The organism is Shewanella livingstonensis (assembly GCF_003855395.1).
Classification (GTDB): domain Bacteria; phylum Pseudomonadota; class Gammaproteobacteria; order Enterobacterales; family Shewanellaceae; genus Shewanella; species Shewanella livingstonensis.
In genome coordinates this window covers 2302468-2763840 of sequence record NZ_CP034015.1, presented here as the reverse complement: position 1 = coordinate 2763840, position 461373 = coordinate 2302468, and the positions used below count along the sequence as shown (strand labels likewise).

365 protein-coding genes, 13 tRNA genes, 5 pseudogenes and 4 riboswitches (1 of these 387 only partly in view) are annotated in these 461373 nt (G+C 40.7%); of the genes and pseudogenes, 187 read left to right on the top strand and 196 right to left on the bottom strand.

Annotated features, from left to right (window positions below):
* From EGC82_RS11900 to EGC82_RS11885, 4 genes are all read left to right on the top strand, one after another.
* A protein-coding gene (locus EGC82_RS11900) for a hypothetical protein (RefSeq protein WP_124730955.1) crosses the window boundary here: on the top strand, positions 1 to 589 show its 3' portion. It extends 122 nt beyond the left edge of the window; only the last 589 of its 711 coding nucleotides appear in the window; its start codon lies beyond the left edge, outside the window; the stop codon is at positions 587 to 589.
* Positions 590 to 599: 10 nt separating this feature from the next.
* On the top strand, positions 600 to 953 hold the full coding sequence (locus EGC82_RS11895; RefSeq protein WP_124730954.1) for a hypothetical protein: 354 nt from the start codon (positions 600 to 602) through the stop codon (positions 951 to 953).
* Positions 954 to 1081: 128 nt separating this feature from the next.
* Positions 1082 to 1441 (top strand): hypothetical protein, encoded by a 360-nt coding sequence (locus tag EGC82_RS11890; RefSeq protein ID WP_124730953.1) that lies wholly within the window; start codon positions 1082 to 1084, stop codon positions 1439 to 1441.
* 135 nt (positions 1442 to 1576) lie between these two features.
* Positions 1577 to 1936, top strand: a complete 360-nt coding sequence (locus EGC82_RS11885) for a hypothetical protein (RefSeq protein ID WP_124730952.1) — start codon at positions 1577 to 1579, stop codon at positions 1934 to 1936.
* A 214-nt stretch (positions 1937 to 2150) separates the two neighbouring features.
* Here the strand turns inward: EGC82_RS11885 and msrA are convergent, their stop codons facing one another.
* Positions 2151 to 2630: a peptide-methionine (S)-S-oxide reductase MsrA gene (msrA, locus tag EGC82_RS11880; RefSeq protein WP_124730951.1), complete on the bottom strand. Its 480-nt coding sequence runs from the start codon at positions 2628 to 2630 to the stop codon at positions 2151 to 2153.
* Positions 2631 to 2865: 235 nt separating this feature from the next.
* On the opposite strand from msrA, the gene astE reads away from it, so the two are divergent.
* The 5 genes from astE (at position 2866) to nadA (ending at position 9004) form a co-directional block, all read left to right on the top strand.
* Entirely contained in the window at positions 2866 to 3879 is a 1014-nt protein-coding gene (gene astE / locus EGC82_RS11875) for a succinylglutamate desuccinylase (RefSeq protein ID WP_415837584.1), read from the top strand.
* A 156-nt stretch (positions 3880 to 4035) separates the two neighbouring features.
* Entirely contained in the window at positions 4036 to 5214 is a 1179-nt protein-coding gene (locus tag EGC82_RS11870) for a thiamine pyrophosphate-dependent dehydrogenase E1 component subunit alpha (protein WP_124730949.1), read from the top strand.
* Positions 5215 to 5217: 3 nt separating this feature from the next.
* On the top strand, positions 5218 to 6195 hold the full coding sequence (locus EGC82_RS11865; protein ID WP_124730948.1) for an alpha-ketoacid dehydrogenase subunit beta: 978 nt from the start codon (positions 5218 to 5220) through the stop codon (positions 6193 to 6195).
* A gap of 9 nt (positions 6196 to 6204) precedes the next feature.
* Positions 6205 to 7824 carry a dihydrolipoyllysine-residue acetyltransferase gene (locus EGC82_RS11860; RefSeq protein ID WP_124730947.1) on the top strand — a complete coding sequence of 540 codons (1620 nt, stop codon included), beginning with the start codon at positions 6205 to 6207 and terminating at the stop codon, positions 7822 to 7824.
* A gap of 112 nt (positions 7825 to 7936) precedes the next feature.
* Positions 7937 to 9004: a quinolinate synthase NadA gene (nadA, locus tag EGC82_RS11855; protein WP_124730946.1), complete on the top strand. Its 1068-nt coding sequence runs from the start codon at positions 7937 to 7939 to the stop codon at positions 9002 to 9004.
* A 135-nt stretch (positions 9005 to 9139) separates the two neighbouring features.
* On the opposite strand, the gene EGC82_RS11850 is transcribed toward nadA, so the two are convergent.
* From EGC82_RS11850 to EGC82_RS11840, 3 genes are all read right to left on the bottom strand, one after another.
* Positions 9140 to 10015, bottom strand: a complete 876-nt coding sequence (locus tag EGC82_RS11850) for a hypothetical protein (RefSeq protein ID WP_124730945.1) — start codon at positions 10013 to 10015, stop codon at positions 9140 to 9142.
* Positions 10016 to 10142: 127 nt separating this feature from the next.
* The gene (gene gap / locus EGC82_RS11845; RefSeq protein ID WP_124730944.1) at positions 10143 to 11153 is read right to left on the bottom strand and encodes a type I glyceraldehyde-3-phosphate dehydrogenase; all 1011 of its coding nucleotides are present in this window, start codon (positions 11151 to 11153) and stop codon (positions 10143 to 10145) included.
* Between the two features lie 230 nt (positions 11154 to 11383).
* Positions 11384 to 12214: a DUF2989 domain-containing protein gene (locus EGC82_RS11840; RefSeq protein WP_124730943.1), complete on the bottom strand. Its 831-nt coding sequence runs from the start codon at positions 12212 to 12214 to the stop codon at positions 11384 to 11386.
* Between the two features lie 200 nt (positions 12215 to 12414).
* On the opposite strand from EGC82_RS11840, the gene EGC82_RS11835 reads away from it, so the two are divergent.
* The 4 genes from EGC82_RS11835 (at position 12415) to EGC82_RS11820 (ending at position 14648) form a co-directional block, all read left to right on the top strand.
* Positions 12415 to 13851, top strand: a complete 1437-nt coding sequence (locus EGC82_RS11835) for a glyceraldehyde-3-phosphate dehydrogenase (RefSeq protein WP_124730942.1) — start codon at positions 12415 to 12417, stop codon at positions 13849 to 13851.
* A gap of 464 nt (positions 13852 to 14315) precedes the next feature.
* Positions 14316 to 14391: transfer RNA gene (locus EGC82_RS11830), tRNA-Gly, on the top strand.
* 42 nt (positions 14392 to 14433) lie between these two features.
* Positions 14434 to 14507: transfer RNA gene (locus EGC82_RS11825), tRNA-Cys, on the top strand.
* A 55-nt stretch (positions 14508 to 14562) separates the two neighbouring features.
* Positions 14563 to 14648: transfer RNA gene (locus tag EGC82_RS11820), tRNA-Leu, on the top strand.
* Between the two features lie 743 nt (positions 14649 to 15391).
* Here EGC82_RS11820 and EGC82_RS11815 read toward each other — a convergent pair.
* From EGC82_RS11815 to betI, 6 genes and pseudogenes are all read right to left on the bottom strand, one after another.
* A pseudogene (locus EGC82_RS11815) lies at positions 15392 to 15876 on the bottom strand (MarR family winged helix-turn-helix transcriptional regulator).
* Between the two features lie 122 nt (positions 15877 to 15998).
* On the bottom strand, positions 15999 to 16706 hold the full coding sequence (locus EGC82_RS11810; protein ID WP_124730941.1) for a TorF family putative porin: 708 nt from the start codon (positions 16704 to 16706) through the stop codon (positions 15999 to 16001).
* A 28-nt stretch (positions 16707 to 16734) separates the two neighbouring features.
* On the bottom strand, positions 16735 to 17952 hold the full coding sequence (locus EGC82_RS11805) for a BCCT family transporter (protein ID WP_124730940.1): 1218 nt from the start codon (positions 17950 to 17952) through the stop codon (positions 16735 to 16737).
* 237 nt (positions 17953 to 18189) lie between these two features.
* Entirely contained in the window at positions 18190 to 19872 is a 1683-nt protein-coding gene (gene betA, locus EGC82_RS11800; RefSeq protein WP_124732640.1) for a choline dehydrogenase, read from the bottom strand.
* Positions 19873 to 19898: 26 nt separating this feature from the next.
* Entirely contained in the window at positions 19899 to 21365 is a 1467-nt protein-coding gene (betB, locus tag EGC82_RS11795) for a betaine-aldehyde dehydrogenase (protein ID WP_124730939.1), read from the bottom strand.
* Positions 21365 to 21961, bottom strand: coding sequence for a transcriptional regulator BetI (gene betI / locus EGC82_RS11790; protein ID WP_124730938.1), 597 nt, complete (start codon positions 21959 to 21961; stop codon positions 21365 to 21367). The genes betB and betI overlap by 1 nt, the downstream gene beginning before the upstream one ends.
* Before the next feature lie 676 nt (positions 21962 to 22637).
* Between betI and EGC82_RS11785 the strand changes: the two genes are divergently transcribed.
* The 3 genes from EGC82_RS11785 to EGC82_RS11775 all read left to right on the top strand — a co-directional run bounded on the left by EGC82_RS11785 (position 22638) and on the right by EGC82_RS11775 (position 24747).
* Complete coding sequence (locus EGC82_RS11785) at positions 22638 to 22844, top strand: hypothetical protein (protein ID WP_124730937.1); 207 nt, start codon at positions 22638 to 22640, stop codon at positions 22842 to 22844.
* Positions 22845 to 23718: 874 nt separating this feature from the next.
* Positions 23719 to 23988 carry a hypothetical protein gene (locus EGC82_RS11780; RefSeq protein ID WP_124730936.1) on the top strand — a complete coding sequence of 90 codons (270 nt, stop codon included), beginning with the start codon at positions 23719 to 23721 and terminating at the stop codon, positions 23986 to 23988.
* A 219-nt stretch (positions 23989 to 24207) separates the two neighbouring features.
* Positions 24208 to 24747: a GNAT family N-acetyltransferase gene (locus tag EGC82_RS11775; RefSeq protein ID WP_124730935.1), complete on the top strand. Its 540-nt coding sequence runs from the start codon at positions 24208 to 24210 to the stop codon at positions 24745 to 24747.
* A 640-nt stretch (positions 24748 to 25387) separates the two neighbouring features.
* Here EGC82_RS11775 and EGC82_RS11770 read toward each other — a convergent pair.
* The 5 genes from EGC82_RS11770 to EGC82_RS11750 form a co-directional block, all read right to left on the bottom strand.
* Positions 25388 to 27457 carry a M13 family metallopeptidase gene (locus EGC82_RS11770; RefSeq protein WP_124730934.1) on the bottom strand — a complete coding sequence of 690 codons (2070 nt, stop codon included), beginning with the start codon at positions 27455 to 27457 and terminating at the stop codon, positions 25388 to 25390.
* Positions 27458 to 27989: 532 nt separating this feature from the next.
* Entirely contained in the window at positions 27990 to 28589 is a 600-nt protein-coding gene (locus EGC82_RS11765) for a PqiC family protein (RefSeq protein ID WP_124730933.1), read from the bottom strand.
* Positions 28590 to 28593: 4 nt separating this feature from the next.
* Positions 28594 to 29577: an MlaD family protein gene (locus EGC82_RS11760; protein ID WP_124730932.1), complete on the bottom strand. Its 984-nt coding sequence runs from the start codon at positions 29575 to 29577 to the stop codon at positions 28594 to 28596.
* Complete coding sequence (locus EGC82_RS11755) at positions 29574 to 30338, bottom strand: ABC transporter ATP-binding protein (protein WP_124730931.1); 765 nt, start codon at positions 30336 to 30338, stop codon at positions 29574 to 29576. Before EGC82_RS11755 ends, EGC82_RS11760 begins: the two co-directional genes overlap by 4 nt.
* A gap of 2 nt (positions 30339 to 30340) precedes the next feature.
* Entirely contained in the window at positions 30341 to 31453 is a 1113-nt protein-coding gene (locus tag EGC82_RS11750) for an MlaE family ABC transporter permease (protein ID WP_124730930.1), read from the bottom strand.
* 666 nt (positions 31454 to 32119) lie between these two features.
* Between EGC82_RS11750 and EGC82_RS11745 the strand changes: the two genes are divergently transcribed.
* From EGC82_RS11745 to EGC82_RS11735, 3 genes are all read left to right on the top strand, one after another.
* Positions 32120 to 32533 carry a LexA family protein gene (locus EGC82_RS11745; protein ID WP_124730929.1) on the top strand — a complete coding sequence of 138 codons (414 nt, stop codon included), beginning with the start codon at positions 32120 to 32122 and terminating at the stop codon, positions 32531 to 32533.
* Positions 32534 to 32539: 6 nt separating this feature from the next.
* The gene (locus EGC82_RS11740) at positions 32540 to 33796 is read left to right on the top strand and encodes a Y-family DNA polymerase (RefSeq protein WP_124730928.1); all 1257 of its coding nucleotides are present in this window, start codon (positions 32540 to 32542) and stop codon (positions 33794 to 33796) included.
* A gap of 313 nt (positions 33797 to 34109) precedes the next feature.
* Positions 34110 to 34655 carry a NifB/NifX family molybdenum-iron cluster-binding protein gene (locus EGC82_RS11735; protein WP_124730927.1) on the top strand — a complete coding sequence of 182 codons (546 nt, stop codon included), beginning with the start codon at positions 34110 to 34112 and terminating at the stop codon, positions 34653 to 34655.
* A gap of 26 nt (positions 34656 to 34681) precedes the next feature.
* Here the strand turns inward: EGC82_RS11735 and EGC82_RS11730 are convergent, their stop codons facing one another.
* Positions 34682 to 36007 (bottom strand): sigma-54 interaction domain-containing protein, encoded by a 1326-nt coding sequence (locus EGC82_RS11730; RefSeq protein WP_244212456.1) that lies wholly within the window; start codon positions 36005 to 36007, stop codon positions 34682 to 34684.
* Between the two features lie 294 nt (positions 36008 to 36301).
* Here EGC82_RS11730 and EGC82_RS11725 point away from each other — a divergent pair, with 294 nt between their 5' ends.
* A complete protein-coding gene (locus tag EGC82_RS11725; RefSeq protein WP_124730926.1) occupies positions 36302 to 36955 on the top strand; it encodes a Tll0287-like domain-containing protein in 654 nt (217 codons plus the stop codon).
* Between the two features lie 375 nt (positions 36956 to 37330).
* On the top strand, positions 37331 to 38194 hold the full coding sequence (locus EGC82_RS11720; protein WP_124730925.1) for an MBL fold metallo-hydrolase: 864 nt from the start codon (positions 37331 to 37333) through the stop codon (positions 38192 to 38194).
* A gap of 61 nt (positions 38195 to 38255) precedes the next feature.
* Here EGC82_RS11720 and EGC82_RS11715 read toward each other — a convergent pair whose 3' ends face one another.
* The 5 genes from EGC82_RS11715 to EGC82_RS11695 form a co-directional block, all read right to left on the bottom strand.
* Positions 38256 to 38660, bottom strand: a complete 405-nt coding sequence (locus EGC82_RS11715; RefSeq protein WP_124730924.1) for a rhodanese-like domain-containing protein — start codon at positions 38658 to 38660, stop codon at positions 38256 to 38258.
* Between the two features lie 15 nt (positions 38661 to 38675).
* Positions 38676 to 39425 (bottom strand): sulfite exporter TauE/SafE family protein, encoded by a 750-nt coding sequence (locus EGC82_RS11710; protein WP_124730923.1) that lies wholly within the window; start codon positions 39423 to 39425, stop codon positions 38676 to 38678.
* Positions 39426 to 39442: 17 nt separating this feature from the next.
* Positions 39443 to 40312 carry an MBL fold metallo-hydrolase gene (locus tag EGC82_RS11705; protein WP_124732638.1) on the bottom strand — a complete coding sequence of 290 codons (870 nt, stop codon included), beginning with the start codon at positions 40310 to 40312 and terminating at the stop codon, positions 39443 to 39445.
* A gap of 63 nt (positions 40313 to 40375) precedes the next feature.
* Positions 40376 to 41017, bottom strand: a complete 642-nt coding sequence (locus EGC82_RS11700) for a peroxiredoxin (RefSeq protein ID WP_124730922.1) — start codon at positions 41015 to 41017, stop codon at positions 40376 to 40378.
* Positions 41018 to 41444: 427 nt separating this feature from the next.
* A complete protein-coding gene (locus EGC82_RS11695) occupies positions 41445 to 42041 on the bottom strand; it encodes a response regulator transcription factor (protein ID WP_124730921.1) in 597 nt (198 codons plus the stop codon).
* 171 nt (positions 42042 to 42212) lie between these two features.
* Between EGC82_RS11695 and EGC82_RS11690 the strand changes: the two genes are divergently transcribed.
* From EGC82_RS11690 to EGC82_RS11670, 5 genes are all read left to right on the top strand, one after another.
* Positions 42213 to 44060 (top strand): sensor histidine kinase, encoded by a 1848-nt coding sequence (locus tag EGC82_RS11690; RefSeq protein ID WP_124730920.1) that lies wholly within the window; start codon positions 42213 to 42215, stop codon positions 44058 to 44060.
* Positions 44061 to 44338: 278 nt separating this feature from the next.
* On the top strand, positions 44339 to 46621 hold the full coding sequence (gene phsA / locus EGC82_RS11685) for a thiosulfate reductase PhsA (protein ID WP_124730919.1): 2283 nt from the start codon (positions 44339 to 44341) through the stop codon (positions 46619 to 46621).
* A gap of 27 nt (positions 46622 to 46648) precedes the next feature.
* Positions 46649 to 47221, top strand: coding sequence for a 4Fe-4S dicluster domain-containing protein (locus EGC82_RS11680; protein ID WP_124730918.1), 573 nt, complete (start codon positions 46649 to 46651; stop codon positions 47219 to 47221).
* Positions 47218 to 48159 carry an NrfD/PsrC family molybdoenzyme membrane anchor subunit gene (gene nrfD, locus EGC82_RS11675; protein ID WP_124730917.1) on the top strand — a complete coding sequence of 314 codons (942 nt, stop codon included), beginning with the start codon at positions 47218 to 47220 and terminating at the stop codon, positions 48157 to 48159. Before EGC82_RS11680 ends, nrfD begins: the two co-directional genes overlap by 4 nt.
* Before the next feature lie 299 nt (positions 48160 to 48458).
* Positions 48459 to 49379 (top strand): LysR family transcriptional regulator, encoded by a 921-nt coding sequence (locus EGC82_RS11670; protein ID WP_124730916.1) that lies wholly within the window; start codon positions 48459 to 48461, stop codon positions 49377 to 49379.
* Positions 49380 to 49428: 49 nt separating this feature from the next.
* Here the strand turns inward: EGC82_RS11670 and EGC82_RS11665 are convergent, their stop codons facing one another.
* Together EGC82_RS11665 and EGC82_RS11660 are read right to left on the bottom strand one after the other, a co-directional pair.
* The gene (locus tag EGC82_RS11665; protein ID WP_124730915.1) at positions 49429 to 50319 is read right to left on the bottom strand and encodes a YjjW family glycine radical enzyme activase; all 891 of its coding nucleotides are present in this window, start codon (positions 50317 to 50319) and stop codon (positions 49429 to 49431) included.
* A complete protein-coding gene (locus tag EGC82_RS11660) occupies positions 50312 to 51886 on the bottom strand; it encodes a YjjI family glycine radical enzyme (RefSeq protein ID WP_124730914.1) in 1575 nt (524 codons plus the stop codon). Before EGC82_RS11660 ends, EGC82_RS11665 begins: the two co-directional genes overlap by 8 nt.
* Positions 51887 to 52261: 375 nt before the next feature.
* Here EGC82_RS11660 and EGC82_RS11655 point away from each other — a divergent pair, with 375 nt between their 5' ends.
* Together EGC82_RS11655 and EGC82_RS11650 are read left to right on the top strand one after the other, a co-directional pair.
* Positions 52262 to 53680, top strand: a complete 1419-nt coding sequence (locus EGC82_RS11655) for a LysM peptidoglycan-binding domain-containing protein (protein ID WP_124730913.1) — start codon at positions 52262 to 52264, stop codon at positions 53678 to 53680.
* A gap of 442 nt (positions 53681 to 54122) precedes the next feature.
* Positions 54123 to 54734, top strand: a pseudogene (locus EGC82_RS11650) (TorF family putative porin); the annotation flags it as partial.
* A gap of 57 nt (positions 54735 to 54791) precedes the next feature.
* On the opposite strand, the gene EGC82_RS11645 reads toward EGC82_RS11650, so the two are convergent.
* Positions 54792 to 55760 carry an alpha/beta fold hydrolase gene (locus EGC82_RS11645; RefSeq protein WP_124730911.1) on the bottom strand — a complete coding sequence of 323 codons (969 nt, stop codon included), beginning with the start codon at positions 55758 to 55760 and terminating at the stop codon, positions 54792 to 54794.
* 646 nt (positions 55761 to 56406) lie between these two features.
* Here EGC82_RS11645 and EGC82_RS11640 point away from each other — a divergent pair.
* From EGC82_RS11640 to EGC82_RS21360, 20 genes are all read left to right on the top strand, one after another.
* Entirely contained in the window at positions 56407 to 56709 is a 303-nt protein-coding gene (locus tag EGC82_RS11640) for a hypothetical protein (RefSeq protein ID WP_244212455.1), read from the top strand.
* 100 nt (positions 56710 to 56809) lie between these two features.
* The gene (locus EGC82_RS11635) at positions 56810 to 57244 is read left to right on the top strand and encodes a DUF2057 family protein (protein ID WP_124730909.1); all 435 of its coding nucleotides are present in this window, start codon (positions 56810 to 56812) and stop codon (positions 57242 to 57244) included.
* Positions 57245 to 57369: 125 nt separating this feature from the next.
* Complete coding sequence (locus EGC82_RS11630) at positions 57370 to 57840, top strand: MerR family transcriptional regulator (protein ID WP_124730908.1); 471 nt, start codon at positions 57370 to 57372, stop codon at positions 57838 to 57840.
* The gene (locus EGC82_RS11625) at positions 57840 to 60086 is read left to right on the top strand and encodes a heavy metal translocating P-type ATPase (protein WP_124730907.1); all 2247 of its coding nucleotides are present in this window, start codon (positions 57840 to 57842) and stop codon (positions 60084 to 60086) included. The genes EGC82_RS11630 and EGC82_RS11625 overlap by 1 nt, the downstream gene beginning before the upstream one ends.
* 10 nt (positions 60087 to 60096) lie before the next feature.
* Entirely contained in the window at positions 60097 to 60447 is a 351-nt protein-coding gene (locus EGC82_RS11620) for a cupredoxin domain-containing protein (RefSeq protein WP_124730906.1), read from the top strand.
* A 209-nt stretch (positions 60448 to 60656) separates the two neighbouring features.
* Positions 60657 to 61022: a cation transporter gene (locus EGC82_RS11615; RefSeq protein ID WP_124730905.1), complete on the top strand. Its 366-nt coding sequence runs from the start codon at positions 60657 to 60659 to the stop codon at positions 61020 to 61022.
* 179 nt (positions 61023 to 61201) lie between these two features.
* A complete protein-coding gene (locus EGC82_RS11610; RefSeq protein WP_124730904.1) occupies positions 61202 to 61579 on the top strand; it encodes a hypothetical protein in 378 nt (125 codons plus the stop codon).
* Between the two features lie 123 nt (positions 61580 to 61702).
* Positions 61703 to 63136: a TolC family protein gene (locus tag EGC82_RS11605; RefSeq protein WP_124730903.1), complete on the top strand. Its 1434-nt coding sequence runs from the start codon at positions 61703 to 61705 to the stop codon at positions 63134 to 63136.
* Positions 63133 to 64671: an efflux RND transporter periplasmic adaptor subunit gene (locus EGC82_RS11600; protein WP_124730902.1), complete on the top strand. Its 1539-nt coding sequence runs from the start codon at positions 63133 to 63135 to the stop codon at positions 64669 to 64671. The genes EGC82_RS11605 and EGC82_RS11600 overlap by 4 nt, the downstream gene beginning before the upstream one ends.
* A 2-nt stretch (positions 64672 to 64673) precedes the next feature.
* Positions 64674 to 67805, top strand: coding sequence for an efflux RND transporter permease subunit (locus EGC82_RS11595; protein ID WP_124730901.1), 3132 nt, complete (start codon positions 64674 to 64676; stop codon positions 67803 to 67805).
* 211 nt (positions 67806 to 68016) lie between these two features.
* Positions 68017 to 68364: a hypothetical protein gene (locus EGC82_RS11590; RefSeq protein ID WP_244212454.1), complete on the top strand. Its 348-nt coding sequence runs from the start codon at positions 68017 to 68019 to the stop codon at positions 68362 to 68364.
* Positions 68365 to 68501: 137 nt separating this feature from the next.
* Positions 68502 to 69017, top strand: coding sequence for a DUF411 domain-containing protein (locus EGC82_RS11585; protein WP_124730899.1), 516 nt, complete (start codon positions 68502 to 68504; stop codon positions 69015 to 69017).
* The gene (locus tag EGC82_RS11580) at positions 69014 to 71122 is read left to right on the top strand and encodes a copper resistance system multicopper oxidase (RefSeq protein WP_124730898.1); all 2109 of its coding nucleotides are present in this window, start codon (positions 69014 to 69016) and stop codon (positions 71120 to 71122) included. Before EGC82_RS11585 ends, EGC82_RS11580 begins: the two co-directional genes overlap by 4 nt.
* Before the next feature lie 11 nt (positions 71123 to 71133).
* Positions 71134 to 71847 carry a copper resistance protein B gene (locus tag EGC82_RS11575; RefSeq protein WP_124730897.1) on the top strand — a complete coding sequence of 238 codons (714 nt, stop codon included), beginning with the start codon at positions 71134 to 71136 and terminating at the stop codon, positions 71845 to 71847.
* Positions 71848 to 71962: 115 nt separating this feature from the next.
* Positions 71963 to 72385, top strand: coding sequence for a copper resistance CopC family protein (locus EGC82_RS11570; protein ID WP_124730896.1), 423 nt, complete (start codon positions 71963 to 71965; stop codon positions 72383 to 72385).
* Between the two features lie 14 nt (positions 72386 to 72399).
* Entirely contained in the window at positions 72400 to 73296 is an 897-nt protein-coding gene (locus EGC82_RS11565) for a copper resistance D family protein (protein ID WP_124730895.1), read from the top strand.
* Between the two features lie 29 nt (positions 73297 to 73325).
* Positions 73326 to 73817 carry a YybH family protein gene (locus EGC82_RS11560; RefSeq protein ID WP_244212453.1) on the top strand — a complete coding sequence of 164 codons (492 nt, stop codon included), beginning with the start codon at positions 73326 to 73328 and terminating at the stop codon, positions 73815 to 73817.
* A gap of 166 nt (positions 73818 to 73983) precedes the next feature.
* Positions 73984 to 74523 carry a type II toxin-antitoxin system antitoxin DNA ADP-ribosyl glycohydrolase DarG gene (gene darG / locus EGC82_RS21365; protein WP_208646898.1) on the top strand — a complete coding sequence of 180 codons (540 nt, stop codon included), beginning with the start codon at positions 73984 to 73986 and terminating at the stop codon, positions 74521 to 74523.
* Positions 74524 to 74675: 152 nt separating this feature from the next.
* Positions 74676 to 74810 (top strand): hypothetical protein, encoded by a 135-nt coding sequence (locus tag EGC82_RS21725; RefSeq protein WP_279629994.1) that lies wholly within the window; start codon positions 74676 to 74678, stop codon positions 74808 to 74810.
* Positions 74803 to 75003 (top strand): hypothetical protein, encoded by a 201-nt coding sequence (locus EGC82_RS21360; protein ID WP_208646897.1) that lies wholly within the window; start codon positions 74803 to 74805, stop codon positions 75001 to 75003. The genes EGC82_RS21725 and EGC82_RS21360 overlap by 8 nt, the downstream gene beginning before the upstream one ends.
* Before the next feature lie 621 nt (positions 75004 to 75624).
* On the opposite strand, the gene EGC82_RS11550 is transcribed toward EGC82_RS21360, so the two are convergent.
* The 3 genes from EGC82_RS11550 to EGC82_RS11540 all read right to left on the bottom strand — a co-directional run bounded on the left by EGC82_RS11550 (position 75625) and on the right by EGC82_RS11540 (position 78224).
* The gene (locus tag EGC82_RS11550; protein WP_124730894.1) at positions 75625 to 76920 is read right to left on the bottom strand and encodes a tyrosine-type recombinase/integrase; all 1296 of its coding nucleotides are present in this window, start codon (positions 76918 to 76920) and stop codon (positions 75625 to 75627) included.
* Positions 76921 to 76998: 78 nt separating this feature from the next.
* Positions 76999 to 77313 carry a hypothetical protein gene (locus tag EGC82_RS11545; protein WP_124730893.1) on the bottom strand — a complete coding sequence of 105 codons (315 nt, stop codon included), beginning with the start codon at positions 77311 to 77313 and terminating at the stop codon, positions 76999 to 77001.
* A gap of 458 nt (positions 77314 to 77771) precedes the next feature.
* Entirely contained in the window at positions 77772 to 78224 is a 453-nt protein-coding gene (locus EGC82_RS11540) for a hypothetical protein (RefSeq protein WP_124730892.1), read from the bottom strand.
* Between the two features lie 269 nt (positions 78225 to 78493).
* Here EGC82_RS11540 and ccoN point away from each other — a divergent pair, with 269 nt between their 5' ends.
* From ccoN to ttcA, 11 genes are all read left to right on the top strand, one after another.
* Complete coding sequence (gene ccoN / locus EGC82_RS11535; RefSeq protein WP_124730891.1) at positions 78494 to 79921, top strand: cytochrome-c oxidase, cbb3-type subunit I; 1428 nt, start codon at positions 78494 to 78496, stop codon at positions 79919 to 79921.
* A gap of 12 nt (positions 79922 to 79933) precedes the next feature.
* The gene (gene ccoO, locus EGC82_RS11530) at positions 79934 to 80575 is read left to right on the top strand and encodes a cytochrome-c oxidase, cbb3-type subunit II (protein WP_124730890.1); all 642 of its coding nucleotides are present in this window, start codon (positions 79934 to 79936) and stop codon (positions 80573 to 80575) included.
* 9 nt (positions 80576 to 80584) lie between these two features.
* Positions 80585 to 80761, top strand: coding sequence for a cbb3-type cytochrome oxidase subunit 3 (locus tag EGC82_RS11525; protein ID WP_011637473.1), 177 nt, complete (start codon positions 80585 to 80587; stop codon positions 80759 to 80761).
* A 5-nt stretch (positions 80762 to 80766) separates the two neighbouring features.
* The gene (ccoP, locus tag EGC82_RS11520; protein ID WP_124730889.1) at positions 80767 to 81735 is read left to right on the top strand and encodes a cytochrome-c oxidase, cbb3-type subunit III; all 969 of its coding nucleotides are present in this window, start codon (positions 80767 to 80769) and stop codon (positions 81733 to 81735) included.
* Positions 81736 to 81851: 116 nt separating this feature from the next.
* Positions 81852 to 82331: a FixH family protein gene (locus EGC82_RS11515; protein ID WP_124730888.1), complete on the top strand. Its 480-nt coding sequence runs from the start codon at positions 81852 to 81854 to the stop codon at positions 82329 to 82331.
* 57 nt (positions 82332 to 82388) lie between these two features.
* Positions 82389 to 84782, top strand: a complete 2394-nt coding sequence (locus EGC82_RS11510) for a heavy metal translocating P-type ATPase (RefSeq protein ID WP_124730887.1) — start codon at positions 82389 to 82391, stop codon at positions 84780 to 84782.
* Positions 84779 to 85048 (top strand): cbb3-type cytochrome oxidase assembly protein CcoS, encoded by a 270-nt coding sequence (gene ccoS, locus EGC82_RS21560; RefSeq protein WP_244212452.1) that lies wholly within the window; start codon positions 84779 to 84781, stop codon positions 85046 to 85048. The genes EGC82_RS11510 and ccoS overlap by 4 nt, the downstream gene beginning before the upstream one ends.
* 5 nt (positions 85049 to 85053) lie before the next feature.
* Entirely contained in the window at positions 85054 to 85743 is a 690-nt protein-coding gene (locus EGC82_RS11500; RefSeq protein WP_124730886.1) for a sulfite exporter TauE/SafE family protein, read from the top strand.
* A 308-nt stretch (positions 85744 to 86051) separates the two neighbouring features.
* Positions 86052 to 86804 (top strand): electron transport transcriptional regulator EtrA, encoded by a 753-nt coding sequence (gene etrA / locus EGC82_RS11495; RefSeq protein WP_124730885.1) that lies wholly within the window; start codon positions 86052 to 86054, stop codon positions 86802 to 86804.
* A 98-nt stretch (positions 86805 to 86902) separates the two neighbouring features.
* Complete coding sequence (gene uspE, locus EGC82_RS11490; RefSeq protein ID WP_124730884.1) at positions 86903 to 87832, top strand: universal stress protein UspE; 930 nt, start codon at positions 86903 to 86905, stop codon at positions 87830 to 87832.
* Between the two features lie 90 nt (positions 87833 to 87922).
* Complete coding sequence (gene ttcA / locus EGC82_RS11485) at positions 87923 to 88867, top strand: tRNA 2-thiocytidine(32) synthetase TtcA (RefSeq protein WP_124730883.1); 945 nt, start codon at positions 87923 to 87925, stop codon at positions 88865 to 88867.
* An 84-nt stretch (positions 88868 to 88951) separates the two neighbouring features.
* On the opposite strand, the gene EGC82_RS11480 is transcribed toward ttcA, so the two are convergent.
* Positions 88952 to 89599 carry a DUF2987 domain-containing protein gene (locus EGC82_RS11480; RefSeq protein WP_124730882.1) on the bottom strand — a complete coding sequence of 216 codons (648 nt, stop codon included), beginning with the start codon at positions 89597 to 89599 and terminating at the stop codon, positions 88952 to 88954.
* Complete coding sequence (locus EGC82_RS11475; RefSeq protein ID WP_124730881.1) at positions 89592 to 90401, bottom strand: glucosaminidase domain-containing protein; 810 nt, start codon at positions 90399 to 90401, stop codon at positions 89592 to 89594. The genes EGC82_RS11480 and EGC82_RS11475 overlap by 8 nt, the downstream gene beginning before the upstream one ends.
* Positions 90402 to 90670: 269 nt before the next feature.
* Between EGC82_RS11475 and yvcK the strand changes: the two are divergent.
* Positions 90671 to 91390 (top strand): annotated as a pseudogene (gene yvcK / locus EGC82_RS11470) (uridine diphosphate-N-acetylglucosamine-binding protein YvcK); the annotation flags it as partial.
* A 19-nt stretch (positions 91391 to 91409) separates the two neighbouring features.
* Here the strand turns inward: yvcK and EGC82_RS11465 are convergent.
* Positions 91410 to 92531, bottom strand: a complete 1122-nt coding sequence (locus tag EGC82_RS11465; protein WP_124729838.1) for an ISAs1 family transposase — start codon at positions 92529 to 92531, stop codon at positions 91410 to 91412.
* 66 nt (positions 92532 to 92597) lie between these two features.
* Between EGC82_RS11465 and EGC82_RS11460 the strand changes: the two genes are divergently transcribed.
* Positions 92598 to 92876, top strand: coding sequence for a hypothetical protein (locus EGC82_RS11460; protein WP_124730880.1), 279 nt, complete (start codon positions 92598 to 92600; stop codon positions 92874 to 92876).
* Between the two features lie 232 nt (positions 92877 to 93108).
* Here the strand turns inward: EGC82_RS11460 and EGC82_RS11455 are convergent, their stop codons facing one another.
* From EGC82_RS11455 to thrS, 5 genes are all read right to left on the bottom strand, one after another.
* Entirely contained in the window at positions 93109 to 94308 is a 1200-nt protein-coding gene (locus EGC82_RS11455; protein ID WP_124730879.1) for an amino acid aminotransferase, read from the bottom strand.
* A 352-nt stretch (positions 94309 to 94660) separates the two neighbouring features.
* Positions 94661 to 95017, bottom strand: a complete 357-nt coding sequence (rplT, locus tag EGC82_RS11450) for a 50S ribosomal protein L20 (protein ID WP_101031404.1) — start codon at positions 95015 to 95017, stop codon at positions 94661 to 94663.
* Between the two features lie 15 nt (positions 95018 to 95032).
* Positions 95033 to 95227, bottom strand: coding sequence for a 50S ribosomal protein L35 (gene rpmI / locus EGC82_RS11445; protein ID WP_011496149.1), 195 nt, complete (start codon positions 95225 to 95227; stop codon positions 95033 to 95035).
* A gap of 82 nt (positions 95228 to 95309) precedes the next feature.
* Positions 95310 to 95852 carry a translation initiation factor IF-3 gene (infC, locus tag EGC82_RS11440; protein WP_124730878.1) on the bottom strand — a complete coding sequence of 181 codons (543 nt, stop codon included), beginning with the start codon at positions 95850 to 95852 and terminating at the stop codon, positions 95310 to 95312.
* Between the two features lie 3 nt (positions 95853 to 95855).
* Positions 95856 to 97784 (bottom strand): threonine--tRNA ligase, encoded by a 1929-nt coding sequence (gene thrS / locus EGC82_RS11435; RefSeq protein ID WP_124730877.1) that lies wholly within the window; start codon positions 97782 to 97784, stop codon positions 95856 to 95858.
* 493 nt (positions 97785 to 98277) lie between these two features.
* Between thrS and EGC82_RS11430 the strand changes: the two genes are divergently transcribed.
* Positions 98278 to 98478 (top strand): CPXCG motif-containing cysteine-rich protein, encoded by a 201-nt coding sequence (locus EGC82_RS11430; RefSeq protein WP_124730876.1) that lies wholly within the window; start codon positions 98278 to 98280, stop codon positions 98476 to 98478.
* Between the two features lie 62 nt (positions 98479 to 98540).
* On the opposite strand, the gene EGC82_RS11425 is transcribed toward EGC82_RS11430, so the two are convergent.
* Positions 98541 to 99155, bottom strand: a complete 615-nt coding sequence (locus EGC82_RS11425) for a riboflavin synthase subunit alpha (protein ID WP_124730875.1) — start codon at positions 99153 to 99155, stop codon at positions 98541 to 98543.
* Positions 99156 to 99184: 29 nt separating this feature from the next.
* Here EGC82_RS11425 and EGC82_RS11420 point away from each other — a divergent pair, with 29 nt between their 5' ends.
* From EGC82_RS11420 to EGC82_RS11405, 5 genes are all read left to right on the top strand, one after another.
* A complete protein-coding gene (locus EGC82_RS11420) occupies positions 99185 to 100546 on the top strand; it encodes an MATE family efflux transporter (RefSeq protein ID WP_124730874.1) in 1362 nt (453 codons plus the stop codon).
* Positions 100547 to 100886: 340 nt separating this feature from the next.
* A tRNA-Val gene (locus EGC82_RS11415) sits at positions 100887 to 100963 on the top strand.
* 48 nt (positions 100964 to 101011) lie between these two features.
* Positions 101012 to 101088 (top strand) — tRNA-Val (locus EGC82_RS11410).
* A 926-nt stretch (positions 101089 to 102014) separates the two neighbouring features.
* Positions 102015 to 102152, top strand: coding sequence for a hypothetical protein (locus EGC82_RS21255; RefSeq protein WP_164839130.1), 138 nt, complete (start codon positions 102015 to 102017; stop codon positions 102150 to 102152).
* A gap of 363 nt (positions 102153 to 102515) precedes the next feature.
* Entirely contained in the window at positions 102516 to 103064 is a 549-nt protein-coding gene (locus EGC82_RS11405; RefSeq protein WP_124730873.1) for a histidine phosphatase family protein, read from the top strand.
* A gap of 157 nt (positions 103065 to 103221) precedes the next feature.
* Here EGC82_RS11405 and cobA read toward each other — a convergent pair whose 3' ends face one another.
* The 13 genes from cobA to EGC82_RS11340 all read right to left on the bottom strand — a co-directional run bounded on the left by cobA (position 103222) and on the right by EGC82_RS11340 (position 116137).
* Complete coding sequence (gene cobA, locus EGC82_RS11400) at positions 103222 to 104583, bottom strand: uroporphyrinogen-III C-methyltransferase (protein ID WP_124730872.1); 1362 nt, start codon at positions 104581 to 104583, stop codon at positions 103222 to 103224.
* Positions 104583 to 105356, bottom strand: a complete 774-nt coding sequence (gene cobM / locus EGC82_RS11395; RefSeq protein ID WP_124730871.1) for a precorrin-4 C(11)-methyltransferase — start codon at positions 105354 to 105356, stop codon at positions 104583 to 104585. The genes cobA and cobM overlap by 1 nt, the downstream gene beginning before the upstream one ends.
* Positions 105353 to 106183 carry a precorrin-3B C(17)-methyltransferase gene (gene cobJ, locus EGC82_RS11390; RefSeq protein ID WP_124730870.1) on the bottom strand — a complete coding sequence of 277 codons (831 nt, stop codon included), beginning with the start codon at positions 106181 to 106183 and terminating at the stop codon, positions 105353 to 105355. Before cobJ ends, cobM begins: the two co-directional genes overlap by 4 nt.
* Positions 106184 to 106265: 82 nt before the next feature.
* Positions 106266 to 107831, bottom strand: coding sequence for a cobalamin biosynthesis protein (locus EGC82_RS11385; protein ID WP_124730869.1), 1566 nt, complete (start codon positions 107829 to 107831; stop codon positions 106266 to 106268).
* Positions 107831 to 108586, bottom strand: a complete 756-nt coding sequence (cobI, locus tag EGC82_RS11380) for a precorrin-2 C(20)-methyltransferase (RefSeq protein ID WP_124730868.1) — start codon at positions 108584 to 108586, stop codon at positions 107831 to 107833. The genes EGC82_RS11385 and cobI overlap by 1 nt, the downstream gene beginning before the upstream one ends.
* Positions 108587 to 108593: 7 nt before the next feature.
* A complete protein-coding gene (cbiE, locus tag EGC82_RS11375; RefSeq protein WP_124730867.1) occupies positions 108594 to 109832 on the bottom strand; it encodes a precorrin-6y C5,15-methyltransferase (decarboxylating) subunit CbiE in 1239 nt (412 codons plus the stop codon).
* Positions 109829 to 110485 carry a precorrin-8X methylmutase gene (locus EGC82_RS11370; RefSeq protein ID WP_124730866.1) on the bottom strand — a complete coding sequence of 219 codons (657 nt, stop codon included), beginning with the start codon at positions 110483 to 110485 and terminating at the stop codon, positions 109829 to 109831. Before EGC82_RS11370 ends, cbiE begins: the two co-directional genes overlap by 4 nt.
* Positions 110482 to 111636: a cobalt-precorrin-5B (C(1))-methyltransferase gene (locus EGC82_RS11365; RefSeq protein WP_244212451.1), complete on the bottom strand. Its 1155-nt coding sequence runs from the start codon at positions 111634 to 111636 to the stop codon at positions 110482 to 110484. Before EGC82_RS11365 ends, EGC82_RS11370 begins: the two co-directional genes overlap by 4 nt.
* A gap of 114 nt (positions 111637 to 111750) precedes the next feature.
* A riboswitch (cobalamin riboswitch) is annotated at positions 111751 to 111928 on the bottom strand.
* A gap of 187 nt (positions 111929 to 112115) precedes the next feature.
* On the bottom strand, positions 112116 to 112895 hold the full coding sequence (locus EGC82_RS11360; protein WP_164839129.1) for an ABC transporter substrate-binding protein: 780 nt from the start codon (positions 112893 to 112895) through the stop codon (positions 112116 to 112118).
* On the bottom strand, positions 112846 to 113583 hold the full coding sequence (locus EGC82_RS11355; protein WP_124730864.1) for an ABC transporter ATP-binding protein: 738 nt from the start codon (positions 113581 to 113583) through the stop codon (positions 112846 to 112848). The genes EGC82_RS11360 and EGC82_RS11355 overlap by 50 nt, the downstream gene beginning before the upstream one ends.
* Positions 113576 to 114526, bottom strand: coding sequence for a FecCD family ABC transporter permease (locus EGC82_RS11350; protein WP_124730863.1), 951 nt, complete (start codon positions 114524 to 114526; stop codon positions 113576 to 113578). The genes EGC82_RS11355 and EGC82_RS11350 overlap by 8 nt, the downstream gene beginning before the upstream one ends.
* Complete coding sequence (locus EGC82_RS11345) at positions 114523 to 115263, bottom strand: ABC transporter permease (protein WP_124730862.1); 741 nt, start codon at positions 115261 to 115263, stop codon at positions 114523 to 114525. The genes EGC82_RS11350 and EGC82_RS11345 overlap by 4 nt, the downstream gene beginning before the upstream one ends.
* Positions 115256 to 116137 (bottom strand): ABC transporter ATP-binding protein, encoded by an 882-nt coding sequence (locus tag EGC82_RS11340; RefSeq protein ID WP_124730861.1) that lies wholly within the window; start codon positions 116135 to 116137, stop codon positions 115256 to 115258. The genes EGC82_RS11345 and EGC82_RS11340 overlap by 8 nt, the downstream gene beginning before the upstream one ends.
* A gap of 212 nt (positions 116138 to 116349) precedes the next feature.
* A riboswitch (cobalamin riboswitch) is annotated at positions 116350 to 116518 on the bottom strand.
* 678 nt (positions 116519 to 117196) lie between these two features.
* On the opposite strand from EGC82_RS11340, the gene EGC82_RS11335 reads away from it, so the two are divergent.
* Positions 117197 to 118183: a sirohydrochlorin cobaltochelatase gene (locus EGC82_RS11335; protein WP_208646896.1), complete on the top strand. Its 987-nt coding sequence runs from the start codon at positions 117197 to 117199 to the stop codon at positions 118181 to 118183.
* A 90-nt stretch (positions 118184 to 118273) separates the two neighbouring features.
* Here EGC82_RS11335 and EGC82_RS11330 read toward each other — a convergent pair whose 3' ends face one another.
* The 15 genes from EGC82_RS11330 to EGC82_RS11260 all read right to left on the bottom strand — a co-directional run bounded on the left by EGC82_RS11330 (position 118274) and on the right by EGC82_RS11260 (position 133257).
* Positions 118274 to 119356, bottom strand: a complete 1083-nt coding sequence (locus EGC82_RS11330; RefSeq protein ID WP_124730860.1) for a threonine-phosphate decarboxylase — start codon at positions 119354 to 119356, stop codon at positions 118274 to 118276.
* Positions 119353 to 120279 carry an adenosylcobinamide-phosphate synthase CbiB gene (gene cbiB, locus EGC82_RS11325; RefSeq protein ID WP_244212450.1) on the bottom strand — a complete coding sequence of 309 codons (927 nt, stop codon included), beginning with the start codon at positions 120277 to 120279 and terminating at the stop codon, positions 119353 to 119355. The genes EGC82_RS11330 and cbiB overlap by 4 nt, the downstream gene beginning before the upstream one ends.
* The gene (locus EGC82_RS11320; protein ID WP_124730859.1) at positions 120273 to 121247 is read right to left on the bottom strand and encodes a TIM barrel protein; all 975 of its coding nucleotides are present in this window, start codon (positions 121245 to 121247) and stop codon (positions 120273 to 120275) included. The genes cbiB and EGC82_RS11320 overlap by 7 nt, the downstream gene beginning before the upstream one ends.
* Positions 121248 to 121250: 3 nt before the next feature.
* The gene (gene cobO / locus EGC82_RS11315) at positions 121251 to 121862 is read right to left on the bottom strand and encodes a cob(I)yrinic acid a,c-diamide adenosyltransferase (RefSeq protein ID WP_124730858.1); all 612 of its coding nucleotides are present in this window, start codon (positions 121860 to 121862) and stop codon (positions 121251 to 121253) included.
* The gene (cobS, locus tag EGC82_RS11310; RefSeq protein ID WP_124730857.1) at positions 121863 to 122672 is read right to left on the bottom strand and encodes an adenosylcobinamide-GDP ribazoletransferase; all 810 of its coding nucleotides are present in this window, start codon (positions 122670 to 122672) and stop codon (positions 121863 to 121865) included.
* 12 nt (positions 122673 to 122684) lie between these two features.
* Positions 122685 to 124013: a cobyrinic acid a,c-diamide synthase CobB gene (locus tag EGC82_RS11305; protein ID WP_124730856.1), complete on the bottom strand. Its 1329-nt coding sequence runs from the start codon at positions 124011 to 124013 to the stop codon at positions 122685 to 122687.
* Positions 124001 to 125476, bottom strand: coding sequence for a cobyric acid synthase (locus EGC82_RS11300; RefSeq protein ID WP_124730855.1), 1476 nt, complete (start codon positions 125474 to 125476; stop codon positions 124001 to 124003). Before EGC82_RS11300 ends, EGC82_RS11305 begins: the two co-directional genes overlap by 13 nt.
* A gap of 15 nt (positions 125477 to 125491) precedes the next feature.
* Positions 125492 to 126688, bottom strand: a complete 1197-nt coding sequence (locus EGC82_RS11295; protein WP_244212449.1) for a nicotinate-nucleotide--dimethylbenzimidazole phosphoribosyltransferase family protein — start codon at positions 126686 to 126688, stop codon at positions 125492 to 125494.
* 119 nt (positions 126689 to 126807) lie between these two features.
* Positions 126808 to 127416, bottom strand: coding sequence for a histidine phosphatase family protein (locus EGC82_RS11290; protein ID WP_124730854.1), 609 nt, complete (start codon positions 127414 to 127416; stop codon positions 126808 to 126810).
* On the bottom strand, positions 127410 to 127982 hold the full coding sequence (locus tag EGC82_RS11285) for a bifunctional adenosylcobinamide kinase/adenosylcobinamide-phosphate guanylyltransferase (RefSeq protein ID WP_124730853.1): 573 nt from the start codon (positions 127980 to 127982) through the stop codon (positions 127410 to 127412). Before EGC82_RS11285 ends, EGC82_RS11290 begins: the two co-directional genes overlap by 7 nt.
* Entirely contained in the window at positions 127979 to 128920 is a 942-nt protein-coding gene (locus EGC82_RS11280) for a cobalamin-binding protein (protein WP_124730852.1), read from the bottom strand. Before EGC82_RS11280 ends, EGC82_RS11285 begins: the two co-directional genes overlap by 4 nt.
* Positions 128917 to 129474: a bifunctional adenosylcobinamide kinase/adenosylcobinamide-phosphate guanylyltransferase gene (gene cobU, locus EGC82_RS11275; RefSeq protein WP_124730851.1), complete on the bottom strand. Its 558-nt coding sequence runs from the start codon at positions 129472 to 129474 to the stop codon at positions 128917 to 128919. Before cobU ends, EGC82_RS11280 begins: the two co-directional genes overlap by 4 nt.
* Entirely contained in the window at positions 129471 to 130463 is a 993-nt protein-coding gene (locus EGC82_RS11270) for a FecCD family ABC transporter permease (RefSeq protein ID WP_124730850.1), read from the bottom strand. The genes cobU and EGC82_RS11270 overlap by 4 nt, the downstream gene beginning before the upstream one ends.
* Complete coding sequence (locus EGC82_RS11265) at positions 130456 to 131376, bottom strand: ABC transporter ATP-binding protein (RefSeq protein WP_124730849.1); 921 nt, start codon at positions 131374 to 131376, stop codon at positions 130456 to 130458. Before EGC82_RS11265 ends, EGC82_RS11270 begins: the two co-directional genes overlap by 8 nt.
* A gap of 81 nt (positions 131377 to 131457) precedes the next feature.
* Positions 131458 to 133257, bottom strand: coding sequence for a TonB-dependent receptor domain-containing protein (locus EGC82_RS11260; RefSeq protein WP_124730848.1), 1800 nt, complete (start codon positions 133255 to 133257; stop codon positions 131458 to 131460).
* 186 nt (positions 133258 to 133443) lie between these two features.
* Positions 133444 to 133633: riboswitch (cobalamin riboswitch) on the bottom strand.
* A 375-nt stretch (positions 133634 to 134008) separates the two neighbouring features.
* Between EGC82_RS11260 and EGC82_RS11255 the strand changes: the two genes are divergently transcribed.
* Positions 134009 to 136042, top strand: coding sequence for a hypothetical protein (locus EGC82_RS11255; RefSeq protein ID WP_124730847.1), 2034 nt, complete (start codon positions 134009 to 134011; stop codon positions 136040 to 136042).
* Positions 136043 to 136424: 382 nt separating this feature from the next.
* On the top strand, positions 136425 to 137183 hold the full coding sequence (locus EGC82_RS11250; protein WP_124730846.1) for a helix-turn-helix transcriptional regulator: 759 nt from the start codon (positions 136425 to 136427) through the stop codon (positions 137181 to 137183).
* A 152-nt stretch (positions 137184 to 137335) separates the two neighbouring features.
* Here the strand turns inward: EGC82_RS11250 and EGC82_RS11245 are convergent, their stop codons facing one another.
* Positions 137336 to 137542, bottom strand: a complete 207-nt coding sequence (locus tag EGC82_RS11245) for an MtrB/PioB family outer membrane beta-barrel protein (protein WP_124730845.1) — start codon at positions 137540 to 137542, stop codon at positions 137336 to 137338.
* 198 nt (positions 137543 to 137740) lie between these two features.
* Here EGC82_RS11245 and EGC82_RS11240 point away from each other — a divergent pair, with 198 nt between their 5' ends.
* Positions 137741 to 139834, top strand: coding sequence for a hypothetical protein (locus EGC82_RS11240; protein ID WP_124730844.1), 2094 nt, complete (start codon positions 137741 to 137743; stop codon positions 139832 to 139834).
* Positions 139835 to 140448: 614 nt separating this feature from the next.
* A complete protein-coding gene (locus EGC82_RS11235) occupies positions 140449 to 141207 on the top strand; it encodes a helix-turn-helix transcriptional regulator (protein WP_124730843.1) in 759 nt (252 codons plus the stop codon).
* 465 nt (positions 141208 to 141672) lie between these two features.
* On the opposite strand, the gene EGC82_RS11230 is transcribed toward EGC82_RS11235, so the two are convergent.
* From EGC82_RS11230 to EGC82_RS11220, 3 genes are all read right to left on the bottom strand, one after another.
* A complete protein-coding gene (locus tag EGC82_RS11230) occupies positions 141673 to 143694 on the bottom strand; it encodes an MtrB/PioB family decaheme-associated outer membrane protein (protein WP_124730842.1) in 2022 nt (673 codons plus the stop codon).
* Positions 143695 to 143703: 9 nt separating this feature from the next.
* Positions 143704 to 144672 (bottom strand): DmsE family decaheme c-type cytochrome, encoded by a 969-nt coding sequence (locus EGC82_RS11225; RefSeq protein WP_124730841.1) that lies wholly within the window; start codon positions 144670 to 144672, stop codon positions 143704 to 143706.
* A gap of 340 nt (positions 144673 to 145012) precedes the next feature.
* Entirely contained in the window at positions 145013 to 145909 is an 897-nt protein-coding gene (locus EGC82_RS11220; RefSeq protein WP_124730840.1) for an ABC transporter substrate-binding protein, read from the bottom strand.
* A gap of 202 nt (positions 145910 to 146111) precedes the next feature.
* On the opposite strand from EGC82_RS11220, the gene EGC82_RS11215 reads away from it, so the two are divergent.
* Together EGC82_RS11215 and EGC82_RS11210 are read left to right on the top strand one after the other, a co-directional pair.
* Positions 146112 to 147002 carry an ABC transporter ATP-binding protein gene (locus EGC82_RS11215; protein ID WP_124730839.1) on the top strand — a complete coding sequence of 297 codons (891 nt, stop codon included), beginning with the start codon at positions 146112 to 146114 and terminating at the stop codon, positions 147000 to 147002.
* Positions 146999 to 147982 (top strand): ABC transporter permease, encoded by a 984-nt coding sequence (locus tag EGC82_RS11210; protein WP_124730838.1) that lies wholly within the window; start codon positions 146999 to 147001, stop codon positions 147980 to 147982. The genes EGC82_RS11215 and EGC82_RS11210 overlap by 4 nt, the downstream gene beginning before the upstream one ends.
* Positions 147983 to 147987: 5 nt before the next feature.
* On the opposite strand, the gene EGC82_RS11205 is transcribed toward EGC82_RS11210, so the two are convergent.
* The 4 genes from EGC82_RS11205 to EGC82_RS11190 form a co-directional block, all read right to left on the bottom strand.
* Complete coding sequence (locus EGC82_RS11205; RefSeq protein ID WP_208646895.1) at positions 147988 to 148335, bottom strand: hypothetical protein; 348 nt, start codon at positions 148333 to 148335, stop codon at positions 147988 to 147990.
* Positions 148336 to 148341: 6 nt separating this feature from the next.
* Positions 148342 to 148938: a DUF1819 family protein gene (locus tag EGC82_RS11200; RefSeq protein ID WP_124730837.1), complete on the bottom strand. Its 597-nt coding sequence runs from the start codon at positions 148936 to 148938 to the stop codon at positions 148342 to 148344.
* Positions 148931 to 149605 carry a WYL domain-containing protein gene (locus EGC82_RS11195; protein ID WP_208646894.1) on the bottom strand — a complete coding sequence of 225 codons (675 nt, stop codon included), beginning with the start codon at positions 149603 to 149605 and terminating at the stop codon, positions 148931 to 148933. The genes EGC82_RS11200 and EGC82_RS11195 overlap by 8 nt, the downstream gene beginning before the upstream one ends.
* Positions 149606 to 149995: 390 nt before the next feature.
* Positions 149996 to 150223: a helix-turn-helix domain-containing protein gene (locus tag EGC82_RS11190; protein WP_124730836.1), complete on the bottom strand. Its 228-nt coding sequence runs from the start codon at positions 150221 to 150223 to the stop codon at positions 149996 to 149998.
* A 91-nt stretch (positions 150224 to 150314) separates the two neighbouring features.
* Here EGC82_RS11190 and EGC82_RS11185 point away from each other — a divergent pair, with 91 nt between their 5' ends.
* From EGC82_RS11185 to EGC82_RS11170, 4 genes are read left to right on the top strand one after another with little or no spacing between them, the layout of a single operon-like run.
* Complete coding sequence (locus EGC82_RS11185) at positions 150315 to 150566, top strand: hypothetical protein (protein ID WP_124730835.1); 252 nt, start codon at positions 150315 to 150317, stop codon at positions 150564 to 150566.
* The gene (locus EGC82_RS11180; RefSeq protein WP_124730834.1) at positions 150559 to 151782 is read left to right on the top strand and encodes an Arm DNA-binding domain-containing protein; all 1224 of its coding nucleotides are present in this window, start codon (positions 150559 to 150561) and stop codon (positions 151780 to 151782) included. Before EGC82_RS11185 ends, EGC82_RS11180 begins: the two co-directional genes overlap by 8 nt.
* Positions 151775 to 152638: an HD domain-containing protein gene (locus EGC82_RS11175; protein WP_164839128.1), complete on the top strand. Its 864-nt coding sequence runs from the start codon at positions 151775 to 151777 to the stop codon at positions 152636 to 152638. The genes EGC82_RS11180 and EGC82_RS11175 overlap by 8 nt, the downstream gene beginning before the upstream one ends.
* A gap of 19 nt (positions 152639 to 152657) precedes the next feature.
* Positions 152658 to 152990 (top strand): hypothetical protein, encoded by a 333-nt coding sequence (locus EGC82_RS11170; RefSeq protein WP_124730832.1) that lies wholly within the window; start codon positions 152658 to 152660, stop codon positions 152988 to 152990.
* 79 nt (positions 152991 to 153069) lie between these two features.
* Here the strand turns inward: EGC82_RS11170 and EGC82_RS11165 are convergent, their stop codons facing one another.
* From EGC82_RS11165 to EGC82_RS11155, 3 genes are read right to left on the bottom strand one after another with little or no spacing between them, the layout of a single operon-like run.
* Complete coding sequence (locus tag EGC82_RS11165; protein WP_124730831.1) at positions 153070 to 156189, bottom strand: site-specific integrase; 3120 nt, start codon at positions 156187 to 156189, stop codon at positions 153070 to 153072.
* A complete protein-coding gene (locus EGC82_RS11160) occupies positions 156159 to 158639 on the bottom strand; it encodes a hypothetical protein (RefSeq protein ID WP_244212448.1) in 2481 nt (826 codons plus the stop codon). The genes EGC82_RS11165 and EGC82_RS11160 overlap by 31 nt, the downstream gene beginning before the upstream one ends.
* Positions 158640 to 158692: 53 nt before the next feature.
* Positions 158693 to 159271 carry a hypothetical protein gene (locus tag EGC82_RS11155; RefSeq protein ID WP_124730829.1) on the bottom strand — a complete coding sequence of 193 codons (579 nt, stop codon included), beginning with the start codon at positions 159269 to 159271 and terminating at the stop codon, positions 158693 to 158695.
* Positions 159272 to 159569: 298 nt separating this feature from the next.
* Here EGC82_RS11155 and EGC82_RS11150 point away from each other — a divergent pair.
* A tRNA-Val gene (locus EGC82_RS11150) sits at positions 159570 to 159646 on the top strand.
* A gap of 1125 nt (positions 159647 to 160771) precedes the next feature.
* On the opposite strand, the gene EGC82_RS11145 is transcribed toward EGC82_RS11150, so the two are convergent.
* The 3 genes from EGC82_RS11145 to EGC82_RS11135 all read right to left on the bottom strand — a co-directional run bounded on the left by EGC82_RS11145 (position 160772) and on the right by EGC82_RS11135 (position 165893).
* The gene (locus tag EGC82_RS11145) at positions 160772 to 161170 is read right to left on the bottom strand and encodes a hypothetical protein (RefSeq protein WP_244212447.1); all 399 of its coding nucleotides are present in this window, start codon (positions 161168 to 161170) and stop codon (positions 160772 to 160774) included.
* A 204-nt stretch (positions 161171 to 161374) separates the two neighbouring features.
* Positions 161375 to 164365: an endo-1,4-beta-xylanase gene (locus EGC82_RS11140; RefSeq protein WP_124730828.1), complete on the bottom strand. Its 2991-nt coding sequence runs from the start codon at positions 164363 to 164365 to the stop codon at positions 161375 to 161377.
* Between the two features lie 376 nt (positions 164366 to 164741).
* Entirely contained in the window at positions 164742 to 165893 is a 1152-nt protein-coding gene (locus EGC82_RS11135; protein WP_124730827.1) for an endo-1,4-beta-xylanase, read from the bottom strand.
* A 414-nt stretch (positions 165894 to 166307) separates the two neighbouring features.
* On the opposite strand from EGC82_RS11135, the gene EGC82_RS11130 reads away from it, so the two are divergent.
* Positions 166308 to 166766 carry a cupin domain-containing protein gene (locus EGC82_RS11130; protein ID WP_244212446.1) on the top strand — a complete coding sequence of 153 codons (459 nt, stop codon included), beginning with the start codon at positions 166308 to 166310 and terminating at the stop codon, positions 166764 to 166766.
* Positions 166767 to 166792: 26 nt separating this feature from the next.
* On the opposite strand, the gene EGC82_RS11125 is transcribed toward EGC82_RS11130, so the two are convergent.
* Entirely contained in the window at positions 166793 to 167965 is a 1173-nt protein-coding gene (locus EGC82_RS11125) for an endo-1,4-beta-xylanase (RefSeq protein WP_124730826.1), read from the bottom strand.
* Positions 167966 to 168124: 159 nt separating this feature from the next.
* Between EGC82_RS11125 and EGC82_RS11120 the strand changes: the two genes are divergently transcribed.
* Entirely contained in the window at positions 168125 to 169117 is a 993-nt protein-coding gene (locus tag EGC82_RS11120; RefSeq protein ID WP_164839127.1) for an SMP-30/gluconolactonase/LRE family protein, read from the top strand.
* A gap of 1873 nt (positions 169118 to 170990) precedes the next feature.
* Here EGC82_RS11120 and EGC82_RS11115 read toward each other — a convergent pair.
* The 11 genes from EGC82_RS11115 to EGC82_RS11065 form a co-directional block, all read right to left on the bottom strand.
* The gene (locus tag EGC82_RS11115; protein ID WP_415837658.1) at positions 170991 to 171803 is read right to left on the bottom strand and encodes a ThuA domain-containing protein; all 813 of its coding nucleotides are present in this window, start codon (positions 171801 to 171803) and stop codon (positions 170991 to 170993) included.
* 9 nt (positions 171804 to 171812) lie between these two features.
* Positions 171813 to 172598, bottom strand: a complete 786-nt coding sequence (locus EGC82_RS11110) for a DUF6445 family protein (protein WP_124730824.1) — start codon at positions 172596 to 172598, stop codon at positions 171813 to 171815.
* Positions 172549 to 174045 carry a tryptophan halogenase family protein gene (locus EGC82_RS11105; protein ID WP_124730823.1) on the bottom strand — a complete coding sequence of 499 codons (1497 nt, stop codon included), beginning with the start codon at positions 174043 to 174045 and terminating at the stop codon, positions 172549 to 172551. The genes EGC82_RS11110 and EGC82_RS11105 overlap by 50 nt, the downstream gene beginning before the upstream one ends.
* A 10-nt stretch (positions 174046 to 174055) precedes the next feature.
* Complete coding sequence (locus EGC82_RS11100) at positions 174056 to 174790, bottom strand: SapC family protein (protein ID WP_124730822.1); 735 nt, start codon at positions 174788 to 174790, stop codon at positions 174056 to 174058.
* 35 nt (positions 174791 to 174825) lie between these two features.
* Complete coding sequence (locus EGC82_RS11095; RefSeq protein ID WP_124730821.1) at positions 174826 to 176499, bottom strand: tryptophan halogenase family protein; 1674 nt, start codon at positions 176497 to 176499, stop codon at positions 174826 to 174828.
* Positions 176500 to 176619: 120 nt separating this feature from the next.
* Positions 176620 to 179643 (bottom strand): TonB-dependent receptor, encoded by a 3024-nt coding sequence (locus tag EGC82_RS11090; RefSeq protein WP_124730820.1) that lies wholly within the window; start codon positions 179641 to 179643, stop codon positions 176620 to 176622.
* Between the two features lie 294 nt (positions 179644 to 179937).
* Complete coding sequence (locus EGC82_RS11085) at positions 179938 to 181005, bottom strand: glycoside hydrolase family 43 protein (RefSeq protein ID WP_244212445.1); 1068 nt, start codon at positions 181003 to 181005, stop codon at positions 179938 to 179940.
* Positions 181006 to 181072: 67 nt separating this feature from the next.
* A complete protein-coding gene (locus EGC82_RS11080; protein WP_124730819.1) occupies positions 181073 to 182410 on the bottom strand; it encodes a glycoside-pentoside-hexuronide (GPH):cation symporter in 1338 nt (445 codons plus the stop codon).
* A gap of 155 nt (positions 182411 to 182565) precedes the next feature.
* Positions 182566 to 183282: an NUDIX hydrolase gene (locus EGC82_RS11075; RefSeq protein ID WP_244212444.1), complete on the bottom strand. Its 717-nt coding sequence runs from the start codon at positions 183280 to 183282 to the stop codon at positions 182566 to 182568.
* Positions 183283 to 183604: 322 nt separating this feature from the next.
* Complete coding sequence (locus tag EGC82_RS11070) at positions 183605 to 184639, bottom strand: LacI family DNA-binding transcriptional regulator (protein WP_124730817.1); 1035 nt, start codon at positions 184637 to 184639, stop codon at positions 183605 to 183607.
* A gap of 258 nt (positions 184640 to 184897) precedes the next feature.
* Entirely contained in the window at positions 184898 to 185854 is a 957-nt protein-coding gene (locus EGC82_RS11065) for a Gfo/Idh/MocA family protein (protein ID WP_124730816.1), read from the bottom strand.
* A 208-nt stretch (positions 185855 to 186062) separates the two neighbouring features.
* Between EGC82_RS11065 and xylB the strand changes: the two genes are divergently transcribed.
* Genes xylB through tal form a run of 3 tightly spaced genes read left to right on the top strand, consistent with a single transcriptional unit; the run spans position 186063 to position 189883 of the window.
* Complete coding sequence (gene xylB / locus EGC82_RS11060; protein WP_124730815.1) at positions 186063 to 187523, top strand: xylulokinase; 1461 nt, start codon at positions 186063 to 186065, stop codon at positions 187521 to 187523.
* 58 nt (positions 187524 to 187581) lie between these two features.
* Positions 187582 to 188901 (top strand): xylose isomerase, encoded by a 1320-nt coding sequence (gene xylA, locus EGC82_RS11055; protein WP_124730814.1) that lies wholly within the window; start codon positions 187582 to 187584, stop codon positions 188899 to 188901.
* A gap of 40 nt (positions 188902 to 188941) precedes the next feature.
* Positions 188942 to 189883: a transaldolase gene (gene tal, locus EGC82_RS11050; RefSeq protein ID WP_124730813.1), complete on the top strand. Its 942-nt coding sequence runs from the start codon at positions 188942 to 188944 to the stop codon at positions 189881 to 189883.
* A gap of 395 nt (positions 189884 to 190278) precedes the next feature.
* On the opposite strand, the gene EGC82_RS11045 is transcribed toward tal, so the two are convergent.
* Together EGC82_RS11045 and EGC82_RS11040 are read right to left on the bottom strand one after the other, a co-directional pair.
* Positions 190279 to 191874: a glycoside hydrolase family 43 protein gene (locus EGC82_RS11045; RefSeq protein WP_124730812.1), complete on the bottom strand. Its 1596-nt coding sequence runs from the start codon at positions 191872 to 191874 to the stop codon at positions 190279 to 190281.
* 178 nt (positions 191875 to 192052) lie between these two features.
* On the bottom strand, positions 192053 to 193495 hold the full coding sequence (locus tag EGC82_RS11040) for a sugar porter family MFS transporter (RefSeq protein ID WP_124732628.1): 1443 nt from the start codon (positions 193493 to 193495) through the stop codon (positions 192053 to 192055).
* A gap of 566 nt (positions 193496 to 194061) precedes the next feature.
* On the opposite strand from EGC82_RS11040, the pseudogene EGC82_RS21555 reads away from it, so the two are divergent.
* A pseudogene (locus EGC82_RS21555) lies at positions 194062 to 194328 on the top strand (phosphatase); the annotation flags it as partial.
* Positions 194329 to 194789: 461 nt separating this feature from the next.
* Positions 194790 to 195398 carry a flavin reductase family protein gene (locus EGC82_RS11025; RefSeq protein ID WP_124730811.1) on the top strand — a complete coding sequence of 203 codons (609 nt, stop codon included), beginning with the start codon at positions 194790 to 194792 and terminating at the stop codon, positions 195396 to 195398.
* 126 nt (positions 195399 to 195524) lie between these two features.
* On the opposite strand, the gene EGC82_RS11020 is transcribed toward EGC82_RS11025, so the two are convergent.
* Positions 195525 to 197282: a DUF885 domain-containing protein gene (locus tag EGC82_RS11020; RefSeq protein ID WP_124730810.1), complete on the bottom strand. Its 1758-nt coding sequence runs from the start codon at positions 197280 to 197282 to the stop codon at positions 195525 to 195527.
* A gap of 747 nt (positions 197283 to 198029) precedes the next feature.
* Between EGC82_RS11020 and EGC82_RS11015 the strand changes: the two genes are divergently transcribed.
* From EGC82_RS11015 to EGC82_RS11005, 3 genes are read left to right on the top strand one after another with little or no spacing between them, the layout of a single operon-like run.
* Positions 198030 to 199307 (top strand): TolC family protein, encoded by a 1278-nt coding sequence (locus tag EGC82_RS11015; protein WP_124730809.1) that lies wholly within the window; start codon positions 198030 to 198032, stop codon positions 199305 to 199307.
* A gap of 45 nt (positions 199308 to 199352) precedes the next feature.
* Positions 199353 to 200300, top strand: a complete 948-nt coding sequence (locus EGC82_RS11010; protein WP_124730808.1) for an efflux RND transporter periplasmic adaptor subunit — start codon at positions 199353 to 199355, stop codon at positions 200298 to 200300.
* An 11-nt stretch (positions 200301 to 200311) separates the two neighbouring features.
* Positions 200312 to 203434 carry an efflux RND transporter permease subunit gene (locus tag EGC82_RS11005; RefSeq protein ID WP_124730807.1) on the top strand — a complete coding sequence of 1041 codons (3123 nt, stop codon included), beginning with the start codon at positions 200312 to 200314 and terminating at the stop codon, positions 203432 to 203434.
* Positions 203435 to 203602: 168 nt separating this feature from the next.
* Here the strand turns inward: EGC82_RS11005 and EGC82_RS11000 are convergent, their stop codons facing one another.
* Complete coding sequence (locus EGC82_RS11000; RefSeq protein WP_124730806.1) at positions 203603 to 205399, bottom strand: acyl-CoA dehydrogenase C-terminal domain-containing protein; 1797 nt, start codon at positions 205397 to 205399, stop codon at positions 203603 to 203605.
* Positions 205400 to 205977: 578 nt separating this feature from the next.
* Between EGC82_RS11000 and EGC82_RS10995 the strand changes: the two genes are divergently transcribed.
* The 9 genes from EGC82_RS10995 to EGC82_RS10955 all read left to right on the top strand — a co-directional run bounded on the left by EGC82_RS10995 (position 205978) and on the right by EGC82_RS10955 (position 216091).
* Entirely contained in the window at positions 205978 to 208425 is a 2448-nt protein-coding gene (locus EGC82_RS10995) for a TonB-dependent receptor (RefSeq protein WP_124730805.1), read from the top strand.
* Positions 208426 to 208561: 136 nt separating this feature from the next.
* Positions 208562 to 209224: a nitroreductase gene (locus EGC82_RS10990; protein WP_124730804.1), complete on the top strand. Its 663-nt coding sequence runs from the start codon at positions 208562 to 208564 to the stop codon at positions 209222 to 209224.
* Positions 209225 to 209291: 67 nt separating this feature from the next.
* Positions 209292 to 210233, top strand: a complete 942-nt coding sequence (locus EGC82_RS10985) for an alpha/beta fold hydrolase (RefSeq protein ID WP_164839126.1) — start codon at positions 209292 to 209294, stop codon at positions 210231 to 210233.
* Between the two features lie 89 nt (positions 210234 to 210322).
* Positions 210323 to 211456, top strand: coding sequence for a DUF2855 family protein (locus EGC82_RS10980; protein ID WP_124730803.1), 1134 nt, complete (start codon positions 210323 to 210325; stop codon positions 211454 to 211456).
* Positions 211457 to 211512: 56 nt separating this feature from the next.
* Positions 211513 to 212436, top strand: coding sequence for a bile acid:sodium symporter family protein (locus EGC82_RS10975; RefSeq protein WP_124730802.1), 924 nt, complete (start codon positions 211513 to 211515; stop codon positions 212434 to 212436).
* A 37-nt stretch (positions 212437 to 212473) separates the two neighbouring features.
* The gene (locus EGC82_RS10970) at positions 212474 to 213166 is read left to right on the top strand and encodes a crotonase/enoyl-CoA hydratase family protein (protein WP_124730801.1); all 693 of its coding nucleotides are present in this window, start codon (positions 212474 to 212476) and stop codon (positions 213164 to 213166) included.
* Positions 213167 to 213176: 10 nt separating this feature from the next.
* Entirely contained in the window at positions 213177 to 214031 is an 855-nt protein-coding gene (locus EGC82_RS10965; protein WP_124730800.1) for a crotonase/enoyl-CoA hydratase family protein, read from the top strand.
* A gap of 102 nt (positions 214032 to 214133) precedes the next feature.
* On the top strand, positions 214134 to 214919 hold the full coding sequence (locus EGC82_RS10960) for an alpha/beta fold hydrolase (RefSeq protein ID WP_124730799.1): 786 nt from the start codon (positions 214134 to 214136) through the stop codon (positions 214917 to 214919).
* 71 nt (positions 214920 to 214990) lie between these two features.
* Positions 214991 to 216091, top strand: coding sequence for a PQQ-dependent sugar dehydrogenase (locus EGC82_RS10955; RefSeq protein WP_124730798.1), 1101 nt, complete (start codon positions 214991 to 214993; stop codon positions 216089 to 216091).
* A gap of 532 nt (positions 216092 to 216623) precedes the next feature.
* Here the strand turns inward: EGC82_RS10955 and EGC82_RS10950 are convergent.
* The 6 genes and pseudogenes from EGC82_RS10950 to EGC82_RS10930 all read right to left on the bottom strand — a co-directional run bounded on the left by EGC82_RS10950 (position 216624) and on the right by EGC82_RS10930 (position 221434).
* On the bottom strand, positions 216624 to 217817 hold the full coding sequence (locus tag EGC82_RS10950; RefSeq protein ID WP_124730797.1) for an IS4 family transposase: 1194 nt from the start codon (positions 217815 to 217817) through the stop codon (positions 216624 to 216626).
* Positions 217818 to 217966: 149 nt separating this feature from the next.
* Positions 217967 to 218119, bottom strand: a pseudogene (locus tag EGC82_RS10945) (RHS repeat-associated core domain-containing protein); the annotation flags it as partial.
* A gap of 448 nt (positions 218120 to 218567) precedes the next feature.
* The gene (locus tag EGC82_RS10940) at positions 218568 to 218930 is read right to left on the bottom strand and encodes a hypothetical protein (protein ID WP_124730795.1); all 363 of its coding nucleotides are present in this window, start codon (positions 218928 to 218930) and stop codon (positions 218568 to 218570) included.
* Between the two features lie 2 nt (positions 218931 to 218932).
* Positions 218933 to 219094, bottom strand: coding sequence for a hypothetical protein (locus EGC82_RS21250; RefSeq protein ID WP_164839125.1), 162 nt, complete (start codon positions 219092 to 219094; stop codon positions 218933 to 218935).
* Between the two features lie 290 nt (positions 219095 to 219384).
* Entirely contained in the window at positions 219385 to 219828 is a 444-nt protein-coding gene (locus EGC82_RS10935) for a hypothetical protein (protein ID WP_124730794.1), read from the bottom strand.
* An 811-nt stretch (positions 219829 to 220639) separates the two neighbouring features.
* Positions 220640 to 221434, bottom strand: a complete 795-nt coding sequence (locus EGC82_RS10930) for an SGNH/GDSL hydrolase family protein (protein WP_124730793.1) — start codon at positions 221432 to 221434, stop codon at positions 220640 to 220642.
* 353 nt (positions 221435 to 221787) lie between these two features.
* On the opposite strand from EGC82_RS10930, the gene EGC82_RS10925 reads away from it, so the two are divergent.
* Complete coding sequence (locus EGC82_RS10925) at positions 221788 to 223407, top strand: NAD(P)/FAD-dependent oxidoreductase (RefSeq protein WP_124730792.1); 1620 nt, start codon at positions 221788 to 221790, stop codon at positions 223405 to 223407.
* Positions 223408 to 223550: 143 nt separating this feature from the next.
* Here EGC82_RS10925 and EGC82_RS10920 read toward each other — a convergent pair whose 3' ends face one another.
* From EGC82_RS10920 to EGC82_RS10835, 17 genes are all read right to left on the bottom strand, one after another.
* Positions 223551 to 224459: a haloalkane dehalogenase gene (locus EGC82_RS10920; protein WP_124730791.1), complete on the bottom strand. Its 909-nt coding sequence runs from the start codon at positions 224457 to 224459 to the stop codon at positions 223551 to 223553.
* A gap of 51 nt (positions 224460 to 224510) precedes the next feature.
* A complete protein-coding gene (locus EGC82_RS10915) occupies positions 224511 to 225683 on the bottom strand; it encodes a vWA domain-containing protein (protein WP_124730790.1) in 1173 nt (390 codons plus the stop codon).
* Positions 225684 to 225690: 7 nt separating this feature from the next.
* Positions 225691 to 226524, bottom strand: coding sequence for an AAA family ATPase (locus EGC82_RS10910; RefSeq protein WP_124730789.1), 834 nt, complete (start codon positions 226522 to 226524; stop codon positions 225691 to 225693).
* Positions 226525 to 226574: 50 nt separating this feature from the next.
* Complete coding sequence (locus EGC82_RS10905) at positions 226575 to 228689, bottom strand: molybdopterin-dependent oxidoreductase (RefSeq protein ID WP_124730788.1); 2115 nt, start codon at positions 228687 to 228689, stop codon at positions 226575 to 226577.
* Positions 228690 to 228786: 97 nt separating this feature from the next.
* Positions 228787 to 229785 (bottom strand): NADP-dependent oxidoreductase, encoded by a 999-nt coding sequence (locus EGC82_RS10900; protein WP_124730787.1) that lies wholly within the window; start codon positions 229783 to 229785, stop codon positions 228787 to 228789.
* Between the two features lie 62 nt (positions 229786 to 229847).
* Positions 229848 to 230912, bottom strand: coding sequence for a patatin-like phospholipase family protein (locus EGC82_RS10895; protein WP_124730786.1), 1065 nt, complete (start codon positions 230910 to 230912; stop codon positions 229848 to 229850).
* Between the two features lie 59 nt (positions 230913 to 230971).
* The gene (locus EGC82_RS10890) at positions 230972 to 232636 is read right to left on the bottom strand and encodes an AMP-binding protein (protein WP_124730785.1); all 1665 of its coding nucleotides are present in this window, start codon (positions 232634 to 232636) and stop codon (positions 230972 to 230974) included.
* Between the two features lie 231 nt (positions 232637 to 232867).
* Entirely contained in the window at positions 232868 to 234049 is a 1182-nt protein-coding gene (locus EGC82_RS10885; RefSeq protein ID WP_124730784.1) for an acetyl-CoA C-acyltransferase, read from the bottom strand.
* A 53-nt stretch (positions 234050 to 234102) separates the two neighbouring features.
* Entirely contained in the window at positions 234103 to 235023 is a 921-nt protein-coding gene (locus EGC82_RS10880) for an SDR family NAD(P)-dependent oxidoreductase (RefSeq protein ID WP_124730783.1), read from the bottom strand.
* An 81-nt stretch (positions 235024 to 235104) separates the two neighbouring features.
* Positions 235105 to 235566, bottom strand: a complete 462-nt coding sequence (locus EGC82_RS10875; protein WP_124730782.1) for a MaoC family dehydratase — start codon at positions 235564 to 235566, stop codon at positions 235105 to 235107.
* A gap of 600 nt (positions 235567 to 236166) precedes the next feature.
* Positions 236167 to 237972, bottom strand: a complete 1806-nt coding sequence (locus EGC82_RS10865) for an acyl-CoA dehydrogenase (RefSeq protein WP_124730781.1) — start codon at positions 237970 to 237972, stop codon at positions 236167 to 236169.
* 98 nt (positions 237973 to 238070) lie between these two features.
* Positions 238071 to 238832: an SDR family NAD(P)-dependent oxidoreductase gene (locus EGC82_RS10860; protein ID WP_124730780.1), complete on the bottom strand. Its 762-nt coding sequence runs from the start codon at positions 238830 to 238832 to the stop codon at positions 238071 to 238073.
* A gap of 207 nt (positions 238833 to 239039) precedes the next feature.
* Positions 239040 to 240077, bottom strand: coding sequence for a phosphotransferase family protein (locus EGC82_RS10855; protein WP_124730779.1), 1038 nt, complete (start codon positions 240075 to 240077; stop codon positions 239040 to 239042).
* Positions 240078 to 240173: 96 nt separating this feature from the next.
* The gene (locus tag EGC82_RS10850; RefSeq protein WP_124730778.1) at positions 240174 to 241385 is read right to left on the bottom strand and encodes an acyl-CoA dehydrogenase family protein; all 1212 of its coding nucleotides are present in this window, start codon (positions 241383 to 241385) and stop codon (positions 240174 to 240176) included.
* Positions 241386 to 241459: 74 nt separating this feature from the next.
* Positions 241460 to 242584: an NADH:flavin oxidoreductase gene (locus EGC82_RS10845; protein ID WP_124730777.1), complete on the bottom strand. Its 1125-nt coding sequence runs from the start codon at positions 242582 to 242584 to the stop codon at positions 241460 to 241462.
* Positions 242585 to 242622: 38 nt separating this feature from the next.
* The gene (locus EGC82_RS10840) at positions 242623 to 243393 is read right to left on the bottom strand and encodes an SDR family oxidoreductase (RefSeq protein WP_124730776.1); all 771 of its coding nucleotides are present in this window, start codon (positions 243391 to 243393) and stop codon (positions 242623 to 242625) included.
* Between the two features lie 135 nt (positions 243394 to 243528).
* Complete coding sequence (locus EGC82_RS10835) at positions 243529 to 244257, bottom strand: histidine phosphatase family protein (protein ID WP_124730775.1); 729 nt, start codon at positions 244255 to 244257, stop codon at positions 243529 to 243531.
* Positions 244258 to 244472: 215 nt separating this feature from the next.
* Between EGC82_RS10835 and EGC82_RS10830 the strand changes: the two genes are divergently transcribed.
* Positions 244473 to 245387 (top strand): LysR family transcriptional regulator, encoded by a 915-nt coding sequence (locus EGC82_RS10830; RefSeq protein WP_124730774.1) that lies wholly within the window; start codon positions 244473 to 244475, stop codon positions 245385 to 245387.
* A 232-nt stretch (positions 245388 to 245619) separates the two neighbouring features.
* Here EGC82_RS10830 and EGC82_RS10825 read toward each other — a convergent pair whose 3' ends face one another.
* On the bottom strand, positions 245620 to 248334 hold the full coding sequence (locus EGC82_RS10825; protein WP_124730773.1) for an EAL domain-containing protein: 2715 nt from the start codon (positions 248332 to 248334) through the stop codon (positions 245620 to 245622).
* Positions 248335 to 249451: 1117 nt separating this feature from the next.
* Here EGC82_RS10825 and EGC82_RS10815 point away from each other — a divergent pair.
* From EGC82_RS10815 to EGC82_RS10800, 4 genes are all read left to right on the top strand, one after another.
* Positions 249452 to 251068, top strand: coding sequence for an ABC-F family ATPase (locus tag EGC82_RS10815; protein WP_124730772.1), 1617 nt, complete (start codon positions 249452 to 249454; stop codon positions 251066 to 251068).
* 780 nt (positions 251069 to 251848) lie between these two features.
* Complete coding sequence (locus tag EGC82_RS10810; RefSeq protein WP_124730771.1) at positions 251849 to 254833, top strand: TonB-dependent receptor; 2985 nt, start codon at positions 251849 to 251851, stop codon at positions 254831 to 254833.
* A gap of 444 nt (positions 254834 to 255277) precedes the next feature.
* Positions 255278 to 256156: an NAD(P)-dependent oxidoreductase gene (locus tag EGC82_RS10805; protein WP_124730770.1), complete on the top strand. Its 879-nt coding sequence runs from the start codon at positions 255278 to 255280 to the stop codon at positions 256154 to 256156.
* Between the two features lie 597 nt (positions 256157 to 256753).
* Positions 256754 to 258994 (top strand): peptidase U32 family protein, encoded by a 2241-nt coding sequence (locus tag EGC82_RS10800; RefSeq protein ID WP_124730769.1) that lies wholly within the window; start codon positions 256754 to 256756, stop codon positions 258992 to 258994.
* 247 nt (positions 258995 to 259241) lie between these two features.
* Here the strand turns inward: EGC82_RS10800 and EGC82_RS10795 are convergent, their stop codons facing one another.
* Positions 259242 to 261995, bottom strand: coding sequence for a PAS domain-containing protein (locus tag EGC82_RS10795; protein WP_124730768.1), 2754 nt, complete (start codon positions 261993 to 261995; stop codon positions 259242 to 259244).
* Positions 261996 to 261998: 3 nt separating this feature from the next.
* A complete protein-coding gene (locus tag EGC82_RS10790; protein WP_124730767.1) occupies positions 261999 to 262406 on the bottom strand; it encodes a response regulator in 408 nt (135 codons plus the stop codon).
* A gap of 229 nt (positions 262407 to 262635) precedes the next feature.
* Here EGC82_RS10790 and EGC82_RS10785 point away from each other — a divergent pair, with 229 nt between their 5' ends.
* The 5 genes from EGC82_RS10785 (at position 262636) to EGC82_RS10765 (ending at position 269573) form a co-directional block, all read left to right on the top strand.
* Positions 262636 to 263331, top strand: a complete 696-nt coding sequence (locus EGC82_RS10785; RefSeq protein WP_124730766.1) for an Hpt domain-containing protein — start codon at positions 262636 to 262638, stop codon at positions 263329 to 263331.
* Between the two features lie 438 nt (positions 263332 to 263769).
* Positions 263770 to 264360: a hypothetical protein gene (locus EGC82_RS10780; RefSeq protein WP_124730765.1), complete on the top strand. Its 591-nt coding sequence runs from the start codon at positions 263770 to 263772 to the stop codon at positions 264358 to 264360.
* Positions 264361 to 264471: 111 nt separating this feature from the next.
* A complete protein-coding gene (locus EGC82_RS10775; RefSeq protein ID WP_124730764.1) occupies positions 264472 to 265059 on the top strand; it encodes a class I SAM-dependent DNA methyltransferase in 588 nt (195 codons plus the stop codon).
* 9 nt (positions 265060 to 265068) lie between these two features.
* On the top strand, positions 265069 to 267963 hold the full coding sequence (locus EGC82_RS10770) for a DEAD/DEAH box helicase family protein (protein WP_124730763.1): 2895 nt from the start codon (positions 265069 to 265071) through the stop codon (positions 267961 to 267963).
* Positions 267964 to 268277: 314 nt separating this feature from the next.
* On the top strand, positions 268278 to 269573 hold the full coding sequence (locus EGC82_RS10765; RefSeq protein ID WP_124732626.1) for a Xaa-Pro dipeptidase: 1296 nt from the start codon (positions 268278 to 268280) through the stop codon (positions 269571 to 269573).
* A 121-nt stretch (positions 269574 to 269694) separates the two neighbouring features.
* On the opposite strand, the gene EGC82_RS10760 is transcribed toward EGC82_RS10765, so the two are convergent.
* Positions 269695 to 270579, bottom strand: a complete 885-nt coding sequence (locus EGC82_RS10760) for an IS1595 family transposase (protein ID WP_124729351.1) — start codon at positions 270577 to 270579, stop codon at positions 269695 to 269697.
* Positions 270580 to 271237: 658 nt separating this feature from the next.
* On the bottom strand, positions 271238 to 272113 hold the full coding sequence (locus EGC82_RS10750) for a CLCA_X family protein (protein ID WP_124730762.1): 876 nt from the start codon (positions 272111 to 272113) through the stop codon (positions 271238 to 271240).
* Between the two features lie 573 nt (positions 272114 to 272686).
* On the opposite strand from EGC82_RS10750, the gene EGC82_RS10745 reads away from it, so the two are divergent.
* The 8 genes from EGC82_RS10745 to EGC82_RS10710 all read left to right on the top strand — a co-directional run bounded on the left by EGC82_RS10745 (position 272687) and on the right by EGC82_RS10710 (position 279802).
* Positions 272687 to 273007 carry a heavy metal-binding domain-containing protein gene (locus EGC82_RS10745; protein WP_124730761.1) on the top strand — a complete coding sequence of 107 codons (321 nt, stop codon included), beginning with the start codon at positions 272687 to 272689 and terminating at the stop codon, positions 273005 to 273007.
* Between the two features lie 305 nt (positions 273008 to 273312).
* On the top strand, positions 273313 to 273765 hold the full coding sequence (locus EGC82_RS10740) for a DUF302 domain-containing protein (RefSeq protein ID WP_124730760.1): 453 nt from the start codon (positions 273313 to 273315) through the stop codon (positions 273763 to 273765).
* A gap of 228 nt (positions 273766 to 273993) precedes the next feature.
* Positions 273994 to 274701, top strand: a complete 708-nt coding sequence (locus EGC82_RS10735) for an SDR family oxidoreductase (protein WP_124730759.1) — start codon at positions 273994 to 273996, stop codon at positions 274699 to 274701.
* A gap of 127 nt (positions 274702 to 274828) precedes the next feature.
* Positions 274829 to 275278, top strand: coding sequence for a phosphate-starvation-inducible PsiE family protein (locus EGC82_RS10730; RefSeq protein WP_124730758.1), 450 nt, complete (start codon positions 274829 to 274831; stop codon positions 275276 to 275278).
* Positions 275279 to 275828: 550 nt separating this feature from the next.
* Positions 275829 to 276659 carry an EAL domain-containing protein gene (locus EGC82_RS10725; protein WP_124730757.1) on the top strand — a complete coding sequence of 277 codons (831 nt, stop codon included), beginning with the start codon at positions 275829 to 275831 and terminating at the stop codon, positions 276657 to 276659.
* Between the two features lie 614 nt (positions 276660 to 277273).
* Positions 277274 to 277660: a lactoylglutathione lyase gene (gene gloA, locus EGC82_RS10720; RefSeq protein WP_124730756.1), complete on the top strand. Its 387-nt coding sequence runs from the start codon at positions 277274 to 277276 to the stop codon at positions 277658 to 277660.
* 13 nt (positions 277661 to 277673) lie between these two features.
* Positions 277674 to 278774, top strand: coding sequence for an alkene reductase (locus EGC82_RS10715; protein ID WP_124730755.1), 1101 nt, complete (start codon positions 277674 to 277676; stop codon positions 278772 to 278774).
* Positions 278775 to 278941: 167 nt separating this feature from the next.
* A complete protein-coding gene (locus EGC82_RS10710) occupies positions 278942 to 279802 on the top strand; it encodes a DMT family transporter (protein WP_124730754.1) in 861 nt (286 codons plus the stop codon).
* Between the two features lie 259 nt (positions 279803 to 280061).
* On the opposite strand, the gene EGC82_RS10705 is transcribed toward EGC82_RS10710, so the two are convergent.
* The 3 genes from EGC82_RS10705 to rbsK are packed head-to-tail and all read right to left on the bottom strand — an operon-like array spanning position 280062 to position 283438.
* The gene (locus tag EGC82_RS10705) at positions 280062 to 281075 is read right to left on the bottom strand and encodes an aldose 1-epimerase family protein (protein WP_124730753.1); all 1014 of its coding nucleotides are present in this window, start codon (positions 281073 to 281075) and stop codon (positions 280062 to 280064) included.
* 56 nt (positions 281076 to 281131) lie between these two features.
* Positions 281132 to 282451 carry an L-fucose:H+ symporter permease gene (fucP, locus tag EGC82_RS10700; protein WP_124730752.1) on the bottom strand — a complete coding sequence of 440 codons (1320 nt, stop codon included), beginning with the start codon at positions 282449 to 282451 and terminating at the stop codon, positions 281132 to 281134.
* Positions 282452 to 282508: 57 nt separating this feature from the next.
* Positions 282509 to 283438: a ribokinase gene (gene rbsK / locus EGC82_RS10695; protein ID WP_124730751.1), complete on the bottom strand. Its 930-nt coding sequence runs from the start codon at positions 283436 to 283438 to the stop codon at positions 282509 to 282511.
* 286 nt (positions 283439 to 283724) lie between these two features.
* On the opposite strand from rbsK, the gene EGC82_RS10690 reads away from it, so the two are divergent.
* A complete protein-coding gene (locus EGC82_RS10690; RefSeq protein ID WP_124730750.1) occupies positions 283725 to 284447 on the top strand; it encodes a DeoR/GlpR family DNA-binding transcription regulator in 723 nt (240 codons plus the stop codon).
* A 256-nt stretch (positions 284448 to 284703) separates the two neighbouring features.
* Positions 284704 to 285057, top strand: coding sequence for a YkgJ family cysteine cluster protein (locus EGC82_RS10685; protein WP_124730749.1), 354 nt, complete (start codon positions 284704 to 284706; stop codon positions 285055 to 285057).
* A gap of 224 nt (positions 285058 to 285281) precedes the next feature.
* Here the strand turns inward: EGC82_RS10685 and EGC82_RS10680 are convergent, their stop codons facing one another.
* From EGC82_RS10680 to EGC82_RS10670, 3 genes are all read right to left on the bottom strand, one after another.
* Positions 285282 to 286118, bottom strand: a complete 837-nt coding sequence (locus EGC82_RS10680; protein WP_415837671.1) for a mechanosensitive ion channel family protein — start codon at positions 286116 to 286118, stop codon at positions 285282 to 285284.
* A gap of 270 nt (positions 286119 to 286388) precedes the next feature.
* Positions 286389 to 287222, bottom strand: a complete 834-nt coding sequence (locus tag EGC82_RS10675; protein WP_124730748.1) for a hypothetical protein — start codon at positions 287220 to 287222, stop codon at positions 286389 to 286391.
* Positions 287223 to 287502: 280 nt separating this feature from the next.
* Positions 287503 to 288159, bottom strand: a complete 657-nt coding sequence (locus EGC82_RS10670; RefSeq protein ID WP_208646952.1) for a Qnr family pentapeptide repeat protein — start codon at positions 288157 to 288159, stop codon at positions 287503 to 287505.
* A gap of 770 nt (positions 288160 to 288929) precedes the next feature.
* On the opposite strand from EGC82_RS10670, the gene hyaA reads away from it, so the two are divergent.
* From hyaA to EGC82_RS21245, 12 genes are all read left to right on the top strand, one after another.
* Positions 288930 to 290066 (top strand): nickel-dependent hydrogenase small subunit, encoded by a 1137-nt coding sequence (gene hyaA, locus EGC82_RS10665; protein WP_124730746.1) that lies wholly within the window; start codon positions 288930 to 288932, stop codon positions 290064 to 290066.
* Between the two features lie 2 nt (positions 290067 to 290068).
* Positions 290069 to 291772, top strand: coding sequence for a nickel-dependent hydrogenase large subunit (hyaB, locus tag EGC82_RS10660; RefSeq protein WP_124730745.1), 1704 nt, complete (start codon positions 290069 to 290071; stop codon positions 291770 to 291772).
* 31 nt (positions 291773 to 291803) lie between these two features.
* Positions 291804 to 292472 (top strand): Ni/Fe-hydrogenase, b-type cytochrome subunit, encoded by a 669-nt coding sequence (cybH, locus tag EGC82_RS10655; RefSeq protein WP_124730744.1) that lies wholly within the window; start codon positions 291804 to 291806, stop codon positions 292470 to 292472.
* 15 nt (positions 292473 to 292487) lie between these two features.
* Positions 292488 to 293042 carry a HyaD/HybD family hydrogenase maturation endopeptidase gene (locus EGC82_RS10650; protein ID WP_124730743.1) on the top strand — a complete coding sequence of 185 codons (555 nt, stop codon included), beginning with the start codon at positions 292488 to 292490 and terminating at the stop codon, positions 293040 to 293042.
* The gene (locus EGC82_RS10645; protein WP_124730742.1) at positions 293029 to 294978 is read left to right on the top strand and encodes a NiFe hydrogenase; all 1950 of its coding nucleotides are present in this window, start codon (positions 293029 to 293031) and stop codon (positions 294976 to 294978) included. The genes EGC82_RS10650 and EGC82_RS10645 overlap by 14 nt, the downstream gene beginning before the upstream one ends.
* Before the next feature lie 55 nt (positions 294979 to 295033).
* The gene (gene hypF / locus EGC82_RS10640) at positions 295034 to 297433 is read left to right on the top strand and encodes a carbamoyltransferase HypF (protein WP_124730741.1); all 2400 of its coding nucleotides are present in this window, start codon (positions 295034 to 295036) and stop codon (positions 297431 to 297433) included.
* Between the two features lie 242 nt (positions 297434 to 297675).
* On the top strand, positions 297676 to 298395 hold the full coding sequence (gene hypB, locus EGC82_RS10635; RefSeq protein ID WP_124730740.1) for a hydrogenase nickel incorporation protein HypB: 720 nt from the start codon (positions 297676 to 297678) through the stop codon (positions 298393 to 298395).
* A 2-nt stretch (positions 298396 to 298397) separates the two neighbouring features.
* Complete coding sequence (locus EGC82_RS10630) at positions 298398 to 298640, top strand: HypC/HybG/HupF family hydrogenase formation chaperone (RefSeq protein ID WP_124730739.1); 243 nt, start codon at positions 298398 to 298400, stop codon at positions 298638 to 298640.
* The gene (hypD, locus tag EGC82_RS10625) at positions 298637 to 299764 is read left to right on the top strand and encodes a hydrogenase formation protein HypD (protein ID WP_124730738.1); all 1128 of its coding nucleotides are present in this window, start codon (positions 298637 to 298639) and stop codon (positions 299762 to 299764) included. Before EGC82_RS10630 ends, hypD begins: the two co-directional genes overlap by 4 nt.
* Positions 299754 to 300761 (top strand): hydrogenase expression/formation protein HypE, encoded by a 1008-nt coding sequence (gene hypE, locus EGC82_RS10620; RefSeq protein ID WP_124730737.1) that lies wholly within the window; start codon positions 299754 to 299756, stop codon positions 300759 to 300761. The genes hypD and hypE overlap by 11 nt, the downstream gene beginning before the upstream one ends.
* The gene (locus EGC82_RS10615; protein ID WP_124730736.1) at positions 300761 to 301105 is read left to right on the top strand and encodes a hydrogenase maturation nickel metallochaperone HypA/HybF; all 345 of its coding nucleotides are present in this window, start codon (positions 300761 to 300763) and stop codon (positions 301103 to 301105) included. The genes hypE and EGC82_RS10615 overlap by 1 nt, the downstream gene beginning before the upstream one ends.
* A 125-nt stretch (positions 301106 to 301230) precedes the next feature.
* Complete coding sequence (locus EGC82_RS21245) at positions 301231 to 301395, top strand: hypothetical protein (RefSeq protein ID WP_164839124.1); 165 nt, start codon at positions 301231 to 301233, stop codon at positions 301393 to 301395.
* Positions 301396 to 301617: 222 nt separating this feature from the next.
* Here the strand turns inward: EGC82_RS21245 and EGC82_RS10610 are convergent, their stop codons facing one another.
* On the bottom strand, positions 301618 to 303375 hold the full coding sequence (locus EGC82_RS10610) for an acyl-CoA dehydrogenase C-terminal domain-containing protein (protein ID WP_124730735.1): 1758 nt from the start codon (positions 303373 to 303375) through the stop codon (positions 301618 to 301620).
* 292 nt (positions 303376 to 303667) lie between these two features.
* Between EGC82_RS10610 and EGC82_RS10605 the strand changes: the two genes are divergently transcribed.
* Positions 303668 to 304621, top strand: coding sequence for a hypothetical protein (locus EGC82_RS10605; protein ID WP_124730734.1), 954 nt, complete (start codon positions 303668 to 303670; stop codon positions 304619 to 304621).
* A gap of 66 nt (positions 304622 to 304687) precedes the next feature.
* On the opposite strand, the gene EGC82_RS10600 is transcribed toward EGC82_RS10605, so the two are convergent.
* The 9 genes from EGC82_RS10600 to aroA form a co-directional block, all read right to left on the bottom strand.
* Positions 304688 to 305239: a DUF2058 domain-containing protein gene (locus EGC82_RS10600; RefSeq protein ID WP_124730733.1), complete on the bottom strand. Its 552-nt coding sequence runs from the start codon at positions 305237 to 305239 to the stop codon at positions 304688 to 304690.
* A 27-nt stretch (positions 305240 to 305266) separates the two neighbouring features.
* Positions 305267 to 306124 carry an SDR family oxidoreductase gene (locus EGC82_RS10595; RefSeq protein ID WP_124730732.1) on the bottom strand — a complete coding sequence of 286 codons (858 nt, stop codon included), beginning with the start codon at positions 306122 to 306124 and terminating at the stop codon, positions 305267 to 305269.
* 106 nt (positions 306125 to 306230) lie between these two features.
* Positions 306231 to 306929 (bottom strand): orotidine-5'-phosphate decarboxylase, encoded by a 699-nt coding sequence (gene pyrF, locus EGC82_RS10590; RefSeq protein ID WP_124730731.1) that lies wholly within the window; start codon positions 306927 to 306929, stop codon positions 306231 to 306233.
* 67 nt (positions 306930 to 306996) lie between these two features.
* Positions 306997 to 308157 (bottom strand): lipopolysaccharide assembly protein LapB, encoded by a 1161-nt coding sequence (gene lapB / locus EGC82_RS10585; protein WP_124730730.1) that lies wholly within the window; start codon positions 308155 to 308157, stop codon positions 306997 to 306999.
* Position 308158: 1 nt separating this feature from the next.
* Positions 308159 to 308455 carry a lipopolysaccharide assembly protein LapA domain-containing protein gene (locus tag EGC82_RS10580; protein ID WP_244212443.1) on the bottom strand — a complete coding sequence of 99 codons (297 nt, stop codon included), beginning with the start codon at positions 308453 to 308455 and terminating at the stop codon, positions 308159 to 308161.
* 122 nt (positions 308456 to 308577) lie between these two features.
* Positions 308578 to 308865, bottom strand: a complete 288-nt coding sequence (gene ihfB / locus EGC82_RS10575) for an integration host factor subunit beta (RefSeq protein ID WP_124730728.1) — start codon at positions 308863 to 308865, stop codon at positions 308578 to 308580.
* A gap of 77 nt (positions 308866 to 308942) precedes the next feature.
* A complete protein-coding gene (rpsA, locus tag EGC82_RS10570) occupies positions 308943 to 310610 on the bottom strand; it encodes a 30S ribosomal protein S1 (protein ID WP_124730727.1) in 1668 nt (555 codons plus the stop codon).
* A 113-nt stretch (positions 310611 to 310723) separates the two neighbouring features.
* Positions 310724 to 311413 (bottom strand): (d)CMP kinase, encoded by a 690-nt coding sequence (gene cmk / locus EGC82_RS10565; protein WP_124730726.1) that lies wholly within the window; start codon positions 311411 to 311413, stop codon positions 310724 to 310726.
* Between the two features lie 179 nt (positions 311414 to 311592).
* Entirely contained in the window at positions 311593 to 312873 is a 1281-nt protein-coding gene (gene aroA, locus EGC82_RS10560) for a 3-phosphoshikimate 1-carboxyvinyltransferase (RefSeq protein WP_124730725.1), read from the bottom strand.
* 472 nt (positions 312874 to 313345) lie between these two features.
* On the opposite strand from aroA, the gene EGC82_RS10555 reads away from it, so the two are divergent.
* The 3 genes from EGC82_RS10555 (at position 313346) to EGC82_RS10540 (ending at position 318113) form a co-directional block, all read left to right on the top strand.
* Entirely contained in the window at positions 313346 to 314536 is a 1191-nt protein-coding gene (locus EGC82_RS10555) for an amino acid aminotransferase (RefSeq protein WP_124730724.1), read from the top strand.
* Between the two features lie 770 nt (positions 314537 to 315306).
* Complete coding sequence (locus tag EGC82_RS10545) at positions 315307 to 316668, top strand: SLC5/6 family protein (RefSeq protein WP_124730723.1); 1362 nt, start codon at positions 315307 to 315309, stop codon at positions 316666 to 316668.
* A 365-nt stretch (positions 316669 to 317033) separates the two neighbouring features.
* Positions 317034 to 318113, top strand: coding sequence for a methyltransferase (locus tag EGC82_RS10540; protein WP_124730722.1), 1080 nt, complete (start codon positions 317034 to 317036; stop codon positions 318111 to 318113).
* A 155-nt stretch (positions 318114 to 318268) separates the two neighbouring features.
* On the opposite strand, the gene serC is transcribed toward EGC82_RS10540, so the two are convergent.
* Both serC and gyrA read right to left on the bottom strand, forming a co-directional pair.
* The gene (gene serC / locus EGC82_RS10535; RefSeq protein WP_124730721.1) at positions 318269 to 319360 is read right to left on the bottom strand and encodes a 3-phosphoserine/phosphohydroxythreonine transaminase; all 1092 of its coding nucleotides are present in this window, start codon (positions 319358 to 319360) and stop codon (positions 318269 to 318271) included.
* A 169-nt stretch (positions 319361 to 319529) separates the two neighbouring features.
* A complete protein-coding gene (gene gyrA / locus EGC82_RS10530; protein ID WP_124730720.1) occupies positions 319530 to 322277 on the bottom strand; it encodes a DNA gyrase subunit A in 2748 nt (915 codons plus the stop codon).
* A 387-nt stretch (positions 322278 to 322664) separates the two neighbouring features.
* On the opposite strand from gyrA, the gene ubiG reads away from it, so the two are divergent.
* The 5 genes from ubiG to yfaE all read left to right on the top strand — a co-directional run bounded on the left by ubiG (position 322665) and on the right by yfaE (position 328643).
* Positions 322665 to 323387: a bifunctional 2-polyprenyl-6-hydroxyphenol methylase/3-demethylubiquinol 3-O-methyltransferase UbiG gene (gene ubiG, locus EGC82_RS10525; protein ID WP_124730719.1), complete on the top strand. Its 723-nt coding sequence runs from the start codon at positions 322665 to 322667 to the stop codon at positions 323385 to 323387.
* Between the two features lie 121 nt (positions 323388 to 323508).
* A complete protein-coding gene (locus EGC82_RS10520) occupies positions 323509 to 324171 on the top strand; it encodes an HAD family hydrolase (RefSeq protein WP_124730718.1) in 663 nt (220 codons plus the stop codon).
* 592 nt (positions 324172 to 324763) lie between these two features.
* Positions 324764 to 327052: a class 1a ribonucleoside-diphosphate reductase subunit alpha gene (gene nrdA / locus EGC82_RS10515; RefSeq protein WP_124730717.1), complete on the top strand. Its 2289-nt coding sequence runs from the start codon at positions 324764 to 324766 to the stop codon at positions 327050 to 327052.
* Positions 327053 to 327124: 72 nt separating this feature from the next.
* Positions 327125 to 328255 (top strand): class Ia ribonucleoside-diphosphate reductase subunit beta, encoded by a 1131-nt coding sequence (gene nrdB, locus EGC82_RS10510; RefSeq protein WP_124730716.1) that lies wholly within the window; start codon positions 327125 to 327127, stop codon positions 328253 to 328255.
* A complete protein-coding gene (yfaE, locus tag EGC82_RS10505; protein ID WP_124730715.1) occupies positions 328245 to 328643 on the top strand; it encodes a class I ribonucleotide reductase maintenance protein YfaE in 399 nt (132 codons plus the stop codon). Before nrdB ends, yfaE begins: the two co-directional genes overlap by 11 nt.
* Positions 328644 to 328790: 147 nt before the next feature.
* Here the strand turns inward: yfaE and EGC82_RS10500 are convergent, their stop codons facing one another.
* The 3 genes from EGC82_RS10500 to EGC82_RS10490 form a co-directional block, all read right to left on the bottom strand.
* Positions 328791 to 329087 (bottom strand): 2OG-Fe(II) oxygenase, encoded by a 297-nt coding sequence (locus EGC82_RS10500; protein ID WP_124730714.1) that lies wholly within the window; start codon positions 329085 to 329087, stop codon positions 328791 to 328793.
* A 331-nt stretch (positions 329088 to 329418) separates the two neighbouring features.
* Positions 329419 to 330141, bottom strand: a complete 723-nt coding sequence (locus tag EGC82_RS10495; protein WP_208646893.1) for a hypothetical protein — start codon at positions 330139 to 330141, stop codon at positions 329419 to 329421.
* 175 nt (positions 330142 to 330316) lie between these two features.
* On the bottom strand, positions 330317 to 331465 hold the full coding sequence (locus EGC82_RS10490) for a BamA/TamA family outer membrane protein (RefSeq protein ID WP_124730713.1): 1149 nt from the start codon (positions 331463 to 331465) through the stop codon (positions 330317 to 330319).
* Between the two features lie 594 nt (positions 331466 to 332059).
* Here EGC82_RS10490 and EGC82_RS10485 point away from each other — a divergent pair.
* Positions 332060 to 332923 (top strand): PA4780 family RIO1-like protein kinase, encoded by an 864-nt coding sequence (locus tag EGC82_RS10485; RefSeq protein WP_124730712.1) that lies wholly within the window; start codon positions 332060 to 332062, stop codon positions 332921 to 332923.
* A gap of 452 nt (positions 332924 to 333375) precedes the next feature.
* Positions 333376 to 333708, top strand: a complete 333-nt coding sequence (locus tag EGC82_RS10480) for an EF-hand domain-containing protein (protein ID WP_124730711.1) — start codon at positions 333376 to 333378, stop codon at positions 333706 to 333708.
* Positions 333709 to 333944: 236 nt separating this feature from the next.
* Here EGC82_RS10480 and EGC82_RS10475 read toward each other — a convergent pair whose 3' ends face one another.
* Positions 333945 to 334238, bottom strand: a complete 294-nt coding sequence (locus EGC82_RS10475) for a hypothetical protein (protein ID WP_011637597.1) — start codon at positions 334236 to 334238, stop codon at positions 333945 to 333947.
* Positions 334239 to 334527: 289 nt separating this feature from the next.
* Between EGC82_RS10475 and EGC82_RS10470 the strand changes: the two genes are divergently transcribed.
* Both EGC82_RS10470 and yghU read left to right on the top strand, forming a co-directional pair.
* Positions 334528 to 335202: a haloacid dehalogenase type II gene (locus EGC82_RS10470; RefSeq protein ID WP_244212442.1), complete on the top strand. Its 675-nt coding sequence runs from the start codon at positions 334528 to 334530 to the stop codon at positions 335200 to 335202.
* 152 nt (positions 335203 to 335354) lie between these two features.
* Complete coding sequence (gene yghU / locus EGC82_RS10465) at positions 335355 to 336224, top strand: glutathione-dependent disulfide-bond oxidoreductase (protein WP_124730710.1); 870 nt, start codon at positions 335355 to 335357, stop codon at positions 336222 to 336224.
* Between the two features lie 168 nt (positions 336225 to 336392).
* On the opposite strand, the gene EGC82_RS10460 is transcribed toward yghU, so the two are convergent.
* Entirely contained in the window at positions 336393 to 338408 is a 2016-nt protein-coding gene (locus EGC82_RS10460; RefSeq protein WP_124730709.1) for an NADPH-dependent 2,4-dienoyl-CoA reductase, read from the bottom strand.
* Between the two features lie 163 nt (positions 338409 to 338571).
* Between EGC82_RS10460 and sppA the strand changes: the two genes are divergently transcribed.
* On the top strand, positions 338572 to 340416 hold the full coding sequence (sppA, locus tag EGC82_RS10455) for a signal peptide peptidase SppA (protein WP_124730708.1): 1845 nt from the start codon (positions 338572 to 338574) through the stop codon (positions 340414 to 340416).
* 130 nt (positions 340417 to 340546) lie between these two features.
* Complete coding sequence (ansA, locus tag EGC82_RS10450) at positions 340547 to 341560, top strand: asparaginase (RefSeq protein ID WP_124730707.1); 1014 nt, start codon at positions 340547 to 340549, stop codon at positions 341558 to 341560.
* A 370-nt stretch (positions 341561 to 341930) separates the two neighbouring features.
* Here the strand turns inward: ansA and EGC82_RS10445 are convergent, their stop codons facing one another.
* From EGC82_RS10445 to EGC82_RS10425, 5 genes are all read right to left on the bottom strand, one after another.
* Positions 341931 to 342212 carry a YeaC family protein gene (locus EGC82_RS10445; protein ID WP_124730706.1) on the bottom strand — a complete coding sequence of 94 codons (282 nt, stop codon included), beginning with the start codon at positions 342210 to 342212 and terminating at the stop codon, positions 341931 to 341933.
* A complete protein-coding gene (locus tag EGC82_RS10440) occupies positions 342209 to 342526 on the bottom strand; it encodes a zinc ribbon domain-containing protein (protein WP_124730705.1) in 318 nt (105 codons plus the stop codon). Before EGC82_RS10440 ends, EGC82_RS10445 begins: the two co-directional genes overlap by 4 nt.
* Before the next feature lie 53 nt (positions 342527 to 342579).
* Positions 342580 to 343704 (bottom strand): M14 family metallopeptidase, encoded by a 1125-nt coding sequence (locus tag EGC82_RS10435; RefSeq protein ID WP_124730704.1) that lies wholly within the window; start codon positions 343702 to 343704, stop codon positions 342580 to 342582.
* Positions 343705 to 343802: 98 nt separating this feature from the next.
* Positions 343803 to 344465, bottom strand: coding sequence for a response regulator transcription factor (locus tag EGC82_RS10430; RefSeq protein ID WP_124730703.1), 663 nt, complete (start codon positions 344463 to 344465; stop codon positions 343803 to 343805).
* 158 nt (positions 344466 to 344623) lie between these two features.
* Positions 344624 to 346423, bottom strand: a complete 1800-nt coding sequence (locus EGC82_RS10425; RefSeq protein WP_124730702.1) for a DUF885 family protein — start codon at positions 346421 to 346423, stop codon at positions 344624 to 344626.
* A 272-nt stretch (positions 346424 to 346695) separates the two neighbouring features.
* Here EGC82_RS10425 and yegS point away from each other — a divergent pair, with 272 nt between their 5' ends.
* Positions 346696 to 347637 carry a lipid kinase YegS gene (gene yegS, locus EGC82_RS10420; protein ID WP_124730701.1) on the top strand — a complete coding sequence of 314 codons (942 nt, stop codon included), beginning with the start codon at positions 346696 to 346698 and terminating at the stop codon, positions 347635 to 347637.
* Between the two features lie 60 nt (positions 347638 to 347697).
* On the opposite strand, the gene EGC82_RS10415 is transcribed toward yegS, so the two are convergent.
* From EGC82_RS10415 to EGC82_RS10395, 5 genes are all read right to left on the bottom strand, one after another.
* Entirely contained in the window at positions 347698 to 349017 is a 1320-nt protein-coding gene (locus tag EGC82_RS10415; RefSeq protein WP_124730700.1) for a DEAD/DEAH box helicase, read from the bottom strand.
* A gap of 198 nt (positions 349018 to 349215) precedes the next feature.
* Positions 349216 to 349305, bottom strand: a tRNA-Ser gene (locus tag EGC82_RS10410).
* A gap of 230 nt (positions 349306 to 349535) precedes the next feature.
* Positions 349536 to 350159: a YchE family NAAT transporter gene (locus tag EGC82_RS10405; RefSeq protein ID WP_415837577.1), complete on the bottom strand. Its 624-nt coding sequence runs from the start codon at positions 350157 to 350159 to the stop codon at positions 349536 to 349538.
* A 634-nt stretch (positions 350160 to 350793) separates the two neighbouring features.
* On the bottom strand, positions 350794 to 352845 hold the full coding sequence (locus tag EGC82_RS10400) for a dipeptidyl-peptidase 5 (RefSeq protein ID WP_124730698.1): 2052 nt from the start codon (positions 352843 to 352845) through the stop codon (positions 350794 to 350796).
* Between the two features lie 207 nt (positions 352846 to 353052).
* Positions 353053 to 354612 (bottom strand): fumarate hydratase, encoded by a 1560-nt coding sequence (locus EGC82_RS10395; protein WP_124730697.1) that lies wholly within the window; start codon positions 354610 to 354612, stop codon positions 353053 to 353055.
* A gap of 216 nt (positions 354613 to 354828) precedes the next feature.
* On the opposite strand from EGC82_RS10395, the gene pabB reads away from it, so the two are divergent.
* The 5 genes from pabB to EGC82_RS10370 all read left to right on the top strand — a co-directional run bounded on the left by pabB (position 354829) and on the right by EGC82_RS10370 (position 362236).
* Positions 354829 to 356262, top strand: a complete 1434-nt coding sequence (gene pabB / locus EGC82_RS10390; protein ID WP_124730696.1) for an aminodeoxychorismate synthase component I — start codon at positions 354829 to 354831, stop codon at positions 356260 to 356262.
* A gap of 53 nt (positions 356263 to 356315) precedes the next feature.
* Entirely contained in the window at positions 356316 to 356630 is a 315-nt protein-coding gene (locus EGC82_RS10385; RefSeq protein ID WP_244212566.1) for a hypothetical protein, read from the top strand.
* Positions 356631 to 356840: 210 nt separating this feature from the next.
* Positions 356841 to 357524, top strand: coding sequence for a glutathione S-transferase family protein (locus EGC82_RS10380; RefSeq protein WP_124730694.1), 684 nt, complete (start codon positions 356841 to 356843; stop codon positions 357522 to 357524).
* A gap of 350 nt (positions 357525 to 357874) precedes the next feature.
* Positions 357875 to 359596, top strand: coding sequence for a phospho-sugar mutase (locus EGC82_RS10375; protein WP_124730693.1), 1722 nt, complete (start codon positions 357875 to 357877; stop codon positions 359594 to 359596).
* Between the two features lie 246 nt (positions 359597 to 359842).
* The gene (locus EGC82_RS10370; protein ID WP_124730692.1) at positions 359843 to 362236 is read left to right on the top strand and encodes a TonB-dependent receptor plug domain-containing protein; all 2394 of its coding nucleotides are present in this window, start codon (positions 359843 to 359845) and stop codon (positions 362234 to 362236) included.
* Between the two features lie 213 nt (positions 362237 to 362449).
* Here the strand turns inward: EGC82_RS10370 and EGC82_RS10365 are convergent, their stop codons facing one another.
* From EGC82_RS10365 to malQ, 6 genes are all read right to left on the bottom strand, one after another.
* Complete coding sequence (locus tag EGC82_RS10365; RefSeq protein ID WP_124730691.1) at positions 362450 to 364225, bottom strand: glycogen synthase; 1776 nt, start codon at positions 364223 to 364225, stop codon at positions 362450 to 362452.
* Positions 364226 to 364234: 9 nt separating this feature from the next.
* Complete coding sequence (gene glgC, locus EGC82_RS10360; RefSeq protein WP_124730690.1) at positions 364235 to 365497, bottom strand: glucose-1-phosphate adenylyltransferase; 1263 nt, start codon at positions 365495 to 365497, stop codon at positions 364235 to 364237.
* 95 nt (positions 365498 to 365592) lie between these two features.
* A complete protein-coding gene (locus tag EGC82_RS10355) occupies positions 365593 to 368169 on the bottom strand; it encodes a glycogen/starch/alpha-glucan phosphorylase (protein ID WP_124730689.1) in 2577 nt (858 codons plus the stop codon).
* Positions 368169 to 370268 carry a glycogen debranching protein GlgX gene (gene glgX, locus EGC82_RS10350; RefSeq protein WP_124730688.1) on the bottom strand — a complete coding sequence of 700 codons (2100 nt, stop codon included), beginning with the start codon at positions 370266 to 370268 and terminating at the stop codon, positions 368169 to 368171. The genes EGC82_RS10355 and glgX overlap by 1 nt, the downstream gene beginning before the upstream one ends.
* A gap of 44 nt (positions 370269 to 370312) precedes the next feature.
* Complete coding sequence (gene glgB, locus EGC82_RS10345; protein WP_415837578.1) at positions 370313 to 372541, bottom strand: 1,4-alpha-glucan branching protein GlgB; 2229 nt, start codon at positions 372539 to 372541, stop codon at positions 370313 to 370315.
* A 10-nt stretch (positions 372542 to 372551) separates the two neighbouring features.
* Complete coding sequence (gene malQ / locus EGC82_RS10340; RefSeq protein WP_124730686.1) at positions 372552 to 374795, bottom strand: 4-alpha-glucanotransferase; 2244 nt, start codon at positions 374793 to 374795, stop codon at positions 372552 to 372554.
* 652 nt (positions 374796 to 375447) lie between these two features.
* On the opposite strand from malQ, the gene EGC82_RS10335 reads away from it, so the two are divergent.
* Positions 375448 to 376023: a CoA pyrophosphatase gene (locus EGC82_RS10335; RefSeq protein WP_124730685.1), complete on the top strand. Its 576-nt coding sequence runs from the start codon at positions 375448 to 375450 to the stop codon at positions 376021 to 376023.
* 123 nt (positions 376024 to 376146) lie between these two features.
* Here EGC82_RS10335 and EGC82_RS10330 read toward each other — a convergent pair whose 3' ends face one another.
* Complete coding sequence (locus EGC82_RS10330) at positions 376147 to 376482, bottom strand: hypothetical protein (RefSeq protein ID WP_124730684.1); 336 nt, start codon at positions 376480 to 376482, stop codon at positions 376147 to 376149.
* Between the two features lie 181 nt (positions 376483 to 376663).
* Here EGC82_RS10330 and asnS point away from each other — a divergent pair, with 181 nt between their 5' ends.
* On the top strand, positions 376664 to 378064 hold the full coding sequence (gene asnS / locus EGC82_RS10325; RefSeq protein WP_124730683.1) for an asparagine--tRNA ligase: 1401 nt from the start codon (positions 376664 to 376666) through the stop codon (positions 378062 to 378064).
* A gap of 425 nt (positions 378065 to 378489) precedes the next feature.
* Entirely contained in the window at positions 378490 to 380106 is a 1617-nt protein-coding gene (locus EGC82_RS10320) for a methyl-accepting chemotaxis protein (RefSeq protein WP_124730682.1), read from the top strand.
* Between the two features lie 305 nt (positions 380107 to 380411).
* On the opposite strand, the gene uvrB is transcribed toward EGC82_RS10320, so the two are convergent.
* On the bottom strand, positions 380412 to 382433 hold the full coding sequence (gene uvrB, locus EGC82_RS10315; protein WP_124730681.1) for an excinuclease ABC subunit UvrB: 2022 nt from the start codon (positions 382431 to 382433) through the stop codon (positions 380412 to 380414).
* A gap of 1518 nt (positions 382434 to 383951) precedes the next feature.
* Between uvrB and EGC82_RS10310 the strand changes: the two genes are divergently transcribed.
* From EGC82_RS10310 to gloA (EGC82_RS10245), 14 genes are all read left to right on the top strand, one after another.
* A tRNA-Asn gene (locus EGC82_RS10310) sits at positions 383952 to 384027 on the top strand.
* Positions 384028 to 384059: 32 nt separating this feature from the next.
* Positions 384060 to 384135 (top strand) — tRNA-Asn (locus tag EGC82_RS10305).
* A 23-nt stretch (positions 384136 to 384158) separates the two neighbouring features.
* Positions 384159 to 384234 (top strand) — tRNA-Asn (locus EGC82_RS10300).
* Between the two features lie 29 nt (positions 384235 to 384263).
* Positions 384264 to 384339: transfer RNA gene (locus EGC82_RS10295), tRNA-Asn, on the top strand.
* 31 nt (positions 384340 to 384370) lie between these two features.
* Positions 384371 to 384446, top strand: a tRNA-Asn gene (locus EGC82_RS10290).
* A gap of 333 nt (positions 384447 to 384779) precedes the next feature.
* On the top strand, positions 384780 to 386678 hold the full coding sequence (locus EGC82_RS10285; RefSeq protein WP_124730680.1) for an EAL domain-containing protein: 1899 nt from the start codon (positions 384780 to 384782) through the stop codon (positions 386676 to 386678).
* Between the two features lie 139 nt (positions 386679 to 386817).
* The gene (gene rsxA, locus EGC82_RS10280) at positions 386818 to 387396 is read left to right on the top strand and encodes an electron transport complex subunit RsxA (protein WP_124732622.1); all 579 of its coding nucleotides are present in this window, start codon (positions 386818 to 386820) and stop codon (positions 387394 to 387396) included.
* Position 387397: 1 nt separating this feature from the next.
* Positions 387398 to 387976 carry an electron transport complex subunit RsxB gene (gene rsxB, locus EGC82_RS10275; RefSeq protein ID WP_124730679.1) on the top strand — a complete coding sequence of 193 codons (579 nt, stop codon included), beginning with the start codon at positions 387398 to 387400 and terminating at the stop codon, positions 387974 to 387976.
* Positions 387970 to 390294, top strand: a complete 2325-nt coding sequence (gene rsxC / locus EGC82_RS10270) for an electron transport complex subunit RsxC (RefSeq protein ID WP_124730678.1) — start codon at positions 387970 to 387972, stop codon at positions 390292 to 390294. Before rsxB ends, rsxC begins: the two co-directional genes overlap by 7 nt.
* A gap of 5 nt (positions 390295 to 390299) precedes the next feature.
* On the top strand, positions 390300 to 391352 hold the full coding sequence (gene rsxD, locus EGC82_RS10265) for an electron transport complex subunit RsxD (protein ID WP_124730677.1): 1053 nt from the start codon (positions 390300 to 390302) through the stop codon (positions 391350 to 391352).
* 26 nt (positions 391353 to 391378) lie between these two features.
* Positions 391379 to 392002, top strand: coding sequence for an electron transport complex subunit RsxG (gene rsxG, locus EGC82_RS10260; RefSeq protein WP_164839214.1), 624 nt, complete (start codon positions 391379 to 391381; stop codon positions 392000 to 392002).
* The gene (locus EGC82_RS10255) at positions 391995 to 392690 is read left to right on the top strand and encodes an electron transport complex subunit E (RefSeq protein WP_124730675.1); all 696 of its coding nucleotides are present in this window, start codon (positions 391995 to 391997) and stop codon (positions 392688 to 392690) included. Before rsxG ends, EGC82_RS10255 begins: the two co-directional genes overlap by 8 nt.
* 58 nt (positions 392691 to 392748) lie before the next feature.
* The gene (gene nth, locus EGC82_RS10250) at positions 392749 to 393390 is read left to right on the top strand and encodes an endonuclease III (protein ID WP_124730674.1); all 642 of its coding nucleotides are present in this window, start codon (positions 392749 to 392751) and stop codon (positions 393388 to 393390) included.
* A 436-nt stretch (positions 393391 to 393826) separates the two neighbouring features.
* Positions 393827 to 394237, top strand: a complete 411-nt coding sequence (gene gloA / locus EGC82_RS10245; protein ID WP_124730673.1) for a lactoylglutathione lyase — start codon at positions 393827 to 393829, stop codon at positions 394235 to 394237.
* Positions 394238 to 394342: 105 nt separating this feature from the next.
* On the opposite strand, the gene ruvB is transcribed toward gloA (EGC82_RS10245), so the two are convergent.
* The 6 genes from ruvB to EGC82_RS10215 form a co-directional block, all read right to left on the bottom strand.
* Complete coding sequence (gene ruvB / locus EGC82_RS10240) at positions 394343 to 395353, bottom strand: Holliday junction branch migration DNA helicase RuvB (RefSeq protein WP_124730672.1); 1011 nt, start codon at positions 395351 to 395353, stop codon at positions 394343 to 394345.
* Positions 395354 to 395384: 31 nt separating this feature from the next.
* Positions 395385 to 396002 (bottom strand): Holliday junction branch migration protein RuvA, encoded by a 618-nt coding sequence (gene ruvA, locus EGC82_RS10235; RefSeq protein ID WP_124730671.1) that lies wholly within the window; start codon positions 396000 to 396002, stop codon positions 395385 to 395387.
* The gene (ruvC, locus tag EGC82_RS10230; RefSeq protein ID WP_124730670.1) at positions 395999 to 396520 is read right to left on the bottom strand and encodes a crossover junction endodeoxyribonuclease RuvC; all 522 of its coding nucleotides are present in this window, start codon (positions 396518 to 396520) and stop codon (positions 395999 to 396001) included. The genes ruvA and ruvC overlap by 4 nt, the downstream gene beginning before the upstream one ends.
* 7 nt (positions 396521 to 396527) lie before the next feature.
* A complete protein-coding gene (locus tag EGC82_RS10225) occupies positions 396528 to 397280 on the bottom strand; it encodes a YebC/PmpR family DNA-binding transcriptional regulator (protein ID WP_124730669.1) in 753 nt (250 codons plus the stop codon).
* Positions 397281 to 397404: 124 nt separating this feature from the next.
* Positions 397405 to 399180, bottom strand: coding sequence for an aspartate--tRNA ligase (aspS, locus tag EGC82_RS10220; protein ID WP_124730668.1), 1776 nt, complete (start codon positions 399178 to 399180; stop codon positions 397405 to 397407).
* A gap of 172 nt (positions 399181 to 399352) precedes the next feature.
* On the bottom strand, positions 399353 to 402178 hold the full coding sequence (locus EGC82_RS10215) for a transporter substrate-binding domain-containing protein (protein WP_124730667.1): 2826 nt from the start codon (positions 402176 to 402178) through the stop codon (positions 399353 to 399355).
* Between the two features lie 616 nt (positions 402179 to 402794).
* On the opposite strand from EGC82_RS10215, the gene cmoA reads away from it, so the two are divergent.
* The 8 genes from cmoA to EGC82_RS10175 all read left to right on the top strand — a co-directional run bounded on the left by cmoA (position 402795) and on the right by EGC82_RS10175 (position 411640).
* On the top strand, positions 402795 to 403526 hold the full coding sequence (cmoA, locus tag EGC82_RS10210) for a carboxy-S-adenosyl-L-methionine synthase CmoA (protein ID WP_124730666.1): 732 nt from the start codon (positions 402795 to 402797) through the stop codon (positions 403524 to 403526).
* Positions 403523 to 404515 (top strand): tRNA 5-methoxyuridine(34)/uridine 5-oxyacetic acid(34) synthase CmoB, encoded by a 993-nt coding sequence (cmoB, locus tag EGC82_RS10205; RefSeq protein WP_124730665.1) that lies wholly within the window; start codon positions 403523 to 403525, stop codon positions 404513 to 404515. The genes cmoA and cmoB overlap by 4 nt, the downstream gene beginning before the upstream one ends.
* Positions 404516 to 404540: 25 nt before the next feature.
* Entirely contained in the window at positions 404541 to 405311 is a 771-nt protein-coding gene (locus EGC82_RS10200) for an ATP-dependent zinc protease family protein (protein ID WP_124730664.1), read from the top strand.
* An 8-nt stretch (positions 405312 to 405319) separates the two neighbouring features.
* Positions 405320 to 406828 carry a UUP1 family membrane protein gene (locus EGC82_RS10195; RefSeq protein ID WP_124730663.1) on the top strand — a complete coding sequence of 503 codons (1509 nt, stop codon included), beginning with the start codon at positions 405320 to 405322 and terminating at the stop codon, positions 406826 to 406828.
* Positions 406828 to 407784 carry an alpha-L-glutamate ligase-like protein gene (locus tag EGC82_RS10190; RefSeq protein WP_124730662.1) on the top strand — a complete coding sequence of 319 codons (957 nt, stop codon included), beginning with the start codon at positions 406828 to 406830 and terminating at the stop codon, positions 407782 to 407784. Before EGC82_RS10195 ends, EGC82_RS10190 begins: the two co-directional genes overlap by 1 nt.
* Positions 407747 to 409525: a hypothetical protein gene (locus EGC82_RS10185; RefSeq protein ID WP_124730661.1), complete on the top strand. Its 1779-nt coding sequence runs from the start codon at positions 407747 to 407749 to the stop codon at positions 409523 to 409525. Before EGC82_RS10190 ends, EGC82_RS10185 begins: the two co-directional genes overlap by 38 nt.
* Positions 409503 to 410627: a DUF3541 domain-containing protein gene (locus EGC82_RS10180; RefSeq protein WP_124730660.1), complete on the top strand. Its 1125-nt coding sequence runs from the start codon at positions 409503 to 409505 to the stop codon at positions 410625 to 410627. Before EGC82_RS10185 ends, EGC82_RS10180 begins: the two co-directional genes overlap by 23 nt.
* A gap of 113 nt (positions 410628 to 410740) precedes the next feature.
* Entirely contained in the window at positions 410741 to 411640 is a 900-nt protein-coding gene (locus tag EGC82_RS10175) for a LysR family transcriptional regulator (RefSeq protein WP_124730659.1), read from the top strand.
* 298 nt (positions 411641 to 411938) lie between these two features.
* Here EGC82_RS10175 and EGC82_RS10170 read toward each other — a convergent pair whose 3' ends face one another.
* The 8 genes from EGC82_RS10170 to thiC form a co-directional block, all read right to left on the bottom strand.
* On the bottom strand, positions 411939 to 413336 hold the full coding sequence (locus tag EGC82_RS10170) for a putative metalloprotease CJM1_0395 family protein (protein ID WP_124730658.1): 1398 nt from the start codon (positions 413334 to 413336) through the stop codon (positions 411939 to 411941).
* A gap of 2 nt (positions 413337 to 413338) precedes the next feature.
* A complete protein-coding gene (locus EGC82_RS10165; protein ID WP_124730657.1) occupies positions 413339 to 413620 on the bottom strand; it encodes a chemotaxis protein in 282 nt (93 codons plus the stop codon).
* An 87-nt stretch (positions 413621 to 413707) separates the two neighbouring features.
* Positions 413708 to 414823: a 2-iminoacetate synthase ThiH gene (thiH, locus tag EGC82_RS10160; RefSeq protein WP_124730656.1), complete on the bottom strand. Its 1116-nt coding sequence runs from the start codon at positions 414821 to 414823 to the stop codon at positions 413708 to 413710.
* The gene (locus EGC82_RS10155; RefSeq protein WP_124730655.1) at positions 414820 to 415635 is read right to left on the bottom strand and encodes a thiazole synthase; all 816 of its coding nucleotides are present in this window, start codon (positions 415633 to 415635) and stop codon (positions 414820 to 414822) included. The genes thiH and EGC82_RS10155 overlap by 4 nt, the downstream gene beginning before the upstream one ends.
* A gap of 2 nt (positions 415636 to 415637) precedes the next feature.
* The gene (gene thiS, locus EGC82_RS10150) at positions 415638 to 415865 is read right to left on the bottom strand and encodes a sulfur carrier protein ThiS (RefSeq protein WP_124730654.1); all 228 of its coding nucleotides are present in this window, start codon (positions 415863 to 415865) and stop codon (positions 415638 to 415640) included.
* Complete coding sequence (locus tag EGC82_RS10145; protein ID WP_164839122.1) at positions 415852 to 416688, bottom strand: HesA/MoeB/ThiF family protein; 837 nt, start codon at positions 416686 to 416688, stop codon at positions 415852 to 415854. The genes thiS and EGC82_RS10145 overlap by 14 nt, the downstream gene beginning before the upstream one ends.
* Positions 416685 to 418355, bottom strand: a complete 1671-nt coding sequence (gene thiE / locus EGC82_RS10140) for a thiamine phosphate synthase (protein WP_124730652.1) — start codon at positions 418353 to 418355, stop codon at positions 416685 to 416687. The genes EGC82_RS10145 and thiE overlap by 4 nt, the downstream gene beginning before the upstream one ends.
* 5 nt (positions 418356 to 418360) lie before the next feature.
* Complete coding sequence (thiC, locus tag EGC82_RS10135; RefSeq protein ID WP_124730651.1) at positions 418361 to 420361, bottom strand: phosphomethylpyrimidine synthase ThiC; 2001 nt, start codon at positions 420359 to 420361, stop codon at positions 418361 to 418363.
* A gap of 206 nt (positions 420362 to 420567) precedes the next feature.
* Positions 420568 to 420667, bottom strand: a riboswitch (TPP riboswitch).
* Positions 420668 to 420924: 257 nt separating this feature from the next.
* On the opposite strand from thiC, the gene EGC82_RS10130 reads away from it, so the two are divergent.
* Positions 420925 to 423069 carry a TonB-dependent receptor plug domain-containing protein gene (locus tag EGC82_RS10130; RefSeq protein WP_124730650.1) on the top strand — a complete coding sequence of 715 codons (2145 nt, stop codon included), beginning with the start codon at positions 420925 to 420927 and terminating at the stop codon, positions 423067 to 423069.
* 311 nt (positions 423070 to 423380) lie between these two features.
* Here EGC82_RS10130 and EGC82_RS10125 read toward each other — a convergent pair.
* The 3 genes from EGC82_RS10125 to dnaQ form a co-directional block, all read right to left on the bottom strand.
* A tRNA-Asp gene (locus EGC82_RS10125) sits at positions 423381 to 423457 on the bottom strand.
* A 302-nt stretch (positions 423458 to 423759) separates the two neighbouring features.
* Positions 423760 to 425097, bottom strand: coding sequence for a TIGR03503 family protein (locus EGC82_RS10120; protein ID WP_124730649.1), 1338 nt, complete (start codon positions 425095 to 425097; stop codon positions 423760 to 423762).
* A gap of 10 nt (positions 425098 to 425107) precedes the next feature.
* Positions 425108 to 425836, bottom strand: coding sequence for a DNA polymerase III subunit epsilon (dnaQ, locus tag EGC82_RS10115; protein WP_124730648.1), 729 nt, complete (start codon positions 425834 to 425836; stop codon positions 425108 to 425110).
* Positions 425837 to 425913: 77 nt separating this feature from the next.
* On the opposite strand from dnaQ, the gene rnhA reads away from it, so the two are divergent.
* Entirely contained in the window at positions 425914 to 426387 is a 474-nt protein-coding gene (gene rnhA, locus EGC82_RS10110) for a ribonuclease HI (RefSeq protein WP_124730647.1), read from the top strand.
* A gap of 26 nt (positions 426388 to 426413) precedes the next feature.
* Here rnhA and EGC82_RS10105 read toward each other — a convergent pair whose 3' ends face one another.
* Entirely contained in the window at positions 426414 to 427193 is a 780-nt protein-coding gene (locus EGC82_RS10105; RefSeq protein WP_124730646.1) for a methyltransferase domain-containing protein, read from the bottom strand.
* A 172-nt stretch (positions 427194 to 427365) separates the two neighbouring features.
* On the opposite strand from EGC82_RS10105, the gene gloB reads away from it, so the two are divergent.
* Positions 427366 to 428151 carry a hydroxyacylglutathione hydrolase gene (gene gloB / locus EGC82_RS10100; RefSeq protein WP_124730645.1) on the top strand — a complete coding sequence of 262 codons (786 nt, stop codon included), beginning with the start codon at positions 427366 to 427368 and terminating at the stop codon, positions 428149 to 428151.
* 152 nt (positions 428152 to 428303) lie between these two features.
* On the top strand, positions 428304 to 429857 hold the full coding sequence (locus tag EGC82_RS10095; protein WP_124730644.1) for a lytic transglycosylase: 1554 nt from the start codon (positions 428304 to 428306) through the stop codon (positions 429855 to 429857).
* Positions 429858 to 430177: 320 nt separating this feature from the next.
* Here EGC82_RS10095 and EGC82_RS10090 read toward each other — a convergent pair whose 3' ends face one another.
* On the bottom strand, positions 430178 to 432001 hold the full coding sequence (locus EGC82_RS10090) for an AsmA family protein (protein WP_124730643.1): 1824 nt from the start codon (positions 431999 to 432001) through the stop codon (positions 430178 to 430180).
* Between the two features lie 25 nt (positions 432002 to 432026).
* Entirely contained in the window at positions 432027 to 432521 is a 495-nt protein-coding gene (locus tag EGC82_RS10085) for a putative 4-hydroxy-4-methyl-2-oxoglutarate aldolase (protein WP_124730642.1), read from the bottom strand.
* A gap of 193 nt (positions 432522 to 432714) precedes the next feature.
* On the opposite strand from EGC82_RS10085, the gene EGC82_RS10080 reads away from it, so the two are divergent.
* Positions 432715 to 433029, top strand: coding sequence for a hypothetical protein (locus EGC82_RS10080; protein WP_124730641.1), 315 nt, complete (start codon positions 432715 to 432717; stop codon positions 433027 to 433029).
* 86 nt (positions 433030 to 433115) lie between these two features.
* Here the strand turns inward: EGC82_RS10080 and EGC82_RS10075 are convergent, their stop codons facing one another.
* Both EGC82_RS10075 and EGC82_RS10070 read right to left on the bottom strand, forming a co-directional pair.
* On the bottom strand, positions 433116 to 434765 hold the full coding sequence (locus tag EGC82_RS10075) for a methyl-accepting chemotaxis protein (RefSeq protein ID WP_124730640.1): 1650 nt from the start codon (positions 434763 to 434765) through the stop codon (positions 433116 to 433118).
* A gap of 387 nt (positions 434766 to 435152) precedes the next feature.
* Positions 435153 to 436070, bottom strand: a complete 918-nt coding sequence (locus tag EGC82_RS10070) for a LysR family transcriptional regulator (protein WP_124730639.1) — start codon at positions 436068 to 436070, stop codon at positions 435153 to 435155.
* A 172-nt stretch (positions 436071 to 436242) separates the two neighbouring features.
* On the opposite strand from EGC82_RS10070, the gene EGC82_RS10065 reads away from it, so the two are divergent.
* The 5 genes from EGC82_RS10065 to EGC82_RS10045 all read left to right on the top strand — a co-directional run bounded on the left by EGC82_RS10065 (position 436243) and on the right by EGC82_RS10045 (position 441013).
* Entirely contained in the window at positions 436243 to 437463 is a 1221-nt protein-coding gene (locus EGC82_RS10065; protein ID WP_124730638.1) for an acyl-CoA dehydrogenase family protein, read from the top strand.
* An 11-nt stretch (positions 437464 to 437474) separates the two neighbouring features.
* Entirely contained in the window at positions 437475 to 438311 is an 837-nt protein-coding gene (locus tag EGC82_RS10060) for an SDR family oxidoreductase (protein ID WP_124730637.1), read from the top strand.
* Positions 438311 to 439378, top strand: coding sequence for a phosphotransferase family protein (locus EGC82_RS10055; protein ID WP_124730636.1), 1068 nt, complete (start codon positions 438311 to 438313; stop codon positions 439376 to 439378). The genes EGC82_RS10060 and EGC82_RS10055 overlap by 1 nt, the downstream gene beginning before the upstream one ends.
* A gap of 2 nt (positions 439379 to 439380) precedes the next feature.
* A complete protein-coding gene (locus EGC82_RS10050) occupies positions 439381 to 440082 on the top strand; it encodes a histidine phosphatase family protein (protein WP_124730635.1) in 702 nt (233 codons plus the stop codon).
* Positions 440083 to 440263: 181 nt separating this feature from the next.
* Positions 440264 to 441013, top strand: coding sequence for an SDR family oxidoreductase (locus tag EGC82_RS10045; RefSeq protein ID WP_124730634.1), 750 nt, complete (start codon positions 440264 to 440266; stop codon positions 441011 to 441013).
* 290 nt (positions 441014 to 441303) lie between these two features.
* Here the strand turns inward: EGC82_RS10045 and EGC82_RS10040 are convergent, their stop codons facing one another.
* The 11 genes from EGC82_RS10040 to proQ form a co-directional block, all read right to left on the bottom strand.
* Positions 441304 to 441837, bottom strand: coding sequence for a cell division protein ZapC (locus EGC82_RS10040; RefSeq protein ID WP_124730633.1), 534 nt, complete (start codon positions 441835 to 441837; stop codon positions 441304 to 441306).
* 167 nt (positions 441838 to 442004) lie between these two features.
* Positions 442005 to 443024: a quinone-dependent dihydroorotate dehydrogenase gene (gene pyrD, locus EGC82_RS10035; protein ID WP_124730632.1), complete on the bottom strand. Its 1020-nt coding sequence runs from the start codon at positions 443022 to 443024 to the stop codon at positions 442005 to 442007.
* 61 nt (positions 443025 to 443085) lie between these two features.
* Positions 443086 to 447933 carry an NAD-glutamate dehydrogenase gene (locus tag EGC82_RS10030; protein ID WP_124730631.1) on the bottom strand — a complete coding sequence of 1616 codons (4848 nt, stop codon included), beginning with the start codon at positions 447931 to 447933 and terminating at the stop codon, positions 443086 to 443088.
* Positions 447934 to 448261: 328 nt separating this feature from the next.
* Positions 448262 to 450568, bottom strand: a complete 2307-nt coding sequence (locus tag EGC82_RS10025; protein WP_124730630.1) for an efflux RND transporter permease subunit — start codon at positions 450566 to 450568, stop codon at positions 448262 to 448264.
* Between the two features lie 49 nt (positions 450569 to 450617).
* Positions 450618 to 451628: a WD40/YVTN/BNR-like repeat-containing protein gene (locus EGC82_RS10020; protein ID WP_124730629.1), complete on the bottom strand. Its 1011-nt coding sequence runs from the start codon at positions 451626 to 451628 to the stop codon at positions 450618 to 450620.
* Between the two features lie 55 nt (positions 451629 to 451683).
* Complete coding sequence (locus tag EGC82_RS10015) at positions 451684 to 453048, bottom strand: DUF1329 domain-containing protein (RefSeq protein ID WP_124730628.1); 1365 nt, start codon at positions 453046 to 453048, stop codon at positions 451684 to 451686.
* Positions 453049 to 453061: 13 nt separating this feature from the next.
* The gene (locus EGC82_RS10010) at positions 453062 to 455110 is read right to left on the bottom strand and encodes a DUF1302 domain-containing protein (RefSeq protein ID WP_124730627.1); all 2049 of its coding nucleotides are present in this window, start codon (positions 455108 to 455110) and stop codon (positions 453062 to 453064) included.
* A 315-nt stretch (positions 455111 to 455425) separates the two neighbouring features.
* Positions 455426 to 455641, bottom strand: a complete 216-nt coding sequence (locus tag EGC82_RS10005) for a DUF2835 domain-containing protein (protein WP_164839211.1) — start codon at positions 455639 to 455641, stop codon at positions 455426 to 455428.
* 89 nt (positions 455642 to 455730) lie between these two features.
* Positions 455731 to 458292: an aminopeptidase N gene (gene pepN, locus EGC82_RS10000; RefSeq protein WP_124730625.1), complete on the bottom strand. Its 2562-nt coding sequence runs from the start codon at positions 458290 to 458292 to the stop codon at positions 455731 to 455733.
* A gap of 201 nt (positions 458293 to 458493) precedes the next feature.
* Positions 458494 to 460545 (bottom strand): carboxy terminal-processing peptidase, encoded by a 2052-nt coding sequence (prc, locus tag EGC82_RS09995; protein ID WP_164839121.1) that lies wholly within the window; start codon positions 460543 to 460545, stop codon positions 458494 to 458496.
* Positions 460546 to 460566: 21 nt separating this feature from the next.
* Complete coding sequence (gene proQ / locus EGC82_RS09990) at positions 460567 to 461178, bottom strand: RNA chaperone ProQ (RefSeq protein WP_124730623.1); 612 nt, start codon at positions 461176 to 461178, stop codon at positions 460567 to 460569.
* Positions 461179 to 461373 lie beyond the last annotated feature (195 nt).

Below are 461373 nucleotides of genomic sequence, written 5' to 3'. Positions count from 1 at the left end.
CGCACAAGCAAAATATCCTAAAGCCCAAATGATGATGCTAGAACAAAACGCAAGGGAACTAGGGAAAGACTTTAATCAAAAATTCCAAGCAGAAATCAATAAATACATTGGTCGGGTCAAAAGCAAAAGAGGTACTGTTTACAGTAATGCTGATCGTGGTATCAATAAAGCAAAAAGCGGTAGGTCCATAAAACCGATTCAATTTACCTCTACAGTTGATTTTCAAAATTTACGCGCTTTTGAAATGGGAGCAAATCTTCTCGGTAAAGGATTAATTGTGCTTGATGCTGGGATACGTGCGGGCAATGTACATGTTGATTATTTAGCTGGAGCTAATTGGCAAAAACGTGCCGCGGTTGAAACAGCCGGTTTTGGTATGGGTACTGCAGCAGGTTTATGGGCAGGCCAGGTCGTTGTGTCATCAGCTTCGGGTTTGGGTTTAGCACTGTTGGCTACCCCAGTTGGTTGGGTCATTATTATCGGTGCGGCCGTAACTGTTGGTTTTGTGGCGGCTAAAGGTGGTGACGCGATAGGCAAATGGTCTGCCAATAAAGCCTTTAATTTAGGTTACTGGTTAAATAGCCTATAGCGAGGGATTTATGTTAGAACTATCAACTGAAAGTTGGATGGCAATATTATTTTTTATTGCTCTTTGTATATGGTGTATTACAACTTTTTTATTTGGCCGCATTAGCGTTAAGCATATTCAGAGCGAAATGGCGAAAGAAGGTATAGCTCCGCCTGTTTGGGATAAAGGAATAGGTACTATTATCGTTACTTACTCCTTAATTATGGTGTTCCCAAAGTTGAATCCAATAATTATAGATTTTGAAGCTGTTAGACGACATACGCGGAAAAAGGATAAAAAACTCGCATCATTATACGTTGCTTCCAGTGCTATTATTTTTATTATTGGGGTAACAATCTATTATTCATACATCTCTGATAGCTAGCCGATTTGATTGAGTGATTATAATTGGTTCATCCATTGAGGTTAGGGGGCTTGGCTAAATAGATGATGGCTTGGCAATGAGTCCTATCATATAGGTGATTGTTTAAACAGTTTATAATCGAGCTTTTCATGGATGAACTATCTGCAGAAAACTGGATGGCTATTATTGGAGGACTGTCATTTCTTATATGGGGGATCTCCATATTATTATTTGGTCAAATTACCGTTAAATATATTGAACGCGAGATGGCGAAAGAGGGGATATTACCTCCTGAATGGGATAAAGGTATCGGTATGAGGTATCCTGCATACGCCAGTATCATTATGCGCCCTAATGCAAAAAGAAACGCTTCCACTGTCGACATAGAGGCGACTAGACGTTTAAGTCGAAAACTCGATTGGTACTTGGCTGTATTCGTTCAGGTTTCTAGCGCTATTTTTTTTACTCTTATATTTACAGCCTATTTTTTATATGGTTCAGAAGACTAATTTGAAAATTATTTTTGTACTACTGGTACTACTGGTACTACTGGTACTACTGGATATCTTGTAGCTAAAGTGGTGATTAATTTGATCAATGGACTGCATAGGTTCATGGTTGAATAGTTTATAATCGAGGTTTTCATGGATGAACTATCAACTGAAAGTTGGATGGGTATATTTTTTTTTATTACCTTCTGTATGTGGAGTATTGCTGTACTTTTGTTTGGCCGAATTACCGTTAAGCATATTGAGCGCGAAATGGCAAAAGAGGACATATTGCCGGCAGAATGGGATAAAGGTATAGGTATGAGATACCCCGCTTATGCGAGTATTATCATGCGCCCTAACGCTAAAAGGCATGCTTCTCTTGTTAATATAGAGGCAACTAAACGCTTTACCCGGGAAAAAGATAAAAAACTTGCGTGGTTGTACATTATTTCTTCGGTGAGTATTTTTGCTCTTGGAATATTTATTTACTATCTATATATCCATAAGAGTTAATAGTGTGACTGGGTTATTGATTTTACATCGATGAGTAATATTAAGTACAAGCTAACAAAAAAATCTATCCTCTGCCGTTGCTCAAATAGGGTGTTTTTGTTTCATTGTTGAAATAAGGACATCTCCCTTATTTCAACAATGTGTCGTAAACTCAAAAATCTCAGTGATCTTGGTTGATCACGCAATAAGAGAAGTACTATTTATCTCAATCCAATTAATAAACCAAATGACAAGTTGGTAAATTATTTTTTTCTAAATAATTCTGATGGTATTCCTCGGCAATGTGGAATGTTTGTATCGGTACAATTTCAGTCACAATATGACGCTGTCCCCATTTACAGCTGCGTGCTAATGCCAGTTTTGAGCTTTCAGCTTGGGCTTTTTGTTGTTTATCGTGAAAAAAAATCGTACTGCGATATTGTGTACCAATATCGCCGCCTTGCATGTTCAGCATGGTTGGGTTGTGATTTTTCCAAAAAGTATCCAACAATTCGTCATAACTGACGACTTCTGGATCAAACTCAACTTGAACCACTTCTGCGTGACCAGTGGAACCCGTCTTCACTTCTTTGTATGTCGTCGCACTGTCTTTGCCACCCATGTAGCCACACGTTGCGTTACTGACGCCGTTAATTTCACGGAAAAAATATTCAACACCCCAAAAACAGCCTGCACCAAATGTAGCTAACGCCATGACATACCCTTAAAACAAATTATAGAAGTCTAGATGGCTGTAATTGTGTTGAATATTGACAATATTTGCAAGCAAACTTTTATTAATAAATAAATCTAAGTTATGCCACCAATAAAATAGCGTTTGGCTATGATAGAATCCGCGGCAATAGGCACAATAGTTAACATCGTTTTACGTCAAAGTTAACTACGCCATATAATAATGAGACAAGGAGTTGATAGTGTTATCTGACCTAATGATAAACCACGATTTTTTAGCCTATACCTTAGCAAACCCAACTCAACTACCTAGCGCGTATGACTTTATGTTATCCGACCATACTCGAGTAGATGTATTAGACACTGGGGTGATTGTGTTTACGCCAATTACTGCTACCAAAGATATTGTGTTGTCTTGCGCTGTGCACGGCAATGAAACCGCGCCAATTGAAATATGTAATCAACTGATTAAAGACTTGCTGACCCAGCGTATTATTGCCAAGCAGCGTGTGATGTTTTTAATTGGTAATCCGGCTGCGATCGTCAATAAAACCCGTTTTATTGACGAAAACATGAATCGTCTATTTAGTGGCGCGCATTCTAAAGGCGAGGGCTTAAGCCACCCAGAGCGTCATCGTGCAAAAGCGTTAGAGCAATACGTGGCAGATTTTTTTAATGCCAATAATGACAATCAACGTATTCATTACGACTTACATACAGCCATCCGCGCCTCAAAACATGAAAAGTTTGCTATTTACCCATACCGCCCAGGCCGTGCTTTCAGCGGTGAACAAATTATGTTTTTGGCGGCATGTGGCGTTGATACTATGTTGTTTCACCACGAACCAACAACGACGTTTAGTTATTATTCGTCAGAGCAATTTCAAGCAGATGCTTTTACGATGGAATTAGGCAAAGTGATGCCATTTGGCCAAAACGACATGAGTCGTTTTGCACAAACTCATACTATGCTTGAAAAGCTGATTACTAAAACTCAGTTAGCACCTGTTAAGTTCGACGCTGGCAAGGTCAACTTGTATAAGGTATCGCGCTCTATTAACAAGCACTTTGATGATTTTGAATTTAGCTTTGCTGGTGATGCAGAAAACTTCAGTGCCTTTAATCAGGGCGAGGTGTTAGCGAGAGAAGGCGGTAATTCAATCACTGTTGAACATCCGCAAGAAGCGATAGTGTTTCCTAATGCGAATGTCCCTATAGGACAGCGCACTGTGCTCTGTTTAGTGCCGGCACCAAACGAGTCAATTGTATAGCCGTAAAGCAATATATACATGTCAATCGTGAGTAAAATGCGTTTACAGCAAGAGTAAGTATTGATAGGTAGTTTACGTTAACGTAATGTCTACTCGCATAGAATAAATAGAGCCATGTTTATGTTGAATATGGCTCAACAATAACAAGAGCATAATATGAGCAACGCACCACTGACCAATGAAACAGTGCACCGTGTCAGCTTCTTAGACAAAGCGTCATTGCACATCCCCATTTTGCGTATTTTGCAAGCAGATGGCACCACTTATGAAAATGCGGTTCTACCAGTAATCGACAAGGCTTTGGCCGAAAAAATCTTTGATACTTGTGTTTTTACACGCGTATTAGACGAGCGTATGTTGGGTGCGCAGCGTCAAGGTCGTATTAGTTTTTACATGACCTGTACCGGTGAAGAAGCCTCAATTATTGGCAGCACAGCAGCACTTGATAAAGATGATGTCATTTTAGCTCAATATCGTGAACACGCCTCATTGCGTTATCGCGGTTTTACCACTGAACAATTTATGAATCAAATGTTCAGTAACGAGAAAGATTTAGGTAAAGGTCGTCAAATGCCGATTCATTACGGCAGCCGCGAACTCAACTACCAAACCATTTCATCACCACTGGCAACTCAAATTCCACAAGCCACTGGTGTTGCTTATGGTATGAAGTTGCAAGGCAAACGTAATGTCGCTATTTGTTACTTTGGTGAAGGCGCAGCGTCAGAAGGTGACTTCCATGCTGGTTTAAACATGGCCGCAGTGCTTAAGTCTCCGACCATCTTTTTCTGTCGTAACAATGGTTATGCAATTTCTACCCCTACAGAAGAGCAATTTGCCGGTAACGGTATTGCTAGTCGTGGTGTAGGTTATGGTATGCATACCATTCGTGTTGACGGTAACGACATGCTCGCGGTATTAGCGGCTACGCAACAAGCGCGTGCTCATGCACTCGAATTCAATGCACCGGTATTAATTGAAGCGATGACGTATCGTTTGGGCGCGCACTCTTCATCAGACGATCCATCAGGTTATCGTTCAAAAGAAGAAGAAGCCAAATGGCAAAAACATGATCCGGTGAAACGCTTTAAATTGTGGATGATTAATAAAGATTGGCTCACCGAAGCTGATGAAGCTAAATTATTTGAGCGTTATCGTGAAGAAGTGTTAGCCGCGGTAAAAGTAGCTGAAAAGTTACCAGTACCAAAACTCGACGAGATTATCGAAGATGTGCTTGATAAACCAACTCCAGCGCTAAGAAAGCAGCTAAAAGAGTTGAAAGAGCATATTGCTAAGTATCCAAAAGCCTATCCAAAAAGCGCAGGGAGACTCTAAATCGTGGCTCAAATGAATATGTTACACGCCATCAATGAGGCGTTATCAATAGCCATGACTGCCGACGAGCGCATGGTGATTTTTGGTGAAGACGTTGGCCACTTCGGTGGGGTTTTTCGCGCGACTTCTGGTTTACAAGAGCAGTTTGGACGCGACCGTTGTTTTAACACGCCGCTAACGGAACAAGGTATTGCTGGTTTTGCTAATGGTCTAGCATCTTATGGCATGACTGCGGTTGCTGAAATTCAGTTTGCTGACTATATCTTTCCAGCATTCGATCAAATCGTGAATGAATCAGCAAAATTTAGATACCGCAGTGGTAATCAATTTGATGTGGGTGGGTTAACCTTCCGTACTCCATACGGTGGTGGTATCGCCGGTGGTCATTACCACTCACAATCACCTGAAGCCTATTTTACCCAAACGCCTGGCTTAAAAGTGGTTATTCCACGTAACCCTGAACAAGCTAAAGGTTTGTTATTGGCGTCTATTCGCGATCCAAACCCAGTGATCTTCTTTGAACCTAAGCGTTTATACCGTGCATCAGTGGGTGAAGTGCCTGCCGGTGATTATGTTATCGAGCTAGGCAAGGCACAAGTTATCAAACAGGGCAGCGATATTACTGTACTGGCTTGGGGCGCACAGATGGAAATTGTTGAAAAAGCTTGTGAACGTGCCGAAAAAGAAGGTATTTCATGTGAAATTATCGACTTACGCACTATCGCGCCATGGGATGTTGAAACTATCGCAAAATCAGTGACCAAAACAGGTCGTTTACTGATTAACCATGAAGCGCCATTAACCGGTGGTTTTGCGGGTGAAATTGCGGCAACCATTCAGCAAGAATGTTTCTTATCGCTTGAATCACCGATCAGTCGTGTGTGTGGATTAGATACGCCTTATCCATTGGTGCATGAAAAAGAATACATGCCAGATGAGTTAAAGACCTTCGAAGCCATCAAGGCCACAGTGTCGTTTTAGGAGTAAGGTATGATTAAAGATTTTATTTTACCCGACATCGGCGAAGGTGTGGTGGAATGTGAATTAGTTGATTGGTTAGTTAGCGAAGGTGACATTGTCACTGAAGATCAACCGATTGCTGATGTAATGACAGATAAAGCCTTAGTGCAAATTCCGGCGCCGCATGCTGGAAAAATTACCAAGCTTTACTACGCCAAAGGTGAAATCGCCATTGTGCATCAACCATTGTACGCAGTAGAAATGGATGGAGATGACAACGATAGCGTCATTGAAGCCCCTGTAGCTGCCATGACACCGGTTAACGATTCAGCTGTTAACAACAGTAATGCTGTTACGGCCACAATCAGCAGTCAGTCAAACATTGAAGAGTTCTTATTGCCTGATATCGGTGAAGGGATTGTTGAATGTGAATTGGTTGATTGGTTAGTCGAAGAAGGCGATATCGTCGTTGAAGATCAACCCATCGCTGATGTGATGACCGATAAAGCGTTAGTGCAAATCCCGGCCATGAAAGCCGGTAAAATTGTCAAACTGCATTATCGTAAAGGTCAGCTTGCTAAAGTGCACTCACCTTTATTCGCCATTGAAGTAGAAGCTGAAGTTAATGCTCCGTCAGCTCCTGTTGAAGTGGTTGAACAAGCACAAGCAGCTGCGCCACAAGTTAACCTTGAACCTGTTGCACAAGGTAAAGCTTTAGCTAGCCCAGCCGTTCGCCGCATGGCACGGACTCTTGACATTAATATCGCTCTGGTTGTCGGTAGCGGCAAAAATGGTCGTGTTTACAAAGAAGATATTGAACGTCATCAGCAAGGTGGTTATGTTACTCAAGTTGCAGCGAGTGCAACAACAGTGTCATCAACGAGTCAAGTGAGTGCTAAAGCTGGCAGTTCTGTTAACAGCGACTCAGTGACTAGTGTAACGGCAAGTGATCGCGTTGAACCGATCAAAGGCGTCAAGGCTATTATGGCTAAAATGATGGTTGAGTCAGTATCGACTATCCCACATTTTACTTACTGTGAAGAGTTTGATTTAACCGAACTGGTGGCTTTGCGTGAAAGTATGAAGCAACGCTATTCAACTGACGAAGTTAAGCTGACCATGATGCCATTCTTTATGAAGGCCATGTCATTAGCGATTACAGAATTTCCGATATTAAATAGCCAAGTGAATGCCCAATGCACTGAACTCACTTATAAGTCGCGTCATAACATCGGTATGGCTGTTGACTCAAAAATGGGTTTATTGGTACCGAATGTTAAAGATGTACAAAGTAAGTCTATTTTGGATATTGCTGCTGAAATTTCACGCTTAACCACTGCCGCGCGCAGTGGCCGAGTATCACCGGCTGATTTGAAAGACGGTACGATTTCGATTTCTAATATCGGCGCATTAGGCGGCACCATTGCAACGCCGATTATTAACAAACCGGAAGTAGCGATTGTGGCGCTAGGTAAGCTACAAATACTGCCACGCTTTAATGCTAAAGGTGAAGTTGAAGCGCGTAAAATTATGCAGGTAAGCTGGTCTGGCGATCACCGCGTTATTGATGGTGGCACCATTGCTCGCTTCTGTAATCTGTGGAAACACTACCTAGAGCAACCGCAAGAAATGTTATTAGCCATGCGCTAATGATGATTAGTGCTAATTCCACTATCTTATCCAAAAGGACGCTAACGCGTCCTTTTGTTTTAAGTGGCTTTTTCGTATAATACTCGGACAATGTAAATCGATTGGAACCTGTATGAGTCTGTCGGCACCTAAAATTGAAACTATTGAGTATCCGTTTCCGCCAAAACCTGCCGTGTTGTCTGACACTGAAAAAGCACAGTATAAAGCACATATCAAACAGTTATTGATTGATCAAAATGCAGTACTTGTTGCCCATTATTATACCGATCCTGAAATTCAAGCATTAGCTGAAGAGACGGGCGGTTGTGTGTCTGATTCATTAGAAATGGCCCGCTTTGGTCGTGATCACCCAGCCAAGACATTAATTGTTGCTGGCGTTAAGTTTATGGGCGAAACCGCTAAAATCTTAAGCCCAGAAAAAACCATTTTAATGCCAACTCTTGAAGCAACCTGTTCATTAGATTTAGGTTGTCCGATTGAGCAATTCAGTGAGTTTTGCGATGCCCATCCCGACCATACGGTTGTGGTATATGCCAATACCTCAGCCGCCGTAAAAGCACGTGCGGATTGGGTAGTCACCTCAAGTATCGCACTTGAAATTGTTGAGCACTTAGACAGCCAGGATAAAAAAATTATCTGGGCTCCCGATCGTCATCTAGGCGCTTACATCAATAAACAAACTGGCGCCGACATGCTGTTATGGCAGGGCGATTGTATTGTGCATGATGAGTTTCAAGCCAAAGCATTACGCGAGCTTAAAAAGCAGCACCCAACGGCAGCTATTCTAGTACACCCTGAGTCACCTGCTAGTGTAGTCGAACTTGCCGATGCTGTAGGTTCAACTAGTCAGCTGATTAAAGCTGCGCAAACCATGCCTAACGACAAGTTTATCGTCGCTACCGATCGCGGTATTTTTTATAAAATGCAGCAAGCGGCTCCGGGTAAAATATTACTCGAAGCCCCAACCGGCGGTAACGGCGCAACCTGTAAAAGCTGCGCCCACTGTCCATGGATGGCGATGAACGGTCTACAAGCCATTGAACAGTCATTAATCAATAGCGATAAAACCAATCACGAAATCTTTGTCGACGATGCATTACGTATCAAAGCATTAATTCCACTGACACGGATGCTTGATTTTGCCAAAGAGTTAAACATGAAAGTGAAGGGCAACGCTTAAACTGATTATTAAGGTTAAGTGTTAAATCAAAAGCCGACATCAAGTCGGCTTTTTAGTGCAATACAGCTTATCATCCGATCTGAATTATACAGTTAGAGATACTGTATTTATCTCTTGTTAAGTATCGAAGTATCGCTATTTATTTCGCTGTTTCCTTACATATTCTGACGTTCGGCCATTTTGAAATAAATTATATTCATATAAAGGCAATCCATCGATACCAAAAATTTTGATCACTATCTTTCGTTTAACGCCAAAGGTAGGTTGATTACTGATCCAATATCCCTCTCTAAATTCCGTATAAACTGTTTTCTTTAAACCTGAATGACTCACAGAACTACATTTACCAATGACAAATTGACATTGATAGTTATAAGGTATTTTGTATTCGTTTTGTATTGTTTGTTCTGTGGTAGATTGAGCTCGAAGATATAGATCTCCATGCTGATATTTGTAAAGGCTTTCTCTTTCAACAACGCCATTATTTAAAAGTGAAAAGTAAAACGCATTTTGATCTACTTTTACGAGTTTTTCTGAATAAGCCCTTTTCTCTATTGCGCCTATTTGGTCCATGCTAAATTCGTAACCTATCGTTAGATGTGGCACTAAATTGAAACGATTTTCAGGTGTCAGGATTTTATCTTTGTGTTCTAACAGGATAGCTTGGCCAAGTGCAGTTAATTTAATATTAGAAATGGATAGGTCAGGTGTTTTCAATACTTCACATTGATTTAACTTATCTGAATGTTGAATCATAATACTGGCTAGTTCGTTTATAGATGATGGATCACCGCCAACTGTTTTCTGTTTAATAGCTACGGGTGTAACGTCGGATAATACGCTAACGAAGCATGTGCAGAATTGATGACTGTCTGCATATTGTATTGAACAAGCTAAACGGTTCGCGTTATCAAACATGCTATTAGTATGCGATGATGTCGTTTTATTATTGGTTGAAGAACAACCAAATAAAACTAATAATGGAGTTAAATAAAGGAGTCGTTGCATCAAGTAAAAACCTTCAAAGTGAACTGAAAAAATAATCAGTATGTAAACCACAGACAACAAAAAGCCCCGCATAAATGCGAGGCTCTTAAGCTACTATATGTCTATCAAGTATTAAATAATACTTTGTAGATTACTTCGCATTCATTAGTGCAACAGCGTTGTCTAACATGCGGTTACTGAAACCCCATTCGTTATCATACCAAGACATCACTTTCACTAAACGACCTTTAACACGTGTTTGTGTTGCGTCGAAATTCGAAGAGAAAGGATTATGGTTAAAGTCAATAGACACCAATGGCTCTTCATTAATCGCTAATACTTCAGACATTGGAGACTGTAGTGAAGCACGAGTAATGATGGCATTTACTTCTTCAACAGTCGTGTCACGAGATGCTAAGAATGTTAAATCAACTAAAGACACGTTAATGGTTGGTACACGTACCGCTAAACCGTCAAATTTGCCTTGAAGCTCAGGAACCACTAAACCTACTGCAGCAGCTGCACCGGTTTGAGTTGGGATCATCGACATTGCCGCAGCGCGAGCACGACGTAAATCTGTGTGATACACATCAGATAAACGTTGATCGTTAGTGTAAGAGTGGATTGTGGTCATTAAACCAGACTCAATACCAAGCTCATCATTTAACGGCTTAGCAATAGGTGCTAAACAGTTAGTTGTACAAGAAGCATTTGAAACTACTGTCATATCAGCAGTTAACACTTCGTTGTTTACACCGTAAACAACTGTTGCATCTACATTCTTACCTGGAGCAGAAATAAGCACTTTCTTCGCACCAGCGATAAGGTGCGGTTGCACAGATTCTTTAGAAGTAAAAATACCAGTACATTCGAAAACGATATCAATTTTCAGCTCAGCCCAAGGTAACTTTGATGGGTCACGTTCTTGGAAGGTTAAAATTTTATCACCATTAACATAGATAGCTTCATCGTCGTGATCAACTTTTGCGTTGAAGCGACCATGTACAGTATCGTACTTAGTTAAGTGAGCATTAATAGATGCGTCACCTAAATCGTTTAATGCAACGATTTCGATTGGGTAATTTTTTTCGCTTTCGTACAGTGCACGTAAAACATTTCTACCGATACGGCCATAGCCGTTAATTGCTACACGGATAGTCATCTCATATCCCTCAAGTTAAAATAATTAGGTGGCATGTAAATCGCCTAGTTGTAAAATTACCAAATTGGCCGTAATAATCAAGTTAAATCACCTAAATATGCTTAATTAAGCCAATAATTTTGTATTTTTTTTACATTAAGCACATTATGAATATAAATTAAGCACAGTTTTGTAAGTTGAACACTACCGTGCGTTATATAATATTGGTCTATTAGCGGGCTGATTAATGCCTATTTTAGTAACATTTCACTGCGACTCTGTGCAAATTGCTTACTCATTACCGCTGAGATTAATTCAAGTGCTTGTTTATCGAGTTCAGTCGCTAATGTTTTATTACCATTAATGATAGCCAATAACTTTTCTTCATCAGCATGGTGGTCACTCATTAACAAATTTGCTCGAGTTAACAGGTATTCTTTTTCAGCATTTTGTTGTTGTCGATATATCGATGCTAACGCTAAAAACCAATCAGGATCGATTTTGGCGGGTTCAGTTGTGGCTAACAAATGCAAATAAAGTGTTTTAGCGTCATGAGGTGAAACTCGCACATAATAAGCAGCAAGCTGGGTAATGATGTCATTGTCAGTGAGGACACCTTGCTTATAGGTGTCTTCTACAATAGCGAACGAGTCTTGATCGTTGAAACGCATCCAGCGATAAAAGGCTAAATGTACCTCATTATTAGTGCGAGTAAACTCTTGAAGTTCAGACAGTGTTTGAGTACTTACCGCAAATGCTCGCTCGCGATCACGTGTACGGTCGGTATTCAACTTATGTTGAACCCCTGCGGCTAATTCGATGCATTTACTGTAATTTTCTAGATATACCAACTGTTGATAAAGTTGCTTGCCTGTGGGCGACGAGCTCTGTTTTAACGCGTATCGATGACGGATCAAGTCGCCTTTTTCAAATCGGCACCAACTATCTTTGTGTAAATCGCTACAAAGTTCGGGATTATTTTTACAAATGAGGTCGCTATTACGGTCATTATCGCAGCCAAAAAGGCCAAATAATGCCCCAATAACTGTAAATGATGTAATTAATACAAAATTATTGCTCAAAATGCTCTCCGAGAGGTAAATTGTCTAATAAAATTACACATTTACCGAAAATTTGTTACTAGCGAAATAGCCTGTATTTCATTACAATGTCGGCGACCAACAGGGGCCACCCCCATACAATATACTAAATTATTGGTCTTTTCTTTTTGTTACTCAAACCTTTCTTAAAAAAATAGAAAAGCGAGATAAAGGATCCCTACATGAGCGCAGATAAACATTTACAAAGCTGGCAAGAACGTTTCGAAATGGCAGAAGCAATGCAACCATTGCTTGGCAAATTGTATCGTAATCAGGGCATTGAAGTAATGGTATATGGTAAACCGTTATTAAATGCATCAACCATCGAAATCATTAAGTCACACCGTTTAGTACGTCGTCATGTCGGTGAAAAATTACGTCTTCGTGAAAGTTTCCCATTTGTTGTAGCACTTAGCAAATTAGCGATTAAGCATTGCAGAGTGGATATCGGTAAATTAGCAATCAATTACTGGCGTGATAATAAAGATGCCAGTGGTATTGAAGCTTATATGGCACAGGAGTTGTCTGAAGCTGTCAACCATGGTGATGATACACCTGCTCGTGATGTAGTGCTTTATGGTTTTGGTCGTATTGGCCGTTTATTAGCACGCTTATTAATTGAACGTACGGGTAAAAGTAACAAAATGCGCCTCCGCGCCATTGTGTTACGTGGTGGTAAAAAGGGCGATTTAGAAAAACGTGCTAGCTTACTACGTCGCGACTCAGTACACGGACCATTTAATGGTTCTGTCGAAGTTGATGAAGAAAACAACGCAATCATCGCAAATGGTACTTATATTCAAATCATTTATTCTAATTCACCTGATGAGGTGGATTACACTAAGTATGACATTAACAATGCATTGATTGTTGATAACACAGGTATTTGGAAAGATGAAGCCGGTTTAGGTTTACACCTTAAAAGCCCTGGTGCAGCAAAAGTATTGTTAACAGCACCGGCTAAAGGCGCCATTAAAAATATCGTTTATGGTGTTAATGAAAACGATATCCTTGATGAAGATACCATTGTATCGGCAGCCAGTTGTACCACCAACGCTATTACGCCGGTACTGAAAGCGGTTAATGACAAATATGTTATTGAGAATGGCCACGTAGAAACGATTCACTCGTATACCAACGATCAAAACCTAATTGATAACTATCATAGTGCCGACCGTCGTGGTCGCAGTGCACCGTTAAATATGGTGATTACTGAAACAGGTGCTGCTAAAGCGGTTGCTAAGGCATTACCTGTTTTAGCGGGTAAGTTAACTGGTAATGCGATCCGCGTTCCAACACCAAATGTTTCGATGGCTATCATTAGTGTTAATTTACAAAACGAAACGAATCGCGATGAACTGAATGAATATCTAAAAGATGTCGCTTTACAGTCTGGATTGCAAAATCAGATCGATTTTACTGAATCGACTGAAATTGTATCTAGCGACTTAGTCGGTTCACGTTATGCTGGAGTGGTTGATTCGCAAGCGACGATTGCAGAGGGTAAACGCGCTATTTTATACGTATGGTACGACAATGAATTTGGTTATAGCTGTCAGGTTGTTGGCGTTATGCAAAAAATGCTTGGTTTAACCACTTTATCGTTACCAAAAAGCTAATGTATTATAAAAACTAACCATTCATGATGGTGGTGACTCATAAAGAGCGTAAGCTTAATATCGCGGTTTATTGAGTACTTACCATCATACTAATAATAAAGCATCTCTTTGGAGGTGCTTTTTTATACTGTTGTAATTTATTTAATCACAATGATGATTTATGCATCAAACAGTCATTTTGTTGCAATAAATGTGTTTTTATTGATTGACTATCGGAGCTAAAACGGTAGAATGCCATTCCGCAGTCAGGGGAAACAACCTCTAGTTGCAATGTGTTAATTTTTTAATAACATATTAGATATAAATGCGACATTAGCTCAGTTGGAACAGGTTGAAAGACGATACCTTTCCTGCAGTGTTAAAGAAACATTACAGAGATATAAATGCGACATTAGCTCAGTTGGAACAGGTTGAAAGACGATACTTTTCCTGCAGTGTTAAAGAAACATTACAGAGATATAAATGCGACATTAGCTCAGTTGGTAGAGCGATACCTTGCCAAGGTATAGGTCATCGGTTCGAACCCGATATGTCGCTCCAATTTCTTATCCCCTCCGATGGATTTGATATTGGTTAAAGCATGGCGCGATGGCAGAATGGCTATGCTACGGATTGCAAATCCGTCTATCTCGGTTCGACTCCGGGTCGCGCCTCCACAAAATTGCGTTTAATGGTTACTTTATGTTTTAGTAACGGTTAAAACAACACTTTGCCCGAGTGGTGGAATCGGTAGACACAAGGGATTTAAAATCCCTCGCTGAATAAGCGTGCCGGTTCAAGTCCGGCCTCGGGTACCATCATTTACATACGTAAGTATGGTGTAAAAAAGCCTCAACATTAGTTGGGGCTTTTTTACATCTGAAATTTGTGAATTAGATTGAAAGATTAAAATCCCTCGCGCTCTGGTTGAATATCAGGCGTGCCGGTTCAAGTCCGGCCTCGGGTACCATCATTTACATACGTAAGTATGGTGTAAAAAAGCCTCAACATTAGTTGGGGCTTTTTTACATCTGAAATTTGTGAATTAGATTGAAAGATTAAAATCCCTCGCGCTCTGGTTGAATATCAGGCGTACAGGTTCAAGTCCGGCCTCGGGTACCATTATAATCTCTAGCAATAGAGAGTGGTGTGAATAAGCCTCAACAACAGTTGGGGCTTTTTTACATCTGAAATTTGTGAATTAGATTGAAAGATTAAAATCCCTCGCGCTCTGGTTGAATATCAGGCGTACAGGTTCAAGTCCGGCCTCGGGTACCATTATAATCTCTAGCAATAGAGAGTGGTGTGAATAAGCCTTAACAATAGTTGGGGCTTTCGGCTTTTTTACATCTGAAATTTGTGAAGTAAATTGAGAGTTTACAATCCTTAGCGCTCTGGTTAAATATTTGGTGTTATGGCAGATATTCACAATAATGTGCACTGTCAGGCGATGAAACAGTACTGTTTCAAAAAGATGACAATAACCGTTCGAAGGGAGGTGAACGTTAAGATAGACCTTATAACGCAAGATGCTTCTCGCGCTATAGGCAGGAAAGGGGGCTTATTGAGCGGGGTCGTCTACTTGAATTTGGCCGACGTACAATACAGGCGCCGCATCAATATCATTTGCATCCATCATTGTGGCGATTCGTTCAACGGCCGACAATAATTGACTTTGTTCCCATTCTTCAAGGTTTTGATAACGCATAATAAAATGCTCTTGCAAAGGTTTTGGTGCACTATTTAATAATGTTTTACCGCATCACTTAACGACAAATGGACTTTACGCTTGTCAGTTTCACTGCGCTTTCTAATCACCATGCCACGATTTTCTAGTCGGTCAATAATGGTCGTCACAGTTGCTGCGCTGAGATTAATCTCTTGGGCTATTTGTTTAGCCAGTGGTGCGTCAAGTTGATCAATTTTCTGTATGACCATGAGTTGCGGTCCAGTTAAACCTGATAGTTTATTTAATTGACGCGAATGTATATCAATAGCTCTGATCACCCGGCGCAATGAAATTAATAGTTGTTCGTATTTTTCCATAATCCCCTCATCATTAATCACGCACCATAACAGAAATCAGCTTATTACTCATGCCCAATATTAAAAAAGCAGAACAATGTCATAGACATTATTCTGCTTAGCTACTTTATCGTGTCGACAAATTACAGACTAAAAGTACGAGATACTGATAATACTGCACGTGTATCACTTAAATCTGTATCCATGCTAGTGTCTTCAACCGCGACGTTAAAGTCAAAACCTTCCCAGCTGGTTAAGTATTCTGCACGATAATGGTTGTAAGACTTGTCACCGTCCCAGGCCCACTTATCTTCATCTTGTGATGTTGACCGATCAAAACTCACTCTAATGTCATGACCTTCTGCAATGGTAAAGGTATGTGCTGCCATCATGATGTAATGACCAGCATCAACACCAAAGTAATCCCATGAGTACCAGAAGTTTAATTCACTTTGACCAAGTGATGAGGTATAGCCAAATTTGGTATATATTTCTGGGTAATAGTACTCATCCGATGCATCATCACCATGGTATGTGTAGTAAGCGATACCCGCATCAACAGAGACGCGATCTGTTAACTCAAAATATTTACCAGCATAAAAATCAAGTTCTAACCAAGTGTCATCAGCGTTACCAAAGTCAACGTTTGACGCCCAAGCACCCACATACCAACCATCATCGGCTGCATAGTCTAGGCTTGCTTGCAATGCAGGATCATTATCTGTTTGGCTAACACCATTAAAGGTGTAATCAGAGGTTGCATTAATCGTGGTGCTTAACTCACCAGCCATCACTGTAGTAGGGAGTGCAAATAAGCTTAATAGGGCTAACTTTTTTATCGTTGTGTTCATCTTTATTCCTTGGGTTATTATTATTTATTTAGTCTAACAATTCGATTTTATTGAAATCAATTTTATTATCTTTTGGAGAGCGTTCTATATCAGCCACTTTACGTAAATGGTCTTTTAATATATAGAAAAAACAACTTAAAATGAGGAGTATAGCTAATGCGCCTACCCATTGAATTTCTAAAAATTCTAGTTTAAATAGTAAAGTTAAGCCACTTAATACCACAACATTACCGATGATATAAGGTATTTTACCAAATCGCTCAACCGTTAGGTTTAAGTTGTCAGTGTATAAGCGCACCAGAGAATCGAGTGAGTTAATAACAAACGTTATCCCAACGATTACCATAGCAAGGTTATAGAACCCAGAGGTATCAATCCCATTCGCACTATAGTAGTAAAGTACAGTGAACCAAATAGCGATTGGAATGGAAGGGAACACCATCATAGCGATTAACACTTGATAGGTTTTCATTCCACCAACAAAACGTGCAGTAAATTGACCAATCATAATACTCCATGCAAACCACCAAAATAGGTAGAATTCATGGTAATCATTTATTGGTAACACAAAATTGTGAATGCTACCAAAGTAGTCACCGATTAATGCAAACGTGGTAAAGAACTCACCAATACTTGAGTCGTCTGATAAAAATGCGCCAGACCACATAATGGCGATTAATCCTAAGAACAACCAAGTACTGCCTAAACTAAGGTAACGAACATAGCGAATACTGGTGCTTGAATACACTGCGGCGGCAATAACCATAAATACGATTAAGTAGAAGCTACTAACAATGGTTTCACCATCACCTAGTTGTGGTAAATACCACGGTAAATTAGATAACAGTAAATAAGCAGTGAAGGCACATGTACCAATAATTACGATGTTATTAATAAACTTAATTAATGGAATTTCAAAATACTTTACCCTTGGTTCAATAACACAAAAGTAGAAGCACGTTAAAAAGTAAAATGCCCAGATTAAGCAGGCCCAAAAGCCAAACTCAATCGCCAGCGGATTACTAAAGCCATATTCTGGACTGGTGGCTAAATCTGCATATCCTGCAAATTCAGTCAGCGGGAACATGATTAAGCCCACATCAAGCCCAGAAGTGAACAAAATAGCAATAAAAGTAAACTTACGTACCGGTGTGACACCAATACACTGCATATTACCCCAACGATAAATTACAAATGCGATAGCGGCAAAAGTAAATAAAATACCTATTGATAACCAGGTCGTCATTATTTAACTCCTGAATAAAGGGTGTGTGCGAACATAATGTTGGCTCCTTGTTGTATGTTTTTAATGCCATAGAACAATTTTTAAAGGCAAAATGCCCTCAAGCCTTAAGTATCGTGTTGACGATAGTTAAACCCTGATAGATTGATCTCAGCTAAATTGGTCATTTACAAAAAATGGAGGTTGACCATCAACCTGTTGCCGATGTGCATTAATGAATACACATCGGCGAATGTGATGTTATTTAACGATTCTTTTCGGTGCTTGTAAGCGTTGTGATGTTTGCCACTGCTTGGCAATGGTTACTTTTGCCAAACTTGGTGCCAGCGGCTTGTTACCTAATATGATGTCGGCAGCACGCTCGGCGACCATGATGGTCGGTGAGTTCAAATTACCATTAGGAATGGTCGGGAAAATTGACGAATCAACAACTCGTAAACCCTTAATACCATGTACCTTTGTTTCTGAATCGACAACAGCCATATCATCTTCGCCCATTTTGCACGAGCAAGAAGGGTGATAAGCACTTTCTACTGAGCTTCTTACAAAACTGTCTATTTCTTCATCAGTCTGTATGGCTAAGCCTGGCTGAATTTCTTCGCCACGGTATTCATCTAAACCCGGTTGATTAATAATTTCGCGGGTTAAGCGAACGCATGCTCTAAAGCCTTCAATATCATCTTGATGTGATAAATAATTGAACTGTATTTGTGGAGCAACTTTGGCATCATTTGACACTACAGTTACCGCACCACGGCTTTTAGGCTTATTGTGACCAATATGAACCTGGAAACCATGACCCGCAAACGCTTCTTTACCGTCATAACGCATTGCCGCGGGTAAGAAGTGGTATTGTAGATCTGGCCACTCTAAACCGGCTTTTGAACGGATAAAACCACACGATTCAAAATGGTTAGTCGCGCCTAAACCTGATTTATTTAAAATCCAGCGCGCACCAATAAATAATTTGTTTAATGGATCAATCTTGCCATTAAGCGAAATCGGCTTTAAGCACTTAAATTGGAAGTAAAACTCTAAGTGGTCTTGCAAGTTTTGGCCTACGCCCGGTAATTGATGAACTTGCTCAATACCTGCGCTAGCTAACGTACTTGCATCGCCAATACCCGACAGTTGCAAAATATGCGGTGAACCAATTGAACCTGCAGATAAAATCACTTCTTTATTGCAGTTAACATCTATTAACTCGCCTTTACGTTCGTAACGAACGCCGACAGCCGTTTTGCCTTGCATAATCACTTTATGTACAAGCGCATGAGTGACCACGGTTAAATTTAGGCGTTTCATCGCAGGGCGAAGGTACGCATTTGCCGTAGACCAACGTACACCGTTTTTAACGGTCATGTGCATTGGGCCAAAGCCTTCTTGCTGACTGGCATTGTAATCATCAGTGGCTAGGTAGCCGGCATCGACACCTGCATCAACAAAAGCTTGATATAACGGGTTTTTCATTTCATTACCGTTATTAACCGCTAATGGACCTTTATCACCGCGATAAACATTACCGCCAAAAGACCATGTTTCAGCTTTTTTAAAGTAAGGCAGACAATGAGCGTAATCCCAGTCTTTTGCACCTTGTTGCTGCCACTCGTCAAAATCACGTGCATGACCACGTACATAAACCATGCCATTGATTGATGATGAACCGCCTAACACTTTGCCACGTGGGCAATGCATACGGCGATTGTCCAAATGTGGTTCGGCCTGGGTTTCAAACTGCCATGCATACTTTTTAGTATTCATGGGAATTGAAAGGGCGGTTGGCATTTGGATAAAAATGCTCTTGTCGCTACCACCGGTTTCTAAAATTAATACTTTATTGTCTGGATTTTCCGTTAAGCGGTTGGCTAAAACACAACCTGCGCTACCGGCACCAACAATAATATAATCGTATTCATGAGACATTTGCGTAGACATTAATTGGGTCACTCCTAAAATGGGCTTTCAAGTGACTGCATACCAACGTAAACAGCTTTTATTTGGGTATAGGCTTTTAAGGTTTCACTGCCATTCTCGCGGCCAATACCTGACATCTTATAACCACCCACCGGCATTTCTGCAGGAGAGGCACCATAAGCATTTATCCAACAAATACCGGCTTGCATTTGATGAATAACCCGATGTGCACGGGTAATGTCTTGCGTAAATACACCCGCGGCTAAGCCTAGGTGAGTGCTATTGGCACGCTTAACGACTTCATCTTCATCAATAAAGGTAAAGACTGACATCACAGGGCCAAATATTTCTTCTTTCGAAATCGTCATCTCATCAGTGCAATCTGTAAATACCGTCGGCGCAACAAAGAAACCATTCGGTGCATTGTCAGGCGTTAATGCTGTTCCGCCTGTTAATAAGGTGGCACCTTCTTTTTTACCGATTTCAATGTAGTCGAGTACTTTTTGTTGATGGTCGCGTGAAATCAATGCACCAAAATTGGTGTCAGGATGCATTGGGTCGCCACAAACGATGTTTTTCTCAGTACGTTCTTGTAAACGTTGGATAAAGCGCGGATAAATATCTTGCTGCACAAATACGCGAGTACCGTTGGTACACACTTCACCTTGAGTATAAAAATTCGCTAACATTGCTGCTGATACCGCATTTTCAACATCGGCATCGTTAAAGATAATCAATGGCGACTTTCCGCCTAGCTCCATGGTCACTTCTTTTAGTGAACCCGCAGCAGCAGCCATCACTTTTTTACCGGTTCCGACTTCACCAGTAAATGACACTTTAGCGATATCTTCATTGGTGGTTAGCCATGCGCCAACGCTACCGTCACCTTGAACAACGTTAAACACGCCATCTGGTACACCCGCCTGAGTGAATATTTCAGCTAAACGCATTGCGCCACGTGGGGTTTCTTCTGAAGGTTTAAAAATCATTACGTTGCCGCAAGCAAGTGCAGGGGCTGCTTTCCAGCAAGCAATTTGTAACGGGTAGTTCCATGCGCCAATACCAGCACAAATACCTAATGGCTCGCGGCGCGTATAATAAAAGTCTGCGCCAACGGGTTGTTGATTACCTTCAATACTTGGGGCGAGGCCGGCAAAGAACTCAATAGAGTCGGCGCCAGTAACAATATCGACAACTGAGGCTTCTTGCCATGGCTTACCCGTATCCAATACTTCACCTGCAGCAAGTTCATCATTTTGCTCACGAAGTAGGGCAACGGCTTTAAGTAAAATACGGCTGCGTTCTATCGGCATCATCGCTGACCAAATAGCAAAACCGATTTTGGCACTCTCTATTGCGGCTTTTTGCACAGACTCGGTTGCCACTTCAACTAAATAACTGACATTTCCAGTAGCAGGGTTGATGACTTCAAATGTTTCACCGGTACCGTTTGGCAAGTATTTGCCATGAATATAATTTTGATAAATTACTAATGCTGACATTATTTAACTCCGTTGTGCACGATCACAGCCGTTATAAAGGCTTTAGATAAAATTTGGGCTTGTTTAAAATCTTCTATTGGGTTGGCACTCAGCGCGCTACGTAACCAAAAACCATCAATCACAGCAGCGGTTTGCTTAGCAGCATTAATCGCGGCGGTGCTGGGTAATAATTGTTTAAACGAAAAAAGCAGGTTGCTGTATAACCGCTGACTATTAATGTTTTGCAATCTTGCTAACCCAGGATCGTGCATCGCTTGGGACCAGAAGCTTAACCATGTTTTAGTCGCGGCTGTTGAACGTTGTAATTCGGTAAAGTTTGCTTCCACGATCATTGAAAGTCGATCTATTGGGGTTAATGTTTTGCCTGACGTTCTCGTCAGTAATGCTTGCTTCAATTCCTCTAACAGAAACTTCTGCGTGGCTTCAATTAACCCTTGTTTACCACCAAAATAGTGGCTAATAATTCCTGATGACATACCCGCCAATCCACTAATAGTATTAATCGTGGTGTGTTGTAACCCATGAAGCTCAACTGACTTTAATGTGGCTTCTATCAGCTGTTGTTGTCTTACGCTTTTCATTATAGGTCTTGGCATAAAAGGGGTCCGTTATCTGTATTAAGAGTTGTTAATTGAACGCTCAATTAATAAGGATACTAATGATTAGTGCTGTAACTATCAAGTTAAAATTTGATATAGATCACAAAGACATGGTCTAAAATTAAGGTGGAAATCTATTATTAAAAACTAACTATTTGTTTTTTATAGGTTAAAAGTTATTTATGTGAAGTTGATGTTTTGTTGTTAAAAATCAAAGTATTTTACATTTAATCATTACAGTTGCAGTTATTTTAGGGCTAACCATTTGTAAAAATACCATCTAATAATGGTTTCTAATTCCTATGGGCTACTCAATATTGCGCTTGTAGATAGTGTTACTTGAATGATTATTGCTCTCACTGGTGTGATAATATTACTCGCTCAATTTGTTTGGCCATGGTTTATCGTCTACAGGCATAATTTGTATAGCTGCTTGATATTGATTGACGGTAAGCTAGTTTGTCGTGGCAATCGAATCGGTCGCCGAGGCATTTATTCGCCAGGCGGAAGGCAGTGGGAGTAAGTAAATTAACGTTATGTGCTTGTACTGTGCATTTTGGCGATTGACTGGATTAAATCCCAAGCCCAAAATAATCCAACTGATTATCTAATCTATTCATTGTTAGCATGTGATTTATAGGTAATCGATAAATAGTCAATTAGAGGTAAACAGATGGGCAGCGCAGCAATGATCATGTGGAGTGTGTTATTTGGCGCCATTGGAATGGGGTATTTTGTCTATGGAAAACGTCAACGAGCAATTGTTCCCTTGTGTGTAGGAATGGCATTAATCGTGTTTCCTTATTTTGTTGCCAGTGTGACCACTTTGCTGATTATGGGAATAATCTTAGTTGCAATACCGTACTTTATCCGGCTTTAGTCACCGGCAGATATTATTGTTTATCCGATTTATCACTCAGATTCATGTATGGCTTAAGTTAGTTTGGAATATGGCCCGTGACCACTAACGTCGTGCCGCTTCACCCACACATGACCATTACACACCAGAGCAAATGGGTAAAGTGCATTGTTGTTTATGGATTAGCCTTTGCAAACCCTCAGCGTTCCGGCAACCTTTTCTGAACAGCGAAAAGATAGCGACGGAAATTACTCTAGCTTTTGGCCTCGTTTGAATCCTACTTCGGTCAATCTTGTAATAAGAAGTGATTATGTTAACGCTTCCGATGGTACATCTGATGTGAATGGATTGACGAATATCACGGATGCCAAAGAGCGACCTGTACCGCGAAAGCTAAGCTCACATCGATAGGCAGGATGCCTGAATGCCTTGTAGCGCATGGATGTGCGAGAAAGGCCATGTCAGGACTCACGCATTCTTTTGCGAAGAGTCTTCAACAACCTCTAGATCAGAGTTGAATCATACTAATTGCAAGCAAGGTATATCAGGCTCAAGGCAATAATCGATCAATAAAAAAGATTAAAAATCATCAATTCAACCTTGTAAAGTATAATAGAAACAGATAATTAGGCTAAATATTGTACTAAGCGCCACTACCGCAAAAAATAACTTCCTGCAGCATAAAACATACCGATTAATATGGATGCGGCATCGACCAAGTCCAACAAGCGATTTATACCTTGCAAACAGCGTAACGCATAAATACTAAAACGTGATATAGCAAGGAGAAATTATGAAAATCATATCCTGCAATGCTCGAATAATTAGGCGTTACTCTATTGCTTGCACTATTCTTGCGGCATAATGGCGTTAAATAATTTACAGAGTCGTTATAATGGATAAGCAGCAAGACAGTTACATGACTGAAGAAACACTAATTGAAGTAGTCGAAAATCAAATCGCCGACAGTGAACCCAAAAAGGTAAAAGAAACCTTAATGCGTTTAGTCATGACAGGTACACCGCGTGAAGAAGCTATTCAATTGATGGCTTGCGCGTTGGCTATCGAAGTTTTCGATGTCATGAAAAACGGTTCCTCTTTTAACACAATACGTTATGGCCAGAATTTGGATGCACTACCGAATATGGATTGGATGGAAGATTAATAGCAACTTATTAATTCCTGTTTTTTTTATCCCGATAAGTGACATTATCGGGTCTAAGTAAGAGGTTGGGTTTGCACCTTCGATGAGTAGTGTTGGAGCCTTTTTAGATCTCGTAATCACAAGTTTAGTTTTTATTGTGCTGATTTTGCTCTCTATTTATATAAAAGTAAGTTTACAGGTCAATGTTAACTAACTTACGAAGATTCACAGGGTTTATGAATGCTTAGATTTGAACAATGTAATGTTAAAAATTGTACTAATGAATTACTCGCCTTGGGCCAGGTCAACATGAAAATGTGGTACATTTTTGAATGGTTAGATAAGCATGAGGAATTACAAAATGGGACTCAAGCAGAAATAATTAAACTATATGTAAATGATGAATTGGTAGGGTACAGTCTTTTTGAAAACTTTGAAGCACGTGCAGACAAAGTCACTTGTTATCAAGGTGTGAACTATAAAGAGTTAGGTATTATTCATTTTGTAACAGTCATAGAGCATCGTAATAAAGGTTATGCTACGTTGTTGGCAAATGCGTTGTTTAAAAATATTATTGAGCCTATGTTGGCACGTTATAAAGATTTTCATGTTTACGTCATTGCAACTGGTCGGGCAGTCCCATTAATGGAACGGACTGATATCCCTTCAAAATACCTAATCAAGCAATTCTATTCTGATTTATCGTTTAAAGAGAAAGTAGTAAATTACCTAAGAAAACAACAACAAAATGCATTGAATGCAGTTACTTGTGAAATTTAAAATAAACAGCTAACAAGTTAATCTAAAGCATATTTATCATAACGTGGTTGACGCGTTTTTGCCTCAAAATGTGTTTGGAATATGGCCGCAGGCCATAAGTACAATAAAAAAATACTTGGATCCCCGCTCAAAAACATTACCGGGACGACATGACAGTTGGGGTGACCAGAAGACTGTTAGTAATCATCTGTTCATTTATGAGTAGAGGCCTTAGCTTATCAATGTCCTTAAACGAGTTCGATGCCTTACTTGAAAATGGATAAATTCAACTCTGAACTTGAGGCTGTTGAAGACTTTTTATAAAAGAATACGTTAGCTGGCCCTGGACGGCCGTGTATCTAAGGAAACTGCCTCAGACTTGTTTATGAAAATACAAAGCTTCTCTACGGTTAAAGCTTATCAAGAGAAAATTGTTAATCGACTTGTAGAGTGATCAAACGCTATTACCAGTAACAGATTAATCAATCCGAATGTTTGTCTAGGTCTTCAATCTCCTCTGCTATTAACCACGAGGTTGCTGATATTATTTTAGGCATTCGCACCTATAGTGATAAAAATGCCCGCCAGTTAACTGACGGGCATTTTTGTGTCGGATACTTATTCAATCAAAACACATTATTGCAGCTATTTACGTATTAAATTACCAAATACGTACGCGCTGGTCTTCTGGCAAGTACAACTTATCACCTGGTTTAACATCAAAAGCTTTGTACCAAGCATCGTGGTTACGTGGGGCAAGGGCGCGGTAACGGCCGGGTGCATGGGTGCCGGCACGTAACTGAGTTAGCATACTTTGCTCGGTACGTTTTTCTTTCCACACTTGCGCCCAGGCTAAAAAGAAACGTTGATCGCCAGTAACGCCATCTATCACCGGGGCTTCTTTACCATTCAAGCTTAATTTGTAAGCATGGTATGCCATTGATAAACCGCCTACATCGCCAATGTTTTCACCGAGACTGTTGCGTCCGTTAACAAAGTTTTCAGGGATTGGTTCATATTGGTTGTATTGCGCAGCAAGCTTATCGGCTTTAGCATCAAAAGCGGCACGATCTTCATCGGTCCACCAATTACGTTGGATGCCATTGGCGTCTGACTTAGAGCCTTGATCGTCAAAACCATGGCCCATTTCGTGACCAATTACGGCACCAATACTGCCATAGTTAACTGCGGCATCTGCGTTTGGATCAAAAAATGGCGGTTGTAAAATGGCTGCAGGGAACACAATTTCATTAAACGAGCTGTTGTAATAGGCATTGACCGTTTGCGGTGTCATACCCCAACGATTACGGTCCGTTTTTTCCAGTTCTTTCGCTACGCTGTCGGCTTGGAAGTATTTACGCAGATTTTTAATATCACCGACTAAATCATTTTTAGTCAGGCTTAAACCATCAAATTGTTGCCACACATCGGGATAACCAATTTTAGGATTAAATGCTGCTAACTTAGCATGGGCATTGACCTTAGTTTCGTCGCCCATCCAATCTAAGCCATCAATACGTTGACCTAATGCTGTGCGCAGATTCTTAACTAACTCAGCCATCTTTTGCTTAGACGACTCAGGGAAATAGCGCGACACATACACTTTACCAATAGCGAAACCTAGAGATTGGGTGCCTGACATTTCTTCTACCGCGCGTTTCCAGCGTGGACGAGGTTGCTCTTGGCCAGTGAGTTCTTTACCAAAAAAAGCAAAGTTAGTATTAAAAATGTCTTCAGACAATAACCCTGCATTATTACTAATGGTGTGGAAGGTCAGATAGTCTTGCCATACGTTTAATGGCTGTTGGTTTATTAAGCCAATCATAGCGTTAACTGGCTCCGGCTCAGATATATTGAGTTGTGGTACTTGGTAACCCGTTTGCGCAAAATATAAATCCCAGTCAAATCCTGGGTATTGTTGAGCAAGATCTTCGCGTTTAACTTGGTTTAAGGTTAAATCGCGGTCACGGCGCTTTTCGCGGGGCCATTGTGCTTGTGCTATTTTCGTTTCTAGCGCGAGAATGGCTTCAGCACGTTTTTCACCGTTATTGATACCCGCAAAAGCCAGCATTGCAGTGATATGTTCAACATAAGCTTTGCGAATATTGACAAAACGGTCACTCTCTTCCAGGTAATATGAACGGTCAGGTAAACCTAAGCCACCGGCACCCACGGTCATTTCATATTGATTGGGATCCAAACGGTTAAACCACATGCCACCCCAAATAGGGGATGATGCACCTGTAAGCCATGCTTCACCGAATACTTTGGTTAAGTCTTGTGTGGAGCTAATCGCAGCAATTTGATCTAAGGTGGCTTTAATTGGCGTGATACCTAATTTATTAATGGTGTCGGTATCCATATAGGCATGATAAAAGTCAGCAATTAATTGCTCTTCAGCAGTTAAGTCACTGCGGCTGGCGATATCGTCGATAATGGCTTTGACTTGATTTTCGCTGCGCTCAGCCAACGCATTAAACGCGCCATAACGAGTTTTGTCGGCAGGCATGACAAAGTTGTCATACCAAGTGCCACTTGAATACATAAAAAAGTCATCGCCAGGTTTTATCGCTTCATTACGTGCAGCTAAGTCTACCCCAAAAGTACCTAACTCTGCTTTAGCGGGGGCCGGAGAGGTCACGGCTGCAAGTTTAGTATTATTTGTATCAGATACGCCGCAACCACTTAATAGTGCTGTGGTTAATCCAATCGCAATTAAGGATTTATTCATTGTTATCGTGTTCCTTGGTCTATTTTTACAGAATTATTTGCCTAGCCATATTGAAAGACTGACAAAAAATGTCAATGTTCGAATTGTTAGCAAATTTAACCAACGCTGAGCTAAGCAATGAAATGAGCGCCAGAATATGCGCTGGTTTGATGTTATTTGGATGTATTGCTGATTTGAAATGCACAGATAAGGCCAGTTGATTATCATCAGCAGAATTAACCTAAACGTGGTATAAAGTGAATTAGGCTTTGTAATATTAACGCTGTCTGTGCTTAAGCCACCTAACTATGTTGGGTTAATATTTTTCTTGGGATTGGCATCAGTATTGATAGCGCTATAAGTAGTGCTATAGATAGCATTATTGTTTGAGTTTGTTTACTCAATACGCAGTAAAACAGCTTAATCGTTAGGTTTATGATTTACACAACCGCTCATACAACCGCTCATACAACAAAGTTTGCACAACATCGCTGGCGCAATAACTCTGACGTGACAACTTTGACGCGAGAATGCTGACAGTAGGCTGGAGTGTTTAATCTGAATTTTGTGGTAATGATTTTTCAATTTCCTTAGCCAACTGAGCCAATAAGTTGCTGTACGCACTGACCAACTCCGCTGCGGTCGAGCCTGCGTTAGTGACCGCGATGAAATTTTGTTTTGCCAATATTTGATTTGATGGGTTGTTTGTTAGCTCCCAGTTGGCATTGAGCCTGGTGTTAGTGCCATCTCGGTTGAGGGAAGTAACCTTGATTTTAATGCTGTACTGGGGAGTGTTGTTTGCTCTCCAAGGAAATAACACCAGATTACGACGGCGATCTCCCTGGCTTAGATTGATACTCATTACTCGGCTGATACCTTGTTCAAGCGGTTCAGCCCAATAACTATTGGCAAATCGTTGCAGGCTACCATCATCCAGTTGATACATCAGCTGCGTAAAATGTAGGTATTCGGCTACGTCAATTGGCCCGATACCAATGTCATGCTCTAACGCAGTACTGCCAGATACCGTTTGGCTGGGCATTGCCGTTAACACAAAGTATTGTTTTTCGGGAGAGCTTTGGCAGCCACTCACTAAACTCAATAGTAGTAAACCGACCCCCCAATTAATGGTCCAAATTCCATATTTTCCCATGACATTATTCTCCTAAAGGTAGGGCTTTTTTGCCGCGTATGATGGCCTCAGGTTGTTCATCTAAGGTTTCGCTCAAGCTTCGTAGCGATCGAGCAGTGCGGCGAATTTCTTCTAAGGTATTGGTTAACTCAATTAACAGTGGCGAGTTTTGGTCTACTGAATTACCCGCTTGATGAGCCAGTTGATCAATATTGGCTAATGTATCGCCAAGGGCGGCCAAACTGCGGTTGAGTGATGTCACCATTTGCGGTTCATCTTTATTTAATTGCAGCAGTAAATTATCGAGTTTAGTCAGTACTTCAACACTTTTTGTGCCTAATATTGCTTGAGTTGTGTCGATATGCAGCGCGGTGTTTCTAACTGCTGTTGCGGCGCGATCAAAATTATCCAATGCTTGTTGTATTTTGCCGCTGGCGGCAATGTCGCTAAGTTGTTGAGCTAAATTATCTACATTGGTGACTAAGCTTTTCAGGTTTAATGATTGCAAGTCTTTTGAAAGGGATTCAAAATCGGTCGCTATAGTTGGTAGTTCCAATAATGATGCTTTGTCATCATGAAACTGTGCGGTTGTGCCGGGGTAAAAATCTAACTCAACGTAGAGTTGTCCGGTGAGTAAGCTCAGGTAATTTAGTTGGGCACGTAAGCCATTCTCTATCGCGTGGGAGAAAAACTCTTCTCCTACTTGAATTCCCTTAAGATTGATACGTTTTAACAGTAAATCAGCATGAACTGAAGCGGTGACGCCTTGGCTACTGTCGTTGGGGAAATCAATGCTAATATCGCTTATTTCACCGATTATCACACCTTTTAGCTTTACTGGTGCACCCACCTGAAGCCCTTGAACTGAGTTGTTAAAATACATCACCACAGGCGCTTTTTCGGCAAAGATTCGTCCACCCGAAAAAAACAGTAGGGCAATAAACACCAAGATAATAGCGCCAAAAATAAAGGCACCAATCGCAAGGGGAAGTCGCTGGCTTTTACTCATAATGCCTCCACTTTGTCAGCACGATTGAGAAATTGTCGCACTCGAGGTTGGCTGCTGTTAAGTTTTAATTCTCTGGGATCGCCACAGTCGAGCATGGTATTGGTTTGATTATCAAGAAACACACAACGAGTACCGATGGACAATATACTGGGCAGCTCGTGCGACACGATAATCACGGTCGAGTCGAGTGCTTGGCATATTTGCACAATTAAGTGATCTAAGCGCATAGAACTAATCGGATCTAACCCAGCTGAAGGCTCATCAAAAAATAACAATTGTGGATCCAGTGCAATCGCACGCGCTAATCCTGCGCGTTTGTGCATACCACCACTTAACTCGGCTGGGTAAAACTTTTCAAATCCGGCTAAGCCAACTAATGCCAACTTATACGCCACAACTTCTGCAATTTGTCGCTCCGAAAGGTCGGTATACAGTTGCAACGGTAAAGCGACATTCTCAGCAAGTGACATACTGGAAAACAACGCTCCAGTTTGAAAGGTTATACCCCAGTCTTTGAGCATAGCCACTTGCGCCGGTTCATCAGCATCATAAAAGTTTTTACCTTGATAGAGTACTTCGCCCTTGAGCGGGTTTAGCAGTCCTACCATTGATTTAAGTAAGGTCGTTTTGCCGCAACCACTGCCGCCAATGACAAAAAAGATATCATTCTTATTAATCTCAAAGTTAAGGTGTTTTTGCACTTCGGTAGCACCATAACCGACAGACAAATCACGTACACTGATAAAGGCATCATCCACCATAATTAGATCCCTAATTTATCGTATAAGATATTGAGTGCGGCATCGGAAACCACAAGAAATACAATGGCCTTAACCACCGCACTGGTAGTGGCTAAACCCACCGCATTAGAATCGCGGCCGCATTTAAGCCCCGCCTGACAACCGGCAATCGCAATCAAAAAACCAAAAATGAGGCTTTTTATTAACCCAGTAGAGATGTCGACCCAATCAATGGCAACCTGAGTCTGTAAAATATATTGGGTGTAACTCACTCCCATGCCATTGGCCACAATCGCGCCGCCGATCATGCCGATCACATCTGAATAAATACACATCAACGGCATAATGAAAATCAATGCCAGTAAGCGAGGTAATACTAAAAATTCCATAGTTGAAATGCCCATTACTCGCAGTGCATCAATTTCTTCATTAACCTGCATGGTGCCGAGTTGCGCCGCATAAGCCGCCCCCGTTCTACCGGCCATGATAACTCCTGTCATAAGGGCGCCCATTTCGCGCACCATTCCGATAGCCACCAAGTTTGCCACATACACTTGAGCGCCTAATTGGCGCAATTGAACTGAACCTAAATACGCTAAAATCATTCCCACAAGCAGACTAATTAGGGTGACAATCGCCAGTCCCTTAGGGCCGGCTTGTTCGATAAAAAATACGATATCACTGCGCCGAGTGCTGGCTTTACCTCTTAACCAACGCCCTAATGCCAGTGTACTTTCACCGACAAACACTAAACCATCGTGCACCTGTAAGCCTTGTGTAATTAAGCCTTGGCGAAGTATTGCCCACATGCCACTAATGGCATCATCATTAGCCGTTTGATACACAGGTACGTCGGTAGCCAGCAGTAATAGTTGCTGTAATCCTTGTGGGGTATTTTGCACATTGAGCGGTAATTTTTGTTGTTCACACCAGCGGGATAATTGTAATAAGGCAATGGCGAGGCTTGAATCCCACTGCAATAACTCAGTGGTGGTTAACGTGACAGCATGGCAAGTTGCGGGGAGGGCGGCACAAATATCGGCACCTAGCGGTGCTTGGCCCAATTGCCAATCACCTGCAAGACTCAGTACGCAGTTATCGTCGTGCATGTCGATATCAAAAGTTGCGAGTGTCATACTAGGGCCTGTTGATCTTTGCTGGTTGAATGTTGTTCGAGTTAAAAACGTTTTTAGCCGAACCCTTCGGGCAGCGTTTGATGGCCATTTCTACGGCGTTATCGACTTTTTATGTAGAATAACTACACCTCGAAGTCTCTGTCTTACTGTTATACATGTGAGTAATAGCCAACAATTCGCTGCAAAAATAACCTTGAAAGATCAACAGGCCCTAGACCCCGAGCGAAAGTAATCATGCTATTGGTTTACGTTATACATCAACTAGATTCATTGCTCTAACACGGAATGTTGGTCACAACTCTATTCTCGAACAATCTATAGCTGTAACAGGTGATAGAGGTATTCGGTTAATTGTTGTGCTGCTCACAAGTGTAGACCAATCGCTAGCATTGTATTTTGACTTTGAACAAATAAACTCATTAATAATTAAACTGATAACCTTACCCAGTAGATAGCCAGAGTCTAGCGACACGGGTTTAATCGCTGAGTATGCCACCAACATGTTGCCGTTTAGCGCAAATAAACTTGCACTGTCAAAATATAGCGCTACTATGTACTGTATAAAAATACACTGTTTTTTTATACAGTTCTTTTGTGCTGTGCATTGTAAATTTACGTTGTACGTTTGCATGGTAAGTTTGTGTTGTGAGTTTGCGAGGTTATCGTATGCGCTTTATTCCCATTGCTGCCAGTGCTGGTATTACCGGTTTTGAAAGCCCAGCCGCAGAGTACCTTCAATTAGGCTTAAGTCTTGATGAGATGTTAGTTCAACATCCAAGTTCGACTTTTATCGGTTTAGCTCAGGGGGAGTCGATGCAAGGTGTAGGCATATTCGATGGTGACTTACTGATTGTCGATCGCCATGAAACTGCGAGAAGTGGCGATGTCATAGTGGCTAATTTTAATGGTGAGTTTGTGTGTAAAATTCTCGATATGCAACGGCGAATGCTCGTGTCATCTCATGAGCAACATTTACCGGTGACCATCTACGATTATGATGATTTTAGTATCGAAGGCGTGGTGATCCGCTCAATTCGTTGCCATCGTCAAAGCCCACTGTTTGTCGGCCGAAAAGGGTAAAAAACAATGTTTTCCTTAGTCGATGCCAATGCTTTTTATTGCAGTGCTGAACAGGTGTTTCGCCCTGATTGGCGTGGTAAACCGATAATAGTGTTGAGCAACAACGACGGTTGCATTGTGGCGGCTAATCGACAAGCCAAAGAAGCAGGCATTGAAAAGTTTTTACCTTATTTTCAAGTTAAGGCCTTATGCGCTCAACGTAATGTGATTGTGTGTTCATCTAATTATGAACTCTATGCCGATTTATCTGCCAAGATGATGGCGATAATAGGTCGCTTTGCACCTGATCAGCATGTGTACTCCATTGATGAAAGCTTCCTGTCTTTTAAACACAGTTATCCTGCCATTAAATGCTTGCATACCCAAGGCCAGCTAATTCGCCGCGCGGTATGGAAAGAGGCGCGCTTACCTGTTTGTGTGGGGATGGGCGACACCTTAACCTTAGCGAAAATTGCCAATCACGCCGCCAAAAAAATTCAAGGATACAAAGGGGTTTGTGTTATTGAGACCCCAGAGCAACGTACCGACATTTTACGCCAACTTAGCGTTGGCGAGGTGTGGGGCATTGGTCGGCGCATAAGTAAGAAGCTTGAATCAATCAATATTCGCAGCGCATATGATCTTGCCTGTATGCCGCCGAGCCTAGCGAGAAAACAGTTTAGTATTGAAATAGAACGCACGGTTCGTGAACTCAACGGTCAAGTGTGTAAACAATGGGATGAGGCGCGAACAGATAAAAAACAAATATTTTCCACTCGTAGTGTCGGTGAGCGCATTACCGATTATGAGTCACTATTACAGGCCTTGAGTAAACATATCGGTATTGCCGCGCTTAAAGCACGTCAGCAAGGCTCGTATTGCAAAACCATGTTGCTGTTTGCCAGTAACTCTCCTCATGACGAACGGCCTGTAAGTTATAAAGTTATTGTTCATTTTCCCTGTCCAACCCATTGTACTGTTGAACTCACCCAAGCCCTGACACAAGCAGCTTCAAAGCTATTTCGTCCAGGTGTGCGGTATTACAAAATTGGCGTAGGGCTCGTTGATTTAGCCAGCGAAAAGCATTTTCAATTTGATTTGTTTACTCCCGCGAAAGTTAACCATGCCTTGATGCACACACTTGATGGCATCAACCAACGTTATGGCCGCGATACCATGTTTCTTGCCGCACAAGGCATACAGCAAAAGTGGGCCATGCGGCGTGATTTACTCACGCCGCAATATTCAACACAATGGCAATGTTTACCAAAAATTAAATGCTAACATTTTTAATGGCTTACTCATTAAAACCACTTTATATTACATTATGGCTAAGCCATTTTTAAGATGGTTGATGTCGCAGTAAACAGTGCAAGTGATCACAAAACACTAATTATAATTGGCATATGCTATTAATAAGTGTATATATTGCATATGCCAATAAATGTGAGTCGATGACACCAACACCTAACATTCAGCTAATCATTTGTGGTGCAACAGCTACACGCTGTTTTAAAGCCAATTGCATGTTAATCGGTAAACTTGAACACATTAATGGTAACGCGCTGTTAATGCCAAATGCTGTGAGGAAAAACAAATGATTACTGCCATACCAATGAAAGCTGAAAATATTTCCAGCCATTTTAGTAAAGCCGATGAGATACTGTTTATTGATGTTCAGGCTCAAGTGATAGGACGTTTTGCTAATCCTGCTTTACTTGATGGATGTGAGGGGAAGCAACAATTAGTGAGCTTACTACTGGCCCAGGGCGCTAATCGAGTGATTGTGCGCAACATTGGTCAGCAGTTATTGTCGACACTACTAAGCCAGCAATTGATGGTGTTTCACGCTAACAATGGCCGTACTGCTATTGAATCTTTTGCGGGTGCTGTGTTAGCTGACTGTGAACAATACACTCAGGCTTCTCAGGGGCGTCCGTCAACGAAGCATATTGCTAAACAAGCAGATGGCGGTAGTTGCGGCCATCATCATGACCATGATGAAACTAGTAGCCAAAATGGACAATGTAATGGCTCTGAAATGGCGACAAAGACACGTTGTTGTGACGCTAAAGTGGCCACAGAAAACACCATAATGAAGTCTTGTTGCCATAAAATAAATTCACTCATACATCAGCATTAATGGTCAATATGCTTAGTATCGCGATATTACAGCACTGATAGCTTTAATTCATAGCGCTGTAATTTACGATATAAGGTACGCACACTAATATTTAGTTTAATGGCTAACTCTGCTGAAGACCCTTTAAATTGGTCACACACCTGAGAAAGATACGCGCATTCTGCATCTTCAAGTGACATCAGATCCGCTGCTGCAGTTTGTGATGATTTTTTTTCATCGATTATGATATGTTGTGGTTGAACGCTTTCTGGTAAATCACTGCTGTGAATAATATCTTCATTGGCAATTAATGCCGACTGCTCGATAATATTTTTTAATTCACGGATATTACCTGGATATGCATAAGCACTAAGCAGAGTTAATGCATTAGCCGAAAACTTTTTATGTTTGTATTCAGAATATTTAATAAAATGATTAACCAATGTCGGAATATCATCATGGCGTTCACGTAGCGACGGTAAGTAAATGGGAAACCCTGCAATGCGGTAATACAAATCACGTCTAAACTCACCTTTTTCAACCAACTCGAGTAAATTTTTATGACTAGCACTGACCAATCTAAAGTCAGAGCGTTTTTGTTTTAATCCCCCTACGGCGCGATAGCATTGGGTTTCAAGTAATCTGAGTAACTTTACTTGCATATTCATTGGCACATCGCCAATTTCATCGAAAAATACCGTGCCACCATGGGCAATTTCAATTAAGCCTTTTTTGCTGGTGGTCGCTCCGGTAAAGGCGCCTTTTTCATAGCCAAATAACTCACTTTCGAACAGGTTCTCACTTAGCCCAGTACATTCAATTACCACAAAGGGCTTATCATTACGACTACTGGCTTGATGCACTGCTTTAGCGACTAATTCTTTACCTGCACCCGTTTCACCTTGCAATAACACTGCAATAGTTGATTGCGATGCGCGGTTAATTCTGTTGAGCATTTGTTTAAACGGTGCGGATTGACCAATCATAGTGCCTTTTTTCGATTCTGTTGACGCATAATCAATCGCATCTAAAATCTCTAAAAACCCTAATACTTTGCCACTGTCATCTTTAATTGGTTTCATTAAAATATCGCAATATGACTTACCCTGTGCAGTGCTATGGATATGCACGGCATTGGCTGCTCTTGCCGTACTTTGACATTGTTGCAAAGGACACTCTTCGCCGTGTTTATCGCAAGGCTGGTTACTGTGATGAGATATTTGATGACATTTACTTTGGCCCAATATCACCTGGGTGTTATAGGTTTCTATATACGCTTGATTAACCGCATGTATGACATAGTCCGGGGTAATAAATATAGCCGGCTTATCAATTGCATTTATCATTGATTGTACAACAGTGGTGTTATTCATTCATCGTTCTCGCTTGCAGTAACTATTCATCAACCAATTTCTATAATGACATAGTTAGCACAGTATTTGTCATAGCAATGCCATATGTGTCACTTGATAAATAAGTATACACCTAGGTAAAACATTAATTATTTTTTAAGTTGCTGATTTTAATTGATTAAAACTTATCAACATGATCTGGCATAAGCTTTGTATTGATCATACTACATAGCTTACAAATGCACTCGAACATCGGCTTCGTATAAGCCCCAAATGGATTGAGATTCAACGATGTCTAATAGAGGATGACCCATAATGCGCCTAATACACACTCAAACTAAATCGTTAACTAAGTCTAGCCAAATGACGGGCTTAATTATGCTGATAAGTGTCTCGACCATAGGGCAAGCTGAAACGATAACAGAACAACAAATACTTGAGCAACAAGCTAATCAGCGTATTGGTGAGTTTAGCCAGGCATTAAAAGGTCAGTTACAAGCGGCTATCAAACAAGGCGGATTAATGAATGCCGTGACGGTATGTCAATCGGTAGCACCTGCAATAGCAGCACAACACTCGAAAGATGGCTGGACACTTACCCGAACCAGTTTACGGGTACGTAATGCAGGCAATAGTCCAGATGCTTGGGAGCTAGCTCAATTACAGAAATTTGAACAGATGAACGTTGCTATTAACCAAGCGGGCCAACAAACGAATAAACCCATAGTCGCCAGCGCATATATAGTTAATGGTAACAATACTGCGTTTCGTTATATGAAAGCCATTCCAACTCAAGAATTATGCCTAGGTTGTCATGGTAGTAATATTAACCTTGAACTGAGTGCGTTGATTCATAAAACCTATCCAAATGATAACGCGATTAACTTTGCCCTTGGTGATATTCGCGGTGCGTTTTCACTACAAAAGGTTATTGCTGAACCTGCGCCATCAATAACAGCTAAGCCGTAATTCAAGACCCTTAATAGTATCTGAGGTTATAGTAACTGAAGTAATAGGTAAGGCTTAGCAACACCGTTAAGCCTTAGTGGTTTCCCCTCAACACAAAGCGTTCAACGATTACTTAGCAATTGTCTGGTCAATTATTTCTGGATAACGATTTATAAACAATTATGTCAAGTTAGCGATTGATTGCTAATTAGTACGTCAGTGTTTGTTGTTTGTTGCGACGTAATGCGCAGATTCTGCTAGCGGTTTAATTTACTATTATGAGGAATTAAGTCATCTACCTCAGTACTTACACCATTATGTTGGCAAGATATTTATCATTAATATGAGGTTTTATCTAACAAATGCCTTGGGTATGTTGTTGGGAGTTAACGTGCCATGAGTAAAATCCGCATCGATCCTTTTTATCATCAAGCAAGTCATACTATTACCTATGTGGTAATCGATATTGCGACTCGCCAATGTGCGATTATTGATCCGGTTTTAGACTTTGATATTGCATCTGGCACTATCAGCACAAATTTTGCCGACAGCATCATAGATCATATTAATCAACAAGGGGTTGAGGTTGAATGGATTTTAGAAACCCACGCCCATTGCGATCATATTTCTGCAGCGTCTTATATTAAGAAAAAGTGTGGCGGTATGACGGGAATAGGTGAGCACATCACCAAAGTTCAACATACCTTTAAGCAAATACTCAATCTTGATGAAAGCTTTCAATGTAACGGCGAACAGTTTGATCAACTCTTTGTCGACGAAGAATTGGTGAAGTTAGGTCATTTAAATATTCACATCATGCATACACCGGGTCATACCCCTGCTTGTGTAAGCTATCTTATTGAAGATGTCGTTTTTGTTGGTGATGCATTATCAATCCCAGAGCTGGGCACAATGAATACTGATTTCCCTGATAGCAGCGCAGTTACGTTATACCATTCTATTCAACGAATATTAGCGTTGCCAAATTGCACCCGTGTGTTTGTAGGGCACAGTCCACAGGCCAACACACGCACTTGTGAGACGGTAGAAACATCAGTTATTGCACAAAAACGGTGTAATCGTATTGCTGGTGGCAACGTCACCCTCACTGAATTTGTTAAGCGGCATCAACAACACCATGTTAGTGCTGTTATATCGAAATTATTATTACCGGTAATACAAATCAATATTCGTGCTGGCAATATGATGCCTGCAGATATTTTAAGTAACGATTTACTTAAGGTACCGCTCAATAAATGATAAAAAATGAGCCAGATTTATGCGAACATATCACTGGCTCATGGTTATAACTGATTCTACATTAGGCTTTATGTGGCACCAATGGAAAACCATCTAGTTGCCATTGCATCATGCCACCAGCAACAGAGAGTGGTTTAGTAAAACCCATATGTTGTAATGAATCTGCCGCAAGTGCAGAGCGGCCACCCGTACGGCAAATTAGGTATATGTCTTTTTCAGCTAATTCATTTAATGCCAATAACCATTCACAGTGATGACTCACCGAAGGATGCTCGTGTATTTTCATCTCTAATACGCCACGAGGAAAATTGATCGCGCCAGCTAAATGGCCTGTTAAAAACTCTTCATGCTCACGGACATCAATGATGACGACCTCATGATTACTCATTGCAGTATGCAATTCATGAGTAGTCACCTCGATGATATTAACCTTGATTTCACTTATGTATTCTTGAGCTGTTTTCATGTGAACCTCGTGATATTAAATAATAGATTTTGATAATATAAATAAAGCCATTACCCCTAAAAACACCGCAAATAATTTTTGTAACATGGGTTTGGGTAAATATTGGTTTATCCATTGACCCGCCATACTGCCCACGATGCCGCCGGCAATCATGATCCCAATAACCGACCAATTGAACTCGAAGCCTTTGTCTGACAGTAAGCTGTAATATTTAACAAAACCCACAAGTGAGTTCATGGTAATAATCAGCAAGCTGGTACCAATCGCCAGTCTCATTTCTATGCCACCAAGCAGTACTAGGGCGGGCACAATTAAAAATCCGCCGCCTACGCCCACAAAACCTGTGACCACACCAACCGCTAAGCCTTGCAAAAGGATTTTGCTAATATTAAGTTTGCCCGCTTTACAGCGGCTAGATTGATTGCGCCACATCATGACGGCGCCAATGAGCATTAAAATAACAAACACCGTTAGCTGTATGTTGCTGGTGGAAAAAGTACTGGTCCAAGCGCCTAGGTAAGTCCCTAACATGCCCGGTAAACCAAACAACAACACATGGGGCCACGAGACCTTTTTGTGCTTAATAAAGCGAATACTACTGAGTAAACTTATTACCCCTACGATGCATAATGATGAAGCAATGGCCAACTCGGGTTGCATACCGATGAGATATAGCAACACCGGAACCGTAAGAATTGAGCCACCAGAGCCCAATACACTGAGCACTAAACCAATGAGTAATGCGCCAATAATTGCTGGTATCATTTTGATTACTCTTTGACTTACAGTAGGTTGATAGGGATCTTTAAATACACAGTCCCGTTGGCTTCTGCTGTGGGCATTTGTCCTGCCCGAATATTAATTTGAATCGCGGGTAATATTAGCCTTGGCATAGGCAGTGTTGCGTCTCGTTGTTGGCGAAGATCAACAAAATCAGCTTTTGCCATGTTGTCATTAACATGGATATTATGTTGTTTCTGTTGGCTTATTTGAGTATTACACTGGTGGTCACGGCCCTCAGGTGGATAGTCGTGGCATACATAGATATCAGTTGAGTCAGGCAGGCTAAACAAGGTCTGAATTGAATCGTATAAGGTATTGGCATCACCACCGGGGAAATCACATCTGGCGGTACCCACATCAGGCATAAAAATAGTATCACCCACAAAAGCGGCTTGTTCATTAACGATATAGGCTAAATCTGCAGGTGTATGACCCGGCGTGTGCATAATACGAATCGACATATTACCGACCTGCAATAAGTCATCATGCTTAAATAACCGATCAAATTGACTGCCATTAGGCAAAAAATTAGGCTCTAGATTAAAAATCGTTTTAAAGGTGTCTTGCACCTGAGTAATGTGTTCACCAATACCTATTTGACCACCAATACTGTCTCGTAAAAAACTGGCAGCAGATAAATGGTCGGCATGGGCATGGGTTTCTAATATCCATTTTACGGTCAAGTTTTGACGTTCTATCCAGTGTAAAACCCGCTGCGCACTGTGGGTGTCAGTACGGCCCGATTTATAATCAAAATCTAAAACAGGATCAATAATCACCGCATATGAGGTGGTATTATCGACAACAACATAGGTGAACGTTTCACTATCTTCATCTAAAAATTCATGCACACTAAACGTTGAAATCATCATAAACCTCCTCTACAAATCAACATGATGCACAGGGACTCGCATCCCTGTACAAGTAACGGCTTAAAGCGATTTTTTACTAAAGTACCAATCGGTATATTTAAACCCTTGGCTTAAACGGGCTTTAGCTTCTTCGGTAGTCGCCGGCGGAGGTACTATTACATCATCACCGGGTTGCCAGTTTTCTGGAGTCGCAACGCCATTAGTGTCACTGGTTTGTAATGCTTTGACTAATCGAACAAATTCATCAATAGAGCGGCCATTGCTCATTGGGTAATACACCATGGCGTGCAATATACCTTCAGGATCGATAATGAAAGTGGCACGAACCGCTGCAGTATCACTCGCGCCAGGTTGGATCATGCCGTAAGCCTTAGCCACAGCCATTGATAAGTCTGAAATGATAGGGAAGGTGATCTCAACACCAAAGTTTTCCTCAATATTGCGAACCCAGGCAATGTGTGAATGGATACTGTCGATAGATAAGCCTAATAACTCGGTATTTAACTGCGCAAATTCTTCAGCGCGTTGGGCAAAGCCAATAAACTCGGTAGTACACACCGGGGTAAAATCTGCTGGATGAGAGAACAAGACTAACCACTTGCCTTTATAGTCTGTAAGTGAGCGCATTCCGTGAGTCGTTTTGGTATTAAATGCCGGAGCGGGTCGATTTAATTGGGGGAAATTGACAATAGAGTCAGTCATGTTATTACTCCAAAAGAATGGTTAAGTTAAATGTAATCTGTAAAATAGATTGCAAACATACTTAGTAATAGCAATAGATAGGCCAAGTTAGCTTTGGTAGAAATAGAAAAAGTGATTTTTATTATGCTGTTGATTTATATAATTTTTATTAAAACAATATCTAATGAGTAAGTTGTGTTGCAATTCATTAACTGTTTTAAGGTTTTTACCTAGCGACAAATATGACGCATACGACATTAATGACAGCGTTTATTGTCACTTTTAACAGTGAGTAGAAATAAATGGACCGATTAGTTAGCTTTGAAATAGATTTAACCTAGAGACTAACGGCACAAGAATGATTGTTGTTCATTAAGATATTAATAAGCTTGCTGGATTAAATCATCTACATCTTAAAAAACTAAGCAGAAGCTTTGATCCCAATCTTTTAATCAACGAGTAAAGCGCTAAATTTAGCTAATTCAGCAGCATTATGTACGGCCAATTTTTTGATTATTTTTGAACGATGAACCTCTATGGTTCGCAATGATACAAACAGAATTTCTGCCATCTGTTTATTGGTTTTTCCATCAATTAATAGATGTAATACCTGATTTTCTCTATCGGTTAGTGTGCTGTAGCGTTGCCTTAGTTGCATCGTTTCAAATGCGTGCTTGCTAGTGGTTAATGCTTTCTCTATTGCCATGACAAGCTCTATACCTTTCACTGGTTTTTGGAAGAAATCACAAGCACCTTGTCTAAAGGCATGTACCGCCATCGGTAAATCACCATGGCCTGTCAGAAAGATTATCCCTAGTGGGCTTTTGGCTGTAACCAGTGTTTGTTGTAATTCTTGGCCGCTGATTTCAGACATTTTACTGTCGACAATCAAACAGCCTGGTTGCGTTATATCGCTACTAGTCAGGAATGCAGTAGCAGATTCGAATATTTGTAAGTTAAATCCATACTGCAATAGCATAAATTGCATTGAATCAAGGATCGCAAGATCATCATCAACCATGAAAATAGTATTTAAAATCTGCATTTGGCTATTGGTTACTTGATAATAAATTAATTTAAATACAGTTTAATCGTTGTTTTAAATTGAGCAAATTGTTCATCTACTTTTGTGGGCTATACATCTTTTTTGTTTTTATAGCTGCATTACACTCGGTCTTATGGTGTTTTATCAACATTGATTAAATGAAAGGTGCTGATGCATTTTGGAATATTGTTATGGTTAATACCAACGTTACTATTGATTCATTCAACAGTAAGTTTTGCGCTATCTGACGCCATTGATCCCGTTGTAGAACAGCAATCCCCAAAAGATAATCTTGCCCTGGTTCACTATCGTGTGGCGGTGCTAGCCAACTATGGCGTCGCTAAAAGCATTGAGCGATGGCAGCCATTAATGGACTATTTAACCAAAAGAGTTCCGAGAGCAAGTTTTGACGTTGTGCCGTTAGATTTTAATCAAATGAACCAACAGTTACTGAATGGTCAGGTGCAATTTGTGGTCACTAATCCCGGGCATTACTTTAATATGAGTAGCGATTTTCCTATTTCATGGCTGGCAACCATGAAAAGCAATCAACATAATGGCAGCACCTTTGCGATTGGAGCGACAATCATTGTTCGTAACGATAGTTCATTTTTTAGCATTGAAGACCTCGAGGGCCATTCTGTGGTGGCGAGCGATCCTAGTGCATTAGGCGGTTATCAAGCAGCTATAGGGCTAATTAATTCCAAGGAATATACGACTAATAATTTTTTTAATAAAGTCACTTTTCTAGGATTCCCTTTAGAACCATTAATTTACCAAGTTCGTGATGGCACCGCGGATATTGCCATTACTCCATTTTGTACTTTAGAGCAGATGATTGATCAAGGGTACATAGATGCTAAAGACTTTAGAGTCATCAATGATGCCACCCCAGCAGGCTATGATTGTGCGGTGAGTACGCCGCTATACCCAAATTGGTCGTTTGCCTCCTCAGATGCTGTGCCATTAACCGTTAGAACCGATATTACTCGCGCATTGCTCTCTATTAGTGCGACTCACCCAGCTTCTGTTATTGGCCTAAATCGTGGCTGGGCAGCCCCTATAAGCCAGTTTGAAGTGATAAAATTGTTTAAAGCGTTAGATATTGAGTCCAAAAAAATACCGGTCATGTTACAGGTTTGGCAGTGGATTAAGTTAAATCAAAAGTGGGGCTTTGGATTAGTTGGCTTCTTTGTAATCGCCACTATTTATCACTTATGGCTTGAATATCGATTTAGACAAAAGAGCGAACGGTTATTCAGTAGTGAACGCCAGTTAAAAAACAAAGCATTGCAATTTGAACGTTTACAAAGTGCCGCCATTCTGGGTGAAATAGGCGCAGGTCTAGCTCATGAGCTTAATCAACCTATTGCTGCCATAACCCAATACAGTGAAGGAGGAATGATTGAGCAAGCCAATAATATAGGCATAGATTCTAAACAGTATCAGTTGCTTGAAAAAATACATCAACAATCAATTCGTGCTGGCGAAATCGTTCATAGAATAAGGGGTTTGTTGCAACGAAAAAACGCTGAGCCTACCGAGTTTTATGTGCATGAACAATTAATGATATGCCTGGAGTTATTCGAGCATGAGTTTAAAAGCCATAATATTAAACTCAGCACACAACTGACGAGCACTGATATTAAATTAACTGGCGATAAAGTGGGCTTTTGCCAGGTATTAATGAATGTATTAAAAAATGCTGTTGATGCTATGTCTGAAGGGACGTTATCAACTAAACACACCAACCGGATACTGATTGATTTACACATTGTTGATAATACAATACACCTTAAAATTTATGATAATGGCATAGGTTTGAGCTGCTCTGCTGATGAGTTTAAAACTACCTTCTTCTCCACCAAAGCAGAAGGGTTGGGGCTAGGATTAGCTATTTGCAATGATGTTATTATGCTATTTGGTGGCCAGATAAATTTATCTAAATGTGAAGATGATCCTGATGCTCCTTGGCAAAGAGGTTGCCGAGTATTAATCGACATTCCATTAAAATATTAACCCTATCAACTGATCAATCTATTCAACCTTTCATGCAGTAAAAACCTCATTAACGATCAATTGACTCGTTTTTATGCTAATTCGCTATTTGCGAGTGTAAACCGTGATGTCAGTCAAATGATTATCTTCAATGTGGTTTACCACAATACCCTTAAGTTATTAGTGGGTTAATAATGTGGTTAGCGATAGTACTTATTATGTTATGAGCATGCTAAGTACCATTAAACCTACGTTAACCGTAATAACTTCGTGCTTGGTTGAAGATGAAGGGGGCAATTATGATTCAGTTAAATCGGCGTCATTTTTTAAAGGGAGCAGGTGCAAGTGGTGCAACTTGTGCGCTGGCAAGTATTTTACCTGGCTCGCTAGCAGCATTAGAAAAACAACCTTTAAAAGGCATTTCTTCTGAAGTGGCCAGTATTTGCGAAATGTGTTCCACACGTTGTCCAATATCAGCACGAGTGATTGATGGCAAAAATATTTTTATTAGCGGTAATAAAGAAGCTAAATCGTTTGGTGGCAAGGTATGCGCAAGGGGCGGTGCTGGCCATAGTCTTTTATATGACCCGCAGCGTATTGTTAAACCGTTAAAAAGAGCCGGTGAGCGTGGTGAAGGTAAATGGACCGAAATTAGCTGGGACGATGCTTATCAATTTATCGCCGAGAAACTCAACACCATAAAAAAACAATACGGTGCAGAAACTGTCGCGTTTTCATCTAAATCTGGTTCGTTAGACGGCCATGTTTTTCACTTAGCGGCGGCATTTGGTACGCCCAATACATTCACACATGCTTCAACATGTCCTGGCGCTTATGAAATTGCCGCGAAAGCCATGTTCGGCACCAAAATGAAACGCGACCTTGGTAACTCTGAATACATCATCAATTTTGGTCATAATATCTATGAAGGTATTAACATGTCTGAAACCAGAGGCATGATGCAAGCGCAAATGGACAAAGGGGCTAAGTTAGTTGTATTTGAACCTCGTTTTTCTGTTGTCGCTGATAAAGCCGATGAGTGGCACGCCATACGTCCAGGCACTGATGTGTCAGTGGCATTAGCCTTATGCCATGTACTGATTTATGACAATTTGTATGACAGTCAATTTGTTGAACAATATGTTGTCGGTTTTGATGAGTTTGCGGCTGAAGTTAAACAATATACTCCAGAGTGGGCTGAATCAATTTCAGATGTGTCTGCGGTTGCCATTCGTCGTATCGCACACGAATACGCCAGCCATGCGCCACATGCAGTGGTTGATTTTGGTCATCGTGCTACTTTCACACCAGAAGAATTTGATATGCGCCGCGCTATTTATGCAGCCAATATTTTGATTGGTAATATTGAGCGTAAAGGTGGCATATACATGGGCCAAAAGGCCTCTGGTTACAACAAATTTGCCGGTGAAGCTGTCGCGCCAGAATTAGCGACACCGGGTGTTGAAGGTATGCCTAAACCTTCTGCTATCCGCATTGATCAAGTTGAAAAGCAATACAAACTCATGTGGTCGTCAGGTGGTGTGTATCAAACCATCATAGATGCAACATTAGAGGCTAAACCATATCAACTTAAAGCCTGGGTGATGAGTCGTACTAACCCAATGCAAACGCTAACAGACAGAGCAAAAGTCGAACAAACACTTAAGGCATTAGAGTTAGTGGTGTGCTGCGATCTGTACATCAGTGAAACAGCGGCGTATGCCGACATTATTTTACCTGAGTCTACCTACCTTGAACGTGATGAAGAAATTTTTGATAAATCAGGTAAAAACCCGGCTTATTATGTGCGTCAACGTGCGGTGGAAACCATTGGTAATACACGTCCAAGCTGGCAAATATTTAAAGAGCTAGGCCATGCGTTAGGACTTGAGAAGTTTTACCCATGGGAAAACATTGAAACCTTACAACTCATGCAGGTTAATCGTGATCACAGCCTACTAGCACACATCAAAAAAATGGGTTACGTCAGTTATGGCAAGCCGTTAATGTTACGAGAACCGAGTATGGTTGCCGAATTTGTTAACGCCTATCCTAATGCTCGACATGCTGATCATGACGGCAGCTATGCATCGGCAATGACATTTAAAACCCCGAGCGGAAAAATAGAGTTAACCTCTGCGCAAGTTGAAGACATGGCTCCTGGTAGAGGTGTGATTAAGCATCGCCCAGTGCAGCTTAAGCAAGCTGACGAATTGTATTTTATTCAAGGCAAAGTGGCCGTCCATACCAACGGGGCAACGCATAACATTCCAATGTTAGCCAACTTGATGTCTGACAATCCTATTTGGATCCATCCTATTACGGCAGGTCGTTTAAATATTCACAGTGGTGATGCCATTCAATTAACCAGCAGTGTCGGCAGTGAACAAGGCACCGCTTTAGTCACGCCTGGAATTCGCCAAGACACAGTATTTGCATACATGGGCTTTGGATCCAAAAACAAAGAATTGGTGCGTGCCACAGGAAAAGGTATTCATTGTGGAAATCTACTACCAAATTCTATCGCGCCAGTTTGTGGCATGAACATACATACCACTGGTGTTAAGTTGGCAAAAATTTAGCCGTAACTAATTGATTTGGAGTCTCCTATGAATAAACGATATGTCATGGTGCATGACGAAAACAAATGCATCGGCTGCCAAGCGTGTAATGTAGCCTGCCGTAGTGAAAATGATGTACCAGAAGGGGTAACCCGCCTGCAAGTACGAGTAGAAGGGCCATTTGGTGAAGCACCTAATCTTCACTTTAAATACCATAGAGTGTCATGTCAGCAATGTGAGGACGCGCCCTGTGTCACTGTGTGTCCTACAGGTGCAGCTTACATCGATGAAAATGGCCTAGTGTCTATCCATAACGATAAGTGCATCGGTTGTATGTATTGTGTGGCGGCGTGTCCTTATAAAGTTCGATTTATTAACCCCATCACTAAAGCGGCTGACAAATGCAATTTCTGTAAAGACACGCGTTTGGCAAGAGGTGAGCAACCCGCTTGTGTGACGGTGTGTCCTACCGATGCATTGTATTTTGGCGATGCTAATGACAGTAACAGCGACGTGGCTAAGTTACTCAATACCAAAATAACCTATCAAGATAAAACCCATTTAGGCACCAAACCTAGGGTTTACCGTGTTCCGACTAAACGTGGAGGGATTCAATCATGAACAATATCTGGGGCGATATGGCGCAATACGATCCTGTGGTGTGGAACTGGATTATTGCCATTTACTTATTTATGGCCGGGTTATCGGCAGGTAGCGTGCTGATTGGTATTGTTATGCGTTGGTATAGCAAAGATAAACAGATTGAAAGCCCAATCTTAAAAGCTTCTGCGATTATTGGTCCTGTGGCGATTAGCTTAGGGCTTGCATGTTTGGTATTTGACTTAACCAAACCATTTCATTTTTGGTTGATTTTAATCAATTACAATTTCGACTCTGTGATGGCCATTGGTGTTGTTGCGTTATTAGCGTATTCACCTTTGGGTATCGCGTATTCGATGATTGTACTACGCGATGAACTGCCAAAATGGAAATTGGGGTTCTTAGTGCCGATAAGTCATCTATTAATGCCATTTCGTAAAGTGATTGAAATACTATTGTTTGTACTTGCGATTGGTGTGGGAGCCTATACCGGTTTTCTGCTTTCGGCGATGAATGCATACCCTATGTTAAATACGGCAATCTTACCGGCGTTATTTTTAGCATCGGGTTTATCAGCTGGTGCTGCAGGAAACTTAATTGTGGCATTAACCTGCTTTAACAGCGCAACACATGACGACGATGTGATGAAGTTACACGGTTTAGATTTACCGGTGATCATTACTGAAATGATGTTCTTAGTTATGTTGTTTACGTCACTGTATTTTACTGGCGGCGCAGCGGCCGAGTCTTTGGCATCATTGAGTCAAGACATCTGGGGCAGCGTATTTTGGTATGGGGTTGTTGGTATTGGCTTTGCGATACCGATTTTGTCGATGTTTTTACCGTCAAGCACACGCCATACAAAAGCGATGATGATAACCGTTGCCTGTTGTAGTTTAACCGGTGTGTTAGCGTTACGACATTTCATTATCTATGCTGGTCAGAGCTATATTAGCTAACTTTACGAACAAGCTTTGCTAATGATCTCAGTGAATAAGTTCTTTATATGAGCTTGGTAATATAATCAGCCTAATATCCTCGATGACTTGTCTGAGAGGATATTTTTTTAGGTGAAATATATCGTTAGTACTGAGTACTCAAATCAGTGGCGGTTGTTGAATATTTTGGTGATTATTCTAATGTATCAGTCACCGGTGTGAAGCATGTCTTGATTATGACGTTGTTATCTATCCCCCAACGTCATTTACCTTTATATTTTAATCATTAAATCCACGACTTATAAAGGTTCAATACGCTAATGGATTTGGCAAAGCTTTCCCGTATCAGCATGAAACACTTAATCACTTTACATGTCATGCTCGATACACTCAGTGTCACTGCCAGTGCAGAGCAATTATGTTTAAGCCCTTCTTCGGTGAGTAAAACCTTGAGCCAGCTTAGAGACAGCCTAAACGATGAATTATTTTATCGTCACGGCAATTCACTTATTGCGACACCTTTGGCACGCAGACTTGGCCCAAGCGTGAAGCAGATGATTAATGATATGAACCATATCATGAGCCAAGATGTGTTTACTCCTGCCGATTATCAAGGACGTTTCTCACTCGCGATGCGTGAGAGTACCTTTGAACTACTGGCGGCTAAAATAAGCGCTCATATTCTAAAGCTAGCGCCTAACATCCATCTAGCTATTTACAGTAAAGACAATATAGGTTTTGACGGCTTAATAAAGGGCTCGTTAGATTTTATTATGTTACCCCATGACTTAAGTCAGCCAAGCCATATCGATGATGATTTGGTCTGGGAAACCTTGATCAATGATGAGATGGTTTGCTTAATGAATGCATCACACCCTTTAGCGTTGCAACCAGGCATCAGCCTTGATGATTATTTACGTTTCAGCCACATCGGTATCACTGATATTGACTTAAGTACGCCTTTTTTTGATATTTTGCTGGCACAACAATCTAAAAAACGCGCGGTACCCATTTCAGTGGCAGACTTTGGCAGCGCAGCGTTAATGTGTCATCACAGTGAATTACTGTTTACCTGTTCGCGCCGTTGGGCATCAATGGCTAAACAAGCCCAAGGGCTGATTATCAAACCTTTACCGATAGATTATGGCAAAGTGGCTTATAGCCTAGTGTGGCATAAACAGAGTATGAACGACCCCGCACACCGTTGGTTGTACGAGCAAATATTACTGTGCAGTTACTAGGTTGTAATAGGGTATTGATATTAAATCGATTTCAATCAATACCATTGAATTAAAGATATAAGGCTGGTAGAGCGATATTAGTCACTCCTCGTTGGCTAAGTAGCGTAGCGAGGCTTTCTATATCAGCTTGAGTGCATTGCGGCCATGTTGAGGCAATGTCTCCAACACCATGATGGTGAAATGCATTTAATTTAATTCGGGTATCGCTTGGCAGTTTAGCCAAATAAGTCGCGAGTGCGTCAATCTCCACATCATAGTCTGTAATGCCTGGAATATGTAATAGTCTCACTTCATAGAGTTTATTGTGCTGGGCAAGTAACGCTATGGTGTTAAATACAGCCTGATTGTCACGACCCGTAATGTAGTGATGAGTGGTTTGTTGCCATGCTTTTAAATCGACCATAGCGCCATCTAAATATGGCAATAATTTATGCCACCCACTAGTACTTAAGCTGCCATTAGTGTCGATCATGCAACTAAGGTGTGATAATGACTCAGATAATTTAATCGCTTTAAACAAATCAATCACAAAGGGTAACTGCAAGCTCGCTTCGCCACCGCTAACGGTAATGCCATTGATAAAATGATGCTGACTACTAATCACCGTCAGCATTTGCTCAACCGAATAATGCGATATTTTAGGCGACGATTTTGTAGGACATACCGTCAGGCAAGTATCACATTCGATACATAACGTGCTATTCCACACGATATGCGTTTTTTGTTTTAAATCGATCTCTTGCGTTGCAATAAGTGTTAATGCTTGCTCAGGGCAATGATCAACACAGTCGCCACAAGTATCACACAAGCTTATTGTTTGCGGATTGTGGCAATTTTTGCATTGATAATTGCAACCTTGCAGAAAAATCACCAATCGACTGCCTGGACCATCGACACAGGAAAATGGCAATATTTGGCTTACAATAGCGTGTTTACTCATACACAAAAGGCGACTGTTCGTGAGCGATAACCCGAGCTTGGCGCTGTAATATGCCAGTATTAATGGCAGCCTCAGCCGCTAAACCCGTGGTATTGGTGCGTGAACCACAATGTTTAAAGGTTTCAATGTCGGACCGCTTAACCATATAACCTGTCACGCGAACTAAATCATTGTTGGCAACATTGGCGGTAAACTCCCTAAAACCTAAGCTAAGAGCGCCTTTACACAGTTGCAACATGGCTTGTGGATTCGATTTTACGGTTTCATCTATGCTGAGAATATCGCTAATCCCCGCGGTATAATATTGGTGATGTTTCGCTAACGCTTGAATATGGCTAATAGGGTCTGGTTCTGTGCCATAAGGAATACGAACGCCTGGAGTGACACCTTTATCTAAGCTGATACCGCTTTGAGAATGTAATAATGCTCGACCATTATAGCCATAGGTCACTGGAGTCGATGTGACAATCTTATCTAATGCGGCAGAAATCTTCAGGCCTAATTGGTTGGCGGCAAGGTTGTGGCCATAACCGTTACCATATGAACTCACACCTTTAGTAGAGTTAACCTTGGCAATTGGATCGGTAGCGGACAAGGCCTGTAAGATATTCACCGCTTCAGCCATACCATAAATCCCAAACATTGGTGCAAAACGTGACTCATCAATGAGTTGCTCTTTAACTAAAAAACTGTCGAAAAAATGCGATTTTTGATGTAAAAATGCTGAACGTGCTTCAATAAGCTCAAAAGTAAGTTGGCAATAATGAGGCAATGTTTGTTGAAAAAAGTCGTCAATACTGGTGGCTTTTAACGCGACTTGTTTCAGATTAAGTCGTACTAAGGTATTAGCACCTCCAGCTAATGGCAATGCGTTATAGCAGCTGACAATGCCAAAACCACGTTCGTCAAAGGTATCAGCATGCAATGGGTAGTTGGCAATGTGAGGCTTATTGCACAAACAAATATTGGTGGTTGCCAGTAGCAGTAAATCATCAGGGGTTACCCCTGGATCGTACATAAAGGTTAAATTAGGAGCTATTTGTTGTAACTCAACATCAATACGTAATAAGGTTCGGCAAATAATGTTATCGGTGGGGCCAATATTCACATGCATAAACGCATCGGGTAAGGTTCGATCTAGCATTATCCAAAAGCGTTTTAATTTACGATAGATAACATCAGCATCAAGCCCTGAGACAAAAGGCATTAATAATGTATCTACATGGCCTAAAAATACCGGAATATTGGTCACCGACGGCACATGATGATACAAAATTATTAATGCATTGAGCGCGTCATCAAAATCTTCAGCGGGCGACAATTCTAAATACTCAGAGCCTTGTTTGAGGTATTTAGCATAATCTGGCAGCACATAACGCGGTTTAAACGGTGCGTGGCCTTCAAACATATCGCAGATAATGCCGTCCTTCATTGCATGACTAGTCGATTCAGACACTGTCACATATGGCAGGCTGTTTTCAGCCTCTAATGCTAAGTAATTTGATTTTTGCTTAGGAGAAAGGTGAGGGTGGCTGACGATTTTGACAATATTTTCTTGTAATGCCATGATGAAACTCATTTTTTAAAAGACGAATGTCTAGTGTCTATTGATAGCTTCTAATCTACGGAGCCAAATAGGTTTTAAACAGTGAAAATAACTGACAGTGGCATTGATAAAATCGAAATCCGATGATGTAGATCACAAGAGGCTAGAGTTTATTGCGGCATGATGTCTTTTGAACAATTGATATTATGATGGAACATGACCTCATTAATAAGGTGAATATATTTATCGCTAAAGCTATTGGTGAGCGTTGCTAAATAGGCTTTTTAAAACTGATGGATAGAAAAATAAAACTCAATTACAATATAGGACTTTTGCTTTAAAAAACTCGCGCTATAAACATAAAATAACAGCGTAATATTTGAGGAACACCTTTAATTGAGAACACCAATTTTCCTTATCGCAACAGGCTTTATCCTGTTAAGTGGTTGTCAAACGGTTGCAATTAAAGATGCCGATGCAGATAACAATATAAATGCTGCTAATAAAACAATCTCATCAACGATCCCTAAGTTCTTAGCTCGGCGAAATTATCAAGACAGTGGTGATGTGTGGGAGCGTATTCGTTATTCAATGGATATGCCGATTCCTGATGAGCAGTTAGTTAACCAATATCGACAATGGTACATTGATAATCCACAACATCTTGAGAGCATTTCGCAACGCGCCAAGCCGTTTTTGTATTTAATTGTGCAAGAGTTTGAACATCGAGATTTACCTATCGAATTGGCTTTATTGCCTATGGTTGAAAGTTCATTTAATCCCTTTGCTTATTCTAGCGCCGATGCATCAGGGCTATGGCAGTTTACTTCGCCGATGGCGAGCCATTTTGGCTTGCAAATGAATTGGTGGTACGACGGTCGAAAAGATGTACCTGCAGCAACAACTGCAGCATTAGATATGCTTCAATACTTGTATAAAAAGACCGACAACTGGTTATACGCATTGGCCGCATACAATGCTGGTGAAGGCCGATTACGTGAGGCGATTAGATATAATGAATCTAGAGGGCTAAGCACAGACTTTTGGTCTTTGCCATTACCTAAAGAAACCAGGCAATACGTGCCGCAATTACTGGCTATTGCTGACGTAATAAAAAATGCGCAACATTATGGCATTAATCTACAATCCATTCCGAATAAACCGCTGGTTGAAGTTATTGATATAGGCAGCCAAATAGACATCTCAGTGGCAGCCGACCTTGCTAATATACCCATTGCTCGGTTACAAAAATTAAATCCTGGATTTAATCGCTGGGCGACATCACCAGATGGACCACATCAATTGATTGTACCGGTGAGTAAAGTCAGTGAGTTTAAAAAAGCACTGGCAGATACAGATATTAGTGAACGAGTTAAATGGTACAAATACCAGATAAAAGCCGGTGATAATATTAGTACTATTGCCAAGCGCCATCAAACTTCGGTGTCTAAAATTCAAGCAATGAATGACATCAGTGGCGATAAAATCGTTGCCGGTAAATTTTTATTTATGCCACATACTGCATCGCAAATTATTCTCGATGTTGAGTTTGCCGCAGCTCAATCTGCTCAACTAATGGCTCAAAAACACACTATCCCTAATAAACCAGTCTTAATGACAGTGGCCAGTAGCCCTCAAGTTAACGGTAATCATACGGTCCAAAATGGCGATACACTGTGGAGTATTGCTAAAGTCTACAAGGTTAGCGTTGAGCAGATCACTAGCTGGAATAACATGACCGACAAAGACACGTTAAGCGTAGGTAAAACCTTGAGATTTTATCACCAGCCAGTGAGCAAACAACAACAGCTTTAATGTTAACCTCAACACGCTCAAGTATTTATCCCAAATTGCGCCTCAGCTAACACCTCAGCTAACACCTCAGCTTAAAAGTGAGGTTTTACGCTTTAAAACCAAAAGTGAATATGGTGAGCTTGTCATCTTGAGTTTCACATCATGCACACTGACTAAGGTGAAGTGGGCAAGCTAGTCAAGCCGCGTTAGCAATACCTCTAATCATCAATTTTGAATCAAGGCTGCTTTTAGCCTCAAGGCTGACCTACTTGTTTTGGCTCAATTTTAGATGCAAACAAACGTTTATTCAGGTTCGATAATATGACCCAGATCATGTTAAATATTGGTGTTCATAATTCTTCATATTTGTTACCTATCAATTCACATCACACTCAATAGCCATTCATAAGTTTTGAATATAGTCGCTCTATCAACGAGAACATTCATTTTTAGGGTGATAAATATGAACATCAACACAACTCAATTAGCTCAGTCAATATTGTTAAGTAGCTTAATCCTATCGGCGAGTGCTTTTGCCGATACGACAACGAATCAAGATGTCTTGGGTGGCACGATTAACGGTAAATTAACCTTTGCTTCTGATTATGTTTTTCGAGGTGAATCAGAAACCATGGATGGCGATGTCCCTGTGGTGCAAGGCACTCTTGGTTGGGGTAATGATTTTGGATGGTATGTCGGCGTGTTTGCTTCAAACGTTAAGTTTGCTGATCCCAATTTAGAAATTGTCACCGCACCTTATATTGGTAAAGCAGGCAAATTTGGCGATAGCAGTATTAGTTACGACGTTATGGTATTTTCTTATCTTTATCCTGGTGCCTCTTATTCTAATTACACTGAATTATGGATTAAAGTCGGTAAGCAATTTGGACACGCTACGGTTCAACTTGAAGTGACTCCAACAATAGATGATTGGTTTGGTGTTGATGGCTGGCAAGGTATTAACTACGCCGTTCACCCAAGCTATGCATTTGATAATGGTGTCAATGTTTCAGCCAGTATCGGTTATCAAGGTTTAGAGGGTGAAGGTGCTGAAGGCTGGGGACACTGGAACATTATAAAAAAGAGGCTAAGCCGTTACCCTCTACAGTAGTTTATTAAACTCTGGTATGGCTTATGACTTTATGGATGGAGGATGCGTTGCTAAGAATTTTTTTACCGCCAATACTGTTGATTGCGGATCTTCTTCATGAGGCACATGGCCTAACTCATCAAACACAACTAATGTGCTGTCAGCGATATCTCTATTAAATTGAATTGCATACTTAGGCGGAATTAACCTGTCTTTGGCTCCCCATAGTATCAATGTGGGTACATCAATCGTGTTAATCTTATTGACCAAAAGTCCAGGTAATGTCTGTTTAAAGCGCGCTTTCAAGGCGTCTCGATTACCTCGTCGAAGCGATAGGTCGTAATATCGGTCAATTAATTCATCGCTGACCAAATCAGGATTACCGTAAACATTCTTAACACTGCGTGCCACCAATGATTTAGGTAGAACATTTTTTAACAACACACTGGTTAACGGATTTTGTGATAATTTAAACGCCAGTGGTATTGATTCAGGTTCAAAAGGGTATCCACTGGAATCAACCAACACTAATTTCGACACTCTATTCGGGTACCGCACAGCAGTGGCCCAAGATACATATCCCCCTAAAGAGTTACCTGCTAACACGCAATTTTGTATCTTTAATTCATCGAGCACTGCAGCAACGACATCAGCGTAATGTTCAATGGTGTAATTATTGTCAGGATCGGGCCCGGTCAATCCAAATCCAGGTAAGTCGAAACGAATAACTCTGCGCTGTTCTTTTAATGCGTCTGCCCAACCATCCCAAGTATGTAAAGACGCACTTGTACCATGGATTAACACTATGGGTTCTTGATCAGACTTTGGCCCTTCATCTCTTAAGTGAATATTCATTCCTGCAATGTTAACAAACTGCGAAGGCGGTTGAGCCCAACGCTTACTCAGCTCTGCAACTGACTTATCAGGTGCTTGATTAAGATAAATAAAAATAGCAAGGCAAGCTAAAAGAACCAACAACAGATATAAAAAATATTTCAACAATCCGAACATTTGTGCACCTTATTATTGTTATAGGTATGATTGCTAATAAACATTAACAACAGTGTTCGTTAGGTTAGATTTCCACTTAAGACTACATTGCAAATGAGATAAATCTTTGCTCAGTAGCTTCACATAACGACAGCCAAATAGTTACAATAATGTTAATAGCTGGCTTGCAGCATACACAATGACATTTGTTATCACAATATCCCCACAACAAGATGCATAGGCTCTCTTAAGTGCAAAGTATAGCTTATATTGTTGAGGTTTATTGGTCGTTAAATATGTTGGAAATTATATTTATCATGATAAAACAATAAGATAATTTTATGCTAAAGAGTTTGTTAACAAATACTAGCCTAGCTAATAGCATTATATAACTGATATAGCATGCATCAGACCGTTTTAGGCAGATAGAGGCGTTCTCTGTCGTGCGGGTATTAACGTATTTAGCTCTTTAATCACTGACTAGGCATCATATCGTTAGTCGCTAAATGTATGATTGCTAAATGTGTAGTTGCTAAATGTGATGTGAGTCGAATAAATGTTACTGAAAATTGCTATAGTGAAATCATATTCGGTTTCTTGGACACCATAAATGCTAAAAGTGTTGTTAAATATAGCGATTATATTATCACTAGTAGGGCAATTGTTGATGCCTAGCTTCGCTATGTCTAATGAAATGCTTAAGTCTACACAAATGACGATGTCTGACGCACAATCGAGCAGCTCTCATCAGTCAGTAATGATGGACACTGACTGTGATAACGACCCTAATTGTTGTTTAGGTGATATGAGTCAATGTATTAGTCATTGCCATGCGATCGCGAATACTTTTACGTTGTTTACAGCCATAGAGCTTATCACTATAGGGCTAACCAGTGCGAAGGCCAGTTTGCCTTTATGGGTATCAACCCCTTCTAATCTATCCAGCCAAAACCCACCTCCAATAGCTTAACTCTTTATCCAAATTAATCATCTATATCAGTTACCTATATTAATTTATAAAGATTTTTGTTGCTGTCATTATCAGTATCAAAAAGCTAACGGAGTTTATTATGAAAAAATTTATTGCTATCTCAATACTATCTTTAGCCAGCTCAGTATCAATGGCTGCCACTATCTCATTACCAGACTATTTGATTTTTGCTGCAGTCGATGGAGAACCGGTTTCAAATAAAAGTCAATTAGAGGTTTCACCTGGTCAGCATTTAATTGAATTACAGTTTTACGAACTGTTTTCCTCCGGGCCTGATGATACTAATTTCATTAAGTCTGATGCGTTATATTGGAGTTTAAATTTAACAAATGATGAAGATATTCAAGTTAATACCAAAGATATCCTTTCTGCGAAAAATGCCAAAAATTTTATCAAATCACCACTAATAACATTAGATAGCGCCAGTATTAAAGGTGAAACCGTCAAGTTAGTTAATCACCAAGAGTTAATGGCTATCATCATGAAACAACACAGTAAAATGATGCAGCACTAACCTTCTAATAATAGGGCGCTCAAATGCGTCCTATTATTTAAAATTCAAACCTTACTTGACCTGTGTGTAACACATAGGTTTATAGTCAAACTATCGTAACGGTTAACGTTAGCTTTGGGAGGCATATGAAAGTGAATCAACTTGCTAATGACTTAGGCATTACCGCTGACACAGTGCGATTTTACACTCGCATTGGATTGCTGAATCCTAATAAATCTCCAGTAAATGGTTATAAAATCTATAACGACAAAGATAAGTCGCGTATGCAATTTATTTTAAGCGCTCGTAAACTTGATTTTTCAGTTGATGAAATTAAAGTGATTTTTTCAAAAACCGATCACGGTGAAAGTGCATGTCACCTTGTGCGGGCATTAGTAAAACAAAAACTGGATGAAACAGAGCAACAATTTAATGAAATGGTCAAACTAAGATCACGACTTTCACAGGCCGTAGACCAATGGTCAACCATGCCAGATAACCTGCCGACAGGAAACATGGTGTGTCATTTGATTGAAGGTACCCACCAAGCTAACCTTCCTACAGCAAGTGTTCCTCAGCATAACAAGGTTACCTTAACATCAACGGAGGTTAAGTAATGGATCACACTACACACTCACCTATGCAACTCAATATCCTCGGCGCAGGCTGCGCGAGTTGTGTTGGCAAAATTGAAAAAGCGATTAACAGCGTGCAAGGCGTTGATTCGGCCGAAATGAACTTTGCCGACAGAACGGTACTGGTTACGGGTAAAGCGTCTGCCGAGTTGATTATCAAAGCGGTAGAAAGTGCCGGTTATAACGCCACTCAAATACAGGCTGAGTCGGCAGAAGATGCCATGAACGAGAAAGAACAGGCTGATTTACAACATTATAAAAGTTTATTGCGCCATACCTTTATCGCATTGTCCGTCGGTATTCCGTTGATGATTTATGGACTTTTTATTGGCGAAATGACGGTATCAACCCTATCAGAGCAAGTGGTGTGGGGACTGGTTGGTGTGATGACTCTGGCCATTATGCTGATCTCCGGTAGGCATTTTTATATCGGTGCCTGGAAATCATTTTTAAACCATAATGCCAATATGGACACCCTCATCGCCTTAGGAACCGGTACAGCTTGGGTTTACTCGATGTTGATTGTTGCATTTCCACAATTATTTCCCGAGATGGCAAGGCATGTTTACTTTGAAGCGACCGCAATGATTATTGGTTTAATTAATCTTGGTTTAGCACTCGAAGTTAAAGCACGCGGTAAAACCTCTGAAGCCATTAAGCGTCTCATTGGCTTGCAAGCTAAAACGGCTCGGGTTATCCGTGATGGAAAAGACCTCGATATCGACATTGCCCATGTATTACTTAACGATCACGTTAGAGTTCGCCCAGGCGAAAAAATCCCCGTCGATGGAGTGGTTATTGAAGGTAACAGCACCATTGATGAATCAATGTTGACCGGTGAGCCAATGCCAGTTGAGAAAGTGCTTGGTGATGATGTGGTCACTGGTACTTTGAATAAATCAGGCTCAATCATATTTAAAGCCACACGGGTCGGAAAAGATACCGCATTGGCGCGCATTATTAGTATGGTCAAACGGGCGCAAAACTCTAAGCCGCCGATTGGACGTTTAGCTGATGTTATTGCCGCTTACTTTGTGCCCGCCATTATGATCATCGCGATAGTCAGTGCCATGGTGTGGTTTAACTTTGGCCCTGAGCCATCGAGCGTATTTGCCATCGTGTCAGCAACAACGGTATTAATTATTGCTTGTCCTTGTGCGCTAGGACTCGCAACGCCAATGTCGGTCATGGTCGGCGTAGGTAAGGCGGCTGAATCAGGGGTGCTTATTCGTAACGGTGAAGCATTGCAAACCGCGTCTAAAATCACCGCCATGATATTAGATAAAACTGGCACCATTACCGAAGGTAAACCGCAAGTTACCGATATTATTTTGGTTAATGCCGACAGTGAAGAGCAGGTACTTGCCTTGTCTGCTGGAATTGAAAGTCACTCAGAACACCCATTAGCTCAAGCCATTGTTGAAAGCGCACATGCTAGAGGCATTGATGCGATTAACACAGAACACTTTACTGCCATTTCGGGCAAAGGTGTCGAAGCTGAAGTGGATGGACAGATATTATTATTTGGTAATAAAAAACTGATGCAAGACAAACACATTGATATTGGTCTTCATGAAGCAAAAGCTCAAATATTAGCAGAAGAGGCTAAAACACCAATGTATTTGGCTCTTGCGGGGAAGTTACTGGCCATTATAGCGGTATCAGATCCAATAAAGCCTGACTCAATCGAAGCGATTGCGAGACTGAAACGCAGTGGCATTAAAGTGATTATGTTAACCGGAGACAATAAAGCGACCGCAGCAGCAGTGGCTAAAAAAGTCGGTATTGATGACTTTTTCGCAGAAGTCATGCCAGAAGATAAAGCCAATAAAGTGGCAGAACTTCAGCAACAAAATGAAGTGGTAGGTATGACCGGCGATGGCATTAATGACGCCCCCGCATTAGCGTTAGCCGATGTCGGCTTTGCTATTGGAACAGGCACAGATGTAGCGATAGAAAGTGCTGATATTACCTTAATGCGTGGATCACTTCATGGCTTAGCCGATGCGATAGCCATTAGTAAAGCAACGCTGCGCAACATTAAACAAAACTTGTTTGGCGCTTTTATTTATAACGTTGCGGGTATTCCCTTAGCGGCAGGTGTGCTTTTCCCTGTTTTTGGTATTTTGCTAAACCCAGTCATTGCAGGGGCTGCGATGGCCTTTTCATCACTTACCGTAGTGAGTAACGCTAACCGTTTACGTTTGTTTAAAGCCAAAGAACACTAGGAGGCTTAACATGTTAATTAATTTACTGTGTATCGCATTAATCGGTTTTATCATTTGGTGGTTTTGGCTGTATAAACCATCAAATGAAACTAAGGTTGATGCCAGCACATCGATACTGGTTAAAGACGGGGTGTATTCGCCTGCAAGAATTAAAATAGCGGCTAATACACCAACGGAGATAACCTTTTTACGCCAAGACAAATCCGGATGTTCCGCCACAGTCTTGCTACCCGACTTGGAGATTAGCCAAGATTTAGCGCTGGATAAACCGACGACGATAGCCTTACCGGCACTAGAAAAGGGTGAGTATCCATTTCATTGTCAGATGCAAATGTATAAAGGAGTATTGATTGTTGAATAATCACTAGTTACCCATAAGTCTTTTTCAATATGTTGGTATCAATGATGAAGATAATTGCAGCACTAGAATGTGCATTTTTTAACTTTTAAATCAAAACTTTGATTCTAACCTATGCGGTTTACCTCTTAGGTTAGAAAATTGGCCGTTTTTTAATTACCTTTTACCTAAATCATCAGAATAATGATGAGTTAATGATTAAGAGAGGCATTATGAGTGATTTTGAACATAGACCGGGCGTTAAAGAAGCCACTTTAGTTGTCAGAAACCTAAGATTAACTGGAGTAGATAATCAAAATTTAGAAGCATTAAAGACTGAGATAGACAAACTGTTTGGCATAGACGAAGTGATTTATAATGACAAATCGGGATCTATTTATCTAGCCTATGATGCCAGTCATATCAATTTAGAAGGTATTGAAGCGGTTATCAGAAAGCATGGTGCTCATATTCATAACGATTGGTGGACTAATGTGAAGGAAAGTTACTACCAATTTGTGGATCAAAACATCAAAGATAATGCAAATCATCAACCACATAGTTGCCACAAACCCCCACCAGGATCCAAGATAAGTTAAGACAATTAGATGTTGATTTTTATCGACACTGACTATCTTTTGTAAGAGCTTTCGAAGTGTGATCTATGTCAAGTATCAGTAGTTTAAAGTAAAAAAACACTACAGTTAACTAGGATGATTTAGTCAAGTTGAGTTAACATTAATAGCACTAATTATATTGGAGTTTTATCTTGAGTCGTATGCGAATTATCACCGTGATGCTTATCTTGATGACATTTGTCAGTCAAGCTTTTGCGTCTGTGATTTTGCCATGCCCCTCTGATATGAATTTAATGTTAAGTAAATCAAATCCAGTGAATACCGCTGCGACTAACGCTTGCCATCACCAATTAACATCAGATGCTGATGCCGTTAAAACACTTACAGCAGACACTGCTGATTGTTGTGATAATCAATGTGATTGTCCGATAGGTACTTGTTTTTCAATTGCCCTTGAAATGAAAATTGTCCAATCAGTAACTATCTCAAGTTTGAGTAGTTTTATATCTGGTTTGACTCAAAATACGACTCCGCAATATAACTCTTCTTTATATCGTCCTCCAATATTTTCTTGTTAGATAGGAAAGGCTTGATCAATTTTTGATCGCCTTCCTGTTCATTTATCTTTTTTAAAATAAATTAACAAGATATTACCTTTGTTCGAATTAAATTCGAGCATTGGTGATTAATTTGGAGGCTTTATGTCTTTAATTTACAAGAAGTTGAGTGAAATTTACACTCAATATATTCTAATAGTAGTGATGCCCTTTATTGGTATTAGCGCTGCGGTATATGCGGCAGAACCAGTACAGACATTATCACTGGAAGAAGCAGTTTATCTCTCTCAATCAAACGATCCCTGGTTAGTCAGTAATCAATTTCAACAAGATGCTATTAAATCTGAGAGTATCGCGGCAGGAACCTTACCAGATCCAAAAATCAGTGTTGGTTTAGCTAATTTGTCCATAAACACTTTTGATTTTGGACAAGAAGCAATGACTCAAATGAAAATTGGTGTCACTCAAATGTTTCCCCGTGGGGATAGCTTAAGTTTACGCCAACAACAACTTGAGCTAACGGCTGAGCAATATCCTTTCTTAAGACAAGATAGACGAGCAAAGTTAAGTGTCACCACAGCTCAAATTTGGTTTGATGTATATAAAGCGCAAGAGAGCATTGCACTGATTGAGCGCAATCGTAACTTATTTGAACAACTATCAGATGTTGTTAAAGCAGGGTATTCATCTGCTTTAGTTAAATCTAATCAGCAGGATATTATTCGTGCTCAGTTAGAGGTGACCCGTCTTGAAGATAAGCTGACCGTTTTGGCTCAGCAAGAAGATATGTTTAAACAGAAATTATCTGAATGGGTGGGTAAGGCATTTGTTGATGAATATCGAATAGATCATGAACAAGATTATGAGCTGTTATTTTCGACGTTTACCGTCCCTAATATACTTCCTCAAATTAAACTAACGAATCCTAATCTTTATTTCGATGAGGAAAAAAGCCAACATTACCAACAGGCTCTGTATGAAGCGTTCTCTGTTCATCCACTCATTTCAGCATTAGAGCAAAGGATTGAATCAAGCCGAAAAGGTGTCGAGTTAAAAAAGCAATTGTACAAGCCTGAATGGGGTGTAAATGCTGGATACAGTTATCGAGGCGATGATCCTATGGGTAATTCTCGCGATGATTTGCTATCAATTGGCGTGAGTTTTGATTTACCAATATTTACTTCGTCAAAACAAGACAAGCAAGTTCAAGCCGCTATTTATCAATCTGAATCAATTAAAACGGAAAAGTGGTTACTGCTTCGAAACATGATGGCGTCATACGGTACTGCTAAAGCGCAACTTCTTAAATTGGAACAACGTCAGACACTCTACAACGATTTTTTATTACCTCAAATGCAAGATCAAGCTGATGCGTCGCTAACGGCTTACACAAATGATAAAGGTGATTTCGCTGAAGTCGTACGTTCCCTCATTGCTCAATTAAATACTCAATTAGATGCTTTGGCCATTAACGTTGATTTACAGAAAGTTAAGGTTCAATTGAACTATTTTTTTACCCCTAAAGTGGGTCCAGTTAGTATCTCGCATGAATCGTATGTTGATGGAGAAGCAAAATGAACAGCAATTTGAAAATGATCAGCATATTAGTTATCGGTATTCTTACTGGTATTAGTGCGACAATCCTATATACACCACAGAATCAAGTAGTTTCAGAGGACAAAGAAAAAGCTAAGCCATCATATTGGGTCGCACCTATGAATCCTAATTTTCGTAGCGATAAACCCGGGAAATCACCCATGGGTATGGACATGATACCAGTGTACGAAGATGCAGCTGGCTCGACAGATTTTGGGCCGGGAGCCGTTACTATATCGCCAGCTGTTATTAATAAACTGGGTGTACGCACAACTGAAGTCACTTTAGGTACACTTCAAAATAATATTAAAACAGTGGGTTATGTTCAATATGATCAAGACCACCTTATTTATATTAATCCTAGGGTAGATGGATGGGTTGAAGAATTATATGTCAAGGCTGCTGGTGATCCGGTTATTAAAGGACAACCTATATATTCAATTTACTCTCCAGCTTTAGTTAACGCGCAAGAGGAAATGTTACTCGCATTAAATCGAAAAGATCAGCGCCTAATTACAGCATCTGAAGAACGATTAAAAGCGTTACAAATACCAAGCTCGGCAATTCAAGCGCTACGTAAAAATAGAACGGTCAAACAAAATATTACATTTTATGCTCCTCAAAGTGGAGTGATTGATAATTTGAATATACGGGAAGGATCTTTTGTTAAACCGGGTATGACAATGTTTTCAATTGGTTCATTATCACAGGTATGGGTCGAGGCCGAGATTTTTGAACGCCAAGCCAACATGGTTAAAGTTGGGCAAATTGTTGAAATGAAATTAGATTATTTGCCTGGTCAATTTTGGCAGGGCAAAGTTGATTACGTCTATCCGACATTAGACAGTAAAACAAGAACGTTAAAAGTGAGATTACGTTTCGATAATACCAATGCGGCATTAAAGCCAAATATGTTTGCACAAGTGTCGATCAAAACATTAAGTGATGAGGACGTATTACTGTTACCAAGGGAGGCGGTTATTAGAACCGGAAACTCTGATCGAGTAGTACTTGCTCTCGGTGAAGGTAAATATAAATCTGTTGCAGTGACGGTAGGGCGATTAGATGATGACAGTATTCAAATTGAATCAGGGCTGTATGAGGGCGATGTTGTCGTCTCATCTGCACAGTTTTTATTGGATTCAGAATCAAATAAAACCTCGGATCTTAAACGCATGACAGCACATGAAGATGAGCAATCCGATATCCAAGCCATCACCTCTGATACCGCCTGGGTAGAAGCAAAAGTAAATAGTCTTATGGCTGCACATCGAATGATTAATGTGGACCATCAAGCTGTCAGTGAATGGGACTGGCCATCAATGACCATGGATTTTACCGTTGATGACAGTGTGGACTTCTCTGTATTTACCGTTGGTACTGTGCTTCATATTGAATTAGAAAAAACATCAGATGGCGCGGTAAAAGTGGTGGATATACGCACTCCTAAAATCACTGATGAGGTTTCTAATACAACACATGAAGCTGATCATTCAGGAATGGAATCGGGAGAATAGCCATGATTGAATCAATTATACGTTGGTCTGTTGCGAACAGATTTTTTGTCTTGCTTGCCAGTGCTATTCTCGTCGGCGCGGGTTTATTTTCACTTAAAAATACCCCTATTGATGCTTTGCCTGATTTATCTGATGTTCAGGTAATCATTAAAACAAGTTATCCAGGTCAAGCCCCTCAAGTGGTAGAAGACCAAGTGACTTATCCATTAACGACAGCCATGTTATCGGTGCCAGGTGCAGTAACGGTCAGGGGCTTCTCATTTTTTGGTGATTCATATGTCTATGTCATCTTCGATGAAGAAACCGATTTATATTGGGCTCGTAGTCGTGTGTTGGAGTACCTCAGTCAAGTCGTTTCAACGTTACCGGATAATGCAAAACCTCAATTAGGCCCTGATGCAACAGGAGTGGGCTGGGTATATTTATATGCACTCGTCGATAGAACAGGTAAGCACGATATTAGTGAGTTACGCAGTCTACAGGACTGGTTTTTAAAGTATGAATTACAAACTGTCCCTGGCGTGTCTGAAGTGAGCGCTCTAGGCGGGATGGTCAAACAGTATCAGATTAAGGTAGACCCTGATAAATTACGTGCCTTTGGCATACCTTTAACGGCTATTCAAATGGCGATTAACCGTGGTAATCAAGAAATTGGTGCCTCAGTTGTCGAAATTGCTGAAGCAGAATATATGGTTCGCGCAACAGGGTATCTTGAGAGTAAAGAGGATATAGGAAACATCCCTTTAGGCGTTAACAATAATGGTACACCATTACTGTTAAAAGATGTTGCGGATATAGGGACTGGACCGCAAATGCGCCGAGGCGTAGTCGATCTCAATGGTGAAGGTGAGACGGTTGGCGGCATTATTGTGATGCGATTTGGTGAAAATGCACAAAAGACTATTGATGGCGTTAAAGCTAAATTAGAGACATTGAAGAAAGGTCTTCCTGAGGGCGTGGAAGTAGTGACCGTTTATGATCGCAGTGGTTTGATTGAGCGAGCTGTATCAAACCTAGGTTTTAAACTATTAGAGGAATTTTTAGTCGTTGCTTTAGTCTGTATGGTCTTTTTGGCGCATGTAAGATCATCACTTGTAGCGATTGTTAGTTTGCCTGTTGGTATTTTAACTGCATTTACTATCATGCACTTACAAGGTTTAAATGCCAATATAATGTCTTTAGGTGGTATTGCTATTGCGATTGGCGCCATGGTCGATGGTGCCATCGTCATGATTGAAAATATGCATAAGCATATGGAACGAACGCCATTAACTCCTGAAAACCGTTGGCAGATCGTTGCGCGCTCTGCCAGCGAAGTTGGCCCTGCATTATTTTTTAGTCTACTGATTATTACTGTTAGTTTTTTACCGGTATTTACCCTCGAAGCACAGGAGGGAAGGATGTTTTCACCACTTGCATTTACTAAAACTTACGCAATGGCTGCATCGGCAGCGTTAGCTATTACCTTAGTACCAGTGCTAATGGGATACTTTATTCGGGGAAAAGTGCTTCCTGAACATAAAAACCCCGTTAATCGATTGTTAACTGCTGCATATATGCCAGTGTTGAAAAAAGTACTGGCATTTCCGAAAATAACACTTTTATTTGCGTTATTCGTGTTGGCAATTGGTGTATGGCCACTAAATAAAATTGGTAGTGAGTTTATGCCTCCATTAGATGAAGGAGATCTAATGTATATGCCAACAACTTACCCTGGTATTTCTATTGGTAAAGCGCGCCAATTAGTGCAACAAATGGATAAGTTAATTTACACAGTGCCCGAGGTTAAAACCGTATTTGGCAAGGTTGGCCGAGCAGATTCGGCAACGGATCCTGCACCTTTGACAATGGTGGAGACGTTTATTCAACTTAAGCCAAAAAGTGAATGGAGAGAAGGCCTGACGACTGAGAGTTTGAAACAAGAATTAGACTCGTTAGTTAAGTTACCCGGTGTGACGAACGCATGGGTAATGCCCATTAAAACCCGAATTGATATGTTAGCGACGGGGATCAAAACGCCAGTAGGCATTAAAATTGCGGGTCCTAGTCTCAATGAAATTGAGAAAATAGGTAAACAATTAGAGGAAATCCTTAAAGATGTTGAGGGCACCGCGTCAGTATATGCTGAGAGGGTTGCAGGTGGACGGTATATCAAAGTCGATATTCAACGGGAGAAAGCCGCTCGATACGGTCTAAATATTGCTGATATTCAACAAGTTGTGTCCACTGCAATCGGTGGTATGAATATTTCACAAACAGTTGAAGGATTAGAGCGATATCCTATTAATTTACGCTATCCTCAGGATTATCGAAATTCTCCTGAAGCATTAGCTTTATTACCTATAGTCACTCCGCAAGGTTTAAGAATTTCTTTGGGTGATGTAGCAGATATTGTTATTGAAAATGGTCCTCCAGGCATTAAAAGTGAAAATGCTCGCCTTAATGGTTGGGCTTATATTGATATTGATGGTGTCGATATCGGTAGTTATGTTGAAATAGCCCAAAAAGTTGTCAGTGATAAACTGGTACTACCCGCGGGTTACTCTATCACTTGGGCTGGTCAATATGAATATATGGAAAGAGCTAAAGCAAAGCTTACTTACGTAGTGCCATTAACGTTATTTATTATCATTATTTTATTGTTTATGAATTTCCGCAATATTGTTGAGGTCGGGATTATTGTAGGAACATTGCCTTTTGCTATGGTGGGTAGCATCTGGTTAATGTATCTACAAGGTTTCAACTTTTCAGTTGCTGTAGGGGTAGGGTTTATTGCATTGGCGGGTGTCGCTGTCGAAATTGGTGTCATTATGCTTGTCTATTTAAACCAAGCTTATAGAGAAGCGATTGATCATAGTTCGCAGCAACTAGAAACGTTTGATGAACTAAAGTTGACTCAATCTGTTATTCAAGGTGCAGGTATGCGTGTACGTCCTGTAATGATGACCGCAGCGGCAATCATAGCAGGGTTATTACCGATCCTTTATGGTACAGGAACTGGTTCCGAGGTGATGAGTCGAATTGCTGCGCCAATGGTAGGCGGAATGGTCAGTGCAATCATACTGACACTATTAATTGTTCCTGTTGTGTTCTTCTTATGGCGTCGTACTCAATTGAGACATGAGAAACGATAGTGGTAAGTTGATTAGAATATCGATGCAGATAAAACTATCTGCATCGTTATATTTTATGTTTAATTGATTTTAATTCTAGTTATTAGAATGATGTTCTAATAACTATTTAATGTAATATTGTTAATAAAATATTCATTGCTAAACTAAGATTTTCTTATTATTATTACTCTATAATCATTGGAGATATATTTTGCGTAGAGTCCATTTAATCATGATGTTTGTTTTACTGACGTTTGTCGGTCAAACTTTTGCGTCTGTGATTATGCCTGGTACTATGCCAATGAGTTCAATGACGACTTCAAATATTCCTGCTGAAAATGGCAAAGCATGTCATGACGCTAGTATGCAAATGAACATGGATATGAATGATAGTGCGGATGATAGTTGCTGCGCCCAAGCGTGCCATTGTCCTGTCGGCTCATGCTTATCTGTTGCTTTAACCATGGCAATGCCAACACTTAAATCAGAAGTCAGTTTAGTTAATTCTGCAACAATGTTTACCTCAGCACTAATGCCTCAGTATTTTTCATCTTTATACCGTCCTCCAATATTTGCCTAACATAGGCACAGTTACGCCCTTTTTTTGCTAACTGTCCTAGCCAATCATGTAGTTTCAATTTTTTAACTTTTTCGGTTAATAAACTGACATTAAACCGCGTTGTTTAATGTAACGAAATTTGATTTGGAGGCAATGTTATGTCTGCCCTATATCGCAATACTATTAGTTTTTTTCGTGTCATAGGTACTATGTTTATTCTGCAAATTATGGGAGGGATATTACCTGCCAATGCAGCAGAGCCCGACACTACGGCGCCATTACTCACTGTTTATAAAGATGCCAATTGTGGTTGCTGTGAGAAATGGCTTACTCATATTAGTGAGCGTGGATTTAGTGTTGATGCCTACAATATTAACAACCTTTATGAGTTTAAACTGTCAAAGGGTATTCCTGCTTCAATGCAATCTTGCCATACCGCAGTGTCATCTCAAGGTTATGTGTTTGAAGGGCATATCCCTGCAATATTCATTAGTCGTTTTTTAGCAACACCCCCTAAAGATGCTATCGGCCTAACCGTACCCGCTATGCCTGTGGGCAGCCCTGGTATGGAGTACCAGGATAAATTTATGCCATACCAAGTATTACTGTTGAAAACAGATGGCAGTAGCCAGGTTTATGCCCAAGTAAACTCGCTTGAGGAGTCAGTGCAATGAAATCTCAATACATGATAAAACCCATGATTCAAAAGCCAAACAGTGAACTGAACAACAGCCGACGTCGGTTTGTGTTTGGTGCATCTGCCATGTTGGCATTGATGTCGATCCCTTTTCCTAAAAATGCCTTTGCCAATGCGTTAAGCCAATCGTTGAGCCAGCTTTCTGGCAAAGTGTTCGACTTATCAATTGATTATAAAATGGTTAATTTTACCGGAAAATCTGCTCGGGCCACTGTGGTAAACCAATTACTGCCCGCGCCGTTATTACGTTGGAAAGAAGGTGAAACAGTCACCTTAAGAGTAAAAAACAATCTCGACCATGATAGCTCTATTCACTGGCACGGTATTATTTTACCCACCGAAATGGACGGTGTGCCTGGCTTTAGCTTTGATGGCATTAAACCCGGTGAAACATTTGAGTATCAATTTACAGTCCAGCAAAGTGGCACATATTGGTATCACAGTCATTCAGGCTATCAAGAACAAACCGGTTTATTCGGCGCTATTGTGATTGATCCAGCGACCCCCGATCCGGTCATATATGACCGTGACTATGTGATCATGCTGTCTGATTGGTCTGACGAAGCCCCTGAAAACATTTATGCCAAATTAAAGAAACAAGCCGATTACTATAATTACCGTGAGCGTACGGTAATGGATTTTTTCTCTGACGTGAATAAAAATGGCTTAGCCAATACCTGGAACGCCCGTTCGATGTGGAATAACGCGCGCATGAGTGACACAGATATTTCTGATGTGACTGGTTCAACTTACACCTATTTAATGAATGGCAACCCTCCACAACAGGGCTGGCAAGGGTTGTTTGAACAAGGTGAGAAAGTGCGCTTGCGCTTTATTAATAGTTCTGCAATGACCATATTTGATGTGCGTATACCGGGTCTCAAAATGAGTGTTGTCGCCAGTGATGGTCAGAACATTCAACCTGTATCTGTGGATGAATTTCGAATAGGTGTTGCTGAAACCTATGATGTGGTTATTGAGCCAGAGGTTGATAATGCCTACTGTATTTTTGCTCAGAGTATCGACCGCACCGGCTTTACGGTAGGTAACCTTACCTCAGATGCCAGTTTACATGCTCCTATTCCCCCAATGGATCCTAGGCCAGTGCTTGGCCACAGTGATATGGGCATGGACATGAATGGCATGGACATGAATGGCATGGACATGAATGGCATGGACATGAATGGCATGGACATGAATGGTATGGATCATAGCAAGATGGACATGGGCGCAGGTGAGATGTCAGGCATGGACCACAGCAAGATGGCTATGGGTGGCAGTGATATGTCAGGCATGGATCACAGCAAGATGGCTATGGGCGCAGATGATATGTCAGGCATGGATCACAGCAAGATGCCTATGGGTGGCGGTGATATGTCAGGCATGGATCACAGCAAGATGGCTATGGGCGCAGGTGATATGTCAGGCATGGATCACAGCAAGATGGACATGGGCGCTGGTGATATGTCAGGCATGGATCACAGCAAAATGGCCATGGACGCTGCGAAAGCGACAGTATCAGGATTAGGGCTTGCAGGCTTTGGCAGTAACAATGAAATTAAACACATTGATACTGAGTTTGGTCCGCAAGTGGATATGCGTGCCGATGCACCAAAAAGTGGCTTACACGATCCCGGCATTGGGCTGCGCGACCATCAACAACAATTCAACCGTAAAGTATTAACTTATGGCGATATTAAAGGCTTACATCCTACTTACGACACGCGCCAACCAAGCCGCGAAATTCAACTGCATTTAACCGGCAATATGAACCGATATATGTGGTCTGTAAATGGGGTGAAATTTATGGACGCCGCGCCATTAGAGTTTGAATACGGAGAAAGACTGCGGATCACCTTAGTGAACGACACGATGATGACTCACCCTATGCATTTGCATGGTATGTGGAGTGAGTTAGAGACAGGCGACCCTGATTTTATTCCACGTAAGCACACGGTATTAGTTCAGCCGGGCTCTAAGATCAGTTACTTAGTCACCGCCGATGCCAAAGGGCAATGGGCATATCATTGCCACTTGTTATTCCACATGCCAGGCATGTTCAGAAAAGTCGTGGTGAAATAAGGGGAATACAGATGAATAAAACGAATTTAATGGCCTTGGGACTGTTGAGTCTGAGCGCCACATCGACCAGTACAGCTGTGTTTGCCGGCGGTAATGATGACCCTCTATTAACAAAAGTCATGCTGGATCAATTTGAAAAAGGCGTTGATCCGCAAGATCCTACCCAGTTTAGTGCACAAGCCTGGTTAGGTTACGATTTGAATAAGTTGTGGCTTAAAACTGAAGGTGAATATTCAAATAGTGATAAACAAGATTTTGAAATTCAGGCTCTTTACAGTAAGCCCATCGCACCATACTGGGATGTACAATTCGGTATTAAAACCGATATCAAACCTACGCCGAACCGTAATTGGGCTGTGATTGGGGTTCAAGGGTTAGCGCCATATTTCTTTGATATTGACGCTGCCTTATTCATCGGTGACCAAGGCCGTACGGCTATGCGCTTGAGTGCGGAATATGAACTGTTAATCACTCAAAAATTGATACTCACACCTGAAGTAGAAGTTAATTTATTTGGTAAGGACGATGCTGAACTTGGAATAGGCTCAGGCTTATCTGACATCAGTGCAGGGCTGCGATTGAGATACGAGATTGTTCGAGAGTTCGCGCCCTATATCGGTGTGGATTGGCGTCAGAAACTTGGTAATACCGCCGATTACGCCCGAATTGAAGGGGAGGATACACAAGAAACCCAGTTTGTCATTGGTTTTAGAGCGTGGTTCTAAGACCTCGTTCGTACACTGAGTTTTAAGCTTGGCGCCAAGATGCTAGATAAGCCAATATTTAATCATTTATATAAACCGTTTTTCAATTGTTATAAACAATATAAAAGGAAATATCATGAAATTATTTAACAACGTTTTAGTCGTAACAAGTCTATTCCTGAGTGCTTCAGCATTTGCTCATGTCGGACTGGGCAGTTCTATGCCCGCTAACGGAGCCATGCTAAGTCAAGCCCCAACAACCCTTGAACTGACCTTTACGGCTCCGGTACGTTTAGTCAAATTAACAATGCAAGATGACAAGCAGCAAAGCGTACCGCTAACATTACCTTCAAGTGCGACCAGCCAAGCAGCATTTTCGTTCGCTCTACCAGCATTAAACGCAGCTAATTACACAGTTAACTGGATGATCATGGGTGACGACGGTCATAAGATGAAAGGCAACATGAGCTTTATGCTTCACGACTCTGGCATGAACACTCGCAGTGCACCGCCTATGACAATGGAGCATGAGACTAGCGAGCACACTGCACATCAATAAGTGGATGAGTAAACATGATATTAAGCGTATTTGAAATATCGGTGTTGATATCTAAATGGGTTATCTATCTGAGTGTTGCCGCCGTTATTGGCGGCACATTGATGCAATATCTCATTAAGGGTCAACCGAACCTTGGTATTAGCGTTACAAAATATACCGGCTTAGGTGCTGTTTTGGGGTTGATTGCCGTTAGTATCAATTATTTTGCTCAAGTAGGGGCTTTTGCTGAAAACGGCTTGATGGGAATATTTGATGCGCAGATGCATGCTTTTCTGTGGCCAACCCAGGTAGGGCAAACGGTGCTTTGGCGCTTAATCGGCTTTGGGTTAATGCTAGTGGCTAGTGGTTTACTGTTACATAAGAACCGATATATCAAAACGTTTTCTGCGGTATTAGCCATTATCAGCTGTCTGTTAATTGCTGTCACGTTTACTTTTATTGGCCACAGCACTGAAGTTGGATTACTTGCTCAAGGCTTAATACTGATACATGTGCTAATTATTGGTAGTTGGATAGGTGCTTTTTATCCATTATGGAAATTATGTAGCACCGATGAAAACATCGTCATCAAAAATGTCATGGATACATTTGGTCGTTTAGGCATAGTGATTGTCATTCTCGTGTTGCTTTCAGGCATGGGAATGGTGTGGATGTTGTTTGATAGTCCCACTGAATTATTCAGTTCCAATTATGGTATTGCGGTCACCATCAAGCTCTGTTTGGTGGCTATCATTTTGTTTATAGCAGCATGGCATAAATTGGTTTTAGTACCGAAATTAACGATTGAGAACCCATCACTCGCCAAACAAAAACTACAAAAATCGATTGGATTAGAAGCATTAATAGCAGTACTGATATTAGCGACAACAGCGGTACTTTCGAGCGTGCTAGGTCCTATGAGCCTTGGGTAATGGATATAAATAAAAGTAGAGGAATAATAATGAAAAATAGACCGATAACAATATTACTAACGGGCGCGATGTTATTAATATCAGCAGGTTACAGTAGCTTAAGTTTGGCCCATGGAGATGAAACTCATGTTGTCGAAAAAACTCAGTTTATTGGCATAGATTCTGCTGCAGGCAAGGTCGTTAAACAATTCCACAATGCTTTAAAAACAGGAAATGAAGCGCTTGTCAGGCAATCACTAGCTGAAAATGTCCAAATTTATGAAGGTGGCAAAGTGGATCGTTCACTGGCTGAATATGCCAGCCATCATTTACATGCTGATATGGCCTACCTAAAAGGATTAACCATTACGCTCACAGAGCATCAAGTGGCCATAACCGGTGATATTGCGATTTCTACAGCAATCAGTCATGCACAAGGTGAGTATAAAAGTAAAAGTGTTGATTCAATCAGCATGGAAACGCTGGTACTGACTAAACAAGTCGATGGAACTTGGAAAATAATCCACGTGCACTGGTCGTAATATAACGCTATCTAACATATAGAAATAGATTATTTGTTAGCATATTTAAAGCACCACATTGATAAATATCAGTATATCTAGAGTGCCAACTGAAGCTAATATTTAGGTTAACTTCGGTTGGGCACTTCTAGCAATTGCACAAGATAATAAAGTTTAGGACAATAACATGGCGATTAAATCAGTAGAAGGCGACTTACTACAGCAACAAGATGTTGATGCCATTGTAAATACAGTTAATTGTGTTGGCGTAATGGGCAAAGGTATTGCGCTGCAGTTTAAGAAAAAGTGGCCCGCTAATTTCAAGGCTTATGCCGCTGCGTGTAAAGCGGATGAAGTCAAACTAGGACAAATGTTTACCTTTGAACTAGGCGCGATGGCGTTACCTAAGTTTATCATTAATTTCCCTACTAAAGGCCACTGGCGCAATGCTTCTCGACTTCAGGATATAGAAAGCGGACTTAAGGATTTGGCTAAACAGATCCAATTACACAATATTCGTTCAATTGCTATTCCTCCATTAGGCTGTGGCAATGGTGGTCTTGATTGGGCTGAGGTTAACCCACTGGTTATTCAATATTTATCGGCAATAGAGTTACTCGAAGTTCGCCTGTTTGAACCCACAGCTCTAATCAAAGCAACAGTATTGGTAACTAATCGCTCAAGGCCAAAAATGACACCGGGCAGGGCAGCCTACTTGCACTGCTAGAAACCTATAAAAGTGTTAATTATGGTTTATCAAAAATTGAAGTACAGAAGCTCGCCTATTTTCTTCAAATTGCTGGCCAAGATTTAAAACTCAAGTTTGTTAAACATCACTACGGTCCTTATGCCGACGCATTAAGGCATGCGCTTGAACGTATGGACGGCCACTATATTCAAGGTGTCGGCGATGGCGTTGTTGAGGCTGAAATAGCGCCTGTAGATGAAGCCTTAATTGAAGCTAAGCTGTTTTTAGGCAAAGCAGATTCGACCATAAATTCAAAGTGTGGCTGATTTAATTGAAGGCTATCAATCTCCTTATGGAGTGGAGTTATTGTCTACAGTGCATTGGGTTGCTAAAAATGAAGGTGCGAATACGCAAGAGCAAGCTTTCGACTTAATTCAACATTGGAATGATCGTAAAAAGCAGTTGATGACAATGCAGCATGTCGAATCTGCGTGGGTGCGATTAAAGCAACAGTCTTAGATTTAATAACGGTATATTTACGCGCAGAGTTTGACGACAAATGTGGTTCAGTGACTGTAATTGAACATTTAAGGCTTCTGATTTCAAATGATGGTAATACAGAACTTCTAAGTACTTAAAATATCTTTCTCATTAAAAAATTCTTAATGCTCAAACTTTTGGTGCTAAGCGTATTTTTCTCAAACATACTGACTTAACGCGCTATAAAATTGGAGGGTTAGATAAAAGTAGTTATCTATTTACCCTTAAATAAGGGTGGAGTTAAGACCCGTTTAATCTTAGGAAGTTAAACGATAAATAGGTACTGGCTAAAAACGATAGGTTGGACTATCCGGTAATTCTCAAACTTTCTGACTTTAAGCGCTTTTTTCTCATACATTTTGACTTTAAGCGCACACAGGTATTAAGTAACAATACACACATACTCTATTTAACATAATATACATTGTGCGCATAGTTATGTGCAGGTCATATATGCGTACATTTGCTGTTATGTTAAATATCGAGATTGATAGTTATTGTATGGTTCCTGTACGTATAGCGTAATTTATCGCATCAACACGATGTTTAACATCGTGCTGAGATTGCATGCTTTAAGTTTTTACGGCTTGTGCCTAACAACTATTTAATCTCAGCAAGATGATTTAACGGTTTGTTGAATGCACTTTGATGTCGTTCAGTTTGTGTGGTGTGTAAATACTGTGATGTGGTGTCGATGCTTTCATGGCCAGCATCGGCCTGGACATGTGATAACGGTCGACGGTTGATATTGATGTCATGCGTGATCCCGGTGTGGCGAATATTGTGGGCGCTGAGTTTTCGCATCAGTTGACTGTCATGCTCAAAACCATCCTTGGCTGCATTGTCTGCGGCTAAGTTAATCAGTTTATCTATTTCGTCACGTATGTGCCTAATACCAAGATTGGCATTGATGACACCAGATTCACGCCCGTGGGCTGCAGCTTTGTGGCGCACAAATATAGGATGCTGATCGTTGATATTAGGTAAATCACTCAAGTGTAGAAATCGTCGATAATCAACTAAGCCTGCCAGTAATGCTTTTGAGATTGCAATATTGCGGGCTTTGCCGCTTTTAGAAAATGGCACGTGAAAATACCAGACACCAGAATGTGGATCTTGTCTAAACTGGCTCATGATTGGCGCATAACCTGCGCGTGCACTGATTTCAGAGATACGTAAATAGCAGCTATATAATAGTGTAATTAAAAATAAGCTGCGTTGATGTTGCTCTGGTTGGGCAATCGCTAACTGGCTAACGGTGCTAATAACATAAGACCATTGAAGTTCGGTAAAAGCATGATGATTGTTGTCTTCATCTATGGTGAATTTGCGTTTTATGGCAAACCGACTGTGCTTTAACCATAACTGAGCTGGATTTCGCTCGGTGTATTCTTCACTAATTAAGTAACCATAAAATGATGATAATATGGCGACTTTAGTCTTTAGTGCATTATCACTGAGTTGATATGGCAGGCATTTCCCAAGGTGTTTTTTACCAATAAACGGTCGCCATTGTGGATTTGGTGCTCGTTCATTAGCGGTTTTATCGAGTTTAAACTGTGCGACATTGAAATAACCTATTAATGCTATTGGCGGTGATTGGCAGTAATCGATGTATTTGGCGATGTCTTTGCGCGTTACGGAAATTGGCGATAATGCGACGACGTCAAAACACCAATGTAGATATGTGGTCAATTCACTTCGATAGGCTTTATAGTTATTTTCAGACTGCTTTTGTTCAAATAACCAATCAGAACAGTGCTCTATAATGAGCCCTGCATCGGCCACCTTTTCAATAGAAATTCTAGTAATATACTGATTTACGTAAGCATTACCCTGTAAAACATACTCTGGCGCATCAAATAGTGGCAATACTGGCGGTAGTTCATCAAGCATAATATTGGGCATAGGGGTAAATATAGGTTATTGATTATATTACTTTATTATACTGTTTTTTGGCTGATGCCGATAATGTTATTTATCGGCATCAAGCTTGCTGATGTTAACTATACGTTTTGAATTCATGCCATTTATATATGTTGTTACGGCTATATCCTGGTCTGATATAAACTGTTGTATGCAATGATCTGCTGCGTTTAGTAACTTATACGGTTGTTGGCATTGCTTATTGTTGCATGTAGACCTTTTTTGGCAACTCCATAGACATAATTGCCAAACCGTTTGTTTACTCGCCCTATCTAAACATTGCAGATCTGCTGCACATAAATGACCTGCTTTGATTAATTGGGCTACTTTATCTGCATCAATAGATACATTTAATCTGTTCATGTTTGCTCCTTGTTTATCGCAATGCCTAGTAAGTGCTAATTTCATATATATATGTTGATGACACAAATACCTCGGCTTACATTGCTGTATATCCCCTACTCAACATGTTTAGTTGAGTGTTATGGGTTAATGATACATTAATGAGAATAGTTATCAATTGCATTGTTGGGCGTAGCAGCACTTCTGTGCGGTTGATCATGATATGACATGAACAAAATTATGCAGATTATCTGTTTGCAGCTTTATCGTGATTAAAAACGATGTTTACTTTGAAGAAAATGTGACACAGATTGTCATATTTTGATGACATTAAATATGATGGTAGCAACATTATTATAGGGATAGAGATTAATCTAAGGTGATAATAATTACGCTATAAAACAGCTAAGCCTATTTGAGTTTACCTCTGCCCTAGCCTGCAGAGGAATGGTTAATTGAGGTTTTTCTTATGACCTATTTTATAATTTTTCGTTATCAGCTAAGAAATCGAACATTAATGTTCGTGGTCGTTGTTGGTAATCAAATGACACAAATACTCGCCATACCATATAATTACTGCTGCATGAGCCAAAAATTAATGCACCTTGATAAGCATTATCTTTTATTAGGGACAATGAAACGGGTATAACGCCCATAAACATATCGCGCCCTTCTATTCTCATTGAAATATTTGTGATCGCTTGATTGCTGTTAAGCGTAACTATTAATGGTTTTTCGCTAGGAGTATTGACGGGATCAATCAGTAAACCAACTTTTAAGTCGGCTACATTTTGATAACATTCTCCTGCAGAAAATTGACATAAACTGGTATCAATACCTAAATCTTTGTTTTCTTGCGTTTCTGGTCTGTCACAGGCTATTAAAAACATTAAGAAAAAGTGTAAAATAAAAATTTGGATAATTTTGTGCACGATTTTTAACCTTTATGGTTGAGTTAGTAACATTATCTTCCAGAGATTGATCTAGATCAACTTTGATATCTTTTGTGAAGTATCTTTTTTGACTTAGCTCAAGTATCATTACACCGCCTCGTGCTAGAGAGAGTTAACATGAGGTAACACCTTGACAAATGGCCTTAAAAATAGCTTAAAAAGCTACTTTTATTAGCCCATGTCAATCTAACAGGTAAAGTTCGCTTTACTAAATATTAAAAGTATAAGTAATAAGCCGTGGAAGCATTATGATGAACCATTCCCAGTCTACAGGCGCTGATTACAACTACACTATTGTCCGCCAATTCGCACTAACCACAGTTTTGTGGGGAATCTTTGGCATGTCAGTAGGCGTATTGATTGCGGCTCAGTTAATCTGGCCACAACTGAACTTCGACACTCCTTGGTTAACGTACAGTCGTTTACGACCATTACATACCAATGCGGTGATTTTCGCGTTCGGAACATCAGCTCTTTTCGCTACATCCTACTATGTTGTGCAACGCACTTGTCAAGTCCGCCTATTTGCGCCTAAATTAGCCGCATTTACGTTTTGGGGTTGGCAAGCCGTTATTATTGCAGCTGCTATTACTCTACCAATGGGTTTCACCCAGGCGAAAGAGTATGCAGAATTAGAATGGCCTATCGATATCGCAATTGCGATTATTTGGATTAGCTATGCAATTGTCTTTTTTGGCACAATCGCTAAACGAACAACCTCCCATATTTATGTGGCGAACTGGTTCTTTGGTGCCTTTATCATTACTGTTGCAGTACTTCACATTGTTAACTCAATGGCAGTACCAGTAAGCTTGTTTAAGTCTTACTCACTGTACTCCGGTGCGGTCGATGCGATGGTTCAGTGGTGGTACGGTCATAATGCGGTAGGCTTCTTACTTACTGCTGGTTTCTTGGGGATGATGTATTACTTCGTGCCTAAGCAAGCTGGTCGCCCAGTGTATTCATATCGCTTATCAATTGTGCATTTTTGGGCATTGATCGCGCTATACATTTGGGCTGGTCCTCACCACTTACATTACACTGCCCTTCCTGACTGGACTCAGTCTTTAGGCATGGTAATGTCATTAATCTTATTTGCGCCTTCTTGGGGCGGTATGATTAACGGTATTATGACCTTGTCTGGTGCGTGGCATAAGCTTCGTACAGACCCTGTTTTACGTTTCTTAGTTGTTTCACTGTCTTTCTATGGTATGTCTACCTTCGAAGGCCCAATGATGGCAATTAAAACGGTAAATGCATTATCTCATTATACCGACTGGACTATTGGTCACGTTCACTCTGGCGCGCTAGGCTGGGTTGCAATGGTGTCTATTGGTTCTTTATATCACTTAATTCCAATATTATTCGGTCATGGTCGTATGTACAGCATGAAGCTGGTTAACGTTCATTTCTGGTTAGCCACTATCGGTACTGTGTTGTATATCGTTAGTATGTGGATTTCGGGTGTTATGCAAGGTCTTATGTGGCGTGCGGTTAACTCTGATGGAACACTAACGTATAGTTTCGTTGAGAGTTTAGAAGCCTCATATCCATTCTACTTTGTACGCTTTATAGGTGGTTGTTTCTTCTTAACGGGTATGTTCCTTATGGCTTATAACGTTATTCGTACCGTTAAAGCACCTAAAGATACATTACCTGCTATTGCAGAAGCTTAAGGAGCAGATTCGATGAAATTTAATCATGAATTAATTGAAAAAAATGTTGGTCTGCTTGCTATCTTCACGGTTATCGCCATTAGTTTTGGTGGTTTAGTGCAGATTACCCCACTGATATTTCAAAAAGACACCACTGAACCTGTTGAAGGTCTTATTCCTTATACAGCGCTACAGATTGAAGGTCGTGATATTTATGTTCGTGAAGGTTGTTACAACTGTCACAGCCAAATGATCCGTCCTTTACGTGCTGAAACAGAACGTTATGGTCATTATTCTGTTGCGGGTGAGTCTGTTTGGGATCATCCATTCCAATGGGGTTCTAAGCGTACTGGTCCTGACTTAGCGCGTGTTGGTGGACGTTACAGCGATAGATGGCATGAAGTGCATTTACTTAATCCTCGTGATGTTGTACCGCAGTCAAACATGCCTGGTTTTCCTTGGTTAGCCGAGAATAAACTAGACGGTGTACTCACTGGTGACAAGATGACTATTCTGCGTAATCTCCATAAAGGTGGTTATAAAGGTGGTGGTAAAGAAGGTAATGACCTTTACACAGATGAAGAAGTCGCCGGCGCTCAAAAAGCGGTTGAAGGCAAAACTGAAATGCAGGCACTGATCGCTTATTTGCAATCTTTGGGTCACGCACTCAAATAGGAGGCAATAATGGATTATGGTACTTTTCAAGGTATTTTAACCATAGTTGTTATGGTGACTTTTGTAGGCATATTTTTCTGGGCATACAGTAAGCATAGCAAGTCAAAGTTTGACGAAGCGGCTAACTTAGTGTTTACAGAAGATGAACTTGCAAAAATGTCAAAAGACTCGGGAGATCAGAAGTAATGATTATGAGTAACTTCTGGAGCATTTGGATTTCTGTACTGACGATTGTGGTCATTGCTGGTTGTTTTATCCTTCTTAAACTGGTTAATAATAATTACACCGGTGTAGAAGAAGGTAAATCAATGGGCCACAGTTTTGATGGTATTGAAGAACTGAACAACCCACTACCAAAGTGGTGGGCGTACATGTTCTATTTAACCATCGTATTCGGTGTGATCTATTTAGCTCTATATCCAGGCCTAGGTAACTACAAAGGTCTGTTTGGTTGGACAAGCTCTAACCAAAGTATTGGTACTGACAAAGGCATTAAAGTTGACTCAGCTGCAGCGCTTGAAGCAGCAAAAAATGAAAACCGTTTGTCTCAGTATGACCGCGAAGTGGCTCATGCTGACGAAAAATACGGTCCAATTTTTGCGGCCTATTTAGCGACTCCGTTAGAAGAGTTAGTGAAAGATCCTGAAGCATTAAAAGTGGGCGGACGTTTATTTTTACAAAACTGCTCACAATGTCATGGTTCTGATGCTCGTGGTTCTAAGGGCTTCCCTAACCTTACTGATGACGATTGGTTATATGGTGGTGATTTAGCCACGATTAAAACTACTCTGATGAACGGTCGTAACGGCATGATGCCGCCAAAAGGTGGTTTACCTATCGAAGACAGCGAGATTAAAGGTCTAGCTGAATACGTGATAAAACTATCTGGTGGTGAACATGACGAAGCGTTAGCTGCTCAAGGCCAAGGTTCATTTATGAAAGGTTGTTTTGCATGCCATGGTATGGATGCAAAAGGCAACAAGTTCATGGGTTCGCCTAACTTGACAGATAATGTTTGGTTGTACGGCGGAAGTCGTGGTGTGATTGCAGAATCGATCATTAATGGCCGCGCAGGTGTTATGCCAGCATGGAAAGACATTCTCGGAGAAGAGAAAGTTCACGTCATTACAGCTTATGTTTATAGCTTATCAAACAAATAGTTACTTATAAGTAACATCAAGGCCTCGAGATTATCGAGGCCTTTTTTTTAAGTGATTATTAAGCCATAACGGGGTAAAATGTCCCCCGAATTATTACCACCATTTTAGGACGTATTATGTCGGATCAACTCCCTTGGTATAAGCAGTTTTGGCCATGGTTTTTAATCATTTTGCCAATGTGTGCGGTTATCGCTAGTTTAACTACATTAAAGATTGCTTTAGATAATTCAGACTCATTAGTTGCTGAAGATTATTATAAAGAAGGTAAAGCCATTAACATGGATTTGCGTAAGATAAAATACGCTCAACAAATTGGCATGAAATTTTTAGTGACTGTTGCCGATCAAGAATTAAAAATCACTCAACAAGGTGGTCCTGAATATCGTGCTGCATTGAATGTTCAGTTTTATCATCCGACGATTGAAGAAAAAGATTTCAGCTTAAATGCCACAGCAGACGCTAATTATGTTTATCACATCCCATTAGATGCTGCGATTACCGGCCCTTGGGAAGTGCGCATAGAAGGATTTGATGCTAAGTGGCGTATACAACAACGTATTGATATTAAAGATGACGTTGAATATTGGCTAAATTAATAGTAAATCGATTAAGTCTTTGAATGATGACATATTTAATTAAGCTGGTATAAATAGATGACATCTTGCTTTCATTGCAATGAGCCGGTGCTAACGGGTGAACAGTTTACAACCGTGATTAATGGGCAACCACAACCTATGTGCTGCCCAGGTTGCCAGGCGGTTTCGCAAGCGATTATGGATGCTGGCTTAAGCAGCTATTATCAATTTCGCAGTGAGCCAGGTAATCGCCAAACTGCTTTGATACCAGATCAATTGTCGCAGTACAGTGCTTATGATTTACCTGAAGTACAGCAAGACTTTGTCCATAAACAAGGGGCTATTGATTCGACCTCTTTGTCTATCGACGGCATTACCTGCGCTGCTTGTGCATGGTTAATTGAGCATAAACTCAAACCCATTGCTGGTGTCACCAATGTATTGGTTAACTCAACTACACAACGCGCATTGGTAAGTTGGGATAGTCAAATTATTCAACTCAGTGAAATTTTGCAGATTATCAGTAAAATTGGCTATCAAGCCGCGCCCTACCAAGTTGATGAGCAAGAAAAACAATCAAAAGCAGACAGTCGTAAATTTTTACTCCGCCTAGGCCTTGCAGGTTTTGCCACCATGCAGGTGATGATGTTTGCTCTCGCCTTATATACTGGATACTTTACCGACCTAGATGTCGAGTTTCGCGATTATTTCCGCTGGGTGAGTTTAATTTTTGCCGCTCCAGTGGTGTTGTATTCTGCTCAACCCTTTTATTTCAGTGCGCTTCGGAGTTTATTAAGTGGCAAGCTTAATATGGATGTCTCTGTCTCCATCGCTATTTTGGGGGCTTATGTCGCCAGTTGTATTGCGACGATTCAAGGCAATGGTGAAGTGTATTTTGAATCAGTATCGATGTTTACTTTCTTTTTATTATTGGGCCGTTATTTTGAACAATCTGCCAGACAAAAAGCCTCTGTAAGTTCGAGTAACTTGCATAAACTCGTGCCTTTGACCGCGCATTTATACCGTGATGGCGAGATGACTGAAATTGCTGCTAAACAACTCGTCATTGGCGATATTATTTTGGTCAAACCTGGTGAAGTCATTGCAGCAGATGCTGAGGTGGTTAATGGCCTATCAAGCGTCAATGAAGCCATGCTAACCGGCGAACAAATGCCAATAGGCAAACAGATTAATGATACCGTTTATGCCGGAACGATTAATATTGAGCAACCTCTAGAGGTTCGCGTTATTGCATTAGGACAAGATCAACTGGTAGCAGAAATTATTCGCCTGCAAGAGCTTGCGTCAAACAATAAGCCGGCGATTGCATTAGTTGCCGACCGTTTAGCGCGTTACTTTTCCGCCACGGTATTATCTATAGCAGCAATAACGTATTTAGTCTGGTTAACCATCTCTCCTGACGACGCTTTTTGGATTACTTTGTCGGTATTAGTTGCAACCTGCCCTTGTGCCCTCGCCCTGGCGACGCCAACAGCCGTTACCTGCGCAACAGCTATTTTTACTAAGTTGGGCGTTATTCCCCGTAGAAGTGGAATTTTTGAAAAGCTGACTAAAATTAATCATGTAGTGTTTGATAAAACTGGCACACTGACCTGCGGCCAGTTATCGATTGGTGATGTGCAAACCTTTGGTGGCTATTCCTCAGAGCAAGTCTTATCGTTGGCCGCAGCAATTGAGCAAGGCTCTTTACATCCTATCGCTTTAGCTTTTACTTCGTTTTATGATAATCAACATTTGGTTGAAAATATCGAACATCATATTGGTTTAGGTATTCGCGCTAGTATCGGTCAGCTGCAAGTTTGTATTGGTACGGCTCAATTTGTTACCCCAGACGCAAATGTAGCGGCTTCACAGGCAATTGAAACCCAGTGGATATATCTGTCTGTCGATAATAAATTGGTCGCTAAAATTGAAATGCTTGATGAGTTAAGAGTCGACAGTTTAGCCACCGTAACTGCATTAAAGGCAGCCAATATTTCTCTGAGTATCGCCAGTGGTGATAACTCAGGACATGTTGAGTTTTTGGCAAATAAACTCGGCATTTCAGATGTTCATTCAGGTTTATCGCCTCAAGGTAAGCTAGCCTTAGTGAATAAATTACAACAACACGCTCATGTGGCCATGTTTGGTGATGGTATTAATGATGCTCCCGTACTAGCAGGTGCTAATTTATCTGTTGCTATGGGTAGCGGCAGTGCTATTGCCAAAAATAGTGCCGACCTAATTTTACTAGGCGATCATTTGTCACGTTTTAATGATGCTATTGATGTGGCTAAGCAAACTCAGCGCATAATTCATCAAAATTTGTTATGGGCTTTTGCTTATAACATGGTTATTTTGCCATTAGCAGTTACCGGACATGTAGCCCCGTATATTGCCGCGATTGGCATGTCTGTTAGTTCACTGATTGTGGTGAGTAACAGTTTACGGCTTCTTAGGATAAAATTATGAGTATCATTTACGTATTAATACCTATTGCAATGTTGTTTGTATTAATTGCTGTCTCTATTTTCTTTTGGGCGGTAAAGTCTGAACAATTTGATGATCTAGACAGGCAAAGTGTGTCGATTTTATTTGATGACGATAACATCAACCCGAATAACACAGCTAATACCAACGGTATTGATGACCGTACATCTCCCAGTCATTCATCAATAAAATGCTCTACCATAAAAACCAGTGTAGAAATACCTAATTCACTTATTAAACCAGAGTAAATACAGTGATTGAATATAACGTTGGTGGCGCATTTATTGTTGGCTTAATGGGCGCGGCACATTGCTTTGGTATGTGTGGTGGGCTCATTGGCGCTTTTTCAGCAAACATACCCGCCAATGGCCAGTCACGTTTAAGCAGTCAATTGACATTTCTTTTCAGCTATAACCTTGGGCGTATTTTTAGTTACACCGTTGCCGGAGCTTTAGTCGGTGGCAGTGTGTCAGCCCTAGGCCATTTGTTTGATGCCGACAATTATTTAATCGTTTTGCGGATTATTGCCGGAATAATGATGATATTAACGGGGCTGTATATTGCGCAGATATGGTTTGGAATTGTGCATATTGAAAAAGTCGGTAAATTATTATGGCGCTATTTGCAACCGTTAACACGCAGATTTATCCCTATAAAGCATCCATTACAAGCCGTTATGGCCGGTATGGTTTGGGGGTGGCTACCTTGTGGGCTAGTATACAGTACGTTAACTTGGTCGGTTGCATCTGGTAGCGCATTGCAAGGTGGTTTGATTATGTTTGCATTTGGTTTAGGCACATTACCGGCTCTATTTGCTGCTGGATTAGCAGCAAAAACCTTGGCTCAATGGGTACAAAAACGCGCTGTTAGACTGTTCAGTGGCGGCTTATTGGTTTTATTTGGACTACAAACACTTTACATCGCTGTTAATCAACTTAACTAGTGCCAAAGGAGCCTTTAATCGGTTATGTCAGCTATATAATCGAAATATAGTAACTGATTAATATACAACATTATTTTTTAGCGTTTAAAATCAATACCTTTTAAAGGTTGAATGAATTTCTAGAGTGCTTATCTACAGCAGCAAAGTGTTGATGCAGATTAACGTTACCGCTCTTTTACATACGTTTATTGTTGCTAATATTACATAGACTAACCACTTCATTTATCAGCACGACTCACATGTTGAGGAGTACCTTATTAGTGCTGAATGGTATAACATAGTAGTGTCTTCACCAATTGAGAATGGGTATGTCTTCAGATTTGCTAAAAACTCGTAGTCCATCAACCAGCGGTTGTGCTATTCACTGTCACGACTGCAGTATGGAAGCCCTGTGTATCCCTTTTACGTTAAATAATGATGAGATTGATAAACTCGATAATATTATTGAACGTAAAAAACCCATTCAAAAAGGAGACCTTATTTTTAAATCTGGAGACGTGCTTAAGTCATTGTATGCAATTCGGTCTGGTACCATTAAAAGCTATACCATTACTGAACAAGGTGACGAGCAAATCACTGGGTTCCATCTAGCCGGAGATGTTATCGGTTTTGATGGCATTCATGCCCAACGTCATCAAAGTTTTGCTCAAGCATTAGAAACTTCAATGGTGTGTGAAATCCCTTACGATACCTTAGATGAGTTATCTGGTTCTATGCCTAAATTGCGTCAGCAAATTATGCGCTTGATGAGTAATGAAATCATGAGTGATCAAGAAATGATCCTCCTACTGTCAAAGAAAAATGCTGAAGAACGTTTAGCTGCATTTATTAATAATCTTGCTAACCGTTTTGGTAATCGTGGTTTCTCTCCGCATGAATTTCGACTTACGATGACTCGTGGTGATATTGGTAATTATTTGGGCCTAACGGTTGAAACTATTAGCCGCTTATTAGGCCGATTTCAAAAATCAGGCTTAATTGAAGTCAAAGGTAAGTATATTTCTATTATTGATCATCTGACCTTAAGTCGTCTGGCAGGCAACGCTCGCATCGCTACTTAAATCGGATTTTATGATCTATCTCATGGTTTCTTTATTAGGAAACGGTAATACTATCAATAGATAATATAAATAAAAAACTCAACAGCTTTGGAGGTTATATGAAGGATTATAAGAAGATATTAGTGGTGATTAATCCTACAACGGATCATCAACCCGCTTTGGCACGTGCTGTTGAATTAGCGTCAAAAAGTCAGGCAGAAATAACTGCTTTTTTATCGATTTTTGACTTCTCATATGAAATGACGTCTATTTTGTCTAGCCAAGAACGTGAAGCGATGCGCCAAGGCGTGATTGATCAACGTGTTGCTTGGTTAGAGAACGCAATAAGTGGCTTTAGTAAGTTTAATATAAACATTAATACTGAAGTTGTTTGGCATAACCGACCTTTTGAAAGTGTGATTAACCATGCAATGAAAGGTTATTATGACTTAATTGTTAAAAGCACACATGAACACGATAAATTAAAAGCCGTTATTTTTACTCCAACTGATTGGCATTTAATGCGTAAATCTCCAGTACCGGTGTTACTTGTAAAAGAACATGATTGGCCAGTGGCAGGTAAAATTGTCTGTGCGGTTAATGTCGTATCTGAAGATGAAGATCATCAAAAACTTAATGGTAAAATCATTAATCATGCACTCGACTTAGCCAAAAAATTCTCTGCCAGCGTACATTTAGTTAATGGTTATCCTGGAACACCTGTTAATTTAGCAATAGAACTCCCCGACTTTGATGCCAATGTGTATAACAACACAGTGCGTATGCAGCATGAACAACGAGTACAATATTTAGCTCAGGCCTATAATATTCCACTTGAAAACTGTCATGTTGAAGAAGGTTTACCCGAAGATGTTATTCCTGAAATGGCTACCAAGTTAGATGCAGAATTAGTAGTACTGGGTACGGTAGGCCGTACTGGTTTTTCAGCAGCATTGATTGGTAACACTGCGGAACATGTTATCGATAGCATTAATTGCGACTTGTTAGCGATTAAACCTGATGGATATAAATCACCTTTAGAAGATTAGTCATAATAGAATAGGTTAACTACTTTACCCTGACCTCGAATACTGGAATAATACGCGCCCTGAAACACTTGGTTACTGGGCGCATTTTTTATGTCTGAAGTTGAAGTTGATACCCTCTCTAAAAATAATAGTACTCGTATTAAGAAACTGCAAAAACGTCTACGACATGACGTAGGTTCAGCGATTGCAGATTACAATATGATCGAAGACGGTGATCGTGTTATGTGCTGCCTTTCTGGCGGTAAAGACAGTTACACCATGCTGGATATTTTATTAAACCTTCAACAACGTGCTCCAATTAAATTTGAAATTGTAGCTGTTAACCTCGACCAAAAACAACCTGGTTTTCCTGAACATGTTTTACCAGCCTACTTAGATGAGTTGGGTGTTGCTTATCATATTCTTGAAAAAGATACTTACTCCATTGTCAAAGAAAAAATCCCCGAAGGTAAAACGACATGTTCACTCTGTTCTCGCCTACGTCGCGGTACTCTTTATGGTTTTGCCCAACACATAGGTGCAACTAAAATTGCATTAGGCCATCATCGTGACGATATTATCGAAACCTTATTTTTAAATATGTTTTTTGCTGGTAAACAAAAAGCGATGCCACCGAAACTCTTATCTGACGATGGGGCCAATATAGTGATCCGTCCGTTGGCTTATTGTCGTGAAAAAGATATTGAGGAATATTCGACATTAAAATCATTTCCTATCATTCCTTGTAACTTGTGTGGCTCGCAAGAAAACTTAAAACGTGGCGCTGTTAAAGACATGCTGCAGATGTGGGATAAACAACATCCGGGTCGTCTAGAAACAATTTTTACGGCAATGCAAAGTACATCTCCTTCACAGGGGGTAGATCGTGAACAGTTTGATTTTGTATCACTAAAACGAAATCCCGATGTGATTAATACTGGTGATGTTGCAGATGCTGATTTGCCTGCGTTTGATTTTGTTGATATCAATAATAATGGTCATATTAATTTAGACATCAGTAATAGAATCGATGTGGTTGCGACGTTTAAACCATAATAACGTTATTATAATAGTAATAGATCAATAAAGGCGTTGATATCAACGCCTTTATTATTACTGGGTGCTTATTATTTGTAACTATTAATTCATTACCAAAGGACTTATTACACTAGGTTTTTGAGTAAATGAAATTTGTTTCAGTTGATTGATTTGTTCAATTGTTAAAGTAAATTCTTCGCCAGCAATAGTTTCTACATTATCAATAACGACCTTTATGATTTCGTTTTGCGTTTTAGCAAAATCAAACGTTAATCCATTAATCGGTTTGCGAAAATACTTCATCGGGAAACCTTGCAATCCATCAAGTAGATTATTCATATCATTTGTTAAGGCTTGTAGCTCTGCTTGAGTAAACTGCAGTTTTGTTTCTTTAGCTCGAACCTGCATGGCTATACCACATTGATTAGCTGCACCCATAACATTAATATTGACTAAACCTCGGTCAGATTTTAGCTGTGGATCATAAGGAATAAATAATCGTTGTTGCTTGGTATACGTTAGTGGAAACTGTTCTTTTTCGGTCGTGATACTGCCAGATACTATGGTGCAATCAGGAGTAATAGGAACACTAAAGGCCAACTCAACCAATGGATAGCTTTGCTTGTTCACTTGCTTTAATCGATCATAAAAACCGTTATACTCTAAAGAAACGGTTTCAGCTAAACTATTACTAACCATAAAAATAGTCGATATAAAAATAAATCCGTTCACTAGCGTACGATTACGCATTCGCGTTGTTTCCTTGTAAATATGGCTTATTGTGTTTAAGCATTTCGAGTAATTCATCAATGTATTGATCTCTTCGTTCTGAATAATTAATTAATCCATAAACTAATCTCTCAGCAGTGGGTCTAATTTTCTGAGCCCGTAAATCGGCACGAATAGAACGAAATAATTTATATGCAGAATGGGTATTTAAGTTAATCATGTAGGCAATAATCGAGTCTTTAGGTGAATCAAATACTGCAACTTCATGATTCTTGCCATCACCTCTTGAGAATGGTACTAATCCACATCCATCGGTAAAACACCATTGACCAAAAAAATTAAATCCGTCGATAGCAAAACGAGAACTCCCCCAACCACTTTCGGTGGCAGCTTGTACCAATACCATCTCAACTGGAATGATATCGATGCGCTTTAATAACGGCATTAAGGTATAGCGAGTGAATGATTTAATATCATATTGATATTTGTCTAGAATCGATTTCAGCCTATCATTATCAGGCTCACTTAATCCTAAACCATTATCGATTTGTTCGATTGCTGCTAATAAAAATTGACGTTCGTGAATAATAATTTGATTTTGAGCTTCAATAACCGGTCGTAAGTAATCAAAGAACGTTTGTTTTTTTGTGGCTATATCGTCTATCTCAGCAAAGACCGGTACCTCACCAAGATCTATATAATTAAGCTGACCCGATACTGATACTTGAGTCGTATTAGGAATGATAAATAGTCTCAATGCCAACAATGCAAATACGGCTAAGCCTAACGCAAATGTCACTTGACCTATATTGCCTATTTTCAATAGTACCTGCCTTATCTAAAATTCATTTCTAACTTATTAATCTTGGTAATTATAACCTTAAAGACAGATAGGATACAGCAAACTGCTTTTGTGAATAAAGTCCTTATCGGCTATGGATCACGGTTGTTCAGGCTATGAGCTGAAAAACATTAAAATAATTACACTTTAATGACTATATACAGTTAAAATCGATAGAATGTGATATCTGGGCAGTCTTTTATCGGCTGTGTATCGTCTTGTTCAACGACTCAAGGACTTGAGATCTAATGATGTTGAATCAAAAACTCAATAATTATCATCATGTGGTAGCCATAGGTGGCGGACATGGATTAGGCCGTATTCTAGCCGCATTATCTTTTTTAGGACCAAGATTAACCGGGATCGTGGCAACGACTGATAATGGAGGGTCTACCGGTCGACTAAGGCAGGACCAACAAACGATTGCTTGGGGAGATCTACGGAATTGCCTTTCCCACTTAGCTCATAGACCATCACTTGGATCTATGTTATTTGATCACCGTTTTACTGGTAATAATGAACTCTCGGGTCATAATTTAGGCAACGTTGTTTTGCATGCGCTTGATCAACTATGTGTTAGACCACTTGAAGCAGTTAATTTAATTCGTGGCCTACTTAAAATTGAGACGCAAATTATTCCTATGTCTGAAGCTTCGACTCATCTTGTTGCGCTAACGCATTGTGGTAATAAAGTATTTGGTGAACTTAATGTTGATGGCATGACTGAAGCACCGATTGCATTATTATTAGAGCCCGAAGTTGAAGCTACCTCAGAAGCCTGTATTGCACTGGCTGAAGCTGATTTAATCATCATCGGTCCCGGCAGTTTTTTAACCAGCATATTGCCGCCATTATTACTGCCACAAATAGCCAAGAGTATTCGTGAATCAAACGCGCATGTGATGCTGATTGATAATTTAACAGCGGAATATTCACCCGCTAGCACCTTTAGTATTGAGGATAAAATTGCCAGGGCCACCGCATGAGTGTTTAATTTTTAACCGAACCACTAAATCCAGTCTTTAATACTGCTTCAAGCATCGATGGATTCATCATGCATCGCTTTTGTTTTCCAACAATGCTTATCTTCGTCGGCTCTGCACGTAACATATTCAAACTCATATGACGCAGGCATGACAGATTTTCCGCCCCATGAGCGTTGTATATTTGACATGCATCCTCACTCATACTGACATCAAGCACCCAGTGCATCGATTCGATGCCCCAATGTTCTCGAACGGCTATCGCTGCTTGTTCGGCACTTAACTCTTTAGAACTGATGTAATAACGATACTCAAGCTCGATTGGCTTTCCTTTCTCAAGGCGACAACTTTCAACCATAACGATATTTTTTAGCCCCTTCCACTTTGAAAAGTCACCGAGTAAGTTTTTACTATCAATAACATAGCACTGGCGACACTCAGTACGTCCGTGACCGTGTTCAATCACTGATTTGTCCGTATTGTTAGCTCGCTGGAAAGCGAAGGCTTGTACTATCGCTTCGCGTAGCTTTCCCTGGTTACTTTTAACGGCAAGCAGATAGTCACCCCCTTGGTCCACAATGGTTTTGGCTATCTTTGTTTGACAAGCCATCGCATCGATAGTCACTAACGCCCCTTTGATATCTAACATCTTTATCAACTCAGGAATGGCGGTTATCTCATTGCTTTTTTGTTCTGTTTTAAGCTGACCAAGCACTAATTTGTTTGAGGAAGCGTAGGCACTAATCATGTGTATGGTACTGGCTCTATCTTCACGATTGTATGACCCTCGAAGCGTTTTTCCATCAATAGCAATAACTTGGCCTTCAGTAAGGGTGTGTATCGAAGACATCCAATTGATAAAACATTGGTGAAACTGCTCAGGTTCAATGGTTGATATGATACGAGCAATCGTGTCATCAGCGGGAATGCCGTTCACGAATAGTTTGTTGTTTTTAAACCAATCATGATGCCCAAGAATGTATTCGCGAATATCAAACCAGCCTTTAGCGCCTGCGATAACGGCACATAGCGAACCAAACAGTACCTCAAAAAGGCAATAGGTCACTTTAGCCCCTTGACGCTGGTCTGTTATTGTTTGGAAATTCTCTTTGAAGTGGTCAATATGCATGGTGTGCTCCCAAAAAAAGGGAGTATAAGATCATAGCGAGATGTTAACGTCAAACCTTATGTTAAATTGATTGAAAAACGTTCACGATCTCGCCCTGATAAAATTGCTTGGTTTAACCAAGTTATAGGTAAAGAAGTTATTGCCGATGTTATCCAACATGGAAATGAGATTAAGCTCGCTTACTCTGCGATCAACGGCGTTCGCTTTAATCACTTTCCGTTAGTCAGCCAACACCATCCAGGATTACATGACAAAATGGCATTAGCTGAAGCGATTAGCCAAGTTTGCAGCTTGCATAGTAAACCGATTGATTTGACTGAATATCGTTATAGCGGTATTAACTAAATAACCTGCCTCTATTTAGTTAACAGCGTATTAGTCATAAGGGCATTGTAAAATTCCTTACTACTTTAGTTAAGTCCTCGGCATTAGCTAAAAAATTTAACTATAAATAATCTATAAATAAACGCGGTTATGGTTTAACCATAACCGCTAGGTAATGTTAATCATCAGTGAGTCATATAATAGGTAATAAAAAAGGCTGCATGGCGCAACCTTTTTATCGCTATACCACAATCTAAGACAAGATCACTTGAGCAATAGCCTTACAAACTGCTGGCATGTTATTTTTGGTTAATCCGGCAACACTAATACGACCAGAACCGACAATATAAATCGCGAACTCATCTTTTAGGCGTGCTACTTGGCTTTTAGTTAAACCAGAAAAACTAAACATACCATTTTGACGAGAAATAAAACTAAAATCTTGTTCGACACCTTCAGCTTTTAGACTTGCAACAAACAAGCCGCGCATCTCTGCAATACGTTCACGCATTGACGTTAACTCTGCTTGCCATTCTTGATGCAGTGAAGCATCAGCTAAAATTGTACTCACAATTAAGCCACCGTGTGCCGGAGGGTTAGAATAATTGGCACGAATTGTTTTCTTAATTTGGCTAAAACTTCTAATGGCATCATCTTGATCTTCAGCAACGATAGTCACAGCACCAACTCGCTCGTTATACAAACCAAAGTTTTTAGAAAATGAATTAGCAATTAATAACTCTGGAACTACGGCCGCCACTGCACGTAAACCTTGTGCATCTTCGTCGATACCTGCACCAAAGCCTTGGTAAGCAAAATCAAATAACGGCAGCAATGATTTCTCTAAACAAATATTTGCAACTTGCTTCCACTGCTCAATCGATAAATCGATACCTGTTGGGTTATGACAACAGCCATGAAGCAACACTACATCTCCTGCATTCGCATTCGCCAAATCAGCGAGCATAGCAGCAAAATCCAAATCATTAGTTTCAGCTTTGTAGTAGCGATATTCTTTAACCGTTAATCCTGCTGTTTCAAAAATGTTCTGGTGATTCGCCCAAGTAGGGTTACTTACCCAAATCGTTGTTGATCCCGTATTACGGACCAGGAATTCAGAAGCCACGCGTAATGAACCTGTTCCGCCAGGAGCCTGTGCAGTAACAGCGCGTTTATTTGCAATAATAGAGCTCTGTTCACCAAATAATAATTTTTGAACCGCTTGGTTGTAAGCTTGTACACCTTCAATTCCGAGATAGTTTTTGCTCTTTTCGGTCTCAAGTAATATAGCTTCAGCTTTTTTTACACAAGATAAAATAGGTGTTTGCCCTGCTTCATCTTTATAAATACCGACCCCTAAGTTAACTTTGTGAGGGCGAACATCTGCTTTAAATGCATCGGTTAAGCCTAAAATGGGATCTGCTGGAGCAAGTGTGACTTGAGAAAAGATCATTACTACTATCCTAAGTGAAGTGAATGGACAAAATTTATTTAGTTATACCACTGTATACCAGTGGTGAGTAGTGAGACTTTTGATAGTTGCCATAAATTTGATTATAAATGAGATATTCTTCAAAATTATGTTCATTTTACTATCACTTCAATAAACCATGTCGCTCAGCTAACTTAAGTTTCGATAGTTTACCGATACATTATAGGTATGCTCTGTACTAGTAGCAGATATCAAATAGCAATAACATTGATTACCGTGGCTCGTACTACCGATATTGTGCTTAAAGATTGCGATACAAAGACATAAAAAAAGGAACCCGAAGGTTCCTCTTTTTAAGCAATAAACTAATTACTTAGTTTAACGCTTCTTTTGCTTTTTCAACTAAAATTGCAAAAACAACTTTGTCGAAAACAGCGATGTCAGCCAAAATCTTACGATCGATTTCAATAGACGCCTTTTTCAAGCCGTTAATGAAACGGCTGTAAGACAGACCATTTTGACGAGACGCTGCATTAATACGTGCAATCCATAACTGACGGAATTGACGTTTTTTCTGACGACGGTCACGGTAAGCATATTGACCAGCTTTAGTTACTGCCTGAACAGCAACACGGTAAGTACGGCTACGAGCGCCATAATAACCTTTAGCTAATTTTAAAACTTTCTTGTGACGAGCACGTGCGGTTACACCACGCTTAACTCTTGGCATTTTTTATCTCCTAAATTAAGCGTATGGTAGTTGACGCGCGATTGCTGGAACGTCAGATTTAGCAACTAAACATTTAGCACGTAAGTGACGCTTACGCTTAGTGCTTTTCTTGGTCAAAATGTGACGTAAGTGTGCTTGCTTGCGCTTGAAACCATTAGCGGTTTTCTTAAAACGCTTCGCAACACCCTTGTCTGTTTTCATTTTAGGCATTTCTAAAACTCCGCATTGGGACGTTAATAAACGTAAGGCGAGCAAAAGCCTCGAGAGACTTTTGCTACTTTAGGTTGCCCTACTATTTCTTTTTAGGTGCTAGCACCATAATTGCTTGACGACCTTCCATTTTCGGGAAAGATTCGACAACCGCATACTCTTCCAAATCAGCCTTGATACGGTTCAAAAGATCCATACCTAGGTTTTGGTGTGCCATTTCGCGACCACGGAAACGCAGCGTAACTTTCGCTTTGTCACCATCTTCTAGAAAACGAATCAGGTTGCGTAGTTTTACCTGATAGTCGTTTTCATCAGTACCAGGACGGAATTTAATTTCCTTAACCTGGACCTGTTTCTGCTTCTTCTTTTGTTCCTTTTGAGCTTTCGCTTTATCAAAAAGGAACTTACCGTAGTCCATTATGCGACAGACAGGAGGCTCAGCATTGGGACTGATCTCTACAAGATCAACTCCGGCTTCATCTGCAACGATCTGAGCGTCTTTTATAGTTAATATACCAATTGGCTCACCATCTAAACCTGATAAACGGACTTCAGGTACACCAGTGATTTCATCATTGATTCTATTAGGGGCTGGCTGTCGCCCTGCTGTTCTTTTGATCTTTATGACCTATTCCTCCAACAATTTGAGACTACGGAGCGAAATCTGTTGACGTATCATCGCGGCGAAATCTTCTAGTTTTAACTTGCCTAAATCGATACCGTCACGTGTACGCACCGCTACTTCCTTATTTTCCATTTCTTGATCACCAACGACCAATAAATAAGGCACACGTCTTAGAGTGTGTTCGCGTATTTTAAAGCCTATTTTCTCATTCCTCAAGTCAAAAGATGCTCGAATACCCTGTTCTTTGAAGAATTTAACGATTTCTTCAACATAATCAGCTTGTTTATCGGTAATATTCATCACAACCACTTGCATCGGAGCAAGCCATGTTGGAAATTTACCGGCGTATTCTTCTATCAATATACCTATGAAACGTTCTAAAGAACCTAAAATAGCACGATGGATCATTACTGGCGTCTGGCGACTGTTGTCTTCTGCGACGTAAGTGGCACCTAAACGAGTCGGTAATGCATAATCGAGTTGTACTGTACCACATTGCCATGCACGATCTAAACAGTCATGCAAAGTAAATTCGATTTTCGGGCCATAAAACGCGCCTTCACCCGGTAATATTTCAAATTTAATATTTTTATTGGCCAGTGCTTGCTTTAAAGCGTCTTCAGCTCGGTCCCACATGTCATCATCGCCAATACGTTTTTCAGGACGCGTTGACAGTTTAACCACGATGTTGTCGAAACCAAATGTCGCATATGTGTCATATACCATTTGGATACATGCACTGACTTCTTGTTGCACTTGATCATCAGTACAGAAAACATGAGCGTCGTCTTGAGTAAAGCCACGTACGCGCATTAGACCGTGAAGCGAACCTGATGGCTCATTACGATGACAACAACCAAATTCTGCCATACGTAACGGTAGGTCACGATATGATTTTAATCCTTGATTGAAAATCTGTACATGACCAGGGCAGTTCATTGGTTTAATTGCGTACTCACGGTTTTCACTTTTAGTAGTGAACATCGCTTCTGCGTACTTATCCCAGTGGCCAGAACGCTCCCATAACACTCGGTCCATCATTAGTGGGCCTTTCACTTCTTGATAAGTGTATTGACCTAGCTTTTGACGAATGAATTTTTCGAGCTCTAAAAATATGCTCCAGCCATCGTTATGCCAAAACACCATTCCTGGTGCCTCTTCTTGCATATGATACAAATCTAATTGCTTGCCAATTTTACGGTGATCGCGTTTAGCTGCTTCTTCTAAGCGGACTAAATGGGTTTTAAGGGCTTTTTTGTCAGCCCATGCTGTACCGTATATACGCTGCAGCATCTTATTGTCTGAATTACCACGCCAATAAGCACCTGCGACACTCATTAATTTAAAGTTCTGACAAAAACGCATGTTTGGCACATGTGGACCACGACACATATCAATGTATTCTTCGTGGTTATAAAGCGCAGGCGTTGCGTCTTTACTGATGTTTTCATCAAGAATGGCAATTTTGTATTCTTCGCCACGTTCGCTAAATGCATCACGAGCTTCTTGCCAAGAGACTACTTTTTTGACGACATCGTAATTAGTTTTAGCCAAAGTCAGCATACGCTTTTCTAAGGCTTCAATATCCTCATGCGTTAGCTTATGGTCTAAATCGATATCGTAATAGAATCCGTTATCAATTACTGGCCCGATCGCCATTTTAGTTTCTGGCCACATTTGTTTGATCGCGTGACCTAATAAATGTGCACAAGAATGGCGAAGGATTTCAACACCCTCTTCGTCTTTAGCCGTAATAATAGCTAACTCTGAATCTACAATGATTAAGTCCGTTGCATCTTTTAGCTCACCGTTTACACGGCCAGCAATACACGCTTTAGCTAAACCAGGGCCGATGTCTAATGCAACATCAAGAGTTGATACGGGATCTGCAAACTCACGTTTGCTACCATCAGGCAGTGTAATAATAGGCATGAAATTTCCTTTTCCAGTGGTGACCCACACGTAGGGCCACATGGTAATTAAGTATGTTCTATTTGAACGAGAAACACGTTAATGAAATCAAGACAGTACAGGAGTCTTAGTTACCCAAAAACGTAAGCCTCTATTTTATGCGATAAGCGGATTATCGCGCAACTACCCAATGATGAATTAATGATAATTTTTTCGGTTTATGCGGGTCGATATGTTTTAACAACGCAATGCTTCATTAATAGAAGTAGCACGAATAAATATCGTTTTGAAATGAGATACCTTTTACAGATGAAAGAGAGTGCTGTAAATCATATCTGATGAATATTGTTCACTCAAAAAGTCATTGATTACTAAAGATTATGCTGATTTTGTTAATTATAAATCAATAAAAGATGAATATAATTCTCACTAAATAGAATCATTCTTAGGGATGAACCAAAATATAAAATGCTCACTATACTTATTGATATCTTGTCTGTGAGGAGTATTAATAATGAGACTACTTTCGCATACTATCTGCTGTCCCCATTGTGGACACAATCAATATGTCATTTTAGATGCCAGTTCAGGCGATCAAGAATATTATGACGACTGCCGTATATGCTGCAACCCAATACACATTAGAATGCATCTTGATGATAATCGCAGAACAATAGAGCTTCATATCGATTCTGATGATGAACAGGTTTATTAGTTAGACACGGCCTACTTAAGCTATAGAGCAGGCCTTTAAGACTGATAATTACAATGGGCTATTTATGCGAGTTGCTTTTTAGCTAAAATCCGCTCTACCGTATCAACAATAACTTGGGTTTGGCTGTCTATTTCGATATTAATCTTATCGCCAATGCGGTAATGATCTAAATTGGTCAACTTTAAGGTTTCTGGGATTAAATGCAGTATAAAGCCACTGTCATTGACCTTTCCTACGGTTAAACTACAACCATTAATCCCCACAAATCCTTTATAGAAAATATAGTTCATCCACTGTGTATCTACTTGAAGCTCGATATTGTAATGCTCGGCAGTATTACTCACATTTTTAACCGTGGCTAAAGTGTGCACATGGCCAGATAAAATATGCCCACCAATTTCTGTCCCAAAAGTTAAGGAGCGCTCTATATTAACCTTATCGCCAACACTGGTATTACCTAAGTTAGTTATGGCTAATGTTTCTTCCATTACATCGAAAAAAACCTTATCATTTAGTATCTTGGTTACAGTAAGGCAAACACCATTATTGGCTACGCTTGCACCTGTTACTAATCCTTGTGTTAATGCTGGTGTCATAGCGACTTCAAAGGTTTTAAGGCCTGTAGCATTGTTAATTGATACCACTTCACAAGTGGCTTGAACTATACCAGTAAACATAATTCTCTCGTTCCGTTATAGGTTTTTTAATGAATAATACAGGGTTTCAAATATCACGCTTGATAAAATTAGCGCTTCCAGTTCTGATTGCTCAAGTTACTCAAACCATGATGGGCTTCATTGACACAGTTATGGCCGGCCGCGTCAGTGCAGTTGATATGGCTGCTGTAGCAGTGGGGACCAGTCTTTGGTTACCTGCAATCTTATTTGTTCAAGGCTTGCTCATGTCTTTTACGCCTGTATTTGCTCAACATCATGGCGCAAATAATCAACAAGCCATTCCTGCAATACTGTTTCAGGCTGGATATATTGCCATAATTGGTGGTATTGGTGTGATGTTCTTTCTAGCATCTTCCACTTATTTACTGGATTTAATGCATTTAGACCCTAAATTACATGGCTTAACTGTTGGATATATAGATGCTATTTTATGGGGAGCAATGCCCTTTGTGTTGTATCAAGTACTACGCGGTTGCAGTGAGGGAATTTCATATACTATGCCAACCATGGTGATTGGTTTTATTGGTTTAGCTGTCAATATACCTGCCAACTATGTGTTCATTTATGGTGGCTTTGGTATTCCTGCAATGGGTGGTGCCGGTTGTGGAGTTGCTACTGCACTTGTCTTTTGGGCAATGCTAGCCGCCATGATTATTTATATGTTGGTCGACAAAACCTTTAAAGAACTTAAACCGTTTGACCAATTTTATCGTCCTCACTTAGCGAGCATGTGGTCAATGACAAAATTAGGAATGCCAATTGCAATGGCACTCTTTTTTGAAGTCAGTCTATTTGCCATCATCGCGTTATTCTTAGCCCCGCTGGGCGCAAACGTAGTAGCAAGTCATCAGATTGCGCTTAACTTCTCTTCTATTGTATTTATGTTGCCTTTATCTATTGGTATTGCAGTGTCAATTCGGATTGGTTATTACCTTGGCCGAGGTCAACCTGAGATATCTGCTTTGGTTGCTAAAGTGGGACTAGGTTTGTCTTTATCGTTAGCGGTCTTAACCGCCCTATTAACAGTACTGTTTAGACACGAAATAGCATTATTATATAACGATAATCCTGAAGTGGTTGCCTTGGCGGGCAGCTTGATGATGTTAGCGGCATTTTACCAAATATCCGATTCTATTCAAGTTGTCGCTGCTGGCGCCCTTAGAGGCTACAAAGACACTCGAAGTGCATTTTACATTACCTTGTTTTCATATTGGTGTATCGGCATGACTACTGGTTATGTCTTGGGCTATACCGATATTATTCGACCTCCTATGGGCGCACACGGATTTTGGATTGGATTAATTGCAGGATTAACATCAGCGGCAATTTTGTTTGCAATAAGGTTAAAGTACATTCAAAAGAAAGGTTTGGTATTTGACCAGATAGGTTAACAAGTGCAATTTGTCAGCGTTAAGTGTTTCATTTTGCTTAACGTTGAAGCAAGTTGCACAGCAAATCACCATTTAGTCATAAAAATGTTTTTTTTGCTTGCAAGCGGTAGGCTATCCCACTTACTATAGCCACCGCTTTGAAGCAAAATGTTTTGAAGTTTTTGGTTTCATTAAAAAAGAAACGATATACTCGAAGCTCAGTTGCTAGAAAGAGTCGAACTACATTCTTTTAAATGCAAATCCTAGGCGTTGGTATTCTGTTGAAATAATAGAAGTCCACTTAGTTATATCACTCTTTCACAGAGTTTAAACAGTGAGATTTTATTACAAAGTAAACAATACACCCGTAGCTCAGCTGGTTAGAGCACTACCTTGACATGGTAGGGGTCGGTGGTTCGAGTCCACTCGGGTGTACCACTCTTTTCAAAGAGTCTAAACATTGGAATTGTAATAAAAGTAAACAATACACCCGTAGCTCAGCTGGTTAGAGCACTACCTTGACATGGTAGGGGTCGGTGGTTCGAGTCCACTCGGGTGTACCATTTCACTATAAAATTCAATCACTTATTTATTAGATTTTTTTTAAAAAGTGTGCCTTACTCCGAATACTAATCTAAAACCCCTTTGAGTATTCAAACAAGATTATACGTTTAAGCCATCACTAAAATAAATTCTTTAGACGTCAATAAAATAATAGTTAACAGCATTTGTGCCCAAATTTGTGCCTAAGTGCCCAAACTATGTTTTAAGCAATTCCGACTATGACCACCATACTGAATACCCTTGAAGCCTAAAGATATTTAGATGAAAGTAAGGTAGGCGGTTAATTAATCGCCTACAGGACAAGAAATCGGAAGTACATTCGCGTACATTTTTCCAAGTTGAAATTGTTCCATCGTATCCCTTGTGCAGCTTTGCCGTACAAGGTGTAGCCCGTCATCCTTTGGTGCCGATAGGGTCAATTAATGTGTCTTACCAAGCATAATTAGATACTTTTGACGAAGAATAGCCCATTTTCTCGCACTATTGTCTTCACAAATTTCTTCAACATGCTCAAATTAATTCACCTAATCTGGTCCAGATCGCGAACGTTTTTATAAACATATTCCGTGTATTTATTAAACTACATTTGTACAGAATGTTATCAGTTTATGAATGATAGGAGGTGATTTTATAATTAAATTATTCATTGTGATCAAAAAATCTACAATCATACGTTTGCCCTATTCGACTAATAAGTAAGTTTAAGCTCTAAATTAGGCAAAATTGCTTTTTATTGAAGCGTTTTTTTAATTTATTTATTTCAAACTGGTGATGTGATTTGCATTTTTAAGGCATATGTTTGACCCAAAAAATTGAACTATATTAGAAATAGTCAGATTCACAATATATTCTTCACTAATCTCAATCCCATTAAACCTTATATTCTTCAATTAACTCGAGAGATCAAGGTAAGGTTTTATTTTCAATGGCACAATTTCCAATTGAAGAGTACATAGAGTTAGTTGACAATGTACTTGCAGGGCGAGATCGCGAACGTTTTATGAACAAGTTGAGTGTGTTTATCAAACTACATTTGTTCGGAATGTTATCACCTCAAGAATGATTGGAAGTGATTCTATACTGAAAGCATTCATTGTGAGCAAAAAATGCACACTCATGCGGTTGCCCTGAATGTACTTGCCCCTAATCCTTGGCCAGATGATATTAAAATATTCGTATAGAACATATAAAAATGTTTATGCGTACGGCGAGCGACCAAGACTTTCGTTCAGTAATTTAGACGGTATTAGTGATACATGATCAACAGTATACTTATCAACACCACGGTAGAACAATTAAGCCGATGATAAATAATTTAGTAAAACTAATAGCGTGATCTCTAGCCTAAATCTAATTATAGTTACAATCAAATCAATGCTAATTTGCTATAATTTATATGTTAACCATCTGAAGTTAAGAATTTTTTATGCCAGTATTTTTTTGTCGTCATGGTCAAACCCATTGGAATGTAAAAGGCCTTATTCAAGGGCAATTTAACAGTGAACTCACTAATGTTGGTAAGTCACAAGCTTTAGCGTTGGCGAATAAAGCAAAGACTCATCAAATAGAGCATGTCGTATGCAGCGATTTAGGGCGAGCGGTTGAAACAGGTACTATCGTGTCGACATTTTTAGGGAGTAAACTTGAAATAATGCCTGAAATAAGAGAGCGAGGCTTCGGTATTTTACAAGGGATTTCTCGTACTGAACAACCCCAACTCTGGGATGCTTTTGACAATAAACACCTTAACGATGAATTGAATATTCAAGGTTCTGAATCTGCATCTCAAGTTGCAATTAGAATAGCTCGTACAATTTCATCTTTATGTGATAACAATACAGATAGGAATGTATTATTAATTGGTCACGGGGAATGGTTACGCATTTTTATCAATATTCATAATGGTCATCATCCTTGGTCAGATTTTAGTGTATTGCCAGATAACTGCGAAATAATAAAAATAGAAAAGCGTTAAAGCGGAAATATTGTTACATGTCGCAAGTCTATACATTAAAAAAATTAAAGCTGTTAATACAACAGCCCTAATTAATTTGCAGGAAATTACATTATTAAAAAGTCGACGATAATATAAAGCCGACTTTTTAATCACTAACCTGTTTTAGCTTATACTGCTATGCGGCGCGGGAACATAAAATTAATGATGAAATGTCTAATTCATCGAAAGAATCATTTTTAGTGATCAAATATGATTTCACATCCGTATCAGACAAAAACTCTACAACCTCTACATTGCGCGTAAATACTACGGCATCATCTAGCAATAAATTATTGTTGATCAAAAATTCAACAGCAACGATTTCATTCGTCAATGCAAATGATGAGGGTGACAGTTGATAATTTGGTTGTATCAAACGAACTTGTCTACCACATATACCATGACTCTTCGTTGACGCTACAATGCAAACATGATCAACAGGCTTGTCATTTATCGTAATGAAAATACCGAAATGCTGCAGATAATCAGCAGCATCTTGGCTGCCGGATATATTCCAATGCCAATCTCGAATATCTAATCTATGTTTACGAGAACATTCAATTAAGCTTTTGGCCGCTTCTTGAGAATCTAACCATAAATGTTTGTTTGTTGTAATGGTTAACCAATCTTCGCTATCAAACTGGTAATTAACTTCAATTTTTGGTGCGTCAACTATGGTTGCTCCAAGTAATTTTAGTTTATTACGACTTTCTTGGTCATTAGAGCAGGTTAATACTTGCTGTTGACTTAGGGGTAATACGTCACGCCAATTTAATTCGTTGGCTAAACTCACTACTTCTCCCAATGCAACAAGCATTGGATCACCATTATCAAACTCAATTATCTGATCACCGATTTGATCGATAGTTGAAATCAATGTACGTTGCTTAAAACTGGTGGCCGCTGCAATAACAGCAACGGGCGTGCTGGGTAATTTACCAAGAAGCATCAATTCTTCTGTATGTTTCTTTAATTTTTTTGCACCCATATAAAGGATTAATGTGCCGGCAGCATCACCGGCTAATGCCCAAGATTTAATAGTAGGTGATACCTTATGACCACTTGCAAAAGTAACATCAGAAGCCATGCCATTACTTGTTAATGGAAATCCGGCATAGGCTGCTGCGCCAAGCGCTGAACTAATACCGGGGATCACCTCATATTCAATGCCATGATGTTGCAAGCTGCGGCATTCTTCGGTTGCACGACCAAAAATAAACGGGTCACCCGCTTTTAATCGCAACACCGATTTCCCGGCCAAAGCTTGTTCAATTACAAGAGGGTGCATGCCATATTCTATCGTTGCACCACAGTAACCTCTATACCCCACTGGCAACATTGTTTTATCTGCGGGGATCATAGAGAGTACAGCTTGATCGATCAATAAATCATAACAAACCACATCACAGTGACTCATTAGTTCAACGGTCTTTTGAGTTAATAAACCTGGATCTCCAGGTCCTGCTCCTGCTAAAAATACTTTCCCCGGCTTAGACATTAGATAACCTCCTCTTCCTTGTTACCTCGACGGAATCCATGCGAAAACTCACTTGCATAAAGTCTTGAATCTCTAAATTCGGTTTGATTTAATACTTTACTGACAATAATCATTGCTGTTGAACGTATACCAGCCGCTTCTACTTTTTCAACGATGTCATCCAAGGTGCCTCGGATAATTCGCTCTTCTGGATGTGAAGCTTTTTCAACAACCGCCACTGGCCAATTACCTGGATAGACTTCTTTCAATTCTCGAGCAACTTTACGGATTAAGGTTGCCGATAAAAATAGACACATGGTTGCTTCATGAGCCGCGAGTGATTTAAGGTTTTCTTTTTCTGGTACTGGTGTTCTACCCGATGCACGACTTAAGATAATGGTTTGGCACTGTTCCGGTAATGTCAGTTCTTGTCCTAATGCTGCCGCTGATGCTTGGAAAGAACTGACCCCAGGTACGACTTTCCAATCGAGGTTTAAGTCATCTAACCGACGGGTGGTTTCAGCCAAAGAACTATAGATTGATAGATCGCCCGTTTGTACTCGAGCAACATCTAAGCCTTTGGCATCTGCGTCAACACAAACCTGTATGATTTGATCAAGGTCCATATCTTCAGAGCTCAATACCAATGCCTCTTTATGAGCACGAGCAACGACTTCTTTTGGCACTAATGAACCGGTATAAAGTACCACTGGACACTCTTCCACTAAACGAGCACCTTTTACGGTAATTAACTCTGGATCACCCGGCCCTGCGCCAATAAAAAATACGGTCATACAACTTTCTCCAGCTGAACTTCATTTAACGAGCGGCCGCGTTTTTGCCCCGCCTTAATTGACCCAGTTTCTAGGTCGTATTTTTTGCTATAACCCCGAGGCGTTATAATTAAATTCTCAAATTCATAACTTTGACTGTTACCGACTATTACTGCTGCAGTCATACCAAACTCACAATCTGTAAACTCACTGAGTTTTGAAATTTGAATTGATTGTTCTGGACGATAGGCATTGTCAACAATTGCAACAGGCGTATCTGCATGACGATGTTTTAATAGAATTTTTTGGGCTGTTAAGATTTGCTCTGTTCGACGACGAGATCTAGGGTTATAAAATGTTATTGCAAAATCAGCCACTGCTGCAGCTTCAATTCGCTTTTCGATGAGTGACATTGGTGTGAGTAAGTCCGATAAGGAAATGGTACAACTATCGTGCCCTAACGGCACTCCGACCAAAGATGCACAAGCATTTGCAGCTGTTATTCCCGGTATCATTGTTACCTTTACCGTGTCATCGTTCTTCCATTCTTTTTGTGCAAGCAGCTCGTATACAAGTGGGCCCATGGCATACATGCCTGCATCACCTGAAGAAATAATCGCTACGTTACGTCCGGCTAATGCCGCATCAACAGCCACTGCTGCGCGGTCTACTTCCCGTGTCATACCACTGGCGGATGTCTCTTTGCCCCCCAGTAATGGGCTTATCATATCTAGGTACGGTTTATAACCGACAACAAAATCTGCATTGCTAATTGCAATTTTTGCCATAGGCGTCATTAGAGACAATGAACCTGGCCCTATACCTACTACATCTAATGTTCCACTCACAGAAACCTCCAAAAACTCTTATTGGCACCACAATTGACAACTTTAATCTATGATCGTGGTGAATTTATTTGTGACTTAATGCCTAATTACATGCTTCTACTTCTGCAATAAAATCAGTATCTAACAATTCATTCAATGGTGCTGAGTCAGCGATAGCTTGTAATACTTGCCGCCATTTTTCTTCTGTTAATAATTCTAAAGATTGTAACCACACACTATGATTGGGATCTTGTTGCTTTCGAGCGTATATGGCTGCTGTAGCACGTTGTCTACAAGCGCCAACGCAATAACTACGGGTAACTTTAATCCTTCTAGTGCCACTACTTAGTTGCATTGATTTAAGAATTTGACGAATATAATGTGCTAACCCTGCGGCGCCTTCGTCCTGACAACGACCCCCTTCACAAACAAATAAATGATGGGCATATTGTTTAATTGGCTTTGCTTTTGTCTCTCTAATTAATCCCTTATTTTCTTCTTTCTTATGCCCATGACTTGCTCTATGTGAACTGTGTGAAATAGCGATTGTTTCACCACAAATATTTTTGCGCTTTTTTGCTAACATGGGTTCATTGAAATGCCTTTCACATGCAGCCAATGTCATGTTGAAACCGTCGGCATTAAATTTAAACTTAGGGATAAGGAGTTTGTTTCGTTGACTACCATGCAAACATGCCGCTTCTGCTACAGAACTAATCCCAATGCAACGTAGAACAGTTTCAGAAGGATTTTCTATCCCCTCAACCTCAGCAAGCGTTTTCGCTGGATAACAGTGAAAATTCAATTTAAGTTGTTTGGCTAATTCAATAATGCCAAGCTCGTTGGCTTTAAGTTCTGCAGAGTGCACACCTGCAATTGAATTAGGGTGTAAATTATTTTTTTCTAAAAAATAAGCTAAACCTTGCTGTAAAACATGTAGGGGAGTATTTCTGTCACAACCAATACCTATTTCTATATTGGTGGGACGCCAAATAACATGAGGTAAATCAGTATCAATAACATGCTGCTTGTTACTAATGATTATCGCAGCTGAATAAGTAGATAAATCAGGTTGCTGTTGAGTTTCACTTACCCAAATGTGCTCTGGCATTCTTTTAGCGTAGATCCACCAGTTTTTTTGACCACTTTGTTGCCAAATAAGTGTTGCTGCGCCATTTACAACAGCACTCGATACGGACGTTATATGCTCCTCAGACTCGGCGGCTAAATGCCATCCTAGTGGCTTGCCAAACATATCAACACTTAAAGTTTCAGATGTATCCGAAGCGGTGGTGATCACCGCTTGTGCCTTGAGTATTTTTGCCACTTTTTTGGCTATTTCATTGGCTCCGCCCCGGTGGCCACTTAACACTGGCACGACAAACTGCCCCGCCTCATCGACACATATCACCCCTGGGTCAGTGCGTTTATCCTGTAACAATGGAGCGAGTAACCGTGTTGCAATGCCTACACTGAAAATACCAATATGTTGATCAAATTGACTAAAGCTATCACTCAAATGATCTTTAAGTGTCTGTTTTGAGGCGGTATCTCCGCCCCACTCGCCACTGCGATCGAGAACAAATACTTCAGCATTTTCTAACCTAGAGGCAAGTTGCATGGCTAGCAACTGCCCCTTACGGGTAATAGCGTGAATGGCAATGCGCATTACGCAGTACCTTTACGTAAAATACCTTTACGTTTACGAATGGAGAGTTGTACCATCGCAAAATATTTGTGTTCTTTAGGGACATCACGTAAATCTGTAAATACTTGTTGGTTTTCACCCGTTGCATACGAGACATAGGTTGCACAATCCAACATGTTCATAGGCTCTAGTAATTTAATCAAAGGCTCAACCATTCGACCCGCTTTGATCAAAATAATGGTATCGAACTCTTCCATCAATCTCGGCAACATTTCAATGCCATAAGTCGCTGGCACGACGCAGAATCTTTCTTCTCCATCGGCTAATGGAATTTGAGTCGCAGAGGGTACTGCCGTAATGGAACTCACTGCCGGAACTATTTCTGTTTCGACATGTTCCAAACGTTCTGCAATCTCTTCTTGAAGGTAAGCCCAAGTGCTAAATACTGATGGATCCCCTTCGGTAATAAAACCGACATCTAAACCTTGCTTCAACCGTTCAACAATTTCGTCAGCAGCTCTGTGCCAAGCAGGTACTGTAATGGTATGGTCTCGACTCATTGGAAACCAAAGAAATAGCTTTTCGCCACTTACCTCTTCAGCGGGCACTTCTTGTTTAGTAATCGCCCATGCAAATGAATCTTGTGCACCTTGAGTCTTTTCAGGTATTGCTATTACATCAAGTGATTTAAGTAGACGCACGCTTCGTAATGTCATTAAATCGCCCGCGCCAGGACCGACACCAATGGCATATAATTTTCCAATTTTAGTTGTCATACGTAGATTATCTCTTTTCTATAATAAATAAATGAATAGGGTTTTCTGCTTGATAGCAGGTGTAATGTGCTAAGGGTTTTGTCTTTGAGATATTAAGCATTAATATTTGTGGCTCTATTTCATGCTGTCGACATAAGTTAAATAACTCAGTGACACTGTCGAGCGTAACGGCAGACACAATAAAACGCCCTCCAGTTTTCAAGACTTGCATTACATGGGTGAAAATAGCGCTCATTTGACCACGGCTACCGCCGCAAAATACTGCATCTGGTGCCGGTAAATCAGCTAAACCATCCGGTGCTTTATGCTTGATGATGTTCATATTATCGACTTTATGCAGTTCACGATTTGCTGCTAACATTTCAAAGCAATCACTATTACATTCAATGGCATAAATCTGACCACGCCATGCCTGCTTTGCACTTTCTATCGCCACCGAACCGGATGCTGTACCGATATCCCACATTATGCTGTCGGGTGTTAAATTAAGATTAGCAATGGCTACAGCACGAATAGGCGCCTTAGTAATGAGCCCTTGTGAAGGAATCCGTTTAGCATATTCTTCATCTGCAACATGACCCGGTTTGCCATTCCAAGGGGCTTGATCTCCACGGCGCAATAGCATTAAGTTTAAAGGGTTTACTTCCCCTGCTTCCCCTGCGACCAGTTCAGCTACTGTGAATGTTCGGCAACGTTCATCGACGCCACCTAGCGCCTCACAGACATGGATCTGCCAGTGTGTTTCGGCAAACGTTAATAAATGAGCGGCTACAACCTGAGGGGAATTAACACCATCGGTTAATAGTGCAAATTCATCAGCTTGCTGTAATTTTGCAACGAGTCCAGTTAATGAACGGCCATGAACTGACAACATGGTCAATTGTTGGCTTGACCATCCATAACGGGCACAAGCAAGTTGTACACTTGATAGTGATGGAATAATGTCTACGTCGACATTTGCTTTCGCAGCAGCTTTTAGCAATAACTGACCAATTCCGAAAAACAAAGGATCACCAGATGCGAGCACACAAACATCTTGACGGCTGGCAAGCTCAACGACTTGGGTAATGAAACCAGAAAGAGGCGAAGTCATTGCAAGCTTCTGACCTGTGTATTGCGGAACAAATGCTAAATGGCGCTCGCTCCCAGCTAAAACTTCAGCTTCAGAAATTGCATTCATTGCACGACTGGTTAGGCTTAAACAGCCATCATCGCCAATACCGACTAAACGTAATTGACCTCTCATTTAGCTGCCTCGACTAATAATGCATGAATACTAGAAACAACGAGAGGACTGCCACCTTTTCTGCCCAAAGAGGCTATATAGTCAACTTGGTTTTGATCTACGAGTAATTGTTTAGACTCAACGGCTTTAACAAAACCGACTGGAATACCAATAATGAGTGCAGGTTTTATTTCACCCGCTTGGATCATGGTAAGCACCTCTAGTAATGCAGTTGGCGCATTACCCACACCAATAATTGCGCCGTCGAGCAAGCCTTGATCTCGTGCATATCGCATAGACTCTATTGCTCTTGTAGAACCACTTGCCTTAGCACGTTCAATCACGGTTTCGTTGCTAATAAAACAATAAGCCTGGTTACCAAATACGGCTTTGCGTTGGGCGCTTAGCCCTGCGGTAATCATGGTAACGTCGGAAATAATATTACAACCATTTTTCAATGCGTTAACGCCTGTTTCCACCGCTTTATCACTAAATTGATATAATGTTGCAAATTCAAAATCACCACTGGTATGAATGGCTCTTCTCACCACATTCCACTCACCGTCAGAAAAGTGGTGACCACCGTGAAACGTCTGTATTTCATGATCGATAATAGAAAAAGAATCATTTTCTATTTGGCGGCCTTGTGTCGTCATCTGTGACATAGCTGTCATTGTTTTTCTCCCAGAGTCACGCGTGCGATTGTTGCGCCGTTAAAGTCAACCAGGCGCAAACTAAATTGATATGAATGATGTGCATAAGCTATGCAGTGTTTTGCAGCAACTAAACAAATTTGTTCAAAGAAGGCATCAGGTAACGGCGGTTTCATTTGCAGGAGATGCCGCCCTGTTAAAGCATGACGAATAGCATCTACATCTTGTTCTTTACACATAGTGGCGGCGATGTCTGCAAGATGGTTGAAATTAATTGCCCTACCACTGACATGGGTCAACATATTTCCTGCGGTTAACTTGCACAACTTACCTATCATGGTGACAAGTTCTACATGTTTCATTTCGTAACGGGCAGCCGCTCGTAGCCCCACACCACTAAAATCACCCACTTGAACGAAGGCTAATTCTGGTTGTTGAGGAAAATATTCCATGGCAGCTTTTTCGGTACGGCTGCCGGTGGTGAGATACACAGTGTCTAGACCTTGTGCTTTGGCAACCATGATATTTTGTCTAATAGAAGCGGAATACGCAGAGGTTGAATAAGGGAAAACGGTTCCACGAGTACCTAATATTGAAATGCCACCAATGAGTCCTAATCGTTTTGCAATCGATTCTTCTGCCATCTTTTCGCCATTAGGCACTGATATTTCTACTCTTGCGCCACCTTGACTATATTTTGCAAGTAAGGGTAATAGATGTTCTCGGATCATCTTACGGGGCACAGGATTAATTGCAGGTTCGCCCACAGCAAGTTCTAAGCCGGGTAAAGTTACAGTGGCCACGCCATTTCCTGCGACAAATGTTATACCGGGTTTGTCGGTTAAACTGACTGTTGTTGTGATATGTGCTTTGTCGGTACAGTCTGGGTCATCACCGGCATCTTTGATGACATAACAAGTGACTTGTTGAGGAGTCTGTAAGATTGTCTGCAAATTGAACGTGACTTGTTCAGTTGTTGGTAAGGTAATTTGAATAGTTGATATAGATTCATTTGTGAGTAATTGAGATAATGCGCCTAAAGAAGCTGCAGTTGCGCAGGCACCTGTAGTATAGCCTTTTCGCAATTCCTTGCGATTTCGACTTTTCTTTATCTTTGTCACTTGCGAAGGAAAATCAGCTTCCATCGGTGAGTTTTTTGACGTTATATCCACAATTAACCCTAAAATTGAGTCTTTATAAAACTCAAGCAATTCATCGAATATTGAGTACTGAATCAAGGGCTGTTATCACTGAGGTATAAACTCACTAGGAACGCCCGCCCAGTTTTTATCATGATGGTTAAAGTGGGTATCCTGGCTCAAGATTATACTGAATCTCACCTTCCCAGCTTGCGCCAGTGGTATTGAGTTCAGCTGCGTATTTATCTACGCTTTATCTTTTACAGTTGCGGGTACAGTCCAGAAATTTCATCTGGTTCCCCTAACTCTTATAGGTATTATTAAACGATGGAATTACCGATGTGATTATCGATGTAAATATCGCTTTAATAACCTAATAGAGTCGCCTTAAGGCGCCTTAACTAAGATTAATTTTAGGGACTAATTGCTGGCAAAACAGTGTGAGAAATATCAGTAATTTAGATTGTTAAACCAAGTTGTGATCTATAACCGTCTACAGATCACATCAAAACTTATGATTTGTTAAATTGACGATTTAATTCTGCAGCAATATAAAAAGATTGGCTATTGGCTCTAGAGTAGGATAATTGTTCAACTTGTATAAACTTGCTCGGTAACATCTTATATAATTGGCGTGTTTCAGGTGGTTGTGGATTGGGGTTCATTGGACCTATTTGATAAAGGTAATAATCAGGCTGGCTAACGAGCACAGATTCCACATTAAATTTAATCAGCTTACGAGTCGAAGGAGCCATTAATTCTCCGCCCGCAGAGTGAATAATATCACTGACAATATTGCCTTTACCCGCTATGGTCAGGGGCATTTGAGTGACTTCGTAAATTACAGAAGGTTTTTTGACCAGAGGCTTAATTTTTTGCAGTACTTGAGTTAATGTAGTGACTAACTCATTAGCTTGATTTGGGCAATCGAGTAAGGTGCCAAGATGATGAATTTGCTCTAACACAGCATTTAAGGTTACAGGATTATAAATGACTGTTTTTGCGCCTAATAAAGACGCCATCTCATCACTAAAAAAGCGAGTCGAATCGATAATGATTAAATCGGGATTTAATGATTTAATCAATTCAATATTCGGCTTTATATGGCTACCTATTTTAAGTGCATCTTTAAAATCGTCATTATTACGAGTAACCCCAACGACTTTATGCTGCTGTTGCAACTGAATAAATAAGTCTCCAGCTGCAGGGGCAAGTAACACCACTCTTTCGTAGGCATAATTGTTAGTGGAAAAAGCTAAAGCTGCGATTATCAATAGAAACCGAAACATCATATACCTCAGATAATAATTCAGCGCTGACATCAGCGCGGTTAACGTCATAAAGTAATCGACCATTTTTGAAAAAAACAAACCGGTCGAAATGGTGTAATGCCAAATTAATATCGTGCACCGAAGTAATTACACTGGCATTAAGCTTGGTTAAATGTGCAAATATATCCAGCGTATGCCGAACATCTAAACTAGAGTTAGGTTCGTCTAAATAAATAATTGGCGTGTTCTGATTCAAGACCCTTGCAAGCATCACTCGACGTTTCTCACCCCCAGACAACTCGGCGTAACTTCGTTCGGCATAATGGCGAATGTCGAGCAAGTCTAACAATGCTAATGTTCGGGCATCATCTTGTGCACTAAACTCGCCTAACCTATTTTGGGCATAACACCCCAAACGAACAACCTCAAAGACAGTAAAAGGAAATGAAATCTCAGAAAATTGTGCTAACAATGAAAATGTCTTTGCTCGTGCAGGAAAAGATAACTGGCTTAATGCCATATCCCCATAAACAATACTGCCAGACTCAGGTTCAAGTAAACCCGTTAACAATCCTAATAATGTACTCTTTCCGCAGCCGTTTTCGCCCATAAGTGCGACCTTTTCACCGGATTTAATCATTAAATTGTCTACCGATAAACTAAAGTCACCACGTTGATAAATGAGGTTGTTAACTTTTATATTAACCATTCCAAAAATGCTCCCGACGAGATTGCAAAAGATAGAAAAAGAACATGCCTCCAAGCACTGCGGTCACAATGCCGACAGGAAGCTCTGCGCCACCCGGTATAACCACTCGTGAGAATGCATCTGACAAGACCAGTAACCCACTGCCCAATACAGACGAGTAGAAAATGTTGTGCCTCATATCACTTCCAAACAAACTTCTTGAAATATGTGGCACAATTAAGCCTACAAAGCCGATAATGCCCGAAAAACTCACCGCAACCGAGACAAGCAAAGTAGATAAAATAAACGAAGTCGAACGTAACTTTTTAACATCGACACCTAAACTTTGTGCTGATTGTTCATCTAAAGCCAATATATTCAGTTCCATTGACCGCCGTTGAAGATATAGATAAATAACGCCAAAAAGCAAAACACAGAGCAATAAACGATCCCAAGTAACTAAAAAAATCCCGCCCATAAGCCAATAGACAATGGCATTAAGCGAATCTTCGAAGTAATACTTAGAGAAACTGATTATTGCCGAAGCAATAATGTTCATTACCACGCCAGCCAAAATCATAGTGATAGGATTTATCCGACCTTGTGTTTGCGACAATCGATACACCAACAATAAGCCTGTCATGCCCGTTGCGAAAGCACATACCGGTATCCAATAGCCACCAACACCCAACGAAATGGCCAATACAGCGCCTAATGCCGAAGACGATGCGGCACCGGTAGTAAAACTATCAGCCAATGGATTCTTTAACGTTAGTTGATAGATGCTGCCACTGATCCCAAGCATTGCTCCTATGACAGCGGCAAAAAGTACTCTTGGTACACGTAACTGAGTCAGGATGTCGCCATCCAAACCCGACATATGAAATGGATTAATCCAATGTGGACCCACTAGTGTTGCGATCAAGCTTAATATCACTAGGCAGGCCAAACAGATTATTTTCATGTTTCTACTCGCTCGGCGATATGAAGCGCTGCAGCACATAAGACTAAATTAAAACCAATAAGGATGATTAACGACATAAAATTAAAATCACCACTATTAAGTAATGCAGTACGTATTAAATCAGCACTGTAAGTCAGTGGTGATATAGCGGCCACAACTTGAATAATCGTTGGCATCTGATCGACAGGGAAAAATGTGCCAGATAAAAACATCATAGGGGTAATAATAAATGCGGTCATTGATGCTTGGTCACGGTGGTTACGCATTTTTAAAGCAACAATAAATCCCATTAAAGAGAATGCAATAAGGTGCATTAACAGTGCAATCACAAAACCGAGCGAATAATGTAAACTCACCCCACATATCACGCTATAACAGATGATAACGCCAACAGGAATTAATCCTCGTGTCATTCCGTATAACACTTGGGCTGCCACAACCTGCCAGCGTTGATTCGGTGCTAATAAAAACTCTTCAAAAATTTTCAGGTAAAAGCGACTAATATTGATCTCAGTCGCAATATTATAACTTTGATTCATACTGGCCATGGCGAGTAAGCCTGGAAATAAAAATGTTAAGTAATCAACCCCGTTAACAGATGTTCCCTCTCCGACACCGTAACCAAATGCCATTAAATAAAGAAAAGGTGGAACGGCTGCAGCCATAACAACCCGCAACAGTTTCTTTCTAAGCACCATGGTTTCACGGTAATAAATCCCTACAACTCCACTAAGCATTTTTAACCAACCTTTGTCCTGTCATTTGTAAAAAGGCATCTTCAAGGGTTGTCTGTCTGATACTCACTGTTTCAGCTAATTCGGCTAATCGGTTCATGGCATGCCCACGGCTGGCAAAAAACTCTTGTCGACGATCTTGCCCTACTTCAAGTACATGAGAACCTAAATCTTGCTTTAATGTTTCTACATTACTGTCTGCAATAATTTTGCCACGATCGATAAAAATGACCCTACTGGCCATTCTTTCAGCTTCTTCTATATAATGAGTGGTGAGGAAAATGGTACAGTCGAATTCTTTATTTATTTTGGATAAAAAATCCCACATTTTACGTCGGCTATGAGGGTCGAGTCCTACCGTTGGTTCGTCAAGGAATAGAATTTTAGGATTGTGCATAAGCGCACGAGCTATGACGAGCTTACGTTTCATTCCGCCTGATAATTTCTCTGAAGGGATATCTCGGTGTTCTTCAAGTTCGGCGAAGGCTAAACTTTCGTTAATTCTATGTGTGAGTGCTTTGCCACGCATTTTATACAACAAACCGTGTACGGTAAGGTTTTCTACGGGGGTTAATTCTCGATCAATATTATTATGTTGCGGAACAACGCCAATTAACTGTTTTAATGCTAGTCGATCAGTACTATGTGCATGACCATCATATAAAATATCACCAGAATCGGGGGAGATTAGGCCTGTTAACATCTTAATTAACGTTGTTTTACCCGCACCATTAGGCCCTAAGAAAGCGCATATATCTCCACGATTAATGCAAAAACTTGCATTATCTACAGCTTTTCGTTTTCCAAAACTTCGATGTAAACTTTTACCTTCTAATACAGGAGTATTGATTGATAAAGGCACTTCTGAAGTTGACATAACATTATTTACTGGCATAAATTTTAATTATTCTTCAAAAAGAAGAAATCCTAAAACTGATGTTCCGGCCAAGAACGTTAAATTTTGCTGAAGAAGAAAAGGTATACTTCTTTCCCAGTAAAGGTGGTATTAAGGATATGTCTTTATAAATTAACATAATAATACCAATCTTACCTGAACTGTGATTCGGATAGGCCCGCCCGATATTCAGCTTTTTTGTTGATTAGGGTTCTCTGGCTTCTGATTTGTCTCTATGTATACGACTCATTTATAATATAAATCTAGGTACATAAAGGTAAACAGTTACAGTTGCGGGTACAGCCCAGAAATAACATCTGGTTCCCCCTCAAATTAGGGTTGAATGAGTATTAAATATTAAGACTCATTCAACAATCTGGCCAAATGGCAAATCAACTTCGCAAGTGTATTGAGATATAATGAGTAAAGCACTGTGATAATTAACAGCTTTTTTAGCAAGGTTATGGTTCTGTGATCTAAACCGTATTGGACAATGACCCAATCTCTATATATTCTCCCTTAAGTAGTGTACCTTAAATGGATATTGACCTGTTTCCCGGAAATCCCGCCATAACCAATTTGATTTCGACCTTCCCCCACGACCTTTAAATATCAACTCATATCTGTTAAAAACTGAGCTGTTATTTTAGCAATTATTAATGAATTTAATTTCATGCACCTTCTCAGCCTGAGCCTGTAGAGATTAGGGAGTAATGCGTTATTTAACTGTGTAAAAAAAATATTGATTATGGGGTTATTAACTGTTTCATTAAAACTCATATCACACAAAATATTGATAAAATATGAGATTATTAACACTAATTTTAATAAAGAACCATTTTTGCACATTACTTCTCATATTAATAAATAAATACTTGAGCCCTATGGCATAAACAATAACAATTAATATTGCATTCAATACTTCTAAATAAGTAGAGTGACCACGTCGAAATACCCGCTGATCATCTATTGTCAGTTAATTCATGCTGGAAGCCGAACAGGCTTATTAAGTTCTATTGATTTACAATATAAGGACCACATATGAAACGATTTAATAAGGTATTTGCTGTCATTATTGGTTCAACTTTACTCATCTCTAATAGTTACGCAGCGGAAAAAAATATGGATAACAAACCCCAAAACGCTATCGTTATAGCCGCTTTTGGTACCACTTATGATTCGACTCTTGCATCGCTACTTGATATAAAATCGTCAATGCAAACCAGGTATCCAAATACAGAAGTCAGACTTGCGTTTACCTCTAATTTTATCAGAAAAAAATGGCACAAAAGAGCAACAGATAAAACCTATATTGCAGAACATCAGAATGTACCCGCAACCTTATATAATGTAAAAAATGTTCTTGGTACTCTCGCTGATTTACAAGACTTAGGCTTTAGTAATATTGTTGTACAGCCTACCCATTTAACACATGGTGAAGAGTACATGGACACTAAAGCCATTGTCGATGCCCTTGCAGATATTGAAACAATAAAACCCAAATTTAAACCTTTTAAACGTCTTGCTCTTGGGCGTCCGTTACTTGGTACTTGGGGCGTTAAATATCCTTACCATCAAGATATACATTCTCTTGCAATAGCTCTCAAAGACGATGTTGCTCAAGCAAAATTACAAAATAGAGCTCTGGTATATATGGGCCACGGTAACGAACATTTATCAACGGGTTTGTACAAAGAGTTCGAAATAGAGATGAACAAAATGTATCCCCAAGTTAAAACTTTTGTGGGGTTAGTTGAAGGTTTTCCTGATTTAAATAACATCGTTATGCAAATAGAATCACAACATGTAACCAGTATAATGTTACGTCCATTAATGATTGTTGCAGGCGATCACGCCAACAACGATATGGCTGGCGATGAAAAAGATTCATGGAAAACGGTGTTAACGACACTTGGAATAAACGTTAACACTGTACTCGAAGGGTTAGGAGAAAAGCCTGCTGTACAGGCTATATTTATACAACATGCTAATGATGCCGCAAATGATTTAGGTATCCAATTAAACTAAATTTTAGTAAGTGATAGAAATTAAAAAGTGCCATCAATATAATTGATGGCACTTTTTTGCTGAATTATGCCGTTATTCGAGATATTTATATTATTTAAGAGTTAATACTTTTGGCAGTACACTTTCTAACCTGAGCCATTGATCTTCATTCAGTGGTAAACCAAACCTTAACGCATCTTCTTCATCTGTTAATCTGACAAAAACAGCCTCTTTACATAAGTTATCATGGACTTCTTTTGCATTGGGTAAGTACAAAGTCTGAAACAGACTAGAACCAGAAATCCGCCACCTTTCAGTATTTCCAGACAGATCGTGAGGGTCTTGTATTTGATTTGTAGCAATCTTAGTTAATAACACTGCAAGTCTCTCAGTACTTTTTTTGAGTCTGGCACATTGAAATTTATGCCAACCGCTATCTTCAAGTGCTTGCTTAGTCACTTCACGAGAGGGCCCAGCTATAATCCACGGCCCTATCTCTGCAGCTAAACGATGTAGGATTGGAGTATTGGCGATAACGAACCCAACTCGAATGCCTGCTAGACCGAAAAATTTACCAATAGACCTTAATATAATGAGATTGTTTTTTGGACATAAATGGCTAAGACTACTGTTATTATCAATATCAGCAAACGCCTCATCAACAACCAGTAAGCCGTCATTTGCTGATAATAACTGGTGCCATTCCAAAAGTTGTTTATTGCTGATCAATAAACCGCTTGGGTTGTTAGGGTTAATCACAACTAATGCATTTACATCGGCAACTATAGTAGAGCTAGGGACACCGTCATAATGAACGACTTGCCAACCCGCTTTGAGCCAAGCTTTTTCATGTTCTTTGTAACCTTGTTTTGGCAAACCAACCTTTAGATTAATATTTGAAGACAAATATTGCGGTTTTTCCTTAAGGTGATCCAACCATACTTTAGGTAACAATTGGATTGCCATTTGAGAGCCCGCCACGGCTAAAAGAGAATCTGTTTGATAATATTGCCGCGCCGCTGCTTCTAACCCATCTTCCTCTTCTGGTAATCTATTCCAACATAATGTGTCGACATTGGTAAATGGGTAAGTCCAAGGGCTCACGCCAGTTGAAAGATCTAGCCAATTGGAAAATGGAATTTGATATTTATCAGATGCAAGCCTCAGCCGGCCGCCATGCATTAATCCGCTCAAAGCGATATTCCTTGTGATAACAACAAACTAAAATAAACAATCCCTAAACACACAGCCCACAATATTGCACCGCGATCCACCAACTGAATCGCATTATTAATGCTGTTCCAATCGGGCTTAGGCCCTTTACCTAGTAAAGGTTTATCACATTTATAGCCGTCATATTCTGCGGCCCCGCCAATGGTAATACCTAATGAACCCGCGCCACTAGCCATAACAGGCCCACCATTAGGGCTGGCACATTGCGCCCCCTGAACTCTGGCACATGTTAACGCATCAGCCACATTTCCTTGTATGGCATAAGTCAGAACACATAAGCGTGCTGGGATATAATTTAACCAATCATCCCAATTGGCGGCAAACCAACCGAAAAGAAAGTATTTATCGTTTTTGTATCCCCATCTAGCATCTAATGTATTGGCTATACGATAGATTATGGCAGCTGGAGCCCCCCCTACAATAAACCAAAATAACGCACCAAATACCGCATCGTTTCCATTTTCAAGCATAGACTCAATCGTGGCGTTAATGACTTGAGACTCATCCAAATTTTCTGTTCGGCGACTGACTATATATCCCACACGCTCCCGCGCCAAAGATAAATCATTTTGACGCAGTGCATCAGCAACCGCTCGGCCATGTTCACCTAAACTACGACCACCAATAACAAAATATAAAACAACAGCTTGTAGCCACCACGGAATGTTGACCCAATACAATAATGTCACCGGTAGTGACAATAAAACAACGGCAACAACACCATTTATACGGCGTTTGGCATAATATTTTTTTTCGATAAAGCTAATAACATTCCCAAGCCCTATCAGTGGATGAAAACGTTTTGGTTCACCCAACAACTTATCCAAAGTAAGTGCTATAACAAGCGCTGCGCAAACTTGCCAAAACATTAAACTGATTAACATAGGGTCACCAAAGGTAATTGTGCATGAATAGACCGCTGCCAATGAGCAAGTGACGGTTGCCCAAGTTCATGGACAATATGATTAGGTTTTATTAATTCTAATAGCGGCACTAATGAGACTTGAGTGAAAGGTGAATGACTATCAATTAAGCTTACATGTTTTAAAGCGACCTCGAGCTGATGCCAAAAATCATCACAATGCAGATACGGCTGTTGGTTTAGCTTAGCCGACTTAATATAGCTCCCATTGAGATTAGCATTTAAATGTACCGTTTCAATTTCACTGCATAAGTCTAGCTGGTGGAGTTTTTTCATTAGAAATGCAACACCTTCGCTTTCATTCATAAGTTGGGTATTGGTTGCCATCATATGACCCGTGTCAAAACATAGACCACAGTTGTCATAGTTAATCAATTTGCGTAATTGATCATACTCATCCCGACTATCAAGGCGAAAACTACTTGGCCACCATAGATTTTCAAACAATAACTTACCTGTAAAATAACTTTGTTTAAGTGCAGCATTAATCAAAGCTGCACTCGCTTTTAACGTGTCTTGTAACTGCCAAGGAAATGCAAAATCGAATAAATGTTCCATATCGCAACTCACCGGATGGAAAACAACATAAGGCACATTAAGATCTTGTGCCATATTTAACTGATGTACATAAGTGTCAACTAAACATTGTGGCTCTAGGCCGCCGTAATATTGCTCAACCGTTAGCCAGTCACCAAATATTGATAATAATGCCTCAGAATCTTGCTGCCAAAACGGCAACAAGATAGGGAAAAAGGTTAGATGAAGTCCTTTCACTAATGATTTGGGTAATAAACTCGATTCAAAATTACCATGTGGAGCGATTTCAAAACCATCAAGGCCATATTGCTGCAGAAATGTTTCAGCATGCTGCCAATTATGAAGTAAATGCCCCGGTTTAGGATCGACACCAATATTGATTAGTTGCTGCATAAATTACCAATCTATCCCGATACGCGCTTTAAGGCCTTGTTGGAATGCATGCTTTTCAGGCCTTACCTCGCTTACCGTATCAGCCAAATCCTTAAGATCCCGGTGTGCTGCACGGCCGGTGATGATGACGGACATCTCGGTGGGCCTGTTAGCCAAGGTATTCAATACATCATCTAATTCAATAAATCCCCATGTAATCATATAGGTCAGTTCATCGAGTAAAATCACATCATAGTGAGGGTCAGCTAACCAAAGTTTAGCCTGCGCCCAAGCTTGTTGTGCAGCCAATTTATCGTTTGATGGATCTTTGCTATCCCAACTAAAACCGGTATTCATGGTATGAAACGGTACTCCAAGTCGGCTCAATAAATTGCGTTCTCCGCAAGCAAGGTTACCTTTAACAAACTGCACCACTGCGACTTGTTGGTAGTGACCCAATGCTCGGGTGATGTTACCAAAACCTGCAGTTGACTTACCTTTACCATTACCCGTAATGACGAGTAATAAACCCCGCTCAATGTCCGCTTTTGCTACAGCCTCGTTAACTTTGGCTTTTTGTGCATCTCGACGCTTTTGGTCTTGTGCTTGTTTGCTGATTGTATTTACATCTGACATTTATAACACCCCACAATTATTTAATAACACCAACGTTAATAGTGTCACTATTTCGATAACTTGTTCTGTCGCCCCGAGTGTATCTCCGGTATATCCTTGTAAATGCTGCTTCATCAACCTAAACATTAACCAGAACCCAATAATCCAACTGCAACATAAAAAAAATGATGCATTAATGGGGAATAAACATAATGGTATGGCTGCAATTAACACGAGTATTACTAATACACTATTAGACGGAATTAATTTACGTTGCGGGGTTTTACTCGGACCATCCACTCGGGCATAAGGAAGTAATGCAGGCATACACCCTACGCCAGCTCTACCAGCAGTGTGGCTACATATTAGGCCAAATACGGCCAACATTAGGGGTAATTGACTCAGAATAAGGAGTTTAAGGCTAAATGATCCGATTAAAGCAAGTACACCATAAGCCCCAATTTGACTGTCTTTCATGATTTCGAGTTTACGATCACGTTGCCAGGCCCCCCAAAATCCATCACACACGTCCGCAAGTCCATCTTCATGAAAACCACCAGTAAGGCGCCAACCTATAATAATGGTAAGGGCTACCGCGATCGCTTGACCAAATAACGGTGTTAACAGCCATAAACAACACCCGAGAAAACATCCCACCAATAAACCAACAAGAGAAAACCATCTTGAAGCATTAGCAACATCTTGTTGACTAAAACCAACCCATTTAGGCATAGAAATACGTGTTAAAAATCCGATAGCAGTGAGAATTAATATAGGGTGCCAAGCGCTATAAACCTTACTATTTTCTGGGGCTAATTGATTATTACTCATCATCAATACCTATTAGGAAATTTTATGTTTTGGTAAGCTGCTGCCTAAAAACCAGTTGGCAACAACTTGTGGAGCGCTGGCAAAATACCAATGAACATATGAGGCAATAACCGACCCGTGTTGGTATACGGCTTCACTCGAACCAAAACGCCCGGTGCTGATAGCTGTAGCAATAGGTTGAAGCTTGATATCGCTAGTAGAATAATGAAAACAATGACCTTTTAGTAATTCATCAGCTATTGAAACTTGTAAAATACCAATCCCTTGTAATTTATCTTTCATTGTTGCATTGCCTGGTAACACCCCGGCAAAATGAAATGTTTCATTTTGCTTATCTGTTAACGTATCAAGTAAAAACAGCATACCGCCGCATTCAGCAACAACAGGTTTATTACTCGCAACATGTTGTTGAACACTGGCCATCAAAACGTGATTCTGTTGTAAAGTGCGGCCATGTAATTCTGGATAACCACCCGGTAAATAAAGCGAATCGCAATCTGGTAAGGCGTCAGTTAGTGGCGAAAAAAGACACAGCTCAGCACCTAGATTCTGTAGTAAAGAAAGGTTGTCATGATAAATAAACGCAAAGGCAGCATCACACGCAACAGCAATTGATTGACCTTTTAGTAATTGATTACATTTTAAAACGTGCTTATTTTGTGGTTCGTATTCAAAAGATACAGCTTGTGGTAATGTCATGTCGCAACTTTCACCCAATAACGATGCAGCAGTATCTAGCCAACTATCAAGTTGTGGAATTTCCTGTGCTTGCACTAAGCCTAAATGTCTATCTGGTAGCGCCAACGCTTCATCTCTTGGTAAATAGCCACAATAAGCAATGCCGTCGGGGATACTTTGTTGCAACAGTTTTGCATGGCCAACGCTACCCACTTTGTTTGCAACCACACCAAACAAAGTGACATCCTTACGGTAATGTGCCAAACCATAAGCTATAGCACCAAATGTTTGTGCCATTTTAGCGGCTGGAATAACCGCAAGCATTGGAATGGCAAATTTAGCGGCCAGATCGGCACTGCTACTTGTGCCATCAAACATGCCCATCACACCTTCAATCAAAATTAAATCGGCATCTTTAGCCGCTTGATATAAATGACGTCGGCAAATGGCCTCTCCCATCATGCCAAGATCAAGTTGATAAGCAGGTTGTCCACTGGCAATTTCATGAAATTTAGGATCGATAAAATCGGGCCCAGTTTTAAACACCCTGACTTTTTTGCCTTTATTGCGCCAGTAACGTGCCATTGCCGCAACCACGGTAGTTTTGCCACTGTCACTAGAAGGGGCGGTAATAAACAAAGCCGGACACATTACTTTTTCCATGACAGTGATCCTCTAATGTCGGCAAATAAGGTATCAAGATCGAGGTGTGCCTCTATAGCGTCAGCAACTCTGTCTAATCCTGCTTCTCTTAATTGATCCATATCGGATGCTTGAGAATGAGCGGTTTCAAGACCTGCCCAATGAAGCAATAAATTACACGCGTCAGGATCATCGAACATGCCATGTAAATAGCCACCAAGTATGTTTCCACAACTTGATATAGCACCATCTTTTACGCCATTGAGTGTAAAAGGTTGTAAGTCGTTGGAATGGCTTTCGCCTACATGGATTTCGTAACCCGATATAGTGGCTTTTTTACCGTTAATTTCTACGGTTCCACAGACTTGTTTAAGTTGTTTTGTTCCTTGTAATCTGGTGTCTATATTGAGGTAACCTAAACCTAAACACTCCCCGGCAGGACCTTCTACGCCATTGGGATCCGAAATTTTATTGCCCAACATTTGATAACCACCACAAATGCCAATGACTTTTCCACCAAAACGCAGATGCCTTGCAATCTGTTTGTCCCAACCTTGAGTACGCAACGCGGCTAAGTCGCCACGGGTACTTTTAGAACCAGGAACAATAATTAAATCGGCATTAGGCCATTGATCGCCAGGGCGTACAAAAGTGAGGTCGACTTTTGGATGAAGCCGCAAAGCATCGAAGTCAGTGTGATTACTGATCCGAGGCAAACCCAAAACAACGACTTTAAAGTGCGCATCACCATCAGTTTGCTGCACATTAATAGCGTCTTCAGCCTCTAGGTATAATCCTTTTAAATAAGGTATAACACCCAGTACAGGCACGCCGGTTTTTTCTGTTAGCCAGGTTAAGCCTGAATCCAATAAACTTGGATCACCTCTAAAGCGATTGATAATAAATCCGCATACCCTAGCCTGTTCAGTTGGCGACAATAATGCGTATGTGCCATACAAATGGGCAAATACACCGCCGCGATCTATGTCAGCAATAATGACCACTTTTGCATCAACAGCTTCCGCAAAACCCATATTGGCAATGTCGTTATCACGTAGATTTATCTCTGCTGGACTGCCAGCACCTTCGATAATGCGATGTTCAAATTGTTTACCGAGATCGTCAAAGGTTTCAACCACCATAGCCAACAGCTTAGGTTTGTAGGCATGGTATTCTCGCGCATCCATATCTGATAATACTTTGCCCCGAACAATCACTTGAGCACCAGTGTCAGTATTGGGTTTAAGCAATACCGGATTCATTAGAATACTGGGTTTAAGACCAGCTGCCTGTGCCTGAACAGCTTGGGCACGGCCAATTTCTCCGCCTTCAATAGTGACGGCACTATTTAATGCCATATTTTGCGGTTTAAACGGTGCCACATCAAAATGCTTACGGGCTAATACTCTACATAACCCCGCAACCATGACACTTTTACCCGCATCACTGGTGGTGCCCTGCACCATTAATTTATAACGATTCATATGAAAACTCTGTAATTAGGCAGCATTAGAATCTTGGGCTGCTGTGGATTGTTTAATGTGCTGCTCACAGGCATTTTCAAGAACACTTATAATGTTTTCTTGGGTTATGCCCAGTTCTTCTGCAAGTACAAGCAAGCCACCAAAGCCACAGCCTTCAACAACTATGCCTTGTTCGAATACTTGTAAACATGAAAAACGACTTTTCGCAAAATGAGTTCGGTTAACCCTAAATGTCCATGACGATGGCAATAACCTGAGCACAGGTGCAATGTCGACGCCATCGCCACAAACCCAACGCGTGGTATCGATGTTTCCTTGCATTGGCATTTTATTGGTCATGGCAGCATCATTGCGCTGTAAAGCCGCGATTAAAGGGGCAACAAACATCATACCGCCAGCAAATCTTGGTAGACGGAGATTGGCAGGCCAATGAGACATCAAGGTGTAAATTGCTGCTTGTATTTCGTCGTGAAATCTTGGGTTAGACAGTAAGGTTTCAGGATTAAAATCAGATTGTAAAAGACGATATTCTAATTCTAGATCTCGAAGTATTGCTGATTTTTTAGCAAGCTTATTGCTATCTTTTGTACTACCTGCAGGTGATATTGTTAACCCTGTGAGTAGCCTTAACCACAGGGTTGAAAAAGTGGTGCCACCGACTCCGCATTCAGCTACGACACTAATATGACCTGAAATAGCTTGCTGCTGTAACTCGCGTTGTAAATGCATACGCGTTTGATCACTATCAGCGGCATTTTCACCACCATAATGAACGCAACAATTAATCCAATCACTGGGTTTTCCGGTAGGTTTAAGCACCCCAAAGTTATAACTACGAAACTTAATGACGTAACCTAAGCTATTGAAATAAGCTAATAACGAACGCGTTAACACCGCAGGACTAATCCCTCCGTTGGCGAGTAAGCCTTGGAGTGTAAGTTGGGTTGGATTTGGCAAAGTAGTGAGCGGTGTTTGATGTGCTCCGGTAGAAATAAACTCGCTATCGCGTGTCGGTGTCAGGTGCATTAAATTTTTACCTGCCCCCGCATCTGATATGCCATGCAGCTCTTCAAGTTGTGTAGCTGCAGCATTAAGAATATTAAAAACAATCACTTTCCTATTATCACTTGTTACTGAAGAAGTTGATTGTTCATTAACATACTCTATCGAGGCTGAACCATTACTGTTTTTAACACCAAGACTTGATTTCATAGCATATCCACCGTAATTTATTTTTACGCTCATCATTAAATAAAACAATAATCAATTAATTTCATCGATAAAATCATTTGTAAACAGATATTTATTTCAATATTTTTTATTAAACCTTTTTAAGGTGAATTATTTAAGCCTATCAATTGAGGCCATTGAGTACCTTCATCGTCTATAAACACCCCTATAGACAAACTGGCACCATGTTGTAACTCAACACGACTTAAATGAGCATTTCCCTGTTGTAGCCCTTGTAGTAACCAAGATAAGATGACCCGTATAACACCTGAGTGAGTAATCATGAGGATATGCTCTCCGGTAAAACGTATGCTTAATTCATGTATTAATTGACTGACGCGATGTAACAGAGCATTAGTTGACTCTCCTCCCGGCGGGATGTGGTGCCAGGGCTGGTGCCAATAGGTTTCAAACGCTTTTGTAGGCATTTGCCAAAGTTCAGCCAACGCTACACCGTCCCATTCACCAAAATCTAACTCTTGTAATCTGTTTTCGATCACCAGTGGAGTGTTGTTTTGGGCGCTATATTGAGTGGCAAAATCTGCACAGCGAATTAAAGGCGACGTAATTACTCGGTTATATTGAGCGTTACTGCATCTTGCTTTCATCTGTTCAAACCCTTTAGCGGTTAGCTGCGGATTTGTTCGACCCAGTAATAAATGTGCGTTTTGCGGTTCACCATGCCTAAGTAAAGTCATTTTAGTTAGCATAATGCCTCCAACGTCAATTGCGCTTGTGCTGCGTTTGACGTTAACTCGAAATAATCTCTACCTTTTAATACGTTGGCTAAATTAGCTTGGCAAAAAATGACATTGTCGGCACAGGTAGCAACGGCTTGATGTAACTCACCACTTGCGATAACAAATTGTTGACTCATCTCATCATCAGGAATTAATCCCAACCCTGTTTCTGTTGAAACCAAAACAATATTAGCGTTGGTGCGTTGCAGTCCATAAATAAGACGTGCTATTTGCTGTTTAAGGTCGCTTGCAGCTATAAGATGGTTGGTCAACCAAAGAGTAAGGCAATCAATAATAATCCATTGATTTACATCTGAATTGTCTAGTAGAACATCGACAAGTGCATAAGGCTCTTCAATCACGGCCCATTCTTTCGGACGTCTTTGTTGGTGCAGTGCAATGCGTTGTTGCATACTTGGTGCAGCTTCTGCGGTCGCGACATATATTATGGGTTCGCCTTGAGCTTGTGCCGTAATAAACGCTTCGGCTAAACCTGATTTACCACTGCGTGCGCCGCCAATAAATAGACTGATCATAATGCCGCCCGTTGTTCTCGTGCCGCATCAACTAATTCACATACCTTAGCCATCCCTTTTACGACTCGAGGGCCAGTTCTATGCACAAGATCGCCTTTGATTAATTGTATTTGCTGATTTGCAACCGCCGGGATTTCGTTCCACATGGACCAATCAATACTTTCTTGATTACTGTTACCGTGATAATGAGGTTTAAGAATTAGCTCTGGCATTCTGACTAGCACTTGCTCCATCGATACCTGAGGATATGCAGCAACACCGTTAGCAAAAATATTAATAGCGCCACAATCTGTTAATAGATCATTCATCCAACCACCTGACACAGTAGTAAGCGGTTCTGGCCATATTTGATAAAAGACTTTTACAGGCGTTTTATGACTGTATCGTTCGCGTAACTGCTTAAGAGTGTGTCTAAATACCTGGGCTTTTTGTTTTCCGACCTCAAAATGCCCAGTAGCCGCACCCAATTCTTCAAGTTTATCTGCTATATCGTCTAGCTTACTGACACTGGTATCTAATAAAGGTAAATGTAAATTGTTAAGCTGATCGATTAAAGGTTGGCTGGTATCTTCAAAACTTAACACCACTAAATCGGGATTAAGTACAAGCAATGCTTCCATATCGATGAAATCTGAATGACCAATACGTTTAATATTTTTAGCTTCTTCAGGAAAATCTGCATAGTCAACGGTGGCGATTATCTTATTCCCAACGCCTATCTCATAAAGCAGTTCAACTGAATGTGGTGATAGTGCAACAATACTATTGACGGTTTTGTGAGTAGGCGTATTGGATAAATCCAATAGTTCAATAACATGAGTCTCAGCAGCAAACGTTAAGCTTGATAACGTAAGCAATAAGATGATGCTAGTTAATTGAAATATAACCATAAAAATGGGATTAAGTTGCCATTTATGTTTATAAGTCATCTGCATCATAAGCTATTGCTGCTATTGATTTGTTTGCTTTTTAGTATCATAGGCAAACCCGCAATACACACAGTAACGGTATCCACTACTGCACCAAGGTGCTGATGCAGCCAACCTAACTCATCAACAAACTTACGGTTAAACTCTCCCATAGGTACAACACCTTGGCCGACCTCATTGCCAATCATGATGATGGGACAATGGCTATTGGCCACTGTCGAAAGTAACCTTGCTTTAGCCGCTAACCATTTGCCTTCGTTACTCATTAATTCATTAGCCAACCACAGTGTTAAGCAATCAACTAATATAAGCGTATTATCTGCTTGCGCATGGTCAATCGCCTCAGCTAAATCTGTCCAAGCCTCTATAACATCCCAGTCACTGGGTCTATTCATTTGGTGATGCACAATCCGTTTAGACATTTCACTGCCGATGACACCATCAGGTTGAGCCGTAACGATTAAAGTAATTTTTCCACCTGAAAGGTTTTGCCACGTTAGCGCCGTTTTTGTAGCCAACGTGCTTTTACCTGATCTCGCGCCACCTATAATGAGTTGCTTCAAAATGTTTTTCCTTTTCGCTTCATCAAGATGCCTATAAAAAACACGCTGCCGATAATTGATGTCACAACGCCAACGGGTAATTCTTGATTGTCCAATATTTGCCTGGACAACAAATCAACCCAAACCATTAATATTGAACCAAACAAGCCTGTGGCTATGAGTGTTGCTCTGCTGGCTGCACCAATGAGCATTCTGACGATATGAGGAACCATCAACCCAACAAAACCAATACCGCCACAGTTCGCCACTAACGATGCGGTTATCATTGCGGTAAGCAGTAACATGCCTAAACGTAATGGCACCACGGCAACGCCTTGAGTGTGAGCACTTTCATCACCGGCCATGAGTGCTTGTAAGGGCCGCTGAAATTGATACACAATGAAAATAGAACCAATTACAACGATGCTTGGGAATAATAAGTTATCCCAATTTGCGCGACTAAAACTGCCCATATTCCAAAAAAGTACCGACTTAATAGCTTGATCTTCACTGAAATACAGCACCATATTTGACAATGAAGACAATAAAAATGAAATGGCAACACCAGCAAGAATAAGCCCTTCAACTTGACCATCTCGAGCCATCATCATCACCACAAAAACAGCAATTAATGCCCCAAGAAATGCATATAAAGGTAGACTTGCACCACTGAACCCCATGGTAAGTGCAATAACAGCACCCAATGTTGAACCCGATGAAATACCAAATAAATAAGGATCGGCAAGTGGATTACGTGTCACGCTTTGTAACACGGTACCCGATACTGCAAGGCCGGCACCGCATAGCATTGCCAGCACAACTCTAGGTAGTCGAAGTTCTAAGATAATTCGGTCAGTTAACGAACCGTATTCTTGGCCCATCACATAGCGACTAAAGGAATTAAACACTTCAATAAGGGCAATATCGGCACTTCCCATGGCGATGGCAAATATGGGCGACACAATAAAAATCGGAATTAAGATAAATAATAGCCAGCTGGGTTTAAGCATATATTTGCCCTTTGAGTTCACTGGCCGATGAATTTACATTTTCATCTTTGTTTTCAGTTTCAGTGACTGGCTTAGGTGCGAATTGATATAACGACTTACTGGGCTGTGAAAATTTAAATCGAATACTGGGGTAAACATTATTTGAGTGGTAGTAAATATCTGCGTCTACAAGATATACATGTTTTATATTTTCTTGAGTGAGTACGTCATTGGGCGTACCAAATGCAGAGACTTTACCTTGATGAAGTAATAACAAACTATCGCAATACGCACTTGCAAGGTTCAAGTCGTGTATTGAAGCAATTACAGTAATGCCCAAACTTTTAACTAATTTAAGTGTTTCAATTTGGTAATGAATGTCTAAATGATTAGTCGGTTCATCTAAAATAAGTAACTGTGGTTGTTGCAATAATGCCCTTGCTATTAATACTCGTTGTTGTTCCCCTCCTGATAATGAATCAAAATTATCGTTAGCTTTGTCGAGTAAATTGACTCGGTTGAGTTGCGCATTAATTTGTGTTGTTTCATCTGCTTGGTTAACGCTTTTCCACCAGGGCTTTTTGGCTAATAAACCCGATCTTAAAAATTGTCGAACAGTCATGGTAAATCCTGTTGGACAATGCTGTGTAACTACTGCCACATGGCGCGCAAACTCAGCTTGGGAATAGCTAGAAATATTGTGTCCATTGAGAAAAACCTCACCCGCACTCGCTTTTATATAACGATATAGGCACCGTAATAAGGTTGACTTACCCACGCCGTTTGGACCAAGAATACCAATGAATTCACCTTTATTTACCGTAAATGATACCTTATCAAGCACCGACTTTTTATCTGTTGACCAGCAAACATCTTTCACTGTTACGTGAGAATATTGAGTTCTGTGGTGATGGCTATCGTATTGGCAGTTCATCTTAACCTCGCGTTAGCAAACCTTTGGGGAAAAAGAATGTGTTAACCTTTTAATCAGGATTAACACATTCAATTGGTAACCTTAGAATTTGTTATAACTCACACTTAAATACCACTGTGCACCGGGGCCGTAGTAATCAGCATTTGATATAATATCTTCGTCAAATAGGTTGTTTGCCTTTAACCGAAACTGCCAGTTTTGCGCCAATGTGTAACCAATACTTGCATCCACTTTATGGTAAGCATCGTTGTATTCGGCGCCATCTTTACGCTTGCCTTGATAATGGTAATCAAGTCTTAAATCCCAATCCGCGATTGGGTAGGCGAGAGAAAAGTCAGCCTCATGTTCACTTCGGCCTTCTAGCTCTACATTAGTGAGTTTATTTTCAGTATCTAGGTAGGTATAACTCAGTGTGTGCTGTAGGCCATTAACCGTAAAGTTAACACCAAATTCAGCACCTTTAATTGAGGCTTCATCAACATTTTCAGGACGATAAATATCCCAATCATTTTGATCTTTTTCACCCGTGTTCACCCAGTTAATAAGATCATCGACTTCTGTATCAAATACACTGACATAAGCATTATAATCTTCGTTTGTGTAACTTAGTGTTAAGTCGACATTGGTAGAGGTTTCTGACGTAAGATCTGGGTTACCAGAATTGGGCCAGTATAAGTCATTAAAAGTAGGTGCTTTAAAACCAGTTCCATAGCCCAAACTCATGCGCCAATTATCATCAAATCGATAACCCGCACTGAGATTGAACGATGTTTCACTGTCAATATTTTCGACATCGTCGTAACGAACTACGCCTTCAAGTAACCATTGATTAATATCAACTCGAGCAAGAGCAAAAACCGCTGTTATATCACGTTCATTTTGGGCGTAATAGCCGTCTACTTCTTCGGAGATGTAATCAGCACCCGCATTAAACGTCAGCATGTCGTTTACTGTAAACTGGTTTATCCAACTCACTTGGTCACGCGTTGTTTCGTATAACGACTTGCCCTCAACGCCATTACGGAAATTTTCATTTGAATCTTGGCTCTGACCAATTAACAACTTAGATTCCCAGGCATCTGACTGGTATTGCGCTGCTGCGTTAACGTAGTAATTATCAAAATCAGCTTCATTACCGCCCCAAGAACTGTCGTATTCAGAGTTTCCTGAAGAATATTGACCATTCCAGCTGATTAACCATTGATCGGTAATATTTTGTAATCCATTAAGACCCACGCTCAGTCTGTCATATCCATCATCATCAGTCTCAGCGTCACGCTTAGCATCAAAACCATCACTTTGCTCTTTTGACACGGTCACACTGGTTAATCCATCACCATGTGAAATGCCGCCGCCAGCGCTGTAGCGAGAATAATTATCGCTACCTAATTCAGCACCAACAAAGCCTTCGTCTTGTGCATATTTACGAGTAAATATTTGGATAACCCCACCAATGGCATCGCTGCCCCATATAGACGCCCTCGGGCCTTTTACCACTTCAATACGTTCTATTTGTTCTGGTGATAGGCCATTAAAACTAGCGCTACCTAGGGTTGCTGAACTAATACGGGCACCATCTACAAGCACCAAGACATGATCTGAATTAGCACCACGAATACTCACACTAGCGGTTTGACCCGCACCACCGGTACGGGTAACACTCACACCGGGTAATTGTTCTAATAAATCAACCACAGATTTAGGATTAATCTGTGCTATTTCTGTCCGCTCAATGGTATTGACGACGGCAAGACGTTGTTCAGGGGAAGCGTCAAAGCGATCAGCAGTGACCACCATAACGTCATCCATTTCTTGTGAGGCTACCTGGAAACTTGCTGCACACATTAAGGCAACAATAGATAAGCGCGTTTTTAACTGCATGGTTTTTCCTTAGAAAAAAGTTAAAAGCGCGGGAATGCTCCCTTTGGGGGAGATAATCAAAATAGAGGTTGTTTCATCTTATTCTGATCACAACAGATAAAACCGAGTGAGAGTGAAGCCTAGTGTTAAATACACCCTAATTGCCGACACTATTATACTTGGTCGTCTGCTCAAGAAACCCGCTTGAGTCAAAGTCTAATAGAGGTCGGTCTCCTGGCTCTCAGCGTCTAAACATATTCCTTCCCGATCGTCGACCAGTGGTATTAATATGTTGCTCTGATTACAGTTGCAGGCACAGCCGCGGTATCTCACCGCATTCCCATGAACTAGTTATATATTGTTTATATTACTGTCCACCTCTACATGCCAAGCAAGTTACCCCCAGTTTTATTATTCGCCTAGGAGCAAGATCACAGATACATTTTTTTCAAATAAAGTGTGTGATTTCTTACAGTACTTTTGAAGGTTTTTGACTGACTTTTATGTGAAAATCTAGGTCTATCTTCATCAAATCATTTTTCTGGCACGAAGAATTTCTGGCTCTATAATCAATACCCAATTGTTGCTAAAGGGTTTGAATATCCTCTAGACGTCAAACGAAATTCAAACAATTAAGTGACACACTTCATAATTTGACAACTCACGCGGCTTTTTTTACAGAAAACAACACTGAACACTAATCAACTTAACCTCACCATACTTGTGCAAAAAAATGTGTTTAAGACTTAAACATAATAAATAGGTATGTATGATGAAATTATATAATAAAACACTGATAAGCTTATTGATGGTGAGTTTATGGGGCTGTGGTTCAGAAGACAAAACTGTGGTCGATGCACCACAGCCAATCGTTACCGAAACGCCTGCGGACTCAAAAGTCGTTAACGAAGCCTGGAATTACATTGAAACTCCTTATTTCGATATTAAAGGGTTTGAATTAAGAGGAAATGTTGGGGTTAATATTGGCCGACTTGAAGACAATACCACCAAATGGGTTGGCACAGGCCTGTATCTTCAAGCAACTGGTGACAGTTCTCGAGATATAAATGGTGATGGCAGAGTTGCTTTCAACGATGCAGCACTAGCAGGCATTGTTAATAAAGAAACGGGACCTGCTTACACCCAAAATACACAAGCTATGATTGATTATCTTGCAACTAACCCCGATGGGCTTGGCGCGGGCACTGCAAGACCTGATATCTTTAAACCAGGTCACTATAGTCCGTTTGATTTGCTTCGTTTTATTGTGGGTACCCGTGCTGATATGCGCTGGGAAGGTGATATAACCTCTTATAAAGATTCACAATATAATACGTTTGAATACAAAATTTCTTGGGATGCTAACGGTGATGGCCTGTTTGATGAAAATGACGGTGAACACTTTAATAGTGAAAACTGGCATTTTTCAATATTCCCATCAATTGGTCAAAATAGACAATATGGAAACCGATCGTTTGAAACGAGTTATGACCGCATCGACCAATTTTGGTTGAAACGAGAGATGAAAATTAGATTCTTACCATTCACTGATGAGATGACCAATAGACGACATTGGGTGTGGCAGCAAGAACAGGATCGTCTAGCGGCTGATGATGGGAAATACATTATTCCAAAAGTATTTCATATTAATTCTTTTACAGGTGAACTGCAGGTAGTTGCTCAAAATGTAGAAGTACACCCTTTTAATCTTCGCTCTGATGTATTCCAAGAGGGAGTTATGACTGAAATGGATGCCTGGTTGTCTGTTGCAAAACAAATTGACGCAGACATTAGGTTTACTTGGTGGGCAACCATGAGTTCTGGGGCTGTAGTAGAACATTTTGCAATGATGTATGACCAATGGACTGGCCCTTATGGTGGCTGGACCGCTACATCTCCATCACGTGGTGAACTTGCGACTGCAGGTGATTTCACATATACACCGCCTGCGTGTAATTTTAATCGAGATGGCTCTTCGCCGGCATCAGGTATGGACCCAATCAATCCAGCTGTTTGCGCAAAAGAATGGCAAACTTTTAACGGAACTGGAGCGGTAAACAATGAGTTCACTTATGACTCAAGAATAATGACATACCCTTGGGAATATCTTCAATTAGTATCATTTAAGTTTGAACAGCGTAACTCTATTGATGTGGATTTACACAAAGATCATAAAATTGATGTCTATATTGCAAAAGATGAACTCCAGCATACGACACTCGATAGCCTAGGTGATTTCGACATGTACCCAACTGCAGATGTAACAGGTACAGGGACATTAAGATACCTCCCCGCAGCAACGAGTGAAACACAAGTAGGTAATGCTAAAATTCTCGACCAGACTCATTTTGGTTGGAAAATAGCCGATTGTACTGAATGTCACAATGATAAAAAGGATCCGCTAGGCCATGGTGGGCAAAGCTGGCCAACAAACAGTGCTGATGGATTTGATTATCCCCAACCTAATTATTGTGCAACTTGCCATGGAAATAACGGCGCGCCAGAAGGTCATAACCGTGGGGCGCGTTGCTTCTGGTGTCACAATACTAATAATGAAAGTCAACTCCAAAAACATCATGGCGATTCCAACTTAGCCAAGTTTATTCCTAAAGAAAAGAATGTTTCTAATCAACGTCATGCAAGTACAGCTACTGTGAACGAATTAGGCAATTATCAACCGTATGGTGATCTTTGGGTTCCGAGTCATAATAATGATTACACACTAAGTAAGGTATTCCCTGATCCATACACTTGTGGTACTTGTCATGGTTATAACCATGAACCGAAAAAATATAATGTAAAATAATCTATCTTTAATTGATGAAGCCCTGCAGAGTAATAACGACTGGGCTTTTTTATCATCATGTTATTAATAAGATCTTGATAACTATTATCCTTATATTCATTAACAAAAAACGATCATATCAACAGCAAAGGGTTGTATATGGTAATCCCAAGATGATGTCCTTGTTCACATATCAACAAATGCCTAATGGTTTACTTCATAAAACAACAGTGTTTTATTATCATCAAAACTATAATGTAACCAGCATTAAGCTACTAAATTAATGTCTATATTTTGATAACTTTACAAAAAGATAAATCTGCTAATTTCGATTTTATAGTTAACTTATTCCCCAGTAAAAAGTAAATTAATTGCTACTCAACATTTATGTAAGAGGTTTGGTATGAGTTTGACCTTGAAAGAAACACTAGATTTAATGAGCGACCTCAAGGAGAAAATATCCAGATATGACAAATTAGAACTTGCCTATAAAATCTATCCTAGAGAAGGCCTTGGTGAATTAAAAGGAAAAAAACTATCTATTGCTAAGGCATTGGTTATTCAAAATAATTATCCATTATTGGTCACTAATCTGAAGATATTGAGAAAAATAACTCCAATAACGACATTTGCATCTGTCAATAGTATTTCGTTACCTGATTTTGCACTTAAAGGCGACTGGCCGAAAGGTTATTTACCATTATCTAGTTGGTTTTCACAAGACAGTAATAAGCCTTGGTCTGATACATTAAAAGACAGATTTAATTTGGGTTGTGAATCGTGTCTAACCATTATTGTGAGTAGTCCTGAACAAGATTTTGTAGGTGGTTTTGCTATATTCAGCGAACAAATAAAGCAAGATGACTTGGAAGACTACTTAGAAAAAAATAAAATCGCTGATTATCTCGATTTAATACATTTTTATATGTCCCGAAAGTACTCTAATTTGACTAGCCCAAGCCAATATAATGGCACTATAAAACCTAAAACACGCAAAGTGATTGAGCTTACTGCCATGGGATTTCACGTCAGTGAAATTAGCAACATGTTACATCTTACTGAAAGAGGCGTAAGCTATCACCTTGATTTAGCTAAGGAGGTGTTGGTTGCAAAGAACAAAATGGAGCTCATTTACAAAGCGACCCATGAGTGTATCATCTAACAAGTACACCACTATCTCAATGTTGGAACAGAGTTCTTTACCAACTTAACGAACCAGTCTCTTGTATTAATATCCAAACTAATTGAATGTCGAAAAAAAGCTAGAATATTTACATATTCTGACCTTTGAATTACAGATAGTTTTCTATTCTTCTACTTTCTTTTTTTACTCATTTTCAAAACCTTGACATGTACCGCAGCATCACCACGTTTACTGCCAAGATCTTTTGCATAAATCTCGGTTCGTATCCCGCTATCAGTCACAGTGGCAGCATTTGCATCAATCGCACCTGTAAAACCGTCATCATAACCTAGCGCATTGGCACTGTGGTTATCATCATCACTAATAGAACCCCCCATACTTAGCCTAAGTTTTATCCAATTTTTACAAGACTTTTTTCGATTTAGTTAACTGTTAACGCATAAATAAGTAACACCGGTCACATTTGTCAATCAAAAACACCTTTTTTACATTAAATAACACTGTTTTATTTGTGGGCTTGTTTGACCATAGTCGTGTAAATAAAAGCTGTTATAAATAAGAAAAAGGTAAGAATGATGAAAATACAAAGCAAAACATTAATCGCATTATTGATGATTGGTATGTGGGGCTGTGGATCTGATGACAAAACAGTAGTCGCATTAGATCAACCCGTTACTGATAATCCAACTACACAAACCCCTGCAGAAGGAAAAGTGGTTAACGAAGCCTGGAATTACATTGATTCCCCTTATATGGAGTTCGGTGATTCAAGCTTAAAAGGACAAGTCCAACTGTACGTGGGCAGGATGGAAGACAATGTTCAACCTTGGGTTAGCAGTGCATTGCTGCGCTCTTTTAGCGGTGATCTTTCTGGCGATATGAACGGTGATGGTGTTATTAACCACCGTGATTCAACCTTAGCAGGGATAAAGAACGTTGAAGCAGGACCCATTTCTTATGTTCAGACTGAGGATATGCGTGAATACTTAGCCACCAATCCTGATGGACTGGGCGCGGGGACTTCACGGCCAGATATTTTCGTTGAAGGCATTTATAGTCATTTCGATCTTTTACGCTTTGTCGTCGGCACTCACGATGATTTACGCTTTGAAGGGGATATCATTTCTTACAAAGACTCAGCCTATGATACCTATGAATTCAACCTTTCTTGGGACCAAAACCAAGATGGTGTGTTTGATGAAAAAGACGGAGAATATTATAATAGTGATGACTGGCATTTTGCATATGAAAATAGCAGAGGGCAGAATACGTTTTATGCTGGATCACGCCTAGACTATACCTACCGCCGGATGGACCAAACATGGTTACGTGAAGGTCAACAGGTGCGTTTTTTACCCCATCACGAAGCTATGACCAACCGCAGACATTGGATTTGGAAACAAGAGCAAGACCGCTTAGCCGCTAGTGATGGGAAGTTTATTATCCCAATATTGATGCATAGTGGGGGGGCCGAATTAACCATCCCTGAATTCCAAGCTCAACGAAATCCTTCCCCAGAAATTATCGCGACAAACGTTGAAGTCAAAGCGTTCAATTTACGTAGCGATGTATGGCAACCAGGGCACATTACCTCTATGGATGTATGGATGAGCGTTGCAGAGCAAACCGGAGAAAGGTATAGCTTTACATGGTGGCCTGTTATGAGCTCTGGCGCGATTGTCAATAACTTTTCTTTAATGGAACACCCATACTCAGGGCCCTATGGTGGCTGGATGGCATCGATTCCTTATCAAGGCGAATTAGTTGCGGCGCTTGACTTTGCTATGGCACCTTTTCCAACTTGTGACTTTAAGTTAGATGGTTCGCCAACTGCAGCAGGTGAAGGCGAAATACCCCAAGACATATGCAACCAAGAATGGTTGTCTTTTCAAGGTATCGGCGGAAATAATCTCAGTGAGGTAGCTGGTGCTAATTTATTATCTTATCCACCAGAGTACATGGCGTTGGTAACGCTAAGTGCTACAGCGTTTAACAATGTTGATGAAATTGACATGCATTATGGTGATAGAGACAGTAAAGAAATGTATGTCGCTAAAAGCGAGTTACAATTCTCTACATTAAATTCACTTGGTGATTTTGACCTGTATCCAACTGTGGATGCCACTCAAACGGCTAGACTGCGCCAAGTTGTTGCCGCCACAAAAGACACTACCGTCGGAAACGCTAAGATATTAGATCAGACCCACTTTGGTTGGAATATTTCTGACTGTACTCAATGTCATAATGAAAATAAACAACCTTTAGGACATGGCGGACAAAGTTGGCCAACTAATAGTGCTGATGGCTTTGATTATATTCAGCCATACTACTGCGCGAGTTGTCATGGTAGTAACGGTGCATCCGAGGGACATAACCGAGGCGCGCGTTGTTTCTGGTGCCACAACACCAATAACCCTGACGGCCTTCACATGAAAAATCATGGTGATGCAAGTTTAGCTAAGTTCGTTCCCGCTGAAGAGAATGTCTCCAATCAACGTACCGCAAGTGGTCAACAATTAGATTTTGATGGCACCGAAAAGCCATATGATGACCTTTGGTTCCCAAGTCATAACAGTGATTATAACTTAAGTAAAACCTATCCCGACCCTTATTCATGTACAGCATGCCATGGTGTTGATAAAGAACCTATAGAATATGTTGTTGAATAAAATACATTAAAATCTTGTATGGAACGTGTTTAACCGCCTCACTTTAAACACACTGTAAAATACTCGAAAAGCAAGCTCCAGAAATGGAGTTTGCTTTTAACCTTTAATGCAAAGACGCATTGATCGTTTAACCCATAACAATAGTTAATAGCCCTTAATAATAAACCCCACAGCCTGTTAGTGATGGTTACGAACTAGGGAGCTAGATCAGGGCGAGATCGCGAACGTTTTATGAACAGATTCAGTATATTTTTAAAACTACATTTGTTCAGAACGTTATCATTTCATGAGTGATTGGAAGTAGTTCTATATTGATACTTTTTATTGTGAACAAAAAACGCACACTCATGCGGTTACCCTGGGAGCTAGATCCGCCAATAAATATTTAATCATAAAAAATATCGATTGATGACCTAGCGCACATTTCAATAATTCTCCTTAGTTTACAATGATTAACAATAGTATTTCATACATTACACTTTATAACTTATGTTATTAATTAGACAAGTTTATTAATAACTTACGTGCAAGGCGCATTGATTTCAACCGAACCCAAATATTGAACATCAATGCCCTATCATTGTTAGTTGTCTAGCTGTTAAAGAGGTTTTTACATGATTTTATCCTCAAAAGAAACATTAACCATCATGGCTGATCTCAAGAGTAAAATGGCTCGATTTGACGATTTGGAGATAGCATATAAAATATACCCTAGAAAGGGTCTAGGCCATTTAAAAGCTAAAAAATTAACTAATTCAAAAGCATTTGCAATTCATAACAAGTATCCATTGTTAGTTTCAAATACAAGTTTATTAGACCTAGTTTCTCCGGTACTCTCATTCGCAATTACACAAAATATGCCCATGCCTAATTTCCTTCTAAATGGTGATTGGCCTACTGGTTATGTTCCACTCTTAAGCTGGATGTCACAAGACAGTAATAAGCCTTGGTCTAAAACCATAGAAGCGCAATTCGATTTAGACAGAAAATCATACCTAACAGTAGTTGTTGGTCACGCGGAACAAGATTTTGTTGGTGCATTCTGCATATTTAGCGATAAAATAAGACAAGACGAATTGTTAAGCTACCTTGAGGACAACAAGGTCGCTGAATACCTCGAACTGTTACATCTCTACATGACTCAAAAATACCCCAAGCTTATCCACCCTAGTTCGCATAACGGCACAATTAAACCTAAAACGCACAAAGTGATTGAGCTTACTGCGATGGGATTTAACGTCAGTGAAATCAGTAATATATTACATCTCACAGAAAGAGGTGTAAGCTATCACATTGATTTGGCTAAAGAAGTCTTGGATGCAAAGAACAAGGCGGAGCTCATTTACAAAGCGACTCATGAGTGTATTATCTAACAAGTACACCACTATCTCAATGTTGGAACAGAGATCTTTACCAACTTAATGAACCAGTCTCTTATATTAATATCCAAACTAATTGAGTGTCAAAAAAGGCCAGAATATTTACATATTCTGACCTTTGAATTACAAATGGTTTTCTATTCTTCTACTTTCTTTATTAACTCATGTTCAAAACCATGACATGTACAGAAAGAGTAAGGAGCTGGAAATTTTTTACTCAGTGTAAAGTCGCTGTTTTGAATTGAATATCGAAAGACTTTATACAAATCTAGCTCACCTTGGTATCAGGTCAGTGCTTTATAAGTAATGGCATTTTAAGATAAGACGGTAGTCTTGAAAATTGAAGGGTTCAGAGCAAGGTTGTTTCAGAGAGCAAACCCTATCTACAACAAAAAGGTTAGGGTCTCCCCTAACCTTTTAATTTTATCACCAATTTAACAATGACAAACTCTATACAAACTAGAATGTATAGTTGTACGTCGCCATAATGAGGTGAGCATCGTAATCTTGTGAAAGATAACCCAATGTAGTGAGGTTTGTCACTCCGTCCCCGGCTTTATTCACCACTGGGATTTCTGCATAATCGCTATCTTGGTAATCAGTATATTGATACTTCAATCCGACTGTACTGGTTTGTGTTAACGCATAAGTGGCATTAAATTCAAAGCTATGTTCTTCAGATTCGTATTCACCTAAATTACCAATACTACCACTTACCGCAGTATCGCCTTCACTATAACTAAAGCAATATTCTGCTGAAAGTAAAACACCATAATCTGCTAAGCCAGTATATTGAGTCGATAATCCAACAAAGCCAAACTCATCACTGTTCTCTGCAGCCCAATCAGCATAGCTTGATGTTGTACTGCCAAGTTGGTCATTATCAATCCATTGGTATCCGCCATACACAGTCACATCTAGAGTGTCTGCTAGTTGCAAATTTGCACTTGCATCATAACCATAATCTTTCGATTCAGTTAGGCCAATGTCAGTATCATTGTAATCATCTAAAGCATAATAGCCTCTAAAATCAATACTTAGATTGTCTAAAGGTGTATGAGTAACATCGACAACAAACTCAGTACGTTCGCGGTCGGCCATGTCATATTTACGCATAAATTCATTTTGTAAATAATCACTGGTTATGTACTTAGTAAACTCAGCACCATCACGTTCAGCGTAACTGGCTTTAAAGCGCATATCCCACATTTCAAGGCTATCATAGCGATATTTAACCCAGAGTTCTGTTTCATCCTTTTCTTCACGAACGGTTATTGTTTGCTCCGAGTCTTTATAAGCTAAGCCTGCTGATAATTTATGCCCAGACTTAATACGATAATCAGCACTTAATTTTGATGTGGTACTTTCACGATCCATTGCGTTGGTATAAGCAATTAATCCCGTTAACTCATCGGCTTGGTATTGATCAAATTCATATGAAGGAGAGTCATTGTCTCTGTCACTATAAACAAAACTCCCTTTAACCGTTGCTTTGCTGCTGATACGAGTGACAAAAGCCAAATTCGCATCGGTTGTGTTAAGCGTTAAGTCTTGTGAAGTTAACCCCGCAGAAACACCTAGTAAAGATGAAAATGATTCGTCTTGATTCTGTTCACCATTTGAAAACTTACCTGTGATAGTCGTGTTGTCAAAACGGTAACGACCAGAAATATAGAAACTCATGGCACTATTATCTGGAGAGCCTGTTTGGATTAATAGTGGGTTAGTTTGGTCCAAGTAGACATTATCAACATCGTTGTCAAACCAGCTCCCTTTAAACCCAACTTCTGCCAACCAATTTGATCCAGACATATTAATAGCTGTATGCAAATTAGTCGTTTCACTGTTTACGGGTTGAACAAAATTAGTTGCACTGTATAAGCCTAAACTATAACTGCTTGCTCTTTTACCGGTTTTCTCTTCGTTAGAAACACTGACAAATCCGCTCCAATTATCGCCTCGATATTTGGCATCAATATTAACGCGGTCTCTATCTTGATCTAATGTTTGTACAACAAGACCATCTTGAGCGACTAGGGTGTTTCCTTCACTCACAAGGTTTGATGACGCCGTAGTGCTATCAACGCGGTATTTTGCATCATAACCCGCAGCGACGCTCCATAAACCAGGCTGACGGATAGCAATTGCAGCATCACCACGTTTACTGCCAAGTTCTTTTGCATAAAACTCGGTTCGTATCCCGCTATCAGTCACAGTGGCAGCATTTGCATCAATCGCACCTGCAAAACCGTCATCATAACCGAGCGCATTGGCACTGTGGTTATCATCATCACTTATAGAACCACCAATACTTAGCCCTACATTACCTGTAGTGCTTTGTGCATTGCATTTTTTGCATGCCCATTTTGTAGTATTAGCATTTTGACTGTTAACCGCTTTCACCCCGAAATCAAAAGCGTGTACTGGCGCATTTACCGTCATTAACAGCAATGCAATTATGCTTAATTTAGTTTTCATCATGACGACACCTTAATACTGAAACGTTCTGCCCGCAGGATTATTAGAACCGTGAATTTGTGTATGGCAATTTAAACAACCCTGTCCAGCGGTTTGAATACTAGTGTTACCACTTGGAATACCGCTTGGGTGATAATCATTACCATGGCATTGCTTACACAACATAGGCACACGTGTTTTCAACATACGTTCATTTACTGCGCCATGGGCATCATGACAATTGGCACAATTTTCGATAACAGGTGCATGTTCCCATAAAAACGGCCCACGCTTTTCAGCATGACATTGGTAGCAAGTGTCATTAATCGTGTCTTGATTCATACTTGCTTCAGCCATGGTGCCGTGTGGATTATGGCAATCACTACAACTCATATCATTGTTTTTAATGTCATGTGCTGAACGTTTATGGCTGTCGGCTTTCTCTTTTGTATGGCATGACATACATTTTTCATTTTCACCTTGCTTGGTGAGCACCTTATCTTTAGGTGTATGCAATTGATGACAATCAACACATGCTACGTCTTCAGTAACATGCACTGAACTGTGCCAATCGAGACGAGCGCTATCGTTATGGCAAGCTAGACACACACTATTTTGCATTTCTGCTGTTAAAGGTGATTTTTTACCAAAACTGATCATGGGTTCATTTTTACCAATATGCTTGCCTTTAGGACCATGACAGGATTCACATTGCAAACCCGCCATAGGACCATTTACAGTATTTGGATTACCATGCACACTGCTAAAAATATCAGCAACACCAGCTGTTTTTTTATGGCAAGCCATACAAGTGTCAGCACCCGATTTAGAATACTTACCTTCGGTAAATTTCTGTTGCAATAACTCCAGTTGTTGAGTTTTTAAATCGTCTTTACTATTAGCGGTTTCACTTTGTGCCGCACCGACATAAGAGGTAAACACCAATGCAAAAGTTAAAATTGCACCGTAAAATAGCCTAGTTTTTTTAATCGTCATATTCATAGTTGACTCTACTATTTGTTAGTTTTGTTATATAAACCCCTTAAAATGTAAGGGATCATCATCCGTAAACAAACATAGAGAAATACGTTGAGAAATACTCTGGGAGTTTTAACAGTAAATTAGTTTTTGAGAGCTGGTTAACACCAATAATTTGCTTAAAAATTGCCTTTGTAAGGTGTAAGCAAATAATGAGATCTCACTTATTGAATCTGGAATGGTTCAAAGGTGATTTTTAATCACTAACAGATATGTTATATGCTCTAATAGATTAAAACGTATGATGGTAATTATTTTAAGGCTTGATGAGCAGAATAATAGATTCTGCTCATTAGCAAATGAATTAATGTCCGTGGATGGCTTCAGCAAGTAATCTTGCTGAGTTAGGAATATTAGGGCCAGCCTGTTTGGTGACCGCTGAGTCTATAAACTTAACCTGTTGTTTAATAACAGCGGTGACTTTATTGGCATTCACTCGTCCACGCACTTCATCGATAGTGGTGGTACCACTGCCTGCCTCTGTGCCACTAAATATTGGACCTGTAGCGCCTGGCCACATTGGTAATAGAATAAAATCCGGGTTTTGGTTAACAATTTCATCCCATGTCACCATCGGCGCAATACCTGAACGTTCAGCGAATACGGGCTCCCCGCCAGCTATTTTAATTAACTCTGTAATGTAAGAGTCTGCGCCGGGTACACACTTATAAAAATAATTTATCTCATAATAGACTTTAACTTTAGGCTGGTTGGCATATTGCTGTTCAATCGTGTCTAACTGAGATTTTATTTGTGAAATGAGCAGACTTGAAGCCTCGGCGCGATTGATAGTTTGTCCCAATGCGTCGATACCTCGATACACTTCATCTAAACTGGACTCTTGCATGTGGATGACTTTTACACCGCGCTTTTCTAACTCACGTTTAAGGTTTAGCTGTAGCCCCGTAGCAGTTAACACCAAGCTGGGATTCAATGCGATGACCTTTTCAATATCAATATCGGTAAACCCTCCAACGACGGGCAATTCGCCTCTGGCAATTTTATCCGGTAGGCTCTGCGGAAAGCGGGCATATCGAGTCACGCCAACTAATTCATTTTCAGCGCCAAGCGATGACACCGTATGGCTCCAATTGGGCGCCAGTGACACAATACGTTCTGCAGCTGCGACTTGCGCCACCAGTAAAAATGACGTAAATATCGCCCAAATTGCCACATATATTGGCTTGGTAAAGTGTTTCATTGTAAAAGTTAGCCCATTAACACAGTATTGAATGTTCAAAATACCGCATAAAATCACCTAAAAAGTACTCTATAACACCAGAATTCCGAACTCAATCACAAATATAACAAGTAATTATAAACACTGTCATAACTCACAGTGTTTGCAGTGTAACGAATGATGATAATGCTTAGTTATCTAAGCGATCTTCGTCGAGGCATTTTTGAGTTCAATTCTTATTGCTGACAATCTTAATTATTCTTATGCAAAACATCACGTTGTTAAAAACGTGAGTATTAATGTGGAACAAGGCTCGTGTTTTGGTCTACTTGGTCCTAATGGCGCGGGTAAATCGACTACGTTAGAGATATTAGAAGGTATCAAAAATCCGGCTACCGGCCAGGTGTTATATAAAGGTTTGCCGTTAAGCAAAAGTTACAGCAAACACATCGGTATTCAGTTTCAAATGACAGCGTTACCTGATTATTTAAAGGTGAGAGACTGCTTACATTTATTTGCCAGCTTTTATGACAATCCAGTCGATATTGAGCAACTTATCAGCCTGTGTTTACTCGACGATGCAATCGATCAGTTTCATTACCAAATTTCAGGCGGTCAGCGGCAAAGGTTGTTACTGGCGTTAAGTTTAATCAATGACCCACAACTGATTTTTCTTGATGAGCCCACAACAGGCTTAGATCCCAATGCGCGAATGGCATTTTGGCAATTACTGTCGAATATAAAAAAACAGGGTAAAACCATAGTATTAACCACCCATTACATGGAAGAAGCTCAACATCTATGCGATAAAGTCGCGATCATCAATGCTGGTGAAATTGTGGTCAAACAACCACCACAAACACTTTTAAAAGCGCATTTTTTAAATCATATCTTAACCTTACCTTTTAATGTTAATTGCCCTGTGGACAGTGCAGTACCTCAAACATTTCGGACTCGAAATCAGGGCGGACATTATATTGTCGAATGCAATGATGCCCAACAAGCCATTACTTGGTTAAATGGCCTTAACATTCCAATTACGGGATTAAATATAAGACCGCCAAATCTTGAAGACCTGTACCTTAAGTTAACCGGGAGTTCATTCGCCATATGAGAGCATTATGGGCCTTAATCCATTCACGAAATCTTGAGTTTATTCGAGATCGTTCAGCACTAGGCTGGTCGCTATTTTTCCCACTTATTCTTATCCTAGCCCTAGGTTTAATTTTCGATGACGAAGAAAAAAGTATCTACCAAGTTGGTTATATAGATGCGACATCGGTGAGTGAAATACAACAAACCCTTAAGCATGTAGAGTTTATTCAATACCCCGATCTTGCAACTGCTCAGCATAAAGTGTCACGCCACCTTGTTGATATAATCATTGATAACGATAACTACTGGGTAAATGCCGACTCGAGCCGCGGCTATATTATTGAACAATTGGTGTTAACCCGCATTCCTACGCTACAAAAGCAGCTTATTGAGGGTGACGCTGTGCGTCACATTGACTGGCTTTTACCGGGGATTATTGGCATGAATATGATGTTCTCGGCACTATACGGTGTGGGTTATGTGATTGTGCGCTATCGCCGCACCGGTGTACTAAAACGCATGCAAGTGACCCCGTTAGCACCTTGGCAATTTTTACTGTCGCAGTTACTCAGCCGTTTATTTACGCTTGTGGTCACATCCATCATTGTCTTTATGGTTGTTTGTGTGATTTTTTCGGTCAATATTGTTGGCAACCCATTATTGTTATTATTAAACATTACCTTAGGGGGCGCTGCGATGTTAGGCATAGGCTTATTGGTAGCCAGCAGAGCCGATTCTGAAGAATTTAGTAATGGCATACTCAATATATTCTCCTGGCCGATGATGTTGCTCTCGGGTATTTGGTTTAGTTTAGAAGGCGCAAAACCTTGGGTGAGAGCTATTGCAGACTTATTGCCATTAACGCACATGAACGACGCGAACCGTGCAGTGATTATTGATGGCGCTGACTTTTTTGCGATATTTCATCACTTATGGCCATTAGCATTAATCACATGTGTCACACTTGGTTTGGCTAGCTGGCGTTTTAAGTGGAACTAAGCCCCCTATTGTTCGTTGTGTGAGTAAGCCTTCGCCTTGAAAAGTGCATCATCACCTTTTTCAAATTGCATTTGATAGGCCCTATCTAACAATTTTCGTGATTTAAGTAACTCAATTATCATTTCGAATAAGTTAATGCAGACAAATTGCTTACCGGTGATTTCTGCTCGAGTGGTTAACTTTTTCGTAATCAGCGCTAAATGGTCTCTTACTGCAAGTTCATGCTCTGGTGCATAATCAAAAATGTAAAAGCCGATTTCTCCACCAAGTTCTTTGTTTGTCAGAAATGCATCACTTTTTAACTTTTCTTGAACTTGGTCAAGACGTTGTTGTAATTGTTGTAAAGTTTGCATACCTGATTATGGCTCCATTGCTCTTACGATATCATCACGATTAAGGTTTAAGAGTATCTGCCTTACATCTGGAGAAATATAAACATTGAGGAAACGCTTATGTTGGGTGCTTTCTAAATACCCTGCATCTACTAATAGCTTAAATGCTACTTGAGACACCTTATATGTTGAAGATACTGATATATCACCAAGTGTTGGGTACTGCCTTGTTTTTCCTTCCCAAAAATGTTGCCAATCATCTACATTTAACGTTTCTCTAAACATCCGTTTGGCATCGCTTACTATGCTTCTCATGAAGTCTGCAAGCAATGTAGAATTGATTAAAGTTGCTGCAAACATGAGTTGTGTCGCTTCCTCAGTACCGCTGTAAGCCAATTTTTCTAAGAATGCTTTATCTAAGCCCTGTAAACGCTTTTTTATGGTGGCTGCATTACGTTTTGCAGAAGCTGCTGAAGGTTTTTGAAGGATATTATTTTCGATAATCGCTTCGTTCCATTGCTCGCTTGTTGTGGCTTTTAATAATAAATCAGCAATGATCTGACTTTCTCTTATCATTAAGCTTCCGCCGATAAGGTCGCCTAAGTATTTTTTGTGGTCAGTCATTTAAGTGGTCCTTTAAAACTGTACTTTTTGTTGCTGGTTTAAGTTCATCATAACCGGAAGCTAGATGCAGGTTATCAACACCGTACAGTGTGGCTCGATTACGTAGCCATAAGTGATGTTCTGGGGAGTATTGTGTCGCGTTTTCTGAGCAGTCCACATTCCAGCGCCGAAGTATATAACCTGTTAATGCTGATCTCACTTCTAATTTAAGTAAACCTTGATCCATGCCATAGTCACATTCAATAGCTTGAGTGTATCTAACGTTAGTTGGATGCAGAACCAACTCTAAATGAACTATGCGCATCCATTGTTGATCAGCCAATATTTTTGCATTGTCTAAAATGGGTTTATCGATCAGTTTGGCGGACATTATTCTTGTGATAACAAAATCTTTAAATTGTTGGCTTTTCTCATCAAATGCTCGAATATGCCAATGGAGTCCGTTATCAACTATTGAATGAGCAATGACAACTCGCTGGCTTAATCCGCTCTGAGGTGAGATATATTCGATTTCGATAGCTTTGATGTTAATCATTGCCTGCGTGATTGTGGCTACGATTAGAATATTAGGAGTGACTAATTGGCTCTGCTTTTCAAAAGAAAGTGAAATTGGCGAGTCACTATTACTGCCACTGAGAATTTGAGTCGCAAATTCACGGCAAGACATATCTTTGTTGTGTTCAAATAACGGTTTAAAGGTTTCTGTTATGAAGTACCTTTTTCCGCATTATCATGGGTTAAGTTCTGCCTTGCTAAGTCTTTGTATATGTTGATATCACGAGTAGCAGAAGATAAACCTAACTTAAAGTTTTAAACAATTTCTGATCGAGTAAAATGCCTAACTAACATCAATCTAAAATCAAAGTATTTGAGTCTTTGCTGCTGCGAGAAAGAATGTTTATCCATCTATCCTTACTACATACTAAAAACGAACCTAAATTTGATTCATCTTGAATCGCACTTCAATTGTTTAGTTGAAAAGGTAGTTTTATGAGTGAATAGATTGTCAATATTGTGTGATTGATTTAAAGGCTTAACTGGGTAGCATTTCTGTTTATTATTTTTGAGGCTTACTGTGGTGAATGATGTCTTCAACTTTACAATCGAAATATATACACAGGGCGTCAAGGGTTCGTGTTGTTGTTGAGTAATTCACATTTGAGGCCATTTTTGAAATTGCAGCCTTGTTAACGCCTGCAGCGCAAGCTACTTCATCGAGTGTTATTTTTCTATTTTCTGAAGCTGACTTCTTAGCTATTAATTCTTTTATGTTATATGTGATCATATCTTTATACTTAAACGATATAAAAAGTATCCTTGCAAGAAACTAAAAATAAGGCTAAATTAGATTAAAGTTTCTTGTGAGGATACAAAAGATGAGTTTACAGCAAAAAACACTGCTTACTGCCAAAGAGCTTTCCCCGCTCATAAAATTCAACCCAGATTACATCAACAGTAAATTGAAGGACAAGGTTTTTTTTGAAGGAATTCATTATATAAGGCCATTTGGTTGCAGAAAAATATTTTATGTCTGGGAACAGATAGAAAAAGAGCTATATCAGCAAACAAACTACCAAGCCCAGAAGTTTATTATTCCGATGGCCAAAGGAGGTGTGTGTCATGGCTAGTATCAGAGCTCGCACTGGAGTACTTTTTTTTGACTTTTACTATCAAGGCATTCGCTGTCGTGAGCAAACGTCATTAAATGACACCAAACTAAATCGTAGTCGTCTTGAAAGTGTTCTTCTTAATATTGAAGCGCAGATCCGTCTAGATCGTTTTGTCTATTCTGATATGTTCCCTGATAGTAAACGTTGTAGTCAATTTAAAAAATACGACGACCAGATAAGGTTAGTTAAAGAAAGCGATCCTGAACCGTCAAATCGACTGTTGGCTAACATACCAACTTTCAGTCAGTTCTCTGATGAATGGCTTGCAGAAAATAGAATCCAATGGAAGATTAGTCATAGCAAAAACGTGTCTATGATATTCGAACGGTATTTAATCCCTGTATTTGGGACATACAGCCTGGATCAAATTACAAGGCCACAGATTATAAAATATCGTGCAAGTATTATAGAACCCAAAAGAAAGTCTAAACACTCAAAGAAACTCAGCAATGATTGGATAAATCATGTAATGACACCTCTACGTGGCATTTTAAATGAAGCAGCATTGCGTTATGACTTCCCTACTCCATTTATCAATATCAAACCTTTGAAAATTGAGAAGACCACTATTGAACCTTTTTCTCTGGCTGAAGTTCAATTCTTTTTGTCTAAAATTCGGGATGACTTTCGTGACTATTATACCGTGAGATTTTTTACGGCACTGCGAACTGCGGAAATCGATGGTTTAAAATGGCAGTTTGTAAACTTGGACCGTAATGAAATATTAGTTCAAGAAACACTGGTTGATGGCAATGTTGAGACGCCTAAAACATCAGCATCATATCGTAGTATCCAATTATCACAACCTGTTATCGAAGCACTGAAAAGACAACGTAAAGTGACTGGGAATAAGACTTATGTTTTTTGTAACAATAATGGAAATCCATTAGATCATCGAAACGTAACTAAACGTATTTGGTATCCAGCATTAGATGAAATGCGTTTAAAAAGAAGACGTCCATATCAAACAAGGCATACATGCGCGACATTATGGCTAGCCGCTGGCGAGAACCCAGAATGGATTGCTAAACAGATGGGTCATAGTACGACAAAGATGTTGTTTGAAGTTTATAGCCGCTTTGTCCCTAATGCTACCAGGCAAGATGGCAGTGCGTTCGATCGACTCATTGAACAAGTTAACTTTGACTCTACTTTGGAGAACGCGGATGAATAAGCCAGTATTTGTGTGGATAAAAAACATAAAATTCAGTGCTAACTTACCTACAGCTAACTGTGAATTTATTTCAAGCAATAACATTATTCACGCTATAACATCGGATGATATAGCAAGGAAATGTAACTTTAATCATGGACTTGCTCAAATTGTATTTAATCATGACTACCAAGGTAATACGGTTGTATGTGCAATAAAACCAATCATGACTAATTGTAAGCAAGAGCAGTATTTGAACATGGTTAATTTTGCTGAACAGCATCATGAAAACTTAGTGGGCAGGTTTTTAAAATTACTCAGCCTGGTGACACTTGAGGAGCTACAACCATTCATTAATTTTATCCTGGATAGAATGGATATTTTACAATTATTCATAAGTTCTAAAGCAAGCCATAAACATCATCATAGCTACACTGGAGGCTTGTTTGAACACAGTATTGAAGTAGCCGAAATGACGTATCAAAATGCTAGATTTTTAGACCATTCTGATGTGGAATGCCAAACAGGTCTTATCGCTGCGCTATTTCATGACATCGGTAAAATATATCCCGCTTTACATAGCAATAGTAATAAATATATAGCGGGTCCACATGATAGTTATGCTTTTGCCCTTTTAGCTACCCCTTTAGGGCAGTTAGGAACACTTAGTAGTCGGATATTTTCGATGTTATGTGATCTTCTTGCCACGAAGCCTTACGGTCATAAAACCCGATATGCCATTGAGCATGTACTTAAACAGGCAGACCGCACGTCCGCTGAATCAAATTTTGCAAAAATAAGGTTTAACGAATTACCTTCACATTATTTCTATACCCAAGTTAATGGCAATGTCATGTATAGGATAAGTAGCCTTTAACGATTTGAGAGGTTCTAAGATGGAAAGACAATATATTGGGCATTTGCAATATTTTGCAACAGGTGAAGGCCGAGCCGAAATTTTAGCTTCAGGCTCTATTGAAGAAATAGCAAATTTTGCAGGATCATTCTATGCAAGAGGTTTAACATTTTTTTCATTTGAGGAGATCCGTTTGGCAATACAACAATTGGAGAAGGATGAATACCTTGTTGATGATAGTGACAGACAAGATCATCCTGCTCTATTAGCAGCATACCATATCAATTGTCATGTACCACTCATTGCAAAGACCCTGAAAGAAGGGCTTGGGTACCTATCGTTTTCTTACAAATTTTACGTAAATCATTCATAAATTTGGTTATCATGGCGACAAAAACGATTTGCATGGCTGCCGTTTAGGCTTTTCTTAAAAAACAGATCCATTTAATTTTTTAGCCGATAACGTCTTCTTTCTCATAGCTCAATATAAGCAATAAATGTAAAAAACTAAACATGCTTTGGTGTCTCTGCACCCGTTTATATTTAGTATTTACTAGCGCGATTTCAAGAAATCCATTTCCATCATGGTTACCTAGGAAGCGCCCTTCACTCTCACTCGCAACAACAAGATTCGCCTCACTGAACCCATAATCGGTGATGGTTTTTTTCCATCGAATTTCTATTAGTTTTGCTTGGTCTGTATCTAAGTTAGCTCGATGAAATTTGAATTTTAAATGCCGATCTTTTAGGCCAAGTAGCTGACAAAACCGGATAAACATTCTTGAAACGTTTGACTCAGGGCACCTCAACGCATAATCCTTTCCTGGTACTGCGTATGATAATATCTCCATGCTCAATCTAATATTGGCTAATGTTAACGGCTCAACGTCTAGACTCTTATCGAACTTATCGCATAAATAAATAAACACTTTGCTAGATTTGGCTAACTTGTTATCAGGATCTGTAATACTGGTTATATTGCTTAATCGTGGAAATGTAGGAATTAATGGCAATTTTTTGCCTATTCGTGGGTAATGCTGATGCACTTGTTCAGCATTATTTAGTAGTTGCTGTAATTGCTCAATCGGCACATTATAATATTGAGATGATTCAATAACCGAACTTACTTTTAACGCATTGAGAGCTTTAGCCCACGTCAAGCTACTAATTTTTATATTGGGTTTTATGTTTATGATAAACGTCGATAATGTGGCTATCGTTAATGATGACGTTAATGGTGCAGGGTTAATTCCCAACTTTGCTTCGGTATCACTAGTGTAATATCGAATCCTTTCTGCCAGACTTAACCCTGGCTCTTGTTCAAGTAATGATGCACGACCAACACATTCTGACATAAAATATTTAGTCAATGTAAAGCGAGGGCTTAACTCAAGGTAATACAAGATATCTTTGAGATGAAGATAACTATTCAACGTTGATTGGACATCCTTATGCCCCATTAGATGCGCTAATATAAACATCATTTTACGAGTATTACTATTGTATCTTAACCTGGTTTGCAGTTGTTGAAGATAGTCAGTGTTGAATATCTCATGATCGAATATTGTTAATTGAGATCTTCCCTGATTGATAATATTTTGATTTAAGCGGCACCATGTCCAATTAGCAAAGCTATGGCGAAGATGATGAACACGTAAACTGTAATCTTGGGTGCAATGACGAATCAAATCAGTTATTAGCTCATAAGCTTGGTTTACCAATTTAATGTTATCAAACAACAGTGCTTTTTTACTTGCTCCAGAATTTTGATGAATTTGATACCTTACTCTTAACTTATGAATACAAGATTTCGGCCAAAGTGCATCTAACGGTAATTCACGACGAGCCGAGGTCGTTTTCAAAGTACGATGTTGATTTGGTCTTACTGAAAGGTGTACATAATCAAATTGATCGTCGCTTGGAGCCTTTGCAGCAAATGAGAAATCAGCCCATGTTAATTTTGCCGATTCATTTCTACGTAACCCGCTAAAAAAGCAAAAGCAAAGTAAAAAATATGCATATTGATAAATGGCTCCATCTTCAACATGCTCAGTTAAATAATTTAATACATCATCGATATGGGGAGCTGAAATCAAATTAGCATCGACTTCACTGGAACTGCCAATAACATCGATATCCGATAGACATAGGTCATGAACAAGGTTTGCCTCAATTAAAAAATGAGCGAAGTAATAAACATATTTTTTTCGTTGAGCTGAAGTAAATATTTCAGCAGCTTCATTTAGCTTATTAGCCCAGTCTTCTCCTGATAAAAGCCCTATATCACAGGAACTAAATAGCGTTAAAAACGGTTTACTAAGACTTTTAACGTAATCGACAGTGGTCGATACTTTTATACGACGCTTGTAGGTCCCCCCATTTTTTAGCAGTGAGAATAACCATGAGCATAATAACCAAAGATAAGGGTTGTCTTTTACTTCTGATGATTTTAGTTCGTTGCCCATTGCTGCTAAACAATTTGCTCGAGTCTCTTTATTTTCATCGAGCTTAAGTAATCTCATCAGGATTTCATCTAACTGCTTTAAGGTAAAATCTATCGCGATAAAGCCTTTATTATCACTGATTATTTTATGCCATGGCTTAAATGTAATACTACTTTCACCGCTCGTTTCTATAAGATGCGGTTCTGAATAAAGACATGCTTTGTTGGTTAATATCCGCATGAAAGCATGTTCTGGTAAAGCCTGACTGACACTGGGGAGAAAATACATCTGATACTGAACCGGCCCATAACGTAAAATGTTGTCTATTTTTCGTAAAGTGCGTGATTTCAGGATTGATAAGTCAGACCAATCAAATTCAGAGGTCGTATTTAAATATTTGATGATACATGCTGCTATTTTTACTGGTTTACCTTCATTTAGGTTAGTCCATTGTTGAAGTGCCATGACCGCGACATCACTCAATATGAATCTTGTTGAAGCTGTTTTAACCTTTTGGGATTGCCAATAACAAATGCCCCCTACATAAAAAATCTCTTGTGGGGATTCAAGTATTGAAAGTAGGTCTTGGGTTTTACTCACATTGACAGTGATATAAACTAATATTGCAGTACGTCCTAATTTTGCTTCTAGTGAGAGTGATCTATTTGGCGAAAATAATTCTTTCTCTAATAAGGTGTATAGCATCTCTACGATTGGTAATTTTACGAGTTCCACCGGCGATAATATTGGTTTATCGCGCTTTAATGTCACAATAGACGGTATGTTAGGAGAGTCGATCCCATGATGTTTTTTTGCATAATTGAGTAGAGATTGTAATATCAATAACTGTTCTTGTTTATTGAGCACTGCAGGCTTCAATTGAGCAATTAAAGCCCTCAGCTCCTCTGGTAACACTTTGGTTTCTGACTGTATGAAACGTTTTTTTAAGTGCCCAAGCAAGTTCCTATAGGATAAAAAAAAAGCTTCTTTATCCTTATTTTGTATTTCTTCATCAATCGTATGGTCGTTTTGCTTTAAGAAAGCATCGAATACCTCTAAATAAAAAGGATGTTGATTTCCTTTGCTTATGAGTTCGTTTATAAAATCACGGATTTTAGTGGTAGCCATCCAGCCTCCTTAAATAACTCATCAAGCACCGGAACGATATCGTTAATGGCTTCAATGTGACTCAATGCTGAGTAATGCCCTAATGGTACTTCTCCTGCTTGCCAGTGACCCATTTGGAAATTGATTAGTTCTGGTGCAATATTTTTCCCAAGCAAGTTAGATTTTAGCCAATGTCTCCCCGCATTCGATGGCAGTACGATTTCTTTTTGGCAAAAATTAACGAGTTCTGAAGGAGATAGATTCTTCGCAACCACACTGGTCCCTTGCTTATGAAAAAAGAAGAACGGCCCTTGCTCTTTACGTGAGTTCCTAATGACTTTGTACCATTGTGAGGCCTGCGAGTGGTTAAAGTTCAACACGTGTTGGTCAACATCCACAATACTATCAATCGTGCTGCAAATCTTAGGCATCAATACACGTAGCAATGAGCGTAAACAACTCAAATGACGTTTAAACTCTTTGAGTTGTGTTGTTAACACATTTGGGACTGCGACTATACGAGAGTGGCTAAAATCTGAATCATCTTTGTCACTTATTCCCATTAAATTCAGTGATGGCATAAAAAGAGCAAATGTCGGTAACGGATTCCAAGCAGCTCTATAACCTGTTCCAAATAACAGCATCCAGGCTGTATAGGCCGTAAACGCATTATGATATTCAATAATATCAACTAACCTGTGATGAATGCTGGGTTTAGATGCCTCAACTCGTTGAGTTAAAGAGTCGATTAATGTGGCGACAGCTGTTTTTTTTGGTGTAAATGATGAGCCTATAAATTGTTCCGCTTGGTAGAAGTTGCGTAGTTCAAATAATGAGATTGACAATGCTTGACCAGAGTATGTAGCGATATCTTGTTCTACACTTTGCCATAATTTATGTAGCTGTCGGCTTCTCTGATGATCACTCACATTTGCATAACTTCTAGCAACACGAGTTGTATACATATTGACGGCATAGCTATAGTCAATATAAATCGGGTCGATAATATCTGTTGAATTAAGATAATAACTCATAAAATTGACCAATCGCCGAACGCTTAAACGTCCAGAGCCATGTCCATCTGATAGTTTTTTCAGCTTTTGCACTACCATATTATTGATAGCTTGAGAGTCCTTTTCATTCAGGATCGGGCCAATAGATCGACAACCCATATTGACTAAAATCATTTTCAGTAAAAAGTCGGGGCATGATGTAAAAACTTCTTCTTTGGCTTCTCTTAAACCAACAATATCAATCTTAGCCTTTGCCGTATGACTAACATAGAAGAACCACCACCCTTGCCCGCTCTTATCGATGTATAAACCTTGTTGTTTTTTAGTTAGGTCGGTAAAAACGACTAAGCTCTGTATTTCTTCTACCGATTTACTCAATAACATCATTAACCAAATCACAATCGTAGTTTCAATATTTGATGATTGATTACCTGACTTTATTAGCTTGGCTATGAGGAGATTTAGCTCTTTTGGCATTAATAATTGGGTATTTTGTAATCCCATATTGTGAGAGCGGCGAACACTCGCCGTTACATCTACGGCAGTTCTAGCTTGGATATGTTTATTAAATGGGATTGCTGTATCTAATAGCTCAGTTTTATCTCGTTTAGTGTTGAAGTCACGGTTATTTACAACAAACGTCTGCAAGGGATATTGGTCATCTTCATCTAAACCATCGCTATTAGGTATCAGTGGCGCATCGGGTATCAAAGCAAAAATATCATCGGGTGCCCCCAAAATAGGGATAGCCAAAGGATCGATATATCGTTTTGGCGACCGATCCAATTTAGGGTGTTTTCGAGCAATATGTTTAGATGGTTTCCAATCATTGGAAAAAAAATGTGACAATATTCTAAGATAGCCCCGATTAGGTAAATATTGCCTTTTCCATTTAGCTACATGATATTGTTCTAGTTGAGTAGCAATAGACATTGGCGTATCAAATGCTGTGTTCGGTACGTTCTCGCGAACATAATTAAACTCTGTGGCATTATTTTGCATAAAAAGTCTAAAATTAGCACAGGCATCCTCTTCTCTAGTCGTTGACTCTCTTGCAAGGTCTTCATCTCTGAGGGTATCTAATACTGAATAGTAGTGCTTTATAAATGCGGCAAATAACTCACAAGATTTAGTTGTAAGTTTGTAGTTATAAGATTTAAGCAACACAACATAGAATGGGTACTCACTGCACCATCCTTTTTGGTAACTATTTCGATGATATTCTTTGTTGATAGACTTATCGTCAACTTCAAAGCCATAGTTATGCAATGCATCAAATATGTATTTAGGGAAATGCAAATCTTTCATTATAGAGTCTGCAGAATGGGATGAAATACTCCTTACGTTGGCTATCATACGAACCAGTTGTCTAAACCCTCCCAGAGTTTCTGGTGCAAAAATTCTCTCTGTGAGTTCCTCGAGATCTTCAAGTACTTCATCGTTTTCAATGCCCAGCATTTGATGATCACAATAATGACATATATGATCGTAAAGATGTTGTTTGAGTGTCGTCACTTTAACCTCACAGTCTTTGTGCTGATGTGTAACCACTCGCACAGCTGCGTTTTGGTTTTTATCATTGGAAACAGAGATTGCCATTCTGGTGAATTAAAGACTGATGGTTGCTCAACTGAAACAAACCATGTTGACAGCGATTGAGTAACGGTATCACCAGTTACGTTAACAAACTGCTTTAGTAGAGGTCTGACAATATCATTTAACATCAATAATCGAAGTACGTCTTTGTTGGGACGTCTGGGTAAGACAATCGCAGGCACTAAACCTTTATCATCTTCTGTATGAAGTTTACAGAGCTTCTGATACGTCAATAACCCTGAAATCAAACGATAGTATCCAGCCTGCGTTTTACTTACTAATATTGGAGCCTGATATGAATCGAGTAAAATTGAAGCGGGTGATTCGATGCTATCGTCTGAGGATGGCTTTAATGTGCTAATAAGATTATATGACTCACAAAAATCTTTGAGTGTGCGATCAAGTTGGACGTGATGAAGCCCAATCATTTCGAGCTTCACATCGACTAACAACTTATCCAGCACTTTCTTAAAATGCTCAGCATGAATGTGCATTAATATGCCTCATCAACAAATAGTGGTCATTTTTGACATTTGTATCTTGTGCCTAACCCGTGCCAAAATCAAGTTGTAAAAATCTATATATTTGTTAGAATAAGCAAGTAAACAGTCAATGAAAATGAAATTAAGCCCTATTACGCGGCGGTTAAGGCGGGAGCGTTGAGGTGGGGATGATTCAGAAATCTTGCGCGTTAACGTCTTGACATGGTAGGGGTCGGTGGTTCGAGTCCACTCGGGTGTACCACTCTTTCACAGAGTTTAAACCGTGAGATTTTATTAAAAAGTAAACAATACACCCGTAGCTCAGCTGGTTAGAGCACTACCTTGACATGGTAGGGGTCGGTGGTTCGAGTCCACTCGGGTGTACCATTTCCTAATGAGGAAATACTGGCCAACGAAAGTTGGTTTTTTTGTGTCTGAAATTCACAGACTATTAATAATAAAAAGAAGAAAGCAGAGCACTACCCTCTCTTAATTAACGGCGGCGGTAGGGGTCGGTATTCTCTAACAAAGAGAAGTCCACTCGGGTGTACCATTTTTTGCATTAACCCTCCGTTTTAAAAGCCTTTTTCAATTACTAGATTCACTACATTAAAATGTATTTGTGCCCAATCGCATTAAACTCGTGCCAACCAGTCATTTTTCGTGTCTAAAAGTTATACAATTTCTTTCTTGTTAAAATTAACCTTTTAAATAAGTAAAACTCTCAAAAATAGACAAAAAATACCAAAAAGGCGTTTTGTGCCCATTTCGTGCCAAACATGTTGGTACAAATTATTTTTGAAGCTAAAAAGTATGACCACTATTTGTGCTTAACCTTAACCGCTTAAGTGTTATTTTAAGACTTGTCTGCGGTGCGCTAATAACAATGGCTATCTGTAACGAAAACCTAAAGCAGGGTTGATAACACCTACAGTTCAAGATATTCAATATCCGAGTCATCGTATCAACAGATACTGAGAATAAATGAATTTTTAAGCAATATGATTAAAAAGTGTTGTTGGGGAAATGCAGTAGCTGAAAGCTTATTCGGCAGATTGAGACAGCAGCGAGTTCACTAGCGTAATTATCGGACACGATATGCTGCATTACAGGATGTCATGAAATACATCACAATGTGGTATTACAGTCTTAAAAACACCGAATGAATGCATACTTTGATGATCAAAGTCTCTATAAATTTGCTCATATGGGTAAGCGTTATAAGAAGTGGCTTAACGAACTTATTCGCAGGCTCCTAAAATTATCTAATGTAACCGAATTCAGTTGACCAGAACACTAGCTTTCCTCATCCCATCACTTGTTCTTGCAGCGTTGTTTTCACCCCCTTTATTTGTCGCACGCTGAGTGATTAGAGGGGCAACACGTGTTGTCCTCCCGACATAAATAAGTCACGCCACTACAGTAACGTCCCTAGCCCTCTTCTGGAAAAATCGAGCTAGGAACTTTAATCTAATAATTCAATAAGACATTATAAATGTGTTTTTATACCCGTTACTTGTATGACACTTTAGCTTTATTTTTTAACCTATCTTTGTAAATAGGATATAAGTTATAGGTCGGGTAAAACTCTGTCGAAAAGGCTTTCCATGCAGTTTTCTCTATAGCAAGGTTAACAGCACTCAATTGATGTGCCGGCACTTCTAACGTGACGACTTGCCCTATACCCATCATCACATACCAACTTACAACCGACACACCTTTAGGCGGAAAGGCGTCAAAGAATCCTTGATCCATTAAAATCTGCTGAGTTTCAGCTAAGTTATTACTCTGGTCGTGTTTTAAAAATACCGTCAACAGAATTGAATCTTTTGGTTGAATATCAATTTCAGACTCAGCTAGTGATGTGAAACTAGTTAAAATAAGTATAAAAAACATAAATAATTTAGTCATAAATTTTCCTTTTTTGAGTTGGACTTTTAACGAGGCTAAAATTGCCTATTTTAATTTTTAATTATTCTACAAATGAGATATAAGGTTCTATTTTAATTATTAAATGTATCCTCCTTACATAGTTGAAGGGCCAGTTTGCTACCAGCCCATAAGTATTCAAAGTGCGATTAATTTATTTTATTCAGCATATTAACTGTTTTTATTCTACTCAATAGAAGCAAGCTTAAGTACCGCATCATCTAGATACATATCAACGCCTACAGCGGCATTAGAAAAATAAACCGATAGCTCAGTTAAATTACAATCGGGTGTTGTGAAAGTCCCACTCACCAATGTCCATTCGCTGTTCGATACAGTAACAGCCGGGCCGGCATCACTATAAACAGCAGTTCCACCTTCACAGGTCTGTTTTATGTTAATGCTAACGTTTTCGCTTTCAGACCCCGCCACTCTTATCCAACCGCTCATATCATAAGTGGTATTAGGTTTACTCCGACCAAAAAAGTCGAAAACAGGTCCTTGCCAATCATTGGTACGCGAATTAACTAATGCAGACTTTTCACCGGTATGAGCAAAATCGGAACTTGATTCAATATTGGCTCCCCACGTTGCCCAACCATTCACACCCGACTCAAACGTTGAATTGGTAAATAAGTTGTCCGGGTCAACGGTAATTTCGCTGGTAATCGACACGCTATCTATATAAATATTTACACCAATAGCTGGGCCATCAAAGTACACAAATGCACTAGTAAGGGCACAATCAGGTAACACAAAACTGCCACTTAACTTAGTCCAAGCGCCATTTGTGGCTGTTATGGTGCCATGTTGAGTGTATGACGCATCAGCTTCAGCATCGCCTTCACATAAGGTTTTTAAGGTGATGTTTAGCACATCTGATGCAGCATTTTCGATACGCGCATAGGTTGTCACGTCAAAGGTTTTACCCGCTTCAGCATAAGGCAGTAAGTTAAATACCGGTCCTTGCCAAGTGCCAGTTCTGTCACTATGTAAAGCACTGCTATTACCGGTGTTGGCATAGTTTGTTGAGCTAGCTAACGTGCCGCCCCAAACTGACCAACCGTCGGTGTTTTGTTCAAAGTCATTGTTTGAAACTAAGTTAGGGCCTAGATTTTTTTCTTTCGCATGAAAAGTGACGTTATCAACATAAATATCGATACCTACTGCTGGACCTTCAAAATACAGAATCGCATCACTCATTGCACAAGTAGGCAACGTTACCTGCCCTGCGATTAATGACCAATCCGTCGAGTTTGCCGTTGTCGCACCTGTGCCTAAGTACTTAACGCCATCTGAACAGGTTGCACTGATGGTGGCTTTAACTTGGGCCGACCCTTCACTAATGGCCGTTCTGGCAAACAATTGGTAAGTTTGACCTGACTCAACAAGGCTTAAAATGTTCGTCGAAGGACCTTGGTATTCTTGAGTACGCGCAGTACCTACTAAACTTTGCTTACCAGCAAATACTTTAGTGGTTGTTATGGCAATTTCTGATGTGTCGTAACCTTCCCAGCCAGACGCATCAATTTCAAAATCACTATTGGCTAATATGTTTTCGCCAAAACCTTCAGTATTAGGCATTAATACTTGTGGACGAAGACTAACCGCATCTAAGTAAATCGTTTCACTCACTGCTGGGCCTTCAATCACTAAGGTTGCAACTGCTAGATCACAATCAGGAACGGTTAATGACCCCGTTAATAGAGTAAATGCGGTATTACCGGCAACCGCTGAATTAACCACGATGGTGTTAGCTGCTTCGCCGACACATTCAAGCACCACGCTGGCTGTGCTGGTTAGTGTTGATTGATTAGTCGACATCACCCAAGCATCAAGGTCATACACACTATTTGCCTTTAATAAGCCGGTAATATCCATACTTGCTTTGGCTTTAGCGGTATCCGTTGATGAGACTACAAGCGAGGTAATACCATTCTTTTTGTTAACGGTAGATCTTAATGCCGTGGCGTCTAAGGTTGTCCAGCCATCTGTTGCTATTTCAAAGTTACCGTTAGCAATGAGGTTTGGCATAACACCAGCTGCATCTGCTTCAATACCCATAAAGCCATCCGCTATTGCAAAGTAAGCGGGCTTTCTTTGGTAATCAGCGGTGTAAATGAGTGGATCATCCGGTCCAAACTCGCCATCAATCCAACTGTATTTATCGGTGAAACCCCAAATTGTCACTGCGTCACAGCGATCTACATTCATACATGCGTTAACCGCACGATGATAAACCTGTTGTTGCATAGCCAGTTTAGTCACTTGGTCCCAAGGTAACGATGATAAACGCACATCAATTTCACTAATATTGACGTCTAAATCTAAATCAACAAAACGCTGGAAGTTTTCTGTCATTTGCTGAGTTGAGGGTGCATTTGATGCGTCTAAATGCATTTGAAAACCCACCCCATCAATGGGTATGTCAGCATCGACTAATTCGGTGACCATGGTCAATACGGCATCAGATTTTGCATTGATGTTATCTATGCTGTAATCGTTATAAAACAGCTTAGCCTTTGGATCAGCCGCATGGGCTCTGGTAAACGCGTCGGCAATAAAGCGTTTGTTTAGCTTTGCAAAAAATACAGAGTCACGATAATTAGCATCATCCCCCATCACCTCATTTGCCACATCCCACGCATAAATTTGTCCGCTATAACGCGCAGCTGTAACATCGATATGGGCATTGATCAGACCGGTTAAATCTTCAGGTGTTACATCACCATTAACAAAATTTGGCGCTTGGCGATGCCACACTAAAGCGTGACCTTTAAACGCCATGTCATTTTGTTCAACAAAATCAATCATGCTATCTAAAGCATCAAAATTCCAAACATCAGAGGTTGAGGTTTGTATCGAGCCCCATTTACCGGCATTTTCAGGCGTCACATAGTTAAATTCTTTTTTTACTATGTCGAGATAATCTGTCTCGTTATTGCTTAATACCCCATAACTTAACGCTGTCCCAATGCGTTTATTCGCTTTATTTGCCGCTTCAACTAACGTCGTCACCAATGGTTCTGTGGGCGTAGGCTCAGGCTCGACTACATCGATTGGCGGTACTTCGACGGACTCTTTATCACTGTCAAAACATCCCGACAATAAAAGTAGTAGAGGGCTAACCACTAACGCTGACTTAATTAACTTGAGTTTATTGTTTTTTATATTCATTTATATTTCCTGATAAGTATTATTTTATTTTTGATTTACCATTTTTATCAATGTCACTTTTCTTAGTCTTATTTATGTCTTGTTTTTTTATTTAGCACTAATAACGTTTAGGTCATAATGACTATAACGTTAATTTAAAATAGACTACTAGATTGAAATTAACAACTACAATAATTTCATGATTAGTGTATTCATTGTTTTTTTGTCACCGACTTGCACATTTGAGTCAATGTTGGCAGGAATAAGCGAGTGGGAATAATGTTTACGAAGTACTGATTCTGCACTGATAAAGACAGACAGCTTTGATAAAAAAAGCCACTCATATCGATAATATAAGTGGCTTTACTCGTTTATTTACTTATCGTTAATAATGTGATTATAAGCTGCCGACAAAGCCTTTAATCTGCATGTTTCTATCAATTAATAATGGATAATCAGTACGGCCTTGCATTGGCCAACCATTACGCCAAGTTTGCTTGTCACTCACGCCCCAAAATGTCACTCGCCCAATACTATCACTGTGTTTTTTATAGAGAGAGAATAAAGCTTGATAGCGAGATGCTAATTGTTGCTCAACGTCTTTGGGGATACCATCTTTATACAGGTTGTATTGCTGTTGCAGTGCTACATCTAGCGACACATCAGCACCTTCTGCTAAATTTTCAGGAAAAGGTAATACCGAAATATCAAGTTCTGTAATCATGACATCAACACCCGTTGCCGCAAACGCCACAATTGAGTCTTCAACTTCTGCAAAGTCTGGGTAATCAAGTGAGTAATGTGCTTGCATGCCAACACCGTCTATTTGAATACCCTTTTGCTTAAGTCGGTTTATCAGTGCGATGGCACCGGCTCTTTTTTCAGGTTTAAACATGTTGTAATCGTTGTAATATAACTTGGCTTTAGGTGCTGCCAGGTGGGCAAATATAAAAGCTTGTTCAATAAAATCATCACCAATTATTTGCTGCCATTTAGATTCACGCAAGGTGCCGTCTTCGTTTAATGCCTCATTCACTACGTCCCACGCAAATATTTGGTCTGCGTAACGCCCTGCTACTGTTTTAATATGATGTTGCATGCGTTGTAGTAATTGATCTCGATTAAGAAGATTGCCTGATTCATCTTCAAATACCCAATCCGGTGTTTGTGAATGCCACACCAAAGTATGCCCAACCAGTTGTTGGTTATTATTTTTTGCAAAGTTAACTAACGCATCAGCGACATCAAATTGGTACTCATTGGGTAATGGATTAACTGATTCCCACTTCATTGAGTTTTCAGGCGTAAAGGTATTGAAATGCTTCGCCGCTAACAGCAATTCTGGATCACTAGGATTAAGCACTTGTGCCTTGCTAATTGCGGTACCCATTTTGAAGTTATCAGCAAACTTGTCTTTCAATATAATATTTTGTGTTACAGCTTGCGTGTTTGCGGCTGCGCCGTTATCGCTTTCACACCCCGATAGGATTAAGGCCATTGAGGCACAACCTATCAAAATAGTTTTGTTAAGAGTTTTTTTTGTCAGCATAGCCTATTTTATCCCTATTATTGTTATTGCTGGCAGAGTCATGTCAATGACACTGACCAGAATTGAGAGTGATTTAATGTTTACTCTGATTATTCATTTCACAACACAGGCGATTAAACCCAAACGTGTTAATAAGAAATTCATTTTCTCCCCATTGAGTCAACTTATTGTTAAAAACAACTGTTCAAAATCATATCGATCATTCCATTACTGCAAAGATGACTTTTAAGGAATAAAATCAAATAGTCCTTTTGACAACAAGATTGTAGTAAAATAGACTACTTTTATCTTTTTGAGAACATGTTTGTAACAATAATTTTGTAAATTGTTGCAAATAGCCAGAATAAAAATTAATTATGCACCTAATAAACAACCACTTAATGCTTTACATCAATTAAAATAAATGGAGCTCACATGAAAGGAAATCAGCGAAAAGTTAAATCAACCCGGTTATGCGCCTTAATGGGTGCAATGATATTAAGCAGTTTCACCATGAGCAGCATGTCTTATGCTAATGACGATATAAAACCCGAGATTACTTCAACCATAGTGTCACACGCCGACAGTCATATCACCCAGTACGATGGCAGTGTGTTTAACACCTATTTTTATGGTGACACCAGTGAATCAACTAATGTCATTAGTGGTGTAGCCGTTATTGAGCCGAATAATGAAATTCACCCAACCCATCAACATGAAGGCGAAGAGTTTTTGATGATTTTAGAAGGACAAGGCACGTGGAGCTTAGATGGCAAAGAGTCACCGGCAAAACAAGGTGACATGCTTTATGTGGCTGCAGGCGTTATGCATGGTATTTTTAATAGCGGAACCAAGCCGTTAAAATTTGTGGTTATTCGTTACAAGAACAAGTAAACCAACTCAGATTAACGGCTTGTTCATTATTTAGGTTGTAGTTTGAGTAAGGCTTTTAATGCTGGTTTTGGTTGTAATTGACGATCCCACAATAACGGATAATTTGTTCTTGCTGGGATTGGATAATCATTTTTCCACGACATGCCATCATGTAATCCCCACAGGGTTACCCGATCAATTTTGTCACTTTTTTTATTGAATAAGGTAAACAACTCAACATACCTTGCGGTTAACTTTTGTTGTACATCATCAGGTAACCCCGCTTTATACGGGTCAAGGTAGGTTTCAAACTCCTCTAATTGAAATTGTGGATGCATAAAGGCTTGGCCAAACACCTGACCCTCTTTGGTAAACGGCAATACATCAATATCTAGTTCGGTAATCATTACCTTCACACCCGCTGCGGCATAGGCATCAATGGCTTGCTCAATGTATTCAGTTTTAGGGAAGTTAAGCCCCCAATGCGCTTGTATCCCCACACCGTCGATACGGATCCCTTCAGCTTTTAACATGTTAATCATTTTCACAATGGCATCACGTTTTTCTGGTCGCCAAGCATTAAAGTCGTTGTAATACAGTTCAGTATTAGGGGCATATTCAGCGGCATATTTAAATGCTGCTTTAACCAATGTATCACCATCGCCTACACCGTTAACCCAGGTAGTTGGGCGGTATGAGCCGTCATTATCAATCACCTCGTTTACCACATCCCACGCATGCACCTTGCCAGCATAGCGACCTGCTACAAGCTTAATATGTTTGCGCATCACTTCTAATTGCTCAGCCGGTGTATTAGTTTGATTATCTTTATTTTTAAAGAAAAAATCAGGTGTTTGATTATGCCAAACTAAGGTATGCCCAACGATGAACATATTATTGTCTTGGCCAAATTTGACATAAGCATCTGCTGCGGCAAAATCATAAACCCCAGGTGTTGGGTTAACAATTTCCGCTTTCATCGCATTTTCAATGGTCACAGTATTAAAGTTATCAATGACCAACTGCTTTTGTTGATCATCTTTGCCCATGGTGACATCTTCATTTACCGCAACGCCCACTTTAAAAGCCTGTTGATACACATCATCTAAATGGGTTATCGCGTTCGAATTGGCTGCTGTTTCAACAGCCTGTATATTCACAGAGAACAATAAAGCACTGGCGATGCTTAAACCAATCGTTGTTTTTATAGCTCGATTCATTGGTATTCCTTTTGATTTTAGCTTGTTTATCCCATTTCTTAGTCCGATTTGAGGTAAGTTAATGGTTGTTTACCATAAGCTAACAAACTAATGGTCTATTTGACTATTATTATTTTAACGTTTAATCTAATTTGCATTAACAAATTACAAGGAAGCTCAATGCAATTAACGACATTAAGACAGTCATCATCAACAACAGTAAAACTCGCCAGCGCATGTGCGTTAGCCCTATTGTTGCCACTGCAAGCGTATGCAGAAACAAAGTCTAATGCCGATTTAGCGTTAATTGAACAATGCAGCAGCCACTATCAAGCTGCTGACAGTCATTCGCTTAAATTAGTTAGTGACAAATTGCTTTTCCTTGAAGGTCCTACTTGGTCTGTGGCTGACCAAGCGTTTTATTTCTCTGAAATGAACTTCTCTGGCAGTCAATTGAACGGCCCTGATGCCAATATTTATCAATACAAACTTAACCATAAGCCCACATTGTGGTTGTCACACTCTGGCAGCAATGGCTTGCTGGCTGATGGTAACGATTTGTATGTGCTAAAACACAGTGACCGATCGGTCAACAAAATTAACTTATCAACACAAAAGCAAACTGTGGTGGTCAATCAATTCGACGGTAAACCATTTAACTCCCCTAACGACATCAGCCAACATTCAAATGGTGGCATTTACTTTAGCGATCCTGATTGGCAATTGAGCGAGCGTAAAAATGAACTCAACAGCACATCAGTATTCTGGTTGTCTGCATCAGGAGAATTAGTCGAACTTGACCAATTAAATAAGCCTAATGGGGTTGTATTATCGCCAGATGAACATTGGCTCTATGTTGGCGATTACAGTAACCATATTTACCGTTACCCAGTAAATAATGATGGCAGTGTTGGAGAGCGACAACCCTTTATCGACGTTGATGGACCTGATGGGATCACCATTGACTGTGCCGGGAATCTTTATGTGGCTAGCCACAGTCAAGGCAAGCTTCAAATCTATTCGCCCGAGGGCAAATTACATCAATCAATCGCAGTTGCGCCGCAAATAACCAATATGGACTTTGGTGGTAAAGACATGAAAACCTTATTAATCACCACCGGAAATGGGTTATTTACGTTGCAAACACAGATGGCCGGAATAGCACGGAAATAAAAAAGCCTTCTTAATATTAACGTTTGATAATTCATAATGCAGTCTGATCATTTTTGAATTTTTTTGTGAGGCAACGAGTTAGACTAGCGGATTATTTCCCAAAAGTGAATTTGGAAATATGGCCTGCGGCCATTAACGTCGTGGTGCTTCACCCACACCAGACCAAGAGGGAATTAACGGCTATTCCCTCTTGGAACTCCCAGCCGCCCCAGACGAAAAATGCTACACAATTGAAATTACTCACGTCATGACTATCGCTGCATCTAAGCTATTCAATGTAGGAATTAAGTATTACAAGGTAGGTGTTGGATTAATTAACTTAAGTATTGATAAGTATCAGTAATTTGACTTATTTAATACCCGATGGCTAGGACTAGATCGCGAATGTTTTATGAACAAATTGAGTGTATTTATCAAACTACATTTGTTCGAAATGCTATTAATTCATGAATAATTAGAAGTGACTCTATAATGAAATTATTCATTGTGAGCAAAAAACGCACACTCATGCGGTAGCCCTGCCCCAATGGCTAATAACGCATTGATGAAACCATTGATGGGTTAACTTATGATATGGACGAGATGCTTTGCTCTTAGCTGCTCAAGGCATCGGGCAGAAATGGTCAATGAGACGATATTTATTGATATTTCAGTACATAATTAAAATGGGATGGTTTGCCAAAAATAAAGTGCTGAATAAATAATTTTATAAAATAGGCTGCTTATAGTATCTGGCATAGAATGCAATAAGTTTATAATGAAACCCATGATGTATTCCTTAACGCAGCAGTAATATATTAGCTCCCGTAAAGATATATTTATATTTATATTAATAATGTGTGTAGAGTTATTTATTGTTTTCGTCCAAGACTTCGCATTGTGTACTAATGGTTTATTTATAGTCGAATGCCGCTTTCTGATGACATAAACTTTTGACTTAGTTGGTTTAGTTAAATTTTTTCTTATACGTGACAATTGGTGGCTCATATTTATTCCTTATATTATTTTGACGTTTATATGTTTTAAAGTTATAGGGTCTGATCTACATATTAGCAATCCTTTTTTTTAATTTCTGGCATGGGAAACCTACGATTTGATTATTTGATAATCACGTATATTTTTATGTTTTATATAGTTTAAAGTGATATTGCAGAGATGTACTCTTCCCTGATAAGTAATTATATCAGTTGGAATGCAACGTAATAAATTTATTACTTATGATGCATTTTATTAATTAACAAGGATTTTTTACTTTAAATTTCGCGAGGATGTTTTATGCGCTATTACAGAATTTATTTCTTGATAAGTAATAATACCATTTTAAATATTCCTAATCAATACGGCTTACTTACGATGAGGTTATTTTATTTAAAATTTATATTCTTCATAAGAGATATTATCATTTTATATTTTTATAAACAATATTGACTAGGAAGGTGTTAAATGCTTAGAAGACATAATAAGTAATGCACAATATAATTTAGCTGATTGTTTCTCATAGATTGGTTATTACATTTAATATAGTCGGGTCAAATATAGTCGGGTCAGGGAAAATTTTTATAAAATAAAGTCTTGCAGGCCGCTTTTCTCCAAATATGATATTCGCTGTATCAATTAGGTCTAGGACGCTAAATATTGTTTTGATTTTAAAGCCTGCAGGTTACCCAAATACTATATAAGGCGAACCATGCGTGTTTGCGAGACGACCGTCCGACCCATGGACGGGTCGGCCGAGCTATAGGGATATACTTGCGCGTGTCGGTGAGTAAATGCCATGGTAACCTGTAGATAGATTTAAAGCCCGCTCACTTCGGTCCAGAAATGAGTTAACTCTTGTTCTGATTTAGCTTGCTGTAAATAGTAAACCAACGATTTACCGTGTTATCCCCTTACCTGTTGCTGCCCAATATATTCCACCATATAAATGCGCTTGAAATAACACGTCTTGATACACAGCATCGGTATGGCCAAGGGCGGTGTAAAATGCACGACCGCCATCGTATTCTTGATACCAAGCTATAGGATGAAATTCTCCCATGCCTTTGCCCTGCTTGGTTCCCCAGTCTGAATGAGTATCGTAACTTTTTTCGTCAACCGACAAGATGTAATGCAGTTTTGGATTGCGCGCAACGGTAAAGTCGTACCATTCGTCAGTCCATAACAAACTGTCTGGCATCGATTCTACGCCTGGGAATTGACGTGACTCGACCTGTAATCTTGCGGTTTGAATTTCGGGATGGATGACAAACGTATGTCCGACAAGTTGTTGATACCATGGCCAATCGTATTCAGTATCGGTAGCACTGTGTATACCCACAAATCCTTTACCTTGCTTTATATAACGCTCAAATGCCGCTTGTTCTGTATCATTTAACACATCACCTGTGGTGGCTAAAAATACCACTACATCTACTTGTTTGAGATAATCATCATTGAAATATCGACTTTCCTCATGCCAAACAACATTGAAAAAATGCTTGTCGCCAAGTTGTTGTATGGCTTTTACACCACTTAAAATCGACGGATGATGCCAGCCAGCGGTTTTACTAAACACCAATACATTAAATTGCTTTTTAGGCATGTGCTCGAACCCAGTTGCATGCAGCATTTGGCTAAAAAGCATCAAATATAAAGCACAACTAAGCAATGCTGTCAGCAGTACTTTGTGTAAACCTGTGTATGTCATTGGGTTTCCTTATACAAATTTAATAAATATATTGGCAGTTAATCGGCCTGTTTGTGGACTCGAATCAATATCGGTTTCGACATCGACCAAGCTTGAATGCAATAACATGCCAGGAAATACAATTAATCGATTGGCTTTATAGCCGAGCGTTTTATAACACTCAAATTCACTGTGATTAACGCTGCAATAGCTTTTAGTGCTACTGCCATTGTTACTGTCATTAATGCTACTGCTATTAATAGGACTTGCCGCTGAGAGGTTCATGTCATTAACAACTTGGTCATATTCAGGTTTTCGCAATTCGTTAATAAACTCGTAGCCAGTTCGTTTATGCCTAAAAAAACCAATGCCACCATGAGGCTTGTCATTCAAATAATGAATAACGGCAATCAAATTAGACTGGTAGGTGTCAAAGTGTGGAATGGTTTGAATATCAGTCAACTCGTTAGCGGCTGTAGTGATGAGCGAAAAGTAATTATCGCATGGCGCAGGTGTTTGAGCCGTTGAAAAACCGTAGATTTTATAAATCGGCTGCATCAGCGGTTTTAAATAAGCTAGCACAATATCTTTGGTCATTGGGCTACGAATGCCCGGGTACTGAGTATGACCGTCGGCGCTAAATTTAGCCTGTTGCGCTATGTACTGAGTTAATGCACTAACATCCTCAATATAATCATCGATGACAATTAAGGGTAATTGCCCCTCGCCAAGCATTTCTATGTGAGGAGCAATATGGCGATTAATCTTAAACAAGGCTATTTGGCGCTCGGCAGTAGTGATTAATAAAATCGACATGGTTAGGCAAGTTGTCGGCTCGTCGCTTCACCCCAGTTTCAATACTGTCTAAAAATTTAGCCAGTTGATCATCGGGCATGTTATCGACAATAGGATGATAACTTTGAGGCATAAGCCCCTGACCTATCATCACTTGTAACCAAGATGACTCACCAAACAGTTCTAAATCATTTTTATAAACTTGGCCACTTTGGTTAAATAAATCAATTCGTTGCTGTAAGCTGTTTGGCACTTCCATATTTTTACAATAACGCCAAAACTCGCTGTCGGTACGCTCTGTCACATGATAATGCAGCACGATAAAGTCACGAATATTATTAATTTCTGTGCGCATTTTTTGGTTAAAATTATCGACCACGCCGGCGTCCATCGCTTTAGTAGGTAAGTTCTGCATTAGCCGGACAATACTCTGCTGAATTAAATGAATACTGGTCGATTCAAGTGGCTCAATAAAACCACTTGCTAAGCCAACAGCAACACAGTTTTTATTCCAGTGTTTACGTCGTGTGCCGGTTTGAAACTTAATCACCCGTGGCTCATTGATTAATTCACCTTCAATGTTGGCGAGTAACAATGCTTTAGCTTGGTCATCGCTCATGTATTGGCTGCAAAATACTAAGCCATTACCCATTCTATTTTGTAGCGGTATTTGCCATTGCCAACCACTGTCATGGGCAATTGAGCGAGTGTAAGGTACCAAGGCTTTTGTTTGTTTCGTCTGCACCGCAATCGCACTGTCACAAGGCAGAATATGATTCCAATTTTCATAGCCTGTGTGCAGTGCTTGCTCAATCAATAAGCCTTTAAAGCCAGTGCAATCGATAAAAAGATCGCCTTCAATCACTGTGCCATCGGCTAAGGTAAGCGAATCAATAAAGCCATTTTGCTGATTAACATTGACCTTATCTATCATCCCCTCGATGCGCTCTGCCCCATGTTGTTCAGACAATTTACGTAAGAACTTGGCGTATAAACCTGCGTCAGTATGGTAGGCATAGTTGCGATCTTGATTAGGCAATACTGCAAACTTGCCTTGACGACATGCCAGGTGTTCTAAGCAATATTCACCAATGTCTTTGGCGATACCTTGCTGCATACCTTTAAGCCAAAAATGCTGAAAACCCGCCGCCCAACAGCCTTGACCAATGTAACCAAACGAATGCAAATAGTCTTGAGACACATCTCGCCAATTTTCAAACGAAATGCCCAGTTTGAATGTGGCATTGGTTGCCGCCATAAACTCAGCTTCGTTAATTTTAAGTAGGTCATGAAAAATATGTAATGTCGGAATAGTCGCTTCACCGACACCCACGGTAGGGATCAGATCGGACTCGACGATAGTAACGGACAAGCTGTGGCCAAATAATTTAGAGAACGCTGCAGCGGCCATCCACCCTGCGGTACCTCCACCTGCAATGACTACTTTTTTAATGTTATTATTGTGCATGAGTGCCTCGTTAACTTGCTTGGGCTAATTGTTGGTTCTTAAATTCAACGAGCTTTCTAATTTGCGCTTGAGAAGCGACGATCATATACAATGGTTCTAAAAATCTCGCTTGATGTAACTCAAACATTGCATCATGTGACAGTTGCGCCAATTTATCTTCATCTATACTATAAAAACCAATGAGTTGATGTTTAGATTCATCATTTAACTCTATATCTAGTGTGATAGGTTCCAGCAGATCATGTTTTAGCAACAAGCTTACAAACTCTCCGTTTTGTTGCATGCCATGATGTAATGCTTCCAGCATATTGGCAATACTGTCTAAATAGTCTGTATGGCCGCCAAAAGGTAAAAATAGAGATTGGCCATGCTCGGTATTCACTCGTGGTGAATCCATATCAATGGTAATAACACGTTCTTTTACGGCTACACCATTGTCGTTTTTTTGTTGAAAACCGATATAAAAAGGCAAGCGTCTTATGGATACTGGAATGTAGCTCGCGTTCCATTGTCCCGCGGATAAAAACAGATTTTCATCATGTTTAAAACCAAATAACACCACAGGACAAAATTGCCCTGTTTGAGGGTCCTTTTGAAACATAATCGGATAATGGGCTTGGACGGTTTTAAATTCGGCCACAAATGTCGGTGCATACCAAGTGCTGTCACCTAAACGCTCATTGCGTTGATTATTTATTTTAATATGTTGATGTTCTTGGTTATTCAGTAGTACATGATTCGGCATAATATTCCCCACACTATTATTGTTATTAATGGTTTCTATACTGGTGATAACCCATATTGAGCCATCTTAGTTAATAAGGCTCTATTTGTGGGCATGGCAGATAACAAGCGCTGTTGCTTCTGCTTATTTATATCTATGTGCTCAGCCAATGGGGTTAAGTATTTTGTTATCTCGTCAATATTGTTGATGCTAGTCTGTGAGTCACAAGTGTGAACCGGATCTGAGTTGTGTAACCGGTTCACATTTGCAGATTGCTGCATACCGTATAACACATATTGATAACTGGCTATTGGGAATAAAGGGTTAGCATAATCAATATCATAATGACTGGGCGGCTGATGTTGCCACAATAACAATAACGCGCTTAAATTTTCCGGGATTGAACTAGGATGACGATTGTGAATCCAATATTCACTGTCATCGCGACTTGATAACACATAATGCAGTTTTAAAAAACTGATGATATGTTGCCAGTGTTGCTGCATTCGCTTATTAAATTGTTGTGCCACTATCGGCATAACAGTCTGATTAAGCGGCAGTTTTTCAGCAACCATGGTGGCAGATTGTTCAATTAAGGCTAATGCTGAGGCTTCAAGTGGCTCAATAAACCCTGCGGCCATACCGATTGCAACGCAATTTTTATGCCAAAACGTTTGTCTGTACCCTGGGGTAAATGACAGTTTTTTAACGCTCAGTTGTTCAATTTGTTGGTTGTTGAGCGTTGAGTTGTCGCGTAAATAACCTTGTAGCCTTTGCAGTGCACTGGCATGGTTTAAATAGTCACTAGCATACACAAAACCGACTCCACGGCGCGATTGTAGGCCAATGTCCCACACCCAGCCAACGTCTTGCGCAGTGGATACTGTGCTTGAATAAATCGGAGAATCCGCATGCTCATACGGTATTTGTACTGCTAAGGCTGAATCATTAAACAAAATATGCTTTTGGCTGTTGAGCTCAATACCATAATGCTCACCGATTAATAATGCTTTACTGCCGCTGCAATCAATAAACAGATCGCCTTTAACCTCTGTTACAGCGTTAATATCATTGCTATCACTTGCTTTGTCGATGACGACACTGGCTATGTCATGGTTAGCATGGTTATTCACTTTCACCACATTGGCGGAAATAAATCTGACGCCTAGCTCATTACAGCAATGCTGTTTTAGCATTGCACTGAATTTAGCGGCATCTAAATGGTAACCGTAATTACTAATAAACTGGTATTGCGGCGTGGTTATCTGTTTGGGTGCTAATGAATGAGTCGCTAAACCTTGTTGATAACAAAAGTTGTCACAAAAACTGCTGTTCATTAAATTGACATTATTGGCTGTAGTATAGGCGCTCAATAATAGCGAGTTGCCGCTGATGCTGGGTAGTGAAAATGGGTGTAAATATCGATCATTTGATACGCTTGGAGCAACACGCCATTGGCGAAACTCAGACGCTTGCTTAAAACTGGCATCGCATTGCGTCATAAAGTCTGTTTCTTTAATGCCTATTTTACGTAAGGTTTCACGCATTGATGGCCAGGTTCCCTCGCCCACACCAATAGTAGGAATATCAGGCGACTCAATTAAGGTGACGCAAACAGACGACTCATGCTTTGGTGAATGTTGACGGGCGTGGGCAGCAATAATTGCCGCGGTTAACCAACCCGCTGTACCACCGCCCACTATCACAACCTGCATTGCCTTTGTTTGCATTAGATTACCTTTAATCGACAAAATATTATTTAAATCAGATGACTATTAATGATTTGAATAATATCTCTAGAGATAAAATAAAGCGCGACAGGATAGATCCTGCCACGCTTTGGGGGGACGTTAGAATGTGTAACGAACACCTACACCGTATCGAGCACCGGTTTGAGTGAGTTTATACACAAGCTGATTAGTACGGCCGAATTCTTTAACGTATTCTTCGGTAATGTTGATACCTTCAACAAATACGGTTAACCCTTCCACTTGTGGAATGTCATAACTGACATTGAAGTCAATTTGATAGTATTCGTCAGTATAAACAGGTGCGGTTAAGTCACCATTTACACGTCGTTCGTTTAAGAATGCATCACGCCAGTTATAAGCAACACGGGCTTGTAAACCATAATTATCATAAAATAGTACCAAGTTAGCCGTATCACTTAAGCCAACAAGTGCTTCTGTATCGTTAAGTGAGCTATTATCATATTTAAGATCAGAATTCACTAAAGTGTAGTTAGCAATACCACCAAATCCAGATTCGCCAAATAAATGCTGTACGTTAAACTCGAAGCCATCAATAGTATGTTCTTGATCACCATTGACAGGTACGTTTAGATTAAAGACCACAGCGTCATCTGTTGCAGGATCACCCACAATAGTACCACCATCTAATTCGCCAGCGGCGTCAAAGTTAGGTTGTACATTTGGATCATCTGCATAGTTTTCAAAGATATAATTTCTTATCTGTAAATTTGATGCATTAGCTCCAAGTGCAGCAACCGCGGCATTAAATTTATCCCCACTCAGCGGGTTAGAGAGGTTAAAGATGTTTGACTCTTTTGTACCTGTGCGGATCCAATTTGATACGTCTTTTCTGAAGTAGCCGACAGAAGCATAACTGCCCTCTGCATAGTACCATTCAGTCGAAAAGTCATAGTTAATCGACTCAAGCGGTTCAAGACCTGGGTTACCAGAATTACCTGAATAGCCACTTAAGCTACCGCCAGTATTAATAGATGTTCCACCCAATAAGTCATTGTAACTGGCGCGAGAAATCGTCTTGCTGGTAGCAGCACGCATCACGATATCATCTGTCACATTCAAATTGAAATTGAGGTTAGGCAAAAACACATCATAATCAGCACTTTGGCTTAAAGTTTCAATACCAGTAACACCTGTTACTGAGGTTGAAGTATCTTCTGTCCATTCAACGCGGCTGTAACCTGGTGCTGATGCCTGTGAAAACACATCCGTTTGCTCATAGCGTAAGCCAAAGTGAACACTAAACGGCATATCACCCAAATCACCTAAGTAGTTGACTTGGAAATAAGCTGCGGTCGTTTCTTCTTCAGTAAACCGGTTTGTGCCTTCATTCCAGTTGGTTGAAGCACAGAATTGACCTTCCCCATTAGGTCCTGCGGCTGCACCTGCGGCCGCTTTACAATCACCGTATAAACCATCTACGTTGGCAATTGGATCGGCAAATTCTGCTGCGTTAACAATTTCGTCAAAATCTGCGTAAAAAATACGATTAAATAGATCATAGTCAGCTTGAGTTGCTGTGCCGGCAAAATTACCCGCTGATGCATCAAACTTATCTAGAATAGTATCTTCAGTCCAGTTTACATCTGCAAAATCACCCGCTTCACCAACGCCGCCCCAATCAGGACGTTGAACTTGGGTATGTCTATAGTGGTTGTTAACATTATTCAGTGATACACCAAAATCGATATTGGTGTCTTCATTTAAAAAGTACTTACCTTTTACTTGAGTTTGATCAATTTCAGACGTGTACTGGTCATTGGCAAACCAGCTGCCCGATAAACGCATGGTCTGTGGATTAAAGTTTTCAATGTTACCCGTCGCAATACCGGGTAAATTACCGGTTAAATCTAAACCTGTACGGGTACGGGTATAAGACGGTAATTGAATGTTGTTACGTGTTCCATGACGGGGGTCCGTTGCTTTCATTTCTGCCACTGAACTGTGGTGATCAAGTTCTAGCGTTAAATCGTCACTCAATTCCCACTTCAGGTTTAAACCTATTGAATCTGTGATTTGCTCATTACCCCATGCACCCACGGTTAATGAAGTATCGGCCAGATCGGCAGGGCTATTGATATCGTAAATTTCAGAATAAATTAACGGCACCGCATTAGGGCCATCAGACCAAACAGATTCACTTCTGTCACCGGCATAGTTAAACCAAACTGACGCGTCGGTATGTTGTTCTTCAACTTTGTTTCTAAACGTTGTGTAGTCTACCGTTGCTGTAAAGTTATCGACTGGACGATATTGAAACGTTAACTGACCATTAATACGTTCACGCTGGCGTTCTTCGAACACATAACGTGGTTGTTGAGGGTTAGAATATATCCCGCTTGTAGGTCGATTAGTACCGCCTTCTGCACCAGCAGGTACACCACCCCAACCGCCATTACTGGCATCACTTGCGCGATAACCCTGGTCTGCTAAAAATTGTTGCATGCCACTTTCGCGTTCTTGATAGCTACCCGAGATAGCAATACCAATAGTATCGTCAGCAAATGTTTGTGAAAACAAACCACTCAGCTCGGGTGTTACACTGCCGTTTTGTGATGATTTATCATCAATGGCCTTACCGCCGAACGTCGCTTTTGTGCCTGGATGATCTAAAGGTTTAAGCGTACTTAAATCGATTGTTGCACCAATACCACCAGAGGTTATAGAGGCATCAGATGTTTTATATACCTTTACGCCAGTGACACTTTCAGAGGCAACATTAGCAAAATCAAAAGTACGGTCACCTGTTGTATTTGGTAATTGACGACCATTCAAAGTAATTAAATTATTGGCCGCACCGAAACCACGTACCGTTACACGACTGCCTTCACCACCAGAACGGTCAATGGAAACACCGGTAATACGTTGTAGTGATTCTGCAAGGTTAGTGTCAGGAAATTTACCGATATCTTCTGCTGAAATAGCATCAACAATACCGTCTGACTCACGCTTAAGATCCATCGCACGTTCTAAGCCACCACGAATACCGGTTACGCTAATCACTTCTACATCAGTGGTGTCAACGTCTGCTGCATAGCTCGATGTTGCTGCCATAGCACCAAGTGCGGCTAAAATCGAGGTTGTTATTATTTTCTTGTTGAACATCTTTCTTCCCCTATCCTTTATTATTGCCATATGGCAATGACTCTTTACTCGTTAAGCATTACCCCAGTAATGACATTAACGAGATTCCTTTCCCCAAAAGAGTACCAACAAAGACTGCAATCGATTTCCCCCCGGTCATTTCAACATAGTTAAATGTTAAACTTAATCGATTCTTTACTCTTCCTTAACAAAACTGGGTGTTATATCTATTCGACGTTAACAAAATTCATGTTGTTGTCAAAAAGACTAATACTTTTTGCGGTAAATTTTTTTAACTCTTACTCGCTGTTTATTTTATTCGTAAGCGGTAATTGTTGAAATTTTTCCATTTTCGTCGTGCACTAGCTCTGTTTTTTTCACACATCGTAAATGAGTTTGTCCTCCTGATAATGTTGAGTCATGGTAAAATAAACACCATTTACCTTGATGAAACACAATTGAGTGATGACTCGTCCATCCTAATACAGGATTCAAAATGACGCCTTGATAAGTAAAAGGCCCATATGGACTATCACCTATTGCATAAGCAATATTGTGGGTGTCACCAGTTGAATATGAAAAATAGTAACGGCCGTTATATTTATGCACCCAGGATGCTTCAAAGAAACGACGATCATTATCAGCAACCGTAATGGGCTTACCAGAACCATCTAAAATAACGATGTCACGTACTTCTTCTACAAATGACAACATATCGTCTGATAATTTGGCCATTTTTGCCGGTAAAGCTGGCTGATTATCGTCAGGGTAATGATCATTTAGACTAAATTGTCCTTGATGCCAATTTTGTAACTGGCCACCCCATAAACCGCCAAAGTATAAATAATAACTGCCGTCATCGTCCTCAAACACCGCGGGATCAATACTGAACGAATTAGCGATGTAATTTTCTTCGGCAACAAATGGGCCTACGGGTGAATCACTACTGGCAACACCTATTCTAAAAATGCCTTCTAGATCACGTGCTGGAAAGTAAAAATAATACTTACCTGCTTTGTGCGCAGCATCGGGAGCCCAAAGTTGTTTACTCGCCCACTTAATATCTTCAAGAGCTAACGCAACACCATGATCTGTGACTTCGTCGGTGTCATTGTCGATAGACAATACATGGTAATCGCACATTGCAAAGTGATCGCCCTGATCATTCATGCTGCTGTTATCGGTTTCTATGTCATGTGATGGATAAACATAAATCTTACCTTCAAACACATGCGCAGAAGGATCTGCAGTATATATGTTGGTTACAAGTGGCTTATTTTTTGCTACGTATGAATGCGCTTTTTTGAGATCATCTAATTGTTTACGCTCGGCATCACTTAATTCATCGACACTTTTTAGATGGTCCTTCATGGCTTGAGCCATACATTCTCCTATTGTTACAGTCAGTGGTAATGTCACTTTTATTATTTATTTGTCTGCTAGCACCTGATTAAGCGAGCTCAGCCTGGATTTGTTTTACTTTTAGTTCAGTCAATTTATAGCGAGACACCACAACGAGACTTAATAAGGTACACACCACAGGAATACCGGCGAACGCGAGTAAAATACCTGACAATGCATGCTCAGTTTGTTGCTCATTAGGGACGTAATCAAAGCCTGATAATATCCAACCTGCTAATGCGCCACCAATGGCAAACCCAAATTTAATCGCCAATAAATGGCCTGAAAAAGTAATCGCGGTTAGTCGCTTACCGATTTTTTTAACCCCATAGTCAACCGTGTCAGCCACCATTGAAAACATAATCGGCGTAATAATCATGTGGGCAAAGTTGGCAATAAAATAGACGGTAAAAATCAAACCAATTTGATCCACATCAATGACATAAAACAAGCTGTGCGAAATCACGACAACGACTAATGCGATGATAAAGAGATTTTTCTTTTCAAAGTATTTAGACAAAAAGTTAGTGGATATAGCACCTAATACTGAACCAATTGCCGCAAGGGTTAAAAAGTTAGACAATAATGACTCATCACCGACATAGTATTTAATGTAATGCGGCGCTACCGATGCCCTAATACCAATTAAAATTAAGGTCACTAAGCTAATAATGGCAATGACAAGCCATTGATCATTTTTAAATAAGCTAAAAAAATCGGTGAACAAACTGCGATAACTTTGCTTAGCTGGCATTGTTTGGGTTTCTTTGGTCATCTTAAAACACAACAAAAAACATGCTGCCGCTAAAGAACCCATAAATACCATTGCTAACGGATAACCGACTTGATCATTACCTTGACCAAAATAAGTCACCAATTTAGGTATTGCCCACACAATGATAACAAGAGCGCCCATGGCCATGGCAAAACGATAAGATTGTAGTGATGTACGCTCTTTTGGGTCGTTAACCATCACGGCACCTAACGCACCATAAGGAATATTAATGGCGGTGTAACAGGTCATTAAAACACCGTAAGTCACATAGGCATAAATAAGTTTCCCCGTGCTACCAAAATCAGGGGTGATAAACGCGATGCAGGCAAAAAATCCATAAGGTATTGCCAAAAATAGGATGTATGGACGGTAAGACCCCCAGCGAGTACGAGTTCTGTCAGCAATGCCGCCCATGACAGGATCAGTAAAACCGTCAAATAATCGTACCGCTAATAGCAAAGTCCCCGCTGCTGCTGCAGATAAACCATATACATCGGTATAAAAAATAAGCATGAAGTTGGCGACCATTTGAAAGACGATATTGCTGGCTGTGTCCCCAAGACCGTAGCCAAGCTTTTCTTTAATGGTCAGTTTATTATTAGTATTTTCCATTATCATTCCAATGAATTGTTATAGTCATAAACACTATATCAATTTAATATTTATGTAAATAGATTTGATGTAATTTTAATGGAATGTAAAAAAAGACAGCGAATGCTGTCTTTTAGTGGTGTGAATATGGGCATTATATTGTGAATTTAGGGGTATTAATATTCGAACGTAAAACCAAATTGAGTTAGTTTTTCATAAACATGCACATCAAATCGATACAATGATGCAGCTCTGTGAGCAACATTACGTTGCTTCTCATTACAGTCGATTAATAAATTCATCTTTAATATTTTTCGACGGAAATTGGGTTTGTCTAATGTCACACCAAGAATCGACTCATATAAATCTTGTAGTTGTAATAAGGTAAACTTTTCAGGCAACAAACTAAAGCCAATCGGTTCATGTCTGACTTTGTATTTTAAATGATTAAGGCAACTCGCCAAAATATTACCGTGGTCAAACATCAGTTTAGGCACTTGTGTTACATCAAACCATTCACACTCTATGGCATTGGGACCGTGCGATAAATTGGTTTCGTCAAAACGGACCAGGGAATAAAATGCGATAGTAATAATTCGTCTGGCTGGATAACGGTCAACGTCACCGAAGGCACCAAGTTGATCTAAATATAAGTTTTCAACCCCAGCAGTGTTTTTTACGACTCGAGATGCGGCAGTCTCAAGATTTTCGTCACTGCGAACCCAGTGACCGACTAAACCCCATTTATTGGTGGCTAAGCCTTTATTGTATTTCACCAGTAAGACTTTAAGTTTGTCTTCATGAAGGGTAAAAATAAGATTATCAACGGTTAAGTTACTAATACAATCAGCTGGGATGGTTTCTTCATCAATAACTTCGTTTATAAAATTCACAGGTAAGATCCACTTTAAGATAACGAGCTTGGTTGTACATAGTCACTTTGATGACTGCCGTTGAATAACGGTACGGCAATGAAAAAGTCATATTCAACAAATGTTGATAATCACTTTACTCACCAAAAACATAATTGTAAATGCATGAAACAAAATCAATTTATACAGTACATCACTAATGGATAATATAACAACAATGCTTATCATCGTTGCTACGCAGATGCGTTTTATCAAGCGGCACCACAAACGGATGTTTTAAGCGATTCATTGTGTGAATATTATCAATCAACAAACACTTCATCGTGGGAAGAAAAGTTTATTGTTAGATAATTGATTTACTTGACTCTCTTTGAATAATTTTAAATTCGAGAATATGACGCAACTGACTGTTTTTTAACCCTGAAAAGTATTTGTCTCTATTTGAAGTAAATAAGCTAACAGCTAGCGTTGCCATTTCATCAATAGGCTGTCTTACCGTGGTGATATTTGGCCACACGACCGTTGCAAGGGTTGTATCATCAAAGCCTACAACCGATAAATCATTGGGCACATTAATACCCTGGCTTTGTGCAATTGACATAACCGCGGCCGCCATATCGTCGTTAGCGGCAAAAATAGCACTGGGTTTATCGACTAGGGATAGCATTTTCTGCGCGGCGACCATACCTGACTGATAGGTAAAACATCCCTGCTCTATGTATTCTGGTGGAGTATTTATTTTGTTAGAACGCAGTGCATCCAAATAACCTTGGTAACGTAAACGACTCACACCTTGATTTGGATCGCCAATAATGTGGCCTATTTTGCTGTGGCCTTGTTTGATTAACGTTTCAGTTAAATCAAAGGCGGCTTGATAATCGTCCATACATATATAAGGCGAAATAGTTAACTGGCTGTCAGGTGCGACTCTGACAAAAGGGACATTAGCCGCAAGTAAACAATCAATAATTTCTTTTTGATCACATACCGGTGGCAATAGAATCATGCCATCCACTTTTGTTTCGTTAATTAACTCATTAACTGATTGAAGTGTTTTATCAATATTTTTATCTGCTTCATCTACCACTAAATGAAAGCCATTTGAACGGCAGCTTTTTAAGGCGCTTAATAAAAATTGGCTGACATAAGCATCACTAGGGTTGTCATACAACAAGCCTAAAAAGTATGATTTATTACTGGCCAATCTACGAGCCGACTCGTTAGGTTTATATTGTAATTGCGCGACAATGGCTAACACTTTACTGCGTGTTTTATCGCTTACTTTAGGGTCTTGGTTTAATACTCGCGATACGGTCATCATTGAGACACCCGCTTGTTGAGCAACATCCTGTATTCGGGCTTTTTTAACTTCGACCATTATTTACCTACTCATAAAAACAACAAAGCGATATAAAATTAAGCATTTACAACTGTCTGTTAAAGACTGCACTTCAAATAATATCATTATTTGAAGTGGCAAATACAAATGAATCACTGTGAAATTATCGTTATATACACATAACTGAACAATGAAGTTATTGTGCCGACCACAAACAGCACGTTTTAGTCGGCAGGTTCAGTTTATTTCTGTTTAATTCAAGCGCACGATCAAAATACGCTAAGCATTAAGACTGGGTTAAATAAAGGCTTTCACCCTGGCTAATTGGGATTGAAACAACACACTGTGCTTATGGCTCACTACCCGACTCTCTATTTCATCTTGCTGGATCAGGCGACAAGCTTCATCAGCTTCAAAGTGATAACCCATAGATTGTCTGTTATCAGTAAAGCTATCGACCAGCTCATCAAGCTGATACATATGGCATTCAGAGGCTCTAAATGCATCAGGAATAACGATGTAACCTTTATCACCAATTAAATAGGCATTGTTACTTAATCGACATTGAAACGATGTGGCTAAACTGACCATCACATCATCACTTTTACAAATAATAATGACATCATCTTCAACGCCGGTTTCACACACATGCGCTTGTACGTATAGATTATTGATGTCTGACTTTAAAAAGTAATCCGCTATGGCCAAGGGATAAATACCCATGTCTAATAAACAGCCTCCAGCAAGTTGCGGATTGTACTCTCTTCCATTTGCCACAAAGGGAACAGGATAGCCAAAATCGACTTTGACATGTTTAAGCTGTCCTATTCGTCCATCGTCTAACCATATTTTTGCCTGCTGCATTGCCGGTAAAAAATAAGTCCACATTGCCTCCATTAATAACAGACCTTTGCTTTTGGCTAGTGTGGTTAATATATGGCATTCGTCAACGGTTACCGTCATTGGTTTTTCACACAATACGTGTTTACCCGCCATTAGCGCATCATGGACTTGTTGAAAATGAAAGTTATGTGGCGTAGCAATGTACACAATATCAACATCAGGGTCGTCAAATAGCGTTTGGTATCCCTGATAAGCTTTGTCTACATTGTATTGTTCAGCAAACTTGTCTGCATCTGCTTGCTTTCTTGCTGCAACAGCATACAAGTTGCTGTTCGCTGAAAAGACTAAGTCCTGACAAAATAGCGCGGCTATTCTCCCTGCGCTAACAATCCCCCAATTTAACTTGGTCATTTTCACATCCTTTTTTAGATTATTTAAGTTGGTTTTAGCAAAACCAACATGACAATGCACACAATAACAGGCTAACAACTTGTTAATAAAGCTACCTTCGGCTAACAAAAAACTAAAACTTATGACATAAAATACACTTGATAGATTTTAAATCCAGTGCTAATGTTAGCGCTAACAAAAATAACACGATTTAACATTGGATTGAATTATGTATCTTGGCATCGACTTAGGAACCTCTTGTGTAAAGGTCATTATTTTAGATAATAATGATCAATTACTCGCACAAGCCAGCTCAGCACTGACTGTATCGCGTCTGCACCCTCAATGGTCTGAGCAAGACCCTAAAGATTGGTGGCAAGCAACCTGTTTAGCAATGGCCGAACTTAAAACAACTAATCCAGACTTACTGAAAAAAGTTAAGTCTATTGGTTTATCAGGCCAAATGCATGGTGCAACCTTACTTGACAGTAATAACCTCGTTATTCGCCCTGCCATTTTATGGAACGACGGCCGCAGTGAGCCGCAGTGCAAAGTATTGGAAGCAAAAGAGCCTAATTCACGACACATTACCGGCAATGTTGCGATGCCAGGTTTTACCGCACCTAAAGTGTTGTGGGTAAAAGAGCATGAGCCTGAAAATTTTGCAAAAATAGCTAAGGTTTTATTACCAAAAGATTATTTACGCTTACAAATGACCGGTGATTTTGCCTCAGACATGTCAGATTCTGCTGGCACGCTTTGGTTAGATGTTGAAAAGCGTTGCTGGTCTGAGGCAATGCTTAAGGCAACCTCATTAACTATTGACCATATGCCTACCTTATATGAAGGCACTGATATCACCGGAACCTTAAGCGCCGACATAGCCGATTTGTGGGGCATGGATAAAGTCCCTGTGGTTGCAGGCGCTGGAGACAACGCTGCTGGAGCCATTGGTATTGGTGTAATAAAGCCTAATCAAGCCTTCTTATCTCTGGGCACCTCTGGCGTGTATTTTGTCGCGAATGAGCAATATTTACCGAATCCAGATAATGCAGTACATACCTTTTGTCATTGTTTAAGCAATACCTGGCACCAAATGTCTGTCGTGCTCAGTGCTGCAAGTTGCTTAACCTGGGTGACCAAGCTGACCGGCTATGACAATGAAGCAGCATTACTGGATCAAGTCGCAAAATGTGATTTTAGCCAACCCTGCTCAGTGTTGTTTTTACCTTACCTTTCTGGTGAACGTACGCCACATAATAACCCTAATGCAAAAGGTGTGTTCTTTGGATTAGATCACAATACCACAGCAGCCACGCTGGGCCGCGCTGTGTTAGAAGGTGTCGCTTTTGCCTTTGCCGATGGTCAACAAGTGTTACTTGATGCTGGCGCGCAAATAGATGAAATCACCGTGATTGGTGGTGGATCAAGAAGCCGATTATGGGGCGATATCTTAGCCAGTGTATTAAACCGCCCACTTTCTTATCGTGAAGGCGGTGAAGTCGGCCCTGCATTTGGTGCTGCTAGATTAGCCAGAATAGCGATAGAACAAGCACCAGCAGAATCAATTTGTACTAATGGCAAACTGAAGCATGTGGTATTGCCCAATCCAGAGATGCAAACCTACTACACCAAACAATACCAACAATTTAAAAGCTTGTACCAAGCAACTAAACATTTGTTTTTATAAAGAACCCCCCAAAAAAAAGTAATAGAGTCTTAATTTACATAAAAAATACGGAGTCATCATGAGCGAACAATTTTTCCCAAATATAGAAAAAATTAAATACGAAGGCGAAAACAGTAAAAATCCTTTCGCATTTCGTTACTACGACGAAAACCGCGTCGTAATGGGTAAAACCATGAAAGAACATTTACGTTTTGCCGCGTGTTACTGGCATAACTTTTGTTCAACAGGTTTTGATATATTTGGTGAAGGCACATTCGACCGCCCTTGGTTACAGCCAGTTGGTGATCAACTGGCTTTAGCTGAACAAAAAGCCAAGGTTGCATTCGAGTTTTTTGAAAAACTGGGTGTACCTTACTTTTGTTTTCACGATACCGATATCGCGCCAGAAGGCAAAACACTTAAAGAAAGCCATGCAAATGTTAATCACATTGCAGACATTCTTGAAAAAGAAATGCAACGCACTGGCGTTAAATTGTTATGGGGCACGGCTAACTTGTTCTCTAACAAGCGTTTTTGTGCCGGTGGTGCCACTAACCCAAATCCTGAAGTATTTGCTTACGGTGCAGCGCAAGTAAAGCATGCAATGGAAGTGACTAATCGTTTAGGCGGTCAAAATTACGTGTTATGGGGTGGCCGTGAAGGTTATGATTCACTGCTTAATACCGATTTAAAACAAGAAAGTGAGCAATATGCCCGCTTCTTAAAAATGGTTGTTGAACATAAGCATAAAATTGGTTTTAAAGGCACATTATTAATCGAGCCAAAACCACAAGAGCCGACAAAACATCAGTACGACTATGACACAGCAACTGTGGCAGGTTTCTTACACAAGCACGGCTTAGAGAACGAAATCAAAGTAAACATTGAAGCGAACCATGCCACTTTAGCCGGTCATAGTTTTCATCATGAAGTCGCCGTTGCCTGTGCTGAAGGCATTATGGGCAGCATTGATGCCAACCGTGGCGACATGCAAAATGGTTGGGACACAGACCAATATCCAAACGATGTCGCTGAATGTACTTTAGTGATGTACGAAATTTTAAAAGCAGGTGGTTTTACCACTGGCGGTTTAAACTTCGACACTAAGCTTCGTCGTCAGTCATGCGAACGTGAGGATCTGTTCCACGGTCATATTGGTGGTATGGACACTATGGCTAAATCATTATTGAACGCGGCTCAACTTATTGAAGAAGCGCCATTATCTTCATTTGTTGAACAACGTTATGCTGGTTGGAAGCAAGGTTTAGGTAAAGACATTTTTGATGGCCAACACAGTTTAGAAAGTTTATCTAAACTGGTGCTCGAGAAAAATATTAATCCGACGTCAGTATCAGGTCGTCAGGAACTACTCGAAAATGTGGTTAACCGCTATATTTAAGGACTTATCCCCCATCTAATAAATGGGGGATTTTTTTAACATGAATATGTTGGAACAATTAAAACGCATCACAACCGTTGTTGCTGATAGCGGAGACATTGAAGCGATTAAACTTCATAAACCCATAGATGCTACCACCAATCCGTCGTTAATTTTACAAGCAGCAAAATTACCGCAATACCAATACCTTATAGCTAAATCTATTTCACAAGGTAACGATGATATTGATGATATTTGCGATCATCTAACGGTAAATTTTGGTTGTGAAATCCTCAAATGTATCCCAGGGCGTATATCAAGTGAAATTGATGCTCGTTTATCGTTTGATACTCAGGCCAGTATCGAAAAAGCGCAAAAGATCATCGCACTTTATGCCGCCAATGACATTGATAAAAGTCGCGTATTAGTCAAGCTTGCGGCAACCTGGCAAGGGATAAAAGCGGCTGAAGAGCTTGAGAAACAAGGTATTCATTGTAACCTCACGTTACTCTTTTCAATGGCGCAGGCTGTTGCATGTGCAGAAGCAAACGTCACGTTAATATCCCCCTTTGTCGGCAGAATTTTAGATTGGCACGTCAACAAAACGGGACAACAATATCAAGCTTGTGATGACCCTGGGGTTGTCTCTGTTAAAGCCATTTATCACTATTACAAACAGTATGATTATAAAACAGAAATTATGGCGGCTAGTTTCAGAAACATAGGCGAAATCATTGAATTAGCAGGATGTGATTTATTGACCATATCCCCTAGTTTACTGACTCAACTGCAAGAGACTCAAGGTCAACTTGAGCACAAGTTAAATGCAGCTGTTGTTAACAAACGTGATGTCAAAACAGTCATACCACTCACATTTGAACGCTATTTATGGCTATTAAATGAAGATGCGATGGCTAGCGACAAGTTATCTGAAGGCATTCGTAACTTTGCCAAAGATCAGACTATTCTAGTCGAGATGATAGAACAAATGTGCAAAGGCTAAGTAATACCAATCCGCATTAATAAGTGAACACTCAGAATGCGTCCAGTGGTTTTTGATTAAAGCGTCGCTATGTAGTAATGGTTGTTCCCTTTCAACTAGCGAGAACGCAGAGCAACAGCGGCTGGGGCATTCCTTTCAGGCGAGTTTAAAAGGGCTTACACTGCGTTACATGACCTCGAAAGAGAACAACTATTCATTCAGTCATGTGCCTTATTTAAGCCCTTTTAAACTCTCGCTGAGTCATCACTTATTAACACGGAATGGTATTTCGCTGCACAGAATATAACAACCGTATAATCAAAGAATCTCCCAAGTAATAAGGCCATCAAAAATTGATGGCCTTATTTTTAGTTCACATAATGATATGACGAATACCATTGCACGTTAATAAGTGATTAATGTCTTTCTTTATAACTAAAATAGCTAAACTCGGCAGGATTGTTAGCACCGGTTAAATCTTGGCAACACATGCCAACAAATGCACCCGTAAAGTTAGCCCCTTCGCCCTTACCTGCTTCGTCAGAGATGATGCTGTAATCCAATTCACACAGCACGAGCCATTCAGCACCATCAATTGAATAACTAAATATAAGTCGCTCAAACTCAACATCGGCTTTAAGACTTATCGTGTTACTTTGAAGCGCTACACGCTGGTCGTATATCGGAAAGCTTGCGGTTAACGTTTGGTCACCTAGACAGCTCATAACGTCAAGGTGCATTCCTTTTTCGTCATCAAAAGACACATATAAATAATGAAACTTATGGGCGTTGTAGTAACAAATTAACCCCGCTTGTTGCTGAAAACTGCTGGGGTTAAACGTGAGCTCTGTTTGCGCTACAAATGATAAATGCTGTTGCCTTCTAGCAATAAGCGCTTGCTCAAACGTACTACCAACCGATTGCTTACCGTACAAAGTCAAGACACCGGGCTTATCAGTCAAACTATACAACCCATTAGGATTAGGGATCCGCAACCATTGATAGTGGTCAGGTAATCGTGGCGATGAAAAGTCATCATAATGAGAATAATCTCGAACTGGTATAGCTGTTAAGCCTATAGGATTGACTTCACCGTATACTTGACCTGAAGCCAGTTTAAACCAGCCATCATCTGCTAACGTTAATGCTTGAATACCTGTTTCGCGTCCTAATGGGCTGCGTTTACGGCCATCTTCAAATCTAATCGGTCTGGACATTAAATGCGTTAAATACCATCTACCCTCAGGGGTTTGCACTAAGCCACCGTGACCAGTGCGCTGTAACGGTTGGTCTAAATGATCTTTGGATGTCAGTACATGCACATTAGGGTCGAGCTCGTAAGGGCCTGTGATATTTTTTGAACGGGCAAAGGTACAAGCATGCTCGTAACTGGTGCCACCTTCTGCGGTTAATAGATAATAGTATTGATTAATTTTATATAAATGCGGGCCTTCAGTAAGACCATGTTGACTGCCTTCGAAGATATTAACCGCAGTACCAATCAGCTTTTGCTGTTTATCACAATATTGCTGCAATAAAATACCCGCAAAAGGATGCTTATTAGGTCTGTGGTCCCACACCATATTCACTATCCATTTACTGCCGTCATCATCATGAAATAACGATGGATCAAACCCGCTGCTATTTAAATAAACAGGGGCACTCCATTCACCCTCAATAGTTGCGCAAGTCGTTAGGTAATTAGGGCAATCTTTAAAGTTACCGTCAAAGCGTTTTACATCGGTATAAATCAAATAAAACAAACCATCATCGTAACTTAAACATGGCGCCCAAACTCCACACGAGTCAGGACATCCGGTCATATCCAGTAATGCAGCGCGGTTTAAGGGACGACTAACTAACGTCCAATTAACTAAATCAAGAGAATGGTAAATTTGAACGCCGGGATACCACTCAAATGTCGAGACTGCGATGTAATAGTCATTACCCACTCGCACAATACTGGGATCGGGATGAAACCCCGGTAAAATTGGATTAATCTGCTGACTCATCTTCGACCTGCTATTCAAAACGTAAAGAGATAACACTTTTATAGCACACACGAATTGTTAGCGCTAACAATTGTTACAAGATAGTTAACATTAATAAAATAGACGGCCTCATCATTACTGATGAGGCCGTCTGGATTAACTATTACGTAAAAACGAGTTGCTTAAATGATCTTAAATGCTACATGCTTTCGAGTTGTTTACCTTTGGTTTCAACTACAAACCATAAAACGAAGATGATTGAGATAAAGGCAAAAAAGGCGTAGATAGAATACGTTATTGCTAATCCAATACTGGTTAGTAATAGAGGGAACGTCATCGTGATAACAAAGTTAGCTATCCATTGAGATAGTCCGGCAATGGCTAAACCCGACCCCCTAATTTGATTAGGGAACATTTCACCTAACATGACCCACATTACCGGGCCCCATGATAAGTTAAAAAAGAACACGTATAAATTAGCATTAACTAATGCTGCAAATCCCCATTCTGCAAGTTGCAATTGTCCTTGCGCATCAACAGTTCCGTTTGCAAAAGACACCGCCAACCCAATCAATGAAAAACTCATGCCTAAAGACCCAACTAACAGGAAAGGTTTACGGCCAACTTTATCGATTAAAAACAGGGTAATGACGCATGCAAGTATACTCACACCACCACTGATGATATTAATGAAAAGTGAGTCTGTTTCAGAAAACCCCACCGCTTGCCACAATACCGCGCCGTAGTAAAAGACCACGTTAATACCAACCAGTTGCTGTAAAACAGCCAGTCCGATGCCTACCCATATAATCGGTTTCAATTTTTTAGTATTGGGCTGTAATACATCAGATAATTTAGGTTGATGTGCCGTGTCTAAAGATAATCTAATGTCTTGCCAAAGTGACTGAGCCTTATGCGCTCCAATCAATCTTGTTAATACCGCGATGCCCTCTTTTTCGTTATTTTTAATAGCCAAATAGCGCGGACTTTCAGGAATGAAAAATAAGGTCACTAAGAATAATATTGCCGGTATCAGTTCAACCCAAAACATCCAACGCCATGTTTCAACATTCAACCATAATTCTGCTGATGATGAACCAGAGAATTTAACTAATACATAGTTACTTAGAAATGAGAGAAATAAACCAGAAATAATCGCAACTTGTTGAATAGACGATAACATTCCTCGTAAACGAGCCGGGGCAATTTCACTGATATAAGCAGGTGTGAGTACCGATGCGGCGCCAACCGCTAAACCACCGATTAATCGGTAAACAACAAACTCCCATGAAGATGTGGCTATTCCGGAACCCAAAGAACTAATGATAAATAACACAGCAGTGACAATTAAAATGCTTTTTCTGCCATAGATATCGGCACTTCGGCCGGCAATAAATGCCCCCAAAGCACAACCTAACAGCATACTAGCAACATTAAACCCTGTTGCCACACTGTCAGAGTTAAAGGCCATTTTAAGGCCATCAACCGTGCCATTGATTACCCCACTGTCAAACCCAAATAGAAATCCCCCAATAGTGGCTACTCCAGCGATTAAGAATATTTGAAGTAGGTTTTCTTGATTAGAATGAGCATCTTCGGCAGATAAATCATGCGTTGATGTTAAATTTTTTGTTATTGTCATCATTTTATTCCCTGAAATTGATTATTAAGGCAATAGTATTTCTGATTTTTGGCCGTCATATTGTTTGACAAACGTGTTGTCTGGCGGCTACTACATATAAATCGCCATTTTGAGTAAAAGCCAAATCTTGACAGAACAAAGCTGCTATTCTGCCTGCACTGTCAATCCCCTGATTTGATTTACTCAATTACACTTTCCTTTTATTGATTCTAAGTGGCTTCAACGCATCACAAAACAGTCAATTTAACATCGATATTTTTGTGCACATTGCACATTTAGGGTAATTGTTGATCACAACACCTTCAAAGCGATGACATAAAATACACTTGGTCGTTTTAAAATCCAATGATAATGTTAGCGCTAACAAAACGCAACGAAATTTAACATTGAATTAAATTGTTTAACTTGGCATCGACTTAGCCACGTGTTGTATAAAGGTAATTTTTTTAGATGGCAATGACACACTGCTATCACAAACAAGTTCGGTACTGACTAATCTCGACCACAACCACAGTGGCCTGAACAAGACACAAGCGCACACTAAAGCATTAATCAACTGCGGTAATATCGCGTTGGAAATAAATAACTCATCATTTATGACCTAACGAAAAGGTAGCCTATGTAAATGTACTGACATCAACAATACAGTTAAAGACGCCGGTGGTTCACTCGTTATGGGCTCAGATTCGCATGTTGCTTTTAGCTTAGGTGAATTTTAAAAGTCTATTGAGGTAATTGATGCGGTGCTATTTTCAATCGAACGGTTATTAAATCGAAGTCCTGAAGCGTTACGGTCATTTCTTGCTGCTAGAGGTCATAACACGTTAAATTAATACACTGTGTTAATCGACACAAAATAAAATACATAATAGATCCATTTGTTACCCTTTGTCGTAAATAAGAGTGTATTGAATATGCCTGTTTGTTTGAATGTATTTCAATTGCTGGCAATTAACGTGTCTAGGGCCTGTTGATCTTTGCTGGTTGAATTTTGTTCGAGTTAAAAACGTTTTAATCGAGGCGAATGGATTGATGCCTAGTCATCTAAGCAAAATGCATTCAACAAAGAGTAAAACGTTTTTAGCCGAACCCTTCGGGCAGCGTTTGTTGGCCATTTTTACTGTGTTATCGACTTTTTATGTAGAATAACTACACCTCAAAGTCTCTGCCTTGTACAAATGGCCAACAATTCGCTGCAAAAATAACCTTGAAAGATCAACAGGCCCTAGCATAAAACCATTTATTAAATGACAGTAACCACGGTTTTATAACGCAATCGCGCAAAGGATTTTTAATGCAATTTACTAAAGAGCGTATCGACGCACTTGAAAAACATACTCGAACGCATTTTATCAATTCTCTTTCAGGTTTTAAAAGTGCTAACTTAATAGGTACACAAGACTCACAAGGCAATACTAACTTGTCTATTGTTAGCTCGGTTATACATTTAGGTGCTAATCCGCCGCTGGTCGGTATGATAATCCGCCCTCATAGTGTGCCTCGCCATACTTTTGAAAATATTTTACAAACTGGCTGCTACACCATTAATCAGGTCAATCAAGCAATTTATGAACAGGCTCATCAAACCTCTGCCCGTTACGATAAAGATCAGTCTGAATTTGAGGCAACAGGACTAACACCAGAGTACTTAAATAATTTTACTGCACCTTTTGTAAAGGAAAGTCGTCTTAAATATTCAGTCAAACTGGTTGAACATCAACATTTAGCCATTAATGGTACTGAGTTCGTTATAGGTGAAATAATGGATGTGTATGTAGATGATAACGCCGTTGAAGCAGATGGATTTATTGATTTACACGCCATCGATACCGTTGCAATCACTGGGCTTGATAGTTATCACGCAACGACTAAGCTGGCTCGTTTACCTTACGCTAAAAAATAGTGCCTAGGTTTGACAAAGAAAAATCCGATTCAAATCACATTTGAATCGGATTGTTAATCTCTTTTTATGACAATAAAAAAACAGTTATGAGATCTGTTTTACTTGTTACTTGGCACTTGCCACTTTTTATTTCGTAGTTACCGCTGGTAATGGCGTTAAAAAGTGTTGTTTCACTGCTTCTGCCATAAGCTTTGGTGGAATTAACCCTTGCTCTAATACAAAGTTATTAAACGCTAAACGGTCGAACTTATCACCTAGGGCTAATTCTACATCGGCTCTGATTTCAAGTAATCGCGATAAACCATAGAAGTAACTGCCCGCCTGTCCCGGCATACGCATGGTATAACGATCGACTTCTTGTTTTACTGCCGCTTTTGAAAAAACCACATCATTACTGAGCAGATTATAAGCTTGCTCTTTAGTGGTTAAGCCTAAGTTGAGCATCGGGTCTAACATGGCTCGGGCATTACGTAATAGGCGATGTTGCAATGCTATCAATTGGCCTTCAATCGGTAGGTATGGCAGCATTTCTGCTTCTGCATAGAGTGCCCAACCTTCAACGTTAACGCTATTAAACGCATAATACACTCGGGCTAATGACACACCCTGCTCTAGCATTACCGCAAATTGTAGCTCATGGCCTGGCCTGCCTTCGTGCGCACTTAATGTATAAGCTACTGCGTCAAAGTTAAAGTCGTCATAGGCTGAATCGCCGCTTAACGCGGGGTTGCCCGTGGTCAGTACAAATTGACCTTGTTCGCCAGTGTTACCAATAAACGGGGGTGGCAACATATGAGGCGCCGGACTGCCCGCAGCTTCTGCATCGCTTGCAAGACGCATTATCATATTGCGTTTAGGTAAGTCGACAACGGCCTTTTCGGTAATAATAGCTTCCAATTTTGTGTTAATTTCGCGGTAGTGATTCTCAATTTTATCATTAGACAACGATTGCTTTTTAAGCGCTCTTATCACATCACGATAGTCACTGGATGGCATGTCAAACTTTGCGGCCACTAACGGCGCTAATGCTTGCATGTTGGCTTTGGTGATCATGTAGCTTGCTTTCGCTCGCTCTATTAATAACTCGGGTGCGATATCTATGCCGACTGTTTTAAGATTTAAAGCATAAATTTCAGCGGGTAATCTAAAGTCATCACGAGTATTAGGGATAACCGTTTTTTCAGCCCATTGACGATAATCTTCAATTTGTTGTGTTAACAACAACATATTGTCATTGGCTTTAGTGAATTTATTACTGTCAAATAACTGCTGTAAACCCTGGAGCAAGGTGTCTGTTCTGGCTAATGCTTGCTCAACTTCTTCTTTAGTTGGGCCGAGCAATGATTTATTGCTTAACGCCGTTTCAAACAACGTTTTAGCTTGTTCTGTTAATGCTACCTGGCCTTCGTTACCGACATAACAGGCCAAACGTGTCATTGCAGCTTGTTTGCGCGAATCAGGCATTTGCTCGTCGAGTAATGCCGACACCCCACTAAAAATGATTAACGGGACATCAACCCAAGGCAGCATATATTTATCGTCTAACTTACCAGAGGCAATGCTCTGATCAATATTATCGATAATTATATTAAGATCTTGGCGCACTGGCAAAAGAGTTTCTGTTTCAAGCGCTTTTAATAAGGTTTTTTTACTGTTATTAAGCGTTTGAATATACTTATCTTGTTGTGCTTTTGTAATACTGCTACACAGGTTATCAGCTTCTATTATGCCAATAGAGCTAGCCATTTCTGGTTGAAACTGACTTGTTATCTGAATTTGTTTATTGGTGTATTGATTACTAATATCAACCCATGAACTGGCCGAAGCCGTGATTGGCATCAACATCAACAGAGGGAGTATTACGGAGATTTTTTTACCCGGCATCGACTAAGTCCTTTTGATTTGGCACATTATCTGGTTTATTCATTTAGCCTAATACTATAACTGAAATTTATCGTGAATAGAGAAACAGCCAGTTAACTAATCTGTAACGAATAATTATCAACACATCTGCTTGATAATAAGATCTTTATTGAAAAATTCGATTGTAAATCTGATTACAGAATTGAGCTTATTGATGCTACAATTTGCCGAACGCATTAGCGTAAAACAAACACATCATTAATACACGTTAAATAACATAAATAGAGTCAGGTTGAATACACTCATAACGATATATAAAGCAATCAACAAGTCTCAATTGCTCTGTGCAATTTTGGGCCTGTTTTTCTTTATTCAAATCGTTTCAGTGCCCTTTTCTGTTTGTGACGATCGTGATAGTGATCATTATCATGAGTCTTACACAACAGCGAGCGAACCTTATCAACTCACTGACTCTGATACAAAAATTGAGGGATGTTACAGCCTCAACCTTATCGAATCTGAACACGACACGTGTATCGAGCTGTGTGAACATTGCAGTTGTTGCCAATATTTTCCGCCTTGGCTTGATGTTCAGTCCCACGCTGCTCAGCTCAGTTTGATTGTGGGTCATGGCATTAATCTCAGCGATTCTAAAATCATTATTGTTGCCAATAATATCTACCGCCCGCCAATTGCTTAACCTTTAACTCACTATCGACCGTAAAAAACGGCCACACCTATTTAGTTGATTAAAGGGTTTAACTACTCATGTTTATTCATTACTCCTTGCTACGTAAAATATTTTTACGCAGTTGCGCAGTGTCGTTATCATTTTTGCTGATAACTAACGCAAACGCACAAACAGACACGCAATTTTTGTCCTTAGACACCGCCGCGAAAATGACCTTACAGCGTCATCCACAGTTACACGTGTTTAAATGGCGCGAACAGGCATTAGACGGCCAACGTTTAAGCGCCGATCAAGCCGCTGCTTATGAACTAGCCATTGAGGCAGAAAACATCCTGGGCACCGGTGATTATTCAGGGTTAAGTGCCATAGAAATGACATTAGCACTGTCGTCTTTAATTGAGCTTGGTGATAAACGAGCGGCGCGCACCAATATTGTTGATACCAGTTACGCCTATGTAGAAGCACAAAGAAAAGCGGTGTCATTGGATTTATTAGGTGAAATGACTCAGGTTTTCATTACCACGTTGGCGCTACAACAAAAACATCAACTGGCACAAGATGCAGCCGATTTAGCCAACACCACTTATCAGCAAATCCAAAACCGGGTGAATAAAGGCGCTACGGCAAAGGTTGATGCATTACGGGCCAAGGCGAGTATGTTGAATGCCCAACTTGTTACTGCCGAGTTATCTGCACGACTTGATAGCCAAAAAATGTTGTTAGCAAGCTATATGGGCCAGCAACAGCCAACTTTTGAACACGTCAGTGGAAATTTGTTTGCATTTAACTCCGTTGAATCTTTTGACTCATTGTATCAACGAGTTGAAGCATCACCGGCCATTGAGATGTATGCCAGCCAAGAGCGTATTCGTGAAGCTGAATGGCAATTCGCCAAAAGCCAGTCCACTGCCGATATTCGTTGGCAAGTTGGGATAAAGCATACGCAACCTAACGGTGACAATGCCTTAATGGTGGGGTTTTCAATGCCATTATTTGCAGGTCAGCGAAACCGTGGCAACCTGCAATCGGCAAACGCGGCGATAAATGAAGTGAGTGTCGAAAAAGCCGCATTGCTTGTCGCGTTGCGCACGCGATTATTTCAGTCTTATCGCAGTCGTGAGCAGCAAGTCAACGCCGTAAAAAGCCTTCAACAAAACATTATTCCGTTGCTCACTGAATCATTAACCTACACCCAGCAAAGCTATCAAAAAGGCCGTTATCGCTATGCAGACTTAGTCTTGGCACAACAAGAACTACTTGATGCGCGTTTATCACTAATTGATGCGGCAACCTCAGTGCTCTTAAACCAGGCCATGATTGAGCAATTAACTGCGCAATCATTAGCAACCCATTAATCCGTTTGATGCTTACGTTTTTAAGATAATGGAACAAATTAGATTATGAAAAATATCACATTACTACTTTGCCTGATATTGGCATTTCCTTACGCAGCTTGGGGTTCAGACGAACATGGGCATGATGAACATGATGTTCATGAAAAACAGCAAAACAAAGATGAGCATGGTCATGACGAAGAAGGTGTTAGACATGCCGAAATTGATGCGGATATTGCCCAACGTATTGGTATTAACACCGCAGAGGTGACATCTGGGACGATTGAAAAAACCATTCGCGCGTTTGCTAAGGTCAGCGTTGCACCAAATAACACTGCCAACATCAGTGCACGATTCCCTGGCGTCGTCACAGAGCTGTATGTCACCCTTGGCGATACTGTTGCTAAAGGCGCAAATGTTGCCAAAGTGGAGTCGAATGACAGCCTACAACCTTATACTATCAAAGCGCCAATCGTTGGAGTGATACAAGCGCAATACGTCAATATCGGTCAAACTACGGACGATAAATCGTTAATGTTAATCGTTAATCACGATGTGCTTTGGGCTGAGATAAACATCTTCCCAATGGATCGCAGCAAAGTACACGTCGGTCAATCGGCTACTTTGCATGGCAATCATCAAACCTTTAAAGGCAAAATCAGTCATTTATTACCCTCAACGGATGCACACGCAGTCACTCACGCAAGAGTAAAAATTGACAATCAACAGGGTCAGTTTGTGCCGGGTGACATGCTGTCGGTCAATATCGCCGTAGATGAAATACCTGTGCCACTGTTGGTGGTAAACGAGGCAATTCAGCAAATCGACAATCAACAAGTGGTGTTTATTAAGCAAGGTGAACGCTACGAGTTAAGACCTATCACATTGGGACACAGTGACGACAGATACACTCAAGTGATCTCTGGATTGGCATTAGGTGAGCAATATGTCGCTGAAAACAGCTACCTTATTAAAGCCGATATCGAAAAGTCAGCAGCTGCCCATCATCATTAAGGAGAAACACCATGTTTGAAAAAATTGTTCGTTTCTCTGTAGAACGACGCCTGCTAATGCTCGCAATGATCTTAGTGTTAATCGGTGTGGGTTTTTGGAGTTATCAGCGTTTACCCATTGATGCTGTGCCCGACATCACCAATGTTCAAGTACAAATCAATACTGAAGCGCCGGGCTTTTCGCCATTAGAAATTGAGCAGCGGATCACCTTCCCGGTTGAGTCTGCGCTCTATGGCGTACCGCACTTAAGTTATAGCCGTTCAATTTCTCGTTACGGATTATCTCAAGTCACCGTGGTGTTTGAAGATGGTACTGACATTTATTTCGCGCGTAATTTGATTAATGAACGCTTGAGCTCTGTTAAAGGTCAGCTGCCTGTGGGGATAGAACCCATTATGGGGCCTATCGCGACAGGGTTAAGCGAAATTTTTATGTACACGATTGATGCTTTACCGGGAGCCACTCAACAAGATGGTTCTGCTTGGGATGCCATTGCCCTTCGTGAAGTACAAGAATGGATTATTAAACCACAATTAGCTCAAGTTCAGGGCATTGTGGAAGTGAATACCTTTGGCGGTTTCAATAAGCAATATCATGTATTACCCGATCCAAGACTGTTATTGCAACATGACGTGTCTATGGAAGGTGTGGCTGAAGCATTACGCGCTAACAATAGTAATCGCGGAGCTGGATACATCGAAAAAAATGGACAACAACTGTTAGTTCGCTCGCCTGGGCAACTGAGTTCAATTGAAGAAATAGAACAAATTGTCGTGGGCTTGCAAGGAACAGAGCCGGTATTAATTAGTGATGTTGCCGAAGTGGCGATAGGTAAAGAGCTGCGTACCGGTGCTGCTACTCGAAATGGTCAAGAAACCGTGCTCGGCATGGCGATGATGCTCATTGGTGAAAACTCGCGGACAGTGTCACAAGCTGCTGCGGCAAAACTAGAGGCGATTAAGCCATCACTACCCGAGGGTGTAACGGTCGATGTGGTTTACAACCGAACCACACTCGTCGACAAAACCATTGATACGGTAAAAACCAACCTGTTAGAAGGTGCACTGTTAGTCATTATTGTGCTGTTTCTATTAGTCGGTAATATTCGCGCCGCGTTGATTACCGCGGCTGTTATCCCGTTATCGATGCTTGCTACCATAGCTGGCATGGTGCAAACCGGTGTTTCGGCTAATTTAATGAGCCTAGGCGCACTGGACTTTGGCCTCATTGTCGATGGCGCGGTGATTATTGTCGACAACTGTGTGCGACGTTTATCGCTGGCTCAACAACAAAATGGTGCACTTTTAGTCTTAAAAGAACGATTAAGATTAGTGGTCGATGCCACGATTGAAGTCATTCGCCCAAGTTTGTTTGGTGTGGCTATTATCACTGTGGTGTACATCCCTATTTTCAGCCTGTCGGGTGTTGAGGGTAAAATGTTCCACCCAATGGCCATCACAGTCATTATGGCGTTATTAGCCGCGATGGTGATTTCAATTACTATCGTACCTGCCGCGGTTGCGTTGTTTTTACACGGAAAAATCAGTGAAAAAGAAAGTCCGCTGATTAACGGCGCCAAAGCGATTTATCGGCCATTATTGGAGTGGGTGCTCAATTGGCGCTGGCTTGTTGTGTCATGCACCACGGTATTATTTGCCCTTTCATTTTGGTTACTCACTCAAATGGGATCGGAGTTTGTACCAGAGCTTGATGAAGGTGACATTACCTTGCATGCTATGCGCATTCCTGGCACAGGGCTTGAACAAGCGATAATCATGCAAGCGCAAATTGAACAACGCTTACAGCAATTTCCGGAAGTCGCTAAAACCTTTGCCAAGATTGGCACGCCAGATGTTGCCACCGATCCTATGCCGCCCAACATAGCCGACAGTTTTGTTATTTTAGCGCCGCGTGAGCAATGGCCCGATCCCACCAAGCCTAAAAACGACTTAATTGAAGAGTTAGAAGCGGCATTACGTGAATTACCAGGTAATAACTACGAGTTTGCCCAACCAATTCAAATGCGATTTAACGAATTAATTTCAGGCGTTAGAGCTGATTTAGGTATCAAAGTCTTTGGTGATGACCTTGACCAGTTATTGCAAACTGCCAATGACATTAATCAAGTGGTGTCGAGTATTGAAGGCGCTACCGATATTAGTATTGAGCAGGTAACGGGTTTACCGATGTTATCGATTGTGCCAAAGCGGCTGGCATTATCGCGCTACGGCCTTAACATCACGGCTTTGCAAGATTTAGTCGCGACCAGTATTGGCGGTGAAACGGTAGGACAAATCTACCAGGGCGATCGACATTTTGAGCTGGTTGTTCGTTTACCTGAAGCCATTCGTGTTGATATCGACAACCTGCAATATCTGCCAGTGCCATTACCCAATGGCGGTTATGTGCCGTTAAATGAAGTGGCAACAATAGAAACCAAGCCTTCGCCAGCTCAAATTAGTCGAGAAAATGGTAAACGCAGTATTGTGGTGACCGTGAATGTGCGAGATCGCGACCTTGGCAGTTTTGTCGCTGAAGTTAAACAACGTATAAGCTCTGATGTTAATGTACCGAGTGGATATTGGCTTGATTTTGGTGGCACCTTTGAACAGCTAGAATCTGCCAGTAACACATTGACCGTCGTGATCCCGGTGACCTTATTGATTATTTTTGGCTTACTGATGATGGCGCTAAATTCGTTTAAAGATTCGCTCATCATCTTTACCGGCGTGCCACTGGCGCTTACTGGCGGTGTGTTGTCACTTTGGTTACGAGATATGCCACTGTCTTTATCCGCAGGGGTTGGTTTTATTGCGCTTTCTGGTGTTGCGGTGTTGAACGGCTTAGTGCTGGTGACGTTTATTCGTCAACTCTGGAGTGAAACCGGTGATTTACGCAGTGCTATTATCGATGGGGCTAATATTAGATTACGCCCTGTATTAATGACTGCATTAGTCGCCAGTTTAGGTTTTGTGCCTATGGCGCTTAATATCGGCACAGGAGCAGAGGTTCAACGACCTTTAGCAACCGTGGTAATTGGTGGAATAATTTCGTCCACGTTATTAACTTTATTGGTGTTGCCGGTGTTGTATATGTGGATCCATCGACGAGATCCTAAGCCGAGTCACGATTAAACAATTAACTAACGACTCTCTATTAAATACTTACGGTTAATGAGAGGTAGATTTAGACTAATAAGCTGAAATATATAGTAAAAAAAAATAAAAACCGCAACGATAACGTTGCGGTTTTTTGTTATGTAAATTTAACGGCCTATCGAAGCATCATTAACTTTATTCAGCTTAAAAAGCAAAGTCTTCACTGTCTAGTGCCATCATCGAATCAACACCATTAGCAATACACGCTGCATGACCTTTTGCTCTAGGTAACATGCGTTGAATATAAAATTGTGCGGTTTTGATTTTCGCTTCATAGAATGCTGTCTCTGTGGTGCCCGCCGCCAGTTTATCTTGCGCAACTTTAACCATTTTAGCCCAGAAGAATGCAAGCGTGACATAACCTGCAAACATCAAGTAATCAACAGAAGCACCGCCGATTTCATCAGGGTTCTTCATCGCTTTACCACCAATTAATACGGTCAGCTCATGCCACTCTTTTGCATACGCCATGATGGGTTTAATAAACTCAGCCATGGCTGGGTTATCCATGTTTTGTTGGCAGAATACAGTCACATCTTTAGAGAAAGGCTTTAACACTTCGCCTTGAGTACCAATAATTTTACGGGCTAACAAATCAAGTGCTTGAATACCAGTAGTGCCTTCGTATAAACAACTGATTTTTGTATCACGCATCAGCTGTTCCATGCCCCATTCTTTAATAAAGCCATGACCACCGAGGATCTGCACTCCATGACTGGTACATTCAAAACCAAGCTCAGATAAAAAGGCTTTAGCAATCGGTGTTAGTAAGGCTAACTTAGTTTCAGCATCAGCTTTAATGGCTTCGTCTTTTTCTGCATGGCCAATATCCACTAGCTGGGCAAGATACGAAATTAACGCACGGCCGCCTTCTGCAATCGACTTTTGGGTTAATAGCATTCTACGCACATCTGGATGAACAATGATTGGATCGGCTGGGCCATTAGGGTTTTTAACACCGCTAATTGAGCGCATTTGTAGGCGATCTTTAGCATACGCTAACGCGCCCTGGAATGACGCTTCAGCGGCTGCCACACCTTCACTTGCTACGCCAATACGGGCAGCATTCATAAAGGTGAACATACATTTTAGGCCGCGATTAGGTTCGCCAATAAGGTGACCTGTTGCGCCATCAAAGTTGATCACACACGTTGCGTTACCATTAATACCCATTTTATGTTCAATAGAGCCACAGCTTACGCCGTTTCTGTCTGAAATTGTGCCATCGTCATTAACGTTAAATTTCGGTACGATAAACAGCGAAATACCTTTATTACCTTCTGGCGCACCAGGAATACGCGCAATAACGATGTGGACAATGTTATCTGACAAATCGTGCTCACCAGCTGAGATAAAGATTTTAGTGCCACTTAATGAATAAGTGCCGTCAGCTAGTAATTCAGCCTTGGTGCGCAACATGCCCAAATCTGTACCACAATGTGGCTCTGTTAAACACATTGTGCCAGTCCACTTTCCTTCGACAAGCTTAGGCATAAATTGTTGTTTTTGGGCATCTGTACCGTGGGCTTCAATTGTGGCTAATGCGCCATGACTTAAGCCTGGGTACATAGCAAAGCTGTGATTAGCACTAGAGAACATCTCAGCAATACTGATATTTAATGAATGAGGTAAACCTTGGCCACCAAAATCTTCAGACTGAGATAACGTTGGCCAGCCGCCTTCTACATATTGTGCGTACGCCTCTTTAAATCCATCTGGTGTGGTTACAACGCCGTCTTTCCATGTGCAACCTTGTTGATCGCCAATTTGATTTAATGGGGCAACAACCTGTTCAGTTAACTTTGCCGCTTCAGCAATAATGGCATCAACCATGTCGATAGTGGCATCTTGGTAACCCAAACGCTGATAGTGCCCTTCACAATCTAACAGCTCTTGCATAACAAATTTTACGTCACGAATGGGGGCTTTATATTCAGGCATTGTTACTCTCCATGTCATTATCAATCGATATCTAGTTAGTGATTATTTGGATGAAACCTTTCATACCAATAATGTTTGTACTACTGATGCTAAGTTAACTGTAAGTATTATCCAAATGCATATTAATAATATGTATACATTCGTTTGAATAATAGTTAGTAATACTTATTAAGCTAATGCCAATATGCCATTGAATATCCTAAACAGCAGATTTACCGCTAAACCATCCTACTAATGATTATTTTTGGCCAAACTGAGTCAACATCACTGCATTATTCTTTATATGAATAGTTGCTTATTAAAACAATTGATTGGTTTAATCTTAAAACACCCCCTAGCATGATTTGGCGGTTAATTGTTCACTATAAGTGGTAATTACTTATTTTTAGGATTAATTTTCAAATTATAAAAATTGATCTTAATGATTTCCCCTTGCTGTTATTGAATAACGCTGATTTTACAAAGTTGTCAATTGATAACTTACAAATAAGAAGACTTGAATGTCATGAATATCTTATTTAAATCAATGTATTGGAAAGTTTATTTGATAGCGAAAAAGTTATTATCTGGGGAAATAAATGAATAACAATAACTCAAAAATGTTTACACATTCTTTACTTGCATTTGCCGTTATGGGAGTGCTCGGTTCAACGGCATACGCTGAAGAGCAACCTACAAAACAAAAAAATGCTGACGATATAGAAAGAATCGTCGTAACTGCGTCTAAACGTGAAAAAGGCTTACAAGAGTCTCCTGTTGCTATTACTGTCGTCAGCAGTAAAGCAATAGAACAAGCCAAAGTAATGGATATTACTGATTTACAAACGCTAGTACCCACTTTACGTGTGACACCGCTACAGCGCTCTACTAACACCAATTTTTCGATTCGTGGCTTTGGTAATGGTACTAATAATACGGGTATTGAACCTTCTGTTGGAGTGTTTATCGACGGTGTGTATCGTTCACGCGCAGCATCACAAATAGGTGATTTACCAAGGCTGCAACAAATTGAAGTCTTAAGTGGTCCACAAAGTACCTTATTCGGTAAAAACGCTTCAGCTGGGGTCATTAGCGTTACCACTCGAGAACCTGCTTATTATCAACAAGGCAAGATTGAAGTTGGCGTAGGCAATTTCAACCAAAAAGAAATTAAGGGTTATTACACCAATGGCATAACCGATAATTTAGCATTCAGTGTTTCTGGTGGTGTAAACACCCGTGATGGTTTTACTGAAAGTGTGGTGGGGTTAGACGATATTAACGACCGTGACCGTTGGAATATTCGAGGTCAGGCACTGTACGAACCCACTGAAGACGTAAAACTTCGCTTAATTGCAGACTATAGCAAAATTGAAGAAGCCTGTTGTTCTGTCGAAAACTCAATTAATGGCCCTACTACCGCTGCAGTTCGTGCGCTAGGTGGCATGGACCTTGATGAAACCGGATCATTTGCTTATCAATCTACCCTTAACTCAGATCCAGACAATAACGTAAAAGACAGTGGTGTATCACTGCAACTTGATGTCGATTTTGATGGTTATTCATTTACATCCATCAGTGCACTGCGTACCAATGATTCTGATTTTATGAATGATGTTGATTACACCTCTCTCGATATTTTAAATGAAGGTGGTTACACAGATATTGAAACCATGACCCAAGAATTCCGCTTAACGTCTACTGGCGATCGCGTTGTAGAGTGGATGTTTGGTGCATTCATTTTCCATGAAGAAGTGACCACAGGTGACACTTTATTTTATGGTAACGACATTAGAAATTACTTTGATGTATTGATGGCTGCAGGTGGCGCCCCCGGTTTATTAGGTGGCGTAGAAGGTGCCTATGGTCTTGACCCCGGTACATTCTTTTCAAATGATACCGCGGTAAGTTCAGAGTTTGACCAACAAAACGATGCATACTCGTTATTTGCGAGCTTTGATTATCATATCTCGGATGAGTTTACTGCTATTTTCGGCGTCAGCTATACCAACGATCAAAAAGAAATCACTATTTCTCAAAATCATAACGATGTGCTTTCGGCACTTGATTTAGACACGGTACCAACATTATACGGTGTGCCTATTGGCAGTATTCCACAACTGGCCCCCGCGGTGCCTGTTATAGAAAGCTTACAATTTTTACCGCCAATGCTGGGGTTGCCTAATGCTGTAGAAAACAATAAGTCTGATGACAGTAAAACCACTTGGTCACTGCGCTTATCGTACGAAATCACTGACAATGTCAATATTTTCGCCACAGCAGCTACAGGTTTTAAAGCCACGTCTTGGAATTTATCTCGTTATTCAAGTCCTTTCGCATCAGATCAATCAGCATTAGAAACAGCAGGCATATCGCTTCCCAATCAGGTTTATGGTGGCCGATATGCCTCACCCGAAGAAGCGATGGTGTATGAGTTGGGTATTAAAACTCAATTCGAACATGGATCATTTAGCGCAACGATATTTGATCAAACCATTGAAGGGTTTCAATCATCTATTTTCATTGGCACAGGTTATGTACTGGCCAATGCGGGTAAACAAAGTACCCAAGGGCTTGAGTTCGACTCTAACTATAACCTCACTGAAGATTGGTCATTGACCTTAGCGGGTACCTTCCTTGACCCTGTTTACGACTCATTTGTTGGCGCATCGGGTTTAGACGGTCCTGTTGATTTATCTGGTGAAAAACCTGCTGGTATTCATGAGGTCAGTATCACCGCCGGTATTGTGTACAACTTTGAAGTGTTTAACGGCGCGGATGGCTATGTTCGCACCGATTATATATTCGAAAGCGATGTCAAATTAGCAGAAAACACGCCTGAATCATTAACCCGTGAAGTGAATAGCTTCAATGCCAGCACAGGATTAGCATTTGATAATGGTGTGAGTCTGCAACTTTGGGTGCGTAACTTAACCAATGATGAATACCTATTGTCGGCTTTTCCACCGCCAATTCAGGCCGGCAGTTTTAACGGTTATCCCAACCAACCACGTACCTTTGGTGCTAATATTTCGTACCAGTTTTAATTAAGTATCAGGTCTGTAACAACAGCAATAATTCATTGTTGTTACTGACTTTGTTTTTACACAAATTACTGTTAATTGATTTATCACTAAGTAAAAAAATTATCCACTACTATAAATAACAATAAGAGTCGTAAATATGTCTATAGAAACAATATTAAAAAATCGATATTCGGTGCGTGCATTTCAGGATAAGCCTATCCCTGAAGCCTTGTTACAACACATTTTCGCCATTGCACAACTTTCTCCTTCCAATTGTAATGTGCAGCCATGGCAAACTTGCGTGGTATCTGGGGCAACTAAAGACACATTAAAGCAAAAATTTATGCAAACTCTCATGAGCGGTGCGGCGCCAAATCCAGATTTCAATTGGTTGCCTCAATACCAGGGGATTCATCGTGATCGCCAATTTGGTTCTGCTAATGCCTTATACAGTGCCATTGGCGTAGCGCGAGAAGATAAAAAAGCCCGCCAAATGGCCATGGTACGCAACTGGCAGTTTTTTGATGCGCCGCATGCGGTGTTTTTTACTATGGATAAATATTTAGACATTATGGGCGCGGTTGATTTAGGCATATATGCCCAAACACTGTCACTGATCATGGCGCAGCATGGTATCTCTAATTGTATGCAAGGTGCTTTAGGCCAATTCCCTGATCCCATTCGAGAATTACTTAAGCTACCTGACGATCGCGGCATTTTATTTGGTATGTCTTTTGGTTATGCCGATGACAACGAAGCGGTCAATAACACCAGAACCGATCGTGAAGTTGTCGAAAACGCAGTAGCATTTTTTGACTAGGGTTTTGTTAGCCCAGCTAAGTCGCTACGTGCTGAATCAACATGATTAAACAACAGTGAGATTGGATATGAAACTGACGCATCAAAATATCGTAGTGGATAACGTCAATATTCATTATGTTGAATCAGCTAAAAAAACAACACAAAAACCCATGCAGACGCTGATTTTTCTGCATGGTTTTCCTGAGTATTGGGGCTCTTGGAAACAACAGTTAAACTATTTTTCAGATAGTTATCGTGTTATTGCACCTGATCTACCTGGATATAACCAAAGTGATAAACCCAGTGAAGCTGGTTTTTATGCCGTGCCCAATTTAATCGCGTTTATGGCTAAATTTATTGCTGCTATCAGTCCTACGCAGCCTGTTATTCTAGTTGCTCATGATTGGGGCGGCGCCATTGCTTGGCCATTAGCCGCTTTTCATCCTCAGTTAATCAGCAAGCTGATTATTCTTAATGCTGCGCACCCAAGTACGTTTACTCGAGAGATGATTAACAATCCTATTCAACGCCAGAAAAGTGCTTATATTCATCAATTAATCAGCCCTTGCGGCGAGTCTCTGGTTGAAAAAGATGACTTTAATTACTTGACTGAGCACATCATGGTGAGCACTAAAGAAGGCGTGTTTACAGATGAAGTACGCGCACAGTATCGTCAAGTGTGGCGCCAAGACGGTGCCATAAACGGCATGTTGCAATATTACCGCGCTATGCCGCAATTAGCGGCACATGAGCCAGATGATGAAAGCGAAAATCTGTCTAATAAACAGCCTGTCCACAGCGCACAAATAAAAAATACCGCCGAAATAAAAATCCCTAATATCCGTATTAATATTCCCACCTTAGTGTTGTGGGGCGAACAAGATCTCGCATTTGTTAACGACAACCTTAATGACCTTAATCGCTATGTCGCCAATTGCACGCTTATCCGTTTTCCCAATACCAGCCATTGGCTGCACCATGAAAGACCCGATGAAGTGAATCGTGCGATAGCTGAATTCATCAATTAGCCTAAAAACGAGTACCGCTAACACAACAACCAGACATTCACTAAAGCCCTCTTAGAACAATAATTAACACAACAGCTAAAAAGGATTTTATGACACTACCTCAGACATCAACAAACCAGGCACGTGTATTTGAAGTAACCAAAAATGCACTACACAACACACGCGTGACTAGACTCGACATCACGCAGCCATTAGCTGAAGACGAAGTGTTACTTCGAATCGATAAGTTTGCCCTAACCGCTAATAATATCAGCTATGGCATCACCGGTGATTCACTTGGGTACTGGCGATTCTTCCCGTCTGACACTGATCAACATCAATGGGGACGCTTACCCGTGATGGGCTATGCCGATGTTGTATCGTCAAATAACCAACAGATTAAAGTCGGCGAAAGAGTGTGGGGTTTTATGCCAATGGCAAGCCACCTGAAAATTCTTGCAGGGAACATTAATAAAGCTGGATTTTCAGATGTAAGTTCATGTCGTGAAGGTTTAGCGCCGGTTTATAGTAAATTTGATCGTGTCAGCCAAAACCCATTTTACCAACAACAAAATGAAGACTACGACATATTATTACGGGGCTTATTCACTACATCTTGGTTAGTAGATGATTTCATGTTTGATAATGACTATTTTGACGCGCAGCAATATGTGATTACCAGCGCCTCAAGTAAAACCAGCATCGCCCTCGCCTTTACCATAAAGCAACGTGGTGAACGTCCTGCCATAGGTATTACCTCTGCCGCAAACCGAGAGTTTGTCGAATCCTTGGGCTGTTATGACAAGGTGGTTAGTTATCAAGAAATATCCACACTCGATCCCAGTATCAATTCGATTTTAGTTGATATGGCTGGCGGGAAAACCACGTTGTCGAGCATCCATCATCATTTTGCTAACCAACTAAAATACTCCTGCAGAATTGGCGCGACTCAGCATGGCGACATCGATATGAGTGACACTGTGAGTGCTAATCACTTACCTGGCGCGACCCCGACCTTCTTTTTTGCCCCGACTCAATTAAAAAAACGCAGCCTAGATTGGGGGGCTGGCGAAATAATGAAGCAACTGAGTCTGTCGTTACTCGACTATATCGAATTTTGCCGGGCAAGCATCACCATTGTCCACACCAATGATATTGACCAACTTGATGTTGTTTATCAAAAAGTGTTGGCCGGTACTGCAGATGCTTCTGTGGGTCAAATCATCTGCTTGAAAACGAACTAAAACACATTACACGGACGTTCTTGACCGATAAAAGGTCTTCTCTGCTAGAGGTTATTATGGATAATATTGAACTGGTCACATTTGTAAATTCACAAGTCATCCCAGTGTGCATCTTCTTAATAATGATGGGTATGGGGTTATCGCTGGTGGTCGATGATTTTAAGCGCGTGGTAAAATATCCTAAAGCCGTTGCCATAGGCTTAACCAATCAATTACTGCTGTTACCCATTATCGGTTTTGGCTTAGCCAGTATTATGCCGTTAGAGCCTGAATACGCTGTCGGGGTCATGCTATTGGTACTCTGCCCTGGTGGAACCACTTCGAACATGTTTTCTCATTTAGCCAAAGCTGATGTGGCACTTTCAGTGACCATGACCGCTGTGGCAAGTTTAATTACCGTATTTACCATCCCTGTAGTACTTAATTTCTCCTTGGTTCACTTTATGGGCGAAGGCAATGAATTCCAACTGCCGATTATTGCCACCATGATAAGCCTAATGAAGCTCACTATTGTGCCTATTGCAGTGGGGATGTTGATCAGACGGTTTGCACCAAATCTAGCCAAAAGCACTCAAGTGCATGTGTCTAGATTTGGGATATTATTTCTCACCCTACTGATTATATTTTTAACTTATATTCAGCAAGACATTGTTATCCCTGCGCTTATTGCAGCGGGCCCGGTTTCTATTATTTTAAATATTTCAACTATGCTACTGGGCTACTATTCAAGCAAATGGTTTGGTTTAAACTTTGCGCAGCGCACCTCAATTACTATTGAAGTTGGGCTGCAAAATAGTACCTTGTCGATGTTTATGGCGTTAACACTACTGGCAAATTACAAAATGTCTTTCACACCTGCGATCTACACCTTGACCATGTTATTTACCGCGGGATTTTTAGTTGCTATGTTGAACAGCAAATATTGGAAAGCAAGACAATTAAAAGCTAATAATAACAACCAAACAGTGACAAGCCTTTAGATAAAATCAAACAATAACAAATTATTAGGTATAAAAAATGCACTTGATTAACGTAACAATTGAACATAACGTCCACATTATCAGCTTAAATAATGGCAAGGTAAATGCGATATCGCCGGAGGTGATAGCACAAATCAATTCCGCTTTAGATGATGCCGAGCAGCAAGGCGCGGTGGTGATGCTAACGGGCCAAGCAGGCATATTCTCAGGCGGTTATGACTTAAAAACCATGAAGCAAAGCTCAGAGGCGGCAATCGCCCTTGTTACCGCAGGTTCGACGTTAGCGCGCAGAATGTTAGCGTTCCCAACACCCATTATTGGTGTGTGTACCGGCCATGCTATCGCCAAAGGCGCGTTTTTATTACTAAGTTGTGATTATCGTATTGGCTGTGCAGGTGAGTTTAAAATTGGCTTAAACGAAGTCGCTATTGGCATGACAATGCATCAGGCTGGAATTGAAATTGCCCGTAATCGTATTCCGCGAAACTACCTAAGCCGTGCAGTGATCAATGCCGAATTATTCGCCCCCGAATCAGCGGTGCTAGCAGGGTTACTAGATCAAGTCGTGCCTTCAGAACAGCTAATGAGCACAGCGCACAATATTGCTAAACAGATGCAAACGCTTAATATGAAAGCCCATCACGGTACCAAATTAAAAGAGCGCCATGAAATACTCGCATCACTTGATGCCGCCATAACGTTAGATAAGAAAATTACATTGAATCTATAAGGATATCGTCATGACTTCACCGGTAAATTATAAAACGCTGACCGTCGATATTAGCAATAAAGTAGCCCATATCGTCCTTAACCGCCCTAACGAATTGAATGCTATGAATGTCGATTTCTGGCATGAATTCCCAAGTGTTATCCACGATATAAATAATAAATCAGCCGCCCGTGCGATTGTGATCTCATCAACCGGTAAACACTTTTGTGCAGGTATGGACTTAGCCGTATTTAGCGCCAATGGCGCTGATGATAATATCGAATTGGGTCGTAAACACGACCAATTACGCCGCTTAGTGCTAAAGCTGCAAGACTGTTTTACCGTATTAGAAACTGCGCGGATGCCAGTATTAATGGCGATACAAGGCGGCTGTATTGGCGGCGCTGTGGATATGGTCACCGCAGCCGATTGTCGTTATTGCACTAGCGATGCTTTTTTTAGTATTGAAGAAACCAAGCTCGGTATGACTGCCGATGTGGGTACGCTGCAGCGTTTACCTAAGTTAATTTCAATCGGATTAGTCAAAGAGCTGGCTTATACTGGCCGCAGAATGCCTGCAGAAGAAGCCAAACAAGCCGGTTTAGTCAATCAAGTGTATGACACCCAAGAGTCGATGATCACCGCAGTATTGGCCATAGCCGCAGAAATTGCCGCTCGCTCACCTTTAGCCGTTACGGGTTGTAAAGAGATGATCAACTATGCCCGCGACCACAGCGTTCAAGACAGTTTAAATTATATGTCGGTATGGCAAAGTGGTATGTTCCAGCCACAAAACGATATGATGGAAATTTTCAAAGCCAAAGCACAAAATCGTCCGCCCGAGTTTGCTGAGTTAACTCAGATTGATCCTACAAAAATATTCTAAGCATTCGGAAATAACAGTGCTAGTTGTGTTTAATTTAAATACTGAGTGAATTTATTTCAATTAAATTACTCACAAATAGCGCTAAAACCCTTTAGAGACTCTATGACAAACCCATTGATTAACTTGGTTCATGCTAATGGCTTTCCTGCCGGAAGCTACATCACATTTTTAGCTGAATTTGATAGCCATTATCGCACCGTAGCCCACGACCAATTTGGCCATAATGTGATGTATCCGATACACAGTAACTGGCAACACCTTGTCACAGAACTTATTGAATTTATTAAAAAGCAAGATGAGAAAGTGATTTGTGTCGGTCATTCTTTTGGCGGCGTTATTTCATTTATTGCAGCTTGCCAACACCCTGAATTATTTCGCGGCTTGGTGATGTTAGACCCACCCGTTGTAACGGGCGCATTCTCACATCTGCTGAGTTTTATTAAGCGCACGCCCTATATTGATAAACTATCACCAGCAGGTAAAGCGAAAACCCGTCAAAATCAGTGGCCAGAAAACACAAATTTAGTTGAGTATTTTTCACAGAAGACTTTATTTAAAAACTTCGATCCCCGTTGCTTACAAGACTATGTGCATTCTGGCGCGACTATGCGTAACAAACATTTAGAACTGACCTTCTCGCCAGCCGTTGAAGCGGATATTTTTAGGCATTTACCCACTAACTTAGCTCAATATAAAAACAAACTAAAAGTGCCTGCCAAGCTGATATATGGCGAAAAAACGAATATATTTCCGATTAAGCATTTTGTGCGGTTTGCCAAACTAAATGACATAGAGTTAATGACGTTACCCAACGGCGGCCACATGTTCCCATTAGAACAACCTGAAAATACCGCCAATATGGTGAAACAGATCATTAAAGACTGGTGATCATTACCCCAACTCTCGGCAACGACTCAAATAACTCATACCGATAAACAATCTACTTTAAGAGGCCCAATATGATTAAACCAATCAGTTTGCTATCTACCCTCGCACTTTTGGGCGTCTCTTATTCAGCCTATGCACTGCCGTTAAATAACATCCAATTACCAGCAGGGTTTACCATTGATGTGTATGCCGAGAATGTTGAAAATGCGCGCCAGATGGCGCTTGGTGAAAACGGAACTGTTTTTGTAGGCAGTCGCAAAGCAGGCAATGTTTATGCGCTTATAGACAGTGATAATAATTTTAAAGTCGATAAGAAAATCGTTATTGCAACGGATTTATTTATGCCATCCGGCCTTGCTTACCTTAATGGCAGTTTGTATGTCGCCGAAGTCGATAAAATCTGGCGTTATCCTGATATTGAGCAATCATTACCCTCGATTCCTAAACCAGAATTGGTGTACGACAAGTTACCTAACAAGTCCCATCACGGCTGGAAATTTATCACCTTTGGTCCAGACGGAAAGCTGTATATCCCCGTCGGCGCACCGTGTAATGTGTGTAAAAGCGAATTGCCATTTGCTTCTATTTTACAATTGGATCTTGAAACTAAACAAACCATCACAATAGCCCAAGGTGTCCGTAACAGTGTCGGCTTTGATTTCCACCCACAAACCGGAGAATTATGGTTTACCGATAATGGCCGCGATATGATGGGCGATGACCTACCCGATGATGAGCTAAATCGTGTCAGCCAAACCGGCCAACACTTTGGTTTTCCTTATATTCACAATAACAATATCGCAGATCCCGAATTTACCAATCCAGAGATTGCCAAACTGAATACACCGCCAGCATTAACCCTAGGCGCTCATGTCGCTGCGTTAGGCATGGAATTTTACCAGGGCAAGCAATTTCCTGCTGAATATAAAAACACCATCTTAATCGCGCAGCACGGGTCGTGGAATCGCACTAACAAAGTGGGTTATCGCATTATGCAGGTGGCACTTGAGGGGAATAAGGTGATTGACTATAAGCCGTTTGCTACGGGTTGGCTTGAAGGTGAACAAAGCTGGGGCCGCCCTGTAGATGTGATGACCCTGACAGATGGCTCGATCTTGGTATCAGATGACTTTGCCAATGCCGTGTACCGGATTAGTTATACCAAGCAGTAAAAGCACGATCAGGCTTTTAGATGATAGTAAAGTTATTAACCCCCTTCTTGTCGTCCCGGCAGTGCTATTGAGCCGGGATCCAGGTGTTTGTTTTGCTTATGGCCTGCGGCCACTAACGTCGTGGCGCTTCGCCCACACCAGAGCAAAGGGGTAAAGCGCTTGTACCCCTTTGCAAACCCTCAGCGTTCCGGCAATATTTTCTGATGAGCGAAAAAATTGCGACGGAAATGTAATCCATCTTCAGACCGCGTTTGTAGTCTGCTTCGGCCTTATTCGAAAATGCTAACGCTTCAGATGGGGCGTCCCTTCCCCTCCAAAGCTAGCCAGACATCCATGTCTGGGCTCACGCTATTTTCTTCAACGGCCTCAAGTTCAGAGTTGAATTTAGACATTTTCAAGCAGTAACTAGCTCGTTTTTGGACATTTGAACGCTAAGGCTAGCTTGTTATTGGACAAAAGTGTGTTAGAAAAGCCAGTGTTTCAATTTACTTTTTATAAAAGTTTACCCTGACCCTGAGGGATCCCCACGAATTTAATAACATGCTTGTGGCTCCTTGATTAACGATTGTAGCATCTTAATTCCTGCTAACCAGTGAGACTTCAGTAGCCTCAAAGACTTATCTTTATAGGCCCTTAATCCTATAAATTGATTTGATAAAACATTACGGTGCTTGATTGAATTCGCTTGGTATTGTCTATGTTTATCAGCCGCTTTAACTGCCAACCCTAACAGGTATAACATAAATTGAGATAAGCAGGCGATGAGTAACAATACGCTGAGCTTATGCGTAATCCTTGAGCCACTATCATTCATTTTCAAACCCGTTTTGACATCCCTAAAGCTCTCTTCTATTTGCATCCTCGTCGCATAAATTTTAACGACTCTTTTAGCAGCATTTCTGCTACTGCATAGCGATGTTGCCAGTAACCACGGCTCTTTTTCTCGCTCGGCACTTGTTCGTGACTGTTTACTCTGTCTAGCTTTATCACCTGTTGCCACTTTGTCTTTTCGCCCTTTAGCGTTACGTTTAAAAATCACTAAGCGAGATTTAAAAGCAGTTTGCTCACCTAAGTAATATATGCCGAGATTTTTGGCACTTGAGTTTGCTTGAACATACAAATTTTTAACTGGAAACCAATCATCCTCAACATGCTTTTTACAGTGAGTTCTGTTTCTGAATCGTCCGACATAATCCCAATCAAGTGACAGTATTTGTTTAAACCATGGAATTCGAAATCCAGCATCAGTCACGATGACAGGCTTGCTGTCGTTAGGTAGCATCGCCTTAAGTTTGGTCAGAAAGAGTAGATGAGTTTTAGGTTTCTCTTTTTTGTTTAGGGGGTGTATTTCTTCATAAAGTGTCAATGAGCGTCCTTGAGCCGCCAAAGATGCTCGAATGAGAAAATGCTGCTTTCTGTCATCAAGATCTGACCAATCGATATGAATAATGGGTTGCTTCATCTTTCCGACTAGCAAGCAGGCCATACGGGTGTATACAAGCTCGATTTCACGATGAACATTGGTATTATTACAAAGCCTATCTACACGCTTAATCTTATGTTTTTCTTTAGCTTTATTAGTAATGTTGCGACCAAGTCCGGTGATAGAAAGCGAGCCACCATTCATTGAGCTTTCAATGGCAGTAAACAAGCTAAAGCGGAGTGTTTTGTGCATTAATGGGGTGACAAGTGAGAGGCATTTTGATAAAACTTGTTTTGCATTCATGGCATTTACTCGTGGTAATTTTTGTTTGGCGATAAATTTGATCACCAAATACCATGAATGTTCCTCAGTTTTTAACCTATCTCATTATTTTTATTCATTCTTTTGTGGGGATTCGTCAGACACTGACCCCACTAAATTTTATCGATCGCATACCATGTCGGATCTGTCCCCGCCAGCGGGTTATTCATGATATACGAGTAAGGATTCACCGATTGGGTCGATGTTGGGCTCTGAATAAGCGGATCCACACTCAAAAAGCGGCCAAGGTTGTAATCGTACACCCGACCGTTCATGTGAATGAGCGAACCTGACGTGCGTCCAAGCGTTGGAGGCGTTTTCGCCTAGAGAGCTGCGGTGTTAAAGAGCATCAAATTAAGCTCAGTATACCTAGTTGAAAAAAATTTCATAGAGACGCTTTTTTAGTTAATTGGCTGATTTAAATAGGCTATCAGACAGTCTGTGGCCGGAAGCCGCCATAAAGACAACGGCCAGACGCCGGACACTGAAACGCGGCTGAAAACCTTGGCCCGCTGCATGAGCATCAATAAACACAAGGCCATGGCCAGTGAGTACCTCGCAGAGCAACAGGCCGAACAAGCAACCGAAAGCAGATCAAAAAGACAAACGAAAACACGCTGGCAGCCTAGGTCAGAGACAACAAAGTCCGCAATGCGGACTTTGTAATCACTCTAACTGACGGACTTAATATTTTTAACCATATACGTCACGTTAAATGCTAAATATCGTTTGCTACCTCAGAAAGTACCAAACGCAAAAATTTACAGCAATCAGGGTGTAAACAATTACGCTATGAATACGAATTTCTTTTGATAGTGTTGTTAACACTTCCTCACCCTTATATTCATCTAAAAACTTTTCTACCTTGTACGTTCCCAAAGTACTGGCTATCAAAAACATCAATATTAGCTCAAGTGCATAATTATCAATATAAAATGACAGGTCTTGAAATAAATAAAGCCCTATGCCGCTCAAAATTAATGTGGGCAAGCCAATAACAGGTAGCATTAACATGGTAACAGCCTTACCATGCTCAAAGTTTTTATTTCTGTAATATGCATAGCCACCAATAATAAAGCTACGAAGATAATGCATCTTTAATTACCTCTAGGATTTATATCTGGGACACCAATAATCTGCTGAATGAAGCCAGTTGGGTTGTTATTATACTCTCGTCTAATACCTTTAATATCACTACCTAATTTTTGTATAGAAGAATGGCTATTTTCTAAGCTTTGCTCTCCCGTCCTTTTAATCATAATCCAGCCATTTACATCAATGTCGGCTGGGCCAATTCTTTTATAGAAAATAAAGAGGGAACAGACGTTAGTGGCCGCAGGCCATAGCCTAAACACACTTTGGGGCTTAAACGAGCTGGAGTAGTGATTTCGAAGACTTTTATTTTACTATTTATTTCAAAGAACTATTTATGCTATTTGTAATAAAGAGTGGTACCCGAGGCTTGACTGCTCTTTATCGCAAGCACAATTCAAAAGAATGCCACCCATAATTTGTACATCTACTAATTTAGCTCGGCGCACTAGGTGACTTATTTATTTTCAGCTAATGGATTAATCCTTAATCTTGACAATTTACTTATATCACCGAAAACACCACTCTTTGAAGGCTTTTTTAGACTATAAGTGCCTATTACTTGAACAGCTTTTTTATTAAGACTTTCTTTAGCAAAGTCGAATGCTTCCTTATCTACAACAACCATTATTCTATCAAAAGAATTCTTATTCCCTCGGCTAATATCAACTGGATACAAATAGACAGAGTATTTACCACCATCAAAGTCACCCCAAACTTCTAACCATCCTTGAATCAGTATTTTTTTACCATCCAAAACGGTCTCATTAGCAGCCAAAGTGTAGAAATTTACGTCTTTATAATCAATTTCTTTTGTAGCTAACGTGTTGTTTGAAAAAATAAGAAAATATATACATATTGAAAAAGACAACAATTTCATTGTTAGCATTTTGTTCCACATATATTGACCTCTGCACCCTTAGAATATTTTTAAAAAAAATTTACTAAAAAATTCCCTCCATAATTTATATAAGTAACATAACCCGTTTTCATGGCTTTGGCGAGGGTTTGGCTAGATGTACTCAACTCACCAACTTTAATAAACATGTTTAAAATTAAAGTTAAATTAGCGACTTACCTGTCATATCCAGAATTCTTCATAGCAGAAAAACTTGATAGCAATCAAGTAGAAATACTTGGGATGGGTGGCCATGTTCTGGCTTATGTTCTGTTGCTTGCAACAGTCTAAATTCAACTCTGAACTTGAGGACGTTGAAGAAAATGACGTGAGTCCTGACATGGATGTCAGGCTAGCTTTCGAGGTACAGGATGTACCATCGGAAGCGTTAGCATTTTCGAATAAGGCCGAAGCTGGCTACAAACGAGGACAAAAGCTGGATTTAACCACGTCGCGAAATTATCGTTTTTCAGATAATTTTGATGTGGCGGCTGGGAGTTCCAAGAGGGAATAGACGTTAATTACCTCTTGGTCTGGTGTGGGCGAAGCGCCACGACGTTTGTGGCCGTAGGTCATAAGCACATAAGTACAAAAACTAACACCTGGATCCCGGCTCAAAAGCATTACCGGGAAGACGATTAAATTAACCCGCGTAAGTTGAAAAATGACGACCATAGTCTGGGTGGGTGAAGCGCCACGACGTTAGTGGCCGCAGGCCATAGCCTAAACAAGCTTTGGGGCAGAAGTATGTTAGCCCTAACCGTTGCTATGATAAATTCCACACATTACGTATGGCATGATACATACAGCTATTTTATTCAATCGCTGCAGATTTAATACCACCAACTATTTGCTCAACAACCAAATTAGCCCACGCTGAATAAATCGGGGCACCTGGGTGAAACCCATCGGTAGCCATCACTTGGCGCATAAACTCGAGCATAGTGATGTCAGGTTGTGGGTTGTCTAATGGTAATTTAATTAATCTGAAATCTGTCGGTTGGTTGACTTGTTGATTTAACTTAATCAGTAATTGCTGTAACTGGCGATTAAATTGATTTGCTCGCTGGCCTAAGCTCCACCGAAGTGGATTAGGCAAAACAGGAAATAACCCCAGTGGCGGTAACGCAGTCACTAATATCAGTTTGGGTTTATAGCGCTGAGTAATGAGTTCTAACAACTGTTTTTGTTGCTGCAACCACTTATCGCAACTGATTGATGAAGTAATGTCGTTGACACCCAGTGATGTAACAATAACATCATAGTGCTTTTGGCTGAGGATTGGATGGGCTGTATCAATGCGTTCATGTAAGGCTTGTAACGTGGTGGCTGTGGTCGATCCAGTTTTAGCAAACAATGCATAACTAAATTCGAGTTGAGGGCTTAATTGCTCAATAATCTGTCCCAATAGAGCGTGTTGTTGATTGGTCACTCCAACGCCTGCAGCAGCTGAGTCGCCTAAAATAAGCAAGTTTAACGCAGGATTAGATCCAGTTTGCCCAACTCGTTTACCCTCGGGTTCAGGCAACCTTGGCGTAGTACGGCGAACCTTAAGTCCCTGAAACACTAATACTGGGGCCAGCATGATAGAAATTCCTTGATGTAACATTACTTCTCCCTTTTACTCAACCAACTACAAATACCTCAGTAAACTAAACCATTCATTTTACTAATGGAATACCGTAACTGGTGTGATTAAATTTTCAATAGCTGACCAACACCGAAAGATTGAATGACAACATGGTAAAAATCATCAAATGGTTTATAGATTAACACTAAATGAACCGTCTAGACGGAACACTACAAAGGCAAACAAATTCAGCTAATGCCATAATTTAATCTATATCATTAATAGAACCTGCCAGTATGGCATATGTCATATGTCATCAATAGATAATTTCATTTTAAGGTTAAATCACGTAAACTATGCGCTGTTTTTTAAGTCTCTTTCTTAGGTAAATCATGATCCGTTTAAACCAAGTACAATTGTCTCTAGACCATAATGAAGATGCACTGCAACAAGTCGTGTTGCAAAGGCTCTCTATTTCAGCGGATCAGCTGGTTGACATACATGTGTTTAAACGTGGCTACGATGCGCGCAAAAAGAACTTAATTTTCTTAATTTATACCTTGGATGTAACCTTAACCAATGTCGACGAAGCCGCGTTATTGGCATCACTTGCAGATGACCATAATATTCGCGTGTCGCCCGATACTGATTATAAATATGTCGCGTGTGCACCAGAAGGGTTAACCGAACGTCCAATCGTGATTGGTATGGGCCCTTGTGGTTTGTTTGTTGGGTTGATGTTGGCGCAAATGGGCTTTAAGCCGATTATTTTAGAACGCGGTAAATCAGTACACGAACGTGCTAAAGATACCTTTCGCTTTTGGCGTACCAGTGAGCTAAATACCGAATCAAATGTACAATTTGGTGAAGGTGGCGCAGGCACGTTTTCCGATGGTAAGTTATACAGCCAGGTTAAAGACCCAGGTTTTAAAGGCTTAAAAGTAAAACAAGAATTTGTTGCTGCTGGCGCACCTGCAGAAATTATTTATGTAAGCAAACCGCACATTGGTACCTTTAAATTGGTCACCATGGTGGAAAAAATGCGCCGAGAGATCATTCGCTTAGGCGGAGACATTCGTTTTGAAACCCGCGTAGATGAAATCAACATAATCGATCGGGAAGTGACGGGTGTCACCCTCAGAAATGGTGAAGTACTGCATTCTAAGCATGTGATTGCAGCCATTGGCCACAGTGCCCGCGATACATTCCAAATGTTGCATGATAAAGGCGTGTATATGCAGGCACAGTCATTTTCAATTGGTTTTCGTATTGAACACAAACAAGAGATGATTGATAAAGATCGCTTTGGCATTAACGCTGGTCACCCAATGTTAGGCGCAGCTGATTATAAGCTCGTGCATCATTGTAAGAGTGGTCGCAGTGTTTACAGCTTTTGTATGTGTCCTGGTGGTGTGGTTGTGGCGGCAACGTCTGAAGAACATGCGGTAGTGACTAATGGCATGAGCCAATATTCGCGCAGTGAACGTAATGCCAACAGTGCCATTGTGGTGGGCATAGATCCAAGTGATTTTGATAACGATCCATTGCAAGGTATTGCACTGCAACGAAAACTGGAACGCCATGCTTATGTTATGGGGGGGAGTAATTACGATGCGCCTGCACAAATGGTCGGTGACTTTTTAGCGGCAGGATCGGGTAAACCGTTTGAAAACGTTGAACCATCTTACAAACCCAATGTAAAAATGACTGATTTAAGCGATGCGTTACCACAATTCGCCATCGATGCTATCCGTGAAGCAATACCGGCGTTTGGTAAGAAAATTAGGGGGTTTGACAGTCAAGATGCCATGTTAACCGGCGTTGAAACTCGCACCTCTTCACCGGTGCAAATTAAACGTGGCGCCGATTACCAAAGTATTAATACTAAAGGCTTATACCCTGCAGGTGAAGGTGCTGGTTATGCCGGCGGGATATTATCAGCGGGTATCGACGGTATTAGTATTGCCGAAGCCGTTGCATTAGACATGATAAAAGCAATGTCGAATAGTTAATAGGCTATTGGGTTGATCATTAATTAGGGTCAATAAACGTAGTTCTACAAAATGAATTATATAAAAAGAGCAGCCATATTTGGCTGCTCTTTTTATTAGGAGTCTTTTATTACTATTTTTTATTAACTGTCATTTTATTAACGCTAACTATTATCGGCAATAAATTGAACTACGACGTCAGCTAACACTTCACCTTTGTCTTCTTGTAAAAAGTGGCCTGCACTGATAATAGTCGTATGCTGTTGCCCTTTTGTACCCGGTATCAGTTTTTGCATCAGCTTGTCGCCGCCAGCAGTGATTGGATCTGAATCACTAAACGCCGTTAAAAATGGCTTTTGCCATTGCGATAATACTTTCCATGCGGCGCGGTTTTTATCGGCAGCAGGATCATCAGGGGTAATCGGCACTAATAACGGAAACTGGCGAGCGCCCTCTTTGTAACTTTCACCTGGAAACGGAGCATCATAAGCGGCAATCACATCTGCAGCTAAGGTGGCAACACATGCACGGTTTATCATGCTACCTGTAGGGAAAACATCTACCTCTTGTGAGAACTGACGCCATTTTTTAAACGCTTCACCAGGCTCATGATCACCTGTTGGCAACATGGTATTGGCAGCCACAATACGGGCAAAACGATCGGGCTCTTCTGCGGCTAATCGTAAACCAATTAACCCGCCCCAATCTTGACACACCAAAGTGATATTGGTTAATTCGAGTTGTGATACTAAAGATGTGATCCAATCAACATGGCGCTGATAAGTATAATCAGTGCGTTTGGTTGGTTTATCTGAGCGGCCAAAACCAACTAAATCAGGCGCAATCACCCGATGGCCTGCTTTTACCAAAATAGGGATCATCTTGCGATACAAAAAGCTCCATGTTGGTTCACCGTGCAGCAATAATATCGGCGCAGCATCTTTAGGGCCTTCATCAAGATAATGAACTCGAAGCTCGCCACCTTCACTGTCGTCAACCATCAAATATTTAGCGGTAAAGTGGTAATCGGGTAAATGAGCAAAACAACTATCATCGGTGCGTAAAAATTCCATATTTCTTGCCTTCTTGTTATTGTTTTTCGATTCGATTAACCCGAGTTGACATTAACTCAAGTCTTTAATCGCCCGGCCAATACCATCAACGGTAAGGGGGTACATTTTATTGCTCACCAACTGTTGAATAATCGAAATTGAATGATGAATTTGCCAGTGATTTTCAGGCTGTGGATTTAACCACGCAACCTTATTGAAGTGACTGAGCAGTCGATTCATATATTCGATACCGGGTTTTTCATTCCAGTGTTCGACACTGCCACCTTTAGCGATAATTTCATAAGGCCCCATAGTGGCATCGCCAACAAAAATGACTTTGTAATCAGATGAGAATGTTCTGATAATTTCTTCAAGATCAATCATTCTATCAAATCTTCGGCTATTATCCTGCCACACCCTTTCATACAAACAATTGTGAAAATAAAAGAACTTAAGATGCTTAAATTCACTGTGGGCTGCAGAAAATAGCTCTTCGCAAGTATGAATATAATCATCCATCGAACCACCAATATCGAAAAACATCAGCACTTTAACGGCGTTATGACGCTCAGGTTCCATATGCACATCTAACATGCCACCGTTTTTAGCCGTTGAGCTAATCGTGGTATTAATGTCGAGCTTTTCACTGGCGCCAGTTCGGGCAAATTTTCTCAGTTTTTTAAGGGCTAATTTGATATTACGGGTGCCCAATTCGCGGTCTTGGTCAAAATTTTTAAATTCGCGTTTGTCCCACACTTTAACGGCACTGTTGTTACGGTTTTTGTCTTGGCCTACTCTAATCCCTTCGGGGTTATAACCATAAGCTCCAAACGGTGATGTGCCGCCGGTGCCAACCCATTTATTACCGCCAGCATGACGTTTTTTTTGTTGTTCAAGACGTTCTTTTAACGTCTTCATTAATTCTTCAAGGCCGCCCATTGATTTGAGTTGGTCTTTTTCTTCTTGAGTCAGATGTTTTTCGAACTCTTTACGCAGCCAATCTTCCGGCAAAATTTTATCGAAAATATCAATATTTTCTATGCCGTTAAAGTACTCAGCAAAGGCGTTATCGTATTTATCATAATGAATTTCATCTTTAACCATGACGATTTTAGCGAGGTTATAAAAATCGTCTACATTGGCAAAAATCACTCCTTTCTTTAGCAAGGCGATAAGGTCTAATAGCTCACGTAAGCTACAAGGCACTTTGTGCTTTTTTAGGGTAAGGAAAAAATCAATAAACACTGTTAGATCACCTGTTTCTGCGGCTCATAAAGGCCAGTTTTTCAATCAATGAAACATCTTGCTCATTTTTTAACAGTGCGCCAAACAAAGGAATAATGTCTGATTTGTTATCCAATAATGTCTGTTGTGAAATATCGTCTGATATCAATAGCTTTAACCAATCAATTAACTCTGATGTAGACGGTTTTTTCTTGATGCCATTGATCTCGCGTAAATCAAAAAATACCTCTAGTGCTTGTGTTAACAACGCTTGTTTTACATCAGGATGATGCACATCGATGATTTTTTCCATTTCAGCTTTAGTGGGAAACTTAATGTAATGGAAAAAACAGCGTCTTAAAAAGGCATCAGGTAACTCTTTTTCATTGTTAGAGGTGATGATAATTATCGGTCGTTGTTTTGCTTTAATCACTTGTTGGGTTTCATAAACATAAAACTCCATTTTATCGAGTTCTTGAAGCAAATCGTTAGGAAACTCAATATCGGCTTTATCAATTTCGTCAATCAGCAATATGGGTCTTTGTTCTTCTTCAAACGCCTGCCATAACTTACCTTTAACGATGTAATTGCCAATATCATGAACCTTGGCATCACCTAACTGGCTGTCACGCAAACGCGACACCGCATCGTACTCATAAAGCCCTTGCTGTGCTTTTGTGGTCGATTTAATGTGCCATTGATACAATTTACAATTAAGTGATTTAGCTAATTCTTCGGCTAACTGGGTTTTACCGGTACCGGGTTCACCTTTAATTAATAACGGTTTTTCTAATGCTATCGCCGCATTTACCGCCATGGTGAGATCGTTTGATGCTATATAATTTTCAGTACTTTTAAACATGGTTAACCTTTTTATTGATGTCGTTTTTTAAGCAAATATTCTAATTGACGTTAAGCAACCTTAATCGCAACGGGTGTGCCATTGAATGCCGCATTTCCGGTAAGCATATCAACTCGATTAGCATCTGTTAAATCATTAATGCTCACCCCAGGCTGAGTTGCCGCCACCGACATGTTAGTGCCTTGCTGATTGTGGCCCCAGCCTTGTGGCATTGTCACTACGCCTTGTTGAATATCGTCGGTAATGACCACTTCAATTTCAATTTGCCCCACAGCGGAATTGACGGTAACACGTTGTCCTTGTGTGATCCCAAGTGCATGTGCATCTTGTGAATGCACTTCTAAGGTACACGGATTTTTGCCTTTAATTAACCTGGCCGAGTTTTGGGTCCAGGTGTTATGGCTTTTCACTAATCGACGGCCAATTAACTCAAATGGATAGGCTATGTCCCGCGCAGGTTGTGCCATCACCTTTTGCAAACGCGGTAAGTCGTCACGATACACCTGCGGAAATAAATCAATTTTGCCATTGGCAGTTTTAATTCGCTCAGCTAAACACGGCATTAATGGGCCAATATCGATACCATGAGGATGGTAGATTAACTTTTGCAAACTCATGCCTTGCTCGCCGTAAGGCCCTTTTTTTAGCTCCATGTCTAAAATGATTTCTGGGGTGATGTTTTGCATTGGATCGTCTGTGGCAATATTGAGCATCCGCATCGAAATTTCTTTGAGTATTTGCCAGTCAGCACGTTGCTCAGCCTGTTTTTCAAATAATGGCGCTGAGTATTTAACCGTGTTTCTCACCGAAAATGAATTAAAGAAAACATCAAAGTGTGAATTTTCAAGACCTGTGGTACCCGGCAGAATAATGTCGGCATATTTCGTGGTTTCGTTAAGATAAATATCAATCGAAACCATATAGTCTAACCCAGCAAAAGCTTGGGCTAATTGATGGCCACTGGGCGACGACAATACCGGATTACCCGCAACGGTAATTAAGCTTTTAATCTGCCCTTGTCCCGGTGTTTGTATTTCTTCAGCTAATGTCGCCACCGGAAATTCACCATTAAAAAATGGCAATTTACGTACCCGAGTGTGATGCTGACCAAACGAGCTTTTATGGCCAGGTTTGTGATTGCGCAATAAATCAAAAGCAGGTTGTGGAAACATCGCTCCGCCAGCGCGGTCAAAGTTGCCGGTAATAATATTGAGCACATTGGTAAGCCATAAACATAAGCCGCCAAAAGTTTGCGTTGATGCCCCCATACGGCTGTAACATACTGCAGAGTCTGCAGCCAACATGTCATCGGCTAATGCTTCAATAGTACTGGCATCGATACCGACAACCTCGGCAACGGCTTCTGGTGAATAGGTTTTGGCTATTCTTGCAACATCATCAAGCCCATCTACTTGCTGTTCTAAATGACGTAAATTAACTTTGTTGCGCGAAAATACACAATGAATCAATGCGAGCAGTAATAAAGCATCTTTTTCTGGACGAATAAACAAATGTTGATCGGCAATTTTAGCGGTGCGGGTTCTACGAGGGTCAACAACAACTATTTTGCCACCACGTTTTTGAATCGCTTTCATGCGGCCAATAACATTGGGCGCTGTCATCATACTGCCGTTAGAAACAACAGGATTTGCGCCGATAATTAACATAAAGTCAGTTCTATCAATATCTGGCACCGGAATTAACATGCCGGCGCCAAACATATAATTAGCCGCAACGTGGTGCGGTAATTGGTCGGCAGAGGCTGAACTAAAACGGTTTATGGTGCCAAGCGATTTTAAAAAGGGCTTAAGAAATAGTGCATTACCTAGACTATGAGCATTTGGGTTGCCTAAGTACACGGCTAAGGCATTTTTACCGTGTTGCTGTTGAATGCTTTTAAATTTTTCAACTATTTCGCTAAAGGCGTCATCCCAGCTAATGGCTTGCCAGCCAGAATTGGTGCGTTTAATTGGCGTTTTTAAGCGGTCTTTATCGTTATAAAAATCTTCTAAGGCTAATGCTTTAGGGCAGTTATAACCTTGACTAAAGGGATCGTGTTGATCGCCTTTGATCGCTATTATTTTTTTATCTTGGTAGGTAATTTCCAAGCCACACATGGCTTCACAAATATTGCAATTTCGATAATGGGTATTAGTTTCGCTCATATTGGTCGCCTAGCTTGGAATAAAAATATCAGATCAATACAGTCAAGCTCACAAATCTCTTTAACAGCTTTAACGGTATTGATTTAACAATAAATCGTTATAATTTAACGATTAATTTGCCTTTGTTATCACCAGTGAAAAACAAGTTTAAGCCAGTAATGGCTGACTCAAGGCCATTTAACACATGAGCGCGATGTTTTATTTGCCCTTTCATAACATAAGGGGTTAATTTTTCAAGTAAGGCCGGCACATCACCGAAATGATCTGGCATGGTGAAGCCTTGGATTATTAGGCGTTTCTTAATAATTTGGATCCAACTGGGACCTAGGTCAGGTACTGCTTTTGGGTAATCGGCAATCATGCCGCACACCACAATTCGACCATGTGCATTCATTTTGGCAAATACATGATGCTGAATTGGGCCACCGGTGTTTTCAAAATACACATCAACACCGTCTGGGGTTAATTCGGCCAGTTTTGCTGCTAAATCATCAGTCTTATAATTAATCGCGCCATCAAAACCTAGCTCATTAACAATCCAGTCGGCCTTTTCGTCACTGCCAACAATGCCGATAACTCTTAGGCCATCTGCTTTAGCAAGCTGACCAACAATAGAGCCCACCGAACCCGCTGCGCCAGAAACGACAATGGTTTCGCCTTTTTGCGGTTTGCCTACGTTGAAAAGCCCTTGCGTTGCCGTTAACCCCGGTAGCGCAAATACCGATAATACAGCTTCATCGGGTAGTGGTGCAGTCACTTTATTTAACCCAGCACCATTACTTAAAAAATATTCTTGCCAACCCATCATGCCCATCACTCGGTCGCCAACCTTAAAGCCAGGATGGTTACTTTCTACAATTTCACCTATACCAGAACTGCGCATAACCTCACCTAACGTAACGGGAGGAATGTAGCTTTGTGTATCAGCGCTCATCCAACCAAACATGGCCGGATCAAGTGACATATGATTTTGTTTAACCAAAAATTGTCCATCTGCCACTTTAGGCATTGGCTTTTCTACAATTTCAAATAGTTCAGGGCCAATTGGGCCACCTTGAGGACGGGCGACTAAGTTAATGGCTGTAAATGTGCTCATATTTGATTCCCTTTGTATGTAAATGAATAATCGTTATTCGTCATGCTGATAGATGAATGTTATTACGTGATGAGTTGCTTGATGCTTTTTATACTGCTGATATTTTGTGTTTGATAAAAGTGTTTAAAGTGCTGGGCAAGTTTTTCACTTTCAACAAAAACCTGTTGCCAATATTGGATCCGTTGTGCTGGTTTCATTTCGATAAAATCAGTACGGTCGGGAATTTTATGGTAGGGCAATGAATCAATAAACTCTGCAGAAGGACACAATAATACGGTTTTATCGTAGTGCTCTAGTCGGACTTTTCGCGATAAATTTTTATCAAACCAGCCCGCTTTTAAAGTTGAACTAAAATGAGGATAAAGGATTAACCCTTCATTTTGAATTTTAAAGTCAAAATGATAATCAATAATCCCGCCATCGCGATACATGCCCGGAGGACAATCAGTAATGTCTTTTATACCTTGCATCACTACAGGAATAGAACCCGATGCCAATAATGCATCTTTGATATTTTGTGGGCTAAAAGCCACTGCTGTAGTTGGAATATTATCGGGATCAACAATAACCAAATCACTGTGCTTATGCTGAAAAATATACCGTTCATACTGACGATTGAGTAATGGTCGACTGATAGCGTTGCGGATAAAACTGTGAGTTAACCCAAGCGTTTGTTTAAACTTATTTTCTGAAGCGACTAATCCATTGCACTTAGCAACGATAAAATGAGCTTTGAATACCGGATTATTGATAATTTCATCGGCACCGGTATCGCCAAAAAGGACTTCGAGTAATTCAAAAGCTTTGGTGGTGATTTCTTCAGCCTGAGGTTTCTTATCATCTGAATACACGGTTTCACTGTAATTTTTAGCTAAACGTTCAATTGCTGCAACGGGATCATGTTGGGCAAAGCATGCCGCACGAAAAGCACCAGCACTTGAACCAATAACATTTAATGGCTGCTGCCTGCCATTAAAAAATTCACCAAAGATATATTTATCTAATCCCAATAAGGTAAACCATTTAGGTCCACCACTTGCACCAAGAAAAGCGCTAAATATCGCTGGAGAAAATCCATCCTGATGGATCTTTCTTAACGCCATTTCACCGGCATAGATTTCTAACATAGGATTCTTATTATTGAACTGTCGACAATACATGCCGACAGTGTTGCCGAGATTTAAGCTTATGCCTTATTACGAAGATCTTTTCGTAGAACCTTACCGACATTACTTTTAGGTAATTCATTCATAAACTCAACCACCTTAGGACGCTTATAGTTAGTGAGCATTTTATTACAATGGTCAAACACATCTTGTTCTGTAAGGGTTGGATCTTTTCTAACAATATACACTTTAACTCGTTCACCAGTAATATCACACGAGGTCCCTACAGCCGCAGCTTCAAGTATACCTTCATGCATCACCAGCACTTCTTCAATCTCGTTTGGAAACACGTTAAAGCCAGAAACGTTAATCATGTCTTTTTTACGGTCAACAATTTTGAAAAAACCAGTTTCATCCATGGTGGCAATATCACCAGTGGCTAGCCAACCATCAATCAGTACTTCATCAGTGGCTTTTTGACGATTGTAGTAACCTTTCATCACCTGTGGGCCTTTAACCCACATTTCACCTGGCTCGCCTAACGCCACGTCTTCACCATCGGCCCCCACAAGACGAATATCGGTTGAAGGTGCAGGCAAGCCAATTGAGCCATTGTAACTTTTTTGATTATAAGGACTCATGGTCACTAAAGGTGCGCACTCAGTTAAACCATATCCTTCTAAGAGGCGGCTTTTAGTGACTTTTTCCCAAAGTTCTGCAACGGGTCGCTGCACCGACATACCGCCACCAAAACCCATTTTTAAGGCACTAAAATCAAGTTGGTCAAACCCTGGGGTATGCAACAAGCCGTTAAATAATGTGTTTACGCCAGTAATCACCGTAAAGCGATATTTAGCTAACTCTTTAACAAAACCCGCCATGTCACGTGGATTAGTGATTAATAGATTGATGCCACCAAAGGGTAAAAAGGCTAAGCAATTAGAGGTTAAGGCGTAAATATGATAAAGCGGCAATGCGGTGACAATGATTTCTTTACCTACTTCGTAGACATTTTTGGTCATTGCATTTGACTGTTCAAGGTTAGCAACCATATTACGATGAGTCAGCATAGCGCCTTTTGATGGACCTGTAGTGCCACCGGTATATTGTAAAAAGGCCAAATCAGACCCAATAACCTCAACAGGTATAAATGTTTGTTTACTGCCCCTGGACATAGCATCATTAAATTTAATCGCAGTAGGTAAATCAAATGCAGGCACCAATTTTTTAACATGCTTAATAGCACCATTAATAAGTGCACCTTTAATCAGCCCTAAACGGTCACCTACGCCAGTGGTAATAACATGCTTAACATCGGTTTTATCCATAACGGCTTGCAATACATGAGCAAAGTTTTCGAGGATTAGGATCCCTTTAGCACCCGAGTCTTTTAATTGATGTTCAAGCTCGCGAGCAGTATACAAAGGGTTAACGTTAACAACCGTGAGGCCAGCAATAAGCGCGCCAAATAACGCGATAGGATATTGCAGCGTATTAGGGATCATAATGGCAAATTTATCGCCTTTTACTAAGCCCAAATCTTGCTGTAAGTAAGCGGCAAAATCAGTCGCCTGTTGTGCAAGCTGCTGATAAGTGATACTCACATCCATATTGATAAATGCTGTATTCGCGGCATATAACTTGGTGTATTTTAAAAACAAATCTGCCAAAGAATTATATTTATCAGGATTGATTTCAAACTCAACCCCAGGCGGATAACTCTTTTCAAGCCAAATCTTTTCCATAATATTGTCCCCAAATGTAATGTTATTAGCAGCTGTGAAGTTCATCTCAAATACGCAACAGAACCCAATACCCTAGCCGCTATCAATGTTTATTATTATTGTAAATGTGCAAACTCACGCTTTTCATTTTATTTATTTTGTACTTATTTTGTACTTTCTCTTAATCTACACACAAATCTTAAATTAAAACTTAACGTACGACTTTGCTAGCAGTTAGCATCAGCATTAACCTTATAGCACTTCAAATAAGCCTGCTGCGCCTTGACCACCGCCAATACACATACTAACAACCACGTATTTAACCCCACGGCGTTTACCTTCAATCAATGCGTGCATCACCATACGTGTGCCGCTCATGCCGTATGGATGACCAATTGAGATGGCGCCGCCATCAACGTTTAAGCGATCAGCAGGAATACCCAGCTTTTCAGCACAGTAAATGACCTGAACCGCAAACGCCTCATTGATTTCCCATAAACCAATATCGTCGATGTTTAGGCCGTGGCGCTCAAGTAATTTAGGAATAGCATAAATAGGACCTATGCCCATCTCATCAGGCTCACACCCAGTAACCACCATGCCACGGTACACGCCTAATGGCGTTAAGCCTCGTTGCTCGGCGAGTTGACGTTCCATTACCACCACGGCTGCTGCGCCATCAGAAAGTTGTGATGCATTACCGCCGGTAATCGATCCGTTTTCTTTAACCGCTTTTAAGCCCGCTAAACCGTCTAAATTAGTTGATGGGCGATTACCTTCATCTTTAGTTAAGGTTACTGCCTGTTTACTGATTTCACCGCTGGCTTTGTCCATCACTAGCATAGTGCAACTGACGGGCACTATTTCAGCATCAAATCGGCCTTCAACTTGGGCTGCTGCGGTGCGTTGTTGGGATAATAATGCGTAGGCATCTTGTGCCTCACGTGAAATACCATATCGCTTAGCCACCACTTCAGCGGTATCGAGCATCGGCATATAAATCGCTGGACGATAGGCTTTTACGCTAGGGTCTACCACGCGATGCATGTTCATCTTATCGTTTTGTACCAAGCTGATAGAGTCACAACCACCGGCAACCACAACTTGGGCACCATCACACACAATATGGTTGGCGGCAATGGCAATAGACATTAATCCAGATGAACATTGACGGTCGACTGTCATGCCGGGTACAGAAACCGGTAATTGCGCCGCCATGGCCACTTGACGACCAAAGTTCATGCCTTGGTTGCCTTGGGTTAAGGCTGCGCCAAAAATACAGTCTTCAATTTCATTAGGATCTATTCCCGCTCTTTCTACTGCTGCATTTACCGCTACAGCGGCTAATGTGGGTGCAGACAAATCATTAAAGGCGCCGCGATAAGCTTTACCAATCGGGGTTCTGGCGGCGGATACAATGACGGCTTCTCTCATGATAAATCCTTTTATAATTAACGGTAATACGCGGTAAATTAATTAATACTCGTTTAGCGTTGTTGAGATTTCATGAACGCCATGGCCTTCATAACAAATTTTTCGCCTTGTTGCGCACCAGAGAGTAAAGCTTTTTGATGGTGTTGATCGGTGAGCTGATCCCAGTTTTCACGCACGGTTTCTGGGCTTTGTTTCGCAGTAGGAATAAAGCAGCCTTCGGTTTCAAAAATACTCGCGCTTGAATATCCGCCAGCTCCGGCACATAAAATAAATCGATTTGGCGCATCTTCATCACACAAGGTCAGCATTCCTGCGGTTACCGCTTCTGGAGCAAAGGCTTTAACGATTTCTTCAGGCATTAAATCTTCGGTCATACGTGTGCCAGCCGTTGGCGCAAGCGCATTGATATTGATATTATTTTTAGCACCTTCGAGCACTAAGGTATTCATTAGGCCGATTAGCGCCATTTTAGCAGCACCATAATTGGCCTGACCAAAGTTGCCGTACATGCCACTTGATGAGGTTGTCATTACGATTCGGCCGTAGTTTTGTTGCTTCATGATTTCCCACACCGCTTTAGTGCAGTTAACCGACCCCATAACATGTACGTCCATGACCAGCTTAAAGTCATCTAAGGTCATTTTAGAAAACGACTTATCGCGTAAAATACCGGCGTTATTAATCAAAATATCGACACGGCCCCATTTATCCATGGTTTGTTGCACCATGTCTTGCACTTCGTCAAAATGGGCAACATTAGCGCCATGACTCATAGCCTCGCCGCCCATCGCTTTAATTAACTCTACAACCTCTTGAGACGCGGCAGAAGATGCGCCACTACCATCACGCAATCCACCTAAATCATTAACAACCACTTTGGCGCCGCGTCGGGCTAATTCCAGTGCATGTGAACGGCCTAAACCATTACCCGCACCCGTTACAATAGCCACTTTCCCTGCAAAACTGATTGTCATGTTATTACCTTAATTTTGTTTTTATTTATTATTTTTCTTTTTAATCAATATCTATATTTAACGATCATGCCTTAATCGACATTACTTAACCATTTGCACTGAAATCCACTCGGCAACCAGTGCTGGTGTATCTACACCTTCAATTTCAATGGTTACTTCGGTTGATATGCGAAATTGGCCGGGTTTTTTCTCTTCAATAGAAAGGGTTTTCGCATGGGCTCTAATGCGGCTATTAACTGTGACAGGCTGCAAAAATCTGACTTTATCGAAACCAGCATTGAGGCCCATATAAAAGCCATCAATAATGACGCTAAATTCTTCAGCAAAATGAGACAACATTGATAATGATAAAAAGCCGTGAGCAATGGTCGAGCCAAAAGGTGTTGCTTTAGCTTTTTCAACATCGACGTGAATAAATTGATGATCCAGAGTGCAATCTGCAAATTGATTAATTTGATTTTGGCTGATTTGATACCACTGGGTTGGCGTTGCTTGGTGACCAATATAGTTGGCAATATCGTTACGATTAATGACTGTCGGCATGATTCCCTTTCCTTATGTACTTTCGCGGTACTATCCATGAATGAAATTTAAGCGATATCTCATGCTAAGTGCGGTAGGTAAATTAAACAAATGAATAGTTTTGATACTAAGCTATTCACAAGATGAATAGCCTAGGGCCTGTTGATCTTTGCTGGTTGAATTTTGTTCGAGTTAAAAACGTTTTAATCGAGGCGAATGGATTGATGCCTAGTCATCTAAGCAAAATGCATTCAACAAAGAGTAAAACGTTTTTAGCCGAACCCTTCGGGCAGCGTTTGTTGGCCATTTTTACTGTGTTATCGACTTTTTATGTAGAATAACTACACCTCAAAGTCTCTGCCGCGCAGTTGTAAATGTGAGTAATGGCCAACAATTCGCTGCAAAAATAACCTTGAAAGATCAACAGGCCCTAGATTGAGAGGGTGCTGAAGTGTCAATATAGTGCGGGCTTTAAAAACAAAAACATTACCGCTAATAGCAGTAATGTGATTATTAAATTCGCTTATATAACTTTACTAATTGTTAACTAACGCTATTAAGCCAAACGGAACTCCAATGCAGCTTAAGCAGCATTGGATAAACAGTAGATTAGTGACTAAATTAAAACCAATCTGGCTGCATATCAAAGCTGGTGCTATCAGTATTAATCAATAAGTTTGACCACAGGCTTATTTCAGGTAATTCAAAGCGATAAAAATACTGACTGGCTTGTAATTTACCTTGGTAAAAATGCACGTCAGATTGATGTGGTTGCTGGGCTAATGCTTTTGTGGCGACAATGCTTTGCTTGAGCCATAACCACCCAATAATCACATGACCAAATAACTCTAAGTATTTCACTGAATTGGCCAGCGCCAAATCAATATTAGTATTCGACATCGCGCTTAACACCGCTTTGGTGGTGATAGTTAATGTTGCAACCGCTTGGCTTAGCTGATTAGAAAATTCATTTAAACTGGGGTATTGCTTAGCCTCATCAATGGTTTTTACTATTTCAGCTAATGTTGCCTTATAACCCTCCATGTTATTCATCGGCACTTTGCGAGTCATTAAATCTAAAGACTGAATACCGGTAGTACCTTCGTGAATGGGGTTTAAGCGATTATCACGGTAGAACATTTCAACTGGATGTTCATTAATATAGCCATGACCACCCATTACTTGAATCGCCAATGAGTTGGCCTTAGGGCCATATTCCGACGGCCATGTTTTAATGATTGGGGTTAAAAAATCTAACAAGGTATGCGCATGTTGACGTTGCTCAGGTGTGTCTGCGGTATGAGAATCATCACTTAGTTGAGTGCCGTACAACACTAAGGCCATAGCCCCTTCTGCATAGGCTTTTTGAGCTAATAGCATTCGCTTTACATCTGCATGCTCAATAATATTGACCATTGGAGAGTGTGGATCTTTACATGATGGTAATCGACCTTGCGGGCGGTTTTTGGCGTAATCGACAGAATATTGATAACCAGCAACTGCCAGCACAGCACCGCTAGTGCCGACCATAATCCGGGCTTCGTTCATCATGTGGAACATGTATTTTAAGCCGCAATGTTCTTCACCGACTAAATAGCCAATCGATCCATTTTTTTCACCGAAACTGAGTGCGGTAGAGGTTTGAGCTCGGCCGCCCATTTTATGAAATAACCCTGCAAGCGCGACTTCATTGTCTGCACCAATTGAACCATCATCATTAAGTAAAAATTTAGGCACCACAAATAACGAAATCCCTTTGACGCCTTTGGGTGCACCTTGAATACGTGCCAACACTAAATGAACAATGTTGTCACTTAAATCATGGTCACCACCGGAGATATAGATTTTATTACCGCTAATACGATAAGTACCATCATCGGCTTTAACCGCTTTAGTGATTAAATCACCTAACGCAGAGCCGCTGCCTGGTTCGGTCATGGCCATAGTGCCCATAAATCGACCTTCTCGCATCGGTTTAACCCAGGTTTCAATTAGCTCAGGGCTACCATGGGCTTGGAGTAAATTAGCATTTGCGGTCGTCAACATGTTGTAACCCATGCCTACGCCGCCAGCAACACTAAGATACGCCCCCGCTGCACTGGCTATAATGGGCGGCAATTGCATACCACCTAAATCATAATCAGCAGTGGCAGCGCCAATACCTGACTCGTTTACTGCGTCAATGGCTATTTTAAGCTCAGGAATAATATGTACTTTTTTACCATCAAAGGTAGGTTGATGGGTATCAAGTTTTTGGCGAATAGGAAGAAAATACTTTTCAGCAATCGTTTTGGCGGTATTAACCACTTCATTAAAGGTTTGGCGATCATGATCTTGGTAACGCTCTCTGCTGGTTAATGCTTCACTATCAAACAGTTCATACAGCATAAATTCAAGGTCGCGTTGATTCATTAACGTTGCAGGCATAATACTCTCTTCTTATTTTGTGTTGTTCTATTACATTGAAAATGATTAAGCGAAGGGCTGAGAAAATGAGGTTCATGGACTCATACTCGCTGCAACAGTTAGAACGCTGATACACCGCCATCGACGGCAATACATTGGCCTGTCATATAAGTGTTGGCAGGTGACAACATCATCAGCATCACGGTAACAATTTCTTTTGGCTCACCTAAACGATTCATTGGTGCGCCGAGGGCCATTTTCTTTTGCTTTTCTTCGTCAGCAAAGTTAGTCACCATCGGCGTAAGGGTAAAGAACGGGCATATTGCATTAATGCGTATATTGTTACGCCCGTATTCAACCGCGCCAGTTTTGGTTAAGCCAATTACCGCATGTTTAGCCATTGAATATGCACTGCCTCTGGCTGCGCCGCCAAGACCCGCCATCGAGCTTACATTGAGAATGGCGCCCTCGCCTTGCCTTAGCATTTGCTGTATTTGATGGCGCATACCAAATTGCACACCTTTAACATTAACCGCAAATTGGCTGTCCATAATCGCTTCATCGATGAGATGAAGCGGCATAAACTCATGGGCAATGCCGGCATTATTGACCCCAATATCGACGCGACCAAAATGTTCAATCGCACTATCAACCATAGCTTTACATGACGCCTCTTTCGACACATCGCATTGCATTGCAATAACGTCGGCTCCCGTGGCAGCAATATCGGCCGCCACTTTTTTCACGCCCGCTTCATTAATGTCGCTAATGACTAATTTAGCGCCACGTTTGGCTAACTCTTGTGCCAGTAATTGACCAAAGCCTTGAGCTGCGCCAGTAATAACGGCTACCTTACCGGTAAAGTCTAATAATGGATCCATGCGAGTAACTCCTGTAATTGATGGTCTTGTTGATGCTATGTTCGATAGTCTTATTGATGTTATTTTTATATTTTGTTGTTTATGACTAATTATTTATTACTGCTTGTTTGTCGCTGAATATTTTTAGTTGATTGCTGAGTGTTAATGACTTAACGCTAAAGGTTTTTTGCTGAATTCTGGCAGCCGCTAGGCGATAACTAATGTCGATCACTTTGTTTCATTGGCTATCACCTCTAAGGCCATTTTGGCCAGTGGCTCAACAAATGCGCCCACTTTATTGGCATGTTCATTAGAGGCATTACCTTCGCTGGCACGTTTAGCCACACCTTGAGCAATTGCTGCTAAACGAAAAAAACTAAACGCCAGATAAAAACCCCAGTGCTCAATCTGCTCAATACCCATACGTTGGCAATATAGTGCGACATATTCCTCTTCAGACGGGATACCTAAACTGGCACGGTCGATATCTTTTAAACCGTCAATGGTGCCCATACCAGCAGGCATACGCAGTTGCATGCATTGATAAGCTAAATCAGCAAATGGATGACCTAGAGTTGATAACTCCCAATCGAGTAAGGCGATCACTTCAGGCTTATCTTTAGCAAACATCATATTGTCTAAACGAAAGTCACCATGGACTAAACAAACACGGCCATCATCATGGGGTAAATGTTGCTCAAGCCATTGACTTAACTCGTCCATGGCGACAATTTTTTTTAATTCTGTCGCGCGGTATTGTGAAGTCCAACGACCCAGTTGACGTTCAAAGTAATTACCCGCTTTACCGTAATCGGCTAAACCAACCGCATTAACATCAACACTATGCAGCGCAACTAAGACCTTATTCATCGCGTTATACATAGCTGAACGTCGATCGTTTGTATCAATTTCGGCTAATGATGCACTCCAATAAACCGTGCCATCGCAAAACTCCATTACATAAAACATTGAACCGATTACGCTGATGTCTTCACACAGGTGAAACACGCTAGCCACGGGCACATCGCTATCTTTAAGCGCATGTAATACCCGATACTCACGGTCTACTGCATGGGCCGACTTTAATAATTTACCCGGCGGTTGGCGACGTAACACATACACACCTGATGCTGAGGTCACTTTGTAAGTTGGGTTTGATTGACCACCAGAAAACTTTTCTAGGCTAATTGGCCCTTTAAAACCTTCAACATATTGCTCTAAATAAGCACTAAGCTGTTCATTATTGATAGGGAATACTTGTGACATTGAGTCATACTCTCGTGGTTTTATTGATGTGATTTAGCTAAGTAAAAGCGCGATAACGAGTTGCAACGCTTACTGCATTTCAACTCGAAAATACTCTTATACAACGATTTTTTTGACTAAATCTCGACCTAACTGCATCATATGCACTTGATCAGGACCATCGGCTAAACGTAACGTTCGCTGGCCAGCCCAAGCATGTGCTAAAAAGGTGTCTTGACTCACGCCCACAGCACCATGACATTGAATCGCCCGGTCTATTACATCAAGCGACATACTTGGGGCGACAATTTTAATCATCGCTATTAACTCTTTAGCGGCTTTATTGCCTTCAGTGTCCATTTTTTGCGCCGCTTTTAAAGTCATCAACCGCGCTTGTTCAATTTGGCAGGCTGATTTGGCAATATCTTCACGTACCGATTGTTGTTTTATCATCGGTTGACCAAATACAATGCGCTCGCCAACTCGTTTACACATCAAATCTAGCGCCCGCTGAGCAATACCGACTGAACGCATACAGTGATGAATACGACCAGGGCCAAGACGACCTTGAGCAATTTCAAAGCCTTTGCCTTCGCCGGCAATAATATTTTCAAGTGGGACACGCACATTGGTAAACGTTACCTCAGCATGTCCTTCTGGTGAATCGTCATATCCAAACACTTTCATCGGTCTCACCATAGTGACACCTGGAGTGTTCATCGGCACAAGCACTTGCGATTGCTGAATATAGCGGTTGCTGTTATCAGGGTCGGTTTTACCCATCACAATCATAATTTCGCATTGCTTACGGCATGCGCCGCTAATGTAAAACTTGCGGCCATTAATCACATATTCATCGCCATCACGCACTATGCTCAATTCAATATTAGTCGCATCGCTTGAAGCCACTTCTGGTTCTGTCATTGCAAAAGCAGAGCGTATTTTTCCGTCAAGTAACGGCTCTAACCATTGTTTCTTTTGTGCTTCACTACCGTATTTAGCCAGTACTTCCATGTTGCCAGTATCGGGCGCTGAGCAGTTAAACACTTCAGGTGCCCACATCACTTTGCCCATAATTTCAGCAAGCGGTGCATATTCTAAATTGGTGAGTCCGGCACTGTATTTGCCGTAGACAACCGGTAAAAATAAATTCCATAGCCCTTCTGCCTTGGCCTTGGCTTTAAGTTGTTCCATTAACGGTGGCGTTGACCAGGGATCAAGCTCAACTTGCTTATGCATTTCTTCCTCTACTGGAAACACATGCAAATCCATAAAGTCGTTGACTCGTTTGATTAATTCTTGAACTTTTTCGCTATATTCAAAATTCATTTCGTTATCCTTTTACCTGGTAATGACTGCGTTAATAGCGCTCACTATGAGTGTTAACCCACTGACTCAACTGATCAACTCAACGACATTAATGACTTTTTATTAAACGGCTTAATCTCATCAATGGCATTCTGCTTAATTTTGTTAACCCACTGCGGATCAACTAATAGCGCACGACCAATGGCGACTAAATCAAATTCATCATTGTTTAAGCGCACTAATAACTCATCGATACCCGTTGGATTAGAGGTCCCCGACAAATCCGCATTACCCTCACCAATAAAGTCCGCATCTAAACCAACATTACCCACAGTGATCACGGGCTTGTTGGTCAACTTTTTAGTCCAACCCGCAAGACCAAGATCAGAGCCTTCAAATTCTGCCACCCAAAAACGACGAGTACTCGCGTGAAATATATCGACACCAGCATCGCTTAATAAGCCTAAAAAGATGGCTAACTCTTCAGGTGTTTGACACAATTTAGCGTTGTAATCTTGTTGTTTCCACTGCGAAAAACGGAAAATAATCGTAAAGTCGTTACCCACTGCTGCGCGGATTGCTTTGACTATCTCGACACCAAAACGAGTACGATTTTCTAACGAGCCACCGTATTTATCGGTTCGTTGATTTGTTCCTTGCCAAAAAAACTGATCAACTAGATAACCATGGGCGCCGTGAACTTCAATAGCATCAAAGCCAATGTTTTTAGCATCAAGCGCCGCCTGGGCAAATGATGCGACCACGTCATCAATATCCTTTTGAGTCATGGCAACACCATTTTCAGCACCTGGCTTATACAAACCTGAAGGGCTATAAGCTGGCGCCTCTTTGTGTGGGCCAATTCCTAATTTTCTCACCGAGCCCACATGCCAAAGTTGTGGCGCTATTTTGCCGCCTACGGCATGCACTTCATCAACAACATGCTTCCAACCAGCTAAAGCTTGTTCACCATAAATCGCCGGTACATTCTCATATCCATTAGCACCTTCATGGGAGATAAAGGTCCCTTCAGTAATAATAAGACCCACATCACCTTCGGCACGTCGGCGGTAATAGGCAGCAACCTCATCATTAGGAATATAGTTAGGCGAAAATGCACGTGTCATCGGCGCCATAACGGTTTTGTTTTTTAAAGACAACGATTTGGTCGTAAACGGGTCAAACAACTTAGTTATGCTGGTGTTTTTAGTGCTATTCATCATGAATTCCTGAACTAATTTTTGTTATTGTTTGGGGACTAACCAATCAGATAGCCGCCGTCGACATTGATGGCTGTGCCGGTAGTGTAGCTTGATGCGTTAGAGGCTAAATATAAGACAGTGCCCGCCATTTCATCTGGTTGAGCAACGCGCTTCATCGGTACGTGGTGCATCATTTGTTTAAGAATCGCTGGATTATCAACAAGTGCGGAAGCAAATTTAGTGTCAGTGCCGCCGGGTAATAATGCGTTTACGCGAATATTAAACTGGGCACACTCTTTGGCAAAAGCTTGGGTCATGGAAATAACCGCCGCTTTAGTAATGGAGTAAATACCTTGAAAATCACCCGGAATAACGCCGTTAACTGAAGCAACATTGACAATCGATCCGCCGCCGCTGTCTTTCATTAATTGCGCCCCCTTGGTCGACATAAAGAAATAACCGCGAATATTCACATCTACCGTTTTTTGAAACGCAGTCAAATCGGTATCAATAATATGACCAAAATAAGGATTAGCGGCGGCGTTATTCACCAAAATATCCAGCTTGCCATGTTGCTGTTTAATAGCGGCAAAAATTGAATCAATTTGATCTAACTCGCCAATATGACAAGCGATGGCTTGTGCACTGCCACCTGCAGCAACAATTTGATCGACTACTGTTTGGCATGCTGCTAGTTTTCGACTGGATACAATCACATGAGCACCATATTGGGCTAATACTTTAGCAACACTTTCGCCAATACCACGGCTTGCCCCAGTCACTAATGCCACTTTCCCTGTTAAATCAAATAAATCGCCCTTATTCATGTCATTTCCTTATTATATTTAGGTGGTAACTGTCACTTTTAAAGCAAAATGTTACTTTTAAAGCAAGAGTTACAGAGAAGTGTGTATAAGTTCGTGTCAATTTCAATATACGTTTTGGTTCCAATATCTATGTCGTTATCTAAAGGTTATCCATTGATCACCGGCAACTTCTAAATGGCTGTAGTTATTGAAGTAATCTACGCTCAACATGCTTTCGGAAAAAAGCAGTTTGGTCACACTGGTATTTCTGGTCTGTTGATTAATCGCTAACGTTTGTTGATCGCTTAATTGCAATACATGTTGCACGATAGTCGAAATAGTACCGCCAGATGTAAACACTACAATGTCTGTAGACTTTGTGGTGTTGACATTATTACCCTGTCGCTTTTTTACTAATTCTTGTTCAATAATATTTTGCAACGCTCGAATACAGCGACTTTTAAACTGTGGCCAACTTTCTTTGTATTCCAAATCGTGATCACCACTCATCCAACGATTTAACGCTTGATAAAACTCTTTGTGGAGTATTTTATTAGGTTCTTCATATTGTTGTAACAGATCTGCCATCTGAGCAAAGTCATGCCATTGGCCGTTATATTTCTGCAAAATATCTACATGATCAAACTCATTAAAACCCGAGTGGATAACCATCGGCGTTGATTCACCTTGGTAGCCGTTAACAAAATGAGTCAACGTTTGGCCATGGCGCAACAAATCACCACAATAGAATTTGCTAGGGGCCGATCTGGAGCGCCAATATTCACCTAGTAATGTAGCTTGCTGGCTACCCTTGGTTGATAATTGATCGTAATCAGTGCTTCCAAAAGAGGCTTGTCCGTGTCGAATCAAATAAATTGCTGCCATTTAGTTTCTCTGACTTAGTAAAAGAATGATGACTCAATTGGTAAACAATCAATTATTTTGAATGTATTTTGTGCTATATCGAATCTACTTGACTATGCTAATGCCAACATCTAAATTGAACAAATGAATAGTTCTAATACCCTACTATTTGTATTTTAAATAGTAGGCACGTCTAAGGTGGTCTTAATGCACATCAGAAGATCACTGGAGTGAGTATGAAAATTGATTTGAATTTGTTTGTAGTGTTCGATGCAATATATTGTGAAGGCAATATTACTAAAGCGGCGTCGGTGTTGAATTTATCGCAGCCAGCGGTGAGCCACTCACTGGGTAAATTACGCACCCATTTCGATGATGCTTTGTTTATAAGGCAAGGTAACGAAATGCGCCCAACGCCTGTGGCAAAAAATGTGATTGATGATGTGCGAGAAGCCTTGCACCAATTACAAGTGTGCTTGGTGCAATCAAGGCAATTTGAGCCTTTAACCTCACGTAAAAGCTTTTCACTGTCATTACATGGTTCATTAGAACCCTATTACTTGCCTATATTGCAACAAAGCTTGTTGTTAGAATCGCCGGCCATCAATTTAAGCAGTAATAAACGAGTGAGACGTACTGAACTTGAAAACAAACTGGCCAGTGGCGATATTGATTTAGCTATAGACACCTTAATACCCGTTAGCAATAATATTATGCATACACAATTAGAGTTAGATCAACTGGTCGTTGTAGCGCGTAAAAACCACCCTGCCATTAAAGAAACACTCGATTTAGAAACTTACTTACGACTAGACCATGTGCTTGTATCATCTCGATCTACTGGACCTAGTTTGGAAGATTTTGAACTGTCGCGTATTGGTTTACATCGAAAAATATCGTTACGCTGCCAGCACGCATTATCAGCCTGTAGAGTCATTTTAAATAACGACATGCTGCTAACATTACCGAAAACAGCCGCTGCAATGTATAGCAAGATGCTTGATATCTCTATCTACCCTATGCCAGTAGAATTACCCGACATAGGGGTACATTTATATTGGCATGTTAATGTCGACAAAGAGCCTGCAAATAAATGGCTTAGAAATAAAATGATTATTGCAGCAACAAATACCAAAATACCTGTCCCATAATGGACAATAAAAACCCCGTATACTCGAGTTGAATCTGGTTAAATAAACCATTAGTTATCGAGGAGATAACTATCCTGACGCAGGGGGTTGACTGCTGACGACATTGAGATCACAAAGCAAGCTTATGGTCACTGTTTGTTGCGAAAGGTTATCTATTAATCTGTTTATTTTTTAACTGTAGCTAAACGATACTGATAACCGGGTGCCTAATTATGTTATCAATCATCGTTAGCTATATATCTGTTATATCAGCGTTTACATTATATTTTTTATAGCCATCTTCAGCACTGATGGGTTTTGAAAAATAATATCCCTGCGCCACATCACACCCGTGTTCAACGAGAAAATCTAATTGTACCTGAAGTTCAACGCCCTCGGCAGTAACCTGCTTACCAAGTGAATGAGCCATACTGATGACAGCTTTTACTACGGCTTGGTCTTCTACTGAGTTAATGAGATTATTAATAAATGACTGATCGATTTTTAACATTTTCGCCGGTAGTGATTTAAGATAAGCAAGTGACGAATAGCCAGTGCCAAAGTCGTCAATAACCACATGAATATCGGCCTGGATCAGTTTTTGCAAAATTTCAATTGATTGCTCAGGAATAGCCATCAACGCCGTTTCGGTAATTTCAAATTTAAACCATTGAGGTTGAGCCCCTGCATTTGAAATGATCGATAATAAATCATCCGCCAAGTTAATATTCATTAATTCTAAGGCTGATAAATTAACTGAGATACGCTGAAAGTTAAACCCTTGTTGATGCCATTTTACAGTTTGTTGACACACTGAAGTTAGCATCCAACGGCTTAACTCAAAAATGAGTCCGGTATCTTCTGCAACAGGAATAAATTCAGCGGGAGATATAAGCCCAAACTCCGGATGATGCCAGCGCATTAACGCTTCAAATCCTGCTAAATGTTGGCTCGGCAAATAGATTAAAGGCTGATACACAGCAAATAATTGATAGTCGTTAACAAGAGGAGCAGCTAGAGCATTGCGTAATCCCTGCTCTATGGCAAGGCGACGTTTATTATGCAGTGATTGTTGTTTATTACAAAATGCGACTCCGAGCGGCCTTTTTTTCGCTTCATACAATGCAGAATCAGCCTGGCTCAACATGGATTCAGCATCTTGGCCATCTTCAGGAAAAAGACTAATACCAACACGACAACCTAAAATAATAGACTGCTCTAAAAACTCAAAGTGATGTTGAAACACATTAACTAACTCGATTGCAGTGGCATTGGCATTGTCAGCAGAGGCATTTGGTAACGCAATACAAAACTTATCGCCACCAAAACGCGACACGGTAAAAATCCCTTTTAGCGTGGTATTAATACGCGTAGCCGCTTGTTTTAAAATATGGTCGCCAGCACTGTGACCGAAGTTATCATTAATAATTTTCAATCGTGTTAAGTCTAAAAAAAGTAGTGCTAATGGTTGTTGGTTTTGCTGACATGCTTGAATATTTTCATCGAGTAGTATTTTAAAGTAATAGCGGTTAACTAAGCCCGTTAGGTCGTCATAATGCGATAATTGATACAACTCATCTTGTTGCTGTTTACGCGCAGTGACATCATGAGCAATACCTTCGCAGCCAATACAATCACCATCTGCATCGTACATTGGTCTTTCTAACACTTCAAAACTGTGAGGATGACCATTTACATCTGCCACTTCCATTTCAAAGGGTGGTAAATGCTCACCATTTAAGATCCGCTCTATGTAGCCTGAAATGAGTTGGTTTTTTGGATTTTCAGTTAAAAATTTATTATAGAAGTCACCGAAACCAGTAATCGTGTGGCCTAAAATATGAGTAACTGAAGGGCTAATATAATTAATAAACCCTTTAGTATCATGTTGATAGAAAATATACTCATCGTCTAACGACTCAACTAATCCACGATACCTATTTTCACTATTAGTTAATTGTAATGTTCTTTCAAGGACAATAGTTTGCAGATTATCTTTTAGATCATTCAACTCCATATAGGCATTTTCGGTATTCTTATTTGCCAATACCAATGCTTTATTATGCCGTTTAGCTTGTAATATCCACAAACAAAGCAACAGGATAAGTAAACCTGCGCCAGCAGCCAATTTAACTAAATCTTGATAATCTTTGGGTAGAGTAATATTGGCACCCCAAGTTTGATTAATGGTTTGTTTTTCACTTGGGGTTAATGAATCTAAACCTTTTTGCATTATGCTGGCCAATAAGGATGCATCAGATCTTATGGCTATTGCCTCATTAGCATTATTTTTTTCATAAAAAGCCACAAATTTTAAATCTGAAATAGCATACTTTATTTGATAGTAATTTGCCGCAGCAAAAAAGGTGATTGCCGCATCAGCTTGATTAGCCTGAACCGCTTCCATTGCCTCACGCATGTTATCGACATAAAACGGGATCACACTGGGGAATTCTTTAATCACCTTATCGCTATATTGATAACCCTTCACCAGTGCGATGGTCTTATTAGCGATATCGCTGCGATTGTTAATTTGATACTTATTTTTTTTAGCAATTACGACCAACGATTTATACACAATAGGACTCGTGAATAGAAACTTATTGTCGCGCTCTGGAGTGTTGACCATGGTTAAAACGATATCAATATCTTTACGATATAAATTTTGGATAATATTTGGCCAGCGATGCTCATCGCTGAACACAAACTCAATGTCTATTTTCTTTCCAATCAATAATAAGGTATCAACAGCCATGCCAACGGGTTGGTTATGCTGATTGATATAACTATAAGGAGGAAAGTAACCATCAATACCAACACGAATAGGTTGGTGTTCGCTTAACCAACGTTGTTCTTGTTTTGTAATGAATACTGGCTCAACGATTTCTGCATGTGTAACGTTGACCAACGACAACAGTAACAACAAACAAAAAAGAACATGTGCAAATGATTTGGGTTTATTTGCCATTATTACGTTATTCCTAGAGCATTATATATAGCCGAATGCTACAAATTCATACTTGTAAAATGTGAGCAAATCGTTAAATGCCTAATGAACCCTACCACATTTAAAAAAATCGTTTCTGCCTCATACTATAATCAACTCATGTAGAGTGATTTATTTATCGATTAAAGTATAACAACTTACAAAAGGCATAGGAGATGATATATTCCTAAATCATTGTTAAGTCTCATTGTTGTGATCAAGATATCAATAATAAATCTTTCGACACATTAGGGGTTTACGGGAATTATGGCTACTTTAGACAAGTGACATGCTTAATAACATTATCATTTGAAGCGCGTGGTTATTGGTGTGCTTGTTGCTGTGTCGAACGACAATATTTACCGATATGCAGCTTAAGTTACTTCAACATGATGTGGGTACTATGACATGATCAGTTAAGTGCGAAGTTCCACTTTTACTGTATTGTTTTATCCTAAGGTTAGGGCCTGTTGATCTTTGCTGGTTGAATTTTGTTCGAGTTAAAAACGTTTTAATCGAGGCGAATGGATTGATGCCTAGTCATCTAAGCAAAATGCATTCAACAAAGAGTAAAACGTTTTTAGCCGAACCCTTCGGGCAGCGTTTGTTGGCCATTTTTACTGTGTTATCGACTTTTTATGTAGAATAACTACACCTCAAAGTCTCTACCGCGCAGTTGTAAATGTGAGTAATGGCCAACAATTCGCTGCAAAAATAACCTTGAAAGATCAACCGGCCCTAATATGAACCTATCAATAATGGGGTAAACCAAGCTGAATCATTAACTAAACCTTATAAATTATCCAACTAAGGGATAATTGTGACCTTATCAATGCCTCGCTAAGTGTCATTCTATTAAACACTATTTTGCAATATCTTCCTCCGTTAAACCGCTTATTGTCAGCAGAGGCTATGATCATCTGAGTGTAGAAGGCTATGGAAGACAATATTAGCAGATTATAAATCGACAAATTAACCCTAACCTGTATAATCCGCGGCCTATTTACTTACATATACTCACGTAAGTCTTATTTTCACACGGCTGTTTACTTGCCCTTTGTTGATAAAGATTCAGTTAGTACACAGTTGGAACATTGCTTTGATTTCTACCGCTAATATCACCATGCAGTTTGGCCCTGAGCCATTATTTGAAAACATCTCGGCTCAATTTGGTCACGGTAACCGTTACGGTTTAATCGGCGCAAATGGCTGTGGTAAGTCTACGTTCATGAAAATTTTGAGTGGCGCTCTTGCCCCAACATCAGGCAACGTATCGATTACACCAGGCTTTAAAGTCGGTACGCTTAGTCAAGATCAGTTTGCGTTTGAACAATATAGCGTTGTTGATGCCGTGATCATGGGTGATGTTGGACTGTGGAAAGTCAAACAAGAACGTGACAGCATTTATGCCAAAGCAGAAATGACCGATGAAGACGGTATGCGAGTAGGCGACTTAGAAAGTCAGTTCGCTGAAATGGACGGCTACACAGCTGAAAGTCGCGCGGGTGAAATTCTGTTAGAAGCCGGTATTGAAGAGTCATTTCACTTTGGTTTAATGCAACAGGTTGCTCCGGGTTGGAAGTTGCGCGTGCTATTAGCACAAGCTTTATTCGCTAATCCAGACATATTGTTACTGGATGAGCCAACCAACAACTTGGATATTCATACCATCAGTTGGTTAGCCACCGAGCTAAACAAACGTAAATGCACCATGATCATCATTTCGCACGACAGACATTTCTTAAACTCTGTCTGTACTCATATGGCTGATATCGATTATGGCGAATTACGCGTTTATCCAGGTAACTACGAATACTTCCTTGCTCAATCAGGCTTAATACGTGAACAACTATTAGCCGGTAACGCCAAGAAAAGTGCTGAAATTGATGAGTTACAAGACTTCGTTAACCGCTTTGGTGCCAACGCATCTAAAGCAAAACAAGCTAGCTCACGCGCTAAAAAGATGGACAAAATTAAGTTAGATGATGTTAAGTCATCTAGCCGTATTACCCCGTCAATTCGTTTTGCAGAAAGCAAAAAGCTGCATCGCCAAGCACTGGTACTTGAAGAGTTGTCACACGGATTCGATGAAGTGTTATTCGAACACGGCGACCTTATTCTTGAAGCAGGTTCAAAACTAGCGATTATTGGCGAGAACGGCGTAGGTAAAACAACCCTATTACGCTGCTTAGTGAATGAGTTAGAACACAATCATGGCCGTATTAAATGGTCTGAAAATGCTGCGATTGGTTATTGCCCGCAAGACAGCACCTCTGACTTTGATAATGACATGACTTTATTTGATTGGATGTCATTATGGCGCACACCAAAACACAATGATTTAATGGTTCGTGGCATGTTAGGCCGTTTATTATTCTCCGATGACGATGCCAACAAAAAAGTCCGTAATTGTTCTGGTGGTGAAAAAAACCGTTTATTATTTGGTAAGTTAATGATGATGGATATTAACGTACTGGTAATGGACGAACCAACCAACCACATGGATATGGAAGCGATTGAAGCGCTAAACCAAGCCTTGAAATTATTTGAAGGCACATTGATATTTGTTAGCCATGACCGTGAATTCGTGTCATCTTTGGCTACACGTATTATTGATGTAAAAGACAAAAAATTGATTAACTTCCAAGGTACGTTTGACGAATATCTTGCAAGCCAAGCAGAAGCGGCTGCCAACGTAGCGCGTAATAGCCAGTAATCAATAGCAACAAATATTAAGCCTTTATTTGTTTATCAAATAAAGGCTTTTTTGTTTTTAATCACGTTCACTCAATTATATTACAGCAGCAACGAGCGCAAACTTAACACTAAGCTAAAGTTGTCTTGGTTAATGATGGTACTACCTATTTACCTCAGTACACTCATTTACCTCAGTACACTCAGCATTACGCTTACATCCAGAAAACTGCTTTTTAGTTGTTTGGCTCATCCTTCGTATTTTATTTACATTACCCCGCCCCTCAGCTTTGATTAACAAACCTAAAAACGAGTTATTAACTCATGGACGATACAAGTTACTCAACTGATTACTGCATCGGATTACTAAGTTAATTACTAAGATAATTACTGCACTTACATGTAATACGCCAACGGTAAACACCTCTTTTTTGTGAGCATCCACTTGTGAATTTATAATCAAATAAGCCAAATAAGCCAAATAAGCCTATATTGGCAAACTTATTGTCATTGTTTACCCCAGTTGAGGTTTGTGCAGACAATGATAATTTCATCGCCAGGATAACTTAATATAAATCCAGACATAGTCCGAATATTACGTTATAGATTCAGGTAAGTCATAAGAGAAAAGTATAATAAAAAATCATTAGCTCACACATCTTGGTATGACAATATATTTATTTTGGTAATGATCGTTTGCTATTATTGGTAACATGTTATATAAATGTTTCTGTTGATTAAAACAACAACAATTGGTCATACCAAAAGGTAATACCAAATAAAGGATTCTTTGGGGGGAATTATGAAGCTAAATAAGATAAGTGCGATGTTTAGTGGCGCTAAAAGTAAAGCCAACAATATCACCATTTTTGGTGCAACGTTAACGGCCATGTTAAGTATGCCAGCATTGGCAGCAGATACAGCAGAACAAATAAAAGCTGAAGAAGTTGAAAAAAGTGAGATTGAAGTTATTGCCGTTCGAGGTATTTTTGGCAGCTTAAAAGCAGCTAACTTACTTAAACGAACGGATAACCGCATCGTCGATGTTATTGTCGCCGAAGACATTGGTAAACTACCCGACAACAACATTGCAGAAGCCTTGCAACGTATCACAGGTGTGTCAATTGAATCTGATTTTGGTGTCGGTGAATCGGTTACTATTCGTGGTGTATCTGAAAACCTTATTTTACTCAATGGTCGCTCTACTGCTGGCCCTGGACGTGGCGGCATTAGTTTAGATGATTTTCCTTCAACCTTTTTAAAAACCGTTGAAGTCATTAAATCACCAACACCTGAAATGATTGAAGGTGCTTTAGGTGGCACCGTAAATATGCAAACGGTACGTCCATTAGAGCTAACCGATCCACTTTTTGCCATTACACTTGACGGTGAATACGCCGATAAAACAGAAAATATTGCGCCAAACTTTACCGCCGCAATGGGTAATAATTGGGATTTAGGTGAGTACGGTACTTTCGGTGCTTCTGCTAACGTATCCTACCAAGACCGTGAATTACGTCGCGATGAGTACTTTAACAAGGTTGATTTACAAGACAATATAGATCTTAACGGTGATGGCATTGTTGATGTATCTAATGGCCCTAACGGTAAGTATCTTCGCAGAACTGAAAGCACAGTAGAGCAAAAAACAGAAGAGCGTGAACGTACTGCTTTTGGTTTATCTTTACAATGGGCACCTACAAACGAAGATCTCAATATCTACGTTGATATGAACGCAACCAAACTTGATGGCGGCCAAGCGGCTTATTCTATTCTTGATGTTGGTGGCAGCGTAACACCAAGGAGCGACTCTTATTATGATAACAATGGAGAGCTTCAAAATTACGATTTAACCGGTGTACTGACTATTCCTAAAACATGGAGTGATTTCACTACATCTGAAACCTCTTCTCATGCCATTGGTACAGAATGGAATATTACCGATGACATTGAATTTTCAGCAGAATATTCAATATCTAAATCGGAAGAGCATCAAACGGCCTCTGAATTTAATTTACGTCCAATTGAACGCACAGACCCAACGCTTAACCTAACCACACATACCAGCACAGGCAGCTTAACAACTGGCAGTGGCATACCGTCTTATATGTTTGCCGACACTGGCATGTTGACTAACCCAGACAACTTAGTTTTCCGTGAGTTTTTTCATAAAACCTTGGATACCGATAACGAAGAGCAAGCATTACGATTTGATTTTAAAATCCACGATGTTGGCGTAGACTTTATCTCTGCAATAAAAACGGGTGTCCGTTTTACCGATAGAGATTACAGTTCTAATCGATTCGATCTTAAGCCTAATGGCAACACGCTTAAAGATTCATATAAGAAAGCTAAAAACGCAGATGGTTTGTACAGTCCAACCTGGATTGATAACCCAATTATTAGCGACAGCTTTAAAACAATCAACATGAGCAACTCATTCGACCAAACAGGCATTGCCGGTCAAAATGATTTACTCACTTACAATGTTTATGACGCTAATCGCTTACAAAATACCGAAGCAACTTACGCATTAGTTCAACAAATGTTAGCTGGCACCTCTTATGCTATGACCGGTAACCTAGCAGATAATATGCTCGAAGATACTGGTGCGTATAAGTTTATCAATGAAAAAACCAGTGCGATATACGCTCAGTTCCATTTAGATTTTGATGACATTACCGCAGTAGTGGGTGGACGTTATATTCAAACTGAATTGGAATCTAGCATTGTTGATTCCGTCGACAGTAATGGTAAAAAAATACTCAATACCGGTACAAATGATTATTCAGACTTTTTACCTAGCTTAAATGTTACCTATAATCTATCAGAAGAAACCCTAGTGCGTTTTGCAGCAGCTAAAGTTATGCGTCGTGCTGATTTTGATGAATTAAGTCCTGCATTATCAATCGATAACTCGTTAGTAACCGGTACTCAAGGCTCTTATCAATTAGAACCATATCGCGTGACTCAATATGATATTTCAGTTGAGCATTACTTTAGTGAAGGTGGCATCGTTTCTGCGGCGCTTTTCTATAAAGATGTTAAATCGTTTACCCAAACCGACAGCAGCTGTCTGGCCGACTCAAGTACCGTTAGCGGACAAAATACCACCCAATGGAATAATATTTGTTTACTTGATACCGCAGGTCAAAGCCAAGGTGAGATTATTAATGCCACACAAGACCAAGGTCTGGCTTATGTTGATGCTCAAAAAGCAGCGGGTCGTACCGGTATTGTCATTGACACTGATGTCAATGGTGGCAGTGGTGAAGTGAGAGGTTTGGAATTAGGTTACCAGCAACAATTTAACTTTTTACCTGGTATCTGGTCTGGTTTAGGCGTTAATGCTAACTATACCTTTGCAGATAGTGAACAACCAGACGGTAACCCATTACTGAATATCTCCAAACATACTGCTAACACTCAATTTTATTGGGAAGGTGAAGATGTTCAGTTACGTTTAGCTTACAACTGGCGTGATCGTTATTTAGATGATCAAAGCACCAAGCGTGTGCAAACAGTCGGAGCTTTAGGTTATAACGTTTTCAACCAAAACGATCCTTCAGCCGATAACTACGACCCAACTGTAGGTAATAGTTATCGTGAAGCCAGAGGCCAATTTGATTTCTCGGTAAGTTGGGATATTAACGACAACTTCACCGTTGTAGCCAATGCGGTCAACTTAACCGGTGAACCGATCGTTTACACCACTGAACTTGATTCTATCTGGGCTTATAGCGAAGCAGATCGTCGCTATACTCTTGGTGTTCGAGCTAAGTTTTAATCTGTAAAGCTCTTAATGTAAAGCCTATCACATTGATAGGCTTTTTAATAAACAACCAAATCCACATTAATACTAACCATGTTTATACAATGTCAGTTCAGAGCGGCCATAAGCTAATGGTAAATCAGTACACGCTATATTGATATGAATCCATCTCTGACCATGATCTTTACCAGTCACAGTTTTGGTATGTCAAAACACTATCAATTGGTTGACAAAATGGTCAGTATTAATTACTATTTTGTAATACATTCTGGTAAGTAAGTTAAGTTGACTCTTGCCACTAAATTGACTCATATAAATTGAGTAAAACACCATAATGATAAAAAGACATCTGCCCCGATTGTAGCTGGCTTTTAAATAAATAATCTAGCGCACCTATTTATACGGTGAGCAATTTTGAACACTCAGATACGCATTAACCAATATATTTAGGAGTTAGATATGACAAAACCAGTCATCGGTTTCATCGGTCTTGGCCTTATGGGCGGCAACATGGTTGAGAACCTACAAAAAAGAGGTTACCAGCTAAATGTAATGGACCTTAGTAAAGAAGCAGTTGCTACTTGTGTTGCTCGTGGCGCTAACGCAGTGAGTTCAGCAAAAGAACTTGCTGCAGCCAGCGATATTGTTATGCTTTGTTTAACGACATCTGCCGTGGTAGAAAAGCTTGTTTACGCTGACGATGGTATTTTAGCGGGTATAAAAGAAGGTTCAGTGCTTATTGATTTCGGTACTTCTATTCCATCTTCAACACGTAAAATTGGTGCTGATTTAGCCGCTAAAGGTGCCGGAATGATCGACGCCCCACTCGGCCGAACGCCTGCACATGCTAAAGATGGTTTATTAAACATCATGGCAGCTGGTGATCTTGACACATTTAATAAAGTTAAACCCGTACTAGACGAACAAGGTGAAAATGTCTTCCATCTTGGTGCTTTGGGTGCCGGTCACACCACTAAACTCATTAACAACTTTATGGGCATGACAACAGTTTGTGCCATGTCACAAGCATTTGCGGTAGCAGATCTTGCTGGTGTTGACCGCCAACAACTATTCGACATTATGTCGGCAGGCCCCTCTAACTCACCTTTCATGAAGTTCTGTAAGAATTATGCCGTGGATGGTGTCAGCGACTTAGGTTTCTCTATCGCTAATGCCAACAAGGACCTTGGTTACTTCTTAAAAATGGTAGAAGATTTAGGTACCGAGTCGAAAATTGCTGAAGGTTCATCAGCTAACCTACAAGCTGCGTTTGACTCAGGTTTAGGTAACGGCAATGTACCAGAAATTTTTGACTACTTTGTAAAATTAGCAAAGTAATTCAACGCTAACCCATTTATTTGTTAGCATTTACTGGCAAATCGAATAGGAAAGGTCTTCTTAAAGAAGACCTTTTTGTTTTGTCATCTTTTTCTCATTAAATGAGCAAAAGTAATTCTTAAGCCATATCATATTTTTATCATTGTCTGCTTATACTGGCTTGGCAACCAACACTACCTGCTTTTCTATCGGTTATCGCTGTAACAAGTGTTAGGTCAGTCTTAATCTGCCCTTTGACACATTTCCAGTAGGCTTAAAAAAGGACTAAACAAGCTGCTAAAATGCCGTGTATTAAACGATTAAGCTGTCTTACACTTATTGCTATGTTCTCTATTCTTATTAGCCTGTCGCGGTCAATCTGCATGTTTTCCCCGCTGAGCAAAAACCATCATATCGACAACTTAACCTGGTCATTAACCGCTTTACCATTACGCAACGGGTTACCAATACAATTAGCGACGTGTAAACAAGCGGAACAAAGGGCTGATTACCAAGCGTTTATTAACTTGAGCTGATATAAAATAGTAATCAGCATCAGATACACGTAAACTCGCGTCCTAAAATTAGTATTTACCGAATAAAAATAGCGAAAATATCATGAATAGAAAAATCGAATTATTGGCACCAGGCGGAGATGTCGATGCTATCAAAGCTGCGATTATAGCCGGTGCTAACGCCGTTTATTGTGGCTTAGATACCTTTAACGCACGTAACCGAGCTGCAAACTTATCATTCGATGACTTAATTGGTGTTATCGCGCTTGCTCATCAGTATCAGTGCGAAGTGTTTCTTACCATGAATATCGTTATTCTTGAAAACGAAGTTCCAACACTGGTGAAATTGCTCAATCAACTGGTCAATACCGGTGTCGACGGCATTATCGTACAAGACCTAGGTCTGTTTAATTTAGTCAGCAAGCATTTCCCGAGCTTGGCTATTCACGCCTCTACACAACTAACAACCCATAACGAAGGCCAAATTGGCTTTTTAGCTAAAATTGGCGCGACCCGAGTCAACTTGTCGCGCGAGCTAAACCTAGGGGAAATTAAAAGTCTCACTACCCTCGCCCATGACCATGATGTACTTACTGAAGTATTTGTTCACGGCGCGTTATGCATCGCCTTCTCAGGCCAATGTTATTCAAGTTCAGTCAGTGTCGGCAATTCAGGCAACCGTGGCCGTTGTAGCCAGGCATGTCGCGATGAATATGAAGTCACTGCAACCGGTAACAAGTTCCCACTGAACTTAAAAGACAACTCAGCCTATTTTGACTTACCAGAGTTGGTTGACGCCGGCGTTGACTCGCTTAAAATTGAAGGCCGCATCAAAGGTGCACAATATGTGCACACCGTGGTAGATAGCTGGCGTAAACAGATCGACAAATTTATCGACACCGGCAAACTATTATCTGACGACTCAAACTTACACAAAGTGTTTAACCGTGATTTTACCAATTCATTTTTAAAAGGTAATCTCACTAAAGACATGTTTATCGATAATCCACGCGATAACAGCTTTAAACATGCTAACGATCAGAGTAACGCCATCTCTGTGGTGCAAATTCAAGAAGCACAACAAACGCTGTCTTCAGAAAAAGACGCCATTGTGCAATTAGTTGCAGAAAAGATTAATCACTTAAGTATTGCTAAACCAACACTATCACTGGCATTTGCCGGAAAAGTGGATCAGCCATTATCGTTAACGGTTAGCACCCCTGCGCAAAACTTTGTTATTAACTCAACACTTATGTTGACTAAAGCTACCGAGTCTCGCGTTGATGAAGCCGCTATTGAAAAACGCTTTAAGAGCCTAAAAAACAGTGGCTATCTATTACAAGCGTTTAACTTTGATGGTTTAGAGGCCGATTTAAGCCTGCCGTTTAGCCAATTAACTCAGCTTAAAAACGAGTTGTTATTACAGCTAACCCAACGAGAATATATTGGTGCGGTGACACTGCCTAAGTTACCTAAACATCCAAAAGTAACCGACACCCCAACGTTATCGTTACTTATCAGTGACGAAAAAGACGTCAACTTGTGCGATGTGACTGACGCTGATATTTACTTTAAGTTGCCAGAAAGTTTTAAGAAAAACGACAACAAGTACATCGACATTTTCTTGCGCAATCCAAGGTTAATTCCGTGGTTCCCTGCGGTGCTTATTGGCAAAGATTACATCGAAGCGGTAAGAGTATTAGACGTGGTTAAGCCTAAGCGTATTGTAACTAACAACACAGGTGTGGCGTTTAAAGCCTATGAAATGGGCATTGAGTGGATTGCTGGTCCATTTTTAAACACTACCAACTCTTATGCATTGCTTACGCTACAAGAACAGCTTAATTGTGCTGGCGCGTTTATTTCTAACGAGATTAACCGCAACCAAATTAAAAATATCGCCAGACCAGAAAACTTTAAATTGCTTTACAGTATTTATCATCCGATTTTGATGATGACCAGCAGGCAATGTTTCTTCCAACAAACCGTTGGTTGTAATAAGCCCAGTATTGAAGACGGCTGCATGCTGAAATGTGAAAAAGCCACCACTATCACAAACGTCAAAGGCATTTCGTTTGCAGTAGACAAGCAAAAAGGCGGTTACCCAAGCATTTACAATCACGAGCAGTTTTTAAATATTGAAGCGGTTGAAGATTTATCACACTTATTTGATGAATTCTTTATCGACCTCACCAACATTGGTTCTGGCTCAAAAGCTGAAATCGATAAAACTCAACTCGTTAGTCACTTTGAAAACGTACTTAAGGGTGTGGTTACTGCTAAAGTTGAACTTAATCAACTGGTCACTATCTCGACCAACGCCCAGTATCAACAAGGTTTATAACCGATTACGCGCGTTTAACCCTAGCTTGAAACAAAAAGGGTCACATTACCTACATACCGTAATGTGACCCTTTTGTCTTTTGTAATAACATTGCTTGAGGTAATAACCCGCCGCTTCGATTGAGCAACCTTTGTTATTAATTGACCTAAGCGTTATGTCTGTTATATCAACGTTAATATGATGCAGAGCAAGTTTGCCGCCAGATGCATCGGCTTACACCTCGTGTAAGTGAATTTGCCCGCCTATTTTAACTTTCTGTTGAAATGGGTAACCTAATATAAAATCGCGCACCACAATCTGGTTCAGAGCGATAACCAATACTGCCATTCATTGCTTCAATAAGCTCCTTACAAAGTGCCAAACCTAAACCAGTACCCCCTTTAGCTTTAGAGCTACTAGCATCTGCTTGTGAAAAACGCTCAAAAATTTTGCCCTGAAAGTCAGCAGGGATCCCGCTACCTTGGTCTTGCACAGCTATCTCAATTTCATCACCCATAAGCGTTGCAGACAAAGTAACCCTGGCCGATGGAGGAGAAAACTTAACCGCATTGGATAGAAAATTAGTCAAAATTTGTAACAGACGATGCTCATCAACAAAAAGTAAAATCTCATCTATTGGCTTATCTAATTGTAGCGCTAAGGTAATTTGATGAAGATCTGCATAGGGTTGATGATCGTTAATTGCTCTTTGCAAAAGCGGAACCACATTGGATAGTTTCATTTCAAACAACATTTTACCCGCAGCGAGTTTTTCAATGTCTAATAAATCATTGATCAAACGGCTAAGCTGCTTACAATTACTGCTGGCAATTTCAATCAGCTTTTCAGCTTTCGTAGGCAGTGTGACCAACTTACCCGACTGCAATAAGGTTAATGCACCGTAAATCGATGTTAGCGGAGTACGTAACTCATGACTTACCGTTGAAATGAAATCATCTTTAATTTGTTGTAATTGCATCCGCTCAGTCACGTCTTGTACCGATCCTATCATCACCTGATCCGAATCTTTATCCTCAGCGACTTGCCCTAACTCATGTACCCAGCGAACCTCGCCATTAGGTCGAATAATTCGATGAACGACGTTATGAATACCTGTCACCCGAGCTTGTTGTTCACTTTTTTCTACTTTATCGATATCGTCTGGATGCACAGCACTTTTAAACAAGGTCACACTTGGAACGATATCTTGTGAATCAAAACCAAAAATTTGATAAATAATCGGTGACCACCACAAGGTTCCTTGTTTCAATGAAGCTTGCCAATAACCAATTTGAGCTTGCTCACTGCCTAAATCAAGGCTTTTCTGAGCTATATTAAGTTGTTGATTAAGCTTTTCTAGTTTGAGGTAATGTTCTTTGGTTTGAGTAATATCTTGAATATAGCCATGCCATAAAGTACTGCCGTCGGGCATCTTTTCGGGTGTCGCACTGCCCGACATCCACGTGAGTGTATTGTCCTTATTGGCTACACGATATTCCTGTTTCCAAAGCGTCTGATGTTTGGCCGATTCTTCGATACTCAGCGCTACAGCGGCTATATCCTCAGGGTATATTCTTGCAAACGCATTAGTCGCATCGGTAAGAACCTCTTGCGGTTTTACACCATAAATGTCTTCTATGGCATCACTCGCATAAGGAAATGCGCTACGTCCGTCTGGCCATGATTGATACTGATAAACCACACCTGGGAGCTGCTGCGTCAATTTGTACAGTTGGTCTTGCAGTTTTTTCTCTTTACTAACATCCATAATAAAACCGTCAAGATACTGAACGGCACCAGTACGGTCATATTCAGCAGCGCCGCGCTCTTCTACCCAGACAACAGAACCATTTTTATGCAAAATACGGAAATTTAACAGCCAACTAGAGTGGCTCTTCACCCCTTTGTCGATGATTTCAAATAGCGCTTTCCTGTCGTCAGGATGAACGATACTAACGTAACTGCGCAGAGAGTTATTAATAAAATCACTGGCTGGATAACCTGAAAGTGCATAAATATGTTCACTCATATACAGCATGGTCCAATGTTCATCATGATGACATCGGTAAGTCATGCCCGGTATATTGGCAACCAAAGTTTTAAATTGATCTCGACTTTGCAATAACGCTAACTCACTATTCTTTTGTTCTGTTATATCAGCATGAGTGCCATACATCATCAGTGGTTGGCCATCGGCTGAATATGAAACTATTTTGCCTCTATCATGCACCCACACAAAATGACCATCTTTATGCTTCATACGACTTTCAACATCATAAAATAGCGTTGAGCCATTAAGATGATTATCCAATGCGGTATCAGAATAAGCTAAATCATCGGGATGTATCATGGCTAACCAGGTTTCGATAGCAATGGGTTCAAGCTCTGCAAGCGTATAACCCATAATTTCAGCCCAACGCTCGTTAAGCACCGTTTCACCGGTTTGAATATTCCATTGCCAAGTGCCTATCCGTGTACCTTCAAGCACCGAACGATACATTTGCTCACTTGCCACTAATTGCTCGTGCGCATGCTCTTGTAATCGGTCTTCAATCTCTTGCTCAACACTCTTAGCAAACTCAGTAACGATCTGCCGTTCTTTGTCGCTAAAATGACGAGGTTTACTATCGATAAAGCAAAGTGTTCCAATCCTTTGGCCATGACTCACTAAAGGAACGCCAGCATAAAATCGAATATGGGGCGCATCGACAACTAACGGATTGTCAGCAAATCGACTATCTAAAAGAGCATCAGGAACTTCAAAAATATCATCGGCTAAAATAGTATGGCCACAAAATGAGATATCTCGGCTGGTTTCACACGCATCTAAACCCTGCTTAGATTTGAACCATTGACGGTTAGCATCAACCAATGAAATAAGCACAATTTCGGTGCCTATACACAGTTGAGCTAAATGAGTTAAGCGATCAAAACGTTGCTCTGCGTCGGTGTCTAACAATCTGGTATTCTGCAGTGCGACAATTCTTGCTTGCTCGGAAATAGCTAATACAGGCGTTTGCATCTGTTACTCCGGATGGGTAATGTCTGGTGACGTTAGGTCAGCGTGATAAATAGACTCAAGTCTATCGCCAAGACTCATCGCATCAAATGGTTTTTCAATAACAGCCACTGCGCCAGCATCTAAATATTCTTGTTTTTCAGATTGCTGAATTCGGGCGGTCATAAATACCACCGGAATATTGAGGCAATGCGCTTGTTTACGAATTTCAATCAGCGTTTGCAGACCATCCATACCCGGCATCATGGCATCTAACAATATTAAGTCAGGTGTAAAATGCGCAAGTTGGCTAATCGATTCATGTCCACCCTCGCAAGAAACCAAGTGATATCCTGATATATCAACCAGAGCCATTTCAACAATAACCCGAATTGACTCATCATCCTCTACGTGTAAAATTTTCTCTAAAGGCATTCTGGCTCCAGTTTGATTGCTGTAAACATCAAATTTGGCTAATTTGATTTACTAATATTGTATTATAATTATTGTTGTTGCAAACTAAGTCATTGAATAACCCCATTGATCCACAATAAATTTCCATTATCGATGGGTATAGAACATCCAATAACGCCATATTTATTTAACGGTTATTCACTTTTTGGTAGTGAACTAACAACGTGATCATGATCCGAGAGCCATAGATATGAAAGCCAATAAAAATCTTGTAAATCAGCAGCCAATCGATGAAATTGATAACAATATTGTTACTAACTGTAGTTCAGAATCGGACAATAAGGCGCTAGATAATTTATTGAAACCTTTTGGTGGCAATGAAATATTTTATCGACGCTTAATTAACATTTTCGAAACCAACCTAAAGCAACAATTTCAAAATTTAGATCTGATGATCGAGCAAAAAAATGCTCAGGAAATACTGGCAATTGTTCATACCCTTAAAGGCAGTTCTGGTTCAACAGGCTTGTCATCATTGCATCAAGCATTGTGTGACTCCGAGGCTAATCTTAAGCAAGCTCATGGCACAAATACTTATCGCTTTGAGATGCTTTGTGTAGACCTCGTTCAGCAATTACGCTTTGTCGCGCAAGCTGAACTATCAAATATCCATTCGCTGTTACTAAAAGAATCACCCAAAACAACTGCCGCACTACCTGCAACCAATGTTTCAAGCGCTGAGCTAACCTTAATGCTAGCAAAACTTAAACAACACCTAAAAGATGGCAACCTCCAAGCTCTGGACATCACTGCGCAGCTACAAAACAAGCTATCGGATAATCTAACACTTGAAAATGAACTAACCACCCTATCTGATGCGGTCGAAATGTTAGATTTTGACCAAGCACTTGACGCATTATGTTCATTATCACAAAAGTTGAAATAGAGATTGTATACACATTAATGTAATACAAAAAACGATGACGATGCACGATTCAATTAGCCACCTTGCATTACCATAGTCTTCAAAATCTTCCTCCGCCTTATTAAATATTAAACTCCACATCATTAAACCCGTCTGGTATAAATCGGTCTCATGTAAATCCAGCTTAGATAAACATCAATGGGTTAACTTAAAAGCAACTCAGAATGTAATAAAGCCTTGTACCATAGCGAAAATCAATTAAGCGTATTGGTTATATTTTTTACATTTTAGCTCAAGCAAGCGCATCTTTATCACGATGTAAATCAGTGTATTGATGGCTACATGGGTGAATCGTCTCAATTTCAACCATTTATCTTCACTATTAGCAGTTCAATCTGGTCAGCATAATCAATACACGGTATTGTTACCCCAAACCAGAATACAGATAACGGATATTGATTGTTTACCTATAATATCAATGGCAAAGCCAGCCGCTTTTTTACCTACGCAGACCTAATAAACTGTGGGGCTACGGCTGTCGAACATCAAATAGAAAATTTGCCACTGCAACCCGACACCTGGCGCGCGCTCAGTTTGTTAGCCACTCAAATACTTGATCCAATAGTCGATCAATTTGGGCCAATAGCGCTGACTTATGGTTTTTGTTCACCCGAACTGGTTAGAAAAATTGCCAAAAATCGTAATCCGCATATCGCGCCAAAGCTTGATCAACATTGCTCGCACGAACTCAATCAAAATCAAAAAATCATCTGCGACCGCCTAGGCGCCGCCTGCGACTTTACCGTACTCAATAACAATGATGATCAACCGATTGATATGCAGCAAGTTGCACTATGGATGTGTGAAAACCTTAAATTCGATCGTCTGTACTATTACGGTAAAAATCGACCGATACACATCAGTATTGGCCCACAAATGAATCAATTTTTACAAACCATGAAAACCAATGCCGACACTGGCCACCGAGTACCGTCTAAAAAAGGCCGTGACGAGGTAGCCATAACGGTTATTCAGCAAGTTGATTATTGATGGAAATAGGTTGTTGATGGAAATAGATCATAAGATTACATTTAAGTATGCAGACTTAAGCTCTCAGATTTAATCATTAATATTTAAACGAGTTAAATTATAAGGTTAACCATGTCTACCATTGCGTTTTACGATCAACATTCGCAAGAGTTTTTCGAGTCGACTGTGAATGCAGATGTCAGCGAATTGTATCAAGCCTTTGTCGCACAACTCCCAGCTAACGCACACGTATTAGATGCGGGTTGTGGTTCTGGTCGAGACAGTAAAGCCTTTATTCAATTGGGTTTTAATGTGACCGCCATTGATGCCAGTGCCGATTTAGCCAAAGCGGCATCACATTATATTGGCCAACACGTCACGGTTTGTACCTTTGAGGAAATAGACACTTCGCTTGTATTTGACGGCATTTGGGCTTGTGCATCTCTGCTTCATGTTGAAGCAAGCGCCCTACCCAACACCTTTGCTCTTTTGGCCAATACACTGGTTGATGGTGGCGTATTCTATTGCTCGTTTAAATATGGCAATCAGGAGAGAACTCATAACGGCCGTTTTTTTGCCGATGCTGATGAGTCTCGGTTACAACAGTGGATACAACAGACTGATTTAGTGATTAAGCACACTTGGGTGACGACAGATGTACGCCCAAATCGCGGCAACGAAAAATGGCTCAATGCCATACTCATCAAGACGTTAAAATAGAGATACAACATGAAGTTAGCAGAAGGACCTGTATTAACCAGTGGTGGCTTGGATGATCCATTCTTACCTAAGTTGCAGCAAGCAATTAACCGTGCGACGAATATTGAAATATCAGTTTCTTTCATTCAGCAATCTGGGCTCAATTTAATTTTTGATGCGCTGTCCGATGCATTAGCACGTGATGCCAGTATCTCAATCGTTACTTCTGACTACCTGTTAATTACCGACCCAGTGGCATTGCGCCACTTAATGATTTTGCAATCACGCGGCGCTAAAACCAAGATATTTACCTGTAAAAATAATCAAAGCTTTCACATGAAAACCTATATTTTCGTCCAGCAACAAAACGGACTAGCAGATATAGGTTGTGCTTATATTGGCTCAAATAATATCAGTAAAGCGGCATTCACCCACGCATTTGAATGGTGCTTACGCCATGACTTATTGCCGAACCAAGATCCTAAAGAGTTTAGTTATATCCGCCAGCAGTTCTTGCAGATTTTCAATCATTCGCAGGCAATCGATCTTAGTGATGCATTCATCAACGACTATGCCCAAAAGCGTAAATTATTTAAACCGCCTTTAGTGATTGTTAATGAAGTAGAACCAGCAGAACCTGTACCAAATTCGGCGCAACAACAAGCATTAATTGCCTTAGCTGAAACTCGTTTGGCGCTGCAATCTAAAGGGTTGGTAGTGTTAGCCACAGGCATGGGTAAAACGTGGCTAGCGGCCTTTGATGTACAACAATTTAATGCGAAAAAGGTCTTGTTTGTTGCTCATCGCGAAGAAATATTACTCCAAGCTGAGCGTACATTTAACACCTTGCTGCCAAGTTTGGTGACCGGTCATTTTAATGCCCAAACCAAAGTGCTCGATACCGACATTGTATTTGCGTCTATTCAGACATTAGGCAAGCAACAATACCTCAGTAAGATTAATCAACATCACTTTGACTACATTATTGTTGATGAGTTTCACCATGCCGGCGCCGCGAGTTATCAATCATTATTATCCCATTTTACCCCACAATTTTTACTCGGTTTAACCGCCACACCAGAACGAACCGACCAAGCAGATATTTTGTCTTTATGTGACAACAATTTAGTGTTCGAACGAAACATCATCGACGGAATTGAATCAGGTATTCTGGTGCCATTTCACTATCAAGGTATTAACGATACAACCGTTGATTATCAAGAGTTACCTTGGCGCAATGGTAAGTTTGACCCCAAGGCACTAGAAAACCAATTTGCCACTGAAAAACGCGCCAAACACGTTTTTAGTCATTGGCAAACGCACAAACAACAACGCACCTTGGCCTTTTGCGTGTCCAAAGCCCATGCCGACTTTATGGCTAGATGGTTCTCTGCACGAGGCATAAAAGCAGTATCAGTTCACAGTGACTCAGAAGTCAGGCGTGGTGAAGCGTTAAGCTGGTTAGCTTTGGGAAAAATTGAAGTGATTTTCTCGGTCGACTTATTTAATGAAGGCACTGATTTACCGTCAATCGACACTATTTTAATTTTGCGTCCGACTGAATCTAAAATATTATTCTTACAACAATTAGGCCGGGGTTTACGCACCTCACCAGAGACCAATAAAACGTTTGTATCAGTTATCGATTTTATCGGTAATCACATTAGCTTTTTGAATCGTCCCATGGCTTTGCTGCAAATTAATAATGCCGAAGAGACTTTAACGCAATTAAAGGCGCCTAAGATACATCCTGATTGTGTCATCAACATTGATCCTGAACTCATTAATTTTTGGCAGCAATTAAAGCTTGATTACACTAAGGCTTATCAGCAGTACCAATTACTCAACGATGACTTGGGCCATCGCCCTACGGCAACTGAGTTTTATCACAGTGGTTTTAACTGGAGCAAACTAACCAAGCAACATGATAGTTGGTTCGACTTAGTTATAAGCCAACAAGATGATAATCCACAACTGCAAGCCTTAACGCCCTATTTAGCATTTTTAAGTCGAGGCGTTGAAAAAGCCACTATGAGCAAATGCTTCAAAGCCATTTTACTAGAAGCATTTATTGAGCTGAATGGATTAAACCATCCCCCCACAATTGAAGCGGTATGTAGCAAGAGTTGGCAGGTATTTAAACGTTACCCTAAATTGTGGACTCAAGACGTTAAGGCCCATTTACAGCTAATCGATGCCGATTCACCAAAATGGCGCAAGTACTGGTTAGACAACCCGATTACGTTTTTATGCAAACAGGATAAATCAGACTCACAATCCTGGTTTGTGGTTAAAAATGATCGTTTACACGCCAATATAGATATTGCTAGCGATGATATTGAATCTGTCACAATTGGCATGAGTGAGTTAAGCCAATTACTGCTTGCACGTTATAGCCAGCGCTTAAGCAAAGCTAAAATAAATGCGCCTGTATCAACTCACAACAATCACGATAACGTTGTTGCGATTTCCAAAGAGAGTAAAGATAAAGAGCTGCCATCACTGAGCTTTTATCCTGATTTAAAAATCGCCTGTGGCCACTTTAAAACCGGATCAGATGATAACGTTGACACTCGACAATTGAACGAGAGCTTTAGCAAATTAGACCCATCAATCTTCTTTATTGCCCCAGCCAGTGGCGATTCGATGAATGGCGGCAAAAATCCAATCAACAATGGTGATTTATTGTTATTAGAACGTATTACCTCCATCAATGCAGGTTCGATTACCGGAAAAATTATGGCGATTGAAATCCAAGATGCTGCAGGTGATAACCAATACTTACTGCGTAAAGTGAGTAAGCTTAATACTGGTCAATATCAACTTAATGCCCACAACCTCGATTATGCGCCCATGCTTGCTAATGAAACCATGAACACTTTTGCACGCTTAAAGCAGGTGTTGGATGAGTCTGACTTTGTGTGAATGCTTAATGCTTATTAGTAAGCTAGCCTCTAAAAAGCCACTCACGCGTGGCTTTTGTTTTGGTTTTTAATGACTACTTGACTCATTACGCTATAGACGCCAAACGCCTCTCTCGTTTTATCCGCTAATACAAATTGATACACAATATGAGTACGGTTAAATTTAACAAGTTGTTAATATAATTTATCCGTTTTAGTCTTTACCGCTAACGAGCTTTATCTGCTAAATGCTTTACGCGATTAAATAGACAAGTACCTGCACAATAAACAATGTCCGCAACTAACAATAACAACGAAGGATTTTTACCCATGGCGATGCCTTTAAAAAAATATAAGATTAACGCGATTCAACTTGCCATTAGTCTAAGCTTAGGCGCCACGTTTATAGCGCCTGTATTTGCTCAGGACACGCTGATTTTAGCCGATGCCTATATCGATGTGGCTAAAGGTAAAAGCGTTAACGATGCGGCAATTATCATCGCTGACCATAAAATCATTAAGGTAACCACTGCAGCAAGCATTACCAATAAAGCCGATTACAGCTTGATTGATCTTAAGGGTAAAACACTGGTACCTGGTGTGATGGATATGCACGTGCATTTATCCTTTGATGCCGAAGATAACTTTTTAGAGTCGATGAATTATTCGGTGCCAAGACAAACGGTTAAAGCTGTTAAAAATGCTCAGAAAACCTTATTAGCAGGCTTTACCACAGTGCGAGACTTAGGCGCATCGGGTTATTCAGTGATTGCGACCCGCGATGGAATCGATGCTGGTGATATTCCTGGGCCACGTATTTGGGCTGTAGGACATGCCATTGGCATTACCGGCGGACATTGCGATGATAACTTCCCCGCACCAGAAGCCCATGCTAAAGCTCAAGGTGTAGCCGACGGCCCCTGGGAAGTGCGCACTAAAGTACGTGAAAACATAAAATACGGCGCCAATGCGATTAAAGTCTGTGCCACTGGCGGAGTATTTTCTAAAGGTACCCAGGTTGGTGCGCAGCAAATGACTTACGAAGAGCTCAAATCGGCTGCAGATGAAGCGCATATGCGCGGCCTGGTTATTGCTGCACATGCACATGGCACTAGCGGCATTAAAGATGCAATACGCGCAGGCGTTGATAGCATTGAACATTGCAGTTTTATGGATGATGAAGCGATTAAGATGGCAATAAAAGCAGGTACGTATTTGTCTTGCGATATTTACAACACTGAATATACCCTCGCCTTTGGCGCAGCTAACGGCGTACCAGAAGCCAATATCAACAAAGAAAAGCAAGTGTCGCAAGCCCAGCGTGACAGCTTTAGAAAAGCCGTTAAAGCTGGCGCTAAGATGGTGTTTGGATCTGACGCGGCTATTTATCCTCATGGCGATAACGGTAAGCAGTTCTCGCGCATGGTGACCTTTGGCATGACGCCAATGCAAGCGCTGCAGGCCGCTACCATTAACAGTGCTGCCTTGATAAAACAAGATAACCTAGGCCAGATTAAAGCAGGATTTATGGCCGATATTATCGCTGTTGATGGCAATCCGCTGGATAACATAAGTTTGATGGAAAACGTCACCTTTGTGATGAAAGACGGCGTGGTATACAAACAGCAATAAGCATTCGCTAACCGCTATTGATATTACGACGATGAGTCGCTAGCGACTGTTGGTATTTAATCGCGGTTATCAGTCATCCACCTTAATAGCTTTTATAATCAAACATGCCTATGCACTTGGCTCAGTAAGAATGTATTGGCGTGTGAATCATTGCCAAATTTAACAATCTGTTAGGTATTTCTCTTTCCATTTGTCTACGATTGAACCGATAACAGAACTCGCTCAGGTATTCTTGCAGGTACTTTCCTGAAACACCATGAAATGTCCCAAGTAAAAATGCCTTTAAGTTACCAATGGCAATATGAACCCAAGGCAGCCATTCATCAACAAGCTCACTGGGGGTAACCCTCGCTTCATGTTGTTGAGTCTTATCTATAATATTCAACGCAGGTAAGCCGTCTGTATGCACTTCTTGCTGTTTCGTTAAGTGTTTGGCAACGAACTTTTCAACACTATCATGGCAAACGCTATTCACAGCCTGCATAGCAATAAATCCAGCTCTTTTTCCTTTGCTTTCAACGGCAACTAAAACAGGTGTTTTACCTTCTGCTCCACGTCCACGCTTGCCCTTCCTTCTGCCACCCACTAACGCATCATCAATTTCAATGACGCCTGACAGTCTATATAAGCTGTCTCTATGGCCCATAGCCGTTCTCAGCTTACTTAATATCAAACGTGCCGTTCGCCAATTAACTTCAATGTGCTTGCTCAATCTTAATGCTGAAATACTGCCTTTATCTGAGCCTAAAAAGTAGATTGCCCAAAACCACTTAGTGATAGGAATACGGCTACCGTGGAATAATGTGTCAGCTGTGACCGATGTTTGTTTATGACATTGACTGCATTCATATAAATTGCGGGTTGTAAGCTCATAGGCATGCTCACAAGAGCATCTAGGGCAAACAAAACCATTAGGCCATCTCATTTTCTTAATGTGATTTAAGCAATCAGTTTCAGAGCTGAATTGACGTTGCCATTCAAAAAAACTCGTTTCAGGCATTTTCATAGCAAATCTCACTTCTAGTCTTGATTTATACTATAAGAATAGGCCAAAACTGACTCAGATGCATAGGCATGTAATCAAAACACCAAGGCTTAGCTTAATCGCTAGGCCTTTTTATTAGGGCCTGTTGATCTTTCAAGGTTATTTTTGCAGCGAATTGTTGGCCATTTGTACAAGGCAGAGACTTTGAGGTGTAGTTATTCTACATAAAAAGTCGATAACACAGTAAAAATGGCCAACAAACGCTGCCCGAAGGGTTCGGCTAAAAACGTTTTACTCTTTGTTGAATGCATTTTGCTTAGATGACTAGGCATCAATCCATTCGCCTCGATTAAAACGTTTTTAACTCGAACAAAATTCAACCAGCAAAGATCAACAGGCCCTAATGTATGGTTTTATTATTCTGCGTTTTGGTTAACTAAGCGGATTGTTACTTGTGAGATTGTATAAAAGTGATAGTTCAGTTAACGGGCTTAATCTGGCTTAAGGCGCTTTGCTGAGTTTAAGACTAGTTGTATCGATCAAGGTTAATTGCCTCACTCAAAGCTAATGTCCCGCTCAAGGCTAATGTTCTCGCTCAAGGCTGTATATTTGGCTCAAAGCAATCCTACTTTAGCTCGAAGCTGTCCATTTCGCTTAAGGTTATCAATCAAATTGCGGCTTACTTTGGGGCATTCTGTTTATCGAACGCAATGCCTAACGGCTCAAAATAAGCCAGTAGCGTTTGATATATTTCACGGCAATGTTCAGCGTCAGGATAAGCACCATGCTTGGCAAGTGGCGAGTTAATGGTGCTATTGACCAGGTACGGATTCGATATTTCGGCGTAGTCTTGTGAATACCTTTCAATGCAAGATTCAAACGCGCGGGCCATCATTTCGGTCGGTTTAGCAAAGTAATGACAACCTTGCAGCTTATCTAATGCGATTGATCGCCTCACATAGTCATGGGGTTCCTGGCCATTGGCATTTAAAAAGGTGACTTTGAATAACTGAGACAGTTGCTGATTAAGTGGATGGGCGACTATCGACTTATCGGCAAGCCAATGATGGGTAGCGCAAGCATATCGGCTTGTGGGACTCATATAGGCATCTGGGCTAATGTATTCATCAAGGCTTAGCAGGCTGTCATCAATAAACATTTTGTCGGCGATGTAATGGTCGAACGCATGCCAAAACTCATGGGCTAACGACCCTGCGCCGGCATTTTTGGCTAAGGCAAGTTCGCGATACGCTGGTGAGTAATGTGCCTGAACTCCCTTTTGCCCGCCATGACCAAAGGCAAAGCGTAAGCTGCCACGCAGACCTATTAACTCTGGCGGTACACCTAGAATATTGGCGAGATCGGCTAATGAATCAAATATCAAGTTAGCCGCTAATGCCGACTCTTCACGGTTGACCCATTTGCCTACGCGGATGTGCTTTAAACCAAAGGTGTGTTTGATGTCTAAAAAGCTCACCGAATCGCCATTGCGATAGTCGGGACCTATACGTTCAAAATGACGTTGATGATTTAATAATGAATGATGTGAAGCCAAACAAAACCTCTATTATCACGAAAGTATTATCACGAAAGCGATTACTAAAAACGTTTACACAAAACGAATGCTGAAAGTAGTGACTAATTATGCCATGTTTAACGCCATAAACAGCCCTATAAAAATAAAGTGATAGTAAAAAACACCGCTAACGCAGACTAATGCCACCAGCGTGCCATAAGAATAACTATTCATGATTATGCAAAAATAAAAGTATTACCCTCGGTAAATTTTTAACTTCTATTCACTAAACTGCTTATTTACTCAAAATAAGGTTGAGCAGGTTAATTAATAAACGATTTGTAAACATCGAGTTTACTTACTTTCATATTGAGTGGTTTATTAAGTCAGCTATTACGTCCACCAGCAGTTAATGGATCGTATACGCATCGTATACATTACCATTCTGTATTAAGACTCTACATTACGGCTATTGATGACGGCTCTTTATTGCGAGATGCGCCTAAAGCGTAAACAAGCATATTAGGGGTTCATTTAAGTCTCACTAATTGAATTCCTATTTACACCTGTTCACAGTACGATGGTTTATGATTAATTTTTCATGGAGGATGTATGATTTACACCACAACAGAAACCATTCCCGGTCGGGACATTATTGAAATTGTCGGTGTTGTAACAGGTAATGTGGTTCAATCTAAACATATTGGCCGAGATATCATGGCTGGCTTAAAGAGTATTGTCGGTGGCGAGATCCGCGGTTACACCGAAATGTTAAGTGACGCCAGAGATGTCGCCATTAAGCGTTTAGTTGCCAGTGCGGCCCAAAAAGGGGCTGATGCGATTGTGGGGATCCGCTTTACAACAAGTGCAATAATGGATGGGTCGTCTGAAATAATGGCTTTTGGCACGGCGGTAAAATTAGCCCCACAGTAATAAAGAGGCCTGAAACGACTAGACTGCTGTTAGTCGCGCTAGCCTAGACAATGCTTTGCAAATCGTTAACCGCCGTTAACTCAAGACTTAAAAAGCTGGGTTAAGGCATTTAACGTTACAAATACTCACTCTTTAAAAGCACTTGGGGAACACACTTGAATAAGCACTTGGAAAAGCACTTACAAAAGCACTTACAAAAGCACTTACACATATTAAACAACAATTTACTAAAACTGCTATACGTCTTTACTGAGTATAAAACTGAAGTTTTTATATTTATTACACAGAACAAATAGGTAACCATAATGATTAACAATATCTCCTTAGCGTTTGTCGTCTTAATCGCCTCTACCCAAGCTTATGCCGTAGAAAGCCTTATCTCGCTTGAAAGCCATTACTCGGCCAAAGAAACCGCTGACAGATTTGAGTCGATTATAAAAGACAAAGGATTTACGGTTTTTGCTAGGATTGATCATCAAAAAAATGCCGCGGGTGTTGATTTAACGCTGAGGCCAACTGAAGTGATCATTTTTGGTAATCCTAAAATTGGTACCCAATTAATGTTGTGTAATCAAATGGCTGCAATTGACTTACCGCAGAAGGTATTAATTAGTGAGGATGCAGATAACAAGGTTTGGCTGTCTTACAATAATCCGCAGTACATTAAACAGCGTCATAGTATTACCGGTTGCGATAAGGTGATTGATAAAATTTCTGGTGTGCTCAATACGTTAAGTGTTGCCGCAACGGCTCAGTAATTGTTAATACCCACTCGTTGATACTTCAAACGAATGCATTCAAAAGGGCATATTAATAATGGATATATTGATAGCCATTACGCTGAAAACAAACACGTCATTACCATGACGGTTTTAGGTACACAAAGGCGCTCCTGCTGGGTGCAGCGGTAGGATGATATTAATCAATAACGTATACATAACACGGTTCAATAGTGCTAGATAAAACAATAGATTTTGAGGTTTTGAATGAATGATGAAGTGGTATTAATCACTGGTGCTAATCGAGGCATTGGTTTGGCGCTAACTAAGCAATACCTTATTAACGGCTGCAACGTTATTGCGACCTGTAGAGATGATGCAACAACGACGGAGCTTATATCGTTAAAGGCTCAATTTTCTGACAAATTATTGATTGAATTAATGGATATCACCTGCCCTGAAACCATCCATCGCTTGGCGAATAATCTTAGCCAGCGAAATATTAGCCTCGATTTAATCATTAATAATGCTGGCTATTTGGATAGCAATAATCAGAGTATTCATGCGATTAATTATGCAGATGCTGAGCTGAGCTTTAAAGTAAATGCGCTCGGGCCATTATTTTTAACGCATTGTTTATTATCTCTATTGAATAAGTCACGCCTATGTAAGATAGCCATTATATCGTCTTCAAAGGGCTCGTTATCAAAACCACAAAGTGTCGATTGGTATGGTTATAGAATGTCTAAGGCCGCCGCCAATATGCTAACAGTAAATTTATCGACAGAACTGGCTGATGATAATGTCGCGGTAGTATCGGTTCATCCTGGTTGGGTTCAAACCGATATGGGCGGAAGCGCGGCGCAAGAAAATGTTAACGATTCAGCACTTGGGATTATGCAAGTTATTGCGAATTTATCGATTGATAATACCGGTAAGTTTTATGATTTTAACGGTGAGCAATTGCCATTCTAATAAGTGCCTTATTGCTTACAATACTGCTAACCGTTGGGTTGCTAAACAATTAACTTACTCATTGCCTATACCTGGGCGCTCGTTATTAAATACATTGGCTTTGGGCCAGCAATATTTTGGAATATGCATGAAACATGAAGAGTTACCAGATGATCATTCAGATCAATTATTAAAAGTACTCCATCGGGCAATTCGATTTGCCATAAGAATATTGGCCGTTTTAATGGTGGTGGTTATTTTTTGGAGTGTTGCAGATGTTGTCTATGTGATTTACAGCAAAGTGATTATCCCACCGTATTTTCTGCTTGATGCAGAAGATATTCTTGAGACTTTCGGTGCTTTTATGCTGGTATTGATAGCAGTTGAAATCTTTATCAATATTCGTCTTTACCTTGGGTCGAATGTTATTCCAGTAGAATTAGTGATTGCGACCGCCCTTATGGCTGTCGCGCGTAAAATTATTGTGTTAGATCTGAAAATCGTTTCAGCAGAACAGATCATCGGCCTTGCTTTAGTGACACTTGCATTGGGCATTTCATACTGGCTCGTTAAACAAAGACACCTCTCTAAAAACTAGCTAAGCACTAGCCAGTGCCATAATTTGAGCACAGCTAGCGCGGTATAATCTGCTTCACCAATGCTAGCCGTATCAAAAAGACGGTAACGTTAACAAGGCTAACCTATATTTGGGTTAGCCTTTTTTATGAACGGTAGTATGCCATCGCATAATACAATTCTCTGTTATACCGTAAAAGTAGCTCGACAACGGCCCATCCACACATGAATAAGTATTGATGATGGAATACCCGCTTGCCTTGTAAGGCTAAGTTGGTAAGATGTTGTTTTGATGTATTTATGATTGATTTTTTACTCATTTTATGGTGATAATCGTTATAGCTTATCGATACTTATTGAGCTGTCTCTATCCAGTATTGAGTCTTAGGCAATTAGTACGATTTTTATCTTCTCTGCCGCATAGCGGCTTAATTAAACAAATACTTAACGTTGATTTGTAACGCGCTACATTGGTACTCGTCATGCTTTTAGTGATAACGAGGCAAGCCAGAATCCTAGGTTGCGTTGCTGCATAGCTTAAGCGGACGTTATATTGATTTGAGGTTGTAACAATGGAAACAAAGCCAATAGTTTATGACAGATTTTCTTGTAATAAATGTTTTGATAAAAGCAGCCTTGATTTTGATTTCACAATGGCGTTTCAACCAATTATTAACTGTAAAACTAATAGCATATTTGGTTACGAGGCATTAGTTCGTGGGTTAAATAATGAATCCGCCTTTTCAGTTATTGCCCAAGTAAATGATGATAATCGTTATCTGTTTGATCAGCTTTGCCGCGTTAAAGCCATCGCGCTGGCCGCTAAACTAAAGCTAGACTCAATGCTTAGTATTAACTTTCTCCCCAATGCGATTTATAAACCTGAGCGCTGTATTCGAACCACCTTAGAAGCCGCCAAAGAGTATGGCTTTCCGACCAACAGAATCATGTTTGAATTTACCGAAAGTGAGAACATTAGCGATACTGAATTTGTTAAGGGTATTGTTGAGTATTACAAAAAGTCAGGATTTATTACCGCGCTGGATGATTTTGGTTCTGGCTATGCTGGTTTGGGGCTGTTGGCAGATTTTCAAACTAACATCATCAAATTTGATATGAAACTGATCCGTAACATCGACAAAGATAAAACCCGACAATATATCATTAAAAATTGTTTGAACTTGTTTGCTGAACTCAAGATTACTTCGTTAGCCGAAGGTGTAGAGACAATAGAAGAAATGCAATGGCTGCGTGATGCTGGCATTGAGCTGATGCAGGGTTATTTGTTCGCAAAACCTGGCTTTGAATGTCTGCCACAAGTTGATTTTGCTGAGATATACCACAGTGAAAGTCATGTTAACAATCAACATACTCTGAGACTAGATGCCGGTGCTGGTATTTAAGCCGTAAAGTGTACTTTAAGTTTCATTAAGGTCTACGTTAGGTGGGATTAACACTCGCATTACAATATTTTTGCTTAATGCCACTTTAGCTCATGACAGAGTCGTAAACTAACAAAGAGACTGTCGCGTTTTGTCTATTACTGCGTTGTACGATTAAACTGTTACTTTTGAACGGTAATACTTAATGTGTGGATACCTACATTGCGCTAGGTATTTTACCTTTACACACCATCAAGCCATTATCTTCGCACATTGCCTTAACTACTTTGCCTTAACTACCTCACCCCACCTTTCCGACAGAAAATTTATTATAAACAATGAGTTGTAGTGATAGCGTGCTTAAGTATGCTGGAGCATGACAACAGACACCGGTTAACTCAGTTATAACCTTTTTGATATTTCTCCTGTTAGAACGATTATAAAAAATACAAAGTTAATAATTCAAAATCAATAACATTAGGTTATTAAAATGATAAGTTTTAATCATTTAATATCTTCATCTATCCGCTGTATATTATCACTATCGAACATAGCTCATCATCCATTTGCACAACTTATTCGGTAAATTATACGTTCGCTGATGCAATTCAACGATATTGCCTAAAGAGAAATATATGAAATTTTTACACACCATGTTGAGAGTCGTTGATCTGGAAAAATCAATCGCGTTTTACACTAATGTTCTGGGCATGAAAGTGCTAGAAACCACTGAAAACAAAGAGTATCGCTACACCTTAGTCTTTGTCGGATATGGCACTCAAGCAGACAGTACCACGATTGAATTAACCTACAACTGGGATACCAATGAGTATGACCGAGGCAATGCTTTTGGCCATATTGCGCTGGGTGTAGCGGATATTTATAGTGCCTGTAATGACATTACAGCCCGCGGTGGCAAAGTGACTCGTGAACCAGGACCGGTAAAAGGTGGCACAACCCACATCGCCTTTATCGTCGACCCTGATGGATACCAAATTGAACTCATCCAAATTAGTCAGTAAAGAGGAATACACAATGAAAGAGTCACTATTTCAACCGATACAACTCGGTAAACTTTCTTTAAAAAATCGTATTGTTATGCCTCCAATGACGCGATCGCGCGCTACTCAGCCTGGTAATGTTGCCAACGATATGATGGCCAAATATTATGCTCAACGCGCATCTGCAGGCCTTATTGTGAGTGAAGGTACCCAGATTTCAGCCATGGGCCAAGGTTACGCCTGGACCCCAGGCATTTATTCTGTTGAACAAATCGCCGGATGGCAAAAGGTCACCAAAGCAGTGCATGCAAAAGGCGGCACTATATTCGCCCAACTTTGGCATGTTGGTCGTGTAACACACCCCGACAATATCAACGGCAAGCAACCTATTTCGTCATCTGCGCTAAAAGCACAAAATGTAAAAGTGTTTGTGGATAACGGTACAGACGAACCCGGTTTTGTTGACGTAGTTGTAGCGCGTGAAATGACTAAAGCTGACATAGAACATGTTGTTGGTGAGTATCGCCAAGCGGCGTTAAATGCCATAGAAGCGGGTTTTGATGGTATAGAATTACATGCTGCAAATGGTTATTTAATTAACCAGTTTATTGATTCTGAAGCGAATAATCGTATCGACGAATATGGTGGCAGTATCGAAAACCGCCTGCGTTTTCTGGGCGAAGTGGTTAGTGCAATGACAGAGGCCATTGGTGCAGATCGTGTTGGGGTTCGCCTTGCGCCTTTTACATCACTAAATGGAACGGTTGATGCTACCCCTATTGAAACCTATACCGCGGCAACAGTATTGCTTAACAGCTTAAATGTGGTTTACATTCATTTTGCTGAAGTCGATTGGGATGATGCACCTGAAACACCTGCAGGATTTAAAGATGCCGTTCGAGCGGCTTATAAAGGTGTACTGATTTATGCTGGTCGCTACAACGGCGAAAAAGGCACACAGGCGATTAACGATGGTCTAGCGGATATGATTGGTTTTGGTCGACCATTTGTGTCTAACCCTGATTTGCCCAACCGTATTAAGCAAGGTTACCCATTAGCGGCGCACACCCCAGAAACATTATTTGGAGGTGCTGAAAAAGGCTTAACAGATTATCCAGAGTACAGCCCGAGTTAATCGTCACCATACTCTTGAGTAAATATGAGCGATTCTGACATAACGTTAGGATCGCTTTGTGCGTATAGACCGCTTATCAATTTGCATCAGTGTTGGTGTTATGCTGTATCATGCAGCGATACCAAAGTCTTGGTATCTTTTGCCTTCCCTAAGCTGGAAAACGTTTAATGAAAACCGATGAGCTACGCGGCAAACTATTCTTATTATTGGCCACTATGCTTGCCGCTGTGGGATGGATAGCTTCTAAACTTGTTATTTTAGACATGCCTGGAGAAGTGTTTATTGCTGCGCGCTTCTTAATCGCGAGTTTGATTTTATTGCCATTTTGCTACCGACAAATTTTTGCACTACGGTTTAAACAAATTGCAGCACTGTGTGGCGTTGGCATTGTATTAGCTGCATCGATAGAAGTATGGGTCCACGCCATTACCATCTCGAGTACTCTGTCGGAGGGGGCTTTTATCATGAGCCTGGCGATGATTATTGCACCGTTTATTTCTTGGCTATTATTTAAAGTAAGACCCAACCGCATGTTTTGGATAACGCTGCCTATAGCTTGCATAGGGATTATGTTATTGACCATTACTACGGGCTGGGAGGTGGATAACAGCCAATGGTTTTTCTTATTTTCATCGGCACTGCTGTCATTGCATTTTGTACTGAATAAGCGAGTTCTGACCAATATAAAACCGTTAACATCCATCTGTGTGCAATTATTCATGGTGGGTATGGTGGGCTGTATGATTATGGCTGTTGTTGCACCGGCACAGTTTGAGTTAAATGGTCATTTATTATTCTGGTTTGCAGTATCGACGGTTATCGCAACCAGTGTGCGTTACTTACTCCAAACGGTCGGCCAGTTTAGCGTTAAAATTGAAACCGCTTCGCTGATCATGATTTTAGAACCTATTTGGACATTAATATTGTCGATGAGTTTTCTTAATGAAGTGGTTGAGATGCAAAAGCTCATCGGGGGCGGGGTTATTTTGTTGTCACTATTTATCTACATTAAATATTCTAACAAGTAGCCTATAGGGAAGATGCCACAGATCCTATAAGTGATTGCATGGCACGATAAGCCTATAGTCCTTGTGGCTTGGAATATTGATGATTGAATATTGGTAGTTCATGGTTGATAGTGGGTGTGACCCTGAATAATTATAGCGTATTAAGGCCTAGAGTAATCTAGGCCTATTGATTGGTGTTGTGGGGCTAGAATCTTTTATCTAACAGCGGTTATGTCGAACGACAAGATTCTTAGGCTGATGCAACTAAAGCGTTAATGGATTACATTTTAACGATGGTTTTTGTCACTTTAAATGTCCGCGCTTCGTTTGGTTCTAAGTAAATAACCGTGCCCTTTTCTGTTGCTGCAATAAACCCCTCTGGTCGACACGTTGCTGGTAAAACATTGGCACTGACAGACTGGTCACCATTAAATAAAATCCAGCGGGTTGCACTGTTAAACTCTGCCGTATTAAATTCAGTTGTCAGTTTAAATTGATCAGCTGTAATCATTTCAAACTTTGCTATATCGACATGTGTAGATAAGTCGTCCATACAGTAAACAATTTCTGGATCATACATTTCCTTGTTGTCTAGAACACTGATGGGTGGCGAGTTTTTCAAGCTGTTGTTATAAGCAGACCACTGCGGGGTTGGATGAACATGTGCAGGAACACTTTCACGAAGTTTAATGGCTGAATCTGCAATGTTCTGCGTCATCACCGCCCCCTCGAAGAAAGCGGCGTTAGTATGGCACATGTATTGTAGCGGCATTTTTGTGGTGGCAAGATTTTGGACCGTCATCGTAATATCAAAAATGCCGGCGTCTTTTTGGAGTACCACTGTTGGTGTTGCGATGTAGTGGTCACCAAAGCCCATGATGTATTCATAGGATCCCGCTAATGTCATGCTATTTTCATCAACTATTAACCAGGCATAGTCCATTGATGCACAAGGAAACTCACCGTGAAGAACATGATCATCTTGAGGTGTTGGGCAACCCATTCGAAGTAAACCCGCATGAAATGAGTAGCAACCGTAAGTATTAACAATCTGATCGGCAACCTTGGGTTCGTTAAAGGCATTTTTCATGCATAAATCAACCCCCAGAAACTCGGCGTCCCAAATCATTTGCCCCATAAAAGGTAAAATAACCAAATGGCCTTTATTGTTTTTCATCTCAACAGCGTGAACGCCTGAATTATAAATAAAAGTGTTTATTTCAAAATCGTCTGATTTGAGAATGTTGGTTTTTTCTTTTTTGAAATGGTCTTTGTGTAGAGGAATAGTAAACATGATATTTTCCTTTAAAGAAGATGACCACCCTACTACGGATGGTCATTGTTGACTTTTTACGCGCTTTGTCTAGCCAGTGTTAACGTAGCTTTGTGTTTCTTTTCAGTGGCAAAGTAAGAGAAAATTACCCCAAAACAAATGACGTTAACGATAAAGGATTGCTGCATCCCTATATGGTCGGCAAGTAAGCCTTGGATAGCAGGCATTACCGCACCACCAATAATGGACATCACAACAATCGCACCTGCTGTTTCGGTATATTTTGTTTCTACCGATTGCAGTGTGGATGCGAATATCGTTGCCCAACCCGGACCAAATAAAGCCGATACAAAAACGGCAACCCATACCGCACTAAAGTCTGGTGCAAAGGACACATACAGCAGACACGCTATGCCGATAACGGAATAACCTAATAGCACGTTTTCTTGTGATATTCTGGTCATCAGGTAGTTGGCAATACATTTACCAATGAAATAAGCCACAAATGCGTATGCCAGGTAGTTTGCTGCATCACGCTCTGTCATATTGCCCATTTCGAGTGCCAAACGGATGGTAAAACTCCACACAGCAACTTGCATGCCTACGTAAGCAAACTGAGCCACAATCCCGTTTTTAAAGCGCTTGTTGGTTGACAAATATTTAATTGTTTCACCAAATGAGGGTTGTTTAGCTTTACCTTCAGCTTTGGGTTTACAATTAGGAAACTCAGTGATGGCGATTAAAATAGAGATAATAACCAATACACCCACCAGCCATTTATAAGGCGTTAATGTGTGTTGTAGCACTTGCTGTTTAAACAGTTCTAACTCTGCTCCTGATAGGGTTTGCATCATTTCACCGATGTTGACCCCTTCTTGAAAAACCAAGTATTTCCCCATGAGTATGCCCACAATATAACCAAGTGCATTAAACGTTTGAGAGATATTTAAACGCAATGTGGCACGTTGTGGTTCACCAATCATTGAAGAGTAGGTATTACAAGATGTTTCCAGAAACGATAAACCAATCGCAATACAGAAAATTGCAGCCAAAAACATAGTATAAGTGGCAGCCGTTGATGCAGGATAGAACATCATGCAACCGCCAATATAAAGCACCAAACCGATTAGGATGGCTAATTTATAAGACGATTTCTTAATAACCATCGATGCCGGAATCGCAATCAAAAAGTAACCACCATAGAATGCTGATTGAACTAATGCAGAGGCGAAGTTTGACAATTCAAAAATAGATTTAAATTGAGTGATCAATATGTCGTTAAGTGCGGCAGCAGCAGCCCATAATGGGAATACCATTGATAATAGTAGAAATTGAAAAATAGGCGTTTTATCCAAATAACCATCTTTATGTTGTTTGGTATTATTTTTAATAAACATATCATTCCTTTGTTGTTTAGTGATGAAACTCAATCCTTATCAGGATTTGGGGATTGATTAACCATGCTTTGCAATAAACTCATCGAATTGTTCAATGCTGGGATATGAAGACTGGGTGCCTTTTTCTGTAACACTCAACCCGGCAAACACTGATGCTTTTTTCATTGAAGCTTCCACATCACCGGTATTACAGTAGAAATGCGAGAAACAACCAATAAATGCATCCCCTGCGCCACTACTATCTACCGCGTCAACCTTAATAGGCTCAATCATCTTTTCGATACCGTCTTTGGAGAACCATAAAGAACCTTGTGAACCTAAGGTCACAATAAGGTTATTTAGCCCTTTATCTAACAGCACTTTCGAAGCTTGTTTAATCTCGTCAATGGTAGAGACAGGTTTACCGGTTAAAATCTCTAGCTCTGTTTCGTTTGGAATGAAAAAGTCACATTTACAGGCGTAATCTATTGAAAGCGATGGCACCGCAGGGGCTGGATTTAACAGGACCTTGATACCGTGTTTGTTAGCAAAATCGATGGCGTAATACACAGTTTCTAGCGGAACTTCTAATTGAAGTACAATCAAGTCGACATCTTTAAGGGTCTTTTCAGCTCTGTCGATATCTTCAGGTTTAAGGAAGTTATTTGCCCCCTTAACAATCAGAATCGAGTTTTGTGACGTCGTAGTATTAACAAATATGGGCGCCACACCCGTGCTGCTATGGGGCACTTTAATCACATACTTAGTATCGATACCGTATGATTGATAGTTCTGAATGCAAGTGTCAGCGAAGGTATCGTCACCCACTTTCGATAGCATTACTACATTTGATCCCAGCTTAGCAATCGCTACCGCTTGGTTTGCGCCCTTACCGCCACGGCCAATACGAAACGCAGGTGCTTCTAGTGTTTCACCCTCTTTAGGTAATCTGTCTACATAGGTAATTAAATCTACGTTGGTTGAACCTATAACTGCAATTTTCTTCATGTCTCGCCCCATGTTATTATTCAAACATATATTGTTATTATCGTCATTCGCACTGTTATTATACGAACACTAACTGCCATTATGTTCGCATAATTGTGTTTGTTGCAACAGATAATACACACAAAAGCGGGATATAGAGTGATTACAGTCACTCATTAATGTTATAATTATAACAATTTGTTATTTTCATGCGTTCAGTCACAAAACCATAGATCACATTTGTTAATACATTTAACATGTCAGTATTGTATGCATGAGAATTGCAGATTTATTTAAAGGCTGAAAAATGATTTCCAAGCGGTTAGAGCGATTAAGAAGAATGATGTCTTGTTTAGATCATCAAGACAAAATTCATATTAGAGAATTGGTTAGGATCTTAGAAGTATCTGAGATGACTGTTCGACGTGATCTTAACTCTGACTATGCTGCAAGTTTTGGTATTGAGTCTTACGGCGGCTATGTAAGGAAAGAAACCAATAACAATATATTAAACGTAGATGCTTCTAGTAGCATGGAAGAAAGCACTAAGTTAATTTCTGAGTTAATTTTTTCTGATGATGTGGTTTTTTTTGACAACGGAAAATATCATGGTCAACTAATAGACATGATTAACGAAGATGTTTCATTTACAGGCGTAACCACGTCGCTAAGCACATTCATGTTTTTGAAATCCAAGCCACACTGTAAGCCGGTTCTTTTGGGCGGAAACTATGATCCACTCAATGACGTTTTTATCTCACATAATAACGACATTTTAACGTCAATGGTATATAGCAAATCGTTCTTCACCCCAAATGGATTACATGACGAATTTGGAGCAACGGTAGCAACAGAGTATGGCGCCAGCGTCGCCAAAAGTGTGTTGAGCAGAACGATTGAAAAGTACGTCGTCTGCTCAAACGAATCAATTGATACCGTATCAACATATAGTGTTTGCGAGGTAGGTGTATTCGACTACTTTATATCATTTGAACATCCGTTAACCCCAATGGTGAGCAAAGTCGTGTGATCGTTAATGCGATGCCTCTTTATCCAGTTGATAGACTAAATTTCACCGCTAAAAATTCATTAAATGACACCTGCTAGTCGATAGCACAAGTGTCGGAACCAGTCAGTCTACCTTCTAAACGCTATGGTATTAGGGCTGCCCAGTGATGAATGGCTTTACAACTATTGCCTCTAGGTCAATTTAAACACCTTGTCAGCTTTTAGTTGATTAGCTATGGGGCTATAATAATCTCAAACTGCACAAAATTGAGTTATTAATGAACAGTAACATAGAGATAGTCGACCTACTCCGCGAGCGTATTCCATCATTTGAATGTGTGCAGGGTTGTCATGATTGTTGCGGACCGGTAACGACCTCTTCAGAAGAAATGTCGCGCTTGCCAGTAAAAACTGTCGCCGAACATGAAGCCGCACTAAACGAGTGGAACTGCGTGTATCTGGGTCCTAAAGGTTGCGAGGTATATGAAGAGCGGCCATTGATTTGTAGAGTATTTGGCACTACACCGCGGATGCCTTGTCCTGAAGGCCGTCGACCAGAAAAGATGATTGATTCTAAAACAGAAACTCAAATCCACCACTATATTGCCAATACCCGCCAGGTGTTAGTGTAAGCGCATGGCCACTTCAGACTAATAATTGTCTGTAACAGTGGACGAATAACCTGGATTGACGCGTAATATTAATAAGCTCGTAAATAGCGCAGTTTATCCAAGAGTTAGCCGCATAGAAGCTATGAAGTAACATGGCGAGTCTCAATATGATACAGAGACTCGCCATGTTCTGCGGTGTGTATCATTACCGCCAGAGCATTGACTGAATTAACCAAAGAACTCAATTAACCAAAGTGTTCTTGAAAGGCAACCATAAAGTCTTCTCTTATGAGCTGCTCTAAATGTATGGCGCGTTCTGTGGGACAAAAAATCATAATATGCACATTTTGCTCGCCATTAATGCCGCTGGTTATATGGATATGTGGTTCACTACCGGGTAAATCAACACCGGCATGCTTTTCTATTACGCCGTTATAACGCTTAGCCACTTCAATAAAGTCTTCACAATGTTGTTCTATTTGGCGGGTTAGTGCCGGAAACAGCGGATAGAGATTAACAAACTGAACCAGAGTAATAGTAATATTATGGTAAACATAACGTTTCATAAAATTAAGGTTTTTAACCGCGTAGGTAAAAAACATACTATTTGGCAGTGTGGCGGTTTTACCTGTGTAATGGTATTGACCTTGATCGAGGTCTATCTCTTGGATCACGGTGGCCATTAAGTTATGTTCAATCACTTCGCCGTATATTTTACCCACTTCAATCCAATCACCAATCACAAATGAACGTGAACTGGCGCGTTGTATTGAGCCGGTAAAACACAGAATAATTTCTTTTGATGCTATGACTAAAGCAATGGCAATAGCGGTAACTGACAGGGCAAATTTGCTAACTTCGGATTGCCAAAGTATGAACAAAATCACCAATATTAAAATGAAGGTGCCATTTTTAGTACGTGACATCCATTTACGTTGCACATCAGAAAGAAAAGCGACGTCGCCACGAATGCTTGAAATGATAAAACGTTTTATCACTGAGATAAGTATTATTATTAACACCGTTAATAATAATTTGTGTTCAAGAAAGAAATCGACGATCAAAGTTATATTATCTATCAAACCTGTTACCTACTTTGTTTGTGTTTTCACACTGATGGTGCTGAATTACGGACATTATCGGCCGCCACTCTATTGGCAATAGCAGTAGAAAACAAGGTAAATAGCCAATAACGGTATGAGGTCTAACCTGGTGTCGCATTTAACACTTAGTCAACTTCGGTAAACTTGCCCCTTAATAAACACGATAAAACCATTAATGTGGCTGACATTAATGGTTTAAGCGTATCGACATGCGCAATAAAGAAATGAATATTTTAGCTGGTGAGTATTTTAGTTAGTTTGGTAGTAAATAACCGTTGGTGTTATTGCTATAACATCATCATATGGATACCCCAAAGCATTTGGCTGCCCTTTTACTGGCTTAACATCTGAGTTGTCACTTAGCTTAACTCCCCAATGATTATTACTAATACCTTCGAAAATAATATTAATTACCCCGTCACTTTGTTTAACCATCGCGGCAACGTGGTGCTTGGCCATAATGTCTCTTACCGTAGCTGAGCGTGTTGAGCACAAATCACACGCTTCTATATTGGTGACATTGTTAAAAAAAGTGGCATCGCCTGAAGGAACAAACCCTGCTACCGCTGACGGTTGATATTGAATAATACCTGCGGGGGTGAAAAATGCATTATTGACTCTAAATACATTATCATCTGACTGCTGCACGATAGTGATATCGACATTGTCCTTAAAAAAAACACGGATTACGTCTTGTTGTATCAGCAATTTGTTGATGGCCTTAAGCCTTTGGTTTCGGCATGATGTTTCATTGCACAGTACTCGATTGGGCAAACTGGTGGCAAAGTTGGGGTCGGCTTTAAATATAGCGTGACTCATTACACCCAAGTTAAAGTTAGCAAAATCATTTTTATCCTCTGCTGAGGAGAATTTTGTAGGATGCACATCAAGCAAACCATACGGTGAAGCTAACCCTGGCAATACTTCTTCAATGCCATTTTTGGGCAATAAACCCCGTAAATGATTTATTGTTGCACGGTACTCTTTATCAGAATCTGCGGTGAGGAAATTTGGTAAGTTGTTAGCGCAGACAACTATAGGCACTAGCAATGAGCATAACAAAAATAGATAAATGGCTCTCATGGGTGAGTAACATCCTTTTTATGTCATCGTTAACGTCATTGTTGCTTAAGCAAAACACAATTTTGTTGTCATGATGCTATAAAAACAAGCAAGGTGAAAGCTGTACGTTGTCATTATTAGTACTATTTAGTCAAAGATGTCGACTCAGTTAGAGTGTAGAGATCACAATAAACCGAGCACTTTGCACATGTATATTACCTAGCGCTAAATACGTGAACAATTAATGATGACAAGTTCACTCAGAATAAGCAGAGCTACTATCGTTCTGCCTCATTTGGCGTTAACTAGGTAACACGATAACGCCGAGTTGCTCTAATAATTGCTCTTGTTGCCAGTCGCAGATTTTGACCCCCGTTAAGTTAACTCGACGAGGATCCAAACCGGTTAATTCACAATGTGATAAATCACAATATTGCAGATCAAATTGTTGCCAGCTATTGGATGAAAATTCACCGCGGCTTAAATCTGACCCCTTAAAAGAGGCATTTTGTAAATTGGCGCCCGTCCAGCGGTTTTCGAACAAGTCACACTTTTCAATGCATTGTTTTTCAAAGTCGGTATAAGACAAATTACAGCCGGTAATATACACCAAGCAAAAATAAATCTTGTGTGATATCTGATTTGCAAAGCTGGTTTTTAAAAAACTGGCGCCTTGTAAATCACATTCTCTAAACTCGGCCCCAAAACCATTAGCACCTTGAAAGTTGGCCATGCCTAGCTTGCAATGTTTGAAACTGGCATCACGCAAGTCTGCATAATTAAATTGGCAACCAATACTGTCTCCTACTTCAATAAACTTACAATTGATGAATGTTGCATCCCTTAAGTCTGCATGGCTGAAGTCGCAATGATAAAAATGACAATTTTCAAATATAGTTTCATGTAAAAGTTGTTGTGAAAAATCGTGTTCACGAAAAGTTTGGTTGTTACTCATCAGGGCCTCCAAATTGACTATTGGCCAACGTTAACATTGTAAAACAGCAAAAAAAAATTTACTAACTCCATAAAAATCAATACCTTAACACCACATCGAATATCGATTGTAAAGGGCCCCAAGAAGCTTTTTGGCAACTTTATATAGCATCACCCTAGAAGCGCCTCTCGAAAAAATGTTTCACCACTCCACCAGCGACGGAATTAAATTCGCTTTTGGCTGGATATTACTCAGTTTGATAACATATTACGTATGTTTTCAGCATAAAAGCATCAATTCATTTAAATCAAAATGTTGATGTTAGCTTCAGTATTGCGGTTAATTTAACAACGAAAAAGCCATTTACGGTTAATGGTTGATTGCGGGCGAGCAAGCCTTCTCTCATAAAAACAAATATAGGTAGCGCATAGTCTCAATACTGCTTATCTATTTCTCTGTCCACGCAGATAAGTTGTTTAGCATTTATGTTGCCGATATTGGTAATGGCATTAGCAATGACTGCTAATAACTTCAGCATCATGTTGCTACAAAATCCCCAAGTGAAGTGTTTGATCACCTTCTCTATAAAATAGTGATCTGCGACATTTTGTCCGATTTCATTTTTGTTAACTTGATCAACATCAAAAATTCGACGATATAGCCTTACATATGTTAAGGGAATATCTCACAAGTTGATTTATATCAAAGACGATTTTTAACCAAGTTCTAAAATTGATACCGATAAATTGCAACTCATTATTAGCACTGAGCTAACTTTAGCAGAAGGTATCAACATGGACACACATGCAGCCCTTTATAAACAGGGTCAAGATCGCCTTAATTATTTACGCCAATTTGCCCAACGTCAGCCGGTCTCATTACAACAAAAAATGGTTAGCCTTGGCATATCTCGTCGCGACTTCATTAAATGGACCGCCTCGGTCACCGCAATGTTTGCCTTGCCCCTACCCTTTAGTAATTTGGTTGCTGAGGCCGCTGAATTAGCCGACCGAGTCCCACTCATTTGGTTGCACCTAGCCGAGTGTACGGGGTGCTCTGAATCATTAATTCGCACCGACTCCCCGAACCTAGACACATTAATTTTCGATCATATCTCACTTGAATATCATGAAACGCTAATGGCAGCCTCTGGTTGGCAAGCAGAAGAAAACTTAGAGAATGCCCTTGAAACTTACAAAGGCCGCTATTTACTGGCGGTTGAAGGTGCTGTGCCTACTGCCAATAACGGCACTTTTTTAACCGTCGGCTGTAAAGGTCACACCGGTTTACACATTGTTAAGGAAGCGGCTGAAAATGCTGCCGCGATTATCTCCGTCGGTACTTGCGCAGCCTTTGGTGGTGTACAAGCCGCGGCGCCTAACCCGACTGGCGCAAAAGGTGTTTACGAAGTGGTTGATAAGCCGGTGATTAATTTAGGCGGTTGTCCTCCAAGTGAAAAGAACATTGTTGGCACGCTAATGTATTTCATTATGTTCGGTAAGTTACCTGCACTGGATATGTTTAATCGTCCTAAATGGGCTTACGGCGCGCGGGTACATGATAACTGTGAACGTCGTGGCCGCTTTGATGCTGGTGAGTTTGTTGAAGAATTTGGCGATGAAGGTGCTAAAGAAGGTTATTGCCTTTATAAAGTCGGTTGTAAAGGACCTTATACCTACAATAACTGCCCAACGGAGCGCTTTAACCACCATACAAGTTGGCCTGTGTTAGCGGGCCATGGCTGTATGGGTTGCTCTGAACCGAATTTTTGGGATGACATGGCGGACTTTGAAAAACCGCTAGGACGCCAACTTTTACATGGCATTGATGCCACCGCTGACACCATTGGTGCGGTCATTTTAGGCGCCACCGTTGTTGGTATTGGCGCCCATGCAGTTGCTAGCGTATTTGCTAAGCCTTTGGAGGAATAATCATGAGTAAACGTGTCGTTATCGACCCTATCACCCGTATCGAAGGCCATTTACGTGTCGAAGTTGAAGTGGATGACAATAATGTCATTACCAAGGCCTGGTCATCATCGACCTTATGGCGCGGTATTGAAGTGATATTAAAAGGTCGCACACCTATGGATGTGGGCTTAATTGTGCAGCGTATTTGTGGCGTGTGTACTTATTCGCATTATCGTTGTGGTACTGAGGCGGTTGAAGATGCCCTGGGAGTTAAGATCCCTTTGAATGCCAAATACCTGCGCAGCATAATGCAGTCGTCGTTATATATGCATGATCATATTGTGCATTTTTATCATTTACACGGTTTAGATTGGGTAGATGTAGTATCGGCATTAAGCGCCGACCCTGCACTTGCCGCGCAAGTGGCGATGAAATACTCTGATGCACCGATTGCTGCTGGCGAAGGTGAATTAAAAGCAGTACAAGCACGGGTAAAAGGCTTGGTCGAAACCGGAAAACTGGGGCCATTTGCCAATGCTTATTGGGGTAATAGTACTTATCGCTTTAGCCCTGAGCAAAACCTGATTGCGTTATCGCATTATTTAAAAGCCCTTGAAGTACAACGTGTGGCGGCTGAAATGCTGGCTATTTTTGGTGGAAAATCGCCACATCCACAGTCTATTGTGGTCGGCGGTGTTACCTCAGTGCGCGACATGTTAAGCCCCGCCCGTTTACAAGAATGGAAACAAAAGCACGCCATCGTGCAAGACTTTATTGAGCGAGCCTACCAGGCAGATATTGTGATGGCAGCTGAAGCGTTTGGCACTGAAGCCAGTGTACTTGGCGGGGTAAATGTTAACAGTTTCTTGTGCGGTGAAGATTTTATTACCGCCGATGGCGAGTATTTATTTCAACAAGGGGTGATTTTACACGGTGATTTAGCCAATGTGCAAGATATCGACCCGAGCTTAATTAAAGAAGACGTGACCCACGCTTGGTATAAAGCCGATGGCCCACAGCATCCTTATGAAGGGACCACTATTCCTGATTACACCGGGTTTATTGAGCGCGATACTGTGTACGGCAAATTGCCAACCATTGACGGCGATGGTAAATATTCGTGGGTTAAGTCGCCGCGTTATCAAGATGAACCTTTAGAAGTTGGCCCGTTAGCGTGTTTATTAGTTAACTATGCCCGTGGTAACCAAGTGGTTGTCAATGCGGTTGATGGTTTGTTAGCGCGCACTGGTTTACCTCTTGAAGCGTTGTTTACCACCTTAGGGAGAACCGCTGCGCGTATGTTGCAAACCGTGTTAGTGGGACAAGCGAGTTTACAAACCTTTGATGCTTTACTGGTGAATATACAATCGGATGAGTCAACTTACGTTAAACCTGAGATAGACCCAGATCGCGTTTACGAAGGTTATTCAATGATTGAAGCGCCTCGCGGCATGTTAAGTCATTGGATCCGAATTAAAGATGCCAAAGTCGAAAACTACCAAGCCGTGGTGCCTACAACCTGGAACGCAGGCCCTGTAGATGCTAATGGAAAAATGGGCCCTTATGAAGCGTCGTTAATTGGTTTGAAACTTGAAGACCCCACTAAACCGCTAGAAGTCATTCGTATTATTCATTCCTTTGATCCTTGTATGGCGTGTTCCGTTCACGTGATGGATTACAACAAACACACCCTAGGTCAATTTAAAATTGATCCAAATGGGTTTTAATCAGAGGTAATGGAGTAGGAGGGATAAAAGTATGCAACATATTGCAACCCACGATAGGCAGTTGATATTTACTCCAGCGATTAGAATCTTTCACTGGTTACGGGCCTTGTCGATTTTGGTATTGGTGATCACCGGATTTTATATCGCGTGGCCATTTTTAGTGGCACCCGCCAGCACTGACGTATTAGTGCAAGGTTGGATCCGCTTTGCCCATATCATCTTCGGATTTTTATTAACCAGTATTACCTTAGTGCGTTTTTACTTGTTTTTCTTTAGTCGTATTAACCATGAAAGACGATCATTTAAAGATGTGCTATCGCATCGAAGCTGGATAACCCAAATAAAGTCCTATTTTTGGATGGGCAGTTTAGACAAAGCCGGCGTTTACGGACCATTACAGTTTATGACCTACGTGGCTATTTCGTTTGTCGCTTTGATTATGTGTATCACCGGCTTAGTGCTGTACGCCAATGTGTACCATTTAGGTATTGGCGGAATGCTCGGTGATGTATCGGCATGGATAACCGGCCTGTGTGGTGGTTTAGCGCCACTGCGGATTTATCATCATTACTTAACATGGGCCTTTATTATTTTTGTAATGATCCATATGTATATGGCGGTGTGGTCTGGTATTCGCTTTAAACATAATTCAGTCGATTCGATTGTGTCTGGCTATGACTATCACAAAGTACGTAAATAGGATGAATTAATAATTGTGAAAAAAATATTGCTGTTAGGTATAGGCAATGTATTGTACGCCGATGAAGGAGTCGGCGTGCATTTTGTCAATTATATCAAAGACAAATACCAATTTAGCCACCGTAGCGACAGGATAGATATTGTCGACGGAGGCACCCTAGCCCAAGGCCTAATTCCGATGATAAGCCGTTATGACCAGTTAATTGTGGTTGATACGGTCAATAGCGTTGGAGTAAAGCCTGGCGAAGTGTATTTTTTCGACTTTGACCATGCCCCTGCTGAAATTGATTGGCAAGGTAGTGCCCACGAAGTCGAAATGCTGCAAACACTCAACATGATGGACATTGTTGGCGACAGGCCGCACACCTTTGTATTAGGTGTTACCCCAACCGTTATTGAACCAATGACATTAGGACTGACAGCCGATTTACATGCTGCCATTCCGGTGATGGAACACACACTATTAACCCATTTGGCTGCGTTAGGGTTTAACCAGCAAATTGTGGATAATATAACCATTGATCAGGTCATTCCTGACGCTTATAAGCGAGGTTACTATGTCGATGCATAACATTCGATTTGATTTTGTATGCCAACGGCACGTGCCCTTATATGAGCAGTTGTGTCATCAATATCTGAACCGTACTGAACTCAATATTAGTATTGGTGCTGAGTCCGACCCTCAAACGAGCCAGATACGTTATTTTATCGAAGCCTTTGCCACACAAGCCCAACTTGAAGCGTTAGCAGATAACATTGCCAGTGATTTTTTATTGTCTGTTTGGCTACTTCACACCCATATTGAACGTATTGAGCAACACAGTGGTCAGCGAAAACTATTTAAGATTAAACCACTACACCCTGGTTTGCCGCTGTATTTTTGCCAGCATTGCCAACCCCTTTTTGGTGATAATCAGCAGCCCTCTTTTGGTAATATTAATCTGCAATGTCATCATTGCATGGGCCATGAAAAACTTAGCCGTGATGAAAAGTCGTTAACTCAAGCCGACATAGTATTAATGGCAAACCGCTTAATCAATAATAAATCTCTGCCCTTGCCTATTCTTGGGCTAACGTTGTGGTTAACACCGCCCGCTGTCATCGCCGATAAGCAAGTCATCGAAGCATCGCAAGCGTCTACAGAAATGCCATATCAACGACCACGAATATTAATCTGTAATCCTAATTCGCTCAATAGTCATTTTATCGTTGATGACAGCCAGGTATTGGCTTTGTCGAGTATTGAAAAACCATTAATTCGCGTGCGACCCAGTAGCGATCATCCCAGCTTATTAGCGCCGCTGTATGATATTCAATTTGCTGAAAATCGTTTATTAGTGATACTCACTGAAGTACTGCGCCAAAAAGGCATTAATTGGTTGCATGTCACTAGCGATATTGAACCACATACTAGTCAAGAAGCCTTGCTCAATAAGCCGTTGCGTTTAGCCAGTATTAATCAACATTGGTTACCGATCACAACCCTAAGCGATGGCAGCATACCGTTACCGACTAATGTGACCTGTTTGCATGATGAGCATCATTACCAAGATGGCCTGATGGCGTTTACCGCTAATACCACTAAAACAGCCATTACCTGGCAAGTCAGTTCGGCTGAGTCCGCAGCCAAACGAGCAACCTCAGTCATTTCAGCGTTAGAGAGTACAATAATCGATGAGTCCAGTAATGCTGGCACATCGATATCAACTAGCTTGTGTGCCTTAAATGCGGCGCTATTGCGCTGCGATGCCACTAAAAACAGTCATAAACCACAATTTGTAAAAAACGCCGCGATATTGTATTTCAGCCAACACAACGGGTGCCAAATTGTCACCCTAGACGACCAAAGCCAGCCTGAGTTATTTTTTGAAATGCCTAATCTGCCTTTGTCTGGCTACGAGATCTGTCATCGATTATCTGAGTCGCCGCAAAAAAGTCTATTAGATAAATTTAAACAATTGTTTTCAGCCGAATATAACCAATTATTAGACTTGCACATTCAAGCAGACGATGGGGCATTGTCGCAATTAATGGCCGTTGCCACCCTGATTATTGGTGGCTATCCCGTTGAGACAGCTCAGCGAGTGACCGTCGCCGAACTTGCCGATAAATTTGTCGCTTTGGCAATGGCTCATCATGGCAATAATGCGCCCCGCATTGACTTCCCTCTCACTAAAGGAGCTGCACATCGTGGCCTCAATTGGTGTAAAACATTAGGCACATTAATGAGCTTTAAGCTAGCAGGCGAAACTAACTTAGCCAAACTGGCGTTTGCGTTTCATGACTCGTTTGCAGACTATTTAAGCCATTGGATAGAACATTTAGATCAAAATATTGGCGTAAAACAATTAGTGATTGCCGGCAGTGAATTTGCTAACCCGCTGTTAGCTGAGCGAGTGCAATTACGCATAGGTAAAAATTATCCGCTGGTGGTCAATCCATTACTGGATTTAGATGGGGTTAATATCGCAATTGGTGGGCTATATCTCAAACAACGACGTGGATAAAAGGTATCTTAAGGTATATCAGTTATTGCTTATTCTTGTATGAGATTGAATCCTTATGAAACCATTACAGCAAGTTACCATTATTGTTAAAGGTATTGTACAAGGGGTTGGTTTTCGCCCCTTTGTGTTTCGTTTGGCACATCAGTTAACTTTAGTCGGTAGTGTGCTAAATAATCACCTTGGGGTGACGATTATTTTGCAAGGCCGTAATGAACTAATTGAGCAGTTTATTGCAGCCTTAAAACAATCCCCTCCGCCATTAGCTCGAATAGATGCTATTGAAGTAACGGAGCAAACACCATTACATTTATTTGATCACTTTAGTATTATCGACAGCCAGATTTTAACGGGCGAACAGGCCAAAGTGGCTATTTCAGCCGACATGAGTATTTGCCAAGATTGCCTTGATGACATTAATGATCCTCATAATCGTCATTATCAATATCCGTTTACCAATTGCACTAATTGCGGTCCACGCTATAGCATTATTACCTCATTCCCCTATGACCGATGCAACACCGCCATGGCCGATTTTATGATGTGCGAACGTTGCTATGCCGCATACAGTGACCCTCTCAACCGACGCTATCATGCACAGCCAATTAGTTGCCCTCATTGCGGGCCACAATTAACCTTTAGTACGCTTAACGCACGTGCTGAATTTTTGTATGACTCATCCATGTTAATCGCATTAGAGCAAGCCGTTGAAATGATAAACCGTGGTGGCATTGTGGCCATTAAAGGTTTAGGTGGCTTCCATTTAGTCTGCGATGCCAGCAATGATGATGCGGTTGCCATGCTGCGCCAACGTAAACAGCGCCCCGCCAAACCATTAGCGATTATGGTAGCTAATTTAGCCCAGGCAAAGTTGTGTGTTAGTGGTAATGAGGCTGAATGGCGAGTGTTAACCAGCCCAGAGAAGCCGATTACCTTGATGACCAAACGCGTTGCTAATGATAATAGTAATGAGAATAACGGAAGTAATGGGCCTATAGAACTGAGTTTATTACTAGCACCTGGCATTGATCGCCTTGGAGTATTTTTACCCTACACACCATTACACCATTTATTAATGCAGCGCTTAAACAAACCGATTGTAGCCACCAGTGCAAATCGTAGCGGCGAACCCATTATTACTAATAAGGCTGATATAGAGCAGCATTTAGCTCATGTTATCGATGGGATCCTTGACCATAATAGGCCAATTATTAATGCCTGTGATGACAGCGTAGTGCAAGTGATCGACAAGCAGGTGCAAGTGATTCGATTAGCCCGCGGCTTCGCGCCGCTGACCATCAACCTCCACTCTCCCATGCTATCGAACCGCCAAAACAACGTATTGGCGGTTGGCGCACAACAAAAAAACACTGTCGCTTTTGGTTTTAACAATAATCTGATTGTGTCGCCGCACATTGGTGATTTATTTAGCCTTGAAGCAGAGCAATATTTTAGCCGAAGCTTGGCAACGTTTAAGCGCCTGTATGACTTCAGTCCAAGTCATATTGTGCATGATAATCACCTGCAATATGCGCCGACCCAATGGGCGGTAAACTACCAATCTGAGCATCACCTTTTGCCATCTCATTGCATTGGTATACAACACCATTTCGCCCACGTTTTGTCGGTTATGGCGATGCACCAACGCACTGAGCAAGTATTAGGCTTTAGTTTTGATGGCACAGGCCTAGGTGATGACGGCACATTATGGGGCAGTGAAGTGATGTTGGCGGATATCGATGGTTTTACGACCTTAGCGCACTTTAGCCCATTTAAGCTTATTGGTGGTGAACAAGCGATTAAGCAGCCGGTGAGAATTTTACTGGCATTATTGTTTGAACACATGTCACTGCAACACGTACTGACACTGCCCATTGTTGCAATACAAGATTTAGGTCGCCACACAGTGACTAATTTACATCAGTTATGGCGTAATAATAGTCACTGCATTGAATGTCGCTCTGTTGGGCGCTTATTTGATGCACTTGCAGTGGCATTAGGGTTTATTGGCAGCGCGCCATACGAAGGCCAGGCCGGGATGATGATTGAAGCGGCAGCTAACGATTATGCCAAAAAACCAGGTGATGCTTTTAAGCCTATTAAACTCAACATTGTAAGCAATAATGACCCTGAGCCTATTCAATGGCACAGCAGTGACTTTATGACTCAGTTGGTAAACCTTACGGTGAGCGACGCGGATAACCCATTAATTAAGCAGCAACTATGCTGGCAGTTTATTAATGCCATTGGCCAGCAAGTTAATCATATAGGTCAACAATATCCGCAGTTACCGCAGGTATTTTGTGGCGGCGTGTTTCAAAATAAAACCTTACTCAGCCAATGTGTTGACGATTGTGTAATGGGTGAAAGAACGTATTTAACCAGTGGTCATATTCCTATTAATGATGGTGGCATTGCCCTAGGCCAATTGTGGTACGCCATTCATCACATGGCTTAAGGTACATGCTAAGTGCGTTTTACCTTGCTCTCTATAAGGCTGCAAGCGATTTTATAGAAAGGAACGTTGTCTTACCCAATAGAAGTATGCAGCGCTGACAATTGTGGTCTCGGTCACAAAATTTACTCAATGGCACTATTGTTCACAGTGTTTATTGCAAAAGCTGATGTGTATCAAAGAATCCTTAATCCACTTAACCGACACTGGTTAATAAGCATAATAATAAGGTTAAGGAACATCAAATGTGTAAAGACTGCGGCTGCTCAATGACTCATAGTCATGAGCACACTCTTCATAGTAATCCTCAGCTTAACGATAAAAAGACCTTAGCCGTTATCCATAAAATATTGGATAAAAATGATCTAGAAGCGCAACATAATCGCAATCATTTTGCCGCGCATCAGGTCAGTGCTTTTAATCTAATGAGTAGCCCTGGTAGCGGTAAAACCAGTCTTTTAGAATGTTTACATGAATACCTTGATGCTCGCTATGCCGTGATTGAAGGTGATCTTGAAACCTCTCGCGACGCCGACCGCTTAATTGCCAAGGGCATCAACGCCTATCAAATTCAAACGGGTTCAGCCTGTCATCTCGATGCTTTTATGGTTCACGGCGCCCTGCATCATCTTAATTTAGATGATGTGGATATTTGCTTCGTTGAAAACGTCGGTAATCTAGTCTGTCCAGCCAGTTATGATGTTGGCACCCACAAAAATATAGTGTTGTTATCGGTACCTGAAGGTGACGACAAAATTGAGAAGTATCCAGTGATGTTTCGCCGTGCTGATTTAGTGGTTATTACCAAATCTGACTTGTTACCTCACTTTGATTTTAGTATTGATGAAGCCAAAGCGCAGTTAAGTAAATTAAATCCTCATGTTGAACTATTAGTTGTATCAGTGAAAAATCCTCAATCAATGAAAACCTTGGCCAGCTGGTTTGAACAACACAAGGAATATTGATTATGTGTTTGTCAGTACCATCAAAAGTGGTTGAAATTCATGATGATGCAACAGTAACTGTTGATACGCTTGGTGTAAAACGGCGCGTAAGCTGCCATTTAATCAGTGATCCGCTAGCCATTGGTGATTTTGTATTGATTCACATTGGTTTTGTGATGAATAAAATTGACCACAATGATGCCCAGGAAAGCCTCGATTTATATCGCCAAATAGTCACTGCAATGCAATTGGAGTCTGAGCAATGATGACCCTAAATGACTTTTATCAAGGGTTTCGAGATCCACAGACCATTGGTCATTTGGCAACATTAATTGCGCAACAAGCGGCTAAAACCAATCAACAAATAAACATTATGGAAGTGTGCGGCGGGCATACCCACACTATTATGAAATACGGTTTATTGCAGTTATTACCCACTAATATTCGTTTTATTCATGGTCCAGGTTGTCCTGTGTGCGTTATGCCAAAGGAGCGAATTGACCATGCTGCCACCCTTGCCTCACAAGCCGATACCATTTTAGTCACTTTAGGCGACATGATCAGAGTTCCTGGTTCTATGGGCAGCCTAGCGCAGTTTCGCTCTAGGGGGTGTGATATTCGGCCAATATACGACCCATTAGATACCTTGGTGATTGCCCAAGATAATCCGCACAAAACAGTGATTTTTTTCGCCATTGGTTTTGAAACATCCGCGCCTATGACAGCAGCATTATTAGCCCAAGCAGAAGCGCTGCATATCGATAATTTATTATTTCATATTAACCACGTACTCGTACCTCCGGCCATTGATGCTGTGATGTCTGATAGCCGCGCACAAGTAAACGCGTTTATTGGCCCCGCGCATGTGAGTGTGATTAGCGGCTCAAAAATTTACCAATCTACCGTGGATAAATACCAAACACCGGTTGTGGTATCAGGGTTTGAGCCAGTGGATGTTATGGAGTCTATTTTACGAATTGTGACCCAAAAAGTGGCCGGTAAAGCGGAGCTTGATAATCAATATAGTCGCTCCGTGAGTTATGAGGGCAACCTAGCCGCTCAACAACTCGTCGACAAATATTTTATGGTTCGTGACAGCTTTCGTTGGCGCGGACTGGGCCCAATTGCCAAGTCTGCATTAACATTACGGCCTGAATATCATCATCGTGATGCTGAGCGTATTTATGCCAAGATATTACCAACAGCCGAAATTGACGACCATAAAGCCTGTATGTGCGGCGATATTTTGCGTGGTTTGGCCAATCCCAAAGAATGTAAAGTATTTGGCCGAGGCTGTTCACCGCAAACCCCGCTTGGCAGCTGTATGGTGAGCTCAGAAGGTGCTTGTAATGCTTATTACCGCTATGGAGAAGTGATTAATGCCAACTAAGAAAACCATTCAACTTAGCCACGGTGGTGGCGGTAAAGAAATGGATCAATTGATCCACGATGTATTCTTTAAAGCCTTTGATAATCCGATTTTGACTGCACAAGAAGATGCGGCCAAATTGAACATGTGCGGACACATTGCTTTTACTACCGATTCCTTCACAGTTTCACCGTTGTTTTTTGCTGGTGGCGATATCGGAAAATTAGCGATTGCCGGCACAGTGAACGATTTAGCTATGATGGCGGCCCAACCTGAGTATTTAAGCTGTAGCTTTATTATTGAAGAAGGGTTTCCTCTGGCTGACTTAACCACCATTGTTAACAGCATGGCGACTGAATTACGTAAATCTGGAGCACGTATCGTTTGCGGTGACACCAAAGTGGTGCCTAAAGGCTGTGCCGATGGCTTGTTTATTAATACCTCTGGTGTGGGACGTATTTTAATTCCTGATATTTCAGCACGCAACTTACAAGTGAGTGATGCGATTATTGTTTCTCGGGATATTGGTCGCCACGGAGCTGCCATTTTAATGGCCCGCGATGGCTTAAGCCTTGAATCTGAGTTGTACAGTGATTGCGATACCTTATGGCCCATTATCGAGCAACTACTGGCTGCCAATATTAAAATGCATGCCATGCGCGACGCTACACGTGGTGGCTTATCTGCTGTATTAAATGAGTGGGCCAAAGCCTCACAGGTTGGTATTAATGTTGAAGAAGCCAGTATTCCAATTTGCGATGAAGTTAAAGGTTTATGTGAGTTATTCGGTTTTGAGCCTTTTGATTTAGCTAATGAAGGCACCTTTGTAATGGCGCTGCCAATGGATATCGCCCAAGCCGCAATTGAAGTAATGCAGCGTTATGGCCATTGTGAACACGCGGCGATTATTGGCCAAGTAACCGCCAGCCATCCTGGCAAAGTAGTACTACAAACTCCTTGGGGCAGCAGTCGCTATTTAGATTTACCACAAGGTGAATTGCTTCCAAGGATTTGTTAATGCACGAATACTCGATTGTGATGTCGTTAATGGAGCAGTGTGAAGCCTTGGCTTTAGAGCACCAAGCGAAAGGCATAGAACAAGTGGAGCTTAAGATTGGTATATTAAGTGGCGTAGAACCTGCTTTGTTATCGCAAGCTTTTGAAACCTTTAAGCTTGAGAGTATATGCCATAACGCTAAATTGATTATTAATGTTCAACCGTTAGTGCTGCAATGCCGCGACTGTAAAACGCAATCACAAGTGGATGAACGTACCGTGATTTGTCCTGCTTGCTTTGGCAATAACACCATGGTCATCGATGGCGAAGACATGATGTTGATGCAATTAGTGCTCGACACATAAGTTAGCAGCACGAGCTAAAACCATAACATTGACACCGCAAAGACAATTAACAAAATATTGAACCACACGATAACGTAATCAAAACAATGACAACAAAAAAGTGAACCCAACAAAAGGACTCCAGCATGAAATACTTATCACTTGCCTTTATTCTTGCCACTATTCCATCTCTTGCTATGGCACATGAGGGACATGGTGGTGTGGGACTTTTTCACCATTTAGCGCAATTAACTCCAGCCATAGCACTCGTGGCTATTGTGGCCTTTATTTATTGGAAACGTAGTAAGTAGTTAACGATAAATAGTCAACGATGAGCCATTAACCATTAAAGAGTGATGCGTCAAATCGTGAGGTGATAACGCCAGTTTAGGCTATCTATGTCTAAGCAATGACAAGTTCACCACCGCGATTTGTACGTGAACGGTAGCAATAAAAAAGCCTTCTAATGGAAGGCTTATTATGTGGCTGTGTTTAATCAGCAACGCTAGATTCAGGTTAACCTGTTAATAGGTTTAAAACATGTCTGCGGGCATTGCCATAATCGATTTATCACCTTGATTAACCTGTGATAAATGATACTGAGATTTTGATAATAGTTTATCCATATAGAAATTAGCCACAAACTGCTTTTGCGCTGCAAAGCTTTGATCTTCATGACTTGAGGCTTTATCAGCCATCAGTAACCAGAAGTAACCGTACACTGCATAACCAAAGGCGTCTAAGAAATCCACCGCACATGAGTTGACTAATGCTGGTTGAGTTTTCTTGTTGTCATTGACGTAGTTAGCTGTCGTGAGCAACTCAGCAAACACTTGGCTTACCATCGCTTTATGCTCAGCATTAGCCTGCGTTAATTCAGTCATGCTAGCATTCACTTCTGCAACAAATTCAGTCAATGTTGCAACGTTATCACCAGTGATTTTACGACCTAAGAAGTCGATAGCCTGAATACCGTTAGTGCCTTCGTAAATTTGTGCAATACGGGTATCACGTACAAACTGCTCGATACCTGTTTCGCGAATATAACCATGACCACCAAACACTTGCTGACCCGTAATGGTGGCATCTAAACCACGGTCGGTTAAAAATGCTTTTGATACTGGGGTTAACAAACCTACGTATCGAGCCGCTTTAGCTTGTACATCACCACTGGCGTATTTGGCTAAATCCAGCTGCTTTCCGGTATAAACCGATAATGCTCTACCCGCTTCTGTCATTGCGCGAATGGTTAATAACATACGGCGCACGTCGCCATGAACAATAATAGGATCAGATGTGGCACCAGTAGCTGAACCTGCCGCTGCGATACCTTGTAGGCGATCTTTGGCATATTCGCTGGCCATTTGATAAGCCGCTTGCGCGTTACCTAAACCTTGTAAACCAATAGCTAAACGCTCGTAGTTCATCATGGTAAACATACATACTAAACCGCGATCCGGCTCGCCCACTAAAAAGCCCTTAGCGTTGTCGTAATTCATCACACAGGTTGCCGATGCTTTAAGGCCCATCTTATGTTCAATCGAGCCAACTGTTACACCATTGTGCTCACCTAAACTACCGTCGGCATTAACAGTGATTTTAGGCACTAAAAATAATGAAATACCTTTCGATCCAGGTAGTTTAGCGAGTACTAGATGGATCACGTTTTCAGTTAAGTCTTGATCGCCGCCAGTAATAAAAATTTTGTTACCGGTAATGGAGTAACTGCCGTCATCAAGCGGTTCAGCTTTAGTGCGGATACCACGCAAATCTGAACCTGCATGAGGCTCGGTCATGTCCATTGCACCAGCCCATTGGCCAGTATATAAATTAGGTAAATAGGTTTGCTTTAACTCGTCATTGGCATGAGCATTAATACATAACGCAGCACCTGCAGTCAGTGAGCTGTAAAGTGTAAATGAGTTACATGCGCTGTAACCCATTTCGTCTACCAGTACGCCTAACATTTTAGGCATCCCCATGCCGCCAAACTCAGGTTCACCGCATAATCCAACCCAACCGCCGTCAGAAAACTGCTGATACACTTCTTTAAAGCCATCAGGGGTAATAATGTCGTTGCCTTTATGAACCACACCTTGCTCATCACCGCTGCGATTTAAAGGGTGAAGCAGATCACGGCTGATCTTATTTGCTTCCTCTAGAATGGCGAATGCAGTATCCATGTCAACAACATCTGCCATAGCAGGAAGTTGCTCCCACGTTGCTTGTGCATCAAATACCTGTTCCAACAAGAATTGCATGTCCTTTAACGGGGCTTGGTATGGGTTCATAAGAGTCTCTTAAACAAATAATTAAAACAGTTGTTTTAATTTATACTAAAGCGTCACAAAAAGAAAAGCTTTTTAGCAATTATCTAACCATATGTTGACGAATGTCCGCGAGTCTCTCACCTTTGTGGTGATTGTTTATGTTTCTCAACCCATTAGAGTTTCAATGAGTTACAATTAGCTGCACGCTGATTGAGTGAATAACTCATTGGCTTAAAAACGATAGTGGATATAAAACACATTGTTCACCAAGATGAATAGACCTTAGTATTAGACAATATCAAGTGACACTTTTATGCATACACGTAATGACCCGCACGGCCAATCATCCATTTTATCTGAGCACTTTCAGCAAGTAACCGTCATTGGTAATGCAAATGGTGATTGGCACCCGGCCCCAATGGGACATACTTTCATTTTTAATGGCACTCAGCACGAGGCCGATAAGGTGATTAATATATGCAATGGGCCATATGCTGGGTCACATTATGCTTTTGTGGTCAATAATAGCCCCGATAACCCACAATTAGTCTCGCTGCTTACCGAAGTAGGTGAAACGCTCGACGTGCAGCTTAAGTGTTGGCCTTCGTCGGGATTAGTCACTATTTTATTAATGACCTTAATGGCTAAACAGGTCAATGTACAACGGATGTCTTTATTGCCTTCTTTAGCAAGACCTGTTGATATGCCCCCTACTGAGTATTTACCTTGCATGGTACATAATTGGTTAGGTGAGCGACGCATCGCTTTGGGATTACAACTCACCAGTGATAATATTCAATGGCCAGAGTTATTTATCGATGATGCATCACGTTTATTAGCACAAGATAATGATCCCGTTGATATTAATCCGTTTGAGGTGTTATTGAGTGATGCGGTTCGTCGACGCCAAAATGATATATTGACCCCAGATAACACTGATCCGCAATTTAAGATGGCGCAACGCTTAGCGCTGCAAGTCAGCTCAGATAATCCAGACAATCTTGACGTACAATATGCTTTATTAGCTGCGTTAAGTAACTTGCCTAGCGTGCAATGGTTAACCTACGCCAATCAAAGTGATTTAATTTTGGCTGAGTCGCTATTTTACAATCAACACCCAGAAACCCAGGCCAGTCATTGGTTCCTTATTGATCATCAAGCATCACAATACCTAGACACTATTCGCCATCACCTTGCTTATTGTCAGCAAGTCATCGCGTTAATAGCCAAACAGGCTAATGGGATTGATGGTGAAGTTGATGAATAATTAATCTAACAATTTATTCAATAAAAAACGCCTCTAATTAGAGGCGTTTTTTATCAAAAATGGCAATTACCACATTAAATCATCTGGGATTGCATAGTCTGCATATGGGTCATCAGCCCCGCTCACTTGCGCAATCGAATCTTTAGCCGCTTTATCCCACAAGTAACCACACCACTGCGGAACGAGTAACTTAACTCGCTCTGCTAGCTTATGTGGCACTATGTAGCTTTTATCTTCATAGCGGACGATGCCTAAAGTACCGTTTAATAAATCTGCTTGAATTTTTTCGGTAATATAAACCGATAAAACCTTATTTTCTAAAGTGTAGTTAAACTTAAGTTCGGCATCTCTGGAAACCGTAATAGCAAATTTAGCAAACTCGCTAATTAAACCGCGTACTTGGCCTTTCTCTGATGCCTCAGCAAAGCGTTGTTCGTTTAACACTTTGTCTTTCTTGGCTTGAACTAATTTCTGTTCTGCGATCTGTTGTTTTAGCTCCGAACTGCCGTCATCAACTTTGGCTTTTTTATCTCGACGTTTTTGGGTTTTAACGTCACGAACTTTCTGTTTACTAGCAAGACCTGCTTTAAGTAATTGATCTTGTAATGCATTAGCCATGTTAATTACCTTTAATTTTGTCGATTTTTATAAACCATGTTTGGCGGCTATGTCGCCTAATTCGGTCATCGCAATACTGGCGCCACCTAATGACCAACCACCATCAACAGGCAATACTACCCCGGTAATGTATGATGCCATGTCTGATCCGAGGAATAAGGCAGCATTAGCGATATCTTGACCTTGACCATTGCGTTTTAACGGCACACTGTTTGCCACCCGTTGTTGTAGTTCATCACTGGGCGCTAAACGGTTAAAGCCTTCAGTACCTTCAATGGGGCCTGGTACAATAGAGTTAATTCTTATGCCTTCAACACCCCACTCTAACGCTAATGTGCGGGTTAACATGTCAACTCCGGCTTTAGCGGCGCAAACATGTACTTGTAATGGCATCGCGATATACGCTTGTGGCGCTGAAATTTGAATAATGCTGCCGTTAGGACGTGCTAATAAGGGATAAGCTTGTTTTAATACTTGGAAACTACCAATTAAATCAATATCAATAACCGATTTAAAACCATTGTTAGAAAGTTTTGCCGCACTGGCCGGAAAGTTACCCGCAGCGCCACTGATTAGCACATCAATATGCCCATATGTAGCCGCAATTTTATCAAAACCAACGGTTAGTGCATCATTGTCGCGCACATCAAAACTCACGCCTAAATGGATTGCCTTTGGATTCGCTTGATTGAGTAACTCAACCGCGGCATTAACTTTATCAATACTGCGGCTGGCAACGGCAACATTGGCACCGGCTTTAGCAAACTGAATAGCCACCTGCAGATTAATACCAGACGTACCGCCTACGACAACAATATTTTTACCAGTGTAATTAAACCCAGTACTATCAGACCTTGTATTATCAGACCTTCTGTTATCAGACATAGTCATCCCTTATTTCTGTGTGATTGCTTGATGCAGATAAGTGTACTTTGCTGGCATCATTGGTAAAGAAATTGCTCATCCAATGATGTTTTTATAGCAAGCCTCATCATACATGCAGTGATTGATAAATAGTCTTAAGCGCTGCTAAAGGATCTGCAGCTTGAGTAATTGGTCGGCCAATGACTAAATAGTCCGAGCCTGCGGCTACCGCCTGTGGTGGTGTCATTACACGATGTTGGTCGCCAGCATCTGTGCCTGCTGGACGAATACCCGGCGTCACTAAAATAAAGTCTTGTCCAAAGGATGATTTAAGTAATTTAGCTTCTTGCGCTGAACAAACAACCCCATCAAGACCTGCTTGGTGGGTTAATTTAGCAAGGCGCAATACATGCTCAAATGCGGGGACATTGATCCCCAGTAAGACTAAATCTTCATCTGACATTGAGGTCAATACCGTAACCGCTATGAGTAAAGGCGCATCTTGGCCAAAAGGTACCAAAGCATTTTTAGCAGCTTGCATCATAGCAAGCCCTCCACTTGCGTGAACGTTGGTCATCCACACACCTAAATCAGCTGCAGCAGCTACGGCTTTTGCTACCGTGTTGGGAATATCATGAAACTTCAAATCAAGAAACAAATCAAAGTTACGGCTGTGGATATCGTTAACCAGATCAGGCCCAAATAAAGTAAACATCTCTTTACCAATTTTTAAACGACACATATCTGGGTCAAGTTTATCAATAAAGGTCAATGCGTCATTTTTATTGTCATAGTCGAGCGCGACTACAATTGATTTCTTAGTCATTGGAACTCCAGCGGCATAGCTTGTGTTAATGCATTGATTATAGGATGTCTATATTGCGACGGTGACATTATTCACCATCGAGCCCTTTGATTCGCTTAATACTGCCCCATTGTTTACATGATGGACAATGCCAATATAAACCATGAGAGGGAAAACCACAGGCAGTACAGCGATAACTTGGGCGAAATTTAATTTGTTGTTCAACGAGTTGTTCTAGCATTGATAAACTTTGTTTTGCTTGCCCTTCTTCAGCTTGCTTAATGTGTAGTTTCATTAAGTGCTGAAAACCTTTCATGGTCGGATGATTATATAGGTTATCCAGCATCATAGTTTCAGCACTTTGATTTTGGCCAAGACTTATTTGATGTTCGGCTAACGCTACAACGACACTTGCACCCGCGCCATCAGCAATAGCCTTGGCAAGCAGTTCATGAAAACCGTTAGGATCTTGAGTGTCACGATAAACTTGTTTTGCTATTGATACTGCATCGGAAAATAAGTTGATATCGGCTACTTTTAGCTCTTGTATCGCCTGCTTGCATAGCTCAAATTGGCCGGAATCAAGATAAATTTTTGCTAAGGTTAACCAGGCTCGACCACATTGTGAATCTTGCTTAATGGCTTGTTGCAGCTTTTTAATTTTATCGAGCTCGTCATTGGCTTCATCTGCTAACTGACAATAAAAATGTGCCGTGGTGCACTTAAGCACTTGCTGGCGTTTACGCGGTAGACGTTTAGTGATATCAATGGCATTTTGCCATTCTTTAGTCACTTGATAAATGAGCAGAAGTTGTGTTTCAGCATCTTCACTGTGGTCATCTTGACTGACTAGGTTAATAAAGATTTCTTCTGCGCGGTCATAAAACCCAGCGGCCATATAATCTTTACCTAACTCCATCATGGCAATGTCACGCTGCTCATTAGTTAAGCTAGGTCGCGCAATCAAGTTTTGATGAATACGTATTGAACGATCCACTTCACCACGCTTACGAAATAACGACCCCAACGATAAATGAGTGTCGATGGTTTCATCATCGACATCCAACATGCTGATGAATAAATCAACCGCTTTGTCAGACTCGTTTGACAGTAAAAAGTTAAGCCCAGTAAAGTAATCTCGACTTAGTTTTTTACTATGTTGACTATCGCTATGACGAATACTGCGTCGTCCCATGTACCATCCATAACCGGCAGCGATAGGCAATAACAAGAACAAGATTTCTAGCATACTAGACGGCTTGATCCTTAGGCGTTACAACAACACTGATTGCATCTGCAGCAGTGAATTTTTTAAGCGCTTTGTTACTTTTACGTAACGCCAGCTTTAATTTGACGATGTGGTAACTTGCAAATATCCAGCTGATAACAAATCCGCTGAAAAAAACCACCGCGAGTACCATAGGTAATCGGTATTGCCCTTCTGCAATAAAGTAACTTAAGGTAACAACTTGCTCATTTTTAGCACCAAACAGTAACGCTAAAACAAACAACAATCCAACCAGTACTACAACAATAAATGATCTCACGCTATTCTCCATGAAGGTGCATCAATATAATGATTATCCAAGAAATTTACTGGGCTGACCAGCATTGACTGCCATTAGATACAAAAAAGCCTCCAATTGGAGGCTTTTTATTCAAGCGTTAATCAAGGATTAACAGCATCGACACGTTCACGCAGTTCTTTTCCCGGCTTAAAGTGCGGTACATATTTGCCTTCCAAGTCAACAGAGGTTCCTGTTTTTGGATTACGACCCATACGTGGTGCACGATAGTGAAGTGAAAAACTACCAAATCCACGGATTTCTATACGATCACCGCTTTCTAATGTTGTTGCCATTTGCTCCAACATTTCTTTGATTGCACTTTCCACTTCTTTCGCCGACAGCTGCGACTGCCTAGTGGCAAGTTTTTCGATAAGTTCAGATTTTGTCATCTTAGCTATCCCATATTATCAAGCCAAACACAGTCGCCTAATGGGGAGAAGCTCCCCATACAACAGACGATTTTCGATTACTTACGAGCCGCTTTGAAAGCTTCAGCCATTGCGCTGCTCATTACAACTTCGTCTTGCTTGTTCAAAGTAGCAATCGCTTCTTTCTGTTCAGCTTCATCTTTCGCTTTGATAGATAAGCTGATAGAACGGTTCTTACGATCTACACCCATGAACTTCGCTTCGATTGCATCACCTACTGAGTATACAGTAGATGCGTCTTCGATGCGGTCAGCAGAGATGTCAGCTACACGAATGTAACCTTCAACAGTTTCTGCTAATTCAACTGTAACACCTTTTGCGTCAACAGCAGAAACAGTACCGTGAACTACGGTGCCTTTCTTCTTGTCAGCTAAGTATGCGTTGAATGGATCGTCTTCAGTTTGCTTAACGCCTAAACTGATGCGCTCACGCTCTGGGTCTACTGAAAGCACTACAGCGTGGATCTCATCGCCTTTCTTGTATTCAGAAACTGCATCTTCGCCAGTACCGTTCCAAGAAATGTCAGATAAGTGAACAAGACCATCGATTCCACCGTCAAGACCGATAAAGATACCGAAGTCAGTGATTGACTTGATCTTACCAGACACTTTGTCGCCTTTGTTGTAACGAGTTGCGAAGTCATCCCATGGGTTAACTTTACACTGCTTAAGGCCTAGAGAAATACGACGACGCTCTTCATCGATGTCTAGTACTAACACTTCAACTTCATCACCTAAGTTAACAACTTTAGATGGGTGAATGTTTTTGTTAGTCCAATCCATTTCAGAAACGTGTACTAAACCTTCAACGCCTTCTTCGATTTCGACGAAGCAACCGTAGTCAGTTAAGTTTGTTACGCGACCAGTAAGACGTGTGCTTTCTGGGTAGCGCTTGCTGATTTCTAACCATGGATCTTCGCCAAGTTGCTTAAGACCTAATGATACGCGAGTACGCTCACGGTCATACTTAAGAACTTTAACGTTGATTTCGTCACCAACATTAACGATTTCAGATGGGTGCTTAACACGTTTCCAAGCCATATCAGTGATATGTAAAAGACCGTCAACACCACCTAAGTCTACGAATGCACCGTAGTCAGTAAGGTTCTTAACGATACCTTTAACAGCTTGACCTTCTTGTAGATTCTCAAGAAGAGTATCACGTTCAGCACTGCTTTCAGATTCGATAACTGCACGACGAGAAACAACAACGTTGTTGCGCTTCTGGTCAAGCTTGATAACTTTGAATTCTAATTCTTTGTACTCTAAGTGAGCTGTGTCGCGAACTGGGCGCACATCAACTAGAGAACCTGGCAAGAAGGCACGGATACCGTTTAATTCAACAGTGAAACCGCCTTTAACTTTACCATTAATGATACCGATTACAGTTTCAGCATCTTCGTACGCTTTTTCTAGAACAATCCAAGCTTCATGACGCTTAGCTTTTTCGCGAGACAATTGAGTCTCACCAAAGCCATCTTCAACAGAGTCGAGGGCTACGTCAACTTCATCACCAACTTGAATTTCTAAAACACCTTGTGCGTTTTTGAATTCGTCAGCATTGATTGGGCTTTCAGACTTAAGACCCGCGTCTACAAGTACCATACCGTTTTCGATGGCAACAACTGTACCACGGACGATAGAACCTGGACGGAACTCTAAAGTTTCAAGGGATTGTTCAAATAGATCAGCAAAAGATTCAGTCATGTTTTAGGTTACTTCATATTTAAAACCACCATCCATCCTAGATGTGGAGTCTAGTAATATTATTCGTGTCATCCTTAACACAAATACCTACTGCACAATAAACGACAATTCGTTTACGCAACAGTAATTTTTTGTTTAACGTATTCAAGCACCTGCTTCAATACATCGTCTATACCTATACCACTTGTATCAATAACAAGTGCATCATCAGCTGGGACTAGCGGCGAAGCGGCGCGATTGATGTCGCGGTCGTCTCGTTCAATAATTTCAGCTAAAAGGCGATCGACTTTAACATCGAAGCCCTTGTCCTGCAACTGATTATAGCGTCTTTGTGCTCGTTCTTCAGCAGACGCGGTTAAAAATATTTTTACTGGTGCGTGAGCAAAAACCACCGTCCCCATGTCTCGGCCATCTGCAACGAGCCCTGGATCAGCACAAAAAGCACGTTGGCGACGTAATAATGCCTCACGTACACGCGGCAAAGCAGCCACTTTGGAAGCCGCATTTGAGCATTCTTGTGAACGAATGGCCGTTGTAACGTCTTCGCCTTCGAGAATCACTTTTATTGCCTCAGTCTCAGTGCCCGTTAAAAATTGGACATCTAAGTGTGCGGCCAATAACGTCAGTGCTTCTTCGTTTTCTAGCTCAACATCATGATGAATAGCGGCTAAGGCTAAAACACGATAAATCGCACCACTGTCTAATAAATGCCATCCTAAATGCTGTGCCAACAATTGACATATTGTCCCTTTCCCTGCACCGCTAGGGCCATCTACTGTGATCACTGGAGATCGTTCTGACATAATTTCCTCCGAAAATAATCTATCGTCCCTGAAAAGATAAAGGGTTCATCAAAATAAGCGCGCGCATTGTATAACAAATAAATGTTAATTACTGATGAATTTTTAGTTATTAATACCAAGATCGCCCTTTTACATTACAAGGTAAAGTAAAAGGGCGATCTTGGATCTGGTGATGATACTTATTTTGCTAAACGAGCAAAGTGCGCAAAATAGTCTGGAAATGTTTTCGATGTACAGTCAGGATCGTTAATAGTGATACCACTATCGGCAAAAGCTAACAGTGAAAAACACATCGCCATACGATGGTCGTTATAGGTATCAATAGCAGCGGTATTTAATACCTCAGGCGGCGTGATAGTAATGTAATCATGCCCTTCATCAACAATTGCACCTACTTTTCGTAACTCAGTAGCCATGGCGGCTAAGCGGTCAGTTTCTTTAATACGCCAGTTATATATATTGCGAATAGAGGTGACACCTTTAGCAAATAAAGCGGCTGTTGCAATAGTCATTGCGGCATCTGGAATGTGGTTCATGTCCATGTCTATCCCGGTTAAGGTAGACTTTTTGGCGATAATGTAATCATCGCCCCACTCTATGTCTGCGCCCATTTGGGCTAATGCATCAGCAAATTTTACATCGCCTTGAATACTTAAACGGCCAACGCCAGTGACCTTAACTTCGCCACCTTGAATCGCACCAGCCGCTAAAAAGTATGACGCTGATGAAGCATCGCCTTCAACTAATACTTTACCTGGTGACACGTATTGCTGGCCTGATGGAATTTCAAACCGCGCATAATCATGGTTAATCACCTTAACGCCAAACTGTGACATCAACGCGATGGTGATATCGATATACGGTTTAGATACAAGTTCGCCTTTAATGGTAATGTTGACGCTGTCTTTTGTCAGCGGTGCCACCATGAGTAATGCCGTTAAAAACTGGCTGGATAAGTCACCTGCAATTTCAACATCACCACCATTTAGACCCGTTGCCTTGATGGTCAATGGTGGAAAGCCTTCGTTTTTAAGGTAAGTGACATCCGCACCTAATTGGCGTAGTGCGTCGACCAAATCACCTATAGGACGTTCTTCCATACGAGGTTCACCCGTTAAGGTAAATTCACCATGACCTAAAGTTAATGCCGCGCATAACGGACGCATTGCGGTGCCGGCATTGCCTAAAAATAAACATTGCGCTGAAGCGGCAGAAATAGCGCCGCCTAAACCCGTTAGCTCACAAACAGTATTATTATTTGATAGTTTATATTGCACACCAAGTTGCTTTAATGATGCCAGCATATAGCGAATGTCATCAGAGTCGAGCAAGTTAGTTAGGGTGGTTTCCCCCTGCGCTAAAGTGGCTAATAACAGCGCGCGGTTAGAAATGCTCTTAGAGCCTGGAATGTTAATTTCGCCATTCATGCGAGTAATGTGGTCTAGACGCAGTTGTTTCATTGATACTCTTCTTAGTGTTGCACTCATTGAACGTCTATAGACTGACAGATGAGTAAAAGGCTTCGCCGGAGAAATAGGTCTTACATCCCCTTAGTGAACTTAGGTTGATCCTAGTGGCAATTTTTCTATACAGTTTACAGGCTAATCGACTAAATAATTTTTCATAGCCCTTACGTTACTGATTGTCGCCAAGGATTCAACCGTTATTTACTGTTTTAGGTGACTTTTATGTCCAAGTTGAATTTTTTTTAACTTTAGTGAGACTTTTATCTGCATATCGGACCAGATCAGCCTATAAATAACTGTCGAACTTAGTTGCCAAAATAGATGGATGATGAGCTGCATAAGACCTAATAAGGCTGATTTATCGGTTCTTTATTGATGTAAATCACGTTATGCTAAAGACCATAATATGTATCTTGTTTGCTTATTTCGCCCTAATGCCTATAAATTTAAATAAGAAGGTCAATTCATGTTCAATTCATTAACCGCGATGCCTGCCGATCCAATTCTAGGCTTATTAACGCAATACCGCGAAGACAATCATCCTAATAAAGTCGATTTAGGCGTGGGTGTTTATAAAGATCCTGTTGGACATACGCCCATTTTGGATTGTGTTAAAGCGGCTGAAAAGATTCGTTTAGATACCGAAACGACTAAAGTGTATATTGGCCCAACAGGTTCTGCGCCATTTAATCAATTAATAGCTGAATTAGCCTTTGGTGCTAGCCACAGTGCATTACTGGCTAATCGAGTACGTACAGTATCAACACCTGGTGGCACTGGTGCCCTTCGCGTTGCAGCAGACTTCATTAAGCGTTGTAACCCTAATGCTGTTTTATGGGTAAGCGATCCTACATGGGCCAACCACACAGGTTTATTTGAAGCGGCTGGCATTACGGTTAAAACCTATCCGTATTATGACTACGACAACAAAACCCTCAAATTTGATCAAATGCTGGCAACCTTAAATACCATTGGTAAAGATGATGTCGTGCTATTGCATGCGTGTTGTCATAACCCAAGTGGCATGGATTTAAATACCGAACAGTGGGATGAAGTGGTTAAGGTGACGGCTAAGCAAGGTTTTACACCATTAATTGATATGGCTTACCAAGGTTTTGGTGACGGCGTAGATGAAGATGCTTATGGCGTTCGTCAGATGGCTGCAGCAGTTGAAAGCATGATTCTATGCAGCTCTTGCTCGAAAAACTTTGGTTTATACCGCGAACGTATTGGCGCTTGCTCAATTGTTGCTAAAGATAGTGCAACTGTAGATGTTGCCCAATCGGTATTGTTATATGTAGTGCGCTGCATTTATTCTATGCCGCCAGCACACGGTGCTGCGATTGTTGAGACTATTTTAGGCACCCCAGCCCTCAAGCAACAATGGTTAGACGAGCTTAAAGTGATGCGTGACCGAATTAATGGTAACCGGGCAATGTTGGTCAATCAATTAACAGCCAATGGTGTTGACCGTGACTTTAGTTTTATCGCCCGTCAAAAAGGGATGTTCTCATTTTTAGGTGTTAACCCAGAACAAGTGGCAATCCTTAAACAGCAATACAGTGTGTACATGGTCGGCTCAAGCCGTATCAGTATTGCTGGCATTAGCAAAACCAATGTTGATTATTTAGCGAAATCAATTGCAGCAGTGTTATAACCGATACAATTTGGATAATGGTTAGCAAGTCATATTCCGCTATAAACAAGGTCGCTTAATGCGGCCTTGTTTATGTTAAGTCTACCCATTGTCTGCTTAAATACACCCTCAAAATGACATAATAATCAGTTATCCGATATAGCCGTTTGTTATTCCATCTTATCGCCAAATACCACAATTTGGGTTAGGTAGACCTACCTGTCTTTACAAATAACAGCGTTAAGTGCAGTCAAATCTAAGCAATGTAATTTACCGAATTGAGTCAATATGACTAGGGCCTGTTGATCTTTGCTGGTTGAATTTTGTTCGAGTTAAAAACGTTTTAATCGAGGCGAATGGATTGATGCCTAGTCATCTAAGCAAAATGCATTCAACAAAGAGTAAAACGTTTTTAGCCGAACCCTTCGGGCAGCGTTTGTTGGCCATTTTTACTGTGTTATCGACTTTTTATGTAGAATAACTACACCTCAAAGTCTCTGCCTTGTACAAATGGCCAACAATTCGCTGCAAAAATAACCTTGAAAGATCAACAGGCCCTAATATCTAATTACTATTAATTCTCGGGTATCGATAAAAGTAATCGCACTGTTAAATCTATAGGCCATGGTTGTATATGAATTGAAGCCGCTTGTCGTTTTTAATTTATGTTCATCGAGATACAGCTCCCATTGCATGATCATTATTAACATAATGGCTCTATAGCTGTTTAATTTTTCATAAAAAGAGATAGCCTGACGCTGAAATGAATATATCAACAAAGTGAATCAGCCATGCAAAATGAAGCCATAAGTGTACAAGAGGTTCCCAAGTCAATCGTTGTTTCAGCTACACGCTGGACACGTCAGGATACCACCTGGATGTTGAGCTTGTTTGGCACCGCAGTTGGCGCCGGAATTTTATTTTTACCGATTAATGCCGGAATGGGAGGTTTTTGGCCATTAGTGTTAATGGCACTCATGATAGGCCCAATGACCTACTTTGCACACCGTGGTCTGTCCCGATTTCTGTGTTCATCCGCCATCCCTGGTAGTGATATCACCCAAGTAGTTGAAGAGCATTTTGGTGTTGGTGCAGGTAAAGCGATTACTTGGCTGTATTTTTTAGCCATTTATCCTATCGTGTTAATTTATGGCGTTGGGATAACCAATACTGTCGACAGTTTCATTATTAATCAATTAGGCATGTTTACCGAAGTACCGAGAATGTTGCTCGACGGTACACCTGCACTTACCGAGGCAGGGGTGCAAATTGTTGATAAAATGAGTGGAATTCCTCGCTGGATACTTTCAGGATCGCTTATATTGTGCATGATGTCGGTAATGGTAGCGGGTGAAAAATTCATGCTATCGGTGACACAACTGTTAGTCTATCCGCTGGTTGCAATCCTTGCTTTTATGTCCTTGTACCTTATACCAGACTGGAAGTTTGATGCGCTAATGGTTGTGCCTTCAACAACTAATTTTCTCGGCACCGTTTGGTTAACCATTCCGGTATTAGTGTTTGCCTTTAACCACTCGCCTGCTATTTCTCAGTTTTCTGTTTCACTCAAAAAAGAACACGGCGCTAATGCCTCTAAAAAAGCTGATGCTATCTTACGTAACACCGCCATAATGCTGGTTGGATTTGTAATGTTGTTCGTGTTCTCTTGCGTATTATCGTTAACACCAGCGCAATTAATGGAAGCTAAAGCCGATAACCTACCTATTTTGTCTTATCTGGCCAACGTCCATGAGAGTGGCTTTATCAGCTATTTTGCTCCTGTAATTGCTTTCATCGCTATTATTTCCTCTTTCTTCGGTCACTACATGGGTGCCACGGAAGGGTTAAAAGGTATTATTACTAAGCAACTGCCTAATAGCAGCAAGTCAGCAAACAGCAAAAATCTGAATAAATTTATTTTAGGATTTATGTTTTTTACTATTTGGGCCGTTGCGATTATAAATCCAAGTATTCTTGGTATGATTGAAGCGCTGGGTGGTCCCGTTATTGCGGCTATTTTATATCTCATGCCAATGTATGCGATACACAAGGTACCGGCACTAAAAGCTTACCGTGGCCGTATAAGCAATATTTTCGTTGTTATTACTGGTTTACTGTCAATGACCGCTATTTTGTTCGGTTTACTGAGCTAAATAAGTCAGTTAATAAGGTAGAATGACACTGATGGAATGACTCCATCCGATCTGTCTCATTCTATCTTATCAACAAGATAATATTATTGTGTCAATACATCCAAACGCTATCCTGTGTTACAACATCCATTCCGAACACGCTCAAGCTTTCAATATAGGGCGGGTCTATTTTTCAAACTTTAACATCAAAAAAAACCACAACAGCCGTGTCGATAAGTGAATATGATATGAGCGTTACTCTCGGCCTCCATAAGGTATATTATTGTGGTAAGCGGCAGTAAAACCAGAAGTAGATCAAAACCTTGTTTAAGTGGCTTTGCTACTATAGGAGCCATATCACTATCTCCTTTGAGTTAATATCCGTAATGTCTTTTTATCAATCTCCTAAAAAAATGTCTGCATTTGAGGCTAAGTTTGAAGCACAAAAAATAGCCTTCGCACCGGTAAGCTTTCAAGTCGCTCGTTGCTTAAGTCAATTTGGCATACTCACAAAGGTTGATGACACCGGAGACGAAGGTATTAGCTTAATTCAACTGATTCAACATGTTGAATTGTCTGAATATGCCATCCACGTATTGCTCGATATGGGATTAAGTATGGGCATTTTTTGGTGTAAGGATGATCGTTATCGACTCGATAAAACGGGTTATTTCTTACTCCATGATGATATGGCCTCAAAAAATCTAAACTTCATCCATGATGTTTGCTATCAAGGCTTGTTTGACCTTGATGATTCACTTAAGCAAGGCAAAGCAATAGGACTTAAACACTTTGGCGATTGGGACACAATTTACCCAGGGCTGAGTCAGCTACCGGAACAAACTAAAAAAAGCTGGTTTGAGTTTGATCATTACTATTCAGATCATGCCTTTGACAGTTTATTACCTTTGATTTTCAAGTCACAGCCAGCTCATATTATTGATGTAGGCGGTAATACCGGTAAATGGGCATTTGCCTGCACCCGCTATAATAAAAACGTCAACGTCACCATTATGGATTTACCAGGTCAACTTGCTGTGGCAATGAAAAATGCCCAAGCATGTTTGGTTGCAGACCGAGTTCATCCGTTTGAAACAGACTTACTTGATAGCAACAAACCTTTTTACCAAGGAGGTGATGTGTATTGGATGAGTCAATTTTTAGATTGTTTTTCTAAACAACAAATTGTCACTATTCTGAAGCGCACGGTGGCTGCAATGAAACCTGACAGTGAACTGTGTATTTTAGAGACCTATTGGGACCGACAACCTCACGAAGCTGGTGCCTACTGCGTTAACGCAACCTCTTTGTATTTTACCGCGATTGCCAATGGTAATAGCCGGATGTATCACAGTAAAGATATGCTTAACATGATCATTGATGCTGGGTTATATGTCGATGAAGACATCGACAACATTGGCCTAGGTCATACTTTACTGCGCTGTAAATTAAAGCCGATGAATTAACAAAACGCCAATTCAACAATGACCAGTAGCATGATTGGTTCGATCAATGATATAGCGATAAAAGACACATTTATTGATGACATAAAAAAAGCGAATGCTGCTGGGCATTCGCTTTGTTTTTATTAAGTCGATCTTACGTTAAAAAACTTTTTAAATTAGCTGTGCTTTACGGCAAAGCTATTCATAAAGTCTACTAACGCTTGTACACCCGCTAGCGGCATGGCGTTATAAATACTCGCGCGCATACCACCAACAATGCGGTGGCCTTTTAACGCGACTAAACCGGCCTGCTCTGCTTGAGCTAAAAATTCGCTGTCCAGTGCATCATTCACGAGTTGAAACGTAACGTTCATGCGTGAGCGATTTTGTGGTGCAACGCCATTTTTATAAAATGGATTACTGTCGATACATTCATACAGTAACTTGGCTTTTTGTTGGTTAACGTCAGCCATCGCACTGACACCGCCATTGGCTTCCAACCAAGCAAACACTTCAGAGGCTAAGTACCACGCAAATGTAGGTGGCGTATTAAACATAGAGCCATGCTCAACGGCAACACGATAGTCCATAATTGATGACTGTGGCAGACTGGGTAGTTTAAGCATATCGTCACGCACAATCACAATCGACAAACCTGATGGACCAATGTTCTTTTGTGCGCCGGCATAAATAAGACCGTATTTGCTGACATCAATTTCGTGCGACATTATGGTCGATGATAAATCAGCAACGATTGGCCACGGACTGGTAAACTCTTCAAAAATCTCGATGCCATCTACGGTTTCATTGGAGCAGTAATGCACATAACGATAATCTTTATCGATTGCACTTAAGTCTGGTAATGTCACTTGATTGAGGCCATTGATCTGCTCGACAATATTAATACTGTCGATACTGTCCTCACCTACAAGTTTTTGCGCTTCTGTTACCGCTGAAGATGACCATTGACCACTAATCAAATAAAGCGCTCGGCCATTATCACCTAAGAAGTTATTCACCACGTTAGAAAACTGCGCTCGACCACCACCATGCATAAATAACACATGATAATTTTTAGGAATGTTCATTAACTTGCGCAGGGTAACTTCTGCTTGCTCGGTCAGGGCAATAAACTCTTTACTGCGATGACTGATTTCCATCACGGAGACGCCAAGGCCATTCCAATCAATTAATTCCTGTTGTGCTTTTTGCATCACAGCTTGAGGTAACATGGCAGGACCAGCACAGAAATTATAAATCGCGCTCACAGACAACTCCTTGACTCAATTTTTAATACACACATAAGGCTATTAATACTAAGGACTTTAACGCCGATTGAATAGACTTTTATCTGCCTATTTTGATGAATTATTTTCCGTAAAATAAAACGAGCGCCATAAGGCGCTCGTTATTGATGCTACAAAGTAAACGCTCAGATTAGTCCTGCTCGTCGCTCTCTACATCACTTTCAATATCACTTTCAATATCACTTTCTACGTCAGTATCTGTCGACTCAGCAGTCTCAACGTCGGTAACTTCACCGTCGATAATGTCTGCAGGCGGAATAACATTGCCTTCTTCGTCTAACAATACTTCAGTCTGAATTTCTTCAATACGCTGCAAACCAACAACTTTCTCGTCTTCTGCGGTACGGATGATAGTCACACCTTGAGTGTTACGACCAATAATGGATACGCCTTCAGCAGGAGTACGCACTAAGGTGCCTTTATTACTGATCAACATGATTTCGTCAAATGTGCCTACTTGAACAGCACCAACAACTTCACCATTACGTTCACTGACTTTAATTGATACTACACCTTTAGTGCCGCGGCTCTTCGCTGGGTATTCACTCAGCTCAGTACGCTTACCGTAACCGTTTTCAGTTACAGTTAAAATAGCACCGTCTCCTTTAGGGACAATTAACGACACCACTTTTTGGCCCGCATCAAGCTTAATACCACGAACACCAGTTGCAGTACGACCCATTGGGCGTAGTGCAATGATTTCTTCGCCAGTTTCAGCATCTATCTTCACTTCACCAGTTTCAGAATCTCGTGCTTTTTCATTAAAGCGAACCACTTTACCTTCGTTAGAGAACAACATAATGTCGTCACTACCTTCAGTAATATCAACGCCAATTAATTGGTCACCGTCTTTTAGGTTCACCGCAATAATGCCGTTTGCACGAGGATTGCTGTAAGCTGTTAATGCTGTTTTCTTAACGGTTCCGTGCGCGGTTGCCATGATAATATATTTATCATCTGCATACTCACGTACCGGTAGAATAGCAGTAATGTGTTCACCGTCAGAAAGTGGTAATAAGTTAACAATTGGACGACCACGGGCAGTACGACTTGCCAATGGTAATTGATACACTTTTAGCCAGTACATCTTACCAAAGTCAGAGAAACACAAGATGGTGTCATGGGTGTTTGCCACCAATAGCTTTTCAACAAAATCTTCATCTTTTACTTTAGTTGCCGCTTTGCCTTTACCACCACGACGCTGCGCTTGGTAATCAGACAGTACTTGGTATTTTGCGTAACCCAAGTGAGATAAAGTCACTACAACGTCTTCTTCATTGATTAAGTCTTCAAGACTCATGTCAATTTCGTTAGCGTTGATGATCGTGCGACGTTCATCACCGTATTGCTCAAGTATTTCTTCTAATTCTTCTTTAATCACTTCCATCAAACGCGATGGAGTACGAAGAATGAATAACAAACCTGCGATAAGTACTAATAGCTCTTCATATTCAGCTAAAATCTTGTCATGTTCTAGACCGGTTAAACGGTGCAGACGTAATTCCAAAATCGCTTGTGCTTGTTGCTCAGTTAAATAGTACTGACCGTCACGGATACCAAATTCTGGCTCTAACCATTCAGGGCGTGCAGCGTCATCGCCAGCTTTTTCAAGCATGCCTTGTACATGACCTAATTCCCAACCTTGTGCAACCAATTTTGCTTTGGCTTCTGCAGGTGTAGGTGAGGCTTTAATAAGCGCAATAATAGGGTCGATGTTAGCCAATGCAATGGCAAGTGCTTCAAGAACATGAGCTCGTTCGCGGGCTTTACGCAGTTCAAATACAGTACGGCGTGTTACTACTTCACGGCGATGAAGAATAAAACACTCCAGCATTTCTTTAAGGTTAAACAATTTAGGCTGACCGTTAGTCAATGCCACCATGTTGATACCAAAAGAACACTGCATTTGGGTTTGAGAATATAAGTTGTTTAATACAACCTCACCCACTTCACCGCGTTTGATTTCAATAACAATACGCATACCGTCTTTATCAGACTCGTCGCGTAGGCCACTGATACCTTCTAATTTTTTATCTTTAACAAGCTCGGCAATTTTTTCAATCAAACGGGCTTTGTTAACTTGATATGGAATTTCATGAACGATAATTCGCTCACGACCATTCTCGTCAGTTTCAACATCCGCTTTAGAGCGCATAATCGCGCGGCCACGGCCAGTGTGATAAGCATCGATAATGCCTTTACGACCGTTGATTGATGCTGCTGTTGGAAAATCTGGACCTGGAATGTATTCCATTAACTGTTCAATCGATAAGCTTGGCTCTTCGATTAACGCTAAACAGCCCTTCACGACTTCAGTTAAGTTGTGTGGTGGAATATTGGTGGCCATACCAACCGCAATACCTGATGAACCATTAATTAATAGGTTCGGTACGCGTGTAGGTAATACCGCAGGGATCATCTCGGTGCCATCGTAGTTAGGCACAAAATCCACAGTTTCTTTTTCAAGGTCGGCTAATAATGAATGCGCCAACTTTTGCATGCGGATTTCGGTATAACGCATCGCAGCAGCAGAGTCACCGTCGACCGAACCAAAGTTTCCTTGTCCGTCAATCAATGTATAGCGTAGCGAGAACGGTTGCGCCATACGGACGATTGTATCGTATACAGCAGTATCACCATGAGGATGATACTTACCAATTACGTCACCAACGACACGAGCGGATTTTTTATATGGTTTGTTCCAATCGTTTTTTAATTCGCTCATTGCGAACAATACTCGACGGTGAACAGGTTTTAAACCGTCACGAACGTCAGGTAATGCACGACCTACAATTACGCTCATAGCGTAATCAAGGTAAGAATTCTTAAGTTCGTCTTCGATGTTAATTGGCGAAATAGATGATGCCAGATCAGTCATAAACTGCGCGTTCCCCTAAAGTGAGCTGACAATAAAACTTCCATATTATTATCTAGCTTAAAAACGTGATTTGGCATTCTAACACAGATATTTAATGTCGCCAGAGCAAAGACCTACCAAATGTTCTATCACTCCTAATAATTATAAAAAAGCTAACATTTTCAGCCGATTTAGTTTATTCGTTAGCTAATATATGGCTAAATTTTAACAAAAATAAATCCCTACTTACCGATGCTTTATCGCCTTAAGCGACAGAAATGATCATTTTCCTCACTTAAATGGATGTTTTATGAACAAGTGTGAATGCGCAAAGCCATTGTTGACTACTATTTGCAAAGGTTATCGCTATAATAGCCAGCATACTTTATTAAACACTTAGGTTACGTTATGTCACACGCTGAACAGTCGACTCCCAATGTAGATCCGCTAGAGATCGCAAAATTTGAAGCCATGGCGCAAACTTGGTGGGATCTCAATGGCGAGTTCAAGCCATTACATTTACTTAATCCACTGCGTTTAAACTACATTGACCAAACTGCTGACGGTATTTTCGACAAAAAAGTATTAGATGTAGGCTGTGGTGGTGGCATTTTGTCAGAAAGTATGGCGCGCCTTGGTGCTCATGTTGATGGGATTGATATGGGAACAGAGCCGCTTGAAATAGCAAAACTGCACGCATTAGAGTCTGGCGTTTCCGTTAACTATCTTAAAACTACCGCTGAAGCGCATCGCGATAGTCACCACGAGCATTACGATGTGGTAACCTGCATGGAAATGCTTGAGCATGTACCCGATCCACAATCGGTTATTCAAGCGTGTTGTGACATGGTCAAACCTAATGGCTTTGTATTTATCTCGACCATTAATCGCAATATGATGTCATATCTGCAAACGATTATTGGTGCGGAGTATTTGTTAAAAATGCTCCCTATTGGTACCCACGACCACAGTAAATTTATTCGCCCATCGGAACTGATGGCTTTGGTCGATAACACCGACTTATTGTGTAAAGATGCGCTGGGAATTACCTACAACCCTTTGTCGGGAGTGTTTAAGTACACCAAAAGCGTTGATGTAAACTATATGATAGCCACTCAAAAAATTGATTGATCATCCAGGTGATTCTTTTCAACATTTCAACGTGAATGCAGCACAGTAGCGTTATGTTATTCAATAACGCTAAAAGGGTTGTGTGAATCGATTGTCATTATTCCCAGTTAGGAGCGAGCCCTTGCATAAGCACGATATAAAAGGAGTACTGTTTGATTTAGACGGTACCTTAGCCGATACCGCTCCTGATTTAGTCCAGGCATTAAATCTCAGTTTGGATGAAGCCGGTTTTAACGTCCAACCGCTGGAAATGATGCGCCACGCGGCATCACATGGCAGCTTATATTTAGTTAAAACAGCTATTCCTGACGCTGATGAATACGTTCAAGTTGAAATTCAGCAGGCGCTCTTGCGTCATTATGCCCGCATAAATGGCGACCATAGCCGTTTATTCGATGACCTACCCGAGCTCTTATCTTTATTAGATTCACAAGCTATCCCTTATGGCGTAGTGACCAATAAACCTGCTCGCTTTTCCCGGCCATTAGTGGAAAAACTGGGCTTAACCTATAAATTAAAAGCTATGATCAGTGGCGATAGCACCCGCCACTCTAAACCTCATACCGCTCCAATGCTGTTAGCAGCACAACAAATTGCCATTGCTCCTCAAAGTATCTTATATCTAGGCGATGCCGAACGCGATTTAGTTGCCGCGCGCAATGCGAGTATGATTGGGGGGGTTGCCTTATGGGGGTATTTATCTACTACAGACCAACCGGACACATGGCCAGCTAGCAAGCAATTTGAACATGGTGCGTCACTAAAGCAATTCTTCACTGAATAATGACCGTATTTGGGCATAACGTTAGCGGGTTATTTTTGATAAATGAACAAAGCATGAGTGAAGTTTAACGGGTCTTATTAGGCTGAAATGAACAGTTAACCAGCACCAATTTCCACCCGATCAAAACCAACAAAAGATCAACCAATAAACGGTCTATTTTTTTTGATCGCTGTTTATTTTAGCGATCAAATTTTTCTCATTTGATGGATTAAAAAATATCATTTATCAAAAACTCTTTATGAATTTGGGCTCTAGGGTTAGTTGTTACTAACCCTGCCGTTTATCCTCAAGTTATCCACAAGAAGTTAATGAAATTGTGGCTTGCAAAAAAGCTCAAACCTCACTATCTTGTATCTTAGATTTTAAATAACACCATATCTTGTGTGTGGCTAACAATCAAAACACTACTCTACGATATACCAAAGGATGTAGTTGCTAACTGAATGTACTGGTACTTAACTGCCATGTTGTGAGTACACCAGCTTGATTGTTTTAACATGGAATTGTTTTGTCACTGGTTCGGATCGAATCAAGCAGCACGGCATCCAACAACAGATCACATGATTAGATATAAAACCAAGGCCTCTCTTCAATGAATAGCAATATGACAGTCACTAAACGCAGTGGCGAACGTGAATCGATCGATTTAGATAAAATTCATCGCGTGATCACTTGGGCAGCCAAGGGATTAAAAAACGTCTCAGTATCTGAAGTAGAACTTCGATCTCATCTGCAGTTTTTTGACGGCATTCCAACAGAAGCCATTCATGAAACGATCATTAAAGCTGCGGCTGACTTGATCTCTCCAGAGGCGCCTGATTACCAATTTGTGGCTGCCCGCTTAGCAGTATTTCATTTACGTAAAAAAGCCTTTGGCCAGTTTGAGCCGCCAACATTATACGACCATGTCACCAAGTTAGTCGAAATTGGTAAATATGATAAGCATATTTTGGCCGATTACACGCGCGAAGAAATTGAAACATTAGACACCTATATCGATCACTGGCGCGATATGAACTTCTCTTATGCTGCGGTTAAGCAATTAGAAGGCAAATACCTAGTGCAAAACCGTGTGACTCATGAAGTATATGAAAGCGCGCAGTTTTTATACATATTAGTGGCGGCGTGTTTGTTTGCACGTTATCCAAAAGAAATCCGTTTGAAGTACATTAAAGACTTCTATGACGCGACATCTTTGTTTAAGATTTCACTTCCTACGCCAATCATGGCTGGTGTACGTACCCCTACTCGTCAGTTCAGCTCATGTGTGTTGATTGAGTGTGATGACAGCCTAGATTCAATCAATGCGACTGCATCGTCTATCGTTAAATACGTTAGCCAACGTGCTGGTATTGGTATTAACGCAGGTCGTATTCGCGCCCTTGGCAGCCCTATACGCGGCGGTGAAGCATTCCACACCGGTTGTTTACCATTTTATAAGTATTTCCAAACTGCGGTGAAGTCTTGTTCTCAAGGCGGCGTACGTGGCGGCGCAGCAACCCTTTTCTATCCTTTATGGCATCTAGAAGTTGAATCGCTACTGGTGCTGAAAAATAACCGTGGTGTTGAAGATAACCGTGTACGTCATCTTGACTATGGTGTGCAGCTAAACAAATTGATGTACCAACGTTTGATTAAAGGCGAATATATCAGTCTATTTAGCCCATCAGATGTGCCAGGTCTTTATGATGCCTTCTTTGAAGACCAGGTTGAATTTGAACGCTTATACCTACAGTACGAGCAAGACAGCAATGTGCGTAAAAAGCAGATTAAAGCGGTTGAACTGTTTTCACTGATGATGCAAGAGCGTGCTTCTACTGGGCGTATCTATATTCAGAACGTGGATCACTGTAATACTCACAGTCCGTTTGACTCTAAAGTAGCACCCATTAAGCAATCTAACTTATGTTTAGAAATTGCTTTGCCGACTAAGCCACTGACAAACATTGATGACCCAGACGGTGAAATCGCATTATGTACTCTGTCAGCACTTAACTTAGGTGCAATTACCGATTTATCTGAACTTGAGCCACTAGCTGATTTAGCCGTACGTGCCCTAGATAACTTACTTGATTATCAAGATTACCCAATTAAAGCGGCACAAACGAGTTCAATGAATCGCCGTACCTTAGGTATTGGTGTCATTAACTTTGCTAACTACTTAGCTAAAAACGGTAAAAAATACTCAGACGGTTCAGCAAATAACCTAACTCACAAAACCTTTGAGGCGATTCAGTTTTATTTACTCAAAGCATCAATGAACCTAGCTAAAGAGCAAGGGGCTTGTCCGTTATTCCACGAGACTACGTATTCGAAAGGTATTTTACCTATCGATACTTACAAGCGTGATTTAGACAAGATTTGTGACGAACCATTGCACATGGACTGGGAAAGCTTACGTAGCGACATTAAGCAGTATGGTTTACGTAACTCAACCTTGTCTGCACTAATGCCGTCAGAAACCTCATCGCAAATTTCAAATGCGACTAACGGTATTGAACCTCCACGTGGGTTAATCAGTGTTAAGGCCAGTAAAGATGGTCAGCTAAAGCAAGTAGTACCTGACTTCGAGCTACTTAAAGACAAGTACGAATTACTTTGGAACATGCCAAACAATGATGGTTACATCCAACTTGTTGGTTTAATGCAGAAATTTATTGACCAAGCTATTTCGGCCAACACCAACTATGACCCAAGCCGTTTTGAAGGCGGTCGTGTACCAATGCAAACCTTGCTAAAAGACTTGCTAAGCGTATACAAACTGGGCATTAAAACATTGTACTATCATAATACTCGCGACGGTGCTTCTGATCAGTTTGACGACATTATTGCTGTCGAAGAAGAAGACGATGACTGTGGCGGTGGTGCGTGTAAAATTTAATCATTACTTTATCTATATTTAGCGGGGGCCTTCCCCGCTTTTTGAAAAATGCGTTATCAGGACACCTAAATAATGGCTTACTCAACATTTTGTCAAACACCTAACGATTCAACCAAAGAACCTATGTTTTTCGGTCAAACCGTTAATGTGGCACGCTACGATCAACAGAAATATGAAGTCTTTGAAAAACTAATTGAAAAGCAATTATCGTTTTTCTGGCGTCCAGAAGAAGTTGATGTCAGCCGTGACAAAATTGATTTCGGTAATTTACCTGACCACGAACAGCATATTTTCTTATCCAATCTGAAATACCAAACCTTACTTGACTCAATTCAAGGTCGCTCACCGAATGTGGCATTTTTGCCTTTGGTATCGCTACCTGAATTAGAAACGTGGATTGAAACATGGTCGTTTTCTGAAACCATTCACTCACGTTCGTACACTCACATTATTCGTAATATTGTTAATAATCCATCGGTTGTATTTGACGATATTGTGCAAAATGACGAAATATTAAAGCGTGCCGGTGATATTGCCGCTTATTACGATGACTTGATTAACCTCACCCAGATTAATAACTTGCTAGGTGAAGGAACGCACGTCATTAACGCTAAAGAAATCACTGTTAATTCACGTATACTTAAAAAGTCATTGTATTTGTGCATGATGTCGGTCAACGCTTTAGAAGCGATTCGTTTCTATGTCAGTTTTGCCTGTTCTTTTGCTTTTGCTGAGCGTCGTGTCATGGAAGGTAACGCCAAAATTATTCGCTTAATTGCCCGCGATGAAGCGTTACACCTTAATAGCACACAACACATTTTAGCTTTAATGCAAGGTGGTAAAGACGACCCTGAAATGGGTGAAATAGCTGCTGAGTGTAAGCAAGAAGCGTATGACTTATTTGTTAAAGCAGCTGAACAAGAAAAAGCATGGGCTAAATACTTATTCAAAGATGGTTCAATGATTGGTCTTAATGAACAAATATTATGTCAATACGTTGAATTTATTACTAACCAACGAATGAAATCAGTGCATTTACCACAGCCATATGAAGAGCTATCAAACCCTCTTCCATGGATGAAGAATTGGTTGGAAAGTGACGCTGTACAAGTTGCCCCACAAGAAGTAGAAGTGTCTTCATACCTTGTTGGACAAATTGATTCTTCCGTTAATAGCGATGAGTTTTTAGATTTTGACCTATAACAAATTTTTCAAAAAAGCGCCTATCGTAAGCTTGAAAGGACAGCCGATTATTTTATTTGACGGCCAACATTCAAGCTTATTAGCCGCACTTGAGTCGAAAAAAGTACACGTATTTTCAGAGTGTCGTAACGGCTTTTGTGGTGCGTGTAAAACTACGGTGATATCAGGAGAAGTTAGCTATATCACTGAGCCGTTGGCAGAATTGAAATCCAACGAGTGCCTACCTTGTTGTTGTGTGCCAAATGGCGATTTAAACCTCAAACTCTCTACCGAGGGAGTTCAAGTGGTCGCTAAGCGACAATACGCTACGGCAAGTGATACCCATAAGCAGACAACAGCATTAACTCAACAGTTACAGAGTAACCCCAAACTGGTTCATGAAAGTTAATCGATTAACTTATCGGTACGGTATTATTGATTGCAGTTTGTTGATTGCTGTTGATTTATAGAAGTTCATTTATAGCCGTTAAGCGATTACAAGTCGGGCACTCAAGTTTGAGCCTGTTGATCAACAGGCCAGATTAAGTCCATCAGTTTATATATTCAATGCAAAACTTAATAATACTCGTTTGCCAGACTCAATCTTCGTCACGCTATGCTCATACTTATCAGGACGAAACAAGTATACCCGCCCCCATAAATTCACTATGTATTTTGCACAACTAAACACCCCACCCACTTTAGGTTGCACCAATACAAAATTCAATTTGTAGTAGCGCCCTTGTTGTACCGGATCGATATGTATCATCACTCGATGATTAGTATGGTAAGTCACTAAATTTATCGACAAAATGCGACTGCTAAAAATGGCTTTATTTACCACGTTGGCCATGACGGCTCCAATGGGAATATTAGCTGGACATTATATCAATGTAATGTAACAAAGGTGGTCATATTCACCAGCCAAAAGAGTCTAAGATAGACAAACTCAGGTAATCCCAATAGGAGATCGATAATGTTATCTAGCCTATGCTATTGGAAGGGTTGTTACCATTACATGGGATGGCGGGCATAAAAGGATTTGTTACAACGTGGTTTACATGGTTAATGAGCACATTCGAGCCTGCTAATCATGTTCAATTACCTATTACAACCAAGGCCCGTTGACTTAAGTTGTTTACCCGCCAAAGAAACTTACCCGTCACAGAAACCCAGGTTAATCGTTAATTCTTTGCTATTGGGTCGCAAGATGAAGCATAACTATCCAGTTCAATAATACCTTGTAAAATCATCCCATGATAATGCGCTTTTACCAGCTGATAATTCATACTTGGTGCAAAAAAGTATGTCACTTCTTCCGCCCCTGTCTGTTCAACCGGTATAAGTTGTATTTTGCCCCAAGGTTTTATGGCTACCATTAATGTGTCTTTCACATAGAACTGATAGGGTTCAATCGCATCAGAGGCTTGTCTTATTAAGGCAAACTGTTGTCTACCATTGATTACATTCTCACGAATTTGAATCGCCAAGGTGTCAACATCTCTTAATGGTATAGTGCTCGATTGATAATTTGTCACTTCTCCATCGACATCAACTCGAGATCCAAGGCCATGATGATCAAGTGTGACTTGCATGTCTCGAGAACGAAAACCACTTACCCGTTGATGAAACGTGTTGGTCAGCCATTCATTAGTGGTATCTGACCACGATAACTCAGTACGCTGTTGATATTGAGTGCCAATACCTAAAATACTGGCTTTACTTGTTGAGGTAATAACTGCCGATTTACCTTGCCAATTTTCAGTGCGTGTCATATTACCGGTATGCAAGCCACTAAGATAAATAGAGTAGTTAAAGTTTCGCTGACAACTCTGTTTGATATTGTCACTGGCTAAGACGCTATTACTGTGCAGTAATCCACTTGAAAGGCCAACTATCATCAGCATTCTAGTTGTCGCTATACAGACAGTGCTAGGCGTACTGACAGAGCAATACATTGTCAGTCTCCGTTTGATCTGCGCCATTAATGTCACTAGAAAAAGCATATCAGTTTTTTTACCTTACAAATAATATGACTATAAAGGTCTTATTATCAAAAATAAGACCTTACCAAATACCGCCTTAAAAAACTTCATTCACATTTAAGTAGAAGTTGGTTTCATTTTCACCGACACCAACATCAAAGCGTAAATTAATATTATCTTTAATCTTAAAACGAAATCCGGTGCCATAGGCAGTTAAAAGCGTATCCGTGAGCTCACTTACTTTGGGTGCAACACTACCAACCGCGCCCCAAAACACCATGCCGTAACGTTGAAATATTGGTAAGCGATATTCAACCTGGCCCATCATCATTTGCTCATCTCGATATCGGCCTCGAATGTAACCTCGCATTGCATCGGAGCCACCAAGATCAGGTAATAAATTCCACGGCACGTCACCACTCGTAAGGTGTCCCTGGACTTGCCAAGCGATTAACCCTGGTGTCGAGCCTAAGTCTATATAGTTAGCTAATTCAATGTTATAAGTAGAAAAAGAATCGAATTGATCATTTTGATATAATCCGGCATCAATCTGAAACAACCAACCTTTAGTGGCATTTAAGCGGTAATCTCTTGAGTCATAGATGCTGGTAACAACAACGCCAGAACTGAAGTTGTCTGGCAAAAGAGTATTTGAATCCACTGATGTTTCTGTCGCAACTAATTCTAAGCTGTCTGCAGTGGTATAAATAAAGTCAGCACCCACGCCAATAAAATAGTTACTGACCACTTCAGTCATCCAACGTGGTTTAAAACTATATAGTTGCTCTTTAAATTCATGATGATTAAGATCTTGGTCGCCTTGTTCAATCCCTACGCCATAATAAACAGCGGCTTCATTATGCAGTTCTAAGTCCAGCAACAACCGCTGCTTACCTTGGTTTAAAAACGTCATATTTTCAACTTGAACGCCATAGGATTGATTCACTGAAGCAAATGAGTTCAATACCAATGATGAGGGTTGCTCTTCGCTTGAGGCATTATCGGTTTTATACAAACCCACCATTAATAAGCCCACACCAAACTTTTTCTCTGGGGTGTAATAAGCCGTTGGTAAATAACTCATATCAATGACTTTAGTGTCATCGAACTCACCATCGGCACCAAATACAGAAAGAATGTCATCAATCCATGTTGGTTGCATGTCTTTGGGGGTTTCAAATAGAGGTTCAACTGCGTTGGCGGTGTTAGAAAAAATAAATAATGCTAGAAGTAAGGTCCGTTTCATAAAAACTCTATTAAAATGTTGAAGAATTAGGCTCGCATGATGACTTCCATGCCAAATGTTGTAATCAATGTTTTGTTAGTTAAATCCATAGCGTTTTGTAAAAATAGAGGTTATCGATAAAAATTCAAATAACGTCTGTAAATAACGTCTGTAAATAACAATTAAATCTTAAAGAATTATCCTAGCCATCACTGAATAATGACTGAATAAAAACTTAACGTTTGTTGAAGATTAGCGTTATCAAAGTCTGAATTTAACCATTAGCTCTATATCTAGTGTTAGCCTAGGCATACTATTATACGGTAATCTTTTTTACCGAGTGATATTATTACCCTCAATAACGGCGAATAATATACCACGTTTAGCGCTTAATATTGACGATAACCCAACATTCAACATATCAACAGTACTGGATACAAAGGCTAAAACTAACGAGCTGTAGCTGATTAGCTACAGTATTTTTATTCATTAAACAAGGGTGTATAAGCTACAAATTAAGCACAATTATGGCTCATTTAATCAGTGAATCATCATCAAGTAAAAATTATTTCCTTAGATATATCATCCAGCGCGCAAGTAAGGTATAACGACGCTATGAAAACGCCTATACGATTACAACCACTGGTTGACGATGGTCTCGTCGATGAAGTGATAAGCCAACTCATGAGTGGCAAAGAAGCTACGGTCTATATGATCAGATGTGGCGATGCGATCCGCTGCGCGAAAGTGTATAAGGAAGCCACTAAACGCAGTTTTAAAAAAGCAGCACAATATCAAGAAGGTCGAAAAACCAAAAACAGTCGTCGTGGTCGAGCCATGGAAAAAGGCTCTAAATACGGTCGAGAAGAACAAGAAAAAGCCTGGCAAAATGCCGAGGTCGATGCGTTATACAAATGCGCCGCCGCTAAAATTAGAGTACCAGTGCCTTATGGTTGCTTTGATGGGGTGCTATTGATGGAGTTGATCACCAATATGCATGGTGATGTTGCACCTCGATTAAATGACGTTACGCAGATGAGTGAAGAGCAAGCACAAAGCCAACATTACACTATGATGGGTTATGTTGTGCGTATGCTGTGTGCTGGTATTGTCCATGGCGATTTATCAGAGTTTAACGTATTGGTCGACAAGGATGGTCCTGTGATCATTGACCTGCCCCAAGCCGTTGATGCATCCGCAAACAATAATGCCAAGGCGATGTTATTTCGTGACGTGAATAATATGACTGACTACTATTCGCAGTTTGCCCCAGAATTAGCCGCAACAAAATATGCTAAAGAAATGTGGGCCTTGTATGAACAAGGTGAGCTAACACCTGAAACACAATTGACCGGTTTGTTTGAAGAAGACACTACCGCAGCTGATGTCGATTCAGTATTAGAAGAAATTAACGCCGCATTTGAAGAAGCGCAAGAAAGACGTGAGCGCATGAGTGATGCAAACAACGACGAGTATTAAGTCGATCGTTTATATACTCACGTGAACACTTAGGGAGACTTACCGACAAATTATCGAATACATGATCGAATAAATTGTCAGTAAGTCCCCCTATTCAATTAGCTCCCCCCTTAATTAACGCCAAGCCAACCCAAGTTGACGGCTAATTACCCCTAGTGAATACCAAATTAGTACCGAATTAAGACGCTACCTCAACTAAGTAAGTTGGTTAACCATAACCGCTGGCCACCTAAACACTGCACTTTTATGCGACAATTGTTAACGCTATCGTGTGTAAAAACAATCTCATTACTGGCTAAACGTCAATCTGTTCCTTTTTCCCACATAGCCATGAGTAAACCGTTATGTTTGCTAAAAAGTAATATTATCAATTTACATACTTTATATAACCTTGTTTTCTGTATGGGTTAATAGGCATATAATGATATTGAAACATTAACAAGGAGAATATTATGAGTCGCTATGTTCTATCGGTATTACTAGTTTGTCTTACTATTTCTACGTCAGCTAATGCTATCAAAAATGAAAATGTAAATGGAATGATGAGAATGTCTCAGATGCCTGCATTTTCAGATTTTGATACTAATCAGGACAAATTGATATCTGAAGAAGAGTTTGAGCGCTTTCAAAAAGCCAGGCAAGCATTGCATAAATCTGAAGGTCGTCTATTAAAAAACTCATCGAATTGTGATGAAATGTTTGAGCGTATCGATTTGGATCACAATAAGTTTATTGATGCAGAAGAATTTCAATCTCATCGGGAAATGATGAGAAAGTCTACATAATCTCAGTTTGGGATATCTACATAATCTCTGCTCGGGTAGTAATCAACATCGCCTTAGAGAGGTAATCAACATCACCTCTCTTTTAAATACGCTATAGCATAGCAAACGACTTAGTTTTATCTACACCTGCAAGGTATAGCGCCATTTTTCCACACCATCGGTAAGATTACTCATCACTCATTACTCATTACTCATCACTCATCACTTATTACTTATTACTTATTACTTATTACCCATTACTCCTGCGCAGCAATAAGCTTACTTTTAAATACGCCATAAAAAGCAATACAAGCGCCCGCAAAACCTAAAAAAGAGCATATTAAGCGATAATCAGTGTTGTCGATGAAGAAGTTGGCCACACTGAATACCAACAAAATGAATAAGCCAATATTTTTGGTCATCATCATTTTAGGCTCGAACATCAACCATTGCTCACATTTAGGGCACTGTGTTTCAACTCCATGTTTACCTTTACGGACTTGTTTAAGCGCTTTACGGGCAAAAATACCCTTACAACGAGGACACTCCATTTAACATTACCTTCAATAATTTTTAATCAATATAATACAATGAATTAACTCTGCATCAAAGTTTTCCTTGAACGCCAATACAGCAGTTCAAGCTAATGCCATTTAATCGCTTACATCATTTGGAACGTTCGCTCAAAATAGTAATTGAACGAATGTTATAGTTAGTTTATAGTAACTCATGGCTCACATTATGAGCGCGCAAAATCACTACAGATAAAGCTTATCGACAAGTATATCAAATGACAAAGAGCTTAAGCACATGGCTCACAACCCAAATGGAACAATGAACATGCAAAAAATGATTGGATTTGATGTTTACGGCACATTAGTGGATCCTGTGGATATGGGCCAGCATCTGCAACAATTGATTGGCGACAAGGCACAAGAATTTGGTCAATTATGGCACGACAAAAAAGTCGAATATGCATTTCGTCGTGGCTTAATGCAACAATATGAAGATTTTGGTGTGTGTACTCAACAAGCTCTGCAATATTGTTTATCTGTTTTCAACGTAACACTGTCAAACAGCGAACAACAAGATTTACTGGCTAAATTTAGTCAACTCAAGGCTTTTGATGATGTCATTCCTGGACTAGCATTACTGCGTAATCAAGGTCATACCCTGGCCGCTTTTTCCAATGGACCTGAAGTGGCGGTTCGTACACTTATGCAAAACTCGGGCGTTTTACCTCAACTACATGACGTTATCAGTGTCGATGATCTAAAGACATTTAAACCTAACCCTGCCGTTTACGATTATTTAATGACTCGTACTCAATCTGACCTCAATCATTGTTGGATGGTGTCGAGCAATCCATGGGATGTCATTGGTGCCAAAGCCGCCGGACTGAATACTGCTTGGATCCAAAGAGACAGTAAAAAAATATTTGATCCTTGGGGCATTGAGCCTGATATCACCGTCAGTAATTTAATCGAATTAAGTGAACAGCTAGATTGCCTGTAATAAATAACTAACATGCTGCATTTAAACAATAAAAGCATAACTCATACGCGTTGATGCTAATACATTAAAACGTTACACGCTACACTAACAACATGGTGCTAAGCGCATTATCAATTTACTTAACCTGCTAACAGGTTGCACGAGGATATTTTATGACTAACCAATATACCCCACCTAAAGTTTGGCAAAATAATACCAATGGCGCGAATAAGTGGGCGAACATTAATAGCCCTGAGTCAGGTGCAAGATTTGATAAAGCGCTGCCAGTCGGAAAACATGCTTTGCAACTCTACTCCCTTGGCACACCAAACGGGCAAAAAGTAACTATTTTGTTAGAAGAGCTACTGGCCTTAGGCATTAAAGAAGCTGAATACGATGCTTATCTGATTAACATCGGCGAAAAGGATCAATTTTCATCAGGGTTTGTTGCAGTCAATCCAAACTCAAAAATACCCGCTTTATTGGATAAATCAGCTGATGAAGACGAAACCGTATTTGAATCTGCCTCAATTTTGGTTCATCTAGCAGAGAAGTTTAACCAATTCCTCCCTAAAGATGGCAAAGCCAGAACACAAACCTTTAACTGGTTGTTTTGGGCTCAAGGTTCAGCGCCGTTCCTCGGTGGTGGCTTCGGTCATTTCTATGCTTATGCCGATGAAAAACAGGAATATCCAATTAATCGCTTTGCTATGGAAGTTAAACGTCAGTTAGATGTGTTAGATAAACAACTGGCAAACAACACCTTTATTGCGGGTGAAGAATATAGCATTGCCGACATTGCTATTTGGCCTTGGTATGGCAACTTAGTCTTGGGCAATTTATATGAGGCTGCCGAATTCCTAGAAGTAGAGACTTATACCAATGTTGTTCGTTGGGCTAAGTTGCTTGAAACTCGTGAAGGGGTCCAACGTGGTCGTATCATCAATCGCTCTTGGGGTGAAGCATGGGAACAAGTTCCTGAGCGTCATTGCGCTGAAGATATTGATAAGGTTCTAAAGCTACGTCCTAACACCGTTAAATAAGTCTGCCGCTAAAGTTTGGCGCGATTGTATCCTTATACCAATTCAAATAATTATTTTATTGAAATACTAAAAAGCCTTCTGCATTACAGAAGGCTTTTTATATTTAGGTGTCAGAGACCGAAATAACGTAAATGGTGAACGTTAGTTCAAGCCAGATGGCGTAACTAATTAAATACTCATCGCAAGTTCTGCACCCTGGCGAATAGCGCGTTTAGCATCCAATTCTGCCGCCACATCGACCCCACCAATTAAATGCACTGGTAATCCGCTGGCTTTCATCTCATCGACAAGGCTAAGATTAGACATTTGTCCCGCGCACAACACCACATTATCAACAGCCAGAATTTCAGATTGCTCGCCAATTTTAATGTGTAAACCTTGCTCATCAAACTTTTCGTAGCTTACACCGGTTTTCATGCGAACTTGATGTTGCTTTAACACGCTGCGATGGATCCAACCAGTCGTTTTACCTAAACCTTTACCCATTTTGGTGGTTTTACGTTGCAGTAAATACACTTCACGACCTGGAATATGCTCAGCTTCTTGCGTTAACCCACCGGCATTTTGATAGGTTTTATCAATGCCCCATTGTTTTAACCATTTATCGGGTTGCAAAGTGCTCGACTCTAACTCGCATAAGAAATGCGCCATATCAAAACCAATACCGCCAGCGCCAATCAATGCTACCGTTTTACCTATTTCAACTTGGCCTGTTAATACTTGTTGGTAATCGACCACTTTAGGATTATCAAAACCTGGTAATTCCAACGCTCGCGGCACCACACCAGCGGCGATGACCACTTCATCAAATTTATCATTAGCTAATACTGTCGCATCCAATTTAGTATTGAGGCGCAGCTCAACGTTATGAAGCTTAATTTGGTTAATGAAATATCGAATAGTTTCATTGAACTCTTCTTTACCCGGGATTTTACGCGCTAAATTAAACTGACCACCCACTTCTGACTTGGCTTCAAACAACACCACTTCATGACCACGAGATGCAGCATAGACAGAGAACGCCATTCCCGCAGGACCGGCGCCCATAACAGCGATACGTTTTTTATTCGCTGTTGGAGTAAAATTAATTTCTGTTTCGTAACACGCTCGCGGATTGACTAAACACGTTGCCCGTTTCATCGCAAAGGTATGGTCCAAACACGCCTGATTACAACCAATACAGGTATTAATCAATTCAGGAGTATTAGCAGCGGCTTTATTAACAAACTCAGCATCGGCTAAGAATGGACGCGCCATCGACACCATATCAGCTTGGCCAGAGGCTATAATCGACTCGCCTATTTCTGGAGTATTAATTCGGTTGGTAGCAATTAATGGTATTTTGATTTCTTTTTTAAGTTTTTCAGTCACCCAAGAGAATGCACCACGCGGTACGCTAGTAGAAATAGTCGGTACGCGGGCTTCATGCCAACCAATACCGGTATTAATAATACTCACGCCCGCTTGCTCAAGCGACTTTGCCAGTTGCACCACTTCATCCCATGTTGAACCATTGTCAACTAAATCGAGCATCGATAAACGGAACACAATAATAAAGTCACTGCCAACCTTCTGCCTGATAGCATTAACGATTTCAATCGGGAATTTAACCCGGTTATCATAACTTCCGCCCCATTCATCGGTGCGTTTATTGGTGCGTGAACTGATAAACTGATTAATCAAATAACCTTCTGAACCCATCACTTCAACGCCATCGTAGCCAGCTTTTTTAGCTAGCGTGGCGCTGGTGGCATAATCTTTAATGGTAGACCGCACTTGACGAGCAGACATTGCCGAAGGGGTAAAAGGGGTAATCGGCGACTTAATTTTACTCGGTGCTAAGCTAAAAGGATGATAGCTATAACGCCCAGCATGTAATATTTGCATGCATATTTTTCCGCCCGCTTGATGCACAGCATCGGTGACAATTTTATGTTTACCCACTTGCCAAGAAAAGCTTAATTGGCAAGCGTGTGGGGCTAAACGTCCACGCAAGTTCGGCGCAATACCGCCTGTGACAATTAAGCCAACACCACCTTGAGCACGCTCTTTATAAAATGCTGCCAGTTTCTCAAATCCGCCTTTTTCTTCTTCTAAGCCTGTGTGCATGGAGCCCATTAACACGCGGTTTTTCAGCTGTGTAAAGCCTAGATCTAAAGGTTCTAATAAGTGTGGAAACGACATTCAAACATCCTTTTTAAACAAGTGATTTAAACCAGCATACCCCGACAGTAAATTTTGCTCAATCATTAAAACGCCCGCCTGTTAAAAACCTTTACAATTCAATTTCACATTTATATTGATTTTCAGTTAGGATGGCTACATTAGACAGATAAAGGAGTGGCAAATGTCCGCTAAACCCTCGTTTTTAAAAAGGATGTTTTTACTGTTATGGAATACAGTAAACGGTATCCGTAAGTTAATCATCAACGTTATATTTTTTGGTTTGTTAGCCGTCATTGCTGTAGCAGTACTCAACAGTGAAGATGAAATTGTCATCGAAGACCAATCAGCCTTAGTATTGAACTTGTCTGGTAGCATAGTGGATCAAAAACATTATGTAGACCCGGTCGAAATGGCATTTTCCCAAGGGCAAGCTAATGATCCTGAAGGTGAAATTTTATTAGCCGATGTTCTTTATACTATTAATAACGCTACTGAAGATGCCCGAATTAATAGCATCGTTTTAGACTTAGCCAATCTTCAAGATGCCGGTATTAGTAAAATGACCGCCATCGGTGAAGCGTTAACTCAGTTTAAAGCCGCCAAAAAGTCGGTGATTGCCATGGCCAATGGTTATGATCAAAACCAATATTTTTTAGCCAGCTTTGCAGACAAAATATACCTTAATAACCAAGGTATGGTGTCCCTTGATGGCTTAAGTCGTTACCGTTTATATTACAAGGCGGCACTGGAAAAACTAAAAATTACCACTCATGTATTTAGAGTAGGTACATTTAAGTCAGCCGTTGAGCCCTTTATCCGTGACGATATGTCTGATGCCGACAAAGTCGCCAGTAAAGAACTGTTAAATGATATTTGGCAGAGTTATTCATCAATTGTGGCCAGTAACCGTCAAATCGCTCCAGACCAATTAGTGTTAACTACCGATGAGTACCTAGCTCAGCTTGATAAAGCTGAAGGTGACAGTGCGCAAATGGCAGTAAACATGAAATGGGTTGACGAACTTGTTTCTGCTGATGCGTTTCGTGTAGCCATGATCGACAGAGTGGGTAGTGATAAAGAAGGTAAAAACTTTAAGCAAATCAGCTTTAATGATTACCGCTCTTTAACAGCACCAATGCCCAAGTTTGTTGAAAATGATTCTGTAGCCATTATCGTTGCTAAAGGTACCATTCTTAACGGTAAACAACCTGCTGGACAAATCGGTGGCGAAAGTACTTCGGCATTGCTGATGAACGCACGCTTTGACGATAAAGTGAAAGCGGTAGTGTTGCGAGTTGATAGCCCTGGTGGTAGTGCATTTGCCTCAGAGCAAATTCGCCAAGAAGTGTTAGCACTAAAAGCGGCAGGTAAACCGGTTGTGGTTAGCATGGGTAGCCTTGCTGCATCAGGTGGATATTGGATATCTGCCAGTGCTGATTATATTGTGGCTACACCAACGACCCTAACAGGTTCAATTGGTATTTTTGGCATGTTCGCTACGTTTGAGCAAGCACTTAATCATTTTGGTGTAACCTCTGATGGTGTAGCAACATCTGATTGGGCTGGCTTATCTCCTACTCGAGAACTAAATCCTCAAGTGGCTGCGGTAGTACAACGTCATATTGAACGTGGCTATCACGAGTTTATCTCTTTAGTCGCTACCGAGCGCCACATGACGTTAGAACAAGTCGACGACATTGCTCAAGGCCGAGTATGGACAGGTAAACGCGCATTAACCTTAGGCTTAGTTGATGAACTAGGTGATATGGATGTGGCATTAGCCAAAGCAGCTGATTTAGCTAAAATGGATAAATTTGACGTTAAAGTGATTGAGCAAGAGCTTAGTGCTGAACAGCAAATTATGCAGCAAATCATGGGCGCTTCGGCCGCCTACGTGCCTGACAGTGTTCGCCAAACCAGTGTTGTGGAGAAATTTGTTAAGCAATGGGCTGGTGCATTTGAAACATTATCAATGTTTGATGACCCTAATCATGTCTATATGTATTGCGAAAACTGTAATTATTAATAATTACGTGACCCAAGATGAAGATTGTTCAAAAAAAGCCTGCTTAGCAGGCTTTTTTATTGGGGATCGATAAATAAACTCGTATAATTTACATAATCTGCAATCGTTGTTTAATAAGAGCCCTTCATTTATGCCAAAACGTTCGATTTACGTAGCCTACACGGGCGGTACCATCGGGATGCAAAAAACGGCTAATGGTTTTGTGCCAGTCTCTGGGTTCTTGACCGATTGTGTGCAGTCGATGCCTGAATTTTATCATTGCGAGATGCCTGAGTTCGTTATTCATGAATATAGCCCATTGATAGACTCATCTAATATGGCGCCAACAGATTGGCAAATGATTGCCAACGATATTCAAGCAAACTATGAAAAGTATGACGCTTTCGTCATTTTGCATGGCACAGACACCATGGCTTATACCGCATCGGCACTGTCATTTATGCTGCAAGGTTTATCTAAGCCAGTTATTGTAACCGGTTCACAAATCCCACTGGCGCAATTGCGCTCAGACGGTCAGATAAATTTGCTCAATTCGCTGTATATTGCCGCAAACTACCCTGTTGCTGAAGTCTGTTTATTTTTTAATAACAAGCTGTTTCGAGGTAATAGATCAACTAAAGCTCATGCTGATGGCTTTGATGCATTTGCATCACCTAACTTCCCTATGCTGCTTGAAGCGGGTATTAAGATTAATCTTAAAGCAGGTAAAATAACCAAACCAACAGGTGCTCCTTTAGAGGTTGTTACCATTAGCCCACAACCTGTGGGTGTGGTGACGCTTTACCCCGGCATCTCTACTGATATTTTTAACAATATTTTGCAACAACCGGTAAAAGCACTGATTTTATTAACCTTTGGTGTAGGCAATGCGCCACAAGATAAAAAATTGCTTGATACGCTTAAACAAGCCGATGAACGCGGCATTATATTGGTCAATTTAACCCAGTGTTTCCAGGGTAAAGTGAATATGGGCGGCTACGCCACGGGCAATGCGCTAGCACAAGCTGGCGTGATCAGCGGTGCAGACATGACCATTGAAGCCGCGCTAGCCAAACTGCACTATTTGCTCTCGATTGGATTGACCTCAGCGCAAATAAAGCAACGTATGCAGGAAAACCTGGCTGGTGAACTGACACTTGATTAGATAACCTGAGCTCGGGATAATAAACGCCTTTCAAACAGCCCTTTGTCCTGCTAATTGTGTTGAATAGACTTACAATAGGCTCGCTATTGACGCGTCAATTAGCCTTGTTAGCATAACAAATGACAAGCTTGAAAGTGAGCTTGGTTAACATGCTGATGTTAAATAACTAAGTTCATCCTTATCTCGAGTTCAGGTTAGATAACATTTTATTAATCTGGCAACACATAACATTGCAGTGGTTTAACACTGTTAAGCCTTATGTTGTGGTATTCATAAACTTATTAGTCAAACTCAATTACCAAAATCCGAATACAAAAATGCGAGCTTATTAGCTCGCATTTTTTATGTTTCATCTATATCGATAATCAGCTTACAAATCAGCTTCTTTAAACTCAGCGATAGGATCGCCTTTAAACTGTTTTTTTAACTCTGATTTAGATAATTCATTAATGTTACCACCGGCTGCGATAGTAAAATGTTCAGTTTGCTTCAGCTTACGCGCTTGATACAACATCACTACTTGTAAGGTCGACTCACGCTGCTGATCCGTTAATACCTTACCATCATCCCATTTACCTAACTCGGTTGCAGACAACAAGCGTTGGTACACTTCTTCAGGCATTTCATCAATCACTTTATTGATATCGTTCATACTGATTTCCGTTTATGTAACACTATTCTGACTCGGGTAATAAGGTAGCCTGTAAAGCCAATAACAAAACTTGCTATCGCGATATAAGAAGTTAACCCTTGTGCAGGCTCTCCCCCCCAAAACCACACGACAACCCCTGCGATAAACAACGTCAAAAAAATAAAGCTTTGGGTCATTAAGCTATTTGAACGCTCAATATGGCTAATAATCGTTAATGACTCAGTATTACCACCCAAATCGGTTTTACAATGCTGACATTGCTTAGCCTGACTTGAAATACGCTTTTGACATTTAGGGCATGCAACTAAGGCCATAATTTACTTTACCTGCTGATCATTTAAAATTAAATTTAACGCTTATGTGGACGTTACAGCTGATCAACTACAGCTAACATCGCCACTAAAGACGCTTCACCTAAATATACGCAACGTTCTGGAGACCAGCCCACAAATGGATCGGCTAAATTGGCATTGTCTTTAAATGGCATCTCTAAGGTGTTCGATAAACAACTGAACGTGTTAGCAACCCAGTTAGAGCCTACAGTTAAATTAGCTTTACCAGGTTCATCCTTGTCATAACCAAACTCAGTTTGAAAATCAGCACTAGCAATCGTTAATGCACTCAGGAATTGCTGTTGTAATGCCGCCATTTTGTCATTGTAGTTTGGTACACCTTCACAACCAGCAAGGAATACATAAGGTAGGCCTTCATCACCGTGAACATCGTAAAATAAATCAACACCGGTTTGGTGCATTTTATTGACAACATAATACACCTCAGGACTTTTTTCTAAGCTGGGAGTTTGCCATTCACGGTTAAGATTAGTGCCCACAGCATTAGTTCGTAAATGCCCGCGAGCACTTCCATCTGGGTTCATGTTTGGCACAACATAGAAATTGGCTTTGTCTAATAAGGCTTTCGACGTTGGACAGTCGCTGTCAAGCAACTGATTTAACAAGCCTTCGACTAACCATTCAGCCATAGTTTCACCGGGATGTTGACGTGCTGTAATCCAAATATTCTTCTTATCTGGGTTACCATCGCCAATTTTAAGCAAACTCATGTCGCGGCCATCAAGGGTTAAACCGAGGTGTTCAAGACTCACTGCAGGATGCAATTGTACTTCGCTGATTAAATCTAAATGACGTTCGTAGCTGTACGGCGCAAAATAGGCAATTTGAATTGCCTCACAATCTAGTTCTGCATAAATGGTTAATTTGCCATCTACATATTGTGTTGGCAATCTAAACCACGTCTGGCGATCATAACTGGCAACTGCTTGATAGTCTTCCCAACCTTTTGGATAAGATGCGTTAGCTGCATTCATAATATTAAGGGTATAAGTCTGGCCAGCTTCCCCTTCTAGACGAAAGTTAAACCATTGATAAAACTCACCGCCGAAATCGGGACGAATGGCGAGTTGTATATCGTCATGTTTATCAATATTAATGACGTCAATGTTACCGCCGTCGAAATTTGCTGTAATCCGCATTAGATTATCCTTTAATATGTTTGCACTTATTTTATCGGCTTAATAAAGCCTTATTTTATGCGCCATAGCTTACCAAATGCAGCAATTGCTGTGAACCTTTAAAAGTTAAAGCTGTACCCTTGGCCGCGAACGGTATTAATAAGTTCGCGTGGTAAATTACGTTTAACTAATTTACGTCGTGTATTACTGATGTGCATGTCTAAATTTCGGTCAAAACGGCCTAATTCCTTGTGCAACACTCGGCGTTGCAACTCTTCTTTGGTCACAACCACACCTTGACGCTCAAATAAATATTTAAATAGGCGGTATTCTGTTTGAGTCAATACCAAGGACTTGTCAGCAAAACTAATGGTGTAGCAAGTATCATCAAAGCCAATATAATCATTCACTGTGTCATTAACCGGCACCTGTATGCGCCGATGTAACACATTAAGACGCAGTTGTAATTCGCGGACGTTGATGGGTCTTGCTAGGTAATCATCTGCACCTAACTCTAACGCATTAATGCGCTCAAGTTCGCTGCTACTATCTGCTAGCACAATAATTGGGGTTCGGGTTTGTCTTGCGACTAAGACCCAAAATGAATCCATTTTAGGAACCGAAAAATCTAATAATATCGCTTCGAGCTGAGTTGTCTCCATTTGGATCAATGCATCAAAAGCATTGTTAACACTATGAACACTATAACCCTGCTCACTCAGTTGTTGACCTAAGTCACTTTTATCGGAAAGGATATGTTCAATGAATAGGATATTGTTCATGCTCAGCCATTTAATGATAACGATTACCATTAAGATTATCATATTGATTTAAGTGTAACCAGATATAATCCACCTTGCTGCCCTTTTCATTAACAAAAAAGGCCTGAAAATTCAGGCCTTGAGACATTTGTCACAGTAATGGGTAACACATCATTAGATTATTTTTTTGTCATCAACTGCTTAATAAATTTAACCGGGGCACTGCCGTAACTTAAAAACTGTTCGTGGAACTGTTTTAAATCAAAGTCATCACCTTGCTCGGCTTTAAGCTGCTCACGAAAATCATAAATTTCACGATAACCAGCGTAGTAACTGGTTAATTGTACTTGGCTTAACGTCGCTCTACGCCATTTCCCTTCAGCTTCAGCGCGCTGTTGGAATGCTTCGCTCTCAAGTAAATCAATGACCTCTTGCTCGCCCATGCCATTGACTTGAATGCTGTAGTCTACAATAGTGTTACAAATAACCCGTAAATTCCATTTGTAATACATCAACCACATTTCAGGTTCAAAATTACCATAACCTTCTTCAAGCATCATTCGTTCGGTATACACGGCCCAACCTTCAATCATGGCACCATTACCAAATAAGCTTTTCACTAAACTAGGCGACTGATTTGAAAACACTAGCTGAGTGTAGTGCCCTGGGATAGCCTCATGAATATTCAGAACCTGTAAAATCCAGTGATTATATTCACGTAAATAGCTCTCTGCCGACTCATCACTCATGTCATCAAGGGGTGAAACATTGTAGTAGGTATTACCGCCTTTATCATAAGGTCCTGGTGCACTGATAGAAGCTCCCGCAAAACCACGCATGTATTCAGGCGTTTCACGCACAATTAACGGTTTTTTAGGATCAAGTGTTACCAGTTGTTTGTCATTCACAAACTTAATCAGCTCTGGAATTTGCTTACGTACTTCGGCAACAAAATCTTCCCGTTTAACATGCTTGCTAGACAGCACATCAATAAGCTGACGAATGGCTTGTCTTTCATCAGCAGGTTTAGGGGTAGCGATGTATTTTGACCAAAGGGTGTCAGTTAACTTAGCCATTTCTTGTTGCACATGATTTTTATCTATCACGGCTTTGTCGTATAACTGTTTAGCGGTCATGCCAGACTGAATATCGAAAGCAAACTTTTCTTCGTATAAGGTTTCACCAATGCGAAAGTCACGGGCACCATTTTTAGCAAGCTTGGTTTCCAGCACCGTTAGCCACTCAATATGTTGCTTAATGGCTGCCGTTGCGGCATCAAAACGCTGAGTAAATAAGGCCTTCTGCTCTGTCGTTAGCCCAGAGTCAGTAACTTGTTGCACGAGTGCATCTGACAATACCGAAAATGCGCCTTGGTTTTGCATAATCGCTAATTGAGTATGCTCAAGTGTCGGATCGATAATATTGTTTTGTGCTGCTTCATAATAGGCTGGTACATTTTCAAGACGGGCAATCACCGAGGTTAACCGTTCATCTAACGGCGCAAAATCCTCATTAATAATTTGCGCAAAGCCGCCGGCAACATTGTAATTAGACGGATCCCACTGCCAACCTTTAAATCGGGTAATTTCCCATTGCATTGACTCCACTAAATTATTCAGTAATTTATAATCGATTAATTCATTGGCTGACAATGATTGTGGTTCAAATTGAGCCAAAATCGATTGCTGTTGCTTAACAAATGCTAGAGTTTTGTCACGACTCGCTTGATTAGGGATATCTAAATAGCCATCATTAACATGTTTACCACTGTACAAAGCCCTAGTTGGTGACAGTACCCACAACTCATCGATAAACTGTTGTGAATATTCGTTAAAGTTTAATTTTGCCACCGCTGCAGTTGTGCTAGCCTCTGCCATGACCATATTGCCTGGTGCATTTTGTTGGACCGAGTTATCACTGCAGCCAGCCAGTGCAGCTAAGGCGAAAGAAACCGCCAAAGGAAGTAGAGCTTTTTTCATTTGTTATCCCTTAAATTGTTATTGTTTTTAGTGTAAATAGCGTTATTTTATCGTGCTGCTTCTAGCGCTAGTAGGTTTGCTTTTTAGTGCGCATAGGCTGGTAAGACATTGTGCTACTACGATTATAAATAGTTAATCATGTTCGTCACTCATTTGCAGCAAATAGACATCTTTTGTGACACAAAATTTAGGACATGGCTGTCATCAATACAGCCTAAAAACGGATTGTATTACGCAGTAATGTCCACAATACATTGGAGATAACTTTAATCATGCCTACGACCCACATCCGCCTAGTGCTTAATGGCAAAAAGGCGACTAATGCCGACATCAGGCTCTCAGTAATGGCATTACGTAAACAAGGCCATACCATTGAAGTACGCGTCACTTGGGAAAGCGCAGATATGTTGCGTTTTATTAATGAAGCCATAGCTGATAATATTCAACGAGTGGTGATTGGCGGCGGCGATGGCTCGCTTAATGAGGCTCTCAATGCGCTAATGCAACAACCACAACAAGCTAACGTACTCGAAATAGCTGTGCTTCCCTTAGGCACCGCAAATGACTTTGCCACTGCGTGCGGCATTACAAATAATATCTACTCAACAATGGAGCTGGCCGTTCACGGTGACAGCTACGCTATCGATATTATTCGTGCCAACAATAATTATTTTATCAATGCAGCTGTCGCTGGGTTTGGTGCACAAGTCACCGCAGAAACCCCAGATGAGTTAAAAGATTTTCTAGGTGGTGGCGCTTATACCTTAATTGGTTTGGCAAAAGCATTGGGCTTTAAGCCATATCAAGGCAGTATTACTACCGAAAAAGGTACTTTTAATGGCGATATTGTGGTCGGCGCCATTTGTAATAATAAGCAGGCGGGCGGCGGACAAATGCTTGCACCTAAGGCATTAATTAATGACGGTTTAATGGATATTACCTTGTTGAAATCATTTTCAACTTTCGATATCCCCGTGGTGATAGATGAAATTCACGCGATGAGCCATGAAGCACAGTTTTGTTATCATTTTCAAACATCTTGGTTGGAAATTGACTTCCCCATCGCCATACCACTTAATTTAGATGGCGAACCTTACCCCACCAAGCAAATGCGTTTTGAAGTGATCCCCAAAGCGATTCGATTTGTGTTACCGCAAGACTGCCCTTGCCTATATCAAGAGACACAAAAAAGCGGAATAGATATTCCGCTTTAATAAGTTACTCGACTGAGCACAGAGTGTTCTGGTCAACTCTAATCGCTCACCTAATGTAGATTAGATATTCCAGGGATTATCTTTTCCACCTTTAGCCGTTGCCGGGGCTTTCGCGGTTTTGGTTTTTCTAAAGTCAGCGGGAGCCGTTTTCGACTTACCTAAACTCAGCGTTGGTCTGTCGGTATCTGGGGTTGATTTATGTTGGCGACTCTTTGGCATAAAATTCAACACAGAAATAGGAATAGGTTTATTGGGTTCAAAACCTTCTATCACTTTACGTTCAATTAAATGACCTAAACGACTTTCAATCATGCACAGATTTTTAAAATCATCATTAGACACCAAAGAAATCGCTACACCAGCGGCTCCTGCACGACCAGTACGACCAATACGGTGAATATAGTCATCAGCAGGGAAAGGTAGATCGTAATTGATAACACGAGCTAAATCATCAATATCGATACCGCGCGCGGCAATGCCGGTTGCCACTAAGTATTTAATCTTACCAGATTTAAAATCAGCTAAAATTTGCTCACGCACCGGCTGGCTTCGGCCGCCGTGAATACATTCAGCTGCAATATCACGTTTTTCAAGCTGACTGACTAATTTGGCCGCACCTTGTTTAGTTTCAATGAATATCAGCGCTTGGTTCCACTGTTCTGTTTTAATCAAATGGCTTAACAACGCCGATTTCTTATCTTTATCAACGGTGGTGAGCCACTGTTCGATTTTCGGTGCAGAATCACGATCAGCAATCACTGAAATTTCTACTGGACGCTTGATCGCTGTTTTGGCTAAAGCACGTACTTGATTTGATAACGTAGCTGAAAATAGTAAACTTTGGCGCTCAGATGGTAACTTATCAATGACTTTATTGATGTCTTCAATAAAGCCCATATCGAGCATTCTATCGGCTTCATCAAGCACCAGGACTTCAACTTCATCAAAGTGCACCGCACGCTGAGTATATAAGTCGAGTAAACGCCCTGGAGTTGCCACCAAAATATCGATACCATCGAGTAATGCTTGTTTTTGCGGCTTGTCATCAACGCCACCGTAAATGGCAAATGAGGTTAACGGTAAATGTTTGGCGTACTGCACAATATTAGCTTGTATTTGCACCGCAAGTTCACGTGTTGGGGTTAAAATTAACGCCCTAATCCGTTTTTTACGCTGCATTTCAGTGTCGGCTAAGCGCTCCAAAATTGGTAATACAAAACTTGCGGTTTTACCGGTACCGGTTTGCGCAGCGGCAAGCAAGTTCTTACCCTTTAAAATAACCGGAATAGTTTGTTGTTGAATAGGTGTTGGTTGACTGTATCCCACTTCATGTAGGGCATTGACAATCGCGTCGCGTAATCCAAGTGTCGAAAAAGGCATGAAAGTGGGTCTCAGTAGTAGAACAAGAATAAAGTATTATAGAGGCTGCGCATAACAAGCGCTAACACCTGATTAAGATAAAGACATGTTAGAAAATGCCATGGTAGACAAAGGTGAGAGCTGACATCACCATGCATGTCGTGTTTTATTAAAAAAACAAATGAAAAAAGACGTCCGAGGACGTCTTTTTTCATAATATGGCGGTGAGCGAGAGATTCGAACTCTCGTTAGGGATAAACCTAAACACACTTTCCAGGCGTGCGCCTTCAGCCACTCAGCCAGCTCACCAATTTTTTATTGATTTTTAATCTGCACTATCAAGAGTAATATGATAAAAACCAATTATTAATATTTGATTATATTAAAAGTATTAATTAACTTTCAATAGTACAAGGCTACATAATTAATCACGCAGTATTGCTAATCGAGGCGTACTTTACGCAAATGCTGATAGCGGGTCAAGCTAAAAAAACCGACTATCAAGCGTTTGCACAAATGCTCAGCAACTTATGTGTTAACTAACCTATTAAGGTTGGGAAAAGCCCTTTAACACCAGCCGCAATGACTTCAATACCTAAAGACAACATTAATAGCCCCATTAAACGGGTAATAACGTTAATACCCGTTTTACCAAGTAATTTAAACAACACTGGCGCCATACGGAACAATGCCCAGCTAACAATGCCTAAAGTGACGATAGTTAAGAACATACCAACAAAGTTGACCATTTTGTTATGCTCTGCGGCAAATACAATCACCGAACTAATCGCACCCGGCCCTGCCATTAAAGGTAATGCTAATGGCACAACAGCAACGGACTCCATACCTGAAGATTCACGGTCTTCTTCTTGGTTTCGTTTTACTTCACTGATCTTACCTTGCAGCATCGACATCGCAATAATACAAATCAAACTACCACCGGCAATACGAAATGCAGACAATGAAATGCTGAACATACTCAGAATATGCTGACCGGCTATCATAGTGACTAACAAAATCACCACAACGGCAAAGTTAGCGACCCGGTTAGTATGTCGGCGCTCAACTTCAGTTTGATGGCTGGTTAAGCTCACAAATACAGGTAATAACCCTACTGGGTTAATGATGGCTAACAGTCCTAGAAAGAACTTGATATAAAGCATAAAATCCACTAACTACACCCTCTTGATATTACCTGATTTGAAGCTCGATTCTGAGGGCGCTAATGTAGCTGAAACGCTGACATTTCCCAAATGAATTTTTTTATATTTGATGGGCCATTTTACAATACAAAAACTAATGGAACCTCTATTGAAGTGATTTTAAGCGCTCAATACAGATTAACGAAAAAAAGCACATTAAGTTATTTTATTTCACAATAGTGCGTAGATTATCTCCTAAGCGCTGAGTTAACGTCCTAAGTATCGATAAAACGCCTTTAAACCTGTACTTAATATACTAACTGTTCATCAACGCCAATAAAGCCAAATGATGAATAATACTAACATTAAGCGTAAATTCAGCCACGACGAACGGTTTAGGATTAAGCACCTGTTTATTGTCGATCCAATCACAATCTATTGTGACCATGAGCTTGATGCTTAACCAAGCGATTAATCTGCCGCTAGATGATTGAATTTAATTGTTCACAAAGAGTCTAAAATAGCTTAGAACAAAAAAGAGATGTTGCCACTGGCAACATCTCTTTTTTTGAACCGTTAATCCTCATCTGTATTAAAAGCTAAAACGAATCTTTTAAGACTCTCTTTCGCTAATCATTACCGATAAAACATAAACCTATTTAGCGGTCCAACGATCCATCCAACCCAGTACATTTTTGTACCATAGCTGTAAATTATCTTGATTTAAGATCCAGTGGTTCTCATCTGGGAATACCAATAGCTCAGATGGAATGCCTTTGCGTTGCATTAAAGTATATGCAGCTAAGCCTTGACCATAAGGTACACGGTAGTCTTTTTCACCATGGATAACGAGCATAGGTGTTTTCCAGTTTTCAACATAGTTGACTGGGTTAAACTTTTCATATAACTCTTTATTTTGATCGTATGGACCACCAAATTCATATTCTGGGAACCATAATTCTTCAGTGACATAATACATAGAACGCATGTCAAATAAACCGGCATGGTCAACTAAGCACTTGAAACCATCGTTCCATTTACCCTGGAACCAGTTCATCATGTAACCGCCGTAAGAACCGCCTAGCGCACATGCATTGTTAGCATCTAACCAAGGTTGCTGCGCCGTCACGGCTGCCATGCCCTTTTTAAGATCTTCCAGCGGTTTGCCACCCCAATCCTTACCAATTGAGTCGGTAAATTCTTGGCCATATCCGGTAGAACCATGGAAATCAACCATCACCACGCCATAGCCTGCTCCTGCCCATAATTGAGCATTCCAGCGGCTACTGAAACTATTACCAAATGAACCTTGTGGGCCGCCGTGTACTAAGTAAGCAATCGGATATTTTTTGCCTTCTTGATAGTTAACCGGTTTTATCCAGTAACCATGAACGGTTTCATCATTCCAACCTTTAAAGTTGAATTGTTCAAACTCGCCAAAGGTAATATTGGTCAATTTGTCTTTGTTGACGTCAGTTAGTTTAGTAAGTTGCTCACCTTCTAGCGTTACACTGTACAAATCACCGGGTTCAACTAATGATGACTTTTGGAAAATCAATTTGTTATTGGCCACGGCAACCAAGCTGTTACTGCCTTGATTATAAATCGGCCGTATATCGCCAAATTGAGTGTTCACTTCAAACAATGTCACTTGACCAAGATCTTGAGCTGTAACGTATAGCGTGCGGCCATCAGCACTGAAATTAAGCGAGCTTGGGCTGCGATCCCACAATGGCGCGACTTCTTTTTCTTGGCCTGTCACATTATCACGCAACATAATACGGTTACGGTCGGCTTCATAGCCAGGCTTAGTCATGGCTAAATAAGCAAGATAGCGACCGTCGCCAGAGTACGTTGGTTGTGAGTCCCATGCTTTATTGTCGGGGGTTAAATTAACCGTATCCCCACCGGCAACAGGTACTTGCCATAAATCGTAATTGGTTGTCCACGCCTGGTCTTTACTGGGTGCTTTAGCGCTATAGACAACAAATTTGCCATCGGCGGTGAAGGTAACCTCTTCCATGCCAGAAAAAGGCTTAGGTGGGGTTTCAGTATCACGACCAGCGGTAACATTGGTAGCGGTAGTGACTTTATTACCATTAAGCGAGGCTACAAATAAGTGATTACGAGCGCCGTCTTCCCAAGTGTCCCAGTGACGCACCATGAGCTGGGTGTATAAACGACCGGTGCTTTTGCGCTCAGCTTCTGCGGTAAACATCTCTTTTGAGCAAGCTAAGTCTTTACACTCTGGGAAAACTCGCAGCGTCATAACAACTTGTTTGCCGTCGTTAGATAATTTGTAGCCGTTAATGTCTAGCGGTAAATCAGTCACCGCGATTGCTTCACCGCCATTTAGCGCCAGTTGATATAATTGGCTAGTTCCGGTGCGACTGGCGAGAAAATAAATTGATTTTCCATCGGGTGAAAAACTAACATCATGCTCAGTTCCTGCTGCAGAGGTCAGTTGTTTTGGTTTAGCATTTTTATCACTCAAGTCGAGTAGATAAAGATCTGAGTTTGCCTCACCTTTATCATTAACGACTTTGACACCGTAAACCATGGTGTTGCCATCATTTGATACGGCAGCTGAGTGTAGCTTATTTAACTTAACCAGTTGTTGAACGTTAAAGGCAGCGGGCTCAGCCGCATAAACTGATGTTGCCAAACCAGCAGCAACTAATGCAAATAATACAGAAGACTTTTTCATTGTTATCTTGTCTCAGTTATGGAATTAAAAACATGACTGCGCGTTGAAATTGGTACCACTCGACTAACGCGTAATCATAAAATGTGTATTGCAGACTAACCAAAGCAAAACGCTCAGGCAACATGCCTTTTGTAAAAAGCTGTAAACCCGAGCGTTAGATCACATTGACAAATATGGCGTAAACATAAGCACAGTGTTGTTTATCGCTTACTTTGTTGCTTTACTGTTAGCGATATTAATTTTCCAAATCGCCGGGCCAGTTTCATGTGCGTTAACACCATTGGTGTCAACGGCCACTGTTACCGGCATGTCTTGCACGTCAAACTCGTAAATCGCTTCCATACCCAAGTCTTCAAATGCTACCACGCGTGATTTCTTAATCGCTTTAGACACCAGATACGCAGCGCCGCCAACGGCCATTAAGTACACCGCTTTGTGCTTTTTAATTGAAGCCACGGTTTCAGGACCACGTTCAGACTTACCAATCATGCCCATTAAACCAGTTTGGTCTAACATCATGTCAGTAAACTTATCCATGCGAGTTGCCGTTGTTGGGCCTGCGGGGCCAACCACTTCATCACCAACAGGATCAACTGGGCCAACATAATAAATAAACTTGCCGGTAAAATCGACGCCCTCGGGTAAACCTTCACCAGATTCAAGTAACATTTGGATCCGTTTATGGGCTGCATCACGGCCAGTAAGCATTTTGCCGTTAAGTAATAAGGTATCGCCGCTCTTCCAGGTTTCAATTTCGGCTTGAGTAATGGTGTCTAAATTAACATGATGGGTGTTCTCACCCGCTTCACGAGTAATTTCAGGCCAATCAGCCAACGATGGCGGGACTAAATCCACAGGACCGGTGCCATCTAAATGGAAATGAACATGACGTGTTGCAGCACAGTTAGGGATCATCACCACAGGTTTTGAGGCTGCATGGGTCGGTACAGACTTAATTTTAACATCAAGAACCGTCGTTAAACCGCCTAAACCTTGCGCGCCAATACCTAAATTGTTTGCTCGTTCAAAAATGTCTAAACGTAGCTTTTCTTCAGTGGTAACCGCGCCGCGTTCCATTAGCTCATGGATATCAATCGACTCCATTAATGATTCTTTAGCCAGTACAGCCGCTTTTTCAGCGGTGCCGCCAATACCTATGCCTAACATGCCCGGCGGACACCAACCTGCGCCCATTGTTGGCAAGGTTTTTTCAACCCAAGCAGCAATGTCATCAGACGGGTTAAGCATCGCCATTTTTGATTTATTTTCAGAGCCACCACCTTTAGCAGCAATCATCACTTCAACTTGGTTACCCGCAACCATGTCAATGTGCACAACAGATGGGGTATTGTCTTTAGTATTTTTACGCGCGCCGGCAGGATCAGACACTATCGATGCACGTAAAGGATTATCAGGATTAGTATAAGCTCGACGTACACCTTCATCGACCATTTCTTGAACGGTCATATCGGTTTTATCCCATTGAACAGACATACCAATTTTAACAAAGGTAGTTACAATGCCGGTGTCTTGACACAGTGGACGCTTACCTTCTGCTGACATGCGCGAGTTAATTAAGATTTGCGCAATCGCATCTTTAGCCGCAGCACTTTGTTCACGCTGGTAGGCATTGAACATCGCATCGACAAAATCTTTTGGATGATAATAAGAAATGTATTGCAGTGAATCAGCAATACTTTCAATAAAATCAGCCTGTTTAATCACAACAGGATGAGTAGAAGTACTTGTAGGGGTATTACTCGACATATTGGGCGCTCCAGCAGCCATTGCGGCCTAACATTATTATCTTTAACCACATAATCGATTGGTATTTGGTTTATTTTTAATCAAACTAACTGCGAGAATTATCACACCAAGCAAGACCGATTAAACGCTGACCAAACTGAGGTTAACTATTTAGACCAATATGATACTCTTTCCATCCTTTTTGGGCTACATCACATTTTTAGATAAGGGTTATCGATGTTTGCGCGGGCAAAAAACGCACTCTACGGACAAAAGCTAGACTGGAAAATAGATACTAAACAATTATTTGCATTATTTTGCGATAAGCCTTGGGCAATGTTACTCGACTCAGCCAATGCAGTTCATCCAGATGCTAAGTTCGATATCATTGCCATCAACCCTATCGCAACCTTAACTAGCGATGAAGGCCAGTGTCAGTTTGATGCGATTCAAAACGATATTAAGCTGCTCAATATTAACTTGCCTGATGCTCTGACGCCCCTTGAAACCTTAGCCCATATCCACAATTTACTCTATCCACATCAACAAGCATGTGAGCACCCTTTTAGTGTTGGCGCAGTCGGCGCATGGGGTTATGATTTAGGTCGCAGCATTGAAAAACTGCCAACAATAGCCAACAAAGATATTCACCTACAAGAGATGAATATTGGTTTTTACGATTTTTGCCTTATTTACTGTTATGCTGAAAGCGCTTGGTATGCCTATCATTATGATGGTAGCGGCGCGCTTAATATTGAGTTGAATTTAATTGAATCAAAAATAAAATTATTATCTCAATCTAACAACACTTCGACAACGGCCACTCAAGCTTTTAGATTAACTTCTTCATGGCACAATCAACTGACAGAACAGCAATACCAGCAAAAGTTTGCTCAGGTACAGCAATATTTACTCAGTGGTGATTGTTATCAAATCAATTTAACTCAGCGATTTGAAGCGCACTATCAAGGTGACGAATGGCAAGCGTATTGTGTATTGTCTCGTGCCAACCAAGCGCCCTTTTCTGCGTTTATGCGTTTACCCGAGCATTGTGTGTTGTCCATTTCGCCTGAACGCTTTATACGTTTACAGCATCAATACATTGAAACAAAACCCATTAAAGGCACGTTACCGCGCAGTGCAGATCCCGTACTCGATCAACTCGCAGCCGACACGCTAAGCCATTCAGAAAAAGATCGGGCTGAAAATGTCATGATTGTGGATTTACTGCGAAACGACATCGGCAAAGTTGCCGCACCTGGTAGTGTTAAGGTGCCGACATTATTCGCGATTGAAAGCTTTCCTGCTGTACATCATTTAGTGAGTACGGTAACCGCCACTTTGGCAGCCGATCATAATGCCTTTGATTTACTGCAAGCCGCCTTTCCTGGCGGTTCAATTACCGGCGCGCCTAAAATACGCGCCATGCAAATCATTGAAGAGCTCGAACCATCTAGACGTAACCTATATTGCGGCAGTATCGGCTATATCAGTCAAAACGGTAACATGGACACTAGTATTACGATTCGCACTTTAGTCACCGAAAATAAGCGTATTTACTGTTGGGCTGGCGGTGGCATTGTCGCTGACTCAAATAGCGAGGCTGAGTACCAAGAAAGTTTTGATAAAGTGAGTAAAATATTGCCACTACTGGCCGCGCTGAATCAATAAAAGCCTGTCAAAATAGCCCCTAAATCATACTTAAACATCATAAGGAGTAAATAATGGTTGTTGAATTACGCGAATACAAATTACTTGACGGTGCTCGCCAGCAATGGCTTGATTGGATGAAAACCGAGTTACTGCCTTATCAACGTTCCCAAGGCATGAAAATATTATCGACCTATGTTTACCAAGACGAAAATGGTGATGACTGGTTTATCTGGACTCGTGAATTTAATGATACAGAGCATAAAGAGCAAGTTTACGCCAATACGTACAACGACTGGTGGATAGCTGAAATTCGCCCTAAAGTATTTACCCTGCTCGACCAAGCTAATATTCGAGTACGTTTGTTAACGCCGGTGGATTTATCTTAACACCGGCAAGTTTAACTGTTATTAACTGCACGCTTTATCAATGCTGTGAGCTCACGCATTAACATTGATACGCTAAGTTAATGCGAAAAATCGACACTAAATGTAAGCTAGAGGTAGTATTTATTACTTTTTTTGATCGACCACTCAAAACAAATTGAGCATTCGTTCAATCTCTGTTTAAATGAACTTCTTACTGAATAAGGAGTTCACATGATTAAATTTTATTTCCATCCAGGCCCTAACCCAATGAAAATTGCTCTGTTTCTTGAAGAAACAGGACTTGAGTTTGAACTCGTGCCGGTAGATACCTTAAAAGGTGAGCAACATACTGCTGAGTTTAAAGCGATTAACCCTAATGCTAAAACCCCAGCCATTGAAGACAATGGCGTAAGAGTGTTCGATTCGAATGCTATTTTATTATACTTGGCAGATAAAACAGGTCAGTTAGCTGCAACTCCTGAAAATCGTGGTGAACTCTTGTCTTGGTTAATGTTTATTGCCACAGGCCTAGGGCCTTATTCAGGCCAATGTGTGCACTTTACACACCATGCTCCTGAAAAAATTGACTATGCCGCAAACCGTTATCGACGTGAAACTCAACGTCATTATGATGTACTTGATACACATCTTAACAACCGTGACTTTATGGTTGGCGATACATTAAGCATTGTCGATATTGCCGCATGGGGCTGGGTTGATCGAATTGGCTTTGTATTAGGTGAAAATGCACTGGCTGCTTATCCTAATGTGCAGCGCTGGTTTAATGGTGTTAACAGCCGTCCTGCTGTAGAGCGTGCTCGCAACATGGGTAAAGATATTGAATTTAAATCTGAATTTGATGAAGCTGCTAAACGCGCTTTCTTTCCACAAAATTATACAGTTGATGCCATATAACCTCGTATAACGTGGCATAAAACAAGGCTTGTTGATTCGTTTTACAAGCCTTGTTGACCCAACTTGTTAGTGCGGTTAAATTTATTAAAATAAATTTTGCCAAACTCACAGCGATAATATGCTACCTAACCTAAAATATCCTTACCTCCTGTATGTCTTAAACAAACACTCTTTCTCACCTTTGCGCCCTAACGCTTTGCTTATCCACTGTAATATTGACTCGCCATGTAGACCAAGCGTGTAAGAAATGCGTATAAATTGTTATTTTTATTAATTTAGTTGCGAATTCACTTGTCCTAGCGACGGTATTTTCCTACTGTTATTGAAAATGATTCTCAATGAGGTTATTCATGAATACCCATCTTCAACACCAAATCAACCACTGGCTTAACAACGATCCCGATCCCCATACTCGCTCGCAACTGCAAGCATTGATTGATTCAGGCAATGAAACTGAGCTTGCTGCCCGCTTTGCAGGCCGTTTAGCGTTTGGAACAGCGGGGCTAAGAGGTGAAGTGGGCGTTGGCCCAATGGCGATGAACCGTTTAGTTATTCGCCAAACCACTGCGGGACTTGGCGCTTATTTGCTTGAACAGATAAGTAATGCCGCTGAACGCGGTGTGGTGATCGGCTATGACGGTCGTCACGATTCGTATGATTTTGCCCACGATGCCGCCAGTGTATTAACAGCAATGGGCATTAACGTGCACTTAACCCATAAGGTTGCCGCCACGCCTTTAGTCGCTTTTGGGGTAAAGCATCTTAATGCTGCTGCAGGTATTGTGGTAACGGCTAGTCATAACCCACCACAATACAATGGTTATAAAGTGTATTGGGAAAATGGCGCACAGATAATTCCACCACACGACAGCGGCATTGCGGCGCAAATTACCCGTGCAGCAACCCAAGCGATCCCCTTTTTAGCCTTAGATGACGCCATCGCACAACAAAAGCTGATGTGGTTACAAGACGATTTCTACCAGGCCTATCGCCAAGGGATATTTAATGCCAAAGAACTGCAATATCGCAGTGGCCAAGATAAAGTCAGTTTAGCGTATACCGCAATGCATGGCGTTGGCGCCGATATGGCTGAAACCGTGTTGAAAGATGCAGGATTTACCCAGGTGTATTCAGTGGCAGCGCAACGTGAGCCTGATGGCGATTTTCCAACGGTTAACTTTCCCAATCCAGAAGAAAAAGGCGCGATGGATTTAGTGATTGCAGAAGCGAAAAAGCACAAAGCGACACTCGCTTGCGCCAATGATCCTGATGCCGACCGTTTTGCTGTTGCTGTTCGTACTGCAGATGGCGAATACAAAATGTTAACCGGCGATCAAGTAGGTGTCTTATTTGGTCATTACTTACTCAGCCACGCCCCTAAAAACCAACAACTTAACGGCACCACCATAGTGTCATCAAGTCTGTTATCTAAAATTGCCACTGAATTTGGCGCCCAAAGCTATACCACGTTAACAGGCTTTAAATGGCTAATGAACGTCGGTATTGCTCAGCATCAACAAGATAACCAGTTTTTATTCGCTTATGAAGAAGCTCTGGGCTACACCATAGGTAACTTAGTGTGGGATAAGGATGGTTTATCGGCCATTGTCGCTTTTGCGCAACTCACCGCTGAACTTGCTGCCAATGGGCAAACTATCTGGGATAGATTAGAACATATTTATCGCCAACATGGATTTCATCTTAATGCACAAGTGAGTATTGCACTTAAGCCGGACACCCCCAATATTGGCGCATATTTACGTGAAAACCCACCTCTTACTATTGGTGAGTTTGCTGTGGTATCGACTGATGATTTAAAAACCTTGCAACGTACTGGCGCTGATGGCAGTAAACAAGCCATTGATTTACCCAGCAGTGATGTATTGATTTATGTCTTAGCAAATGGCGCTCGTGTGATTGTGCGCCCTTCTGGCACTGAACCTAAAATTAAGTGCTATTACGAAATAGTCGAAACCATGACAAATACCGACTCTTGGGCATCAGCACAAGATCGCGCTGAACAAGCCATGGCAGCTTTTATAAAGTCCCATCAAGCGAGCTTACCAAGCTAACTGACTCGTTAACCTATTATAACTAATAGACAATACACTTGTTAAGCGCCTGTTATTACTAGCAGGCGTTTGTTTTTTATGTGCGCAATTGTAAATACAATACCTGTATTGAGGGTTCTACTAGACCAGAGTGTCATGACATATGACTGATTGGACTAACTAAGCCTATGTTAAAGCCATCTAAGCGTCTGCAAAAATGTTCTATAATGTTACAAAATTTCTTATAACGTTATCGCAGGATTGCTAATGTATAAAAGTCTCGTTTCTTTGGCCATTGTTGCCAGTATTTCAACGCCAGCAGCCATCGCGGCACAAGATGCGCAAAACCTAGAGCGTATTCAGGTTATTGGTTCGCGTATCGCCCTTCGCACCGCCACTGACAGTGCTACACCTGTTGATATTATTACCTCTGAACAACTTGAAGCCACGGGTATTACTGAAACAGCTAAAGCATTACAGTTTGCAGCGCCAAGTTATAGCTTTCCTTTTTCATCCATTACCGACGGCAGTGACGCTGTACGGCCAGCCAGTCTTCGCGGCATGTCACCCGATCACACCTTAGTGTTGGTTAACGGTAAGCGTCGCCATGGTTCAGCATTAGTTCACTTAGCCGGTACGTTAGGTAAGGGTTCATCAAATGTTGATTTGAATGCCATTCCAATGACCGCCATTAAGCGAATTGAAATTTTACGTGATGGTGCCTCTGCACTTTATGGTTCTGATGCTATTGCTGGCGTCATCAACGTCGTCCTAAAAGACAGCTCTGAAGGCGGCAGTATTGCTGCTCAAGTAGGTCAAACCTATGAAGGTGACGGCGAGCAAATTCGTTTAGGCGTTAACCAAGGTTTTAGCTTCAGTGACGAAGGTTTTGTCAACGTTTCTCTTGAAGCGCACCAGAAAAACGCAACCAACCGAGCAGGCTTCGACTCTCGTCAACAATATCCAACATTAGCCGATGGCAGCCCTGATCCGCGCGAAGCATCATTTGACCGCAAAAATCATCATGTTGGCGACAGCGATTATGACAACTACGGTCTGTTTTTAAATGCTGAACAAGGATTAGAGTCCAATGGTAAGCTTTATGCCTTTGGTGGTATGAGTAAACGCAACTCAAGTTCAGGAGCCTTTTATCGTCGGGCACTGGATTCACGCAACATACCAGAAGTGTATCCGGACGGTTTTTTACCGCAAATTAGCCCTGAAATTATCGATTACTCTTTAGTTACCGGTTATGAGTTTGAACTGGGTAAATGGCAAATTGACTCATCTGCTGGTTTTGGCAGCAACAGCTTTGAATACAATGTTGAAAATAGCATTAACGCTTCACTTGGCCCTATTAGCCCAACAAGCTTTGATGCAGGCACATTGTCTACCACCGAACTTAATCTTAATGTCGATGCGTCAACCTATTACGACTTTGCTAATAACTCAGACTTATTAGTCGCAATGGGCGTCACCTGGCGCGAAAGTGGTTATCAAATTGAAGCAGGCCAAGAAGAGTCTTATATTCAAGGCAATTATCAAGATAAATCTGGTGGTAGTCAGGGATTTGGTGGCTTCACTAAAGAATCTGAAGTAGATGAAGACCGCACAAACCTTGGTTTATATATCGAACTTGAAAACCAACTCACCGATGACTTTTATTGGGCAGCGGCTGTTCGTTATGAAGATTATTCAGATTTCGGTAGTAACACCAGTTGGAAGCTTTCTGGCCGTTATGAGTTAACAGACAATGTGGCACTTCGATTAACCACCGACACCGGTTTTCGAGCGCCAAGTGTACAACAGCTTTATTTTACTAACGTATCGACCTTTTTTGATCCAGATCCTGTCACGGGTGAGTTTATTCCAAGAGAATCTGGCACGTTTAATCAATTATCGCCGATTAGAACAGAGCTTGGTATTCCAGATCTCAAAGCAGAAGAGTCGCATTCTTATAGCGCAGGTATTGTTTACACAGGCGATAATGGTTTTGCCGTGACCTTAGATGCTTATGAAATTAATGTAGATGACCGCATTATTTTGTCTGGCTCTATCGACAAAGAAAGCTCACCGGCTATTGCAGCGATTCTTGAAGGCACCAATGCTGATTCTGCACGCTTCTTTATGAACGCTGTTGACACTAAAACCCAAGGTGTTGACTTAGTCATCACTCAAGGTATTGACCTTGGCGAGTTTGGCGATTTACAGGCAAACCTGGCGTACTCTTATAAAGAAACAGAAATTGAATCCATTTCTTTGCCTTCGATCCTCAATGGATTAGAAGACGAGTTATTTGATAATATTGAAGTTGTGCGTATGACAGAAGCCAATCCTAAAAACACCGCTAATATTGGCTTTACACATCAATATGATGACTTCACCACCAACTTACGTTTTAGCTATTTCGGTGAATACACTGTTGGTTATTCGTCAAGTGAAGTGGAGTATGGCGACAGATGGACGACCGATCTCAGTACTCGCTACCGCGCAACAGATAACCTAGCGGTAACCTTAGGGGTGCAAAACCTGTTTGACACCTATCCTGAAAAACGTCCAGAAGATAATAACTTTAACGGTATATTTGTATACCCGCTCACCAATACTCCTTTTGGCTTTAACGGAGGTTACTATTACTTGGATCTTCGTTACACCTATTAGGAACTGAGACAGTGTTGAATAACATCACTTGTGACTCAATACTGCTTATCGATATTATGTATTTAGCCTAAAGGTTGTCGATAAAAGACAAAAAAGCCAATCATGTTTGATTGGCTTTTTTACAGGCTAACTTTACCGTTAACGGCCGATCAAAGCCCTGTTTACATCCAGTTTAATACTATTAATCAAAGTATTATAGTTAACTGAGTGACTTTAATTGCTCACATATAATTTTTCAATGTACTGTTTAGCAACCTCATCCCAGGTAAATCGCTGTTGGGTGGCATTTTGTTTCACTTGCTCCCAAGTATCGCTACCAAATAACTCGACCACCTGAGTAAAACGCGCAACCAAAGCTTCACCTTGTGCAGCAAGCGTTGTCCCGTTAAACACCCAACCCGTAACATTATCGTCAATCGTATCATTAAGTCCGCCCACGCCATGCACTAAGCAAGGTTGACCTGCCCGCATCGCCAGCATTTGACTTATTCCGCAAGGTTCAAATGAACTGGGCATTAAAAATAAATTGCCCAATTGATAAAGTTGCTCAGATAAGTCTTCATCATAACCATGTAGAAATACAAAGTTATCATAACGTGCCGCAGTTGCTTGTAAGGCCTTGGCAATATGCACATCACCACTACCTAGCATCATAAACACACCATTGGGTTGTTGCCGCTTAAGGGATTGAAGAATGGCCTCTAACACGGTTGTCGCAGAGGGATGATACTGGGGAGCCTGGCCTGCCTGGCTTCCAGTAAAAGGTTGCAACAAAATCAATACTTTTTGCTCGGTCAATCGGCCCACTGAAGTTAATAAAAATGGCTGTTTTTCTTCATCGAGTGTACGCTTATTTGTCGCAAAATCAGGTAGTTTCTTACTCAACAAGGCCTGCTTATATTGACTAATACGTGCCAATGCTATGCTATCGAGCACACTAACACTGTCGGCTTTAGCTTGCCATTTAATCACCGCATTTTCAGCTTGAAGCAGTAATCGAGCATACTCATTTTGATAAGTGTTACCCATTTGATGAGTACTATTAGCCTGAGTATTGGCGTTATTAACCTGAGCATTGCCAACATCTTCATAAACGCAGCCATTAATGATCCCCACCAAATGACCTTGCAAAGACTTAACAACCAAATCGGCTTCCAAGCCTTCGCCACCAAAAAAGCCTTTGTGGTGATCCGATGGCATTAACACCTCTTGTGCGTAACTGGGTGACACTAAATGCACTTTATCACTGAGCACAATTCCCATACGCATCGGATTAATGCAATTGTTATAACGTGGATCGAAAATACTGGTATCGGCAAGCGCATTCAATGTGCCCATGTATTGCGGAAACCAGCTGGAAAATGATGAATCATCACCGTTAAAAGGGCGGATCCCTTGTAATGCCAAATTATGAATGGTGAATACACAAGGTAAGGCCTTTAGTGCACAAAAATCATCGACACAACCACGGAGCATAGCCACCATTGCACTGTGCCAGTCGTGTAAATGTAATACCTCAAATCGAGGTAATACTTCATTCACAAGACAAGTGGCAACACTCAAGGAGAACAGAGCAAACTTAGTTGCATCTTGTGCAAATGGTCTGTCGGCCGAACCACTGCAATACACTTTGCCTTGATGATTAAACAGCGGATGATCAAATAAATAGATCTGTGCTGTCATGCCATCTCGTTTATCTTGAGCCACATTTACTATTGCGTCTTTATGTTGAGGTCTTGGCAAGCGGTAAACCGCTACAGTATGGTGCTGTCCGGCAAAATTAACTTCAATATCTGCCAGATGCGCGGCACGGTATTGTTGCGCTAAGAAGCCATAATTTGGCATAGCAACATCGGCTATTACGCTGCAAGCTGCCAAAGCTGGCGGCAAATCACGGATAACATCCGCCATGCCACCCACTTTTGCGCCATGCAGTGCATCGTTTTCTGCTGCCACCAGCAGTACTCGTTTTACCCTAACAAGCGTCATTTATGATCCTTATTCAAAACCAACGGCTAAACCCAACATTTTACGCGTCACTAAGGTAATGCCTTTTTCCGACACCCTAAAGCCCCTCGCCCTGTCATGATCATGATTATAACCAATCACCATGCCCTCAGGTATAATGCAACCTCGATCTAAAATGGCATTTTGGATTTTACAATTTTTCAATACCACTACATCGGGTAATAATACTGAGTCTTTAACTAATGAATACGAACACACCCGTACTTCGTCAAACAACACGCTACGCTTGACTTTAGCACCCGAGATAATACAACCGCCGGATATAATTGAATCAACCGCCATACCGCGTCGATTATCATCATCAAACACAAATTTAGCCGGTGGAAGCTGTTCCTGATAGGTCCAAATAGGCCATTTTGCATCATATAAATTCAATGCTGGCGACGGCGACAACAATTCCATATTTGCTTGAAAAAATGAATCTAAGGTACCCACATCGCGCCAATAAGCTGGCTCGTCAGACACTGAGGTGGTGAAAGGAAACGCGAACACGTTGTGCGTTTTAATAATTGCCGGAATGATGTCTTTGCCAAAATCACGATCTGAGTTTTCGTTATTGGCATCTTTTCTCAATTGTTCGAACAAAAATTTAGTATTAAAAACATAGTTGCCCATTGAGGCTAAACACTTTTCTGGGTCATTTGGCGTTGGCTTAGGTTGGGCGGGCTTTTCTTCAAAACCAATCACCCGATTACTACTATCAACTTCCATTACCCCAAAAGCATCGGCGGCTTCTGCAATAGGCGTTTCTAAACAACACACCGTCATGTCGGCGCCCGATTCTGCATGCGCTGCCAGCAAGCCTGCATAATCCATTCGATAAATATGATCGCCAGATAAAATCATTACATATTTAGGAATTTCATGACGAATAATGTCGATATTTTGAAATACCGCATCGGCAGTGCCTTGATACCAATTACCCGAGGTTTGCTGTGATGCCGGTAAAATTTCAACCGACTCCCCGAGCTCCTTTTTAAAATGGCCCCAGCCGCGAGTAACATGTCGAATAAGTGAGTGAGACTTATATTGTGTCACTACGCCTACACGGCGAATGCCTGAGTTAATACAATTAGATAACGGGAAATCGATAATGCGATATTTACCCCCAAAATACAGCGCGGGTTTAGCGCGCCAGTCGGTTAATTCATATAACCGAGAACCTCGACCACCCGCTAAAATAAGCGCATAGGTATCACGAGTTAAATTACTAATATAACGAACATTACTCATAAGCAGACTCCATTTGGCTATTTAATATAGCCATCAATAAATAAGCATTGATCCATGACTTACCTTGTTTGCGGCATCACACCGCTATCCCTGTATTACTGTTTCATCCATATTTCATCACGGTAGCCCGCTATGGTGTTGTCACTTGAAAAACGTCCGCTGGCAGCGGTGTTTCGAATACTTATTTTTTGCCAACTATCTTGGTCAAGATAGGTTTTGGCTACTTGTTCTTGTGCCAGGTAATAGCTGTCAAAATCAGCAGCAGTCATCCATTGGTCGTTAGGGTCAATAATCGAGGCTATAATGTCGTCGAAAATACCCGGTTCAACTAAATTAAAATGACCACTTTTCAACATGCTCATTACCCCACTAAGGGCTTTTGAATGTTCCACAATCTGTTGCGGCTGATAATGAATTCGCGCTTGAGTAACTTGGTTAGCATCTAAACCAAATAAGAAAAAATTATCATCCCCCACCTCTTCAAGCATCTCGATATTAGCGCCATCCAATGTGCCGATGGTTAATGCGCCGTTCATCATAAATTTCATGTTACCGGTGCCTGATGCTTCTTTACCCGCTGTTGAAATCTGTTCAGATAAATCGGTACCCGGGCAAATTTTTTCCATGGCACTGACGTTGTAATTGGGCAAGAAAGCCATGCGTAAAAATGGCGTGACCAGCGGATCTGAATTGACCATATGGGCGACGTTATTGGCCAACTTAATAATTTGCTTCGCCATGGCGTAACCTGGCGCAGCCTTACCACCAATCAATACACAACGTGGCACCATATCCTGGGTGTCACCATTGAGAATACGGCGATATAAATGAATAACATGTAAGATATTCAGTAGTTGGCGTTTGTATTCATGGATGCGTTTCACTTGCACGTCAAACATCATTGTGGGGTCAAAATCGACATCGCATTGTTGTTTTACAAATGTGCTTAAGGCTTGTTTATTTTCAATCTTTATTTGCGCCCATTCTTTAACGAACGCCTTATCATTGGTAAAAGCATTTAATGCCGTAAGGCGAGATAAATCGTTAATCCATTCATCACCTAAACGACGACAAATGAGTGACGATAATTTAGGATTACAATGAGCAAGCCAACGCCTTGGGGTAACACCGTTGGTTTTGTTATTAAATTTGTCGGGCCATAATTGGTAAAAGTCATTAAACAGCCCTTGTTTGAGTAATTGAGTGTGCAACCCTGCTACCCCATTGACTGAAAAACTGGCAACAATGGCTAAATAAGCCATGCGAATATGCTGCTCAGGGCCTTCTTCTACAATTGACATACTGGCTAACTTTTGAATATCTCCCGGCCAATGGTGAGCCACTTGTTCTAAATAACGGGCATTAATTTCGAAGATAATTTCAATAATTCGCGGTAACATATTTTTCATCATCGGCACAGACCAACGCTCTAACGCTTCAGGCAATAACGTATGGTTGGTATACGCCATAGATTGACGGGTTATCGCCCATGCAGCGTCCCAAGTTAAACTGTATTTATCCAGCAACAGTCGCATTAGCTCAGGTACTGCAATACTAGGGTGAGTATCGTTAAGTTGTAGTACGTTATGCTCGCTAAACTGGCTAAAGTCTTCACCAAATTGGCTGACGTAACGAGCCAGCAAGTCTTGTAAACTGGCAGACGACAAAAAGTACTGTTGCCTCAAGCGTAATTCTTTGCCGTTGACGCTTGAGTCATTTGGGTACAACACCATGGTGATTTGTTCAGCTAAATTTTTTGTGGCGACCGCTTCGGCATAATCACCTTCGTTAAATTCTGCTAAATCAAACTCGTCATTCGCTTCAGCTTTCCATAATCGCAGTGTATTGATCCGACCATTTTTAAACCCTGGAATAGGCATGTCATAAGGTACGGCCAACACATTTTGCGTATCGGCCCATACATGATGTCGGTGCCCCTGCTTATCGACATAGGTTTCGGTATGACCAAAAAACGGAACACTCACAATACGATTGGCAATCCGCACTTCCCATGGATTACCATGACGCAGCCAGCGGTCTGGTCGCTCAACTTGATAACCATCAACAATTTTTTGCGCAAACATTCCGTATTGATACCGAATACCATAACCTGTGACCGGTAGATCTAAACTGGCGCAGCTGTCTAAAAAACACGCGGCTAAGCGGCCTAATCCGCCATTGCCAAGACCGGCATCTTGTTCAACTTGCTCCAGTTCTTCTAAGCTAGTGGCATAGTCGATTAACACTTGTTGGGCATCATTGGTCATGTCTAGACTCAGTAATGCATTGCCTAAAGCTCGGCCCATCAAAAATTCAAGAGACAAGTAAGCCACTTGTTTTTGTTGATATTGATTGTCTTTTATCCGCGTTTGTCGCCAGTTATCGAGCATTTGTTCTTTCACGCTGTGCGCTACAGCATTAAACAGCTCATGTTGTTCATGCTCGTCTCGACACAAACCATAACGGATGTGCCTGGCAAGTGATGCAGATAAACTGTCACAGGGTTCACAAGGATCCTCATGAACGCTGAGCACTTGGTCAGCGTCGGAGGCTGCAGCAATTTTGTCTTTACTCGGGCCTTTAATGCTAGCTTTACTGGTCGCCTTAGTATTAGTGCGACTGGATCTGGCAGTCAGTTTTTTTACACTGGCGTTATCTTTGGCTGTGGTCATCAATTGCTCCTGGTAAATTCGGTGTGAAATAACATTAAACTGCGACTAATTAAATTCACTTGCTGATCGGCGTCCACTTCTGGCTCACTGTATTGGGTATGCAATAAGCAATGCCAATGGCGAAAATGGGTTAATTTAGGCAAGGTAAATTGGTGGGGCAACTCATCAACGTTAATCATCAGTAACAACGCCTCAGTACTTTCCGCAACGGCACCAACATCGGCATCGGCTAAATTACCGGTTAAAATAACGCTTAAGGTACGGGTATGATGTTCGCACCAATGTGATTTGGTCATCACCTCGCCTTGGCGGTTAAACCAAGCCAAACCATTATCAAATACTGCTTCGGGTTTATGAATAAAGGCTTGATGACACAACATCGGAAAGCGTTTTCGCAAGCTGATTAACTGCGCGGTAAAATTCACTAATGACCAATCTATTTGCTGCCAGTCAAACCAGCCAAGTGGATTGTCTTGGCAATAGGCATTATTATTACCTTGCTGTGTTTGGCTGGACTCATCACCCGCTAGCAACATCGGCACGCCCTGAGATAACAATAAACAGGTAAGTAAATTACGTTTTTGACGTGATCGAATAGCATTAATAGCTTCATCATCCGATTCGCCTTCAATACCATAGTTGTTACTGCAGTTTTCTTGATGACCATCGCGGTTATCTTCACCGTTGGCCAAGTTGTGACGGTCGTTATAACTGACTAAATCGTGCAAACTAAAACCATCGTGACTGGTAATAAAATTGATGCTAGCTGCAGGCCCTCGGCCGTTATGCTCAAAAAAATCACTCGAGCCATGAAAGCGCTTAGCAAACTCAGGTAATAAGCCACTGTCGCCACGCCAAAATCGGCGCATTGCATCACGGTAGCGATCATTCCATTCACTAAACGCTACAGGGTAATTACCAAGCTGATAACCACCAGGGCCAATGTCCCATGGCTCGGCAATCAACTTAACCTTGCACAGGACGGGGTCTTGGGTAATGGCATCAAAAAATCCACTTCCAGGGTCAAAGCCATAGGCCTCACGCCCAAGACAACTGGCTAAATCAAATCGAAATCCATCCACGCCCATCACTTCAACCCAGTATCGTAATGAGTCCATCACAAGCATTAACACTTGCGGATGATTAAGATTAAAGGTGTTACCGCAGCCAGTATCATTAATATTGAAGCGCTTATCGTTAGGCAATAAACGGTAATAACTGGCATTGTCGATGCCGCGAAAACTGTAGGTCGGCCCCAAATGATTTCCTTCGGCGGTATGGTTAAACACCACATCGAGGATCAATTCAATCCCAGCACGATGAAGTGTGGAGACCATTTGCCTAAATTCAGCAATATCTCCTTCAGCAGATAAATAAGCTGAGTGAGGCGCCATAAACGCAATGCTGTTATAACCCCAATAGTTATTGAGGCCTTTTTCAATTAAAAAAGGCTCATCAAAAAAACCATGCACGGGTAAAAGCTCAACGCAGGTTATGCCTAAGTTTTGTAAATAATCGACTATAGGCTGACTTGCTAAGCCCGCGAAGGTGCCTTGTTGGGTTGAGTTAACCTCAGGATGCTGTTGCGAAAAACCTTTTACATGGGTTTCAAATATAATGCTTCGAGCTAGGCTAATATTAAGTGGGGCTATCGGAATATCGTTAACAAAGCCACAATCTATTACTTGAGCTTTGGGTAAATAAGGCGCGCTGTCTTGGGTATCAAATGACAGATCTGCATCACTGGCTTTAATGTCATAGCCATAAAGTGCTGAATGATATACCAACTCGCCCACTAACTTTTTTGCGTATGGGTCCAGGAGTAATTTATGATGATTAAACCGATGTCCTAGTTGGGGCTGATACGGTCCAAAAACGCGGTATCCGTATAAAAGACCAGCTTGAGCATCATCAAGATGGCAGTGCCAAATTTGCCGAGTTTGCTCGCTCATTATGTACTGAGCAACCTCTACATCCCCTGTGGGATCAAAGATACACAACACCACTTTGGTGGCATGCGCTGAGAATAACGAAAAATTCACCCCGCTATCATCAACTGTCGCCCCTAGTGGATAAGGATAACCAGCGCTAACATCCATAACATGTCCTTTTAAAGTACAACCCTGCTGTTTAATATCTAGCATTATTGTGGCAATTCATGCTGCTCTGGCGCCCATAGACTGCACCCCAAAGGTGGCACTGTAATCTCTAAGCTGTAAGGCATACCTTGCCATTGTGTCGGTTGTGTTTCATACGTCCCATCGTTAACAACATGACTGCCGCCATAATGACGATGGTCACTGTTGAGTATTTCGCTATAGGGCTGGTCCGTCGGCAGACCAATCCTGAAATGGTGATAAACCTGTGGCGACATATTGACCACAATCACCACAGGCTGCTTTTTATCAATGCCAAACCGGCAAAATACTAGAATGTTATTGTCAGCATTGTTACAGTCGAGCCATTGAAAACCTTCACTCTGATGATCATGTTGATGTAGTGCAGGATATTGCTGATAGCACAGATTGAGATCGCGCACCCAATCTTGCACGCCTTGATGCGGCGCGTAGTTAAGTAAATGCCAGTCGAGGCTCTGGTTATGATTCCACTCATTACGCTGGGCAAACTCATTGCCCATAAACAACAGTTTTTTACCTGGATGTGCCCACATAAAACCGTAATAAGCACGCAAGGTGGCAAACTTTTGCCAATCATCACCGGGGATTTTATGTAATAGCGAACCTTTGCCATGAACCACTTCATCATGACTAAGCGACAAAATAAATTGCTCGGTAAAGGCATACACTAAGCTAAATGTTAGCTCGCCATGGTGATAGCGGCGAAACAGTGGATCACTACTGATGTAACGCAGCGTGTCATTCATCCAGCCCATATTCCATTTAAAACCAAAACCTAAGCCATTATTACTGGTTGCTTGCGTTACCCCTGGCCACGCGGTTGATTCCTCTGCAATCATATTAATGCCCGGGAAGCATTGATACATGCGTGCATTGAGCTCTTGTAAAAAACTGATAGCTTGCAGGTTTTCGCGGCCACCCAATTCATTGGGGATCCATTGATCGGCAGTGCGGCTGTAATCGAGGTACAACATCGACGATACTGCATCAAGGCGCAAACCATCAAAATGGAATTCTTTTAGCCAGTAATACGCATTGCTGTATAAAAAGCTGCGTACTTCCGCGCGGCCATAATTATAAATGAGCGTATCCCAATCAGGATGCTCACCTCGGCGCGGATCTTCATGTTCATATAAGCAGCTACCGTCAAACTTCACCAGTCCGTGAGGATCTCGAGGAAAGTGCGCCGGCACCCAATCAAGCAATACGGCAACGCCTTGCTGGTGGCATTCATCGATAAAAGCCTTAAGACCATTTGCATCGCCAAAGCGATACGTGGGTGCAAATAATCCTACCGGTTGATAGCCCCAAGAACCGTCAAACGGATACTCGCTGATTGGCATCAATTGCAAATGAGTAAAGCCCATCTCTTTGACATAGGGCACGAGCTCAGCGATTAACTGGCCATAATCAGTATAATCTTGGCCGTCTTCACCGTTGCGGCGCCACGAGGCTAGTTGCACTTCATAAATAGACATAGGTTGTGAATGAGGCTGACTGTTGGCTCGTTCTGTTAACCATTGACTGTCTTGCCAGTCATAAACGTCAACATGAGGAATTTTTGAAGCATTGTGAGGCGAAGGCTGCATGGCGACAGCATAAGGGTCAGATTTAATCATTTCATTGCCGTGCACATCGCAAATAGCGAACTTATAATGTTGATCGGGTTCGACATCTGCAATAAAAATATCCCACAGCCCACTACCAGGATGATGGCGTAATATATGGCGTTTTTTGTCCCATAAATTAAAGTCACCCACCACTGAGACTTGTTTAGCATTGGGCGCCCACACACAAAAGTGAACCCCGGTTACGCCATGATGCTCGCGCCAATTAGCCCCTTGAAAATGATAGGTTTGCAGCTGACTGCCTTCACCAAATAAGTACACATCATCTGGGTTCAATAAACTGTCAAATTGATAAGGATCATTAATCAACTGTTCGCACAATGGATATTGCACTCGCAGTAGGTAATGAAAAGGCTTCACTCTGCGGCCTATTTTGCCTGCAAACAATCCTTGTTGATTAACTTGCTCAAGGCTAGCCACTTTACGAAGATCGTTTGCATTTAGTACATCAATACTGAGCGCTCCGGGGATAAAACAACGAACAACCAATGCTTTAGCATCATTAATACTGTGCATACCCAGCAACGAAAATACGTCGTTGTACTCACCATTTAATAAGGCTATTGCACTAGCTTGCTCAACATACTGGGTTGCTACAGTCATAATCAATGATCCATTAATGGCCGAGTTTATCGGATGAAGGGGTGTTTACAGCACTAGTGCTGCTACGGGAATGGCTGCGAGATTGTCGAGCTGACGCTATCGCTTCAAGACGTTGTTGCACCTTAGGGCTTTGGGACATCTGCTTAATAGAAAGCGGTAAGCGGCGTTGCCAATTAGGAAACTCTTTCCAGGTACCAGGAATATTAACCCCGTGTTTATCGGCCACTAAATCACTTAATTGCATACTGAACAATTGCGCATTGCTTTTAGCGGCAACACTTATCCAAGCCAGTAAAATAGGGTCAAAATCCAATTGTTCAACAGAGGCAGTAGGAGCCGGCAGCTCAAATACATGTTCACGGATAAGTAAGTCAACTAATTGTTGTTTTTCCAGCTGACGCTGGGATAAAAGCTGCTGTAATTTGCCATCAGTTTCAATCAGCTCAAGCTGACGGCGTAGGCGTAAATCGGCCCCAGACCACCACGCAAACAGTGTTGGTACATCATGGTTAGCCAGCATCATCAAGCTTTGGCGCTTATGCTCTTTTGGTGACTTAAAACCTTGATGTTGTTTACAGAAATAGAATAACTCATTAGATAAAATACCGGCGTCGCGTAAACAAGAGACAATTTCGGGTGGCACTATACCTAGGTCTTCACCGATAACAATGCAGCGCGCCTGCTGGCTTTCTAAACAAACAATCGCTAATAAGGTTTCAAGCGGGTAATACACATAACTGCCATGGCCCAGATTTTCTTGCAACGGCCACCACCATAAACGCAGTAAACCCATAACGTGATCGATTCTCAAGGCACCACAACTTTGCATATTACTGCGAACCAATTGGATGAAGTGGCTAAAATTATGTTGCTTTAATTTAACCGGATCGAATGGGGCTAAGCCCCAATTTTGGCCTTGCTCTGCAAATGGGTCTGGCGGTGCGCCGATACTGGCGTTATCACAAAACAAATCAACATTGGCACTCACTTCAGCCCCATGACTAATTGCACCTACGGCTAAATCACGAATAAGCCCAATACTCATGCCGCATTGTTTCGCATTAAGCTGACAAGCTTGTAATTGCTCATTAGCCACAAACTGCAGGTATAAATAAAAGCCTGCATCTTGAGTGAAAAATTTTGAGGCTAATGTTAACTCCATCGCCACAAACTGCATTAACGCAATCTTATCTTGTTCTAAAAATGCTAAGTAATCCTTAAACCTAGGCGTTTCATGCTTCACGTGGTCCGAGCAAAATATTTGATACAACTTTTCAAATGCAGCATATTTTAATTGCTGAACTTCATCATAGTTAATTAAATGGGCTTGATTAAGCACCTGCCTTTTTTGTTGCCATTTTTGAGATAATAACTCTTCATTAAGCGCGTTATATTCATAAACCGCTTCAATTTGAATGTATAACGGATTTAATCGACGGCGATCTGTTGGGCTGTAAGGACTGGGATTATCTGGCTGGCTGATGTCTAAAGCATGTAACGGATTAAGTAAAATAAAATCAGCTCCACCGTGGGCAGCATAATCAATCAGTTCAGCTAAATTACCAAAATCACCGATACCCCACTGTTCATCATTGCGTAATGCATATAGCTGGGCATTGAGTCCCCAAGATTGTTTATTGGCGGTTAGCGTCTGCGTTAAACGGCCCTGATAAGCCATCGATGGTGCCACCATCAATTGGCCATGTAACGTTGCAGTTTTGGCTGGGTCACTAACAAAATCTACGCTAACGTGGTAATAACCTAACGGCTGGTTTGGTTGATTCAGTAATAATCGATATTGGCAATAACGCTGGTCGTTAATATGATATTCACCAGTAATAACTGCATCATTAACATTTGCGCTGATGCAAATAGTGTCAATATTTTCACCGCGAATGGTGATTATAAAAGTAAAGGGATAGCGCTCTGGTAAATAGATATCGACATGAGGTTTATCAACGCCACACCATTGAAACCCATGCAGCGGCATCAACCAAGGCATAACATCAAGTTGCTCTATTCTTGCCGCTATCTGTTGCGCTGATAATTGTTGTTGCGAAAAAGCATCTACATTAAATGGCGGCAACGCTGACTCATTCACACCGTGAAGATGATCGTGCTCATGGAATGATGACGGCAACAGCATGGTAGTTAAAATGCCCTGCCTATCCTTAGCGGGTATATGAACAAGATTACCAAAACAATCGATAAACTCTGCCCCTACGCCTTGCAAATATAGCAACTTCTCTAGTCCCATATTTGTCTTCCTCGCGATGATTAACTGCATTAATTCCAGCAGTTACCATGCCAGTTAATCATAACAAATTGACTACAGATTAATTACCGTAACATGACAGCTATTATCTAAAGTTAATCAATAACTTACTTTATACAAATAACATTAGCACACTTGTTTAATACAAGTGTTTAGCATTTGTTTTTTGCACAAAAATAGCGCGCAGTGCACCAAACAGTGCAAATGCTTAATCACATTTTATTGAAGTTGGATCAATAATGATCGTTACAATAGACACTATTAATAAACTCATTCCATAACACTGAACAACTAACACGGCATATTTTATTAGCCAATGTATTGCTCCGTATATTTATCAATGTTGATATTGAGCATAAGCTTGATCACTCAGATTCTTGAGGGGATGACCAATTAAACCATGGCGTGGCGACATCGTTACCACAACTGATTATTGGTTTTATATAACAGATTTACCCTAGACGGATTATCATTAATATCACTTTATTTCATCTGTTATGTTGAGTTGAGGTTAAAGACCAAGCAATTGCAGAGTTCTGTTATGCTGGTAAAGTTTCGCCGTTGGCCATAATTTATGTTAGCAAACCTCAGCGTAAACGACACTTGTGACAATAATAGGATTCAGACGTTACCGATGAATAAACACGAATTTACCTTACGCTATAATTTACATAACCTGCGTGCAACGATAACTTCTGCGCCCTTATCGTATCTTGGTCGCCAAGCAGCGGTGTTAATTGCAGTGATGGAAATAGAGCAACAACTGCATATTATTTTAACCCGCCGTCCAATGCATTTACGCCACCATCCTGGACAAATTAGTTTCCCAGGTGGCAAAGTGGAACCTGAGGATATTGATATGATCCATACCGCGCTGCGTGAGGCGCATGAGGAAATTGGTTTATTGGCAGATAATGTCGATATATTAGGAGTGTTCCCCGCTCATAAAACCTTTACCGGCTTTGAAATCACCCCTGTTGTGGCCATGGTCAAACAGCCTTTTGAGTTGATGCTCGACCCCGGTGAAGTGGATGACTGCTTTTTAGTTCCCTTAAGTTTTTTTATTGAACGCAATAACCGCCATAATATGTTCCATTACCGCCATGGCGCACGGTATAAAGTGCACTTTATGCCATTTGAAGACAAATTTATTTGGGGGGTTACTGCCGCAATTATCGACTTATTGTGCCGACATATAGACGTTAATTAACCATCAACCTCTGAAGACTTAAACAAAGACGGTTTGAACTAGAACAATTGACACTAGCAACAAAGTTGATGTGTCAATCATTCAGTTTATATCTATTGATAGCATCAGCCACAAGCCAGTGGATTACACCACGTAACGAATATACAAACCTGCTGACAGCGATACCAAAAACAATAATGGGATATTAACCCAAAAGCCAATTCGCGTAGTGGCTTTGGCGTAAAAATTCACCAACAAATTAAGAAAGCTTACCCCAGCACACCACCAAATTAAGTATTCTAATTTAATGGTTAATTCAGGGTCCCAATTTAAACGTACTGACACACCTTTACTTAAAAAGTAGCCTACTGCGCGATCAGGTCTGGCTTCGCCAAAGATAATCAATGCATAAATGGCTAAGCTCCAGCCTAATAATGACAAAATCGTTAATACCACTTGTATAATACCTAAACGAGACATGGCCTTTTCCTTGATTAACGAGACAATAAAGGGCTAATTCGCCAAATATTTAATCGACTTACTCAAAAGTATCACAATAATCTCTATAGAATAGCGTTTTCAGCTTGAGAAAAGCCACCAGCAAGGTAAGATAAACCCCAATTTTATATTTATATTCGATACGTTGGAGAATAAAGCAACAATGAGCATTGCATCTGTCGCTTCTGTATTTAAAGCTGAACACGCCGTTGGTTCGCAAGTCACCGTTCGTGGCTGGGTAAGAACTCGCCGTGATTCAAAAGCGGGTATCTCTTTCTTGGCCGTGTATGACGGTTCATGTTTTGACCCAATTCAAGGTGTCGTACCAAATAGCCTAGCCAATTACAATGACGATGTATTGAAATTGACTGCTGGCTGCTCTGTCGTTATGACAGGTGAAGTGGTTGCCTCTCCGGGTGCCGGTCAAGCATTTGAATTACAAGTATCTGAAATTGTGGTCACGGGTTTTGTTGATGATCCTGATACTTACCCAATGTCGGCTAAACGTCATTCTATTGAGCATTTACGTGAACTTGCCCATTTACGTCCACGCACCAACATTATTGGTGCCGTAGCCCGAGTACGTAACTGTTTATCGCAAGCTATTCACCGTTTCTATCATCAAGAGGGTTTTATTTGGGTATCAACCCCGCTTATTACCGCTTCTGATTGTGAAGGTGCGGGTGAAATGTTCCGCGTGTCGACCTTGGACATGGAAAACTTACCACGCACTGACGCGGGTAAAGTTGATTACGATAAAGATTTCTTCGGTAAAGAAGCATTTTTAACTGTTTCAGGTCAGTTGAACGCTGAAACCTATGCTTGTGCATTATCTAAAGTGTATACCTTTGGGCCAACTTTCCGTGCTGAAAACTCAAATACGACTCGCCACCTTGCCGAATTTTGGATGGTTGAACCTGAAGTGGCATTCGCCACATTAGACGACGCTGCTGAATTAGCCGAAAAAATGCTTAAATTCGCTTTTAAAGCGGTACTTGAAGAACGTATGGATGACTTAACCTTCTTTAACGAACGTGTTGATAAAACCGTTATTGAACGTTTACAAGCCTTTGTTAGCAGTGATTTCGCGCAAGTGGACTACACTGAAGCGGTTGAAATCCTTAAAAACTGTGGTAAGAAGTTTGAGTTCGCAGTGGAATGGGGTATCGATTTACAGTCTGAACATGAGCGCTACTTAGCTGAAGAACACTTTAAAGCGCCAGTAGTGGTTAAAAATTACCCTAAAGACATTAAAGCTTTCTACATGCGCTTAAACGATGATGGTAAGACTGTTGCCGCAATGGACGTGTTGGCACCAGGCATCGGTGAGATTATCGGTGGCGCACAACGTGAAGAGCGTTTAGACGTGCTTGATGCTCGCTTAGCTGAAATGGAATTAAGCCAAGAAGATTACTGGTGGTACCGTGACTTACGTCGTTATGGCACCGTGCCTCATTCTGGTTTTGGTTTAGGTTTTGAGCGTTTAGTATCGTATGTGACTGGTGTTAATAACATTCGTGATGTTATTCCATTCCCACGAGCACCTCGCTCAGCAAGTTTCTAATCATCTTAATGATACAAAACTTTAAAAAACGCGCCAATTGGCGCGTTTTTTATTGACTGTTTTTCGATTTCTAATACGTATATCATTTTATGCTTAATATCCCATACTCAACCTAGCGCTCAATACAACTGACTAATTTTTAAGCCTTAACAAAAACAAATCAAATATTGATTTTTTGATTTGCTACGACTAAAAGTTGATTTTTAAATCATAATAATCATAATTAAGAAACTTAAACACCACGAACAAACAACCTAGTCGCAACCAAACAACAGTAAATTACTGTCTAACAACTAAATACGACTAAACGACCTATTTATTAGACATAGCTTCAAAAATTTCACCTTGTTAAATGATATGAATTTTATAACACGTTATTCTCTTTACATTGTAAGTCATCAATTTTATTACGTTAAGGTATTTTTATGAATATGAAGTTCTCCATCAAGAGAATGCTCCAAATTACCATGATGCTGACTTTAACGTCACTTATCTTGTTATCTTGGGTTATGAGTGTTCAGCAATCACGAATACATGTGAATGTTGAAAAAGAAGAGCTGCAAGTAAATGCTATATTTGCTTTAAAAGACACTCGTTACTATGTTGTACAAATACAACAATTTTTAACCGATGTGGGGGCAACTAAAAGTGATGAAGCAAAATCTGAAGCACTTGAAAGCAAGCAAGGAGCTCTACAACAGATTGATGAGTTGATTAAATACGCTCCTGAATTTGCCATGCAGGCTCAAAACATTAAACGCCAAGTCAATTCTTTGTATGATTCAGGTATAAAAATGGCCGATGCCTATTTAACTCAAGGCACCGAAGCAGGCAATTCATTAATGAAAGACCCTGGTGGCTTTGATGATGCTGCAGGAGACTTAGCAGAAAACTTAGATCAATTGGCACAACAACTTGATGAACAATTTACTGCAACTGTTATTGAAACGCTTATCGCAACCACTTCAGCAGCAAGGGTACAATTATGGGGCAGCATTGTCCTCGGGTTATTTATTGTGATCATGATGATGGTACTTTACCAACGCATATTAACCCCACTGAAAAAACTTGATGATTCAATGCGCAATGTGGCATCTGGAGCAAAAGATCTAACGGCAAGGTTAGACGATAGTGGCGATGATGAAATTTCTAAGGTGGCATCAAGCTTTAATATATTTGTTGCTAATATTTGTGAGTTGATCATCGATTTTAATGGTAATACCCAACAATTAGGCACAACAAGTGTTCAGTTGGCTTCTGCCAGTAACGAAACCTTAAATGGAATGCAACGGTTACAAAGTGAAACGGAACAAGTCGCCACCGCAATGAATCAAATGCAAGTAACCGTTATTGAAGTGGCAAACAATGCTGAGTTAGCCGCTCAAGCAGCACAAGACTCAGATGCACAAGCGCTTCATGGTGATAACGTTGTAAAGCAAACGATTATTTCAATTGACCATCTTGCTAAAGGTGTTGAACAAGCGGCTAATGCACTGCACCAACTGCAAAAAGATACCGACAATATTGGTACTATTTTAGACGTAATCCGAGGGATTGCAGATCAGACCAACTTACTGGCATTAAATGCTGCAATTGAGGCTGCTCGAGCTGGTGAACAAGGACGAGGTTTTGCTGTGGTCGCTGATGAAGTTCGAACTTTAGCTAAACGTACTCAAGATTCAACTAATCAAATCCAGCAAATGATCGGTCAATTGCAGTCTGGCGTAAAAGGGGCGGTGACAGTAATGACATCCAGTCGTGAACAAGCCATAAACAGCACAAAGCAAGCCGCACAAGCGGGTGATGCGCTAACTCAAATTACTCAGTCTGTAGCGATTATCGCCAATATGGCGACTCAAATAGCAACCGCAGCAGAACAACAAACGGCTGTAAGTGATGAAATAAATCGTAATATTGTTAATATTAGTGATGAATCGCGATTAACCGTCGCCAATGCCCTGCAATCAAATACTGCCAGTATCCAAGTTGACCAATTATCACAACAGTTAAGAGATCAGATAGGTCAATTTAAAATAAAATGATACCGTTTGATGCCTTAATTAATACATTGATATCATTAAGATTATCAGTGGCCAGGCTTAAACCGTTGTTAATGGTTAATCTGGTCGTGTGCTAACCCTAATCGATATTAACTGCAACGCTAGCTTATCAATAGCCACCAAACAGCGCTTAGTTCTACTGTCGCCGTTATAGTAAAAAGCAGTTAATACTAAGTAGTTTAATTAATGCCCCATTGTTAATTGACAAGGGGCTACGTTAGTATTATCGCTGTTGTGTTAACCGTTATGATAGAGCTGGATCCCAGCTTACATACCAAAAGATGATATTAGCTGTTAACAATAATCAGATCGCGTAAATGTTTAACATCATCCCGCACCGCTGCAGCTTGCTCAAACTCTAAGTTTTTAGCATGTTCGTGCATTTGCTTCTCCAGTTTATCAATTTGATGACTCAAATCGGCAATACTGGTGTATTTAGCACGTTCTTCGGCTACTTCAGCAAATTTAGAGTGATTTTTACGCGTCCCTTTACTGAAGTTAGTATCACCAATATCCATCACATCGGTAATACTTTTTACAACTCCGCGGGGCACAATGCCATTAGCAATATTGTGCAAGTGCTGCTTTTCTCGTCGGCGCTCAGTTTCATCCATGGCTTTAGCCATAGAGTTTGTTATGCGATCGGCATACAAAATAACTTTACCGTTAACATTACGAGCTGCGCGACCTATGGTCTGAATAAGTGAACGCTCGGAACGTAAAAAGCCCTCTTTATCGGCATCTAAAATACACACTAATGACACTTCAGGTAAATCAAGACCTTCACGCAATAAGTTAATCCCAATCAGTACGTCAAAACGTCCTAATCGTAAATCACGAATAATTTCAACTCGCTCCACGGTATCAATATCAGAATGCAGATAACGAACCTTGACGCCATGTTCGTCAAGATACTCACTGAGGTCTTCTGACATCCGCTTAGTTAAAGTGGTCACGAGTACCCTTTCATTCACCGCCACGCGTTTGTGGATCTCAGACAACAAATCGTCAACTTGAATACCAACCGGGCGAACTTCAAGTACAGGGTCGAGTAGTCCAGTTGGTCTCACCACCTGCTCTGCTATCTCGCCAGTGCTTTTTTCAAGTTCATATAAACTGGGCGTAGCCGACACAAAAATAGTTTGCGGCATTAACCGCTCAAATTCTTCAAACATCAATGGACGATTGTCTAATGCTGATGGCAATCGAAAACCATACTCGACTAAATTCATTTTTCGACTTCTATCACCTTTGTACATAGCACCAATTTGCGGCACCGTCACGTGTGACTCATCAATAATCAGTAAACCATCCGCAGGTAAATAATCTAATAGTGTTGGTGGACCATCTCCAGGTGATCGACCGGATAAATATCGTGAATAATTTTCGATTCCTGAGCAATAGCCTAACTCGACCATCATTTCAATGTCGTATTGTACCCGCTCGGTGATCCGCTGAGCTTCAATCAATTTGTTGTTGTCGAGTAAATATTGGCGACGTTCGCGCAGTTCTTGTTTAATATCTTCAGTTGCAGCAACAATTTTTTCTCGGGGCGTCACATAATGGGTTTTCGGATAAATAGTGGTACGCGCAATCCGCTTGTTAATCTGTCCAGTTAATGGATCAAATTCGCTTAAGCGTTCAATTTCATCATCAAATAATTCAATTCGAATGGCTTCGCGTTCTGATTCTGCCGGAAAAATATCGATCACTTCACCGCGAACTCGATATGTTCCACGTTGTAATTCAATATCATTACGTTTGTATTGCAGTTCACTGAGTCGAATGAGAATATCACGTTGCCCCATAAAATCACCTTGGCGCAAATGCAGTAACATTTTCATATATGAATCGGGGTCACCCAAACCATATATAGCCGATACTGAGGCAATGAGTACCACATCTTTACGTTCTAATAGCGCCTTAGTGGCCGATAAACGCATTTGCTCAATGTGAGCATTGACTGATGCATCTTTTTCTATAAAGGTGTTAGACGCGGGTACATACGCTTCTGGTTGATAGTAATCATAGTAAGAAACAAAGTATTCAACCGCGTTGTGCGGGAAAAACTCTTTCATTTCACCGTAAAGTTGCGCCGCAAGGGTTTTGTTAGGCGCCATGATGATGGTCGGCCGGCCCATTTGCTTAATCACATTCGCTATGGTGTATGTTTTACCGGATCCCGTCACACCCAATAATGTTTGGCTCGCTACACCAGCTTCTAAACCATCAACTAATTTTTTTATCGCTGTAGGTTGATCGCCGGCGGGTTCAAATTTGGACTCTAGGGAAAATACTGACTCTGACACAAGGCGGTTTCCTATTCTAATGAACCATTTATGATATACCTAAACACAGGTGAATGGCGATATATAATAGCACTTCACTGCTTCAACTATTATTTAAAACTGTGCCGAAATCGATTATAAAAACTCATTCTATTAATCAATTTTAAGATGTTTTATTTAGATCAATATTAACCACTTCGTTCATCAATATGACAAAATAATGATCCTAATATGAAAGTAACAAACAAAACGATAAGATCATTAACAGATGGCAATAATACGCCTAAAAATGAGCCTAAACCGCAATTTAATACACAATCTTCTGTCCAAAGGGATTACAATTTTGCAACTGAGAGAACAGTGAAAAAAGAAAGTAGTTGATTTTTGTATCTAGCTGATTAAAAACAATTAAACTTATCGCTAAATATTTGTACCAATTTAAGTCCGACTCAAGCGCTGCAAGGGGTAGCAGCTCGTTTATTAGAGAAGTCCACAAGTTTATCCACAGATTTAGTGGATAAGTCACTAAAGCCCAATAAGGCTGCGGGGTAGCGACCAAGTGAGTTTCATAAAAGCGTAAGAAAGTTGTGATGAAATTTAATTACATTTGCGCATTAATACGAAAGATAGCGACAATAGTTCAACTAATATTTTAAATCGGTAACCGATATCTATCTTAGCGATGTATTTCACGTCGATCAACGCTGCGATCGTATGGCGCAAGAACAAGTATACATCCAACCAGTTCGACCCATTGCATATCACGTGTAATTATTGGCTAAGACCAATCAATGGCCGCTCAATGATTACCATACTCAAATAATCGCCTCACTATTGTTAGTGTGACTGACCTCTTTGGCTAAAACATCACACAGCGATCACTGAGTGTGTCGAGGATATATCAATTATAACCCTTTGATAACAGAGTTATCCCCACATAAGCTATCACTCGATAATAAAATTTGGCTACACCATTGACACTATGTGTTGCTCAACAAAAAAGTGTTGAGCAACAAAAGTCTACTTAATACTCGCTTACCTAAGTAAGCTGTCAAAACGACATTTACCATAACGGACAATACCAGCCTCGGTGACTCACTGCGTTAGATTAATGTACAAAAATTGGCGTCAAAACGCTTTGTTAACTTCATATATGCCCGTTAGATATTGTAGACATCAAATAATTTCGCGTTATCTCATCCATTACGATTGCGTTAAAATAACATTAACCTAGGTTTATACGTTCTCCATGACTGCCCCTCTGAAAAGTGAATCGTAAAAAATGCAGTAATAAACATCAATTACCATATAAATATCAAAATATAGCTGTTATGAGCTTGAGATTGAATTTTATGACTAAGTGATTAATTTTGTTTTCATTGTTTAAAAATCGCCATAAATGAACAAAAGTCGTTCACGATGCGTGTTTGGTAACCAATTAGTCACATAAATGCGTTTTTTTTTATAACTCGAGTTGACTCAGTTACCAGAGCGTTTTACTATGCGCTCCGTTCTCAGCAATACATTGCTAAAAACGCTTCCCCAGTAGTTCAGTTGGTAGAACGGCGGACTGTTAATCCGTATGTCACTGGTTCGAGTCCAGTCTGGGGAGCCATTTAGTGATTTTAGTTGTGAAGTAAATATGATTCCCCAATAGTTCAGTTGGTAGAACGGCGGACTGTTAATCCGTATGTCACTGGTTCGAGTCCAGTTTGGGGAGCCAATATTTACCGTTATCGAAATAATTCCCCAGTAGTTCAGTTGGTAGAACGGCGGACTGTTAATCCGTATGTCACTGGTTCGAGTCCAGTCTGGGGAGCCATCGAGATAACACGTTTGAAATAATACGCTTCCCCAATAGTTCAGTTGGTAGAACGGCGGACTGTTAATCCGTATGTCACTGGTTCGAGTCCAGTTTGGGGAGCCAATTCAAGCAATAAGTAAAAGTAATAATTAATTCCCCAGTAGTTCAGTTGGTAGAACGGCGGACTGTTAATCCGTATGTCACTGGTTCGAGTCCAGTCTGGGGAGCCATTATTATCTGTAACCTCCCTTCTGTTAAATTCCGGCTTCTATATAACCTCCCTTATAATTTCAATATGTTATTCAATTAATCGCTTGTTTCACCTCAGTTACTATTATTAGTTAATCATATATCATCAATGCGATATCGTTAGTTTTTCTATACAAAATAATACCTTAGATTAATAATTATTTAATATCATTTCTGCTATGATAATATTGGTTACTATATAAACTATTAGAGCATTATACTTTTGACTAAAAACGCCGTTCGAACACCTACAGCACAAGGCTGTGTCAAATCGAACAAACTTAGTCAAACACACTCATAGGAATGGATGTTTTATGGGCTTATCGAAATCCTTTCAGCTGGTTCTTTTTATCGTTTTCGGTTTATTAATTTACCGAATTTATACGGTGGAAAATAATGAAGTACAAGAACAAGGTGAAATAGCACGTGCAAATTATCAGCAATATGTGCAAACCATTGAACAATGGCATGGTAGCGGAGAAGCGTTATACCAGCTCATGTCAAAAGACTTCTCTTTTCAGTTTTTTCAATATATTCATAATGTCGACAGTAATAACAATTTTACTCACGGAAGCTTACTCCGCCCTGCTGATGATTTCGCTAGCCAAATTTTTAACATTGAATTAGGTCATGTACAAAACTTTCCCGACGGTCGCCTGCAGGTTAGGTTAGACACCGCAAGCGTGTTATCAACCAGCTTTAATGACTTAGAACAAACAGCTATCTTATTGATTACCGCGTATGTGTCGTTGATGCTGTTATTTGCGCTGCTAATTCAATTACATCGCCGAAGAATAAATTATGCTGCTGAATACATTGTCCATATTCCGGACTTGTCGTTCCTCGCTATTGAGCAATCTCGCTTCCCTGGGGTACTCAATCCCATCGGTAAAGCATTAGAAACCTGTCGCAGCCAATTAAAACTCAGCTTAGATCGCGTTCGTAAAGAGAATGAACTATTAACGAAAGCAGCATATCAAGATCCTGTTAGTGGATTTTCAACACGACAACGCTTTACCCAGCATATTGACGCTATTAGTAAAACGGATAAGCAACAGTATGGTGTTCTGGTTGTGGTTAAGGCTGCTGAGCTTGCAAGTGTTAACCAATTACATGGCCGTGCTGCAGGTGATGATTATTTAGCAAAGCTGGCTACTTGCATTCGAAAATCTGTTACTAATCTTGGATTAAGCGAATGCTTTCGAGTCTCTAGCGGTGATTTTGCCGTGTTTATTGACAGCATTACCCTTAAAGAAGGTGAACGGTTCTTAGAACAACTTAAACGTTATCTTGACGAGTATGCACAAAGCACAAAAAGTGATTCCATTGCGCATGCTGGTATGGTGCCCTATCAGCAAGGAAACGAGCCATTAGCATTGATGGCATTAGCCGATACAGCCGTGAGTGTGGCGCAAACGCTGGGGCCTAATCGTTATTACCAGTTAGAAAAACTATCGGGTAATGAACAGTTTGGAACCGATCATTGGAAGATCACCATCGACGACTTGATCAGTCGCAGAAGCGTTAAGTTTTATCAACAACCTATCCAACCCTGTAATAATGCCACCGAAGTCTATCGTGAATTATTAGCTCGATTTTATAATGCCGAAGGTAAACATTTACCTACCACCACCGTGATAGCTATGGCTGAACGATATGGTATGAGCGTTGAGTTAGATAAAATGATTGTAACCCAAACGATTAAGATCCTCAGTGAAAATCCAAGTATTTCGGGCAATATGGGAGTCAATATCAGTGCTTCCTCCGCACTGCAAGACAGTTTTACCATGTGGCTTAAAGACATATTATCTAAACATCGTGGCACAGCGGCTCGATTAGTGTTTGAGGTTAATGAGTCAGGAATGCAGACTAATTTAGAGTCAAGCCATCAATTTGTTAGCGAGATCCACAAAGCAGGAGCAAAAGTGGCTATTGAACGTTTTGGTTTAGGCTTTACATCATTTAAATTTTTCCGTGAAGTACGTCCTGACTTTATCAAGTTAGACAGCAGTTACAGTGACAATATAGAACAAGACAACAACAATAAGTTCTTTGTAAGAATGATTGTAGATATCGCTAAACGCATCAGTATCCGCGTGATTGCAACTGGGGTTGAAAAACAAGACGAAAAACTGACTCTAGAAAAACTATTAGTGGATGGTCTACAAGGATATTATATTGCCAAACCTGAATTATTGTTAAATAAACAGTAAATACAACGTTAATAAACGGTAAATATAGCGTTTTTATTCTAAGGTTAAACATTTTATGTTTAACCTTATTTTTTATCCGTTGTTTATCGGCGTCAAACCTAAGATAATACTCGTATCTATTGGTCAAAAAATTGTAGCAATGACTGAGTACCTTCTCCTGTTAATCGGCACAGTGCTGGTAAATAACTTCGTTCTGGTAAAATTCTTAGGTCTATGCCCTTTTATGGGGGTGTCGAGCAAATTGGCGTCGGCCATTGGTATGTCGATGGCGACCACGTTTGTGCTAACCCTAGCCTCTATTTTGAGTTACTTAACTAATGAGTTTTTACTGCAACCTTTTGACTTAAGTTATTTACGCACCATGAGCTTTATTTTAGTGATTGCGGTTGTAGTGCAATTTACTGAGATGGTAGTGCAAAAGACCAGTGCCTCATTACATCGCGCTCTGGGGATCTATCTACCGTTAATTACCACCAATTGTGCCGTGTTAGGTGTGGCATTACTTAACGTCAATGAAGACCATAACTTTATTCAATCGGCTATTTACGGTTTTGGTGCCGCGGTTGGCTTTTCACTGGTATTAATTTTATTTTCAGCAATGCGCGAACGCTTAGCGGCTGCAGATGTGCCATTACCTTTCAGAGGTGGCGCTATTGCCATGATCACTGCTGGTTTAATGTCATTGGCCTTTATGGGGTTTGCGGGGCTGGTTAGTTAATATGACAAGTATATTTATAGCCGTTGCTGTATTAACCCTTTTGGCTTTAGTGTTTGGTGTCATTCTTGGCTTTGCTTCAAAAAAGTTTAAAGTTGAAGGCAACCCTATTATTGATCAGGTCGAAACTCTGCTACCGCAAACTCAGTGCGGCCAATGTGGTTACCCTGGTTGTCGGCCCTATGCCGAAGCGATTGCTAATGGCGACAAAATCAATAAATGTCCTCCTGGTGGTACCGCTACCATGGAAAAAATTGCTGAACTCATGGGTGTAGAACCAGAAGCGTTAGGTGAAGAGGCCCAAGCCAATGTGAAAAAAGTGGCTTACATTCGCGAAGATGAATGTATTGGTTGCACTAAATGTATCCAAGCCTGCCCAGTGGATGCCATTTTGGGTGCCGGAAAATTAATGCATACCGTTATAGCCAAAGACTGTACTGGCTGTGACTTATGTGTTGAACCTTGCCCTGTCGATTGTATTGACATGATCCCTGTTGAAACCACAATACAAAATTGGGATTGGAAGTTACGTGCAATCCCTATAAATGTAATCCAGCCTGAGCAGGAGGACAAACGGTGTTAACCTTATTAGAACAATTAGATAAAGGCAATTTGTGGCGCTCTCCTGGTGGGATACATCCACCCGAACTTAAATCATTATCCAATCAAAATGCGATTTCATCGTTGCCGTTATTATCGCGATTTGTGGTCCCAATCCCTCTTGTTGGCGAACAAGCGACCTTAATTGTTAGTGTTGGCGACAAAGTCTTAAAAGGGCAAGCTCTCACTGAAGGAGCTGGTTTTACATATCTACCGGTTCACGCCCCTACATCTGGAACCCTTGTCGCCGTTGAGCAACACAGTAGCAACCATCCTTCGGCATTATCGGTGTTAAGTTGCATCATCGAAGCGGATGGTCAAGATACTTGGTGTGAACTAATACCAAGTCAGCTTGAACAACTGTCAAAACCAGCTATTTTGGACAAAATTAAACAAGCGGGTATTGCAGGTATGGGCGGCGCAGCGTTTCCTAGCCACGTAAAACTTAACCCTGCCAGCGAAATAGATTTAGTAATAATCAATGGCGTTGAGTGTGAACCCTACATTAGCGCTGATGATCGATTGATGCGCGATTACAGTGACCAAATCTTAACTGGCATCAGCATCATTCACCATTTACTTAGTCCACAGCGTATTATCATCGCCATTGAAGATAATAAGCCTGAAGCGGTTCAAGCAATGCAAGCAGCGGTTACACGTAGTGTCTTGTCTAACGATATGATCCGCGTCACGGTGATCCCTACCAAGTACCCTTCTGGTGGCGAAAAACAACTTATTCAAATTATTACCGGTAAAGAAGTTCCCAGTGGAGCAATTCCAGCCCAACTTGGTATTGTTATGCACAATGTCGGCACGGCATATGCTATTCAGGATGCGGTTTTACACGGTAAACCGCTGATAGAACGCGTAGTCACCTTAACTGGTGAACGCGTTGCTAAACCGGGAAACTATTGGCTTCGAATAGGTACAACTGTGGCCGATGCACTTAAACAAGTTAATTTTACGCCCGATAACTCTCAAAAAGTGATTGTCGGCGGCCCTATGATGGGATATGCATTAGCTAACCTTGATGTGCCAATATTAAAGGGCACTAACTGTTTACTCACCCCAAGCCAGACAGAAATTGCACCTGACTCCGATGAGAAAGCCTGTATTCGATGTGGTGAGTGTGCTGTTGCCTGCCCAGCATTACTGTTACCACAGCAGTTATTCTGGCACGCAAAGGCGGAAGAATATGATAAAGCGGCCAGTTTTAATTTAAAAGACTGTATTGAATGCGGTTGTTGCAGTTACGTATGCCCAAGTGATATTCCTTTAGTGGAATACTATCGAGTCGCGAAATCTGCACTGAAAAATACCGCTGAAGAAAAGCTACAAGCAGAAAAAGCAAAATTGCGTTTTGAAACTCGCTTACAACGACTCGAAGATGAAAAAAATGCTCGTGAAGAAAAATCAAAACAAGCAGCCGCTAAACGCCAAGCGAATATGAAATCGAGCGATAAAGATGCAGTTGCTGCAGCCATGGCGCGTATTGCCGCTAAAAAAGCGCAAACTGCAAATGCAACAACCGAATCGACTGCGATGCAAACTGCCGTTACCGGTTCAGACAGCCGACTTATAGACAGTGCCTCGATAAACAGTGCCAACACAAAGAACACCGCTGTCAGCGCCGCTATTGAACGGGCTAAAGCAAAAAAAGCAGCAATAGCGGCTCAATCTTTAGTCGATAATCAACACAATATCATAGCAACCACTGCTGATAGTTCTACTGAAAATGTCGAGCCCATCAACGTTAAGAAACCACAAATTGCAGCAGCAGTGGCACGAGCAAAAGCCAAGAAAGCAGCATTAGCCAATGAAGCCGTTCATAAAGATGAGTCGGTTCTGTCACAAAACCTTGTTGCGGATGAAACAATCGAGACTTACAGCGATGCTGACAAAACCAATAGCAGCGATCCTGTCGATAACAAAAAAGCTAAAATTGCTGCCGCTGTGGCTAAAGCTAAAGCTCGAAAAGCATCGTTATCCGATGAGTTAACCGATAAGAATCAAGCTGATGTTATCAATAGCAGCAATCCAGTCGATGACAAGAAAGCTAAAATTACTGCCGCGGTGGCTAAAGCAAAAGCTAAAAAAGCGGCGTTAGCAAATGGGTTGACACAAACACATCAGCCAATCGTATCATCTACTATCGACGCTACTGAAACTATTAACGTATCAAGTGATGCTGATGTCATTAAAATAGCAGACGCTGTTGATGACAAGAAAGCAAAAATTGCCGCCGCTGTCGCCAAAGCGAAAGCCAAGAAACTCGCTAACAGTGCTAAGCAAGAGGAATAACCACTATGGCATTTAAAATTGCCTCATCTCCACATGTCAGTACAACATTGCACACCAACATGGTGATGAAAAGGGTGGCGTTATGCTTAATCCCTGGTATTGCGGTGCAAAGCTATTATTTTGGCTATGGCACCTTAGTGCAATTATTACTGGCCATTACAGTGGCTTATTTAGCCGAAGCTGCGGTAATCAAGTTACGTAACAAAAATATTACCGCAACCTTGGCTGATAATAGTGCATTGGTTACTGCCAGCTTACTTGCAGTAGCTATTCCGCCTTTAGCACCTTGGTGGATGATTGTTATCGGGACATTATTTGCTATCGTGATTGTTAAACAGCTCTATGGTGGATTAGGCAATAATGTCTTTAACCCTGCCATGGCAGCATACGTACTACTACTGATTTCATTTCCAGTGCAAATGACCTCTTGGGTTGCACCGCAAACATTGACCTTAAATAGCGCCGATGCGTTACATACATTGAATAGTATCTTTCAATTAAACGCTGGCTATGCTGCAGACTTTTTCCATATTGCGATAGACGGCACGACGATGGCCACGCCGCTCGACACATTAAAAACTGATCTATCAATGGGCCTTACCACAACTGAAAGTATGACTAAGACCATCTTTTCTGGCAGTGTAGGTGAAGGTTGGTTTTGGGTCAATTTCGCCTATCTCATTGGCGGCATGATCATGCTAAAACTCAAGGTTATCCGCTGGCACATAAGCGGTTCTATTTTGTTAAGCTTGTTTGTTTGTGCCAGCATTGGTTTTTTAATCAGCCCTGATACCTTTGTTAGTCCTGTTATGCATTTATTTTCAGGTGGAACCATGTTAGCGGCATTTTTCATTGCCACCGATCCCGTTACCGCCGCAACGAGTACTCGCGGTCGTTTGATATTTGGCGCCATGATAGGGTTATTGATTTACCTAATCCGTACCTTTGGTGGTTATCCTGACGCCGTTGCATTTGCGGTATTACTGGCCAACATGTGCGCACCATTTATCGATTATTATGTTCGCCCCCGCAGTTATGGTCATCGAGCAGGAAATTAATTATGTCTATTTTAACCACTAACCCGATGATTAAAAATGGCCTGTTACTCGGCCTATTTGCCTTGTGTTGTACTGGTCTGGTTGCTTTGGTGCATGCATTAACCAGTGACACCATATTACTGCAGCAACAAAAGCAATTAACCTTAATCTTGAACCAAATTATTCCGACTGAATTACACGATAATGTCCTCAGTGAACAATGTATTTTGGTAAACTCGCCAGAACTGTTAGGTACCGATACAGATTTACCTGCATATCTTGCATATAAAGAGAACCAACCCGTAGCGATAGCGATAGAAGCGATTGCTCCAGATGGTTATAACGGTGAAATAAAACTCATTATTGGCGTTGATAATCAAGGCGAAATATTAGGAGTTCGAACTCTTTCTCATCAAGAAACACCGGGGTTAGGTGATAAAATTGATCTTCGAAAATCTGATTGGGTGACTCATTTTAGTGGTCAATTATTCAACGACAACACCAATATGTGGAAAGTAAAAAAAGACGGCGGCCAGTTTGATCAATTTACCGGTGCGACCATTACTCCGCGCGCTTATGTTAAAGCAATAGCTAAAGCGATGACATTTGTTGAACAGCATCGCCAAGCACTTTATCAAAGTCATTATGCCTGTGAGGCCAACCATGAGTAACTATCGTGAAATAGCCGCTCAAGGGTTATGGAAAAACAATCCTGGGTTAGTGCAACTGTTAGGTTTGTGTCCACTACTTGCTGTTACAGCAACCATTGCGAATGCGTTAGGCTTAGGTGTTGCGACGCTACTGGTATTGGTTGGCTCGAATATTTTAGTCTCTTTAGTACGTGATTTTGTGCCTAAAGAAATTAGAATTCCAGTGTTTGTGATGATCATTGCCGCACTAGTGACATGCGTGCAATTACTGATCAACGCTTATGCCTATAATTTGTATTTGTCCTTGGGTATTTTCTTACCCTTAATCGTGACTAACTGCGTCATTATCGGCCGCGCTGAAGCCTTTGCTTCTCGTAACTCATTAGCTCATTCGGCATTCGATGGATTAATGATGGGGTTAGGCTTTACAGCTGTTCTGGTCGTGCTAGGCGCCAGCCGTGAACTCATTGGTCAAGGGACACTGTTTGACGGTGCTGATTTATTATTAGGTGATTGGGCAAGTGTGTTAACCGTCCATGTATGGCAGGTAGACACGCCCTTCTTATTAGCGATGTTACCGCCAGGGGCATTTATTGGCATGGGATTATTAATCGCACTTAAAAATGTCATCGACAGCCGAGTAAAAGCCCGACAACCCAAAACTGAAGGTGTCAGCGTTACGCGGGCACGGATCACTAAAGTCAACTAACACTAATCCGCTGTAACCTTCAGCGGCCGTTAACTTAACGATAAATTGACCGATTACTATGAATAAAGATAAGCGCCACCAAATTCTGATTAGATTAAGAGACAATAACCCTAAGCCTGAAACTGAACTGAACTTTTCTAGTCCATTTGAGCTATTAGTGGCGGTTACATTATCAGCACAAGCAACCGATGTCAGTGTTAATAAAGCCACCAATAAATTGTTTCCGGTTGCCAATACACCGCAAGCAATCTATGACTTAGGGGTTGACGGGCTTAAGCAGTACATTAAAACCATAGGCTTATACAATAACAAAGCGGTTAATGTGATTAACGCTTGTAAAATGCTGATTGATCTACATGCGGGTGAAGTACCAGAGAACCGCGAAGCACTAGAAGCCTTACCAGGCGTTGGACGCAAAACAGCAAATGTGGTCCTTAATACTGCGTTTGGCTGGCCTACTATTGCTGTCGATACGCATATTTTTAGGTTAGCAAATAGAACTAAATTTGCCCCAGGAAAGAATGTCGATCAAGTTGAATTGAATATGCTTAAAGTGGTGCCGAGTGAGTTTAAAGTAGATGTACATCATTGGTTTATTCTACACGGACGTTATACTTGTTTGGCGAGAAAACCCCGTTGTGGTTCTTGTATTATCGAAGACTTGTGCGAATTTAGAGACAAGGTATACCCAGAAGATTAACCCCCAAAGCACCGCAGGCACTTTGGGGGTTTTTATAACAATGTATTGGATATTAACTCATCAATTAATATCCAATACATTTATTTATTATGGATCACATTGGACTATCTATTTTTGCAGGTGCTTAAAACATCGACACAAAAAATGCACTAAAACAAATCGCAATAACAACTGTAGTACCTAATGCCATTTTTAATTCTGTATTCATTTTCTTGTCTCCAAATGGGTATAACTGAATAATAACGCTTTAAGCTAATTTACCCAAAAATTAACCTCATAAATGTGAGCCATAGCAAAATATACTCAATATCTATTCGAGATTAATCAGTGGCTATTGATCTTTGATAGACTTAATTTTTATCAATCAGTATAGCAAAACTTTTCATTGTCATCTGAGCTTGTTAAAGTCAGATAAATTTTTATAAGAGAGCATATCATGTCGCAATTACTTCATACGATGATCCGTGTAGGCAACCTAGAACGCAGCATCCAATTTTATACCCAAGTGATGGGAATGAAATTGCTGCGTCAATCAGAAAACTCAGAATATAAATACACCCTCGCCTTTGTTGGTTTTGGTGAAGAAACTACCGGCCAAGCGGTTATCGAATTAACCTATAACTGGGGTGTCGATACCTATGATTTGGGTAATGGTTTTGGACATTTGGCCATAGGTGAAGAAGATATTTACGCCCGTTGTGATGCCATTGCTGCTGCTGGCGGCAAAATCACTCGTGCACCAGGGCCAGTTGCTGGCGGTAAAACTGAAATTGCATTTGTGGAAGATCCTGACGGATACAAAATAGAATTAATTCAAAAGAAATCAGCAACTGAAGCCTTAGGTTAATTTTAGCTGCCATAGCAAGCTTAACTCTGCTTTACAGTACGCTAGAAATGATAAAACCAGCGAAAGCTGGTTTTATCATAATCTACCAAAAAAGCTTTAAAAAGATTACACTTTTTCAGGTTTAACCAAACTGAAATGATCATAAGCTCTTTGAGAGGCAATTCGACCTCTGGGTGTACGTTGAATAAAACCTTGCTGGATTAAAAAAGGCTCCAATACATCCTCAATCGTTTCTCTGTCTTCACCAATGGCTGCGGCAAGATTGTCTAACCCTACAGGTCCCCCCATAAATTTATCAATAATGGCAAGCAAAAGTTTACGATCTAAATAATCAAAGCCTTCCTCATCAACATCGAGTAGATCAAGTGCATATTCAGCCACTTTTTGGGTCACTTTACCGTCATGTTTAACTTCAGCATAGTCGCGAACCCGGCGCAGTAAACGGTTGGCAATTCGCGGCGTACCGCGTGAACGTTTGGCAATTTCAATCGCCCCCTGCAGATCAACCTCAAGTTCCATCACCTTAGCTGAGCGGATCACAATGGTGGTCAAATCTTTGACATTGTAAAATTCCAAACGTAATGGGATACCAAAACGAGCCCGCAGTGGAGATGTCAATGCTCCTGCGCGAGTTGTTGCGCCAATAAGGGTAAATGGCGGTAAATCTAATTTAATCGAACGCGCAGCAGGACCTTCACCAATCATAATATCAAGTTGGTAGTCTTCCATTGCCGGATAAAGAATCTCTTCAACTACAGGGCTTAGACGATGAATTTCATCGATAAACAGTACATCACCCTCTTCAAGATTGGTTAACAAGGCGGCTAAGTCACCGGCTTTTTCAAGTACAGGCCCAGAAGTGGACTTTATGTTCACACCCATTTCATTGGCAACAATCATTGCTAAGGTTGTTTTACCTAAACCTGGGGGACCAAAAATTAACATGTGATCAAGGGCTTCACGACGGTTTATCGCTGCTTGAATGAACACCTTAAGCTGAGCTCGAGTATCATCTTGGCCGGTATACTCATCCAACATTTTAGGCCGCATAGCACGGTCAATCTGTTCATCTTGACCTTGTACTTGTGGCTGGATTAGGCGATCAGCTTCAATCATTTTTTACGTACCCTGTTTATGCACATCGTGTTTATAACATTGATTTTAAGGCAGCTTTAATCAGTGTCTCAGAACTCATGCCTTGTTTAAACGCTGCAGAAACAGACTTACTGGCCTGAGCAGGCTTATAGCCTAAAGATAATAACGCTGAAATTGCATCTTCTTCTGCACTGTCTGCTGCTGGCGCTGGGGTATAATTACTTTGCAGCATAAATTCACGCTCAGCCCCTGCAGAAGCCTCAAGTAAGCTTTTAAGCTTATCACGCATTTCAATCACTAAACGTTCAGCTGTTTTCTTACCCACTCCAGGTAATTTAACTAAGGTAGCTATATCATCGCGTTCAACACATGAGACAAACTCTGATGCTGTCATACCCGATAAAATCGTTAGCGCTAGCTTAGGGCCAACACCATTGGTTTTAATCAATAAACGAAATAAAGCCCGCTCTTGCTTAGTAATAAAACCATAAAGCAATTGAGCGTCTTCACGCACCACAAAATGAGTAAATAACATGGTTGCCTGATTTAACGCAGGTAACTCATAAAAACTGGTCATCGGCACTTGTAACTCGTAACCGACACCATTGACGTCTAACACCACTTCAGGGGCTTGTTTTTCAACTAAAATACCGCTTAAACGACCTATCATTTGTATCTTCCATATGTTCTGCTGCTTGCTTTACCGCCCATAGCGATAAGGCTTTGATAAGTATGAAAATGGCATATTGCTACGCCTAATGCATCCGCGGCATCGGCCTGTGGTGACGCAGGTAGCTTAAGTAATTGCTTCACCATATGTTGAACTTGCGTTTTTTGAGCTCTGCCAGTGCCAACGACAGCACTTTTTATTTGTGTAGCACTGTATTCGGCAACAGGTAATCCAGCACATGTAGCTGCGACAATCGCCGCGCCTCGAGCTTGGCCTAATTTAAGAGCCGAATCAGCATTTTTGGCCATAAATACCCGTTCAATGGCAAACTCATCAGGTTGATATTGGGTAATAATTTCGCATAAACCGGCATAAATTTGTTGTAATCGTTGTGGTAAATCGTCGGCAGATGTTCGAATACAGCCGCTGCCAAGGTAAATCTGTTGACGGCCTTGGCATTGGATCACACCATAACCGGTAATACGGGAGCCGGGGTCGACGCCTAAAATAATGGCCATTGATGCCTCATGCGTTATCTAACGCTTGCATAACGTCGTCTGAAATCTCAGCATTATGATATACCTCTTGTACATCATCATGATCTTCTAAGGTATCAATTAAACGTAAAAAATTTTCAGCCGTGTCAGCATCGAGTTCAGCTTTTAATGACGCAACCATAGTCACTTCAGCATGGACAGAACCAAAAGATGCGCTATCAAGTGCATCTTTGACTTTGCCAAAAGTGTCTGGAGTGGTGAACACATCGATAGAACCATCGTCATGGGTGATAACATCTTCTGCACCAGCCTCTAATGCGCTGTCAATTAAGCTATCTTCATCAATATCAGTGTCATAAGAAATAATGCCCGATTTAGTAAACAAATATGCCACTGAGCCATCGGTGCCTAAATTACCACCCGACTTATTAAATGCATTGCGTACACCCGAAACAGTACGATTACGATTATCTGTCATGGTTTCAACCATTACGGCTGTACCACCGGGGCCATAACCTTCATAAATGATGGTTTCTAATTGTTGACCATCGACTTCACCAGCACCACGTTTAATTGCACGTTCAACGGTGTCACGAGTCATATTATTGGATAAGGCTTTATCAACGGCAGCACGTAATCTAGGATTGGCATCAACATCTGAACCGCCTTCGCGGGCTGCGACAGTGAGTTCGCGAATGAATTTAGTGAATAACTTGCCGCGTTTAGCGTCTTGTGCCGCTTTACGGTGTTTAATATTGGCCCATTTACTGTGTCCAGCCATTGTATCTCCTTACTATTCAATAGGACGTAACAAGTAAATTGTTTACTTGTTAAAAACGTACCGAGGCAAAAGCCTCGGTATGTAGTCCCCTGTCAAGGGCGAGCAAATGGCTATCGTTAGCGCTTTACTCTGCTGTTTTAACTTTTTCAACCACTGCAATGCCTAACTCAGCCAGTTGAACTGGATTAGCAAAACCTGGCGCGTTAGTTAATGGGCACGCTGCGGTAGTCGTTTTAGGAAATGCCATTACGTCACGAATTGAGCTTGCGCCGGTCATCAACATGATAATACGATCCAAACCAAACGCTAAACCAGCGTGTGGTGGCGTACCATAACGTAATGCTTCAAGTAAGAAACCGAACTTTTCTTGTGCTTCTTCAGCTTCAATCCCCAAAATACCAAAAACGGTACTTTGCATCTCAGCATTATGAATACGCACTGAACCACCACCTAACTCACAACCATTTAACACCATGTCGTAAGCATCTGAAATCGCTGCTGCAGGATCGGCAGCTAACTGTTCTGCGCTAATACCACGAGGCGCGGTAAAAGGATGATGAACAGCGTGGAAACCACCATTTATTTTTTCAAACATTGGGAAGTCAATGACCCACATTGGGCGCCATTGACCTTCAAGAAGTTTGAAATCTTCACCGGCTTTTATACGTAATGCGCCCATGGCTTCAGCTACGACATTGGCTTTATCTGCACCAAATAAAATAATATCGCCTGTTTGTGCGCCAGTACGGTTGATAATATCGTTGACGATCGATTCGGTTAAAAACTTAAGTACAGGAGATTGAATACCTTCAATGCCGGCCGCTAAGTCATTTATCTTCATCCATGCTAAGCCTTTAGCACCATAAATACCGGCGTACTTAGTATAATCGTCAATTTGCTTACGTGATAAAGAAGCACCAGCTGGAATACGTAATGCAGCTACGCGACCTTCAACATCATTTGCTGGGCCATTAAATACCGCAAACTCGACATCTTTGACTAAATCGGCAATATCAACTAACTCAAGCGGATTACGCAAATCCGGTTTATCAGAACCATAACGCTTCATGGCTTCAGCGTAAGTCATACGTGGAAATTCGCCTAAATCAACATTCAATAAATCTTGAAATAAACCGCGCATCATTTGCTCAGTTTTTTCCATGACTTGTTCAGCTGACATGAATGACGTTTCGATATCGATTTGCGTAAATTCAGGTTGGCGATCTGCACGTAAATCTTCATCACGGAAACATTTAACAATTTGATAGTAGCGGTCAAAACCAGACATCATTAGTAACTGTTTGAACAGCTGTGGTGATTGAGGTAAAGCAAAAAATTGACCTTTATAAGTCCGGCTTGGCACTAAATAGTCACGCGCGCCTTCTGGGGTGGCTTTAGTCAAAATAGGCGTTTCGATATCTAAAAAGCCATTACTGTCTAAAAAGCGACGAACAGAGCTAGTCACTTTGGCACGAAAGATAAGACGCTCAGCCATTTCTGGACGACGTAAATCTAAATAGCGGTATTTTAAACGTTGTTCTTCGCTGTTATTTTGATAATTATCCATGCTTAATGGTAACGGTGCTGAAGCATTAATAACGGTCAGTTGGGTACCCAAAATTTCAATTGCACCTGTTTTCATTTGCGAATTGACTTGGCTATCAGGACGAGCGTTAACGACACCTTTAACTTGAACACAAAATTCACTGCGTAATGTGCTCGCTATATCAAAAACGTCTTTTAGATCTGGGTTATACACAACTTGAACCAGCCCTTCTCTATCGCGTAAGTCTAGAAATACAACTCCGCCTAAATCTCGACTACGGTTAACCCAACCAACTAAAGTAACTTCTTGACCTAGATGAGACGTATTAATGTCTCCACAATAATGACTGCGCATTGAACTCTATCCTTTATCCACAAAGCGGTATTTTGGAAATCGAAAACCATAAAAACGGCATTATATACCGTGACTCAAACTTATGCATTGAAGTATCAATCAGATTGCAGCAATTAACCAGACCTACAGCGAATAAACTCAATCGACTGACGGAAAAACCATCAACCAAAAACTAACTCATTTTATGTTGATGGCCACCCACTTTTTTAGCTTGATACATTAACTGATCTGATTTTTTCAATAATAAAGCAGCACTGTCGGCATCATCTGGAAAAACAGCGATGCCGATACTGGCCGAAATAGTAACGCTGACATCATCGATTAATAATGGTTTTTTAAAGGCCAATAACATGTTGTCTGCTACTTGACGGGCACTTTCCTTGCCTTCTATGTGATTTAGCAGTACCACAAACTCATCGCCTCCAAATCGGGCAACTGTGTCGGACTCTCTAACGTGTTTGGTTAATAGCACGCCTATACGTTGTAGTAACTTATCTCCCACATGATGGCCATGCCGATCATTTATCGCTTTAAAACCATCTAAATCAATAAATAACAGTGCAAATTTTAATTTGTCTCGCTGATGAATTAATATTGCTTGCGCTAATCTATCATCAAGTAAGCTACGATTTGGTAGTGCAGTAACATTGTCATGATTGGCCATAAACTTAAGGTTTTCTTCTGCTTTAAGTCTCTTTTGAATTTCGACATTTAAACGCCGATTGGACATCAATATCACTATGGCTATAAGAGTGATAACTAGCAAACTAATAACCAATAGTTTCAGCCAGCGTTGATAACGTAATGTGTCGCTATTCAGATCTAACGATACCCATTTTTGATACATGTTTTGTTGTTCTGTTTCATCAATGGTTGCAATCACCCTATCCATTAAAGGAACTAAATTTTTAACTCCAGGAAATAAACCAATATGGCTATGCTGCTCGGTAAGTTCAGCTAATAACGACATTTTTAAACTTGGATACTGGCCACCTTTTAAGGTCGTCGCCAAAGTAGCGACCTGCTCAACAAACATATCTGCAGTGCCATTTAGTACCGATTCCATCCCCTGCTTGGTATCTGCAACAATCACTAAATTTATCGCTGGATATTGTTGACGCAGTTGGTCAACAATATGATAGCCCTCTACAACAGCCAGTCGTTTACCGGCAACTTGTGAGATATTAAAAATAGGCGGTTGAGTTAACGACGTGATTATCGCCCAAGGTGACGGCCAATATGCTAACGAAAACGCTAATGTATTTTCGCGTTCAGCGGTTTTAGCCATACTAGCAACTAAATGAATTTCTCCTTTAACCAGGTCACTCATCATATTACCAAAGTCATCGTAAGCCACGGGGATAATGGTTAAATTGAGTTGCTTAACCAGTAAGTTTTTAATGTCGGCGTTAACCCCTAAAAACTCACCATTTTTACCCTGAAACTCCATCGGGGCCCAATTTTTAAGGTAACCCATCTTAATTGCACCTAGGCTACTAACATACTGTTTCTGTTGAGTTGTTAGTTTTATTTTATTGGCAGAATTGGCAAAAAAACGATCGTCAGGATTAATTAACCATTTGCGCTCGATGTGGATTTGCTCTTCAACAGAGATTAAATTAAAGCCCGCTTGAATCCGATCGGCTAAACCTCGGTCATCAATTCGGGTTAACGCATACATATCCGTAGAAAATTCAATATTGGTATATTGACGAAACTCAGCCCATAATTTATTGGCCAGTAAATAATGTGATGTCATTGCTGCAGAAGAAACAAACCCGCTAATTTCATCATTACGAGCCGCTTTGACCATACTGTCTAATGAATCATAAAAACGCAGCTGTGCCTTAGGAAACGCTTTTTTTATATCGCTGATATAAGGTGCTGTTGGAAAGACACCAATTCGCATTGCAATATTTTCAATTTTATTAATTGTTAAATTGGAACTAAAAAAACGACTCTTTACCGAAATAATATGCCACGCTTGCTTTAAGCCTGTTCGCATATCTTGGCTTTCAGGATAACCAATATGTACATCTGCCACGCCACGCTTAACATCATCAATAGAGCTGTTCATATCGCCGGGAACAAAATCAATATTGATACCGGTTTTCTCAGACCATAGTGTCCATAAGTCAACTAACATCCCATGTGGTAAGCCATCAGCACCGATGTCAGCATAAGGCTCTACTCCATTTTGCATAGCAATAATCACACCTGAGGTTTGTCGATGATAACCTAACCAACGACGCTCTATCTGCTGGATTATCTTGGCAGGAATTAACTCAAAACCATTATTAATTTTGGTAATAAGAGCCTGATTGCCTTTGATGACGGCAGGTAATAAATTGATTTTTTTGATCAAAATACGTGATGAACTATAGAAGTTTGCCGCAATATCTTGCTCTAGTGCTAAGTTACGCTGATAGCCTTCAATGCCGGCAAAAACAAACAACTCTCCATTAACAGCCGCTTGCAGTAATTGTTCACGATTTTGATATCGTTTAAAGCTTAGCTTAGGTTCTATCGCTGATAACGTCGCCTCATGGGAAGAGCCCGTTACAACACCTATTTGATAAGGCACTAAGTCACTAATTTGCTTCTTACTGTTAAGAGATTTGTGAACATATAGGTAGGTATTTACCGAGGTGAATGGCTCGGCAAAATCAAACTTTTCCAGGCGTGCATTATTTTTAGACATACCAATATGGACATCTGCCTGTCGCTGTTCAAGTTGATCAAGTGACTGCTGCCAATGCCGTGACACAAATTGTACTTTGGTATTAGTAATCATTGACCATTCGCGCCATAAATCAACCATGATACCGGCAGGCGTTCCCGTTTCATCCAAATATTCAAATGGATAAGTATCTTCTCCCATCACGATAACCAATGGTAAGTTTTGATCTAGTGTTGCGGCTTTGTCTGAATGTACTGCATACGCAGGTAACGATATCCACGTAAGTAATATTGCCAATATCCAAGGTATAAATTTCAAGTTTTTTCCCTAATACTTTCACTTTTTATACTGATTTAATCTGAACTCGGGTTATTTAATCTCAACTCGAACTAACAGAGATGGATACATAAACTAAAAATCAGATTATTTCACTTATATTCATATCAAACTTGCCATTTTAGCCAACAAGACGCTATAACTTGTTTATCGCTGCGCTTATAACAAGTCTATTGCAGATCAATACCACGAAGCGAGCAAGACCAAAAAATTGATTAATGACCATTTATTACCCCAAGCTGGTTTAAGCTATTTAATGAACCGCTGCATTGTCATTTTTAATGCATTTAGCTGCATATTCCCAACGATAAATACCATTAGCGCTCGTAATAAAGAATAAAATAGCATAGCAGACACTTTTTGTTACTATTTTGTAACAAGGCTAAATAATATCATTATTTAACCTTGTTTCCTGCAAATTTTACGAAGCCACATTAATAATTTAAACGGATTGTATATAATATCAGCATTCAAAACAGGTCCTGTTTACAACATATCCAACTATTTGAAAAAAAACTCACAAAAACACAATAGGATACTTGCTGCAGTTCACTATCATTAGCTAAAATACAAACATAATTTTTTTACATAACAACTCATGAACCCTCAACAAGATACGATATACGCTAATGCAACAGGCCAAATTACTGATTTTCAATTTGATCAACGTGTCGCGGGTGTATTTAATGACATGATCCGCCGCTCGGTTCCTGGTTACGCACAAATTATCAATACCATTGGTGATTTTGCTAACCGATTTGTCACACCCAGAAGCAATATATACGATCTAGGCAGCTCGTTAGGCTCAGCAACGTTAAGTATTCGTCGCCAAATTGAAGGACGTGAGTGTCAAATTTATGCCGTAGATAACAGCCAGTCTATGATTGAGCGTTGTAATGAAAATCTGGCGGCTTATGTCAGCGACATAAAGGTTAACTTACTGTGTGCCGATATAAGAGAAATCGACATTCAAAATGCGTCGATGGTAGTGCTAAACTTTACCCTACAATTTTTGCCTATTCATGACAGAGATGCGCTAATTAAACGCATATATGACGGTATGTTACCTGGTGGGATTTTAGTCATTTCAGAAAAGTTATTTTTTGAAGATAATCAAATTCAACAGTTATTAGATGAACAGCATTTAGATTTTAAGCGTGCAAATGGGTATAGTGAGCTCGAAATAAGTCAAAAACGCAGTGCATTAGAAAACGTTATGCGTCCAGACAGCTTAAATGTGCACCAAAAACGCTTAACCGAAAACGGCTTCAGTCATTTCTCTGTCTGGTTTCAGTGTTTCAACTTTGCTTCAATGGTAGCGATTAAATGATCAATTTCAGTTCTTTTTATAAAGATATTGCTGATTCTAACTTACAACATTGGTTAGAAACATTACCAGCTATTTTAGGTAAATGGCAACGAGATCATAAGCATGGTAATTTGCCTAAATGGGAAAAAGTGCTCAATAAATTACATTATCCACAACCTGACAAAGTAGATTTTAGCAGCAGTGTAACGATTGGAACCGGAGAACAACTCAGCCCCGGTCAAGTTGAAAAACTCACCAACCTATTGGCTGTCTTTCAACCGTGGCGTAAAGGTCCATTTTGTGTTCATGGTATTCAAATTGATACCGAATGGCGCAGTGATTGGAAATGGGATCGAGTTAAAAATTACATTTCACCTTTAAAAAATCGTACTGTGTTAGATGTCGGTTGCGGCAGTGGCTACCACATGTGGCGGATGTTGGGTGATGGTGCAGCACGAGTGGTCGGGATTGACCCGTCACCATTATTCTTATGTCAGTTTGAAGCGATTAAACGGGTTGCAGGTAATCAGCACCCGGTACATTTACTGCCCTTAGGTATTGAAGAGTTACCTGCTTTGGATGCATTTGATACGGTGTTTTCTATGGGCGTACTCTATCACCGCCGCTCACCTATAGATCATCTACTACAATTACGGGACCAATTAAGAGTCGGTGGTGAACTGGTTCTTGAAACTCTGGTTATTGATGGCGATGAAAATGCGGTGCTTGTACCCGAAGATAGATATGGCAAAATGAACAACGTTTGGTTTTTACCTTCTGTTGCAGCCTTAATGCTATGGTTAAAGAAATGCGAGTTTACCGATATTCGTTGTGTTGACATTGATATCACCTCGCTAGCAGAACAACGCAGCACCCACTGGATGAAAAATGAATCTCTAGTCGACTATCTTGATCCTAATGATGTGAGCTTAACTATAGAAGGTTATCCTGCGCCCAAGAGGGCCATCATTATCGCAACAAAGAACCAACCGAATCTCGATTTAGTATAAATAATATTATTCAACAGGAATTGACATGTTAAAGCAGGTAATTGCTCTATCCGTTGCAGCGGCCCTTATGTCGGGTTGTACAAATACTCAAAAACCAATAACACCTCCGCTAACCAATGCTGATTTGAATAGCAGTTTGCAAGTGTCTCAAACCGCTATTATTGATGTGATAAATTCACAAAATAGCCAACATGCAGACACGATGACGGCGCTGTCTGACGAAATCAGAAAGTTGAAGACCCAAGTTAGTACCGCGATGAACCAAAAACCGAAAACAATTATTGTTCAACCGCCAATACAAAAAGCAGCAGAAATTCTGCAGCAATGTCCAGAAAACATTATCGGCGAAAAGTTTCTATTAGGTGAAGTCGAAAGTGTATTTGTTGATGAAGTAAAAGCTAAGTTTGCCACTCGTATCGATACGGGTGCAGAATCATCATCATTAGATGCACGTAATATCGTATTATTTGAACGTGAAGGTGAACAGTGGGTTCGCTATGACGTGCTAACTAATGGTATAGATCAACCCGTCAATACGTTTGAATCTAAAGTAGAACGCTTTGTACGTATTAAACAAGATGCTGATACGGGTGATGATCGTCGTCCCGTTATCCATGCTCATTTAAAAATAGGTAAATATGCCGCCGAAACAGATTTAAACCTTACGGATCGAAGCCACCTAGATTATCCTCTGTTACTAGGTCGCAAGTTTATGAAAGATATTGCCATTGTTGATGTAGGCCAAATCTACATTCATGGTAAAGCCAAAAACCAAATTACCACGTTAATTAAGTAGGATCCGTAATGCATTCTCGTAAACCGTTTTACATATTTGTTGCGTTGCTATTTATCATCGGGATCAGCACCAGCATATATCGTGGTATAGAACACAATGTGCCGTTTTTACCTGGTGAACAGGTACAAAGTTGGGCCGTTGATGCCAAAATCAGTTTTAATGGCACTAACCAGCCTGCTGAAGTCAATTTTTCATTACCTAACGATCCTGCGTTTGACATTTTAGTCGAAAATGCATCGTCACCAGGCTATGGTTTGACTATTTCAGCTGAAGCCAAGAATCGTCGTGCGGTGTGGTCCATTCGTGAAGCTTCAGGCTCACAAGCCCTGTATTATCGAGTGACTTTGGTACCGACTGGAAAACTCAATATTGAAACAGATGAAGTGCCTGTCGCACCTGAAGCTTACTTATGGCCTGCAACTGAAAAATCAGCTGCAGAGCAAATAACAGAAGAAGTATGGGTACGCAGTGCAACTAATTTGTCTTTTGCTCAGCAACTAATGAATTTGATTAATGATAATGATCAAAGCCAAAATATGGCTTTACTATTATCTGCTAATACTCCAACCAATTTGTTTGTGCACATGCTGCACTCAAAAGGTGTACCGGCACGTATTGTTAACGGTCTGCAACTTGAAGATCAGCGACGCCGTCAGCAGCTCACGTCATACGTTCAAGTTTATAATGATGGTGAATGGGAGCTTTTCGACGTTCCAAACAACAAGAAAGGCCGTGATAATACCCTAGTGTTATGGGAATATACTGGTAATTCAGTGCTTGATGTTATGGGCGGAACTAATTCATTAGTGAATTTTTCAATGCTGCAAGATACTCGTTCAGCGTTGGCGACATCTATCGATATGATGATGAATGACGATGCGTGGGATTTCTCTCTGTATCAATTACCGCTTGAAGAACAAAGTACATTTAAAGGCATTCTATTAATCCCTATCGGGGTATTAGTTGTGGTGTTTTTACGCGTGATTGTCGGCATCAAAACATCGGGTACATTTATGCCGGTATTGATTGCTCTGGCATTTATTCAAACTACACTCTTAACTGGCCTAATTGGATTCTTACTGATTGTTGCTTTTGGTTTAATGATCCGTTCCTATCTGTCGACACTCAACTTACTGCTCATATCCCGAATATCGGCGGTAATCATTGTGGTTATTTTTATTATCGGCTTATTTACCCTAATCTCATTCAAACTGGGCTTAAGTGAAGGCTTAACGATTACCTTCTTCCCGATGATCATTCTGGCATGGACCATTGAACGTATGTCGATTCTCTGGGAAGAGGAAGGCCCTAAGAAAGTCTTTGTATCAGGTGGTGGCAGCTTATTTGTAGCCACATTGGCATACTTAGCCATGGACAACCAATTAGTTCAACATTGGGTATTCAACTTCTTGGGTGTTCATTTAGTGATCTTAGCGTTGGTATTAGTGATGGGACAGTACACTGGTTACCGTTTAACTGAGCTAAAACGCTTTAAACCATTAGTTGGAGAGCAATAATGAAGTACGCCTGGCCCTGGGAATTAAGCCGTAGCGGTGTACTCAACATGAACAGGCGCAACATTAGCTATATTGGTCGTTATAATCAGCGTAAGTTTTATAAACGCGTTGATGACAAGCTAATTACTAAGCAACTTGCGCTTGCTAATGGTATTGCGGTTCCCGATTTAATTGGAGTTGTTCATCAACAACATAAAATCCAAGAAATACCAACTATGGTACTTGACCGAACTGGTTTTGTAATCAAGCCAGCAAAAGGGTCTGGCGGTAAAGGGATTATGGTGATCACCAGAGTGAGCAATGGCTGTTATTACAAGCCCAATGGCCATGAAGTGACTCATAGCGAAATTTATCGTCATGTATCTAACATTTTAAGTGGTTTATTCTCACTTGGTGGTAAGCCAGATGTCGCAATTGTAGAAGGGTTAATTGAATTTGACCCTGTCTTTGAAGGCTTAAGTTATGAAGGTGTCCCTGACATCCGCCTAATTGTCTTTAAAGGCTTTCCTGTAATGGGAATGTTACGTTTATCAACCGCCGCATCAGATGGCAAAGCAAACTTACATCAAGGTGCTGTCGGTGTAGGTTTAGATATCGCTACCGGAAACAGTTTGCACGCAGTGCAATTTGATTTACCTGTTGATAAACATCCTGATACCCACTTCCCACTGTCGAACATAGTTGTTCCTCATTGGGAAACCCTACTCCACACGGCATCGAGTGCCTATGAAATGTGTGAATTAGGGTATTTGGGTACTGACATGGTGTTAGATAAAAACAAAGGTCCATTGTTACTTGAATTGAATGCCCGTCCAGGTTTAACAATTCAAATTGCCAATGGTAGAGGGATTTTACCTCGACTTAAGCATGTTGAAGCGATGAAAAGCTCAACAATGTCTGTTGAGGAACGTGTGGCTTATGCTAAAAAGCATTTTTGTAGCAACCCTATTTTTTAATATTTTAGCCACAGCAAATGCTGTGGCTAATCCTTTAGCACTGTTCATCGAGCAGTGCTTACAATATCAACCTGAGTTAGAACCAGATAAGCTTGCTTCTTTTCAGTCTGTTGAACAACAAGCTGTAGAATTTGAAAAGCGCACTATTGCGTTAAATAATATCAATGACAGAATTCAATATTATCGCCCTTTCGCCAACGATAGCCTCAATAAACAAGGTTTATTATGGTGTCAGCTACACCTTGCCGATGAACTGTATGCATTAACAACTGCAGCACAAACCCAATACCTCATTGATAAACTACCGTACCTTGAATCACCTTATGATCAGTTAGGGCAGCGTTTAATCACGATAATACGAACCCAATGGCCGTTAATCGAAAAATCACAACTGCACAGTGCCCAAGCAAGTATTCATCAAGCATTGTCACGTCAACAATTTACTATGCAATTTAATCAGCAAGATTGTGTATTAACCCAAAAGGCTAATATTGAATCTGATGGCAAGACTAATATCGATATTAATATTGCTAAGTATTTAATTAAACAACCTAATGAATACTGTAGAAAACAAGCGTGGCTCGCCTACCAAATTCGCGCTAAAGCCCAACAAACCCCTGCGCTTGCATTGATCCATCAACTGCAGCAACAACGCGCAATACAACAACAATATAGCAATACAGCCCAAGCTCAGTTGTCATTGCATGGTTTAGACCCAACGCAGCTAGCACGATTTTTAGCCAGTCAAACCGTTGACCTCGACATTGCGCCATGGAACATAGCCCGTGCACTGAGCCGAGCCAGTAAATCATCTAGCATGGAAACGATGAGCTCCACTGTTTTTTTACAACAAATATTCGATAGCCTGGAGTCTATAGGTCTTAAGTTTGAGCTAATAAACATGGATAAATCGAATGCCTCCGCTGATGATATTGAGCATAATCGCCTGAGTAACACACGAATGATTCGGGTTTGGCATCAACAACGATTACTGGGTGAAATCTTTACCTATCCGCACAGTAAACAGCAATATAGTCGAAACGTAGATGGGCAATTGATAAAACAAACCGTTATTGGCCATCAATTTGGCCAATATGCGCTTAGTTTTCCACAACACTTAACCCACTCGATACAACAACAAAAATTAATTATCGCATTGAGCCAGGCAATAGTATCCTTAGCGCAAGGTGGGCAGTTTTATTTTCTCACCAACAGAGGACAAAACATCGATACTCATGCTATTGCAACACAGTGGTTAGCCCACTATATTAAGCAGCAGCTTAATTTACCTGAATTGTCTGGGCGCCATCAATTAGCCGAGCAATACCAACAACAACTCGGGGTGTTTAGAGCAAAAGTCTCACTGGCATTTTATCAGTATCAAGGTGATATAGAAGGAGAGAAACAAGATGATTGGTTAAGTCATAACCAATCATTATCAGTGGCTTTTGAGCAAAGCTTTGGTCAACAATGGCCAAGCGCAACTGATGCAATATATAGTTATCAAGCTATTGCTAATGAAGGCATTAATCATTATCTTCCTTTATGGCATAACGCGTTAACTCAACTGATTATTTCTGAGACACCGGCCAGAAAATCCGCAAAAGAAATATTCACTTTACTGGTTGTAAACGAAACATATTTAACCTTAAACGATCAACTTGAGCAGCTCATTGGCCCGCCGATTGACCCACATTCACTCATCAGGAGATTTAAACATGCTGGAACTACGCAACAGTAAAACACTCTCGTACTTACTATTGTCAGCGACGTTGTTTAGTAGTGTGGCGTTGGCAAAAGAGCCCGTCGACAAAACAGCTCACCAATTAACGGCAGAACAAGTTTATCAAGGTATCAAAGCTAATTTAGAAACCCAGCTTTATTCATTACCGCCGAGAGTCCAAGGCCATTATTCCATCCGTCAATACCGCATGACGGGTGAAACCAAATATGCCAATGGTTCATTAATTGATTTGCTCACTATTGCTGAACGTCAAGCCTACTATTCTTGTAATCTGGATAAACCAGGCTTTATTAAAAGCGAGTCACAAATAGAAGTAGATAAATTAGGTAATGGTCCTCGTGGTATAGCTCGTAAGGCAGCCGTGGCTCCTTACCCTAATTTTATGTTGTATAGCGATGTATTATTACGTTATGCCAGTCGTGTCGATGAATTTGGCTTTACTGGTCCTTGTCATGATTTAATGATAAAAACCCTAAAAAAGGTGAACTTAGCACCCGCTTTAACCGATAAGAAAATGATTGAAGCTTGGGCTGCACAATTAATTAACTATGTGTACTGGGCAAAACAAATTGGTGTTGGCGACTATTACCAAGCTTATAAAAAAGCCTTTATTGAAACATATCCAAACAGTAAAGATGATCTGCTCAAAAAAAGCCAATACAAAAATAAAATTTATGGCATGACTCACTTTATTTTTTCAGCGAGCGAGTATTATCAACACCCTGTTGAACCTAAAGAATATCAATGGATTTTAGATTATTTCGAGAACAACATTGACCGTATTTTAACCGATACCACCGAAGATATTATTACTGAAGTGGGTATTAGTTTCTTAATTACGGGTAACGGTGATAACCCAGTTGTTGATAAAGTTAAACAGCACGTGATTGCGGCTTATGACCCTAAAATAATGATGATCCCATCACCTCATGGTAAAGCTGATTTATCCAGCGGTGAACACAGAAACGTGTTAGCAATGATGTTATTAGATTGGCCTGAAACATTACATAAAGGTCCATATTTAAATAATATTCCTAGCACCAAGAAGAACTTGCCAAAATTAGTCAAGCCAAAAGCTTCTATGGTTAATGCTCAATAACACTCAGTGTTAGTCGTGTTCAGCCTAAGGCAAATGCGCTGCATTTGCCTTTTTTATTACAAAAAATGCTATGATTTTCCTTCATTATTAATCAACAAAACAGAGAGCACTTAATGAGCCGAGCTAAATCAACCTTAGAACAATGGCGAATTGTCCAAGCCGTCGTTGATTTTGGCGGTTATGCTCAAGCAGCAGAAAAACTCAATAAAAGCCAGTCATCACTTAATCATGCTGTGGCTAAGTTGCAACATCAATTAGGAATAAACTTACTTGAAGTAAAAGGTCGAAAAGCCTATTTAACAGAACAAGGAGAAGTGCTTTTGCGGCGCTCTCGCCACTTAACACAATCGGTTGAAGAGCTTGAGCAATTAGCCTGTAATCTAGGTCAAGGTTGGGAGCCTAATCTAACTATTGCCAGAGAGATTGTTTATCCGATGGACGACCTTGTTGAGTCATTAACAGCATTTTTACCTGAAAGTCGCGGCACTCGTGTGACCATAATTGATTCAGTTATATCAGGCACTCACGAATTAATAAAAAATAATCAAGTTGATATTGCTATCTGCGCTACCCCTCCAAAAGGCCATATCTCTGAGCCATTAGGTGAATTAAATTTTGAATTAGTCTGCCATCCTGCTCATCCTCTAGCACAACTTTCGTTAATCGAAGATGACAAGCAATTAGCCCAACACTTACAAATTGTGATTAAAGATACTGGCGTTAATGCTACCAACGATATTGGGTGGTTAAAAGCAGAACAACGTTGGACTGTGTCTAACTTTCATGAAGCAAAAATCATTTTGGCCCGAAATATTGGCTTTTGTTGGATACCCAGCTTTTTAGTCGAACAAGAAATTGCCAACAAACAACTCATTCGCTTACATTTACGTGGTAGTTACCAACGTAAAATAATGCTCAATTTAGTGATACCGAATCGCGATCAGCAAGGTCCTGCCTGTAAATTATTAGAAAGCTTAATTTTAAAACATCATAATTTACCATTTAATGGTTAATTATCAGTAGTTGTGGTTTTATTAATATGTGGTGAGTTTCATTGAACGTTGATCAATCGATTTATCTGCGTTTACGTTTTAATAACACATGACTTTTCCGATGTAGAATATCTTTATTAGTTGATACAACAGAGAGCATTTTGATAACGGCTTATACCCAATGTACAGATAACGACGCTCAAAATATGAAATAATGTTTTAATCACTTAGTATTGCATATTTTATAAATTTGATATGAATTTGGTATAAGGTTAACGACTACCAATCAACATTTGAAAAAATGATATAACAATGAGGATTATACGTATATTTCAATAGCCTGATGTTGCTGCTGATAACGTTCGGGTGAAGACAAAGGCGTTTCTATTTGACGGGTTGAGTTACCCTCGGCCACTGTTGTATTTTTTGAATCCGTAATATTCGAAATAGTGTCACTTAGGATATTAGCATTTGAAACCGTATTAGCGCCCCGCTCTGCCGATAATAAATTCATATTTGCTTCATCTCCACTAAACCCCTCCACAGTTAAAGTACGGCTATTTGGTGTGATGATATTGTTAGAGTCCATTGTTGAAGTAAATTGTTGATCATTATCCATAGAGTTAACAATATTATCAGCTAGTGACGTATGTTGACTTTTCTGCGTAGAACTCACATTTTGTTGACGATGTTGAATCAACTCTTTATTTGCTTCATTCATGTTCTGTAATGCTTGCGCAGCCACTCGAATATCGGCCATAGAAGGTTGCACTGGCGCCATTGCTGCGGCATACACCTTCTGCATTTTAGTTAATGTCGCTTGAGCGTCACCAGAAACAGTCGACACATCAATACTGACTTCACCTTCTACGGCATAGCGTCGTCCGTCTGGGCCTTTTTCATACTGATAACTAGGGCTCTGGGCTAAACTTCCACCCACTGCGGCATGAGCTTGCTCATGGGTTTTAACTTCAGTATCTCGCTGCGCGAGTTGATCAATCTGTTTTGTTTCAGCTTGTGCAATTTGCTGTTGTTTTTTTGCAACTTGCTGCTCAACCTGCTCTGCTGCCTTATCATCTTGACCGTTTGACAATTGCGGATCTGCCGTTGCTTTCTGTCCATCTGAAACCGGCGCAGTATCATCTGTCGCTGCAGCAGGGCTAGCTGATGGCTGATTAAAAATATTGGCCACCGGCTGCTGTTCTCTGCTTATATCACCATTGCTGGTAATAGTTGATGCATGAGTACTGGTAGATGTTTCAGCGAGTGCGCCTGTAGCCAGTAATGGAGTTTGAGAACGATTAACGACCCCAGCAACATTGAGTGGACCGCTCTTCAAACTGTAACTGCTAGGATCCGAGCCCACAAAGGCTTGAGGCTGACGATTCGACTCCGAAGGGCTAAATGCAAAGCTCTGCTGAGTATTGGTGCTGGCTAAATTAGATGTTAAATCTAATGGTGCTGTATATGCGGAGGTTGACGGAGCAGTCGTTTGAAATGAACTTGAGCTAGATTTGAGATAACGGTTATCAGTCGCACCAGACGATTGAAAGTCGATAGATTGGGTCGCAGCCACATCAGTGCTAGCTTTAGTACTAGATTGAGCACTAGATCGAGTGTTAGCTTGAACAGCTGTCGCAAATAATGAACTGCGGGATTTTATTTGCGCAGCATTGGATATTGACCCCGTATTGGCTGAAACTATTGCCGCGCTCATGCTTACACTTCAATATCAATCAAGCTACCAACAGTCTCAGAAGCCACTTCAATCACTTTAGCAGATGCTTGAGCTTGGTTGGATGATTCAGTAGCAGACACTAAAGCAGAAGTGGTGTCAGTTTGTCCAACAGCACGAGCACTTAATGTCACTGTATCTGATGTGTTAGGCACTGCTGGTTTTTGTTGCTCTGGAGTGGCAACCGATGTTGTTGCTTGCGCTAAACCTTGTTGAGCACTCTGCAATCCCTGCATACCTGACGCATAGGCTGATTGAACTTGCATAATACTGCTCCTGATCATAAAAAAGTCGATTTAGTATGACCTAAATCGACTAATATGTACAGTTTTCAAACAAATCAGCCCTTGATTTTAACCGTTAATCCAACCCATCTCCCAATCTTTCCACACTGGATTAATTCCTCGTCGCTTCATTTGTTCAACAACTTGCTCTACTGGACGGTTATCACTGATTTCAAATTGATCAAGTTGGCTGTCTGGTGCCATATAACCGCCTGGTTGAGTTGAACTGCCTGCACTCATATGAGTAATTCCTAAAGGAAGTAAATTATCCCTTAGCGACGGCAGCTCACGAGTGGATAAACTGATTTCAAGTTGGGGGTTAAACAACCTAAACGCACAGATCATTTGTACTAATCCAGCATCGGTTAATTCAACTTTGGGTGTAATACCGCCAGTGCACGGGCGTAAACGAGGTAATGAGATACTGTATCGGTTGCGCCAGTAGGTATTTTCCAAGTAATCGAGATGAAAGCCCATCAGTAATGCATCTAAACGCCAATCATCTAACCCAAGTAATACTCCGAGGCCAATTTTATCGATACCCGCTTTTGCCACGCGGTCAGGGGTATCTAAGCGATAGATAAAGTCTTGTTTTTTACCGCGAGTATGATGCTGAACATAAGTATGAGCACGATAGGTTTCTTGGTATACCATAACGGCATCAACACCTAATTTGCCAAGACGCTGATACTGATCAGTCTCCAATGGTTGAACTTCCATTGCCACGTAATTAAAAGCCCTGCTAACTAACGGTAGCACCGACTCAAAATACTCCATTCCAACTTTAGTTTCGTGTTCGCCAGACACCAATAATATCGAATCAAAACCACGTTGTTTAATGATAGCCATTTCCGCTGCTAGTTCATCACGAGTAAGAGTTTTACGCTTGACCTTATTGCTCATACTAAAACCACAATAATCGCACTCATTGGCACACAGGTTTGATAAATATAAGGGTAAGAAAAGACCAATATTGGCACCAAATCTCTGCCGAGTCAGCTGAGCTGCTTGTTGGGCCATCGGTTCAATGTATGGCATTGCGGCAGGAGATAATAATGCCAACAAGCTATCAAGATTACCGCTCGGATTTTTCAAAGCTATCTCTACATCTTTGGCGGTTGTTGAATACAACTTCATCGATAACGCATCGGGGGCTAATTGCGCAAATACCCTTGAATAGCTCATTTTGAATCACTCACACTAGAAGCTGACTGGTTTCGATCCGTTATTAACGGATCGTTAAGAAACCCTGTAAGTGGACTGGTCGCGTGAGCATGGTTGTTCACTGCCCCTAAACCAGCAAGATAAGCTTGTCTTCCTGTGGCAACCGCATCAGCAAAACATTTAGCCATTTGTTGGGGATTGGCACTACTTGCAATCGCGGTATTTACCAATACTGCTGCTGCGCCCATTTCCATAGCTCTACAAGCTTGTGAAGGTGCGCCAATGCCGGCATCTACTATTACCGGAATATTGGCCTGTTCAATAATAATGCTTAAGAATGTTTCCGTCGCTAACCCTTGATTACTGCCTATTGGACTGCCGAGTGGCATCACCGCAGCGCAACCGACTTCTTCTAAGCGCCTGCACAAGACTGGATCAGCATGCACATAAGGCATGACAATATAGCCTTGTTCGCATAAGTGTTGAGCCGCTATTAATGTTTCAATAGGATCGGGCATGAGGTATTTAGGATCGGGATGAATTTCTAGTTTAACCCATTTAGTCCCGAGCATTTCATAAGCGAGTTCAGCGGCAAAAATAGCTTCTTTGGCATTACGCGCACCGGCGGTATTAGGTAATAATTTAACCCCCATACTTTGCAAAGGACCGAGTAAATTGTCATGACCGCGGGTTAAATCAATCCGCTTCATCGCTAAAGTAACTAACTGCGATCCAGAGAGTTCTATCGCTTGCAGCATCGTATTGTGATCTGAAAATTTTCCCGTTCCGGTGAGTAACCGAGACGAAAATTGATGATCGGCTATCGTTAACATTATTAACCTCCAGCAACGGCAGAAAAGACGGTTATATTGTCATCGGCTTGACACACTGCATGCATCCAACGACTTCGAGGCACAACGCTATCATTGACGACGATAGCTACTGACTGAGTGGGTAAATCGCATAAAATCAATAATTCGGCTAAATTTAAATTAGCCCGAACGATTTGTTCGACCCCATTAAGTTGCAATGTTATCTGAGAGTGACTATCAATTTGTGGCATTAGGCTGCTCCGAAGGCTGAGTTAATGCCTGTTGATGACACACTTCACAGTCTGGATCTCGAGTCATTTTGGCATACTGCCAGTGTAAATTTTTAGCATTAAAACGATGTAAAATACCGTATTGGGTAAAGGTATTGCAGATGTGCTGCAGGCCCACCAGCGCTTGCATACTCCCAATAATACCCACCGCTGGCCCAAGTACTCCTACTTGGGTACAATTTTGCGCCATGTCCATATCAAGTGGATATAAACAACAATAGCAACCGCAGTTTGAATCTAATTGAGATTGAGATTTAAAATCTGAGCATGAATCTGAAAAATCAATACAAAAAAGTTGTCCTTGATAACCACTGATCGCACCACTAACCAGTGTCAATTGGTACTTAACACACATTTGGTTAATAAGCTGCCGTGCACTGGCATTGTCAGTGCAATCAAATACTAGAGGTTGTGTTACTTGGCACTGGGCAAACTGATTAAAGTGTTGGGTGGTCACTTTTTCGGCGAGTACATCGATGTTGATTTGAGGATAAGCATCGCTCAATGCACTTTTGGCAATATCAACTTTGGCTTGGCCAATATCTGCAGCCGTAAACAATAGCTGTCTTGGCAGGTTCGATAATTCAACCACGTCATGATCAATTAACAATATTTGCTGAACACCCGCAGCAGCTAAATAATGCGCCACTACATTTCCTAAGCCTCCTACACCGATGATCACTACAGGGCTATTCATAATGGCAAGCTGCCCTGCTTCTCCAATATCACTCAGTAACATGGTGCGTGAATACTGAATGTAATCATGACCAGATAGAGAATTCATACGCCCTCCTGAGGTGAACAGGCTTTTGCCAAAGGCCGCGTAAGCTGCAACCATTTATGATGCAAGGCTCGATACGCTTTCGCAGGATCGTCAGCCATAGCTACCGCTCTAACAACAGCAGCATCACCAACGCCGGTGTCCGCAATCAACTCCAAATTATTGAGATTTATCCCGCCAATTGCAACAGTAGGATAATGGCGCGCAAATAAACTAACATAACGTTTAAGTTTACTGAGTCCTTGAGGGGCGGAAGACATTTGCTTGGTCGTTGTAGCAAAAATATGCCCAAGAGCAATATATGAAGGCGAACATTGGTGGGCTAACAAGGCTTCAAAATAACTGTGACTCGATAACCCTAACGCCATTCCTGTTGCCGCTATCGCGGTTAAATCTGCAATGACCAAATCCTCTTGGCCTAAATGAACCCCAAAAGCACCGTGTTTAATCGCCAGTTGCCAATGGTCATTAATAAATAACTGTGCATGATATTCGCGGCCTAGTTTGATGGCCTCAATAATATTCGCTTCGAGTGTTAATCGTTGCCGTTCATCGGTATTAGTCGCTAGCTTGGCACGATATTGGACCGTCTTGCAGCCCGCTTTTAAGACATTTTTTAATATTCGAAGATCATCTAAAACAGGATAAATCCCCAAGGATTGATGCAGCACTTTAAAACCATTCAGTGCAGTTTGCTTAAACCGATTTTGAGCGTGAGAGTCTGAAGATACTAGCTTGATTGATGGCATCATGCCTAAATCAGCAGGCCAACCAGTACGGGCTAATACACCAGGTCCTTGGCCGAGGCTTACACCTAAAGTGAGTCCCTTATTGACGTAGGCTTTTGCCAGCACAATAGCATCATGGATCACGAACTCATGGGCAATAAAACACGCTATTGCAGATGATAATGTGCATCCACTGCCATGATTATTGGTGGTTGCTATTCGCGGGCTACTTAACATAAACACCGCATTACTGTGTGCAAGGCTGGCGCCTTTAACGCTTTTACTCACATATACATCTATCGCCTGCTGTTGCTGCCACTGAGCATCACCGCCTTTAGCGAGCACATGGCATTTAAATGTATCGGATAACAATTTGGCATCGTGGATCATTTGCTGTTGCTGTTGCTGAGAACCATTGTTGCCGACATCAGCACAATCTTGCGCCAATGCAGACTGAGAACATAAGCGCTTCAATTCGTGCTGATTAGGCGTTAGTAAATCAATTAAACCAATGAGAGGGCTAAAATCGAGATCGATAGAATTAAAATTAGCCCCACTACTGGCGACCATGACGGGGTCAAGTACCACAAAAGGTACCACTTTCTGAGTGGCACGCATCTGAGCCAAACAGTCAGCCAATATGTCGACCTGTGCTTGGGATGCAAGCAGGCCAATTTTAATCGCCACTGGCGGCAAATCCACGAGTAAACTACTGAACTGAGCCAACAACATGGATTCAGAAACGGTTTCAACAAGGCTCACACTGACTGAGTTTTGTGCGGTTAATGTGGTTATCACGCTACACCCGTGACACGACAAGTCTTGCATAGTTAATAAATCAGCTTGAATCCCCGCACCACCACCACTGTCTGAACCGGCTATAGTCCAGACAATGGGTGGGGTTTGCGTTATTGATTCACTGACAAATGTCGATGAATTCATGGCGATTATTCAACCTCTACCGCTAAGTCGGTATCAACTTGTGCTGCTGGTTTGACGTCATGATAAAGCGCCGAGCCCGACGCTTTGAACTCTGCCGACTTTTGCGCCATCGCTTCGGACGGATTTATGGCTTGAGTCGTATGTAGAGCTTGATAAGCACTAGCAGAAGATACTTCAATCTTAAGTGCTTCAGCTTGTTCAAGATTCGCTGCATATTCACGCACTTCGTGGGTTATTTTCATTGAACAGAATTTAGGTCCACACATTGAACAAAAATGAGCCACTTTGGCTGATTCTTGTGGTAACGATTCATCGTGGTAAGCACGAGCGGTATCAGGATCAAGACCCAGGTTGTATTGATCTTCCCAACGGAATTCAAAGCGGGCTTTTGATAATGCATTATCACGTACTTGTGCACCTGGATGACCTTTAGCGACATCAGCAGCATGGGCAGCAATCTTGTAAGCAATTAAGCCTTGTTTTACATCTTCTTTGTTAGGTAAACCTAAGTGTTCTTTAGGGGTGACGTAACACAACATCGCCACGCCGTACCAAGCCATCATGGCTGCACCAATGCCTGAGGTGAAGTGATCATATCCAGGCGCAATATCGGTTGTTTGTGGGCCTAAGGTATAAAATGGCGCTTCATCACAAAGGGCCAATTGCTTTTCCATATTGACTTTAATCAATTGCATTGGCACATGGCCAGGGCCTTCTATGATGGTCTGCACATCGTATTCCCATGCAATTTTGACCAATTCACCTAAGGTTTCTAATTCCGCGAATTGCGCTTCATCATTGGCATCAGCAATTGAACCTGGGCGCATACCATCCCCTAAAGACAACGACACATCGTATTGGGCGCAAATTTGGCAAATATCGCGAAAATGTTCATATAAGAAACTTTCTTGATGATGACTTAAACACCACTTAGCCATAATTGAACCGCCACGCGACACAATACCGGTAAGGCGTTTTGCGGTCATGGGTACATAACGCAATAACACCCCTGCATGAATCGTAAAATAGTCTACGCCCTGCTCGGCTTGTTCAATCAATGTATCTCTAAATACCGCCCAACTGAGGTCTTCGGCAACGCCATTAACCTTTTCTAATGCTTGATAAATAGGCACGGTACCAATCGGCACAGGCGAATTACGGATAAGCCATTCACGCGTTTCATGGATATAACGTCCAGTGGACAAATCCATGACCGTATCGGCGCCCCAACGAGTTGACCATACGAGTTTTTCGACTTCTTCTTCAATCGAAGATGTCACCGCCGAATTACCAATATTGGCATTCACCTTCACCAAAAAATTACGCCCAATAATCATAGGTTCAGTTTCAGGATGGTTAATATTCAACGGAATAATCGCTCGACCTCGGGCGACTTCATCGCGGACAAACTCAGGAGTGATAAGTTGCCCAATATGCGCACCAAAAGCCTCACCAGGCGCTTTTTGAGTCAACACGGTGTCGGTTACTTCAGCACGAGCCATGTTTTCACGAATGGCAATGTATTCCATTTCAGGGGTAATAATACCTTGGCGTGCATAATACATTTGGGTCACGCATTTGCCCTTCTTGGCACGTTTAGGCGCGACTAAGGCGTCAAATCGTAAATGATCGAGTCCATCGTCGGCCAGCCGTTGTTGGGTAAAACCCGAACTTGCACCCGTTAATTGCTCAGTATCTTGTCGCTCATCAATCCATGCTTGACGGATTTTAGGTAAGCCTTCACGCACATTGATATCAGCAAGGGGATCAGAATAAGCACCCGCGCAGTCATAAACTATGATCGGCGGATTGGCTTGTTTAATGGGTTCTGCGTCGGTACCACCAATAACGGTATCAGTTTGATTAACTTGGCGCATAGCAACGTTGATATCTGCACGACTACCCGCTAAATAGACTTTTTCAGAATTAGGATGTTGTAACGGTTTAAGGGTATCAATAAATTGTTGAGCGTTAGCTCGAGTTTGACGACGGTTTGGATTTGACATTAGCAACCTCAATATTAAGAGTAGAGTTGCTTGTCTGGAGAGGTGTTGATAGCAGCAGTAAACAATAAAAAAGCTATTGCTTACGTCAATAATCACATAGAAAAATACTAATGTAATAACGTAACTGGAATATAAACCGATAAAAAATTCGGAGGTAAACGTCCAATTACAATCGTGTTAATACGTTATTTATCTTCCCAATAATCATGATTATTACGCTTGTTTCCTTCGCAGGTTCTAGCCTGATCAGGTTCAACGGATCCCGAATAAACGGTCTCAGCCATAATGGCACTCCGACAAGATGTCACGCAGTATAAGCAAGCTTATCGCTAAATAACAAGCACTAAAATAATCATTTCATACAAAAGTCATCAATCCACATGTCAGAAACTGATGCAGTGTTATTGATATCTCCATGATTCATTCATCACCACAGACAGCTATTCATCAAGGTGCGACACTATGTCGCATTCATCATATTTATTAGCAGGTTATAATTTAACAGACTAATAAACACCTTTGAAATATATTCATCAAAGGTTGATAAAATAACAATAAAGGTGATGACATTGACAAATAAAGTAATGCAAACCATTAAATTAAATACTAATTCCCCATGGGTTTACTCATCAATTGCATTGGCTGTAATGTTTGCTATTACACAACCAGTGATGGCTGAACAGTATGATAAGCGAAATAGTGAAGGCATTGAGCGGGTTGAAGTACATGGACAAGCGGCCAATAGCGATTTACTCGGTTCAGCCCAAAGCTTACTTAAAAAGCAAGGCGTAGATTTTTCTGAAGCGGGTGGCGTATCTGCATTACCGATTTTAAATGGCATGATGGGTGATCGCATTAAAGTTCTCATTGATGGCAGCGACATTACCTCATCATGTGCAAACCAGATGAACCCGCCACTTTCTTATGTGTCAGCCAATCAAATTAGTTCGACCCAAGTGGTTGCTGGAGTCTCTCCGGTGAGCGCCGGTGGCGATAACATTGCTGGCGTCATTAACGTCACTAGCTTAACCCCTGTATTTACCGATAGCGACAATGTGACATGGCAAAATGGCAACATATCTAGCGGTTATCGAAGCACTAATGACGCAGTTCTCGCAGGTGTAAATGCCACTGTTGCAAGTAAAACATTTAGCTTTAGTTACCAAGGATCATTTGAAGATGCAAACAGCTATACCGACGGCCACGGCGATAAAGTAATAGACACTTTATACCAATCACAAAATCATGCATTAATTGCTGCTTGGCAAGATGACAACCAACAAATTGCTGTCAAATTGACCCATCAACATATCCCCTTTCAAGGTTTCGCTAACCAGTATATGGACATGACGAATAATGACAGTTATGGCGCATTAGTGCGCTATCAACGAACACTTGAAAACGAAGGCAAGTTCACAGCCCAAGTAAACTGGCACAATGTAGAGCATCAAATGGGTTTCTTTAGCGATGAAAAAAACGGCATGATGCCAATGGAAACTAAGAGTAAAGATTACAGTTACCAACTGCATTGGCTGCTACCAATGAGCTCAGACAGCATCTTATTAATTGGCCATGAGTATTATGTGTATCAACTTGATGATACATGGCCAGCGATTGAAGGCTCTACCATGATGGGCCCCAATGACTACGTCAATATCAATGATGGCGAACGCCAACGTGCAGCTCTTTATGGCGAGTGGCAACAAACACTTAATACACGTTGGTGGCTGTCTGCAGGTGTTCGTTATGAATACGTATCAACCAGCACAGGTGAGGTTCAGCCTTATAACACCATGAGTATGATGGGCATGACCAATGTTAATGCCATAGCAGCAAATCAATTTAATAGCCTATATCGAAAGCGCAATGTCAATAACATCGATGCGACTCTTCTTGCTCGCTATCAACTCAGTGATACTGAAGTGATAGAACTTGGTTTAGCCCGAAAGAACCGCGCCCCAAATTTATATGAGCGATACAGTTGGGGCCAAAGCACCATGGCCACAACGATGATTGGCTGGTATGGCGATGCAAACGGCTACATAGGCAACCCAGACCTTAGTGCAGAAACTGCGCATACATTGAGTTTGGCTTACAAGCTAGTACAAGATGATTTAGCATTTAGTGCAACAGCTTGGTACAGCAGCATTAACGATTTTATTGATGCCAATGTGCTCAGCAGCTTTAATCGCACAAGTATCGATACTAATAGTCGTCATATTTTACAGTTTACCAATGTCGACGCCACCCTGTTTGGTGCACGCATTGATGCTGAATATCAACTAGCAGACAACGACACGGGTAAATGGCTCATTAACGCTAACATCAACGCAACCCGCGGCGAAAGAGATGACAACGACCAAGCGCTGTATCAAATAAAACCTTTGCAAACAGAGCTAACGTTGCAACAACAGCTAGGTGATTGGCAAAATAGTCTCAGTTGGTTGTGGGTTGCAAGTAAAGATCGCGTGGATGAACAGCGTTTAGAAAACACAACTGACAGTTACACACTGCTTAATTTAAGCAGCAGTATCCAATGGCAAGATGCCACAATGACTATAGCAGTGAAAAATCTACTGGATGAGTATTATCAACTGCCTCTTGGTGGTGTAAGTATTGCTGATTATAAAGCTGACAGCAGCAACGGTTTTCAACAAATAGCCGCTGCGGGTCGCTCCCTTGAGCTGAATGTTAGTTACGCTTTTTAGTGCTAACCAATCAATGCTCGACAACAACAAGTACAGCTAATGTAAACAACATCGTTGTTGGTTTTACATGAATAAAAGCCTCTACATTGCCGTAGAGGCTTTTATTACATTGGCAAAATTGATGTGATATTGAAAAGAATGAACTCGCGTTCGCCCACGTGATATGGTGGTTTTAGTGAGCCATCAAATAAGGCCATACAAAAGGTTAATGGCAAACAATGTGAACATTATTAGTAATAAGAAATTATCACCTAGATAGATTTGTAAACGAAAAAAGCCTCTACATTGCTGTAGAGGCCTTAGTCTTATTTTGGCGGAGCGGACGGGACTCGAACCCGCGACCCCCGGCGTGACAGGCCGGTATTCTAACCAACTGAACTACCGCTCCAAAACGGTTTGTATATACTTAGCAAAACTAACAAGTATACAATACCGTGGTTAGTTTTTCTAAATATAAACAGTCGCTTAAGAAATTAACTTCACGCTATTCAAAGGTATCTTAAGTAAACAATACTATTTTATCAACGCTCATAAAGTGTTAAGAAAAACGGCACATCAACTGTACTTAAGTGCGGTAAATAATAAAGTTGTCAGAATTAATCGTCAACTATTTTTTTAATTGCTTTAGTTCATTTGACTAAAAAACACTCAGCGGAAAAGTTACGTATACAAAGAATAGTTCTCAATGAATTAGCTTTTATCGTCTGGCATACTCAGATCAATATCATCTAAATCGACGCTTTCAAGAATACTGTCTTTAGGCTTTTCTTCATTCACTGGATTTTGCTTTAATCTTTCTTCCGCAGCAGCCATCGCTTTTGCCAATGTCTGTTTTTTACGCCAGACCACCAAACCAACAATGCCGACTAAAAAAAGTACCCCGTTAATGGTAATAATCCAAAACATGGCATTATCTTTGGCCACTTGCTCTTCAAGTACAGCTTGAATGGCTGCTTTAGCCGCAAGTTCTTCAAGGGTAGGACCCGGAGCCGGAGGTTCAACCAAATTAAAAAACATTTCTGGTAAATTTAAGACAATTTCACGACCATCAACAGTTGTAGAAAACACATCGCCTTTGATACGATAACTGCCAAACTCGGTCACTTTGGGTAAATATAAAATTTGTTCAGCACGAGTCATCGTTTGCAGCGTTAAGGGCAGAGATAAACCCGCAGGCCCAACTAATTCAAACTCAAAATGAGTTTGTGCTAGCACTACCACTGAATCATCTACCGTTAATTGAATCTGCCAGATTTCCTTTAGTGGGTCGCTGTTAGGTACCATTTTAACGGTTATAGGTTGAGGAGAAAGCTCAAAAGGCATCACATATTCACGCTCAAATACATTATTTCGGGCTATAACATTCAACACATAATGGCCAGTCGGTTGTTTCAAATTATGGCTGCCAGTAAAAATGCCATCGTCAGGAGCTTCGTCCAACAATTCACCGTTGTCTTTATATGCACCAACAATGATAGTCCCCGTTGCAAAATTATCATCACCAGCAAGATGCTCACTGGTAAAACGAGCCGTCCACTCCACCATATACTCTAAACCCGGCATTCTCATGGTTAAATTATCACCAAGTAGTTTTGCGGTTACCTTGAGCCTTTCTCCTTGATAAAGAGGTTGAGGTAAAGGTTGCACTGCAATATCTAATGCAGATATTTTTTGAATAGTAGAGCCTTCGACCACGCTGCCTAATAACTGCCAAGGACCAGGCATCGGATTGTCGATATAAATCATATCGGCAGCAATACCGTCGACCCACTTTACGGTTTGAGGATGACGAGTTGAATACCATTTACTGCCATCAGGTAAAATAACCACCACAGGGGCTGAACCATAGCTTCGTTGGATCACTAAAGTGAGATTATCAACCATATGATCGATTCGGAAACGATTTTTAAGTTCTGCTGCTTGCGATGCATTGACCGTTGCACCCTGGGCATTAGGTTGCCAAGCTAAGATAAGACTCAGCAATAATAAACATGGAATAACAAGATAACCGGCGCGAGTAGCACTCATAAAGGTTGGTTTACCCTCTCCAGAGACATTTACCTGACTTCGCAATGAGGTCAAGTCGTTGTTCGTGTAATAGTATTTCATCGGCAGATGCACCAACGACTTTAAGATTAAACGCCGCAGGGTCGATTTTTTTTATCCCGCCTCCTTCTTGACCCGCTTTTTCATTGGACAAATTAAACTTAATTTGTCCACCGGTCATGATTAAATAAACATCAGCGAGAATTTCCGCATCGAGTAATGCGCCATGGTAAGTACGCCGACCATTATCGATACCATAACGTCTACACAATGCATCTAGATTGTTTTTTTGGCCTGGATGCAGACGTTTGGCAATGGCCAAACTGTCTAAAACAGTACAAAAATCTTTAGTTTTTGGACCAATAGGATTGAGCTTTGAAAACTCATGATCCATAAAGCTCACGTCGAAATTAGCGTTGTGCGCGACAATTTCGGCGCCATCAATAAAATCGATAAAATCTTTGGCTATTTGGTGAAAGCGCGGCTCATTAGCAACGCGGTCATCGGTAATACCGTGAACTTGAATAGCTTCTTCATCAATCGCTTGACCAGGATTAATATATTGATGATATGTTCGGCCTGTTAAACGACGATTAATGACTTCAACACAACCAATTTCAATAATCCGATGACCCACATAAATGGGTCCACCAGCTTGGTTCATACCGGTTGTTTCGGTATCGAGAATGACTTGACGACTTGCACTAGAAATAATGTTCATATTTTTTACTCATTCAACTCTCGCCCTTGTATAAATTGAGTATACTGGCGCCAATATTTAGCTATGGTAACAACTTGATGGCCGAACTCAAACAGCTGTATATCTTTACTGATGGCTCTTGCTTAGGAAATCCCGGACCTGGTGGTTATGGTGTGGTAATGAAATATAAACATCAGCAGCATGAAATGGCTGATGGATTCTTATTAACGACCAATAATCGCATGGAGCTTTTGGCGCCGATTATTGCATTAGAAGCCTTACATGAACCCTGTAACATCATTTTAACCAGTGATAGTCAGTACATGCGCCAAGGCATTATGACGTGGATCCATGGCTGGAAGAAAAAGGGTTGGATTACCTCAACCAAACAACCAGTAAAAAATGTCGATTTATGGAAGCGTTTAGATACAGTAAGTCAATCACACAAGATTGACTGGCACTGGGTAAAAGGCCATGCAGGCCATATTGAAAATGAACGTTGTGACGTATTGGCTCGAAAAGCAGCCGAAGCGAAACCGCAACAAGTCGATACGGGTTATAAGCCAGAATAATTAATTACCCGACTACGATTACCCATTTATGATTTTGTAGACTTCAATATTTGGCTTTCAACACGCTGAGTTTGAGTTAATCCAGAACGGCCTGCTGTGGGTGCGGTTGACCAATTAGGCGCTTTTAGTTTTGATTTATCTTTTATCGGCGTAAGCGGTATAGTCATTTTTCGAGCCACAATTAAATAGACACTGCCCGTACTCGGCAGCCAATTAGCAATACTTTTTTGCCAAAAAGGAGTGTGTTGAGATTGGTTGGCTTTATGACCACGGTTAGTAACGCTTTGACCTAATAATGAATGGTACATTAAACGTTCGTCAGCTAACACTTGATAACCCAGTAATCCAAGCCAATCTTTTACTCTTGATGGCATAAAAAACTGCCCATTCCAAGGTGGTTGAGTTTGGTACTTGGGTAATATTTTACCTATAAAAGCGGGACTTACCGGGTTAAAACCGACAATAAATATATAACCACTACTAATAAGGACGCGATCGAACTCGCGTAAAATTTGGTAAGGATCTGATTCAAATTCAAGTAAAAAACAACTTAACACCGCATCAATAGCACTCTGCTGTATCGGTAAATGATGAGGATCGGCCTGAATACAGGCCTCTAGAGCATCATAAACACAAAAATGTCGAGCTATGCTGCAATGTAAACTGTTTAATTGACCACTTAACGCCCCGACTTTAAGTAAATGATAGCCAAATATACGCGGCCACCAAGGCGCTAATTTTGCTTCTATTTCGGTTTGCAGTAACTCACCAAAAGGTAAGTCTTGCCAAATAAGGGGTTTTAACATGAAGCCCGCCAACGTTTACTGTGCAAAAATGTCATATCAACTACTGCAACTTTACCATAACCTATTTCATTTTCAGCTAACCATAATTGATACTTTTAGTATGACTTTACTTGAAGTTATTAAACAATATCCGTTACCCTAACAGATAGTCAATCATCACTCGAGTCAGATTATGCTTAACGTTCATACCATTCCAGCTTTTAATGACAACTATCTTTGGTTAATTCATCAAAAAAACAACCTTAATGCTTATGTGGTTGATCCTGGTTGTGGCCAAAGTGTTATCGATTATTTAGCCACTACTGAGCTTAATCTAGTGGGTATACTTATTACTCATCATCACAGTGACCACATTGGCGGTATAAAACAACTGCAACAACACTTCAATAATAATCTTACTGTTTATGGTCCTAGTAACGAAAGTATCGATGGATTAACCCAGCCATTGACAGTGGCAACCACATCGACGCTAAGCATCGATATGCCACACTTAGGACTGACCCAAGTCATGGCCGTTCCGGGGCATACTTTAGGCCATATTGCTTATTATATTGACGATAAACTATTTTGTGGCGACACCCTATTTAGTGGCGGATGTGGACGTTTATTTGAAGGAACCCCGGAGCAAATGTTGCAATCACTGACTATGTTGGCAAATTTGCCAGATACAACCCAAGTTTTTTGTGCTCATGAATATACCAGATCCAACCTCAACTTTGCCTTACACGTAACGCCAAATAATTTACAGTTAATTGATTATGCCAATAAAGTCGACCAATTACGCTCACAAAACAAACCCACAATCCCTAGCACAATCGCTACTGAAAAAGCCATAAACCCATTCCTACGTTGTCATTTAAATGAGACTCAAGTCGCAATTTCAACCGAATACAACAAAACTAATATCGATGAAATTCAAACGTTTACACTGTTAAGGCAATGGAAAGATCAATTCTAGATTAACATGAAAACACTTTAATAAGACAAGCCAAATAATTTAATCTACAATGCCAAACTGAACTAAAGCATGACCAAAAGAGTCTCATAGGCACTTGGTATGTTCGACCCTTTATTTTAACGCCCTGAGAACTTGAGGAAGTGTATCTTCAAATGAAAGCAAACTTATTGATTGTTGCCGGTAGCTTACTGGCAATAACGGGGTGTCAGACCCTTCAAACTACAGCCCCACAAACAGACATTGATCAACAAACCGTCGCCTTTAAAGCTAAAAGCAAAAAATCGCCAACGGTGACACTTGATGAAATAGAAGTACAAGTTGCCGAAGTGAATAACTTATGGCTGCGGATCAGCAATCAAATGCATCTGCCAATTATAGACAATGCATTGGTTGCCCAGTATCGACAATGGTATATCGATAACCCAAAGCATTTAGAAATAGTGACTCAACGTGCCAGCCCGTTTTTATACTATATTGTTGAGCAACTCGAAAAGCGAAATCTACCAATCGAACTGGCTTTGTTACCCATTGTTGAAAGTGGTTTTGATCCACTAGCCTATTCAAGCGGTGATGCCTCTGGCCTATGGCAGTTAACCCCACCAACCGCATTATCTTTTGGCGTAAAAACCAATTGGTGGTATGACGGTCGCCGCGATGTAGCCTCATCAACCAAAGGCGCATTAGATTTAATGCAGTACTTGTATCCTAAAATGGATCAAAACTGGTTGTATACTATTGCCGCATATAATTCAGGCGAAGGTCGAATTTTAAATGCTATTAAGCATAATCAAGCTCGTGGAAAATCAACTGACTTTTGGTCGTTATCACTACCAAAAGAAACCGCGCACTATGTGCCACAATTATTAGCATTAGCCGATGTAATTAAGCATGCCGATAAATATGGTATTACGTTAACGCCTATCGACAATACGCCACAGATTGAAGTTGTTAATATTGAAACTCAACTAGATATCACCCTAGCAGCAGATTTGGCGCAGATTGATATCGTAGACTTAAAGGCGATTAATCCAGGTTTAAAGCGTTGGGCAACAGCTCCACAAGGGCCCCATCATTTAGTTGTGCCTAGCGACAAGGCTGCAAGCTTTAAACGCTCATTAGCTACTATAGAGCCAGATTCTCGTATTAACTGGGTTCGCTATAAAATCAAGTCTGGTGACAGCATCGGTAAAATTGCGGATCAATTTGAAACAACCGCAATATTAATTCGAAGCAGTAACGGCATTAAAGGCAACAATATTATTGCCGGTAGGTTCTTAATTATTCCTGTCGCGGCCAAAGATCCAGATTTAGCCACTATGACCGCAGACCAGGTTCTTGCACGTAGAGCAGTCGTTAAGTCGAGCTCGAATAAACAGAGTTATACGATTAAATCCGGCGACTCATTATGGAAAATAGCCCAGTCACAACAAGTGAGTGTGGCGCAATTAATGAAGTGGAATAACCTTAAGAAACAAGCAACATTATCGGTAGGTAAAAACTTAGTTATTTATCCTAACGAAATGGCCGTAAGTGCCGCCAGCAATGAGAAAACTGTCAACTATCGTGTTCAATCAGGTGATTCTTTAGCGCGTATCGCGTTAAAGTACAAGGTAACTGTTGCAGAGCTAATTGAATGGAACAGTCTACAAAACAGTAAGTTAATTCAACCTGGCCAGATATTAAAACTGATTATGACCAATAGCTAAGCAATTTAGCTCATGAGACGATGATTCTGATAATAAATGGATTGTTGTGCTGATGAGTATTCACCATAGCGCTGATTTCAGGTTATAAAAAAACGGACAAGTCATCACTTGTCCGTTTTTTTATACTTAAGATTAAAGCAGATAAAAGCTCATTTGTTCACTACATTCAATTACGCTATTAAGCTCTATAGGGTGCGATTACATCTGCTTGATGATATAACCAATTGTACATCGTCAGCCTAATCATCCATTATTGAAATGTTGAATAAGGCTGTAGTATTGATTACCAATAAGCTACAACCTTTATCAAAGATGATGAACTAAAGACCTAGCTTGTTAAACAACCCTTCTTTTAGCTTTTCTTTGGCTTTATCAGCCTCATCTTTAAACTGACCTTCCAATAATGCTTTAGTATCAATACCAAACTTAGGCTCTTGGAATGTACCTTTAATCGTTAACGGAATATCAACACCTTTAAGTGACTCATCAACAGCGTCGCCCTGTCCCGCTAATGAACCTACTACACTGGTCGTTAGAGTGTAATCTAACACTTCTGTTGCAATGTTTGCCGTGCCTTTACCTTTTAATCGAATTAACGGTGCTGCCATCGCTAAATCAGGATTGTTAACAACGGCGTCTTTAAGCGTAAAGCTGCCTGTTAGACTGGTAAAGTCGGTTTTCAACTCTTCTTTACTATTAGCCGATAAGTCACCTTTCAATTTTTGCTGAGCACTACGGATCATCTGTGGAATATTAACGCCATACAGCGAACCATCAGCCACTTCAAACTTACCCACTGCATCGAGGTTGTTTTTAAGGTTGTCTGGGATCAAACTGCTACCACTGCCTTTAACTTCAAAGTTTGCGGTACCAGAAATTAAATCAACTTCAACCGCATCAGTTAATAACGGACGAATTTGCACGCCAGTCAATTTTTTATCAAACTGATAGGTTGGTATCGCTTTACGACCATCAAGCTTAGCGCTAAGTGCTAGCTTACCTTGGTACAAATCGGCAGTAAGCGACGACAAGTTCAATATGCCTTTATTAATGGCCATTTTCATTTGCCAATTTTGCGTGAGTAAATTACTGACTTTAATTGATTTAGCCGATAAGTTTAAGGTTAAATCGATACTCTTCAATGCCGATAGATCCGGTTCTTGGCTTGGCCCTGTTGCAGCATTGACTTCTGACTTGTCAGCCCTACCTTCTTTGGGTGGTAATAGCGCATCTACGTCTATATCGCCAATATCTAGGTTCATGGCAATTTTAGGAATGCTATTACTATAGTTAACGGTAATATCTCCAGTTGCTGCTAAGTCCATGGCAGCCAATTTAGTTAATTGAAGATCAATTGTTTTAGCATCTAATGCCATGGTCATTTGTGCGGTAATATCTGCATTAACCACTTTACCCGGTAAACTGTCACCTTGAGCTTTATGTTCCATTACAAAATCATTAATGGTGATATTCTTTAAGGCTTGGTCGACTTTAATTTTACCTTGTCCAGATGATGCTAACGTCATATCAGGTAGTGTTGCTGAAAATTCGTAAGCAAAATCAGCGAATTGACCTAGACTGAACTGACCTAAAGTAAAACGCTTTAAACTGAATGTTTGCGTAGTATTGCTAGCTATATCAATGAGGTTAATATTAGTATTCGTCAGTTCAATACCGCCAATATCTAATGTTTGTAATGACATATCTTTAGCGTTGCTCGGGGCTGTCGTTTTTGGCTTGTCTGCTGTACTGTCTGCAGCCAATCCATCAAAACTGGTTTTACCGTCTTTTTGAGTGACTAAATTAAGGGTTAAGCCGTCAAGCTTTAATAAATCAACTTCAATCTGTTGGCTAAACAATGGCATCAGTGCCACATTGGCAATAGCCTCATTAACATCAAGCATTGCAACAGGCGTAAAGCCATCTGGATTAGACAGCGAAATACCCCCAAGCTTGATCCCTAACGAGGGAAACACGCTCCAGCTTAAATCTTGGCTGATGTGTAAATCGCGGCCAGTTTGCTTTTTCACGGCGTCGACGATTTGCGGTTTGAAATTATTTAAATCGAAAAACATTGTTAGATAGACTGTCACACCTACCACTAAAGTTAGCATTATAGCTAATAACCACTTTACTACTTTCATTATTGCCTCCTTGTCTGTCGCTATTTTACGCTAACACCGTTAAATTTAGTGCCTGTCTACTGACGGCAACACCATTCAAATCAGCGTAGATCATCATTCCAGGAAAAATACTGACACCTGCAATATCAATAGTAACATTAACATCACCCACATCTTTTTTATCTGTTTTAATCGGATTAGTACCTAAAGCTTGTATGCCAATGTCCATAGTATTGATGGTGCCTGCATCACGAATACAACCATTAATAATGATACCTTCCCAGCCATTTTCATATGCATTAAGGGCTATCATATCACCAAGAAGCGCACGTCTCGTTGAGCCCCCACCATCAACAACTAAGACTTTACCTTGGCCATTTTTAGCTAATTCAGATTTTACTTTGGAATTATCTTCAAAGCATTTTACCGTTACTACTTCACCATAAAATATCGGTTTGGCACCAAAGGATTGCCATGGAATAGGCAATAATATTAATTTTTCGGGATAGTGATCGAATAGATCTGGTAATAAATCTAACATAAGTCCTCCTTGCAAATCAGAATCTTAGATTACTAATTATTAGGTATTTCAACAAGTTTTGTTAACGATATATTATTATACTCAAAAAGTACCGTTTACTGAGTATATCAACAGATCCACAAATTAAGTTAAAGAGTGACTTATTCAATAAAAATGAATATAATTTCCAAAAATAACGTAAACAATCATACTTATGAGTGAAGATTTAAATTTAAAGCAAATGATGGATGCGTTTGATGAGTTAGACTTCGAACAACGCACAACTACAAATCTTGAAAATGCGCGTAATAAGCAGCAAATGACAGCGTATATTGACTCGCTGGATTTTAGTTTGCGCCGCTTATTAATCTTGCAAGATACGGTAAATTCTATTGTTGAACAAAAACAAATAGGACTCCTTAAACAAGAACATATTCAAACTTATAAAACTAAAATAATCAATCTATCTCGCAAATATAATATCTCATATCAAGATGTCATCAATATTATGGTGCAATTATCACGTTAATACTGATGCGCTAACTCAACTACTTTCGTTATAAAATATAAACACATTAATCGGGCTAATGTAACATCAGCCCGATTAATAGCCGCTTATTTTACTTTAAATTGGTCCACGAGCTGATGTAACTGTGTTGCACCCTGTTCAATATCCATACTGCCTTTATTAATAAGTTCATTTTGAGTTCTATTATCTAATGACATGTCATTGATTCGGGTAATATTCATATTAAGCTCTGCTATAACAGTACTTTGCTCTTCTGTTGCAGCCGCAATTTGAATATTCATTTGTGATATTTGCTCGATTGATGATTTAATATTATCAAGCGCGCCAACAACTTGCTGAGTTTCATTGACGGTTTCAGATGATTTAGTTCTAGCCCTCGCTACAGAGGCATTAACACTGTCAATGGCACTTCTGATGGCATCAATAATAAGGTTAATCTCACTTGTTGACGCTTGAGTTCGACTAGCAAGAGTACGAACTTCATCAGCAACAACCGCAAACCCCCGCCCAGCTTCACCGGCTCTAGCGGCTTCAATAGCAGCATTCAACGCAAGTAAATTAGTTTGATCAGCAATACCGACAATAACATCCAGAATTTGACCAATTTTACTCGAACTCACTTGCAAACCTCGGGCAACCTCTTCTGTCGCAGCCAGTTCATTGGATAATTCTGATATTTTTTTCATCGCATTATTAACAACAGCGGCGGATTTATCTGCCTCAGTATCAGCATGATAAGTACTGTCTGCTGCTAATTGTGCATTAGAGGCCACTTCAGATGCGGTCATCGACATTTGATTAATTGCAGTGGCGACATTGGCCGTTTCGGCTTGTACATTCGATGAAATTTGATTGGCCTGTTTTGCAATCGTTGACATGTTTTTAGCTAAGCGGCTTGATTCATCAACCGAGTGGCTTACCGACATAATCACTTTTTGGATTTTTTCAATGAAGATATTGAAATGATGAGCAATTTGCTTGAGTTCATCATTTCCTTCTTCAGGCAAACGTAAAGTTAAATCCCCCTCGCCCTTAGCAATATTCTTAAACGCGCTTATGGTGTCAATCATCGGTCCTGAAATACTTCGAATGATAAAAAACAGTAATAAGATAACCGGCAACCACACTAGTGTCAGTAGCAGTAAGTATTGAGTTATAAATTGGTTTTTATCCGCTTGGATGTCATCAATATAAATTCCTGTGCCGATAATCCAGCCCCATGGTTTAAAGCGTTTAACCACCGACATTTTGGGACTCGGTTGTTCCTGCTGTGGTTTATTCCACATGTAATCAATCCGGGCAGCATCTTGTTGTTCAGTGCGTTGGATCATTTGTTCAAACAGCTTTACACCATTAGGGTCTTGCATTGCTAACACCTTGGTATTGACTAATTGCTTAGCAAAAGCATGTTGGATCATGGTTCCTTGAGTATCAATACTGAAATAATACTCGTTACCTGCATAGCGCAGTTTATCTATCGCCGCTAAGGCTAATATTTTCGCCTCATCTTCGGTCATACTCCCTAACTGTGCATCTTGGTAATATTTATCCGTTATCGTAATAGCGACGTCCACCAAAGCATTCAGCTTGGCTTCTTTTTCGTTAATTAACACGTTTTCAACCCGCGTTAATGAAAACCAGAAAACGACAATAGTGGCAACAATGGCTAATGCCAACATCCCGAGTAGACGGTTAGCTATGGTCGTTTTGCGAAAAAACATGTTCGTTGGGTTCATACAGGCACCATGACGTTATTATTATTAAAATGGTTTTGGAATGAATACTGACTCAGGTTTAGCAAAATAGTTATCGTAAAAATTTACTCTGTTGCTTAACGATATTATAACTGTTGTGCTTTACTGAACAATTGTCAATGTTAGCGATTAAAAATCACAAAAAATAAACACTTATTAGTAAACAATCAGCAAAGCATCTACTCTACTTTTAATGGTTTGATAAAGTATTAAACTGGCCTATTCAATTAGTCGATAATCATCTTTAACTAAAGAGCAACAAGATAAAAACCCACCGAGCCCATGCTATTAACATCCTAATTGATCTCCTTAAATTTACTGCAACATAATTGTCTCTCAACGGATGCTGGCCGCGTAACATGCAAATGGTTACTCGGCCACTACGGCCTGTTCTATTTGAGTTCTTAACCACATAAAAGCGGGGTCTGTTTCAGTATTGGTATGCCAATACAAATGGGTATCAATATCTGGCAGTTCAAATGGCATGGTATGCACATATAAATCTTGATGGATAAATTGCAGCGCTATAGTGCGAGGTAAGGTCAACATAAACGGCGAACCTATTATCATTTTAGCGGCAGTTTGATAACTCTGGCAACGGTATTTAATCTGTCGATTAATCCCTTGTTGTTGTAATAACATATCTTCCATAACCCGACCTATAGGCCTGCTAGAGACGGCGATATGTTCAGCATTCATATAATCCGCTGCCGACAATTTGCCAGTTGACAGAGGATGATATTGACGATCAATCAACACGCAAAAAGGATCTGACAACAGCGCTTTATGCGCTAAAGGGGCATTCACGGCTCGAGCAACATCAATGGCGACATCCACTTCGCCATTGGCAAGTTGGCGTGCAATATTGTCTCGTGAAAAAGACATACTAACAACGTAAGCATGGGGGATTAGTTGGGAAACTTGCTTAATCAACCTTGGCATTATTTGACTTTCTAACGCTTCATGAATGGCTATTTTAAAGGTTTGCTCGGTAGTCAATGGGTCAAATTCACCGCATTGCTGTAACACCTGTCTTATCCGGTTAAGGGCGCTAATCAATTGCGGAGCCATTCTTTGGCACGCGGGCGTCGGTTGCATTTGTAGCCCTTGGCGAACAAATAATGGATCGTTTAATACTAAACGTAACCGTTTTATCGCATGGCTGACCGCTGATGGGGTAATAAACAGCGATTTAGCCGCTAACGTCATATTCTGTTCAGAATAAAGCGCTTCAAATATTTTGAGTAAGTTTAAATCAAGTTGTTGAATTGCTTTGGTATCTGCCATCTTAGCCTCTATTGTAATTAAGTATCTTACACTTAGGTGTGAATTGAATTCATTACGGGTTGGCATGTTATTTCATTTCATTCACTCAAGCTACTGCGATATGCTGACAACATAATCAGAGCTCTGTCACATCATGATAATGATTGAGGCTTAGATAACATTGGATGCATACATGAATATTTACGCTACAGAAAAATCTCAACAATATTTAGCTAAAGTAAAATCGTTTATTGATCAATATATTCTCCCCATTGAAGCTGAGTTGTTAGCAGAAAACAGACGAATTAACCATAGCAGTGATTGGACTCAATGGCAGTTACTGCCACAAATTGAAGCCCTAAAAGTACAGGCTAAAACCGAAGGGTTGTGGAATTTATTTTTACCTGATACCACGTTAGGTCAAGGGTTAACATGTGTTGAATATGCACCGCTAGCTGAAGAAATGGGGCGTTCAATCCTGGCGCCAGAAATATTTAACTGTAATGCACCAGATACCGGCAACATGGAAGTGCTTTATCACTTCGGTGATAAGCAACAACAGCAACAATGGTTAACGCCTTTACTCGCAGGTGAAATCCGCTCAGTATTTGCGATGACTGAACCTGACGTCGCCTCATCCGATGCTACTAACATGCAAGCCACTATTATTGAAGACGGTGATGACGTAGTCATTAATGGCCGTAAATGGTGGTCAACGGGTTTAGGTCATCCAAACAGTAACATAATGATTTTTATGGGGCTGTCTTATACCGATGCCCCAAAACATCAACGACATAGCATGGTGTTAGTGCCTATAGACACGCCGGGCGTTAGTATCACCCGCATGTTGACCGCCTATGGTGACTATGATGCCCCTTATGGCCATGGGGAAATGGAACTCACTAACGTCAGATTACCAAAAAACCACGTCATTAAAGGGCTTGGAAAAGGGTTTGAAATCGCTCAAGGTAGACTCGGTCCTGGGCGTATTCATCATTGTATGCGCGCGATTGGCGCGGCTGAACGTGCATTATCATTAGCAATCGAGCGTGGTCAATCTCGCGTCGCCTTTGGCCAGCCGATTATCAAATTAGGGGGTAATCTTGAACGTATCGCCCAAGCTCGTATAGCAATAGATCAAGCCAGATTGCTCACCTTAAATGCGGCCTGGAAAATTGATAACGTAGGTGTAAAATTTGCTATGACTGATATTTCAGCCATTAAAGTGGTAGTGCCAAATATGTTAACTCAAGTCGTCGATATGGCTATTCAACTATATGGCGGTGCCGGCATGAACCACGACACACCGTTAGCTGGTTTTGCAGCAATGGCCCGTAGTTTACGCTTAGCTGATGGCCCTGATGAAGTACATATGGCCATGGTGTCCCGCCTTGAACTGGCAAAATACAAATAACGGTAAAACCTATGAATCAGATTAAACAACAGCAACATGTGGTGATCACCGGTGCCGCTTCAGGTTTAGGTAAAGCGCTAGCGTTAAAGTGGGCAAGTCATAATGCCGAAGTCTGTGTTGCAGATATTAATCAGCAAGCTGGTGAGCAGGTATGCGAACAAATAAAAGCATTAGGTGGTAAAGCATTTTTTGTACCCTGTGACATTACAAATGTAGACAGTATAAATGCACTTAAAAACGCCTTGCAGTCTCGATGGCAACATATCGATTTATTAGTCAACAACGCTGGTGTGGCAACTGCTGATAAAATTGAAGCAGAACCTATGTTGCAATGGCGCTGGATTATTGAAATAAATTTATTTGGCATCGTCAATATGTGCCAACATTTTGTACCACTTTTTAAGCAGCAAGGTTATGGCAGCATTCTTAATGTGGCATCACAAGCTGGCTTAACCCCTATTCCGTTTATGTCGAGTTATAACGCTTCAAAAGCGGCAGTAGTGTCATTGTCTGAAACACTGCGCTTAGAGCTAGCCGACGACAATATTAATGTCAGTGTATTATGCCCTGGATTTTTTAAAACTAATCTTGGCAGTAGCTTACGCACTCAATTGCCCAAGATGGAAAAACTCATGGGTAAGCTATTTGATAAATCACCGATAGATGCAGAACAAGTCGCTGACCTCGCTTATCAAGGCGAATCTAAAAAGCAGTTTTTGTTACTAACACATCAACAAGGTAAGCGCCTTTACCTTTTAAAGCGCTTGTTACCGCTACGCTGGTATTTTCATTTAGTATTGAAACAAACCCACCGACTAAGACAACTGTTAAAGGAGGATCAAGCGTAATGAACCAGCAATATTTAGATAAAGCCAAGTCAGTACGAACAGGTGAAGAACTTGACGTTGCTATTATTGACCCATGGCTCAAACAACACATTGCAGGTCTTGAAGGTAAACTGAACATTACCCAATACACAGGTGGCGCCTCAAATTGGACCTACTGTTTAACCTACGATAACCGTGAACTGATATTACGCCGAGCTCCAAAAGGCACCAAAGCCAAAGGCGCACACGATATGGGCCGCGAGTATCGTTTACAGCAAGCCCTTAAACCTGTTTACCCTTATGTACCCGCTATGCTTGCCCATTGCGAAGACAACAGCGTGTTAGGCACTGAGTTTTATGTTATGGAAAAGCTTAATGGCATTATCCCAAGGCAGAATTTACCTAAAGGTTTACAGGTCGATAAACAGCAAGCTAAAACCCTTTGTACCAACGTAATGGATTGTTTAATCCAATTGCACAAAGTTGACATTAATAAGGCAAACCTTACTCACATTGGCAAAGGTGAAGGCTACACTCAACGCCAAATTGATGGCTGGAGCGAGCGCTACACACAAGCAAAAACATGGAATGTACCTTCTGGTAAGAGTGTCATGGCTTGGCTACAACAACATAAGCCCGCACAAGAAACCATTTGTTTAACTCACAATGATTTTCGCTTCGATAACGTGGTGTTAGACCTTGATGACATCAGTAAAGTGAATGGCATACTAGACTGGGAGCTGGCTACGCTTGGTAATCCGCTAATGGACTTAGGCAATACCCTGGCCTACTGGGTAGAAGCTGATGATGACTTTTTAGCACAGATGACCCGTCGCCAACCAACACATCTTGATGGCATGCTAACGCGTAAACAAGTGGTTGAATATTATTGCGACAAAATGGCTATTACCATTGATGATTTTCGCTTTTATGAAGTATTTGGATTATTTCGCTTAGCCGGCATAGTGCAGCAAATTTATTACCGCTATCACCACAAGCAAACCCGTAATCCGGCGTTTAAACAATTTTGGATTTTCTCACATTATTTAATGTGGCGCTGTAAACGTGCAATGAAACAACAAGGATAGCCATGGCTAATATCTATTTAATCCGCCACGGCCAAGCCAGTTTCGGCGCCCAAAATTACGACAACTTATCGAGCTTAGGTCATCGCCAAGCCCGCCATTTAGGCGAACATTTTAATCAACGCGATATTCGCCCAACTCATGTAATTTGTGGCAACATGACCCGCCATCTGCAAACCCGTGATGCATGCTTAGCCACTTTATCGCCGCCTTTATTGCATGATTCATTACAAATAAGCGCTGATTGGAATGAATTTAACCATGAAAATGTCATTGCTGTTCATCGCCCAGATTTGGCCAAGCCTGAAGCCATGAAACAATATCTTCATCAACAAGCATCGCCTACACGAGCATTTATTGAGTTATTTAGCCAAGCTATTTATCAATGGCAGCAAGCACCCAATGCAAATGACTACAGTGAAACATGGCAACACTTTAGCCAGCGTGTCACCACAGGCTTAACACAATTAAGCACTCAAACGGGACAAGATGATACGGTATTTGTATTCACCTCCGGCGGCGCAATCAGCGCAGCCATAATGCAGAGTTTATCAATACCCGGCGCACAATTTTTCAATATTAATAAACAGATAGTCAATTGCAGTGTGACGCAATTACAGCTTAAACAGCAGCGATTGAGTTTAATCACTATGAATGAACACGGCTTTTTTGATGGATCGCAGCGACATTTACACAGTCTGATTTAAGCCTGATAATACACTCAGAGTGATATATGTTACGCCATGAAAGTGAATAATTTTACAACTAATATTACAACTAATATTACAACTAATATTACAACTAATATTACAACTAATATTACAACTAATATTACAACTAATATTACAACTAATATTACAACTAATATTACAATAATAAAGAGACATTATGAAACGGACAAACATACTGATCACTGGGGCGAGTTCTGGTTTAGGCCGCGGTATGGCGATTGAATTTGCTAAACAAAACCATAATCTCGCACTTTGCGCTAGACGAATGGACCGCCTTGAAGCACTAGAACAAGAGTTACTGGTTATAAATCCTAATATCAAGGTATTGATTAAATCACTTGATGTAAACGATCACCTACAAGTGTTTGAGGTTTTTAGTCAGTTTAAACAAGAGTTAGGGCAATTAGATAGAGTGATTGTTAACGCAGGTATGGGCAAAGGAGCCTCAATAGGCACAGGCTTTTTTGCTGCCAACTTACAAACTGCGCAAACCAACTTTATTGCTGCTATCGCCCAATGTGAAGCAGCGATGGCCATTTTCCGTGAGCAAAACAATGGCCACCTTGTAACCATTTCATCCATTAGCGCTGTTCGTGGTTTTAGACGTGCAATGACCGTTTACGCTGCCACTAAAGCTGCGATAACTTCACTATCAGAAGGCATTCGCATCGATGTGATGAACACACCTATAAAAGTCACTTGTGTGCACCCAGGGTTTATACGTAGCGAAATAAATGAAAAAGTGAAAACTGTACCCTTTATTGTCGATACTGAAACGGGTTGTAAAGCGATGGTAAACGCTATCCAAAAAGAAAAAGCTAATGCGTTTGTGCCGAGTTATCCATGGGCTATTTTACATTGGATATTACGTGTTGCCCCGCTTAGTGTTATTCGTAAAATGAGTTAGTACGCTGGAAAACTCGACAATGACCATTAGATTAACCGAACAAAGTGTTGGTTTTACGTTGTCGGGTATTGCAGGTATTTCTATTAGCTAAAGCCGTTAAAGACGGATTAAAAAAATTGATCAACAGTTAGTGATACGCAGAAATAATGTAGAGATGTAAAATTAGAATACAAATCAATGTGACTATGGACATGAATATTAGGAAAAAATTAAGGAAGGTTCTTCGTCGCTAAAGAGAATATAATCAAGCTGTCAACATCATAAAAAAGCGATTTTAGCTTAACGATTAACTACGCCGCGACGACTTGCTTAGCTTTACGCAGTGGATGCAAACGGTTATGCATCACTTTTATGGTATCAAATTGTGCCAATGATTTACTTTCAGATAATTGACAGTATTGTGACAAAATCATCACAGTTGCTGCTTGTAATCCATTTTCAACAACTAATGCTAAAACTTTTGAGTAGCCACAATTGAGTTGAAACAATTTACCCACTTCGCAATAAACACATTCATCACTAACGTCAAAAAACCAAGATTTTGGCATTTGCGATTGTAATAAAAAATGAGCAGCAGTGGCATTTAGTGCGGTTTGTACAATACCTGCATCTGAAATATGTAACACCTTAGGCAGGGTTTCGAGCATTTTAATATAGAATTTTACGTGTTCAAGATTAAATTCAGCTGCCTTTAATGCATCTGGAATTAATATTTTTGGTTTATATGGGGTTAAGAACTCCATCTCGGAACCTAACGAAATGCTCAATAACTTCAAGCTTCCATTATATTCCCAACGCCAGTCCTTGTTTGGCATTAATAACATGACTATTTACACCTAAATGTTAAACACTTATGCATAATAGATTATTTTTCATCCAATATCAAAATTTAATTATAAATATGACATGAATTTCATAGTGTTAGGGCGATCGAACGATCTTACACTCGATCGCGGCATGATTTTTGATCGATAAAAGCGTATTTTAGTCGCTATTTTGTACAATAAGCTCTAGCGATCTGATCAATTAGTTTAGGTCCTTGATAAATAAAACCTGAGTATATCTGTACCATGGTTGAGCCTGCGTCAAATTTAGCTAAAGCATCTGCGGCAGAATTGATCCCACCCACACCAATGATCGGGATCTTTCCTTGTAAACAGATCGCTAATTGCTTGATCACTTGGGTAGATAAGTCAGTCAAAGGTTTACCGCTCAAACCACCCATTTCTTCGGCATGTTTTAAACCGGTAACGGCATCTCGACTTAATGTGGTGTTAGTCGCTATAACACCATCAAACTGATTACTAAGTAACGACTCGGCAATGGCTTTAATTTCGTCAGAGCTTAAGTCTGGGGCGATTTTCAGCGCTACAGGTACATATTTACCGTGTTTAGCAGCTAACTCAGTTTGTTTAGCTTTGATTGAGCTGAGTAAGTCATCAAGTAACTCACCGTATTGCATTGAACGTAAGCCAGGGGTGTTAGGAGAAGAGATATTAACTGCAATATAACTGGCATATTGATACACTTTTTCCATGCAGATCAGGTAATCATCTTTACCCTGCTCTACCGGGGTATCTTTATTTTTACCAATATTGACACCAACCATAATGGCAGACTTTTTAGCCATTAAATTACGGACCAGATTATCGACTCCTTTATTGTTAAAACCCATTCGATTAATAATCCCTTGAGCAGGTTTTAATCTAAATAAGCGAGGCTGATCATTACCGGCTTGTGGCCGTGGCGTTACCGTACCGACTTCAACATGGCCAAAACCCATTGCATCAAAAGCATCAATTGACTCCCCGTCTTTGTCTAACCCGGCAGCTAAGCCAACAGGATTAGGAAACGTTAGTCCCATACAGGTTACTGGAGCAGACTTAACCTGCTGACGATAAAAACAATTTAACGGATTGTTACCCGTCATTTTCAAACTGCCAATCGCGATATTGTGAGCTAACTCAGGGTCCAACTGAAACATTACTTTTTGTGCGAGTTTATAAAACATGTTTTCTCCTAGACCTAAAAAAAACCCCGGCAATTGCCAGGGCTTATTCACATTATAAAAACTACTTCTGACCTACGCAATGCAAAATCAGCAAATTCAGTTCTCGTAAAGCGACTGAGAACTTCGCAAATTCATGGGTTTGAGAAACCTTAAAATCTGCTAGCATGTGATACCATCTTTCAAGCAATGGCTTATTTAGCGTAATCCATTGATTAATAACACTATCGGCATCACAAGTATCAGTACAAGTACGTAATACAGCTGAGCTTAATGCACGTTGCTGCCAATCAAGCTCTTCTCTGAAAGCAGCACGAGCAAGTGCTTGCCAGTGGTTAGCAACAGGTTGAGCACTGATTTGAGCTAAGAACCAATGTAGCTCCACTTTAGCACCTAGTTTAAAGTATGTTTCTGATACTAACTCAAGTGACTTATTCTCAATTTGCGCAATTTGAGCAATGTCTAACGCAGAGAATAATGTACTCATTTTAGCCACAACTTGTGCAACATCTTGAGGAACATTCTCATTGGTTAACGCAGTAATTTCAGCAGATATCGCTTTCACTTCAGCGGCAATCATATATTGATCGACATTGGCTTTAAGCTGTTCAAATACTGGCTTAAAGAACGCAACAGTTTGGTCAATATCATGAGCTCGATTACGATGACGAATAAACCAACGACATGCGCGACGCATATTACGACGTAATTGGTGTAACATTTCTCCTTGCACATGTGCAGGAATAATACCGCTTAAATCAGTAATGGAGGTTGTTAATTCATCGAGACCGAAAACTTCTCGAGCCATAGTGTAACAAATAGCTGCTTCAGCAACTGTTGCACCGGTCTCATCTTGCATACGTTGTACAAAATTAAAGCCCATATCATTAACCAATTCATTGGCTAATGACGTTGCAATAATTTCACCACGCAAAGGATGTGCGGTCATTTTATCCGCGTATTTTGCTTGTAACTTTTTAGGGAAATAAGCTACGAGCAATTTACTTAAGAAAGCATCTTCAGTGATTTCAGGCGTTACTAGCTGCTCTTTAAGTACCATCTTAGCGTAAGCCACTAATACTGATAACTCAGGACGTGTTAGTGCACGGCCATTGGCTAAACGTTCAGCTAAGTCATCATCTGTTGGTAAAAACTCGAGCGCACGATCAAGCTTGCCGTCTTTTTCAAGATATTGAATAAAACGAATTTGCTCTTTAAGCTGTGCTACACCGTGAACTTGGGTAACTGAAATAGTGCGAGTCTGATCTTTACAATCTTTGATCACAATCTCGCTGACTTGGTCAGTCATATCTTCAAGTAAACGGTTACGTTGTTTAACGGTTAACTCACCTTCAGCAACCAAGGTATTCAAGAAAATCTTAATGTTAACTTCGTTATCAGAACAATCTACACCGCCAACGTTATCAACAAAATCGGTGTTCATGCGGCCACCATTAGCGCAGTATTCAATACGGCCTAACTGAGTACAACCTAAGTTACCACCTTCCCCAATAATTTTGGCACGAATTTCTTTACCGTTAACACGTAATGAATCATTGGCACGATCGCCTACCTCTGCGTGTGATTCTTTACTCGATTTAAGGTAAGTACCGATACCACCGTTCCAAATCAAATCTACTGGCATTTTCAGTAGCTCTTTCATTAGTTCGATAGGATTCATACTATCTTTATCGGTATCTAGCATCTGCTTAATTTCTGGCGTCAATTTAATTGACTTAGCAGAGCGTAAGAATATTCCACCGCCTTTAGAAATCAGTTTTGCGTTGTAGTCTTCCCAGCTAGAGCGAGGCAGTACAAACAAACGCTGACGTTCTGCATAGCTTTGTTCAATATTAGGTGTTGGGTCGATAAAGATATGCATATGGTTAAATGCTGCAACCAATTTAGTTTGCTCAGATAACAACATACCATTACCAAATACGTCACCGGCCATATCACCGATACCTAACGCACTAAATGGTGTAGTTTGGCAATCAACACCGATTTCGCGGAAATGGCGTTTAACAGACTCCCATGCACCGCGTGCAGTGATACCCATTTTCTTATGGTCATAACCGTTACTTCCGCCTGACGCAAAAGCATCACCTAGCCAGAAGTTATATTCAATCGCAATCGCGTTAGCAATATCGGAGAAAGTTGCGGTGCCTTTGTCAGCTGCAACTACCAAATATGGATCGTCTTCATCGTGACGGACAACATCAGCTGGCGGAACAACTTCACCGTTAACAATGTTGTCAGAAATATCTAATAACGCACGGATAAAGATACGGTAACATTCTTGCCCTTCTGTAAATATAGCTTCGCGACCACCTTCTGTAGGCAGTTGCTTACACACAAATCCACCTTTTGCGCCCACAGGTACAATCACGGTGTTTTTAACTTGTTGTGCTTTTACTAAGCCTAATACTTCGGTACGGAAATCTTCACGACGGTCCGACCAACGCAAACCACCACGAGCCACTTTACCACCGCGTAAATGTACCCCTTCAACTCGAGGCGAATACACGAAAATTTCAAATTTAGGCATCGGCTTAGGCATTTCTGGAATTAAGCTCGGTGCAAATTTAAATGAGATACAGTCTTTTGATTGGCCGCTGATTGCTGTTTGATAGAAGTTGGTTCGCAATGTGGCGTTAATTAAATCTAAGTAACGGCGAATAATACGGTCGTCATCTAAACTTGAAACATCATCAAGCTGTATGTTCACTTGCTCTAAGAACTTACTTAAGGTGCGCGTTTTTAGCTTAGGATTAAACTTACGAATAAACATCTTCACCAATAAATCCGCAAGTTTCGGATAACGGCTGAACGTTTCTTCGATATAAGATTGACTAAACGTGGCATCAATTTGACGCATATACTTAGCATACGCACGCAAAATGGACACTTCACGACCACTTAAGCCCGTTGAAAGTACCATGCGGTTGAAGCCATCGTCCTCTAACTTCTTTTGCCACACTTGCAACAAAGCCGTTTGGAAACGATCTTGACTGTCAGCTAGGTTTTCTGTCGCAGCGCCCTGTACTGTCATTAAGAAGTCTAAAATCCAGAACGTTGCACCATCATTAGTTTTCACTTCATATGGACGTTCATTGATCACACGTAAACCAAAGTTTTCAAGCATTGGCAGTACGTCAGACAAGTGAATTGGTTCATCTTTGTGGAACAGTTTTAAGCGAACTTTATTGTCGTTTAACGCCGACTCTTGTGGCTGATAGAACAACATGCCTAACTTATGATTATCATCCAATGCTTCTAGGTGCTGCATATCAACAACCGCAGAGCTTGGTAATACATCATCTTTGTAGCTAGGTGGGAACGCATTTAAATAACGTTTTGTAAGTCCTGTACCTGCTTGTTCACCTACAGCGTTATTTAACGCTGTGTGTAATTTGTCATCCCACGAGCGAGCAGCTTCGATAAGATTTTTTTCAATAGCGGCCACATCAACATCCATATTGTTATTATCAACTTTGATAATATAATGAGTTCGAGCCAAAGTAGACTCTGAAAAGTACGTGGTGAACTCAACATCTTCATTACTCTGGAAATGCTGCGCCAGAATACGTTGAGTGTCTTGTCGTAGCTTAGTGTTGTAACGGTCTTTAGACACATACACTAAACATGACAAGAAACGTCCATAACCGTCTTTACGCACAAACAACTTTAGCTTATCGCGATCTTGCATTTCCAATACACCATAAGCAATATTCGATAGCTCTGGATCTTTTGCTTGGATTAGCTCATCACGGGGTAAGTTCTCAAGAATGTTCATTAACGCTTTGTAGTCATGCGAGCGTGGTGCTAGCCCTGAATTATCCAGGATCCGTTGCACTTTCTCACCCAATAATGGGATCTCACGTGGGCTACGGTTATAAAGATTTGAAGCATATAAGCCAATGAAACGATCTTCACCAATGACATTACCTTTTTTATCGAAACGTTTAACACCAACATAGTCTACATAAGCCGGACGATGTACACGGCTTTTAGCAGAACTTTTGGTAAGAACGAGTAAGCTTTCATCTAATGCCTCTTTACGGGCTGAATCTGATAAACTTGATAGTAATAAACCACGCTCACTGTGTGAGGTTTTTGAACGGTTCATTAGTCCTAAGCTAGATTCCATATTAGGGACAAGCTCAACATCGCCTTCTACGCGTTTTAAATCATAATAACGGTAGCCGAGTAGAGTGAAATGGTGATTATTTAAGTAATTTAAGAAATCAACTGACTCTTGAAGTTCCGCTTTCTCCCCAGGAAACGGACGTAAAGGTAGTTGCTTAATCGTATCGGTTAAAGTTTTTGACATTAATTGCCAATCATTGACCGATGCGGCGACATCAGCAAGGACAGATTGAATTTCTTTCTCAATCGCCTTAATGTCAGCATCACTATTTTGCTTGTCAATTTCGACTAAGAATACTGCAACATTATTGCTGCCATCTGTCGCTTCATTGACAAATGACACATCTGTCACATTGTTGTTATCACCACGCATAACGGCTAATGGCGTATGTAACATCACATGAGCTGTTATGCCCATACGATTTAATGCCATTGAGAGTGAGTCAACCAGGAAAGGCATATCAAGTTGAATAACCTCAATAATACTGTGGGTTGACTGCCAGCCATGTTTTGCTTGGCTAGGATTAAATACACGGATGTGTGTTTTATCCTGTGCCGTTTTATTCAGCGCATTCCAAAGGCTCACTACTGCACCATATAAATCACTGTCATTACGAGCATTGAGATCGTCTTTTGACATATGGGCGTAGAGGCAATTGGCAAATTGCTCAACTTGTTTGGCTTGAGAATGAGGGATTTTTGTGTGAATTAAATTGACTACATTTTCCAGTAGTACTGAAGGCATTGCATCTTTCAAGGCCATGTTGCAGATTCCTTAAGCGTCTATGGCAGCGCTCTTATCATTATATGGATGCTTCGGCTTGTTGATTCTGTCGGTCCGAGTCATTTTGTGTGTAGCACGTAAATAACTGTTTTTCGTTTAACAAAAGAAACTCATATTTGAGATCTGGTGCAAAGTTTATTACTAAATTGCTGCTATATCGAGGAAAATTTTAGTGGTACATCCTCTATAAATCCAGTCGGCAGCATAGATTGACGTTTAAAATGACATTTAAGTCGTTTGCACAGAGTAACTATGCAAAACAAAAAAGGGAGCTAAGCTCCCTTTTTTATTTAACTACATGTTTTAGTTATTTTTTTCGCCAAAACATCGCTGAAAGTGCTGGTAGAATAATAATTGCTCCCAACATATTCACTAAAAACATAAATGTTAGCAAAATTCCCATATCCATTTGGAATTTAAGGTCTGAGAAGAACCAAGTGCTCACTCCAATGGCTAACGTTAGGCCAGTAAAGATAACCGCACTACCTCGTTCAACGAGTGCTTCGAAATACGCTTGTTGCACCGGCATGCCATTACTGAGTTTATTAGACATGGTCGACAAGATATAAATCCCGTAATCCACGCCAATACCCACACCTAATGCAATCACCGGTAAGGTACTCACCGCTAAACCAATATCAAGCAAAGTCATTAATGCTTGCGCTAATGTTGATACCACATAAAGTGGAATAATTACCGCAATCGTCGCTTTGAGTGACTTAAAGCTAATTAAACACAGTACAAATACAGCGCCATATACATATAGCATCATGGGTAGCTGAGCTTCGCTCACGGCTTCATTTGTAGCAGCCATAACGCCAACGGGACCAGATGCTAACTTAAACTGTAAAGTATCGGAGTTAAGTTGTGCGGCAACCGCTTTAACTTTATCAACAACAACTTCAATAGTTTCAGCTTTATGGTCTTTTAAGAACAAGTAAACTGGCATAACCGAGCAATTACTATTAAGTAAACCCGATGTTGTCGGTACTTGGCCAACAGCTTGGACTAAACTCGCGGTGGTACGCGGTAAAATCTCCCACTTAGGGTTGCCTTCGTTAAATCCAGCATTCACTTTCTTAGCAATAGATGCCAAGCTTGCCGTTGACTCAACTCCAGGTGTATTTGCCATCATCCATTCGAACTGATCAATCTGAGATAACAATGAATGATAAGTACAAGCTTCTGGTGTCGCTTCTACAATCACAGACATGACATCAGTTGTAATTGAAAAATGTTTGGTGATAAAGAAAGTGTCTTGGTTATAACGAGAGTCTTGATGCAGTGCAGGCGCCCCGCCCTGTAAATCACCAATTTGCATTTTAGACGCTTGTTGAAAACCTACCGCGTAAAGTATCGCAGTCGAAATCAACACTATAATGGCATATTTAGGGGTCGCAAATTTAGACAAAGCACGCCAAATATTTTCAATCTTTTGACGCTTTGCAAGACTGTCTTGCTTACTCGGTAATTCAAAGTATGAAATCACCAACGGCAGTAAAATTAGATTGGTTAAAATAATAACCGCCACACCTAATGAAGCCGAAATGGCCAACTCACGAATAATACCAATATCAATTGAAAGTAAGGTTAAAAAACCTACCGTATCAGATAATAGCGCAACACCACCAGGCACTAATAAGCTACGAAATGCAGACGCTGCAGCAGCTTTAGTTGTTTGGCCATCAAGCACACGACGACGTACAGCATTGATCATCTGTACCCCGTGACTGACACCAATAGCAAACACTAAAAACGGCACTAAAATCGACATTGGGTCTAAACCAAAGCCAACTACGGTTAATAAGCCTAATTGCCAGAATACGGCAACCAAACTACACACTAGTGGCAAAACAGTCAGCACTATCGATTTTGAAAATAAATACACCATCACAGCAGTAATCGCAATAGCGATTAAAAAGAATAGCAGTACGCCTTTAGCGCCCTCAGCAACATCTCCGGCCATTTTTGCAAAACCGATGATATGAATTTTAATCTTATCGTTTTCAAATTTGCCACGAAGCTCTTGTTCTAATTGATTGGCAAACGCAATTGTATCAATGGCTTCACCCGTTTGTGGGTCAAACTCCATTAACTGCGCAGACACCATGGCAGAGGTATAATCGTTGCCGATAAGACGGCCTACAATGCCGGCTTTTTCGATATTATCACGCACAACTTTCAGACCAAAGTCGTCATTACGAAAATCAGCTGGGATCACCGGACCGCCAGCAAAGCCGTCTTCTACAACTTCGGTAAAACGAGTTGAAGGCGAAAAAAGTGACTTAACCTGAGAACGTTCAACACCCGGAATAAAGAATAATTGATCGTGGACATTTTTTAATGCATCAAAAAATTCTGGATTAAATATGTTGCCACTCGAGTCTTCAACCGCAACCATAATGCTGTTAGCACCACCAAAATCTTTTTGGTGTTTGGTATACGTTTTCATATAAGAGTGATTAAGAGGAATATTTTTACTAAAAGCCGCATCCATTTTTAATTGGCTGGCTTGATACCCTAAAAAAATAGTAATAAAAATAAACGAAATGATGACCCATTTCCGATTACGAAATAAATGAGATTCAAATCCATTGACCAGTTTTTCTAACATCTTTTCGGCCCTATTATTGTTGTTTTAATTGTCCAGTTTAACCAAAAGGTTAATCAAGCTGGAACAGTCCCTTAGAACCGGCAAACCATAGCTGGCCTTTGCTGTCTTTAGCAATAGCCACAATATTTTCACCTTGGCGTCTAGCAACTATGGTTGCTTTACCATCATCAACAGACAATACAATGCCAGCATTACCGACTAGGTATAAGTCATTATTAGGTGTAATAAGTGCGCTATTAATTGATGATTGAACAGGTAATTCCACTTCTTGCCATGCCGATAGACTTAAGTCCGACTTAAACACATGACCGCGGAGTCCCATCACATAAACATCATCACCAACAGCAATGGCATTAAACATTGAGCCGTCATAATCAAAATTAGTTTTAGCGAATGTATGGCCATTGTCATCCGATACCGCCACCATACCAAGCTCACCCACCAATAATAACCGCTTATCTTTCAGACGAATTAGACGGTTGAAATGAGGTAATAAAGACGAACGCTCAGATAAATACAATGCTTCATCTTCTGCTTTGAGCTCATTTAAATAAGCCACATCTTCTTCAAAAAGTAGTTCCTGGTGAAATTCTTCTTGCCACGTTTTACCGCCATCAGCAGTGCGATAAAATAATCCATACGCACCCACCGCAATACCATCAGTCGCAGTATAAAAACGGACATCTAAAAAAGGTTTTTCAATATCAGCAGACTGCATCTGTACAGACCACGTTGCACCACCATCTTGAGTATGAATTATGGTTGCATCATGACCGACTGCCCAACCTAGTTTGTCGTCGAAAAAAAACACTTTCGTTAACTGAGACAGTACAGGCGTCGCCACTTGATGCCACTGATTATCATCTAAAAGCAACACATTACCACGCTGACCGACTGCAACAAGTTTGTCGCCCGCATTGGCAATATCAAGTAATAAAGAGGATTGAGCTAAGGGTTGAATTTGAACAGAAAGAGGATCGAGCTGGGCATCTACTGAAGTAGTATATAAACATGCACTAATCCCAATCGCCACAACACTGCGAAGCATGCTAAACGTCATACAAACTTCCTTTACAATTTATAGGGGCGCTAAATAAGCGCCCCTTTTAGGCTTACTAACGAATACCAGCGCGTCGTAACGCATCTGGGGTAAAGTTAGCTTCAGAAAGAGACGCATCAAAATTATACATGCGACCTTCATTGTCTAAACCCATCGCTAAGTAGCGACGTGATTGCAGATCATGGAATACTTCTAACGTACTCCAAAGCGCAGGCACTTCATAGTAGTTAATAAGATGAGCGACACCAACACGATAAAGCTCATCGCGGTTATCGTATATATCAGTTACTGCTACTTGCCATGAATCTTCATCAATATAAAACACGCGAGTTTTATAGGTATGACGCATGCCTTCTTTTAAGGTTGCTTTTACTTCCCATACGCGATGTTTTTCGTAACGAACAAATTCAGGATTGATATGACCAGGTTTTAAAATTTGGTCATACTTCAACGAATCTGAATGTAATCGATAATCATTGTATGGAATATAAACTTCTTTCTTACCCACTAATTCCCAGTTATAACGCATTGGAGAGCCGTTAAACATATCGAAATCATCGGTTGTTCTTAACCCATCAGAAACAGTACCTGGCGTATCAAAAGCAACGTTAGGAGCTTTACGAACGCGACGCTGTCCAGTGTTATAAGTCCAAGCTTGTCGTGGAAGCGCTTCTTGATCCATGGTTTCTTTTACAAGAAGTGCAGTACCCGCTAATCGTGCTGGTTGGGTAACAACTTGCTTAAAGTAAAACAGTGTATTGCTTTCTTTTAACTTCTCTAAAGTCACTTCAGGGCGAGAATATTCAAAACGAATTTCCTCGGCATTTTCAACCAAAGTATAAGAACCATTAGACATAGGCGCAGCTTGGCTACGATACGTTTCTACATCAACACCGCGATAACGTAAAATATGATTCCAAATCACTTCTAAACCACTCGAAGGGATAGGAAATGGCACACCAATAGTCGCACCAGCAATACCATTACCATCAGACACTAATTCAGCTCTAACAGCATTGGCTTTGGTGGCATCATAAACATACTGAGGCACTGCTGCAGTACGACGACTTTCATACACATTCATTTTGTAAGTATCTGGGTATATTTCAAATAATTTGTTCTGACCCGGAGTTAAAAATTCAGCGTATTGCGCTTTGTTTGCATTGGTAATGGTAAATAACGTTTTGTCACTAGGGAATGGATCTGGATGATGCATGCCCTTGGTGTAACCCGCGATAGGCTTGCTGATACCGCCATTCCAAGCAGGAATTGAACCGTCAGCATTAGCCGCTTTTTCTGCACCCAAAGGGGTCAATGTTGTACCCAATTTGTCTGCATCAGCTTGTGATACTTTCGCCAGCGCAGCAGGTGCACTTAGTGCCATCATCACTGCTGCCGATAATATCGTCAGTTTCTTCATTATAATTATCCTTTTAGATCGAATACTTAACATTGAAAGAGATGTAATCTCGATCTGTCATAGCATTTGTTGTTCCTACACCACCAAAAAAGCTGTTGTAAGAAATATCTGCGCCCCAACGACTTTGATAATCAAAGTTTACACCCAATGCTACAGACTTTCTGCCTTCTGTGAACAAGAACATTGGATCAGGCGTAATACCGTCAACATCATGCGAGAAAATCACACGAGGATACATGTTTATGCCCGCAAACACGTTGTTAAAGTCAGCTTTAGCTACTAAACGATAACCCCACGCAAAATCAGTTGGGAATGGATTAGTTTCTGGACCATTATGCAAAGCTGCAATAATACCCGTCATTTCTGGATTACCACCAGAACGAGCTGTCCCTGGACCATTCAAACGTAATTCATCAAAACCAGGCATATCATGGATCCACACACCACCCACTTCAGCCAGCATGGTTAAGTTATCTAAACCAAATGTTGGACCAAATAGATGTGTAAAGGTCATCTGCGCTTGAGTTGTATCGGTAAGTATATAACCCTCAGCGTTTGCGCCAGGAGCCACGTTATCCATTTGTGAAATACCATCTAAATCAGGACGAAGACCTGCATTTGCTAGCTGTTGAGGCATCGCTAAGAAAAGTAATTCAACGTCATCTATCTGCAATGGCTCATCAACACGATGAGAAATTTCACCGGCAACAGATGTATCACCCACTAAGGTATTAAAACTAAAACCATATAACTGGATATCTTCAGGATAAACAATTTGTGATTTAGTAAAGGTTTCCATACTTAATAGCAGTTCACGGTCAATAACCCCGCCGCTTTGAGCTAAACGACCATAGTCTCGACCAATAGCATCCGCAGTGAAATTAGAAGCAGTACCGCTAATAATTGGACGACGGCTGTGGTAATTCATGTAATACAAACCAAACTCAGTTTCACCTAACTCTGGCGAGTAATAGCCTAACTTAACACCAAATTGACCATCATCACTTGGATCCGCAGCATCTTCTACGAGAGCTGTTTTTGTCGAATAAGACAGCATATAAGCCGCATACGCTGAATTAAACCCACTGGCAGCAGCTGCTTCATACAAACGAGAGTATTCAGCAATAAGGAAGTCTTGGTTAATATCTGGATTAGAGTTGAAGCCTAATTGAGCATTTTGGTTGTAGCCACCATAACCAGCAAAATCATTGGTAGCAAAGTTTGAACCCGGTGTAGGGATCCAAATTGGTTGCCAATCATACTGATAAAATGCTTCAAGGTTTAAGTTTTCAGATAAACCTAAAGATGCCCAAACCATGCCTTGAGGACGGAATGCTTCTTTAAGCTCTGCACCAGGTGCATTGAGGATATTTAAATCTACAGCATTAATTTCGGCAATACCGTGAGAAATTAAGGTACTTTCACCCCAAGAAACAACTTGGTTACCCACACGAACACTTAATGGGTTGGCACCGTCATTTAAATCCCAGTTGCCATAAACAAACGCATCTAATAAGCGAACGTCTTTACATTGAACTTCTGAGGCTTTTTTATCTTCACAAGGATCGAACTCTTTACCGGTTAACGGATCATTAAATCCATAATCACCGTTATTGAGTTTGCGATCGTAGAAGTACATACCACGTAAGAAGACACCGTAGTTTTCATACTTCAATGATAGTTCATGAAGACCCTTAACGATCTCAGAAGTAGTATCACCTTGCGCATACAACAAATTACTTAAATCATTGTTGCTTGAATAAGAACCTGGCTGAGCCCAAATTTCTGTAGATGTGTATTTGGTTGAACCAAAGGCACCACCAAAGGCAGAGTAACCAGACCAATCAAATTGTGGTTGATTGACCTTACCGATTTGATCATTCCAATCACGGTCTGATACACGCCAACTCGCACCTGCGGTGAAAGTAGAGTCAAATGTACCTCGTACATCACCCCAATCGAAAGAAACGGCTGAGGCTGAAGTGCTCATCCCCAAACATAATGCCGACACCACCCCCAAAGCGAGAGCCGACTTGTTAAATCTTTTTTTAACAATATTCATTTTAGTTCATCTCCGTAACCTGTTGGATTAGTTGTTATAGGAATTTAACCAACATCTTGTTAGCCCACAGGCAACACCATTGTTACAGCATTTAACTATATTGAGCAAGGTCAAAAAAAAGAAAATGTTCAAGAAAATTAACGATGTCTGGCTAAATATAGCAAAATAAAACCAGCCTATATTTGAATTAACACAGACGATAAAAATACAATCATTTCACTATTAACGAAAAAAGATTATTTTCATATACTTATAAATATTCAAGCAGGGTTACTTCACACATAACGAATCAATCAAACGTTTGAAGTAAATACTCTATAATTTATTAAGTGATTTGAAATTCCCCTCTGAACTAAGGACTAATTTAAACTGTCCATGAATACCTTGAGGGGTTAAATAAGGTCTAAAATACTTACCATTGATGTGCAATACTCGACCTTGGTGGTCTCTCACTTGCACTTTTTCTGCAAGCCCTTGGTAATAAGGTAAAAATGCTTCATAACTCACGTTAAGAGAAAATAATAACTCCATCATTTACTCCAAAAAAAGGAGAGCAAGCTCTCCTTTTAACATACTAAACAAATTGATTCATCATGCGAGATAAATTACAGTTTGAGTCATTATTCAGCTAAAGATTTAGTCACTTTCTCGTATAAATCATTCGACAAATCAGGTAGTGATTTTAACTCTACTAAACACTGTTTCATTAATTGCTGACGCTGCTGATCAAATTTAGCAAACTGAATTAATGGAGTGATCATTCGTGATGCTACTTGTGGATTAGACTTATTCAATTTGACTAATACTTTGGTTAAATAACGATAACCTTCACCATCAGCTCGATGAAATTGATACGTGTTTGCCGCAGCAAAAGCCCCAATGAGCGACCGAACTCGATTTGGATTAGAAAAACTGAAACTGCTATGTTTAGTCAGCGTTTTAATTTGTTCTATTACATCATCACTATTGATTAACGCTTGTAAAGTAAGCCACTTATCCATGACTAAAGGCGTGGATTCCCACGTTGACTCAAAGTCATTTAATAACATAGGTAAACAGGCTAATTTAGCCGTGGCAGCTGCTTTCAAAGCACCTAAACTATCAGTCATGTTTCTAGCTGAATAATATTGTTTCTCGACCAACGATTGATGAGTATCTGTAACTTGGCATAATAAAGACAAAGCAATGTTTTTGAATGCGCGCGCACCTGAGTTATCTACCAGCAATAGCTCTCTATAACGTGCTAACAATTCATCTTCACAAGCTGATGCGAGTTCCTCAACAACAAATTCTCTGGCTTTTGCCAACGCATCTAAATCAACCTTATCCACTTGCTCAATTAATGCTGAAGCGCTGGGAATAGATAGAATTTCTGCCGCTAAAGCTTGGTCTATATTAGCGTCTAAAATAACACCTCTGAAGGCTTCTACCACACGAGTATCAACCATCATCACTTTTTGCTGTTGCAACTGTGCAACGTTGTTCCATATAGATTGACTAACTAGTTGTACTGATGCTTCCCAGCGCGCCACTTCACTAGAGGCATGACGCATAAGATGAACCAGCTGGTCAATCGTAAAATCGTAAACCAATTTAACGGGTGCAGAAAAGTCTTGCAGTAAAGAGGCTGTAGGCGCACTTTCTAGTTCATCAAACACAAATGTGTGGCTGGCTTTAGTGACATCTAGGACTTTATTGACAATGGATTGCCCTGAACTGTCCAATAACTCAACACTGAACGGTATATGTAGTGTTTGGCCCTTTATACCTTGTGAAATTACTTGTTGAGTAATCGTTAAGTGATACTCGCCTTTGTCTGCATCGAAATGGTCTTTAACGGTGACAACTGGCGTACCAGCTTGACTGTACCAACGACGGAATAAGGTTAAATCTTTACCGCTGGCATCTTGCATCGCATTAACGAAATCATCACAGGTTACCGCTTGGCCATCATGACGTTCAAAATAGCACTTCATCCCCGCTTGGAAGCCATCTTCACCCAAAATAGTGTGCATCATGCGGATCACTTCAGCGCCTTTATCGTACACTGTCACAGTGTAGAAATTATTCATCTCAATCACGCTTTCTGGACGAATTGGATGAGACATAGGCCCTGCATCCTCAGCAAACTGTTGATTTTTCATTACGCGGATAGCTTGGATTCGATTGACAGCACGAGAACCCACATCGGAACTAAATTCTTGATCGCGAAAAACTGTTAGGCCTTCTTTTAAACTCAACTGAAACCAGTCACGACACGTCACTCGATTACCGGTCCAGTTATGAAAATACTCATGACCAACAACAGACTCAATACCATGGTAATCGTCATCTGTAGCACTGGCTTTGTCAGCAAGAACGTATTTAGTATTAAACACATTCAAACCTTTATTTTCCATCGCGCCCATATTAAAAAAATCAACTGCTACAATCATATAAATATCAAGATCGTACTCAAGACCAAAACGGGTTTCATCCCATTTCATTGATTTTTTCAATGAAGCCATTGCGTGATCAGCTTTGTGTAGGTTACCTTTATCAACAAAAACTTGCAGTTTTACTTCTCGACCAGATTGAGTGGTAAAACTGTCGTTAAGCAAGTCAAAGTCACCTGCGACTAATGCAAATAAGTAACTTGGTTTTGGAAATGGATCATGCCATTTTACAAAATGACGCCCAGATCGTGGCATCTCACCTTTATCAACTAAATTACCGTTACTTAATAAGAAAGGAAAGGCATGTTTATCCGCTTCAATGCGGACACTATAAATAGCCAGAACATCGGGTCTATCTAAGAAGTACGTAATGCGGCGAAATCCTTCAGCTTCACACTGAGTACAATAAGCGCCGTCTGACATAAAAAGGCCTTCAAGGCTAGAGTTAGCCTCAGGGTCAAGTGACGTAACCACCTCTAATTCAAACTCATTTTGGTCAGTGCTAATCATTAGTTGGCTATCATGCTGACGATAGTTAGCCGCCGAGCCATTAAGCTTGACTGAACTAAGCGAAAGTTGTTCACCATCAAGCACTAAATCATGCTGATGTTCACCATTACGAATAACCTTACTAATGGCTGTCACTTTGGTATTTTTTCCATCAAGAATAACGTTCAAATCTACATGGGAAATAGTGAATGCAGGCTTGGTATAATCTTTTAGGTGTTTTTCTTGCGCTTGGTTCATACAGGATCCTTTGAATGATACTAATACCAGTGCGGATAAGTTTTCGTGTGCATTGTATCGAACTGGTATTATTTTTAGTTAACCTCACTCGGATTAAGAGATGAATAAGTAGGGCTAAAAAACAATGTCAGACCTACTGAGGTTAGTTATTATGATTAAGAAAAAACGCGCCTAAGCGCGTTTTTTTACAATAACAAAAAATTACTTTGAAGTTGTTTTAGCTATCTTTTCTGCATCTGCCATATCAAGAGTGATATAAGCAGTTTCATCTAAAAAGGCATCCGGCAACTTACTGTCATCGGTTGTTTCAATATCATCAAGAGACTTAACAATAGCTAAACCATCGTGCACTCGACGAGCATTTACTCGATCTAAAGCGCGCTTATCATCATCTTCACGAGAAGCTAAACGTTCACTCTCAACTAACGATATTGTTTTGTCTTTATGATGTTTTTTAAATTCAGTAATGTCTTGGTAAATGTAACTGAACTCTACATCCTTGCTAATACGCTCTTGATGTTTAACATCAAGATTACTGATCAACATTGGCGTAATATTGCCTAAGGTAGTGTATTGAGCAACAGGCACCTTGTCCCATGGTAGAGCATTCTCTTCTTCTGACTCGCCATATTCGCCAGCCTCTAAAGCACTTGGAAAACGAACATCAGGTGTAACGCCTTTTAATTGAGTGCTGCCACCATTAATACGGTAAAATTTAGCAATCGTATATTGTACGTGACCAATAGGCTTTTCATACATATCATAAATTCGACCTAGGCTCTTATGCTGCTGAACGGTTCCTTTACCGAAGGTAGACTCACCCACAATAAGTGCACGGTCATAATCTTGTAAAGCTGCGGCAAAAATCTCTGATGCTGATGCACTGTAACGATCAACCATCACTGTTAATGGGCCGTTATATGCACTTTTTCCATCGTTATCACGGTTTTGATTAACGCCGCCATTAGCATCGCGAATTTGTACAACCGGTCCCATATCAATGAATAAGCCTGTCAGTAATGTGGCTTCTGTTAACGCTCCGCCGCCATTACCACGAAGATCAATAATAATGCCTTCAACGTTGTCTTTTTCAAGTTTAGCAATTTCTTTAACCACATCTTGCGACAGATTCATATAAAACCCAGGGATTTGGATCACCCCGACTTTACGATTGGCATATTGACCTTCTTTCGGCTCAACTACTTTTGAGGTAGCTGCACGGTCTTCTAAACGAATTTTATCTCGGGTAATAACCACTTCAAAAGGTTTGGCATTCGCGCCACCTTTTTTAGGTAAAATTTGTAATACGACTTCGCTGCCTTTTGGCCCTTTAATCAAGTCAACAACATCATCTAAACGCCAACCGATAACGTCAACAACATCACCTTCTTTTTGACCAACACCGACAATTTTATCTTCAGGAGATAATTTTTCGCTGTTGGCTGCTGGCCCACCTGCTACTAAACTTTTGATAACAGTGTAGTCATCATCCATTTGCAACACGGCTCCAATGCCCTCAAGACTTAGATTCATTTCCATTTGGAAACGTTCTGCATTACGAGGTGATAAATAACTGGTATGCGGCTCAACACTACGAGCAAACGCATTCATTACCGTTTGAAACACATCTTCGCTTTGGGTTTGGCTTAAACGTTTAATAGCATTGTTATAACGTTTCTCAAGCACTTCAACAATTTCAGGCCATTTTTTACCCGTTAATTTTAGGTTTAATGCATCGTATTTAACACGTTGACGCCAAAGTTCATTAACTTCTGCTTCATCTTTTGGCCATTGCGCATCTTTGCGATCAAACTCATAAGCATCACTGGCTTTAGTAAAATCAAACTCTTTATCAAGTAAAGACAAAGCATAAGCAAAACGCTCATAACGACGTTTTTGTACTAGGTCGTACATGGTAAATGCAGGGCTAATATCACCTGATTCGACCATATCATCAAACTGGTTTTGATATTGACTAAAGCTCGCAACGTCTGCCGCAGTCAGCACATTACGACGATAATCAAGTTGCTCAAGAAAACGGGTATATATTTGCTCAGAGAAAGCATCATCAAGGTTAAAACGATGATAATGCGAGCGAGTAAACAAGGTTGTTACTCGCTTGCTAGCCACTTTATGCTGTGGCTCTTGTGCTAGTTTAGGTAACTCGCTGATTTGAATCGTTGGTGAAATTGCCCATGCCGAAAAGCCGACAAATAAACTGGCAATTGACGCGGCCAAGGTAAGTTTTCGCATCAACAAGTACTCCTTAAATTTCTATAATAGTATGTGCTCTGCACGTACTTTAATGGACAGGCCAGAATCTAACTGAACATGCACATCTTCTTTATTAATATCAGTCACAACACCTGGTACTGGGGTAGCACCCAACTTAACATTAACACGTTGTTTTTGTTTTAAATCTTCAAGCTTAGCAGGCACAAGTTTAATCACTGGAGCCACAACAGGTGCAGGACGTTCTTTTTTAACGGCTGGAGCACGTTTAGGTGCCACTTTCTTGGCCGGCTTTTTAGGTGCTAAGGCTTGACGTTTTGCTTTGGCTTTATCTTGGCTTTCTTTAAGCGTCAAAATAGCATGGTCAATATGCTCCTGTTCTAATTCAGCACATTCATTACCGTCAAGATCAATACGTTTTGCACCTGCTTTAACGCCTTTCAAATAGCGCCAGCTGCTGGTGTAACGACGAAGCGCTACACGTAATTGTGTTTTACTGACTTTAGAATCATCAGCTAACCGTTCAGCCAAATCTTGAAATAAACCAATTTTTAATGGTTTAGTTTCACCTTCTGCAATAAAGCATGAAGGAAAGGTTTCATATAAATACGCTAAAATTGCGTTGGTGTCGGTCAACTTGTCTGTTGATTCCATTTTTACTTCCACGTTAATAAAGGGACTGATTGTGCGGCATAAGATTTGCCATGCAGTCGTTCATCTTTCATTAAACCTTACTGTTAAGGCTCAACATACAAAATATCACTATCCGCTAGTTTGCTAAAGTCATTGAAACAAACCTTAACAATTTAACTAAACATACTGTCAGCTTAATCATCACTCATCAGTAAA

What these genes read in the sequence shown, in the direction of transcription:
- EGC82_RS11895 (WP_124730954.1), top strand. Translation starts at nt 600, where the DNA reads ATGTTAGAACTATCAACTGAAAGTTGGATGGCAATATTATTTTTTATT.
- EGC82_RS11890 (WP_124730953.1), top strand. Translation starts at nt 1,082, where the DNA reads ATGGATGAACTATCTGCAGAAAACTGGATGGCTATTATTGGAGGACTG.
- EGC82_RS11885 (WP_124730952.1), top strand. Translation starts at nt 1,577, where the DNA reads ATGGATGAACTATCAACTGAAAGTTGGATGGGTATATTTTTTTTTATT.
- msrA (WP_124730951.1), bottom strand. Translation starts at nt 2,630, where the DNA reads ATGGCGTTAGCTACATTTGGTGCAGGCTGTTTTTGGGGTGTTGAATAT.
- astE (WP_415837584.1), top strand. Translation starts at nt 2,866, where the DNA reads ATGATAAACCACGATTTTTTAGCCTATACCTTAGCAAACCCAACTCAA.
- EGC82_RS11870 (WP_124730949.1), top strand. Translation starts at nt 4,036, where the DNA reads ATGAGCAACGCACCACTGACCAATGAAACAGTGCACCGTGTCAGCTTC.
- EGC82_RS11860 (WP_124730947.1), top strand. Translation starts at nt 6,205, where the DNA reads ATGATTAAAGATTTTATTTTACCCGACATCGGCGAAGGTGTGGTGGAA.
- nadA (WP_124730946.1), top strand. Translation starts at nt 7,937, where the DNA reads ATGAGTCTGTCGGCACCTAAAATTGAAACTATTGAGTATCCGTTTCCG.
- gap (WP_124730944.1), bottom strand. Translation starts at nt 11,153, where the DNA reads ATGACTATCCGTGTAGCAATTAACGGCTATGGCCGTATCGGTAGAAAT.
- EGC82_RS11835 (WP_124730942.1), top strand. Translation starts at nt 12,415, where the DNA reads ATGAGCGCAGATAAACATTTACAAAGCTGGCAAGAACGTTTCGAAATG.
- EGC82_RS11810 (WP_124730941.1), bottom strand. Translation starts at nt 16,706, where the DNA reads ATGAACACAACGATAAAAAAGTTAGCCCTATTAAGCTTATTTGCACTC.
- EGC82_RS11805 (WP_124730940.1), bottom strand. Translation starts at nt 17,952, where the DNA reads ATGACGACCTGGTTATCAATAGGTATTTTATTTACTTTTGCCGCTATC.
- betA (WP_124732640.1), bottom strand. Translation starts at nt 19,872, where the DNA reads ATGTCTCATGAATACGATTATATTATTGTTGGTGCCGGTAGCGCAGGT.
- betB (WP_124730939.1), bottom strand. Translation starts at nt 21,365, where the DNA reads ATGTCAGCATTAGTAATTTATCAAAATTATATTCATGGCAAATACTTG.
- betI (WP_124730938.1), bottom strand. Translation starts at nt 21,961, where the DNA reads ATGCCAAGACCTATAATGAAAAGCGTAAGACAACAACAGCTGATAGAA.
- EGC82_RS11785 (WP_124730937.1), top strand. Translation starts at nt 22,638, where the DNA reads ATGGGCAGCGCAGCAATGATCATGTGGAGTGTGTTATTTGGCGCCATT.
- EGC82_RS11780 (WP_124730936.1), top strand. Translation starts at nt 23,719, where the DNA reads ATGGATAAGCAGCAAGACAGTTACATGACTGAAGAAACACTAATTGAA.
- EGC82_RS11775 (WP_124730935.1), top strand. Translation starts at nt 24,208, where the DNA reads ATGCTTAGATTTGAACAATGTAATGTTAAAAATTGTACTAATGAATTA.
- EGC82_RS11770 (WP_124730934.1), bottom strand. Translation starts at nt 27,457, where the DNA reads ATGAATAAATCCTTAATTGCGATTGGATTAACCACAGCACTATTAAGT.
- EGC82_RS11765 (WP_124730933.1), bottom strand. Translation starts at nt 28,589, where the DNA reads ATGGGAAAATATGGAATTTGGACCATTAATTGGGGGGTCGGTTTACTA.
- EGC82_RS11760 (WP_124730932.1), bottom strand. Translation starts at nt 29,577, where the DNA reads ATGAGTAAAAGCCAGCGACTTCCCCTTGCGATTGGTGCCTTTATTTTT.
- EGC82_RS11755 (WP_124730931.1), bottom strand. Translation starts at nt 30,338, where the DNA reads ATGGTGGATGATGCCTTTATCAGTGTACGTGATTTGTCTGTCGGTTAT.
- EGC82_RS11750 (WP_124730930.1), bottom strand. Translation starts at nt 31,453, where the DNA reads ATGACACTCGCAACTTTTGATATCGACATGCACGACGATAACTGCGTA.
- EGC82_RS11745 (WP_124730929.1), top strand. Translation starts at nt 32,120, where the DNA reads ATGCGCTTTATTCCCATTGCTGCCAGTGCTGGTATTACCGGTTTTGAA.
- EGC82_RS11740 (WP_124730928.1), top strand. Translation starts at nt 32,540, where the DNA reads ATGTTTTCCTTAGTCGATGCCAATGCTTTTTATTGCAGTGCTGAACAG.
- EGC82_RS11735 (WP_124730927.1), top strand. Translation starts at nt 34,110, where the DNA reads ATGATTACTGCCATACCAATGAAAGCTGAAAATATTTCCAGCCATTTT.
- EGC82_RS11730 (WP_244212456.1), bottom strand. Translation starts at nt 36,007, where the DNA reads ATGAATAACACCACTGTTGTACAATCAATGATAAATGCAATTGATAAG.
- EGC82_RS11725 (WP_124730926.1), top strand. Translation starts at nt 36,302, where the DNA reads ATGCGCCTAATACACACTCAAACTAAATCGTTAACTAAGTCTAGCCAA.
- EGC82_RS11720 (WP_124730925.1), top strand. Translation starts at nt 37,331, where the DNA reads ATGAGTAAAATCCGCATCGATCCTTTTTATCATCAAGCAAGTCATACT.
- EGC82_RS11715 (WP_124730924.1), bottom strand. Translation starts at nt 38,660, where the DNA reads ATGAAAACAGCTCAAGAATACATAAGTGAAATCAAGGTTAATATCATC.
- EGC82_RS11710 (WP_124730923.1), bottom strand. Translation starts at nt 39,425, where the DNA reads ATGATACCAGCAATTATTGGCGCATTACTCATTGGTTTAGTGCTCAGT.
- EGC82_RS11705 (WP_124732638.1), bottom strand. Translation starts at nt 40,312, where the DNA reads ATGATTTCAACGTTTAGTGTGCATGAATTTTTAGATGAAGATAGTGAA.
- EGC82_RS11700 (WP_124730922.1), bottom strand. Translation starts at nt 41,017, where the DNA reads ATGACTGACTCTATTGTCAATTTCCCCCAATTAAATCGACCCGCTCCG.
- EGC82_RS11695 (WP_124730921.1), bottom strand. Translation starts at nt 42,041, where the DNA reads ATGCAGATTTTAAATACTATTTTCATGGTTGATGATGATCTTGCGATC.
- EGC82_RS11690 (WP_124730920.1), top strand. Translation starts at nt 42,213, where the DNA reads ATGCATTTTGGAATATTGTTATGGTTAATACCAACGTTACTATTGATT.
- phsA (WP_124730919.1), top strand. Translation starts at nt 44,339, where the DNA reads ATGATTCAGTTAAATCGGCGTCATTTTTTAAAGGGAGCAGGTGCAAGT.
- EGC82_RS11680 (WP_124730918.1), top strand. Translation starts at nt 46,649, where the DNA reads ATGAATAAACGATATGTCATGGTGCATGACGAAAACAAATGCATCGGC.
- nrfD (WP_124730917.1), top strand. Translation starts at nt 47,218, where the DNA reads ATGAACAATATCTGGGGCGATATGGCGCAATACGATCCTGTGGTGTGG.
- EGC82_RS11670 (WP_124730916.1), top strand. Translation starts at nt 48,459, where the DNA reads ATGGATTTGGCAAAGCTTTCCCGTATCAGCATGAAACACTTAATCACT.
- EGC82_RS11665 (WP_124730915.1), bottom strand. Translation starts at nt 50,319, where the DNA reads ATGAGTAAACACGCTATTGTAAGCCAAATATTGCCATTTTCCTGTGTC.
- EGC82_RS11660 (WP_124730914.1), bottom strand. Translation starts at nt 51,886, where the DNA reads ATGGCATTACAAGAAAATATTGTCAAAATCGTCAGCCACCCTCACCTT.
- EGC82_RS11645 (WP_124730911.1), bottom strand. Translation starts at nt 55,760, where the DNA reads ATGTTCGGATTGTTGAAATATTTTTTATATCTGTTGTTGGTTCTTTTA.
- EGC82_RS11640 (WP_244212455.1), top strand. Translation starts at nt 56,407, where the DNA reads ATGCCTAGCTTCGCTATGTCTAATGAAATGCTTAAGTCTACACAAATG.
- EGC82_RS11635 (WP_124730909.1), top strand. Translation starts at nt 56,810, where the DNA reads ATGAAAAAATTTATTGCTATCTCAATACTATCTTTAGCCAGCTCAGTA.
- EGC82_RS11630 (WP_124730908.1), top strand. Translation starts at nt 57,370, where the DNA reads ATGAAAGTGAATCAACTTGCTAATGACTTAGGCATTACCGCTGACACA.
- EGC82_RS11625 (WP_124730907.1), top strand. Translation starts at nt 57,840, where the DNA reads ATGGATCACACTACACACTCACCTATGCAACTCAATATCCTCGGCGCA.
- EGC82_RS11620 (WP_124730906.1), top strand. Translation starts at nt 60,097, where the DNA reads ATGTTAATTAATTTACTGTGTATCGCATTAATCGGTTTTATCATTTGG.
- EGC82_RS11615 (WP_124730905.1), top strand. Translation starts at nt 60,657, where the DNA reads ATGAGTGATTTTGAACATAGACCGGGCGTTAAAGAAGCCACTTTAGTT.
- EGC82_RS11610 (WP_124730904.1), top strand. Translation starts at nt 61,202, where the DNA reads ATGCGAATTATCACCGTGATGCTTATCTTGATGACATTTGTCAGTCAA.
- EGC82_RS11605 (WP_124730903.1), top strand. Translation starts at nt 61,703, where the DNA reads ATGTCTTTAATTTACAAGAAGTTGAGTGAAATTTACACTCAATATATT.
- EGC82_RS11600 (WP_124730902.1), top strand. Translation starts at nt 63,133, where the DNA reads ATGAACAGCAATTTGAAAATGATCAGCATATTAGTTATCGGTATTCTT.
- EGC82_RS11595 (WP_124730901.1), top strand. Translation starts at nt 64,674, where the DNA reads ATGATTGAATCAATTATACGTTGGTCTGTTGCGAACAGATTTTTTGTC.
- EGC82_RS11590 (WP_244212454.1), top strand. Translation starts at nt 68,017, where the DNA reads ATGATGTTTGTTTTACTGACGTTTGTCGGTCAAACTTTTGCGTCTGTG.
- EGC82_RS11585 (WP_124730899.1), top strand. Translation starts at nt 68,502, where the DNA reads ATGTCTGCCCTATATCGCAATACTATTAGTTTTTTTCGTGTCATAGGT.
- EGC82_RS11580 (WP_124730898.1), top strand. Translation starts at nt 69,014, where the DNA reads ATGAAATCTCAATACATGATAAAACCCATGATTCAAAAGCCAAACAGT.
- EGC82_RS11575 (WP_124730897.1), top strand. Translation starts at nt 71,134, where the DNA reads ATGAATAAAACGAATTTAATGGCCTTGGGACTGTTGAGTCTGAGCGCC.
- EGC82_RS11570 (WP_124730896.1), top strand. Translation starts at nt 71,963, where the DNA reads ATGAAATTATTTAACAACGTTTTAGTCGTAACAAGTCTATTCCTGAGT.
- EGC82_RS11565 (WP_124730895.1), top strand. Translation starts at nt 72,400, where the DNA reads ATGATATTAAGCGTATTTGAAATATCGGTGTTGATATCTAAATGGGTT.
- EGC82_RS11560 (WP_244212453.1), top strand. Translation starts at nt 73,326, where the DNA reads ATGAAAAATAGACCGATAACAATATTACTAACGGGCGCGATGTTATTA.
- darG (WP_208646898.1), top strand. Translation starts at nt 73,984, where the DNA reads ATGGCGATTAAATCAGTAGAAGGCGACTTACTACAGCAACAAGATGTT.
- EGC82_RS21725 (WP_279629994.1), top strand. Translation starts at nt 74,676, where the DNA reads ATGGACGGCCACTATATTCAAGGTGTCGGCGATGGCGTTGTTGAGGCT.
- EGC82_RS11550 (WP_124730894.1), bottom strand. Translation starts at nt 76,920, where the DNA reads ATGCTTGATGAACTACCGCCAGTATTGCCACTATTTGATGCGCCAGAG.
- EGC82_RS11545 (WP_124730893.1), bottom strand. Translation starts at nt 77,313, where the DNA reads ATGAACAGATTAAATGTATCTATTGATGCAGATAAAGTAGCCCAATTA.
- ccoN (WP_124730891.1), top strand. Translation starts at nt 78,494, where the DNA reads ATGATGAACCATTCCCAGTCTACAGGCGCTGATTACAACTACACTATT.
- ccoO (WP_124730890.1), top strand. Translation starts at nt 79,934, where the DNA reads ATGAAATTTAATCATGAATTAATTGAAAAAAATGTTGGTCTGCTTGCT.
- EGC82_RS11525 (WP_011637473.1), top strand. Translation starts at nt 80,585, where the DNA reads ATGGATTATGGTACTTTTCAAGGTATTTTAACCATAGTTGTTATGGTG.
- ccoP (WP_124730889.1), top strand. Translation starts at nt 80,767, where the DNA reads ATGAGTAACTTCTGGAGCATTTGGATTTCTGTACTGACGATTGTGGTC.
- EGC82_RS11515 (WP_124730888.1), top strand. Translation starts at nt 81,852, where the DNA reads ATGTCGGATCAACTCCCTTGGTATAAGCAGTTTTGGCCATGGTTTTTA.
- EGC82_RS11510 (WP_124730887.1), top strand. Translation starts at nt 82,389, where the DNA reads ATGACATCTTGCTTTCATTGCAATGAGCCGGTGCTAACGGGTGAACAG.
- ccoS (WP_244212452.1), top strand. Translation starts at nt 84,779, where the DNA reads ATGAGTATCATTTACGTATTAATACCTATTGCAATGTTGTTTGTATTA.
- etrA (WP_124730885.1), top strand. Translation starts at nt 86,052, where the DNA reads ATGTCTTCAGATTTGCTAAAAACTCGTAGTCCATCAACCAGCGGTTGT.
- uspE (WP_124730884.1), top strand. Translation starts at nt 86,903, where the DNA reads ATGAAGGATTATAAGAAGATATTAGTGGTGATTAATCCTACAACGGAT.
- ttcA (WP_124730883.1), top strand. Translation starts at nt 87,923, where the DNA reads ATGTCTGAAGTTGAAGTTGATACCCTCTCTAAAAATAATAGTACTCGT.
- EGC82_RS11480 (WP_124730882.1), bottom strand. Translation starts at nt 89,599, where the DNA reads ATGCGTAATCGTACGCTAGTGAACGGATTTATTTTTATATCGACTATT.
- EGC82_RS11465 (WP_124729838.1), bottom strand. Translation starts at nt 92,531, where the DNA reads ATGCATATTGACCACTTCAAAGAGAATTTCCAAACAATAACAGACCAG.
- EGC82_RS11455 (WP_124730879.1), bottom strand. Translation starts at nt 94,308, where the DNA reads ATGATCTTTTCTCAAGTCACACTTGCTCCAGCAGATCCCATTTTAGGC.
- rplT (WP_101031404.1), bottom strand. Translation starts at nt 95,017, where the DNA reads ATGCCAAGAGTTAAGCGTGGTGTAACCGCACGTGCTCGTCACAAGAAA.
- rpmI (WP_011496149.1), bottom strand. Translation starts at nt 95,227, where the DNA reads ATGCCTAAAATGAAAACAGACAAGGGTGTTGCGAAGCGTTTTAAGAAA.
- thrS (WP_124730877.1), bottom strand. Translation starts at nt 97,784, where the DNA reads ATGCCTATTATTACACTGCCTGATGGTAGCAAACGTGAGTTTGCAGAT.
- EGC82_RS11430 (WP_124730876.1), top strand. Translation starts at nt 98,278, where the DNA reads ATGAGACTACTTTCGCATACTATCTGCTGTCCCCATTGTGGACACAAT.
- EGC82_RS11425 (WP_124730875.1), bottom strand. Translation starts at nt 99,155, where the DNA reads ATGTTTACTGGTATAGTTCAAGCCACTTGTGAAGTGGTATCAATTAAC.
- EGC82_RS11420 (WP_124730874.1), top strand. Translation starts at nt 99,185, where the DNA reads ATGAATAATACAGGGTTTCAAATATCACGCTTGATAAAATTAGCGCTT.
- EGC82_RS21255 (WP_164839130.1), top strand. Translation starts at nt 102,015, where the DNA reads ATGGCACAATTTCCAATTGAAGAGTACATAGAGTTAGTTGACAATGTA.
- EGC82_RS11405 (WP_124730873.1), top strand. Translation starts at nt 102,516, where the DNA reads ATGCCAGTATTTTTTTGTCGTCATGGTCAAACCCATTGGAATGTAAAA.
- cobA (WP_124730872.1), bottom strand. Translation starts at nt 104,583, where the DNA reads ATGTCTAAGCCGGGGAAAGTATTTTTAGCAGGAGCAGGACCTGGAGAT.
- cobM (WP_124730871.1), bottom strand. Translation starts at nt 105,356, where the DNA reads ATGACCGTATTTTTTATTGGCGCAGGGCCGGGTGATCCAGAGTTAATT.
- EGC82_RS11385 (WP_124730869.1), bottom strand. Translation starts at nt 107,831, where the DNA reads ATGCGCATTGCCATTCACGCTATTACCCGTAAGGGGCAGTTGCTAGCC.
- cobI (WP_124730868.1), bottom strand. Translation starts at nt 108,586, where the DNA reads ATGACAACTAAAATTGGAAAATTATATGCCATTGGTGTCGGTCCTGGC.
- cbiE (WP_124730867.1), bottom strand. Translation starts at nt 109,832, where the DNA reads ATGAGAGGTCAATTACGTTTAGTCGGTATTGGCGATGATGGCTGTTTA.
- EGC82_RS11370 (WP_124730866.1), bottom strand. Translation starts at nt 110,485, where the DNA reads ATGACAGCTATGTCACAGATGACGACACAAGGCCGCCAAATAGAAAAT.
- EGC82_RS11360 (WP_164839129.1), bottom strand. Translation starts at nt 112,895, where the DNA reads ATGATGTTTCGGTTTCTATTGATAATCGCAGCTTTAGCTTTTTCCACT.
- EGC82_RS11355 (WP_124730864.1), bottom strand. Translation starts at nt 113,583, where the DNA reads ATGGTTAATATAAAAGTTAACAACCTCATTTATCAACGTGGTGACTTT.
- EGC82_RS11350 (WP_124730863.1), bottom strand. Translation starts at nt 114,526, where the DNA reads ATGAAAATAATCTGTTTGGCCTGCCTAGTGATATTAAGCTTGATCGCA.
- EGC82_RS11345 (WP_124730862.1), bottom strand. Translation starts at nt 115,263, where the DNA reads ATGCTTAGTGGAGTTGTAGGGATTTATTACCGTGAAACCATGGTGCTT.
- EGC82_RS11340 (WP_124730861.1), bottom strand. Translation starts at nt 116,137, where the DNA reads ATGTCAACTTCAGAAGTGCCTTTATCAATCAATACTCCTGTATTAGAA.
- EGC82_RS11335 (WP_208646896.1), top strand. Translation starts at nt 117,197, where the DNA reads ATGAAACGATTTAATAAGGTATTTGCTGTCATTATTGGTTCAACTTTA.
- cbiB (WP_244212450.1), bottom strand. Translation starts at nt 120,279, where the DNA reads ATGTTAATCAGTTTAATGTTTTGGCAAGTTTGCGCAGCGCTTGTTATA.
- EGC82_RS11320 (WP_124730859.1), bottom strand. Translation starts at nt 121,247, where the DNA reads ATGCAGCAACTAATCAATATTGGTGTCGATCCTAAACCGGGGCATTTA.
- cobO (WP_124730858.1), bottom strand. Translation starts at nt 121,862, where the DNA reads ATGTCAGATGTAAATACAATCAGCAAACAAGCACAAGACCAAAAGCGT.
- cobS (WP_124730857.1), bottom strand. Translation starts at nt 122,672, where the DNA reads ATGAGTAATAATCAATTAGCCCCAGAAAATAGTAAGGTTTATAGCGCT.
- EGC82_RS11305 (WP_124730856.1), bottom strand. Translation starts at nt 124,013, where the DNA reads ATGGAAAAAGTAATGTGTCCGGCTTTGTTTATTACCGCCCCTTCTAGT.
- EGC82_RS11300 (WP_124730855.1), bottom strand. Translation starts at nt 125,476, where the DNA reads ATGAATCGTTATAAATTAATGGTGCAGGGCACCACCAGTGATGCGGGT.
- EGC82_RS11295 (WP_244212449.1), bottom strand. Translation starts at nt 126,688, where the DNA reads ATGAAATCAAGTCTTGGTGTTAAAAACAGTAATGGTTCAGCCTCGATA.
- EGC82_RS11290 (WP_124730854.1), bottom strand. Translation starts at nt 127,416, where the DNA reads ATGCTAACTAAAATGACTTTACTTAGGCATGGTGAACCGCAAAACGCA.
- EGC82_RS11285 (WP_124730853.1), bottom strand. Translation starts at nt 127,982, where the DNA reads ATGATCAGTCTATTTATTGGCGGCGCACGCAGTGGTAAATCAGGTTTA.
- EGC82_RS11280 (WP_124730852.1), bottom strand. Translation starts at nt 128,920, where the DNA reads ATGATGCAGATGACTTATAAACATAAATGGCAACTTAATCCCATTTTT.
- EGC82_RS11270 (WP_124730850.1), bottom strand. Translation starts at nt 130,463, where the DNA reads ATGCTTAAACCCAGCTGGCTATTATTTATCTTAATTCCGATTTTTATT.
- EGC82_RS11265 (WP_124730849.1), bottom strand. Translation starts at nt 131,376, where the DNA reads ATGAACTGCCAATACGATAGCCATCACCACAGAACTCAATATTCTCAC.
- EGC82_RS11260 (WP_124730848.1), bottom strand. Translation starts at nt 133,257, where the DNA reads ATGCAGTTAAAAACGCGCTTATCTATTGTTGCCTTAATGTGTGCAGCA.
- EGC82_RS11255 (WP_124730847.1), top strand. Translation starts at nt 134,009, where the DNA reads ATGAAATTATATAATAAAACACTGATAAGCTTATTGATGGTGAGTTTA.
- EGC82_RS11250 (WP_124730846.1), top strand. Translation starts at nt 136,425, where the DNA reads ATGAGTTTGACCTTGAAAGAAACACTAGATTTAATGAGCGACCTCAAG.
- EGC82_RS11245 (WP_124730845.1), bottom strand. Translation starts at nt 137,542, where the DNA reads ATGGGGGGTTCTATTAGTGATGATGATAACCACAGTGCCAATGCGCTA.
- EGC82_RS11240 (WP_124730844.1), top strand. Translation starts at nt 137,741, where the DNA reads ATGAAAATACAAAGCAAAACATTAATCGCATTATTGATGATTGGTATG.
- EGC82_RS11235 (WP_124730843.1), top strand. Translation starts at nt 140,449, where the DNA reads ATGATTTTATCCTCAAAAGAAACATTAACCATCATGGCTGATCTCAAG.
- EGC82_RS11230 (WP_124730842.1), bottom strand. Translation starts at nt 143,694, where the DNA reads ATGATGAAAACTAAATTAAGCATAATTGCATTGCTGTTAATGACGGTA.
- EGC82_RS11225 (WP_124730841.1), bottom strand. Translation starts at nt 144,672, where the DNA reads ATGAATATGACGATTAAAAAAACTAGGCTATTTTACGGTGCAATTTTA.
- EGC82_RS11220 (WP_124730840.1), bottom strand. Translation starts at nt 145,909, where the DNA reads ATGAAACACTTTACCAAGCCAATATATGTGGCAATTTGGGCGATATTT.
- EGC82_RS11210 (WP_124730838.1), top strand. Translation starts at nt 146,999, where the DNA reads ATGAGAGCATTATGGGCCTTAATCCATTCACGAAATCTTGAGTTTATT.
- EGC82_RS11205 (WP_208646895.1), bottom strand. Translation starts at nt 148,335, where the DNA reads ATGCAAACTTTACAACAATTACAACAACGTCTTGACCAAGTTCAAGAA.
- EGC82_RS11200 (WP_124730837.1), bottom strand. Translation starts at nt 148,938, where the DNA reads ATGACTGACCACAAAAAATACTTAGGCGACCTTATCGGCGGAAGCTTA.
- EGC82_RS11195 (WP_208646894.1), bottom strand. Translation starts at nt 149,605, where the DNA reads ATGTCTTGCCGTGAATTTGCGACTCAAATTCTCAGTGGCAGTAATAGT.
- EGC82_RS11190 (WP_124730836.1), bottom strand. Translation starts at nt 150,223, where the DNA reads ATGATCACATATAACATAAAAGAATTAATAGCTAAGAAGTCAGCTTCA.
- EGC82_RS11185 (WP_124730835.1), top strand. Translation starts at nt 150,315, where the DNA reads ATGAGTTTACAGCAAAAAACACTGCTTACTGCCAAAGAGCTTTCCCCG.
- EGC82_RS11180 (WP_124730834.1), top strand. Translation starts at nt 150,559, where the DNA reads ATGGCTAGTATCAGAGCTCGCACTGGAGTACTTTTTTTTGACTTTTAC.
- EGC82_RS11175 (WP_164839128.1), top strand. Translation starts at nt 151,775, where the DNA reads ATGAATAAGCCAGTATTTGTGTGGATAAAAAACATAAAATTCAGTGCT.
- EGC82_RS11170 (WP_124730832.1), top strand. Translation starts at nt 152,658, where the DNA reads ATGGAAAGACAATATATTGGGCATTTGCAATATTTTGCAACAGGTGAA.
- EGC82_RS11165 (WP_124730831.1), bottom strand. Translation starts at nt 156,189, where the DNA reads ATGGCTACCACTAAAATCCGTGATTTTATAAACGAACTCATAAGCAAA.
- EGC82_RS11160 (WP_244212448.1), bottom strand. Translation starts at nt 158,639, where the DNA reads ATGCTGGGCATTGAAAACGATGAAGTACTTGAAGATCTCGAGGAACTC.
- EGC82_RS11155 (WP_124730829.1), bottom strand. Translation starts at nt 159,271, where the DNA reads ATGCACATTCATGCTGAGCATTTTAAGAAAGTGCTGGATAAGTTGTTA.
- EGC82_RS11145 (WP_244212447.1), bottom strand. Translation starts at nt 161,170, where the DNA reads ATGACTAAATTATTTATGTTTTTTATACTTATTTTAACTAGTTTCACA.
- EGC82_RS11140 (WP_124730828.1), bottom strand. Translation starts at nt 164,365, where the DNA reads ATGAATATAAAAAACAATAAACTCAAGTTAATTAAGTCAGCGTTAGTG.
- EGC82_RS11135 (WP_124730827.1), bottom strand. Translation starts at nt 165,893, where the DNA reads ATGCTGACAAAAAAAACTCTTAACAAAACTATTTTGATAGGTTGTGCC.
- EGC82_RS11130 (WP_244212446.1), top strand. Translation starts at nt 166,308, where the DNA reads ATGAAAGGAAATCAGCGAAAAGTTAAATCAACCCGGTTATGCGCCTTA.
- EGC82_RS11125 (WP_124730826.1), bottom strand. Translation starts at nt 167,965, where the DNA reads ATGAATCGAGCTATAAAAACAACGATTGGTTTAAGCATCGCCAGTGCT.
- EGC82_RS11120 (WP_164839127.1), top strand. Translation starts at nt 168,125, where the DNA reads ATGCAATTAACGACATTAAGACAGTCATCATCAACAACAGTAAAACTC.
- EGC82_RS11115 (WP_415837658.1), bottom strand. Translation starts at nt 171,803, where the DNA reads ATGACATACACAGGTTTACACAAAGTACTGCTGACAGCATTGCTTAGT.
- EGC82_RS11110 (WP_124730824.1), bottom strand. Translation starts at nt 172,598, where the DNA reads ATGTCGATTTTATTAATCACTACTGCCGAGCGCCAAATAGCCTTGTTT.
- EGC82_RS11105 (WP_124730823.1), bottom strand. Translation starts at nt 174,045, where the DNA reads ATGCACAATAATAACATTAAAAAAGTAGTCATTGCAGGTGGAGGTACC.
- EGC82_RS11100 (WP_124730822.1), bottom strand. Translation starts at nt 174,790, where the DNA reads ATGCCGAATCATGTACTACTGAATAACCAAGAACATCAACATATTAAA.
- EGC82_RS11095 (WP_124730821.1), bottom strand. Translation starts at nt 176,499, where the DNA reads ATGCAAACAAAGGCAATGCAGGTTGTGATAGTGGGCGGTGGTACAGCG.
- EGC82_RS11090 (WP_124730820.1), bottom strand. Translation starts at nt 179,643, where the DNA reads ATGTTCAACAAGAAAATAATAACAACCTCGATTTTAGCCGCACTTGGT.
- EGC82_RS11085 (WP_244212445.1), bottom strand. Translation starts at nt 181,005, where the DNA reads ATGGCTCAAGCCATGAAGGACCATCTAAAAAGTGTCGATGAATTAAGT.
- EGC82_RS11080 (WP_124730819.1), bottom strand. Translation starts at nt 182,410, where the DNA reads ATGGAAAATACTAATAATAAACTGACCATTAAAGAAAAGCTTGGCTAC.
- EGC82_RS11070 (WP_124730817.1), bottom strand. Translation starts at nt 184,639, where the DNA reads ATGGTCGAAGTTAAAAAAGCCCGAATACAGGATGTTGCTCAACAAGCG.
- EGC82_RS11065 (WP_124730816.1), bottom strand. Translation starts at nt 185,854, where the DNA reads ATGACCAAGTTAAATTGGGGGATTGTTAGCGCAGGGAGAATAGCCGCG.
- xylB (WP_124730815.1), top strand. Translation starts at nt 186,063, where the DNA reads ATGTATCTTGGCATCGACTTAGGAACCTCTTGTGTAAAGGTCATTATT.
- xylA (WP_124730814.1), top strand. Translation starts at nt 187,582, where the DNA reads ATGAGCGAACAATTTTTCCCAAATATAGAAAAAATTAAATACGAAGGC.
- tal (WP_124730813.1), top strand. Translation starts at nt 188,942, where the DNA reads ATGAATATGTTGGAACAATTAAAACGCATCACAACCGTTGTTGCTGAT.
- EGC82_RS11045 (WP_124730812.1), bottom strand. Translation starts at nt 191,874, where the DNA reads ATGAGTCAGCAGATTAATCCAATTTTACCGGGGTTTCATCCCGATCCC.
- EGC82_RS11040 (WP_124732628.1), bottom strand. Translation starts at nt 193,495, where the DNA reads ATGACAATAACAAAAAATTTAACATCAACGCATGATTTATCTGCCGAA.
- EGC82_RS11025 (WP_124730811.1), top strand. Translation starts at nt 194,790, where the DNA reads ATGCAATTTACTAAAGAGCGTATCGACGCACTTGAAAAACATACTCGA.
- EGC82_RS11020 (WP_124730810.1), bottom strand. Translation starts at nt 197,282, where the DNA reads ATGCCGGGTAAAAAAATCTCCGTAATACTCCCTCTGTTGATGTTGATG.
- EGC82_RS11015 (WP_124730809.1), top strand. Translation starts at nt 198,030, where the DNA reads ATGTTTATTCATTACTCCTTGCTACGTAAAATATTTTTACGCAGTTGC.
- EGC82_RS11010 (WP_124730808.1), top strand. Translation starts at nt 199,353, where the DNA reads ATGAAAAATATCACATTACTACTTTGCCTGATATTGGCATTTCCTTAC.
- EGC82_RS11005 (WP_124730807.1), top strand. Translation starts at nt 200,312, where the DNA reads ATGTTTGAAAAAATTGTTCGTTTCTCTGTAGAACGACGCCTGCTAATG.
- EGC82_RS11000 (WP_124730806.1), bottom strand. Translation starts at nt 205,399, where the DNA reads ATGCCTGAATATAAAGCCCCCATTCGTGACGTAAAATTTGTTATGCAA.
- EGC82_RS10995 (WP_124730805.1), top strand. Translation starts at nt 205,978, where the DNA reads ATGAATAACAATAACTCAAAAATGTTTACACATTCTTTACTTGCATTT.
- EGC82_RS10990 (WP_124730804.1), top strand. Translation starts at nt 208,562, where the DNA reads ATGTCTATAGAAACAATATTAAAAAATCGATATTCGGTGCGTGCATTT.
- EGC82_RS10985 (WP_164839126.1), top strand. Translation starts at nt 209,292, where the DNA reads ATGAAACTGACGCATCAAAATATCGTAGTGGATAACGTCAATATTCAT.
- EGC82_RS10980 (WP_124730803.1), top strand. Translation starts at nt 210,323, where the DNA reads ATGACACTACCTCAGACATCAACAAACCAGGCACGTGTATTTGAAGTA.
- EGC82_RS10975 (WP_124730802.1), top strand. Translation starts at nt 211,513, where the DNA reads ATGGATAATATTGAACTGGTCACATTTGTAAATTCACAAGTCATCCCA.
- EGC82_RS10970 (WP_124730801.1), top strand. Translation starts at nt 212,474, where the DNA reads ATGCACTTGATTAACGTAACAATTGAACATAACGTCCACATTATCAGC.
- EGC82_RS10965 (WP_124730800.1), top strand. Translation starts at nt 213,177, where the DNA reads ATGACTTCACCGGTAAATTATAAAACGCTGACCGTCGATATTAGCAAT.
- EGC82_RS10960 (WP_124730799.1), top strand. Translation starts at nt 214,134, where the DNA reads ATGACAAACCCATTGATTAACTTGGTTCATGCTAATGGCTTTCCTGCC.
- EGC82_RS10955 (WP_124730798.1), top strand. Translation starts at nt 214,991, where the DNA reads ATGATTAAACCAATCAGTTTGCTATCTACCCTCGCACTTTTGGGCGTC.
- EGC82_RS10950 (WP_124730797.1), bottom strand. Translation starts at nt 217,817, where the DNA reads ATGAATGCAAAACAAGTTTTATCAAAATGCCTCTCACTTGTCACCCCA.
- EGC82_RS10940 (WP_124730795.1), bottom strand. Translation starts at nt 218,930, where the DNA reads ATGCATTATCTTCGTAGCTTTATTATTGGTGGCTATGCATATTACAGA.
- EGC82_RS21250 (WP_164839125.1), bottom strand. Translation starts at nt 219,094, where the DNA reads ATGATTAAAAGGACGGGAGAGCAAAGCTTAGAAAATAGCCATTCTTCT.
- EGC82_RS10935 (WP_124730794.1), bottom strand. Translation starts at nt 219,828, where the DNA reads ATGTGGAACAAAATGCTAACAATGAAATTGTTGTCTTTTTCAATATGT.
- EGC82_RS10930 (WP_124730793.1), bottom strand. Translation starts at nt 221,434, where the DNA reads ATGTTACATCAAGGAATTTCTATCATGCTGGCCCCAGTATTAGTGTTT.
- EGC82_RS10925 (WP_124730792.1), top strand. Translation starts at nt 221,788, where the DNA reads ATGATCCGTTTAAACCAAGTACAATTGTCTCTAGACCATAATGAAGAT.
- EGC82_RS10920 (WP_124730791.1), bottom strand. Translation starts at nt 224,459, where the DNA reads ATGGAATTTTTACGCACCGATGATAGTTGTTTTGCTCATTTACCCGAT.
- EGC82_RS10910 (WP_124730789.1), bottom strand. Translation starts at nt 226,524, where the DNA reads ATGTTTAAAAGTACTGAAAATTATATAGCATCAAACGATCTCACCATG.
- EGC82_RS10905 (WP_124730788.1), bottom strand. Translation starts at nt 228,689, where the DNA reads ATGAGCGAAACTAATACCCATTATCGAAATTGCAATATTTGTGAAGCC.
- EGC82_RS10900 (WP_124730787.1), bottom strand. Translation starts at nt 229,785, where the DNA reads ATGAGCACATTTACAGCCATTAACTTAGTCGCCCGTCCTCAAGGTGGC.
- EGC82_RS10895 (WP_124730786.1), bottom strand. Translation starts at nt 230,912, where the DNA reads ATGTTAGAAATCTATGCCGGTGAAATGGCGTTAAGAAAGATCCATCAG.
- EGC82_RS10890 (WP_124730785.1), bottom strand. Translation starts at nt 232,636, where the DNA reads ATGGAAAAGATTTGGCTTGAAAAGAGTTATCCGCCTGGGGTTGAGTTT.
- EGC82_RS10885 (WP_124730784.1), bottom strand. Translation starts at nt 234,049, where the DNA reads ATGAGAGAAGCCGTCATTGTATCCGCCGCCAGAACCCCGATTGGTAAA.
- EGC82_RS10880 (WP_124730783.1), bottom strand. Translation starts at nt 235,023, where the DNA reads ATGACAATCAGTTTTGCAGGGAAAGTGGCTATTGTAACGGGTGCGGGT.
- EGC82_RS10875 (WP_124730782.1), bottom strand. Translation starts at nt 235,566, where the DNA reads ATGCCGACAGTCATTAATCGTAACGATATTGCCAACTATATTGGTCAC.
- EGC82_RS10865 (WP_124730781.1), bottom strand. Translation starts at nt 237,972, where the DNA reads ATGCCTGCAACGTTAATGAATCAACGCGACCTTGAATTTATGCTGTAT.
- EGC82_RS10860 (WP_124730780.1), bottom strand. Translation starts at nt 238,832, where the DNA reads ATGGATCCATTATTAGACTTTACCGGTAAGGTAGCCGTTATTACTGGC.
- EGC82_RS10855 (WP_124730779.1), bottom strand. Translation starts at nt 240,077, where the DNA reads ATGTCACAAGTATTCCCTATCAATAATGAACAGCTTAGTGCTTATTTA.
- EGC82_RS10850 (WP_124730778.1), bottom strand. Translation starts at nt 241,385, where the DNA reads ATGAATTTTGAATATAGCGAAAAAGTTCAAGAATTAATCAAACGAGTC.
- EGC82_RS10845 (WP_124730777.1), bottom strand. Translation starts at nt 242,584, where the DNA reads ATGAATAGCACTAAAAACACCAGCATAACTAAGTTGTTTGACCCGTTT.
- EGC82_RS10840 (WP_124730776.1), bottom strand. Translation starts at nt 243,393, where the DNA reads ATGAATAAGGGCGATTTATTTGATTTAACAGGGAAAGTGGCATTAGTG.
- EGC82_RS10835 (WP_124730775.1), bottom strand. Translation starts at nt 244,257, where the DNA reads ATGGCAGCAATTTATTTGATTCGACACGGACAAGCCTCTTTTGGAAGC.
- EGC82_RS10830 (WP_124730774.1), top strand. Translation starts at nt 244,473, where the DNA reads ATGAAAATTGATTTGAATTTGTTTGTAGTGTTCGATGCAATATATTGT.
- EGC82_RS10825 (WP_124730773.1), bottom strand. Translation starts at nt 248,334, where the DNA reads ATGGCAAATAAACCCAAATCATTTGCACATGTTCTTTTTTGTTTGTTG.
- EGC82_RS10810 (WP_124730771.1), top strand. Translation starts at nt 251,849, where the DNA reads ATGAAGCTAAATAAGATAAGTGCGATGTTTAGTGGCGCTAAAAGTAAA.
- EGC82_RS10805 (WP_124730770.1), top strand. Translation starts at nt 255,278, where the DNA reads ATGACAAAACCAGTCATCGGTTTCATCGGTCTTGGCCTTATGGGCGGC.
- EGC82_RS10800 (WP_124730769.1), top strand. Translation starts at nt 256,754, where the DNA reads ATGAATAGAAAAATCGAATTATTGGCACCAGGCGGAGATGTCGATGCT.
- EGC82_RS10795 (WP_124730768.1), bottom strand. Translation starts at nt 261,995, where the DNA reads ATGCAAACGCCTGTATTAGCTATTTCCGAGCAAGCAAGAATTGTCGCA.
- EGC82_RS10790 (WP_124730767.1), bottom strand. Translation starts at nt 262,406, where the DNA reads ATGCCTTTAGAGAAAATTTTACACGTAGAGGATGATGAGTCAATTCGG.
- EGC82_RS10785 (WP_124730766.1), top strand. Translation starts at nt 262,636, where the DNA reads ATGAAAGCCAATAAAAATCTTGTAAATCAGCAGCCAATCGATGAAATT.
- EGC82_RS10775 (WP_124730764.1), top strand. Translation starts at nt 264,472, where the DNA reads ATGTCTACCATTGCGTTTTACGATCAACATTCGCAAGAGTTTTTCGAG.
- EGC82_RS10770 (WP_124730763.1), top strand. Translation starts at nt 265,069, where the DNA reads ATGAAGTTAGCAGAAGGACCTGTATTAACCAGTGGTGGCTTGGATGAT.
- EGC82_RS10765 (WP_124732626.1), top strand. Translation starts at nt 268,278, where the DNA reads ATGCCTTTAAAAAAATATAAGATTAACGCGATTCAACTTGCCATTAGT.
- EGC82_RS10760 (WP_124729351.1), bottom strand. Translation starts at nt 270,579, where the DNA reads ATGAAAATGCCTGAAACGAGTTTTTTTGAATGGCAACGTCAATTCAGC.
- EGC82_RS10745 (WP_124730761.1), top strand. Translation starts at nt 272,687, where the DNA reads ATGATTTACACCACAACAGAAACCATTCCCGGTCGGGACATTATTGAA.
- EGC82_RS10740 (WP_124730760.1), top strand. Translation starts at nt 273,313, where the DNA reads ATGATTAACAATATCTCCTTAGCGTTTGTCGTCTTAATCGCCTCTACC.
- EGC82_RS10735 (WP_124730759.1), top strand. Translation starts at nt 273,994, where the DNA reads ATGAATGATGAAGTGGTATTAATCACTGGTGCTAATCGAGGCATTGGT.
- EGC82_RS10730 (WP_124730758.1), top strand. Translation starts at nt 274,829, where the DNA reads ATGAAACATGAAGAGTTACCAGATGATCATTCAGATCAATTATTAAAA.
- EGC82_RS10725 (WP_124730757.1), top strand. Translation starts at nt 275,829, where the DNA reads ATGGAAACAAAGCCAATAGTTTATGACAGATTTTCTTGTAATAAATGT.
- gloA (WP_124730756.1), top strand. Translation starts at nt 277,274, where the DNA reads ATGAAATTTTTACACACCATGTTGAGAGTCGTTGATCTGGAAAAATCA.
- EGC82_RS10715 (WP_124730755.1), top strand. Translation starts at nt 277,674, where the DNA reads ATGAAAGAGTCACTATTTCAACCGATACAACTCGGTAAACTTTCTTTA.
- EGC82_RS10710 (WP_124730754.1), top strand. Translation starts at nt 278,942, where the DNA reads ATGAAAACCGATGAGCTACGCGGCAAACTATTCTTATTATTGGCCACT.
- EGC82_RS10705 (WP_124730753.1), bottom strand. Translation starts at nt 281,075, where the DNA reads ATGTTTACTATTCCTCTACACAAAGACCATTTCAAAAAAGAAAAAACC.
- fucP (WP_124730752.1), bottom strand. Translation starts at nt 282,451, where the DNA reads ATGTTTATTAAAAATAATACCAAACAACATAAAGATGGTTATTTGGAT.
- rbsK (WP_124730751.1), bottom strand. Translation starts at nt 283,438, where the DNA reads ATGAAGAAAATTGCAGTTATAGGTTCAACCAACGTAGATTTAATTACC.
- EGC82_RS10690 (WP_124730750.1), top strand. Translation starts at nt 283,725, where the DNA reads ATGATTTCCAAGCGGTTAGAGCGATTAAGAAGAATGATGTCTTGTTTA.
- EGC82_RS10685 (WP_124730749.1), top strand. Translation starts at nt 284,704, where the DNA reads ATGAACAGTAACATAGAGATAGTCGACCTACTCCGCGAGCGTATTCCA.
- EGC82_RS10675 (WP_124730748.1), bottom strand. Translation starts at nt 287,222, where the DNA reads ATGAGAGCCATTTATCTATTTTTGTTATGCTCATTGCTAGTGCCTATA.
- hyaA (WP_124730746.1), top strand. Translation starts at nt 288,930, where the DNA reads ATGGACACACATGCAGCCCTTTATAAACAGGGTCAAGATCGCCTTAAT.
- hyaB (WP_124730745.1), top strand. Translation starts at nt 290,069, where the DNA reads ATGAGTAAACGTGTCGTTATCGACCCTATCACCCGTATCGAAGGCCAT.
- cybH (WP_124730744.1), top strand. Translation starts at nt 291,804, where the DNA reads ATGCAACATATTGCAACCCACGATAGGCAGTTGATATTTACTCCAGCG.
- EGC82_RS10645 (WP_124730742.1), top strand. Translation starts at nt 293,029, where the DNA reads ATGTCGATGCATAACATTCGATTTGATTTTGTATGCCAACGGCACGTG.
- hypF (WP_124730741.1), top strand. Translation starts at nt 295,034, where the DNA reads ATGAAACCATTACAGCAAGTTACCATTATTGTTAAAGGTATTGTACAA.
- hypB (WP_124730740.1), top strand. Translation starts at nt 297,676, where the DNA reads ATGTGTAAAGACTGCGGCTGCTCAATGACTCATAGTCATGAGCACACT.
- EGC82_RS10630 (WP_124730739.1), top strand. Translation starts at nt 298,398, where the DNA reads ATGTGTTTGTCAGTACCATCAAAAGTGGTTGAAATTCATGATGATGCA.
- hypD (WP_124730738.1), top strand. Translation starts at nt 298,637, where the DNA reads ATGATGACCCTAAATGACTTTTATCAAGGGTTTCGAGATCCACAGACC.
- hypE (WP_124730737.1), top strand. Translation starts at nt 299,754, where the DNA reads ATGCCAACTAAGAAAACCATTCAACTTAGCCACGGTGGTGGCGGTAAA.
- EGC82_RS10615 (WP_124730736.1), top strand. Translation starts at nt 300,761, where the DNA reads ATGCACGAATACTCGATTGTGATGTCGTTAATGGAGCAGTGTGAAGCC.
- EGC82_RS21245 (WP_164839124.1), top strand. Translation starts at nt 301,231, where the DNA reads ATGAAATACTTATCACTTGCCTTTATTCTTGCCACTATTCCATCTCTT.
- EGC82_RS10610 (WP_124730735.1), bottom strand. Translation starts at nt 303,375, where the DNA reads ATGAACCCATACCAAGCCCCGTTAAAGGACATGCAATTCTTGTTGGAA.
- EGC82_RS10605 (WP_124730734.1), top strand. Translation starts at nt 303,668, where the DNA reads ATGCATACACGTAATGACCCGCACGGCCAATCATCCATTTTATCTGAG.
- EGC82_RS10600 (WP_124730733.1), bottom strand. Translation starts at nt 305,239, where the DNA reads ATGGCTAATGCATTACAAGATCAATTACTTAAAGCAGGTCTTGCTAGT.
- EGC82_RS10595 (WP_124730732.1), bottom strand. Translation starts at nt 306,124, where the DNA reads ATGTCTGATAACAGAAGGTCTGATAATACAAGGTCTGATAGTACTGGG.
- pyrF (WP_124730731.1), bottom strand. Translation starts at nt 306,929, where the DNA reads ATGACTAAGAAATCAATTGTAGTCGCGCTCGACTATGACAATAAAAAT.
- lapB (WP_124730730.1), bottom strand. Translation starts at nt 308,157, where the DNA reads ATGCTAGAAATCTTGTTCTTGTTATTGCCTATCGCTGCCGGTTATGGA.
- ihfB (WP_124730728.1), bottom strand. Translation starts at nt 308,865, where the DNA reads ATGACAAAATCTGAACTTATCGAAAAACTTGCCACTAGGCAGTCGCAG.
- rpsA (WP_124730727.1), bottom strand. Translation starts at nt 310,610, where the DNA reads ATGACTGAATCTTTTGCTGATCTATTTGAACAATCCCTTGAAACTTTA.
- cmk (WP_124730726.1), bottom strand. Translation starts at nt 311,413, where the DNA reads ATGTCAGAACGATCTCCAGTGATCACAGTAGATGGCCCTAGCGGTGCA.
- aroA (WP_124730725.1), bottom strand. Translation starts at nt 312,873, where the DNA reads ATGAAACAACTGCGTCTAGACCACATTACTCGCATGAATGGCGAAATT.
- EGC82_RS10555 (WP_124730724.1), top strand. Translation starts at nt 313,346, where the DNA reads ATGTTCAATTCATTAACCGCGATGCCTGCCGATCCAATTCTAGGCTTA.
- EGC82_RS10545 (WP_124730723.1), top strand. Translation starts at nt 315,307, where the DNA reads ATGCAAAATGAAGCCATAAGTGTACAAGAGGTTCCCAAGTCAATCGTT.
- EGC82_RS10540 (WP_124730722.1), top strand. Translation starts at nt 317,034, where the DNA reads ATGTCTTTTTATCAATCTCCTAAAAAAATGTCTGCATTTGAGGCTAAG.
- gyrA (WP_124730720.1), bottom strand. Translation starts at nt 322,277, where the DNA reads ATGACTGATCTGGCATCATCTATTTCGCCAATTAACATCGAAGACGAA.
- ubiG (WP_124730719.1), top strand. Translation starts at nt 322,665, where the DNA reads ATGTCACACGCTGAACAGTCGACTCCCAATGTAGATCCGCTAGAGATC.
- nrdA (WP_124730717.1), top strand. Translation starts at nt 324,764, where the DNA reads ATGAATAGCAATATGACAGTCACTAAACGCAGTGGCGAACGTGAATCG.
- nrdB (WP_124730716.1), top strand. Translation starts at nt 327,125, where the DNA reads ATGGCTTACTCAACATTTTGTCAAACACCTAACGATTCAACCAAAGAA.
- EGC82_RS10500 (WP_124730714.1), bottom strand. Translation starts at nt 329,087, where the DNA reads ATGGCCAACGTGGTAAATAAAGCCATTTTTAGCAGTCGCATTTTGTCG.
- EGC82_RS10495 (WP_208646893.1), bottom strand. Translation starts at nt 330,141, where the DNA reads ATGCTGATGATAGTTGGCCTTTCAAGTGGATTACTGCACAGTAATAGC.
- EGC82_RS10490 (WP_124730713.1), bottom strand. Translation starts at nt 331,465, where the DNA reads ATGAAACGGACCTTACTTCTAGCATTATTTATTTTTTCTAACACCGCC.
- EGC82_RS10485 (WP_124730712.1), top strand. Translation starts at nt 332,060, where the DNA reads ATGAAAACGCCTATACGATTACAACCACTGGTTGACGATGGTCTCGTC.
- EGC82_RS10480 (WP_124730711.1), top strand. Translation starts at nt 333,376, where the DNA reads ATGAGTCGCTATGTTCTATCGGTATTACTAGTTTGTCTTACTATTTCT.
- EGC82_RS10475 (WP_011637597.1), bottom strand. Translation starts at nt 334,238, where the DNA reads ATGGAGTGTCCTCGTTGTAAGGGTATTTTTGCCCGTAAAGCGCTTAAA.
- EGC82_RS10470 (WP_244212442.1), top strand. Translation starts at nt 334,528, where the DNA reads ATGCAAAAAATGATTGGATTTGATGTTTACGGCACATTAGTGGATCCT.
- yghU (WP_124730710.1), top strand. Translation starts at nt 335,355, where the DNA reads ATGACTAACCAATATACCCCACCTAAAGTTTGGCAAAATAATACCAAT.
- EGC82_RS10460 (WP_124730709.1), bottom strand. Translation starts at nt 338,408, where the DNA reads ATGTCGTTTCCACACTTATTAGAACCTTTAGATCTAGGCTTTACACAG.
- sppA (WP_124730708.1), top strand. Translation starts at nt 338,572, where the DNA reads ATGTCCGCTAAACCCTCGTTTTTAAAAAGGATGTTTTTACTGTTATGG.
- ansA (WP_124730707.1), top strand. Translation starts at nt 340,547, where the DNA reads ATGCCAAAACGTTCGATTTACGTAGCCTACACGGGCGGTACCATCGGG.
- EGC82_RS10445 (WP_124730706.1), bottom strand. Translation starts at nt 342,212, where the DNA reads ATGAACGATATCAATAAAGTGATTGATGAAATGCCTGAAGAAGTGTAC.
- EGC82_RS10440 (WP_124730705.1), bottom strand. Translation starts at nt 342,526, where the DNA reads ATGGCCTTAGTTGCATGCCCTAAATGTCAAAAGCGTATTTCAAGTCAG.
- EGC82_RS10435 (WP_124730704.1), bottom strand. Translation starts at nt 343,704, where the DNA reads ATGCGGATTACAGCAAATTTCGACGGCGGTAACATTGACGTCATTAAT.
- EGC82_RS10430 (WP_124730703.1), bottom strand. Translation starts at nt 344,465, where the DNA reads ATGAACAATATCCTATTCATTGAACATATCCTTTCCGATAAAAGTGAC.
- EGC82_RS10425 (WP_124730702.1), bottom strand. Translation starts at nt 346,423, where the DNA reads ATGAAAAAAGCTCTACTTCCTTTGGCGGTTTCTTTCGCCTTAGCTGCA.
- yegS (WP_124730701.1), top strand. Translation starts at nt 346,696, where the DNA reads ATGCCTACGACCCACATCCGCCTAGTGCTTAATGGCAAAAAGGCGACT.
- EGC82_RS10415 (WP_124730700.1), bottom strand. Translation starts at nt 349,017, where the DNA reads ATGCCTTTTTCGACACTTGGATTACGCGACGCGATTGTCAATGCCCTA.
- EGC82_RS10405 (WP_415837577.1), bottom strand. Translation starts at nt 350,159, where the DNA reads ATGCTTTATATCAAGTTCTTTCTAGGACTGTTAGCCATCATTAACCCA.
- EGC82_RS10400 (WP_124730698.1), bottom strand. Translation starts at nt 352,845, where the DNA reads ATGAAAAAGTCTTCTGTATTATTTGCATTAGTTGCTGCTGGTTTGGCA.
- EGC82_RS10395 (WP_124730697.1), bottom strand. Translation starts at nt 354,612, where the DNA reads ATGTCGAGTAATACCCCTACAAGTACTTCTACTCATCCTGTTGTGATT.
- pabB (WP_124730696.1), top strand. Translation starts at nt 354,829, where the DNA reads ATGTTTGCGCGGGCAAAAAACGCACTCTACGGACAAAAGCTAGACTGG.
- EGC82_RS10385 (WP_244212566.1), top strand. Translation starts at nt 356,316, where the DNA reads ATGGTTGTTGAATTACGCGAATACAAATTACTTGACGGTGCTCGCCAG.
- EGC82_RS10380 (WP_124730694.1), top strand. Translation starts at nt 356,841, where the DNA reads ATGATTAAATTTTATTTCCATCCAGGCCCTAACCCAATGAAAATTGCT.
- EGC82_RS10375 (WP_124730693.1), top strand. Translation starts at nt 357,875, where the DNA reads ATGAATACCCATCTTCAACACCAAATCAACCACTGGCTTAACAACGAT.
- EGC82_RS10370 (WP_124730692.1), top strand. Translation starts at nt 359,843, where the DNA reads ATGTATAAAAGTCTCGTTTCTTTGGCCATTGTTGCCAGTATTTCAACG.
- EGC82_RS10365 (WP_124730691.1), bottom strand. Translation starts at nt 364,225, where the DNA reads ATGACGCTTGTTAGGGTAAAACGAGTACTGCTGGTGGCAGCAGAAAAC.
- glgC (WP_124730690.1), bottom strand. Translation starts at nt 365,497, where the DNA reads ATGAGTAATGTTCGTTATATTAGTAATTTAACTCGTGATACCTATGCG.
- EGC82_RS10355 (WP_124730689.1), bottom strand. Translation starts at nt 368,169, where the DNA reads ATGACCACAGCCAAAGATAACGCCAGTGTAAAAAAACTGACTGCCAGA.
- glgX (WP_124730688.1), bottom strand. Translation starts at nt 370,268, where the DNA reads ATGGATGTTAGCGCTGGTTATCCTTATCCACTAGGGGCGACAGTTGAT.
- malQ (WP_124730686.1), bottom strand. Translation starts at nt 374,795, where the DNA reads ATGGGACTAGAGAAGTTGCTATATTTGCAAGGCGTAGGGGCAGAGTTT.
- EGC82_RS10335 (WP_124730685.1), top strand. Translation starts at nt 375,448, where the DNA reads ATGAATAAACACGAATTTACCTTACGCTATAATTTACATAACCTGCGT.
- EGC82_RS10330 (WP_124730684.1), bottom strand. Translation starts at nt 376,482, where the DNA reads ATGTCTCGTTTAGGTATTATACAAGTGGTATTAACGATTTTGTCATTA.
- asnS (WP_124730683.1), top strand. Translation starts at nt 376,664, where the DNA reads ATGAGCATTGCATCTGTCGCTTCTGTATTTAAAGCTGAACACGCCGTT.
- EGC82_RS10320 (WP_124730682.1), top strand. Translation starts at nt 378,490, where the DNA reads ATGAATATGAAGTTCTCCATCAAGAGAATGCTCCAAATTACCATGATG.
- EGC82_RS10285 (WP_124730680.1), top strand. Translation starts at nt 384,780, where the DNA reads ATGGGCTTATCGAAATCCTTTCAGCTGGTTCTTTTTATCGTTTTCGGT.
- rsxA (WP_124732622.1), top strand. Translation starts at nt 386,818, where the DNA reads ATGACTGAGTACCTTCTCCTGTTAATCGGCACAGTGCTGGTAAATAAC.
- rsxB (WP_124730679.1), top strand. Translation starts at nt 387,398, where the DNA reads ATGACAAGTATATTTATAGCCGTTGCTGTATTAACCCTTTTGGCTTTA.
- rsxD (WP_124730677.1), top strand. Translation starts at nt 390,300, where the DNA reads ATGGCATTTAAAATTGCCTCATCTCCACATGTCAGTACAACATTGCAC.
- rsxG (WP_164839214.1), top strand. Translation starts at nt 391,379, where the DNA reads ATGATTAAAAATGGCCTGTTACTCGGCCTATTTGCCTTGTGTTGTACT.
- EGC82_RS10255 (WP_124730675.1), top strand. Translation starts at nt 391,995, where the DNA reads ATGAGTAACTATCGTGAAATAGCCGCTCAAGGGTTATGGAAAAACAAT.
- nth (WP_124730674.1), top strand. Translation starts at nt 392,749, where the DNA reads ATGAATAAAGATAAGCGCCACCAAATTCTGATTAGATTAAGAGACAAT.
- gloA (WP_124730673.1), top strand. Translation starts at nt 393,827, where the DNA reads ATGTCGCAATTACTTCATACGATGATCCGTGTAGGCAACCTAGAACGC.
- ruvB (WP_124730672.1), bottom strand. Translation starts at nt 395,353, where the DNA reads ATGATTGAAGCTGATCGCCTAATCCAGCCACAAGTACAAGGTCAAGAT.
- ruvA (WP_124730671.1), bottom strand. Translation starts at nt 396,002, where the DNA reads ATGATAGGTCGTTTAAGCGGTATTTTAGTTGAAAAACAAGCCCCTGAA.
- ruvC (WP_124730670.1), bottom strand. Translation starts at nt 396,520, where the DNA reads ATGGCCATTATTTTAGGCGTCGACCCCGGCTCCCGTATTACCGGTTAT.
- EGC82_RS10225 (WP_124730669.1), bottom strand. Translation starts at nt 397,280, where the DNA reads ATGGCTGGACACAGTAAATGGGCCAATATTAAACACCGTAAAGCGGCA.
- aspS (WP_124730668.1), bottom strand. Translation starts at nt 399,180, where the DNA reads ATGCGCAGTCATTATTGTGGAGACATTAATACGTCTCATCTAGGTCAA.
- cmoA (WP_124730666.1), top strand. Translation starts at nt 402,795, where the DNA reads ATGAACCCTCAACAAGATACGATATACGCTAATGCAACAGGCCAAATT.
- cmoB (WP_124730665.1), top strand. Translation starts at nt 403,523, where the DNA reads ATGATCAATTTCAGTTCTTTTTATAAAGATATTGCTGATTCTAACTTA.
- EGC82_RS10200 (WP_124730664.1), top strand. Translation starts at nt 404,541, where the DNA reads ATGTTAAAGCAGGTAATTGCTCTATCCGTTGCAGCGGCCCTTATGTCG.
- EGC82_RS10195 (WP_124730663.1), top strand. Translation starts at nt 405,320, where the DNA reads ATGCATTCTCGTAAACCGTTTTACATATTTGTTGCGTTGCTATTTATC.
- EGC82_RS10190 (WP_124730662.1), top strand. Translation starts at nt 406,828, where the DNA reads ATGAAGTACGCCTGGCCCTGGGAATTAAGCCGTAGCGGTGTACTCAAC.
- EGC82_RS10185 (WP_124730661.1), top strand. Translation starts at nt 407,747, where the DNA reads ATGCTAAAAAGCATTTTTGTAGCAACCCTATTTTTTAATATTTTAGCC.
- EGC82_RS10180 (WP_124730660.1), top strand. Translation starts at nt 409,503, where the DNA reads ATGCTGGAACTACGCAACAGTAAAACACTCTCGTACTTACTATTGTCA.
- EGC82_RS10175 (WP_124730659.1), top strand. Translation starts at nt 410,741, where the DNA reads ATGAGCCGAGCTAAATCAACCTTAGAACAATGGCGAATTGTCCAAGCC.
- EGC82_RS10170 (WP_124730658.1), bottom strand. Translation starts at nt 413,336, where the DNA reads ATGAGCGCGGCAATAGTTTCAGCCAATACGGGGTCAATATCCAATGCT.
- EGC82_RS10165 (WP_124730657.1), bottom strand. Translation starts at nt 413,620, where the DNA reads ATGCAAGTTCAATCAGCCTATGCGTCAGGTATGCAGGGATTGCAGAGT.
- thiH (WP_124730656.1), bottom strand. Translation starts at nt 414,823, where the DNA reads ATGAGCTATTCAAGGGTATTTGCGCAATTAGCCCCCGATGCGTTATCG.
- EGC82_RS10155 (WP_124730655.1), bottom strand. Translation starts at nt 415,635, where the DNA reads ATGTTAACGATAGCCGATCATCAATTTTCGTCTCGGTTACTCACCGGA.
- thiS (WP_124730654.1), bottom strand. Translation starts at nt 415,865, where the DNA reads ATGCCACAAATTGATAGTCACTCTCAGATAACATTGCAACTTAATGGG.
- EGC82_RS10145 (WP_164839122.1), bottom strand. Translation starts at nt 416,688, where the DNA reads ATGAATTCTCTATCTGGTCATGATTACATTCAGTATTCACGCACCATG.
- thiE (WP_124730652.1), bottom strand. Translation starts at nt 418,355, where the DNA reads ATGAATTCATCGACATTTGTCAGTGAATCAATAACGCAAACCCCACCC.
- thiC (WP_124730651.1), bottom strand. Translation starts at nt 420,361, where the DNA reads ATGTCAAATCCAAACCGTCGTCAAACTCGAGCTAACGCTCAACAATTT.
- EGC82_RS10130 (WP_124730650.1), top strand. Translation starts at nt 420,925, where the DNA reads ATGACATTGACAAATAAAGTAATGCAAACCATTAAATTAAATACTAAT.
- EGC82_RS10120 (WP_124730649.1), bottom strand. Translation starts at nt 425,097, where the DNA reads ATGAGTGCTACTCGCGCCGGTTATCTTGTTATTCCATGTTTATTATTG.
- dnaQ (WP_124730648.1), bottom strand. Translation starts at nt 425,836, where the DNA reads ATGAACATTATTTCTAGTGCAAGTCGTCAAGTCATTCTCGATACCGAA.
- rnhA (WP_124730647.1), top strand. Translation starts at nt 425,914, where the DNA reads ATGGCCGAACTCAAACAGCTGTATATCTTTACTGATGGCTCTTGCTTA.
- EGC82_RS10105 (WP_124730646.1), bottom strand. Translation starts at nt 427,193, where the DNA reads ATGTTAAAACCCCTTATTTGGCAAGACTTACCTTTTGGTGAGTTACTG.
- gloB (WP_124730645.1), top strand. Translation starts at nt 427,366, where the DNA reads ATGCTTAACGTTCATACCATTCCAGCTTTTAATGACAACTATCTTTGG.
- EGC82_RS10095 (WP_124730644.1), top strand. Translation starts at nt 428,304, where the DNA reads ATGAAAGCAAACTTATTGATTGTTGCCGGTAGCTTACTGGCAATAACG.
- EGC82_RS10090 (WP_124730643.1), bottom strand. Translation starts at nt 432,001, where the DNA reads ATGAAAGTAGTAAAGTGGTTATTAGCTATAATGCTAACTTTAGTGGTA.
- EGC82_RS10085 (WP_124730642.1), bottom strand. Translation starts at nt 432,521, where the DNA reads ATGTTAGATTTATTACCAGATCTATTCGATCACTATCCCGAAAAATTA.
- EGC82_RS10080 (WP_124730641.1), top strand. Translation starts at nt 432,715, where the DNA reads ATGAGTGAAGATTTAAATTTAAAGCAAATGATGGATGCGTTTGATGAG.
- EGC82_RS10075 (WP_124730640.1), bottom strand. Translation starts at nt 434,765, where the DNA reads ATGAACCCAACGAACATGTTTTTTCGCAAAACGACCATAGCTAACCGT.
- EGC82_RS10070 (WP_124730639.1), bottom strand. Translation starts at nt 436,070, where the DNA reads ATGGCAGATACCAAAGCAATTCAACAACTTGATTTAAACTTACTCAAA.
- EGC82_RS10065 (WP_124730638.1), top strand. Translation starts at nt 436,243, where the DNA reads ATGAATATTTACGCTACAGAAAAATCTCAACAATATTTAGCTAAAGTA.
- EGC82_RS10060 (WP_124730637.1), top strand. Translation starts at nt 437,475, where the DNA reads ATGAATCAGATTAAACAACAGCAACATGTGGTGATCACCGGTGCCGCT.
- EGC82_RS10055 (WP_124730636.1), top strand. Translation starts at nt 438,311, where the DNA reads ATGAACCAGCAATATTTAGATAAAGCCAAGTCAGTACGAACAGGTGAA.
- EGC82_RS10050 (WP_124730635.1), top strand. Translation starts at nt 439,381, where the DNA reads ATGGCTAATATCTATTTAATCCGCCACGGCCAAGCCAGTTTCGGCGCC.
- EGC82_RS10045 (WP_124730634.1), top strand. Translation starts at nt 440,264, where the DNA reads ATGAAACGGACAAACATACTGATCACTGGGGCGAGTTCTGGTTTAGGC.
- EGC82_RS10040 (WP_124730633.1), bottom strand. Translation starts at nt 441,837, where the DNA reads ATGTTATTAATGCCAAACAAGGACTGGCGTTGGGAATATAATGGAAGC.
- pyrD (WP_124730632.1), bottom strand. Translation starts at nt 443,024, where the DNA reads ATGTTTTATAAACTCGCACAAAAAGTAATGTTTCAGTTGGACCCTGAG.
- EGC82_RS10030 (WP_124730631.1), bottom strand. Translation starts at nt 447,933, where the DNA reads ATGGCCTTGAAAGATGCAATGCCTTCAGTACTACTGGAAAATGTAGTC.
- EGC82_RS10025 (WP_124730630.1), bottom strand. Translation starts at nt 450,568, where the DNA reads ATGTTAGAAAAACTGGTCAATGGATTTGAATCTCATTTATTTCGTAAT.
- EGC82_RS10020 (WP_124730629.1), bottom strand. Translation starts at nt 451,628, where the DNA reads ATGACGTTTAGCATGCTTCGCAGTGTTGTGGCGATTGGGATTAGTGCA.
- EGC82_RS10015 (WP_124730628.1), bottom strand. Translation starts at nt 453,048, where the DNA reads ATGAAGAAACTGACGATATTATCGGCAGCAGTGATGATGGCACTAAGT.
- EGC82_RS10010 (WP_124730627.1), bottom strand. Translation starts at nt 455,110, where the DNA reads ATGAATATTGTTAAAAAAAGATTTAACAAGTCGGCTCTCGCTTTGGGG.
- EGC82_RS10005 (WP_164839211.1), bottom strand. Translation starts at nt 455,641, where the DNA reads ATGGAGTTATTATTTTCTCTTAACGTGAGTTATGAAGCATTTTTACCT.
- pepN (WP_124730625.1), bottom strand. Translation starts at nt 458,292, where the DNA reads ATGAACCAAGCGCAAGAAAAACACCTAAAAGATTATACCAAGCCTGCA.
- prc (WP_164839121.1), bottom strand. Translation starts at nt 460,545, where the DNA reads ATGCGAAAACTTACCTTGGCCGCGTCAATTGCCAGTTTATTTGTCGGC.
- proQ (WP_124730623.1), bottom strand. Translation starts at nt 461,178, where the DNA reads ATGGAATCAACAGACAAGTTGACCGACACCAACGCAATTTTAGCGTAT.